Source organism: Desulfosarcina sp. BuS5, assembly GCF_028752835.1.
GTDB lineage: Bacteria > Desulfobacterota > Desulfobacteria > Desulfobacterales > BuS5 > BuS5.
This window is the reverse complement of record NZ_CP087952.1, coordinates 2,190,386-2,651,758: the sequence shown is the minus strand read 5'-3', so window position 1 is coordinate 2,651,758 and position 461,373 is coordinate 2,190,386. Positions and strand designations below refer to the sequence as shown.

443 protein-coding genes, 7 tRNA genes and 12 pseudogenes (1 of these 462 running past the window's edge) are annotated in these 461,373 nt (G+C 41.1%); 185 read left to right on the top strand and 277 right to left on the bottom strand.

Features of this window, described 5'->3' with window-relative positions; translation table 11 throughout:
* Positions 1-93: 93 nt before the first annotated feature.
* Positions 94-1,452, bottom strand: a complete 1,359-nt coding sequence (locus BuS5_RS13030) for an aminotransferase class I/II-fold pyridoxal phosphate-dependent enzyme (protein ID WP_198012242.1) — start codon at positions 1,450-1,452, stop codon at positions 94-96.
* Positions 1,453-1,470: 18 nt separating this feature from the next.
* A complete protein-coding gene (locus BuS5_RS13025; protein ID WP_051374764.1) occupies positions 1,471-1,794 on the bottom strand; it encodes a DUF134 domain-containing protein in 324 nt (107 codons plus the stop codon).
* Between the two features lie 270 nt (positions 1,795-2,064).
* On the opposite strand from BuS5_RS13025, the gene BuS5_RS13020 reads away from it, so the two are divergent.
* The 12 genes from BuS5_RS13020 to BuS5_RS12965 all read left to right on the top strand — a co-directional run bounded on the left by BuS5_RS13020 (position 2,065) and on the right by BuS5_RS12965 (position 15,030).
* Complete coding sequence (locus BuS5_RS13020) at positions 2,065-2,325, top strand: FmdB family zinc ribbon protein (protein WP_027353886.1); 261 nt, start codon at positions 2,065-2,067, stop codon at positions 2,323-2,325.
* Position 2,326: 1 nt separating this feature from the next.
* Positions 2,327-2,872, top strand: coding sequence for a NifB/NifX family molybdenum-iron cluster-binding protein (locus BuS5_RS13015; protein WP_027353887.1), 546 nt, complete (start codon positions 2,327-2,329; stop codon positions 2,870-2,872).
* 6 nt (positions 2,873-2,878) lie between these two features.
* A complete protein-coding gene (locus BuS5_RS13010; RefSeq protein ID WP_035265352.1) occupies positions 2,879-3,307 on the top strand; it encodes a DUF134 domain-containing protein in 429 nt (142 codons plus the stop codon).
* A 62-nt stretch (positions 3,308-3,369) separates the two neighbouring features.
* Positions 3,370-3,702, top strand: coding sequence for a NifB/NifX family molybdenum-iron cluster-binding protein (locus BuS5_RS13005; RefSeq protein ID WP_027353888.1), 333 nt, complete (start codon positions 3,370-3,372; stop codon positions 3,700-3,702).
* A gap of 127 nt (positions 3,703-3,829) precedes the next feature.
* Positions 3,830-4,174, top strand: coding sequence for a CGGC domain-containing protein (locus BuS5_RS13000; protein WP_027353889.1), 345 nt, complete (start codon positions 3,830-3,832; stop codon positions 4,172-4,174).
* Between the two features lie 66 nt (positions 4,175-4,240).
* Positions 4,241-6,190, top strand: coding sequence for an ASKHA domain-containing protein (locus tag BuS5_RS12995; RefSeq protein ID WP_027353890.1), 1,950 nt, complete (start codon positions 4,241-4,243; stop codon positions 6,188-6,190).
* Positions 6,191-6,224: 34 nt separating this feature from the next.
* Entirely contained in the window at positions 6,225-6,440 is a 216-nt protein-coding gene (locus tag BuS5_RS12990) for a hypothetical protein (RefSeq protein ID WP_027353891.1), read from the top strand.
* Positions 6,441-6,714: 274 nt separating this feature from the next.
* Positions 6,715-8,244, top strand: coding sequence for an acetyl-CoA decarbonylase/synthase complex subunit delta (locus BuS5_RS12985; protein WP_027353892.1), 1,530 nt, complete (start codon positions 6,715-6,717; stop codon positions 8,242-8,244).
* An 85-nt stretch (positions 8,245-8,329) separates the two neighbouring features.
* Positions 8,330-10,345 (top strand): anaerobic carbon-monoxide dehydrogenase catalytic subunit, encoded by a 2,016-nt coding sequence (gene cooS / locus BuS5_RS12980; protein ID WP_027353893.1) that lies wholly within the window; start codon positions 8,330-8,332, stop codon positions 10,343-10,345.
* A gap of 68 nt (positions 10,346-10,413) precedes the next feature.
* A complete protein-coding gene (gene acsB / locus BuS5_RS12975; protein ID WP_027353894.1) occupies positions 10,414-12,627 on the top strand; it encodes an acetyl-CoA decarbonylase/synthase complex subunit alpha/beta in 2,214 nt (737 codons plus the stop codon).
* 73 nt (positions 12,628-12,700) lie between these two features.
* The gene (gene acsC, locus BuS5_RS12970) at positions 12,701-14,041 is read left to right on the top strand and encodes an acetyl-CoA decarbonylase/synthase complex subunit gamma (protein WP_027353895.1); all 1,341 of its coding nucleotides are present in this window, start codon (positions 12,701-12,703) and stop codon (positions 14,039-14,041) included.
* A 98-nt stretch (positions 14,042-14,139) separates the two neighbouring features.
* Entirely contained in the window at positions 14,140-15,030 is an 891-nt protein-coding gene (locus BuS5_RS12965; protein WP_027353896.1) for a dihydropteroate synthase, read from the top strand.
* A 32-nt stretch (positions 15,031-15,062) separates the two neighbouring features.
* Here BuS5_RS12965 and BuS5_RS12960 read toward each other — a convergent pair whose 3' ends face one another.
* The 3 genes from BuS5_RS12960 to BuS5_RS12950 all read right to left on the bottom strand — a co-directional run bounded on the left by BuS5_RS12960 (position 15,063) and on the right by BuS5_RS12950 (position 16,974).
* Positions 15,063-15,536 carry a rhodanese-like domain-containing protein gene (locus BuS5_RS12960; RefSeq protein ID WP_027353897.1) on the bottom strand — a complete coding sequence of 158 codons (474 nt, stop codon included), beginning with the start codon at positions 15,534-15,536 and terminating at the stop codon, positions 15,063-15,065.
* Between the two features lie 70 nt (positions 15,537-15,606).
* The gene (gene rsmA, locus BuS5_RS12955) at positions 15,607-16,470 is read right to left on the bottom strand and encodes a 16S rRNA (adenine(1518)-N(6)/adenine(1519)-N(6))-dimethyltransferase RsmA (protein ID WP_027353898.1); all 864 of its coding nucleotides are present in this window, start codon (positions 16,468-16,470) and stop codon (positions 15,607-15,609) included.
* A gap of 42 nt (positions 16,471-16,512) precedes the next feature.
* The gene (locus BuS5_RS12950; RefSeq protein WP_051374765.1) at positions 16,513-16,974 is read right to left on the bottom strand and encodes a DUF2062 domain-containing protein; all 462 of its coding nucleotides are present in this window, start codon (positions 16,972-16,974) and stop codon (positions 16,513-16,515) included.
* Between the two features lie 354 nt (positions 16,975-17,328).
* Between BuS5_RS12950 and BuS5_RS12945 the strand changes: the two are divergent.
* Positions 17,329-17,583 (top strand): annotated as a pseudogene (locus BuS5_RS12945) (IS607 family transposase); the annotation flags it as partial.
* A 451-nt stretch (positions 17,584-18,034) separates the two neighbouring features.
* On the opposite strand, the gene BuS5_RS12935 reads toward BuS5_RS12945, so the two are convergent.
* Positions 18,035-18,340 carry a hypothetical protein gene (locus tag BuS5_RS12935; RefSeq protein WP_274427721.1) on the bottom strand — a complete coding sequence of 102 codons (306 nt, stop codon included), beginning with the start codon at positions 18,338-18,340 and terminating at the stop codon, positions 18,035-18,037.
* Between the two features lie 405 nt (positions 18,341-18,745).
* Between BuS5_RS12935 and BuS5_RS12930 the strand changes: the two genes are divergently transcribed.
* The 8 genes and pseudogenes from BuS5_RS12930 (at position 18,746) to BuS5_RS12895 (ending at position 26,613) form a co-directional block, all read left to right on the top strand.
* Positions 18,746-20,116 carry a hypothetical protein gene (locus tag BuS5_RS12930; protein ID WP_274427705.1) on the top strand — a complete coding sequence of 457 codons (1,371 nt, stop codon included), beginning with the start codon at positions 18,746-18,748 and terminating at the stop codon, positions 20,114-20,116.
* A 154-nt stretch (positions 20,117-20,270) separates the two neighbouring features.
* A pseudogene (locus BuS5_RS12925) lies at positions 20,271-20,468 on the top strand (IS607 family transposase); the annotation flags it as partial.
* The gene (locus BuS5_RS12920; RefSeq protein ID WP_274427720.1) at positions 20,468-21,055 is read left to right on the top strand and encodes an RNA-guided endonuclease InsQ/TnpB family protein; all 588 of its coding nucleotides are present in this window, start codon (positions 20,468-20,470) and stop codon (positions 21,053-21,055) included. The pseudogene BuS5_RS12925 and the gene BuS5_RS12920, both read left to right, overlap by 1 nt.
* Positions 21,056-21,098: 43 nt before the next feature.
* Positions 21,099-21,587 (top strand): RNA-guided endonuclease InsQ/TnpB family protein, encoded by a 489-nt coding sequence (locus BuS5_RS12915; protein WP_274427719.1) that lies wholly within the window; start codon positions 21,099-21,101, stop codon positions 21,585-21,587.
* A gap of 94 nt (positions 21,588-21,681) precedes the next feature.
* Entirely contained in the window at positions 21,682-23,397 is a 1,716-nt protein-coding gene (locus tag BuS5_RS12910) for a bifunctional sulfate adenylyltransferase/adenylylsulfate kinase (protein ID WP_027354669.1), read from the top strand.
* Positions 23,398-23,417: 20 nt separating this feature from the next.
* On the top strand, positions 23,418-24,782 hold the full coding sequence (trkA, locus tag BuS5_RS12905; protein WP_027354668.1) for a Trk system potassium transporter TrkA: 1,365 nt from the start codon (positions 23,418-23,420) through the stop codon (positions 24,780-24,782).
* On the top strand, positions 24,782-26,230 hold the full coding sequence (locus BuS5_RS12900; protein WP_027354667.1) for a TrkH family potassium uptake protein: 1,449 nt from the start codon (positions 24,782-24,784) through the stop codon (positions 26,228-26,230). Before trkA ends, BuS5_RS12900 begins: the two co-directional genes overlap by 1 nt.
* Before the next feature lie 161 nt (positions 26,231-26,391).
* Positions 26,392-26,613: a hypothetical protein gene (locus BuS5_RS12895; protein ID WP_027354666.1), complete on the top strand. Its 222-nt coding sequence runs from the start codon at positions 26,392-26,394 to the stop codon at positions 26,611-26,613.
* A 137-nt stretch (positions 26,614-26,750) separates the two neighbouring features.
* Here BuS5_RS12895 and gltA read toward each other — a convergent pair whose 3' ends face one another.
* Positions 26,751-28,151: an NADPH-dependent glutamate synthase gene (gene gltA / locus BuS5_RS12890; RefSeq protein ID WP_027354665.1), complete on the bottom strand. Its 1,401-nt coding sequence runs from the start codon at positions 28,149-28,151 to the stop codon at positions 26,751-26,753.
* A gap of 113 nt (positions 28,152-28,264) precedes the next feature.
* Positions 28,265-29,092 (bottom strand): sulfide/dihydroorotate dehydrogenase-like FAD/NAD-binding protein, encoded by an 828-nt coding sequence (locus tag BuS5_RS12885; RefSeq protein ID WP_027354664.1) that lies wholly within the window; start codon positions 29,090-29,092, stop codon positions 28,265-28,267.
* Positions 29,093-30,109: 1,017 nt separating this feature from the next.
* On the opposite strand from BuS5_RS12885, the gene BuS5_RS12880 reads away from it, so the two are divergent.
* The 6 genes from BuS5_RS12880 to BuS5_RS12860 all read left to right on the top strand — a co-directional run bounded on the left by BuS5_RS12880 (position 30,110) and on the right by BuS5_RS12860 (position 31,782).
* Positions 30,110-30,403, top strand: coding sequence for a hypothetical protein (locus tag BuS5_RS12880; protein WP_027354663.1), 294 nt, complete (start codon positions 30,110-30,112; stop codon positions 30,401-30,403).
* Positions 30,393-30,590 (top strand): hypothetical protein, encoded by a 198-nt coding sequence (locus BuS5_RS12875; protein ID WP_027354662.1) that lies wholly within the window; start codon positions 30,393-30,395, stop codon positions 30,588-30,590. The genes BuS5_RS12880 and BuS5_RS12875 overlap by 11 nt, the downstream gene beginning before the upstream one ends.
* A gap of 156 nt (positions 30,591-30,746) precedes the next feature.
* Positions 30,747-31,022 carry a hypothetical protein gene (locus tag BuS5_RS12870; RefSeq protein ID WP_198012296.1) on the top strand — a complete coding sequence of 92 codons (276 nt, stop codon included), beginning with the start codon at positions 30,747-30,749 and terminating at the stop codon, positions 31,020-31,022.
* Positions 31,023-31,163: 141 nt separating this feature from the next.
* The gene (locus BuS5_RS12865; RefSeq protein WP_027354661.1) at positions 31,164-31,382 is read left to right on the top strand and encodes a TA system antitoxin ParD family protein; all 219 of its coding nucleotides are present in this window, start codon (positions 31,164-31,166) and stop codon (positions 31,380-31,382) included.
* A 6-nt stretch (positions 31,383-31,388) separates the two neighbouring features.
* Positions 31,389-31,544 (top strand): type II toxin-antitoxin system RelE/ParE family toxin, encoded by a 156-nt coding sequence (locus tag BuS5_RS20525; protein ID WP_369707426.1) that lies wholly within the window; start codon positions 31,389-31,391, stop codon positions 31,542-31,544.
* Positions 31,480-31,782 (top strand): type II toxin-antitoxin system RelE/ParE family toxin, encoded by a 303-nt coding sequence (locus tag BuS5_RS12860; protein WP_232223104.1) that lies wholly within the window; start codon positions 31,480-31,482, stop codon positions 31,780-31,782. The genes BuS5_RS20525 and BuS5_RS12860 overlap by 65 nt, the downstream gene beginning before the upstream one ends.
* A 130-nt stretch (positions 31,783-31,912) precedes the next feature.
* On the opposite strand, the gene BuS5_RS12855 is transcribed toward BuS5_RS12860, so the two are convergent.
* Positions 31,913-33,691: an ABC-F family ATP-binding cassette domain-containing protein gene (locus BuS5_RS12855; RefSeq protein ID WP_232223103.1), complete on the bottom strand. Its 1,779-nt coding sequence runs from the start codon at positions 33,689-33,691 to the stop codon at positions 31,913-31,915.
* 186 nt (positions 33,692-33,877) lie between these two features.
* Positions 33,878-34,459, bottom strand: coding sequence for an HD domain-containing protein (locus tag BuS5_RS12850; protein WP_051375051.1), 582 nt, complete (start codon positions 34,457-34,459; stop codon positions 33,878-33,880).
* A 593-nt stretch (positions 34,460-35,052) separates the two neighbouring features.
* On the opposite strand from BuS5_RS12850, the gene BuS5_RS20520 reads away from it, so the two are divergent.
* The gene (locus BuS5_RS20520) at positions 35,053-35,298 is read left to right on the top strand and encodes a type II toxin-antitoxin system PemK/MazF family toxin (RefSeq protein ID WP_084446198.1); all 246 of its coding nucleotides are present in this window, start codon (positions 35,053-35,055) and stop codon (positions 35,296-35,298) included.
* Between the two features lie 224 nt (positions 35,299-35,522).
* On the opposite strand, the gene BuS5_RS12845 is transcribed toward BuS5_RS20520, so the two are convergent.
* Positions 35,523-36,893, bottom strand: coding sequence for a hypothetical protein (locus tag BuS5_RS12845; protein ID WP_274427715.1), 1,371 nt, complete (start codon positions 36,891-36,893; stop codon positions 35,523-35,525).
* A 405-nt stretch (positions 36,894-37,298) separates the two neighbouring features.
* Between BuS5_RS12845 and BuS5_RS12840 the strand changes: the two genes are divergently transcribed.
* From BuS5_RS12840 to BuS5_RS12815, 6 genes are all read left to right on the top strand, one after another.
* Positions 37,299-37,604 (top strand): hypothetical protein, encoded by a 306-nt coding sequence (locus BuS5_RS12840; RefSeq protein WP_274427706.1) that lies wholly within the window; start codon positions 37,299-37,301, stop codon positions 37,602-37,604.
* 92 nt (positions 37,605-37,696) lie between these two features.
* Positions 37,697-38,608: a hypothetical protein gene (locus tag BuS5_RS12835; protein ID WP_198012347.1), complete on the top strand. Its 912-nt coding sequence runs from the start codon at positions 37,697-37,699 to the stop codon at positions 38,606-38,608.
* Positions 38,609-38,641: 33 nt separating this feature from the next.
* Positions 38,642-38,938, top strand: a complete 297-nt coding sequence (locus BuS5_RS12830) for a TIGR04076 family protein (RefSeq protein WP_027355145.1) — start codon at positions 38,642-38,644, stop codon at positions 38,936-38,938.
* On the top strand, positions 38,935-39,357 hold the full coding sequence (locus tag BuS5_RS12825; protein WP_027355144.1) for a cobalamin-dependent protein: 423 nt from the start codon (positions 38,935-38,937) through the stop codon (positions 39,355-39,357). The genes BuS5_RS12830 and BuS5_RS12825 overlap by 4 nt, the downstream gene beginning before the upstream one ends.
* A 67-nt stretch (positions 39,358-39,424) precedes the next feature.
* The gene (locus tag BuS5_RS12820) at positions 39,425-40,579 is read left to right on the top strand and encodes an IS4 family transposase (RefSeq protein WP_036019371.1); all 1,155 of its coding nucleotides are present in this window, start codon (positions 39,425-39,427) and stop codon (positions 40,577-40,579) included.
* A gap of 121 nt (positions 40,580-40,700) precedes the next feature.
* The gene (locus BuS5_RS12815; protein WP_027354855.1) at positions 40,701-41,354 is read left to right on the top strand and encodes a B12-binding domain-containing radical SAM protein; all 654 of its coding nucleotides are present in this window, start codon (positions 40,701-40,703) and stop codon (positions 41,352-41,354) included.
* Between the two features lie 138 nt (positions 41,355-41,492).
* On the opposite strand, the gene BuS5_RS12810 is transcribed toward BuS5_RS12815, so the two are convergent.
* Entirely contained in the window at positions 41,493-42,629 is a 1,137-nt protein-coding gene (locus tag BuS5_RS12810; RefSeq protein ID WP_027354854.1) for an ATP-binding protein, read from the bottom strand.
* A 520-nt stretch (positions 42,630-43,149) separates the two neighbouring features.
* Here BuS5_RS12810 and BuS5_RS12805 point away from each other — a divergent pair.
* The 3 genes from BuS5_RS12805 (at position 43,150) to BuS5_RS12795 (ending at position 49,442) form a co-directional block, all read left to right on the top strand.
* Positions 43,150-44,703 (top strand): acyl-CoA carboxylase subunit beta, encoded by a 1,554-nt coding sequence (locus BuS5_RS12805; RefSeq protein ID WP_198012317.1) that lies wholly within the window; start codon positions 43,150-43,152, stop codon positions 44,701-44,703.
* 8 nt (positions 44,704-44,711) lie between these two features.
* Complete coding sequence (locus BuS5_RS12800) at positions 44,712-46,724, top strand: acetyl-CoA carboxylase biotin carboxylase subunit (RefSeq protein WP_027354852.1); 2,013 nt, start codon at positions 44,712-44,714, stop codon at positions 46,722-46,724.
* A gap of 192 nt (positions 46,725-46,916) precedes the next feature.
* Positions 46,917-49,442, top strand: a complete 2,526-nt coding sequence (locus BuS5_RS12795) for a hypothetical protein (protein WP_027354851.1) — start codon at positions 46,917-46,919, stop codon at positions 49,440-49,442.
* A 112-nt stretch (positions 49,443-49,554) separates the two neighbouring features.
* Here BuS5_RS12795 and BuS5_RS12790 read toward each other — a convergent pair whose 3' ends face one another.
* Both BuS5_RS12790 and BuS5_RS12785 read right to left on the bottom strand, forming a co-directional pair.
* Entirely contained in the window at positions 49,555-50,709 is a 1,155-nt protein-coding gene (locus BuS5_RS12790) for an IS4 family transposase (protein ID WP_036019371.1), read from the bottom strand.
* A 199-nt stretch (positions 50,710-50,908) separates the two neighbouring features.
* Positions 50,909-51,193: an iron-sulfur cluster assembly protein gene (locus BuS5_RS12785; protein WP_027354391.1), complete on the bottom strand. Its 285-nt coding sequence runs from the start codon at positions 51,191-51,193 to the stop codon at positions 50,909-50,911.
* A gap of 222 nt (positions 51,194-51,415) precedes the next feature.
* Between BuS5_RS12785 and BuS5_RS12780 the strand changes: the two genes are divergently transcribed.
* On the top strand, positions 51,416-51,619 hold the full coding sequence (locus tag BuS5_RS12780) for a DUF5320 domain-containing protein (RefSeq protein ID WP_027354390.1): 204 nt from the start codon (positions 51,416-51,418) through the stop codon (positions 51,617-51,619).
* Positions 51,620-51,655: 36 nt separating this feature from the next.
* Complete coding sequence (locus BuS5_RS12775) at positions 51,656-51,985, top strand: DUF5320 domain-containing protein (protein ID WP_051374916.1); 330 nt, start codon at positions 51,656-51,658, stop codon at positions 51,983-51,985.
* Between the two features lie 256 nt (positions 51,986-52,241).
* Here the strand turns inward: BuS5_RS12775 and BuS5_RS12770 are convergent, their stop codons facing one another.
* From BuS5_RS12770 to mqnB, 3 genes are read right to left on the bottom strand one after another with little or no spacing between them, the layout of a single operon-like run.
* Positions 52,242-53,486, bottom strand: a complete 1,245-nt coding sequence (locus BuS5_RS12770; RefSeq protein WP_027354389.1) for a competence/damage-inducible protein A — start codon at positions 53,484-53,486, stop codon at positions 52,242-52,244.
* A 25-nt stretch (positions 53,487-53,511) separates the two neighbouring features.
* Positions 53,512-54,354, bottom strand: coding sequence for a menaquinone biosynthesis family protein (locus BuS5_RS12765; protein ID WP_027354388.1), 843 nt, complete (start codon positions 54,352-54,354; stop codon positions 53,512-53,514).
* A complete protein-coding gene (mqnB, locus tag BuS5_RS12760) occupies positions 54,351-55,091 on the bottom strand; it encodes a futalosine hydrolase (RefSeq protein ID WP_027354387.1) in 741 nt (246 codons plus the stop codon). Before mqnB ends, BuS5_RS12765 begins: the two co-directional genes overlap by 4 nt.
* Positions 55,092-55,220: 129 nt before the next feature.
* Here mqnB and BuS5_RS12755 point away from each other — a divergent pair, with 129 nt between their 5' ends.
* The 4 genes from BuS5_RS12755 to tsaA all read left to right on the top strand — a co-directional run bounded on the left by BuS5_RS12755 (position 55,221) and on the right by tsaA (position 57,345).
* Complete coding sequence (locus BuS5_RS12755) at positions 55,221-56,222, top strand: hypothetical protein (protein ID WP_157487426.1); 1,002 nt, start codon at positions 55,221-55,223, stop codon at positions 56,220-56,222.
* Between the two features lie 189 nt (positions 56,223-56,411).
* Positions 56,412-56,567, top strand: a complete 156-nt coding sequence (locus BuS5_RS12750) for a hypothetical protein (protein ID WP_274427712.1) — start codon at positions 56,412-56,414, stop codon at positions 56,565-56,567.
* Positions 56,557-56,892, top strand: a complete 336-nt coding sequence (locus BuS5_RS12745; RefSeq protein ID WP_051374913.1) for a bactofilin family protein — start codon at positions 56,557-56,559, stop codon at positions 56,890-56,892. The genes BuS5_RS12750 and BuS5_RS12745 overlap by 11 nt, the downstream gene beginning before the upstream one ends.
* 27 nt (positions 56,893-56,919) lie before the next feature.
* Entirely contained in the window at positions 56,920-57,345 is a 426-nt protein-coding gene (tsaA, locus tag BuS5_RS12740; RefSeq protein WP_027354385.1) for a tRNA (N6-threonylcarbamoyladenosine(37)-N6)-methyltransferase TrmO, read from the top strand.
* Between the two features lie 250 nt (positions 57,346-57,595).
* On the opposite strand, the gene BuS5_RS12735 is transcribed toward tsaA, so the two are convergent.
* The 10 genes from BuS5_RS12735 to BuS5_RS12690 all read right to left on the bottom strand — a co-directional run bounded on the left by BuS5_RS12735 (position 57,596) and on the right by BuS5_RS12690 (position 69,766).
* Positions 57,596-57,670, bottom strand: a tRNA-Val gene (locus tag BuS5_RS12735).
* Positions 57,671-57,815: 145 nt separating this feature from the next.
* Entirely contained in the window at positions 57,816-58,877 is a 1,062-nt protein-coding gene (locus BuS5_RS12730; RefSeq protein ID WP_027354384.1) for a branched-chain amino acid aminotransferase, read from the bottom strand.
* Positions 58,878-58,910: 33 nt separating this feature from the next.
* Positions 58,911-59,348 (bottom strand): PPC domain-containing DNA-binding protein, encoded by a 438-nt coding sequence (locus BuS5_RS12725; RefSeq protein ID WP_084446091.1) that lies wholly within the window; start codon positions 59,346-59,348, stop codon positions 58,911-58,913.
* A 53-nt stretch (positions 59,349-59,401) separates the two neighbouring features.
* Positions 59,402-61,837, bottom strand: coding sequence for a CoB-CoM heterodisulfide reductase HdrA2 (gene hdrA2 / locus BuS5_RS12720; RefSeq protein ID WP_084446088.1), 2,436 nt, complete (start codon positions 61,835-61,837; stop codon positions 59,402-59,404).
* 4 nt (positions 61,838-61,841) lie between these two features.
* The gene (locus BuS5_RS12715; protein WP_027354382.1) at positions 61,842-63,434 is read right to left on the bottom strand and encodes a hydrogenase iron-sulfur subunit; all 1,593 of its coding nucleotides are present in this window, start codon (positions 63,432-63,434) and stop codon (positions 61,842-61,844) included.
* Positions 63,431-66,868: an FAD-dependent oxidoreductase gene (locus BuS5_RS12710; protein WP_051374911.1), complete on the bottom strand. Its 3,438-nt coding sequence runs from the start codon at positions 66,866-66,868 to the stop codon at positions 63,431-63,433. Before BuS5_RS12710 ends, BuS5_RS12715 begins: the two co-directional genes overlap by 4 nt.
* Positions 66,865-67,473, bottom strand: a complete 609-nt coding sequence (locus tag BuS5_RS12705; protein WP_027354381.1) for a 2-oxoacid:acceptor oxidoreductase family protein — start codon at positions 67,471-67,473, stop codon at positions 66,865-66,867. The genes BuS5_RS12710 and BuS5_RS12705 overlap by 4 nt, the downstream gene beginning before the upstream one ends.
* On the bottom strand, positions 67,448-68,302 hold the full coding sequence (locus tag BuS5_RS12700; protein ID WP_035265730.1) for a 2-oxoacid:ferredoxin oxidoreductase subunit beta: 855 nt from the start codon (positions 68,300-68,302) through the stop codon (positions 67,448-67,450). The genes BuS5_RS12705 and BuS5_RS12700 overlap by 26 nt, the downstream gene beginning before the upstream one ends.
* Before the next feature lie 2 nt (positions 68,303-68,304).
* A complete protein-coding gene (locus BuS5_RS12695) occupies positions 68,305-69,465 on the bottom strand; it encodes a 2-oxoacid:acceptor oxidoreductase subunit alpha (protein ID WP_027354380.1) in 1,161 nt (386 codons plus the stop codon).
* 43 nt (positions 69,466-69,508) lie between these two features.
* On the bottom strand, positions 69,509-69,766 hold the full coding sequence (locus BuS5_RS12690) for a 4Fe-4S dicluster domain-containing protein (protein ID WP_027354379.1): 258 nt from the start codon (positions 69,764-69,766) through the stop codon (positions 69,509-69,511).
* 309 nt (positions 69,767-70,075) lie between these two features.
* On the opposite strand from BuS5_RS12690, the gene BuS5_RS12685 reads away from it, so the two are divergent.
* Positions 70,076-70,864, top strand: coding sequence for a hypothetical protein (locus BuS5_RS12685; RefSeq protein WP_027354378.1), 789 nt, complete (start codon positions 70,076-70,078; stop codon positions 70,862-70,864).
* Positions 70,865-71,193: 329 nt separating this feature from the next.
* Here the strand turns inward: BuS5_RS12685 and BuS5_RS12680 are convergent, their stop codons facing one another.
* Positions 71,194-71,964 carry a peptidylprolyl isomerase gene (locus tag BuS5_RS12680; protein ID WP_255342824.1) on the bottom strand — a complete coding sequence of 257 codons (771 nt, stop codon included), beginning with the start codon at positions 71,962-71,964 and terminating at the stop codon, positions 71,194-71,196.
* An 856-nt stretch (positions 71,965-72,820) separates the two neighbouring features.
* Here BuS5_RS12680 and BuS5_RS12675 point away from each other — a divergent pair.
* The 4 genes and pseudogenes from BuS5_RS12675 to BuS5_RS12660 all read left to right on the top strand — a co-directional run.
* Positions 72,821-74,041, top strand: coding sequence for a D-alanyl-D-alanine carboxypeptidase/D-alanyl-D-alanine-endopeptidase (locus tag BuS5_RS12675; protein WP_051374909.1), 1,221 nt, complete (start codon positions 72,821-72,823; stop codon positions 74,039-74,041).
* Positions 74,042-74,109: 68 nt separating this feature from the next.
* Positions 74,110-74,406 (top strand): transposase, encoded by a 297-nt coding sequence (locus BuS5_RS12670; protein WP_232223084.1) that lies wholly within the window; start codon positions 74,110-74,112, stop codon positions 74,404-74,406.
* 24 nt (positions 74,407-74,430) lie between these two features.
* Positions 74,431-74,772, top strand: coding sequence for a hypothetical protein (locus tag BuS5_RS12665; protein WP_274427708.1), 342 nt, complete (start codon positions 74,431-74,433; stop codon positions 74,770-74,772).
* 199 nt (positions 74,773-74,971) lie between these two features.
* Positions 74,972-75,145: pseudogene (locus BuS5_RS12660) on the top strand (transposase); the annotation flags it as partial.
* A 33-nt stretch (positions 75,146-75,178) separates the two neighbouring features.
* On the opposite strand, the gene BuS5_RS12655 reads toward BuS5_RS12660, so the two are convergent.
* The 5 genes from BuS5_RS12655 to BuS5_RS12635 form a co-directional block, all read right to left on the bottom strand.
* A complete protein-coding gene (locus BuS5_RS12655; protein WP_274427707.1) occupies positions 75,179-75,319 on the bottom strand; it encodes a hypothetical protein in 141 nt (46 codons plus the stop codon).
* A gap of 507 nt (positions 75,320-75,826) precedes the next feature.
* On the bottom strand, positions 75,827-76,027 hold the full coding sequence (locus tag BuS5_RS12650; protein ID WP_027355124.1) for a cold-shock protein: 201 nt from the start codon (positions 76,025-76,027) through the stop codon (positions 75,827-75,829).
* A 369-nt stretch (positions 76,028-76,396) separates the two neighbouring features.
* Positions 76,397-77,182, bottom strand: a complete 786-nt coding sequence (locus tag BuS5_RS12645) for an OmpA family protein (RefSeq protein ID WP_027355123.1) — start codon at positions 77,180-77,182, stop codon at positions 76,397-76,399.
* Between the two features lie 222 nt (positions 77,183-77,404).
* Positions 77,405-77,572: a hypothetical protein gene (locus tag BuS5_RS12640; RefSeq protein ID WP_157487500.1), complete on the bottom strand. Its 168-nt coding sequence runs from the start codon at positions 77,570-77,572 to the stop codon at positions 77,405-77,407.
* 172 nt (positions 77,573-77,744) lie between these two features.
* On the bottom strand, positions 77,745-78,050 hold the full coding sequence (locus BuS5_RS12635) for a hypothetical protein (protein WP_274427706.1): 306 nt from the start codon (positions 78,048-78,050) through the stop codon (positions 77,745-77,747).
* A 405-nt stretch (positions 78,051-78,455) separates the two neighbouring features.
* Here BuS5_RS12635 and BuS5_RS12630 point away from each other — a divergent pair, with 405 nt between their 5' ends.
* Positions 78,456-79,826, top strand: a complete 1,371-nt coding sequence (locus BuS5_RS12630) for a hypothetical protein (protein ID WP_274427705.1) — start codon at positions 78,456-78,458, stop codon at positions 79,824-79,826.
* A gap of 133 nt (positions 79,827-79,959) precedes the next feature.
* On the opposite strand, the gene BuS5_RS12625 is transcribed toward BuS5_RS12630, so the two are convergent.
* Positions 79,960-80,109 (bottom strand): hypothetical protein, encoded by a 150-nt coding sequence (locus tag BuS5_RS12625; protein WP_274427704.1) that lies wholly within the window; start codon positions 80,107-80,109, stop codon positions 79,960-79,962.
* A 462-nt stretch (positions 80,110-80,571) separates the two neighbouring features.
* Here BuS5_RS12625 and BuS5_RS12620 point away from each other — a divergent pair, with 462 nt between their 5' ends.
* Positions 80,572-81,132, top strand: a complete 561-nt coding sequence (locus BuS5_RS12620) for a hypothetical protein (RefSeq protein ID WP_027355160.1) — start codon at positions 80,572-80,574, stop codon at positions 81,130-81,132.
* A gap of 252 nt (positions 81,133-81,384) precedes the next feature.
* Here the strand turns inward: BuS5_RS12620 and BuS5_RS12615 are convergent, their stop codons facing one another.
* Complete coding sequence (locus BuS5_RS12615; protein ID WP_274427703.1) at positions 81,385-82,326, bottom strand: transposase; 942 nt, start codon at positions 82,324-82,326, stop codon at positions 81,385-81,387.
* A gap of 128 nt (positions 82,327-82,454) precedes the next feature.
* Between BuS5_RS12615 and BuS5_RS12610 the strand changes: the two genes are divergently transcribed.
* Positions 82,455-83,867, top strand: coding sequence for a transposase (locus tag BuS5_RS12610; protein WP_274427660.1), 1,413 nt, complete (start codon positions 82,455-82,457; stop codon positions 83,865-83,867).
* A 21-nt stretch (positions 83,868-83,888) separates the two neighbouring features.
* Here the strand turns inward: BuS5_RS12610 and BuS5_RS12605 are convergent, their stop codons facing one another.
* Positions 83,889-84,353, bottom strand: a complete 465-nt coding sequence (locus tag BuS5_RS12605; RefSeq protein WP_274427701.1) for a hypothetical protein — start codon at positions 84,351-84,353, stop codon at positions 83,889-83,891.
* A 114-nt stretch (positions 84,354-84,467) separates the two neighbouring features.
* On the opposite strand from BuS5_RS12605, the gene BuS5_RS12600 reads away from it, so the two are divergent.
* Complete coding sequence (locus BuS5_RS12600; protein WP_198012319.1) at positions 84,468-85,190, top strand: thermonuclease family protein; 723 nt, start codon at positions 84,468-84,470, stop codon at positions 85,188-85,190.
* 448 nt (positions 85,191-85,638) lie between these two features.
* On the opposite strand, the gene BuS5_RS12595 is transcribed toward BuS5_RS12600, so the two are convergent.
* On the bottom strand, positions 85,639-86,430 hold the full coding sequence (locus BuS5_RS12595; RefSeq protein WP_027354874.1) for an HD domain-containing protein: 792 nt from the start codon (positions 86,428-86,430) through the stop codon (positions 85,639-85,641).
* 148 nt (positions 86,431-86,578) lie between these two features.
* Between BuS5_RS12595 and hisI the strand changes: the two genes are divergently transcribed.
* The 9 genes from hisI to BuS5_RS12550 all read left to right on the top strand — a co-directional run bounded on the left by hisI (position 86,579) and on the right by BuS5_RS12550 (position 92,030).
* Positions 86,579-86,956, top strand: coding sequence for a phosphoribosyl-AMP cyclohydrolase (gene hisI / locus BuS5_RS12590; protein ID WP_027354873.1), 378 nt, complete (start codon positions 86,579-86,581; stop codon positions 86,954-86,956).
* On the top strand, positions 86,953-87,828 hold the full coding sequence (gene hisG, locus BuS5_RS12585) for an ATP phosphoribosyltransferase (protein ID WP_027354872.1): 876 nt from the start codon (positions 86,953-86,955) through the stop codon (positions 87,826-87,828). The genes hisI and hisG overlap by 4 nt, the downstream gene beginning before the upstream one ends.
* Before the next feature lie 38 nt (positions 87,829-87,866).
* Positions 87,867-88,481 (top strand): ribosome biogenesis GTP-binding protein YihA/YsxC, encoded by a 615-nt coding sequence (yihA, locus tag BuS5_RS12580; protein WP_027354871.1) that lies wholly within the window; start codon positions 87,867-87,869, stop codon positions 88,479-88,481.
* Between the two features lie 41 nt (positions 88,482-88,522).
* Positions 88,523-88,813: an AtpZ/AtpI family protein gene (locus tag BuS5_RS12575; RefSeq protein ID WP_035266342.1), complete on the top strand. Its 291-nt coding sequence runs from the start codon at positions 88,523-88,525 to the stop codon at positions 88,811-88,813.
* On the top strand, positions 88,813-89,190 hold the full coding sequence (locus BuS5_RS12570; RefSeq protein ID WP_027354870.1) for an ATP synthase subunit I: 378 nt from the start codon (positions 88,813-88,815) through the stop codon (positions 89,188-89,190). Before BuS5_RS12575 ends, BuS5_RS12570 begins: the two co-directional genes overlap by 1 nt.
* 6 nt (positions 89,191-89,196) lie before the next feature.
* Complete coding sequence (gene atpB, locus BuS5_RS12565; protein WP_035266340.1) at positions 89,197-89,871, top strand: F0F1 ATP synthase subunit A; 675 nt, start codon at positions 89,197-89,199, stop codon at positions 89,869-89,871.
* Between the two features lie 360 nt (positions 89,872-90,231).
* Positions 90,232-90,492 carry an ATP synthase F0 subunit C gene (gene atpE, locus BuS5_RS12560; RefSeq protein WP_274427700.1) on the top strand — a complete coding sequence of 87 codons (261 nt, stop codon included), beginning with the start codon at positions 90,232-90,234 and terminating at the stop codon, positions 90,490-90,492.
* Between the two features lie 480 nt (positions 90,493-90,972).
* Positions 90,973-91,425, top strand: a complete 453-nt coding sequence (locus BuS5_RS12555; protein ID WP_198012318.1) for an ATP synthase F0 subunit B — start codon at positions 90,973-90,975, stop codon at positions 91,423-91,425.
* Entirely contained in the window at positions 91,425-92,030 is a 606-nt protein-coding gene (locus BuS5_RS12550) for a F0F1 ATP synthase subunit B family protein (RefSeq protein ID WP_027354866.1), read from the top strand. Before BuS5_RS12555 ends, BuS5_RS12550 begins: the two co-directional genes overlap by 1 nt.
* Positions 92,031-92,439: 409 nt before the next feature.
* On the opposite strand, the gene BuS5_RS12545 is transcribed toward BuS5_RS12550, so the two are convergent.
* The 3 genes from BuS5_RS12545 to BuS5_RS12535 are packed head-to-tail and all read right to left on the bottom strand — an operon-like array spanning position 92,440 to position 94,481.
* Positions 92,440-92,826, bottom strand: a complete 387-nt coding sequence (locus BuS5_RS12545; protein ID WP_027354865.1) for a type II toxin-antitoxin system VapC family toxin — start codon at positions 92,824-92,826, stop codon at positions 92,440-92,442.
* Positions 92,823-93,104, bottom strand: a complete 282-nt coding sequence (locus BuS5_RS12540; protein ID WP_274427699.1) for a type II toxin-antitoxin system Phd/YefM family antitoxin — start codon at positions 93,102-93,104, stop codon at positions 92,823-92,825. The genes BuS5_RS12545 and BuS5_RS12540 overlap by 4 nt, the downstream gene beginning before the upstream one ends.
* 15 nt (positions 93,105-93,119) lie before the next feature.
* Positions 93,120-94,481: a transposase gene (locus tag BuS5_RS12535; RefSeq protein WP_274427698.1), complete on the bottom strand. Its 1,362-nt coding sequence runs from the start codon at positions 94,479-94,481 to the stop codon at positions 93,120-93,122.
* A 149-nt stretch (positions 94,482-94,630) separates the two neighbouring features.
* Here BuS5_RS12535 and BuS5_RS12530 point away from each other — a divergent pair, with 149 nt between their 5' ends.
* On the top strand, positions 94,631-95,134 hold the full coding sequence (locus BuS5_RS12530; protein WP_027353497.1) for a peptidylprolyl isomerase: 504 nt from the start codon (positions 94,631-94,633) through the stop codon (positions 95,132-95,134).
* Positions 95,135-95,224: 90 nt separating this feature from the next.
* On the opposite strand, the gene BuS5_RS12525 is transcribed toward BuS5_RS12530, so the two are convergent.
* On the bottom strand, positions 95,225-98,110 hold the full coding sequence (locus BuS5_RS12525; RefSeq protein ID WP_198012210.1) for a M16 family metallopeptidase: 2,886 nt from the start codon (positions 98,108-98,110) through the stop codon (positions 95,225-95,227).
* Positions 98,111-98,232: 122 nt separating this feature from the next.
* Positions 98,233-98,607: a hypothetical protein gene (locus BuS5_RS12520; protein ID WP_027353498.1), complete on the bottom strand. Its 375-nt coding sequence runs from the start codon at positions 98,605-98,607 to the stop codon at positions 98,233-98,235.
* A gap of 341 nt (positions 98,608-98,948) precedes the next feature.
* On the opposite strand from BuS5_RS12520, the gene glmM reads away from it, so the two are divergent.
* From glmM to BuS5_RS12505, 3 genes are all read left to right on the top strand, one after another.
* Positions 98,949-100,328: a phosphoglucosamine mutase gene (glmM, locus tag BuS5_RS12515; protein ID WP_027353499.1), complete on the top strand. Its 1,380-nt coding sequence runs from the start codon at positions 98,949-98,951 to the stop codon at positions 100,326-100,328.
* Positions 100,329-100,353: 25 nt separating this feature from the next.
* Complete coding sequence (locus BuS5_RS12510; protein ID WP_027353500.1) at positions 100,354-101,451, top strand: (Fe-S)-binding protein; 1,098 nt, start codon at positions 100,354-100,356, stop codon at positions 101,449-101,451.
* A 295-nt stretch (positions 101,452-101,746) separates the two neighbouring features.
* Positions 101,747-102,460, top strand: coding sequence for an enoyl-CoA hydratase (locus BuS5_RS12505; protein ID WP_027353501.1), 714 nt, complete (start codon positions 101,747-101,749; stop codon positions 102,458-102,460).
* An 18-nt stretch (positions 102,461-102,478) separates the two neighbouring features.
* On the opposite strand, the gene BuS5_RS12500 is transcribed toward BuS5_RS12505, so the two are convergent.
* The 3 genes from BuS5_RS12500 to BuS5_RS12490 are packed head-to-tail and all read right to left on the bottom strand — an operon-like array spanning position 102,479 to position 104,674.
* On the bottom strand, positions 102,479-102,796 hold the full coding sequence (locus BuS5_RS12500; RefSeq protein WP_027353502.1) for a hypothetical protein: 318 nt from the start codon (positions 102,794-102,796) through the stop codon (positions 102,479-102,481).
* The gene (locus tag BuS5_RS12495) at positions 102,771-103,688 is read right to left on the bottom strand and encodes a hypothetical protein (RefSeq protein WP_027353503.1); all 918 of its coding nucleotides are present in this window, start codon (positions 103,686-103,688) and stop codon (positions 102,771-102,773) included. Before BuS5_RS12495 ends, BuS5_RS12500 begins: the two co-directional genes overlap by 26 nt.
* A 38-nt stretch (positions 103,689-103,726) precedes the next feature.
* Entirely contained in the window at positions 103,727-104,674 is a 948-nt protein-coding gene (locus BuS5_RS12490) for a hypothetical protein (RefSeq protein WP_027353504.1), read from the bottom strand.
* Positions 104,675-105,099: 425 nt separating this feature from the next.
* Between BuS5_RS12490 and BuS5_RS12485 the strand changes: the two genes are divergently transcribed.
* Positions 105,100-106,626 carry a sigma-54-dependent Fis family transcriptional regulator gene (locus tag BuS5_RS12485; RefSeq protein ID WP_027353505.1) on the top strand — a complete coding sequence of 509 codons (1,527 nt, stop codon included), beginning with the start codon at positions 105,100-105,102 and terminating at the stop codon, positions 106,624-106,626.
* Positions 106,627-106,797: 171 nt separating this feature from the next.
* On the opposite strand, the gene BuS5_RS12480 is transcribed toward BuS5_RS12485, so the two are convergent.
* The 3 genes from BuS5_RS12480 to BuS5_RS12470 all read right to left on the bottom strand — a co-directional run bounded on the left by BuS5_RS12480 (position 106,798) and on the right by BuS5_RS12470 (position 113,078).
* Positions 106,798-107,181, bottom strand: coding sequence for a hypothetical protein (locus BuS5_RS12480; protein WP_027353506.1), 384 nt, complete (start codon positions 107,179-107,181; stop codon positions 106,798-106,800).
* Between the two features lie 171 nt (positions 107,182-107,352).
* A complete protein-coding gene (locus BuS5_RS12475; RefSeq protein WP_035264846.1) occupies positions 107,353-110,802 on the bottom strand; it encodes a FecR domain-containing protein in 3,450 nt (1,149 codons plus the stop codon).
* A gap of 20 nt (positions 110,803-110,822) precedes the next feature.
* The gene (locus BuS5_RS12470) at positions 110,823-113,078 is read right to left on the bottom strand and encodes a CHASE2 domain-containing protein (protein WP_027353508.1); all 2,256 of its coding nucleotides are present in this window, start codon (positions 113,076-113,078) and stop codon (positions 110,823-110,825) included.
* Positions 113,079-113,488: 410 nt separating this feature from the next.
* Here BuS5_RS12470 and BuS5_RS12465 point away from each other — a divergent pair, with 410 nt between their 5' ends.
* The 7 genes from BuS5_RS12465 (at position 113,489) to BuS5_RS12440 (ending at position 122,280) form a co-directional block, all read left to right on the top strand.
* Positions 113,489-116,308, top strand: a complete 2,820-nt coding sequence (locus tag BuS5_RS12465) for a type I restriction endonuclease subunit R (protein WP_027353509.1) — start codon at positions 113,489-113,491, stop codon at positions 116,306-116,308.
* A 30-nt stretch (positions 116,309-116,338) separates the two neighbouring features.
* On the top strand, positions 116,339-117,802 hold the full coding sequence (locus BuS5_RS12460; protein WP_051374672.1) for an ATP-binding protein: 1,464 nt from the start codon (positions 116,339-116,341) through the stop codon (positions 117,800-117,802).
* Between the two features lie 29 nt (positions 117,803-117,831).
* Entirely contained in the window at positions 117,832-117,933 is a 102-nt protein-coding gene (locus BuS5_RS20515; RefSeq protein WP_198012211.1) for a type I restriction-modification enzyme R subunit C-terminal domain-containing protein, read from the top strand.
* Positions 117,933-119,453: a restriction endonuclease subunit S gene (locus BuS5_RS12455; protein WP_051374673.1), complete on the top strand. Its 1,521-nt coding sequence runs from the start codon at positions 117,933-117,935 to the stop codon at positions 119,451-119,453. The genes BuS5_RS20515 and BuS5_RS12455 overlap by 1 nt, the downstream gene beginning before the upstream one ends.
* Positions 119,335-120,840: an HsdM family class I SAM-dependent methyltransferase gene (locus tag BuS5_RS12450; protein ID WP_084445764.1), complete on the top strand. Its 1,506-nt coding sequence runs from the start codon at positions 119,335-119,337 to the stop codon at positions 120,838-120,840. Before BuS5_RS12455 ends, BuS5_RS12450 begins: the two co-directional genes overlap by 119 nt.
* Before the next feature lie 149 nt (positions 120,841-120,989).
* Entirely contained in the window at positions 120,990-121,244 is a 255-nt protein-coding gene (locus BuS5_RS20510) for a DUF2784 family protein (RefSeq protein WP_084445767.1), read from the top strand.
* A gap of 340 nt (positions 121,245-121,584) precedes the next feature.
* The gene (locus BuS5_RS12440; RefSeq protein WP_027353511.1) at positions 121,585-122,280 is read left to right on the top strand and encodes a LolA family protein; all 696 of its coding nucleotides are present in this window, start codon (positions 121,585-121,587) and stop codon (positions 122,278-122,280) included.
* 106 nt (positions 122,281-122,386) lie between these two features.
* Here BuS5_RS12440 and BuS5_RS12435 read toward each other — a convergent pair whose 3' ends face one another.
* The 3 genes from BuS5_RS12435 to radA are packed head-to-tail and all read right to left on the bottom strand — an operon-like array spanning position 122,387 to position 125,164.
* Positions 122,387-123,121: a YebC/PmpR family DNA-binding transcriptional regulator gene (locus BuS5_RS12435; RefSeq protein ID WP_027353512.1), complete on the bottom strand. Its 735-nt coding sequence runs from the start codon at positions 123,119-123,121 to the stop codon at positions 122,387-122,389.
* A gap of 50 nt (positions 123,122-123,171) precedes the next feature.
* A complete protein-coding gene (locus tag BuS5_RS12430) occupies positions 123,172-123,786 on the bottom strand; it encodes an RlmE family RNA methyltransferase (protein ID WP_027353513.1) in 615 nt (204 codons plus the stop codon).
* Positions 123,787-123,790: 4 nt separating this feature from the next.
* Positions 123,791-125,164: a DNA repair protein RadA gene (gene radA, locus BuS5_RS12425; protein WP_027353514.1), complete on the bottom strand. Its 1,374-nt coding sequence runs from the start codon at positions 125,162-125,164 to the stop codon at positions 123,791-123,793.
* A 115-nt stretch (positions 125,165-125,279) separates the two neighbouring features.
* Here radA and BuS5_RS12420 point away from each other — a divergent pair, with 115 nt between their 5' ends.
* The 12 genes from BuS5_RS12420 to BuS5_RS12365 all read left to right on the top strand — a co-directional run bounded on the left by BuS5_RS12420 (position 125,280) and on the right by BuS5_RS12365 (position 133,506).
* Entirely contained in the window at positions 125,280-126,083 is an 804-nt protein-coding gene (locus BuS5_RS12420; protein ID WP_035264847.1) for a histidinol-phosphatase, read from the top strand.
* Positions 126,084-126,121: 38 nt separating this feature from the next.
* Entirely contained in the window at positions 126,122-127,015 is an 894-nt protein-coding gene (locus BuS5_RS12415; protein WP_035264850.1) for a lytic murein transglycosylase, read from the top strand.
* Positions 127,012-127,209 (top strand): PLDc N-terminal domain-containing protein, encoded by a 198-nt coding sequence (locus BuS5_RS12410; RefSeq protein ID WP_084445770.1) that lies wholly within the window; start codon positions 127,012-127,014, stop codon positions 127,207-127,209. Before BuS5_RS12415 ends, BuS5_RS12410 begins: the two co-directional genes overlap by 4 nt.
* A 287-nt stretch (positions 127,210-127,496) precedes the next feature.
* Positions 127,497-128,084: a ComF family protein gene (locus BuS5_RS12405; RefSeq protein WP_198012213.1), complete on the top strand. Its 588-nt coding sequence runs from the start codon at positions 127,497-127,499 to the stop codon at positions 128,082-128,084.
* A 129-nt stretch (positions 128,085-128,213) separates the two neighbouring features.
* Positions 128,214-128,993: a carbon-nitrogen family hydrolase gene (locus BuS5_RS12400; RefSeq protein ID WP_027353517.1), complete on the top strand. Its 780-nt coding sequence runs from the start codon at positions 128,214-128,216 to the stop codon at positions 128,991-128,993.
* Complete coding sequence (gene rfaE2, locus BuS5_RS12395; RefSeq protein WP_035264854.1) at positions 128,977-129,462, top strand: D-glycero-beta-D-manno-heptose 1-phosphate adenylyltransferase; 486 nt, start codon at positions 128,977-128,979, stop codon at positions 129,460-129,462. The genes BuS5_RS12400 and rfaE2 overlap by 17 nt, the downstream gene beginning before the upstream one ends.
* A 209-nt stretch (positions 129,463-129,671) precedes the next feature.
* Positions 129,672-130,439, top strand: a complete 768-nt coding sequence (pgeF, locus tag BuS5_RS12390) for a peptidoglycan editing factor PgeF (RefSeq protein WP_051374675.1) — start codon at positions 129,672-129,674, stop codon at positions 130,437-130,439.
* A 109-nt stretch (positions 130,440-130,548) separates the two neighbouring features.
* Complete coding sequence (locus BuS5_RS12385; protein ID WP_027353520.1) at positions 130,549-130,767, top strand: AtpZ/AtpI family protein; 219 nt, start codon at positions 130,549-130,551, stop codon at positions 130,765-130,767.
* 18 nt (positions 130,768-130,785) lie between these two features.
* A complete protein-coding gene (locus tag BuS5_RS12380) occupies positions 130,786-131,175 on the top strand; it encodes an ATP synthase subunit I (protein WP_027353521.1) in 390 nt (129 codons plus the stop codon).
* A gap of 2 nt (positions 131,176-131,177) precedes the next feature.
* Positions 131,178-131,867 (top strand): F0F1 ATP synthase subunit A, encoded by a 690-nt coding sequence (gene atpB, locus BuS5_RS12375; RefSeq protein WP_027353522.1) that lies wholly within the window; start codon positions 131,178-131,180, stop codon positions 131,865-131,867.
* An 80-nt stretch (positions 131,868-131,947) separates the two neighbouring features.
* A complete protein-coding gene (gene atpE, locus BuS5_RS12370; RefSeq protein WP_027353523.1) occupies positions 131,948-132,235 on the top strand; it encodes an ATP synthase F0 subunit C in 288 nt (95 codons plus the stop codon).
* Positions 132,236-132,414: 179 nt separating this feature from the next.
* A complete protein-coding gene (locus BuS5_RS12365; RefSeq protein ID WP_027353524.1) occupies positions 132,415-133,506 on the top strand; it encodes a tRNA-queuosine alpha-mannosyltransferase domain-containing protein in 1,092 nt (363 codons plus the stop codon).
* A gap of 348 nt (positions 133,507-133,854) precedes the next feature.
* On the opposite strand, the gene BuS5_RS12360 is transcribed toward BuS5_RS12365, so the two are convergent.
* The 4 genes from BuS5_RS12360 to BuS5_RS12345 form a co-directional block, all read right to left on the bottom strand.
* Positions 133,855-138,357 carry a VWA domain-containing protein gene (locus tag BuS5_RS12360; protein WP_027353525.1) on the bottom strand — a complete coding sequence of 1,501 codons (4,503 nt, stop codon included), beginning with the start codon at positions 138,355-138,357 and terminating at the stop codon, positions 133,855-133,857.
* 71 nt (positions 138,358-138,428) lie between these two features.
* Entirely contained in the window at positions 138,429-138,899 is a 471-nt protein-coding gene (locus BuS5_RS12355) for a hypothetical protein (RefSeq protein ID WP_157487349.1), read from the bottom strand.
* 19 nt (positions 138,900-138,918) lie between these two features.
* The gene (locus BuS5_RS12350; protein ID WP_198012214.1) at positions 138,919-140,712 is read right to left on the bottom strand and encodes a hypothetical protein; all 1,794 of its coding nucleotides are present in this window, start codon (positions 140,710-140,712) and stop codon (positions 138,919-138,921) included.
* Positions 140,609-141,133: a thrombospondin type 3 repeat-containing protein gene (locus BuS5_RS12345; protein ID WP_027353528.1), complete on the bottom strand. Its 525-nt coding sequence runs from the start codon at positions 141,131-141,133 to the stop codon at positions 140,609-140,611. The genes BuS5_RS12350 and BuS5_RS12345 overlap by 104 nt, the downstream gene beginning before the upstream one ends.
* A gap of 732 nt (positions 141,134-141,865) precedes the next feature.
* Between BuS5_RS12345 and ltrA the strand changes: the two genes are divergently transcribed.
* Positions 141,866-143,239, top strand: a complete 1,374-nt coding sequence (ltrA, locus tag BuS5_RS12340) for a group II intron reverse transcriptase/maturase (protein WP_036019348.1) — start codon at positions 141,866-141,868, stop codon at positions 143,237-143,239.
* Between the two features lie 145 nt (positions 143,240-143,384).
* On the opposite strand, the gene BuS5_RS12335 is transcribed toward ltrA, so the two are convergent.
* The 17 genes from BuS5_RS12335 to BuS5_RS12255 form a co-directional block, all read right to left on the bottom strand.
* The gene (locus tag BuS5_RS12335; RefSeq protein ID WP_027355064.1) at positions 143,385-145,343 is read right to left on the bottom strand and encodes a hypothetical protein; all 1,959 of its coding nucleotides are present in this window, start codon (positions 145,341-145,343) and stop codon (positions 143,385-143,387) included.
* A 139-nt stretch (positions 145,344-145,482) separates the two neighbouring features.
* On the bottom strand, positions 145,483-146,001 hold the full coding sequence (locus BuS5_RS12330) for an REP-associated tyrosine transposase (RefSeq protein ID WP_027355065.1): 519 nt from the start codon (positions 145,999-146,001) through the stop codon (positions 145,483-145,485).
* 673 nt (positions 146,002-146,674) lie between these two features.
* Positions 146,675-147,991 (bottom strand): transposase, encoded by a 1,317-nt coding sequence (locus BuS5_RS12325; protein ID WP_274427662.1) that lies wholly within the window; start codon positions 147,989-147,991, stop codon positions 146,675-146,677.
* Positions 147,992-148,197: 206 nt separating this feature from the next.
* Entirely contained in the window at positions 148,198-149,724 is a 1,527-nt protein-coding gene (locus BuS5_RS12320) for a hypothetical protein (protein WP_027353496.1), read from the bottom strand.
* 106 nt (positions 149,725-149,830) lie between these two features.
* Positions 149,831-151,084 (bottom strand): hypothetical protein, encoded by a 1,254-nt coding sequence (locus BuS5_RS12315; RefSeq protein ID WP_027353495.1) that lies wholly within the window; start codon positions 151,082-151,084, stop codon positions 149,831-149,833.
* A 3-nt stretch (positions 151,085-151,087) separates the two neighbouring features.
* Positions 151,088-151,897: a lytic transglycosylase domain-containing protein gene (locus BuS5_RS12310; protein ID WP_051374669.1), complete on the bottom strand. Its 810-nt coding sequence runs from the start codon at positions 151,895-151,897 to the stop codon at positions 151,088-151,090.
* Positions 151,897-152,679 carry a hypothetical protein gene (locus BuS5_RS12305; RefSeq protein ID WP_157487346.1) on the bottom strand — a complete coding sequence of 261 codons (783 nt, stop codon included), beginning with the start codon at positions 152,677-152,679 and terminating at the stop codon, positions 151,897-151,899. The genes BuS5_RS12310 and BuS5_RS12305 overlap by 1 nt, the downstream gene beginning before the upstream one ends.
* Before the next feature lie 22 nt (positions 152,680-152,701).
* Positions 152,702-153,238, bottom strand: a complete 537-nt coding sequence (locus tag BuS5_RS12300; RefSeq protein WP_027353493.1) for a hypothetical protein — start codon at positions 153,236-153,238, stop codon at positions 152,702-152,704.
* Positions 153,239-153,261: 23 nt separating this feature from the next.
* Entirely contained in the window at positions 153,262-153,876 is a 615-nt protein-coding gene (locus tag BuS5_RS12295; RefSeq protein WP_027353492.1) for a hypothetical protein, read from the bottom strand.
* Between the two features lie 132 nt (positions 153,877-154,008).
* A complete protein-coding gene (locus BuS5_RS12290) occupies positions 154,009-154,569 on the bottom strand; it encodes a hypothetical protein (RefSeq protein WP_027353491.1) in 561 nt (186 codons plus the stop codon).
* 36 nt (positions 154,570-154,605) lie between these two features.
* On the bottom strand, positions 154,606-155,487 hold the full coding sequence (locus BuS5_RS12285; protein WP_027353490.1) for a hypothetical protein: 882 nt from the start codon (positions 155,485-155,487) through the stop codon (positions 154,606-154,608).
* A gap of 414 nt (positions 155,488-155,901) precedes the next feature.
* Positions 155,902-157,212 (bottom strand): ATP-binding protein, encoded by a 1,311-nt coding sequence (locus tag BuS5_RS12280; protein WP_035264809.1) that lies wholly within the window; start codon positions 157,210-157,212, stop codon positions 155,902-155,904.
* Positions 157,213-157,459: 247 nt separating this feature from the next.
* Positions 157,460-157,660, bottom strand: coding sequence for a type II toxin-antitoxin system VapB family antitoxin (locus BuS5_RS12275; protein WP_027353488.1), 201 nt, complete (start codon positions 157,658-157,660; stop codon positions 157,460-157,462).
* Between the two features lie 187 nt (positions 157,661-157,847).
* Positions 157,848-158,075 (bottom strand): type II toxin-antitoxin system HicA family toxin, encoded by a 228-nt coding sequence (locus tag BuS5_RS12270; RefSeq protein ID WP_027353487.1) that lies wholly within the window; start codon positions 158,073-158,075, stop codon positions 157,848-157,850.
* Between the two features lies 1 nt (position 158,076).
* Positions 158,077-158,307: a type II toxin-antitoxin system HicB family antitoxin gene (locus BuS5_RS12265; protein ID WP_027353486.1), complete on the bottom strand. Its 231-nt coding sequence runs from the start codon at positions 158,305-158,307 to the stop codon at positions 158,077-158,079.
* Between the two features lie 402 nt (positions 158,308-158,709).
* Complete coding sequence (locus BuS5_RS12260; RefSeq protein WP_051374668.1) at positions 158,710-160,728, bottom strand: SUMF1/EgtB/PvdO family nonheme iron enzyme; 2,019 nt, start codon at positions 160,726-160,728, stop codon at positions 158,710-158,712.
* A 179-nt stretch (positions 160,729-160,907) separates the two neighbouring features.
* Positions 160,908-161,492, bottom strand: coding sequence for an OmpA family protein (locus BuS5_RS12255; RefSeq protein WP_051374667.1), 585 nt, complete (start codon positions 161,490-161,492; stop codon positions 160,908-160,910).
* 326 nt (positions 161,493-161,818) lie between these two features.
* Here BuS5_RS12255 and BuS5_RS12250 point away from each other — a divergent pair, with 326 nt between their 5' ends.
* Together BuS5_RS12250 and BuS5_RS12245 are read left to right on the top strand one after the other, a co-directional pair.
* Entirely contained in the window at positions 161,819-163,288 is a 1,470-nt protein-coding gene (locus BuS5_RS12250) for a DUF4384 domain-containing protein (RefSeq protein WP_027353485.1), read from the top strand.
* A gap of 23 nt (positions 163,289-163,311) precedes the next feature.
* Complete coding sequence (locus BuS5_RS12245) at positions 163,312-164,463, top strand: hypothetical protein (RefSeq protein ID WP_027353484.1); 1,152 nt, start codon at positions 163,312-163,314, stop codon at positions 164,461-164,463.
* A gap of 26 nt (positions 164,464-164,489) precedes the next feature.
* Here the strand turns inward: BuS5_RS12245 and BuS5_RS12240 are convergent, their stop codons facing one another.
* Positions 164,490-165,713 (bottom strand): ATP-binding protein, encoded by a 1,224-nt coding sequence (locus tag BuS5_RS12240; RefSeq protein ID WP_051374666.1) that lies wholly within the window; start codon positions 165,711-165,713, stop codon positions 164,490-164,492.
* A 512-nt stretch (positions 165,714-166,225) separates the two neighbouring features.
* Between BuS5_RS12240 and BuS5_RS12235 the strand changes: the two genes are divergently transcribed.
* Together BuS5_RS12235 and BuS5_RS12230 are read left to right on the top strand one after the other, a co-directional pair.
* Positions 166,226-166,408, top strand: a complete 183-nt coding sequence (locus BuS5_RS12235) for a hypothetical protein (protein WP_027353483.1) — start codon at positions 166,226-166,228, stop codon at positions 166,406-166,408.
* A gap of 4 nt (positions 166,409-166,412) precedes the next feature.
* Complete coding sequence (locus BuS5_RS12230) at positions 166,413-166,835, top strand: PIN domain-containing protein (RefSeq protein ID WP_027353482.1); 423 nt, start codon at positions 166,413-166,415, stop codon at positions 166,833-166,835.
* 277 nt (positions 166,836-167,112) lie between these two features.
* On the opposite strand, the gene BuS5_RS12225 is transcribed toward BuS5_RS12230, so the two are convergent.
* The 9 genes from BuS5_RS12225 to BuS5_RS12185 form a co-directional block, all read right to left on the bottom strand.
* Positions 167,113-167,472, bottom strand: a complete 360-nt coding sequence (locus BuS5_RS12225) for a HepT-like ribonuclease domain-containing protein (protein ID WP_027353481.1) — start codon at positions 167,470-167,472, stop codon at positions 167,113-167,115.
* The gene (locus tag BuS5_RS12220; protein WP_274427691.1) at positions 167,465-167,764 is read right to left on the bottom strand and encodes a nucleotidyltransferase family protein; all 300 of its coding nucleotides are present in this window, start codon (positions 167,762-167,764) and stop codon (positions 167,465-167,467) included. Before BuS5_RS12220 ends, BuS5_RS12225 begins: the two co-directional genes overlap by 8 nt.
* 264 nt (positions 167,765-168,028) lie before the next feature.
* Complete coding sequence (locus BuS5_RS12215) at positions 168,029-168,190, bottom strand: hypothetical protein (protein ID WP_157487345.1); 162 nt, start codon at positions 168,188-168,190, stop codon at positions 168,029-168,031.
* A gap of 64 nt (positions 168,191-168,254) precedes the next feature.
* Positions 168,255-168,848, bottom strand: a complete 594-nt coding sequence (locus tag BuS5_RS12210) for an RNA polymerase sigma factor (protein ID WP_051374665.1) — start codon at positions 168,846-168,848, stop codon at positions 168,255-168,257.
* A gap of 82 nt (positions 168,849-168,930) precedes the next feature.
* A complete protein-coding gene (locus BuS5_RS12205) occupies positions 168,931-173,034 on the bottom strand; it encodes a DEAD/DEAH box helicase (protein WP_274427690.1) in 4,104 nt (1,367 codons plus the stop codon).
* 164 nt (positions 173,035-173,198) lie between these two features.
* Positions 173,199-173,954 (bottom strand): DUF6125 family protein, encoded by a 756-nt coding sequence (locus BuS5_RS12200; protein ID WP_027353477.1) that lies wholly within the window; start codon positions 173,952-173,954, stop codon positions 173,199-173,201.
* Between the two features lie 241 nt (positions 173,955-174,195).
* Positions 174,196-175,029, bottom strand: coding sequence for a hypothetical protein (locus tag BuS5_RS12195; RefSeq protein WP_051374664.1), 834 nt, complete (start codon positions 175,027-175,029; stop codon positions 174,196-174,198).
* Between the two features lie 534 nt (positions 175,030-175,563).
* The gene (locus tag BuS5_RS12190) at positions 175,564-176,310 is read right to left on the bottom strand and encodes a Rossmann-like domain-containing protein (RefSeq protein ID WP_027353476.1); all 747 of its coding nucleotides are present in this window, start codon (positions 176,308-176,310) and stop codon (positions 175,564-175,566) included.
* 3 nt (positions 176,311-176,313) lie between these two features.
* A complete protein-coding gene (locus BuS5_RS12185; protein WP_027353475.1) occupies positions 176,314-176,781 on the bottom strand; it encodes a GNAT family N-acetyltransferase in 468 nt (155 codons plus the stop codon).
* Positions 176,782-177,247: 466 nt separating this feature from the next.
* On the opposite strand from BuS5_RS12185, the gene BuS5_RS12180 reads away from it, so the two are divergent.
* The 3 genes from BuS5_RS12180 to ssb all read left to right on the top strand — a co-directional run bounded on the left by BuS5_RS12180 (position 177,248) and on the right by ssb (position 180,476).
* Positions 177,248-179,137 (top strand): polysaccharide biosynthesis protein, encoded by a 1,890-nt coding sequence (locus BuS5_RS12180; protein ID WP_027353474.1) that lies wholly within the window; start codon positions 177,248-177,250, stop codon positions 179,135-179,137.
* Positions 179,138-179,168: 31 nt separating this feature from the next.
* Entirely contained in the window at positions 179,169-179,648 is a 480-nt protein-coding gene (locus tag BuS5_RS12175; RefSeq protein ID WP_157487344.1) for a hypothetical protein, read from the top strand.
* 360 nt (positions 179,649-180,008) lie between these two features.
* Positions 180,009-180,476 (top strand): single-stranded DNA-binding protein, encoded by a 468-nt coding sequence (gene ssb, locus BuS5_RS12170; protein WP_027353473.1) that lies wholly within the window; start codon positions 180,009-180,011, stop codon positions 180,474-180,476.
* A gap of 63 nt (positions 180,477-180,539) precedes the next feature.
* Here the strand turns inward: ssb and BuS5_RS12165 are convergent, their stop codons facing one another.
* The 8 genes from BuS5_RS12165 to BuS5_RS12130 form a co-directional block, all read right to left on the bottom strand.
* Entirely contained in the window at positions 180,540-181,391 is an 852-nt protein-coding gene (locus BuS5_RS12165; RefSeq protein ID WP_051374662.1) for an MBL fold metallo-hydrolase, read from the bottom strand.
* Entirely contained in the window at positions 181,391-183,667 is a 2,277-nt protein-coding gene (topA, locus tag BuS5_RS12160; protein ID WP_027353472.1) for a type I DNA topoisomerase, read from the bottom strand. The genes BuS5_RS12165 and topA overlap by 1 nt, the downstream gene beginning before the upstream one ends.
* A gap of 11 nt (positions 183,668-183,678) precedes the next feature.
* Positions 183,679-184,782, bottom strand: a complete 1,104-nt coding sequence (gene dprA / locus BuS5_RS12155) for a DNA-processing protein DprA (RefSeq protein ID WP_027353471.1) — start codon at positions 184,780-184,782, stop codon at positions 183,679-183,681.
* Positions 184,783-185,841, bottom strand: a complete 1,059-nt coding sequence (secF, locus tag BuS5_RS12150) for a protein translocase subunit SecF (protein WP_027353470.1) — start codon at positions 185,839-185,841, stop codon at positions 184,783-184,785.
* 42 nt (positions 185,842-185,883) lie between these two features.
* The gene (secD, locus tag BuS5_RS12145; RefSeq protein WP_027353469.1) at positions 185,884-187,458 is read right to left on the bottom strand and encodes a protein translocase subunit SecD; all 1,575 of its coding nucleotides are present in this window, start codon (positions 187,456-187,458) and stop codon (positions 185,884-185,886) included.
* A 156-nt stretch (positions 187,459-187,614) separates the two neighbouring features.
* Positions 187,615-187,962, bottom strand: a complete 348-nt coding sequence (gene yajC / locus BuS5_RS12140; protein WP_027353468.1) for a preprotein translocase subunit YajC — start codon at positions 187,960-187,962, stop codon at positions 187,615-187,617.
* Between the two features lie 153 nt (positions 187,963-188,115).
* Entirely contained in the window at positions 188,116-188,874 is a 759-nt protein-coding gene (locus BuS5_RS12135) for a hypothetical protein (protein WP_051374661.1), read from the bottom strand.
* A 21-nt stretch (positions 188,875-188,895) separates the two neighbouring features.
* Positions 188,896-190,356: an Rne/Rng family ribonuclease gene (locus BuS5_RS12130; protein ID WP_027353467.1), complete on the bottom strand. Its 1,461-nt coding sequence runs from the start codon at positions 190,354-190,356 to the stop codon at positions 188,896-188,898.
* A 398-nt stretch (positions 190,357-190,754) separates the two neighbouring features.
* Here BuS5_RS12130 and leuS point away from each other — a divergent pair, with 398 nt between their 5' ends.
* Together leuS and lptE are read left to right on the top strand one after the other, a co-directional pair.
* Positions 190,755-193,358 (top strand): leucine--tRNA ligase, encoded by a 2,604-nt coding sequence (leuS, locus tag BuS5_RS12125; RefSeq protein ID WP_027353466.1) that lies wholly within the window; start codon positions 190,755-190,757, stop codon positions 193,356-193,358.
* 116 nt (positions 193,359-193,474) lie between these two features.
* Entirely contained in the window at positions 193,475-193,984 is a 510-nt protein-coding gene (gene lptE / locus BuS5_RS12120; protein ID WP_198012209.1) for an LPS assembly lipoprotein LptE, read from the top strand.
* 29 nt (positions 193,985-194,013) lie between these two features.
* Here lptE and rpsT read toward each other — a convergent pair whose 3' ends face one another.
* Positions 194,014-194,277, bottom strand: coding sequence for a 30S ribosomal protein S20 (gene rpsT / locus BuS5_RS12115; RefSeq protein ID WP_027353464.1), 264 nt, complete (start codon positions 194,275-194,277; stop codon positions 194,014-194,016).
* Between the two features lie 88 nt (positions 194,278-194,365).
* On the opposite strand from rpsT, the gene BuS5_RS12110 reads away from it, so the two are divergent.
* Positions 194,366-195,043, top strand: coding sequence for a hypothetical protein (locus BuS5_RS12110; protein ID WP_157487343.1), 678 nt, complete (start codon positions 194,366-194,368; stop codon positions 195,041-195,043).
* A gap of 153 nt (positions 195,044-195,196) precedes the next feature.
* On the opposite strand, the gene serC is transcribed toward BuS5_RS12110, so the two are convergent.
* Both serC and BuS5_RS12100 read right to left on the bottom strand, forming a co-directional pair.
* Positions 195,197-196,285 carry a 3-phosphoserine/phosphohydroxythreonine transaminase gene (serC, locus tag BuS5_RS12105; RefSeq protein ID WP_027353462.1) on the bottom strand — a complete coding sequence of 363 codons (1,089 nt, stop codon included), beginning with the start codon at positions 196,283-196,285 and terminating at the stop codon, positions 195,197-195,199.
* A 504-nt stretch (positions 196,286-196,789) separates the two neighbouring features.
* A complete protein-coding gene (locus tag BuS5_RS12100) occupies positions 196,790-197,944 on the bottom strand; it encodes an IS4 family transposase (protein ID WP_036019371.1) in 1,155 nt (384 codons plus the stop codon).
* 203 nt (positions 197,945-198,147) lie between these two features.
* Here BuS5_RS12100 and hisD point away from each other — a divergent pair, with 203 nt between their 5' ends.
* The 3 genes from hisD to sat all read left to right on the top strand — a co-directional run bounded on the left by hisD (position 198,148) and on the right by sat (position 202,255).
* Positions 198,148-199,443: a histidinol dehydrogenase gene (gene hisD, locus BuS5_RS12095; RefSeq protein ID WP_027353079.1), complete on the top strand. Its 1,296-nt coding sequence runs from the start codon at positions 198,148-198,150 to the stop codon at positions 199,441-199,443.
* 237 nt (positions 199,444-199,680) lie between these two features.
* The gene (locus BuS5_RS12090; RefSeq protein ID WP_274427688.1) at positions 199,681-200,817 is read left to right on the top strand and encodes a sodium:calcium antiporter; all 1,137 of its coding nucleotides are present in this window, start codon (positions 199,681-199,683) and stop codon (positions 200,815-200,817) included.
* Between the two features lie 163 nt (positions 200,818-200,980).
* Positions 200,981-202,255, top strand: coding sequence for a sulfate adenylyltransferase (gene sat / locus BuS5_RS12085; RefSeq protein WP_027353078.1), 1,275 nt, complete (start codon positions 200,981-200,983; stop codon positions 202,253-202,255).
* A 198-nt stretch (positions 202,256-202,453) separates the two neighbouring features.
* On the opposite strand, the gene qmoC is transcribed toward sat, so the two are convergent.
* The 5 genes from qmoC to aprB form a co-directional block, all read right to left on the bottom strand.
* The gene (gene qmoC / locus BuS5_RS12080) at positions 202,454-203,632 is read right to left on the bottom strand and encodes a quinone-interacting membrane-bound oxidoreductase complex subunit QmoC (RefSeq protein ID WP_027353077.1); all 1,179 of its coding nucleotides are present in this window, start codon (positions 203,630-203,632) and stop codon (positions 202,454-202,456) included.
* Between the two features lie 181 nt (positions 203,633-203,813).
* Entirely contained in the window at positions 203,814-206,150 is a 2,337-nt protein-coding gene (locus BuS5_RS12075; RefSeq protein ID WP_027353076.1) for an FAD-dependent oxidoreductase, read from the bottom strand.
* A 6-nt stretch (positions 206,151-206,156) separates the two neighbouring features.
* The gene (locus BuS5_RS12070) at positions 206,157-207,434 is read right to left on the bottom strand and encodes a CoB--CoM heterodisulfide reductase iron-sulfur subunit A family protein (protein ID WP_027353075.1); all 1,278 of its coding nucleotides are present in this window, start codon (positions 207,432-207,434) and stop codon (positions 206,157-206,159) included.
* Positions 207,435-207,792: 358 nt separating this feature from the next.
* Positions 207,793-209,772, bottom strand: a complete 1,980-nt coding sequence (gene aprA / locus BuS5_RS12065; RefSeq protein WP_027353074.1) for an adenylyl-sulfate reductase subunit alpha — start codon at positions 209,770-209,772, stop codon at positions 207,793-207,795.
* 60 nt (positions 209,773-209,832) lie between these two features.
* A complete protein-coding gene (gene aprB / locus BuS5_RS12060; protein WP_027353073.1) occupies positions 209,833-210,270 on the bottom strand; it encodes an adenylyl-sulfate reductase subunit beta in 438 nt (145 codons plus the stop codon).
* A 369-nt stretch (positions 210,271-210,639) separates the two neighbouring features.
* Here aprB and BuS5_RS12055 point away from each other — a divergent pair, with 369 nt between their 5' ends.
* Both BuS5_RS12055 and BuS5_RS12050 read left to right on the top strand, forming a co-directional pair.
* Positions 210,640-211,392: a YkgJ family cysteine cluster protein gene (locus BuS5_RS12055; protein ID WP_035264408.1), complete on the top strand. Its 753-nt coding sequence runs from the start codon at positions 210,640-210,642 to the stop codon at positions 211,390-211,392.
* Positions 211,371-212,186 carry an SDR family NAD(P)-dependent oxidoreductase gene (locus BuS5_RS12050; protein WP_027353071.1) on the top strand — a complete coding sequence of 272 codons (816 nt, stop codon included), beginning with the start codon at positions 211,371-211,373 and terminating at the stop codon, positions 212,184-212,186. The genes BuS5_RS12055 and BuS5_RS12050 overlap by 22 nt, the downstream gene beginning before the upstream one ends.
* Here the strand turns inward: BuS5_RS12050 and BuS5_RS12045 are convergent.
* Genes BuS5_RS12045 through BuS5_RS12035 form a run of 3 tightly spaced genes read right to left on the bottom strand, consistent with a single transcriptional unit; the run spans position 212,164 to position 214,623 of the window.
* Complete coding sequence (locus tag BuS5_RS12045) at positions 212,164-212,955, bottom strand: YkgJ family cysteine cluster protein (protein WP_027353070.1); 792 nt, start codon at positions 212,953-212,955, stop codon at positions 212,164-212,166. The genes BuS5_RS12050 and BuS5_RS12045 overlap by 23 nt on opposite strands.
* 7 nt (positions 212,956-212,962) lie before the next feature.
* A complete protein-coding gene (locus tag BuS5_RS12040) occupies positions 212,963-213,553 on the bottom strand; it encodes a hypothetical protein (RefSeq protein ID WP_157487317.1) in 591 nt (196 codons plus the stop codon).
* A 17-nt stretch (positions 213,554-213,570) separates the two neighbouring features.
* Complete coding sequence (locus BuS5_RS12035; protein WP_027353068.1) at positions 213,571-214,623, bottom strand: deoxyguanosinetriphosphate triphosphohydrolase; 1,053 nt, start codon at positions 214,621-214,623, stop codon at positions 213,571-213,573.
* A gap of 95 nt (positions 214,624-214,718) precedes the next feature.
* Between BuS5_RS12035 and BuS5_RS12030 the strand changes: the two genes are divergently transcribed.
* Positions 214,719-215,183, top strand: a complete 465-nt coding sequence (locus BuS5_RS12030; RefSeq protein ID WP_027353067.1) for an N-acetyltransferase — start codon at positions 214,719-214,721, stop codon at positions 215,181-215,183.
* Here BuS5_RS12030 and BuS5_RS12025 read toward each other — a convergent pair.
* From BuS5_RS12025 to BuS5_RS11985, 9 genes are all read right to left on the bottom strand, one after another.
* Positions 215,170-216,231 carry a hypothetical protein gene (locus BuS5_RS12025; protein ID WP_027353066.1) on the bottom strand — a complete coding sequence of 354 codons (1,062 nt, stop codon included), beginning with the start codon at positions 216,229-216,231 and terminating at the stop codon, positions 215,170-215,172. The two genes, BuS5_RS12030 and BuS5_RS12025, sit on opposite strands and share 14 nt — an antisense overlap.
* Positions 216,232-216,298: 67 nt before the next feature.
* Positions 216,299-216,934: a TVP38/TMEM64 family protein gene (locus BuS5_RS12020; protein ID WP_198012183.1), complete on the bottom strand. Its 636-nt coding sequence runs from the start codon at positions 216,932-216,934 to the stop codon at positions 216,299-216,301.
* Between the two features lie 52 nt (positions 216,935-216,986).
* On the bottom strand, positions 216,987-218,192 hold the full coding sequence (locus BuS5_RS12015) for a phosphoglycerate kinase (protein WP_027353065.1): 1,206 nt from the start codon (positions 218,190-218,192) through the stop codon (positions 216,987-216,989).
* On the bottom strand, positions 218,179-218,472 hold the full coding sequence (locus tag BuS5_RS12010) for a hypothetical protein (protein WP_035264405.1): 294 nt from the start codon (positions 218,470-218,472) through the stop codon (positions 218,179-218,181). Before BuS5_RS12010 ends, BuS5_RS12015 begins: the two co-directional genes overlap by 14 nt.
* On the bottom strand, positions 218,462-219,493 hold the full coding sequence (locus BuS5_RS12005) for an NAD(P)H-dependent glycerol-3-phosphate dehydrogenase (RefSeq protein WP_027353063.1): 1,032 nt from the start codon (positions 219,491-219,493) through the stop codon (positions 218,462-218,464). The genes BuS5_RS12010 and BuS5_RS12005 overlap by 11 nt, the downstream gene beginning before the upstream one ends.
* Before the next feature lie 11 nt (positions 219,494-219,504).
* Positions 219,505-221,928, bottom strand: coding sequence for a DNA gyrase subunit A (gyrA, locus tag BuS5_RS12000; protein WP_027353062.1), 2,424 nt, complete (start codon positions 221,926-221,928; stop codon positions 219,505-219,507).
* 262 nt (positions 221,929-222,190) lie between these two features.
* Positions 222,191-223,285 (bottom strand): AI-2E family transporter, encoded by a 1,095-nt coding sequence (locus BuS5_RS11995; RefSeq protein WP_035264402.1) that lies wholly within the window; start codon positions 223,283-223,285, stop codon positions 222,191-222,193.
* Between the two features lie 66 nt (positions 223,286-223,351).
* Positions 223,352-223,507, bottom strand: coding sequence for a hypothetical protein (locus BuS5_RS11990; protein ID WP_198012182.1), 156 nt, complete (start codon positions 223,505-223,507; stop codon positions 223,352-223,354).
* 26 nt (positions 223,508-223,533) lie between these two features.
* A complete protein-coding gene (locus BuS5_RS11985; protein ID WP_027353061.1) occupies positions 223,534-224,820 on the bottom strand; it encodes a thiolase family protein in 1,287 nt (428 codons plus the stop codon).
* Positions 224,821-224,977: 157 nt separating this feature from the next.
* Between BuS5_RS11985 and BuS5_RS11980 the strand changes: the two genes are divergently transcribed.
* A complete protein-coding gene (locus tag BuS5_RS11980) occupies positions 224,978-226,216 on the top strand; it encodes an AAA family ATPase (RefSeq protein ID WP_051374589.1) in 1,239 nt (412 codons plus the stop codon).
* A 23-nt stretch (positions 226,217-226,239) separates the two neighbouring features.
* Here the strand turns inward: BuS5_RS11980 and BuS5_RS11975 are convergent, their stop codons facing one another.
* The 6 genes from BuS5_RS11975 to BuS5_RS11950 all read right to left on the bottom strand — a co-directional run bounded on the left by BuS5_RS11975 (position 226,240) and on the right by BuS5_RS11950 (position 234,991).
* The gene (locus BuS5_RS11975) at positions 226,240-227,082 is read right to left on the bottom strand and encodes a CpsD/CapB family tyrosine-protein kinase (RefSeq protein ID WP_051374588.1); all 843 of its coding nucleotides are present in this window, start codon (positions 227,080-227,082) and stop codon (positions 226,240-226,242) included.
* A gap of 170 nt (positions 227,083-227,252) precedes the next feature.
* Positions 227,253-228,818 carry a GumC family protein gene (locus BuS5_RS11970; RefSeq protein ID WP_027353060.1) on the bottom strand — a complete coding sequence of 522 codons (1,566 nt, stop codon included), beginning with the start codon at positions 228,816-228,818 and terminating at the stop codon, positions 227,253-227,255.
* Between the two features lie 72 nt (positions 228,819-228,890).
* Positions 228,891-230,159: an outer membrane beta-barrel protein gene (locus BuS5_RS11965; RefSeq protein WP_027353059.1), complete on the bottom strand. Its 1,269-nt coding sequence runs from the start codon at positions 230,157-230,159 to the stop codon at positions 228,891-228,893.
* Positions 230,160-230,389: 230 nt separating this feature from the next.
* On the bottom strand, positions 230,390-230,983 hold the full coding sequence (locus tag BuS5_RS11960; protein ID WP_027353058.1) for a polysaccharide biosynthesis/export family protein: 594 nt from the start codon (positions 230,981-230,983) through the stop codon (positions 230,390-230,392).
* Complete coding sequence (locus tag BuS5_RS11955; RefSeq protein ID WP_027353057.1) at positions 230,980-233,388, bottom strand: tetratricopeptide repeat protein; 2,409 nt, start codon at positions 233,386-233,388, stop codon at positions 230,980-230,982. Before BuS5_RS11955 ends, BuS5_RS11960 begins: the two co-directional genes overlap by 4 nt.
* A gap of 46 nt (positions 233,389-233,434) precedes the next feature.
* Positions 233,435-234,991 (bottom strand): MraY family glycosyltransferase, encoded by a 1,557-nt coding sequence (locus BuS5_RS11950; RefSeq protein WP_198012181.1) that lies wholly within the window; start codon positions 234,989-234,991, stop codon positions 233,435-233,437.
* 519 nt (positions 234,992-235,510) lie between these two features.
* Here BuS5_RS11950 and BuS5_RS11945 point away from each other — a divergent pair.
* Positions 235,511-236,269: an ATP-binding protein gene (locus BuS5_RS11945; protein WP_051374587.1), complete on the top strand. Its 759-nt coding sequence runs from the start codon at positions 235,511-235,513 to the stop codon at positions 236,267-236,269.
* 243 nt (positions 236,270-236,512) lie between these two features.
* On the opposite strand, the gene BuS5_RS11940 is transcribed toward BuS5_RS11945, so the two are convergent.
* From BuS5_RS11940 to BuS5_RS11545, 86 genes and pseudogenes are all read right to left on the bottom strand, one after another.
* The gene (locus BuS5_RS11940) at positions 236,513-237,589 is read right to left on the bottom strand and encodes an MraY family glycosyltransferase (protein WP_232223012.1); all 1,077 of its coding nucleotides are present in this window, start codon (positions 237,587-237,589) and stop codon (positions 236,513-236,515) included.
* A gap of 165 nt (positions 237,590-237,754) precedes the next feature.
* Positions 237,755-237,904 carry a hypothetical protein gene (locus BuS5_RS11935; protein WP_157487315.1) on the bottom strand — a complete coding sequence of 50 codons (150 nt, stop codon included), beginning with the start codon at positions 237,902-237,904 and terminating at the stop codon, positions 237,755-237,757.
* Positions 237,876-238,211, bottom strand: coding sequence for an AAA family ATPase (locus tag BuS5_RS11930; RefSeq protein WP_027353055.1), 336 nt, complete (start codon positions 238,209-238,211; stop codon positions 237,876-237,878). The genes BuS5_RS11935 and BuS5_RS11930 overlap by 29 nt, the downstream gene beginning before the upstream one ends.
* A gap of 115 nt (positions 238,212-238,326) precedes the next feature.
* Positions 238,327-239,919, bottom strand: a complete 1,593-nt coding sequence (locus tag BuS5_RS11925) for an ATP-binding protein (RefSeq protein WP_027353054.1) — start codon at positions 239,917-239,919, stop codon at positions 238,327-238,329.
* Positions 239,920-239,922: 3 nt separating this feature from the next.
* Positions 239,923-240,882: a UDP-glucose 4-epimerase family protein gene (locus tag BuS5_RS11920; protein WP_027353053.1), complete on the bottom strand. Its 960-nt coding sequence runs from the start codon at positions 240,880-240,882 to the stop codon at positions 239,923-239,925.
* Between the two features lie 31 nt (positions 240,883-240,913).
* On the bottom strand, positions 240,914-241,663 hold the full coding sequence (locus tag BuS5_RS11915) for a glycosyltransferase family 2 protein (protein ID WP_027353052.1): 750 nt from the start codon (positions 241,661-241,663) through the stop codon (positions 240,914-240,916).
* Between the two features lie 60 nt (positions 241,664-241,723).
* On the bottom strand, positions 241,724-242,269 hold the full coding sequence (locus BuS5_RS11910) for a WcaF family extracellular polysaccharide biosynthesis acetyltransferase (RefSeq protein ID WP_027353051.1): 546 nt from the start codon (positions 242,267-242,269) through the stop codon (positions 241,724-241,726).
* Between the two features lie 40 nt (positions 242,270-242,309).
* The gene (locus BuS5_RS11905) at positions 242,310-243,476 is read right to left on the bottom strand and encodes a glycosyltransferase (protein ID WP_027353050.1); all 1,167 of its coding nucleotides are present in this window, start codon (positions 243,474-243,476) and stop codon (positions 242,310-242,312) included.
* An 11-nt stretch (positions 243,477-243,487) separates the two neighbouring features.
* Entirely contained in the window at positions 243,488-244,576 is a 1,089-nt protein-coding gene (locus BuS5_RS11900) for a glycosyltransferase (RefSeq protein WP_027353049.1), read from the bottom strand.
* Positions 244,566-245,714, bottom strand: a complete 1,149-nt coding sequence (locus tag BuS5_RS11895; protein ID WP_027353048.1) for a glycosyltransferase — start codon at positions 245,712-245,714, stop codon at positions 244,566-244,568. Before BuS5_RS11895 ends, BuS5_RS11900 begins: the two co-directional genes overlap by 11 nt.
* Positions 245,715-245,765: 51 nt before the next feature.
* Positions 245,766-247,226: a hypothetical protein gene (locus tag BuS5_RS11890; protein ID WP_027353047.1), complete on the bottom strand. Its 1,461-nt coding sequence runs from the start codon at positions 247,224-247,226 to the stop codon at positions 245,766-245,768.
* 3 nt (positions 247,227-247,229) lie between these two features.
* Positions 247,230-248,963 carry an ABC transporter ATP-binding protein gene (locus BuS5_RS11885; RefSeq protein WP_027353046.1) on the bottom strand — a complete coding sequence of 578 codons (1,734 nt, stop codon included), beginning with the start codon at positions 248,961-248,963 and terminating at the stop codon, positions 247,230-247,232.
* Positions 248,964-249,299: 336 nt separating this feature from the next.
* On the bottom strand, positions 249,300-250,052 hold the full coding sequence (locus BuS5_RS11880) for a CDP-alcohol phosphatidyltransferase family protein (RefSeq protein WP_027353045.1): 753 nt from the start codon (positions 250,050-250,052) through the stop codon (positions 249,300-249,302).
* Positions 250,053-250,061: 9 nt separating this feature from the next.
* Positions 250,062-250,790: a phosphocholine cytidylyltransferase family protein gene (locus BuS5_RS11875; protein ID WP_027353044.1), complete on the bottom strand. Its 729-nt coding sequence runs from the start codon at positions 250,788-250,790 to the stop codon at positions 250,062-250,064.
* A 4-nt stretch (positions 250,791-250,794) separates the two neighbouring features.
* The gene (locus BuS5_RS11870) at positions 250,795-251,571 is read right to left on the bottom strand and encodes an SDR family NAD(P)-dependent oxidoreductase (protein ID WP_027353043.1); all 777 of its coding nucleotides are present in this window, start codon (positions 251,569-251,571) and stop codon (positions 250,795-250,797) included.
* 3 nt (positions 251,572-251,574) lie between these two features.
* Entirely contained in the window at positions 251,575-252,696 is a 1,122-nt protein-coding gene (locus BuS5_RS11865) for a 3-dehydroquinate synthase (protein WP_027353042.1), read from the bottom strand.
* Positions 252,697-252,700: 4 nt separating this feature from the next.
* Entirely contained in the window at positions 252,701-253,270 is a 570-nt protein-coding gene (locus tag BuS5_RS11860; protein WP_027353041.1) for an AAA family ATPase, read from the bottom strand.
* Positions 253,263-254,312, bottom strand: a complete 1,050-nt coding sequence (locus BuS5_RS11855; protein WP_027353040.1) for a type I glyceraldehyde-3-phosphate dehydrogenase — start codon at positions 254,310-254,312, stop codon at positions 253,263-253,265. Before BuS5_RS11855 ends, BuS5_RS11860 begins: the two co-directional genes overlap by 8 nt.
* 14 nt (positions 254,313-254,326) lie before the next feature.
* Complete coding sequence (locus BuS5_RS11850) at positions 254,327-255,583, bottom strand: methyltransferase domain-containing protein (protein WP_027353039.1); 1,257 nt, start codon at positions 255,581-255,583, stop codon at positions 254,327-254,329.
* Positions 255,584-255,931: 348 nt separating this feature from the next.
* Complete coding sequence (locus BuS5_RS11845) at positions 255,932-256,765, bottom strand: SDR family oxidoreductase (RefSeq protein ID WP_027353038.1); 834 nt, start codon at positions 256,763-256,765, stop codon at positions 255,932-255,934.
* Positions 256,766-256,804: 39 nt separating this feature from the next.
* Entirely contained in the window at positions 256,805-258,568 is a 1,764-nt protein-coding gene (locus BuS5_RS11840; protein WP_051374585.1) for a cytidylyltransferase domain-containing protein, read from the bottom strand.
* On the bottom strand, positions 258,568-259,578 hold the full coding sequence (locus BuS5_RS11835) for an N-acetylneuraminate synthase family protein (RefSeq protein WP_027353037.1): 1,011 nt from the start codon (positions 259,576-259,578) through the stop codon (positions 258,568-258,570). The genes BuS5_RS11840 and BuS5_RS11835 overlap by 1 nt, the downstream gene beginning before the upstream one ends.
* Before the next feature lie 19 nt (positions 259,579-259,597).
* On the bottom strand, positions 259,598-260,656 hold the full coding sequence (locus BuS5_RS11830) for a sugar phosphate nucleotidyltransferase (protein ID WP_274427687.1): 1,059 nt from the start codon (positions 260,654-260,656) through the stop codon (positions 259,598-259,600).
* Positions 260,657-260,672: 16 nt separating this feature from the next.
* The gene (gene neuC, locus BuS5_RS11825) at positions 260,673-261,851 is read right to left on the bottom strand and encodes a UDP-N-acetylglucosamine 2-epimerase (protein WP_027353035.1); all 1,179 of its coding nucleotides are present in this window, start codon (positions 261,849-261,851) and stop codon (positions 260,673-260,675) included.
* On the bottom strand, positions 261,848-262,048 hold the full coding sequence (locus BuS5_RS11820) for a hypothetical protein (protein WP_198012180.1): 201 nt from the start codon (positions 262,046-262,048) through the stop codon (positions 261,848-261,850). Before BuS5_RS11820 ends, neuC begins: the two co-directional genes overlap by 4 nt.
* A gap of 17 nt (positions 262,049-262,065) precedes the next feature.
* Positions 262,066-262,395, bottom strand: a complete 330-nt coding sequence (locus BuS5_RS11815; protein WP_198012179.1) for an ORF6N domain-containing protein — start codon at positions 262,393-262,395, stop codon at positions 262,066-262,068.
* Positions 262,392-263,396 carry an N-acetylneuraminate synthase gene (neuB, locus tag BuS5_RS11810; RefSeq protein ID WP_027353034.1) on the bottom strand — a complete coding sequence of 335 codons (1,005 nt, stop codon included), beginning with the start codon at positions 263,394-263,396 and terminating at the stop codon, positions 262,392-262,394. The genes BuS5_RS11815 and neuB (BuS5_RS11810) overlap by 4 nt, the downstream gene beginning before the upstream one ends.
* A 9-nt stretch (positions 263,397-263,405) precedes the next feature.
* Complete coding sequence (locus BuS5_RS11805; protein ID WP_198012178.1) at positions 263,406-264,326, bottom strand: NAD-dependent epimerase/dehydratase family protein; 921 nt, start codon at positions 264,324-264,326, stop codon at positions 263,406-263,408.
* Complete coding sequence (locus BuS5_RS11800) at positions 264,317-265,357, bottom strand: ATP-grasp domain-containing protein (protein ID WP_027353032.1); 1,041 nt, start codon at positions 265,355-265,357, stop codon at positions 264,317-264,319. Before BuS5_RS11800 ends, BuS5_RS11805 begins: the two co-directional genes overlap by 10 nt.
* A gap of 9 nt (positions 265,358-265,366) precedes the next feature.
* Entirely contained in the window at positions 265,367-266,077 is a 711-nt protein-coding gene (locus tag BuS5_RS11795) for a PHP domain-containing protein (RefSeq protein WP_027353031.1), read from the bottom strand.
* Positions 266,070-267,224: a class I SAM-dependent methyltransferase gene (locus BuS5_RS11790; RefSeq protein ID WP_027353030.1), complete on the bottom strand. Its 1,155-nt coding sequence runs from the start codon at positions 267,222-267,224 to the stop codon at positions 266,070-266,072. The genes BuS5_RS11795 and BuS5_RS11790 overlap by 8 nt, the downstream gene beginning before the upstream one ends.
* A 36-nt stretch (positions 267,225-267,260) precedes the next feature.
* Entirely contained in the window at positions 267,261-267,410 is a 150-nt protein-coding gene (locus BuS5_RS20505; protein WP_198012177.1) for a hypothetical protein, read from the bottom strand.
* 260 nt (positions 267,411-267,670) lie between these two features.
* On the bottom strand, positions 267,671-267,850 hold the full coding sequence (locus tag BuS5_RS11785) for a hypothetical protein (RefSeq protein ID WP_274427684.1): 180 nt from the start codon (positions 267,848-267,850) through the stop codon (positions 267,671-267,673).
* 122 nt (positions 267,851-267,972) lie between these two features.
* Positions 267,973-268,338, bottom strand: coding sequence for a DUF6922 domain-containing protein (locus tag BuS5_RS20500; protein ID WP_027353029.1), 366 nt, complete (start codon positions 268,336-268,338; stop codon positions 267,973-267,975).
* Positions 268,325-269,038, bottom strand: coding sequence for a nucleotidyl transferase AbiEii/AbiGii toxin family protein (locus tag BuS5_RS11780; protein WP_027353028.1), 714 nt, complete (start codon positions 269,036-269,038; stop codon positions 268,325-268,327). Before BuS5_RS11780 ends, BuS5_RS20500 begins: the two co-directional genes overlap by 14 nt.
* Positions 269,039-269,149: 111 nt before the next feature.
* Positions 269,150-269,476, bottom strand: coding sequence for a putative toxin-antitoxin system toxin component, PIN family (locus tag BuS5_RS11775; protein WP_198012184.1), 327 nt, complete (start codon positions 269,474-269,476; stop codon positions 269,150-269,152).
* Positions 269,477-269,561: 85 nt separating this feature from the next.
* On the bottom strand, positions 269,562-269,810 hold the full coding sequence (locus tag BuS5_RS11770) for a ribbon-helix-helix protein, CopG family (protein WP_027353027.1): 249 nt from the start codon (positions 269,808-269,810) through the stop codon (positions 269,562-269,564).
* Positions 269,811-269,977: 167 nt separating this feature from the next.
* Complete coding sequence (locus BuS5_RS11765) at positions 269,978-270,172, bottom strand: hypothetical protein (protein WP_027353026.1); 195 nt, start codon at positions 270,170-270,172, stop codon at positions 269,978-269,980.
* A complete protein-coding gene (locus BuS5_RS11760) occupies positions 270,165-270,422 on the bottom strand; it encodes a UPF0175 family protein (protein WP_027353025.1) in 258 nt (85 codons plus the stop codon). Before BuS5_RS11760 ends, BuS5_RS11765 begins: the two co-directional genes overlap by 8 nt.
* Positions 270,423-270,755: 333 nt before the next feature.
* Positions 270,756-271,091 (bottom strand): sugar phosphate nucleotidyltransferase, encoded by a 336-nt coding sequence (locus tag BuS5_RS11755; RefSeq protein ID WP_274427682.1) that lies wholly within the window; start codon positions 271,089-271,091, stop codon positions 270,756-270,758.
* On the bottom strand, positions 271,088-271,711 hold the full coding sequence (locus BuS5_RS11750; protein WP_274427681.1) for a CBS domain-containing protein: 624 nt from the start codon (positions 271,709-271,711) through the stop codon (positions 271,088-271,090). The genes BuS5_RS11755 and BuS5_RS11750 overlap by 4 nt, the downstream gene beginning before the upstream one ends.
* Positions 271,708-272,055, bottom strand: a pseudogene (locus BuS5_RS11745) (putative toxin-antitoxin system toxin component, PIN family); the annotation flags it as partial. The pseudogene BuS5_RS11745 and the gene BuS5_RS11750, both read right to left, overlap by 4 nt.
* Before the next feature lie 118 nt (positions 272,056-272,173).
* On the bottom strand, positions 272,174-272,383 hold the full coding sequence (locus BuS5_RS11740) for a hypothetical protein (protein WP_274427679.1): 210 nt from the start codon (positions 272,381-272,383) through the stop codon (positions 272,174-272,176).
* Positions 272,384-272,884: 501 nt separating this feature from the next.
* Positions 272,885-273,154, bottom strand: a complete 270-nt coding sequence (locus tag BuS5_RS11735) for a hypothetical protein (protein ID WP_232223094.1) — start codon at positions 273,152-273,154, stop codon at positions 272,885-272,887.
* 183 nt (positions 273,155-273,337) lie between these two features.
* Positions 273,338-273,775 (bottom strand): BRO family protein, encoded by a 438-nt coding sequence (locus BuS5_RS11730; RefSeq protein WP_035265927.1) that lies wholly within the window; start codon positions 273,773-273,775, stop codon positions 273,338-273,340.
* A 12-nt stretch (positions 273,776-273,787) separates the two neighbouring features.
* Positions 273,788-273,964, bottom strand: coding sequence for a hypothetical protein (locus tag BuS5_RS11725; RefSeq protein ID WP_274428170.1), 177 nt, complete (start codon positions 273,962-273,964; stop codon positions 273,788-273,790).
* A gap of 19 nt (positions 273,965-273,983) precedes the next feature.
* Positions 273,984-274,865, bottom strand: a complete 882-nt coding sequence (neuB, locus tag BuS5_RS11720) for an N-acetylneuraminate synthase (RefSeq protein WP_274427678.1) — start codon at positions 274,863-274,865, stop codon at positions 273,984-273,986.
* Positions 274,866-274,890: 25 nt separating this feature from the next.
* Positions 274,891-275,091 carry a hypothetical protein gene (locus BuS5_RS11715; protein WP_027354559.1) on the bottom strand — a complete coding sequence of 67 codons (201 nt, stop codon included), beginning with the start codon at positions 275,089-275,091 and terminating at the stop codon, positions 274,891-274,893.
* A gap of 25 nt (positions 275,092-275,116) precedes the next feature.
* Positions 275,117-275,734 (bottom strand): annotated as a pseudogene (locus tag BuS5_RS11710) (IS4 family transposase); the annotation flags it as partial.
* A 99-nt stretch (positions 275,735-275,833) separates the two neighbouring features.
* The gene (locus BuS5_RS11705) at positions 275,834-276,178 is read right to left on the bottom strand and encodes a GxxExxY protein (RefSeq protein WP_027354560.1); all 345 of its coding nucleotides are present in this window, start codon (positions 276,176-276,178) and stop codon (positions 275,834-275,836) included.
* A gap of 192 nt (positions 276,179-276,370) precedes the next feature.
* The gene (locus BuS5_RS11700; RefSeq protein WP_051375018.1) at positions 276,371-276,820 is read right to left on the bottom strand and encodes a putative toxin-antitoxin system toxin component, PIN family; all 450 of its coding nucleotides are present in this window, start codon (positions 276,818-276,820) and stop codon (positions 276,371-276,373) included.
* Between the two features lie 3 nt (positions 276,821-276,823).
* Positions 276,824-277,111 carry a type II toxin-antitoxin system prevent-host-death family antitoxin gene (locus tag BuS5_RS11695; protein WP_035265928.1) on the bottom strand — a complete coding sequence of 96 codons (288 nt, stop codon included), beginning with the start codon at positions 277,109-277,111 and terminating at the stop codon, positions 276,824-276,826.
* Between the two features lie 233 nt (positions 277,112-277,344).
* Positions 277,345-277,506, bottom strand: a complete 162-nt coding sequence (locus BuS5_RS20495) for a Fic family protein (RefSeq protein WP_443112698.1) — start codon at positions 277,504-277,506, stop codon at positions 277,345-277,347.
* A gap of 4 nt (positions 277,507-277,510) precedes the next feature.
* The gene (locus BuS5_RS11690; RefSeq protein ID WP_027354561.1) at positions 277,511-277,966 is read right to left on the bottom strand and encodes a hypothetical protein; all 456 of its coding nucleotides are present in this window, start codon (positions 277,964-277,966) and stop codon (positions 277,511-277,513) included.
* The gene (locus BuS5_RS11685; RefSeq protein ID WP_027354562.1) at positions 277,966-278,169 is read right to left on the bottom strand and encodes a hypothetical protein; all 204 of its coding nucleotides are present in this window, start codon (positions 278,167-278,169) and stop codon (positions 277,966-277,968) included. Before BuS5_RS11685 ends, BuS5_RS11690 begins: the two co-directional genes overlap by 1 nt.
* A 24-nt stretch (positions 278,170-278,193) precedes the next feature.
* Positions 278,194-278,277, bottom strand: a pseudogene (locus BuS5_RS20490) (hypothetical protein); the annotation flags it as partial.
* Positions 278,278-278,394: 117 nt separating this feature from the next.
* Complete coding sequence (locus BuS5_RS11680) at positions 278,395-279,573, bottom strand: LegC family aminotransferase (protein ID WP_198012290.1); 1,179 nt, start codon at positions 279,571-279,573, stop codon at positions 278,395-278,397.
* 150 nt (positions 279,574-279,723) lie between these two features.
* Positions 279,724-280,743, bottom strand: a complete 1,020-nt coding sequence (locus BuS5_RS11675; RefSeq protein ID WP_035265929.1) for an NAD-dependent 4,6-dehydratase LegB — start codon at positions 280,741-280,743, stop codon at positions 279,724-279,726.
* 89 nt (positions 280,744-280,832) lie between these two features.
* A complete protein-coding gene (locus BuS5_RS11670; RefSeq protein WP_027354565.1) occupies positions 280,833-281,171 on the bottom strand; it encodes a helix-turn-helix domain-containing protein in 339 nt (112 codons plus the stop codon).
* Between the two features lie 46 nt (positions 281,172-281,217).
* Positions 281,218-281,535, bottom strand: coding sequence for a hypothetical protein (locus BuS5_RS11665; protein ID WP_232223096.1), 318 nt, complete (start codon positions 281,533-281,535; stop codon positions 281,218-281,220).
* Between the two features lie 13 nt (positions 281,536-281,548).
* Complete coding sequence (locus BuS5_RS20485; RefSeq protein WP_232223097.1) at positions 281,549-281,872, bottom strand: transposase; 324 nt, start codon at positions 281,870-281,872, stop codon at positions 281,549-281,551.
* Positions 281,873-282,190: 318 nt separating this feature from the next.
* Positions 282,191-282,349: a type II toxin-antitoxin system HicA family toxin gene (locus BuS5_RS20480; RefSeq protein ID WP_443112711.1), complete on the bottom strand. Its 159-nt coding sequence runs from the start codon at positions 282,347-282,349 to the stop codon at positions 282,191-282,193.
* An 11-nt stretch (positions 282,350-282,360) separates the two neighbouring features.
* Positions 282,361-282,552, bottom strand: coding sequence for a hypothetical protein (locus BuS5_RS11655; protein WP_035265930.1), 192 nt, complete (start codon positions 282,550-282,552; stop codon positions 282,361-282,363).
* 70 nt (positions 282,553-282,622) lie between these two features.
* Complete coding sequence (locus BuS5_RS11650; protein WP_027354566.1) at positions 282,623-282,898, bottom strand: hypothetical protein; 276 nt, start codon at positions 282,896-282,898, stop codon at positions 282,623-282,625.
* 2 nt (positions 282,899-282,900) lie between these two features.
* Positions 282,901-283,164 (bottom strand): hypothetical protein, encoded by a 264-nt coding sequence (locus BuS5_RS11645; RefSeq protein WP_274427677.1) that lies wholly within the window; start codon positions 283,162-283,164, stop codon positions 282,901-282,903.
* A gap of 253 nt (positions 283,165-283,417) precedes the next feature.
* Positions 283,418-283,894 carry a type II toxin-antitoxin system VapC family toxin gene (locus BuS5_RS11640; RefSeq protein ID WP_027354567.1) on the bottom strand — a complete coding sequence of 159 codons (477 nt, stop codon included), beginning with the start codon at positions 283,892-283,894 and terminating at the stop codon, positions 283,418-283,420.
* Positions 283,891-284,130 (bottom strand): hypothetical protein, encoded by a 240-nt coding sequence (locus BuS5_RS11635; protein ID WP_027354568.1) that lies wholly within the window; start codon positions 284,128-284,130, stop codon positions 283,891-283,893. The genes BuS5_RS11640 and BuS5_RS11635 overlap by 4 nt, the downstream gene beginning before the upstream one ends.
* 590 nt (positions 284,131-284,720) lie before the next feature.
* A complete protein-coding gene (locus tag BuS5_RS11630) occupies positions 284,721-285,230 on the bottom strand; it encodes a DUF3368 domain-containing protein (protein WP_027354569.1) in 510 nt (169 codons plus the stop codon).
* Positions 285,223-285,525 (bottom strand): UPF0175 family protein, encoded by a 303-nt coding sequence (locus BuS5_RS11625; protein ID WP_027354570.1) that lies wholly within the window; start codon positions 285,523-285,525, stop codon positions 285,223-285,225. The genes BuS5_RS11630 and BuS5_RS11625 overlap by 8 nt, the downstream gene beginning before the upstream one ends.
* Positions 285,526-285,614: 89 nt before the next feature.
* Positions 285,615-285,884, bottom strand: a complete 270-nt coding sequence (locus BuS5_RS11620; RefSeq protein WP_027354571.1) for a polysaccharide biosynthesis protein — start codon at positions 285,882-285,884, stop codon at positions 285,615-285,617.
* Positions 285,885-286,038: 154 nt separating this feature from the next.
* Positions 286,039-286,455 (bottom strand): PIN domain-containing protein, encoded by a 417-nt coding sequence (locus BuS5_RS11615; protein WP_027354572.1) that lies wholly within the window; start codon positions 286,453-286,455, stop codon positions 286,039-286,041.
* On the bottom strand, positions 286,445-286,675 hold the full coding sequence (locus BuS5_RS11610; protein ID WP_027354573.1) for a hypothetical protein: 231 nt from the start codon (positions 286,673-286,675) through the stop codon (positions 286,445-286,447). The genes BuS5_RS11615 and BuS5_RS11610 overlap by 11 nt, the downstream gene beginning before the upstream one ends.
* Before the next feature lie 71 nt (positions 286,676-286,746).
* Positions 286,747-287,844 (bottom strand): transposase, encoded by a 1,098-nt coding sequence (locus BuS5_RS11605; RefSeq protein ID WP_051375024.1) that lies wholly within the window; start codon positions 287,842-287,844, stop codon positions 286,747-286,749.
* Positions 287,845-288,044: 200 nt separating this feature from the next.
* Positions 288,045-288,425, bottom strand: a complete 381-nt coding sequence (locus BuS5_RS11600) for a hypothetical protein (RefSeq protein WP_027354576.1) — start codon at positions 288,423-288,425, stop codon at positions 288,045-288,047.
* Positions 288,426-288,499: 74 nt separating this feature from the next.
* Positions 288,500-288,814 (bottom strand): toxin-antitoxin system TumE family protein, encoded by a 315-nt coding sequence (locus BuS5_RS20475; protein ID WP_443112710.1) that lies wholly within the window; start codon positions 288,812-288,814, stop codon positions 288,500-288,502.
* Positions 288,815-289,180: 366 nt separating this feature from the next.
* Positions 289,181-290,489, bottom strand: a pseudogene (gene tnpC / locus BuS5_RS11595) (IS66 family transposase).
* Positions 290,479-291,276 carry a DUF4338 domain-containing protein gene (locus BuS5_RS11590; protein WP_274427675.1) on the bottom strand — a complete coding sequence of 266 codons (798 nt, stop codon included), beginning with the start codon at positions 291,274-291,276 and terminating at the stop codon, positions 290,479-290,481. Before BuS5_RS11590 ends, tnpC begins: the two are co-directional and overlap by 11 nt.
* 308 nt (positions 291,277-291,584) lie before the next feature.
* Entirely contained in the window at positions 291,585-292,169 is a 585-nt protein-coding gene (locus BuS5_RS11585; RefSeq protein WP_035265774.1) for a ComEA family DNA-binding protein, read from the bottom strand.
* Between the two features lie 106 nt (positions 292,170-292,275).
* A complete protein-coding gene (locus tag BuS5_RS11580) occupies positions 292,276-292,863 on the bottom strand; it encodes a winged helix-turn-helix transcriptional regulator (RefSeq protein ID WP_051374939.1) in 588 nt (195 codons plus the stop codon).
* A 248-nt stretch (positions 292,864-293,111) separates the two neighbouring features.
* Complete coding sequence (locus BuS5_RS11575) at positions 293,112-295,910, bottom strand: response regulator (protein ID WP_051374938.1); 2,799 nt, start codon at positions 295,908-295,910, stop codon at positions 293,112-293,114.
* A gap of 263 nt (positions 295,911-296,173) precedes the next feature.
* Positions 296,174-298,087 carry a methyl-accepting chemotaxis protein gene (locus BuS5_RS11570; RefSeq protein ID WP_027354429.1) on the bottom strand — a complete coding sequence of 638 codons (1,914 nt, stop codon included), beginning with the start codon at positions 298,085-298,087 and terminating at the stop codon, positions 296,174-296,176.
* Between the two features lie 39 nt (positions 298,088-298,126).
* Positions 298,127-298,639 (bottom strand): chemotaxis protein CheW, encoded by a 513-nt coding sequence (locus BuS5_RS11565; RefSeq protein WP_027354428.1) that lies wholly within the window; start codon positions 298,637-298,639, stop codon positions 298,127-298,129.
* The gene (locus BuS5_RS11560) at positions 298,627-300,567 is read right to left on the bottom strand and encodes an ATP-binding response regulator (RefSeq protein WP_051374936.1); all 1,941 of its coding nucleotides are present in this window, start codon (positions 300,565-300,567) and stop codon (positions 298,627-298,629) included. The genes BuS5_RS11565 and BuS5_RS11560 overlap by 13 nt, the downstream gene beginning before the upstream one ends.
* A 574-nt stretch (positions 300,568-301,141) precedes the next feature.
* Positions 301,142-302,827, bottom strand: a complete 1,686-nt coding sequence (locus BuS5_RS11555) for a sigma-54 dependent transcriptional regulator (protein ID WP_027354426.1) — start codon at positions 302,825-302,827, stop codon at positions 301,142-301,144.
* A complete protein-coding gene (locus tag BuS5_RS11550; protein ID WP_274427674.1) occupies positions 302,824-304,602 on the bottom strand; it encodes a PAS domain S-box protein in 1,779 nt (592 codons plus the stop codon). Before BuS5_RS11550 ends, BuS5_RS11555 begins: the two co-directional genes overlap by 4 nt.
* A gap of 32 nt (positions 304,603-304,634) precedes the next feature.
* The gene (locus BuS5_RS11545; protein WP_274427673.1) at positions 304,635-304,760 is read right to left on the bottom strand and encodes a hypothetical protein; all 126 of its coding nucleotides are present in this window, start codon (positions 304,758-304,760) and stop codon (positions 304,635-304,637) included.
* 822 nt (positions 304,761-305,582) lie between these two features.
* On the opposite strand from BuS5_RS11545, the gene BuS5_RS11540 reads away from it, so the two are divergent.
* Positions 305,583-306,134 (top strand): hypothetical protein, encoded by a 552-nt coding sequence (locus BuS5_RS11540; protein WP_027354425.1) that lies wholly within the window; start codon positions 305,583-305,585, stop codon positions 306,132-306,134.
* A 116-nt stretch (positions 306,135-306,250) separates the two neighbouring features.
* Here the strand turns inward: BuS5_RS11540 and BuS5_RS11535 are convergent, their stop codons facing one another.
* From BuS5_RS11535 to BuS5_RS11405, 27 genes are all read right to left on the bottom strand, one after another.
* Complete coding sequence (locus tag BuS5_RS11535; protein ID WP_027354424.1) at positions 306,251-307,336, bottom strand: protein-glutamate methylesterase/protein-glutamine glutaminase; 1,086 nt, start codon at positions 307,334-307,336, stop codon at positions 306,251-306,253.
* Between the two features lie 25 nt (positions 307,337-307,361).
* Positions 307,362-308,585: a hybrid sensor histidine kinase/response regulator gene (locus tag BuS5_RS11530; protein WP_027354423.1), complete on the bottom strand. Its 1,224-nt coding sequence runs from the start codon at positions 308,583-308,585 to the stop codon at positions 307,362-307,364.
* A gap of 2 nt (positions 308,586-308,587) precedes the next feature.
* Entirely contained in the window at positions 308,588-309,532 is a 945-nt protein-coding gene (locus BuS5_RS11525; protein WP_051374932.1) for a CheR family methyltransferase, read from the bottom strand.
* A gap of 114 nt (positions 309,533-309,646) precedes the next feature.
* Complete coding sequence (locus BuS5_RS11520; RefSeq protein ID WP_035265778.1) at positions 309,647-310,210, bottom strand: chemotaxis protein CheD; 564 nt, start codon at positions 310,208-310,210, stop codon at positions 309,647-309,649.
* Between the two features lie 4 nt (positions 310,211-310,214).
* The gene (locus BuS5_RS11515) at positions 310,215-310,802 is read right to left on the bottom strand and encodes a chemotaxis protein CheW (protein WP_084446108.1); all 588 of its coding nucleotides are present in this window, start codon (positions 310,800-310,802) and stop codon (positions 310,215-310,217) included.
* Positions 310,803-310,831: 29 nt separating this feature from the next.
* The gene (locus tag BuS5_RS11510) at positions 310,832-313,510 is read right to left on the bottom strand and encodes a methyl-accepting chemotaxis protein (protein WP_274427672.1); all 2,679 of its coding nucleotides are present in this window, start codon (positions 313,508-313,510) and stop codon (positions 310,832-310,834) included.
* A gap of 95 nt (positions 313,511-313,605) precedes the next feature.
* Entirely contained in the window at positions 313,606-313,743 is a 138-nt protein-coding gene (locus BuS5_RS11505; protein WP_157487427.1) for a hypothetical protein, read from the bottom strand.
* Between the two features lie 40 nt (positions 313,744-313,783).
* Positions 313,784-314,389, bottom strand: coding sequence for a CheR family methyltransferase (locus BuS5_RS11500; RefSeq protein WP_027354410.1), 606 nt, complete (start codon positions 314,387-314,389; stop codon positions 313,784-313,786).
* Between the two features lie 200 nt (positions 314,390-314,589).
* Entirely contained in the window at positions 314,590-316,704 is a 2,115-nt protein-coding gene (locus BuS5_RS11495) for a chemotaxis protein CheA (RefSeq protein ID WP_027354409.1), read from the bottom strand.
* 61 nt (positions 316,705-316,765) lie between these two features.
* A complete protein-coding gene (locus BuS5_RS11490) occupies positions 316,766-317,134 on the bottom strand; it encodes a response regulator (RefSeq protein WP_232223086.1) in 369 nt (122 codons plus the stop codon).
* Positions 317,131-317,439, bottom strand: coding sequence for an STAS domain-containing protein (locus BuS5_RS11485; protein ID WP_027354407.1), 309 nt, complete (start codon positions 317,437-317,439; stop codon positions 317,131-317,133). The genes BuS5_RS11490 and BuS5_RS11485 overlap by 4 nt, the downstream gene beginning before the upstream one ends.
* A 23-nt stretch (positions 317,440-317,462) precedes the next feature.
* Positions 317,463-319,562 carry a methyl-accepting chemotaxis protein gene (locus tag BuS5_RS11480; protein ID WP_027354406.1) on the bottom strand — a complete coding sequence of 700 codons (2,100 nt, stop codon included), beginning with the start codon at positions 319,560-319,562 and terminating at the stop codon, positions 317,463-317,465.
* Positions 319,563-320,008: 446 nt separating this feature from the next.
* Positions 320,009-320,785 (bottom strand): recombinase family protein, encoded by a 777-nt coding sequence (locus tag BuS5_RS11475; protein ID WP_027354405.1) that lies wholly within the window; start codon positions 320,783-320,785, stop codon positions 320,009-320,011.
* 609 nt (positions 320,786-321,394) lie between these two features.
* Entirely contained in the window at positions 321,395-321,862 is a 468-nt protein-coding gene (locus BuS5_RS11470; protein ID WP_035265759.1) for a DUF1285 domain-containing protein, read from the bottom strand.
* Between the two features lie 11 nt (positions 321,863-321,873).
* Positions 321,874-322,677 carry an endonuclease/exonuclease/phosphatase family protein gene (locus BuS5_RS11465; protein WP_051374920.1) on the bottom strand — a complete coding sequence of 268 codons (804 nt, stop codon included), beginning with the start codon at positions 322,675-322,677 and terminating at the stop codon, positions 321,874-321,876.
* 3 nt (positions 322,678-322,680) lie between these two features.
* Positions 322,681-323,283, bottom strand: coding sequence for a class IV adenylate cyclase (locus BuS5_RS11460; protein WP_027354403.1), 603 nt, complete (start codon positions 323,281-323,283; stop codon positions 322,681-322,683).
* Between the two features lie 99 nt (positions 323,284-323,382).
* On the bottom strand, positions 323,383-324,165 hold the full coding sequence (locus BuS5_RS11455; RefSeq protein WP_027354402.1) for an enoyl-CoA hydratase/isomerase family protein: 783 nt from the start codon (positions 324,163-324,165) through the stop codon (positions 323,383-323,385).
* Between the two features lie 30 nt (positions 324,166-324,195).
* Positions 324,196-325,623, bottom strand: coding sequence for an Asp-tRNA(Asn)/Glu-tRNA(Gln) amidotransferase subunit GatB (gene gatB, locus BuS5_RS11450; RefSeq protein ID WP_027354401.1), 1,428 nt, complete (start codon positions 325,621-325,623; stop codon positions 324,196-324,198).
* A gap of 227 nt (positions 325,624-325,850) precedes the next feature.
* Positions 325,851-326,495, bottom strand: coding sequence for a TIGR04211 family SH3 domain-containing protein (locus BuS5_RS11445; protein WP_027354400.1), 645 nt, complete (start codon positions 326,493-326,495; stop codon positions 325,851-325,853).
* 14 nt (positions 326,496-326,509) lie between these two features.
* Positions 326,510-327,280 carry a GTP cyclohydrolase FolE2 gene (gene folE2, locus BuS5_RS11440; protein WP_027354399.1) on the bottom strand — a complete coding sequence of 257 codons (771 nt, stop codon included), beginning with the start codon at positions 327,278-327,280 and terminating at the stop codon, positions 326,510-326,512.
* Positions 327,277-328,005: an ATP-binding protein gene (locus BuS5_RS11435; RefSeq protein WP_035265758.1), complete on the bottom strand. Its 729-nt coding sequence runs from the start codon at positions 328,003-328,005 to the stop codon at positions 327,277-327,279. The genes folE2 and BuS5_RS11435 overlap by 4 nt, the downstream gene beginning before the upstream one ends.
* Positions 327,995-328,315 carry a DNA-directed RNA polymerase subunit omega gene (gene rpoZ, locus BuS5_RS11430; protein WP_084446101.1) on the bottom strand — a complete coding sequence of 107 codons (321 nt, stop codon included), beginning with the start codon at positions 328,313-328,315 and terminating at the stop codon, positions 327,995-327,997. Before rpoZ ends, BuS5_RS11435 begins: the two co-directional genes overlap by 11 nt.
* 12 nt (positions 328,316-328,327) lie before the next feature.
* On the bottom strand, positions 328,328-328,795 hold the full coding sequence (greA, locus tag BuS5_RS11425; RefSeq protein WP_027354397.1) for a transcription elongation factor GreA: 468 nt from the start codon (positions 328,793-328,795) through the stop codon (positions 328,328-328,330).
* Positions 328,796-328,809: 14 nt separating this feature from the next.
* Complete coding sequence (locus BuS5_RS11420) at positions 328,810-329,832, bottom strand: aspartate-semialdehyde dehydrogenase (protein WP_027354396.1); 1,023 nt, start codon at positions 329,830-329,832, stop codon at positions 328,810-328,812.
* A 17-nt stretch (positions 329,833-329,849) separates the two neighbouring features.
* Positions 329,850-330,917: a 3-isopropylmalate dehydrogenase gene (locus BuS5_RS11415; RefSeq protein ID WP_027354395.1), complete on the bottom strand. Its 1,068-nt coding sequence runs from the start codon at positions 330,915-330,917 to the stop codon at positions 329,850-329,852.
* Between the two features lie 131 nt (positions 330,918-331,048).
* Positions 331,049-331,831: a CDP-diacylglycerol--serine O-phosphatidyltransferase gene (gene pssA, locus BuS5_RS11410; RefSeq protein WP_035265755.1), complete on the bottom strand. Its 783-nt coding sequence runs from the start codon at positions 331,829-331,831 to the stop codon at positions 331,049-331,051.
* Positions 331,828-332,499: a phosphatidylserine decarboxylase family protein gene (locus BuS5_RS11405; protein ID WP_035265753.1), complete on the bottom strand. Its 672-nt coding sequence runs from the start codon at positions 332,497-332,499 to the stop codon at positions 331,828-331,830. The genes pssA and BuS5_RS11405 overlap by 4 nt, the downstream gene beginning before the upstream one ends.
* Before the next feature lie 632 nt (positions 332,500-333,131).
* Here BuS5_RS11405 and BuS5_RS11400 point away from each other — a divergent pair.
* On the top strand, positions 333,132-334,007 hold the full coding sequence (locus tag BuS5_RS11400; RefSeq protein ID WP_027354393.1) for a methylenetetrahydrofolate reductase: 876 nt from the start codon (positions 333,132-333,134) through the stop codon (positions 334,005-334,007).
* Between the two features lie 168 nt (positions 334,008-334,175).
* Here BuS5_RS11400 and BuS5_RS11395 read toward each other — a convergent pair whose 3' ends face one another.
* The 13 genes from BuS5_RS11395 to BuS5_RS11335 all read right to left on the bottom strand — a co-directional run bounded on the left by BuS5_RS11395 (position 334,176) and on the right by BuS5_RS11335 (position 350,026).
* The gene (locus BuS5_RS11395) at positions 334,176-335,981 is read right to left on the bottom strand and encodes a hypothetical protein (protein WP_274427670.1); all 1,806 of its coding nucleotides are present in this window, start codon (positions 335,979-335,981) and stop codon (positions 334,176-334,178) included.
* The gene (locus tag BuS5_RS11390) at positions 335,978-337,816 is read right to left on the bottom strand and encodes a hypothetical protein (RefSeq protein WP_274427669.1); all 1,839 of its coding nucleotides are present in this window, start codon (positions 337,814-337,816) and stop codon (positions 335,978-335,980) included. The genes BuS5_RS11395 and BuS5_RS11390 overlap by 4 nt, the downstream gene beginning before the upstream one ends.
* A gap of 585 nt (positions 337,817-338,401) precedes the next feature.
* On the bottom strand, positions 338,402-338,896 hold the full coding sequence (locus BuS5_RS11385; RefSeq protein ID WP_027354965.1) for an acyl-CoA thioesterase: 495 nt from the start codon (positions 338,894-338,896) through the stop codon (positions 338,402-338,404).
* A gap of 18 nt (positions 338,897-338,914) precedes the next feature.
* Positions 338,915-342,202, bottom strand: a complete 3,288-nt coding sequence (recC, locus tag BuS5_RS11380; protein ID WP_035266459.1) for an exodeoxyribonuclease V subunit gamma — start codon at positions 342,200-342,202, stop codon at positions 338,915-338,917.
* Complete coding sequence (gene elbB, locus BuS5_RS11375) at positions 342,202-342,855, bottom strand: isoprenoid biosynthesis glyoxalase ElbB (protein WP_027354967.1); 654 nt, start codon at positions 342,853-342,855, stop codon at positions 342,202-342,204. Before elbB ends, recC begins: the two co-directional genes overlap by 1 nt.
* 231 nt (positions 342,856-343,086) lie before the next feature.
* Positions 343,087-343,317 carry a hypothetical protein gene (locus BuS5_RS11370; protein ID WP_198012320.1) on the bottom strand — a complete coding sequence of 77 codons (231 nt, stop codon included), beginning with the start codon at positions 343,315-343,317 and terminating at the stop codon, positions 343,087-343,089.
* A gap of 374 nt (positions 343,318-343,691) precedes the next feature.
* Positions 343,692-343,862: a hypothetical protein gene (locus BuS5_RS11365; protein WP_157487509.1), complete on the bottom strand. Its 171-nt coding sequence runs from the start codon at positions 343,860-343,862 to the stop codon at positions 343,692-343,694.
* Positions 343,863-343,876: 14 nt separating this feature from the next.
* Positions 343,877-344,281: a toxin-antitoxin system TumE family protein gene (locus tag BuS5_RS11360; protein WP_027355164.1), complete on the bottom strand. Its 405-nt coding sequence runs from the start codon at positions 344,279-344,281 to the stop codon at positions 343,877-343,879.
* Positions 344,262-344,546, bottom strand: coding sequence for a hypothetical protein (locus tag BuS5_RS11355; RefSeq protein WP_035266838.1), 285 nt, complete (start codon positions 344,544-344,546; stop codon positions 344,262-344,264). Before BuS5_RS11355 ends, BuS5_RS11360 begins: the two co-directional genes overlap by 20 nt.
* A gap of 154 nt (positions 344,547-344,700) precedes the next feature.
* Positions 344,701-345,735 (bottom strand): IS1 family transposase, encoded by a 1,035-nt coding sequence (locus BuS5_RS11350; RefSeq protein WP_274427668.1) that lies wholly within the window; start codon positions 345,733-345,735, stop codon positions 344,701-344,703.
* 453 nt (positions 345,736-346,188) lie between these two features.
* Positions 346,189-347,388, bottom strand: a complete 1,200-nt coding sequence (locus BuS5_RS11345) for an ATP-binding protein (protein WP_035266126.1) — start codon at positions 347,386-347,388, stop codon at positions 346,189-346,191.
* A gap of 586 nt (positions 347,389-347,974) precedes the next feature.
* Positions 347,975-349,654 (bottom strand): DEAD/DEAH box helicase, encoded by a 1,680-nt coding sequence (locus BuS5_RS11340; RefSeq protein ID WP_027354750.1) that lies wholly within the window; start codon positions 349,652-349,654, stop codon positions 347,975-347,977.
* Positions 349,655-349,949: 295 nt separating this feature from the next.
* A tRNA-Arg gene (locus tag BuS5_RS11335) sits at positions 349,950-350,026 on the bottom strand.
* A 290-nt stretch (positions 350,027-350,316) separates the two neighbouring features.
* Between BuS5_RS11335 and BuS5_RS11330 the strand changes: the two genes are divergently transcribed.
* From BuS5_RS11330 to ipdC, 7 genes are all read left to right on the top strand, one after another.
* Complete coding sequence (locus BuS5_RS11330) at positions 350,317-350,550, top strand: FmdB family zinc ribbon protein (protein ID WP_027354749.1); 234 nt, start codon at positions 350,317-350,319, stop codon at positions 350,548-350,550.
* The gene (gene hemC, locus BuS5_RS11325; RefSeq protein ID WP_027354748.1) at positions 350,550-351,479 is read left to right on the top strand and encodes a hydroxymethylbilane synthase; all 930 of its coding nucleotides are present in this window, start codon (positions 350,550-350,552) and stop codon (positions 351,477-351,479) included. The genes BuS5_RS11330 and hemC overlap by 1 nt, the downstream gene beginning before the upstream one ends.
* A gap of 2 nt (positions 351,480-351,481) precedes the next feature.
* Complete coding sequence (gene cobA / locus BuS5_RS11320; RefSeq protein WP_027354747.1) at positions 351,482-353,005, top strand: uroporphyrinogen-III C-methyltransferase; 1,524 nt, start codon at positions 351,482-351,484, stop codon at positions 353,003-353,005.
* Between the two features lie 236 nt (positions 353,006-353,241).
* The gene (locus tag BuS5_RS11315; protein WP_027354746.1) at positions 353,242-354,399 is read left to right on the top strand and encodes a hypothetical protein; all 1,158 of its coding nucleotides are present in this window, start codon (positions 353,242-353,244) and stop codon (positions 354,397-354,399) included.
* Entirely contained in the window at positions 354,392-355,366 is a 975-nt protein-coding gene (locus BuS5_RS11310; RefSeq protein ID WP_027354745.1) for a glucosyl-3-phosphoglycerate synthase, read from the top strand. Before BuS5_RS11315 ends, BuS5_RS11310 begins: the two co-directional genes overlap by 8 nt.
* Positions 355,360-356,340, top strand: coding sequence for a GTP 3',8-cyclase MoaA (gene moaA / locus BuS5_RS11305; protein WP_035266122.1), 981 nt, complete (start codon positions 355,360-355,362; stop codon positions 356,338-356,340). The genes BuS5_RS11310 and moaA overlap by 7 nt, the downstream gene beginning before the upstream one ends.
* A gap of 76 nt (positions 356,341-356,416) precedes the next feature.
* Positions 356,417-358,051, top strand: a complete 1,635-nt coding sequence (gene ipdC / locus BuS5_RS11300) for an indolepyruvate/phenylpyruvate decarboxylase (RefSeq protein WP_027354743.1) — start codon at positions 356,417-356,419, stop codon at positions 358,049-358,051.
* 150 nt (positions 358,052-358,201) lie between these two features.
* On the opposite strand, the gene BuS5_RS11295 is transcribed toward ipdC, so the two are convergent.
* The 3 genes from BuS5_RS11295 to BuS5_RS11285 all read right to left on the bottom strand — a co-directional run bounded on the left by BuS5_RS11295 (position 358,202) and on the right by BuS5_RS11285 (position 361,287).
* Positions 358,202-359,356: an IS4 family transposase gene (locus BuS5_RS11295; protein WP_274427667.1), complete on the bottom strand. Its 1,155-nt coding sequence runs from the start codon at positions 359,354-359,356 to the stop codon at positions 358,202-358,204.
* A gap of 114 nt (positions 359,357-359,470) precedes the next feature.
* Complete coding sequence (locus BuS5_RS11290) at positions 359,471-360,634, bottom strand: IS4 family transposase (RefSeq protein WP_443112697.1); 1,164 nt, start codon at positions 360,632-360,634, stop codon at positions 359,471-359,473.
* 512 nt (positions 360,635-361,146) lie between these two features.
* Complete coding sequence (locus BuS5_RS11285; protein WP_157487491.1) at positions 361,147-361,287, bottom strand: hypothetical protein; 141 nt, start codon at positions 361,285-361,287, stop codon at positions 361,147-361,149.
* 453 nt (positions 361,288-361,740) lie between these two features.
* Between BuS5_RS11285 and BuS5_RS11280 the strand changes: the two genes are divergently transcribed.
* A complete protein-coding gene (locus BuS5_RS11280) occupies positions 361,741-363,102 on the top strand; it encodes a TrkH family potassium uptake protein (protein ID WP_027355055.1) in 1,362 nt (453 codons plus the stop codon).
* A gap of 14 nt (positions 363,103-363,116) precedes the next feature.
* Entirely contained in the window at positions 363,117-363,767 is a 651-nt protein-coding gene (locus tag BuS5_RS11275; protein WP_035266597.1) for a potassium channel family protein, read from the top strand.
* Positions 363,768-364,598: 831 nt separating this feature from the next.
* Here the strand turns inward: BuS5_RS11275 and BuS5_RS11270 are convergent.
* The 3 genes and pseudogenes from BuS5_RS11270 to BuS5_RS11260 form a co-directional block, all read right to left on the bottom strand.
* Positions 364,599-365,984 carry an IS1380 family transposase gene (locus BuS5_RS11270; protein ID WP_274427665.1) on the bottom strand — a complete coding sequence of 462 codons (1,386 nt, stop codon included), beginning with the start codon at positions 365,982-365,984 and terminating at the stop codon, positions 364,599-364,601.
* Between the two features lie 475 nt (positions 365,985-366,459).
* Positions 366,460-367,005, bottom strand: a pseudogene (locus BuS5_RS11265) (IS4 family transposase); the annotation flags it as partial.
* A gap of 238 nt (positions 367,006-367,243) precedes the next feature.
* Positions 367,244-368,047 (bottom strand): annotated as a pseudogene (locus BuS5_RS11260) (IS4 family transposase); the annotation flags it as partial.
* Between the two features lie 553 nt (positions 368,048-368,600).
* Here BuS5_RS11260 and BuS5_RS11255 point away from each other — a divergent pair.
* The 47 genes from BuS5_RS11255 to rplQ all read left to right on the top strand — a co-directional run bounded on the left by BuS5_RS11255 (position 368,601) and on the right by rplQ (position 400,833).
* Positions 368,601-368,676: transfer RNA gene (locus BuS5_RS11255), tRNA-Thr, on the top strand.
* A 111-nt stretch (positions 368,677-368,787) separates the two neighbouring features.
* Positions 368,788-368,872: transfer RNA gene (locus BuS5_RS11250), tRNA-Tyr, on the top strand.
* Positions 368,873-369,041: 169 nt separating this feature from the next.
* Positions 369,042-369,117 (top strand) — tRNA-Gly (locus tag BuS5_RS11245).
* 75 nt (positions 369,118-369,192) lie between these two features.
* Positions 369,193-369,269 (top strand) — tRNA-Thr (locus BuS5_RS11240).
* Between the two features lie 162 nt (positions 369,270-369,431).
* Entirely contained in the window at positions 369,432-370,625 is a 1,194-nt protein-coding gene (tuf, locus tag BuS5_RS11235; protein ID WP_027354284.1) for an elongation factor Tu, read from the top strand.
* 28 nt (positions 370,626-370,653) lie between these two features.
* Positions 370,654-370,803, top strand: a complete 150-nt coding sequence (gene rpmG, locus BuS5_RS11230) for a 50S ribosomal protein L33 (RefSeq protein ID WP_084446211.1) — start codon at positions 370,654-370,656, stop codon at positions 370,801-370,803.
* Positions 370,804-371,100: 297 nt separating this feature from the next.
* Positions 371,101-371,176, top strand: a tRNA-Trp gene (locus BuS5_RS11225).
* 162 nt (positions 371,177-371,338) lie between these two features.
* Positions 371,339-371,701 carry a preprotein translocase subunit SecE gene (secE, locus tag BuS5_RS11220; RefSeq protein ID WP_084446209.1) on the top strand — a complete coding sequence of 121 codons (363 nt, stop codon included), beginning with the start codon at positions 371,339-371,341 and terminating at the stop codon, positions 371,699-371,701.
* 20 nt (positions 371,702-371,721) lie between these two features.
* Positions 371,722-372,249 carry a transcription termination/antitermination protein NusG gene (gene nusG / locus BuS5_RS11215; RefSeq protein ID WP_027354689.1) on the top strand — a complete coding sequence of 176 codons (528 nt, stop codon included), beginning with the start codon at positions 371,722-371,724 and terminating at the stop codon, positions 372,247-372,249.
* A gap of 18 nt (positions 372,250-372,267) precedes the next feature.
* Positions 372,268-372,693, top strand: a complete 426-nt coding sequence (gene rplK / locus BuS5_RS11210) for a 50S ribosomal protein L11 (protein ID WP_027354688.1) — start codon at positions 372,268-372,270, stop codon at positions 372,691-372,693.
* Positions 372,694-372,837: 144 nt separating this feature from the next.
* Positions 372,838-373,542, top strand: coding sequence for a 50S ribosomal protein L1 (gene rplA, locus BuS5_RS11205; RefSeq protein WP_027354687.1), 705 nt, complete (start codon positions 372,838-372,840; stop codon positions 373,540-373,542).
* A 427-nt stretch (positions 373,543-373,969) separates the two neighbouring features.
* Positions 373,970-374,494 (top strand): 50S ribosomal protein L10, encoded by a 525-nt coding sequence (gene rplJ / locus BuS5_RS11200; protein WP_027354686.1) that lies wholly within the window; start codon positions 373,970-373,972, stop codon positions 374,492-374,494.
* A 58-nt stretch (positions 374,495-374,552) separates the two neighbouring features.
* Complete coding sequence (gene rplL, locus BuS5_RS11195) at positions 374,553-374,936, top strand: 50S ribosomal protein L7/L12 (protein WP_027354685.1); 384 nt, start codon at positions 374,553-374,555, stop codon at positions 374,934-374,936.
* A gap of 156 nt (positions 374,937-375,092) precedes the next feature.
* Complete coding sequence (gene rpoB, locus BuS5_RS11190) at positions 375,093-379,217, top strand: DNA-directed RNA polymerase subunit beta (protein WP_027354684.1); 4,125 nt, start codon at positions 375,093-375,095, stop codon at positions 379,215-379,217.
* Between the two features lie 20 nt (positions 379,218-379,237).
* Positions 379,238-383,626, top strand: a complete 4,389-nt coding sequence (rpoC, locus tag BuS5_RS11185) for a DNA-directed RNA polymerase subunit beta' (RefSeq protein WP_027354683.1) — start codon at positions 379,238-379,240, stop codon at positions 383,624-383,626.
* A 174-nt stretch (positions 383,627-383,800) separates the two neighbouring features.
* Complete coding sequence (rpsL, locus tag BuS5_RS11180) at positions 383,801-384,172, top strand: 30S ribosomal protein S12 (RefSeq protein ID WP_027354682.1); 372 nt, start codon at positions 383,801-383,803, stop codon at positions 384,170-384,172.
* A 153-nt stretch (positions 384,173-384,325) separates the two neighbouring features.
* Entirely contained in the window at positions 384,326-384,796 is a 471-nt protein-coding gene (rpsG, locus tag BuS5_RS11175; RefSeq protein WP_027354681.1) for a 30S ribosomal protein S7, read from the top strand.
* Between the two features lie 55 nt (positions 384,797-384,851).
* A complete protein-coding gene (tuf, locus tag BuS5_RS11170; RefSeq protein WP_027354284.1) occupies positions 384,852-386,045 on the top strand; it encodes an elongation factor Tu in 1,194 nt (397 codons plus the stop codon).
* A 37-nt stretch (positions 386,046-386,082) separates the two neighbouring features.
* Positions 386,083-386,394, top strand: coding sequence for a 30S ribosomal protein S10 (rpsJ, locus tag BuS5_RS11165; protein ID WP_027354285.1), 312 nt, complete (start codon positions 386,083-386,085; stop codon positions 386,392-386,394).
* Between the two features lie 20 nt (positions 386,395-386,414).
* Positions 386,415-387,047 carry a 50S ribosomal protein L3 gene (gene rplC, locus BuS5_RS11160; protein WP_027354286.1) on the top strand — a complete coding sequence of 211 codons (633 nt, stop codon included), beginning with the start codon at positions 386,415-386,417 and terminating at the stop codon, positions 387,045-387,047.
* A 152-nt stretch (positions 387,048-387,199) separates the two neighbouring features.
* On the top strand, positions 387,200-387,823 hold the full coding sequence (gene rplD / locus BuS5_RS11155; RefSeq protein WP_027354287.1) for a 50S ribosomal protein L4: 624 nt from the start codon (positions 387,200-387,202) through the stop codon (positions 387,821-387,823).
* Positions 387,820-388,107, top strand: coding sequence for a 50S ribosomal protein L23 (gene rplW, locus BuS5_RS11150; RefSeq protein WP_027354288.1), 288 nt, complete (start codon positions 387,820-387,822; stop codon positions 388,105-388,107). The genes rplD and rplW overlap by 4 nt, the downstream gene beginning before the upstream one ends.
* A 17-nt stretch (positions 388,108-388,124) precedes the next feature.
* Positions 388,125-388,952 (top strand): 50S ribosomal protein L2, encoded by an 828-nt coding sequence (gene rplB / locus BuS5_RS11145; RefSeq protein ID WP_027354289.1) that lies wholly within the window; start codon positions 388,125-388,127, stop codon positions 388,950-388,952.
* 47 nt (positions 388,953-388,999) lie between these two features.
* The gene (gene rpsS, locus BuS5_RS11140; RefSeq protein WP_027354290.1) at positions 389,000-389,281 is read left to right on the top strand and encodes a 30S ribosomal protein S19; all 282 of its coding nucleotides are present in this window, start codon (positions 389,000-389,002) and stop codon (positions 389,279-389,281) included.
* 50 nt (positions 389,282-389,331) lie between these two features.
* On the top strand, positions 389,332-389,670 hold the full coding sequence (rplV, locus tag BuS5_RS11135) for a 50S ribosomal protein L22 (protein ID WP_027354291.1): 339 nt from the start codon (positions 389,332-389,334) through the stop codon (positions 389,668-389,670).
* A gap of 15 nt (positions 389,671-389,685) precedes the next feature.
* Complete coding sequence (gene rpsC / locus BuS5_RS11130) at positions 389,686-390,321, top strand: 30S ribosomal protein S3 (RefSeq protein WP_027354292.1); 636 nt, start codon at positions 389,686-389,688, stop codon at positions 390,319-390,321.
* A gap of 195 nt (positions 390,322-390,516) precedes the next feature.
* Positions 390,517-390,930 (top strand): 50S ribosomal protein L16, encoded by a 414-nt coding sequence (gene rplP / locus BuS5_RS11125; protein WP_027354293.1) that lies wholly within the window; start codon positions 390,517-390,519, stop codon positions 390,928-390,930.
* Positions 390,930-391,133 (top strand): 50S ribosomal protein L29, encoded by a 204-nt coding sequence (gene rpmC, locus BuS5_RS11120; RefSeq protein WP_027354294.1) that lies wholly within the window; start codon positions 390,930-390,932, stop codon positions 391,131-391,133. The genes rplP and rpmC overlap by 1 nt, the downstream gene beginning before the upstream one ends.
* A 13-nt stretch (positions 391,134-391,146) precedes the next feature.
* The gene (rpsQ, locus tag BuS5_RS11115) at positions 391,147-391,404 is read left to right on the top strand and encodes a 30S ribosomal protein S17 (protein WP_027354295.1); all 258 of its coding nucleotides are present in this window, start codon (positions 391,147-391,149) and stop codon (positions 391,402-391,404) included.
* Between the two features lie 58 nt (positions 391,405-391,462).
* Positions 391,463-391,831, top strand: coding sequence for a 50S ribosomal protein L14 (gene rplN / locus BuS5_RS11110; RefSeq protein ID WP_027354296.1), 369 nt, complete (start codon positions 391,463-391,465; stop codon positions 391,829-391,831).
* A gap of 41 nt (positions 391,832-391,872) precedes the next feature.
* Positions 391,873-392,202 (top strand): 50S ribosomal protein L24, encoded by a 330-nt coding sequence (gene rplX / locus BuS5_RS11105; RefSeq protein WP_027354297.1) that lies wholly within the window; start codon positions 391,873-391,875, stop codon positions 392,200-392,202.
* 148 nt (positions 392,203-392,350) lie between these two features.
* Positions 392,351-392,890: a 50S ribosomal protein L5 gene (rplE, locus tag BuS5_RS11100; RefSeq protein WP_027354298.1), complete on the top strand. Its 540-nt coding sequence runs from the start codon at positions 392,351-392,353 to the stop codon at positions 392,888-392,890.
* A gap of 89 nt (positions 392,891-392,979) precedes the next feature.
* Positions 392,980-393,165, top strand: coding sequence for a type Z 30S ribosomal protein S14 (locus BuS5_RS11095; protein ID WP_084446058.1), 186 nt, complete (start codon positions 392,980-392,982; stop codon positions 393,163-393,165).
* 231 nt (positions 393,166-393,396) lie between these two features.
* Complete coding sequence (gene rpsH / locus BuS5_RS11090) at positions 393,397-393,795, top strand: 30S ribosomal protein S8 (RefSeq protein ID WP_027354299.1); 399 nt, start codon at positions 393,397-393,399, stop codon at positions 393,793-393,795.
* An 18-nt stretch (positions 393,796-393,813) separates the two neighbouring features.
* The gene (gene rplF, locus BuS5_RS11085) at positions 393,814-394,353 is read left to right on the top strand and encodes a 50S ribosomal protein L6 (protein ID WP_027354300.1); all 540 of its coding nucleotides are present in this window, start codon (positions 393,814-393,816) and stop codon (positions 394,351-394,353) included.
* 25 nt (positions 394,354-394,378) lie between these two features.
* Entirely contained in the window at positions 394,379-394,747 is a 369-nt protein-coding gene (gene rplR, locus BuS5_RS11080) for a 50S ribosomal protein L18 (RefSeq protein WP_027354301.1), read from the top strand.
* Between the two features lie 58 nt (positions 394,748-394,805).
* The gene (rpsE, locus tag BuS5_RS11075; protein WP_027354302.1) at positions 394,806-395,300 is read left to right on the top strand and encodes a 30S ribosomal protein S5; all 495 of its coding nucleotides are present in this window, start codon (positions 394,806-394,808) and stop codon (positions 395,298-395,300) included.
* Positions 395,301-395,361: 61 nt separating this feature from the next.
* Positions 395,362-395,559, top strand: a complete 198-nt coding sequence (gene rpmD / locus BuS5_RS11070) for a 50S ribosomal protein L30 (protein ID WP_027354303.1) — start codon at positions 395,362-395,364, stop codon at positions 395,557-395,559.
* On the top strand, positions 395,546-395,980 hold the full coding sequence (rplO, locus tag BuS5_RS11065) for a 50S ribosomal protein L15 (protein WP_027354304.1): 435 nt from the start codon (positions 395,546-395,548) through the stop codon (positions 395,978-395,980). The genes rpmD and rplO overlap by 14 nt, the downstream gene beginning before the upstream one ends.
* Before the next feature lie 22 nt (positions 395,981-396,002).
* Positions 396,003-397,301 carry a preprotein translocase subunit SecY gene (secY, locus tag BuS5_RS11060; RefSeq protein WP_027354305.1) on the top strand — a complete coding sequence of 433 codons (1,299 nt, stop codon included), beginning with the start codon at positions 396,003-396,005 and terminating at the stop codon, positions 397,299-397,301.
* A gap of 29 nt (positions 397,302-397,330) precedes the next feature.
* Positions 397,331-397,549 (top strand): translation initiation factor IF-1, encoded by a 219-nt coding sequence (gene infA, locus BuS5_RS11055; RefSeq protein WP_027354306.1) that lies wholly within the window; start codon positions 397,331-397,333, stop codon positions 397,547-397,549.
* 160 nt (positions 397,550-397,709) lie between these two features.
* Positions 397,710-397,823 carry a 50S ribosomal protein L36 gene (gene rpmJ / locus BuS5_RS11050; protein ID WP_084446061.1) on the top strand — a complete coding sequence of 38 codons (114 nt, stop codon included), beginning with the start codon at positions 397,710-397,712 and terminating at the stop codon, positions 397,821-397,823.
* Between the two features lie 12 nt (positions 397,824-397,835).
* Positions 397,836-398,225 (top strand): 30S ribosomal protein S13, encoded by a 390-nt coding sequence (rpsM, locus tag BuS5_RS11045; RefSeq protein WP_027354307.1) that lies wholly within the window; start codon positions 397,836-397,838, stop codon positions 398,223-398,225.
* 26 nt (positions 398,226-398,251) lie between these two features.
* Positions 398,252-398,638 carry a 30S ribosomal protein S11 gene (gene rpsK, locus BuS5_RS11040; RefSeq protein WP_027354308.1) on the top strand — a complete coding sequence of 129 codons (387 nt, stop codon included), beginning with the start codon at positions 398,252-398,254 and terminating at the stop codon, positions 398,636-398,638.
* Positions 398,639-398,662: 24 nt separating this feature from the next.
* On the top strand, positions 398,663-399,292 hold the full coding sequence (gene rpsD / locus BuS5_RS11035; protein ID WP_027354309.1) for a 30S ribosomal protein S4: 630 nt from the start codon (positions 398,663-398,665) through the stop codon (positions 399,290-399,292).
* Between the two features lie 75 nt (positions 399,293-399,367).
* Complete coding sequence (locus BuS5_RS11030; RefSeq protein WP_035265668.1) at positions 399,368-400,387, top strand: DNA-directed RNA polymerase subunit alpha; 1,020 nt, start codon at positions 399,368-399,370, stop codon at positions 400,385-400,387.
* 8 nt (positions 400,388-400,395) lie between these two features.
* Positions 400,396-400,833, top strand: coding sequence for a 50S ribosomal protein L17 (gene rplQ / locus BuS5_RS11025; protein ID WP_051374882.1), 438 nt, complete (start codon positions 400,396-400,398; stop codon positions 400,831-400,833).
* 130 nt (positions 400,834-400,963) lie between these two features.
* Here the strand turns inward: rplQ and BuS5_RS11020 are convergent, their stop codons facing one another.
* The 4 genes from BuS5_RS11020 to BuS5_RS11005 all read right to left on the bottom strand — a co-directional run bounded on the left by BuS5_RS11020 (position 400,964) and on the right by BuS5_RS11005 (position 405,830).
* Positions 400,964-402,049 (bottom strand): GGDEF domain-containing protein, encoded by a 1,086-nt coding sequence (locus BuS5_RS11020; RefSeq protein WP_198012273.1) that lies wholly within the window; start codon positions 402,047-402,049, stop codon positions 400,964-400,966.
* Positions 402,050-402,430: 381 nt separating this feature from the next.
* Positions 402,431-403,195 carry a succinate dehydrogenase/fumarate reductase iron-sulfur subunit gene (locus tag BuS5_RS11015; protein ID WP_027354312.1) on the bottom strand — a complete coding sequence of 255 codons (765 nt, stop codon included), beginning with the start codon at positions 403,193-403,195 and terminating at the stop codon, positions 402,431-402,433.
* The gene (locus tag BuS5_RS11010; RefSeq protein ID WP_027354313.1) at positions 403,192-405,105 is read right to left on the bottom strand and encodes a fumarate reductase/succinate dehydrogenase flavoprotein subunit; all 1,914 of its coding nucleotides are present in this window, start codon (positions 405,103-405,105) and stop codon (positions 403,192-403,194) included. Before BuS5_RS11010 ends, BuS5_RS11015 begins: the two co-directional genes overlap by 4 nt.
* 80 nt (positions 405,106-405,185) lie before the next feature.
* Entirely contained in the window at positions 405,186-405,830 is a 645-nt protein-coding gene (locus BuS5_RS11005; RefSeq protein WP_232223080.1) for a succinate dehydrogenase cytochrome b subunit, read from the bottom strand.
* Positions 405,831-406,616: 786 nt separating this feature from the next.
* Between BuS5_RS11005 and BuS5_RS11000 the strand changes: the two genes are divergently transcribed.
* Positions 406,617-407,282, top strand: a complete 666-nt coding sequence (locus tag BuS5_RS11000) for an IS1 family transposase (RefSeq protein ID WP_274427664.1) — start codon at positions 406,617-406,619, stop codon at positions 407,280-407,282.
* A gap of 89 nt (positions 407,283-407,371) precedes the next feature.
* Here the strand turns inward: BuS5_RS11000 and BuS5_RS10995 are convergent, their stop codons facing one another.
* Both BuS5_RS10995 and BuS5_RS10990 read right to left on the bottom strand, forming a co-directional pair.
* The gene (locus tag BuS5_RS10995) at positions 407,372-408,784 is read right to left on the bottom strand and encodes a transposase (RefSeq protein ID WP_274427663.1); all 1,413 of its coding nucleotides are present in this window, start codon (positions 408,782-408,784) and stop codon (positions 407,372-407,374) included.
* 459 nt (positions 408,785-409,243) lie between these two features.
* Complete coding sequence (locus tag BuS5_RS10990) at positions 409,244-410,560, bottom strand: transposase (protein ID WP_274427662.1); 1,317 nt, start codon at positions 410,558-410,560, stop codon at positions 409,244-409,246.
* A 591-nt stretch (positions 410,561-411,151) separates the two neighbouring features.
* On the opposite strand from BuS5_RS10990, the gene BuS5_RS10985 reads away from it, so the two are divergent.
* The 3 genes from BuS5_RS10985 to BuS5_RS10975 all read left to right on the top strand — a co-directional run bounded on the left by BuS5_RS10985 (position 411,152) and on the right by BuS5_RS10975 (position 413,802).
* The gene (locus BuS5_RS10985) at positions 411,152-411,544 is read left to right on the top strand and encodes a rhodanese-like domain-containing protein (protein ID WP_035266833.1); all 393 of its coding nucleotides are present in this window, start codon (positions 411,152-411,154) and stop codon (positions 411,542-411,544) included.
* A gap of 14 nt (positions 411,545-411,558) precedes the next feature.
* The gene (locus tag BuS5_RS10980) at positions 411,559-412,365 is read left to right on the top strand and encodes a sulfite exporter TauE/SafE family protein (RefSeq protein WP_027355163.1); all 807 of its coding nucleotides are present in this window, start codon (positions 411,559-411,561) and stop codon (positions 412,363-412,365) included.
* A 768-nt stretch (positions 412,366-413,133) separates the two neighbouring features.
* Positions 413,134-413,802: a reverse transcriptase domain-containing protein gene (locus BuS5_RS10975; protein WP_274427661.1), complete on the top strand. Its 669-nt coding sequence runs from the start codon at positions 413,134-413,136 to the stop codon at positions 413,800-413,802.
* Here BuS5_RS10975 and BuS5_RS10970 read toward each other — a convergent pair.
* The 5 genes from BuS5_RS10970 to BuS5_RS10950 all read right to left on the bottom strand — a co-directional run bounded on the left by BuS5_RS10970 (position 413,799) and on the right by BuS5_RS10950 (position 421,404).
* The gene (locus BuS5_RS10970) at positions 413,799-415,211 is read right to left on the bottom strand and encodes a transposase (RefSeq protein ID WP_274427660.1); all 1,413 of its coding nucleotides are present in this window, start codon (positions 415,209-415,211) and stop codon (positions 413,799-413,801) included. The genes BuS5_RS10975 and BuS5_RS10970 overlap by 4 nt on opposite strands.
* A gap of 986 nt (positions 415,212-416,197) precedes the next feature.
* Complete coding sequence (locus BuS5_RS10965) at positions 416,198-416,971, bottom strand: prepilin peptidase (RefSeq protein ID WP_027355192.1); 774 nt, start codon at positions 416,969-416,971, stop codon at positions 416,198-416,200.
* A 547-nt stretch (positions 416,972-417,518) separates the two neighbouring features.
* Positions 417,519-418,931: a transposase gene (locus BuS5_RS10960; RefSeq protein ID WP_274427659.1), complete on the bottom strand. Its 1,413-nt coding sequence runs from the start codon at positions 418,929-418,931 to the stop codon at positions 417,519-417,521.
* A gap of 123 nt (positions 418,932-419,054) precedes the next feature.
* The gene (locus BuS5_RS10955) at positions 419,055-419,390 is read right to left on the bottom strand and encodes a histidine triad nucleotide-binding protein (protein ID WP_274427658.1); all 336 of its coding nucleotides are present in this window, start codon (positions 419,388-419,390) and stop codon (positions 419,055-419,057) included.
* 859 nt (positions 419,391-420,249) lie between these two features.
* Positions 420,250-421,404, bottom strand: a complete 1,155-nt coding sequence (locus BuS5_RS10950) for an IS4 family transposase (RefSeq protein ID WP_274427657.1) — start codon at positions 421,402-421,404, stop codon at positions 420,250-420,252.
* A 733-nt stretch (positions 421,405-422,137) separates the two neighbouring features.
* On the opposite strand from BuS5_RS10950, the gene BuS5_RS10945 reads away from it, so the two are divergent.
* The gene (locus tag BuS5_RS10945; protein WP_027355094.1) at positions 422,138-423,595 is read left to right on the top strand and encodes a sigma-54-dependent Fis family transcriptional regulator; all 1,458 of its coding nucleotides are present in this window, start codon (positions 422,138-422,140) and stop codon (positions 423,593-423,595) included.
* Positions 423,596-423,810: 215 nt separating this feature from the next.
* On the opposite strand, the gene BuS5_RS10940 is transcribed toward BuS5_RS10945, so the two are convergent.
* From BuS5_RS10940 to BuS5_RS10930, 3 genes are all read right to left on the bottom strand, one after another.
* Positions 423,811-424,089, bottom strand: a complete 279-nt coding sequence (locus BuS5_RS10940; RefSeq protein WP_027355093.1) for a PxxKW family cysteine-rich protein — start codon at positions 424,087-424,089, stop codon at positions 423,811-423,813.
* Between the two features lie 450 nt (positions 424,090-424,539).
* On the bottom strand, positions 424,540-425,064 hold the full coding sequence (locus BuS5_RS10935; protein WP_027354987.1) for a CvpA family protein: 525 nt from the start codon (positions 425,062-425,064) through the stop codon (positions 424,540-424,542).
* Positions 425,065-425,066: 2 nt separating this feature from the next.
* Complete coding sequence (locus BuS5_RS10930) at positions 425,067-425,306, bottom strand: MoaD/ThiS family protein (protein WP_051375163.1); 240 nt, start codon at positions 425,304-425,306, stop codon at positions 425,067-425,069.
* Positions 425,307-425,913: 607 nt separating this feature from the next.
* Between BuS5_RS10930 and ppdK the strand changes: the two genes are divergently transcribed.
* Complete coding sequence (gene ppdK / locus BuS5_RS10925) at positions 425,914-428,646, top strand: pyruvate, phosphate dikinase (RefSeq protein WP_051375165.1); 2,733 nt, start codon at positions 425,914-425,916, stop codon at positions 428,644-428,646.
* A 62-nt stretch (positions 428,647-428,708) separates the two neighbouring features.
* Here the strand turns inward: ppdK and BuS5_RS10920 are convergent, their stop codons facing one another.
* A complete protein-coding gene (locus tag BuS5_RS10920) occupies positions 428,709-429,383 on the bottom strand; it encodes an adenylate kinase (protein WP_027354988.1) in 675 nt (224 codons plus the stop codon).
* Positions 429,384-430,385: 1,002 nt separating this feature from the next.
* Here BuS5_RS10920 and BuS5_RS10915 point away from each other — a divergent pair.
* Together BuS5_RS10915 and BuS5_RS10910 are read left to right on the top strand one after the other, a co-directional pair.
* Positions 430,386-431,549, top strand: a complete 1,164-nt coding sequence (locus tag BuS5_RS10915) for an IS4 family transposase (protein WP_443112696.1) — start codon at positions 430,386-430,388, stop codon at positions 431,547-431,549.
* A 368-nt stretch (positions 431,550-431,917) separates the two neighbouring features.
* Complete coding sequence (locus BuS5_RS10910; RefSeq protein ID WP_084446242.1) at positions 431,918-432,376, top strand: hypothetical protein; 459 nt, start codon at positions 431,918-431,920, stop codon at positions 432,374-432,376.
* Positions 432,377-432,476: 100 nt separating this feature from the next.
* Here BuS5_RS10910 and BuS5_RS10905 read toward each other — a convergent pair whose 3' ends face one another.
* Positions 432,477-433,160: a DUF1847 domain-containing protein gene (locus tag BuS5_RS10905; RefSeq protein WP_027354826.1), complete on the bottom strand. Its 684-nt coding sequence runs from the start codon at positions 433,158-433,160 to the stop codon at positions 432,477-432,479.
* Positions 433,161-433,353: 193 nt separating this feature from the next.
* Between BuS5_RS10905 and BuS5_RS10900 the strand changes: the two genes are divergently transcribed.
* The 10 genes from BuS5_RS10900 (at position 433,354) to BuS5_RS10855 (ending at position 441,664) form a co-directional block, all read left to right on the top strand.
* Complete coding sequence (locus BuS5_RS10900) at positions 433,354-434,196, top strand: Mrp/NBP35 family ATP-binding protein (protein WP_035266298.1); 843 nt, start codon at positions 433,354-433,356, stop codon at positions 434,194-434,196.
* Between the two features lie 13 nt (positions 434,197-434,209).
* Positions 434,210-434,419 carry an FmdB family zinc ribbon protein gene (locus BuS5_RS10895; RefSeq protein ID WP_027354824.1) on the top strand — a complete coding sequence of 70 codons (210 nt, stop codon included), beginning with the start codon at positions 434,210-434,212 and terminating at the stop codon, positions 434,417-434,419.
* Positions 434,420-434,472: 53 nt separating this feature from the next.
* Entirely contained in the window at positions 434,473-434,997 is a 525-nt protein-coding gene (locus BuS5_RS10890; protein ID WP_027354823.1) for a hypothetical protein, read from the top strand.
* 29 nt (positions 434,998-435,026) lie between these two features.
* Positions 435,027-436,136 (top strand): M24 family metallopeptidase, encoded by a 1,110-nt coding sequence (locus BuS5_RS10885; RefSeq protein WP_198012314.1) that lies wholly within the window; start codon positions 435,027-435,029, stop codon positions 436,134-436,136.
* Positions 436,137-436,145: 9 nt separating this feature from the next.
* The gene (gene xerD / locus BuS5_RS10880) at positions 436,146-437,042 is read left to right on the top strand and encodes a site-specific tyrosine recombinase XerD (RefSeq protein WP_027354821.1); all 897 of its coding nucleotides are present in this window, start codon (positions 436,146-436,148) and stop codon (positions 437,040-437,042) included.
* An 86-nt stretch (positions 437,043-437,128) separates the two neighbouring features.
* Positions 437,129-438,811, top strand: a complete 1,683-nt coding sequence (locus tag BuS5_RS10875; RefSeq protein WP_035266295.1) for a PfaD family polyunsaturated fatty acid/polyketide biosynthesis protein — start codon at positions 437,129-437,131, stop codon at positions 438,809-438,811.
* A 648-nt stretch (positions 438,812-439,459) separates the two neighbouring features.
* Positions 439,460-439,735 (top strand): hypothetical protein, encoded by a 276-nt coding sequence (locus BuS5_RS10870; RefSeq protein WP_274427656.1) that lies wholly within the window; start codon positions 439,460-439,462, stop codon positions 439,733-439,735.
* Between the two features lie 4 nt (positions 439,736-439,739).
* Positions 439,740-439,916, top strand: coding sequence for a hypothetical protein (locus BuS5_RS10865; RefSeq protein WP_198012313.1), 177 nt, complete (start codon positions 439,740-439,742; stop codon positions 439,914-439,916).
* Positions 439,917-440,961: 1,045 nt separating this feature from the next.
* Positions 440,962-441,252, top strand: a complete 291-nt coding sequence (locus tag BuS5_RS10860) for an IS3 family transposase (protein ID WP_027354416.1) — start codon at positions 440,962-440,964, stop codon at positions 441,250-441,252.
* A gap of 46 nt (positions 441,253-441,298) precedes the next feature.
* Positions 441,299-441,664 carry an IS3 family transposase gene (locus BuS5_RS10855; RefSeq protein WP_274427655.1) on the top strand — a complete coding sequence of 122 codons (366 nt, stop codon included), beginning with the start codon at positions 441,299-441,301 and terminating at the stop codon, positions 441,662-441,664.
* Positions 441,665-441,719: 55 nt separating this feature from the next.
* Here the strand turns inward: BuS5_RS10855 and BuS5_RS10850 are convergent.
* The 5 genes and pseudogenes from BuS5_RS10850 to BuS5_RS10830 all read right to left on the bottom strand — a co-directional run.
* Positions 441,720-441,968 (bottom strand): annotated as a pseudogene (locus BuS5_RS10850) (tyrosine-type recombinase/integrase); the annotation flags it as partial.
* Positions 441,969-442,119: 151 nt separating this feature from the next.
* Positions 442,120-442,953, bottom strand: coding sequence for a tyrosine-type recombinase/integrase (locus BuS5_RS10845; RefSeq protein ID WP_027355062.1), 834 nt, complete (start codon positions 442,951-442,953; stop codon positions 442,120-442,122).
* Positions 442,943-443,113 carry a hypothetical protein gene (locus BuS5_RS10840; protein ID WP_198012340.1) on the bottom strand — a complete coding sequence of 57 codons (171 nt, stop codon included), beginning with the start codon at positions 443,111-443,113 and terminating at the stop codon, positions 442,943-442,945. Before BuS5_RS10840 ends, BuS5_RS10845 begins: the two co-directional genes overlap by 11 nt.
* Before the next feature lie 11 nt (positions 443,114-443,124).
* A complete protein-coding gene (locus tag BuS5_RS10835) occupies positions 443,125-443,901 on the bottom strand; it encodes a hypothetical protein (RefSeq protein WP_027355063.1) in 777 nt (258 codons plus the stop codon).
* On the bottom strand, positions 443,898-445,136 hold the full coding sequence (locus BuS5_RS10830; RefSeq protein WP_051375207.1) for a tyrosine-type recombinase/integrase: 1,239 nt from the start codon (positions 445,134-445,136) through the stop codon (positions 443,898-443,900). The genes BuS5_RS10835 and BuS5_RS10830 overlap by 4 nt, the downstream gene beginning before the upstream one ends.
* A 186-nt stretch (positions 445,137-445,322) precedes the next feature.
* On the opposite strand from BuS5_RS10830, the pseudogene BuS5_RS10825 reads away from it, so the two are divergent.
* Together BuS5_RS10825 and BuS5_RS10820 are read left to right on the top strand one after the other, a co-directional pair.
* Positions 445,323-445,778 (top strand): annotated as a pseudogene (locus tag BuS5_RS10825) (IS3 family transposase); the annotation flags it as partial.
* Positions 445,779-446,012: 234 nt separating this feature from the next.
* Positions 446,013-446,210 (top strand): hypothetical protein, encoded by a 198-nt coding sequence (locus tag BuS5_RS10820; RefSeq protein ID WP_274427654.1) that lies wholly within the window; start codon positions 446,013-446,015, stop codon positions 446,208-446,210.
* 732 nt (positions 446,211-446,942) lie between these two features.
* Here BuS5_RS10820 and BuS5_RS10815 read toward each other — a convergent pair.
* The 6 genes and pseudogenes from BuS5_RS10815 to BuS5_RS10795 all read right to left on the bottom strand — a co-directional run bounded on the left by BuS5_RS10815 (position 446,943) and on the right by BuS5_RS10795 (position 454,284).
* Positions 446,943-447,608 carry a hypothetical protein gene (locus BuS5_RS10815; RefSeq protein ID WP_027355039.1) on the bottom strand — a complete coding sequence of 222 codons (666 nt, stop codon included), beginning with the start codon at positions 447,606-447,608 and terminating at the stop codon, positions 446,943-446,945.
* 422 nt (positions 447,609-448,030) lie between these two features.
* Positions 448,031-448,246 (bottom strand): cytochrome P460 family protein, encoded by a 216-nt coding sequence (locus tag BuS5_RS20470; RefSeq protein ID WP_369707433.1) that lies wholly within the window; start codon positions 448,244-448,246, stop codon positions 448,031-448,033.
* A 454-nt stretch (positions 448,247-448,700) separates the two neighbouring features.
* Entirely contained in the window at positions 448,701-450,359 is a 1,659-nt protein-coding gene (locus BuS5_RS10810; RefSeq protein ID WP_027355038.1) for an IS1634 family transposase, read from the bottom strand.
* A 94-nt stretch (positions 450,360-450,453) separates the two neighbouring features.
* Positions 450,454-452,325: an IS1634 family transposase gene (locus tag BuS5_RS10805; RefSeq protein ID WP_274427653.1), complete on the bottom strand. Its 1,872-nt coding sequence runs from the start codon at positions 452,323-452,325 to the stop codon at positions 450,454-450,456.
* 268 nt (positions 452,326-452,593) lie between these two features.
* A pseudogene (locus BuS5_RS10800) lies at positions 452,594-452,806 on the bottom strand (hypothetical protein); the annotation flags it as partial.
* A 2-nt stretch (positions 452,807-452,808) separates the two neighbouring features.
* A complete protein-coding gene (locus tag BuS5_RS10795; RefSeq protein WP_027354480.1) occupies positions 452,809-454,284 on the bottom strand; it encodes a sodium-dependent transporter in 1,476 nt (491 codons plus the stop codon).
* Positions 454,285-454,804: 520 nt separating this feature from the next.
* On the opposite strand from BuS5_RS10795, the gene BuS5_RS10790 reads away from it, so the two are divergent.
* The 3 genes from BuS5_RS10790 (at position 454,805) to BuS5_RS10780 (ending at position 459,440) form a co-directional block, all read left to right on the top strand.
* A complete protein-coding gene (locus BuS5_RS10790) occupies positions 454,805-456,445 on the top strand; it encodes an acyl-CoA carboxylase subunit beta (RefSeq protein WP_027354479.1) in 1,641 nt (546 codons plus the stop codon).
* A 188-nt stretch (positions 456,446-456,633) separates the two neighbouring features.
* Positions 456,634-457,431, top strand: a complete 798-nt coding sequence (locus BuS5_RS10785) for an enoyl-CoA hydratase-related protein (RefSeq protein ID WP_027354478.1) — start codon at positions 456,634-456,636, stop codon at positions 457,429-457,431.
* A gap of 59 nt (positions 457,432-457,490) precedes the next feature.
* Positions 457,491-459,440: an acetoacetate--CoA ligase gene (locus BuS5_RS10780; RefSeq protein ID WP_027354477.1), complete on the top strand. Its 1,950-nt coding sequence runs from the start codon at positions 457,491-457,493 to the stop codon at positions 459,438-459,440.
* A 185-nt stretch (positions 459,441-459,625) separates the two neighbouring features.
* Here BuS5_RS10780 and BuS5_RS10775 read toward each other — a convergent pair whose 3' ends face one another.
* Both BuS5_RS10775 and BuS5_RS10770 read right to left on the bottom strand, forming a co-directional pair.
* Positions 459,626-460,789, bottom strand: coding sequence for a pyruvate carboxyltransferase (locus BuS5_RS10775; RefSeq protein WP_035265840.1), 1,164 nt, complete (start codon positions 460,787-460,789; stop codon positions 459,626-459,628).
* A gap of 125 nt (positions 460,790-460,914) precedes the next feature.
* Positions 460,915-461,373, bottom strand: the end of a protein-coding gene (locus BuS5_RS10770) for an acyl-CoA dehydrogenase family protein (RefSeq protein ID WP_027354476.1). The gene runs 693 nt beyond the window's last position; only the last 459 of its 1,152 coding nucleotides appear in the window; the start codon falls outside the window, past its right edge — the gene reads right to left on this strand; it ends in the stop codon at positions 460,915-460,917.

Genomic DNA, 461,373 nt, shown 5'->3' with positions numbered 1-461,373 from the left:
ATTATCGGTCGTCGGAGTAGGGGTTCAAGATTTTGAACCCCTACCCCCTCTGGCCTTGTGCCAAATTTTAAAATCAGATTGTTATCTGACAATCTATAGGAAGTTAAAAATTTTTTTAACAGCCTCCACCAGGGCATCAGGTTCCCGAACAAGGGCAAATCGGACAAAGCCTTCGCCCCTTTTTCCGAACCCTCTTCCAGGGGCCAGACAGACTCCGGTCTCTTTGGCCAGGTTTACTGTAAAATCAAAAGAATCGGTCAGCCCTGAAGGGAGACGTGTCCAGACGTACATGCTTGCCTGGGGCAGGGATGTCTGCCAGCCGGATTTGTTGAGCGTGTCAACCAGCACATTCCGGCGGGTTTCGAATAGAGCGGCGGCCTTGAGGGTTGCGGCACGGGGCTGAGTTATGGCGGCAATAGCGGCCTGCTGAATTCCGAAGTACTGATTAAAATCTATAGCTCCCTTAACCCTTGCCAGCGCTTGCACAGCATCCTGATTACCTGCGGCCCAGCCTATCCTGAAACCTCCCATGTGGTAGCTCTTGCTACATGAATATAACTCTACGGCAATATCGATTCCTCCAGGCTGTGCAAGAACCGACGGCGCTTTGTAATCACCGTAAACCATATCAACATAGGGGAAATCGTGAATCAGCAGGATGTCGTAAGAGAGACAGAAATCTATAGCTTCCTGCAGAAAAGCGGCAGGAGCTACTGCAGCAGTGGGATTGTTCGGGTATGAGATAATCATTGCTCTGGCATTCTCTGCTGTTTCAGACGGAATTGCTGTAAGATCCGGAAGAAACATGTTCTCTTCCAGCAGAGGCATAACAACCTGTTTCAATCCGGCCACGGAAGTGGCGCCGAAATAAGAAGGGTACCCAGGATCCGGGGCTAAAACCTGATCTCCAGGATCTGTCACGGCAAATAAAAGGTGTCCAAAACCTTCCTGTGAGCCGATCAGGGTAATTATATTTTTTTCAGGATCGAGGTTTATGCTGTAGCGTTTATTTAACTGAACAGTTGCCGCATTACGCAGAGGTTGTGTGCATGCATGGAGACAGTATCCGTGTGTTTCGGAAAGCCTTGTTGCCCGGCGTAAAACTTTCATGGCCGCTTCAGGCGCCGGCAGGTCGCTCGATCCAATAGAGAGATCGATAAGTTCCAGTCTTTTTTGGCGGGCTTCATCAATGGCCGCATCCATTATACTAAACATGCTTGCGGGCATCCGTTTGGTTCTTTCGGATGCCCATTTATTGTTGTTCATTAATGCTCTCAATTTATCTTTTGCAACTGCCTTGGCCGGAGCCCTTATTAGAACACCGTCCCTGTCCTTTGCCCTGTCCTGATCCTTTTTTGCACCCGCCTTGCGGTGATGGAGATTTCCCTGCTCCGGAGCAGCCGCCCCGGCCGCCTCCGCTTTTTGGGCCCTGACCCTGCGGGCCTGTTCCATTTATTTTAGGCATAATGTTCACCTCCTTCCTCTTCGTCTGCGAAGCTTCGTTCCGTGGTGCATTGTATATGTTCCCCCTTTTATCACAAGCGCCTTCCCGGTAACAAGCGCACCGGAAACTATTGACCGGGCCTCATTTAAAATCCTCCCGTATGTTTGACGCGATACATTCATTATCTTTGCGGCCGTTTCCTGGTCAAGACACTCAAAATCACTTAATCGTAAGGCTTCAAGCCCTTCTACAGGAAGAGTGGTTTCGCCTGTTTGAGGCATACCCCTGGGCACAAAAGCGTTTATGGAAGGGTAGCCTGATATGAATCTCGGTTTTTTAGGTCTCGGCATATAATTTTTTTAATGTCTATTTTTTTCAACCAGTTATTGACCAATTAATAAATGATCAATTGATTACAGATTAACAGCACGCGTCTGATTTGTCAAGTATTGTTCCGGGCGTATGCTCAATATGGATAGATCTGTTTTTTTATACCACTCTTTATGTGCTTTAGCTTAAAAAAACTTGACAATATAAGGTTGAGGTTTTAATTTGACCTTATGAGTATATGCTCATAACATCCCTAAGCTTTTTTATTATAATAAATCAGGAGGATTGTCATGCCGTTATTCGACTATTTGTGCCTGGACTGTGGAAAAGTCAGCGAGATCCTGGTTACCGATTCGGATAACCCGCCAGGCTGCTGCCATTGTGACAGCGCAAATCTTAAAAAATTACTCTCCGCACATTCTTCCATGTCCGGTGTTTCTAAAAACAGGGTTCCGGGCGCGGGTGACACGACATGCTGCGGATTGGCGCCCACCGAAGCCGGATGCGCGGGGCCGGGGAGTTGTTGTGGTATGAATAAACAGGAGGTATAAAATGAAGGTTGCAGTCAGTTCATCCGGAGATAATCTGGATTCCCAGATAGATCCCCGTTTTGGCAGAAGTGCATATTTTTTAATAGTAGAAACCGAGACTATGAATTATGAAACAATCAAGAATGAGACTACCAGTTTGACCAGCGGAGCCGGAATTCAAACCGCAAGCCTTGTAGCATCGCAAGGAATAACAGCCGTATTAACAGGTAATTGCGGGCCCAAGGCCGCCCAGGCCCTTGTTCAAGGCGGTATCGAGATAATTACGGGTCAGTCCGGTTCGGTTAGAGATGTGGTTCAGAATTATATTAAAGGTACTGCAATTTCAAAGCCGGAGGCGTTTGTGCCTGAAAAATCAGGCTTTGACAGAGTCGCCCAGATTGGAGGCTCAGGAAAACCTCAGCCCGCCGGCGGCGGTATGGGAGGTGGCCGTGGGATGGGTAGAGGCATAGGCGGCGGCGGTCGAGGAATGGGCGGCGGCGGAGGCAAAGGGATGGGAGGTGGCAGCGGAAAAGGAAGAGGCATGGGTGGCGGCGGTCGTCGCGGTTGAGAAAATATGGTGCGACCAAAAAAAAATAGAATTGTTAAATTTAACCCTGATGTTGTCTATTTTAAACCAAGGGGTATTCCCATCTTTGATCTTGAGGAGGTGAGCCTTACCATTGATGAACGTGAAGCAATAAGGCTGGCGGATCTTCTCGGTTTGTCCCATGAGGATGCAGGACGGGAAATGGGTGTTTCAAGGGCCACCTTTGGTAGAATTGTGCAACGTGCGCGAAAAATAGTCGCGGATGCGTTGATTACCGGTAAGGCCATTAAGGTAGAAGGCGGACATTATAATATTATTGAAGCAACGCGCAAGTTTATATGCTGCGCCTGTGATCATGGATGGGAGGAACCTTTCGGCACAGGCAGGACAAAGGGATGTCCGTCCTGTAAAAGTGAAAATATTCAACGTGTTAAAGGGAAATTGGTAAAAATGTAAGGCCCGGCCAGATAATCCGTCAGAAAAAAAACTATTTAAATTTTTAACAGGAGAATAATAAAATGAAATTTGCTATACCGTTAGCTGGAGGTAAATTAACCGCCCATTTCGGGCATTGCCAGGAATTTGCTCTCATAGATGTTGAAGGCGAAGAGATAAAAGCCAAGGAGATTCTTGTGCCGCCGCCCCACGAGCCCGGAGTCCTGCCCAGGTGGCTTCACGAACAAGGCGCAAATGTTATTATAGCAGGCGGAATGGGTCAGAGAGCCCAGACCCTTTTTACTGAGCAGGATATAACTGTAATCGTGGGCGCTCCGGTAGAAGACCCTGAAATACTGGTTAAGAGCTATCTGAATAATGCCTTGATTAGCGGCGATAATCTTTGCGATCATTAAAGCTATAGATTTTAAGATAATGATTTTGGGAAGGCCAGAGGGAGGAAGGCGTATTATAATACTCCGACGACCGATAACGCACCCAAAATCTTTATATTAAACTCTATAAATTAAAGGGAGGAAAGATATGGACAATATAGTAGTTGTAGGTTGCGGTGCCTATATGGACAGCGGATATGGCTGTCCGGGAGAATGGAGATGTCTTAAGGCGGCCTCACTGGGGGAAGGCAAGATAGAAAAGCCTTCCAATGTAAGCGCTTTTGTAAAATGTGAATGTCCCGGACGGGCGCTTGTGCCGACTGTGGCAATGGCCATGAAGATGGCCGATATAAAAGCCGACGCAATTTATCTCAGCACCTGTCTTGTAAATGCTAAACCCGGCTGTCCCTATTCAAACGCCGATGAGATGGCCAAGATTCTGGAGAATAAGACAGGCATTAAGGTTATACAGGGAACTCACGATTACCACTAATCAAAACAGTTCTAAACACCTAACCCGGATTAACCCTAAAAGACCAATAATAGAGAGAGATCCTTTATGAGCTCTTTTAAAGTAAAATTTTTACCTCACAATAAAGAGATAATCGTTTCTGATGGACGAAAACTTATTCGGGCTGCCATGGAGGCCGGAGTACATATAAACGCCTCCTGCGGTGGTGAAGGTCTTTGTGGTAAGTGTCGTGTGCTTCTTGAAGAAGGAGAGCTTGAAGGTGGGATTTCCGAAAAACTGAGCCGGGAGGATATTGAAAATGGTTACCGGCTGGCCTGTCAATCGAAAGTCAGGAGCGATCTTGTAATAAGGATTCCCACAGAATCGACTATAGATGCCAGGGTTCTGAATCTTCAGAGCACACCCAGAAAAACAGCCCGCATCAGGAAGATTGATTTTAATCAATTAAAGGAAGAAGGGCTTTTTATACCCCCGGTGGAAAAGATTTACCTGGAACTTACCGAACCGGATGCACAGGACCACTTGCCTGATGTAACGCGGCTGGTAAGTTTTTTAAAGCTTCAACATGATGAACACCGTCTTGTTGTTGATATGAAGGTTATTCGCAGGATTTCAGATATTTTTAGAGAAGGCGGCTTTAAAGTTACAGCAACACTTATGCGGCCTGTTCAGGAGGGAAGGAAGACCCATATTGTCAACATCCATTCCGGCGATACTTCGGGGTGTCATTATGCAATTGCCATTGATGTTGGAACTACAACCATATACGGACAGTTGATAGATTTGATTAACGGGAAAACCATTTCCCAGTACGGAGAATTTAACGGTCAGATAAGTTATGGCGAGGATGTGATCAGCAGGATTGTCTATGCCGAAAAACCGGGTGGACTGGAAAAACTTCAAAAGGTCGTTATAGGGTCTATCAATAAAGTTATAAACAGGGTTGTGAAAAGAGCGGATATTGATAAGGATTGTATTTCTACCATTACCATGGCCGGCAATACTACCATGACCCAGTTGATGCTCAATGTTAATCCAAAATATATAAGACGCTCGCCGTATGTGCCGACTTCTTCAATATATCCGCCGATCCGGGCTTCCGACCTGGGAATAGATCTGGGTGAACAGGTAGCGGCCCTTGTTTATCCCCAGGTATCAAGTTACGTGGGAGGTGATATTGTATCAGGGGTAATGGGTTCCGGTATGTATCGGACCGACAAATTGACTCTTTTTATGGATATCGGAACAAATGCCGAGATCGTAATAGGAAACCGGGAGTGGATGGCATGTGCGGCCTGTTCGGCAGGACCGGCTTTTGAAGGAGGAGGAATTGAATTCGGCATGCGGGCCACAAAGGGAGCCATAGAAGATTTTTCTATCGACCCGGTTAGTTATGAACCTATGAATATCACCATAGGAAATGTGCGTCCCCGGGGTATATGCGGATCCGGCCTTATAATAATGGTGGCCACCCTCTTTGAGATGGGTTTGATAAATAATTTAGGCAAATTTGACAGGGACCTTGACACACAACGTATCCGTGAAAGAAACGGTGTTCACGAATATGTTCTGGCCTGGAAAGATGATACCGGTATAGATCGGGATGTTGTTATAACGGAAATTGATATCGAGAACCTGATGCGCGCCAAAGGCGCGATTTACAGTGGCTGCCAGACTCTTGTAGAAGAGGTCGGCATGAGCATGGCAGATATAGAACAGATTTATCTGGCAGGAGGATTCGGAAGTTATGTGGATATTGAAAAGGCTATCGTGATAGGATTATTACCCGAAATTGAGCATGAAAAAATTACATTTATAGGCAACGGTTCGCTAATGGGCGCTAAAATGGCCGCTCTTACAAACCGAATAAGGAAGGACGTGGTTGAGGTGACCAGCAAGATGACCAATTTTGAGCTTTCTGAAACCGTATCTTACATGGATAATTATATGGCCGCCCTGTTTCTGCCGCATACGGATATGGAGCAGTTCCCAAAACTTAAGGCCAGGCTGGAGGCACGTGTTCAAAGCCGGCGGTAATTTGTCATAGTTATCGATAAAGGATAAATAACAAATGGATGAAAGAAAAACAGTAGCCTGTGCTGACGTTTTAAAGGAAGATTTTTATTGTGAGTGCGGTACCTGGGTGTATTGTCCGGATATGAACGGCACAAAGCTTGATGATCAGCAAAATGAAGTACCCGTCATAGGAGAAGGCTGTACAAAGCATGATAAAGATGGTGAATATATGGAATGTCCGGAATGCGGAGTTCATTATTATCTTGTTTGAAAATTTAAGCTCGAAATTATTCGCATTCTATTGACAAATATATGTTTTAAGGATATATAGCATAAGATTTAATATTTTAGGATAAATAGATACCGCAACAAGATTCTATCTTGTTTTGAGATCAAAAAAAATAAATTGTGAAAGGGGGAATGGCAAGAGATATTGTCTTTGACAAGGGACTTTTTAAAGCCCCTTTTTTTTGTTTAAGAAAGTTTGGGGCTTTAATCGAATTTAATATTAAAAACTATTTTATAGTAAAATATAGGAGGTAACATTGGGCTTTGATATTTTTAAAGAATCCTATGCCGGAGGCATAAGGGAAATTTCCATCGGGAAAGGTGATAAAGCGGTTACTGTCGGTGGAGAGACCAGCTACCCGTTCTATCTTTTTGAAGGAGAAATGCCCAACAAGCCCAGGATTGCAATGGAGGTATGGGACATGGAACCGGACGAATGGCCGGAATCCGCTGTTGCTCCTTTTAAAGATGTAATATCCGATCCTGCAGCCTGGGCCAAGAAATGTGTTGATGATTACGGAGCGGATATGATCGTTCTCCAGCTCAAGAGCATAGATCCGAACGGGAATAATGCCGGCCCGGAAGATGCTTCGGCTGTTGTAAAGAAAGTTCTGTCAGCAATAGACGTTCCCTTGATTATATGGGGTTGCGCGAATGTTGAAAAGGATGAAGAGGTTTTAAAGAAGGTGTCCGAGGATTGCCAGGGCGAAAACCTTACCATCGGACCGGTGGAGGATAAAAATCACAAGGGTATCGGCGCCAGCGCCATGGGTTTCGGGCATACCATAATTTCTTCATCTCCGATTGATGTTAACCTTGCCAAGCAGGTAAACATCCTTCTTGAAAACTTGGGAATGCCGGTGGATCGTGTGATAGTAGATCCGACCACGGGCGGTTTGGGCTATGGTATGGAATATTCCTATTCTGTTATGGAACGTCTCAGGATGGCCGCCATGACGCAGGGTGATGACAAACTTCAGTATCCGCTTATAAATAACCTCGGAAATGAAGTTTGGAAATGCAAGGAAGCCAAACAGACGGCCGAAGATGCTCCTACACTGGGTGATCCGGAAAAACGGGGCATTTTGATGGAAGCCGTAGGCGCTGTTACATATCTCATGGCCGGTTCGGACATACTGATAATGAGGCATCCTGAAGCCATACGTCTGGCCAGGGCATTTATTGATCTTGCGATGAACGGCGGAATGGCAACCGATGTTGCTCCGGTTGCAAAACGGCTTGATGATGTTGATATAGACTTGGCGTCACTGGCTCCTGAGCCGGATTTGACGATTGAAGAGGAAAAGAAAAAAGCGGCTCCGGCGAAAAAGGCTGCTCCTCCTGAAAAGAAAGCCGCCCCGGCTGAAAAAGCGGCTCCGGCCAAGAAGTCTGCTCCAGCTGAAAAACCGGCTGAACCTGAGGTAGATGCCAAGGCCGATGCAGAAGCAAAGGCTAAAGCAGAAGCAGAAGCAGAAGCAAAGTCCAAAGCAGAGGCCGACGCAGAAGCCAAAGCCAAGGCGGATGCAGAAGCCAAAGCCAAGGCGGAAGCAGACGCTAAAGCAAAGGCAGAAGCCGATGCCAAAGCTAAAGCCGATGCAGAAGCAAAGGCCAAAGCAGACGAAGTCGCCAAACGTGAGGCTGAAGAAGAGGCTGTCAGACAGCAAAGAGCGAAAGAGCAGGAAGAAAGAATGGCCAAAGCCGCCGGCGTAAAGACTGAAACAGTTACCAAAACAGCAGCCAAGACCCAGAGATCAGGTCTTAACAAGTTCATTAAGCCGCGCAGATAAAAACTTTAAAATAAACAGGTTAACCTGTTATAACTTTTATCAAGTTTAAATAGAAAATTTCCTATAATATGAGGAGGAACCTCTAATGGCAGAAGAAAAGAAAAAAGCAAAGGCTCCCAAGCTGGCAGATCCGGTTGCGTCATCAATAGATGTGGCGTCTCAAGAGATGATCGCCCGTTCCCATGAACTGGGAGTTGAAACAATTTTTGACAGGGCTTTGACAATGAAGCGTTGTAGTATCGGCGTGCAGGGCACTTGCTGTAAAAATTGCTCCATGGGTCCGTGTCGTTTACCCCTTCCTAAAGGCGGGATTGTTGGTGAAGATACACGAAAAGGTCTTTGCGGCGCTACGGCCAACACAATAGCCGCACGTAACTTTATCAGGATGATCGCCGGCGGAGCAGCCGCACATTCGGATCATGGCCGAGGCGTAGCCGAGGTATTTCTTTCCGTGGCCAGGAAAGAGACGGATGTTTATCAGGTTAAGGATGTAGATAAACTTTTAGCTGTAGCTAAGGATCTTGGCGTTGCAACAACCGTTGAAGTGGATGGCGAAGAACTTGACCGTGATCTTGATGAAATCACTTTGGAAACCGCGGAAGTTGCGCTGGCTGAGTGGGGCAAATCCGAAGGTGAGCTGCTTTATCCTAAGAAAGCTCCTAAGGCACGTTATGAGCTTTGGAAGAAACAGGGCGTGCTTCCCAGAAATATAGACAGGGAAATCGTCGAAATCATGCATCGCACCCATATAGGCGTTGACATGCATTATAAGAATCTCATGAAACAGGGCACCAGGGCAGCCATTGCCGACGGCTGGGGCGGTTCCATGCTGGCGACTGATATTCAGGATATTATTTTCGGAACTCCTTATCCGGTTCAGTCAGAGGCGAATCTTGGGGTTATGAAAGAGGACCATGTAAATCTCATTATTCACGGTCATGAGCCAATCCTTTCAGAGGTGATCGTGGCTGTGGCCCAGAAGCAGGAAATGATTGATTATGCCAAGTCAAAAGGTGCAAAGGGTATCCAGCTTTCCGGTATCTGCTGCACAGCCAATGAAATGCTGCAGCGCCACGGGATACCCCTGTGCGGCACCTTCCTGCAACAGGAACTGGCCATCATAACCGGTGCCTGCGATGCCATGGTGGTTGATATCCAGTGTATCATGCAGAATATTGCCGATGTGGCCAAATGTTTTCATACAAAGGTTATTACTACCCATCGGATCGCACAGATAGAGCAGGATAATGTTATCCATATTGAGTTTGATGAACATCATGCCCTGGAAGATGCCGAGCGGATCGTGAAGATGGCAATCGACAACTTTGAGAATCGTGGTGCCGAGGTGATGATACCGCAGCATAAAGCTCCGATTGTAGCAGGATTTGGGGTTGAATCGACCGAATACCATCTGGGCGGTTCTTTCCGCGGCACTTACTACACCTTGAACGATAACATTATTAACGGACGCGTTCGTGGCGTTGCCGGCGTTGTGGGGTGTAACAATGCGAGAACAAGGCATAATAATGACCACATAAAAGTGGTAAAAGAACTGATTAAAAATGATGTTCTGGTTCTTACAACAGGATGTAATGCAATCGCCTGTGCTATGGAAGGTCTGCTTACACCTGAGGCTGCGGCTGTTCATGCGGGCGCAGGTTTGGCGGAAGTATGTGAAACCGTTGGTATTCCGCCTGTACTGCATCTTGGGTCTTGTGTTGACAACAGCCGTATTCTGCTGGCTGCCACTGAAGTGGTAAAAGCCGGTGGCCTGGGTAATGATATCAGCGAATGGCCGGTTGCCGGAAGCGCTCCGGAATGGATGAGTGAAAAGGCCATCAGCATTGGTCATTATTTTGTTGTTTCAGGTGTTTATACTGTTGTGGGTGTTACATTCCCGACTTCGGGCGCGCCTGTATTTAATGATTATATTTGCAAGGATTTTGAGAATATCTACGGCGGTATGTGGGATTTCGAGCCTGACCCGATCAAGCATGCCCATAAGATGATAGCTCATATCGATAAAAAACGGAAAGAGCTCGGTATAGACAAGGCCAGGGAAAGGGTTATGATGGATTTTGCATCACGTCAGGCTCTTTAATTGTAATAATCAAAAAATTTAAGTATTCAACCATATAAAACATAAATCCTCAACGAAGGAGGAAAAAAATGTCAAGATTAATAGCGTTTGCCGCTATTCAAGGTGGTTATAAGGTAGTTTCCCAGGCTGAAGGCCAATATAAAAAAGCTCTCGCAACCTATAATGCGGATACAAAGGTCGGGTTTCCAAATACAGCCTATTTCCTGCCGGTGATATATTCTTTATTCGGCATCAAGGTTGAAACTCTGGAGGATATGCAGACTCCTCTGGATATTGCCCGGGGACTGCTTCCCCCGCATATCCAGGGGAAAAACTGGCTTCCTTTCCTGGGTCCCTTGCTGGATGCGGGCATGGCCGGAATTATATCCTATGAGATTATCGAGGCCTTAAGATATCTGAATGACCCGGATTTTTATCTGCATGCCGAGGATCCGGATATCGAGAATGGTAAAATCTGGCTCGGTGCTGCCGATGATACTATTTTCAGGAAAAGAGGGGTTGAGTTTGTGGACGGCAGCGCGCCCGGTTTTGCAGCAATAGTCGGTTCAGCGCCTGATTCTGCAACAGCCAAGATGATTGTTGAAGATTACCAGAAAAAAGGACTCTATATGTTCCTTGCTGCCAACCATAACGGTACAACCGTGACTGAGCAGCTTATTGAAGAAGGTGTCCAGGTCGGCTGGAATACCAGGATAGCCTGTTTTGGCCCTGATATTTCTTCGGCAGTATTTGCGGCAGGTTTTGCAAACAGGGTTGCAATGGCATTCGGCGGTATTGAGCCTGGTGATTATAAAAAGATTCTTATGTATAACAAAGAGCGGGTCTTTGCGTTTGTAAATGCACTCGGCGATGTTGGAACCGAATGGGGCGTGGCCGCGGCGGGTTGCGTAAACTGGGGCTTCCCGACCATAGCGGATACTGATATTACCGAGATTCTGCCTACCGGCATCTGTACTTACGAGCATGTTGTTTCGCCGGTTACACATGATGAAATCTGTCAGAAATCGATTGAGGTCAGGGGCCTTAAGGTTCTGGTCTCGGAAATTGATATTCCATGTTCATTCGGCCCGGCTTTTGAGGGTGAAAGAGTCCGGGGTGCCGATCTGTACTGCCAGATGGGCGGCGGCAAAACACAATGTACCGAGTTTGTCGAGATGGCTGAAATGAATGATATCGAAGACGGCAAGGTAGAAGTAGTGGGCCCGGATATCGGTGATATGAAAGAGGGCGACACACTTCCGCTCGGTATTTTCGTCCAGATAGCGGGCCGGGAGTTCCAGGAAGATTTCGAGCCTATCCTGGAACGTCAAACTCACCATCTTGTAAACTATATCCAGGGCGTCATGCATATCGGGCAGCGCGATATCGCCTGGTTGCGGGTAGGTAAAGGCGCCGTTGAAAAGGGCTTTACCCTAAAGGATATCGGCGTTGTTCTGCATGCCAAGTTTCATCAGGATTTTACCAAGATCGTGGATAAGGTACAGGTAACCCTTTATACCAAAAAGGAGGATGTGGACAAGTTGACCGAAAAAGCCCGTGCAGCATACCATGCCAGGGACTCGCGGGTTGATAACATGAAAGACGAGGATGTTGAAATTTATTATTCCTGCACCCTCTGCCAGTCATTTGCCCCCAACCATGTCTGCTCGGTAAGTCCTGAAAGAACCGGACTTTGCGGCGCATACAACTGGATGGACTGCAAGGCTGCTTTTGAGATTAATCCCACCGGCCCGAATCAGCCTATTGAAAAGGGTGAATGTCTCGATCCCAAGCTGGGTCAGTGGAAAGGCGTTAACGATTTTGTATATAAAGCATCACGCGGCGCTGTAACACATTATAATTTCTATTCCATGTGCATTGACCCAATGACCACCTGCGGGTGCTGCGAATGTATCGCTGCAATGCTGCCTTCATGCAACGGGGTCATGACTGTGGGCCGTGATTATACCGGGGAGACTCCCTGCGGAATGAAGTTTACCACCTTGGCGGGCGTAATGGGCGGCGGAGCATCATCGCCCGGATTTGTCGGTCATTCCAAACATAATATTACCCAGGGTAAATTTATCCTGGGCGATGGCGGATTGCTCCGGATGGTCTGGATGCCCAAAATGTTGAAAGAAGAACTTAAAGAGAGAATAGAGAAACGCGGTGCTGATATGGGCGTTCCTGATCTATACGATAAAATTGCAGACGAGACTGTGGGAATCACCGAAGAAGAGATTCTGCCATGGCTCGAAGAAAAGGGACATCCGGCGTTATCCATGGATTCCATAATCGGATAATTAAATAATAAAACGGGATTGCGGAGCCAAAGTCCGCATCCCGTTTTATGCAATTAATATTAAGGAGATAAAAATGGCATTAACCGGAATTCAGATTTTTAAACTTCTGCCCAAGACCAATTGCAAGGAGTGCGGAGTACCAACCTGTCTTGCATTTGCCATGAACCTGGCATCCGGCAAGGCGGAACTGGACAGTTGCCCGTATGTATCGGACGAGGCAAGAGAACAACTGTCCGAGGCATCGGCCCCCCCGATCCGGCCGGTAGATATAGGAAAGGGAGTTCGGGCCTGCAAAACCGGCGGTGAGACAGTACAGTACAGGCACGAAAAAACTTTTTTTAATCCAACATTACTGGCCGCAACAGTCGCTTCCGATATTTCCGAATCCGATCTTGAAACAAAATTAAAAATATGGAATGCTTTTCAGTTTGAAAGAGTCGGCTTGAATCTCAGGCCGGAACTGGTGGCAGTAAAAGATGCGGGCGGCGACAAGGACGCTTTTGCAAATACAGCCAGAATAATAGCTGAAAAGTCAGAGTTCAATTTAATCCTTATGACCGAAGATCCGGATGTCATGCAAGCCGGAGTCGAGGCCTGCGGATTTAAAAGACCTTTATTATATGCGGCCGCAGATGCCACCGCCGATGCTTTTGGTGAAATTGCAAAAGATAATGATCTTCCGCTGGCTGTAAAGGCTGATTCTGTTGAAGCGCTTATCCCCTTGACGGAAAAATTAACCGGCATGGGGCTGAAGGATCTTGTTATGGATTCCGGTTCCAGGGAGATCAAACAGGCCCTTGAGGACCAGGTAGCAATAAGAAGAGCAGCTTTGAAATCAGGAAACAGGGCGCTCGGTTTTCCAACTATAACCTTCCCATGCGAGATGGCATCCAATTTAGACACTGAAGCAATGATCGCCGGCATGTTTGTTGCGAAATACGGCGGCATTGTAACACTTTCCGATTTTACCGGAGAGTCTGTTTTTCCGCTCCTGCTGGAGCGATTGAATATATTTACAGATCCACAGAGACCGATGACCGTTACAGAGGGCATTTATGAGATCGGTAATCCCGACGAAAACTCTCCGGTGTTGGTCACAACCAATTTTGCATTGACCTACTTCATCGTATCCGGCGAGATTGAAGGGAGCAAGGTTCCTTCATGGCTGTTGGTCAAAGATTCCGAAGGCCTTTCTGTTATGACTGCCTGGGCGGCCGGTAAATTCGCGGGGGACGATGTCGGAGTCTTTGTAAAGAAATCGGGTATCATGGACAAGGTGAAACATACTGAACTTATCATTCCGGGGTATGCAGCGGCTATTGCGGGTGATGTTGAAGAGGAACTTCCGGGATGGACGATTATTGTAGGCCCCAGGGAAGCTGCCCATATACCGGGATTTCTTAAATCCCGATAAAATTAGTTTTAGATTAAAGATTGAAGATTGAAGATTTACATGCTATTAATTTTTGATCTTCAATCTAAAAACGTCAATCTAAAAACTATGGAGGATTTATGTATCTAATCGGAGAAAGCTTAAATGTAATTTCAAAAAAAATAGGCCGGGCATTTAAGGAGCGTGATCCCAAGCCTTTACAGGAAGAAGCCTTGTTCCAGAAAGAAAAGGGGATGGATTATATCGATATTAACCTGGGACCTGCAAAAAAAGACGGACATGAACTGATGCCTTGGGTAGTTGAGGTTGTTCAGGATGTTGTGCCTGATATACCCCTGGCTCTCGACACATCGAATATTGATGCCATAGAAGCCGCCCTGAAGGTTTATAAAGAGACTCCCAAGCCGGTTCTGATCAATTCAATCATGTGCCGACCTGAGCGTTATGAGCGGATGGTTCCGCTGGCTGCAGAATATAACGCCGATTTTATCGCTCTGATGTGGGGGCCGGATGGGCTTCCACGCGATGAAAATGAGCGCGCTGCCCTGGCAGTTGAGCTTCTTTATTTTGCCAATGAAGCCGGAATTGAAAATGAGCGGATATGGGTAGACGGCATAGTCACGCCGGTTAATATCCAGCAGCCCCAGCTTATGAGCCTGATGGCTTTCCAGGCTATGGTTCAGGATATTGCTCCGGGCGCCAAGAGCACCTGCGGCCTGTCGAATGTATCGAACGGCCCGCCGACCCACCTGCGCCCGATTCTTAACCAGACCTACATGATCATGCTGGAAAGAAACGGAATGTATTCAGTAATATCCGATCCCCTGGAAGACAGGTTGACCGAGATTGCTAAGGGAAAGCGTCAGGATATTGTAGACGTAGTTCATGCTACAATGGATGGAAATCCTCCGGCTCTTGATTCTATTTCGGATGAGTTAAAAGAATTTGTCAAGACAACCGATGTTATTCTTGGCAGAACTCTTTATTCAGATTCATGGCTTGAAGTCTAAATTATCATGGTGAGTGGTGAGTAAAAGACTCATCACTCATCTTTTTTTAATTTTTCTTTCCAGCGCATCAATCCGTTTGCAATATAATAGACGTTGTTATAACCGACAGAAAAAAGCTTTTCGGCAAGTTCCCTTCCAAGGGAGCAATGGATGCCGTCACAATATGTAATTATTTTAGTTTCCGGGTCTGTGCGGGATAAAAAATCGTCTATCCATTCGTCAAATTTTTTTTCATACAGGTTTACAGCACCTTTTATATGTCCTTGCTCAAAATCACTTTCAGATCTGGCGTCAATGAGCAGTGAGGAATCCTGCATTAATATTTTATATGCATTGCCAATCGATATCTCCCTGACGGCACTGTTATCATGCTGCGATAAATCATTGTTTAAAAGCAGCGGTACCCCTCCGAATTTTATCGGATCAGGCCTTATCTGATTAAACAACAGGGAAATAACTATCGCCGCACATAGTATTATTAATATCTGATAAAATGTTTGTTTCATGGTTTTCACTATTATAGCTTTTCAAGCACCCTTTATATAACTTCAAAAGTACTTTTTTTAAAAAATAAACCTATCTGTGTTTATCTGTGTGCAACTGTGTCCAATACTGATTGCCGAGCTTAACAAATTCCGGTGCCGTCAAACTTTCCGCTCTCCTGACAGGGTCAATGCCTGCCTGGTTAAGCAGGCTGAACGATTTTTTCGCATCAATATTGAGTATGTTTCCTGATAGAGAATTTTTTAAGGTTTTTCTTCTCTTGGAAAATGCCGCTTTGATGACCCTGAAAAAGAGCTGTTCATCATATGCTTTATACTGAGGCTCAGTTTTAAAAGTCAGTTCAATCACTTCTGAATCGACTTTTGGTTTTGGGAAAAAAAGGGGAGCCTTTACCGTTGCAATCTTCTTTATATCAGCGCAATACTGCACCATAACAGAGAGTCTGCTGTAATCTTTGCAATTCGGGCCGGCATAAATCCGTTTTGCCATCTCCTTCTGGAACATCAGTACTGCACGGCTGATAATATCCCTGTTTTCTATAAGCCGGACAAGCAGCATGGAAGATATATTGTACGGAAGATTTCCTATTACTATGATTTTTTCCGTCCCGCCCTCCACAAGCTTTCTAAGGTCCAGCCGCAGTATGTCGCTGTTAATCAAGACGGTGTTGGATACATTATATACAAGAAGCTCTGTTTTCAACAGATCGATCAATCTCTGATCCTTTTCTACGGCATAGACTTTTTTTGAAGCACGCGCGGCAGGAACGGTAAGAGCTCCCAGGCCTGCCCCTACCTCAAGCAGGGTATCCATGGAATCAATTCCTGATCGGGCAATTATCATTTCCGCTGTTGAAGGATCGGACAGAAAATTTTGTCCCATTTTTTTTTGGGGCCGAAGGTTCCATGCTGATAAGAGTGTTCCTGGTGATGTCATGTTATAATTATAGAAACTGTGAATTTGTTTTTGAACGAGCCCTTATGTCAGCAATTTTTTTTTTAATTTTTTTTTTAATTGTATTGTAAAGAATATTTTTCTGGTAATAAAATAAGCGGCAATACTGAAAGGGATGCCTAAAATGATACCGCCGGCCATCATAGCTATGGTTGCATCCCACCCGAGCCCTAACAGATCTTTGATAGATCCATATTTTGTATCAAATGGTTTGGAATTATTGAATAACATTGTGCCTACTTTATAAGTTCCAAGATAAAAGAAAGGGATGGTGAAAGGATTGCTGAACCAGACCCCGATCGCCGCGGCTATTTTGTTTCCCCGGAGCAAAATGGCTATAGTAACGGCAATGAGAGTATGAAAAGGTAAGGTTGGGGTGAAGCTGACAAATATTCCTATACCCATACCAAGGCCGATATGGTGCGGATCCCCTTCGAGCCTTTTGCATTTTTTTATGAATTTTTTTATTCGGTTTTTTGCAGTCATGGATGATATATTTTTATTGACCGGTCTTTTAAAATTTTATTATTTATCTTATATAGATTTTTAGATAAAAACTATCTACCATGAGTTAGGGGAGCTTTCAATCTTTTCGTTGGTGGGTAACCTCTTCATGCTGAGGATCGCAAATTAAATAACTTAAACAATATTATTTGTCTTTTGGTTCATAATCTTTGTCCAATTTATTTAATCTCCGATCCTTAGCGGATAAGTTTATTTAATATATAAAAATCATAAATCTGTCAAGAATGAAGACCTGACCCCATTCTGGTTTCCCCGCTCAAAGGAGCGATAAATAGTTATTGATATTTTATTCATTCTTATTTATAATTATCTATTATAAGTAAAATATATAGAATAAACGAATTTGCAAAAAGAATAGGAAAATCAGCCTCAACATTAAGACGTTGGGACACAGAGGGTAGGTTGATAGCCAAGAGGACACTTACAGGTCAAAGATATTATGATGAATCAGATGTAAGGAAAATTTTAGGTATTAAAGATATTGATCGAAAAACTATTGTGTATTGTCGTGTGTCCTCTTCTAACCAAAAAGATGACCTCAAATCTCAAATAACAGCAATGGAACAATTTTGGTAACCGTTCACAGTTAACGGTTGAAAAATACAGCAGGTTTCGGTGGATTCGCTTCGCTTAATCCACCCTACAAACTTACGTTGCTTTTGAACCGTAGGGTGGATTAAGGAGCGTAAGCGACGAATCCACCAAAGTAGCTGTCCCGCCTTACGTTGATGGCCTGAGATTCAATTTATAAACAGGAAATTATGCCGCTTGTAACCGTGAACGGTTATCAATTTTGTTTGAACTGCGGAATCGCTGTTGATGAATGAATTCAAGAAATTGGCGGCGGGATGAATTTTAAAAGGAAAAAATTTTTTTTTAATGTCGCGGATAGCTACCGGGGAGGTTGAAATATTAATCGTAGCTCATAAAGACAGATTATGCCGATTTGGATTGGGGTGTCCAAAAACTCAGTTTTGTGGCTACTTTTTTTGCTCAACTTTTGGCCCTATCATGAGTGCGATTAATATCTTGGCACATTGTTGGGGTCATGAAATGCAGCATTAAAATTATCTTCCCCAACCAAATCCCGGCATTCTTTGCACTCCTGCCATATCCCTGAATGGCTGTTATTGTAATGAAAATGGCAGAGACCCTCGTGCTCGTGATGATATTGGCAATAATCTCCACCTTTTATAGATGCAAAAGAAGTGTCACAGCAAATCCATTGGTCACAACATTTTGTTTTTATTAAAGGAACAGAATCGTTTCCACAAAAGCTACAATGTTTGCCAGGGATTATTTTTGCTTGCAATCTATCATATGTCATTCAGGCACCTTCAATATTTTCAGTAAAATTTGCGTAGACCATAACAAAATGCCGTCAATAATTCAAAATTGCTGATTGAAAAAAATTATTATTCCCTATATATTCAAATATTTTAACCAAAAAGATGGTTATTGCTATGAGTAAAGTTTCAAAATTAAAAAAAGTAGAACTGCCTGGAAAGACAAAGCAGTTGATCGTACTCGTATAATTAAGTATCAGAAAGCTGAGCTGAAACGTACTAAAAATGAACGAAATAAATACAAGTCTGAACTCCGGAAAAATAGACAAGAATTAGAACAAGAACGTAAAAAGAACACATTGTCGGTTAATAGTAAGGAGGAATTGATTTTTATTTCTTTACGCCTATTTTTGGTCGGACACGTTGGATTCAGAGCAATATCAAGAATGTTTGGCATTTTACAAGCATACCTTGGGATAACCAAAATACCGTGCCCTCAAACGATCATTAACTGGGTCACCAGATATTCACTATCAAAAATCTGGAACTATAAAGGGCTTTCTTCTGTTTCTTTTGATATGGATAAGATTGTAAATGGTGCTATTTGGATGATAGATACCTCAATAGCATTGGGAGCTGGTAAAATTCTTGCTATTTTGGAGCTTAGAACTGATCATTTTAAAAATCATGAAGGTGCTCCAACTCTTGAAAACATCAATTGTGTAGCAATTTCAGTGGCGAAATCATGGACTGGAGAATCCATTGCAAATTTTTTACAAAAGGTGATTCTCATCACCGGAAAACCTGCTGCATATTTGAAAGACGGAGGAATGGACCTCATGAAAGGTGTCAGACTCCTAAATGAAAGAGGATTTTCAAGTTTCTCCATTGATGATATTTCTCATGTTGTTGCCAATCTATTAAAAAAAGAATATACAAAACATCCTTCGTATGACTGTTTTATCTCTGCTTGCGGACAAGCCTCAAAAAAATTTAAGCAAACAGTACTTGCATTTTTTGCACCCCCAAAGGTTTCGACAAAAGCTCGATTCATGAATATTCATCGAATGGTGAAATGGGCTGAAATGGTTCTTAAGCACTCACCACGGGGGCGAGTTTCAAAGGACTCTGTAGTTTCAAAACTTAGGAATTATCTTGGTAAACTTCCTGAATATAAACAGTTTATCAAGCGATTTCTTCGTGATGCATCTCCTCTTTTAAAAAGCCAGGAAATTCTTAAAGCTCAAGGCTTGAATATGAAAACCTACAAAGAGTGCAAAGAACTTTTAAAAAATATCCCTCAAAGCTCTCAAGTACGTATCGGTTTTATTACCTGGATGGAAAAACAATTAATAGTCGCTGAATCATTGGGCATGGGCAATACTGGAATGCCTATTTGTTCTGATAATATTGAATCCCTGTTTGGACTTGGTAAAACACATGGTACAGGAGAAGTAAAAGATGCAAACCGAATTGCACTTCGTTTACCGGCTTTTTGCGGATCTGTGAATAGAGAATCCGTTCGGATGGCAATGGGCGTTACAGTAAAGGAACAACAGGAAGTTGAAAATAAGTTGTTGTCTTTAACTCGGCAGCGCCGAAAAATTTTACCAACCCCCGGAAGCCTTACAGATAGTTTGTCAACTGAGTTTGACTGTGGTTTAACTCTTCTACCGGTGCCAAAAAATGATGAAAAATCAAAAGATGTAACTGATATTACAGCAAATTTTGAACAATTAGGTGGGCCCGTAAATAAGTTTACAAAACAACCTTATGCGCCCAATAATGCTGAATATAATAACCGTGCCGCAGCTTAATAAGCATTTGTTTGACCACATTCAAATATAAATAATGGGTATTATCAACATGTTAATGCTTTGTTTATAAATGGAGCAAATTGACATACATAACTTATATTCTGAAGGGGGGGCCAAATCCTGAGCAAGCTAATTATGGGGATTTAGACACCCCAGATTTGGATTTGATTTTTTTGAACATATGGCAAATGAAAATAGATGCAAAATAAAGGTGGTAAATCAAGAATCTTTGTCCCCTCATCAGGAAATGGTCGAAGATTTAATGGCAATTATTCATACTTTTAGTTGCAGGTTATACGGCTTACGCAAGTATAAAAAAAACATAAAAAAAATAATCCAGGAAATTGAATAGTGAACATTCAATTGGCCCATAAAATCGAACCTAAACCCAATGACGCGCAGAAAGGCTATTTTGCAAAAGCGTGCGGCATATCAAGGTTTACGTGGAATTGGGGACTGGCTGAATGGAAACGGCAATACGAAGACGGATTGAAGCCAGCCGGATTGGAGCTGAAAAAACAGTTCAACGCTATTAAAAAAGAACTATATCCTTGGGTTTTTGAAGTGCTAAGAGATGCCAACAGTCAGCCGTTCAGTAATTTACAAACGGCATTTAACCAGTTTTTCAAAAACAGTTCAAAATATCCTCAATTTAAAAAGAAAAGCGTAAATGATAGTTTTTATATTGCCAATGATAAATTCAAGGTTGAGAAAAAGAAAATTTACATTTCAAAATTAGGTTGGGTGAGAATGCGGGAATGCTTAAATATTTCCGGTAAAATTTTATCAGCTACAATCTCACGCATTGCTGATAAGTGGTTCGTTTCTATCTCGCTGAAAATGAAAATCACACCAGGTGTTTGCGAAAACCAAGAAGCAGTTGGTGTTGATTTGGGCGTAAAGAAACTGGCCACTATCAGCAATGGTGAAGTTCTTTGAAGGGCCGAAGCCGCATAATGCCCTACTGAATAGATTAAGACGGTTGAACAAATCATTATCCAGAAAGGTCAAAGGGTCTAATAACTGGAAAAAAGCAAAGCTAAAGTTGTCACGATTACATATGAAGATTGGTAATATCCGTAAAGATGCCCTTCACAAACTAACTAATCATCTGGTTTGTGAATACGACATTATCGGGATTGAAGATCTAAACGTGAACGGGATGTCTAAAAATCATAAATTAGCCGGATCAATTCTGGATATGGGATTTTATGAGTTTAAACGTCAACTTGAATATAAAGCTTTGATTGCCGGGGTCAAAATTGTTCAAGCTGACAGATTTTATCCGTCTTCAAAACTTTGCAGTAGATGTAACCATAAAAAAATAGATTTAAATCTGTCGGACAGAGTGTATTGTTGCAGCAACTGCGGTTCAATCATAGACCGTGACCTAAATGCAGCGATCAATTTAAAAAATTTTGCCGTGGGTTTTACGGTTAAAGCCTGTGGAGATGCAGTAAGACCTAAGTAGTCGGTTCGGGCAGCGTCCGTGAAGCAGAAATTTCTCATCGTTTATGCCAAAAAGGTAAGAATGAGTAAGAAGAAAGGAACAGTATTTACTCAATATGCAATATCTACCTGATTTAGAAGCGCACGGCGGCGGGCTGGCACACCTTGTTGTGGATAAAGAACGGTGCCTGCTGTTGCAGGATATCGCACTGAACCTGCCTGACATAACTTTAAACCATCGCCAGCTTTGCGACTTGGAGCTTCTCGCAACAGGCGCTTTTTCACCCCTTGAAGGTTTTATGACCCGGTCTGACTATGAATCTGTTTTAGACCGGATGCGGCTGCAGAGCAATGTTCTATGGCCTATTCCAATCTGTCTGGATATTTCAGCTCTACAGGCTGATGCCATGGAGGCGGGGCAGTCGGTTGCGCTCAGGGATACGGAGGGCTTCCTGCTGGCGGTGATGCATCTGGAGGATATATGGCCCCTTGATCGTGAAAAGGAGGCGCTGCAATCCTTTGGCACACTTGACGGAAATCATACCGGCGCGGCCTATATTTTGAACAAGGCCGGAGAGTTTTACATTGGCGGAAAGCTTGAGGTTCTGAGTCTTCCCATTCATCCGGATTTCAAGCAGCTTAGACTGGCCCCGCATGAGGTGCGGGGGTTATATAAAAAATTAGGTTGGCAAAGAGTTGTCGGATTCCATACCAGGCAGCCGATTCACAGGCCTCAGTTTGAAATGACAATACGTGCCATGAGAGAGGCAAAAGCGAATCTGCTCTTTTTACCTGCCGCCGGTATAACAAAAACAGGTGATTTTGATCACTACACCAGGGTAAGATGTTACCGGGAGGTGGAGCGTCACTATCCGCCGGATTCTTTTATATTAAGTCTGCTTCCGCTGGCAATGAGAATGGCCGGGCCTAAAGAGGCTATTCTGCATGCAATTATTTCAAAAAATTACGGTTGTACTCATTTTATAGTTGGGCATGGACATGCCAGCCCGGGCCTAAATAGCAAGGGGGAATCCTTTTACGATGATGACGCAGCCCGCAAGCTTGCCGTAGATTACAGCACGGAGATCGGTATAGAGGTGATCCCTTTTGAGGAGATGGTATATCTGCCTTTTGAAGATGAATACCAGCCGGTGAATGAGGTGACCGCCGGCACCCAGAGAATATCTCTTACGGGTTCCGATATCCAGGAACGTATCCGCAAGGGGAAAAAGATACCGGAATGGGCCAGTTTCCCGGAAGTTGTCCGGGAATTGCAGAAGGCCTATCCCTCACCGATAAAACAGGGCTTTACGGTTTTTTTAACCGGTCTTTCAGGATCAGGCAAATCTACCATTGCCAAAATTATTTATTCCCGTTTTCTGGAGATTGGAGAACGGCCGGTTACCCTGCTGGACGGTGATATAGTAAGGCATAATCTGTCGAGCGAACTCAGTTTCTCCAAAGAGCACAGGGATATCAATGTTCGCAGGATCGGATTTGTGGCGGGTGAGATTACAAAAAACCGCGGTATAGCCATTTGTGCGCCTATAGCTCCCTATGAGGCGACAAGGGCGGAAATAAGATTAAATATTGAAGCATATGGCGGCTTTGTTGAGGTTCATGTTTCCACGCCAATAGAGGAGTGTGAAAAAAGGGACAGAAAGGGGATGTATGCCAAAGCAAGGGCCGGGCTTATAAAGGGCTTTACGGGTGTGGATGATCCATATGAGATTCCAAAATCACCGGAATTAAGAATCAACACAACAGATCTTACACCCGACGAATCTGCCCAAGAGATACTCCTGTTTCTCGGTCAGAAGGGGTTTGTGTAAAAAAAAGGAGTCTTTTTCGTTTGAAAATAATTATTGTAGGCGCCGGAGAGGTCGGTTTTCATATAGCCAGTCATCTTGCTCTTGAAAACAAAGATGTTGTTGTGATCGATTCAGATCCGGAAGCTATCCGGCATGTCTCTGATAACATTGACGTTCAAACCGTGCATGGTTCAGGCAGCAGTCCTGTAATTCTTGAAGAGGCAGGCATTAAAGAAGCCGAAATAGTTCTTGCCGTGACCAACAGTGACGAAACAAATCTGGTGGCATGCCTGGTTTCCGATATTATTTCTCCCACAACAAAAAAACTGGCCAGACTGAGAAATGCCGACTTCGATAATTTTCATGATACATTCAATAAGCATGCGCCGCACATAGATACTCTAATCAACCCGGAGATAGAGGTTGTAAAAACAATAGACAGGCTTATGAATCTGCCCGGCGCAGTCGATATAGGTGAATTTGCCGACGGCCGTGTTAAATTTGTCGGCATTCATGTGGAAGACGGTACACAGGTCGCGAATTTTAAATTATCTGAAATTTTTTCAAGGACAGGGATATATATTCCCCTTATTGCTGCTATTATAAGGAATGATGAACTTATAATACCTACTGGAAACGACAAACTTCGTGCCGGAGACACTGTATATTTTATAAGTGAGGATATAAAACTTTCGGAAGCCCTTGCCGCCTTCGGGAAGCATACTGAACCGGTAAAACGCGTCTTAATAGTTGGGGGCGGACGTATTGGTTTCAGGCTGGCCAGGCATTTGGAAAAGCAGCCGGTTTATATTAAAATTATCGAAAAAGATCAGGATCGCTGTTGCATGCTGGCAGACAGACTCAACAAAACAGTAGTGCTCCATGGCGACGGTTCCGACCAGGAACTGCTGCGCGAAGAGAATGTTCAGGATATTGATATTGTTATAACCCTTACAAATGATGAAGAGACTAATATACTGACCTCTTTGTTAGCCAGAAAAATGGGAATCAGCAAGACAATAACAAAAATAAGTAAATTCAGTTATTTTCCGTTAATGTCGATGATAGGCCTGGAACAGATTGTTAATCCGAGGCTTTCAGCAATCAATTCTATTCTGCAACATATTCGAAGAGGTAAAGTGCTCTCTGCAATATCGATTAAAGGTGATGAGGCCGAAGTCCTGGAAGCAGTCGCTATGGAGACTTCCGATATAGTAGATAAACCTTTGAAAGACATCTCCTTTCCAAAAGGCGCCTTGATTACAGGCATAATTCACGGGAATGATATAATCATTCCCTCCGGCAGCAGTCTGATTGAACCGGGAGACAGGGTCATAATTTTTGCCAGAAAAGAGGCAATTCCCAGGATAGAAAAAATTCTGGCTGTTAAACTGGAGTTTTTTTGATGCGCTGGCGCTTTATTGCCAAAACAATCGGCATATTAATTATTTATTTGGGGCTGTTGATGTTGTTTCCTCTCATATGCGGCCTTTTTTACAAGGACAACAGCTTGATCCCAATCGCTAAATCGATCGGGATAACAGTTTGTGCCGGATCGGCGCTTTTTTTATTTTTCAGGAATACGCGCGTTGAATCCATATCTCATCGTGAAGGTATAGCAATTGTTGCCATAGGGTGGACGGCTGTAGGTCTTTTCGGAGCCCTTCCGTTTTATTTGAGTTGCGGGTTCGATTCATGGGTTGACGCTTTTTTTGAATCTGTTTCAGGATTTACAACAACCGGATCCTCAATATTGACAAACATTGAGGGGATTTCTAAAGGTCTCCTTTTCTGGAGAAGCTTTATTCAATGGCTGGGAGGGATGGGTATTATAGTCCTTTCTATTGCAATCCTACCATTTCTCGGCGTTGGAGGCATGCAGCTATACAAGGCGGAAGTACCCAGTCCTGTCCCCGACAAGCTGAGGCCTCGTATACGCGATACGGCAATGGTTCTATGGAAGGTATATGGTATTATTTCCCTTGCAGGGGTTATTCTGCTTATGATGGGAAAAATGGATCTTTACAATGCATTATGCCACACTTTTACCACAATGCCCACAGGCGGGTTTTCCACAAAAAATTTATCCATCGCACATTATGACAGCATATATTTTGACACCATAATAGTTATATTCATGCTCCTGGCCGGGATTAATTTTTCCCTTCATTACCAGATGATTAAAGGGAAGCCCCTTGCATACTGGCGTGATTCTGAATGCCGCTTTTTCATTGGCGTGGTAATTTTTCTTATTATTATAATTAGTTTTAATTTATATGGCTCAGTATATAAGCAAATAGGAGAAGCAATCAGATTTGGGGCTTTTCAGGTGGTTTCAATAGTTACCACCACCGGATATGCGACTGCGGATTATGAAAAATGGCCGGCCATGTCACAAGTTATCATTCTGCTCTGTATGTTTCTTGGAGCATCAGCGGGCTCTACCGGCGGCGGTATGAAATGTCTGAGGATCATGCTATGTCTGAAGTACTGCTACAAAGAAATCTTCTCCTTGATACACCCCCATGCGGTCAAGCACATTAAAATAGGAGGTAAGGCCGTCTCTGAAGATGTTGTAAAGAGTGTCCTCGGGTTTCTTGCCCTTTATATAGGTCTTTTCGGCCTATGCTCAGTGCTCCTTGCAGGTACGGGGGTCGATTTGATAACATCCATTACGGCTGTGGCATCAGCAATAGGAAACATAGGCCCCGGTTTTGGACTTGTGGGGCCTGTGGACAACTATTCACAAATACCATATTTGGGAAAATGGCTGCTTATATGGTGCATGCTTTTAGGCCGGCTGGAAATTTTCACCGTTATTATACTTCTTGTTCCCGAATTCTGGCGTAAATAGAAAATGATATCATTATAATCTTTTCTGCCGCTGTAATTATAGCCGATCCTGATCTATTCAGTTACTACCTGTTTTGATCTGCTTGGCACGATTTGTGCTTTATTAATGGTTTCTTAATGATTTCAGTTAAAAAAAAGTGCATTGTTTTGCAAAGGAGCAGGATGAAACTGTCGGAAAAAGAGAGACAGGAAAAGTGGAGAAAAAAGCAGAAAGCTCTCGGTAAAAAGTCATATACGATCATGCTGGGCCGAAAAGCCCAATCTATTTTAGAGAATGAGAAAAAACGGACCGGGAATAGCCTTTCCACAATAATTGAAAAGGCTATTTTGTATCTTGAAAAATCGATTTCCGGCAACAAACAGAATGTTACCGAAAATCGATGATTACCCGGATAAAATTGCCGAATAGATTTTCAGAATTTTAAAATTTGGTATAAGGTCGGAAGGAGAAAGGCGTATTGTAATACTCCAACGACCGATACCGCAGTAAAATTATTTAGGTGGAAATCTCTATTCTTCCTCTACCAGCCCCATGTCAGATAATCATGTATCGAATCGGCGGCCAGTCTGCCTGCGCCCATTGCCAGAATTACGGTTGCTGAACCTGTTACTATATCACCACCGGCCCAGACACCTTTTTTGCTGGTTTTTCCGGTTGCTTCATCCGCAAGGATATAATCCCAACGGTTTAAAGCAAGACCTTCTGTAGTTTGTGTAAGCAGCGGGTTGGGGCCTGCGCCTACAGCAACAATCGCCAGATCACAATCCAGCTCAAATTCAGAGCCTTCTATGGGGACCGGCCGACGTCGTCCTGAATCATCAGGTTCTCCCAACTCCATCTTCAGGCCCACCATGTTGGTAACACGGCCTTGCTCGTTGCCTTTGAATTCCACAGGACTGGTGAGAAAAAAGAATTCAACCCCTTCCTCTTCCGCATGGTGTACCTCAGCGCCTCTGGCAGGCACTTCATCCCTTGAGCGTCGATATACAATTCTGGATTTCTTCGCACCCAGGCGTAATGCTGTTCTGGCCGAATCCATAGCCACATTTCCGGCTCCGAGTGTTATCACGTTTTTACCCCTGATTATCGGAGTATCGTATTCCGGGAAAAGATATGCTTTCATAAGATTTGATCTTGTCAGATATTCATTTGCCGAAAAAATACCGACAAGGTTTTCACCCGGAACATTTAAAAATCTAGGTAAACCGGCGCCTACACCTAGATATACCGCATCATATCCTTCTTCAAAAAGTTCGTCTATACTTACGGTACGCCCCACCACGGCATTACAGTCAACTGTTACACCGAGTTTTTCCAAAGATGCTACTTCTGAAAAAACAATATCCTTGGGAAGCCTGAATTCGGGAATTCCGTATACAAGCACACCGCCGGGCTTATGAAAAGCTTCGAAAACAGTAACCTGATGGCCCTTAAGTATAAGATCCCCCGCAACAGTCAGGCCGGACGGGCCGGAACCGACAACCGCCACCTTTTTGCCGGTAGGCGCTGCCTTTGGCGGAAGCTCTCCACTTCCACTGATCCTTTCTTTATCAGCAACAAATCTTTCAAGATTTCCAATGGCAACCGGATCACCCTTTTTGCCGACGATACATTTTCCCTCACACTGTAATTCCTGGGGGCAGACCCTGCCGCAGACTGCGGGCAGGGCGTTCTTTTCCCATATTTTCCTGATGGATTCGACAAATTTTTCTTCTGCTACCAATTTGATAAAACCCGGGATATCGACTCCAACCGGACACCCCTCAACACAGGCCGGCTTTTTACATTGCATACACCTTTGCGCTTCCTTGATAGCCGCCTCAGGTGTTAATCCCAGCGGAACTTCCACGAAATTTTTTGCTCTTATATCCGGCGCCTGTTCAGGCATTATCTGCCTAGGTATTTTTTCTTTTTTGGCCATATTATCCCCCCGCAAAAACCAGCTTTTTTACATATCATTCATATATCATTAATTAGATATGGAGAAAAACCGGATTATACATAATAAAATTTTGATATTAACTATCTATATTTTTATAACCGCAAACCACTCTCCTCAAGGCTTCTCTTTTCATCCTCCTGGTATGCCAGTAAACGAAGCATCAGTTCGTCATAATCGACCTCGTGGCCATCAAATTCCGGGCCGTCGACACAAGCAAATTTTGTCTGGCCGCCAACCGATACACGGCAACAGCCGCACATTCCGGTTCCGTCAACCATAATCGGATTTAGGCTTACCATTGTTTTGACGTTGTACTCTTTAGTCATTTTGGATACAAATTTCATCATAGGCACAGGGCCTATTGCAACTACAAGCTTGATATCACCCTTTTCCAGAATTTCCTTTAAAACATCTGTTACAAAACCATGATGCCCGTACGAACCGTCATCTGTACATATTCTTAAATCATGGGAAGCGTTTTTCATCTTATCTTCCATTATCAGGATGTCCTTGCTTCTGGCACCTATAATACAGGTAACATCATTCCCTGCCTCCTTGAGCGCTCGGGTAATCGGATGCAGGACGGCAATGCCTGTCCCACCGCCTACGCAAACTACCTTACCAAACTTTTCAATATGTGTCGGAGCGCCGAGGGGTCCTATAATATCCTGGTAAGCATCCCCCACCTTCAATTCCCTGAAAAGAGCTGTAGATTTACCAACAACCATATAGATTATAGTTATTGTGCCTTTTTCCGGGTCAGTGTCAGCCATTGTCAATGGAATACGTTCACCAGTTTCATTTGCCTTCAGTATAACAAACTGACCGGGCTTAGCTTTGCGCGCTATCAAAGGAGCATTAATTTCATTCCGTATGACCGTGCCTCCCGTCATTTCTTCCCGTTCCACAATTTTAAACATATCAACCTCCAAGGTAAACAATAATACAACAACAATTAATTAGCGCCCGAAGGAAAAGCAGATAATTTTTTTCAAGTTCAAGGACGGCTACCAAATTTTAAATCAGGTTTAACCGGATGAATACATAAAGTATTTTGAAAATTAACTCTTAAGCTGGACGCAAAAATTAGGAAAAGTAACAGTTTTAGGGAACTGGAAGGAAATAATCTACGCATATCGTGCAGATTTTTTGTTCGTCTTCAAGGCGTGGTAACAGTTGCATAGTGAACTATACAACTGTTACCGCAACGTAGAAGACGGACAAAAGGGCAAGCAGGATGCGTAGATTATTTTCTGTAAGTTCCCTTCGTTCAGACACTATAAAAAACAGCGCAACCCGACACATATTTCAAAAACGATAATAAGCGTCTTTGCGCAAATCAGGTATAAAAGTGAACAAAAAATCAAGATCAATTTTTATTTTAATATTTAATTTTATCATACTACCCGGAAAAGGTCAATTTTAATTCGATTTCTTCATTATAAGGAATCATAGGGAGATGCCACTGTGTCTGTTCGATTACAAATTGACCACGAAATATTGGGCAACCACGTGGGGTTGCCCCTGGGAATATCAAAATTTTTTTATATTTTTTTGGGTGTTTTATGGTTGGGAAAGTTATTTCGTCCCCATTTCTTAAGGGATATGATCAGGTGAAAAAGAGATACTGTTTTTTTTGCTTGACAGGGTATCCGGCAGTGATTAATATTAATTACAAAATATTTTTAATCTTCTTTTTAATCCGTTTTTTGTTAGTTAAAAATACGGTTTCATTTCCTCATTGATACTCTTTTTGGGTAACTTTTCAATTAATTGTTCCAAACATAAAATGCATTACAATGTTAAACATGAGTTTTAAATAAAAAAATGATTTTAGATAGGGGGCTAAAGTCTAATACATTAGGGTTATGATGCGTGAAAGGGATTCATATAACAGCTTTTACTAATTTAGCATATCCAAAAAAAGGAGGTACATTATGAAAGCAGGGGTTTTTTTTACAGGCACAGGTCCGATTCTTGTTTTAACATCCTTTGATTCTTTATCAGACCCAAATCTTGTGGATAGGTTTGTCTTGAAAGGGATTAAAAAATTTATTGTCTATGAACTACCCATTGAGATGGTTAAGGAAAAATATGGTAAACAATATGATGTGGTTATGGGTGACTTAAAACAGAACGATGATTTGCGGGTTCTCGATTATGACGGCCACCATGTTTTTTATAACTTTTCACTTAAAGATTTTGGTGAAGGGATAAAATGTGAAGTTTAATGGTTTTATTGGCAAGGCTTATGAATTCCTTTCACAACAAACAGATTTATTAGATCTTTACCCGTTTGATCTGAGAATTCATCTCTCAGATTTCCAAGCTACTTGTACGCTGAAAAGTTTTTCGGAGGCAAGAGCGCTTTTTATCACTCCTAAACTGACTGCAGGCACCTCCCTGGTGGCAAAGTGAACTATAAAGTTCATGGCATATTTCAAATAAAATCTTCCTATATCGTCGTTTGTCATCTGTCAGAAGGGTTATCTCTTCCGTATTTTAACCTGTTTTGTTTGATGCCTAATGATCATTTACATTCCGTAACCTTACAATATTAATCGGAATTCCAATATGAAAAAAATATTAATTTTCTTTGCAGCAGGTTGCTTGGGTGCATTGGTAAATAGCATTGCAGTTTGGCTCTTTGGAGACTTGGGTATTACTTCGTCATTTGGTGTCTCAATTTCCTCATCTTTAACTCCTGGTTGGCTTTATCCTCGTATTGTGTGGGGTGGTCTTTGGGGGCTTCTTTTTCTTTCTTTGGCCTGGACTTCCCGAAAATTTATCCACCGGGTGTACCGTTGGTGCGCCTCCCCAATGGCCGGATTTAATACATCCTTTGTTTAAGTAAGGTGTCTCCGGATTACCACCCGGCGTTCGCCTTCATAAAACCCGCCAAGAATCATATTGCAATTATTTGTTGCGTACTGCAACTTTTTTATGGTACCGTTACTTAAAGTTTGATTTAGACCAAAGGAGGTAATAATAATGACAACCGCAGTTAGAATTACCGACGATTTGGTGCGGGACGCAAAAATATTTTCTAAAATTGATAAGAGATCGTTAACTGGTCAGATTGAGCATTGGGCGAGGATTGGTAAGTGTGCTGAAGAAAATTCCGATTTAACCTATAGCCTGATTAAAGATATCCTTATCGGTATTGCAGAGCTGGAACAGGGTGAATCATCAGAGTACAAATTTGGGTAATCGCCAATGAAAATTATTCAGTCCCGATCATTTGAACGAAAAGTTAGAAAATTTATCGAGCAAGAAAAAAAATTGCTGAACAAACAAGTGATAAAGATTGCCGAAAATCCATCTATTGGCGTTGAAAAAAAAGGTGATACTCCGTGGAGTATTTGTTCATAAGTTCAAGATAAAAACCATCCAGTATTTGCTCTCTTATCGTTATATAGGGGATGATCTCGAATTAATAATGATTGGACCTTATGAAAATTACTATCGGGACTTAAAAGAATTACCTAAAAGCAAGATAAAAGGGCGAACAAGGCAAATTCAGCCGACGCAAAAAGCCGCGCGGCTGATTGCAAATGGTTCCAGGCGGCTACGCCTCCTGGAATCATTTGCAATCAATGCTGTAAGTTGACCCGATTCCAATGCTGACTCCATTCCCAATTTAACACTTGCTTTGTTGGAACTATTTCTGTTTACGCCCCATCATGTTTGATCGTCATAAAATTTAATCTCCTAAAAAATAGTTAGTGGATTAGAAGGTACTAAGATTCCATACCGTTACTCCTTGACTCTAATTCTTCCCAACGTTGATATAGATGCTCAAATTTCTTTTGTGCTTTTTGATGTTCGGTATATATTTTCGCCAATCGATCGGCATCACACATGATGTCAGGATCATGAAGCTGCTGTTTTAAGTTATCCGCAATTACTTCTGCCTTTTCTATCTGTCTTTCAATCCGGTTTAGCTCCTTACGCTCTTCGTAGGCCAGCTTATGGGGCTTATTATCAGGGGGGCTTTTTGATGTTTCCCCGGCGTTAGGTTTGGCGGACAGCCTGATCTTCCTGTATTGAAGCCATTGGTCATAATCCGCAAAATATTCCGCACTGCCATTCCCGTCCAAGTAAAGCAAAAGATCACAAATACGCTCCATGAGGAACCGATCATGCGTAATGAGGACTATGGCGCCGGGGAATTCCTCCAGACTATCTTCGAGTACCTCAAGCGTGGGGATATCCAAATCGTTGGTGGGCTCGTCTAACAGGAGAATATCCGCCGGTTGCAACATCAAGTTCGCTATAAAAACCCGGGCCTTTTCTCCACCGGAGAGCCCGGCAACCGGCATGTCCAATTGCTCTGTTTTAAAGAGGAATCGCTTTGCCCAAACGGTCACGTGAAAAGGACGCCCCTGATATATGACCGTGTCTCCTTCCGGGGACAGGACTTGCCGCAAGGTCCGGCTCCCGTCCTTTAGCTCCCTTTTTTGATCAAAAGTCACGATCTTTAAACCATCCGCCGTTTTAACAGAACCGGCTTCGGGAGCCAGCTTACCATTAAGAATATGAATGAGACTACTTTTCCCCGTTCCATTACGTCCCATTACCCCGATGCCCCTGCCTGGTGTGAGTTGCAAGCTTAAATTGTCAAAAAGGAGTTTTCCACCCAGGCTTTTTCTCAGTTTTTTTGCATCCAATAGTTTCTTAGTTTTTCGGTGGGTGCTCTCAAAGGCGATATCAACGCTCCTGTTATGGGCGTTACGCCCCTTAATCGTCTCAAGATTTTCCTCCAGCCGGTAAGCCTTGTCGATTCGATATCGCGCCTTTGATGTTCTCGCCTTGGGACCGCGACGGAGCCATTCTATCTCACGGTGGACTTTGTTGGAAAGGACGGTTTCCTGTTTTGCCTGTTCCTGGATATACTTCTCCCGTTTTTCAGCAAATTCGTTGTAATTTCCCTCCACTTTGATGAATCCCCCAGGATACCGCCGATTCAGTTCAACAATACGGTTTGTCGTATTTTCCAGAAAGAACCGATCGTGGCTCACCAGTACAAAAGCAAAGGCGGCATCTTTTAAAATTTTCTCCAACCACAAAATACCCTCCAGATCCAGATGATTGGTAGGCTCATCCATGAGGAGTAAATCCGGTTTTTGAAAAAGGGCTTGACCAATGGCCAGCCTTTTGCGCAAACCGCCGGAGAGTGTTTTTACCTTTTGATTAGTGTTATCAATTTCAATGAGGCTAATGATTTTCTGGCGTCGCTTACTGACTTGCCATGCCTCAAGCTCTTTGGGAATGGCGTGGAACAGGGTTTCCTCTATGGTTTTATCCGAGTCTAGAACGTCCTCCTGCGGGAGGTAAATCATGTTTGTGTTTCTTTTTCGCGAAATCTCTCCTGAATCGGCAGGCTCCATATTCGCAAGTATTTTCAATAACGTGGATTTCCCGGCGCCATTGGGACCTATCAATCCCAGGCGCTCATTCTCTAAAACCTTTAGAGAAATATCGGTAAACAAGGGCTGTGCCCCATAGGATTTGCTCATAAAATGGGTGCTTATAAGTACGTTTGAAGGCATATATTTATTTTTTACCGTCCTGTTGCATTCTATTAGCCGTCACCACTCTAAAAAAAATAGACCGCTCCTTGCTTTCTCCCTGAAGATGAAAAGCAGTAAAGATCCAGGTACGTAGTGTCCGGCTTTTTGTTCACGTTCCTTACCTGAAAAAAACTATTGGCAGCAGTCAAAACCAGGGCTTGAAAATCGCTGCCCTGTTATTTGCCGGGTTAACGCTTTAAAAATTGAAAGTATGGTAGGATTATTTATATTCATTTTTGCGTTATTAATAAATTCCTCCAAATCAATTTCCGGATATTGTTTTTGGTATTCAAAAGCCTGTATAGCCATTTCCAGTTTATCAATATTTTTTAACAACCTGGCCTCTGGACTATTTCTGCTTTCATATTCTTCCCAAAGATCGACTATACTTGAGTTGTTATCAGGAAAAATATCGTTAAATTTTTTTATTGCGATTTTTTCTTTTTCGTACTTTTCAGTAACAGGAATACCGCAATGAGGTGTTATGTCTCCGGTTATTATTTCTGGTAAATCGTGCAATAAACTCATTTTTAATAATTTCTCTACATTGAGTTCAAGCATTGTTCCTAAAATTAAAGCAATAAAAGATGTGCGAAAAGAATGATCCGCAACAGATTCCGGACATGGAATATTTTTCATTGCCCATCCGGTTCTTTTAATCCGTTTTAATTTGCCGGCTTCAATAAATAATTTTAAAAGTTTATTATTATCCATATAATTACAATGTGTTTCCTTTCCAGATATTTTACAGTGCTGTGCATAGTGATGCAAGTCAAATATCTTCAGCTTTTTAAATTGATCAGGGGTTACTATAGATTGTGATACTAATGCTTAAAACCATTCAAAATCATTTGAGTGAAACTTAAGAATGACTTCTTTACCAGGATAAAGATCAAGGTTGCTTATTTGATCAGGTGTAAGTACAGCAATTCTAATCATGGCTACCTATGAGCATTTTCTTACCATAAAAACAGGCAAAACTGGCAAAAACAATGTTAAAAAATAGGGCATCTTTCATTAATGCCCAAAAGTAGTTAACACTTTTTTTTAATGTCAGAATCAGTATTTTACCGCAGAGTTCGCTGAGAACGCTGAGATATTACATTAAAAATCAAGTAGTTTTCTCTGCGTTTTTTGCGTTCTCGGCGGTAAAATTTAATTTTTTATACAAAATAAATGTAAACTGAGAATGAAGGATGCTAAAAATAGCGAATATTCCCATGAAAAATCATAAAAAATTCCATAATTAGAATTGCTGTTGTCCTAAAACACCTGTTGACCGATAGGCCTGTAGTGGCTATACTTTTCTGGTTGTAAGCAAAGACTTGTTCAACAGTAGCGCTGGCCTGGCCATTCTGTGTCCCCTAACGAACACAGAACGCGGGTTTTCCTTCCACGTGCCTATTCCGGAAAACAGCAACCTGACAGGAGTCATCATGGTTGAGCAGGTCAAGTCGGTCGATTTCCGTACTCGTCGAGCGAAGCGCATCGAACGTGCCCCAGATGAATTGCTGTCAAATGTGCTATCGATATTAGATGCTTGTATCTACTAAGGCGGGATTTGCCCGTAACCCAACTCTATGAGATATGAAAAATACAAAAAAACAAAAGACAATAAGATTGGGGTGTCTAAATCCCCATAATTAGCTTGCTCAGGATTTGGCCCCCCCCTTCAGAATATAAGTTATGTATGTCAATTTGCTCCATTTATAAACAAAGCATTAACATGTTGATAATACCCATTATTTATATTTGAATGTGGTTAAACAAATGCTTATTAAGCTGCGGCACGGTTATTATATTCGGCATTATTGGGCGCATAAGGTTGTTTTGTAAACTTATTTACGGGCCCACCTAATTGTTCAAAATTTGCTGTAATATCAGTTACATCTTTTGATTTTTCATCATTTTTTGGCACCGGTAGAAGAGTTAAACCACAGTCAAACTCAGTTGACAAACTATCTGTAAGGCTTCCGGGGGTTGGTAAAATTTTTCGGCGCTGCCGAGTTAAAGACAACAACTTATTTTCAACTTCCTGTTGTTCCTTTACTGTAACGCCCATTGCCATCCGAACGGATTCTCTATTCACAGATCCGCAAAAAGCCGGTAAACGAAGTGCAATTCGGTTTGCATCTTTTACTTCTCCTGTACCATGTGTTTTACCAAGTCCAAACAGGGATTCAATATTATCAGAACAAATAGGCATTCCAGTATTGCCCATGCCCAATGATTCAGCGACTATTAATTGTTTTTCCATCCAGGTAATAAAACCGATACGTACTTGAGAGCTTTGAGGGATATTTTTTAAAAGTTCTTTGCACTCTTTGTAGGTTTTCATATTCAAGCCTTGAGCTTTAAGAATTTCCTGGCTTTTTAAAAGAGGAGATGCATCACGAAGAAATCGCTTGATAAACTGTTTATATTCAGGAAGTTTACCAAGATAATTCCTAAGTTTTGAAACTACAGAGTCCTTTGAAACTCGCCCCCGTGGTGAGTGCTTAAGAACCATTTCAGCCCATTTCACCATTCGATGAATATTCATGAATCGAGCTTTTGTCGAAACCTTTGGGGGTGCAAAAAATGCAAGTACTGTTTGCTTAAATTTTTTTGAGGCTTGTCCGCAAGCAGAGATAAAACAGTCATACGAAGGATGTTTTGTATATTCTTTTTTTAATAGATTGGCAACAACATGAGAAATATCATCAATGGAGAAACTTGAAAATCCTCTTTCATTTAGGAGTCTGACACCTTTCATGAGGTCCATTCCTCCGTCTTTCAAATATGCAGCAGGTTTTCCGGTGATGAGAATCACCTTTTGTAAAAAATTTGCAATGGATTCTCCAGTCCATGATTTCGCCACTGAAATTGCTACACAATTGATGTTTTCAAGAGTTGGAGCACCTTCATGATTTTTAAAATGATCAGTTCTAAGCTCCAAAATAGCAAGAATTTTATCAGCTCCCAATGCTATTGAGGTATCTATCATCCAAATAGCACCATTTACAATCTTATCCATATCAAAAGAAACAGAAGAAAGCCCTTTATAGTTCCAGATTTTTGATAGTGAATATCTGGTGACCCAGTTAATGATCGTTTGAGGGCACGGTGTTTTGGTTATCCCAAGGTATGCTTGTAAAATGCCAAACATCCTTGATATTGCTCTGAATCCAACGTGTCCGACCAAAAATAGGCGTAAAGAAATAAAAATCAATTCCTCCTTACTATTAACCGACAATGTGTTCTTTTTACGTTCTTGTTCTAATTCTTGTCTATTTTTCCGGAGTTCAGACTTGTATTTATTTCGTTCATTTTTAGTACGTTTCAGCTCAGCTTTCTGATACTTAATTATACGAGTACGATCAACTGCTTTGTCTTTCCAGGCAGTTCTACTTTTTTTAATTTTGAAACTTTACTCATAGCAATAACCATCTTTTTGGTTAAAATATTTGAATATATAGGGAATAATAATTTTTTTCAATCAGCAATTTTGAATTATTGACGGCATTTTGTTATGGTCTACGCAAATTTTACTGAAAATATTGAAGGTGCCTGAATGACATATGATAGATTGCAAGCAAAAATAATCCCTGGCAAACATTGTAGCTTTTGTGGAAACGATTCTGTTCCTTTAATAAAAACAAAATGTTGTGACCAATGGATTTGCTGTGACACTTCTTTTGCATCTATAAAAGGTGGAGATTATTGCCAATATCATCACGAGCACGAGAGTCTCTGTCATTTTCAGTACAATAACAGCCATTCAGGGATATGGCAGGAGTGCAAAGAATGCCGGGATTTGGTTGGGGAAGATAATTTTAATGCTGCATTTCATGACCCCAACAATGTGCCAAGATATTAATCGCACTCATGATAGGGCCAAAAGTTGAGCAAAAAAAGTAGCCACAAAACTGAGTTTTTGGACACCCCACAATAAGATCATCTCTTGGAGTCTTGATAGCGATATTGCTATTCTTTTCCTCCGGACTAAAGCTTCCTCTATTAGACACCGCGACTGAGGTTTACTTTCGTGAAGCAATAACTAAAGCCGGAGTAGCCTATGCTACATGCAGGGTTGTCAACGCTGCTGTTTCAATTGTAAAGGATTCAACTCTACAGTTGGAACCCGCAGGGGTAGGCGTATCATTGGCTGTGGGACAAGCCTTGGATCCGATTGATGATATGACGGAGCGTTTGTCCGATGTACTTGTAATGGCGATTACGTCATTAGGGGTTCAGAAACTGGCATATGAAATTAGCGTATCGCTTGTGCCACCTATACTTTCTATGTTCCTGCTATCCCTGTCTATTATGATATGGTTCGAGAATGAAAGGTTAAACTCCTTTCAGAAAATCATAATGCGGTTTCTACTACTTATTGTAATTGCTCGTTTTTGTCTTCCGATATCGTCTATGGCAAATGAGTTTGTTCATAAACATTTCTTTGCTGATCAAATATCAGTGGCAAACAAAGAACTGGCCATAGGGATTGTTGAACTTGATAAATTAAAAGATTTTTCACTACCGGAAATTGATGGCGTTTTAGGAACCATTGAGAACAGCACATCGTTTCTTCAACGAAAATCAATAGAGTTCAAAAATGCCATTGCGGCTACCGTCAGCAATATGGGAGCTATAATAGAGAATCTCCTAAAGCTTACATTTCTTTATGTTGGGATTTTTTTGATTCAAGTTATTATTTTACCATTGCTGTCATTTTGGTTCCTTGTAAAAATTGTAAACCCCCTTTTTTACACAAACGTTCCAGTAATACTTCATCATTCGCGACCATACAATGCCGCCGGTGTTGCCGTTTTCCCGGCATCTTTGTTGTCAGATTTTTGCCTGGTCAATACATTTCTATGAGTGGGGGCATTTTTATAATTTAAAGGAGTTCTTATGTCTGCGATTCAGTTTCATACGATAACAATAACGGTAGACTCGGTTGAAGGAAAATGTCCGCTTGGCAACAAACCCGGTAAAGTGTTCACTGTGAAGGAGTTAACCCCTGCTGGTATGTGTATCAGTGCATTCGGAGCAGTTTTACCGTCCATACAGGTGTTGAAGTACGGCGGCAGTTTTCCCTGGGAAAAGAACCCTGACGTGGCCTACATAAGTTGCCCTGATCATCACAACAGGGTTGTTTATCGCCTGGAAAGAACGGGCAGGGCTGATAACGAGGATATTTGCCCATGAAGGTCTTTCTTGTTTCGGCCAATACGGAACAATTCAACATGCCGGCCATGCCTTTGGGGCTGGCATGTGTAGCCGAGGCCGCAAAAAACGCCGGGCACGATATCACCATGCTGGATCTGATGTTTGAAGCCGATATCAGTGTCACACTGAAAAGTGGTATTGCGGAGTTTAGTCCGGAATGTATCGGTGTTGCGGTGAGGAACATTGACGACCAGAATCCTGCAAATCCTATGTTTCTGCTCGAAAAGGTGAAAGAAATTGTGACGATCTGCCGGGATTTATCCAGCACACCGATCGTCCTTGGTGATGCCGGATACAGTATGTTTCCGGAAAGTGTCCTGGCTTACAGTAGTGTCCGGTTAGGTTTTTGCATGTTATATGGGATAAAAAAATTAGAAAAATGTTCATTTTTTACTTGACAAACCAAATAAAAATTTTTTATCGTTTTGTTATAAAATATAATTATAACAAGGAGTTAAGACAAAAATGGACATATTCAATATCCCAAAAAAGAATTTTAATCCCCAATCTCATGCTCGATTTCTCAAACCTTTGCAAAAGATTTTTCCTGACACGCCACAGCTTAAATCCCGAGGTCACAGGCCATTGAAAATGACTTTTGAAGATCAGCTTCACGCACTGATATTTTTCCATCTACAAGAACATGAATCAGCTCGTGATCTTATTCAACACCTTAAAGAAGACGATTTTGCCAAAGAATGTGTCGCTCCAGATGGAGGGATCAGTCGTAGCAGTTTTTCCGAAATTATCAATTCTCGAGGGCTTGAACAGCTTGAATATGTTTTTCAAGCTCTTTGCAGCCAGGCACAAAATGCTTTACCATCAAATTATTCAGATCTCGGTGAACTCGTTTCCATTGATGGATCTTTAATTGATGCAGTTCTGTCCATGTACTGGGCTGATTACAGAAAAGGCGCTAAAAAAGCAAAAGGCCATTTCGGCTTTGATGTCAATCGCAAGATTCCTATAAAAATTCATCTGACAAATGGAAATGGCGCTGAACGCCCCTTTGTCAGGTCTATCCTTACAAAAGGCCAAACAGGAATCATGGATCGGGGGTATCAATCACATAAGGATTTTGATCTTCTTCAGGATGAAAAAAAACATTTTGTTTGCCGCATCAAAGCGAAAACAACAAGAACTATTATCAAAGAGCAGCCTGTTGATCCCGACAGCTATATTTTTTATGATGCTGTGGTTCTTCTTGGCACTCCTGGGGTAAACCAGACCAGAAAGCCGGTTCGACTGGTTGGTTATAAAATTGCCGGTGTCAAATATTTTGTGGCAACTGATCGTTATGATCTTACAGCCGAGCAGGTTGCAACCGTTTATAAGCTTAGATGGGATATCGAAACTTTTTTCAAATGGTGGAAGAAACATTTAAAAGTGTACCACTTGATTGCTCACAGTAGATATGGCCTGATGGTTCAAATCCTTGCGGGGTTAATAACCTACCTGCTTATGGCCATATACTGCCATGAACAGTTTAATGAACCTGTATCAATAAAGAGGATTCGTCAGCTTAGAAATACCATCCAGAACGAATTACGTACTGACGAAAAAAACGTATGGTCTAATAATCTGATTATCAAAGAGCAAATGCTATATGCAAAAACTTAACCGGACACTACTGCCTGGCTTACCTTGATGCGGATTTTGGAATAGAGGGGGAAGGGGAAATTACCTTTCCTGCTCTGCTGACACGATTGGAGAACAACTCCGATCTTTCCGGAATACCCGGATGCATATTCGGGATCACGACGAACCACAGCTGAAAATATTTGCCGAAGATCTTGATGAGTTAACCCTTCCGGATACCAGCATCCTTTCTGTTTCGGCATCCCGGAACCACGAACCATGGATTCCTGTACAAACCAGGCGTGGCTGCCCTCTCAAATGCAGTTATTGTTCCACCGCCACCATTGAAGGCTCTCTCCTGCGGAAACGCTCACCAGGGATTGTCGCAGCCTGGCTTGAGAATTGGGTGAAGGCAGGGTATGTAAATTTTTTTTTCGTGGACAACACATTTAATCTCCCCCCAGCCTATGCCAAATCGATATGCCGCCAGATTCTTGAAAGAGAACTTGATATGCTTTGGAGATGTATTATTTACCCGAAAAATATTGATGAGGAAATTGTTGAACTCATGGCCATGGCCGGTTGCAGGCAGATAAGCCTGGGTTTTGAAAGCGGCTCCGAGGAGATACTCAAAAATATGAACAAGCAATATACACTTGAAGATGTACGGACAACATCAGTAATGTTTGCCGATTACGGGATTGAACGTATGGGTTTTTTATTCCATCCACATTTTTACTTGTCAAAAGAGCTGGGAGGCTGGCTTCCTGAACGGTTAAAAGAATGGCAGGCGTCCCGCCCATATGTTATTATGTAAGTCATCAATAAAACTATTAATTCATCGGGATAGCCCAACCTGTCATTGCACGTGTAAAGTTGGTGTCGTCAACCCCAAATACACCCAATTTTTTGGTTTTTTCAACCGCGAACCGATAACTACGGTTACTCTTTCCTTTTACCAATCTGAAAGAAAATAATGTACTGAACATATCCGGATATCATCTTTAGTAACAAGGTCAATATCATTTTCAATCAAAACCTGTATTGCCGGGACATGAGGGAAACGAACTTTAAGATAGTAGAGTGATTTGCTGATATTTTTATCCGATTTTTTGCATTCAATGAAATAAACGGGCTTTTCGTCTTCTGTAATAACAAAATCCACTTCTCTTTTATCTATATCCCGAAAATAGCGAAGCTCAATGTCTCGGCCTTCTGTATCCTGCTGAAATAAACACCATTTGAGAAGATGGCAGGCGACAAGATTTTCAAACCGTTTACCCGGATCTTTTACCACTGTCCAGTCTAGATGATAATGCTTTGCCTCTTTTTTTACGGCTCTTATTCGTGGTGCTCCAAACGGATATATCCTGAAAATCATATACAGGTTTTCAAGCATGCTTATCCATCGGGCGACTGACTGATGTGCAACCTGCAGATCTTCCCTCAGAGCATTGATCGAAAGCGGGCTGCCCACAAGGTCAGGGAGGCGCAGGGCCAGGTGCTCAATCAGACCAAGGTCTTTGACATTTTCAAGATCAGCCAGATCTTCCCGGATAACTCTTGTGCGATACTTCCTGCTCCAGCGCTTTGTATGTCTTTCTGACTGCCGGAGAAACGGCTCAGGGAATCCACCGTAAACGAGAAGATCCATAACTGCATCCCTGGTATGTACACCCAATTCTGCCAATGTCAGGGGCAACAGGCGAAAAAAATGATATCTCCCCTGCAAGGAATCTCCTCCTCGGCGATAATAATCCAACCGGGCACTGCCGGTAACAAGTATCTGGAGTTCATCTCCGCGTTTATCGAAAAGCCCCTTAACCACCTGCCTCCACCTTGAGTACTTGTGAACTTCATCCAGCACGATGAATCCGGGACCTGTAGGAAAACTTTCGGTTATTATGTTTTCCCGATCTTTTGGCGCGTCCCAGTTAAGGTACCGTGTCTGGATATCAAAACCTGCCGTTTGGCACAAATGTTTTGCCAGTGTGGTTTTTCCGGCCTGCCGTGGACCGCCGACAAAGACCATTTTATACTGAATGTCATCAATAATAGCATCCTCAATATACCGATTTATATAATCAGACATTTTAACCCTCATCTTAAAATACACGCGAGTTTTTTTCGATAGGGCTAAATATAATCGTTTAAATACCGGAGGTCAACTGAACTATTTAGATAATATGAAACGGGTTGGCCGCCTTCCTCCCCCTGGTCTTGTGCCAAATTTTAAAATCAGGTAATGATATGACAATTTATACCTTGAAAGTGCTGGTATTTTAAGGATTAAAATTTTCGTCTGACTCATAAATTGGAAAAATTAGCATTATTTGTTCAGGCACTATTTACATTACCAGGCCGTATGTGCTAAAATTCTTTTTTTGCTTCTGGCACTGGCAAATATTTGGCTACAGAAACAATGATTGTTATGTTGCCTTACTTATATAATATAAATTACAATATAAAGTTTCACATAAATGATTTTACTGCGTTATCGGTCGCCGGGTTAGGAGCTTGATGTTTTGTATCCCTGCTTCCTAACTCCGGCCTTATGAAATTATTTATCTGATAATCCATATAGTTAATCTAAATTGAGCGAGGTTTAGTTGATGGAAAATTGTATAAATGACAACATTCCCGTTTTAGAGAGAATGCGCAATGAAGCCTTAGTAGGCGGCGGAAAAGATAAAATAGAAAATCAGCACAAACGCGGAAAGCTTTCTGCCAGGGAGAGAATTGAGCTTTTGGTCGATGAAGCCTCATTTGAAGAGTTTGATATGCTTAAAATCGGCCGCGGCAGTGTTTTAGGTAATAGTAAAGTCCATTCCGGTGACGGTGTGATTGTGGGGCACGGAACAATTAACGGTCGGGAAGTTTTAATTTTCAGCCAGGATTTTACCGTTGTAGGCGGGTCACTTGGCGAGGCCCATTCGCAAAAAATCTGCAAGGTAATGGATCAGGCGGTTCGAGTGGGAGCGCCGATAATCGGTCTTAACGACTCCGGAGGCGCTCGTATCCAGGAGGGCGTTGACGGTCTTGCGGCATACGGCGAAATCTTCCACAGAAATGTTGAGGCCAGCGGTGTTGTTCCCCAGATATCATGCATAATGGGTACTTGTGCGGGTGGGGCCGTATACAGTCCCGCCATAACGGATTTCACTTTTATGGTGGAAGACACATCATATATGTTTGTTACCGGTCCCAATGTGGTCAGGACCGTAATTCACCAGGATATAAGCACTGATGAGCTTGGCGGGGCGCATGTTCATATGGAAAAAAGCGGAGTAGCTCATTTTGTCTTGCCGAATGATATCTTGTGTCTCCGGGAAGTCAGAAGGCTGATCAATTATCTTCCTTCCAACAATCTCCAGAAGGCCCCTATTTTTGATATCGGTGATCCGTCCGACCGAACCGATCCGGTCCTGGACTACCTGGTTCCTTCAAACCCCAACCAGACTTATGATATGAACGTTTTGATCTATAGTATCCTGGATGGCGCGGAATTCCTGGAGATTCAGGCAAATTTCGCGCGGAATATTATTTGTGGTCTCGGACGCCTTGGCGGTCAGACCGTAGGACTTGTGGCTAATCAGCCCGCCGTGCTGGCAGGCGTGCTCGACAGCAATGCTTCGTACAAGGCCGCCCGGTTTGTCAGATTCTGTGATGCATTTAACATTCCGCTGATTTGCCTGGTTGATGTGCCGGGATTTATGCCGGGGCCGGAGCAGGAACACGGCGGTATCATACGACATGGCGCAAAACTCCTATATGCCTATGTAGAGGCAATTGTGCCGCGAATCACGGTTATTGTCAGAAAAGCCTATGGAGGCGCGTATCTTGTTATGAACTCCAAGCATATACGAGGCGATATGAATTATGCCTGGCCTTCAGCAGAGATAGCCGTGCTGGGACCAAAAGGGGCAGTAGAGGTAATTTATCGGAAGGAAATAAAAAAAGCGGTAAATCCTGAAGAGTTTTTGGCGGAAAAAATAGAAGAATACAGGAAAGCCTTTGTTAATCCTTTTCTTGCGGCCCAAAGAGGCTATATTGATGACGTTATTTTTCCAAGAGATACCCGTCACAGGTTGATTCGTTCCCTGCAGTTCCTGGAAAATAAAAAGGTTTATAGAGCAGAACGCAAACACGGTAATATTCCATTATGAGGTAGTTTATGTTTGATAAAATTTTAATTGCAAACCGCGGTGAAATTGCCGTCCGTATCATCAGAACCTGCAAAAAACTTGGAATCGGCACGGTGGCGGTTTATTCTGAAGAAGATGCCCGTAGTCTGTATGTCAAGATGGCGGATGAGGCTGCTTTTCTCGGTGGTGCCCGTCCTATCGAGTCGTATCTTAATAAACAGAAAATAATCGATGCGGCTTTGAATTCCAATTGCCAGGCAATTCATCCGGGGTACGGTTTTCTTTCTGAAAATGCTGAATTTTGTAAGCTGACTTCTGATGCGGGACTCGTTTTCGTTGGCCCTTCACCTGCCGCCATCGCGGCGATGGGGGATAAAATAGTGTCAAAAAATATGGCGATCAAGGCTGGAGTGCCGACAGTTCCAGGACACAATCGTCCTGTTGCGGATATTGATGAAGCAATTGTCCAGGCAGACAGCATCGGGTATCCGGTTCTTCTTAAACCGGCGGCAGGGGGGGGTGGGAAAGGCATGCGGATTGTCTACGATAAAGACGGTATTGAAGATGCCCTCTCGGCCTGTAAAAAAGAAACTATAAAATCTTTTGGAGATGACCAGATATTCGTAGAACGTTATATTGCTGCGCCGCGTCATGTAGAAATCCAAATCATCGCTGATAATCATGGAAACGTGGTTTACCTGGTCGAAAGGGAATGTTCCATTCAGAGGCGCTATCAAAAAATAATTGAAGAAACTCCATCTGTTGCAGTTGATGAATTGCTTAGAGAAAAAATGGGAAAACTGGCTTGCGGCTTTGCGCGCGAGGCAGGCTATACAAACGTGGGAACTGTTGAGTTTATCCTTGATTCTAATAAAAATTTTTATTTCCTCGAGATGAATACTCGGCTGCAGGTGGAACATCCTGTCACCGAGATGGTCACGGGTCTCGATCTTGTGGAACTTCAGCTTAAAATCGCATCCGGTGAGCCACTAGGAATGCAGCAGAAGGATTGTAGGTTTTCAGGATGGGCCATAGAGGCAAGGATCTGTGCAGAAGACCCTTCGATGGGTTTTATGCCTTCAACCGGAATAGTCACCAGATATTTTGAGCCGCGCGGTAAAAAGGTTCGTGTTGACAGCGGTATTCAGGCCGGCAGCATGATCGGGGTATATTACGACTCTCTTTTGGCAAAGATTATTTGCCATGCCGAAACCAGGGAAGATGCCTTGGCAATCCTTACAAACGCACTGAATGGTTATCATATAGAAGGTTTTGCAACAAATCTAAATTTTGTCAATGCCGTTATTAATCATCACATATTTATTGAAGGAGACATCTCAACCGATTTCATTAAAAAATATATGGACGCCCCAAAGTTGAAGCCCGTCGTCAATATAGAGCATCTTCATCATGCAGCGATTGCGGCGGCGCTTGTTTATCACAACAAAAAAGATCTTATCAGGCTCTCTCTTAAACCTATGGCAGCCCATGTAGGCGTAACTGCAACCTTGAAAGACAGCTATCATTATATAGTTAAGGGGGGAGATGATGTTTTTGACCTTATAGTGCGGGGAGACCAGGAGAGCAAAAAATGGGAGATAACTGTAGATGGTGTGGAATATAAGGTTGTTACTCCAAAGTTCGAATTTTACAGACGCAGACTCAGCTTGAAAATCAACGGCAAAGACCACATGCTCAGAATGCAGAACCGGGGAAATTTTGTCAAAGCGGCATACTGCGGAATTTGCCGCACTTATGAGATTTACAGCCCAAGGGAGTGGGAGCTTGCCAGTTTTATGCCCGAGTCCATCAAGCGGGTGGCTCAAAATATCCTGGTAAGCTCCATGCCGGGAATGATCGTTGAAGTTAAAGTTGAACCTGGCGAAATGGTTCATCGCGGCCAGCAGCTTGTGATAATTGAGTCGATGAAAATGGAAAGCGGCGTTGCTTCGCAATGTGATGCCAAGGTTTCCGAGATTCTGGTATCTGCAGGTCAGCCGGTTGAAACAGGAGATATTCTTATTAAATTTTCTGAAACCTGATTTAAAAGGAGGGAATTCATGGACAAAATTTTAAGAATAAATATGGGCGCTAAAGGATGGGGGGCAGTAAAACCGCTGATTTAAAAAAGGCAGAGCCTTGTGGTATGCATTCATAGGCAGAGCCTGGGAACGAGGAGAAAGGATGTCCCAAATCCTGCTATAGACCGTCGGATATCGGAACAAGGAAGCATAATGAGCGTTATAACACCGGGGAAAAGTGAAACTTGGAAACCCCTGTCGCCGGACAAGATATCGGCCATAAAAAAAATCTTTGCCGACCTGTTTCCTGCTGATCAATATGCCGATCTGGCTGCAAGAATTTCGGATTACTGGACTCAAAAAATGCGCCTGGCATGGAACAACAAAGCGCAAAGCATAAAGGATAAGAACCAGCAATACAGACCCTCTGACCCATTATCACGAATTCAGCAAAGAACCGTATTGATATCTTATGCGGATAGTGTCAGCAAGGGGGATGAGAACTCACTGATTACCCTTGATGGTTTTTTAAGTAAATATTTTCCGGCCATACGAGGGTTGCACGTACTCCCGGCTTGTCAAATAGTTGAAAATCGGTTTAATGATGGTTTTTTTTCCCAGGTAGTTCGTAATGAAATCCATGAATCATTTGGAACAAATCAGCAATATGCTGAAATGATGGGAAAATATTTTTCCATGTCTGATTTTATCCTTAACCATGTCGATATCACCAATCCCTTATTCCAAGCCTTTCTTGACGGTGATGATGATGCAGGCCAATCTTTTTATATCTTCACAGAAGAGAAATATCAGGAGCGCTTGAAAAATGGCGATTTTGATCAAATTTTTCGTCCCCGGCCATTTCCTCTCTTTACAATTTTCAGAAGGAAACCAAAGGATGACAAATTTGCCAAATTAAACCACAAGGAAAAAATTACAGAAATAAACAATCATTTTAGTCATTTTGCTCATCTTACAAAGGGCAGTCTCCCTGGAGCGGTGGTCGGCCTGCTGTCGATTTTTAATAAAATCAAAAACGACCAGATGCTGCTACCCGAAGATTATCGTCATATTATAGGCTTCAGGGATTACCTCGAAAAGGAAGTTTTTGTTAATCCTGATACAATTTTTACGCTTTCGGCAACCCAGGAAACCAAGCATAAACCATATATTTTTAATAACAAGATTAAAAATATGGCGGACATTTTAGAGTCTGTTGGATACAGACCGGATTCGGCAATGAAATATGCTGAAATTTATCAGCAGTATGATCCGCTTGTTTTCGGTGAAGAGATTCGAGCGCTTACGACTTTCAGTCATGTGCAGGTTGATTTGAATACCTCGACATATCAGGGGCTGAAAATGCTTGCGGATGATTTTTTCTGGTATCTTAGTATGGATCTGAATATGCTTCGCCTGGATGCCGCCAATTTTGCCTTTAAAAAATGGAAAACCTCCTGTTTCGGATTGCCTGAAGTTAAATCTGTCATGAAAATTCTTTATCTTTCCATGGATTGTGTTGCTCCCGGAATTGTGCCCAATCTGGAAGTAAACGACCAGCTCGGCAATATATTAAATCAAATGGCGGACAAAGGTCCGCCGCCCATGATGTATGATTTTCACCTGGCAAGTATGCTGCCGGTTGTGTTCAACACCGGTAACGCAGGAGTACTTCCAAGAATTTTTAAGGTGATAGCCAAATATGATATCCCTAAAACAAGCATAAGATTCAGCCTGGCGGAAAGTCATGACGGCAAATCCGTACGCGGCAGCCTCGATCTCTTATCTCTTACGGAAAGGCAGAACCTGGCTGACACTGTTGAAATAAATGGAGGTAAAATCAAGTATAGAGCCGTGCCGCGGCGTCAGTATGCCGGCATGGAGTTTCAGGAACTTTGCAGAGAAACCGGAATTGATTGTAATTCGGCAAAAACAGCCTTGTTTAAGTGTGTCAATCCTTCTGATACTATTCTATATCTCAGGAAAAGCATTCATGATGAATCGGATATAGCCCGGGCATTAGGTATCGGCGCAGGTCAGTTTGCCAAAAACGACTCCCTTAGATATTTTATTAACAAAGTCATTAACGGCCGGGAGCCTTATGAGCTATGTATCTCCACGATCGATTCCATGATCAGACTGGATGATAAGGATATGGAAGCAAAACGTTACCTGGCCTTCTACACCCTAGCTTTTGCTTTAATGGGACGGAATGTCAAGTCCATCTATTTTAATGATCTGCTGGGTCTCCCGAATGATTATAAGAGACTTAAAGAAAATGGCGAGTTAAGAGATATTAAAAGAACGAAGTCAGATTTGAAAGAGCTGGAAAAGCGTTTATCAGATCCTGCCTCCCTTCAGCACAAGATAGCCAGGGGAATAAATAATATTATTGCCCTGGCCGATATGGACCCGGCCCTTCATTTTAGAGGCAATGAAGCTGAAGCAGGTATTGCTTCAGGTACCTCTTCTGCCAAATCTGTGGCTCTTATCCACAACTCTTATAATGAGCATCATACCCTGGTTATAGTAAATGTTAAACAAAGCATGGAAACTATAACGATTGACCTTGGCGCGTGCGGTCTGCATGGGTCCCGGTCTTTGTTTGATAATATTGAGGGCCGAATTGTGCAGACTGCTCCGGATGGAAAATTATATTTGCCGGTTCAACCATATCAGGGTATGTGGCTGACAAGAAAAAAAGTGGAAATGCCATCCGAGCTGCTGTCCCAGATTTAATTCTTTGTTTTATTTAGTGCCCGGACGAAAACTAGAAAATTTTTTAAGTTCAAGGAAGGCTAAAATTTTAACCGCAGGAATACATTAAGTATTTTGAGGCAGTAGTGTCCGGTTAAGTTTTGGCATATAGCATTTGCTCTTTGATAATCAGATTATTAGACCATACGTTTTTTTCGTCAGTACGTAATTCGTTCTGGATGGTATTTCTAAGCTGACGAATCCTCTTTATTGATACAGGTTCATTAAACTGTTCATGGCAGTATATGGCCATAAGCAGGTAGGTTATTAACCCCGCAAGGATTTGAACCATCAGGCCATATCTACTGTGAGCAATCAAGTGGTACACTTTTAAATGTTTCTTCCACCATTTGAAAAAAGTTTCGATATCCCATCTAAGCTTATAAACGGTTGCAACCTGCTCGGCTGTAAGGTCATAACGATCAGTTGCCACAAAATATTTGACACCGGCAATTTTATAACCAACCAGTCGAACCGGCTTTCTGGTCTGGTTTACCCCAGGAGTGCCAAGAAGAACCACAGCATCATAAAAAATATAGCTGTCGGGATCAACAGGCTGCTCTTTGATAATAGTTCTTGTTGTTTTCGCTTTGATGCGGCAAACAAAATGTTTTTTTTCATCCTGAAGAAGATCAAAATCCTTATGTGATTGATACCCCCGATCCATGATTCCTGTTTGGCCTTTTGTAAGGATAGACCTGACAAAGGGGCGTTCAGCGCCATTTCCATTTGTCAGATGAATTTTTATAGGAATCTTGCGATTGACATCAAAGCCGAAATGGCCTTTTGCTTTTTTAGCGCCTTTTCTGTAATCAGCCCAGTACATGGACAGAACTGCATCAATTAAAGATCCATCAATGGAAACGAGTTCACCGAGATCTGAATAATTTGATGGTAAAGCATTTTGTGCCTGGCTGCAAAGAGCTTGAAAAACATATTCAAGCTGTTCAAGCCCTCGAGAATTGATAATTTCGGAAAAACTGCTACGACTGATCCCTCCATCTGGAGCGACACATTCTTTGGCAAAATCGTCTTCTTTAAGGTGTTGAATAAGATCACGAGCTGATTCATGTTCTTGTAGATGGAAAAATATCAGTGCGTGAAGCTGATCTTCAAAAGTCATTTTCAATGGCCTGTGACCTCGGGATTTAAGCTGTGGCGTGTCAGGAAAAATCTTTTGCAAAGGTTTGAGAAATCGAGCATGAGATTGGGGATTAAAATTCTTTTTTGGGATATTGAATATGTCCATTTTTGTCTTAACTCCTTGTTATAATTATAATTTTATAACAAAACGATAAAAAATTTTTATTTGGTTTGTCAAGTAAAAAATGAACATTTTTCTAATTTTTTTATCCCATATAACATGCAAAAACCTAACCGGACACTACTGATTTTGAGGATTAAAATTTTCGCCTGACGCAGAAATTGGGAAAATTAGCAGTTTTCGTTCAGGCACTATTTAAAAGCCGCATAAGCTCATCAGCCCTATTGTAATCGATTATATCAATATTTACATCTGTTACGCCTTCAATTTGTTCAACAGTTTTTTTGATGTCTGCCGCCAGTTTGAATGCCATGGGGCAGACGGAAGAAACCGGATGAAACGTAAAAGCTACCTTCCCCTTTTCATCAACCTGAATCTCTTTTACAACATTCTTTTCAATTACATCATGGACAGAGCCCGGAGTTTTAAAGCTTTTCAATCTATCTTCAACTTTTTCTTTTAAAGTCATGGTAATCCCAGGGTTTGTTATGAGTATATGCTTATAATAATATTTAAACTGGAACCCTGAATTCGTCAAGCAGTTTTATGATTTTTTAAATAGAACAAAATTAATTTTGGTCTTATGCCCAAAAAAGTACTTGACACCTTCCAATCTAATTACTATTTTATAGTCAAATGCTCATAACTAAACATTGGTCATAATCAATGTTACTAAAAAGGAGGTGATAGTATGCCTAACAGAGATGGATCAGGTCCCCAGGGAGGAGGGTCAAAAACAGGAAGGGGGCTGGGCCCCTGTAACCCGGGCGGCGGTGGTGCAGCGCCGCAGCCAGGTAGAGGAACAGGCCTGGCCGGTCAATTCGGTACAAATAGAGGTTCAGGCTTAGGCGGTCAACGAAGAGGCGGCGGAAGAGGTTCCGGAAGAAGAAGATAGTTTAGGATTTTTTAATTTTTAGAGGAGGTGTATATTATGCCAGGATTAGACGGGAGCGGCCCCCAGGGAGCCGGGCCTATGACGGGAGGCGGCAGGGGGGTTTGCAATACGGCAGCCCCGGGATATGGCGGCCGATTTGTAGGAGGCTATTATGGCAGAGGTATGGGACGTGGTTTCAGGGGTGGTTATGGAAATGGTATCGGTATGAGACGTGGTTTTGCAGGGAATATGCCTGTTTACGGATCCGGATTACCGGTTAATCAAACCAGCGAGGTCAACAGCCTGAAGGCTGAAGCAGATTATCTGAAAAATATCCTTGATAATATCAACAGCCGTGTTGCAGAACTGGAAAAATCGTCTGAATAAATTTATCTCATTTTCAGGGGTTGGCTAAGCGCCACCCCTGAATTTTATATAGACTTTAAGATAAAGATTTTGGGTGCATTATCGGTCATCGGAGTATTATAATACGCCTTCCTCCCTCTGGCCTTCCCAAAATCATTATCTTAAAGTCTATAGACCGTCACATAAATAATTTCACTGCGTTATCGGTCGGAGATATACGATTAGTATTATCTCCTCACTCTATCCTTGTGAAATTAATTATCTGACGGTCTATATCTCAAGAGAGTAATTCCCGCCTTAAGAGATCTAAAGCTTTCATGGCAAAGACTATTTTGTTCATCGATCTTTTATCAAAAACTGAATTGAATTTAAACCCTTTAGTGCCTGAAGGAGTTGCTATACCTATACATAATGTGCCCACCGGTTTTTCGTCTGTTCCTCCTGACGGCCCTGCAATACCGCTTGTTGAGAGTCCGTAATCGGCTCCGGCAAGCCTTCGTGCCCCTTCCGCCATCTCCTGTGCTGTTTTCTCATCTACTGCTCCGTTTCTCTCCAAAGTATCAGGAGAAACGCCAAGCACTTTTATTTTGGATTCGTTTGAATAGGATATGCCTGAAAAGAGAAAATATTCGGAACTGCCGGGTATATTTGTAAGAAGGTGAGATATAAGGCCTCCGGTGCAGCTTTCAGCAACGGCTATTGTAGATTTTTGTTTTAACAGAAGCACCGCCACCTCAGCCTCCATTGATTTGTTTTTTACCGAAAAAGTTTTGTGCCCTATTTTTTCGAGTATCCATTTACAGGATTCATCCATGCGTCGGTTCATTATCTTTTCATCTTTACCGTAAAGATAAATTTTTACCTGTATTTCAGGAAATTTTGCGCGAAAGCCGATTTTTAAATCCGGGAATACTGATTTTATACTTGCAAGTTTTTCACCTGCAGCGGATTCGGTTATGCCAAAAGTCGATATGGTTTTGACCATGCAGAATTCCTGTTTTTTCCCGCATAGATTGCGAATGGCAGGAATAACAGTCTCTGAAAGCATTTTTTTCATTTCAAATGGAACGCCTGGTATAAAAAAGAAAGAGCATCTGTTTATTTTGAAATGAAAACCTGGAGCAGTTCCCGCATGATTATATATAACCTCGGAATTTTCAGGCATCATAGCCTGTTTTTTGTTGGAACTAGTCATAAGACGTTTGCGGTTTTTAAAAAAAAATTCGATATTCTCTAATGCTTTATTATCGAGAACAAGATCAACTCCTGCAGCTTTTGCGGCTGCTTCAGCGGTGATATCGTCGACTGTCGGGCCGAGTCCTCCTGTTACCAAGGCAAAATCGGCTCGATTGCTGATTTCTTTCAAGGTGGAGACCATAATATCCATATCATCTCCTACACATATATGCCTGATAACCTCAATCCCTGCTTCTTCAAGTTTTTGTGCAATATGTGCTGAATTACTGTCTATCAATGCACCGGATCGTATTTCATCGCCTGTTGCAAGAATTTCAGCCAACATCTATTATCTCTCCTTTGTTTATTTTTTAAAATGCAAAAACAGGTAAATCGCTTTTTGGGATTACCCCTCTATTCCTGGCTATGGAAAAAAGCTTTTCTACTGCTTCAGCGCCTTCATTTCCAAGATCAAGGGTAAAATCGTTTACATAAAGATCAATATGCTGATGAATAACCGACTGCTCCATCTCCTGGGCATGATTTTTTATATATTGGTCTGTTTTACTCCTGTTATTAAATGCATATTTAACACTTGCATTTATAGCTGTATTTACTATTTTGGCAGTTTTTTTACCCAAATCCCTGCGTATTGCAATTCCTCCAAGGGGAATCGGAAGAGATGTTTCGGATTCCCACCATTCTCCAAGATCGAGAAGTTTGACAAGGCCATATTGTTTAAAGGTAAATCGCCCTTCATGAATGATTACACCGAAATCAAAATCCCCTTTTTGAATAGCGGGCATAATCTTGTCAAATGGTAATGGAACGGCATCCGGTTTTCCGGATATAAACAGGCCGAGCAGCATACAGGCCGTTGTCCACAGGCCGGGAACCGCAATCCTGTTTGATTCGAGTTGAAGCAACTTTGCCCCAGGGCGCGCTACAATAAGAGGACCGCAGCCTCTGCCAAGTGCGGCTCCGGTGTGAAGAAGCCCGTATTTATCGTGGAGGTGGCCCATAGCGGCAAACGAAAGTTTTGATATATCTATCATGCATGTGTTGGCCTGCTGATTTAATGTCTCCACATCCTGTAATTCGATTTTAAATTCAAAACCTTCACAGTCGATCAAGTTGTGCGCCAGAGCATAAAATATAAAGGTATCATTGGGGCAGGTGGAATAACCGAGTCTTAAGCTTTTTTTATATGTCATTTTTTGATGCTTTGAATAAATTTACAAACTGCCAAAGATACTCTTGCCGAAGCAAGGGGAATGTCCCATGCCTCTATATTCCTTTTTCCTGTAAAATTGGATGCAGCGCGAATCTCAATGCATGGAATTCCATAATGGATAGCAAGCAGAGCAGTGCCGGAACCTTCCATATTTTCCATACAGGGCTTGAACTCCCGATAGAGTGCCTCTGCCTTCCGGTCTGTTGCTGTTATTGTTGAAACAGTAATAAAGGGGGCTTGCTTCAGACCGATGTTTTTATCTTCCAAAAATTTTTTCAAGCAGTTATATGCCAGTTTGGCAAGGTCCTGATCCAGGTAATACCTGTTTTTAATATTATGACCTTCATGAATCATCAGAGAAAATGGAAGTTCATTTATAAATGAACTTCCGGGTTCCAGTTCGATGCCCAGGTGAATATCTATCTCTTTTGTTGCAATGCCGATGTCCCCTATATTAAGTCCTGCCACTTTAAATGCGCCCGCCGATCCTGTCTGGATTATCATTGAGGGCCTTGAATTTTCTATTGCTGCGGTTAATGACTGGACATTATTAAACAGGGCCGGGCCTGTAATGATGATCCTTACAGGCTGATCAGATATATAGCCTGAGATAACTTTTCTGTCTCCAATTAATGATGAAACAGGCTTCTCGACTAAATCTATTAGATTTGTAAGTTCATTATGTACTGCTGCAGCAATGAGAATATGCGGAAACATTATTTATCTGACAATCTATAGTTCTATATAAGTTCTACCGTCATCTATTTTGCTATTGTATTTTACTCTATTGATGGTTACATAGATTGTTTGTTTTTTGCAAGAAAAAATGATTTATTAAGGGCTATTATGAATAATCCACAGGAAAATTCGAATAAAAATTTAACAGTGGCCAATTCAACTAAAACTATAAAAAAAAATAAAAAATGGACACTGCTCCTGGTCGGAGATCACGGAGAGATTATATCCGTCAGGAATTTTATCTGGATAATAAGCGCTCTACTAATCGCTTTGATTATTGCAGTCACTGCTGTTGTTTTTATTTTTTTTATTTATAAAAATGCTGAAAATGAGGCGGAGAGTCTCAAGTCTGCTTTTCAATCCGCCCAAAATCAGGTTTTGTCATTAAAGGAAGAGAAGGATCTGTTTATGGTGCGTCTTGTTGTGGCGGAGAAAGAAAACAAAGCTTTGACATCCAAACTGAAAACAGAAACTCTTTTACAGCATAAAAATAAACAATCAGTAAAGAAAATAAAAAAGAAGCCTGACGTAAAGTCAGCCGTTGCTGCTGATAAAAAGGTGACCTTTAAGATGGCTATCGATAATTTTGCGTACTCCATTTCTGATGATAACAGGATAATTAGAACACAATTCAAGCTGATCAATAAGAGCTCAAAATTCAGAGCTGCCTCAGGACATACTTTTGTTTTGTTAAAAAACAATGAAATAGATAAAAATAAATGGCTTATATCTCCACAGGTTGCAATTCTTTCCGGGAAGCCGGCCCAGTTTAAAAAAGGGCGTTTTTTTTTGATTTCCAGATATAATATAATTAAGTTCAGCCTGAAAGTTCCTGGGGAAAATATTGAGAGTTTTAATGAGGCTATTGTTTTTGTTTATGATTCAAACGGCGACCTTTTGATTGAGAAGGTTTTTCCTTTTTCGATTAAATTAAATCCGTCCAAAGCAAAAGTTGATAAGAAAGGGCGCGCACAAAAGGTACTCCCCGCAGACGGGACTATTCAGGCTGGGATAGTTAAAAACATTGATGTAGAGGAGTCTGAGCAGGTAACGAAATCTGATGGAGTCGGCCAAAAACCGGTTGATACAAAACCGTATATGGGGGAATGATATTGAAGGAAAGAATATAGCGGAAAAGAAGCCCTGGATTACATTTAATCGGAATGATTTTTTTGGTAATTTTTATATTACAGTCGGGCTTTCGGGTTGATGCGCAAACAAGACGGCATGCTGTTTTTTCTAAGGCACTGATCATGAACTGAATGTTTACATGATTTATCGCAAAGAGCCTGGAAAAAGTTGATTAAGAGAAACGAGCCTTTTGTCTTGGACGATTTGCCATCTGACGGCAACAGGGGCATGCGCATTTTTGAGAGAATTATAATAGAACGTGATAATATTATTCTTGGAGATATTTATTTAAATTTTATACAGGAAAATAAAAATGGCGGATAAAACAAAAAATATTTCTATTGTCGATAAAGGTCTGACAGTAGACGGGACATTGTCGACTACCGGAAGGTTGATAGTCAAAGGCACTATTAAGGGAACCCTTGACGGGGATGCAGTAGTTGTTTCGGAAGACGGTGCCATTTATGCGGAGACCAATGTGGCCAGTATGACCATAGGCGGGGTCTTTGAAGGCAACATTAAGGCAAGCAGGGAGCTGGTAGTCCTTTCCACCGGAAAGTGTACCGGCAAGGTAGAGTGTAAGGACCTTGTGGTTGAATCCGGCGGTGTTTTAAATGCCGAGGTTACATGTGTTACAGGTTCAAACTGATAGCGAAAATGAAATGGTGAGTTGATCATGACAAGTGTAAAGATGAAATACATCGGTTTTGTACGGACCAGTGCCGCAAATATTCCACGCCACTGGTCCGTTTCTGATGTTGAAGGGTCACTGGTTATAAAAGATGAGTATACAGAAGGGCTTAAGGACATAAAAGCTGGACAGAAGATAGTTGTTATTTTTCATTTTCATAGGAGTTCGGAATTTACACCGGATTATTTTACGCAAACTCCCTCTCACAGGAAAAATCGTATGGGTGTATTCAGTATATGCTCCCCGAGAAGACCTAATCCAATAGGTATGTCTGTGCTGAAGGTAATCCACAAGGAAGGCAATACAATTTATGTCAAAGGACTTGATATGTTTGACGGTACGCCTATACTTGATATTAAGCCCCATGTGGTTGAAAAACATGACTGCCCCAGCTTCGAAGACCACAAGTGAGTTAAGTGAATACCTCCTGCTCCATTCCTGAAACTTTGAGCAAAGAAAAAGGTGTTACGCTATAATAACGTAACACCTTATTTTTAGGATCGGAGATTGAATAAATTGGACAAAGATTATGAAGGATTTTGGTTCATCTGCAAGGCGCATTAAAGGTTGAATACTCGAAGTATTCGGCCTTTAATGCAACACAGCAGATGGGCCAAAAGACAAATAATATTGTTCAAGTTATTTAATTTGCGATCCTTATTGGTAGGCACGATTGGATTTGAACCAACGACTTCTACCGTGTCAGGGTAGCGCTCTCCCCCTGAGCTACGTGCCTTAAACCTGAAATTCATTACCTTGAAATCTATATAAGAAAAAATTTAACTAATAACTAACCTTTTTGTCAAGATAAAAGGTGATTTCCTGTAACATTTTAGACCTGATAATTTCTCACAAAATAAATTTTTTATGAAAAATTCCGGCTACACCTTTTCGATCCATCCCATGCTGTCTTCAACCCTGCCATACTGAATATCTGTTATTGCATTAAAAAACTTCAATGCCATCGGACCAACCTTTCCATCGTCTATTTTTATAACCCTGTCACCGTATTTAAGCTCTCCGACAGGTGAAATAACAGCAGCTGTTCCGGTTCCGAAAATTTCCTGGAGCTTACCTGAATCATTTGCCTTAAGAACCTCATCTATGCTGATCTTTTTTTCAGAAATTTTCAGATTCCAGTTCTTTGCAAGCGCTATGACAGAATCCCTTGTAATACCGGGCAGTATGCTTCCGTTAAGCATTGGCGTTATTACTTCGTCATCAATAACAAAGAAAATGTTCATGGAGCCTACTTCTTCCACATATTTACGCTCAACTCCATCAAGCCAAAGTACCTGGGTATAACCGTTTTTAGTAGCTTCCTCCCCCGCATACAAACTGGCCGCATAGTTGCCGGGAGTCTTGGCTTCACCCATGCCACCAGGTACCGCGCGGACATGGCTTTTTGTCACCCAGATCTTAACAGGATTAAATCCTTCCGCATAATAAGCGCCGACAGGTGAAAGAATAATGAAAAAACGATATGTGTGAGAAGCGCGTACCCCAAGGTAGGCATCGGTTGCAATGATTGTAGGGCGAATATAGAGTGCGGTACCGGGAGCTTTAGGCACCCAGTCTCGCTCGATATTTATAAATTGCTTTAGAATATCAAAATGAAAAGCCTCATCAAGTTCAGGTATGCATAAAAGATGTGCAGATTTGTTAAATCTACTGATATTTTCTTTTGGCCTGAACATCTGAATGCTGCCCGATTCCGTACTAAATGCCTTGAGCCCTTCAAAAATGGCCTGACCATAATGGAGTACCATGGTGGAAGGATCAAAATTAATTGAACTGTAAGGTTCAATGCGTGGATTATGCCATCCTTGTTCAGGATTATAATCCATATTGAACATATGATCAGTAAAGATTGTTCCAAATGATAGACTGTCATCGTTCGGGTGTTCTTTTAATTTTTTTGCTTTTGTAATGGTCAATTGCATTTTAATACCTCGGAGTTTATTAATATTAACAGCCTATAGTTTCCAGAGCATAAGCCCTGTATTCTTGTCATAAACCCTTTCCAGGGTATTTCCGATTAATTCCTGTAATTCAATTTCTGCAGCAAAAACAATAGTATCGGAAAAAAGATGTCCGCCTGTTGTTTTTCCCTCTTCATCGCATAAAACAATATGGGCATGCGCAACAGGGTTGCCTTCTTTTAAAGAAATATTGCCTGTGCAAGTTAAAATCTCAAGAGGTGCTTTTTCAAAATGTGAAACATAAACCTGCTGTTTTTGGTCGTAAGATCCTGTGGTAACTGAAGAAACAGCGCCGATTATTGAAAAAATCGCCATATCTATTGAAGATTCTTTGCAAAAATTTTCAACTGAGGTAATCAGATCTTTTTTGCAAGGCAGCCTGCCCACAAAAAGGCGACCATGCTGCATTTCCAAACCAGTCATGCTATTCATAAAAAAACCTGTAGATAACACGGAAATAAATAAATTGATATTTTTTTAAGAGATTATGCGCTTTTTTTTTTTAACTTTTTGATAGTTTCTGCAATCTCCTGGTATGAAACACTCTCCCTGAGTTTTTCCATTCTATTCATTACCTCGGCAAATCTGATGCCCTCGGCTGCGCTGATCCACTCAAGCTGGAGACGTTCTTTTCGGATCCCTAATTTTTCCATTTTTTTGTGGACTTTTCGGATTCTTTTTTCGGTCCAGTGATTGGCGTCAATATAGTGGCAATCTCCAATATGACAGCCGCTGATCAGGACAACCGGCGCTCCTTTTTTAAAAGCATGCCAAATGAAATTTTCATCAACGCGCCCGGAACACATGGTCCTTACAATACGAACATTGGGAGGATACTGAAGACGCGAAACACCGGCATAATCGGCGCCGGCATAGGAACACCAGTTGCATGCAAAAGTCAGTATTTTTTCTTTGGGCATTTCATCCAGCAGGGCATCAATCTGGGCGGTGATCTGGTCATCCGTGAAATGGCTCATGGTAATGGCGCCGAAGGGGCATTCCGCCGCGCATGTCCCGCATCCGGCGCATGATGCTGTATTCACAACCGCCGGGGTCTTCTTCTTGACATCAACTGTAATGGCGTTGTATGGGCAGACCTCAGCGCATTTTCCGCAGGATTTGCAGTGTTCCTCAATGACTTCGGAAGTTATCGGCTCGGAGGTTATTTCACCCTTGTGCATCAACCTGATTGCACGCGCTGCGGCTGCCGAAGCCTGTGTTACGCTCTCTTTTATATCCTTGGGAGCTTCGGCGCATCCGGCAAAAAAGACGCCCCTGGTTGCGGCATCAACCGGCTGAAGCTTGGGATGAGCTTCCAGGAAAAAACCATCCGGAGTAAGCTGAAGCCCGAGCATCTCCTGGAGCTTCCGGGTGCTTTTTGACGGTTTTAAACCAAGCGCCAGAACCAGCATGTCGAGATTATGGAATTCCAGCTTCCCGGTTGATGTATTCTCCACCGCGACTTTGAGGCTCCCGTCGGCCTGCTCCTCGACCGTGCCCGGCAAGCCCCTGAGATATTGTACTCCCAGGCGGCGGCTTCGAAGATAGAGATTTTCAAACCCTTTTCCAAAGGCGCGGATGTCTATGTAAAAAACCTTAATTTCAATATCATGGTAATGCTCTTTGAGTAAAAGGGTGCTTTTGATGGTATTCATGCAGCATATATTGGAACAGTATTCACTCCCTTTTCTGGATGAACGGGAACCTACACACTGAATAAAACCTATCGATTTCGGTTTTTTTCTGTCTGCAGGACGAATAAGCTCACCTTGTGAAGGTCCTCCGGCATTGACAAGACGTTCAAGTTCGAGGCTGGTTACTACATTTTCGAATCTTGTATATCCGTATTCATCAAGTTCGGTGGGGTCATAAACATCCATGCCGGTGGCGACAACTATGGAGCCGATATCCTCCACAAACTCAGAGTCGGACATGTGAAAATTTATACAGCCTTTGTCGCAGACATCCAGGCATTTTGCGCATACCACGGGATTGTGGCCCAGGCATTCATTAATATTAATCAGAAAAGAGGAAGGCACGGCCTGGGGAAAAGGCGAATATATGGCCCGGCGTGATGAAAGCCCCATGTTGAATTCATCAGGACGCACCACCGGGCAGACTTTGGCGCACTCACCGCAGGCAGTGCATTCATTTTCATTAACATAGCGGGCTTTTTTTAATATTTTTACTTTAAAATTGCCAACATAGCCTTTAACGTCAACAACTTCACTCATAGTGTGGAGTTTGATTTTGGGATGCCGACCGACATCCGTCATTTTGGGACCGAGAATTCAGATGGAACAGTCCATGGTCGGGAAGGTCTTGTCAATCTGGGCCATAATCCCGCCCACCGAAGGACTCCTCTCCACCATGACAACTTCATATCCGTTATCCGCAAGATCAAGCGCAGCCTGAATGCCTGCAATGCCACCGCCTATCACCAAGGTTCGTTTGGTAAGAGGAAGGGTCTCTTCAAAAAGAGGAGAGAGAATGCGCACTCGTGCAACAGCCATCTTTACAAGGTCGATCGCTTTTTGTGTCGCTTCTGCCGGCTGCTCAATATGCACCCAACTGCATTGTTCACGCAGATTAGCCATCTCCATCAAGTATGGATTAAGGCCGGCCGACTGCATCATCTGCCGGAACGTAGATTCGTGCAGGCGCGGGGAGCATGATGCTATAACAATTTTATTGAGCCTGTTTTCCTCAATATCTTCCTTGATCTCTTTTTGACCAGGTTCCGAACAGGCGTATGATATGTCCTTTGCCAGGACAACATCATCAAGACCGGATGCAAAATTTGCAACTTCGGGACAGTTTACTGTTTGAGCAATGTTAAGTCCGCACTTGCAAACATATACGCCCACGCGTGTTTCCGTCTCATAACCGGTTGCCTTGGTAATAGCTTTAATTGGTTCCATACTTTTACTCCCTGTAGATAGTTCCGGCAATCGCGCTGATTAAATCAACCAACTTGATTTTAAGCTTATCCCCTATGAATGGATCCTCCATGGCACAACTGAGATGTATCTGGCATTTGGGACAGGAGGTTAACATGACATTGCTTCCCGTATCACTAGCCTGACGCAGACGTTTTACCTGGAGCGCCTTGCTGTATGAATCACAGCCGATCCAGGCGCAATTGCCGCAACAGATTGCAGTATTTCCATGATTCTGCAGTTCCTGAAAACCGGCAAGCTTAAGACGTTTTATGAGTTTCCTGGGTAGATCCCTCTGATCATCGATCCAGTTAAGGCGGCATGCATCCTGATATGTTAATCGTTTATTCGATTTTTTAAATTTCACCGCTTCCTTGCTTATTCTATTCTCAAGAAATTCATGGATATATGTAATCTTGCAGTTCAACTTTATTCCATATCCGGGATAATCGTGTGACAGGGTTCGGTAACATTCGGGGCATGATGTAATAATTTCCTCAATATTGAGGCTGTTAATGGAGTTTGCGTTTAGTTGGGCAAGCTTTAAGAAATTATCCCGATCTCCTGACCATAGCAGATCATGCCCGCAGCAGCGTTCATCATTAAAAATGGCCGGCTGTATGTCGAAAAAGTTAAGAAGCCTGAGGCTGTCAATCAAAATTTTGTTGGTATTGACGCCAAGAAATTTTCTGAAAAAGATGTCAAAAAATGGAGCGCACCCTCCAAAAAAAAGTGTTTTGCTATCATGATCAATTTTTATATCTTCAGGAATATCATGCCAGCGCTTTGTCTCGAGCTTGGAGGATGTCATCGTCCGCATCAGGGAATGAAAAAATCCACCATGGTTTTCATGACCATTTTTGCCGTTTTGTTTTAAAAGATGCCTGACATCCCTGATAAATTCGGGAAAATTCACGTTTGAAGGACATCGGTCATAACAGATACCGCAAGTAAGACATGACCAGACATCATTAATTATGGCATCGGATTCAAGATCGCCCTTAAGTATCGAACCTGCTATGGTGCGCGGTGAAAAAGGCTTTCCGATTAATGCCAGTGGACAGGCGGATGTACATTTGCCGCAGTCCTGGCAGGCATATATGTCATACGTGGAAATTATTTCCTCAATAGATTTTTTCTCTACATGCTCAAGTTCAATTTTTTTATCAGGAATAACAGGGCTCGTGCAGAGTGATCTAATTTGATCACAAAAATTGTTTATAAATTTTAAAAAAGCATCCCCTTCGTCAGGCAGAAAGGTGGCCTGCTGCATTCTATCCTTTCCCAGTCCGAGCAGTTCCAGGATATCACGGGTATCTCTGGTATTATCTTCTGCTGTAACTGTTCCTCTTCCATAACGGCAAGTGCCGGATTTGCAACCCACAAGCGCCACCCCATCCGCTCCCATCTCGAACGCTTTTAAAAGCAGGGCTTTACTTATCCTGCCTGTGCATGGAATCCTGACTATTTTAATCTCTACAGGAATATTTTTTTTTTCATCATAAGTATCCTGAAGAGATTGTAGCGCAGTGTGAGGCCCCCAGTTGCAGAGGAAAAGTATTATTTTGTATTCATTCATTTTGGTTTCTCGGGGTTATCAAGAGTGAAAAGTAGCTTCCCTTGTATTAATATTTCTTCAAGGGTATGCTCCAGAAAAGTTTGATTTCGATGCGGACTATCTGCTGCTCCTGTAGGGCATACCGAAATACAGTTGCCGCACCCCATGCAGATTGCCTGGTCAACTGCAGCCGACCATCCTCCGATAGAGTTCTCGTGTAATGTAACCGCGTGATATGGACAGCTTGCAATGCAGCGGCCGCATCCGCGGCATAGATTTTCATTCACAAATACGGTAAAGCCACGGCTTTGACGCGGTCTGCTGGGCATTATGGCAGCCGCATGCGCTGCTGCGGCAGCTCCCTTAATTAAATTGGAGGCATTTATACCGGGCGAATTTGCCAGAAAAAGGCCACGAACAGAAGTGGTTCCAGGATACAAGAATGGTCTGTCGGGTTTACCTGCTTTCTGGATAGAATATGCAACCATGCGGCTTGGAAGACCTGCTTGATGAAGATATGGTATCCTTTTTATTGATTTTTCACCAATAATAACGGTTCCAACCTGCAAGGTCTGCTTTGTTTCTCCTGATTCGATAAAAATTTGAAAATCACCGAGAGTGCCGGTAAAGCCTTTAACTGACGAATTCTCAAAACAGTAAATATTTGGATGATCCGGTTTTTCGTAAAAAGGCTGTTCAGGGCTCCCTAACAAAAAAACATCAAAACCTGATCTGGCAAGAGTCAAAGCGCTGCAAATTGCAGCCTCTGAATTACCTATAACCCCTGTGGTAAAATTATAGTTTCTTGCAAGTACCGGAAGAGGCTTTAACATTCTTGCCATTTTCAGGGAACGGTCGATAAGCCACATAAAACTGTTTAAAGCATTAAACACATTTGCGCGTATAAGGCGGAGGACTTCGCCCCTAAGGTTGCATGTCTCCACCATTGAACGGCTGATACCGGTGCCTTGAAAGAGGGCGTTTTTTAGCCTGCTCCTCTGATCTGTGCATGAACTGCAGATAAAATTTAAGGGACAGCATACGCATGATGCCAGGACTATGCGTGTAATCCCTTTTTCGCGCACTTTCCTTATTATTCCGGTATATCCTTCCTCCAAACAGGCGGCCGGCATAACTTCAGTATGAACGACATCTTTACGTGACTGCAAGTTTGTTAGATATTTGCTCATACTGTCAAGCCAGCCAAAAGAATCGTTGCATCTGCATGCGAATATCCCGATACGAATATCGGATGAGAGCTCTGGTTCAGGTGGAGAAAATGATATTCCATGTCCTTTAAGCCGCTGCGAGGTTCCGCCAAGCAGGTGCATAGCCCTTGCTGCGGACGCATAACCACGTATAAGCATTGCATTAACATCCGGCCTTGCAGCAGCGGGTCCATATGCCCGGATTATATCTTCACCTTTTATATTAGGAGCCATGGAAGGATCAGCTATAATTACTACCCCTCCATTTATGTTTATTTCTTCAGATGCGGCAGAGTGATTTATGGCTCCTACATTGCAGACTTCCACGCATTGCATACATTCCGAACATACTCCGCATTGCAGGCACCGCTCGGCCTCAATGATTATCTGGGTTTTTTTCAAGCCCAGGGCTACCTCATCAAAATCTTTTATACGAATTGCCGGCTGCCGCTCAGGTATTGTGGGCCGGGCAAGGGAGGGTATATCCTGTGGGATTTGAGGAAAATCCCTGCTGGCAGGTCGCGAGGGACGATTTTCCGGTTCAATATTCAACCCTGAAGTTTTGCTTAAATCAAGATGAACCGACATGGCCGTCTTTCTGCCTGCCGCCATGGCCTCGACAACCGAGGATGGCCCGGAAACAGCATCACCGGCTGCATAAACCCCTGTAAAACTTGTATGCATGGATTGATCAGTTAAAATATACCCATGCTCATTAATATCGCATTTAGGGCGGGCACTGGAGCCAGCTCCTACGGCAAAAGGACTTTTCTGACCGATAGCGACCAGGGCCATATCAAACTCAAGTTCAAAAGATTTGCTGCCCGGGATAATTTCCGGCCAGCATATCCCTGTGACGTCCGGTTCCCCAGGCATTGTGGGTTTGCAGCTGATTGATTCAAGTTTTTCGCCCGTTCCGATAAATTCCACGGTCTTTGCCTGGTCTATTATCGAAATCCCCTCTTCTTTGGCAGCCTTTATCTCTTCTTTATCTGCGGGGATCGATGCATGGGAAAACCATGAAAGGATCGTTACATCAGAGCCTGTTCTTGCAACAGTGCGCGCAAGATCGAAAGCTGCATTTCCGTCTCCGATTACTGCTATTTTTTTTGGCAGACCGTTAATTTCGCTATTATGAAATTTTCTAAGAAAAGAGATGCACCCCTCAACACCTTCAAGCTCTTCGCCCGGCACTCCAAGCATGCGATCCGACCATACCCCTGTAGCAAGGATTACCGCATTGAATTCTTTTGCCAAACGGTCAATATCTATTTTGAGGTCAATATTACTTGAAGTGACAAAATTCACCCCCAGGTTTTCTATATATTTAAGTTCGGTATCGAGAATCTTTCTTGGGAGCCGGTGGGAACCGATGCCGTAACGAAGCAGCCCGCCGGCCTGGTTCTCTTTTTCAAAAAGAGTGACGTTATATCCTGATTTGGCAAGCTCCGCTGCTGCTGCGAGTCCCGAGGGACCTGAGCCGATGATTGCAATTTTTTCAGGTCTTTTCCCGATATTTGATATTTTTGGATCAATATTATTATTTATGTCTCCGGAATGAGATAATTCGTAATCGGCAAGAAACCTTTTTATATCCCTTATCGCCAGTGGTTCATCCAGTTCATTGCGGCGGCAGGCATCTTCACATGGATGGGTGCAAATACGCCCGCAAATTCCGGGTAAAATATTATTTTTCCTGATCAGGGCCAAAGCTTCGGCGAACTTGCCTGTCCTTGCAAGATTTATATACCCCTGCGCGTTGACTCCCAGGGGGCAGTTTGCCTGGCATAAAGGCTGCATTCTTTTATCGATAACAGCTCTGCCGGGAATGCTGCGACGACTGTTTAGTTTAACTGCTTTTTCACCGCAGGGAAGGGATACAGGGCATACTTCTACGCAACGTCCGCAAAGAGTACATTTGTCCGGGTCAATAAAAGTCTGGCTGCGTTTAATTCGTCCACGAAATCCCTGGGCGCTGTGCTTGATTGAAATGACTTCGGCAGGAAGAAAGACCCTGATGGCGGGGTTTCTCAAGATTCTTATAAGTCCGGGCCTTAAGGCATGATTCAGCGGGATTCCGGATTTAAGTTTCCATTCTTCAATAGCGAGTTTTTGGTCTATGTCGAAATCCGAATCTATAAGTGTAACCGGTATGCCCAACTCTTCAAGTTTGTTGGCCGCTGCTACTCCTGACGGAGTGGCGCCTATAACTATAACACGGCGCAATCTGTCTTTTTGGGTCTTCATAACCCGGCTCCAGTTAGGCCGGTTACTTTCTTTTCCCCACCCTTAAGTGCCGCCAGACCATAATAACAACCAGCATCAAAGGCCTTGATATTTAATTCCCCAGTCCCTTTGGGCACTGACTCCGCCACGGTACTTTTTGCCGCATCCATCGATATTACCTTTGTTACGGCAGTGACAAAACCTAGCATTATGATATTTGCCATCATTGTTTTGCCGAGTTCTTCGGCCATACGAGTGGCTGGTATGGAGAAGCAATCGACTTCCGCTTTTTTATTATAGCGAACCAGATCCTGGTCAACAAGAATGGTATTTCCTGTTTTTATACTCGCTTTATATTTGTCATAACCTGACTGGGACATGCAGGCCAGTATATCGGGTGATTTAATATAAGGAAAATGAATGTTTTTATCAGAAATAATGACCTGGGCGCTGCATGCGCCGCCGCGGGATTCAGGACCATATGACTGAACCATTGTGCTCTCCATATGATCGCCGATAGCTGCCGTTTTGCCCATGATACGGCCTATCAGAATGATACCCTGGCCCCCGAACCCGGTTATAATAATCTCTTTTCTTTTTTTATTCGTTTCTATAGAGTTTGTCATATTTTTCACTATGCGTAGGTTTATCAATATCTACAAATTTACCGAGGATAATCCCCTTTTCCATATCTATATCAATCTCGGAGGGGTCTGCTCCATTCTTGATAATCGATTTTTCCTGATAGATTTTAAGTGTTTCAAGAGGTTTTTCCTTATTCCTGCGCCCGTAATTTATCGGACAGGGGGAGAGAACTTCTATAAATGAAAAACCTTTTTTTGAAAGCGCCTCATTTATAGAGACTGTCAGGTCCCTGGTATGAAGCATTGTCCACCTGGCAACATATGTGGCCCCGGATGCATACGCCAGGAGGGGCAGGCTGAATGGATTTTCCGAATTACCGGCAGGTGTTGTGGCCGTTTTGGCATTGTGCGGCGTTGTTGGCGCAACCTGGCCACCGGTCATTCCATAATTCAGATTATTCACACAGATTACCGTAATATCTATATTCCTTCTGGCTGCATGAATAAAATGGTTTCCGCCTATTGAAAAAAGATCCCCGTCTCCGCTGAAAACAATTACATTCAAATTTCTGTTGGCAAGCTTTAAACCAGTGGCAAAAGGAATGGCTCTTCCATGGGTTGTATGAAAAGAGTCGAGCTTCACATAACCGGCTGCACGGCCTGAACACCCTATTCCCGAAACCATTATAAATTTGTCTAAATTGAATTCGTTTTTCCCTGTTGCAGCGCACTCCTTAATAGCAGTCAGACATGATGCGAATATGGTTCCTATTCCGCATCCCGGACACCAGATATGAGGAATGCGATCTTTTCGGATCAAGTCATCCAGAGGGTGATTCTGCTGCTTATTCGGTCTGTTAACAGGTGTCATATTTATAGAACCTCCTCAACCATCGCCAGGACCCTTTCAGGAGGTATAACCGTGCCGCCTGGGTGTCCAACCAGATATGCCGGAGTTTTTCCTTCCGTGCAACGTTTGACCTCCCGATGGATTTGACCTAGATTGATTTCAACTGTGATCAAGGCTTTTGTCCTTTCTGCCAGTGCCCTGATATGATCGTCCGGAAAAGGCCATATGGTAATCAAGCGCAGGAAACCTGCCCTTATTCCTTTTGAACGGGCCATATCCATGGCTTCCAAACAGGTACGGGATGATATTCCGTATGATATAAATATAATTTCTGCGTCATCAAGGAAAAATTTTTCAGTTTGAATGATTTGATCAAGATTGTTTATAATTTTTCCGGTCAGCCTCGTCATCATCTCTGCCTGGGCATCGACTGTCATTACCGGATAACCTTTTTCATCGTGAGTAAGGCCGGTTACATGCATCTTGTACCCATCTCCGGCAGCCGGCATAAGCGCCACACCGTTCAGCCCTGGTTCAAAAAGTTTAAAGCGATCCTTTCTCCCTTTCGGCCGAAGACGGTTTAGTGTTTCGATTTTTTCTGCCCCAGGTATGATAACCTTTTCACTCATATGCCCGACAATTTCATCGGTCATTATAATTACAGGCAGGCGAAAAGTTTCGCTCAGGTTAAAGGCGGTGATGGTCTGATAAAAAATTTCCTGGGGTGAGGATGGGGCTAAAACAATAATTTCATAATCCCCATGGGAACCCCACCTGGCCTGCATCATATCAGACTGCGCTCCCTGGGTGGGCAGTCCGGTCGAGGGTCCGGCCCGCTGTACATTTACGATAACGCATGGTGTTTCAGTACAAATTCCAAGACCTATAGTCTCCATCATAAGGCTGAAACCGGGTCCGGAAGTTGCCGTCATGCTTTTCAGACCTGCCCAGGATGCGCCAAGCACGGAGGTTAGAGCCGCAATTTCATCTTCCATCTGGATAAATGTTCCGTCAACCTTGGGAAGACGGACAGCCATTTGTTCAGCGATTTCAGTTGCAGGTGTAATCGGATATCCTCCGAAAAAACGACACCCTGCCGCAAGCGCACCCTCTGCACAGGCAGCATCACCTGTCATAAAATGTTCGCCTGTAAGCACTCTTGATTTAGTTATATTTTCAGTCATATCAAATAAATAGTAGACCTTATAAGAAATAAAAATCCGGGCACTAAACAGCTTCTACTGAATAAATTGCGAATTCCGCACAAATAACTTCGCAATAATGGCAGTTCACGCAAGATTCCGGGTTTACCGCAACAGGGGGATGATAACCTTTTTTGTTAAATTTGTCTGAAACCTGAAGCACTTGCCTGGGACAAAATTCAATACAATATCCGCAGCCTTTGCACCGGTCATCCAGAATGCACACCTCTCCCAAGGTGATATCTATTTCGTTTGCATCAAAGGGAATCCTCCAGAACTCCATGGCACCTTTCCAATAAAATTAATAATCCGGTAAAAAAAGTTTTGATTTTGCCCGTATGTTTAAGGTAAAATCAAATAATAAATTATTTCTATCAATTATTCCTAAATGTGTCAATATTAATCGGCAGAGAAAAATATAAATATAAGATTCCCCCATAGTTTTAGGGAGTGTGTCACGTATTTTTTAATTAATAAAAATCAATATATGAATATCTTGCTAACCACGATATTTTTATATAACAAAAAATATAGCTAAATTCAAATTTTTTATAGAAAATGATAGATACCCCCAAATAAAAAGGAAATGGTAATGTCTTTTAAAGAAAACCTTATAGATAAAATTAAAATCGACAAGATTGCGGAAAAAGTGCTGCATTCAATAGGACCGCCCGGCAGTAATCGCAAGATAGATAAGGCCGCCATGAAATCCCTTATGGAAAAAAGCCCTTATAAATTCAGGAAGGCCCGGGACCTTGAGCTTTTTGTAAAGGAAGGTGATGCAGGCCGGGACAAAATTCTTGTTTTAGATAATGAGCTTGCCCTTTACAAGACCAGTGTCGATGATGTGGCTATGCGGAAGTCTCCAACCGTAAAGGAGATGCTTTACTTCAGGAATGCAATAAAGATATTAAACGACAAAGATGTTGTTGTAAGCAAGAGAGAGGAATCACTTGAAACCATTCATCAGGAATGTGTGGATATGATCGATCTCACGTTTAATAAAGCCGACATAGCGGATATCGAAAAAGAGGGTGCTGCTTCTTTGAAAAACGGTTACATGGAAGGGGTGATAGAATCGCTTGAGCTTTTTGCAGAACTTCTTGATTACAGCTCGCCTCCCAGGGGATTTAAAATCCCCCACCACCTGATCATGGGCGCTTTGACCAAAGCAAAAACCGATGAGGTCATGTTCGGTCCGATTCTGATTTACAGCAATGTACACAATACTCTCAAATTAATCGATGATCTCATAGGAAATTATGACAAGGGCAAAATAGAGCTGTTTAAACAGATTGTCGCCGGAAAAACACCAGCCTCTCTTGAGGGAGAAAAAGTATTTAAATTTCTTGGAGAGGCTACTGTTAATCGAGGCCATTAGGGCTCGCACAAAAATAACTTTACATTTTAAGCGTCGATTCATCCTGTCTGACTGCGTTACGAAAACGTAGAAATATCTTGATATTCTTACGTTTTGCGCGCCGTGCCAGCCAGGCGCCTCAACACTTAAAATTGCGAACTTATTTTTGCGTGAACCCTTAGGATCGCAAATCAAATAACTTGAACAATATTATTTGTCTTTTGGCCCATCTGCTGTGTTGTATTAAAGGCCGAATACTTCGAGTATTCAACCTTTAATGCGCCTTGCAGATGAACCAAAATTCTTCATAATCTTTGTCCAATTTATTTAATCTCCGATCCTTAGCTTTTCTATTTCTTTTCTTCTGTCTGCTTACTTATTGAAACTATCGTAACATCCTCGACAGGTTTGCTGCCGGCTCCAACTTTAACAGAGCCGATTTTATCGACAATATCCTGGCCTTTAACTACTTTACCGAAAACAGTATGTCTACCTGTAAGCCAGTCGGTATCAATCAGGTTGATAAAAAATTGGGAACCGTTTGTATTCGGGCCGGAATTGGCCATTGCCAGGCATCCCCGTTCAGGAGTATATGGAGACCCTTTTTCACTGTATACGTAACCAATGTTTTCCAGGGCATCTTTAACTGTCATTGAAAAAAGTATTTTTTCCAGTTCCTCTTTTCTCTGGTTGAGTTCATCCTGGGAATTTATGTTCATCTTTTTAAATAATGGGTTTAAGATATTTCGCTGGTATTCTTCTCTATTCTTTACCATAAGATAAGGGTTGGGGCCTTTGGTTTTATCCATAGCAACTATCTTGTCCAGTCCTAAAGCATCTGCATCAATTTCGTCTTTAAATTTATAACCAGGGCCTCCGGTCCCGTTGCCAAGGGGACATCCGCCCTGGATCATAAAATCCTTTATAACCCGGTGGAATATCAAACCATTATAAAATGGTCGTTTGACCTTTTTGCCGGTCTTGGGGTCTGTAAATTCCTTTGTACCTTCAGCCAGTCCTATAAAATTATTTACTGTTTCCGGTGCCTTGTCAGCAAACAACTCAATCTGAATATCTCCCATAGAAGTTTTTATTATATAAATTGGGTTTTCAGGTTTCAATTTCTCTCCCTTTTCAGCTCTGGAATCAACGCTGTTTAATAAAATAACACTAATAATTACCAATAATACCAATAACTTTTGCATATCATTATTCCTTTTTTTGTAACTTCTCAATAAATTATTCCCATGCTTAACACCCCTGGATTCCAAGGGTAATCTTTTTTAACATCCCCCAAATTTGATCTATAGATTCTCTAATTTTCTGAAAATCTATAGACCAACATCCATTATTAAACTTTCCGTTTTAATTGCCTTTTAACAGTTTAAATTAATTAAAAAACACTTGCAAAACGCATTTTTTTATATATTTTATATCTAAGTAAAAATATAGTATCGTTTAAATAATTCAACTTTCTGGTTTGCGGTTAATTCGGTAGTCAAAACCCTGAAGGGGTTAAATATACCAGCCCAGGGCGTTACCCTGGGCTATTATATTGTGCCCTTTCAGGGCTAAAAAGCTTTTATAAACTCAACTTTCGGAGTTAAAATGTGCTTCAATAATTTCAATATGTTAGATATCTAAAATCGCAAATTTTATAGCATTAAAAAGAGTTTTTATAAATTATATTTTAGAGATATTTCTACATAATATCTTGAAGTTATATAAAATTATATATCTGCATCAAGTCCGAAAGTCCGAAAGTTGAGTTAAATAATTTATATAAATAATAAACACTCATTGTGCAATACCCTTGTATATAAAATAGAATCAAAGCACTAGCGGAAGAGCATCGTTTTTACAACTAACCGGTTTTATAAATAGGTAGGAAGAGTTATTATAATACTCCGATGACTGATAACGCAGTGAAATTATTTATGTGACGGTCTATACATTACAAGCAGCTTCTTACATCCAATGCCAATATTTTCCAAATACATAAAAATATTATTTATCCTGTTCGGTTTATTTTTCCTGGAAAACCATTCCCTTTCCGCTGAAAAGCCTTTAAATCCGGATACTATTTGCGCAAAAAATGAAGCTGTCCTGGTATCTGACAGCATGGGAAAGATTCTTTTAAGCATAAATGCCGATCAGAAACTGATACCTGCTTCAATCCTGAAATTATTAACAGCTCTTACGGCCTTTCATTATCTCGGTACGGACTACAGGTTTGCAACTGAATTCTATATTGACGATAATATGAATTTAAAGATAAAAGGATACGGAGATCCGCTGCTGACATCAAAAGTTGTCCAGGAGATCTCCGGAACGTTAAAAAGAAGACTGCCAGATGCCGGGCCTGCAATCGGTGACATAATCCTGGATGATTCCTATTTTGCAGACCGGATTATAATACCTGGGAGGTCATCTTCTCCGGAACCGTATGACGCACCCAACGGAGCGCTGTGCGTTAATTTTAATACTGTTTTTTTTAAACGCGCCCCCAACGGTTCTTTTGTCAGCGCTGAGCCTGAAACACCTCTTTTGCCTTTTGCTTTAAAAAGAATCAAAGCCTCCGGTATAAATAACGGTAGAATAGTACTCTCGCATTTCAAAAAAGAGAATAGACTCTATGCTGGTTATATGTTTCAATATTTTATGGCAAAACAAGGTATAAAGGTAAAAGGCAGGGTGCGCCCGGGGAGGATAGATACTGAAAAGGATAGGCTGATCTTCAGATATTATTCAAAGTTTACTATAAAACAGGTTGTTTCCAAACTCCTTGAATTTTCCAATAACTTTATTGCCAATCAAGTACTCATCGCTGTGGGAGCGGATGCTTTCGGAGCTCCGGGAACATTGCAAAAGGGTGTTAAGGCGATGCTTGCCTACTCAGGGGAGCAGCTTAAAGCATATAATATTAATATTAGTGAAGGTTCGGGGATTTCAAGAAAGAATAGAATTTCGGCACGAGACATGCTTAAAGTTATTGAGGATTTTAAACCTTATCGTAATCTTATGCGCCATTCCGAAAATGAATACTTCAAAACCGGAACCTTAAAAGGGGTTAGTACCCGCGCAGGTTATCTGGTAAATCAGGAAGGTGCTCTTTTCAGTTTTATTATTATGATCAACAAACAAGGGAAATCCGCAAAAAAAATTATGAAAAAGATACGTTTAATCGTTGAAAATTAAGGAATAATTCGGGGGACACCATACTTATTTACTGTTGACTATAAATTGCAATTATCCTATGGAAGGCTATGCCAAGAATAGTAAGAATAGTGGCACCGGGGATACCACATCATATCACTCAAAGAGGGAACAGACGGTTAGAAACCTTTTTTTCTGATAAGGACTATATTGCCTATATCGATTTGATGAAGGAATGGTGCGATGCCCATGGAGTAGAAATATGGTCCTACTGCCTGATGCCTAATCACGTCCATTTAATTGCTGTCCCTGAAACCAAAGAATCGTTAATGCTTGCAATTGGAGAGGCCCATAGGCGGTATTCGCGAATGATCAATTTTCGTGAAGGCTGGAAGGGACATTTGTAGCAAGGCAGGTTTGCTTCTTATGTTTTGGATGAAATTCATTTGTTGGCATGTGCCCGTTATATTGAAATGAATCCAGTCAGGGCAAACCTTGTAAAAGATCCAACGCATTGGACATGGAGCAGTGCTTTCGCTCATACTAATGGTGGCGAAGATAAGCTTGCGAAAACACAATCTTTAATTCAATTAGTAAATAAGGATTGGGCTCAATTTTTGTCGGAAAGTATTACAGCAAAAATGCGGAGTCGATTGCAAAAACATGAGAGAACCGGTCGGCCAGCCGGGAATATTCAATTTATTAAAAAATTGGAAAAATCGTTGGGTGTGACGCTGAAACTTAAAAAACCGGGGCGAAAACCGAAGAAATAGGTATGGTGTCCCCTGAATTTAACGCTCCTTAATCCACCCTACAATTTTATATAAAAGTTGGTAGTTTGTAGGGTGGATTAAGCTAAGCGAATCCACCAAAAAAATTGATTGTTAATCAATTTTTTACTATCAGATCGTTATAATGAGGTAAAATGAGTTTGTAAATTTTTGTTAATAGTTTCTCTCATGGGAAAGTCCCAAAAAAATCCATCGAGATTTGATAAAATATAAACGAATGACAGGGTTGCATTTTTGGGCCAAGGGCTATTGTGTAAGTACAGTCGGTTTCGATGAAGCCGTCATTCGTAAGTATATTCGGGAACAGGACAGTCATGACAAAAAACAGATGGAATTTAATTTTCATGATGAATAAATAGCCCCAACGGGGCTTTCCCTATAACAATGCCTACATCTTGGGGGCTTCCTGAGGCTCCTCTTCTGATTTTATAGCTTTTTTATCCAGTTTGGCTTGTCTTTTTTGCTCTTTCTTTTTTTGCTTTGCCAGTTCTTTTTGACGTTTTTTGAATTGAAAATTTGGTTTTGCCAATTTTGCTCCCTTTCTTTGCTATTATTCTTTATACAGACCTCGTATTTTTATCAATATTAATTAGACGCTATGATATCTAATAATCTGAATATATTTATAATTAAAGCTATAGTGTAAAGCTGTATAAAAATTGGACACGGCAATTTTCATGCCATCGTTTTGTTTAAATTAATTCAATAAGTTAGTGGTAAAATTTATAAAAACATTGTCGAACTCAAATACCGAGGTCTGTTATATGAAAGAACTGCTTTAGTCACAACATATTGTGACTGGATCGATTTTTACACACAACCAATGCCCAAAATGATAGAACTATCTTTCATTTTTTGTTGTGCCCGATAGGGCATAGGGCTTCTTGCTTGCTAAATAACGGAAAGAATCGTGGAATGGACTTTTTTTAGGTCTGAGATTATAGAAGAATGGATCTTTGAGTGTACATTCAAATGAAAAGAAAGGGCACCCCATCAATATAAGAAGGAATGCCCTTTTTTCATTGGAAACAAAAAATTAGACTACAGTTACATTTGCAGCGCAAGGACCTTTTTGTCCTTGTTCTATTTCAAAAGAAACTTCGTCTCCCTCACTGAGGGATTTAAAACCGGTTGCATTGATTGCCGAATGATGAACGAAAACATCCGCTCCACCTTCATGCTCAATAAACCCGAATCCTTTTTGATCGCTAAACCACTTTACAGTTCCATTAGCCATAGTGACTTCCTCCTTTCAATAAAATTATCTTAGTTCCAAACTTCAGGATGCCACTACTTAAAATGGATATTCCTTGGGGGAGAAACCGGCCTAAAAATTAATACAGGCCATCAAAGATTTATTATAAAATAGTCATAATTAATCTTATGTCAAATTATTATTTTAACAAACTCCTTCCTGTTTATACTTTTTGAAGACGGTGCTCCCTATCACGGAGCGGCATTTATAAAAGATTATGCAAAAAATAAAGCACAAGGCCGCTTATTTATTTGCCGGTTGCCCTCATATTCTACAGATTAAGCAGTCAATGAAGGTGATAGTGGCTATTTTTCGACAAGAATTACCTTGAATGTTACCCTGCGGTTCAACCTACTGTCTTGGTCTGTTATTTTTTTTTCGCAAAGGCTCATTTGAACCCGCGCCAATAGTGATAAAATTGTCGCGTCCAAGTTCTTTTGAGATGAAAATTGATAGTATACACTCTGAACGTGCCAGGCTGACAGTCATATTTAATTTATCCGAACCGCTGCTATTTGTATGTCCGACGATTTTTATACGGATATCCCTGTTTAGTAGATTGGCCAAATTAAATAATTTTGATATATTTCCTATCAAATCGATGATCATGATCTCCTGACCAGTCGCGATTTTTTTTTCATTAAAATGAAAAAGAATAGACTCTTTTTCAATCTTTTTTTTAATGACTTCAAAATTTTTCAAATCAGTGTCAAGTAGGCTGTCATCATGAAAATATAGAATGCCGGTAATCTTTTTTAAAATTTTATCTGTTTCATCAATCCATTGATGAGGTGCCGACCCCTGTAGGTAAATAACACCATTTTTTAATTCAATTCTTACTGTTGCCGGGGGGGTAAGAATGTTTTTGATTCTTTTCAGTATAAATTTCGGGTCAGGTGATTGGTAGTGCTCCCAATGAAAAATAGCTCTGTCAGGTTCAAGCTTTGCGTGTTTCAGTATTTTTACAGGATCAGGCGCTAAGGGATCACAAAGCCCGGAAATGTGATATTTGCCGGAACGTTTTTCAGTGTCTGTAACAACAATTCCAGGTTCACCATTTAATCTTTTTAGAAAATCTGCCCATCGTTGATTGTCTCGATAGTAAGAAACTGACCAAATTCCGATAAAAAGAATCACTGTGACTAAAATAATCCATAACAGGGGAGATATTTTGTTTCTCTTTGGTTTAAACTAAAATTGAAGGCAGTATTCAAGGTTATTTCTGATAGATTTAAAAGGGGCGGGATCACCTTCGAAAGATTGAAGTGCGTCGCTCTGTTGAAGGTGTATTTCGTCTAAAGTCTCCCGCCATCCTCAAGGCATCAAGGCCTTCGCCTTTTGACACCACATGCTGAAGTGTCAGCCCGGTGTCTCTATGTATGAGAAAGACTTGTCAACCTGGTATATAAGGGTATTGAGCAAGACAACTTTGGCAAACTGTTTTTTAGTGGTCAGGGCTTTTATCCGCCACTTCAGCCCCTGCAAGGAAAAAGTTTGCTCAACAACATGATTGATTGAATGAATCATATTGAGGATTGCCGAGGAAATGCCTTTCCTGATAGAAGGGCCCATAACAGGATAAAGGATATTCACAAGTGCCTGGGAATTTTTTTTGATAGACGCCTTGATTTGGGGTGTCCAAAAACTCAGTTTTGTGGCTACTTTTTTTGCTCAACTTTTGGCCCTATCATGAGTGCGATTAATATCTTGGCACATTGTTGGGGTCATGAAATGCAGCATTAAAATTATCTTCCCCAACCAAATCCCGGCATTCTTTGCACTCCTGCCATATCCCTGAATGGCTGTTATTGTACTGAAAATGACAGAGACTCTCGTGCTCGTGATGATATTGGCAATAATCTCCACCTTTTATAGATGCAAAAGAAGTGTCACAGCAAATCCATTGGTCACAACATTTTGTTTTTATTAAAGGAACAGAATCGTTTCCACAAAAGCTACAATGTTTGCCAGGGATTATTTTTGCTTGCAATCTATCATATGTCATTCAGGCACCTTCAATATTTTCAGTAAAATTTGCGTAGACCATAACAAAATGCCGTCAATAATTCAAAATTGCTGATTGAAAAAAATTATTATTCCCTATATATTCAAATATTTTAACCAAAAAGATGGTTATTGCTATGAGTAAAGTTTCAAAATTAAAAAAAGTAGAACTGCCTGGAAAGACAAAGCAGTTGATCGTACTCGTATAATTAAGTATCAGAAAGCTGAGCTGAAACGTACTAAAAATGAACGAAATAAATACAAGTCTGAACTCCGGAAAAATAGACAAGAATTAGAACAAGAACGTAAAAAGAACACATTGTCGGTTAATAGTAAGGAGGAATTGATTTTTATTTCTTTACGCCTATTTTTGGTCGGACACGTTGGATTCAGAGCAATATCAAGAATGTTTGGCATTTTACAAGCATACCTTGGGATAACCAAAATACCGTGCCCTCAAACGATCATTAACTGGGTCACCAGATATTCACTATCAAAAATCTGGAACTATAAAGGGCTTTCTTCTGTTTCTTTTGATATGGATAAGATTGTAAATGGTGCTATTTGGATGATAGATACCTCAATAGCATTGGGAGCTGGTAAAATTCTTGCTATTTTGGAGCTTAGAACTGATCATTTTAAAAATCATGAAGGTGCTCCAACTCTTGAAAACATCAATTGTGTAGCAATTTCAGTGGCGAAATCATGGACTGGAGAATCCATTGCAAATTTTTTACAAAAGGTGATTCTCATCACCGGAAAACCTGCTGCATATTTGAAAGACGGAGGAATGGACCTCATGAAAGGTGTCAGACTCCTAAATGAAAGAGGATTTTCAAGTTTCTCCATTGATGATATTTCTCATGTTGTTGCCAATCTATTAAAAAAAGAATATACAAAACATCCTTCGTATGACTGTTTTATCTCTGCTTGCGGACAAGCCTCAAAAAAATTTAAGCAAACAGTACTTGCATTTTTTGCACCCCCAAAGGTTTCGACAAAAGCTCGATTCATGAATATTCATCGAATGGTGAAATGGGCTGAAATGGTTCTTAAGCACTCACCACGGGGGCGAGTTTCAAAGGACTCTGTAGTTTCAAAACTTAGGAATTATCTTGGTAAACTTCCTGAATATAAACAGTTTATCAAGCGATTTCTTCGTGATGCATCTCCTCTTTTAAAAAGCCAGGAAATTCTTAAAGCTCAAGGCTTGAATATGAAAACCTACAAAGAGTGCAAAGAACTTTTAAAAAATATCCCTCAAAGCTCTCAAGTACGTATCGGTTTTATTACCTGGATGGAAAAACAATTAATAGTCGCTGAATCATTGGGCATGGGCAATACTGGAATGCCTATTTGTTCTGATAATATTGAATCCCTGTTTGGACTTGGTAAAACACATGGTACAGGAGAAGTAAAAGATGCAAACCGAATTGCACTTCGTTTACCGGCTTTTTGCGGATCTGTGAATAGAGAATCCGTTCGGATGGCAATGGGCGTTACAGTAAAGGAACAACAGGAAGTTGAAAATAAGTTGTTGTCTTTAACTCGGCAGCGCCGAAAAATTTTACCAACCCCCGGAAGCCTTACAGATAGTTTGTCAACTGAGTTTGACTGTGGTTTAACTCTTCTACCGGTGCCAAAAAATGATGAAAAATCAAAAGATGTAACTGATATTACAGCAAATTTTGAACAATTAGGTGGGCCCGTAAATAAGTTTACAAAACAACCTTATGCGCCCAATAATGCTGAATATAATAACCGTGCCGCAGCTTAATAAGCATTTGTTTGACCACATTCAAATATAAATAATGGGTATTATCAACATGTTAATGCTTTGTTTATAAATGGAGCAAATTGACATACATAACTTATATTCTGAAGGGGGGGCCAAATCCTGAGCAAGCTAATTATGGGGATTTAGACACCCCAGCCTTGATTCCTTCTTCGATGCTGGGACTCAATGCTTTGGCTATATCTTTATCACGAGAGAACCGGAGTCTAATCGACTCGGGCAGAACTCGCATTACATCTTTTGCAAGAAGTTTGTAATTGTCCAACCGCTCTTTAAGTTGATAAATTTGGGTTTTCTCATGGCCAAAAAGAAGCCACCGCAGCCTGTCTAAATCAGCATTTTTCCTGTTCCTTTTATCTCCGGCTGTTTTGTTTGGGAAAGTTTTTTTTTGAAGATTCCGTCAAGACCATGGTCCTTTCAAGTAGAAAAACCGGTCCAAATAACCTGTAGACTTATAATTTGCTTGCCACTATCCCCTCCTTGCCGGTGCCGTGTTTATTATTATAAACCTTGGCGTATCAAAAGAAGGGTAAAAAAGCTTGACGAACGGCTTACCTATGAAATATGGCTATCAAAGGAACTGGATTTTAAAATTTGTCACAAGGGAAGAGGGAGTAGGGGTTCAAAATCTTGAACCCCTACTCCGACGACCGGTAACGCAGTGAAATTATTTATGTGACAATCTATAGTTATTTTATTAACGGTTTGATGAGAAGGGGGGGGGGAAATGGATTTTAAAAAGCATTTCATGACGGCATGGAAATCGACCTTGGAGTTTATTGTGCCTTTAATATTAATGACCTTGGTGATGATTGTCGTTTCTGTTGTTACCATTGGTATTCTGGCCCCAGTAACAATGGCTGGATACATGCAGTCTATTCTTTTGATGGTGAGGGATCGCCGTGAACCCAAAATACAGGATCTCTTTTCGGAGATGAGGTTATTCTTTCCATTGTTATTATTTGGAATTATTGCATGTATAATCACCTATATCGGCTTCATGCTTCTCTTTCTCCCCGGTCTGCTTGTTTTAATAGCATTGGCCTTTTGTTGCCTCTACATGTTGCCGCTTATGATCGATAAAAGATTGGGTATTATCGAAGCGATCAAGGAAAGTTACAGAATGGCCGTTAATGGTAATATAGTTGAACACATCATCGTTGCTGTTCTATTCTTTGGCATCTCAGCCATTGGAAGTTCATTTTTACTCGGGTCGCTTTTTACACAACCCCTGGCCACAATTTTTTTACTTTCGGTTTATGATGAAAAAGTAAGGATCGGAGATTAAATAAATTGGACAAAGATTATGAAGGATTTTGGTTCATCTGCAAGGCGCATTAAAGGTTGAATACTCGAAGTATTCAACCTTTAATGCAACACAGCAGATGGGCCAAAAGACAAATAATATTATTCAAGTTATTTAATTTGCGATCCTAAGTTAGGAACGAGGACGCAAACAAAAGAGATAGAACAAGACCATCAGATAATTGAAACTTAAACTCGATGTTCAAGTTTTTGATGATGAACTTGCCAAAAGCACTTAGCAAGGACAATATTTACGTGATAGAGAAGGTGTTGGCCCCAATCTACCTATAGTTCTTCCGCTCATATGTTTTCCCGATGGCATAAGTCGGAAAACTTTTTTGATAACTTGGCCCATTTCTTTAAGTTTTTCACCGGGATCTTGTTGTTGCAGCAAAGATTTGACACATTCCATCAAAACATCCATTTGAGTTTTTCTTTGCAGACTTCCCACGGTAAACACGGGAGTTTTGTTCTCTATGCAGGCCTCCTGCTCAGGGTGAAGGAGGAGGCAATGGTCTAGCAACAGACTCAAGATCAGGCCTCGGCTTGATCCTTCTTCGTCATATTGTTTGGCCTCTTGTCCCCATCCTTCATAAAGCTTCCAGTCTTCAAAAAAAACCTCTACAAGCCATCTCAAAGAATATGCTTGAATAATGTCAACTGTGCGCCAACTCACATCAGTGGCAGCTAAGTAACGGTATTCATCTTCCCCTTCATATTTAAGAGCTATCACAAAAAGCACATTGCCATCGTGTGCATCAACCTTAAGGCGGGCACTGCTCACTGTTGCATTGACTTTTTCACCGCCTCGCACACGAATGGTGCAATTTACACCTTTGTTAATCATGTTGAAATAATCCGTAATTGTCTTTTTTTTACCTTTGTATCGTATATTTTGATTTGACTTTAATTGGCTGATAATTTGCACTCCTCCCAAAATATTAGAGGCTCCATTCATAAATTCTTTTGAACCGTATAAAGCGTCAGCCAATACACATTTAACAGTAATTTTAGGATAATATTTTTTAAAATTCTCAAGTAAGAGCAGGGCTAATTGAATTTTTTTCGGATACTCAGGGTTAAATGCTGGTTTGACAGGACGCTTACTCTTCGGGAGTCCCTTTTTTTTCAATCTCTCTTCTTCTTTTTTCCAGGCACTAACAACTGGATCAGGCATGTAAAACTTAAAACCAATAGGTACGGTTATACTCGATGATCAAGTTTTTATGATTAGCTAAATTTAAAGTTTGATAGTATAATCACGACCATTAAAAATATTAACAACTTTGAAAGAGCCCATTCATAATGCTATTAACTGAATCTGCACCATTTATCAAACAGTACATTGAAGATCTCAACAATAGCCTGGAGCAATACCAACCTAGTGCGGGATTAACATTTACCCAGAAAGCATGGCTAAGCTTTTGTCTTACCGGTATATTAATGGTAAATGCTGTATGTTGGGCAAAATTTGAACGGGCGAGTCTGGGCAATTATAAATTAGCAGCTCTATCTTGGATGTTTCGTAAGGGTAAGATTTCATGGGACAATTTACTTGTTGGAAGCGTCAGGCGTATTTTGAAAAAATATGGTATCACAAATGGTGTAATTGTTTTTGATGAGTCTGATCGTGCCCGTTCTAAGAATACAAAGCGAATATACAAGGCTCATAAGCAAAAACACAAAGCAAGCGGAGGTTATGTTAATGGGCAAACAGTTGTTTTGCTTCTTTTGGTCACAGACTCTATAACCGTACCTATTGGTTTTAAGTTTTACATGCCTGATCCAGTTGTTAGTGCCTGGAAAAAAGAAGAAGAGAGATTGAAAAAAAAGGGACTCCCGAAGAATAAGCGTCCTGTCAAACCAGCATTTAACCCTGAGTACCCGAAAAAAATTCAATTAGCCCTGCTCTTACTTGAAAATTTTAAAGAATATTATCCTAAAATTACTGTTAAATGTGTATTGGCTGACGCTTTATACGGTTCAAAAGAATTTATGAATGGAGCCTCTAATATTTTGGGAGGAGTGCAAGTTATCAGCCAATTAAAGTCAAATCAAAATATACGGTACAAAGGTAAAAAAAAGACAATTACGGATTATTTCAACATGATTAACAAAGGTGTAAATTGCACCATTCGTGTGCGAGGCGGTGAAAAAGTCAATGCAACAGTGAGCAGTGCCCGCCTTAAGGTTGATGCACACGATGGCAATGTGCTTTTTGTGATAGCTCTTAAATATGAAGGGGAAGATGAATACCGTTACTTAGCTGCCACTGATGTGAGTTGGCGCACAGTTGACATTATTCAAGCATATTCTTTGAGATGGCTTGTAGAGGTTTTTTTTGAAGACTGGAAGCTTTATGAAGGATGGGGACAAGAGGCCAAACAATATGACGAAGAAGGATCAAGCCGAGGCCTGATCTTGAGTCTGTTGCTAGACCATTGCCTCCTCCTTCACCCTGAGCAAAAGGCCTGCATAGAGAACAAAACTCCCGTGTTTACCGTGGGAAGTCTACAAAAAAGAGCTCAAATGGATGTTTTGATGGAATGTGTCAAATTTTTGCTGCAACAACAAGATCCCGGTGAAAAGCTTAAAGAAATGGGGCAAGTTATCAAAAAAGTTTTCCGACTTATGCCATCGGGAAAACATATGAGCGGAAGAACCATAGGTAGATTGGAGCCAACACCCTCTCTATCACGTAAATATTGTCCTTGCTAAGTGCTTTTGGCAAGTTCGTCATCAAAAACTTGAACATCGAGTTATAGAGTCTGTGACCAAAAGAAGCAAAACAACTGTTTGCCCATTAACATAACCTCCGCTTGCTTTGTGTTTTTGCTTATGAGCCTTGTATATTCGCTTTGTATTCTTAGAACGGGCACGATCAGACTCATCAAAAACAATTACACCATTTGTGATACCATATTTTTTCAAAATACGCCTGACGCTTCCAACAAGTAAATTGTCCCATGAAATCTTACCCTTACGAAACATCCAAGATAGAGCTGCTAATTTATAATTGCCCAGACTCGCCCGTTCAAATTTTGCCCAACATACAGCATTTACCATTAATATACCGGTAAGACAAAAGCTTAGCCATGCTTTCTGGGTAAATGTTAATCCCGCACCAGGTTTGTATTGCTCCAGGCTATTGTTGAGATCTTCAATGTACTGTTTGATAAATGGTGCAGATTCAGTTAATAGCATTATGAATGGACTCTTTCAAAATTATTAATATTTTTCAATGGCCGTGATTATACTCTCAAGCTTAAAATTTAGCTAATCATAAAAACTTGATCATCGAGTTAAAGGGAGGGGCGTATGACTGGAACAACGATTGAAGGGCTCAAGCTCATTAAGGTAGTTGATGGCGACACTATTAAGGTTGAGTTAAATGGCGAAGTGGAGTCATTACGCCTTTGCTGCCTCGATACCGAGGAAAGTTGGCCCGGTGGGTCGAAGCCGGTGACTAGGGCCGGAATACTTGCTTCAAAACGAGCCAAGGAATATTTCGGTACCGCTCAGGATGGGTTTCCATCAGGGGAGATCAGGGTCGATATTGAGTTCGATACTAACGATCCTCTGCCGGAATGTTTGAAGAAACATCGGGGTAATTACGGTCGATTGCTTTGCTATGTAAATAAAAACTGCGAGAACTATAATTTAAATATGGTAAAAGAGGGGTGGAGTCCATATTTTGTAAAGTACGGTCGTTCGCGCTATTATCACTCGGAGTTTCTGGAAGCCGAAAAAGAAGCCCAATCAAAGAATATAGCAATATGGGATCCTGTGACGAATGCTTCCGGGAACAAGCGTGAATACAAAATATTAATTCCGTGGTGGCATCTCCGTGAAAGTATTATTCAGGATTATCGTAAATTCGGCATACAAAGGGGAGTGCAGTCTGTACGTGTTGATTATGACGACATTGTCGAGGCAGCAAAAACCGGCAGCTCAATAACAGTATTTTGTGACCTGCAGGGTTGGTATAAACAAACGACCGGGCAACGGAGCTTTGATTTATGCCGGTTCAATCAAACATAAGTTCAATCTTTGGATTCCGGATCGGGAATCAGCACAGTCCGGAAACATTCTGAATTTGATCGAAAAACGATACGCCGGCCAGGGGCGTGGCTATGTTTACGTATCTGGAAAAGCAAGTCTTTATCCTCCGAGCGAGAGGGGGAAGCCGCAAATCGAGCTTACAAGTGTCGAACAACTTTCTGATTTACCTCACGGCATGTAAGCATACTATAGATTTCAGATAATCAGTGCTTGAACGAAAACTAAAAACAGATACTATTTCGGGTATTTAAACATTATTCAAGAAACGAAGATTTTCGAAAAGCTGTTAGCATTTAGCCGTTAGCTATTGGCTCAAGGAACTATCTGTTTGATTTTAAAAGCTAACAGCTAAAAGCTAACGGCTCAAAAACTTCACTTTGAAAAATACCTTTAACCTACCGAAAATATGACAATTTTAGCTTTTCGTTCAGTCACTAACTAAGGCCATTCTATGAACATAATCCTGAGCCTCTTGTACCGCTTCATGGATTTCTTTCGACTCCGGAAGGGTGATTTTTATTAATTCCAGATAATTACGTTTTTGAACAGCTTTAAAAGAAGGTGCAAAATTAAGATCAAACACCCAGCTTATCTGTAGCAGCTTAAAATCATTCAATGTTTTTATGTCTTCTATTTTCACGATTCTATGATCGTGTAGCGGTATAATAACTTTTTTTGAACATACCGGATCATCCGGAAGCCCCAACTCTATAGTTGTACTTCTTTTTTTATTTTTATTGCTATAATAGTCAGTGACAACTTTCCAGATATCAAGTTTATCGGCATCCCTAAGCAGGCGCATAAAAAAAAGAGTGTTTTTATCCTCATATTCCGGAATTGCCGCGGCATTATGATAAGCTATTGATTTTGATATTAAACGTTTTGTATCGGTTGAACATACTGATAAAACCCTGTTTACTCCAAGTTGATTCAGACCAAGCCTGGCATGGTTTACCGACTGTAAATCATTAAAGGTTCCGTAAAGGGCATATTGTTTAAACCTGCCGATATCATGGAATAAAGCCATTGTTTCAGCACATATAAGATCCTGCTCCGGCAAGTGCAATGCTGTTCCGAGCATGACTATATTACGGCATACTCTCAGGGTATGTTCTTTTTTCAGAAGCATAATGGAGTTGTTGTCTGTATTTCCCGTTAAATAGCCTGAAACATAATCATTAAACCACAGCTTAAAATGATCGAGTTTTTTTCTATCCATTTTTTTGCTCCTTTTTTTTAAAAAAATTGACTTTACTCAAAATAATATCTAACCTAACAGGTTTGAGTACAATAAATCTATAATAATGATTAACTCTTTATAAATTTTTGATAAACTTTTTAACGAAAAAATAAGGATCATGATTATAATGATCAAGCTTGATTTTAACAAAAACAATGGATTGCTTCCTGTTATTACGCAGGATTATGAAACCGGAGAAGTTTTGATGCTGGGATATATGAATCAGGAGGCCTGGGAAGCCACCATCTCTTCCGGAAAAGCCACATACTTTAGTCGCAGCCGCCAATCACTCTGGGTCAAAGGCGAAACTTCCGGAAACTTGCAGATTGTAAAGGATATAAGGATAGATTGTGACGAGGATACTGTGCTTTTAAAGGTTGAACAGATCGGAGGCGCGGCATGTCATAAAGGTTACAGATCCTGTTTTTTTAGAAAAGTTGAAGACGGTTCTCTTACGACTATTGGAAAGCCGATATTTAATCCTGATGAGGTATATAAAAAATGAAAAAACCATTAAAGCTGGGAATCCCTAAAGGTAGTTTGCAGAATGCAACTATTGCCCTGTTTAAACGTTCCGGTTGGGAGATAAATGTAAGCGGGAGAAGCTATTTCCCTGAAATTAACGACAATGAAATTGAATGCGCAATATGCAGGGCCCAGGAAATGTCCCGTTACGTTCACAGCGGAACTCTCGATGCAGGTCTTACAGGCAAAGACTGGATAGCTGAAAACGCATCCGATGTCCATGTTGTTGAGGATCTGGTATACTCCAAGGTAAGCGCCAGGCCTGCAAGATGGGTTTTGGCGGTTCCATATAATTCGGAGATTAAAGAGCTTAAAGATCTTGAAGGGAAGAAGATCGCCACTGAATTAGTCGAGTTTACCAAAAAATATTTTTCAGATAGAAATATTAATGTATGCGTTGAATTCTCATGGGGCGCCACAGAAGCAAAGGTGGTTTCAGGACTTGCCGATGCCATAGTCGAGGTTACGGAGACGGAGAGCACCATAAGAGCCCACGGTCTCAAAATTTTACATGAAATTATGAAGACCAATACCCAGCTTATTGTAAACCATAAAGCATGGCAGGATTCTGAAAAAAGAGAAAAAATTGAGCAGATAGCCCTGCTGCTTAAAGGCGCACTCCGCGGAGAAAAACTTGTGGGTCTGAAAATGAACGTCTCCAACGCTGCCTTGGAAAAAATAGTATCCATGCTCCCCAGTCTTAACGCGCCGACAGTCTCTCCGCTTTACCAGACAGACTGGTTTTCAGTGGAAACAGTGGTAAAATCCGACATTGTGAGGGAACTTATACCGCACCTGTTGAAAACCGGCGCTGAAGGTATTATTGAGTATCCACTGAATAAGGTCGTGTGACAATCTATATGAACCGTCAAATGTAAACGATTATAAACGTGATAATAAAATCATCCGAATTCATTACAAGCGCAGTCAAACCATCCCAGTATCCCCAGACCGGTTTACCTGAAATAGCATTTGCCGGACGCTCCAATGTAGGTAAATCCTCTCTGATTAATAGAGTGATCAACAGGAAGCGCCTTGTTAAAACAAGTTCCACGCCCGGACGTACCCAGCTTGTTAATTTTTTTATGGTTAACAGCGCCTTTCTTTTTGTTGATCTTCCCGGCTACGGATATGCAAAAGTTCCGGCATCCGTAAAAAAAACCTGGGGCCCGATGATTGAAACATATCTTTCAACAAGAGAAACCCTGCTCGGTGTGGTCTTATTGATGGATTTGCGCCGCATTCCCGGGCTTGAGGAACTGAATTTTATCAACTGGCTTAATCATTATGACATTCCAGCCATACTTGTCCTTACAAAAGCCGATAAGCTTTCCAAAACAAAACAGATAAAACAGATCCTTGCAATATCAAAAACGCTTTCTATGGATAAGGGTGACCTGGTTCTATTTTCCGCAAAGACAAATTTGGGTAACGAGAGACTCCGGAATGAAATAGAGAACTTGTTGAGCCCTCAGTTAGCAATATATTCTATTGACACATCTTGATCTTTTTTATAGTTAATCACCATAGAAACAAACTATGCAACATGACTCATAAGAAAAAACGATTTTTCAGCTATAAAAAAAACAGCGAGATTGCAGAGAATATGGGAATTGTTATGCAGCTTGGCCTTACGATGGCAGGTTGTATAATTTTCTGTTTTTTTATCGGCCTTTACCTTGATAAATGGCTTGGCACAAAGGGTGTTTTTGTTACGGTTTTTATTATTCTGGGTGTGATCGGCGGCGCTAATACAGCTTATAGGCAGATACTTGAGATCACTGAAAGTAATAAAGAGGATGAACCGAACAAAACAAATAGGAACCAGCAAAAATAGTGGAAGAGATAAGGCAGTTTAAGAAACGATATTGCTCTGGAGCTATAATTAATGGACTAATCGCAGGCACTGGTTTTATAATGTTTGGTTTTAAATCATTCGGTAAGGGTCTTATCCTTGGGACATTATTCAGTATTTTAAATTTTATTTTACTTAATGAGATGATCTCAATGAAATTAGGAGTTACCCAAGCTAAACTTATATTGTTGGCTATCTGCTCCGCATGTTTTCGATATATAATTTTAGCTTTTCCGTTGATTTTATCTATTAAAATGGAACAGTTTAATTTTATCGCAGTTATCTTTGGTATTTTTGCAGTTCAAATTGTGATTCTTGTCGATACTTTATTTGTTAAACCCCCAAAAAGACAGGCTTAAAAGATTATGGAAGATTTGGGAAAAATTCATCAGCTTATTGTGCCTTTTTATGGGCACAACCTGGTATTTAACGTTGAACCAATCATTATGTCATGGATAGTAATTTTTTGTCTTCTTATTTTTGGATTTTTGACAGTTAGAAGAAAGAATATTTTACCAGGGCCTTTTCAGGTTGTTGGGGAGCTATTCGTTGAACAGTTATACAACCTTACAGAGGATGCACTTGACCGTGAGAAGGCAAAAACATATGCGCCTCTTGTCTGTGCGCTTTTTATGTTTCTTCTGTTTTCAAACTGGCTTGGAATTATTCCGCATCTTGATGAACCTACAAAGGACCTTAATACTCCGTTAAGTTTAGGTCTAATGGGTTTTTGTATTGCTCATTATGCCGGAATAAAAGCAAAAGGTATAAAAAAATATATCAGTGGTTATTTTCAACCATTTGTTTTTATGCTTCCACTGAATTTAATCGGGGAATTGGCCAAGGTTGTTTCAATCTCTTTCCGTTTATTTGGAAATGTTATGGGTGGCTCCATTATTATTTTGGTGATTTCATATCTTACATACAGCTTGCTGCTTCCTCCTTTTTTGAATGCTTTTTTCGGTCTTTTTGTGGGCACTATTCAGGCCTTTGTTTTTACAATCCTGACTGTTGTTTATATTTCGGTACAGGTTAGATAGTGGCAGATATTAGATCATATGCAAAAACATCTATCTGTGAGATGCAATATTTTTAAACGAGCCCCTAATATTATGGCATTTTATCAGGTTTGCGGTTTTGTAGCTGATACATAGACCTGTAAAAAAGAAAAGGTATTTTATCATAAAAAATTAGATTCGTATCAAGAAATATTGATACCATAAAAGCAATATTCCCGCTAAATTTAAATTTTTCAAAGAATTATTTTTTGAAAAATTGAGTATATGAAACTATGAATAGAGGAATTTTATCAATTTATAAAATGAACGCGCTAAGAGCTGTTTCATTTTTTATATCTTGTTGTGCCGGCAGGGCATGACATTATTAGCAAATAACAAATAATGGAGGCATGTATGGCTATCGAAGGTGTAGAAATTATAAAAGCTGCGGCTTATTTAGGCGCTGGCTTGGCAATGGGACTTGGTGCAATCGGCTCTGGTGTCGGTGAAGGTATGGCTGCCGCTAAAGCGTGTGAAGGTATAGCCAGGAATCCTGCTGAAGCAGGCCTGATCACAAGAACAATGCTCGTAGGGCAAGCTGTGACGGAATCGACAGGTATTTATGCGTTAGTTGTGGCATTGCTGCTTTTGTTTGTTGTTTAAGTTTTGTTTATTCGCTGTAAGCAATCTACTGTACTTTTCGGCCTATATATAGATTTTGAGATGATTAGTGACTGAACGGAAATTATTTAACTGATTGTTTTTAAGATATATTGTTGTTATTTTTGAAAACAAAGATTTTGACTTTTTATGAAGAATTGGCACTTCTTATTAGGAAAGCCGGGTTGAATAATTTAATTTTTTAAAATCTTAATTTCGAAAGTATTTATAACTACTTGTTTTATAAAACGTTTGAGAGTTTTCGTTCAAGCACTAATTATTTTCACAATGATAGAGAAATAAATTATAGGGAGGCGTACCAATAGTACGTCGACCTAATGTTTTGGCCGATAACGGAGTGAAATGGTTATGTGGAAATCTATAGAACTTATGAAAAAACTAGTGAAGTTAAAAGTGTTTCTATCGAATCTATACATACCAGTTTGTGTTTTGCTGTTTTTTTTTAGGGGAGTATAATTGGCAATGCAAATTATCAGCAATATAGCACTTCTTAGTATCAATGAGACCATGATTATCCAATTGGTTTCTTTTTTAATATTCGTTTTTCTGATTAACCGTATCATGTTTCAGCCTCTTTCAAGCGAGATGCGCAAAAGGGATGTTTATATCGATAATATCGGACAGGATATTATTAGCGCTCAGCAAAGTTTGGCTGATATAACTGTTCAGTTAAAAGAAGGGGAATCTAAAGCCAGAGAGGAAGCCTCGGCCATTAAAACAGAATTTGAACACAAGGGCACCTTAGAAGCTTCAGAGATTATAAAAGTGGCTATGGATGATGTTACGGCCATAAATGCTACAGCTGAAGCGGAAGTGAAGGCGGAAATTATTGAGGCAAGGAAATTTTTTAAAAAAGAATCCGAAGCCCTCGCCTTGGGAATTATGGAGAAAGTTCTGGACCGGAGGTTGGGTTAATGAAAAGCGCATATAGAATGAAGTGGGTATTTTATGCTTTTGTGGCCGGATTTGCTTTATTATTATTTGGCGATTTTGCTTTTGCATCTGAAAGCGCCAGTAGCTGGAGAAGTACATACGATTTGGTCCTTAGATGGATAAATTTCGGTATAATTGTATTCCTGCTGGTTAAATTCGGCAAAAAACCTTTGATGAATTTTTTGCATTCACGCAAAGAGTCTTTGGCCAGGGATATAGATTTGTTGGAAAAAGAAAAAAATAAGGCCAATCAGTCAATCAAAGAGGCCAAACAGCAGCTTGAGGAGAGCATCGGTCATTTTGCTGAGTTAAAGGAAAGAATAGTCAGGCAGGGCGCCAAGCAGAAGGACAAGATTATTGAAGATGCCCGCATACAGAGCGGATTAATGATAGAAGCGTCCAAACAAAAGGTGAAGGCAATTATTCAGAATGCAAAAAATTCTTTTCGTGCCGAACTTGTTGATGCCGCCTTTGACTTGGCCATGGAAAAGATTCCGGATGAGATTACAGATGAAGACAACCGGAAACTTTTAACCCAGTATATAGATCGTACATCTTCAATACTTCAGTCATCATCAAACAGATGAATAAAAGAAATATTTCCAATTTTTTTACGGCCTTCCCAGATATCTGCCATGAGATCTGTCTGGAAGTATTAAACACAACGTAACCGTTCACGAGCTTAAAATCAATACCTGGTCTACTATTTACTTAACTACCATTAAATATAGTGGTAGTTAAAAATTTTCGTCTTTTTTAATGAACCGTCCGTTTGCCTGATGCTTCAATGGTTAAAACCTGACGGAAAATTAAAATATATGTCGTGCCGCCGTGTTGCCATGTTGCGTACGTATGAAGATGGATTAATACACCTGCCTCCGTCTATTCGCGTCAAAACGCCTGTAAAAAATGCTCTACATCTGTCACCGCTCCACAATGCCTTTTTTCATTACTGTCAATCAATCAGAACAACTGCATTTTCAAATTGTCACAAAACTACCAGAGATTACGAATTGGATACTGAACGATAAGCGGATCAGGGGTAAGAATTGTTAATGAATGCTCAATGGCCTGACAAATAAGCATGCGATCAAAAGGATCTTTGTGGGTAGCCGGCAGTTTACATAGATGCAAGGTGTCTTGTTCTGTTAAATCCAGCGGGGCGACAAGGTGTCTTTTTCGCTCTTTGGGAATAAACTTATCAGGAGAAAGGGGAAGGAACAATTTCCCCAACCGATATTTTACATTGATTTCCCAAGCAGAAACAGCACTTAAATAGACTTCATTTTTCGGATCAGTAAAAGCTTTAATTGCATTTTTAGAAAGTTCCTCACTGCCTTTAGTTAACCAAAGAAAAGTACAGGTGTCGAGAAGCAGTTTCACAAGTCTTCTCCATTAAAAGCGGCAACAATATCATCCGGAAGAGGTTCAAAAAAAGCTTCGCTAATTTTGAAATCCGGATATTCTTTACCGGCTAGACCAATTGGACGTTTTTTGCTTGGGAGTGCCGTGATAGGTTTTATTTCAGCAATGGGTACATTTCGCTTGCATATAATTACGGTTTCACCCCTGCCGACCTTGGTGAGGTAACTTGAGAGATGAGTTTTTATTTCATTTATATTCTCAAGTTTTCGAAAAATAGTTCCTGTAAAAATTGGCATCTGGCATATTTTTTGCTATGCGGCCTTTTTCATAGGAGCAGCAACATCCCCATTAATAACAACTAACTCTTTGTATTTCTTACGATTGCGGTTCATGTTAGCCCTGCTGAATTCAACCAGTTTGTTAACGAAATCCTCATCGGATTGTACTCGCAAGACAAACGCTTCCAAATTTTCGTTTTGCGCTCGGCGAACTATTGAAGGAATCGTTAATGGTTCCTTTGGCAGTTTTCCAACAGTGCATTGCTTGTAATTCTCCAAATGGAGGAGGAAGTCAATCCAGGACACCAGGTACAACGCTAGTGTTGCGCCTTGTTCACTCCTGATAGTGGCTCCCTCCATATCGGACAACTGCTTTGCATTCTTGAAAAACTCCTCAATAACCCAGCGGTGGCTATAAACAGAAATGATTTTGGTGGCTTCCCAGGTGAGACAATTGGTGAGGAGATACTTGATGGTTTGAGTGGCAGGGTCGTGACTTTCAACTATTCGATGTTTGCCAGGTATGGCATTCAAGCGAACTGTTGAAGCCTTGGTTATGTAAAGTGCTTTTTCCTTTTGACCTGTTTCCGGGTCGGCAGGAAATCCACAACGAACAAAGGTTGTTATTTTTTCAAAATATTTTGCTAATCCAACAAGATCGTATTGATATTTTGCTAATCGTCCCTTTGGAGTTAACTTTGGTTCTTTGCATGATTCTCTTATCTTGAGATTAGCTTTTATCTCAAGCACATAGTCAAGATTAAGCCGATTAAGCTCCTTGATAAATGGCGATATTCCAAACCAGGAGTCGGCAAGAACAATACACTTTGGAAACCCTTTTAATATGGCCCACTCCATCATTTCTACTGCAAGATCATATTTGGTTATGCAGTCACACCGTTTACCGCGTTGCCAAGGCATAAGAGTACCGGTTCCCTTGTGATATACTCGAAAAGCAATGGGGAATTTGATAAGTGCCCCATCACTATAATAGAGGAAAACAATGCAAGTTGCTTTTAAATTGGTTCCAAGTGCATGATCGAACAATATGAAAACACCATGAATCCATTTACAAAATTTGGTATGATGTTTCATGGTATCATCTATGATGAAATAGCCATGAGAAATTTTGTATGTGTTGAGTGTCTGAAGCAAATAGAGCATTTGCAATTCATCTGTACAAATTTTTGCATTCGAAAAAAGATAGGAAAGTGTGCTCACTGCTTTCTCTTTCAGCAACATACAGCTAATTTCAGTAAGATGTAGACGTGACCCTAATATTAATGCTGTAGCAACCAAGGTAAAGTCATACATCTGGGCATTCGTCAGTGCGGGTTGAAGAAAAGAGAGACCACTTACAACAAAACCAAGCCGTTTGGCACATGGAATTTTCATTTGTTCTCCTTGATGTATATGTGAGAAAAAAATAAACCAAACTATTTTGACACGTTTTGTTAATTTTGTCTACTATTATTTTTCGAAAACTTGAGCAGAAATACTATCATAATTTTTTTTATCAACACTGAAGAAAAAAGGAGAACATCATGGAACTTGTTAAAGTCTTTCTTGACGTTGAGGCTGATGACGAATCATTAGGACGAATAGTGATTGAATTACGTACAGATATTGCTCCCAAAACAAGCGAGAACTTTCGTGCCTTGTGTACAGGTGAAAAGGGCTTTGGGTTCAAGGGTAGTACATTTCATAGGATCATACCGAATTTTATGCTTCAGGGTGGTGATTTTACCAATCATAATGGGACAGGTGGCAAGTCAATATACGGAAGCAAATTTGACGATGAAAATTTCACGCTCGGCCACACGAAGCCGGGGATTTTATCAATGGCAAATGCGGGTCCTAACACGAATGGCTCGCAATTCTTTATCACCACGATCGAAACTGCCTGGCTTGACGGCAAGCATGTGGTCTTTGGAGCGGTGACCGAAGGAATCGATGTGGTCAAGAGCATAGAGGCATTGGGATCATCGAGTGGAAAACCCTCGAAACATGTTAAAATCATAGATTGTGGTGAAATGTCAATAGACTAAAAGACTTTGCATTTTGCAGCAGGAGACTATTTTTTATCTAAACATATAAAAGCCCGGGGCGTTCCCCGGGCTTTTGTATAGTCTTACAGCTTATTGTACAGTTTCTTGTTTGGGGGGGGTTATAATAATTGTCGCAGCGTCGGTATTTTTCAGATATTTCACTGCCAGGTTTGAAATTTCGTCATCAGTAATTGAAGCATAATCTTTCATTATTGTCCTGCACCATTCCAACTGCTCGGGATGCCCGGCAGAACCTGAGAGGACCGTATTAAGCCAATAACCGTTTTTTTTCAACATATCCTTTATACTAGTGAGGGTAGGATCTACGGCGCGCTTCAGTTCTTCAGGGGTAACCCCCTTTTCGCATAATTCCGATACGATATTTTTGACCTCCTGCCGCACTAAATCGGTCTTGTCAGGACTGATATGTACAAACGCAAACAAAACACCATATCCGGGATAGGCCCGACTCGGACGATTATAGGCAAATGGTGAATAAGATACACCAAGCTTTTCTCTTATCTTTTCGCGAAGCCTTTCTGAAAAAACATCCGCCAGGACCGACAGACGGCGGGTCAAGCTTATATTCCATAAATCTGATGAAGGATATGCAACAACAACGAGAGCCTTGGGAATTTTTGTTTCCACCCTTAGTTCTAAATTGCGTGAAACCGGAAACAGAGGTTTGCTTGCCCTATCCGCCATCTTGACAGGATTCCTTTTTTTAAGTGCTCCTAAATATTTCCCTGCCAGCCTCTCCACCTCTTCAAGATTAAAATCACCGACAATAGAAAGCTCCATCTGTTCATTCTTTAAAGGTTTGTCAATCCATGACCGGATGTTATCCAAAGTCAAGGCATTGAAAGCTTCATAAGGCGGAAATCCGAAGCGTGTATCTCCGCCTGCCAGAAAACGGTTGCCGGAAAGGACCATGCTGCCGTCTATTGAATGGGAAAGAGATTTATAACTCTGGCCGAAACGTTCCTTGACAAGACGAAAAGCATCCTCCCTGTAACCTGGATCAATTATATGGGCATAAAGAAGCTGAAACAACAGCTCTATCTCCCCGGATGAAGAACTTCCGGTAAAAAAGAAATTGTCTTCGCTTATACCAAAAGAGATACTGGCCGTTTTGCCGGCAAGGGCGCGGTTAACTGACTCTTTGTCGAGTCTTCCCAGCCCGCTTTCATTTACTACATCTTCGCTTAGCAGGGCAAGTCCTGGCAGCTCAAGGGGTTCTGAGGATCTTCCGGAGCCGAAACTTAATTTTACTAAAACTTGGTTGGCCTTGAAATCGGTCCTCTTCATATTTAAACGCAGACCGTTTTTAAATTCTACCTGGACAATATTAAGTTCCGGCAACCTGGTGGTGGTTGCTGCTTTGCCGGGTTGGCCAGGTTCAGGGAGATATGGGAATACGACATCTTGCATTTCAACAGGCTTTTTCAGCTCCACACTGCTGCTTTTGTTAAAAGCATTAAGTATAATCTCCTCAGGCGAGGCATCATGTCCTGAGAGATCCGCATTGCCGGTTACTATGACAAGCCTGTGGTCATCAGCCCATGCCGCTTTTAAAGCATTGTGCACATCCTTTAGTGTAAGTTCGGAAACAACCGGGGTGTAGAGCAGTTTTATCTGCTCAGGAGACTGAAAAACCTGATTATTATTTAGAGCTCTGATAATGCTTCCCGCCAATATCCCGCTGTTGCGTGTAGAAGCCCTTTTGGCGGCATTATGGAAGGTGGCTATGTAATCTTTTTTTACTCTTTCAAGCTCGGATTTTGTAAATCCGTATTCCAATGCTCTTCTTAATGTCTGTTCCAGGAGAGACAAAGATTTACTCCAGCTTTCAGGACCGCACTTCGCGGTAATTTCGGTATATTCAACTTCATTGAGATAGGTTCCTGATCCGATAGATGCGGAAGTAAAAGGGGTATCAGGTTTGCTTACCAGTACATCTATTCTGTGCTGGATGATGCTGTCGGCAATATTACCGATAAGCTTCTTTTTCTGAAAAGCAAAAGAATCAGGATGGGGCAAAGCTTTATGCACCGTTTCTATGCTGACAGAGGTACTGCCCGACTCTTTTTCGTAATGATAAAAAGACTTGTTGCCTTTATGCTCTATCAATCCTGTATCAACATCAGTCCGTGCAGCAGCTCTATGTTTCAGCATAGAAAATTTTTCTTTAACAAGATTTGCGGCAACCTCCGGGTTGAAATCACCCACCATGATCAGGATTAATTTTTCAGGTCTGTACCAGGCATCATAGAATCCTTTTAATAATCCCCTATGAGCGTTTTTAATAATTTCCTCTTTACCTATGGGGAGTCTTCTCGAAATCATCGATTCAGGCAGTTCAAACTTCAAAGTTTCAACATAAGTACGATAAGACGCAGAATCGCGAGTTCTTTTTTCAGCAAGGATAACACCCATTTCTCTTTTGATCTCATCCTCTAAAAGAAATGCCCCTTCGGCATAATCTTTAATCACCACAAGTCCTTTTTCAAGGCTCTCTTTGTTTCCATCCGGCAAAAGAATATTATAAACAGTCTCATTAAAACCTGTATGCGCATTTGCATCAGCGCCGAATTTCATTCCGATGCTCTGAAAATATTTAACCAGTTCTCCAGGTTTGAAATGGGTTGAACCGCAAAAAAGTAAATGTTCAAGAAAATGAGCAAGTCCCTGTTCCTGATCAGTTTCATTCAATGATCCGGCAAGTACATCAAGGTGAATGTCGACCCTGTCTTTCGGCTCGGCATTTTTTAGAAGAACATACCTGAATCCATTGGGAAATCTGCCGTAAACAAGCCCGGGATCAGGAAGAAGATCGCTCTCCTCATGCGGCCATTTTGGAAGAGAAACAGCAATTATATCTGCTGAGTTGAAAGCATAAGACTGTTGAAGGGATGCTGCGCTCAAAAGGGAAAGTATAACAAAAAATAGTATTGAAAATCTTAAAGATCTATACATCAAGGACATAAATATACCTTATATACAGCAATTTATTCTTTTTAAATTATATATTTTTGCATTAATTTCAGTGCGTTACATGTTAAAATCTTCGATCGCCTTACTGTCGGGACGCCTCATTCCTACGCCTTAATATATATTCCACGTTCCTTAGGTTTGATCTTGCCTTTGTTGGTAAGTTTGAAAAGAGCATTGCTGAGTTGTTTAGGTTCCAGCCCGGTTTTTTCCCTGAGTTTGGGGATGGTAATCCCGTTTCTGGATTTCTTAATACTGTCAAACACCATATCAAGCATAGTTACTTTAGTAGTTCTATTCTTCTCCTGATCAGCTTTTTGTGTAACTCCTTTTTTGCTGCAGGATGATTTTTTTCCTGACTTTGAAAGGTCTTCGGCAAATTGAATCTGATCCATATATTCAGAAATCTGCTCAATCTGTTTAGAAAGATCAACAAGAGATCCGGACATCAATTTTAACTGCTTTTTTAATTCCCTAATCATAGCCTACCTCCATTAGGATTTTGGCAAGCGCCCATCCGGGAAGAGTTGGTTTTCCGTATGGCTTGATCCCAAACAAAATAAACTATTCCTGGACAAACGCCGGTTAAAAATTACTATAAAAAAGTTTTTTTTCTCTGCAAATACTACAAAAAGTTATATATCAATTTTAAAATGTCAACATAATCAATTTGCTTCAAAGATAATTCATTGACAAACAAGAATTTCTATACAAAAAGTAACAAGCGAATGTAATTAATTTAAAGTAAAACTTCATTCATGTGAAAGTGTTACAGGTTTGATAATTTTTTATAAATTAAATCTGGAGCTTAATAAAATTCATTATGGGAAAACTATTCGGCACAGACGGGATCAGGGGGGTCGCAAACAGATATCCGATCACGCCTGAAATGGCTTTAAAACTAGGCAGGGCAGCGGTTTCCATCTTCAGGAATCAGGAAAAAAATGGTAACAACATGTGCAGGATAGTGATCGGAAAGGATACCCGCCTGTCCGGGGATATGCTTGAATTTGCCATTGCTGCCGGTATCTGTTCAATGGGCGGTGAAGTTTACCTGGCCGGTGTGATTCCTACGCCCGGGGTTGCATTTTTAACGTCTTCAATCAATGCTGATGCGGGAATAGTTATATCCGCTTCTCACAATCCATATTATGATAATGGCATCAAATTTTTTAATAAAAAGGGATTCAAGCTCTCCGATGATATGGAAGCTGCAATTGAATCTGAAATTAAAAAGGCGGTCCTTGATGATACTGGTAACGCTTTTAAACAGGAGAATGTGATTCAGCCCGGAAGGGTTCATGATATTGAAAACCCGATAGCAAAATATGCTGATTTTCTAAAAAATACAATCAAAGGTATAAATCCCTTCCAGTCTATAAAGTTGGTGATCGACTGTTCAAATGGAGCAGCCAGCCAGGTTGCTCCCGAAGTTTTTAAAGGGCTTGGAGCGGATCCGGAAATAATTTTTGCCGAGCCTGACGGGAAAAATATAAATGATAATTGCGGTTCCCAGCATACCGGAACTCTTTGTAAAGCTGTAATGGAAAAAAAAGCAGACCTGGGGCTGGCCTTTGACGGAGACGGAGACAGGCTTATTGCTGTGGATGAAAAAGGGAAGGAGCTGACCGGTGATCAGATCCTGGCGATCTGTGCCGGGGATATGAAACAGAGAGGTTTGCTTAAGAATGATCTCCTTGTCAGCACGGTTATGAGCAACCTTGGACTCGGTATAGCCTTAAAAAAGATGGGTATAAAACATATCGCTTCACTGGTAGGCGACCGTTATGTAATGGAAGATATGATTGCCGGCGGAGCTGTGATAGGCGGCGAGGATTCCGGGCACATGATTTTTCTGGATCATCATACCACCGGCGATGGCATACTAAGCGCCCTGAGACTGATGGAAGCCATGCTGAATAATTCAAAGCCCCTGTCGGAGCTTGCTTCTGTTATGGATGTATTCCCCCAGGTTTTGCTTGGTGTGGAAGTTAAAGAAAAACCGGATATTAATACCATTCCTGAAATAGTCGATATAATAAAATCCGTGGAATCGGGTCTGGGAGAGCAGGGCAGGGTGCTTGTCAGGTATTCGGGCACACAGCCCCTTTGCCGGGTAATGGTGGAGGGCCCCACCATGGAGGATACCGAAAGGGATTGCCGTAAAATAGTCGAAGTCGTCAGAAGGATGCTTGGAGTATAATGATTGAGAGGTTTTGGTATTTGATATGAAAACAATACTTGAAGAAATCAAATCCTGTACTGACTGCGGACTCTGCGTGGAAGTTTGCCCCACGTATGCGATAACCGGTGAAGATCTGTTTTCTCCGATGCAGAGGCTGAAGACAGCGGGCTGGTTGTTTGATGGAGAAGCACTTGAACCACGCCTTATAGAAAGCCTGTATAACTGCCCTAAATGCATGCAGTGTGATGTGATTTGCCCGGAAGAAATTCAGATTACACGAGTAATACATAGCGCGCGCGAGGAACTCGCAAGGCGCGGCCTGGGACCGTTGGAGAGACAGAACAGCGTGATTAAGGGGATCATGCGTAAGGGTAATTCAGTAAATGGTGATCCGGCAAAAAGGCTGGAATGGCTGCCTGGGGAATTCCCAAAACACGAATCCGACACCCTTCTGTATCTGGGCTGTCTGCCTTCATTTCTATTAAAAGATGCTGCCGTTTCGACCTATCTGGCGCTGAAAAAGCTGGATCTTGACTTTATGATTCTGAAAGACGAGGGCTGCTGTGGTACATATCTGTATGAGTCCGGCAAAACGGATTTGGCCGGAGAATTCTTCGAAAAGAATCTGGAACGTTTCCGGGCCCTGGGGATTAAAAGGATTGTGGCGCCATGCAACGGTTGCCTGAAGTGCTTTAAATATTTTTATCCTGATCTGCTTGGGGAGACCGACATTTCGGTGCATCACGCGGTGGAAGTTATTTATGATCTGCTCAAGGATAATCCGGGCGTTTTAAAAAAGATTGAAAGGACTGCTGTTTATCAGGATTCCTGTCGTCTAGGGCGGGGCGAGGGGATTACTGAGGAGCCAAGGCGAATTCTTGACTGGTGCGGCCTTGAGCTGAAAGAGCTGAAAAATAATCGTGAGGATGCCCTTTGTTGCGGAGCCGGTGGAGGTATTCGATCTGTTTACAGAGACCTCTCACTGAAGATCGCAGCCGGCATGTTAAGAGAGGCCGAGACCGAATCGGTCATAAGCGCCTGCCCTTTCTGTGTTTTTAACTTAAACTATGCCTCTGCGAAGATGAAGCTTGGCAAGAATATAAAGTATTTTTCTGAATTTGTGCTGGAATCGCTCGAATAAGGTTGCAGGGAAATAGTGATTTAATAAGCGATGCTATTAAAGAGTTATCTCATGAGTCAAAAAAACAAAATAATAAATAGAAATAAAGAGACAGGCAATATCAAGCCGAAATGGCTGAAGCGCTTCCTGGAGAGATTGGCACGGGCAAACAGGAAATATCCGGGAACGGGCTGCCGTCATTGAAGTATAGATTCAAGAGGTGCCGGTGGCACTAGAAAATAAAAATTGTTAGTTTGCTTTTTTTTAAAGCTTTCACCTTCCATTCAAAATCATTTGTTTGAACAGGAGATAATTTATGGAAAAACCGGTAATTTGTGAATATGATAACGGGGTTGCGCTGCTAACCCTTAACAGGCCGGCCAGAAGCAACGCTATAACACAGGACCTTCTTATTCATCTTTATAATTATTTGGAAATGATAGTTAAAGATGACAATATCAGGGCGGTGATCATTACCGGTAAGGGGAAATCATTCTGTTCAGGGTTGGATCTGGGAGTATTGGACAAAGATAATTTTTTCGATCCCAGAAATGACGGGCTTGATTTTCCTGATATAATTTCTGCCTGCAAAAAACCGGTTATAGGCGCTATTAATGGCCCCGCAATCACCGGAGGCCTTGAATTGGCGCTGAATCTCGATTTCCTGATCGCATCCGAAAGAGCATTCTTTTCAGATACCCACGCCAGAGTCGGCATCCATCCAGGGTGGGGGATGTCCCAGCTCCTTCAGCAGGCTATAGGAGCTCGAATGGCGAAACAGGTTTCTTTGACATGCCAGCCAATTACAGCAGAGCAGGCTTTAAGGCTCGGGCTTGTCAATGAAGTAGTACCCCATGATGAACTTTTACCCCGTGCCAAAGAGATCGCTGGATATATTTTTGAAGGAAAGCCCGAGATGGTCTCGTTAATGATGGATCTTATCGAATATCGAAATCATACCACACTTAATGGTGCCTATTTCCACGAGCGGACCGGATTCAGGAAGTTTCTCGGTGAGTTTCAAAAATAGGGTTGCAATTTATGTTTACTATTCTTGGGCATAAATCTCATCTGTACAATATATTTCAACCTCTACCTGTAAAACATCTTTCGGTAGTTTAGCACGCACCTGTTCAGCCGGTTTGAACGTACTGATTTTTAGGCATGGATTTCCGTTTTTTCCAATTCCGAGACTTACTGAGTTCACACCATTTATGGCCATAAGTTGGGTGTCGTATTTTGCCCGTATCTTTTCGATTGCCTGAACATTTAATTCCATAATTTCGTCTTTATTTCTGACATATGGGCGACCCGAAAGCCGCCCGGTTTGTTTTACAGGATTAATAAATGTAGCAATATGGAACATAGAGATAGTTAGCCGCTCCTGTGGCGAAGTCAAGTTTTGCATATGAGCCGCTACCCCTAGCATAGGCATAAAGACCGATGGTGCATCTTATATAAGCCCAATCACCTCCGCCCAGCAGATAACTGGTATACATGTTACGATCAGCATCAAACCTCCTATTCACGTTGATGTTATCATCGCCCACGTTGAGTACGTCTATATTGTTCCATCCCTTCCAGTTATATTGATAAACGTTTGTCCATGCAGAAACCTTCACCCGTGCAAATTTTGAATTATACCATTTGTCATTCGCTTTGACTATATAAAATCCTCGAAAGCGAAAGTGCGGTCGTATGCTGTAAAATCTACTGGTCGACGGCTTGAACCAAAATCCAAAGTCTACCCATGCTTGAATTTTCCCAACTCCGGTGCCTGCAATGCCGGAACCTGCCCCTTTAGCCCAGACATACTTGTCTTTGCACCCCCCCCCTGATAGCAGCGTTTGGGTCGTTATGGATGATGCTCCGGTTAGCTTGTCTTGTGCATCATCATCTGAAAAATCGGCAACCCACGCCGGGGAAAGTACCAAAGCGTCCTGAGGCAGAAAGGCTTTCTCTATATCAAGTCCTATCGTGGCTTCAGATGGTTCTTGGGATAATTCGATCATTTTATCCTCAATGACCTTAAGTTCCACATCCACATCTGCACTGAGCTCCACATCAAGGGCTTCCATATTGGCAACTTTTATGCCGGCAGCCTCCATTGCTTTGATATCTTTCTGATAGTTTTCCTCCGCAAGTTTGGCTTCTGTTCGTTTCTGGGCAATTGCTTCGGCCATCTCTCGGGTACGCTCTTCAATAATTTGATTCGTTATGTACTTATGCAGTTCGGTTAAGTTATTTTTATTTTCCATTACGCCCTCCTTTTTATTTAAAACAATTTAATTTAAGTTTAAGGGGTGACAATTTCGACACCCAGAGCCATAAGAACATTCTTAATATTGTTATGAACGGTTACTGTGCTTGAACCGGCGAACAGCAAACCTGTTGCTTCGTGCCCGGCCTGGCTCATCAGCAAAGATCCTGAGTCACCTCCCTGCGACATGTTGGTAGTCATGATCTGATTACGGAAATAAGCTATTCCGCTGCCATAATGAACTGCAACGGTTGCATCCATACCGATAACCTTGCCCTTTGTGATTTCTGTAGTCCGGCCACTTTTAATAACCTCCATTCCCAATGTAGCTTCCACTGTGCCCTTAGGGATACCCAACCCCACAATTGAGGAGATCACCTTTCTCTGATTCGTTGGTAGTGCCAGAGCTGCGTCCACGAGATTGTATTGAGCTATGCTGCCATAGGCAATGGGTATAAACCGCGATAGCCTTGCCAGCATATTTGCCGGATATCTGCCGCCATCATGACGTCCAGGCTGCAGAATCGGATCGCCTATTCCTGCTGCATTTGAATTAGCCAGCACATGATTATTACTCAGAATATGAATCCGGCAGGGAGGGCAAACATCCCTTACTAAACAGCCAAACGTCCCGGCCGTGATCAGGTGGTGCCCGATACTATAGCCTGGCTTGGCTGGCCTTATATTTGCTGTGAAAGCGAGAGCTTCAATTTTGCCTACCTGGCGTACATCTGTTTTTATTGTTTCTGAAGTCTTGGGTATAGAAAAGGTATCAGGAACCAGTTCGTTTGCTCCAAGTTTGTCCCTGGAAAGCTTTTTTTCCACATAAGTACTTAAAACAATTTCCTTAGTTTCCTTGCCTTTTACCTCCTTTAATCCGATTCCCACTCCAACTACATTGGGAAGAGTGAACAGCAGTCCTTCATTTTTTTCTTTGACTTCCTCCACTTTGGATAACATGATTTGAAATTTTTCTTCGGTCATGTTTTCACCTCCTTTTTTTTTTAACAGGTTGAAATGTTTTAAATAAACCCTCTTATTTACCCTTTTTTTTTCAAAAAGCTGCTATTCATGTTAACACAATCACCTCCTTCTTCTTTATGTCGGTTGAAGTATTGTTTTGTTGTTTAGTAATCTTTTTTGCACAAGTTGTGCCACAACACAGAAAAGAGAAATTATTTTGCTCGTGAGGCCATAATAAATTGATTTAAAAGGATAAGGGTAGAATGAAAAACGTGTTTGGTTTACGGTTTAAAAATGTGGAGAGCATGTTTGCTGTAAACTTGATATGCATATATAATTCCAACTGTTAACTTGCTTGACATATAAGGTTTTTCGCCATATAAATTTTATGATTGTAAATATGGATATAGATTGACAGCAAACAAGATTGTGACTGGAGAAGAACATTGGAAGATATTACGCTGCTTTACGAGGTCTCTACCTCTATTCATGCCATTCGGGATCTGGATGAAATGCTTAAAAGTATTCTTAGCAGAATTAAGGCTGTTTTCCATATAGAAGGCGCATCCATAGCCATTCATGATCCTGAAAATAAAGAATTTTACTTTATCCGTACCGTGGAGGAGGAAAGAAACGGGGAAAAAAAAGGGATACAGAAAATGCGGTTTCCGGATCATCTGGGAGTGGCCGGATGGGTGCTGCGCAAAAGAGAGCCGGTAATAATACCTGATACATCACGGGATGACAGATTCTTTAAAGGGGTAGATCTGAAGGGAAACTTTGTAACCCGCTCTATGATCTGCCTTCCTTTGCGGACGCGGAAAGGCTTGATTGGGGTGTTATATGTATTAAATAAACTTAAGGGAGAGTTTACGAAAAAGGAGGAAAGGTTACTGGAGATCCTTTCCGGAACAATCGCCATCGCGATTGAAAACGCCCAGTTTTATGGAGAACTAAAACAGTATGCCTGTTCTTTGGAGCAGGAGAATAGACGGCTTAAATCAGAGGCACAGGATCGTTTTAATCTTCAGGGGATCATCGGTTCCAGCACGGCAATGCGCCGGGCCTTTACCCTTTTGGAAAAAGTTATCGATACAGAAACCCCGGTATTAATCCAGGGAGAGACCGGCACCGGTAAAGAGATTTTTGCCAAGGCGATCCATTTTAATGGTCATTTAAAGGAAAATCCTTTTCTGGTAGAAAACTGTGGCGCTCTTTCTGAAAATCTTCTGGAAAGCGAGCTCTTCGGCCATGTCAAGGGAGCCTTTACCGGTGCGGTTACCGACAAAAAAGGGCTTTTCAGGTTGGCAAACGGAGGGACCATCTTTCTTGATGAAATTGGGGATATGCCTGCAGCCATGCAGGTTAAACTTCTCAGGGTCCTCCAGGAAGGAGAATTTAGACCAGTTGGAGGAAGCCGCACTCTTAAGGTGGATGTGCGCCTTATTGCTGCCACCAATCGCAACCTGGAAGAAGAAGTAAAAAAAGGTAATTTCCGCACGGATCTTTTTTATCGAATCAATGTATTTCCAATAACGCTCCCTCCTTTGCGGGATAGAAGAGAGGATATTCCCCTGCTTGCGGATTATTTTCTTAAAAAATTTTCTACAAAATTAAAGATACCAGGTGCCCGCTTAACGCCCCGGGCAATGGAACTTTTGGCCCGGTTTGACTGGCCCGGCAATATTAGAGAGCTTCAAAACGAAATCGAACGCGCCTTGATCCTGGCTGGAAAAGAGGGGGAGATTCGAGAAGAGTTTTTATCCGTAAAGATAAACAACCCAAAGGAAATTCCTGTTTTCATAGCGCCAGGCGATAAAAAATTAAAAGAGGTCACTGAACTAATCGAGCAGCAGATGGTCAGTGAAGCTCTCCGTGAGACAGCGGGCAATCGTTCCAGGGCTGCCGGTCTTCTTGGTCTGACCCGCCAGGGTCTGCTTAACAAGATAGTGCGTTACAACATAAAATTATAAATTCCCGCCTGGATGATAATATCCACCAGGGGCTCGGTAAAAACCTGCGGTCGACGTACTACCAGTAAGCCTACCGCAGGTTTTTTTCTTACTTTGTGAAATTAATTATTATCTGAAAAGCTATGGGAGGTGGCACACAAATTCACCTATGCCACCCAAGGGAAGGTTGCCTTAGTCGCAAGCACCATAAGGCAACCATTCGCCGGTAGCATCGTCTATGCAGAAAGCATATGTCGACCTTCCCATATGTATAACAATTCTCAGGGGTGATCCTTTAACTCCAAACATGGATATAGTGGTCATAAATTTTAACTCGCCGCCTCTTAATTTAAGGGGTAAGTCTATTGGATTTAATGGCTCGCCTTTATTATCGACTAAAGCAAGATTTCCGTCTTTATTAAAAGCAATGCTTCCCACCGCTCCTTCTAAGGCGTTTTCCGCTGTGTTATGCAAGGAGCCCAACTGTCCCGAAGTCATAATCCAGAACAGGAGCAGGAGGATTATAACTATGCAGGCTATCAATGAATATTTGTAACGTTTTATGGCTTTCTCCATTATCTTTCTCCTTTTTGTGATATATTATAATTTATTAATGTATACTCTTATTATAGATTTTCACTTGAATGCTTTTACATTTGAAACGCCTTACTGATTCAGATTATCACCTCCTTTAACCCTCGTTTTTTACGGACTGTTGTTGGGCATTCTTTATTCACGCTTACGAAATTAAAAGGTCAGTGAAAGCTTTACAAAGATAAAGCGCTCCGGAATAATCATCGGGTTGAGAGGATCCGTATCCTGAAAATTAAACTTTTTATCGAATAGATTTTTGATCCCCAGTCTGAACAGGCCGAGCCGCCGGGGCAGCCGATAACTGACGGCCGTATCAAACACCCAAAACCTATCCTTGCCATTAAAAACAGCATCTGAATTGTGTTGTTTAAATTTTCCAGTTTGCCTGAAATAAGTCCCTTTGAAACGGGCAGTTATCCCTGATGGATGAAAAAAATAAAAGCCTAAAGGTATTCGGTGGGTTTTGGCATCAAGTATTCCAAGTCTGAATTCATCGGTTTTTCTGTCAAACCTTTCGTATTGGTATTCCGCGCTTAATGCCAGCAATGGATTGAGCGCCCAGTAAAGATAGCCCCGGCCGAATTCTTCTTTCCAGTCGAACCGATTGGCGTTTGTGTCGGGGTCGATAAGCAGGGGAACTTTTAGTTTTCTTTCAGCATACTCAATGCCGCCGAATATGTCCAAAGAAAATTTATGATCAACAGCGGCGCCATAGCGCCAAGAATCGGTGCCATTATTATCATCATAAAACTGGTTAAAACCTGCTACCTGGGTAGGTTCGATGGTCTGATCCATATATTCCCAACTGCCGAGTTCCCGAAAAGCCGCCATTCTTATCGTGGTTGCCTGAAAAAGCTGCCAGGTCAGACCGATTTTGGGATTGAGCTGATCGCGCTCCACCTGTTCTCCGCGCTCAAGAAAATCGGCGCTTAACCCGGCTGTCAAGGTTAGTTCCGGGCAAAGATTGATCTGTGAATACGTATATATATTTGTTCTGCGAAAAACATCATCTTCTTCTTTGATGGAAGGAGGCGGATCAAATTCAAATGGGGGCAGAGGAGGCAAGGGAGGAGGGAGAGGAGGGGGTTCTATGATCCATGGCAGCAAATCTACCATAATTTTATCTTTGAAGTCCTGCTCAATATGGCCGATTCCGCTGGTAAGCTTGAATCTTGCCGATTTAAAAAGATACTGCAGCTCAAAATTATAGCCATCCCAGCGTTTTTCAGCATCATAATCATATCCTGTAAATTTGGCTGATGGATAGTGGTCATTTTGATCATGATCCAGATCCTGGTAAATAAAAGAACCAACAAAATCAGATCGGGGGGACAAGGTATGCTTAAAACCGAGCCGCAAGATTTTAACTCTTTGTTCCTCATGGAAATCATTTGAAAAAGCCGGATCAAAGCGGAGGCCAAGATCGCCGTTTTCAGTCTCCGTATTTCTGAGTTCCGCCTGTACACTTGTTTTATGGTTAATTCTGGCCTGGATAAATGCATTGTAAATTTCCTGCTTTAAATCGTTGTTCTGCCGGAATCCATCGGTTTTGTAATGAAAACGGCCAATGCTGTATGAACCCTTTCCCCAGACTCCTGACAGTATCGTTTCGTCCCCCAGGGTATTATTTTTCCCTGTAACACCACTGGCTTGCAGCGAAAACCGGTTTCGGTTAAAAAGCGGCATAAATTCGTTAAAGGATGGGGCTGCAGGCCCGGTCCCTTCCAAAATTTGCAGACCCGCCTCGGCCAGTTGGGGTGGGACCGGGGTAATATTGACCGGCTGCAACAGTTGGGACTGCAAAATTTCACTGCTTCTTGCAATTTCATGCCGCGGCAGGGCAGAGTATGAATCAGCCAGGAATCGGTGTGCAGAATAATTGCCCGGGTCGGTATTGAGAGATTTCCAGCCTTCCACTAAAGCCAGTTGCTGAAATCCGAGATCATTATAGATTCGGGCAAGGCCGGCGCTCCGTGCGGCCAGATCCTGATCCAGCAAAAGACGCGAACGATATACAGCCCGGTTGTCGTTTAATTCGATCGATTTTTGCAGATCCTGCAAAGCTTCTACAGGGCGATTCATGGTCTGTTTTTGGATGGCATCATAGAAGTATGGGGTTGGATCCCCGGGATCAAGTTTTTTTGCAATGGATAGCTGCCTCATGGCCAGCTTATTCCGTTTTTCTTCATAGTAGGCCTTGCCCATATAACTGCGGATAAGTGAGTTGTTAGGGTCAAGACTTGTCGCAATTTCAATTTCCCTGCGGCCTCCCTTTAAGTCACCCTCCCGAATCTTTGCCAGACCAAGCCCCAGCCTGGGAAGGGGTGCTGCCTGATCCAGCCTGATTGCTTTTTTAAATGCTTTTTTTGCATCTTTTATATTTATCATGGCAAGGCAGGCAAAGCCCCAAACAGTTTGGGTGCGTGTCTGGTCGGGGTTAAGGAGCATAGCTTCCCGGGCAGCATCAAGGGCGCCATCTATATCTCCCACTGACAACCGGAGTTCGGACAACCGTGACCATGACTGCCCATTTTCCGGATCGAGTTGTATGGCCTTTTTTATACTGTTTAATGCGCTTTGAAGTTTGAAATGGGCCTGCTCAGTAAAAGAGAGCGCAATAAGGGCAGGGGAGGAGCCTGGATCCAGCTCCACCGATTTTCGGGCCAGCCCAAGGGCTGTATCCTTTTGATTTTGGGCTAACGCGATGATCGACTTGAGGAGAAACGAATAGCTGTTGCCGGAATCAATACTTAACGCTTTTTCTATGTTGAAAGAAGCTTCATCTACGCGTCCCACAGTAAGCAGCAAACCGGCCAGGTAGTTATAATACCGCGGGTCGGAGATATCGTCAGGCACCTTGGTCAGGCTTGAAAAGGCCTTTTCCAGGTCTCCAGCCCGGTAAAATTCTATGGATTCCCGAACCATTGCTTGCCAACCGTTGTCAACGCCGTTTGTAAAATCAGCCGGGTGATAATATAAAATAGCCGGATAATAAAGGACCCAACGGACAGCGTCCCTGGGGTGCAGATACATACGCAGCACCGGGGAATGCCCGGCCATGGCGATTGCCGATTGGCCATCCGCAAGGAGAAGCCGGCCTTTTTTATTTGTTGCAGATACCTGCCCTGCAAATACCGACAACAAAGTCTGCTCTTCTTCAACCTTGATAAAAAATTCTGTTCCGTCAACAGCAGCATTGACAAACGGCGTATTGACCCTAAGCTGTTGCAGGGAACGGCTGAAAAAATGAGCAGCCCCTTTTAACAGCTCAATCAAAGAGGTGGAATCTCCTTTTTCTGACTCCAAAAGGGTTATGGTTGTCCGCTGATCAAGGCGGAGAATGATATCATTGCAAAGCATAATGCCTGCACGGCTTTTCTCCTGCACCTTAAGCATATCACCAAAGCCATAGGTATCGTTCAATCTAACCTTTACCCAATTATCTTCACCGACTCTGCGCGACAGAACGCTGCCCTGCACAGATACAACCTTTGCCACCCATTTTTCGTCATTCTGGGCAGACACGTTGACTGGTAAGTAAAATACCATCAGGATACCGATTAGGGTGGTGAGCCTTTGGAAATATAAAGGCAATTTTTTCATAAACCTTCCTTTTTATTTTACTATTTTACATTCAGGCGAACTATTCCGGTCCAGGTCTCATCCGGGGGATTTTTTTTATATTTTTCACAAAGGTCTGAAAAAAAACGGGAAGGTCCATCTTCTCCAAATATTTTTGCTGTATTGTGAAATTTTGCAATTGCTTGATTCCATGATTGATTTCTGTAAGAATTCAGGGCTTCATCAAAAATTGCACAAAGCTCCTTTTGCTGTTTGCTTGCCTCTTCCTTCCGGCATATTAATTCATAGACCATGATCGGTTTTGACTTTCCAACAACAAGAAATTCTCCGAGATTTCTAACTAAAAAATCATCAACCTGATACAGGCTCTCAGCAGACGCAAGTATTTCCGTGCCCATGTATTTATTAAGCCCCTCTAACCGGGATGCCGAATTGATCACATCACCAACCGGGCGGTACTCATAATGATCGATGGCGCCAATATTGCCTATCATCATTTGCCCGGAATGCAAACCTATGCGAATGGGAAGTTTTAATCGAGTTGATTCACTATTAAAACGGTTTACATTGCGCACTATATCAAGCGCTGTGTGGCAGGCCCTATTCATCAGGGCAGGCTCAAGATCGGTATCAGCCCATATGGACAGCATGGCATCTCCCACGATGTTTGATATAAGTCCGCCTGATTTAACAACCGGTTCAAAAATAGTTTCATAATATTCATTCATATAACTTCCCAGTTCATCAGGTTTCATACTTTCCGACAAGGTGGTATATTGTCCCGCATCCGTGCATAAGCAAATTCCGGAGACCATTTCTCCGGTTTTGATAATTTCTGATTTGTTTTCCACAAGTTGATCGACTATCCTGGAAGGGAGATAATATCCAAACGCTTTTCTGATATTTTTACGTTCCCTGTGTGCCTCAAGGTATTTCCGGATAAAAGCTGAAAAAATAGTAACCGGAGATAGAAACAAGAGGGGGATAACAAGGGGATACCAATTGCCGAAATTGTTGAATTGATACTGGGCAAAAATCAGGTAAATGGCACTTAGAACAAATATGCTTGTTACAGCGGCAAAGGTAGTAAAATAAAATGATAAAAAACCCAGCAACATTCCACCAAAAAAGATAAAAGAAAGATGATAAAGCAAATTGAGCGGCTTGACAGGCATATCTTCCAGCATGTTTGCAAAAGCTGTTGCCGCAATCTCAACCCCGCTGATATCAACCCCGCTGGCCTGTGAAAAAACAGTATAAAAGCCATCTTCCTGCTCAGGCCGCAAATATTCCGAAACCCCGACAAAGACGGCTTTACCCTTAAAAATAACCTTTTTTTGATTGGCCCCCGGCTTTCCCCGTTCCATTATTACTTCAGAATAGGAAATCGTGGGTATACTGCCCGGGGGGCCGTAAAAATTGATAAAATGACTTGGGGGATCCTGATAATTTTTTATCAGCGCCTTAATAATTTGTTTCTTTTTTACTTCACCGGATAATAAGTTTGAGTTACGAAGCTCATCCAGCATTTTTTTCGCAATGGACGGATCTTTTTGAAAAATATCCCTGGTTGACCGGATAAGTTCGCAAAGACCTTTATTATTTATTAACGCCGTTTGATTATGAAATGCGATTTTTTCTCCTTGGGCAGGGTCAGCCTTTTTCAATAAATGGATAAATTCATCATAAACTTTCAGAGCGTAAAATTGAAATGCAACCATTGGCAAGGTTGGCAACCCCCCTGCGCTTGTTTGAAATGTCCAGTATTGACTTACCTTAACCGGTACTTTCGGCAAAACAAAAGGCGCCACAGCCAGAGCCGATTTTGCAAAGAGAGGTATCGGCGGCTTTTGTGTTACGGCATGTAATTGACCGGAAGGCGCTCCCTGTTCGCTTGTCAACGGAAGAGTTTCCTTGTCCAAAGATTCGAAAAGGAGAACGTTGTTCGCATTTTTTATTGAATAGGCAAATAAATTATCATCGGCCGGGGAACGAGGTTCATCGAAAAAAACATCAAATGCAATAAGGGCTGCGCCTTTTTGCGTTAAAATATCAACAAGGGATGCATGTAAAGAGCGGGGCCATTTTTCAGGATTATTGGGCAGGTTTAATTTTTTGGCGGAATTTTTATCTATGCTTATAATAATGACATCACGGGGAGCATATCTTTTTCCTCTGATCGAAAATAGATACTCAAGACCGATATTTTCCTCCAGACCAAAAAGCAGTGGGGTGAGACAAAGCCCCAACAGCCCTGTTGCTATACCAAAAAATAATGCTTTTAGAAGGCGATCCATAAAATTAGTTGTAACCGTTCACGGATAACAAAGATTTTGTGGTTTTAAAATTTTATTTCGGGGGGATTGAAATGTTATAATATAATAAATCAAGTATAATAAATCAAGTTTTTCAATACTTTCTATCTCAAGCTCATTAAAATAAAGAGTCAAAGGAATAAACTTGATTTTTTAGAGTATCAGGATACAATCAGTAACAAATATAGCCACTCAGGGCTGTTACCAGTAATATAGATTGTCACATAAATAATTTTAATGCAATAACGGTCGTCGGAGTATTGTAGGACGCCTTCCTTGATATGGCCTTTTTTAATGTAACGCTGAAACGATAGTCAGAATTATTTTAAATATTCATAGTTCTCAAGCGGTTAAAAGCAAAACTGCTTTGCTAATCAACCTCCTGTTTGTTTATGACAAAAACACCAGAACAAGAAGCCCGGGAAAACATCGACAAAATGCTGGATCAGTCCGGCTGGGATATCCAGGATGTTGAAAATGCCAACATCCATGCAAAAAAGGGCGTTGCCATCAGGGAGTTTCCCTTAAATAAGGGCCATGGCTTTGCAGATTATCTTTTGTATGTGGATGGCAAGGCAGCAGGTGTTATTGAGGCAAAAAAAATCGGTAATACCCTTACCGGTGTTGAAATCCAGTCAGACAAGTATAAAACCGGTCTGCCGGATGATCTTCCTGCATGGTACAGTCCCCTTCCTTTCTGTTATCAATCCACAGGTATTGAAACCCGTTTTACAAATGATCTTGACCCTGTTCCCCGTTCCAGGGGTACTTTTTCCTTTCATCTCCCGGAAACTTTTGAAGAATGGCTGAATGATGACACACCAGTATTTCCGGGTAAAGTTGCTGAAAAGCAGGCCCCTTATGGTAAACCCTCCACTTTGAACCTGCGGCTCAAACAGATGCCCGAGCTCATAGAGGAAGGCTTATGGCCTGCCCAGATCATAGCTGTAAAAAATCTTGAAAAGTCATTTGCGGAAAACCGCCCCCGTGCTCTTATTCAGATGGCCACAGGTTCAGGTAAGACATTTACAGCAATTAATTTTATCTACAGGCTTATCAAGTTTGCAAAGGCTCGCCGGGTTTTGTTTCTTGTTGATCGGGGCAATCTGGGCAAACAGACCCTTAAGGAATTTCAGCAGTATGTTTCACCCTATAACAACTATAAATTCAGCGAAGAATATATTGTTCAGCGCCTTACTTCAAACACACTTGATAAAACCGCCCGGGTCTGCATCTGTACCATCCAGCGTCTTTACTCCATGCTCAGGGGAGTGGATCTTCAGGAAGTTGATGAAGAAGAATCTGTTAATGGTCTTGAGAATGTCTATGACCAAGTGCCGCCCATAGAATACAATCCGGCCATTCCCATTGAGACTTTTGATTTTATCATCACAGATGAATGTCACCGCTCCATTTATAATCTCTGGCGGCAGGTGCTTGATTATTTTGACGGGTATATTATCGGCCTTACTGCCACGCCCGGCAAACAGACCTTTGGTTTTTTTAACCAGAACCTTGTTATGGAATACGGGCACGAGGAGGCTGTGGCTGATGGTGTGAATGTCAATTATGATGTTTACCGCATCAGGACACAAATTACAGAACAGGGCTCAAATGTGGAGTCCGGCTATTATGTTGATGTTCGTGACAGGGAAACCAGGGAAGTTCGCTGGGAGCAGCTGGATGAAGATCTTGAATATGATGCAAACAAGCTTGACCGTGATGTGGTTGCAGTGGATCAGATCCGCACTGTTGTCAGTAAGTTTCGGGACAAGCTCTTTACAGAGATCTTTCCCGGCCGCACCGAAGTACCAAAGACCCTGATTTTTGCAAAAGATGACAGCCATGCTGAAGACATTGTTAAAATCGTGCGCGATGAATTTGCAAAGGGCAATGATTTTGCCCGGAAGATTACCTACAAGACAACCGGCAAAAAACCAGAAGATCTTATAGCAGAATTCAGAAACAGTTATAATCCCAGGATTGCCGTTACAGTGGACATGATCGCCACGGGCACGGACATAAAACCCCTTGAAGTTGTAATGTTCATGCGCAGTGTGAAATCCCGCAGTTATTTCGAGCAGATGAAGGGCCGGGGCGTGCGCGTAATCAATGATGATGATCTAAAGTCTGTTACACCGGATGCCAAAGCAAAAGATCATTATATTATTGTGGATGCTGTTGGTGTGTGCGAGCGGGACAAGACAGATTCAAAGCCCATGGACCGGAAAAAATCAGTATCCTTTGAAAAACTTCTCCAGGCAGTAAGTCTTGGAAACACAGATCCGAATGTTATCTCCTCCGTGGCTGCCCGTATTGCGCGTATCAATAAAAATATTTCACAAGAAGATGCGGATAAGATTATAGAGGTTACAGACGGCAAGAGTCTGGGAGGTCTTGTATCTGATCTTGTAAATGCCCTTAATCCTGACAATCATTTGGAACAGGCAAAACAGGATAATCCGGATGTGGATCAGCCTACAGAAGAGCAAATTCAACAGGCTGCGAAAAGCCTGATAAAAGGCGCTGTCAAGCCTTTGTACAATCCGGACTTACGGAATCTGTTGCTTGAGGTAAAGAAAAAGAACGAGCAGATTATTGATAATGTAAGTCCGGATACTGTTATAGAGGCAGCCTTCAGCGCGGAGGCCCTGGAAAAGGCAAAAGGCATGGTAGCGTCTTTTAAACAGTTTATAGAGGATAACAGGGATGAAATCACTGCTCTGCAGATTCTTTATTCCAGGCCGTACAAGTCGCCTTTAAAGTTTGAAAATATAAAAGAATTGGCTGATACCATCAATAAGCCGCCTCATCACTGGACAGAGGACAATCTCTGGGCTGCCTATGCCGCTCTTGAAAAATCCAAGGGCCAATCAAGAGTCAGAGGCGCAAGCGGCGCGCGGATAATGACGGATCTTGTATCCCTTGTTTGCTATGCACTTGAGCAGGAAAATGAGCTTGTGCCGTTTCCGGAAAAGGTGGATGCAAATTTTAAGGCCTGGCTGGCACAGCAGGAGAAAGAGTTCACAGTAGATAAGCTTCATTGGCTTGAGATGATAAAGGATCATATTGCGGGGAATTTGTCGATAGATACGGAAGACTTTGAATATTCACCATTTGTTCAGGAAGGTGGCCTGGGGAAGTTTTATCAGTTGTTTGGTGAAGAAGTAAGCGCCCTGTTGGAAGACCTAAATGAACAGCTTGCAGCTTAAAATTAGACAAATTATTTTAAAGGCTGAATCTTGAATTTAACGGAACTGAAACAGCTTGTAAAGCAGGGCGAGTCAGACCGGCTTGAGTTTAAAAAGACCACCGGTCAGCGGACTGCTGCGACAAAAACAGTCTGTGCCATGCTAAACGGTATGGGCGGTTTTGTTTTATTCGGGGTGACTGATAAAGGAGAAATTCCCGGGCAGCAGGTTTCTGCAAAAACACTTGAAAACATGTCAAACGAAATCCGCAACATTGAACCTCCTGCCTTTCCTGACATTGAAACAATTTCTCTGAAATCGGGAAAGGCTGTCATCATTATACATGTTACCGGAAGCAGGGGCCTCTATGCATATTCCGGTCGATCCTATATCAGAAACGGCCCGACAACTATTCAGATGCCTCGCAGTGAATATAATAACCGTTTGATGGAGAAACTCCACGCAACCCGTCGGTGGGAAAACGAACCTGTTGCAAAAGGGATAACCATTGCAGACCTTGACGATGAAGAGATACAGACCCTGGTTGCCAATTCAGTCCGCATCGGGCGCATGGAACCTCCAAAAAATACGGATACAACATCTATTCTTAGAGGTCTTGATCTTATACGGGATGATAAATTGCTAAATGCCGCCGTTGTGTTGTTTGGCCGCGACATATGGTCTTATTATCCGCAATGTGAAATCCGCCTGGCAAGATTCCGGGGGAAAGATCGGTTGGGTGATTTTATTGACAACAGGCAGTATAAAGGAAATGCGTTTTCTTTGCTCAGACGGGCTGAACGTTTTTTGCTGGATCATGTACTCATTGCCGGGCGTGTTATTCCCGGAAAAATGGTCAGGGAAGATAATCCTTGGTATCCGCCGCCTGCAACCCGTGAAGCCATTGCAAACGCTATTTGCCACAGGGACTATACTGAACCGGGTAGTGCTGTTGCTTTGGCCATGCATGATGACAGGCTTGAAATCATCAATCCAGGTGAATTTCATTTTGGCATAACGCCTGAAAAACTGAAAGAACCACATGAATCCAAACCATGGAATCCCTTGATTGCCAATGCATTCTACCGGGCAGGTATTATTGAACGCTGGGGAAGCGGTACAACCAATATCATTGACTGGTGTGAAGAAAATGACAATCCAGTTCCTCGCTGGCAGGAGCGGGCCGGGTCTGTGGTGGTGACGTTTTTTCCGATAACTGACAAAAAGGCCATGGAAGTCGCAGGTGAAGTCACCATGGAAGTCACCATGGAAGTCACCATGGAAGTCGCAAGGCTGCTTCCAGTCTGTCTGCAACCGGAAAGTAGACGTATCCTACAGAAAAGACTGGGGCTACGCAATGCAGATCATTTCAGAAAAGCATATATTTTACCAGCAATAGAAGGCGGCTGGATAGAAATGACGATTCCGGAAAAGCCTCAAAGCCGGCTGCAGAAATATAGACTTACAGCAAAAGGGAAGGCATGGCTGGGTAAGAATGTTGACAAAGGGAAATAAGTTGAAAGAATTATATATCCAGGGGATATGTGCCTTTTTCGCAGGAGGGTGGACTTGGGAAAGTGTATCAGTTGTTTGGGGATGAGTTGAACGATATTTTGGATGAATTCAATGAGGCGTTGGCTGCCTGATGGATAATGATATAAAACAAGTTGATGAAAAATTACCTGATACTTGGGAACTCGTTCCTTTTAAAGAAGTCGTTTCTGTCTTGCCCGATGGTAGTAAGCGTGTAAAAAAAAGAAATTATCTCGAAACTGGAAAAATACCAGTGATTGATCAGGGGCAGGATTATATAGGTGGTTTTACAGATGATGAAAGTATGACTTTTACTGGAGAACTCCCTGTTATACTTTTTGGCGATCATACAAAATCAATAAAATTTGTTAAAAGCCCTTTCGCTGTTGGTGCAGATGGTATAAAAATATTAAAACCAGCATCCAGCTATAACATCAAATTCTTTTTTTACCTGCTCCACTCTTTACAGATACCAGACCGTGGCTATAGTCGACATTTTCAGTTTTTAAAAAAGTTTGATTTACCATTTGCATCGCCAGACGAACAAAAACGCATCGTCGCAGAGATCGAAAAGCAATTTTCCCGCTTAGATGAAGCTGTTGAAAACCTAAAGCGCGTAAAAGCCAACCTCAAGCGATACAAAGCCTCTGTCCTCAAAGCTGCTGTTGAAGGCAAGCTCACAGAAGAATGGAGGGAAAAGCATCCTGATGTTGAACCGGCTGGCAAACTTCTCGAACGTATTTTAGTCGAACGCCGTAAAAAATGGGAAGAAGCGGAATTGGCTAAAATGAAAGCCAAGGGGAAAGTTCCGAAGGATGATAAGTGGAAGAAGAAGTATAAAGAACCTGCAAAGCCTGAGCTTGACGGTTTACCATCGTTGCCAGATAGTTGGATATGGTGCTTGGCAAATACTATTTGTAACAAAATTCAAGATGGAACACATTTTTCACCAAAGAATCAATTTAAATCAAAGAAAAAAGGCTACTTTTTATATATAACAGCGAAAAACATTAAAGTGCCCGGAATTGATCTTACGGATGTTACTTATATAGAAGAAAGGGTGCATAAAAAAATATTTAGTCGATGTAATGTTGAAAAAAATGATGTGTTATTAATTAAAGATGGTGTCAAAACAGGAATTGCAACTGTAAATCAGCTTGAAGAGGAATTCAGTTTGTTATCAAGTGTTGCTTTGCTCAAGCCAATTAATTTCATTTTAAATTCATTGTATCTAAAAAATTATTTAAATAGCCCTTTAGGGTTTAACTTGGTAACAGGGAAGATGACTGGAACAGCTATAAAACGTATAATTTTACAAAAAATAAATGAAACCCCTGTTCCCTTAGCGCCCATTGATGAGCAGAAGGAGATAATTTTTCAAATAGATAAAAGTCTAGGTATTGTTGCTGTAATTGAGATTGAAATTGAAAGGAATTTAAAACGTGCGGACCGTCTCCGCCAATCCATCCTGAAAAAGGCCTTCTCCGGCCAATTGATCCCATCAGCCAATGACTATGAAAGTGGAATCTCTGGGGAAAACGCCGGGGAAAACGCCGGGGAAAACGCGGGTAGAAACGCGGGTAGAAACGCGGGTAGAAAAAACAAAATTAAAAACTCCTCTGCTGTTTCTTAAGATGGCAGATGAGAGGACAAAGCCGCCATATACACAGCCAAGCATAGTGCCGAAAAATCATGACTGGCCCAGCCTGATTAAAAAAGACGGTGATGAGTTATTTGAGCATTACCGGAACATTTTAAGAAATCTGGGTAAAGAAAAAGGCCTGCTTGGGCTGATCTTCATGAAATCCCAGAACAAGTTTCAGGACCCGGCTAAACTTCGGCGGTTGATTGTTGACTTGATTAATAATGAAAACTGGTCTGTGATGAGTGCTGATGTCAAGGGCGATGCATACGAAGGACTTCTGGAAAAAAATGCCCAGGATACAAAAACAGGAGCAGGTCAGTATTTTACCCCCCGCCCGCTTATTCGCGCAATGGTTGATGTAATAGATGCGCAGCCCGGCGAAACCATTTGCGATCCTGCCTGCGGAACCGGTGGTTTTATCCTTGCTGCCCATGATTATATTGTTGATCGAAACAAAAATATGTCTAAGGCAGACAAGAAGAATCTTAAAAACAAAACATTCAAAGGATGGGAACTGGTTCAAAGCACTGCCCGCCTTTGTGCCATGAATCTTATGCTTCATGGAATAGGCAGTGATGAAGATCTTCCAATACTGGTATCAGATTCCCTTGCTGCAGATCCCGGCGACCGGTTTAATATTGTTCTTACTAATCCGCCATTTGGAAAAAAAAGCAGCACGACAATTGTTAACGGCAAAGGTCAAATTTCTAAGGAAAAAGATATTATTGAAAGAGAAGACTTCTGGTCCACAACTTCAAATAAACAGCTCAACTTTGTCCAGCATGTAAAAACCCTTCTCAAACAAAACGGCCGCGCGGCCGTTGTTGTTCCGGACAATGTGCTTTTTGAAGGCGGTGCAGGAGAAAATATCCGCAGAAAACTCCTGCACGAATGCGAGGTCCACACGCTTCTTCGCCTGCCGACAGGCCTGTTCTATGCCCAGGGCGTAAAAGCAAACGTTATCTTTTTCGACCGCAAAGCCGCATCTGAAAAGCCCTGGACAAAAAAGCTCTGGATATACGATCTTCGCACAAACATACACTTTACTCTCAAAACCAATCCCTTAAAGCGCAAAGACCTCGATGAATTTGTAACATGCTATAATCCAAAAAACAGAAACAAACGCAAACCCACATGGACTGAGAAGAAACCTGACGGCAGATGGCGGGCATTCGAATACGATGAACTCATAAACCGGGACAAAGCCGGCCTCGATATTTTCTGGCTCAAGGACGAAAGCCTTGAAGATTCCGAAAACCTTCCTGATCCCGGCATCCTCGCCCAGGAAATAGTCGAAGACCTTGAAGCTGCCCTTGAGCAGTTTCGTTTGATAGCAAATGATCTTGAAAACGGTTATGAGGAGGTGGCTTCTTAAACAATGCCTTGGGGCAGTGGTGGGTTAATGCTTTTGAATAATGCTACAGTAAATAAGGTTAAGTTATTCTTTGATATTCAATTTCCTGCGGGCAGGGACAATGCCTATTGTTTTCACCGTGTATTTGGTTTTCGTAGGGGCAATCCCTTGTGGTTGCCCGATACTGCTGCCCTTTTACGGACTGGCATTGGGAGGTCAAGCGTGAGCTCGGAGAAACTAACTTGCCTAATTCATACGTCAAGTACTATGCAGATAAACTAACAGAATTTACATGGGATCCTTCGGTAGTGGACGCGGCAGTCTTGATTCTGGGTCTCTTGGCATTTATTCTGTCATGTTGGCTCAACTTGCAGGACTATAATTCTCATAGATATGCACGGCACTACGATTCATCGTTGAAGTGATATCGCAATATATCGTATAATTCTTAGGATTGTAGGGATAGGGGATGTTATGTTTTATATTTAACGAGCTATTTTTTTAGTATGCCTTGATCTTGAACAAAAATAAAAAATCAAAGGAATAAACTTGATTTTTTAGAGTATCAGGATAAAATCAATACCAAAAAGAGTTCCTTAAGGAGCTATAGATTGTCACATAATAAATTTCACAAGGCCAGAGGGAGGAAGGCGTATTGTAATACTCCGACGACCGATAACGTAGTGAAATTATTTATGTGAGAATCTATATTAACAGTAATCTTTTCGAGGAGCTATAGCTTTTAAAAGAATTCCGTGAAATATTATGCGAATACAAATAGCCTTATTATCTGTTTTGATCTTATTGCATGCCGGGTTTGCCTTAAGCACCGACCAGGCACAAAAGACGGTTGCTTTAAAAGAAGATGTTCCTTTTACTCTCGACCATATTATGGAAAGGATTGAAAACCGGTATAACAATATGGGCTTTTCAGCTGACTTTATCCAGGAATCGACCTTAAAAGCTCTGGATATAACCGATTCCGCAACTGGCAATATGATGGTTAAATATCCCGGAATGATGCGCTGGGAATATGAAAAACCTGATAAACAGATTATTGTTACGGACGGTAAATCTCTTTGGGTTCATCGTCCCGAAGACAATCAGGTAATGATAGGAGCAGCTCCTGTTTTTTTTGGAGAAGGAAAAGGAGCGGGTTTTTTGTCGGATATGACTGTTTTAAGAAAAAAATTTAATATCAGCCTGGAAAAGACTGCACCGGATGGCTTGATTGAACTTAAACTCATACCCAAGAAAAAAGCATTTGATATATCTGCAATTTATCTTTTTATTTCAAAAAAGACTTTTGTTATTACTGAAATAGTTACCTGTAATACCTATGATGATAAAACCAGTATAAAATTATATAATATAGAATTTACAAAAGATATGGATAGTGCGGAGTTTGCTTTTGCACTACCTGAAGATGTAGATATACTGCAATTAGACGAATCGCCTTAGGGATGGGGACGAAGGAACTCCCATGAAATAAATATCACATTTATTTCATGGGAGTTCCCTGGTTTAAATTTTTGCATTTTCAGGGGCTGCCGAATTTATTGAAAAGTTACACAAGATCATCCGGAATATCGGCATTGGTATGGACCTTCTGCACATCATCACAGTCTTCCAGGTTATCCATCAACCTTATCATCTGTTCAGCTTCCTTCCCCTTAAGATCTATTGTGTTTTGGGGCAGCATGGTGATCTCCGCTGCAATGTATTCGATTGCCGCACTCTCCATGGCGGTCTTGACTGCTTCAAAGTCCCTGGGGTCAGTTAGAATTTCAAAGTTATCGCCATCATCGCGCACATCTTCCGCACCTGCGTCAATGGCGGTATCCATCAGGGTATCTTCGTCAACCACTTTTTTTTCCACAACAATATATCCCTTGGTATCAAACATCCATGCCACGCAGCCGTTTTCGCCCAGATTTCCGCCGCCTTTATTAAAGATACTTCTTATGTCCGCCACAGCCCTGTTTTTATTGTCGGTTAAAGATTCTATAAAAACCGCCGCTCCTCCCGGGCCGTAACCTTCGTAAGCTGTTTCTTCATAATTAACACCTTCCAGTTCACCGGTCCCTTTTTTTATGGCCCTTTCAATGTTATCCTTAGGCATATTTTCATTTTTAGCAGCCGCTATGGCTGTCCTAAGCCTCGGATTTGCGTCGGCATCGCCGCCACCCATACGAGCTGCGACAGTTATCTCCTTGATCAGTCTTGTGAAAATTTTACCTCGCTTTGCATCCGCAGCGCCCTTTTTATGTTTTATAGTAGACCATTTACTATGTCCCGACATTCCAATCTCCTTTTATGAGGCCTTTGCGAAACGCTATCTTTTATCCGTTTTCAAAGGTCTTTTTTTGTCAAAAAATCCGATCCGATTATATAAATCTCTCTGCTTGCTTTTCGGCTGCTTTGAGGTTTAAAAATATTTATTTTATGAAAATTCTTTCTTACCAGATTTAAAAAAAAATTAAAATCCTCTCCCTGAAATATTTTACATACAAAAGTTCCACCAGGTTTCAATCTTTTTTGCGCGCACTCAAGAGCGGCCATGGCAAGATTAAAAGATCTGGTATTGTCCAGGTGCTTATTACCCGCTGTGGAAGGAGCCATATCGCTAAGCACTACATTAAATTGCTTTTTCTCATTAAAAAAAGAATTATTTTCCGCTAACATATCAGCGGTATGGACTGTAACATGAGCAGGCAGATTGCATATAACCGGCTCTAAGTCGATTCCCGCCACACTACCCGTGCGGCCTGTTAATTCAGCTACGTAGATCAGCCATGAGCCGGGTGCGCAGCCAAGATCAAGTACGGAATCATTTTTTTTGATAACCCTGAATTTTTTCTGGATTTCTTGAAGCTTATAAACAGACCGTGCCGGATATTTATCTTTTTTCGCTTTGCGAGTATAATGATCTTCCCACCTGTTTTTTTTTGATGCCGGTCGTTTCATAGGTTTAAAACAAGACCTCCGCTGCATCGGATATTGTTTTGATACCTATAAGTTCCATACCCTTGTTTACAGCTATGCGTTTCAGATTGCTTTGGGGTACAAGACATCTTGAAAAACCCATTTTTTCCGCTTCCGATATTCGTATATCAATATTACTTATCGCTCTGATTTCACCGGTCAAACCGACTTCGCCGACTACAACGGTTCTCTCTAAAATCGGCCTGTCCAGGAAACTCGATACCACAGCAGAGACTATGCCGAGATCAATTGCAGGTTCATCTATTTTGACACCTCCAGCAACATTCATGAATATATCCTGCCCCATCATATGCATGTTCAGCTTTTTTTCAATTACAGCAAGAAGAAGAGCAACGCGATTCTGATCTATTCCTAATATTGTCCTGCGTGGAGTCCCGAAACTGGTATTACCTGCCAGAGCCTGGATTTCGACCAGGATCGGCCTTGAACCTTCCATGCTGGCCGTAACTATGGAACCGGGTGTCTTTTCCGGGCACTCGGCCAGAAATACCGCCGAAGGATTTAAAACCTCGACCAGCCCGTTTTCATTCATTTCAAAGACACCGATTTCATTGGTAGAACCAAAGCGGTTCTTGACGGCCCGCAAAATTCTGAAAACATGATTCCGGTCACCTTCAAAATAAAGAACCGTATCGACCATATGCTCAAGCAGCCGCGGGCCTGCTATGGCTCCGTCCTTGGTTACATGACCTATGAGGAATACAGGCACGTCAGTCTTTTTTGCAGTAAGCATAATCTGCATGGTCGACTCTCGAACCTGGCTGACGCTTCCCGGAGCAGAGGTTATATCAGGGCTGAACATTGTCTGGATGGAATCAATAACCAGAACATCCGGTTTTATAGAGTCGAGCATTGCAAGGATAGCCCCGATATCTATCTCTGATACTACCAGCAAATTGGATGACAACGATGATAATCGCTTGCTCCTGATCCTGATTTGCATGATCGACTCTTCACCTGAAACATATAAAACCTTACGCCCGCTTTTTGCAATACCATGCAGTGCCTGAAGCATGAGAGTCGATTTTCCTATGCCGGGATCGCCGCCGAGCAGCACAAGACTGCCGGATACAAGTCCGCCCCCCAGTACCCGGTCGAATTCTGCTAAACCGGTAGACAGGCGGTGCTGATCTTCAATATCTATTGAATCTATGGGCACAGGTTGTGCGTGGAGATTAGGCTTGGGCAGATTCCTGTTTCCGGAATGAATAGATGGGAATGAGCGGGTTTTTTCTATTAATGTATCCCATTTTCCGCAATCCGGGCATTTTCCAAGCCATTTTGAAGTCTGATATCCGCATGACCGGCAGGAAAATATTATATTAATCTTTTTTTTCACGCTTAACCATTGTAAAAGATAAAATAAGTTTTTTGTTAAAATTTGGTATAGTACATACCATGTCATTTAATTGGTATCAAGAAAAGCATCCTTTCAAATTTTTTTTTGGTTTAATATGATAGATTATCATGTTCACACAATGCTTTGTAACCATGCAACCGGTTCAATGCCGGAGTATATACACCAGGCCATAGCTATAGGTTTAAAAGAGATTTGTTTCCTGGATCACCTGACTATTAATCCATTAGGAAAATTTCTTTCCATGACGCCGGATGAAGTGCCTGTATATTATAATGCTATTCAAATGCTTAAACAGAAGTATAAGGGGATTATAAAGATCAAGTCCGGTCTTGAGATCGATTTCAATCCTGATGATGTAAATCTTGTTGAAGATATCCTTGGCACCTATTCTTTCGATCTGATAGGAAGTTCACTTCATTTTATAGATGATATTAATATTGTCAGCAGCAGTTCTCCCTGGAAAAAAGGAAAAGAGAACACCGACTCTGTTTTTTCTCTTTACTTCGAACGTCTATCTGAAATGATGGAGTATGATTATTTTGATGTTGTCTGTCATTTTGACATGATAAAAAAATTCGGTCGCAAGTCTTATAAAAAATATGATAAAGAAATTGAACGTATATTATCTGTAATGAAAAAAAAAGGTATTGTGATGGAGATTAATACAAGTGGATTAAACCATCCGGTGATGGAAATATATCCTAATAAAGAGATCCTTAAAGAATGCAGTATAAAAGGAATCCCCGTTACTATCGGGTCAGATGCCCATAGGCCTGAACAGGTTGGCCGGCACTTTGACAAGGCTTTCGATCTTATTGTTTCCGCCGGATACAGTCATGTTACAGTTTTTTCAGAACGCTTCGCCGGAACGATTGCAATAGACCGGATCCATCCGTAAACCGGGCTTACAACCACTTTTGAATAAGGAGCCGGATAATGTTTAAAATAAAAAATTTGCGCAACTATCTCCGAATTCTTTTTGTTTATGCAGCTGTTTTTATTTTTGTTCCCATGCTTGTTTATGCAAAAACAATCAAAGATAAAACAAAAAGTTTTGATTCCCTTGAAAAAAGACTTGTAGATGATGGTTTTGACAAAAAAAATATTGCCGGTATTTATAATAACAAAAGTGTACGTTTTGATTTAAAAAGTGTTTCACTATTTTTCATGCATAATGAAGCGAATCTGAATTATAATGCTTTTTCAGCAAAGAAATATATGAAACGGGCAGAAAAGTATAAGCAGCAACATCTTAATGCTTTGAATGGCGCTGAAAAAGAATTTGGTGTTGATAAAAATATTATCACTTCAATTATTCTTGTAGAAACAAAATTCGGCACCAATACCGGGAAGAGTTCCGTTATAAACACACTATCTACAATGGCGTCTCTATCTGATAGGGAAGCGCGGGATCTGTTATGGATGAGTATTCCGGCAGAGAGGAGATTGACCCGTGAGAAGTTTAAAAAAAAATCTATAAAAAAATCCGGGTGGGCCTATGGTGAGTTAAAGGCTTTTATCAAATACACATCAAGGGAAAATATCAGGCCTGATAAAATTTTCGGTTCCTACGCAGGAGCAGTAGGGATCGCCCAATTTATGCCCAGCAACATTATATCCCTGGCTGTCGACGGAAATAATGACGGGAAAGTGGATCTATTTAATCATGCTGATGCCATTTTCAGCATTGCAAACTACCTTAAGCATCATGGATGGTATCCCGATATAAACGAGAAAAATGCATTTAAAGTTATTTATAGATATAACCACAGCAATTATTATGTTAATACGATTTTAAAAATAGCCAACAGTTTGAAAGAGGAGAAATGAACCCAAAAGAAATTCTGTTTTTTATTTGTTTATGCATTCCCTTTTTCCTTTTAACAGTATGGGCTGTTGTAAATGCAGCCCAAAAAGAATTCGGCAGTTTAAAGAAAAAAGTTCTATGGATGGTTATTGCTTCCATTCCTTTTATCGGGTTTATGATTTATTTAGCCTTCGGGTTCAGGAAAGGGAAAAAATAAAAATAAATCAAACAGAACAAAAAATTAATCATAAAAATCTGCTGCTTTATCTGGGCAGAGGCATAATAAGTGCTGTTTTTCCTTATAAATGTCCGGCATGCGGATCATTCTTTAAACCTGATAATTATGCTGCAATGAACAGCATCAATAATACCGTTACCCGCGACTCAATATTGTCCGCACCCTCACAATTATCCTTTAAACTGTTAATGGATCGATTTTTGTGCCCATCCTGCTCACGGGATTTTTTGCCTGTTGAATCCCCAGTTTGCTCCAAATGTGGAATTATGTTTAAGAGTCGGGAGGCGGATGACCATATTTGCGGCGAGTGTTTCGATTCTCCAAAACATTATGGAAAGGCGCGTTCTTCAGGAATATATGAAAGAGCGCTTATGGAGGTGATCCACGCCTTGAAATATAGAGGCCGGATCGAGTTCGCGCGTCCCCTGGGGCTGCTCCTTTTTTCTACCTTTATCAGTCATTGGGATCCCCAGGAGATCGACTTGATTCTGCCTGTGCCGCTGCATATAACAAGGTTCAGAAAACGAGGTTTTAACCAGGCCTTTCTTTTAATCAGAAAATGGCCTGGGATTGCAAAAAATCTGGGATTTATGTTATCAGACAGACAGATTAACAGGGATGCCCTTGTGAGGAGCAGGAATACCGGACAGCAAACCGGTCTTGATCGTACAAGCAGGAAGAAAAATATTAAAAATGCTTTCAGTTTAAACAGGCCTGCATTAATAAACGGAAAAAGAATACTCTTGGTGGATGATGTTTATACAACAGGCGCCACAGTAGATGAGTGCGCGCGAATACTCTTGCACGGCGGGGCAAAAAATGTTGATGTGTTGACCCTGGCTCACACGATTTAATCTCCGTTCCTATAGACCGTCAGATAAATAATTTCACAAGGCCAGAGGGAGGAAGGCGTATTGTAATACTCCAACGACCGATAACGCAGTGAAATTATTTATGTGGCGGTCTATAACTTGAGGTAAAATATGTTAAAAGCAGGATTAGTGCAGATGGATGTAAAATTTGCTGATGTGGAATCAAACCTGGCGGCGGCTGTCGACGGAATAGGCCGCCTTGCAGACCTGGGCGTTGAAATTATTCTTCTTCCCGAACTCTGGTCCAGCGGGTTTGACAATCAAAAACTGATTACCCATGCGAAACAGACCCCTGCAATAATAGAAAGGCTGCGAGAAAAGGCTGAAGATGATAATATCATCATAGCCGGATCACTTCCGGAATTATCCGGTGATAGAATCTACAACACCCTCTACCTCATTGACAAAAATGGGGATATTGCCGCTGCATACAGAAAAATCCACCTTTTCACCCTAACAGGAGAAAACAAATATTTTGCCGCAGGCAACAAGGCGGTTGTCGCAAAGACTTCTATCGGGCCGGTGGGACTGATGACCTGCTATGATTTAAGATTTCCGGAACTATGCCGGTCGCTGGCCTTGCAGGGAGCTCGTATTGTACTTGTTTCAGCGGAATGGCCTCTTGCGCGTATAGATCACTGGAATATCCTGCTTAAGGCCAGAGCTGTTGAAAACCAGATTTTCATTATAGCGGCTAACATGTGCGGCCGGGACCCGGATTTGGTGTACGGCGGCTGCTCACAGATTGTGTCACCCCAGGGAGTGGTACTCGCAAAAGCCGAAAACAAAGCCCGCCGGCTGAGTGCTGAAATAGATATGAATGAACTTGCAGAATTCCGCAAGCGGATTCCCTGTTTAAAAGAGAGAGTTCCCGATGCATATTTTAGATAAAATCATAAAATCCGATGATATTTCCTCAAAGATACAACCACTTAGAAAAAATGGAAAAAGAATCGTATTTACCAACGGATGTTTTGACATACTGCACGCCGGCCATGTCAGGTATCTCGCTGCCGCCGGGGCGGAAGGTGATATTCTAATTGTGGGCCTTAATTCAGATAAATCCGTAAAATTGATCAAGGGTAATAAAAGGCCTATAATCAGCCAGGCTCAGAGGGCGGAAGTGCTTGCAGCGCTTGAACCGATCAATTATGTTATAATCTTTAATGAACCCGACCCATTTAAGCTGATTTGCAGGATAAAGCCGGATGTGCTTGTAAAAGGCGCCGACTGGGAAGAGAAGGATATTATCGGCGCTGATATCGTCAAAAAAAATGGGGGCAGAATTGTCAGGGTGGATATTGTGCAGCAGATTTCAACATCTGATATTATTCAAAGAATTATGGATACTATGGGGTGAGTTGTAACTATTGCCCATCCATAAATGGCTATTTTGCTCGATATCTGCGTTGCGCTAAAATTTTAATCCTCGAAATACTCAATGTATTCCTGTGGTTAAAATTTTAGAGCGCCTTGATCTCGAACAAACTATCCTATTTATGTATTAACACTAACTATCTTATTTTTAACGTAATAATATACTAAGACTAAACATTACCAGTAAAATATATGGATTTGATCGAAAAAAACGGTGTTCCGATCTTTATATTTCCTGGGCTTGCATGCTTTGATGGTGTAAGACACGGGATTTTCACAAGAAAGGGAGGCCGCAGTAAAAGCCCTTTTAACAGTCTTAATATTAGTTTTTCTGTGGGCGACAATACTTCAGATGTTAAATCAAACAGGGCAATTATTTCAGAATCACTTGGGGCTGAAAACTTTGTATTTCTCAGACAGATCCACGGGGATAAAATCATTACACTCTCCAGGAGATCAGATTTTAATATCAATACTAAAACTCCCTTTAGCGGGGACGCCGTGATCACCGATATTAAAAAAAAATTCCTTGTAATTCAGACCGCAGACTGCCAGTCAATCCTTATCTATGATCCGGTCAGGCAGGTTGTGGCAAATGTTCATTCCGGCTGGCAGGGGAGTTTAAAAAATATTGCCGGCCGCGTTATAAAAAAAATGAACCAAAGTTTTCGTTGCAGACCCTCTGATGCAATTGTATGTATAGGTCATTCACTGGGCCCATGCTGTGCGGAATTTATTAATTACAAAAAGGAAATCCATAAAGCATATTGGAAATACGGGGACAGGCTTAATCATTTCAACTTCTGGTCAATCAGCGTCGATCAGCTTGCGGCCGAAGGGGTTTTGCGGAAAAATATTTTTTCAAGCAATACCTGTACAAAATGCAGGCCGGATCTATTCTTTTCCTATCGAAAAGAGACCGTTACAGGAAGGTTTGCGTCGATCATAGCTCTAATTTAGCGTTTAGCGCCGGTTTTTATTTTTGGTATTCCTTAAGTTTTATATTGATTAGTTCAATACATCATGATAATAAATTATGAATAATGAGTTCATTTAATTTAACTTTTCCATGAAAAGAGAGACAAGACGCTATTTAAAAGATCTGGCATACTACAGTAGTATTGGACTCTCGGTTGCTCTTTCGGTTTTTATAGGGCTTGCCATGGGGTTGTATCTTGACAAGTGTTTTAACACAGCGCCCGTATTCATGTTTATATTCCTTGGACTCGGTATTGTAGCGGGATTTAGAAATATCGGTCTTGCGATTAAAAAAAGCAGAAAATTTTAATTATATATACAGTTTTGAATGAATAATAAACAGCTCAGTATTGTAAAATTTGTTACACTCTCCAACTGGATAATATTTTGTATATTCGGAGCGGCCGGGTTCGTGGTTTTTCCACCCGATTTTGCATTTGGTATCATATTGGGTGGACTTATTGTTACAATTAACTTCCACTTGCTTGCCAAAACACTCAAAAAAGCCTTTATTCCCCCGAAGATAGCTTCTCATAATGTAATTTTGGCAAAGTACTATATAAGGTTTGTTATCAGCGGGTTAATCATATTTTTACTTATTGTAAATCACTGTGTCAATCCGCTGGGTCTATTGATAGGACTCTCTGTTGTGGTGGTCAGCATATTTCTTGCAACCCTGCGTGAACTTAAAAATTTTATTATTAAGGAGGCTGTTTAAACATGGAACACCCCTATCTGTTTTTTGTAAAACTTTTTGAATTAATAGGTCTTGGTCATTTCGCACACACATATCCGCATGTTATTTATTCATGGGTAATAATGATACTCCTTATCGGTTGTAGTGCAATGGCGACCAAAAAAATAACAATAATCCCGTCAGGAGCACAAAATTTTTTCGAAGTGCTTATTTCAGGCATGGAAGAATTTATGGTGGATATTACCGGTGAAGAGGGCCGCTGGCTTGTGCCGTTGACGGCAACTGTTTTTATTTATGTTGCCGTATGCAATCTGATAGGCCTTGTACCAGGGTTCCTGCCCCCGTCAGCCAATCTTAACACCACAGCTTCCGTAGCCCTGGTTGTCGTTGTTTTTACACATGTTATCGGCATTAAATATCATGGGATAAAGTATATAAAACATTTCCTCGGCCCGGTATGGTGGATGAGTCCTTTAATATTTCTTATAGAAATTATCGGTCATCTTGCGCGCATCCTTTCTCTTTCTTTCAGGCTATTTGGGAATATGATGGGGCATGAAATTGTTCTGTTTATACTCTTCGGGCTTGCGGGAGTTTTTTTTGCTCCCCTGCCGATAATGGCACTTGGTATTTTCGTGGCCCTCGTACAGGCGTTTGTTTTCTTTTTGCTTGCAATTATATATTTTACAGGCGCACTCGAGCATGCACATTAAGAATTTACAATCTGCTTCAAAATTTAATGGGAAATGGAAGAAGCGGAATAATATAATTATTTATAAGGAGGTTTAGTTTTATGGAGGCAGCTTCATTACAATTTTTTATTGCTTGTGTTACAGCAGCAGGTTTTGGCATAGGAATCGCAGCTTTCGGTTGTGGTATCGGACAGGGTATGGGTTTAAAGGGCGCTGTCGAAGGTATTGCCAGAAATCCGGAATCATCCGGTAAAGTAACCGTAACATTGCTGATCGGTCTGGCTATGATCGAGTCTCTATCTATCTATGCACTGGTTGTTTCTCTTATTCTTATATATGCGCATCCCCAGGCAGGCGCAATTGCAGCTCTCTTTGGCGCTGGTCATTAAGAATTAAGACAAAGTATATTAATAATAAAAAAGGAATGAGTAGTTTTTGTTCATTCCTTTTTTATTTTTAAGGAACGGGGACGAAATAATTTCCACAAACAGGTGTACAGCTTCAGCCAATTTTTCATGCTTTCCTCAATAAATTTTAGATTATTCAGTCTGGTTTGGTTTTTTATAATATGAGGTTTCTTTTCATAGAACCTTTTTTTGGCGGATCCCACAGGGATTTTGCAGAAGGCCTGATTGCGCACTCCTGCCATCAGATAGATCTTTACACTTTGCCTGCCCGTTTCTGGAAATGGCGAATGCGGGGAGCGGCCTTATATTTTGCAGAAAAAATAACTTCACCTACCGATTATGACGGGCTCATAACAACCAATCTTATGAGCCTGTCTGATTTAAAAATGCTCTGGGGAGCAGCATGCCCCCCTGTCCTGGTCTACTTCCATGAAAATCAGATTACTTATCCCCTTGCCGCCGGAGAGCATAGGGATTTTCAGTTCGGCTTTACAGATATTACCACAGCACTGGCCGCCCAAAAAATTTTGTTCAATTCCCACACCCATATGAATGCTTTTTTTGAAGCCCTGCCCGGTTTTATAAGAACGATGCCGGAATACAAGCCCATGTGGGTGGTGGACGCCATAAAGGCCAAAGCGGAGGTGTTGTATCCGGGATGCCGTTTTTATCAAAAAAGAAATAGAATAACCAGCCAATCTCCTTTGGCTCCCCTCGTCATCTGGAATCACCGCTGGGAATTCGATAAAAATCCGGAAGACTTTTTCGACGCGTTAGCGGAAGTGGAGAAGCTGGGGTTTGATTTCCGCATCGCCCTGCTTGGAGAGAATTTTCAAAAAGTCCCCAAGGCTTTTATCGATGCCAAAGCACGTTTTGGGAACAAAATTATACAATATGGTTATATCAAATCAAAAAAAGAATACGTCAGTATCCTGTCCCAGGGTCAAATAGTAATAAGCACCTCCAACAATGAAAATTTCGGTATATCAGTGATAGAGGCAATCCGTTACGGATGCATACCCCTGCTTCCCGCCAGACTTGCATATCATGAAGTTTTACCAAAACAATTTTATAAAGATTTCCTGTACCTGGATCAACGGGATTTGATTGAAAAACTCACCTTTATCATTCTGAATATCAACGAGTTGCAAGATATACAAATAAAAATCTCCGAGGCCATGGGCCGCTTTGCATGGGAAAGCATGATCAAAAAATATGATCATGCTTTGGAAAGACTATCTTACATGTTATGAAGATTTTTCTCTTTACCCTGAAGATTTGCTAAACAGTAAATAAAATCCATTCCCGGTTAGGAGGAAAGAAATCGATAAACCAGACGGAGGCGTGCGCTTGCTTGGCATTCCAACGGTTTTGGACAGATTTATTCAACAGACAACAGCTCAGATCGTAGAACAGATATGGGATCCGTGATCAGCAATTTAATGTTGGATGCTGTTATATATACAAAGTGTTGCTGGTTTTTGGTTGGTCAAAACACCATTACGGCAAACGTCACAGAAGTAAACTAAAGAACTTAAGAAGACCTGCTCAAACTACTGATGATTAATCATGCAGGGTGGGCATTGCCCACCATTCTACTATTACGGACAATCAATCCGGCCGAAATCTTCCGAGAAAAACAGGAGATCGAGACCATCTATCCAGTTATCATAGTTAAAATCAGCATCACAGGGAGATGAGACCGAGCAAGTTTCATTCCCGAATTCACTTGTAAAATAAAACAAATCAGATCCGTCAACATCACCGTCATTGAAAAAATCTCCAAGACAAACCGGAATATCCAGACTGTTGGCAGGATCTGTATTAAACATATATTCTCTTAAGTTGCAGAATCCGTCTCCATCAAAATCATCCCCGGGCAATACTTGCGCAATATTATCAATATCATCACCTGGGTCCGCATCGATAATTTGCTGCTCCCAGTTGTCAGGCAGGCCGTCATTATCCAGATCAAGGCATGATATAAATGTTGTTTTATCGCTTCCGCTCAATATTCCGGAATTAACGACAATTTGCAGAGTATGCTCCAGCCCGTCCCGAATGGCGGGATTATATCTGATAATGTACTGGTTTTTTAACAGTCTGGAAATGGATTGATAAATTGCCTGCAAATCGGAAGATGCCGGGGCCTCATAATAGAGCCCCCCGGTTTGCTCCGCTATTGCCTCAAGTACCGCAGCATTTATGGAAGTTCCCAATCCAATCGTAAAGACAGGGATTTCGTTTGTTTGAGCATAAGCAATAACCTCGCTGTCATTGTGAGATGAGCTTGTATCCTTCCCATCGGTCATAACGATTACCGCCTTTCGCCCTGTTTCGGCGGAACTTGCTGTTACTGCCTGATAAACAGCATCATAAAGCGAAGTTAAGTAGCGTGAGAGGCTTGGGTCGGCATACACAGCATCAATCAAATCCGTTTTATCAGTGGTGAATTCCTGCATGGTTTCAACGCCATCGGCAAATTTGATAATTTCCCCTGCATCTTCTTCAATCATGTTGTTGATGAATTCCGCAGCGGCATCTTCCATATCGTTTATTGCAGTACTGCCCATGCTTCCGCTGTAATCAAGAGCCAAGCTTACTGAAACCGGAGATGAGATCAGGTTTACAAAGTCAACCGAAAGAAGCGGATATGCAATATGATCTTCGTAAAGAGTAAATGCCGATGCCGGGAGATCAGGCACTATTTCCCCGTTTTCATCAGTAACAATTACAACAGGCTGAATTGTGGGACAAAAAATCGGGGTTAATTCACTTATCCTGACTATCAGGCCGTCACTCTCATTTATTATAAAAGATAACGTATAATCATCAGGAGGGCTTCCTTCTGAAAGATCGTTTCCGTTTCCATCAAGGGTGATTCCTGACATATCAGCAATTTCGCCGCTGATAGTCATTATTACATCTTCCTGGAGCATAAATTCAGTGTTCGGGTCAAAAGTTAAAGTGTTAGTCACTGAATCATACGAAATAGAACCCTTATGCATACCTGTAATGCTTCCGCTGACTGTGATATTGCTTTCTGTCAGGAAGCTTACATCCATCATTTCGCTGAAAACCACATGGATACTTGTCGATCTATCAGCGCCGAAAGACAGGTTGGAAGGTGTTGACGATATAACCTGCGGCGGGCCATTATCGATTGTGAATTCGAGCGTTTTGTTGGTTTCCCGGTTCAAATTCCTGTCTATCGAATAAAATGTCAGCGTATGCTTTCCTGTTTCCGAAATTATAATGGGATCGGTATTATATTTGGTAAAATTCGTATCTCCCTGGAGACGATAATAGGTTGCGGACAGACCACTTCCGCCAGCATTATCAGTTGCTGCCAGGCTGATTGAAAGATCCGGCAGATACCAGCCTGCTCCGTCTGTGGTTCCGGTTATGTTTGCTGTTGTAACCGGCGGCATAAAATCATCGCTTTCCGGAAAATCTAAAACATCTGTCGGGTTCACATGAGATTCAAAAATCCCGTCACCATTTATATCTATATCCATTACCGGTTCCAAAAGATCAGAATTTATAATGAATTCCCCGATGCCACCCTCCGGTAATGGCAATTGATAAAAAATTACAGTTTTTGAATACCCGCCTTCCTGGAGAAGTCTCAGCTTAAGGTCTAATAATCCATCAGAATCAGATGTACCATTAATGCGCAGTTTATATTGTCCGTTATTGGGTATGTAATAAGTCATCCAATCAGGAGAAACGCGATAATCTCCGCCAAATATTTCTATCTCCATACATGGATCATCCAGAACTATTTCAATTTCATTCAGCTCGCAGAATTTATCACACGCAGCGCTGCCATCATATTCTCTAACGTTATTATCAGCAATAAAGCTATCTTCATCGCCCTTTAGAATCAAATCTAATAAAGTAAAAGCCCCTTTTGAACCTGGTAATGATATATGTTCTATTTTTTTAATCAGATACCTTGTATCAAAAGAGATATCTTCCTCTATAGCGCTTTGCAGAGGCACAGTGCTATCGCCGTTTTGTTGTCCAATATAGTAGGGTTTAGCCGAATCAGTCTGTTCTATAATTCTATGAATTGTCCCCAGACCACAACCGGCAAACATATAGGTTTTAATTGACGAATGGGAACTGTTCCAGATCTCCATATCTTTCTGAAAAATTTTTGCACTATTAACAAGACGAAGGTTATAATTATTTTTTAGATAATCCTGCATGCCTTCATAGGTATCAACAGGAAATGTATTTTCAGGATCATCGGTCTCAAAATAACTGCCAATAGTTTGAAAGTATCTATACGATGGTAAAAGTTGATAAGAAGAAGGGAAATTCCTGCTGATTTCCCTGATTATGTTTTTATCCAGATACATATTCATATCGGATGATCCGGTATCTCCATATACCAACGGCAAAAGTATTTTGGGCGCTCCCAGGTTTGGAGTACCGAGTAGAATAAAATTTTTAATTTTAGGATTTTCATTATTATCAATAATATATTTTTTAGTTACAAGGCCTCCCATGCTGTGGGCAATGATTGTTACCTTTTTTGCCCCGGTTTTTTTTAAAACGTTTTCTATTTTTGCATTTAATGCACCGGCAAGAACACTGATATCAAGACGCCAGTCATATGGAAAAAAATTAAAATCCCCTCCTTCTCCTTCATAATACCCTTTCTTGGTTAGCCATGATTCTAATCCGGCAAATGAGTCTGTCCCAAAAAGTCCTGTCTTGCCATATATATCCAACGTTTTTCTTATTACTCTTTCTGCTTTTATATTGTTATTTACCGGTTCACCATTTTGATCCAGCATCAAGGCCAATAAATATTGATCATTTTCTTCAGAATTTTTCCAATCATCCCAGGCTTCAGCAAAATTAGTTGAAACATCGAAACCATGTTTTAACAAAATAGAAGTATAAAAATATCCATATGAAAGATATTTACGTCCCAAGTTTTGGCACAAATCAGGCAATTCCTTTACAGCCATTTTAGGAATATTTGGCCAAACTTCACGGTTCCATGGTTCATTCTCGCTGATACTTTCATCAATTAAAGTACTCCCCATTACTCCCGGCAAAATAATAATCGGGGTTTTTACATAAAAAGACCATCGATATCCGGTTGACGTATCACATCCGATACCAGCGGCAATCAGGCGTATGCTGATATCATATTCAATATCATCGGCATCTTCCGGAACCGTATATTGCCAGGTAACTTCACGGAGAGTGCTGGGAGCAACATAAATTGTTTCTCCTGCTATTTCTTCGATATTTAAATTATTTCGTATGCTTAAAATCGGAGCAATTTCCTGTATTTCCCGGGTCGGGTTTGATATGACAGCTTTGACAGTTACATTTTGCCCCGGCCTTATCACATTTGTTTCAATGGTTTGCATTTCACCGTTATCATTTTCTATTTCTGTAAAAGTGCTGATGTTTCCCATTACTTTGGGGCATGACACTACAGGAACGTCCTGTTTGACCGTGATTGCTACTTTTTCCCAGTCTTTGAGTGATTGGTTGTTTTCATTATAAGCGTAAAACATCATATAATGCGTACCAATCTGATCTTCATCCGGTGTCCATGAAAAAACCTGATTTACCGAACCTGTTGAACAGGTTGTTTCAAATTCAGCTCCGGCAGCTATCTGAGCCAGATCAGGAGCTTTGAGACAAACACTTTCATTATTTGGATCCATACCTCTGACCGTAAAAGTCAGCGTATCTCCTGCTGTAACGCTTTTACTGCCAATATATTCAAGGATCGGAAGGTTGTTTTCCTGTTGCTGAATCACCTGGATTGCAATATTTTCAGAATCGTTGATAATGCCATCGGTAACATCAAAGAGGAGACTATGATTTCCCAGATCACCTTCTGCAGGTGTCCAGGAAAATGTGCCGGTACCGTCTCCGTTGTCTGTAAATCTACTGTCATTGTCAGGATGATTATACCAGATCGGATGTCCGAAGGAATCTGCTGCAGAAACAGTAAATTCAAGCAATTCATTAACAAGGACTATCTTGTTCCCAATATTTTCGAGAATCAGGGAATGAGTATCACATATTTCTGAAACCGTTATTTGAGCAAATTCGGAATCAGTCATCAAATCTTCATCAACTGCTGTAAATTCTACATTATATGATGTCCCTGCAGTTCCGGCTCCAGGCGTCCAAACTAAATTTGTGGTAACGTAACCTGCTGCACAGGCTGATTCAAAAACTGCACCGGGGGCAGGTTGTTTGCATTAATACATACGCTTTCTCTATTCGGGTCAACAGCAATTACCTTTAAAGTAATGGTTTCTCCCTCTTCCACACACCGATTTCCTGAGACCAGTATCAAAGGGGGCCTGTCAATTTCATCCATAGGCAAAGGAACACAATGGGTAATCTTCATTTTGTCAAGGCTTAGAATAATTTCAAAATCTGTTGAAACGATATAGTTGCCCTGATTCATACCTTCAGTTTTTATAGTAAGAATATTGGTAGTCGGCTGATTCTCGGAAACATGGAGGTAGTCTGCCAGTATCGTAAATGTATATTTTCCGGAGGGCACGGTATTGTATAATGAACCAATAGGATGATCGTTAAGTAATATGGTAATATTATGATTCTGGTAATCAAACCCCTCGAATAATTCAAACACGGCGCTAAAAGAAGCTTCCTTAATATCTGAAATCAAAAAACCGGGGGGGCAATGTAAAGGGGAGCTCAATAACCGGCCTGTTTATGCAATACCAGTCCGCAATTCTGCAGGCAATTACCGGATCTGCAACTTCAAACTCCCTGGATTCAAAGTTAGGGCCGCATCCCAGCTCAAAAGCAAGACTCGCAGGAGCGCCAGATATGTTCCTTGATGCCGCATATACATGACCTGAAACATATTCTGTTGATGAAAGAGTAAACTCAAGATATTCACCTGTTTCAAGTTTTCCGTGATCTGTTGTAGGAGTTAAGGTAACTATTGGGATGGCCTCATCATTGAGATAAACAACCAGATCTGTCAGTGGGTGTCCATAATTTGTGATTCGATAAGTGTTTTTAAATCCTTGAAAGTCTTGCGAGGTTTCCTGCAAATCGAGATTTAAAACAAAAAAATCATCTGGCACATGCAAAATTACAGGCGCATAATCGGTAAATTCTTTTTCCGAACCTGGATCAGACACGACCTTGAGCAGCAGATTATAGTCTGTTTTGGAGGCATCTTGTGCGTGGATAACAAGTTTTACATTTTTTGTTTCACCAGGAGCAAGGGTAATCAGATGGTTTACGCTCCCTTCTCCAATAAATCCTGTAATTATATCATCATAAGGATTAATCACAGATAAAAGGAGTTCATGTCCCGATTCAGAATCATTATTAACAACCGTTAATTCCGCCTGTTGGTCATAATCCCTGTTAACGGTAAATTCATGATTCCCGCTGACAAAAGTAATCGCCTTGCCTGTTGTGCTCAAGATCGGTTTTGTCTCTGCAAACTCGTTACAGTCGGAAACACTTTTGACATACCATATATAGCTTGTTCCCCATTCAAGATTATCCAATAGCATCCGGTGTTCTTTTCCGGGAGCGCCGGTTAAAGTAGAAAAACTTTCATCATCAATTTTTTTGTAATAAATTTCGGTTGAAGTTTCCACATCTGTCAACCATGACACAAAAATACTATTGCCTGCAGCATTATGAAAAGTATTATCATCCGGGTTAAAATTAAGGGGTGTGATATGCGGTTTTTTATCAACGTGAATATTTGCCGAAGCTTCAACCGGATCAATCGCTCCATTGTCTTTGACTGATGCAGTAATCGTTAAGGTGTAGTCAGCTTCAGGTGTTTCACATTCGCATGGTATATTGAATTTAATTCTGAATGCTTTCTTAGACCCGTAAAGCATAAATATGGAATCACCGGTTATAGGCTGCCACGTACTCAGGAAACCCTTTTTTTCAAGAGAATACCATGCAGGATCCATAACCTGTTCATTTATTTCTATCTTTATATCCAGCTTATATTGATTATAAATATCCACCAGATTTTTTACCGTAAAATAGATACTGTTTTCACCACAAAGAGAGATTGTCACATCGTTTTGATCAAAGGAGAGGTTAACAACCTTACCGGAATTTGGATCCATTCCAGAGTTCACTTCATCATAATCACTTATTCCGTCATTATCCGTATCTCCATTAAAAGGATTTGTTTCATGTGAGAACTCAAGGAAATTCGTCAGGTCGTCCGAATCCTCGTCATTATCAGCGTCATTGGAATTCGGATCTAAATTATTAATAACCTCCCAGCCATCCGGCATGCCGTCGCCGTCCGAATCAGGATTTTTAGGATTGGTTTGGTTGTTGAACTCTTTAAGGTTGGTGAGGCCGTCGTTGTCCGGATCGTTTTGGGCATCGGATGAGATCGTCAGGATCGAGACCGTTTGAGACTTCCCAGGCGTCGGACATGCCGTCATTATCGCTGTCAAGAGGGATATCAGGCCGGTGTAATTCCATAGTCATTATTGAAGTGGCATATTCGACTGCGATTCTTGAAGGGAGGTTTTGGGTGGATGCTGTCATTGCAGCAGGGTAAACAAGCTTTTTATCAAAGATCGAAGTTGCATATTCTGCAATTGTCCGTGAAGGCAGATCCTGGGTTGATGCGTTAATATCCACAGAAAAAACAAGCCAGCCGTCGTATATGGATGACGCATATTCCACGATAATCCTTGACGGGAGATCCTGTGTAGATCCACCAATATCTTCAGGAAAAACAAACTGGTTGTCGTATATGGATGATGCATATTCAACAATTATCCTCGATGATATTTCCGGCGGCTGGTCAATCGGCTGAAGTGTGGTATCATACACCGAACCGGCGTCTTCTCGTGCCAAGATAAATCCGAATCGTTGGGATAAGACACAAGGTCTTTGAAACTCGATATTGTTACCAAGTGGGTGCTCGGGAAACGGTTTGTTTCCTTCATCTCTGCAGGGCTTGCTCTGGCATTGATGTTAAGATAGTCCCACCTGACTAAAGACTAACCAGCAGGTCAGTAGCGAAGTCCACAGGTAAACCCGGTAACGGGAGTCTGGAGCTGGACGGAGCAAGATTGCAGGCTCTGTATTGAGCCCCGAAAAATGTATGGTTGTGGTCATTGTGATAATCCTGCTTGCAGGAAAAAGCCGACGCTTTGGAGACAGCGGAAGGCAGCAGTCCTGAATATGCTAAGGCAAGTATTCAGGACACCACCGGGGTCTTAGACCAGGGCATGTACTCAAAGGGGTAGCTCGGGAACTTGGGAGACCCGGATGTTTCCTTGGGTAAAAAGAACGGTAACAGGAAATCCAGCGCAAGCGAAATCCCGGCGTTGCATAGGAATGTCCCGCCTTGCAACGAGTCTGCCATTGGCAGAAACACAAACATTAAAAGATGGGCGATACAAGGTATCAGGGGAGGATAGCGAAGAGCGAACGAACCTGAGATAAACATTCGGAAGTCTTAGCAGATCATAGTACCGATGATTAAGAATTGAACTATCTTGATCGGAAAGGTGGGGAAGTGATGCCCAAGCGACCCACTGCAGGGAAGGTGAAGCAGGGTATAACGTTTTTTTGGCAGGAATTATGGGAGATACACAGATGTCACAAACCATATCAACAAAAAGCCGAGAAATTGCAAGAACGGTCGCTTGCAATTCCAGACCGATAGAATGGGGACAACCACCGGTGTTAACAGGTGGGTCATCCCTTATCAAAATCGAGCTGCTTGCTCAAAGTAATCCTGAACTGGTATTTACATCAGTAGTCCATCGGATAGACTTTGATTTACTGAAACAATCCTTTCGTAAAATTCGGAAAAGCAAATCTGCAGGAGTGGACAAGGTTACGGCAAAGGAGTATGCCGAAAATCTTGATCAAAACCTCTATAATCTGTATGAACGACTGCGGAGAGGACAGTACGTTGCGTCTCCTGTAAAGCGTATCTGGATAGACAAGGAAGGAGGGAAAAAGCGTCCAATTGGCATACCTGTACTTGAGGATAAAATTGTCCAGAAAGCAGCAGCAGCCATATTGAATGTCATATTTGACAGGAATTTTTACAATTTTTCCCATGCATTCAGAAAAGGTCGGAGCCAACACATGGCAATCAAAGATTTACGTGAGCAATGCTTGAAGCAGAATATCAGCTGGATAGTAAGCGCAGATATTACAGGACTATTTGACAATATTAATCACGAGTTACTTAAAGACATGATACGTCGGAGAGTAAGTGACGGCGGAATGATTCGCCTGATAGGGAAGTGGTTGAATGCAGGCGTAATGGAGGAAGGCAACCTGACGTACTCTGAAACGGGCACTCCACAGGGAGGAGTAATTTCCCCTGTGCTCAGTAATATCTTTCTTCATTATGTTTTAGATGACTGGTACGTGAAAGAAGTGATCCCCCGGATGAAAGGGAGATGCTCCATCATACGCTGGGCGGATGATTTCATCCTCGGGTTCGAGTATGAAAAAGACGCATTGCGTGTCATGGATGTATTACCCAGGCGGTTCGAACAGTTCGAGCTGTCACTTCACCCGGAAAAGACAAAACTGATTCGATTTTCCAAACGCATTAGCGGAAAGGGAAACGGGACGTTTGATTTTTTAGGGTTTACATTTTACTGGTCAAAATCATTAAAAGGGTACATGGTAATAAAGAAAAAGACGGCAAGAAAGCGTTCAAGCCGTTTTATGAAGAGAATATGGATATGGTGCAAGGATAACCGTCATAAGCCAATGGCCGAGCAGTATGAGATTCTTTGCAGTAAACTGCGAGGTTTTTACCAGTACTTTGGAGTAATAAGTAACTACAAAGTGCTGGAAGTTGTGTTTGAATATACTGAGAAAGCATGGCGTCGATGGTTAAGCCGAAGAAGTCACAAGGGCGAAGTAATGTTCGAGGACTTGCGCACAACATACCCACTGCCATTACCCAGAATAGTCCATAATATTTGATGCCGTAAGGGCTGCAAAGTTATACGCCAAACGGGGTGTCGCCTGTTTGGTTGATAATCCGGTAAAAAGGATTTGAACCGAGGAACCGTATGAGGGAAATCTTCACGTACGGGTCTGTAGGGGGGGCGTCGGGTAACCGATGCTCCTACCTGGAACGGACAAAAAAGGTGAAATCTTTATATTGGCTTTCTCCAGCCTTGATAGTTCCAATAAAATTTTCCTTGTCATATGTAATGTTGGCGCCGTTGGCTTTAAATGCGATTTTTACGTCCTTTGCATCCAGGCTGCCGTTATTGCTCAGGCTGACCCGAAATTTTGGCCGGGAATTTTGAGATACGGCATTTTCCGAGATTCCATTAAGCAGCACAACCCTGCATTCCAATTCAGGCCGTGTGGTCATGACAGGGAGAGTTATCTCCCTGGAAAATCCGGCAAAACCGTCCTGTTCCATGGAAACATTTAGTGTCAATGATTGCCCGACAAAAGAACGGCTCAAAGAGACCGGCACTGTGACGGCGCTCCCCGTGGTATCTGGTGACAACACGCCAATATCATTATCATAGTTGCCGATATTTGCTTTACCGGATGCGGATGTGACTCGAAGAGTTACTCCCTCGGCAATGTTTTTCCCTGTATTTTTGGGTATAATTTTCAGCCTGCAGGATTGACCATTCTTCAGAGTTGATATTTCTCTGAGGCCTGTGTCAACAATCCGGTAAGTGCAATAGAGTTCAGGCGCTTTTGACTGAAACGGTATTGTATAGGTTTTTTCGGTTCGCATTCCTCTTACATCTGTTGCGGCAACAGTATATTTGATCTCAGGCTGAGCAAAGGTGCGGGGGATTTTAAATGCCAGGGTTGACTTGCCAATCGCGCCTGACCCGATTGATGTCAGATCGTCCTTTTTCTTTATTATCTCTATTCCGTCCGTAATATTCGTCAATTGAACGGAAATTTTCAGGGCATCCCCTATCCCTTTATTGCTGACATAAGGATTCAACTCAATAATTTCATTATTTTCAGGGACACCATCCCCGTCGCCGTCTGCAAGACCTGAAGAATCATTGATATTGCATGAAGCAAAGAGCAGTTCAGGGCTTCGCAGTTGAGCCGCGGAAATTTGAAGCTCAACCGGCCTTGCATCATAACCCCTTTTTTCACGGGCGTTAATCAAAAATGAAGCAGTGCCGGAAGCAAGGGACAAATCCGCATTAATCGGAATTGTGATATCCTTGGATTCACCCGGCTGGATATCTCCGATTGGGATTGTTTCAGGAAAGTTGATGTTTTTATATTTAGATTCGGTGATTAGGTTTACGTCAAAGGCGGTGCCTTTGCCGGAATTTGTGATGATGGCGGTTATTGTGGATTTTTCGGCTGCGTCTATGGTGTTGTTGGGAAGGAATGAGGTTTTGTCGGAGTAGTGAAGTTGGGCTGTGAGGGTGGCAGGGGAGGTTTGAATCATTTGCGATGAGTTAGCGTATGCTTTGAATTCAGATGAACTTATAATCTTGTTATGGAGATCGATAGCTCCAATTTTCAATGCTTTATTGGTGGTAAAAGCTCTATCTACTAAATCAGATGCATTATAACTTCCCCCAATTGGAAAAAGAAAAATATACGCTAAAAGTATTTCACCAATTAGCACTACACCCGGTGTTTCACCTTCGGTTGTTTCTGTTATTGTGAATTCCAGAGAAGAATTATTAGTTATTACTCGAATATTTGCATAGAGATATGTATTTTGGATTTCTCCTGTTTCTAATTTTGAAGGTACTACAGAAAGCGTGGTAGGCTGAATTAACATGTCCCCAATTTGGCAATTATCATACCCCGTCCGTACCGAGACGTTCTCAAAGGACTTCCGAAAGACCTCCTCTATTTTGCCGACAAGCTTTGGACCATATTTTTCAGATTTAATGAACTTATCGTCTATAATGACATGTATAAAGCTATCTTTTTTGCCTGTGTTTGTGGGAATTAGCTGCTTTGTTGTGCCAGCGCAGCCACAAAAAGTGTAGCTAGTGAAAATTATTGACATAAATAGAGCCATCAACCGTTTTTGAATAATCCCGATCCTTAACCTATGAATTTTACCTTTCATACTTTTCCTTCTCCATATAGAGTTTTCGGTGGATTCGCTTCGCTTAATCCACCCTACAGCGCCATCTCGTAAATTGTCATAAATTGTAGGGTGGATTAAGGAGCATAAGCGACGAATCCACCAAATCTTCACTTTTCCATTATTCCCACTCTACCCCTTTTATATTTCCGGGTTCGTGGTTTCCCCAATCCTGAGAATACCAGCCACGCTCCACCGCGCGGGAAAATGAGCTGTACTGCCAATCCAACGGACGCATTGCGTAACCATGTTTAACAGGATTATAATGGATGTAATCTACGTGCCTTCGCCAATCCTCTTCATTTCGTATCACATGCTCCCAGAACCTTCTCTGCCAGATTTTCTTTTCTCCGCGTTTTGTAACAGGTGCGGCAATGCCTGCTGAAAAATTGCGTTTTATGAGTTTCCACCGGGTCGAAAAATCCGCATCTCCTTCCGGCAGATTCCAAATACAATGAATGTGATCCGGCAAAATTACCACTGAATCCATCTTAAATGGTCTTTTGTCCATGACTCTTTTGAAGGCATATCTGAGCCGTTTGATATGCACCGGTTGCGTCAGGATTTTTTTCCGTTGATACGTGACAACGGTAAAAAAATAACAGCCACCTTCTTGATAAACGCGACGATAATTCCCCATAGCATGTATTTCGTTTTTTGTTTGGCGGATCGGTTTTCGGTGGATTCGCTTCGCTTAATCCACCCTACAAACTTTCAGATTAAACCTGTTTAATGGAGATAAACAGTAATGGTCATTGGGAACAACAGGACCGGCCGTATTGAAAAAGCGCATGGCGGTTTCCTCCTTTTAATGTTTGGTTTTTTTCACTCGTTCCCACGCGGGAGCGTAGAAATGATTAGAACGTGAGAACTGGGACGAGTTTCAGGGACGTCCTTAAATAATCCAATAACTTAATCCTCCAGTAGATAATCGCCTTTTTTGCTATTTCCTCTCCCCTTTTTACTGCGTAACTCACTGCCGAGAGTGTTAACCCAAATCTTTTGGCTAAATCCGCCATAGAGATTCCAAGCTCAATTGCAGACCAATAGCAAACCAAATCCCTGGCATGTACCCTGTTCTTTTGCCTACTTTTTCCGATTATGTAGTATCCGCTGAATTTCGATAATAACATAGTATATCAGCATTGTTCATATATTAATCATAGAGAATTTTAATCTAAAATTTTAAGCTCATTTGTGGTATTTTAATTGAATTTTGGTAAAAAACGGCAAATTGTTAACACCTATAGACGCACCTCTCCTATCCGCATATTTTTTAAAATCAACTATTTTTGATAAAATCCTTGTTCGGCTTATGCCAGCCCGAGTTTCATCAGTTTTTTTTCTTCAATCTTTTCTCCCATTAGAAGCTGAATAAACTTTTTAAGATTATAAGCGGTTTGACAAAGCAATGACCATATACGGTCTCCTTCAAATCCTCTATAAAGACTGCATCCAAAACCTCTAATATTTTTTGCAATAGCTATGAAACCTTCTGTTGCTGAACGGGCTTTACAGCAAAAACTCTGTTTTTCTTCGGATACATCTTTTTTACGCCCCAAAAAAACGTTACTGATATTGTCTGCAATTTTAAAATTACCATTGCTTCTGTAACCAAGGTCGGTAATAATATTTTCCGGTTCGCCTTTCATCCGTTTTTTGAACTGTTCGAGTGTTCCAGCAAAAAGCGTTTTATCATTTGGATTACCGATAAAATTTTCAATGGTAATCATGAATCCTTCCCTATTGAAAGTCATTTCCATTGTTGTGCCGAATTCACACTTCGGATGCTCTTTTCCTTTTACAATCGGGCGGGCATCCGGTTCATCAATGGATACAATCCGGTTTTTTATCTGTTTTTTACCTTCGAGTTTTTCTAAGGTTTGTGCTTCAAGAATAGTAAGAATAGCAAACATATTGTCAGCTTTTATTTGTTTTTTCTTTGTGGTCTTTAATGATTCAACTTTTTTATCAAATATTTTTAGAGCAGGAATAAATAATATATTAAATTTGAGTAACCATTCCAAACGGTTTTGTTTTTTGTTCAAAAAAAATTCTCGCCATAATTTTTTTACTTCATTATTGTCCCACCACAAGGAGATTTGATGCAAAACGGCAAATTGTTTCATTTTGTCAAAAGCTTTAAAAATTAAATGTACATCATTTGGATAGATAACGTTATTTTTCAATACGCTTGAATCTATCATAGCATTATCACCCTGTATTATCCCAGCTTTGCGTAGAACCTCAAAAACTTCTTTTTCTATAATTTCAACACCTTCTTCACCTATACGTTTTCGAAATACACATATAGAACTCGGATCCAGGCATGTTTGCAATTCCTCATTTGTGATGTTACAAAAATATTGAATATAGTGGTTTTCTTTTATATGCTTAACCATTTGCCTATCACTTAATTGATAGTATTTTATACAAATCAAAATCGCTGTCATCATCCTGAGAGATTTTCCAAAAGCACCCTGACTGGTGTTATAAAATTTACACAACTTTGTAATCATTTTTTGCCATGGAATTATCCCACGGATAATAACCAATTCCTGAACTGGATTGGTTATATTTGCTTTCACCCATTCATCAGAAAGAACTTCTTCAAAAGTATTTTTTATCATCAGAATACCTCCTATCCTTTTTAGAGTGCTTAAAATACCATTTAGCTGCAATTTAAAAAATGGCATATACTGCTATGGATAGCAAAGCATTTCTTTCATAAAAAAGAAATTCAGCAGATACTATGTAATCCTTTTCCAGCCAAAATAATCCTCATTCCCACGCTCCAGCGTGGGAATGCATACCCCTTAAGCCTTCCACCTATTCCCTACCAGGCATCCGAATCAGCCCCATCACCGGACGAGATAACGCCTTTACGTTTAATCACCTCTTGTTTTTCAACAGCAGCCGCCTCTTTCCTCTTCCGGCCGTATGAATGTTCAGGCTTATATTCAATAGCCTGTTTAATATCTTTTGCCATTTTCTGGGATGACGGAGACCATGCCATTATTTTTAATACCATCGGTTTGTTCGTGAATGGATGAATAAGCTCTTTGGTTAAAAGGCCGTGTGCGCCGGTGAGTTTCTGCCTGACTGACACGGCGCGGATTTTTTCCTGGAATTGACTGATGGATTTGTATTCCTGCGATCCTTCGCCTCCTTTATACTCGTCAGCATACAGGGCAAGGGCTTCGGCAAGCTCTTCATTTGCAACAAAAGCCACCTTTTCGCCCATGAACGTGCGCATTGAGGCAAGTGCGCGCAGTCTGGCCTTTTTCCCGGCCTTTTCATAGGCTTTGTCTTCCCTGCCGCCTATTACTTCAACTCCGGCCTGGCCAAACGCAAGCAGCACATGCTCGCCGTGCTGGTTAATATATGCCCGGACGCCGGACATGCAGGCCAGTTTGTTGGAATCTTTCGGCAGTTGACTTGTAATTTCGGTTTTGGCTTTTTTCCCTTCAAGCCCATAGGGCGCGCTGCCGGAAAGCATGCTGTCCACCATTTTCTGCAGGTTTTGAGACCAGAGGGTAATAACAACAACCTGATAGTTTTTATGATAGGAGCCTTCAAAGGACTGGATCACCTGGGAACCCTGCACCTCGGTAAAGGCGCATGCAGCGGCTTTCATGGATGTTTCGCTGATATTTCTCAGGCGGTTTCTTTTTTTGGCTTTCGATTTTGCAGCGGCTCTTTTACGTTTGAGTTCCTCTTGTCGCTCCTGATCGGAAGTTTCATCTGTTTCCCTGATGGCCTTATCAAGCTTTGCGTTTATCAAGGTTTTGGATTTTTCAAACAGCTCGGAGATAGAGCCGGCAATATTCATGGCTTTTGTAGTTTTTTTAAGCCCGGAACTTGTATTTATAATATCTTCCATGGCCGCCCGTTCTTCAGGGTTGATTTCCCTTTCCGAAGCGCCTCTTGAGGTTGTAAGATCAGCGCCGAGGAATATTGCTGTTTTTGCCTTTGCCTCAAGCTCCGCCCTCTGAAACGCAAGAAACCGGCTGTCTATAAAACCTGGATCTTCCGGCCTGGCATTGATTGTTGCAGCGCCGATACTGATATAAAGCAGCTTTTTATTTTTTAAATTCCGGCCTTCTTCCAGATTTTTGTCTGTCAGCCAGTCCTGGGCTGTTTCCAGGGGATTTTCACCTTGTTCGAGAATTTTGCCGGGGCTGTGCACGACCTGGCTGAGTACTTTCACACCCGGGGAGGTTGCCAGCACCTGCCACTCCTGCGCTTCTGCGGAAACAGCAGCCTTTTCACCGGCGCCGGGCTCCTGCGCATAAACGGGAAACATGCCTGTTAAGAGAAAAGATGCTGCGAATAAGATTAAAAATGATGTGCGTTTTTTCATTGCTACTCTCCTTTTTTTATCACGAAAACACGAAAGTACGAAAACACGAAAAGTTAAAAATATACATTTTTCACAAAAACCTTCCACCTTTCTACCTATTAATTTATCACAACAAAATATCCGTAACCAATCTAATCAGAATAATTTTGCTCCCTGTTTTCGGGCCGCCTATTATGGCTGCCCCTTTGTTAATGGTTTCAATAACTGTGTTAAAAATTTCTTTACTTTCCTGTGTGATAAAAATTTCGATTACAGCGGTTTTGGAAGTAATCTTTTGAGGTGTAATTTTAAGTCTGCTGCCTTTTAACAGCGGCATTTTTCCTGTTTGGCCGGTGTGAAGATAAAATGTTTTTTCGCTGATCAGCTTGAAGCTTGAATAGTTGAGTGTTTTTTTCAGGCTCTCAACTGCTCCTGTTAGCTTTATGTCGATATGCTTCGAGTCTTGCCCTGCTTCTATGACCTGCGCTTTTATGATAATTTTTTTTTGTGCCGCGTGTTTTTGTTTATTTACAAAAACAGCTTTTTTGCTAAGCAGTTTTGCAAACTGAAAGGTTTCAAGGCCGGGATTCTCTTTAATGAGCGGTGCGAGCGCTATTTGAGCCAAAGATAGTTTTCCTGAAGCTTTCATTGCTTTGACTGCGTCATACATTTGCTGATCAGGAAATTTCAGATTGTTTTGCAGGTCAAACCTGCATACCTGCTCCATGATTTTAACAGCGGTTGAATAGTCTTTGCCTTCAATCGCAAAGGAAAGAGCAATGCTTAAATCCTTCAGATATGCAGCAGGTTCGGCAAAACCTTTGAGCCGCAGCAGAAAGGGCAGGGCGGTATTGGATTTTCCGTTTTTTAAAAGCGCAAGCGTGTAAAAATGAAGGGCATAACCTGAAAGCTGCTCCGGGTTTATATCCTTTAATGTTTCGGTATAAATCCGGCCGGCGGTTTCATGCCGCCAGTCGGCTCCCGGAATTGCCGACAGGAGATAATAAATTTCTGCTGTCGGCCTGACAAGATCGGCCCGTTGTTGGGGATTGTTAATAAGTTCCCTGATTTTTTCATGCTTTTGCCATAGATTGTCAAAAACCCTCGCAAGATCTTCTTCGTCCTTTGCCTCCGCAAGGCCTGCCAACAGAATAATTTCCAGCCTGCGTTCTGATTGGCAGTTTGGGGGAAATCGGTCAGGTTCGGTTTCGGCAAGATAATTACGGATGGTTTTATCATGAATGTTGAAATGAAAAGCCTCAGGCACAACGCTGTTTAACCTGTCAGGCTCCTGAGGTTTTACGGCTCCGGACAGACCTGCGCAGCTATTTAGAGTAGCAACCATTATCAAAAACAGAATTGTTTTAAATATCGTCTTCATTTTTTACTCTCCTTTGCCGTCGCAGAAGGAAAAACCGCTTGCCTTTTCAACCATGGCGCAGACTTCATTCTTTGTTTTTTTGCCGCTGATAGCAGCCATGATCTGATACTGATAACGGTTATGGTCTTGCAAAGCCGCTTCTTTGCGAAATATCTCAAACTGCATCAGGGGCAGTTTTTCTGATAAAAATTTTACAAAAGACTGGGCATCAAGAAAATTGTCAAACACCGTTAAAACAAAATGCTTTTCCATGACAGCGGAATCAGGAAGATGCTGTCCGGCTTTTTTTAAAATTTTTTCCAGATGCGAATGGATATAATGAACATATTCATTGCAATCTTCTCTTATTGTAAAATTATCAATATCCACGCCTCCCTGCCCGCAATAATAGGCGGCAAGCGCAAGGTATGGGTCATTCAGCCGTGTGTTCAAATCGGAAAGAAGATGGGCTCCTGTATCGATATTTTCGGCAGGATCGAAAAGTTTTTCTTTTTTAACGCCGTAATCACCGGCTGTGGCGGGCATAACCTGCATAAGCCCGATGGCGCCTTTGGAACTTACGGCATTGGGGTCAAAAAATGACTCTCCGCGGGCAACCGCGAGCAGATAAGGAAGGGGAAGTCCGTAACGCTGCGCGGCCTTTTTAAAAAGCTCCTGATACGGATACCCTTTGACGGAAGGCGGGTCTGCAAAGAGCGCTTTCAAGTCGGCGCTGATTAGCCGGTCCGGCGGGATTGCCGCGTCAGCCTGCCCGAACCCTGAAATTAGAAGCGGCAGGCATAAGTAAAATATAATATTTTTAACGGTCTTCATTATTTCCCTCCTTCAACTATGGTTTTTTCGGCGTCCTGTCCGGTTTCAAAGCCGGAAAAGATCACCTCGCCTCCGGCGTTGATTGATAAAATTCCATTGCGCAACTCTTTTTGCAGCCGGCTTAATTCACTGATAACACGGTTTTCAAGTTCCTGATCCGTAAAAGAGACCATTACCCGGCGGTCGGTAAAAGAACGCAGAGCAGGAAATGATCTTCTTATAATATCGATAAAATAGTCTCTGTCTTTCCCGGTTTTAATCTCCCACAGGCTTGCGGGAATGTTTGAAACACTCTTGAAAACCACCGCATCTTCCATGGGGAAGCCCTCGAAAAAAAGATCAAACCCCTTTGCCCGGGCGCGGCAGAAAATCCGCGCTTTGCCTTTTGCCATCAGAAAAAGCAGATCCCGGCGGCTTTGAAACTGCATGAACACACCCTTTTGCATGGGCTGTTTATCTTTCAGCGGTAGTTTATCGGTTTTGGTTTGCGCAAACATTTCAGCCTTTTGCAGGGGTTCCGGTACGGATTCTATTCTATGTCCCGGCTTTTTTTCTGTTTTTATAACAGGTTTTTGTTTTTGAAGATTTACCGGCTCCGGCATTTGAATAGATACGCTTTTTTCTTCAGGAAATGTTTCCGCAGCCTTAAAGGGCATGCTTTTGATCATGGAAAAAATTATCCAGAAAATAATCCCGATAATTGCCATAAACCGCATAATGTCAGTTTCCAGAACCTGGTCGTCCTGGCTGGAATCACCGCAAAGCAGCGCTGCTTTATTCACAGGTTTACCCCCCCTTCCACCTTCAACCTTCAACCTTAAGAATAACCTTGTCCCAGTTCCTGCCGATAAAAACAATTTTTAAAAGCCGCAGCATATATCCGCATGCGCCTCCGAAAACAGTCGTGCTAAGAGCCAGAAGAAGCCCTCCGTTGACAAGATTTTTCAGAACCCCCTGGGCTGTCATGTCGGTTGAAGCGCCTGTGCCGTCAAGGGCGTTCATAAGCGCGGTTTCCATACCTATGGCCGTCCATATAACGCCCACGCCGAAGAACATGGAAATGGTTGTGTTAAGCAGGCGGTCATAAAATGTAAGCCGTGAAAGAACAGAATTTTCTTTGCCGAGTTCGCTTCGAATCTTGTTGATCAGATAAAAATAGAGAACAAAAAGCGCCCCAAAAGGAACAATAGATAACTTAAGATGCCGGTACAATGCAGCGAGGGGATGGAGCAGCCAGTCCGGGGATGCAGTAATCGTAATCATACCGCTGAAAATCCCGGCACAGACAAACAAAAAGCTCCAGAATATTGAAAGAATTAAAATAGTAAATATTGATTTCATACCACCTTCCCACCTTCCCATCTTCAATCTTCTACCTTCAATCTTCTACCTTCCACCTTCTCACCTTCTATCTTCCCACCTTCCACCTTCAACCTTGTCTCAAGCTCTTTTTCAGCCGATTCAATTTCGCTCTTCATAAGAACTATCCCTTTTGCGGCAAACCCGGCTTTTTTCAGCTCCATTTCCCTGGCAAATTCCAGGCGGATTTTATCGTAATCATCAGTTTCTTTAATATTCTGCAGGGTGACGAAATTTTTCCAGAAGCTCATTTTTAAAAATTTTTGAACGCTTTTTTCATCAAGCTTTTGCTCTTCTTTTAAAAATTTTTTGAACTGATCTTCAATGTCAGCCGTCCCATTTTCAATAGCAGACTGCAAAAACGCAGTTACTTTATTAAAAATAATATCTTGTATGCCTGTTTCAGGCAAAGGTTCAGGCAAAGTTTCAGGCGTTTTTTCAGGCGGTATTTTTGGCATAATATCCTGAACCTTGTGAAAAACAGCTTCCGCTTTTTTGATTTCCGTTTTCAACGGTTCCGCATCATTTTTTTTAAAACTGATAATGCCTGTTGAAACAAGCGCCAGGCAGATAACAGCAGCAAGAGCGGATGATATAATTATGGCAAACAGGGTTTTCATTCAATTCTCCATGCTATACATCGGAAGAGGTTGCCTGTGGTCCCATGTTCCCGTTCATCCCCTGGTTCCCATGCTTCTGCGTGGGAACCCGTTATAGTAGGATGGATTAAGCGAAGCGAATCCACCAAAAAGCTAATCAACTTCGTTGCAAACCGCCCAGATAGTATTGTAAACATACATGGCGTTTAAAAAATGAGTATCCGGATTACCCTGTTTGCATGCCGCAAAACCTTGTTGCTTGAGTCTGTATTCCTTTTCAATATTCTTTTTTATATCAATCAGCTTGTGACAGCACTGCTCTACTGAATCTACAGCAGGCAGGCTTACAAATTGCGCTGAAAAATAAGAATTCCACAGATTTTTTACCAAATCCGGCGGCACCTTGCCGGTCTGATTTAACGGCGACACAAAATTGTCCCAGATAAGGTCGGCATTTTCAGGCGCTGCGCTGTTTTTGCTTTGCTCGACAAGCTTTGCAAAAATCTTTTCAAAGAATTCCTGGCCGTAAGGATTGCTGTTTACTACCTCAAGCGCCTGGCTGCAGGCGATTTCCGGTTTAAAGGAATCGATTTGTGAAATCATGGTTAAGGGCTGCTGTGTGATAGCTGACGTATTAGCCTTGTTGTGCATGTTTGCGCATCCTGAAGCAAAGATGCAGATAATTGATGCGATAAGCATTGTTGCCTTTTTCATTATATTAATCCTCCTTGTCTGAAACATGGCCATGAATTATGTTCTTGGTTTAAATCCGCCGATTTTTTTTTCTTTTACAGCCGGTGATGCGGGCGCATTTTTTTTGCGATAATATTCTATTACTTTAGCATTCGGCCTGGCTGACAGACCGGCGCCGGTGTACTGCAAACCAAGCACCTGCGGCATTGCGCTGACAGCGTTTGTGGCATTAAAAATGATGTCGCCGTATTCACGCTGGGATTCCAGAATAAATTTTGCCTTTTCAAATTTTTCCGCCAGGTACCGGGCCCGTTTTGCCTTTTTCATCATGGTTACCTGAGCGCTTCCCGCTCTTACCACTTCAGGAAGCTCTTTGCCGAAATCAGGCACAAGTTTTTCCAGAACGGAAAACATCTGTTCAGTTGGATCGATAAAATTATCCGTTTCCAAATCAAACGGACTTTCGGCGTTTTGACTGGAAAGACTTCCAAGCCTTGGAGCCCGGGCTGCTCCGTCCATGGCTGCCCGGTAAAGAGCAGCAGGTGTTTGACCGGCTGCTTTTTTATTAATAATGCGGTTGGCGGATTTGGCGCCTTGTTCATATCTTGCCGCTACATCAGGCAGGTATCCGGATAGATTGCCGTAAAGCAGTATGCCGGTTTCACGCATCTGGGATGCCATGGATTTGCAGGCATCGCTGACATTTGCCGGATCAAAATTTTCCCCTCCCCCGCAGGAACTGCTCCAGGTTTCATATTGCGTGTCGAATTTTTTCATAAGTTCTGTGATGTTACGGGCTTTTGACGATGAAGCAAGCTGGCCCAGCTCAGACCGGGTATTGGTTATTACCCGCTGGATAGCGACTCCTTCGGCTGCAAAGCTTGAAGATGGCATGCTGACAAGAAAAAAGACTGCAAAAATAAAGACTGTTTTTTTCATTTTTTTCTCCTTAGAGTATTAAATGTTAAAAGATTATTTAGATTGAAGGTTGAAGGAAACGTGAGCTGCTTCCAACAAATAATTATATGTTTTCCATTAGAAAAAATATAAATCAGCTACGGTGCTGTTTTTTACCTTCCACCTTCCACCTTCCACCTTCCACCTCCTACCTATCTTACTAAACTGTTAAAAAAATCGGCTTTTAAAAACTATTGACGGATAAGTTGAAAAAATATTCATTTTTTTTTATACAGACCCCGAAAATCATAGATTGCATAAAAACAGATTGTTTTCTCCGGGCATTGGGATTTTTTCGAAAGGGCCGCCGCAGGGGCAACCCCCTGTGGTTGCCCTTTCAAAAAATAAGGCAGGAAGGTAAAAGCAGCCTCAACGATCCTCCGCGGGAACGGGGAATTACTTCAAATTCAGCAGCCACTCCCATACCGGAACAATTTTTAATAAATAATTGCCATGCTTTTCCAGTCGTTTCTCATCTTTGGTCAAAATCAGGCCGGTTGAAAGCCCCAGTTCACTGATTCCGGCAAGAAGAGCCTTTTTTTCACGGTTATAAGTATTAATATGAGCCATATCATAACAGACTTGAACAAGTTTGTTATTCCCGTTTTCCGTCAGCAGAAAATCGACTTCCAGCCCTCCTTTTGTTTTATAATAATAAACAGGAAACCCCCTTCTCTTTAATTCAAGAAAAACCATGTTTTCTAAAATACGGCCCTTGTTTTCAGCAAAACTTAATGTGAGGAAATTGTGGATTCCCTGATCTATAAGATAAAATTTCTTTGGGTTTACCTGCCGTTTTCGAATTGATTCGGAATGGATTTCTACGAAAAAACCGAAAAAGACATCTTCAATATATCGGGCAAAGGCGCTTAATGTGGCCCGGGAAAGCTTCATGCCCCTTGATTTAAAATCGTTTTCAATTTTACTGAAGCTCACCAGCGATGAAATGTTCATGATCAAGGCATTTAACCAATGCCTCAGCAATTCCCTGTTTTTGATTTTATACCTCTCTACGAGGTCTTTGTAAAAAACAGTGTTAAAATAATCCTGTAATATTCTGCTTTTTGTAATTTTATCCTTTATAAACACAATTTCCGGATATCCTCCGGTAAAAAGATACTCTTCAAAGAGTTGTCGTGTTTGATGCCTTTCCGATCCGTATAATATATTATTATTTACGATTACCCTTTTTGCCGCAAGAAATTCTATAAAAGAAAAGGGGAATATTTCATACACCAGGGTACGACCTCTTAATTCCGTTGCAATTTCACGGCTGAGCAGCCGGGAATTTGAACCGGTAAGAAAAACCCTGTATCCCTGATCATTAATTCTTCTTGCAAATTTTTCCCAGCCGCTGATATTTTGAATCTCATCAAAAAAAATAAACGGGCTCTGTTTATCTTTGTACAGCTCAAAATAGGCATCCATAATCTGCTGAAAGTCATTGGCGCTCATCGGCAAAATACGTTCATCTTCAAAATTAATATAGAGTATGTCGGTTATATCGGTTTTTCCGGCAAGCAGCTTTTTTATAATCTGGAACAGAAAATATGTTTTGCCTGCCCGCCGCGGGCCGATGATGGTTATGATTTTTTTTACAGGGGATTGAAGAATGGAAAAATCGATTTTTTGATTCCGTTCAATCAGATCAGGAAGCGGGGTGTCGTGAAATTCCTTGATGATAATTTTGAGTTTTTCTTTTAACATAATACCTTTTTAAATCGGATATGCCGAATAAAACGGATAGTCGGATTATTTATAAAACAAAAATGTATATATTTGTTTTATAAAGCAAACAGGTATTCATGTCAATTTATTATTATACATCTTCCGTCTGCGTTCTCACGGAGGAGCGTGGGAACGAGGGGCAATAAACTCAGCAATCTCAACATTTGAGGTCGGCTGTTTTTTTTGCGAAGGGCCAAAGACCAAATACAGGTATCTACCAAAACTTTCATTTAACCTTCCGCTGTTCTTTATAATTATAATCGGGCTCATATTCTATTGTGCCAAACAAGTGAATAATTTCAACCTGTTTGCGCCTTTGGATGTACTCAATGAGCGCTTCAGTCACAGCTGCTTTTTTGGTACGATGAGAACCAATTAAACGGGCATCTTCGACTAATTGGTCGTCAATTGCTAAATTAGTGGCCATGTTTTTCCTCCTTATTATTTTCTTACACATTATAAAATAGTTTATCATGTGTAAGACTTGAAAAGCAACGGAGATTATTTTTTTGTGATTTGCCCTCGTCCCACTCTCGAGCGTGGGAACGAGGGCAAATAAAAATGGGTCAGGTTATTTAATTATTTAAGGACGTCCCTCTTTTCCATTTTCTTGCTTATTTTTGAGATAAAAACTCTTCGAGATCAATCTCAGCTTGTTTCAAGATTGCCTTTAATGTCCCTTCAGGCATATCGCCAGGATGATTAGGGATGGTTGTATATTTATCGGCCTTAAGATTATACCAGATTTCGTGACTTCCTGCAGCCTGACGATTGAAAACCAATCCTAACTTTTTTAATTTCCTGGTAATTTGTCGATAGCTAAAACCAGCCAATCTGCCCATGTTAAACTCCAATAATGAGAGGATAGTCAAAAGACTTATTTACTGTTGGCAACTCTGTGGCAATTTCTTTTTCCGCTTTTGCTTCAATCAATTTTCTTGCAACATCACGGGCAATTTCCAGAGTTTCGGCAACAGTTCGTCCCTGAGCAATGAGTCCTTGCACTGATTCTGACGTTGCCAGATAAACTCCTTCAGGTAATTTTTCAATGTGGATATTTAAAACTCTTTCCATTTTCTTTTTTCCTTATCAAGATTAATTATGGTTACCTTTGCGTTAGCCTATTGTTGTGTCATGTGTGAAATATTGTATCAGGTACTTGTCATTCCCGCGAAGGCGGGAATCCAATATTTTTGGCTACTTCGATAGTTCTGGATTCCCGCTTCCGCAGGAATGACAACCATCTTTACAACATTACACAATTGACATGACACTAACAAACATATCGTAATGGAGAAATTGCTAATCAAGAAATAGGCAGTTATTAAGATTAACACAAGAAATATATGTAAATTCAAAAAATATGCGAATTTTCGAGGTTTGCCCTCGTTCCCACGGAGGACCGTGGGAACGAGGGCAAATAAAAATGGGTCAAGTTATTTAATTATTTAAGGACGTCCCTCTTTCCCGTCAAATCTAAAAGGTCCTGGAAAGGCGAAAGCCCTGGGCGCTGAAGCGGAAGCCCGGCAAATTGAAGCCACGATACGCTGAACGGCAGAAGCGAGCTTTGCAGAACCAGCTACCGCCGCGGGCCACCCGGCTAGAGCCCATTGAATGCTCTGTCGGATCAGTCACGGAACCTGAAGGATAGCTACCGAACCAGTCCCGGCACCACTCACAGACATTGCCGTGCATGTTATAAAGTCCCCATGCATTGGGCGAAAAACTTGCCACAGAGACTGTCTTTTTTCTGTATTTTCCCTTTGAACATCCGTCTAAAGGATATTTACCGTTATAATTGGCCTGATCGGTCGATAAACATCTGCCGAATGAAAACGGGGTTGCAGTTCCGGCCCGGCAGGCATATTCCCACTCGGCCTCTGTTGGCAGCCTGTAAACCCGGCCTTCTTTCCGGTTCAGCCATTTGATAAATTTTTGTGCATCGTTCCATGAAACACAAGTTACAGGATGACGATCTGTTTGAGAAAATCCCGGATTGTTCCAGTATGTCCCTTTTTTCTTTTGCCATTTTTTCCCTGTCCAGATATAAGCGCCTCCACCTGTTTCCGCTTCAGACTTATAGCCTGTATCTTTTACGAATGATTTCCATTGTTCGATTGTCACCTCGGTAGTCTGCATATAAAATCCCCTGGTCAGGGTAACTTCATGCTGTTTTTCATTATCGTCCCTGCCTGATTCATTCGATGGGCTGCCCATCATAAATGTGCCGGGTTTGATATACGCAAACTCCTGGCCGATGCTGTTGGTAAAATTTTCTCCGGCTGAGACTCTTTTTTCTTTTTCAAGTTCCACATAAAGATCAACAGCTTTGCCCGCGGCAATATCGACAAGCTCGGTTTTTGAAATATATCCTTTTTTCAAGACTTTAATTTTATAAGTTCCGGCATCAAGTTCCATGCCCTGATAAAATTCTGGAGTAATATTCAGGACCTTTACAGTTGCGCCGGATGGGTCGGTATTTACATATAAACGACCCGCAGATGTCACAGGGTCAAGGTAAAATGTAAGAATTGCAGCGCGGCCGCTGTTTACGCGGATTCTTTTTTCTTCAGCGTTGTAACCGGAGAGTACGGCTTTTACTTTGTAAGCGCCGGGCGCAAGGTTTGAAAATGTTTTTGGGGCGGCGCCCCGGTTTTTTCCGTTCAGGTATATTCGCGCTCCACGGGGAGTGGATTTAACCTTCAGGCTGCCTGTATCAGAGGCTTGCGGTTCGGTGACAATCACGCTTCCGCCCGCAAGGTAAAACTCGGCCACCGGAGTGGATGACATCCAGGGAACCTGTTTGTCATCGGTCTGCGCCATAACGCCCCGCCCGGTTTCATTAAAGACCTGCTGCACGGTAAGGTCGCTTCTTTCGATATTTTTAAGCAGATTGCCGGTGTATGTTCCGTTCCGGCCATTTCCGTCTTCCGCGAGAGAGCCTGGAGAGGTTGCATAGACTATGATGGAGCCTTTGGGCGCGTCCATCTGGGCCAGTCCTTTTGATTCTGTCCGGAAACTCCGTTTAAAGGGATTGTCGCGGCAGGCATCGAGGATTACGATGTTGAGCCGGTTGCCGGCGTCACGCATCTTGCCCAGGACACGGCCGGCGTGGATGGATTCATATTCCACGTCTAATTCTGATTCGATGTCTGCATTGACCGGCACAAGATAGTTTGCATTATTTATCTGCATGCCGTGGCCCGCAAAATAAAAAAGACCGATTTCGGAGTTGCGGAGCCCTTTGTGAAACTTGTTGATCGCGTTTTTCATCTGCCTTTTGTCGGCGTTTATCTTTTTTATTACATCAAAGCTGAGACGTTTTAAAACCACTGCCATATCTGTTGCGTCATTGGCTGGGTTGGCAAGGGGCGCGCTTTTGTAGGCGCTGTTTCCTATAATCAGGGCAACCCTGCTTGATGAAGCAAACGCGGGAAAAGAGACTGTCAGAATGCAGAAGAAAGTCAGAATGTATATGGATATTTTTTGTTTCATGATGTTTTTCCTTTTGCCTTCATTTCGTATACGTTCCCACGGAGGACCATGGGAACGAGGGTGAAAGTTACGTTGGCAGCCGACGTAGGGTGGATTAAGGAGCGCTGCGACGAATCCACCAAAGTTAACAATATCAAACAGTTATTCAGTTTATAAATTTCTGGTAACAAGATGATTTTCTATTTTTCAAGCTGAATTTCAACCCGTCTGTTAATCTGTTTATTTGCAGCGGTTGTGTTGGATACAAGGGGCATGGCTTCACCATACCCAAAAATTTTGAGTTTGCCGGGGCTTATATTGAAATTAGCGGTCAGATACTGTTTAACAGACAACGCTCTGTTCAGACTTAAACCAAGGTTATACCGCTCTGTTCCGTCCGAGTCGGTATGTCCCTTGATTGCAATGTTTCTGCGGCTTATATTTTCGGCAGCAAGAGCCTTGCCAAGTTCACGGAGCAGGCTGTATGATTCCGGCCGGATTCTGTATGAATTAAAATTAAACTCTATTTTCAAATTAACTTTTGGGGTATTATCATTGCTGCTTACCACCACGATTTTTTCTATGGTTTCCGTATTTTTCTTTTCATAAACCACAATATTCCTTGTTTTGCCTTGCGGAATAAATCCCCTGGTGCGTGAAACAGGCCGGGTCAGCTCCTTTATGATTTCATCTTTTGTTGTCTGGAACAGGGGTTTTTCTTCGGCCGCTGTGGAAACAGCGCTTAATACGGTTAGTGAAACCACGGCAATCATTAAACGAATCATAATAATTCTCCTTTTTTATTTTATTGCGGAAACACGAAAAAAATGGTTTGAGCCGTAAAAGGGCGGGCAACAGAGGCCTGCCCTTACGCTTTAAGCCCCTACGCTTTAAGTGTAGACGCAATTGCCGGTATTTTATTCAATATTCAGGTATAGATTTCCACTTTCCCATGTTTTTCGTACTTTCATGTTTTCGTGATAAAAGATTGAATAAATATCTGTTTTATGCGTCATTAATTAAAAAGCCTGAATTATCTTGATTTTATAAGCTCAAAAAAATACTTTCTATCAGAAATTTAATAATTTTTAAATAAAAGGAGAGTAAAAATATGAACCAGAGGCTCTGTCTTGCCGGTTTATTATGCCTGATCCTGGCATTTTCAGGATGCGCGACTGTTCCCGGCGCCGCAAAAAAACCACCGGCATACGCACAGGCAAAACAGCTTTTTGAGGCTGTTGATGTTCTTGGTGAAAAACTTGTGACGTCTTTAGGTCAGCGCCAGGTCGATAAAATTGCTGTGGCTGATTTTACAGGCCCTGGTGAACATATTACAGGAATTGGGGAGCATATTTCCGACAAGCTGACTATCAAGCTGTTTGCATCCGGCAGATTTTCCGATGTGATGGAGCGTAAAAAATTAAAGCAGGTCATATCTGCTATAAAAATAGAGCAGGGCGGATATTTTGATCAGAATACCGTGACAAAATACGGTAAAATGATCGGGGTTGAAAGCATGGTCATAGGGACTGTCAAGGACATGGAGAGTTATCTTGATGTTACCGCCAGGATAGTTCAATCCGAAACCGGCCGTATTCAGGGGGCTGCTGATGTGCGTGTCGTAAAGGATGAATCTGTAAAAAACCTTATCCGCAGGCAAAAAACCGCCACTCTTACTGTTTCTACTGTTCCCCGGGCAGGCGGAAGTGTTATTGCAGGGGGGAAACAGGGGCGGCTTGTAAATGGAACCGCCGTTTTCAGCGGCATTGCCTATGGCGAATGCCGGGTTGTTATTCAACCGGAAGGCTATGCGCCGGTTCATAAAAATATTATTGTCCGGTCGGCAAATGAGGCCGTATCCGTCAGGCTTGAAGCAAAGAGATACAGCGTATCTTTTCAGATTGTGCCGCCTGATGCAAAACTTACAGTTGATGGAAAAAAAATAAAGCTTAACTCCCAGGGATATGCAACGGTTTCAGATCTAAAGTCAGGAAAATGCAGTTATGTGGCTGAAGCTAAAGGACACGGCAGCAGGCTGGAAACCTTTAACCCTGCAAATAATCAGACCATTGCGATTCACCTTGAAACAGACGATCCTTTTTTTGCGCTGAAAAATAAATTTTTTCAAAAATATAAAGAGATCCGGAAAAAGCAGGACTTTAATGTTAAATTATGGACAGATAAAAGTTCATATAATCTAAATGACCCGATCTGTTTTTCTTTCCGCTCTGAAAAGGATTGTTATCTTGTTCTTGTTAACATAGGCAGCAGCGGTGATATTACCCAAATATTTCCTAACCGGTTTCATTCGAATAATTTTGTAAGGGCCGGCGTTACGCACCGGATACCGGATGACACCTATGGGTTTGAGTTCCTTGTTGAAGGGCCTTCCGGAAAAGAGAGGGTGTATGCAGTAGCAGGAACCCGGCCGATACATATTTTTGATGATGATTTTAATAAACAGGCCTTTACATCATTAACACGCGGCAGAACCAGGGATATAAAGGTTTATCAGGCAGGCAAAAATTTCAGTCAGGCTGAACTGAGTTCTGCGGCTGAATGCATTGTAAAGGTTTATTAGGTTGAAGGTTGAAGGAGAAAAAATTGAAAACTAAATCTAAATGGCATTTAATTATATCAGTTGTTCTTGTTTGTGCTTTTTTGTTTGCCCCTTTTGCATGGTCGGAGGAAAAAGAAATTGTTGTGGATGGCGCGGCTCCTGTTTCAGGAGAAAATATTGAAGGCGCGCGCAATAATGCCGTAAAAGACGCTTTGCGAAAGGCTGTTGAACAAGGGGTGGGAACGCTGATGGATGCTGATTCCATTTTGCAGGATGATCTGCTGATGGAAAAAATTTATACAAGCGCCCGGGGATATATCACCGGGTATAAAATCATTAAAGAACGCCGGGAGCAAAACGGTCTTTACAGGGTAAAGATACGCGCCGTGGTAAAACCTGGTATTCTTGTTGATACGCTCATCAAGCTGGGTCTTTACAAGTGTATGATGGATTATCCCAGGATTCTTGTTATCTGCTCTCCTGACGCACAGGTTACAGATGCGGCCGGAGCGGCGGAGAGCGTATTTTTAAAAACCCTGACCAGCAAGCATTTTGACCTGGTCGATCCCGGCATCTCTTTAAAACTGCATGATGATACAAAAAGCCTGCTTAAGGCTGACACCATAAACAATGCGGCGGCAAAGCTGGGGCTTGAGCATCATGCCGAAATCGTGCTGCTTTACGGGGTCAAGGCAAAACCGGCTGGATTTGACGGGATGATGGAGACAGCTTCGGTTACCATGCGGGTAAAGGCGATTGTAACAACCACCGCGCAGATTCTTTTTGCAGACGAACAAAGCATATCCGGAATCGGGGAATCTGCGGACATTGCATGTTTAAACGGCGCGCGCAGGGCTGCTGAAAATATTGCATCTCCCATGATAAACGGCATTGTTTCATGGTGGGCGGATTATACGGCCAACGGGCTGCCGTATACAATCAGATTAAAAACCGGGAAAAACGCCGACAGGCTGGTTTTTGCATTTCAGGACGCGGTTGAATCGATCCCGCGGGTGGTTTCGTTGACGGAAAGAAGCTCCGCCGGGGGGATTACGGAAATGATGGTAAAATACAAGGGAACCGTCTCTGAATTTAAAAGGGCAATCTTTAAAAGGCTTGCGCGGGACAAAAGATTTACCAGCCTGCAAACCGAGGGGTCAAAGGGGCGGTTTTTGGCGTTGACGGCTGAAGGTTGAAGGCTGAGGGAGAGTATGATTTTGGCTCAAAGAGACGCAAACGGGATTCCGATTATTTTTTCGTCATACAGGCGCGGGCGTTCATCGTTGTTTATGACAATCCCGAATCTGCAATCTCTTTCTCTGACAAAATCCTTTAATCCCCTCAACTGCCTTGACGGCACTGTCTGGGCATATTTAATCTCAACCGGAATCAGACCGAAATCGCCTTCAAGTATCAGATCAACTTCGGCGCCGCCTCCGGTGCGATAATAATAATAATCAAACCCTGTCCCAAGGCAGTTGAGTCCGCGAATTATCTCTTCAATGACCATGCCTTCCCATGATTGCCCCATGCCGGGATGCGCCAGCAGGCTGTTTATATCAGGAATTTGCAACAGGTAATGCAACAGGCCACTATCACGCAGATATCCTTTGGGATGTTTTACAACCCGCTTTAATGCATTTTGAGTATAGGCAGGAATGGTTCTCCACAGAAAAGTTCCATGGGCAATTTCAAAGTAATCACGCGCTGTGGGCTGGGATACACCAAGTGAACGCGCTACGTTTGCATAGTTAACTATATTTCCGGAAATTCCGGCAAGAAACTGCGTAAACATGCGGAACCTGTTTTCATTAATCCCTGGAAAGAGTCTGGCAACATCACGATAGAGATAAGCGCCGACATATTGATTCATCCACAGGGAATAAAACCGCTGGTTGTTTTTTATCCATGGTTCCGGATATCCACCCCTGAACCAGAATTCATGAATATTTTTTATTTTTGCAACAGGTTCTAAATTTTCGATAATATCTTCTACAGAAGCACGCCGGGTTAAAAGCCGGTAAAATGCAGGCGAAATATTTTTGGTAGTTTCAGCAAAAGAAAATGGCGACATTTCAATTGTTCCGATACGACCGGCAAGACTTTCGGAAACCGATCTCACCAGTTTTGGGGAGCTGGAACCGGTGATCACATATCTGCCCGTCAATCGCCGATCTCTATCAATTGCCACACGCAGGGCCGGAAACAGTTCAGGAAGCATCTGCGCTTCATCAATAGCCACCTTTTCAGGATTTAAACGAAGAAAAAGATCAATATCCTGTGCGATAATCTGGAAATCACTCTGTTTTTCCAGGTCGAATATTTTCCATCCGCCGGGCAGGGATTCAAGAAACGTCGTTTTGCCGCATTGTCGCGGGCCGATAATTGCCGTGCATGAAAAAAATCCGAGGTATTCCTTTAACAGTTTTTCACAAGCTCGTTTCATACCTTGCAAAATAAAACGATGTGTTTGAAAATGCAAGCTTATTTTTTATGCAGGTAAATATTCGCCACTCTTCAAGCTTTTTCCTGATATATAGACCGTCACATAAATAATTTCACTGTGTTATCGGTCGGAGATATACGATTAACATTATTAACCCTGCCATTAAACAGGCTTACTCCGTCATGCCGGACCTGCCTGCAGCAGGCAGGCGGGAATGACAATTTTCAGGTATTTAATTGCCGGAGTAATATAGGCTTAAAAAATACTTTTCATCATAATTTTGTCTGGTTCCCATGCTCCAGCGCGGGAATGCATAAGTCAGGTATGTATTCCCACGGAGGACCGTGGGAACGAGGATGTGGCGGTAGAGCGTGGGAACGAGGTTTTTAACTGGAAACCTGAGTTATTTGACTATGTAAGGTCGTCCTTTTCTCTTGACAAACGAAATTCTTTTCACATACTATAAAAACCATACAATATGTATGGTTTTTATGTTTTAACTGGAGGGAAAAATGGCGCTTGTAAAAAAAACCATTGAATTAGATCAAAACCAGATTAATCGGATTAAGATAGCCCTCAAAGCCAAATCGGAAAAGGAAGCAATAAATGAGGTGCTTAAACGATTTGATACAGACTTGCAATTAGCAGAAGTGATATTAAAAAACGCGGGTAGTTTTGAATTTGATGAGGTATAGCTCCATGCAGGAAAAAGTAGTTTTTGATACCAATGTATATATCGGAATTTTTAATCACGGGATTTATCGTACTGAAATCAATGGATTTAACAAGATCATATATCTGGTTCATCCTGTGCTTCATGAGCTGTGGATAGGAGCCAAAGGTAAAAATGAAGTTAAGCATTTGATCAGATTCGGAGAAAGTTTTATCAAATTAGAGCGGCTTGTCAGTCCAACAGATTCTACGCAAATCCTGATTGGTAAAGTGTGCCAAAAACTCCGCCTTTCCGGCAAGCTTGACCCGTCCTGTCCCCGTATTTACAATGATGTTTCCATCGCTCTGCTTGCCAGGCAGATCGGCGCTATAGTTGTAACCAGGAATATTTCAGATTTCGTGAAGATCTCCAAGATCGTAGATTTTAGATTTCGTGACGTTATTGATTGATTTGCATCGGGCCTGGTTATAAGATCGCTCATTTAATTTTTATAATTGTAAGTGGCTGAATTTATAAAGTTTTTCACCTGAAAAAACGTGTAAAAAATTTGTCGCGGGAAGGGGGTAAGCCCTTTCCGTATGCGTTCCCACGCTCCAGCGTGAGAACGTATAAATTAAGTCTGCATTCCTACGGAGGACCGTGGGAACGAGGAAAATTTTTGGTGTTGAGATTGGAGGATTAGAAGGCGTATTACAGCACTGCGACGACCGATAGCACGGTCTATATTTACAAACTGGTTTGTGAAGTAATATAAAAACATAATCTTTGCATTTCCACCTTCAGCAAAGGCAGCTCCTGCTGAACAGCATCCCAAACAATTTGAGGATCAATACCAAAATACTCATGGATAATAAAATTGCGGAAGTCCTTAATCAAACGCCATTGTACAGTTGGAAACCGTGTTTTGATATCATCGGGCATATTGGCTACTGCTTCGCCAATCACAATAAATTCACGCAAGGTTGCTGAATAGGTTTTTCGATCGGACACAAAAAAATCGAATGTTATACCCTCTGTAAATTCATTTATAGCCTCAATAGAATCTTCTATATCTGATATGTAAAGCGAAACATCCCTTTTAAACATAATAAATATCTTTGGATATGGATTTTAGAACAATGGGCTTCAAGCTGTTTTCAGTTGCAAGGTCGATTTTCGAATGAAGGGAGTCCTGTAGAAAATGAAGCAGCCCGAAAAAACTGCGGAATTGATTACTACTCCGTAAGCTCACGATAATATCAATATCACTTGATTCATTTGCCCCATTGCGGGCATAGCTGCCTGCCAAACCAAGTTTTGTCACACCGAAACGGGTTTCGATTTCAGGTTTATTCTTTTTCAGAAAATCAAGGATTGCTTTCCGGTTCATGATTTCCATTTTCCCTATGATAATTTTGATGAGTCAATATATTTTAATATTGGTCTCTGCTATTCTATAAAATCAATTTTTTATAATAAAAATTATATCACAGCCGCTTGACAAAAAACAGGTATAATATTTAGAAATAGTCTGTTGATTTGTTGGGCTACCAACTTAAAGTGGGACATTTTCCGCTTTTTGGTGGATTCGCTTCGCTTAATCCACCCTACAAAGTTACGTTGGTAGCCAAATTTTTCAACCTTCAACCTGTAATCCCCCCCCTTACTCAAATTTTACCTTGATTCTTAAAAGAAGCGTCCCGCCTTCATGGGGAGGACCGCCGATAAGGGCGCTGCCGTTATCAATAAGCAAAAGGACTGTTTTAAAGGTTTCTTTTTTCTTTTCAAGAATTCTGACCGACAACCTGGCTTTGTAATCATCCAACTCCAGGAGTTTAACCTCAACCTGCCGGTAGGGAGATAATATCAGGCGGGTTTTATCGTTTACTTTAAGCGATATTTTGTTTTTTTATCAGCTTAATCTTTATATGATATATCCTGGTTCCCACGGTTTTTGGGTTGGTTTTGGTTGTTTCGGCAATTTCGGCATAGGTAAAACCTTCGCTCCAGAGTAAAATAGTTGTTTTATCTTCCGGCTTAAGTTCATCAACAGCCAGCATGACTTGTTTGTTTTTTTCCTTTTGCAATAAAAGGTCATGCGGGTCATAAGTTCTGTTTTTTTCGATATTTTTTTTATTTCTATTCTCATCCGGGTTATCCTGATCATTTAGGGAAAAATGGTCATCTGCCTTCCGGCTTTTCATGGCTCTGAGATGAGAGATGCAAAGATTGACCGTAATTCTTGCCAGCCATGTTTTAAAAGACGAATTATGCCTGAATGTTTCTATATTTTTAAAAACCTTTAAAAAAATTTCCTGGGTAAAATCTTCAGCCGTTTCAACATCTTTGAAATATTTCCATGCAAGGCTATAAACGAATTTTTTATACCTTTCGTAAATCAGGCGGCAGTGCCGGCGGTTTCCACCGGCGCATGATTTCACCAGATGTTTATCAGCCGGATGTTCATCAAATAGAAACGACAAAATGTTCCTTTGTTTATTATTGACGCAGGGTTAACATGTTTATTCAATTTTTTTTTCAGGCAGGGTATAGACTATATCAGAATTAATTCTCTTTGATGAGGCGCAGCAATTCATTGGCCGACATTTTTCCGCTTATATCCGCGCCGCCAAGCAGGCTGTCGGCCAGGTCACGTTTTTTTTGATGTAATGCAACGATTTTTTCTTCAATTGTATCTTTTACAACCAGCCGGTAGACTGTTACCGGTCTTTTTTGACCGATCCGGTGCGCGCGATCCGAGGCCTGATCTTCAACTGCCGGATTCCACCATGGATCCATATGAATCACGTAGTCGGCTGCGGTCAGGTTTAATCCAAGGCCGCCGGCTTTAAGGCTGATCAAAAAGATATCACTCTCTCCGGCCTGGAAAGCATCGACCCGTTTTTTACGTTCTTTCTGGGTGGTGCTCCCGTCAAAGTACTGGTAGCTGATACCTTTTTCCTTAACATATTCCCGGATAATTTTTAAATGATCAACAAACTGGCTGAAGATTAAAGCCTTGTGTTTGTTTAGGATTAATTCATCCAGCAGATTGCCGAATACGGTGAGTTTTGATGATGCAAGTGGAGTATCCGGCAAGACAAGGCTGGTGTTACAACATGCCCGGCGTAATTTCATGATCTCGGCAAAAATTTGGAGATGCTTTTGCCCGGGGGGTAGATCCTTGTTTTCCAGTTTTTCGATTGCCTGGCGCCGTAAGGCTTCATAAACTGCCATCTCTTCGACGCTTAATTCTACGTTTAAAAGAATATCCGTTCGCGGCGGCAGTTCTTCCAGAACCTGATTTTTGGTGCGCCGCAGCATAAATGGCTGAATTAGTTTTTTTAGCCGCCGCCTGGCGCTTCGGTCCTGATACTTTTCAATCGGAACGACAAAATTTTTGTTAAAATGTGACAAAGAACCCAAAAAGCCGGGGTTGATAAAACGAAACAGGTTCCACAGCTCGCCAAGATGATTTTCAATGGGAGTTCCGGTTGTGATAAGCTTGAATTCGCCTTTCAGATTCATGGCCGCCTGGGAGCGTTTAGTTGTAAAATTTTTAATGGCCTGGGCTTCGTCCAGAACAATGGTTTGAAACTTTATTTCGGAAATCATTTCCGCTATACTAGCCTGTTGTAATAAACCATAGCTTATAACCAGCAAATCAAAGGGTTGTAAAGTTTCAAGAATTTTTTTTCTGTTGCCGTTTACCAGTGAAACAAAATTTAGTGTCGGCGCAAAGCGTTCGGCTTCATTTTGCCAGTTCATGCAGACTGATACGGGCGCTACTATCAGTGTCGGGCCTTTGGCGGCTTTTTCCAGGATTATGGAAAGGGCTTCGATGGTTTTGCCGAGGCCCATGTCATCAGCCAGGCATGCGCCTACACCCCAATTGGAAAGGCGGGCAAGCCATTTAAAGCCTTCTGTTTGGTAATCGCGCAGTTCAGCCTTAAAAGTGGAAGGAAGCTTCGGCTCCAACAGACTGGCGGCAGTCATACGTTTTAAATGTGCTTTCCATTCTTTGTCGCCCCGAATGCTTCCAATATCTCCTGTTAAATCATCCAGGGAAAGAGCTGCCAGGGGATGAAAACGTAAATCTTTGCCGGATTTATTTGAATAGGCTTTCATTTCGTCCAGACGCTTTCGGAATATTTTGGTCAGCGCCAGAAACTGGCCGTCTTTAAGCTGAACAAACCGTCCTGTAGAACTTTCCAAAAGTTTAAAAATTTCCTGCATTGAAAGCACAAGGTCATTATCGAGTTTCAACTCACCGGATACGGAAAACCATTCCTGCTGCTTTTTAATCCTGATATGAAATTTGTTTATATCCGCCTGCTGCCTGATTTTGTAACTTTGCCCTTCGGGCCATTCAACGATTGCCGACTTATCCAGAGCCTGAAGTTCCAGCAAAGTTTCAAGGCAATCCTCCGGTTCATCAATATGCCATTCAGCTTCGCCTGCTTCGGATTCCTCGATCGCAAGTAGGGTAGGGCAGGCTGAAACAGCTTGATCTGCCAGTTTTTTTTCTTTTTCAAGATTACGTTTTGCTTGAAACTGTTGATCTCCGATTTTGGAGATAACGGTTTCACCGCCTTCTCCCGGCCGGAAATAAGGACCATCCGTTGAAAACGGACGTGTCAAAAGATTAAGTTTCAAGCCCTGCCCAAAAGGCAAAATATGAAAATGGGGCTTTGGATCGCCGGAAATTTTTTTTGCGTCACCAATGCTGCCATCTATCTCGGAATGAACGGTTATAAGGGAGGAAATACTTTTAACCGCATCAAGAACCTGCTTTTTTGCTGTGGCAGGAATTTTTATTCCTTTATTGAGAATTTTGGCCATCTGTTTGACTTCTTCACTGATTTCAATAACTTTTATTCGCGTCGGCGATTCCTTGACCAATTGAATTCTATTTTCTGTATCTAAAGCAGCGTAAAATGAAAGTTCAATTTTTCCTTTGGAAGCTTGGCTCACTATAAGTTCAGGTTCTCCTTTGACAATATCCAGTTGAACTGTTGGTGAATCTTCCCAAAAAAGCAACGGATGCCCCACAAGAGCAGTAAGCACCCTGGAACTGAAATAATAAAAAACCCTTGAATACCCCCGCCAGTTGGAGTCATATTCTTCTTTAATACAGGAACAAATCCTGATATCCTGGGGTGTAAAAAAATCAAAAGTTTCGATCTGATTGTGCAGGCGTTTCAGGGCAATCGGCCTCCCCTTGCTCCAAACGCCTTTAGCATTCCTGGTTTGTTCACGCGGATTGATATTCCAGTGATGATATTTTTCAGAAAATTCGACAAACCAGACCATGCGCGAAGTTTTATTGTTTGTATTGTTTGATGGCGACTGTTTAATATTTGTCAAAGCCCTTAGAACCTGTTTCCATTTTTCTTCAGGTTCAATAAGATCAACAATACTCTTAATTCCTGTTTTTTTACGAAACAGTGCGGCTTTTTCTTTGTAAAAGGTGTCGCTTTTTAAAAGCCGTGACAGCAACTCGGCAGATTCAGCCGCCAGCCACTCATAACCGTTTTTTTCAGATTTTTCATGAAAATCTTTGAGGAATTTTTTCGCCTTGCCGGCCTTCTTTTTGTCTATCCAGTAAAGGGAAAGGGTTTTTATAAAATCATTAAAAGTACTTATCGCGAATGGTGGTGTTGACCATGACAGGATAAATTCAGCAGAATCAGAATCGCCTTCATGTGCTTTCAGCAGATTTAATAAAAAACCATAGCCTTCCTGAAAAGGATTACGAACATCATCTCCTGCAATACTGCTATAGTTTTTTGCAGCTTGAAAATTCGTATTTGTAGCGCTTCGAATAAGAGCAAAAATAAAAAATATGCCAGGGATTGTTTTAAAGTAAATTTTCCGTTTTCTTGTTGTTTTTTTTAAAAGCTTTAAGGCAGCGTTATAATGAGAGATTGATTTTTCGTCTCTGCCGGAAAGAAAAGCTGAAAAACCTTTAAATGCTAAAGCCTCCAATCCTTCAAAATTGATAAGCAGTTGTTCCGCATCTGCTATCCTTCCTTGAAGTATCAACTGTTCTGCAATAACAAGCGCTGTGGGATATTTAAGCTCCTCCCTGATTGACCCAAAGCAATCCTGCAATAGCGGGAAAACATCCTTGTGAATCGGAAGAAGCTTATGCTCGGCATTTTCCAAAAGAACTTGGAGAACATCAACGAGCAGCTCATCAGGTAAATTTTCAGTAAACCAGTTTGCATCAAAAGAGCTTCCAAAAATGCTTACATAAGGATGCGGGTACAAGTCTAGATACCTGTTATGTTTAATATCATTCGAAAACAGATTTTTAACATAATCAATATCTTTACTATACAGGCCGATCCGGATTTCCCTGATGAACTGCCCATAATTTGCGGGATATAATCCTGTTCCCCAGTTTTCTCTTTGCGGAATAACTTCCTGTACAATTTTTGCGATTAGGCCAAAATACCCCGCCTGAAGGAGCATTCGAGAGACAGGCTCTCTAAGCATGTCAGTGCATCTCAAAGATTCATCCTGCTCGATAATACCGTCCAAAGTCATTTGCCTGATAAAAGCATCAAGGGCTTTAAGTGTAAAAAATTTGTCATCAGGACCACGAACCTTAAGTTTGCGCAGGCACTTTAATAAAGTAGATCTTGATGTTTCAGTGAATATCACGGAAAGGACATGGACGATTGCCTGGTGGGTGGGGGATAGCTCCGTATAAGATTTAATTAAGCTTTCATATTTCTTGTTATTGGAAGCTAAAGATAATTGTGCAGTAGATTTTTTGGTCATTTTTTTTATATGAGATTGTTTATAGTTCCAGCAAGTTTGTACAATTATTCATTATGTTCCGGAATGGTAAAACGCCAGGCGCAATACCATTCATCAGGATGTTTGTCGGGAGGGCAACCGATACATTCCGTATGAATTCTACGATCTATCGCTTCCGCAAAATATGTGTATTCAACCATGCCCCCCGATTTGCAAGGGTAATCAGTGAGACCTTTTCTTTTCCTGGCTAATTGAATACGGCATTTATTCATTTGAAAGATGAAGCTGCCCGGGCCTTCGTCAATAATTGATTGCAGATTGACACGGGAGTATATGCGAAACCCAAGCGCCTTTTTCAATCCTTCAAGTCCTGCATTTTCAGGCAAATCCAAAGATTGTTTGATGGCCCACGCTTCAAAGGGAGAAAAACGGCCCCAGCAGGAATCATTGCATCGTTTGGCATCATTCATTCCATAAGCAAATTCTACCGCTTGAAACCACACTCCATCGTTCGCGATCCAATTTTTGCCAATATCATCCGCCAGGGTTAGAAGTGATTTCTTGGGCAAATCCAGCAAAGCCTTTGGCACGCCGTCTTTCATCTCAAAACCTAATGCCGAACTAAGCCTTTTCATTTGGATGTCATAGCTTCGCTTTGAAGCCACACCCATAACGTCCAGGGCCTTCTTCATTCCCAATTGATGTTCAACCTCACAAAACCACAGGGTATGGTGAACCATGATGCGGTGAAACATATCAATGATAAACAGCGCCAGGTCCTTTTGGGAGAGATCATCAGGTCTTTCAATCTTTTCATCCATTTAACAACACTCCTTTTACTTGGTATAATAATACAAACTACTGTGATAGTCAAAAACGAGGTTTATCTCAATATATCGAACGTATACCAGGTGCTACTGAGAAATCAGCAATTCCTATAAGTGTTGATTACTATTTTTTGGATTGTTGCATGCCCTTTGAGGAATTGCCGCGCGGTAGCTTCGGCCGCAAAAGGGATGCGGGGCACCCGGGGGTATAAAAACCTGGGTTGCTTTTTAATATTTAAAGTCGTTCCCTTGTTTGCTCTTTGATATTGCCTTTTTTGTTATTCCAGGCAATACAGGTGCTTCCGTTTTTGCCTTCATCGCCATGTTCAAGCAGTAAAGGTAAAGTACTTTGTTTCTCATATTCCAACTTAAGGCGATACTTTTCGACTTCCATATGATTTTCCATAGTTTTTTTTGCCAGGTTATACCTTAGATAAACTACCCACATTATGAACCCGGCAAATGCTGCGGTCATTGATATAAATGCCCATTTATATTTTATTAATGTTTCAATACCCACTTTGCCGAGATATGTAATCAGGTTAGGTATTACCCAGTAGGAAAAAATAGCCAGAAACACAAGGAATCCTATTGTAAAAATATTTAGCCGGCTGATACTCTTTAATATCTTTTCAAATTGTGTATCATATTCAATATTAAGAGAATCATTTTTATCGATTTTATATTGTTCACCGTAAAATATTGATATATAAGCTTTTATGATAAAAGCAAACAACAAAATCACACATACGGGCACCCCCGCAGCAGCCACAAACCAGGCCCTGAACGGGAAAGGATATTCTTTGGTAACAAGTTTTACATTGTATTGTTCAAATGGGCCAAAGGTTTTTTCAAAATAATATTTATTAAAATCGCTTAAATTTTTGCCATCTGTTTCATGAATAACGGTACCATTGTTGTCGAGCACCTGGAGCCACGATTTACGCCCTGATTTCATTGCAGCTATAGCAAATATCTCAATCTCAATTAAAAACGTAATAATACCTATTATTGTTAACAGTGTTTTGTGCTCTCTGAGTACATCAAAAACATTTCTATTTGTTGACATCAAAATCCTGATTCAAACAATGTGTAAAATTCGTCGATATTTTATTAGTTAGTATCTGCTGAATTTCTATTGTACCATGTTTTCAGGTAGTTAGCCATGGTTACGTTCGACTCTTTGCGAGACATCAAAAACGGCCTTTTCATATATAGCGGCAACAGGGAAACTATGACAATTCCTTCTTGGGCAGCAATAATATGGAAATCCCTAACCAGCCTAAAATACTACGAATATAGAAATTCAGCAGATACTATATAATTTAACAAAATTATTACGGAAACATATTATAGCCTTGTTTGAAATTTGTTCAAGACGATCTGTTTTAAAATAGGACCCGCCCTTATAAGGGATAAAATGGGTCAAACAACACCTAACAGTTCGATAGTTGAGCAAAACCGACGAGCAAGCAAAAAAATTACGGCGAATACGCTTGATGGGGAACCTTAATCAGGCGACAGCAGCCTACTTTTCAACACCCTTTAGAAGTATTTTATATTTTTTAAAATTGGCGGTTATTTTCATGATAACCCCTTTTCCTTAAGAGGATTGAAAGCAGAGCCTTTCCAGGTTTAAAATTTTGGCAGCCCCGGCAACTGTTGTGCCGTAAAGATATAAAGGCTTTTGATACTTCTTGGCCAGGGCAATCAAATCAGACAGGCTGTCGTTTACTATTGTTGAGCCTGTAGCCAGAATAACATCAGAGATTTTAAAAAGCTCTCCCGCCATTTTTTTGCCATCCCGGATAAGCACCCCATATTTTTTTTTATTAATATTGTTTTTATCCAGATCTATTACCTTTACATTTTGGGGAGTCAGGCTTTTAGCAAAATTATCTATGATGGCCGGCTGGAATCCAACGATTCCGATTTTTATATCAGCGCCGTATTTATCAATAATTGTACCTGCTATTTCCCGGGCACATAATTCAGGTTCCTCATTTTTGCAGTGAATAGTCTTTTCGGCTGCACCAAGGTATCGCATTACAGCATTGAGGGTAGCAATAAAAAGAGCCCTGTCACTGTTATCCGTTAATTTTAATTCAAGTATTTTTTTGAGTTTTCCCTTAAAATTACTCGGAGCATCTGTAAATGCCTGCCCCAGGGCATTTTTAAAATCCGCCTGCATTAGAAACTCTTTGCCCTGTAGCAAAGGAAAATCCTTTCTTTCTGTCTCGCCTATAGCCTCTTCAGGTGTCAGGATCTTGGCTGTAATGTTGATCTCACTTTCCAAAAGATCATTTTTTTCAGATAAAGCAATTAACGCTGTTTTTAGTTTTGTATACATATTTTAATTCCTTTCCTGCTTTTTTCGCAGGCAGATCAACTGCGTTGCTGCCCATTTTTGTTTTTTATAAAAATCGAGGGCATTAATATTATTTCTGTCAGCAAGAAGCTGCATCCTTTTTGCTTTCTTTTTATACGCCCATTTTTCAATCGACAGCAACAGTCTTTTGCCTATACCCTGTCCTCGATATGATTTGGCAACAATCATATCCTCAATCAATGCAGATATTCCCCCTTCCGCTGTTGATACAAGGAGTTGAGCGCTGCACATCCCTATGATTTGATCCCCGGATTCAGCAATCATAATGCAGCGTTTTTCATTATCATCAAGCATCATTAAAAGGCCCTGACGCTGGGTAAACTCATTGAAGGTAAAATCATCTTCTATTGAAAACAGCTCTTCAAGAAGATGTGTCATTTGATTTATGTCGTAAGGCTCGGCTTCCCTGATTATATCGGATGCAAAGGACATTATATTCGGTTCTTTTTTTATAATTTTTTAATTATTATAATTAAACGCAAAAAATATGCCGCAATTTTATGTGCTGCTAAATTGTGATAACCTTTTGTTTTTATAGTTTATAATTATTACGGTTAAAATAATTGAAATAACATAAATGTATTAAATTGATAAAATATTACTAAAATGTATTTTTTTTGAAACATTTTACTGCGGTAAATAAAAGCGATTTTTTAACCGGCATAAGAATAAGATTTTACGGTATGCAGCATTAATCCCTTAAGAATTTAAACCAATTTGCGTTTCTTTCAGCTTTACGTTACAAGTATAAAGGTTATAAATTTTATTATATTATCAGAATATGTTGTGATAATGTTAGCTTTTTATTCTATATATGGTCAAAACTAATTAAGGTGATAAGCGGGAGCTGCTGATATTTTTCTTGTTTCATTCGACTAAAAATGGTGAATTCAATTTTATGAAACCAAAAATTCTATCTAAAAATTTTGTTATAGTATTCTGTCTGGATATCCTTATTCTGCTTTGTTCTGTTTATGCAGCTTATTTATTACGCTTTGATTTCAATATCCCGGATTATATGCTGGGAATGTTTTTAAAGATTTTACCTGTTCTCCTTTTAATCAAAATTACCTGTTTTTATTTTTTTGATCTATACCGCGGTATGTGGCGCTATACAAGTGTTGAGGATCTTTTAAATATCATAAAGGCAAGCACTATCAGCTCTCTTCTGATCATTACTTATATTCTGTTCAGCAACCGTTTCATCGGGGTCCCCCGTTCTGTTTTTATTGTTGATTTTGGGTTTACGGTTTTGCTGATTGCCGGGTTCCGGTTAAGTGTGCGCTTTTATTTTGAGCATTTTACAGGAGACAGTGTCAGGATGATTCTGTTTCGTTTTTCTAAAGGGCTTTTCACAACCGGCAGGACCGATACTGCAAATCTTCTGATTATAGGGGCCGGAGACGGCGGTGAAAAAATCTATCGCGAGATACGCGATAATTCTAAACTTTTATATAATGTTGTAGGATTCCTTGATGATAACCCTGTCAAGCTGGGGAAAAAAATTCATGGCATACCAGTATTGGGCAGTATCAAGGATATAGGCTTTGTGATGAAAAAGTCCGGCGCTGATGAGGCTCTTATTGCCATACCTTCCGCCGGCGCTGAAAAGATGCGCAAGATTGTTGAAATCTGCAAGGCGAGCGGGATTATATTTAAAACTGTTCCGGGAATTGGTGAGCTCCTTAGCGGCCAGGTATCGATCAGCGCTATTCGGGAAGTCTCTTATCAGGATCTTCTCAGTCGTGATGTTATAAGGCTCGATAAGGATAAAATCGGAGACTATCTTGAGGGTGAGAGCGTCCTGATTACTGGAGCGGGTGGTTCAATCGGTTCCGAGCTCTGCCGGCAGGTTTGCAAGTTTAATCCTTCAAGCGTAATTCTTTATGAAAGAGCCGAGAGCCCTTTATACGAAATTGAGCTGGAGTTGAAAAAACGTTTTAAAAGTGTAGCGGTGGTGCCCATGTTGGCTGATATCCGGGACACAAAACAGCTCGATTATATTTTTAAACAATATCAACCCCAAACGGTTTTTCACGCGGCCGCGTACAAACATGTCCCCATGCTGGAACTGCACCCCTGGAAAGCGGTTGAAAATAATATTGCCGGTACTTTGAATCTGGTTGAGGTTGTAAGAAAATTTAATATAAAGCAGTTTGTTTTTGTTTCTACGGACAAGGCTGTCCGTCCTGCAAATGTAATGGGGGCCTCAAAACGTGTTTCCGAGATGATTGTGCAAAGCCGGAATGAAGATGAAAGTTGTAAAACCAGACTTATCAGCGTGCGCTTCGGTAATGTGCTGGGCAGCGTGGGGAGTGTTATTCCCTTGTTTCAGAGTCAGATTAAAGAGGGGGGGCCTGTTACTGTTACCGATCCTGATGTAACCAGATATTTTATGACAATTCCGGAAGCTTGTCAGCTTATTCTCCAGGCCGGCGCCATGGGCAAGGGCGGCGAGATGTATCTTTTTGATATGGGACAGCCTGTTAAAATTGCTGATATGGCAGAGGATTTGATTCGTCTTTCCGGATTTGAGCCCGGCCGGGATATAAAAATAGAATACACAGGTTTGAGACCTGGTGAAAAGTTGTTTGAAGAGTTGATAACCGATGGAGAGAAGATTCTTCCTTCTTGTCATGAGAAGATTTTAGTGTTAAATGGAACCGATAAAGATCAGAATTTACTAAACGGTCATGTAAATGAATTGATCCTGCTGGCCGGAAGCTATGATGCGGCAAGGATCAAGGCTAAACTCAAGGAAATTGTTTTGGATTATAAACCGGGTTAAGGTTTATCCCTTTAAAGGAGGTATATCTGTTATGAAATTATGGAATAAAAGGATAGTAAATTTTGCAATAATATTGTCTGTTTCTTTATTATTTTTTACTGGATGCGGTCTATTTAAGACCAGGATGAAGAGTCCTTCAAGCAACATTCAAAAATCTGCCGGCAAGAGGCCGGCCCCTTTATATTATGATTTTGGGGATGTCCTGCTACCGGGTGAACTTAAAGTAGACAAAGAAGAGTCTTTTATTTACAATTCCACCGGTTTTTCGGCAGGTGTTCTTGTTTTAAACGGAAGGGTGGATACTAATTCGCTGATCGCATTTTTTGAGAACAACATGGCCAAGGATAACTGGAAGAAGGTGTGTTCATTCAAATCAGCGCATACGTTAATGCTGTTTCAAAAGGATAATAGATGGTGTGTTGTATCTATTACTGAGCGTAATTTCACCACCCATGCCAAGGTATGGGTTGCGCCGACTGTAAGTGAGGTCGGCCTGGGTTTGTTGAAATAGGGGATGGTTCCATACACTGTGATCAGAAATTTACAAACTGAATAACTGTTTGATATTGTTAACTTTGGTGGATTCGTCGCTACGCTCCTTAATCCACCCTACAATTTTCATATAAAAAAGTTGGTAGTTTGTAGGGTGGATTAAGCGAAGCGAATCCACCAAAAAAATTGATTGTTAATCAATCTTTTACCCTAACTATCGGATAGTTATAATGAGGTAAAATGAATTTGTAAATTTCTGGTGATATATACGAGATGTTTGTGGAATATGTTTGATGAAATTTTCAATCGCAGGGTCGGCCCTTGTGGCCGCCCCTAATCAGGGCGGCCACAAGGGCCGACCTTACTGGAGGTAAAAAATATGGCCGGTATAAACAAGGCTATTCTGGTTGGTAACCTGGGCCGGGATCCGGAAATGAGCTATACTCCGGCAGGTCTCGCAGTAGCAAAGTTCAGCATTGCGACAAGCGAGGAATGGAAGGATAAGGCTACCGGAGAGAAAAAAGAAAAAACGGAATGGCACAGGATTGTTGCTTTCGGGAGGCTTGCTGAAATATGTGGGGAATATCTTTCCAAGGGTAAGCAGGTCTATGTTGAGGGGCGGATTCAGACAAGTTCATGGGAAAAGGACGGCATAACAAGATACTCTACGGATATTATCGCTAATACCATGCAGATGCTTGGTCCCAAGGGTGCCGTTTATGACCGTAATCAATCCGGGCCTGTTTATGATGGGCCAGAACAAAATATGGGACAGGATATGGGGTCAAATATGGGGCAGACCACGGCTCAGAATGCGGAACAAAAGGATGATGATATTCCGTTTTAGAAAAACGGAGCACTTCGCTTGAGGAGCGGCCTTCGGCCTTGAGGGGCGCTTCGCTTGAGGGGTTTAGATTGTTATTTTTTCGCTCAGGGTGATTTTTTTATTTTTTTCTGTGATTCTTGCTGCTGTAATGTAAGGATCGTGCTCAAAAAAGAGTACCCAGTTTTCTTTTATTGCTCTTTTGAGGAGTTTTGTTTTTTCCTGCATTATCATAAGGGGGTCAAGGTCATAGGCCATGTTCCAGGCTATGGGCATATGGGCTGCGGTTGGTATTAGATCGGCGCAGAAAAATAGTGATTCCTTATTTTCTAAAGGGTCTCCTTTAATTAAAAGATGCTGCTGGCCGGGTGTGTGGCCGTGGGTAACTATTGTTTCAATTCCAGGGAACAGCTTTTCAGGTCCTTCTGTTAATTTTAGCAGACCTTTTTTTTCCAGGGGCAGGTAATTATCGTCTATATAGCTCGATTTGTCCCTTAGGTTTGGATGAATAGCTGCTTCCCACTGGTCCTTCTGGATATAATATACTGCATTTGAAAAAAACGGGACTGTTTGGTTATCTTTGACACAGGTTGCTCCCCCGGTATGATCGAAGTGAAGATGCGTTATGAAAACATCTGTTATATCATTGCCGGTTAATCCGTACTTTGACAGGGATGCATCGATATTCGGGCAACTGGTAATTCCGTAGATTTTTTTTGATTTTTCCGACAGCTTGTCGCCGTATCCTGTATCTACCAGGATGTTGCGGTTTTTTCCCTTTATTAAAAGCGATACGGCTCTCATAGGAATTCTGTGCATTTCATCCGGAGGTATTTTTTTCTCCCATAATGTCCTGGGAACAACCCCGAACATAGCGCCGCCGTCAGTATAAAAACTGCCAAGATCTACAGACAGGCATTCGTATTCACCAAATTTCATTACTTCTCCTTTATTATCTTGTGCCGGCATTCCTGGTTTATGCATAGCAGAAAGTTTCCTTCCTTTTTAGTCGATTTTTCAACCATGAATTCGGCTCCGCATTCCGGGCATTTTTGCGGTGCAGGTTTATCCCAAAGCGCGAATTTGCAGTCAGGATACTGATTGCAGCCATAAAATGTTTTGCCTCGCCTGGTTTTTTTGGTAACAATGGTTCCCTGGCAGTCTTTTTGGGGACAATTGATGCCGGTTTCCTGTTGTGGTCCTCCTGAATTTATGGATATGGTATTTTTACAATCAGGATATCCCGAACATGCCAGGAATGGCCCATATTTGCCATTTTTAATTACCATCGGCTTGCCGCATTTTTTACATACCTCATCAGAGACTTCATACTTAATCTGTTCTGCGGGCTGGATTCCGCCTTTTTCATCCCTGGTATAGTTTGTGGTATATCTACACTCCGGGTAACCTATGCAGGCCAGATAATGCCCGTTTTTGCCCATTTTGATATGAAGTTTTTTTCCACATTCAGGGCAGTCATGCTCTGTGGTTATTCCTACCCCTCTCATGCTCAGCATCCCTTCTGCTGCTGCATTAATATCCTTTTTAAAAGGGTCATAAAATAGAGTCAGGACTTTTAATGCTTTCATTTCATCAGTCTCAATACTGTCGAGACGATTCTCCAGCCGTGCTGTAAAGTCGACACTCATAATATTAGGAAAAGATTGCACCAACAGGTCGTTGACAATAAAACCGAGTTCACTGGGCCTGAAATAACCTTTAACAAGATCAACATATTCTTTTCCCCTGATGGTGGAGAGGATGGCAGCATATGTGCTGGGCCTTCCGATTCCGTTCTCTTCCAGTTCCTTTACCAGGGATGCTTCTGAAAAACGCGGAGGTGGTAAGGTAAAATGCTGTTTCGGTTCCAGGCGTTTAAGATCCAGGATCATTCCTTTGGTCATTTCCGGCAGCATCTTTTTCTCTTTTTTGCTGGCTATTTCATCATCAACGGTCTGATAAAGAGCCAGGAAACCGGGGAATTTGATCGAGGATCCGCTGGCGGTAAAAGTATAGCGGCCGACCTTGATTGAGACGGAGTTTTGATCTATAAGGGCATGCTGCATCTGGGATGCCACAAACCTCTGCCATATAAGCCGGTACAGGGCCAACTGGTCTTTATCAAGGAAGCGTTCGATTTCTTCTGGTGTATTAAAAACAGATGCCGGCCTGATAGCCTCGTGTGCATCCTGAACTTTTTTACGATTTTTAAAAAATCTGGGTTTGTCCAGTTTATACTCATTCCCGAAACGCTCCAGGATAAGATGCCCGGCCTCTTCAGCCGATTCCTGGGCAATCCGGGTGGAATCGGTTCTCATATATGTAATCAGACCAACAGGTTCACCAGGCCCAAGCTCTATCCCTTCGTAAAGCTGCTGGGCTATAGTCATGGTTTTTTTTGCAGAAAATCTTAATTTCCTGATGGCTTCCTGCTGGAGTTTACTCGTTATAAAGGGAGGCGGGGGATTCCTTTTGGTTGTTTTCTTTTTGACCGCATCAACAATAAATTTTTCATCCTTAATCTCTGCAACTATTGCTGAAGATGTTTTCCCGTCAGATATTTTTAATTTTTTATTATCCTGTTTAACCAGCCTGGCGTCAAACTCCGGTGGTAAATCAGATGCCAGACCGGCTGTTATTGTCCAGTATTCCTCCGGTTCGAAAGCCTGGATAGCCCGTTCTCTTTCGCAAATAATTCTTACTGCAACCGATTGCACACGCCCGGCGCTCAGCCCGCCTTTTATTTTTCGCCATAAAAGAGGGGAGATCATATAGCCTACTATCCTGTCAAGAATTCTGCGGGTCTGTTGAGCTTTATATTTATTTATATTCAGCTCCTCGTTGGAAGCCAGAGCTGCTATAATCGCTTTTTTAGTAAGCTCATGAAAGAGGACCCTGTGAAATTTTCGGCCCTTTTTTTTTAGAACTTCGGCAGCATGAAACGCAATTGCCTCGCCTTCCCGGTCCGGGTCGGGAGCCAGGTATATCTCGGTGGCATTCCCGGCGGCTTGTTTTAATGATTTGATAACTTTCGCCTTGCCCGCAATAGTGGTGTATTTTGGTTCAAACTTGTTATCAATATCTACGCCGATCTCTTTTTTGGGAAGATCCATTATGTGACCGACGGTTGCCGCCACATTATAATCTTTGCCGATATATTTTTTGATGGTTCTTATTTTGGTTGGTGATTCAACTACAATAAGCGGTTTACTCAATTGTTTATTCCTCAGATTTTTAAGGAAAAAAGTTTTCCTGGAAATTGCTGAACAATACCTTTTAATTCCATTTGCAGCAGCATACTCGATAACTTTCCGGTTTCCATTGATAATTTTCTCACAATTTCATCAATGTGGATTGGATACGGTCCCAGTACCCTGTATATTTTATCTTCATCATCAGACAGCTCCGGTATTTTTTCAATGGGTCTGCTCCCCGTTTCTTTTTTTTTGTCGTCTATATTGAAAATGTGCTGGAACTCTTCCAGGACATCGTCTACGTTTTCCACAAGTTTTGCGCCCTGTTTTATCAGTCTGTGTGTTCCTGTGCTTTTAAAAGAATTAATATTGCCAGGTACGGCAAAAACTTCCCGGTTCTGTTCTGCTGCCAGCCGAGCGGTAATGAGTGATCCGCTTCTGCCGGCCGCTTCAACTATTATGGTCCCAAGGGAGATGCCGCTGATAACCCTGTTTCTTTTAGGAAAGTTATGAGGCTCAGGCTCAGCGTGTAGGGGAAACTCCGATATTACAGCGCCGTTTTCGGATATTTTATGAAAAAGCTTCCTGTTTTTTTGAGGATAAATCTTTTCGAGTCCGCTTCCCAGCACGGCAATTGTTTTTCCATGGCCTGCAAGCGCTCCTATATGGGCGGCTGTATCTATACCAAGTGCCATCCCGCTTATAATAGTAACCTTGTAGGAGACCAGTTCCTGGGCCAGGCGCTTTGTTATTGTAACTCCATATGCGGTAGCTTTTCTTGATCCTACTATTGCAATTTTTTTTATGGATCTGTCAATGGTTCCATAAACATAAAGAAATGGCGGTGGGTCATGTATCTGATACAATAGTGAAGGGTAAAGCGGATCGGTAAGGGTTATAATGCGGTAACTCTTTTTTTTTATGAGAGCAATTTCATTCTTATCTTTAGAAAGTGTTTTGAAATTCAGTATTGCAGAGGCTGTTTTTGAGTTTACACCGTCAACGCCGGCAATATCTGCGATTGTTGATTTAAAAACTGTTTCCGGCGATCCGAAACGGTCGATCAGCAGTTTAAATATATGGTTTCCGACTCCGGGAACAGACTTTAAAGAAAACCAGGGCAGCAGTCTATCCATTTATTTTTTTTTACTTTTCCCCTGCCAGGATAGAAGTATGGGGCTTGCTACAAAAATTGAGGAGTAGGTTCCTGTGAGTACGCCGATGATCATTGCAAATGCAAAATCATGAATTATTCCGCCGCCCATTAAAAAGAGTGCGACCACCACCACCAGCGTGGTGATTGATGTAAGAATAGTACGGCTTAAAGTTTCGTTTATGCTCGCGTTGATAATACTTTCAAGCCGTTCTTTATGATGTTTGCGCTGATTTTCCCTGATACGGTCAAATACAATGATTGTATCATTGAGAGAATAACCTATTATTGTGAGCAGGGCTGCGATAATAGGAAGAGTAAATTCAAGGTTCATTATAGAGAATATACCAACGGTTATGATCACATCATGGATAAGAGCCACTATTGCGCCCATGGCATATTTAAGCTCAAGGAACCAGAAAAGTATCAGGGTAACAATAATTGCAACGGCGATAAGTACTGGTATACTGTTTTCCAAAGAAAAAAAATCGCATATTTTAAGGATAACGATAACTGCGCCAATCAGCACAACCGCTATGAATCCGCTCAACAGCCATTTTAATTCAAAACGTCCGGAAATATATATTGTAATAAAGAGCAAAGCATAAAACATGGCAAATAGCGCTTTTTCTCTTAAATCCTTGCCGACCTGGGGGCCGACCATCTCGATTCTGCGAATATCAGCCTCACTACCTGTTGAAGCTTCAAGTGCGTTTTTTATTTTCAGAGAAAAATCTTCGGCCGCTAAAACCGACTTATCGGTTCTGATCAGATATTCATTCTCCGTTTGATCACCGAACTGCTGTACGGCTGATTTACCGAGTTCTATCCGGGCAAGCCCTTTTTTTATGTCGTCTATGCTGATCGGAGATGTGAACCTGACCTGTATCAGGGTGCCCCCTGAAAAATCGACTCCGTACCTGGGGCCTTTGTGCATGACCAGGGAAATTATACTGATCACTATGAATGCTGTTGAGATAAAGAAAGCAATCTTTCTTTTACTGGTAAAATCAATATTAATACCTGGTTTTATAAATTGCATAGATTGGTATCTCCGGCTTTGAAACCCTGGTTTCACTTTTTTTTATATACTTAAATTCTTTATTTTCCTGTTAATAAGTAAAAAGTCAAATATGAGACGTGACAGGACTAACGCTGTAAACAGGCTGGCTATCACTCCCAGGCTTAAGGTAACGGCAAAACCCTTGACAGGTCCGGTGCCGAACTGGAAAAGAACAAGAGCGGCAATAAGGGTGGTAACATTTGCGTCGAGAATCGTAAGCGTAGCCCTGCTGTAACCGGCATCCACCGCAGCCCTGGGGGTCCTGCCAAAACGCAGTTCCTCCCTTATCCGCTCAAATATCAAAACATTTGCATCTACCGCCATGCCTATGGTGAGTATAATGCCCGCTATGCCGGGGAGTGTTAAGGTTGCCTGGAATCCTGCCAGACCTCCGGCAATCAGAAGAATATTCAGGGCCAGGGCAAGATCAGCGATAAGTCCGGAGCCTTTATAATAGACCAGCATAAACAGAACCACCAGCACGCCGCCGGCCATCATGGAAAAAAGTCCTTTTTTGATCGAATCCGAGCCCAGTGAAGGACCTACGGTTCTCTCTTCTAGTATTTTTACAGGAGCCGGCAGAGCGCCGGCGCGCAGTATAATGGCCAGATCACGCGCCTCTTCTGTTGAAAAATTGCCTGTAATACGGGCCTCGCCGCCTGCAATTTTATCCTGTATAACAGGCGCTGAATAGACTTTGTTGTCAAGCACGATGGCAAGCCGTTTTTTTATATTTGCGCCGGTTATCCTGGCAAAATCTCTTCCGCCTTTTTTGTCAAATTTAATTGAAACATAAGGTTCGTTATATTGAGAATCTATCTGCACCCTCGCATCTGTCAGGGTAGCACCGGTTAAAGCGGTTCTCTTTTTTATCAGCATCGGAGTTTTACTGCTTCGACCTGTTTGATCATCCTTATGGATCTGGTAGAGTATTTCGCTTCCCGGGGGCGGGGTACCGTTTAAAGCAGTATTGACATCATGGGTTTCATCTACAAGTTTAAATTCAAGCAGGGCAGTCTTGCCTATAAGATCCTTGGCCCTTTGGGTATCTTTTATGCCGGGCAACTGGATCAATATCCGTTTTTCACCCTGTATTCTTATATCGGGCTCACTGACGCCAAACTGGTCTATCCTGTTTCTTATTGTTTCCAGAGCCTGCTCAGTAGCCATTTTTTTGACATGCAAGGCTTCATCAGCAGGGAGATTTATAACTATAGTATTAATCCCATTTTCAGCAGATCTGGATTGTATATGTAAATCCCGGTATTCTTTATGAATAAAATTTTCAAAATTATTCACACTCTTATCCGGCATCTTAAGTGCAATACCGGTTCCTTCCACCAGCTTTATCCCGGTATGCCGGATACTGTTCTTTTTTAAATCTCCCCGCAGTTCGTGGGAAATCCGCTCAAGTGTACTGTCAACAGCTTTTTCCGTATCCACTTCAAGGACAAGGTGCATTCCTCCCTGGAGATCGAGCCCCAGGTTTATTTTTTTATGCGGCCACCAGCCCGGCTGTATCGTGGGAAGTATATAAATAACAGCGGTTATCAAAACCAGCAGAACAAAAATAGGTCTCCAGGTAATATCCTTCAAAACCAGGTTCCTTTCTTGGGAAAAAATTGATTATACCCGACAAGTCATTCAGACTCTATAGATTGCCAGATAATGAATTTCACAAGGCCAGAGGGAGGAAGGCGTATTATAATACTCCGACGACCGATAACGCAGTGAAATTATTTATGTGGAAATCTATTGTTCTTCTCCTTTTTTTGCCTGGGTCTGCTGCTGTGGGGAGACAAGTGCGGTAATGCTCCCCCGAGCTACTTTTACGCGAACATTATTTGCTATTTCAACAGTAATGTCGTTTTCATCCACAGAGGTAATACGGCCGTATATGCTGCCTCCTGTGAGAACCCTGTCATCTTTTTTCAGATTGCCTATCATTTCCTGATGTTTTTTCTGTTTTTTCTGCTGTGGCCGGATAAGCAGGAAATAGAAAATAACAAACATAAGAATCAGCGGGATAAATGCCGTAAATCCTCCGGATCCCTGGCCTGCTCCGCCTCCCGCTCCCAGTGCATATGCGATACTTGTCAAAACAACCTCCCTTTAAGCCTTCTAAATATCATATAATTCGATTCAATTTAATTGGTGCTGATATACTGTAAAAAAAATTATACGTCAATTATTTCTTATAAACATTGCCGAATTTAACCCTCCCGCAAAGCAGCCCTAAAGCGCAGCGCTCCTCTATTCCGAAGGAATCCAGAGGGTCTCACCGTCAAACTGAATGCTGTTTACATTTCTGTAATCAATAGAATCGAGCAGCCCGAAAATTTGTGTCATATTATACACAACCATTTTGTTTAAAGGATGGATCAGGTTAAGATCCACATCCAGACTGTTCTCTTTAATGTTATAAATACTTACCAGGTTTTCAGAAAATTTTAAAATTTTACCCACACCGGAGCTGTAACCTGATTGATTCGGTTCATCGGAGGTGGGCGCCAGTGGAATGCCTTTATGGTCAAAAAAGTCCTTTAAAAATTTGAAATGTATGTTCCATATGCTGTCTCCTTTTTTTACTATATATATTCCGAACGTCTCAAATTTATATTTTGGATCTTTTTTTGCCGATCCGATATCAGATTCGACTATCTCACCGCTTTTTAAGCGTATCTTTTCAATAATTCTTTTCATGGGAACCGTTGAATCGCCGATTTTCAGCGCTTCATCGGATTTAACAATAACATCAACTCCGTTTTCGATACCGTAGTCTGTTTTTCGTTGTTCCATCATCTCCTTTAGTGCAGTATCGTTCTCAATTTTGTTATAATCTATAACAGACTGTTTTTTAACCTGAATTGGCTTAACTTCTGTAGTATCAGTTACAACAGGTTTATATTTTGACACTATCCATAATCCTGCAATAATAAGGATAATAATTACTACAAATATCAGGCTCAATTTTAAGGAAAATTTTGATTTTTCATTTTTTTTTATTGGCATATATTCCCTCAATTATGAAATTTAACAGTAATCTATTTTTGATTCCATACGCGTCATAGAGCTTTCTGCGACTATATTAATTTGAATCCCCCGGCTTGTTTCCAGTTCAACAAGTTCCTTTCTTTTTTTGTTTAACAGGTATTCGGCAACATCAACAGGCACAATACAGTTAATCGAAACCATTTCACTTTTAAGAGTCGTCGCGCTTAATTCCCGTAAAAAACTGAGGCCGCGTGTTTCAGGAGATGGAATCTGTCCCTTTCCCTGGCAATGCTTGCAGGTTTCGAAACTGCTGAACTCTATGGATGGACGTATTCTTTGCCTTGACATTTCGATTAAACCGAATTGTGATATTTTACCGATTTTTGTTTTTGCCTTATCGATTCTCAGATGGAGTTTAAGTGCCTTTTCTACTTCTGCTTTATGCTTGCGGTCTCTCATATCTATCATGTCGAGTACAATAAGACCACCAAGATCCCGAAGTCTAAGCTGCCTGGCAATCTCTTCAGCCGCTTCTATGTTTGTATGTGATGCAGTCTGTTCAATAGACTTTTCTTTGGTTGCTTTTCCTGAATTTACATCTATTGCCACAAGGGCTTCGGTCTGTTCAATTACTATGGAACCGCCGGATTTTAACCCGACACGGCTTTGAAAAATGGAAGCGATCTGGTTTTCAAGCTGGTATTTTGAAAATATCGGCTTAGCCCCCTTGTAGAGTTTGACGATCCGGGTCTCTTTGGGAGCAATAATTTTAATGAAATTTTTGGCCTCCCTGAATAAGACATCATTATCTATTAAAATTTCGGTAACATCAGGAGTGAAATAATCACGCAATGATCTCAGTACCAGATTCCTTTCTTTGTAAAGTAGGCAGGGCGCTTTTTCATTAGTTACGTTTTTATTAATATTTTTCCAAAGCCGCAGGAGATAGCTCATGTCTTTGGAGATACTGGTGGTTGTACATTTTTCCCCTGCTGTGCGCACTATTAAACCAAAACCCTCAGGCAGTTTAAGCCTCTCGATTATATTCTTTAATCTGCTACGTTCTTTTTCATCCTCAATTTTCCGTGAAATTCCTTTATTGACAGTACCCGGCATAAGAACTACGTATCTTCCAGGTAGTGAAATATATGTCGTAAGCATTGCTCCTTTTTTCATAAAAGGATCTTTTGTTATTTGTACGATCAGCTCCTGTCCGGTTTTGACTAAGTTACTCAGGGTTTTGCTTCTTGAAGGATTGTCCTGATAATAATCGCTGTGTATCTCTTTCTGACCGAGAAAACCATGTCTCTCGGCTCCATAATCAACGAATACGGCTTGCAGACTAGGCTCAATGCGGGTTATAATACCTTTATAAATATTGCCGTGTGTAATAGCCTTTGAAGCACGGTCAATATAAAAACCATCCAATTTATTTTTTCTTATGGTCGCTATTCTACATTCTTCAGGATCTACTGCATTAACAAGGATTTTTACACTCATTCAATAATATCCTTTGCGCCGATTTAAGAAGATTAAACCTAAGGGTTCGCTCAACTTAGGTTAAAAAATTTGTTTTTCAGACTTTGAGTAATGGAATATTTGATAACAGGCACATTTATTTTTAAATAATTCTCTTAGTTGAATATGAGATTGCCTTTAACAAGTCAAATATTTTCTGGATAATTGTTGCACCTTGCCTGTTGCAACATATCAGAACAATATGTTATAGATTTCAACCTATATTGCGTAACCTGGATAATTTCAAAAATGATTGAGTAAAGCTCAGATCTCCTGGATAATCTTTCTGAAATTTATTATCTGAAAATCTATATAAGAGCTCACTTAAAAATAACTTCACTACGTTATCGAACAAACATACTTGGAGGTATGATATAATAATGGATGAAGTGTATGACCATAAGGCTGTTGAATTAAAATGGCAAACCTACTGGGAAAAATCGAACCTGTTTAAGACTAAAGAGGAACCTGGGAAAAAAAAATATTATCTTCTCGAAATGTTTCCTTATCCTTCAGGCAGGATCCATATCGGGCATGTCAGAAATTATACAATCGGGGATGTTGTTGCAAGATATAAAAGGATGTGTGGATTTAATGTTCTTCATCCCATGGGATGGGATGCTTTTGGCATGCCCGCCGAGAATGCCGCAATTGCAAACAGAACCCATCCGGCGGCCTGGACATATGATAATATAGATTCCATGCGCAGGGAATTGAAACGACTCGGTTTTTCATATGATTGGGACAGGGAAATAGCTACCTGTAAACCGGAATATTATAAGTGGGAGCAATGGCTCTTTTTAAGGATGTATGAAAAGGGAATGGCTTACAGGAAAGAGGCTCTCGTAAATTGGTGTGATTCATGTCAGACAGTGCTTGCCAATGAACAGGTTGAAGCCGATATGTGCTGGAGATGTGGTGAGCCTGTACGCCAGAAGAAGCTGTGGCAATGGTTTTTTCGTATAACGGATTTTGCCGAGGATCTACTGGTCTACTGCGATAAGCTTCCAGGATGGCCGGAGAAGGTTATTGCAATGCAGAAAAACTGGATCGGAAAGAGCCTGGGTACTTTTATTAAATTTCCGATCGAGGATATGGATGAGCATATACCTGTTTTTACAACCAGACCGGATACTGTTTTTGGAGCGACTTTTATGTGTCTCGCGCCGGAGCATCCGCTTGTCAAAAAGTTATCAAACGGTACCTCGTATGAGGAGAGCATCGATAAGTTTATAGCGCGTATATCCCGGCAGGACAGATCAAGCCGGGCACTGGAAAATTATGAAAAAGAAGGAGTCTTTACAGGAGCTTTTTGCATAAATCCTTTAAGCGGGAGAAAAATGCCGGTCTATACGGCTAATTTTGCACTTATGGAATATGGTACAGGCGCTGTTATGTCTGTCCCTGCGCATGATCAGCGTGATTTTGAATTCGCAAAAAAATATGACCTCGATATTATTATCGTAGTCAAACCGCCTGATGACGATCTTGAAGTCTCTTACATGACAGAGGCTTTTACAGGTGAAGGTGTGATGGTTAATTCAGGCGATTTTGACGGCACAAATAGTAGAAAAGCTATAGATGATATTTCATCGTTTATCGAAGAAAAGGATTTGGGAAAAAGAACTGTTAACTTCAGGTTAAGGGACTGGGGAATTTCCAGACAAAGGTATTGGGGGGCTCCTATTCCTATGGTGCATTGCAATAAATGCGGAATTGTTCCTGTTAAGGATGATGACCTTCCTATTATATTACCAGAAGATGTGGATCTTCTGGAAGGAGGGAAATCTCCTCTTCCAGAGCTCGATTATTATGCCAGGACCAAATGTCCGAAATGCGGCTCCACTGACGCGCACAGGGAGACGGATACCATGGATACCTTTGTTGAGTCTTCGTGGTATTTTGAACGTTACTGCAGCCCGGATTGTTCAGACCTAATCTTCGATAAAGATGCAGTCGATTACTGGATGCCTGTGGATCAATACATAGGAGGCGTCGAGCATGCAATTCTACATCTTTTATATTCCCGATATTATACTCGCGTGTTGAATGAGCTGGGTTTGGTAAAATTCAAGGAACCTTTTACCAGGTTGCTCACCCAGGGTATGGTGTGCAAAGAGACTTTTACATGCCCGGAACATGGTTTTCTTTTTCCGGAGGAAGTAAATGACAAGGGCGCTCAACCCGTATGCAGAAAATGCGACAACCACATTATTGTCGGCCGTGTTGAAAAGATGTCCAAATCAAAAAAAAATGTGATCGATCCTAATACTCTGCTCGAAATTTATGGCGCGGATACAACGAGACTCTTCTGCCTTTTTGCCGCGCCTCCCGATAGAGACCTGGAATGGAGCGAACAGGGTGTTGAAGGCGGTTATCGTTTTCTTAAACGTGTATGGCGTATTTTTGTTATAATCGTAGATCTGATCAGGGATGCGGTTCCTTTTAACGGCGGCGTTGATGAAATTGAGGGAGAATTTCTCGATTTATACAGGAAAACGCATCACACCATAAAAAAGGTTACGAACGATATTCAGGATAGATTCCATTTTAATACCGCAATAAGCGCTGTTATGGAGCTTGTCAACAGAATATACGCCATAGACAACCTGTCGGATAAATTAAGAAAAAACATTATCAATACCGGGGTGATGAAATTTACCCTGGAATCCGCAGCCCTTATGTTATCACCAATTGTTCCCCATTTTGCTGAAGAGCTTTGGGAGTCTTTAGGGCATGAAGAGAGTATTTTGTTAAGTTCATGGCCGTCATATAAGGAAGAAGTGCTTGTGCAGGATGACATTCTTCTGGTTGTACAGGTAAATGGTAAATTGAGAAGCAGATTCAATATTAGTAAAAATGCTGCTGAAGCAGTAATTAAGGAAACAGCGCTTTCAGATGAACGTGTTCAAAAATTTATTGGGGACAAGCATGTAAAAAAAGTTATTATTGTAAAAAATAAGCTTGTAAACATAGTCGTATAATTTTTATCTACATACCGTAGTGGGTAGATTCCAAACCCGATCAATCCAAATGAGGAATAGGCCAAATGCGGGGTAGGGGCACAAAATTTTGTGCCCCTACCGACAAAGGAGGGACATTGTTTAAGGGAAAAAAAATTGTTGTTGTTTTTATTGGTCTGATTATTGCTTCTTGTGCATACAAGTTTACAGGAGGAGGGGACCTTCCTGGAGGGGTTAAAAGCGTATATGTGAAAACCCTTGAAAATAGAACATCTGAAACCGGAATCGAAAATTTTCTAACTGATGATATAATTTATGAATTTACAAGAAGCGGTAAAGCCGTAATAACAGACGAAGAAAACTCGGAAGCCGTACTCACAGGGATCGTAAGCTCCTTAGCAATAGGCACGGTCTCACGTCATAACAGCGATACATCCAGTCAAAGGCGGGTCAGGCTTGCTGTTGATTTAAAATTAGCCGGGAATGATGGAATGATAATGTGGGCCATGAAAGGGATATCGGAAGACGAAACCTATGCTGTTTCACCAGACAAGCCGGCAACTGAAAACAACAAGCGTGAAGCAATTAAGATTCTTTCAAAAAAACTCGCAGAGAAAGTCTATAATCGCCTGACAGATAATTTTTAGCCTGACAGATAATTTTTGGGCGGAAACTTCTATCCGTTGCTGTTAACGAGTTTGTAAAGGCGGGATATTTTACGTGCAGCTGTATTTTTATGAATAACACCTTTTTTTGCAGCATTATCAATCACGGACTGAGCCCTGGTCAAGATTGCGGCAACCTCATCCCCTGATTTGTCTTTGATTATTAATTGAACACTTTTTGTTACATTTTTGATCCTGGTTTTTATGCTTTTATTGCGTAAGCGTTTTTTTTCATTCTGAGCGGCGCGTTTAACAGCAGATTTATGATTAGCCAATATCGTACTCCTTTAAATGTATCAAAGTTAAAATATAAATTATAATTTTTAAAATAAGGTTTGTCAATAAAAATTATCAAAGCAGAGTATGATGACAAGAAATCCGTTCAAAAAGTTAAAGGAGTTCCGGAGCAATTATTTCAAACGAAATAATCTTTATGTTAACTATGTACGCAGGACATGGAATGAAGTTGCAATAATCCTGATTCTGTTATTAACCACTGCACTTATAAATTCAGGTTTTTTTTATATATGCAAACTTATTTGGCATGCATATGTATTAACGCCTGCAGGCAAAGAATATATTTCGATATTTACAGAAAACTCACAAGCTATATTCGCAATACTCAGCGGGGACTGCATAGGTTTTTCCATAAGTTTAACCTTGCAGGCTTTTTATGTTTGCCTGGCAATATGCACAGCCTGCAGGTTATTTTATATTACAAGATTTTTTTACGACCCAAGGGAATTCTTAGGCAGGCTATGTTTCTGGGGACTCCCCATGGCTGTGGTGGTTTCGATCTACTTGCGGCCAATATATAAATTTACAGAGTGGGAAATGGCTTTGTTTCTTTCTGTTGTCCCGACCCTTATAATGTTCACAGGATGTTTTAGATTTACAAGCTTACTGCTTCCGGAAGTAGGTGATATTATAGCTTACCCTGTAAAAAAGGGCGGAATAATAAAAGAATGCCTCGTTAGGCAGATCCTTCCACGGCTAAAACAAAAAGCGCGGCATATCATAGACCGGATCAACGCCTCGTGATGAAATGCCGCCAGCCTTGTGAAACTAATTATCTGAGAACCTGAAGGTTTTTTGTAATTCCGGCGAAAGCCGGAATCCAGTTTTTTTAAATAGTTGCAGGTAATCCTCCCTCCGGTTTTCACCGTAGGGAGGATTTTTTTTATCCAAAAGATGCTACCCGTTCTTCCTTTCAAACATCTTCATAAAGTCAACAAGCGCTTCAACCGCTTCAATTGAGGTAGCATTGTAAATAGATGCCCTGCAGCCGCCTACGCTGCGGTGTCCTTTGAGTCCCATGAACCCGTTGTCTATTCCTTCCTGGATAAACCTTTTTTCCAGCTCCTCATTGGGAAGACGGAAAGTTACATTCATTAATGAACGACTTCCGGATGCGGCGGTTCCTGTATAAAAGGAACTGTTATCCAGCAGGCTGTAAATATTTTTTCCCTTTTGTTCGTTGATTTGTTTCATTTTGCCGAGACCGCCGATAGTCTCTTCAATCCACTTGAGTACAAGTTGAATCGCATAGATTACGAAACATGGCGGAGTATTATACATGGAATTTTTTTCAGTATAAGTGGTATATTTCAGCATTGACGGTATGTTGTCCGGAACAAGTTCCAGCATATCCTCTCGAACTATAACCATACAGACTCCGGCGGGTCCGATATTTTTCTGGGCTCCGGCATAAATCAACCCGAATTTATCAATATCCAGGGGTCGGCTCATCATATCCGATGACATATCTGAAATAATAGGAACATCGTTTGTTTCAGGGAAGGATGCCCACTGGGTTCCTTTGATTGTATTGTTTGAAGTGATGTGTATATATGCAGCATCCGGATTGAATTGTATATCCTGGGGAATATAAGAAAAATTTTCATCTTCCGATGATGCGGCAACATTAATTTGTTTTTGCTGTATTTCTACTTCTTTAATAGCTTTTGTCGACCATGTTCCGGTATTGACATAATCTGCGGATTTACCTTTAGGGAGAAAATTCATTGGTATCATGCAAAACTGCATGCTTGCGCCTCCCTGGATAAAGAGTACTCTGAATCTGTCATCAAGATTCAGCAGCCGTTTCGTTCTTGCCACCGCATCATTAATTATATCATCGAACCATTTCGATCTATGACTTATTTCAGTTACAGACATCCCGCTTCCGTTGAGATTCAGAAATGAATTTTTTATTTCCTCAAGAACCGGCAATGGTAAAGCCGCAGGACCGGCGTTAAAATTATATACTCTGTTTTCTTTCATTAAACCTCCAAAAAAAATACTTTTCAATAACTGTCACGCCCCATCGGACACAACAAAATATAAACAACATCAAAATAATTCTAATTGAACAGGAACTGTTTTTTTTTGATTGATCATTAAAAGTAGACTGGTTTAAAGCTTCTTTTTTAGTATTGTTTTGTTTTGGCGAAATATATGGTTTGTTATTTTGTTACCTTTTGACAGTTTTTCATAAAATTATTGTAATTTCGCATAAATTGTTCAATTATTTTATGCATTTTTATTCCTTCCTTTTGCAGCATTAATGAAGGATGCCGAAAAATTAATTAAAAATAATTAGATTCCTAATTAACAGAAGGTTGTTTATTTGACAATTGAAAATTTATTGCGCTTTATTTATTCACCCCCGTTCCTTACTTTTCCGGCTTGCTGAAGGATGTGTATGCAAAAATCAATATTTTTTATTTGCATAAATAATTTGCATAGATAATCCTAAATATGTCATTCTTAATCAGTAGTGTCCGGTTAAGTTTTTGCATATAGCATTTGCTCTTTGATAATCAGATTATTAGACCATACGTTTTTTTCGTCAGTACGTAATTCGTTCTGGATGGTATTTCTAAGCTGACGAATCCTCTTTATTGATACAGGTTCATTAAACTGTTCATGGCAGTATATGGCCATAAGCAGGTAGGTTATTAACCCCGCAAGGATTTGAACCATCAGGCCATATCTACTGTGAGCAATCAAGTGGTACACTTTTAAATGTTTCTTCCACCATTTGAAAAAAGTTTCGATATCCCATCTAAGCTTATAAACGGTTGCAACCTGCTCGGCTGTAAGATCATAACGATCAGTTGCCACAAAATATTTGACACCGGCAATTTTATAACCAACCAGTCGAACCGGCTTTCTGGTCTGGTTTACCCCAGGAGTGCCAAGAAGAACCACAGCATCATAAAAAATATAGCTGTCGGGATCAACAGGCTGCTCTTTGATAATAGTTCTTGTTGTTTTCGCTTTGATGCGGCAAACAAAATGTTTTTTTTCATCCTGAAGAAGATCAAAATCCTTATGTGATTGATACCCCCGATCCATGATTCCTGTTTGGCCTTTTGTAAGGATAGACCTGACAAAGGGGCGTTCAGCGCCATTTCCATTTGTCAGATGAATTTTTATAGGAATCTTGCGATTGACATCAAAGCCGAAATGGCCTTTTGCTTTTTTAGCGCCTTTTCTGTAATCAGCCCAGTACATGGACAGAACTGCATCAATTAAAGATCCATCAATGGAAACGAGTTCACCGAGATCTGAATAATTTGATGGTAAAGCATTTTGTGCCTGGCTGCAAAGAGCTTGAAAAACATATTCAAGCTGTTCAAGCCCTCGAGAATTGATAATTTCGGAAAAACTGCTACGACTGATCCCTCCATCTGGAGCGACACATTCTTTGGCAAAATCGTCTTCTTTAAGGTGTTGAATAAGATCACGAGCTGATTCATGTTCTTGTAGATGGAAAAATATCAGTGCGTGAAGCTGATCTTCAAAAGTCATTTTCAATGGCCTGTGACCTCGGGATTTAAGCTGTGGCGTGTCAGGAAAAATCTTTTGCAAAGGTTTGAGAAATCGAGCATGAGATTGGGGATTAAAATTCTTTTTTGGGATATTGAATATGTCCATTTTTGTCTTAACTCCTTGTTATAATTATATTTTATAACAAAACGATAAAAAATTTTTATTTGGTTTGTCAAGTAAAAAATGAACATTTTTCTAATTTTTTTATCCCATATAACATGCAAAAACCTAACCGGACACTACTGATTCTTAATAGTTTATATATATTTTATATTTATTTTACTTCATTTTCAAGGAAACCAATGATTATGAAAACTTATTATTATCCTTCAGAATCGGCAAAAAAAAGAGTTCAATTAATATTGAACCGTGATACCGGATTTAAGAAAAAAGATCTGCAGAGTGTATCGCGAATCATTGAAGATGTTTGCAAGCATGGTGACATAGCACTGATCAAATATACCAACCGGTTTGATGCTCCTGAACTTTCTATAGAATCCCTTAGAGTCACGGAGCAGGAGATAGAAGCTGCTTTTCTTGCAATAGAAGATGATTTTACCTGCTCTCTGGATAAAGCAATAAAGCAGATAGAGGAATTCCACAGGCTTCAGAAGAGTAAATCATGGATTAGCACGGAAAGGCAGGGAACTATCCTGGGACAGCTTGTAAATCCTGTTGATACGGCCGGTATTTATGTGCCGGGTGGTAAAGGCGGGCAAACACCGCTTGTTTCATCTGTACTTATGGGTGCAATTCCTGCTGTAATAGCTGGTGTAAAAAATATTGTCATGGTAACGCCCCCCAGGGAAGACGGGAGTATTAATCCTCATCTTATTGTTGCTGCAAAAAAGGCTGGAGTTCATGATATATACAAGATTGGAAGTGCGTGGGCTATTGCGGCATTGGCTTATGGAACCGAATCCGTTCCCAGGGCAAACGTTATTGTCGGCCCCGGCAATATTTATGTTACCCTTGCAAAAAAAATTATATCCGGCAAAACCGGTATTGACTTGATTGCCGGTCCTAGTGAAATCCTGATAATCGCTGATGAAACCGCAATCCCCGAATTTGTCGCGGCCGATCTTCTGTCCCAGGCGGAGCACGATCCTTTGGCATCTTCCATCCTGGTAACAGATTCCAGGAAGAAAGCCCAAGCAGTTGTAAGGGCTGTCAAGGATCAGATTACTAATCTGCAACGGTTTGAAATTGCAAAAGCATCGATTGAAAAATTCGGCACAGTCATAGTTGTGCCTGACCTTGATAATGCTATTGAGCTTGCAAACCGGATAGCGCCTGAGCATCTTGAGTTGCATATCAAAGACCCTTTTGAGCATATCGGGAGGATACGTAATGCCGGAGCCCTTTTTGTCGGCAATTATACGCCTGAACCTGTGGGAGACTATATGGCAGGCCCGAACCATGTTCTTCCCACCGCCGGTACTGCCAGATATGCTTCAGCCCTGTCCGTTGACCATTTTATTAAAAAAACCAGCCTTATTCATTATTCGCAGGAGGCATTTATGGGGGAAGCAGGGGATATTATTCGTCTTGCTGAAATAGAAGGACTTGACGCCCATGCAAAGGCGGTAAAGATAAGAATGTGATGGCTGCCAACTTAAAGCAGGGCACTTTATGGCTGATTGAATTTACAGGTTTTGGTGGATTCGCTTCGCTTAATCCACCCTACAAACTTACCTTGGTGACCTGAATCGTAGGGTGGATTAAGGAGCGTAAGCGACGAATCCACCAAAATAGCTAATTTTTAAGTGAACCCCGAGGAAAAATATTAAATGGGAATTGCACATCTGTTTCTTCATACATGGTATGGAGGCTTAATTTTAATGATATTTTGCTCAGTTGTAATGGCTCGATCCTGCGATGTTTTCGAAGCTGCAACAAACTATCTCGGCCGTAGTTTAAGTGAAGGCGTAAAAGGGGCAACTTTAAATGCCATTGGTTCGTCCATGCCTGAGTTATTAACAACTGTATTTTTTCTTGTTTTTGCGTTACATGAAAATCTTGGCCGGGATTTAGCTGCAAGTATAGGCGCTAATGCAGGGTCAGCTATTTTCAATAGCATTGTCATTCCCATGCTGGTAATTCAGGTTGTTCTGGCAACCGCTTTAACTGGTGTGAGAATAAGCAAAAAAGTGATTCTCAGGGATGGTCTCTTCCTTATTGCGGCAGAAGTCCTGCTTTTGGTTTTATTGTCCAGTGATTACATAACCCATTGGCATGGTTGGGCTTTTACGGCATTTTATTTTATTTACCTTGCATATACCCTGCTTTCCATGAAAAACAATAAAAATGTAAAAAAAAATATACATGAAGCAGTAGATTCATGGTTCACAAAGTTTCAGTTTAAATCACCGAAAGGCTGCACAGGCCGGAGCTGGATATTGTTTTTGCTTTCAATGGTCGTTATTGCAGCGGCTTGTGCAGGTTTGGTGGAAAGTTGTAAGGGGATAGCTGATGCAATGAGAATTAATCCTTTATTCATAGCATTAATTCTCGTTGCAGCGGTAAGTAGTGTGCCGGATACTATAATTTCAATCAGGGATGCAAAAAAAGGAAATCACGACGATGCCTTATCAAATGTATTCGGTTCCAATATATTTGATGTTACTATAAGCATGGGGCTTCCTCTCGGTCTCTTTCTTGTAATTACAGGTCAAAAAATTGATTTTATTGAAGCAGGCCCAACCATAATAGACATTAGAATAATGTTATTAATCGTAAGCGTAATTACAGTGGCAGTCTACTATTTCAGCAAAGAGATGAAATCAGGGCATTTGATAATTCTTGGTATTCTTTATGGATTTTTTATTCTCTATGCTGTTGGTGCGGCAGATTATTTGGCTGGTGGTGATTCATACATGGCAAAGCCGGCAGAAGTTTTTATCAACTTCTTGCGCCAACCCGGAGGTATTGAAGAAATTTTACAAAATACAGCTAATGGTATTACCGGCGGGTGGTAAAAGATCAAATAACACCCAGAGCAGCCTTGCTTGATTAATCTTGACAAAAGCATAATAACTTAATAAAAATCTATTAGTTTTTTTTAAAATTTTAACCTGTAACAGGTTTTTTTGATAAGATTTTTTTTTTAATCGATTTTAATTAAAAGGAGATTGAATACTTATGGCAAATCTAGTAGCTCCGCATGGCGGAAAAGGCTTGACCTGCTGCCTTCTTGAGGGCGCAGAGCTTGAAGCTGAAAAGAAAAAAGCTGAAGGTCTTAAAAAAATAACTATTTCACCACGTGAAGAGGGCGATCTGATCATGATGGGTATTGGCGGATTCAGCCCTCTGACAGGTTTTATGACAAAAGCCGACTGGAAGGGCGTATGCGATGATTTCCTTACTGCGGATGGCACATTTTGGCCAATTCCGGTTACCCTTTCTGCGGACAAGGCGGATGCCGACGCGATTAATGACGGCGACGAGATAGCCCTTGTGACCGGCGCCGGTGAAATCATGGCAACCATGAAAGTTACCGAGAAGTATGAAATGACCGAGGCAGACAAGAAATATGAATGCGAAAAGGTCTATATGGGTGAGGGCACTCCTACTCCAAAAGAGTTCTGGGAAATTGCACAGGATGATCATCCAGGTGTTCAGATGGTAATGGGTCAAAAGGATGTAAACCTGGCTGGCCCTGTTAAAGTGCTTAGCGAAGGCGAATATCCGGAAAAATATCCAGGAATCTACGTTAGACCGGCAGAATCCAGGAAAATGTTTGAAGATAGGGGCTGGAGTGAAGTGGCTGCCCTGCAGCTCAGAAACCCGATGCACAGATCCCATGAATACCTTTGCAAGATTGCAGTAGAAGTATGCGACGGCGTTTACATTCATTCCCTGGTTGGAAACCTGAAACCAGGCGATATTCCCGCTGAGGTGCGTGTTAAATGTATTGACGCGCTTGTAAAGAATTATTTTGTAGAAGCTAATGTATTACAGGGTGGTTACCCGCTTGATATGCGTTATGCCGGTCCCCGGGAAGGCCTCCTGCATGCTACTTTCCGCCAGAATTATGGTTGTTCAAAAATGATAATCGGGCGTGACCATGCCGGTGTAGGTGATTTTTACGGTATGTTTGAAGCTCAGACAATTTTTGATAAAATTCCAACCCCGTCTGAACCAGGCAAAGCGCTTCTGTGTACTCCCTTAAAGATAGACTGGACATTCTATTGCCACAAATGCGACGGAATGGCCTCCCTTAGAACCTGCCCGCATGCCAAGGAAGACAGGGTTATGCTTTCCGGCACAATGCTGCGCAAGGGTCTGTCGGAAGGTACTCCGATTCCGGATCACTTTGGCCGGGAAGAAGTTCTCGAGATTCTTCGTGAATACTATAGCAACCTCACAGAAAAGGTTGAGATTAAAACTCACGCAGCAGCAACCGGCGGCAAATAAACTGTAGGGGTTCAAAATTTTGAACCCCATTAACAATGTTTCAAAATTAACAATGTAGAGGTTCAAAATTTTGAACCCCTACAGGAATGTCTAAAAAAAGGGGAAGGTTTTTTAAACCTTCCCTTTTTTGTTATATCCTCAAGCGAAGTAGGGGTTTAAAATAGCGAAGTAGGGGTTCAAAATTTTGAACCCCTACAGTTATTTCCTGTTCCCGTACTCTGCATAAGCCATTGCAACAGTTCTGTAAACCAGATGTGCCAGCTTGGAGTAAGGCAGAAATGCAAACAGGTTAAAAACAAAGACAAGATGTACAAGATATATAAAATATGTCAGTCCCGCCAATCCGGCCAGCCTGGTCATCTCCGTCAGCATACCGGAAAGCCCGAGCCCCAGAACAAGACCTAACAAGTACCAGTCCTTGTAGACCGAAACCTGATCTTTTTTTGCCAGACGATTTTTTATCATCATGATACTGCCGATAACAAGAGCCAGCCCGCTGATGTTAGCCAGCCATTTTACAGGATTAATCTGCTGATAGGGGCCTGGTATGTGGAAAACATATAATACTACAAAGAAAATAGTGGTTACAATAAACAAACCGATAAAAGAGTAAAGAACCATCAGATGAGCTGTAGCACGATCCTGATTTTCACTGCATTCAGTAAACTTGTCATGCTTGATTATTGTGGGTATTATCTTCAGGAAAGCCTGGATAAACCCTCCGACATCAATATTTTTTTTATCGGTCTTTTCTTCAAGCAGCGCATTTTCATGTATATCTTTGATAAATCTCTTAAGGCCGATTGTAAAGTTAATAACTACCCAGGCGGTCAAAGGAACAAAAACAAGATCAACAAACCAGGTTGAAAAAAAATTGGCATGGGCAATGGTATCGCCATGTCCTCCATGGTACCATTCCAGGCCAACGGCATGAAAAATAGTTTCCATGGTGCCACCGCAAAACATGGTTATACATGCAAGCAGAGCAAACAACAGCGCCGGGATGCCAAGCAGCAGCGGCAGTTTTTTAGGATTATTAACTGCTTCTCCCAAGGTTTTTGATGGTGCGTATTCGTTAATGGCATAGGAGCGTATCGCTCCCAGAACATCACCCGGATTTGCACCCCGAGGACACATTGTGGAACAGTCACCGCAATTATGGCAGAGCCATATATCACCGTTACCGACCAGCCTGTCTTTTAAACCCCAGGATGCCGCAATCATCTCCTTTCTGGGGAAGGGTTTGTTATCAGGAGAAATAGGGCATACCACGGAACATGTGGCACATTGAAAGCACTTTTTCAGAGTATCGCCCCCAAGCCCGACAACTTGCTTTATAAAATCAACATCAGGCTGAATCAGGCATCTGTCAGTCATATTAACACCTCCATATATTTAGTGCCTGAACGAAAACTGCTAATTTTCCCAATTTTTGTCTTCCTTGAACTTGAAAAAAGAACTTGAAAAAAGAACTTGAAAAAATTTTCTAGTTTTCGTTCGGACACTATTTAAATTGAGGGTGGTGTTTGTTTGCCACCCTCAATTAAAAACTTAACGTTTAGAACCCTTTGAAGGGGTTCGGTCCGATACCTTCTATCATTTCAACGAAATCATTTATCATTTTCGGGAGTTTTTCATAGTCGTCAATTGCAACTTCGAATTGAGCGACTCGTTCCGCCTCAAGAGCAAGACTCTCCAAGGCATCACCGATCTTCTGCATTCTGATGTCAGCCAGTTCACTGCCCTTTACAAAATGGCACTGATAATCATCACCATGTTTACAGCCCAGCAAAAAGACTCCGTCCAGGCCTTGCGAGAATGCATCCTTGATCCATATAACATTGACGGAACCAAGGCAGCGCACCGGGATAAACCTGACATCCGCCGAATATGTAAGGCGATTTAAGCCGGCAATATCCAGGGCAGGGTAGGCATCATTTTCACATACCAGACCGAGTATCCTCATGGGCGGCTCGTCATAGTCATCTTCAGACGGCACACTGATGGCCTTGACCATCGATCCGATGCTGTCGATGTTATAATCGGCGAACCCGATAATACGTTCAGGACAGGCTCCCATGCATGTACCGCAGCGCCTGCACCTGGTCGGGTTAGGTTTTGGTGTCCCTTTTTCATCATCATCCAGGGCCCCGAAAGGACATTCTTCCGTACACCGTTTGCACTGGGTACATCTCTGGAAAAAGAAATCAGGAAATGTCATATCCCCGGATCTGGGATGAACCGACACACCTCTATTTACGGATTCCAGACATTGAATCGCTTTCAGGGCCGCGCCGGAAGCGTCTTCAATAGATTCCTCGATGGTCATGCCTCTGCGGATACATCCGGCCGCATAAACGCCTGTTCTCTGTGTTTCATATGGAAAACAGATGAAGTTGGAATCGGCATAATCATCAAAAAGCGCGTTGTCACGAAAACCGGGACCCTGCCTGTATGCAAGGTTGATTACCGGATCGTCCCTGGTAACCGGGACCATACCGGCAGCCAGTACAACCATATCGGCCTTGACCTTGATTTTTGATCCCAGAAGGGTATCGTCAGCTTCAATAAGCAGGTTGCCGCCATTGTCCGATACATTTACAACCTCGCCCTTTGTCAGGAATATACCTTCATCCTGCTGCAGGCTCTTGTAAAAATTTTCAGAAAGACCGGGGGTCCGCATATGCTTATAGAAGATAAAGGCTTTTCCGTCTTCATAATCTTCACGTACATATTTGGCCTGTTTTAGAGATACCAGGCTTGTAACTGATCCTGCATATCGGAAATCGGAATCATCACCCTTATCCGGGCTCTGTATAAAAACAACCGATTTTGCTTCTTTGCCGTCCGATGGTCTGAGAATTTTACCCTTGGCGGCTATTTCTTCAAACTGGCTGTTGGTAACAACATCTTTCAGGTTTCCGGATCCCAGGTGTTCAACATCAACTCCTTCAAGATCGTCAGGCCTCCAGCCGGCAGCCAGAATCACAGCGCCGAAGAGTTCACCGTCAGGATCAAGAGCCAGGATATCATTTTTACCCTTGTTATACTCAGTGTATACTTCGAAGAGTTTATCAACATCCAGCTCCTTGCCGTCTTCATCCACCTTCATATCATCAGGAAGCGGGAAAGGAACGTCAAACTCGATTTTTTCACCAGGTTTTTTAAAAGTAACCGTAAATTCACCTGGTTGACCGGCTATACGGGCAACAATGGTGCCGGTTTTAACCGTTATATTCGATTCAGCCTCGACTTCTTTAATTTTTGCATCTACAATTGGAGGAATCAGCCCGTCATAAGGTTCTACCACCGGGATCTGTTTACGGACTTTGGCGGCAAAACCGCCCAGGGAAGATTCCTTTTCAACAATAGTAACTTCATAGCCGGTTTTGGCAGCATCCAGCGCTGCTGAAATACCGGTAATTCCGCCGCCGATGACAAGAATTTTTTTAGAGATGCTTTCAAGGAGAAAAGGTTCCGGAAGATCAATTTTTTCAACCCTGGCCATACCCATTTTTACATAATCCTCGGCCAGCATCTGGAGTGAATCAAAGTGCTCCTCGTCATCTTTCTGCTCTTCTGTAAGAGCCGGAAATTCAGATCTGGGATGTGACCAGACAACCTGTTCCCTGAGATTAACGCGATCGACAATACATCCGTCAAATTTAAAAACATCATAATTTACACGCCGTGAGCAGCCTGCTATGATAAGAGTGTTAACCCCATCATCGGCAATGTCTTTTTTTATTAAATCAAGCCCCTCCTTTCCGCAAAGGAAAGGATGCGTTTTTACTGAAAAACCTTCTTCTTCAGGTACTCCGCACAATTCTTCCATATCAAGGGCATCCCCGATACCACAGCCTGTGCAGATATAAACACCATATTTTTTATCCATGAATTCCTACCTCCTCACCAGGGTTTGAATAGCCTTCAGAGCCATTCCGGTAGCATTCTGATTAGACGAAACCACGTCGGCCGGTTTGTTGGCGCATCCTGCGGCAAACATTCCGCCCTGCTCAAAATCATTGATAATGAAACCGTCTTCATTATATTTCAGATCAGCAGGCAGCTTTGCACCAGCCGCAGTCGGCTGCATACCCGTAGCAAGCACAACCATTTCGACGTCCTGTCTTATCTTTTCTCCGGTCACAGCGTTTTCGGCAACCACGGTTATATCGCCGGTACCGGTATTTTCAGAAACCTCTGCCACCTTTCCTTTGATAAAAAAGATATTTTTATCTTCTTTAATTTTTTTATAGAATTTTTCGTACCTTTGGCCCGGCGCCCGCAGATCAATATAGAAAATATATATTTTAGCATCCGGATATTGTTCCCTGATATAGGTGGTATGCTTCAGGGAAGCCATACAGCAGACATAGGAACAATAAGGAAGATGATTCTCGTCTCGTGATCCCGCGCACTGCACAAAGGCTATACTTTCAGGCTCCTTGTCGTCGGAAGGTCTGAGGATTTTGCCATTGGTCGGCCCATTAGTGGACGCAAGTCTTTCCAGCATCATGTTGGTTATGATGTTCGGATATGTGCCGAATCCAAGGTTGTCGATTTTTGAGGCATCGTAAGGTTCCCAGCCGGTTGCCCAGACAACGGCGCCCACATTAAGATTTATGACCTTTTCCTTCATGTCAAAATCAATGGCATCGTATTTACAGGCTTCAAGACAGCGCTTGGCGTCGTCGGTGCCTATGATCTGCGGTGAGATTACATATTTTGCAGGAAATGCCATATTATGTGGCAGGTAAGCTGCTTTGATTTTATTCATGCCGAAATTGAATTCATCTGAAATTTCAGTCTGACATGCTTCAGCACATTCACCGCAGCAGGTGCAGTTTTCATTAACATACCTCGGTTTCAGTTTAATGGCTACATTGTAGCTGCCGGGCGCTCCGTCAACCTTTTCAATTTCGGCCATTGTAAAGACTTTTATTCTGGGATTGTCCTTTATTCTTCGAAAATTGATCTCAAGACCACATGTCGGGGGGCAGAGTTTGGGGAAATACTGTTTTAACTGAGACACTCTTCCGCCAAGGTAAGGATTTTTTTCCACCAAAAAGACCTCATACCCGACTTCGGCGGCTTCAAGGGTCGTAGTTAAACCGCTTATTCCCCCTCCGACTACTAAAATACTCCCGCCGGCCAGGGCCGCTTGATTATTTGCCATGCTATCCCTCCGTACGCCAAATACTAATTAATTGAAGTTTTTTTAAAAATATAATAAAATTTTTGAAATTACTTCAGATTAATAAGATTTAAAACGTTCTGTGAAATAAATAAAAATTTCTTTAAAGCGATATCCGTTAATTTTATCCAAATGTTTAAGGGCTTTATATAGATTTTTAGATAAATAAAACCATTAAACTCCCGGACAAAGTAATCTATCAATAGGATATCGCTAAAGAAAAAAGATTAAGCGTTGTTAGTATCATTGACTATAGATTTTTAGATAATTAATAAAAACCTCCAGACGCACATACGCCTAGAGGTAATTTATTCGACTGTCAAGTATAGTCGGTTATCCATTAATCAGGGATAATCTTGATATAATCTTTTTTCATCATTTCCCAGGAAGCTGCTTTTGGATCGTACTTGGAATTGGTAAAGCAGAACCAGTTCTCATCATCCTGTCCAGGATAGTCAGCCTGATAGTAGAAACCGGGATATCTGGTTTCTTTGCGGTACTGGATATGCCGCAAGTGGGCTTCAACCGTCCAGATCCGATGAAGGATCTCCCAGCATCGCATCAGTTCATGCAGGTCACCGGCAGCAAGTTTTTTACAGTCTTCGCGCATGGTTGCAAGAAGATCCATTACGATCTCAAGAGATTTGGAAGTTGTCATATAAAATGTTGCTGTTCCGGCACCATACTCATGGGTAGCTTTCATGAGACGCAGGGCCATTCCGGCAGGTTTAACATAGTTTGGGTTAATATCTTCGGCTGTTGTATATTCACAATTATCAAGATATGTACGCACAGGTCCATAGATAAGGTCGACTAGTTCTTCTTTTGACTGGCTTAAAGCCGGTGAGAAGTCTGCATTATCACGGGCATATCTTGCCATTGACTTGGCAGCTATTCTACCCTCGGCATGGGAACCGGATGAGAATTTATGGCCGGAACCGCCCACACCGTCGCCTGCTGTAAAGAGCCCGTCAACTGTAGTCATACGGTTGTATATCTTGCCGTTGGACGCCTTAATTTTGTATGCATCGGGTATCCAGTCCAGATCCGGCCCTGAGGTCCAGAGACCGCAGCAGCCTGAATGTGATCCGAGCAGGTAAGGTTCGGTCGGCATAACCTCGGAATTCTTTTTCTCAGGTTCGGTATCGGTTGCGCACCAGAGATTCGCCTGCCCGCATGTCATATCCAGGAAGTCTTCCCAAGCTTCGGATTCAAGATGCTTGAGCTCTTTTTTGCTCATTGTCTCACCAAGCGCTGCAAGGGCTGATACTGTATCCATGATGATCGGGCCGCGGCCGGCCTTCATTTCAAAAAGCATCAGGTGATTTCGCAGACATGTCGGTGTAATCGCTGCTGTTCCATAGGGTGCGTAGTTTTCAAGTTCAGCCTTGGCAGCATCACTGGCGGCAAAATTTTCGCCCAGTCCGTTTAATGCCTTGGCTTTAAACAGGAGGAACCATGCTCCGACAGGACCGTAACCATCTTTAAAACGGGCCGGGGTGAATCGGTTCTCCATCATTGTAAGTTCAGCGCCAACTTTCATGCACATTGTATATGTGGAACCTGCGTTCCATACCGGATACCATGCACGTCCCTTACCTTCGCCTACACTTCTTGGCTGATAGATATTAACGGCTCCACCACATGCAACCATCATGGTTTTACATTTGATGATATATACCTTGTTCTCGCGAACTGAAAAACCTACCGCGCCGGCAATCTGGTTCTCTTTGTTGGCATCCAGGAGCAGCTCAACGATAAAGACACGCTCAAGAATATTCTCTTCGCCAAGGGCCAGTTTGGCAGCTTCGGCAACTATCCTTTTGTAGGATTCGCCGTTGATCATTATCTGCCATTTACCGGTTCTGACCGGGGTTGCACCGCTTTTCAGAGAACCTTGTTTTAGACCTTTTTTACCGTCCAGGTTTTTCCCGTCATCGGTTTTTTTCCATACCGGAAGACCCCATTCTTCAAACAGATGAACGGAATCATCAACATGATTGCCAAGATCAAAGATAAGATCTTCACGAACAATGCCCATCAGATCGTTTCTGACCATGCGGACATAATCGTCAGGAGTATTTTCGCCTATATATGTATTAATAGCTGAAAGGCCCTGTGCTACAGCCCCGCTTCTTTCCATGGCAGCCTTGTCGCAGAGGAGTATCTTTGCGTCATCTTGCGCCCATTTTTTTATCTCAAAAGCAGCCCCGCAGGCAGCCATCCCGCCGCCCACAATAAGAATATCAACTTCAAGCTCTTCGACTTCCGGATCTCTTACGGCTTTAAGTTCACCCAAGGGTTTATTAGGTAATGCCATATTATATCCTCCTTATAAAAATATATATTTTTAATATTAATTTTTAGAAATATTTGGCAACTAAACAGTCGCAATAGGTGTTTTAAGCGTCATTTCGTCCGCCTCTTCCGTGGAGAGGAGTTCGCTGTCGAGATCTTTTCCCTTAAGATCAAGATAAGCATTGGCCTTGCCTTCATCTGTTGTGCGAATGGGGAACTTAAAACGTTTGATAAGACCGTTCCTGAATTTGCAGGTCCACATAACATCCTCGGTGCCCAGCATGGGCATAACACTGCTTCCAAGAGGAACGAAATCGGAATAGCCCCTTACTTCGATTGCCTGGGTAGGACAAATTTTTACACATGAGAAACATTCCCAGCACTGATCCGGCTCCTGATTATAGGCCTTCATAGCATTAGGTTCAAGGACCATAAGGTCATTGGGACAAATATACATACAAGCTGTTTTATCCCCGCCTTTACAACCATCGCATTTTTCAGCAATTACAAAACTTGGCATTTATTAAACCTCCTAAATTTTGTTTTCCCAAAATTATAGTTAAACTACAGTTAATTTCAATAGTACAATTTTAAGGGTTCGCACCTCCTTTCATTACTGAACTCTCTGAACTATATTTCTCAGCCTTTTCGGCCATTAATTTAAAAACAATAAAAATAAATAATTAAAAGAATTCATATAAAATGGGTCAATCCATTTAATTAAAAAAATAATTTATTCTTTAAGTTGATGCTTGTCAAGTACTTTTGGATAAACAATTGGCCTTTTCCAATAATTGTATGGACTTTTTTATGTTGACAGAATCTGTGAACCTGTTACCTAAATAATTCTCACTTGTCGAGACTTTTTTTTGCAAACCATGGAATGATTATGAGCGATTTTATACCTATTACAACAAAAGATACCTTTAATTTCTCATGTAATGACGACCTCGCATGCTTTAATCAATGCTGTAGAGACCTTAACCAGTTTTTAACTCCTTACGATATACTTCGCATAAAAAATAATTTTCATATGCCGTCTGATATATTTTTGGGGAAATATACTTCTGAACATTCCGGTCCTGAAACCGGCCTTCCTGTTATTTCGCTGAAAGCTGATGCGGATGATGCTTTAAAGTGCCCATTTGTCACTGCCGCGGGTTGCAGTATTTACAAAGACCGCCCTTCTTCATGCAGAATGTATCCTCTTGCCCGGGGTCTTTCGCGATCGAGGGAAACCGGCATATCGACCGAGCATTATATGATTTTAAAAGAGGATCATTGCAAAGGTTTCCGGAACGGTCAAACATGGACCGTGGAGCAATGGATCGCAGATCAGGGAATTGCCGTTTATAACCGGATGAATGATATGCTCCTTGAAATCATAAGCATGAAGAATCGTTTAATGCCCGGTCCCTTCGATATCAAATCGAAACTGACTTTTCATACCGCCTGTTATAATCTTGATGTCTTCAGAAAACATATATTTGAAAATGGTATTATGGATCATCTGAATTTGAATCCAAAAACTCTGGAATCTGTAAAAACCGATGATACCCTTTTGTTGGAATTGGGTCTTAAATGGATTAAATATAATCTTTTTGGAGACCGGGAAATATCATGGAATTTAAAAACAGGGTAGCGCTGGTGCTTGGGGCCATAAAGGGAATTGGCAAAGGAATCGCTTTAGCCCTTGCAAATGAAGGCGTAAAGGTAGCCTTAAACTATTTTGACTGGGAAGAGAATCTTGACGATTTAAATCATGATTTTGCAAAAACCGGTATTGAGCACCTTATATTAAAAACAAACCTGCTCGAGACAGAACAAATTTATGGTTTGATCAATAAGGTCAAGGAGCGTTTTGGGCGGATTGATATCCTTATTAATAATATTGAGCGGGGCGGATGGCCTGTGGTTCACGGACCCTATATACAGGAACAGTGGGATCTTGAGCTTGCAACAACCCTGAGAGCCAAGCGCTGGGTCTTTGAAGCAGCATTGCCATTTCTGAAGGCCTCCGGAAACGGGGTTGTTATAAATTTTTCTTCCATCGCGGGTCTTGTTGGAAGGACGGGGCCTGCGAGTTATATATTCAATGAAGGCTATTCCGCCGCAAACCGCGGTCTATCCCTTTTAACGGAAACCTGGGCACGAATCGGAGCTCCTGAGGTGAGGGTGAATGAGATCATGCTCGGGATATTTGAAACCAGGCACGGAGAAAAGACAAGGGGCTGGGGACTCCTTACAGATGCTCAGAAAGATGCCCTGATCGATCATACCCTGCTTAAAAAAACAGGCGCCATCGAAGATGTGGTTAAAACCGTTCTTTTTATTCTTAAAGATGCTCCTTTTATGACCGGGTCCCTGATAAGGTTGGACGGAGGATATGTATTGGGCGGGGAAAAGGTTGAACCTATGCCGGAGGGCGTGGTGTGAAGGATTTTGTTTTTATGCCCCATATATAAAATTTTATCCACTCAAAACCTAATTTCATCAGTTCAACGTCGTCTTTTTTGATCTTTTTCTTTATTTTGTTGTTGACCTTGTATCTTTTTAAAAAACTGCTGTTAAAGAGAAAATCGCGAAATATGTCTATATTGTATGCCGCCATAAAAGCCATTTTCGCCCTGGGGCCTTTATTTCCCTCCCTTCCCCAGGGATCAGCCTGAAACAGGCTTTTTATTTCCGCCCATTTTGCTGTCATCATGTTATATATAATGGCATCCTGGTCTTTTGCCCAGGTTTTTGTCGTCCATGTTTTTTTTTCGTGCCGACCAAGGCAGAAATCAGGTGGTCTGAAAAAATAAACAGGTATGGCTTTTTTCTGTTCCTGCTCTAGCATAATACCCTGTTCCACAGGAAATGTACGGCACGTATCCGGCCTGTCAGGGTATACCATACAACCCGATGCCCCCAGGAAAGGGCATTTTTTATCTGCATCTTCTTTCATCTTCAATAATACTTCAGGGAAATAATCGGATGGTTTTAACAGGATGTCGACGTATTCATCTATAAACCTGTCGGATGAGATCTTCAGGCTGTTTTTCAGCCTGATCACATCATAGGGATATAAAAAAAGATTCAAATTCCTGCAGCAAAGATTAAAGCAGGATAGGCCGGAGTGACACTGAAATGAAAAAGTGTCATTATCTTTAATTCTTTTTCCGGACAAATCGCCCAGTTTTTCAATATCAATGCTTTTCATACGCTTTTTACCAGTTGATGATCATTTCCGCAATGGTCATTTTGATTTTTTGGTGTATTCCGGCAGTCTCCTTTAATTCCTTTTCAAGGCCTGCCATTTTTATGTAAAATGGTGTTCTGTCAAATTTAAAATATTCTTTTGAGCCGCATAGTTTCGCAAATTCATCGCACCCCGGGCTGCAGGTTATACCCCGGCCTGGTCTGTTCAGTTCATGGGGTATTCCGTGCAGCCTGCATATCATGGGCCTGAAATGATATATAAGACACAAACCATCAAGATTGAAAGGACACATCACATGTGCTGTTTTCTTATTTTTATCCGCTTCCCCGGTTAATCTTAGAACATCCAGGGCTTTCTTTTTGAGATCCGGCTTTATATTCGTATTTAATTTGCTGAATCCTTTACGGATGTAAAGATATTCAAGTAGGGTATGATGGTAAAAACGGGTAAGGCAGCAGTTGTCCATGCAGTCGGTACATTTAAAACCATAATATTCAGTGGCTTGATTATATTTTTCATCCATGTAGGCATAAATTTCTTCTAATCTGTCAAGCAAGGGCATAAATTTGTTGAATTGTAATTTTTCTATTTTAAACATAACAGGCAAATTTTCTATCAAACCAGGGAGGAAGGGAAAAAGATTTTTTCATAAAGATATAAAGCATATCGGTCGGTCATGCTTGATATCAAATCACATGCAACCCTCTCAACAGGCCTGTTTTTATCTGCAACCCGTAAATCCATGCTTTCAAGTCTTTTGAAAAGTTCCTCCTGATTTTCCAAAAAATAGGCATAGAGTTCAGAGAGAATTTTTTTTGATTTAACGAATTCCCGGTGTACACGGCTGGAACGATACACTTTATCATAAAGAAACTTCCTCAATTCTTTTATTGCGGCTGATACGTCATCACTAACCTGCATGTGCATTCTGCCGTCTGAAACCCGGCTTGAAAAAACAAGATCTTTAACCATTGTCATTGCCCGTTCGGAGTAGGAGTTGCCCAGCACTTTTTTGCATGAATCAGGGACCATGCTCTCTTTAATTACACCGCTTTTTATGGCATCATCAAGATCGTGATTCAGGTATGCCATTATATCACCTATTCTTACTATCCGCCCCTCAGCAGTATTGGCAGTTTCCTCCGGATCGCTGGAAATGACTTTGCCGTAGCCTTTGGAGTGCTTTAATATTCCATCTCGTACTTCATAGGTTAGATTGAGTCCTTTTCCGTTGTTTTCAAGCAGATCTACAAGACGCAGGCTCTGTTTGTTGTGTGAAAAATCAGGGGAATAAATTTCCTGGAGACAATTTTCACCACTATGACCAAAGGGTGGATGCCCCAGGTCATGACCCAGGGCAATGGCCTCGACAAGGTCTTCATTCATGAACATGGCGCGTGCTATGGTTCTTGATATTTGGGCAACCTCAAGAGTATGTGTCAGGCGGGTTCTGTAAAAATCACCAAGGGGGGATAAAAAGACCTGGGTTTTGTATTTTAATCTTCTGAAACCATGGGAATATACAATCCTGTCACGGTCCACCTGAAAAGGAGTGCGTATGGGGCATGGCTTCTCTTTAATTGTTCTCCCTTTCGATTCAGCGCTCAAGCAGCCTGCCGGAGACATAAAACTTTTTTCACGGTTTTCGAATATTTTACGTATTGTCATATATAAAGCATAACCTATTCAAGTATAAAATTCAACCGTTCAGCGCCTCAATTTTTTACTTTGTTTTAGCGGGCCATGATGATATGCATACGCCTATGATCAGAAAAACAACTATCAAAGATATTAAATTGATTCATAAACTTTTAATGGTATATGGCAGCAAGGGGGAACTGCTCCCCAGGCCTTTAAGTGAACTTTACGATCATATAAGGGATTTTTCAGTTCATATTGATGGGCAGACTAATATTTTAACAGGTTGCTGCGCTCTGCAATTTTGCTGGGAAGATCTTGCTGAAATCCGATCCCTGGCTGTGCGTCCCGATTATACAGGGAAGGGCATCGGAGCCGGACTTGTGGAGGCTGCTCTTTCCGAGGCGGAATCTTTCTGCATTAAAGAGGTCTTTGCACTTACCTATCAACCTGAATTTTTTAAAAAATTTGGTTTTAAAATAATAAACAGATCAAGTTTGCCGCTTAAGATATGGGCAGACTGTATCCTATGTGTAAAGTTTCCGGATTGTGACGAAACTGCTATGATGAAAAAAATCAGGAGTAGATAACATTTAAAGGGATAGGTGGATATTCCCAAACCCCAGGCCTTGGGCAGAGATGCTGCCCGCCCACTGAAAGCCAGTTTAAATCGGGCTTGATTTCCCTCAATTTTCCGTCATCAGGGGGCCTGGATTGGCTGGTATAGGCATAGGTGGCTTGAAAAATGGCAATTCCTCTATCTTCACTGTGGGCAACAATATAATTCTTGGTCAATGTTTGCGGCTCCATGTTGTTATCCCTGGCTATTTGCTCAACCTCATTCTCATCAAGCTCCATAAGGATCGTCTTTGAGACCCCCCTTTCGGAAATTCTGATAAGAGCTCTCGACTCGCTGCTGCCGGCGTAAATGGTGCTGATACAGGGTATACGTTTAAGGTATTGGGCGGCAACAATAGCAGCAGTTCTTCTGCCTCCTACCATAAAAGGCTGGCCATAATATTCAAAAAATTTTTTTTGAATATCTTCCGCATACTTGTCACCTTTTTCATAAAGATCTTTTGAAATATAGCGCATGTTCTTGGCCATGTCTTCTGCGGCATCGGCAATCGGCCAGTCGATTCTTACATGAAAATGGGAGAGACTGTATCGGTCTCTTGCTTTGGCGTCGGGATTCCTTTGAATAATCAGAGCATAATCCACAGGGAGCAACGTTTCAAGGAAGTCATAAAAATGCACTGATTCAAGGTACTTCTGGTTTCTGTCGAATTTGTTTTTCAGAGGAAAAGCTTTAGAGCGTAGTAGGTTTTGTTTGGTTGTCTTGTTTACGTCGAAAAACCTTATATATTTTTTGTGGTCATCGGGTATCGTATCTTCTATAAAAATTACCAGGAAAGCATTCTGGTATTGGTATTCAAGATCCGGTATGCGGGCCCGCGGTTTTAATTCACGCTTTTCTACAAAAGGATAAGGAATTTTTTTTTTAATAAAATTATTGTAGGAATCGACAAGGGAATGTTGAAACATGAACTGATCCAGTTCATCTCTCAATAGTTCATAATAAGAGCGTTTCAACCGGTCTGACTGACTAAGTTCTTCTCTTACACCCCAGAATGCCAATTGTTCATACCTTTCTCAATTTTTATAATAAGTTATCATAAATTCGGCAGATCGTCAATCGTCCTGATCAATCATTTCTCTTTTTTATCCATTGATACATTTTTCCCCGATACAGGAATGCAAATAAAATAGAAATAAGGCACAAAGCGGAAACTAAAGAAAAGATAAGATAGTTTTTTTCAAAAAGAGAGGCTCCCTGCAGGCTTAACAATAATGTTCCGGGCATACGTCCTATTGATGCCATGATTATAAAAATTTTAAACGGTATTTCACTTATTCCAAGAAATATACAGAAATAATCTTTTGGAAAACCTGGAAAAATAAATAGAAGAAAAATTAGAAAAAGACCATTATTTGTTGTTAAAGCACCCAGTTTTTTTATTTTTTTGGGAGGTATAAGGCGTCTTATACAATGGATTCCCAGTAAACGACCGATTAAAAAGTTAATGCATGAGCCTGCGGCAAGACCGGCGCTTGAGTATAAAAAACCTTGCGCCGCGCCGAAAAGATAGCCGCCTATAAAACCTGTGGCCTCGCCGGGGAGAGGAGCAAAAATTACCTGCAAAACCTGGATTATGATAAATATAAGCGGAGCCATGGCCCCAAAGGATATAATGAAATCCTTAACTTCATCTCTGTCTGTGATAAAAGCAAAGAAAGACTTTAACTCTTCCCATAATATATCTTTATAAAAAAATCCCAATATCATCAGCAAAGTAAAAAGGATCAGAAATATAATAATTTTTTGCCGTTTTTTAATTTCTACCCCCCAAGTTTTTTGCAGCCTCATTCAACGCTGTGACCGCAGGCAGCATCTTACCCTCCATAAGTGTAAGAAAAGCGCCCCCCCCGGTTGAAATATATGTCATCCTGTGTGATTCTCCGGCTTTGTGAACGGCTACATCAGTGTCACCTCCACCTACAATTGTAAGTGCATAGGAATTTGCCACGCTCTGCACCATTGCGCCAGTACCCCTGGAAAAAGCATCCATCTCAAAGACGCCCATGGGTCCATTCCATATTATAGTCTTTGCATTATATAATGCTTCTGAATATAATAAGGAAGTGGCAGGTCCTATATCTAGAGACATCCAGTCAGCAGGAATTTCCTGCATCGGGACTACCTTGATTTCAGCACGTTCATCGAATCTGTCCGCAACAACTGTATCCACTGGCAGGTAAAGTTTTATTTTTTTTTCCTTTGCCTTTTTTATGATATTTTGGGCTGTATCAATAAGGCTTAATTCTACTTTTGAATTACCCATATCAATCCCTAAGCTCTTAAGGAACGTATTGGCCATGGCGCCGCCTATTATCAACTTATCCACATGGTTTATCATATTTTCAAGGGCTTCAAGCTTGCCTGAAACCTTTGCCCCTCCTACAATAGCAACAAGAGGACGATGAGGATCGGACATGGCCTTTGAAAAATAGGTGAGCTCTTTTATTAAAAGAAAACCGGCTGCTGCAACAGGCGCATACCTGGTAATGGCGCTGACAGATGCATTGGCCCTATGAGAGACTGCAAAAGCATCGTTTATATAAACATCACATAAATCGGCCAGTTCTTTTGCAAAAGCATCATCATCCTGCTCCTCTTCAGGGTGAAAACGCAAATTTTCAAGAAGAATAATATCACAAGGATTCATTGCTGAAACTATTTTTTTGATATCAGGGCCTACGCAGTCGTGCGCCATAGACACATTATGCTTTATTATCCTGCCTAAACGCCTGGCCACCGGCAAAAGGCTGAGTTCAGGCACAACTTTTCCTCCGGGCCTGGCCATATGTGAACAGATAATCAATATGGCATTATGATCAAGAACATATTGTATAGTCGGTAAAACCGCCCTGATCCTTGTATCGTCGGTTATATTCTGCTGATCATCATAAGGCACGTTAAAATCGACCCTTATTAAAACTCTTTTACCGTCTATATCAAGATCTCTAATTGATTTCATCAAGATTTTCCTTTTTTTGGTAAGATAAACTTTTTTTTCGCGACCATCTTTGTAGAAAATTTATTTTACCTGCTTTGTAGGCCCTGTCAACGAGCTCTTCCTTAAGTTTAAATCCCTGGTCTCCGGATATGGCTTTTTTTAAGCAAAGGGTTTTATTAATACATGCAAAGCATGTTTCCGGTGTCTTTCGTAATCCATCGTCGGTCTGTGGAAACACCTTGTCTATTTGGCCGAAACAGGAAGGATATTCAGACTCGTTATTCTTGATGTCAGATTTCATCCAGTTCTTCCCTGAGTTCTCGTGTCATAAGCCTGTGAACAGCCTCTTTAGGAGAAATATCATTATAAAGTATATTGTATATTTCGCATGATATCGGCATCTCAACCCCTATGCGTTGCGAAAGATTATATACGGATTTGGCTGTTTTTACTCCCTCGGCTACCATCTTCATTTCAGAAAGGATGTCATCTATTTTTTTTCCTTCCCCCAGAAGTTTGCCAACTGTATAGTTCCGGCTTAAATTGCCTGTGCATGTCAAGATGAGATCCCCGACACCCGCCAGGCCCACAAATGTTCTTGGATTTGCGCCCAGATTTAACCCGAGCCGGCGTATTTCTGTAAGACCCCTTGTAATGATGGCTGCCCTGGTATTTAAGCCGAAATTAAGACCGTCCGCCATGCCTGCAGCTATTGCAATAACATTCTTAGTTGCTCCGCCAAGCTCCACACCTGTAATATCATTACTGGTATATACCCGAAAATAGGGAGTGGCGAAAGCATGCTGCACTAATTCAGCTGTTTTTTGATTTTTGGATGCAACAGCTACCAGTGTCGGTATTTTTTTTGCAACTTCACTGGCAAAACTAGGGCCCGAAAGAACTGCAAAAAGATTTTCAGGAATATTGCTGAAAATTTCAGAAAGCACACCTGTCATGGTCAGATGTGTTTTGTTTTCAATACCTTTGGATGCTGATACGATGGTCATATCCTTGGTAACAAAATCGGATATTTTATTTGCTGTTTCTCTCATCACATGCGATGGGACAACAAGTAGCAGCAGATCTTTTCCGGATGCAACTTTTTTAAGATCGTTCGATGGGTGAATATTGGGTGAAAGTTTAACGCCGGGCAGAAATATCCTGTTTTCGCTGAAGTTGGCTATATCTTCTTTAATATTTTTTTCAAAAGCCCATAAATCTATACTAAAACCTTTTAAGGCCAGGAGATTGGCAATGGCGGTTCCCCAACTCCCGGAGCCAACCACTCCAATCCTCAACCCGTCACAATTATTATCATTCATAAATTATGCCCCTACTTTTCCGCCAGCCTGACCGCGCCGACAACTTTTTCTTCAGAATCAATGCCTATAAGTTTTACACCCTGGGTATTACGGCTTATAATGGAAATTCCTTGTACAGGCATACGTATCAGTTTGCCGCTGTCGGCTATAAGCATAAGGTCATCATCATCTTCCACCAGCAGGATTGCAATAACTCGTCCATTTCGTTCGCTGGTCTTGATTGTGATAACACCTTTGCCTCCGCGTTTTTGAATGTGATATTCGTCAATCGAAGTCCTTTTGCCGTATCCATGTTCCGTTGCGGTAAAAAGAGTCTGTCCGTAGCTTAAAACCTCCATGCCGACAATTGAGTCGCCGGGCGCGAGCCTGAGCCCTCTTACTCCCCTGGCAACCCGACCGGTTGCGCGGACATCAGATTCGTGGAACCTGATCGATTGCCCGCAAGATGATCCCAGGAATACATTCATGGTGCCGTCCGTGATTCTGGCGGAGATCAATTCATCGCCTGGTACAAGATCGAGCGCAATAATTCCGCCGGCCCTGGGCCTGCTGTAAGCCATGATATCCGTTTTTTTAACAAGTCCGTTTTTGGTGGCTGTGATTATATAAGAGCCAGGTTCAAAAGCCGGAACATTCAGCACTGCTGTAAGCTTTTCGTTTTTTTCAAAATTCAGCAAATTTACGATCGCCTTGCCCCGGGTCGCTCGTCCGGCTTGGGGGATTTCATAAACTTTACACCAGTAAACCTTGCCTAGATTTGTAAAAAACAGAAAAGTGTGGTGGGTGGAAGCCACAAAAAGATGCTCCACAAAATCTTCATCCTTGGTGGTCATGGCGGTCTTGCCCTTGCCGCCGCGACGCTGATTGCTGTAAAGGGTTAGTGGATTCCTTTTAATATAACCGCTTCTTGAAATGGTAACCACCATATCTTCTTCTACAATCATATCCTCCAGGGTGATTTCCCTGGTAGATTCTACTATCTCGGTTCTGCGCTCATCTCCGTACTCATTCTCTATTTCATCCAGTTCTTCCTTAATAATCAGGTCAACAAGGTGCTCGCTTTCCAGAATTTCCTTGAACCTGGCAATATCTTTCAAAATATTATTATATTCTTCCAAAATTTTATCCTGCTCAAGTCCGGTAAGCCTTTGAAGCCGCATATCGAGAATTGCCTGGGCCTGGATGGCAGATAGATCGAATCTGTTTATAAGTCCGGTTTTGGCCTCAGCAGGGGATTTTGATTTACGTATCATTGCAACCACTTCGTCCAGGTTCTCAAGCGCAATTTTCAAACCGAGCAAAATATGGGCGCGTTCTTCAGCCTTGTTAAGATCGAACCGCGTTCGCCTGACAATCACTTCCCGGCGATGTAGAACAAATTGTTCCAGGAGTTCTTTCAGGTTAAAAATCCGGGGCTGGTTATCCAATATTCCCAAAAGGATAATGCCGAAGCTGTTTTGCATCTGGGTATGTTTATAAAGCTGATTAAGGGTAATGTCCGGTATCTGGCCCTTTTTCAGGGCAATAGCAATCCGCATGCCCTCCCTGTCGGATTCGTCCCGCACAAACCTTATTCCTTCAATCTGCTTATTTCTAATTAAGTGCGATATTTTTTCTATCAGCCTGGCTTTGTTAACCTGGTACGGAATTTCGGTAACTATAATGGTCTCTCTTTGTGTTCTTTTATCTTTTTCTATCACAGCCCTGGCCCGCAGGCGTATTACTCCCCGGCCGGTTCTGTATGCATCGTAGATTCCTTTGGTCCCGTAGATCATGCCCGCCGTGGGAAAGTCCGGCCCCGGAATGATATTGACAAGTTCCTGGAAGCTGATTTCCGGGTTATCGATGACGGCTTTAACCCCCGCAACAATTTCCGGCAGGTTGTGTGGAGGAATGTTGGTCGCCATTCCGACGGCTATGCCTGAGGAACCGTTTATCAATAAATTTGGAAATTTTGTTGGAAGAACAGTAGGTTCTGATAGTGATTCATCGTAATTGGGGACAAATTCGACAGTATCCTTTTCAAGGTTTTCAAGCAGTTGATGGGATAGATGCATCATTCTGATCTCGGTATATCTCATCGCGGCCGGGGGGTCGCCGTCCACCGAGCCGAAGTTGCCCTGGCCGTTTATCAACGGATATCTTAAAGAGAAATCCTGCGCCATCCTTACAATGGTGTCATAAACAGCAGTGTCGCCGTGTGGATGATATTTACCTATAACATCACCAACAATACGGGCTGATTTTTTATAAGGTTTGTTCCAGTCGTTTTTGAGCTCATGCATGGCAAACAGCACACGTCTGTGAACAGGTTTAAGACCGTCCCTAATATCAGGAAGTGCCCGGCCGATAATAACGCTCATGGCGTATTCGAGATAAGATTTTTTCATCTCGATCTCAATGCCGATAGTATGTTTATTTTCCGGTTGAATCATAATTTTTCAGTTTTTCATATAATAATGAATAGTTAAGTTTTAAGTGTTAACAGAAATTTACAAACTCATTTTGCTTTATTATAATTATCTGATATTTAAAACAAAAAATTGGTCAATAATCAATATCTTTCAATACTTTTTGGTGGCTTCGCTTCGCTTAATCCACCCTACAAACTTTTATATAAATATATAAAATTGTAGGGTGGATTAAGGAGCGTAGCGACGAATCCACCAAAGTTAACAATATCAGTGAGCTGAAAATCTATAGGGGAGGAGCGGCGTTCGATCCGCCTGATTCTATAATTTTCTGGTAATTGGTTTTATATATATCGGTCAAAGTCAGAAATGCGGTAACCACCAGTGGTCCGTAAATTATTCCAAGGATGCCGAAAAATTGCAGACCGCCGATTATTGCCAGGAAAATCAGCAGGGTGTGCATTTTTACACGTTTTCCCACCAGGCGCGGTTTAAAAAGATATTCTATGAAGCCGGAAAGGATCAGGTAAAAGATAATAAAAAATATTCCGGCTCCTATGCGTCCGTTTAAAAAAAGAATTCCGGCTGCCGGGATGAAGACGAGTCCAATTCCCAGGATAGGCAGAAATGCCAGCAACCCCATGATAACGCCCCACAAGAATGGAGATTTAAGGCCGAAAAGTGCAAAAACAACACCGCCCAGCAGGCCCTGGATCAATCCGCATAATCCGTTGCCTATGAGAACGGCGCCGGCCATGTCTTTAAATTTTGATATTAGTTGCTCATTCTGCTCTTTGGGCAGTGGCGAAAGATCAATTATAAAAGCAAGAAAGTCATCGCCATCAAGTAGCAAAAAATAGATCACAAGCAGCATAAAACAGAAGTTAATCGCAAGCCCTGCCATGTTTGACGCGATTACCCGGATCTGTTCATATAGAAAAAATCCTGTTATTTTGGCTGTCTCTGCAATTGCTTTGTTTAAATCATCAGCGCTTAATTCAAAATTAAAATTAGATAGAAAGATATTTACTCTTTCCAGTATTCTGTTGTCTGCAAGAAAAGTTTTTATCTCATCGTTTAATACAGCGCTCTTTGCTGTAAGATATAGATCATAAGCCTCTTTGGACAGAGCGTTTCCGAAAAACACTATCGGCACAAACAATATAATGAAGATCAGGGCGCATGTCAGAAGTGACGCAAAAGATGGTCTGGTTCCTTTTTTTATAAACTTATAAACCGGCTTAAAGACACCGGTCACCACTGCGCCGAGGATAATCACCGAAACAAAAGGCCAAAATAGAATGCTGATAAGATAGATTGATATAATAAAGAGAACCAGGAAAAACCAGAATATCGAATCACGGGAAGAACTGCAACCCATTCTGCCTCCAATACTTTTAAAGCAGCAGGGGGCAGGAAAATTTAAACCTGCACCCTGACTCTTGTTTTACTTACTGATAATTCCGAGCCCTACCAAAATAAGAATAATTTCATAAACAAAAACCGGCGCGTAACTGCCTGAAAGAGTGAAAGCGATAACACCTCCGATTATGGCGGGAACAACAAAAAAAACAAGAATACCTAATTTTCTGCTTATATTCATAATGAATAAGTTTCCTTTAAAAATAATTAACGTTCAATTATCATTGCCATGCCCATTCCGCCCCCGATACACATGCTTATCAGGCCGGTACTATAGCCTTTGCGTTTCATATGGTTCATTCCGGTAACCATCTGCCTGGCACCTGTGCACCCTATCGGATGGCCTAGGGAAATACCGCTTCCAAGCTCATTGGGCCGGTCGGTTTCGATCCCTAGTTCACGCATACATCCAATCGCCTGGGATGCAAAGGCTTCATTCAACTCGATCATATCAATATCATCAAGCGTCATTCCTGTAGCCTTTAAAACTTTTCTTACAGCCGGCACGGGACCGAGGCCCATATACGCAGGGTCTATGCCCCCGGCTGCAAAAGCCTTTATTTTTACTATAGGCTCAAGCCCCATATCTTTTGCTTTATCAGCGGTCATTAAAAGGACGGCCGCCGCAGCATCGTTAATTCCGGATGCATTTCCGGCTGTGACTGATCCGCCTTTTTTAAAGGCCGGTCTTAATTTGCCCATTTTTTCCATGTTTGTATCCATGGGACGCTCATCAATATCAAAAACCGTTTCACCTTTCCTGGTTTTGATTACGACCGGCACAATTTCGTCGGCAAAAATTCCGTCTGCAATGGCCTTTCTTGCCCTGTTATGGCTCAAAACACCGAGTTCGTCCTGCTCCTTCCGGCCTATATCGTACAGATCGGCAATATTTTCCGCAGTTAAACCCATATGGTATCCGTAGAAAATTTCATACAACCCGTCAAAAACCATGATATCATATATGTCGCCGACACCGGTAAGCTCCATTCTGTGCCCCCATCGAGCCTTGGGCAGCGCCATGGGCGCCATGCTCATCGCTTCCTGACCACCCGCAAGCACTATATCAGCCTGGCCGGCCATGATCGATGCTGCTCCCATGGCAATTGCTTTGAGGCCTGAACCGCAGATTTTGTTTATCGTCGTGGCCGGAGTCTCTTTGACGATTCCGGCCTTTATCATGGCCTGACGCGCAGTATTCTGGCCCTGACCGGCCTGCAGCACATTACCCATAATCACTTCGTCGATTGTTACCGGAGCCGCAGAATTGTCCCAATCATAACCTTTTTTTTCAAGCTCAATAATTCCCCTGCCTTTCAGCTTGTCCGGGGCGCTCTCCTCCATTAATTCATTCGGCACCGGTTTAAGGCCAACGCGTTTAAGAACATCCTTCATTACCAACGAGCCTAATTCAACCACCGGAACTGTTTTCAACCCTCCGCCGAAACTACCTATAGCAGTTCTTGAGCCACTTACAATTACCACGTCTTTCATGCTAAACTTCCTCCTTTGAAATCACCCTTAAGAATAAACTTGCCTTTACATATTTTAAATAATAAAAAATAGCCTTATAAATTAAACAAAATAACAGCACTAAAATATATAACATATAAAACAATTTAAGGTCAATAATGTAAAAGTTGAGTTTCCTATGTATGAAAAATTTTACGGCCTGAATGAAAAGCCCTTTAATATAGTACCTAATCCCGCGTATCTTTACAGGAGTGAAAAACATCAGGATGCCTTGACATATCTGGAATATGGGTTGATGGAGGCAACCGGTTTTATCCTCCTGACCGGGGAGATCGGCACCGGCAAGACTACCCTGGTGCGATATATCCTTAATCAGGTTGAGCCTGATATGGATGTTGCGGTTATTTTCAATACTAATATTACATCTGATCAGCTGATCGGCCTTATCCTGGATAATTTTGGAATCAATTCCAAAAAAGATAAAACAGCTAATCTTGATCTGCTGTATCGTTTTTTGATAGAAAAATTTTCCGATGGCAGCAGGGTTTTGATAATTATAGACGAGGCACAGAATCTTGCTGCAGATGTTCTGGAAGAAGTCAGAATGCTGTCGAATCTTCAGTCGGATGAGCAGATCCTGTTACAGATCATGCTGGTGGGACAGCCCGAATTAAAAGCCAGACTTCAAGATCCCAGGCTGGCTCAGCTTGCGCAGCGTATTACCGTAAATTATCATTTATCTACCCTTACTAGGGAGGAAACAGGGGAGTATATAGCGTACCGGTTGAAAAAAGCAGGCGGGAGTCCTGATATATTCATGCCTGAAGCCGTTGATTTAATCTATACAAATTCCGGGGGGGTTCCCAGGATTATAAACCTGTTCTGTGATACTGCCATGGTCTATGGCTTTGGTTATGAATTGAAACAGATAAACTCAAAAGTTATTGACCGGGTTATTGAAGATAAAGGCGGAATAGGATTTTATGTCGAGCCGGAGAAAAAAAAGGATGAAGATAAAAAAGATGAAGATAAAGGCGGGATTTTGCCGGCAATGAAAGGGGAGGGGGGTGATGAGGAACTTTTACAGCGGTTCCAGAGATTTGAAGTTAATCTCCAGGATATCAGGCTGAAAATTAATATGCTTGTTAAAAAACAGGCGAATCAAGATGATTACCATGATGAAATGGTCAGCACGCTGCAGAACCTTCTTGATCGGGAAAGAGAAAATAGCGATAAAATTATAAAGGAATATGCAGCCCTGGATGAAAGATTCAAGCGGTTATCCGGAGATTATTTCGGTATGATAAAAAAAGAGGCCGGGGAAGAAAGGCCGACATTGCAATCACCGAAAGATGAAGATCCAAAAAATCAACATGTAAAACGGGGGATTATGCAATGGTTTGCCAAGCGTTATTGAGCGATCTTTGTAGCCTATGTTCGTCAGGCATAACCATAACCATATTTCATCCTTTTATGAATAGAAGCTGTTTGTCTGTTAAGCACATATCCGATAAAATTGTTTTGCGGGAGAAGATCCACCGCTTTTTTCACGTCCTGGATGGTGGTCTTTCCCTCTTCGACCACCATTAAGGTGCAGTCCACCATTGGTGCAAACGTAATGGCATCTGCGTTTCCAAGTACAGGGGGAATGTCAAAAATAATATATCTTTCATCGTAGCGCTTTTTCATTTCATCTACCAGATTTTTCATTTTTGGTGATCCAAGGAGTTCGCTGCTTTCCAGTACATTTTTGCCACCGGAGATAAAAGTCAATTTTTCAATTCCCGGCCATATAATCAGTTCCTTCAGAGGTGTGTTATTTTCAAGATAATCTATCAGCCCAATATTGCTGGAAACTCCCAGATACTTGTGAATATTTTGATGGTGTAAATCAGTGTCTACAAGGAGTACGGTCTGATTGAATTCCCTGGCCATGGTAATGGCCAGGTTAATGGAAGTGAGGGTTTTACCTTCACCGGGATTGACACTGGTTATCATGATTGTGTTCCATCCGTTGGCCTGCATGCAATGCTGTATGCGGGTTTTCAGCACCTTGTAATAATTTATGGCAACTGAATCCGAAAAAAGGGCTGCGCACTTGTTTTCTTCCGCTTTAACCGTATCGAGTTGGGCTGATTTTGATTCAAGATAATCCGGCGGAGTCCATCCCGTATTTTTCTGAACGGCCTGGTGTACTGGTGCTTTAGCCTTGTTTTGCTGCGCTGTTGATCCTGTTCGTTCACGTTCCTGTTTTGCTTTTTCTATAGCTTTTCTAAGTTCCATAATTTTGCCCTAAATAATTTTGGTTCATCACGGATTAGTGTGGTAATCCGTGATGAACAGCTATTAGCTTTTAGCTGTTAGGTATTAACTGCTAATAGCTGATGGCATAAGTTTAATTAGTATATGCTCAATAAATAGAATTTCCAAAATAATCCGCTATGATCCATAATTTATAGCTTCCGCATGAGTTTGGCCCAGAATACATTAAAATCCATAATAAAAAAATGAAAAATAATAATTGCTGCCACCACAAATAAAATTATTCCTATTGCCAGGATAATGCGATTTTTTTTTTTACTCACAATATCCTTGCTGGTTAAAATTTCAGGTATTTCCGCCAGTACCGGGAACGATGTCGCGGCTGTAAGGGTCTCTGCTTTGCGGACAGATTGATCTGTAAATTCTTTTAAAGAAGCAGCCCCCACTCCAGCTCCTAAAGATAGAACAAGACCTATCAGGATAATTGCAAGACGGTTGGGTTTAAAAGGTTTCTCAGGCAACTGGGCCGGATCGATCAAGGTGAAACGCTCTCCTTTCTGCTCTTTTTCCAGTCCCTGGGCGACCTTTGCTTCCATGAATTTTCTCATCAGGTCTTCATATTTGGCCCTGGTGTTCAACTGTTCAGTTGCCAGTGCCTTGAATTGTTCTTCTATGCGCGGAGTCGCTTCAATTCTGGCCCTATAATCGTCTCGTTTCTCCTTGACCTCTTTTATCTGCCTGTAAACGGAATCTATCTCGGACTTTACGCCTGAAAGCTGGGATGCCAGGGTGATATGTACAGGATTATGTTTTATATCATTTTTTTTACCTTTTGATCCTCCTGGGGCGTTGATCTGTTTTTCCAGTTCTGCGATTTCATTTTTTGTTTTTATCACATCCGGATACTTATCTGAAAAGCGGCTTTTCAGATAAACAACCTGCAACTTAAGCTCGTCCAGCCGCTGTTTGTCCTGGTTGGCCGATTCCGAAATGATCCCGGATAGCTGGGTTTGCAAAGAACTTTCCCTTTCCTTGAGCGTGCGAAGGAGTTCGTTCAGACGGTCAATATTCTGCTCCAGGCTGTTTAAGGTTTGCATATTGACCTGTATCAGTTCAGGTAGTTCATTAATATGCTCCTTTTTAAAGATGGCAATTTTTCCCTCTATTTCCGCAAGATCATTTTTAACCTTGAGCATCTCGGTTTCCAGGAATTTGGTCGTCTCGCTTGTCTGACGCTCCCGGACCTGGAGGTTTTCTTCGAGAAACAGGGAAGTTATAACATTGGCAACCCGCTGAATTTTTTCGGGTGTATCCTTGCCTTCATAGGAAAGGGTAAAAGCTATGGTTGCGACTGAAGCCCTGCCTGTGCGGCGGTCCATTACCTCGGCACTGATAGGCTCCATTGAAACATCTCCACGCATTTTTTCAACTATCTCTTCCTGTGTCCATTTTTTTTGTTTGTCCGGGTAAAGATCAAAACGCTTAATAATATTCAGCAGCTTGGTCGTGCTCATGATTCGCTGGTTGATGGACTGGATCCGCTGCTCAGCATAGCTTGTAACGGTTGTGATGACAAAATCGGCCGGGATCTCCTGCTCTTCAATCAGGATTGTAGCTGTCGATTTGTAAACCGGCGGCAGCGTCAAGGCAACTATTGCGGCAATAACAAATATGATTAAAGCAGGAATAATCAGTGACCATTTCCTGTTTTTTACAATCTGAATGTAGTCGGCAGGTGATAAAGCGGCTTCTTCCATAGAGTTTTCTCCAAAAATCTCAGTCTGTATTAAACTTTTTATATGAAAATGGTAAACATTAATGCATGGCGCTTATTCAAACAATGGATAATCCATTGAAATTTTAATAAAAAATTGATTTCGCCTTGTATCTGTATGATCTTCCCTGTCTTTATTTTTTGTAAAATAATATGAAGCTTCCATAAAAAGATCATTGGTAAAATTATACCTTATACTGGGGCGTATGCGCCAGGTGGTTTCATCAGTACCCCTCGCTGAATAGTCGCCGTCATCGGCTTTGTTAAGATAATATTCCGTCGATATCCGGCCGCTGAGTTCGTATGTGAACCTCCGGCTTATATTAAGCTCTATGGATGTTCTTTCGGTTGCTCCCGATGTCCCGCTGGATGCTCTGACGTCATGGGAAAAATTAAGACTGCCGCTTGTAAGCTCTCCATTATAGGAAGTAGTAATCCGCGCGACCATGCCGGTGCCGCTGTTATTTTCTTTTTGGGTAGAATCGTATACGCTAAAAGGTTGATCATACTCATAACTGGTTTCATATTTCGATTTTGTGTAACTACCTCCTATATCGGCAAGTATGCTGAAAACTTCACTAACATTTCGGCTGACACCGATTGTAGCGGAATAATAATCTATTCTTGTATTGTCAATAATTGTTAAAAAAGATCTGGTAATTTCACCATCCAGATAATCATATCTTCCATAACCGAAATTCAAACGTCCCACAGTCAGTTCATCTATAAAAGTCAAATTATGGGTAAATCCCAGATTTACATTCTGCATGCGGATGTCATTATCTTCACGGTTATCAAAATCATCTTTTGCAAATGAATACGAGCAGTTTACTGCAGTTGTTTCGGTAAGCATGCTGTTGAAAGAAAAGCCGCCGTTATACCTTATACGGGTTTCATCGCCTTGAATCAGGCCTGTTGCCGTGCCTTCATCTATTACTTCAATATCACGGTCCCGGCGGGAATCCTTTTTATAACCGGCATCAGCGGTTACACCTGTTTTAGGTGTAAGCTGATAATCCAGATTGCCTTTATAATCCTGATCTATGGCATTCAGGTCATTATTATCAAAGTAGCTTATTCCGTCAAAACGGGCGGACAGGCCGGCATTTAATCTCTCGGTACGGTTGCTCAGTTTCAGCCCGGGCGAAATCGTGGTTATAAAGTCTTCTTCTTCATTCCCGTCGTCGAAAAATATATTGTCATTATATTCCCCTTTAATGCCAATTGAAGGTATAAGCTTGAAATCGTCTGCGGCAGCTTTTCCCGGCCCGGCCACAAGAGCCAAGGCAAATAAATATAAGATAATTTTTTTTTGTAAGACCATATGTAAAAAATATACTTCCTTGAACAAAAAAAAGTTCCTATAGATTTTCAGATAATTACCCGATTTTAAAATTGGGCACAAGGCCAGATGGAGGAAGGCGTATTGTAATACTCCGACGACCGATAACGCAGTGAAATTATTTATGTGGAAATCTATAATAACCGCCATGCCCTGATGGGCGGGCTAATGTATTCGATATTTTTCGGATAGGGCGACCACAAGGGTTGCCCCTACGGCACTACTATAATATCCCCGCGTTTCAGCATTATGTTTTGTTCAAGATTTTCGCCTTTTGAGACATCGTCGTACCTGAATTTAAAAATAGTTGTTTTGTCGTTTTTCTCCCTGAAAATCAGGACTTTATTTTTTTTTGCAAATGGATTCAGTCCACCGGCCATGGAGAGCGCCTGGAGCACATTTATGTTAGTATTGAGAACAAAACGACCGGGATGATTTATCCGGCCAATAATATAGATCAGCATGCTGTTTACTTGCTGCACAACCACGGACAGGTTTGGATCGGGAACATATCGCTCAATTTTTTTATTCAATTCATTCCCGAGAGAAGCCACTGTTTTTCCGGCAGCATCAATATCACCGATCAACGGGAATGAAATTTTACCATCAGGCAGAACAGTAACCAGTTTGGTCAAAGCTTCCTCTTTCCAGACGGAAATATCCAGGATATCACCGGGACCGATTAAATAGTCATCACCAAAAAATTTTACCCTATCTTCTTCTGCCAGGCACGCTGTAGCAAGTATGGAAACTGGAATTAAAACGGCTGAAATTAAAACCATTACCAGGAGTTTTAACCTTTTCATAATAATTGTCCTTTAAGTTTTTTTAATATTTTTTTCGCCTCATTCCTGCCGTCAAAATCCTGATTTTCGGCAAGGGCCTTTTCAAGCATATCAACAGCTTCTTCGATCCGGCCGGTTTTATTTAAAAGCATCCCCATATGGTATGCTATCACAGGATTGTCAGGCGCTGCATCAAAGGCATAACGGGTAAACCGCAATGCTTCAGTCAGATTCTCCATTTTGTAATATATCCATCCTATAGTATCAAGTATTACCGCCTCGTTTGGTCTTGCTTGTTCAGCTTTTTTTGCAATTTCGAGAGCTTTTTCAAGCTCCTCGTCTGTTTGGTAGTGATTACTTATCAAAAATGCAAGATTATTAGCGGCCGACCAGAGCTTCGGGTTAACCTCCAGGGCATTTTCATATGTTTTGATTGCCTTTTCATATTCGCCGGCCTGGTCATATATTTGTCCAAGTGACAAGTACGCGGCCGGATTGTTGGGATTGGCCTTTAAGGCGGATTCAAATTTGTCTATAGCTTCCTGTTTTTTTCCCTGCGCAATATAAAGACTGGCCAGGTTATTATGCGGCGCCGGCCACAAGGGCTGGATTTTAATCGCTTTTTTAAATGCATTTCCAGATTTTTTATATTTTTTTTGAGATCCGTAAATTTGTCCCAGCATGTTGTATGCAAACGCATCCCCAGGATTATCTTTTATTCTTTCCTCACATATCGCTATGGCTTTGTTATGTTTTTTCTTGAAAATATAAAGCCTGAGCATGGAAGATAAAATGGCGGCAGACTGGCGGTTTTTTTCATAGCCCTGCTCCAGGATCCGGATAGCCTGATCCCACTTTTTTTCGGCGCCGTACAATCTGGCCAGCTTTAAATAACCCTGGGCATTTTCAGGCATTATTCGGATTATTTTTTTATACTCATTTTCAGCTTGGTCAAATTTCTTTAAACCGGCAAAAAGATCGCCAAGCGCAGCTTTTGCTCCGATATCATCAGGATAATAAGCTATTATTTTTTTCAGATTATCTTCGGCACCTTTATAATCCTTATTCATAACAAGTATGCGCGCAATACCCGTTAAAGCCTTTCTTGATTTCGGGTTAACTTTCAGGGCACTGCGGAGGGTGTCCAGGGCCAGACCTTTTTCATTGTTCATCATGTGCGCCTGGGCAAGGCGAAGATAGGCGGTAATATTTTCAGGCTTTTCGTTTACTATGGTGCGAAATTCAGAGATGGCATTCAAACCGTCACCCTTGATAAGGCAGATCTCTCCTTTGGTAAAATGCGCTTCAAGGCTTTTAGAATCTTCTTTTAGCACCTCCGTAACATACACTTCCGCTGTTTTTAGATCCTTTTTAATAAGATATATTTTTGCGAGCGCATTTTTGGCCTGCAAAATCTCCGGCGCTGCCGGATCTTTATCCAGTGCCAGGCATTCTTTAAGAATCTCAACCGCTTTGTCCGATTTGTTTTGTTTTGCATAGAGCTCGCCAAGTATAAAACGGAGCTTGTAACTGCCGGGATTATGTTCCAGCCCCTGGCGCAGCATTTTTTCAGCTTCATCAATCTGTTTTTTGGTTATATAGAATTTGGCGAAATTGATCCAGTTATCCTCATTGGTTTTATCCGATTCAACCAATTCCTTCAGCAGGGTCACAGCCTTGTCTTGCCGGCCCGAATCCCAATAAAAACCGGCCAGATTAAATTTTGGGCCGACCTTGTCAGGTTCCAGCTTGATGATTTTTTTCAGAGTGTCAACAGCGTCATCGGGCTGCCCGGAGCCGGCATAAAATCGGGCCAGAATAAGATGGAGCGAAACAGATTGTGGGTTTTCTTTAATACCGGTCCGGATGATTTCTATAGCATCATGGAGATTTTTATCCCGGGAATAAATAGATGCGATCATAATATATATGTCCGGTTTGGTCATTCCTTTTTCAAGCAGCATTCTAAGCAGCTTTTCCGCTTCAGAGCTCTTTTTTTCGCTCAGCAGGATTGCTCCTTTCAAAAGGAGCGCCTCAAGATTATCCGGGTTTGCCTTTAATATCAGCTCAACCTCTTTTTTGGCCCGGTCAAAAGCCCGGCCTGCTATGAAAAGTTTGCCAAGCTGCAGATGTGCATCCATATTTTTAGGATCAAGGGATATTGTTTTTGAAAAGAGACCAAAAGCCTTTTTATAATTTTTATCCTTAAATTCCACCATACCCAGCATGTAATAGGCGCCCGCAAATTTTGGATCGATCTGCAGGGCATTCTTGAATTCCAGCCGGGCCTTTACGTAATCCTTTTTTTCAAAAAGTGTTTGCCCTTTAGTGAAAAATTTCATTTTTTTCTCTTCCGGTGTGCCGCAGGCGGCAAGGAGGAAAGCCAAAAGACAGACAATAAGAGTTTTGGATAAGTATTTAGACATGCTTGATGCTCCGTTCAAAACGTAAATTTTCGCGGATTAATTGAAATCATGTAAAACCTTTTATAAAAATTACCATAAAAGTGCCGGCAGTAGCGGCTCCCAGCTTACCTGACTCGCCGCGCAGTTCTCCGATAATAACCTCATAGCTGAACAGAAAGACAATTATTTTTGCAGTAATCAGACCTAAATGATTGTTATCAAAGTAAACCGCAGGAAAGTTAGGCACAATTAAAGCGACAAAGAGTATAAGAAAATCCATGGGCGTTGTTTTGAAACCATGTTGTCGCTTGGTGAACTTCAGCGTCATTATCACAAAAAAAACCAGGAATCCAAATGAAAGGTTATAAATTTGCGTCATACTGCTGTTTATCCATGGCACAGGGGTTGATTCACTTATAAAAATAAGGAAAGGGATAGAAATGTATAAACAAAGGCGGAGAATATTGCAAAGCCTTTTTTTTTTGAAAAGTATAGATGCTAAAATCAGTATACACGCAATAATTGAAAAAATTGAGAAATATATCGGAATATTGACCGGAATAAAAGCAGTCGCCAGCAAAAGTAAAGGGATGCCATTATAAATTGTTTTGAAAGATATTTTTATAATAACCTTCTTCTCTTTAAGTATTTTGAGTCTGCCTTTGATGCTTTTGTCGAACCAGCTTAACCTGGCCAGGCGCGTGCCTGCTTTTTTGGCCGTTAAAAAACAGTAAATAATTGTACCCGAAAATATCAGATAAATTATTAATATGAACCATTCTGAAAAGAAGCGGAGCAGAACCGCAGCAGTAACCAGCAATGCCTGAAAAATATATATTAAAAGTACTGCTTCGGTATGGAAAAAGCCGAGATCCAGAAGTCTGTGGTGGAAATGCCTTTTGTCGGCCACAAAAGGAGACTTATGAGCAATAATACGTTCTGTCATCACAGTTAAAGTATCCAGTACCGGAAAACCTGTCAGCAGCAAAGGTAAAACAGCGCAAAAGGGCGGATTCGATTGTGTTATACTGATTGAAAGCACAGCAGCCATAAACCCGAGTGCCTGGCTGCCTGCGTCACCCATAAAAATAACCGCCGGAAAGGTGTTGAACCTGAGAAATCCGAATATTGCTCCTGTGACTGCTACCGCAATCAGCAGGATTGCGGAGTTGTTACTTAAATAGGCCAGATAACCAATGCCTATGAAGGTTAGGATTGATATTCCACCTGCTAAACCGTCAAGGCCATCGGAAAGATTGATAGCATTTGTTATGCCCACAATAAAAATTAAGGTCAATGGGATAGAGAATGGATCGGCCAGAAGGCTGCCATCCGGCAGTAAGGTGCCAAGATACTGTATCTTGACTCCCCCGTAAAGGATAACAATCAGGGCTGCAGCAATCTGGCCGGTAAATTTTGTTTTATATCCCAGGTTTTTTATATCATCAAGAAATCCAAAAATAACAACTATAGAAGCACCGGCCAGAATAGATTGAATAAAATGATCCATGCTTGACCAGAATAGAATCGGAACAAGGGCGCCTGTAGCCATGGCGAGTCCGCCTATTTTCGGCATGGTTGTTTCGTGTATTTTTCTCTTGTTGGGAATATCCACCGCATTCATTTTAACCGCATATTCCTTGAAACAAGGAATAAGGATAATAGTAATGAACATTGACAAAAGTAGAGTGGAAAAGAGATACATTTTTTTACTTAGTGCCTCAACTACAAGTATATATCATGTTGATAAAATAACTATTTCCAGTTTTTTTCTAAACCAGGGTTTAAAGCTATTAGCTGTAATTTATAATAAGAAATCAAACAAAACAGGTTACGATAAGGTAACACTTTTTTCTATCATTTTGAAAGGAGAAAGTGTCGGGTTCTATAGTGGAACTTACAAGGTCTATAGATCGTCACATAAATAATTTCAATGCAGCCTCATCAATGACAGTTTTTTTATTTTGCCTGACAAAGAAACCAATAAAAACAATGGACGTTCCGCAAGTACGTCCAGGTACAGTTAAATCCTAAAGCATACTTGAGCATTATAATTCAAAAGTCGAAAGGAGATAATTATGCTAAATTATTTTAGAAACAAACAGGCAAGGATTGTTCAGTTCATACCCGATGCTTTTGTTCGATGGATATATTGAGTTTTAATGAATATCTTGATCTCAGCAGAGGCTGCAAATTGCCTGTTCAGCCTCTGGAAGAGATCTTAAACCGGGGCTCGGAAATCAGCCTTGATCTGGCATTGTCACAGTCCAACATTTACAGTGATTTTAAAGATTATCTGAAATATGGGGCATATCCATTTTTTATGGAGGATAAGGATGAATTCAAAAACAAGCTTTTTAATGCCCTGCAGAAGATCATTAATGAAGATATTCCGTCCTGCCATAAAATAGATTATCTTCAGACCCGTATATTCAAAAAACTCATTGCGAAATTAATCGAATCAAGGGTGCCCTATAAAGTCAATGTGTCAAAATTATCTCTGGAACTTGGTATCACCCATCCCACGTTGAGTATTTACCTGGACATGCTCAAAGATTCGAAAATTTTTCAACCCATAAAAAAATATTCGACCCGGATATCCAGAAAACCGGCAAAACTGCTCTTTGATAATACCAATATTCTCCATGCCTATGCCGACGAATTCGGCATGGATGTGGAGGTCGGAACGATCAGAGAGACTTTTTTTGCAAGTTGCTTTTCCGATATTTACTATTCAGATATCGGGGATTTCAGGGTAAAGGATACTTTTTTTGAAATCGGCGGAAGAGATAAAACCTTTAAACAAATCAAAGATGTACAAAAGAGCTATTTGGTCATTGATATTGACTACACTACAGATGTTCGCAAAATACCCCTCTGGCTTTTTGGCATGATAGCGTAGCATAGTATGGGGTCAAGGGGTACACTCTTGACAATTTCAACCTTCTTTTCTATCTGCATAAGCTGTTTTCTAAGTTTTTTGTCTCCACTTATGTGTCTAACCGTATATCTCCTATATTTTTTTAAGGTGGGCTTTCATAGGCGCATTTTCTCAAGCAACCAGTCCCCAACATTCCGGTTGGTAAATTCAACCCCGAAGAGATAAACTTCCTTGTTCATTTCCTGATATTTTTCAAAATATTTTTTATCTTTGATCTGATTTAAAGCCTGGCCATGAAATTAAATGCACCATTTTTCTTCGAATGAAACAAGAAAAATATGCAAAAAGGGCAAAATAAAGAACAAGCAGCAATATTACAGCCGGACCATATTTATTGCAGAGTGAAATTATGGAAATTCCAATAAAAAGCTGAATAAATCCGTATCCGGCAGACACCTTCCAATGCCGCATGCCGCCTTCATTGGCCAGAATCTGGTAAAGGTGGCGGCGATGGGGCTTGCTGAGATTTTCACCATCGACAAACCTTATTGCCATGGTAGTAAGACCGTCGGCATAAAACGGTAAAAGAAATGCAGTCATCACAAAAAAATCAAGCCAATTCCTGCAAAATACGACCATCAATCCCGAAAACACAAAACCAAGCAGAACACTCCCAACATCTCCCATGAATACCCTGGCATTCGGTATATTAAAAGGCAGGAATCCAAGGCAGCCAAAAGCCATGCAAAGAGAGAGTTTGATATAATCAGGATTTGCTCCAATCCTGAAAGCATAAAATGATAACAACCCGAATCCGGCCAGGCCTGTAATTCCCGCGATTCCGTTAATCCCATCCATGAAATTGTAACAATTGGCAGTTCCCGCAATAAATATGGCACAGAATAAAAGTAATAAATAAGCATGTATCGGGTTTTGATCGCTTCCCCATATTCCGGATACAAGCATAATGGCTGCTGAAAACTGAACGATCAATCTGAATACCGGCCGGATATCGGATCTGTCCCCCCAAAAACTGACCAATGAAATAATCAGCGCCGGCACCCAGAAAGTCCACACAATATTGAATACGACCGAAAAAAATAAAAAAGCGGCCAGAATACCTATTCCGCCGCCTTTAGGTGTTACATTTTTATGTGAACTCCGCTCACCAGGATTATCGGAAAACCCGATTTTGTTGCCATAAATCGCCATTACCCAAGCGCCTGCTCCCCCTGAGACAAGAGCCGCAAGGTAAAAAATAATATCTGTTTTTTTCATATCAGGAAAATGATTTTTTGCATCCAGGGTTTGCCTTTTAAAGAATCCAGGAGTCAGAACCAAACCCGAACCTGCAAAGCTATTTCAAGATTTAGTTGTTTTTATCCGTCCACTCTTTTAAAACAAATTCTTTCAAAACCAAGAGCAACAACTACAAATTTTAGGAGACGCAGGTTTTTATGCCTTGATTCAAGTTTTTCCCCGTAATCAATAACCTGTTTTGTACCGTTATCCAGCTCCTGCCGGATTCGGGGAATTCCGGGTAATGCGTTTTTCAGAAAGCTTTTTTGCCTGCGTACCGGTTATGCCGGCATCTTTCAGGGTTACAAACTTAAATTCGATTAAAACATCATAAACAACGGCATGTCTTTTTGACATCTTCAGAGCTGCCTGTGGGATCAACACATGAAAAATCGAATCTTAAAATAAAATATGAATTACGCAGATCAGTTGGATTCTTCCCAATCTTCAATCCCCCAAAAATTTTTTCAAACTCATCCTTTTTCGCCACATCATAGTAGTTCTCCAGCATGGAAAGAACAAGGCTCTTGCCAAAACGCCTGGGACGGATGAACAACTGGAAATCCGATTTTTCAAGCAAGGGTATTTTGTCTGTTCTGTCACAGTAAAAATAACCCTTTGTAACAAGCTTTTGAAAATCACTGATACCGTATGGAAATTTCATTGTTAAACCCTTATGAAAACAACGGGTTACATTGTTATTCGTTTTAAAAAATCGGCATTGTTAATTCCGGATAGTTCTATATATCGTAACATATTAAAATGATGCAATAAAATTATTAAAACCCATTCTTATTTAACAAGGCTGAAAAAGAGTTTTTCAGCCGTTCCCACTCAAAACCAACAATATTTTTTTCATTTCTGCTGAAGTCAACGCCGACCAGGAATATTTTATAGTCATCAGAATGGAGCAATGCCTGATATTTTTCAAAATACTTTTTTGTTTTAATCTGTGCCAGGGCCTTATTTTTGTTTTGATCCAATTCAATCACTTTGAATTCAATCAGATAAATATGCCTGTCTAATTTAATAGTTAAATCAATTCGGCCATGATTGGTGGGATCTTCAGGTTTTACGTCAATCCCCAAGGCCGCAAAATAGCAATAAAAGATAGAGGCATAATAGCCTTCGTATTTATCAAGATCATTATTAACATACCAGTTATAAGGAATTGAAGCGAACAGGGAATGAAAAACAGTTTGCAGCTTGTCAAAATCAGCTTCCACCAAAGCTTCATATATGGCTATTTTGTTATCTTCTTTATTTGAGGTTTCTTTTAGCAGGTAATGCAAAATATAATCGGTTAAACTCATTTTTACTTCCAGGTTGGGATAGCCCAGTTCATATATTTCCCTCGCACCAACCTGCCTTCTGCCTGTAATAGTTAAATAACCGGTCTGAAACAAAAGTGTTTCCAGCTCAATAACATCAACATCAAAACTGCTTAAAAGAGTTTCAGTAGCTTTTATATCTTCTATCCTGGGCACAAAATATTTTCTCTCCCGGATCAGCTTAATCAGAAATGAAGGCGTTGCTGTTTCAAACCAGTAATTTTTATAAACCCCGGAATCCAGGTAAAGAAGAATATCATAAGGATTATAAACAGTCTCTCCCAAAAAACTGTAACCATCATACCAAAGCTTTATCTTGTCCTGATCGACCCCGTCCAGCCGATCTTTAAAAGTATGAATCAGCTCAGGATGGGTATAACCGCACAGGGTGGCATACCGGTGATCCAGGGTAATATCGGTCAAGTTATTAAGACCGCTGAAAAGACTCACCTTTGAAAACTTGCTTACGCCGGTAAAAAAAACAAATTTCAGGAATTCATCACAATCTTTTATAACCGAGTATAAATTTTTCAGACCTTCCCTGATCTCCAGGGCAATACCTGTTTCAGTAATATTGTCAAGAATCGGTTTATCATACTCATCTATCAGGATAACGACCTGCTGCTGGTATTTCTCATGCAGAATTTTAATTAATTCATGAAATTTTATGTCAGGCGATTTATATCGGTTGGTTATTTTATAAACAGCATAGTGTTTATCCATGTTATAGTTTATCACTTCATTCAAGTGCCGGGCGGATTGAATCACACCCGCCCCAAAACTGATATGAATAACCGGATATTTCTGTGCCCAATCCCAGTTTTGCTCTAAAAACAAACCCTTGAAATATTTTTTTTCGGCTAAAAAAGCCTGCTTCAGCGTATCAATAAACAAACTCTTGCCAAACCGCCGCGGGCGCGCCATAAAATAATATTTTCCATTATCAACCAGTTTTTTTAAAAGCAAAGTTTTATCGACATAATATCCATACTTTTTCCGAATCTCTTTGAATGTGGATATCCCAATGGGTAATTTCTGCATGGTTTAAGCATCCTTTATTTTTAAATACCACTTTGCAGTTTCTGATAGTCCCTGGTCAATAGTATAATTTGCTTTCCACCCTAATGCCCTTTGGATTTTATCACTGTCAACCGTAAGTGATCCTGTAAGGCGGTCAACCTGCCCGGATTTGCCTGAAAACATTCCTGCCGCTTTCAGCAAAAAAGAGGGTGAGTAAAAAAGGCGCGCCGGCTTCCCCATAGCAGCGGCAATCTTCCTGATCAGTTCAGGGGTTGAAAGATCGACCCCGTCACTCACAAAATAAGTCTTCCCGGATGCTTTTGGATGAAGAATGCATTTTAAAACAGCGTCAACCAGATTTTCCAGGTAGATTAAACTGCGACGGTTTTCAACACCTGCCAATGGTAAAGGAATGCCCCGTTCAATAATTTTGAAAAGACTTAAAAAATTGGCTTTTATGCCGGGCCCGTATACCAGCGGCGGTCTGATAACAACAACCTCCATGCCTGTCTTTTCTGAAATTTCATGCAGGGCCTGCTCTGCTTCCCATTTGCTGATACCATATGGATCTTGAGGCTCAGGCTGATCATCTTCGGAATATGGCAATCCCCTGTTTTCACCGCAGGCCTTGACTGAACTCATATAAATAAAGCGCCTTACACCGGACTGCGCCGCCATCCCGGCAAGACGCGCCGTGCCTTTAAGGTTTACCTCCCGAAATGCTGTAAGAGGATCTGCGGCCGCATCTTTCAGCACATGCGCCCGCGCAGCAAGATGAACCACCGTGTCGATGCCGGTCAGGGCTTCAGACCAGTCGGTTTGAGGCCCGATTGATTTTACTATAACCGGAGATACTTTTTTTGGAAGGGTTTCCGCTTTTTGCGGCGATCTGACAGCGCCTCGCACGTGCCGGGCATCGGCGCATAATCTTGCGCACAATGCCTGTCCTATAAAACCATTAGCGCCGGTTACAAGTATGTTCATAAAATGCCGTTTGAGATTTTTACAAAAAGTCTCACCTCTGTACCAACTCAAAAATCTTTCTAAAATACTTTGAATAAACCTTGAACAAGCTTGTCGGGATATTATTTTCACAACAGGCTCTAAATATCTCTTGATTTAGAATAAAATTACTTTTTATACTCCTGGTGCTTATCCCGCCCATTCTCATTTTTACCAACACTCTGGGGATATAGTGAAACTTAATCATCTGCTTGCCGAATATCCTGGCAATAAATTCAAAATCCGCCGCAATACGGTAATCTGTTTTAAAAAGACCAAATTTTTTAAAAATATCATTTTTTAGATAAAGAGTCGGATGGGCAGGCATGACTCCGCATGCAATCCTTGCGGGAGTAAAATATTTGCTCCTGTAATAGCGCACTACCCGGCTTAAGTCTGTATGGTCAACATAAATAAGGTCACCATAACAAGCGCTTATATCTCTCTCCGAGAAAGCTTTGGCAATCCATTCCAACACCATATTATTTGCAAATATATCATCGGCATTCAAAAACCCGACCAGATCACCTGTAGCCTGCTGAATTCCTTTGTTCATGGCATCATAGATTCCTTGATCCGGCTCGGAGACCCAGTAAGCCAGCCGTCTTTCATGCTTGCGAATTATATCTGCAGTTCCATCAGAAGAAGCTCCGTCAATCAGAATATGTTCAATATTGTTATAAGACTGTTCCTGCACGGAAAATAACGTGTCCGAGATTGTGGCCTCAGCATTACGGCAAACAGTGATTACTGATATTTTCATAAAATTACGACCAGCATATTAATACCAAATTTATAATAAAAACAGGGGCTCTTATTAAAATCAAGCCTGTTTGTTTCTTTTACTGGACAATTTTGCGGGGACCCCTTTATAAACAGACCATGGATTAAGGTCATTAACTGCAAGGCTTGAAAGTCCCAGCACAGCGCCCTCATTCACCATAATGCCTGGCCCTACTACAGATTTAGCGCAGAGCCAGACCTTATCCTTCACTGTAACAGGGCTTGATATAAGGCTGAATCTCTCATTTTCCCAATCATGGTTGCCGGTACAAATATAAACATCCTGAGAAATGCAACAGTGATTGCCTATATTTACCTGGGCCAGATTATCTATCCAAACATCTTCTCCAATCCAGGAATAATCTCCTATCGCAAGACGCCAGGGAAATTTCACCCTGACTCCGGGTTTGATAACTACCCCTTTTCCTATTTTGGCTCCAAAAATACGCAAAAAAAAGATTCTATGAAGAGAACCCGGAATCCATGAATTTACAAAAAAGGCCTGCACCACCAGCCATACCATCTCTACCCAGGCGGGCCTGCCCCTTGTAAAAACGTCTGTATTGTCAAACAAATCGAGTCTCAAGCACTACGCTCCTGAATTATCATATATCCCACCGAGATCGCTATTTATTCGCAGATCCACGTTTATAGGCAGCAATAGTCCCTTTGGCTATATTCGGCCAGGTAAAACGAGAAAGAACCAACTTTTGTGCTACTTCACCCATTTTCACTCTTTCATCTTCATTGCCCAAAACCCTGTGCAAAGCCCTGCTGATTGCTTTTGCATCAAGATCGACAACCTCCCCCGCTCCAGCCTCTGCAACTTCGGGGAAATGGCAATTTTTTGAAATAACAACCGGCAGACCGCATCCCATTGCTTCCGCTGAGGCCATGCTGAAACCCTCCTCCCGGCTTGGCTGGCAAAAACATTTTGCATCAACAAAAGCCGCATATTTTTTTACTCCATAAAGAGGCCCCACCAGATGTACTCTTTTTTTTATGCCATAATGATCAATCTGTTTCTCAAAATTATCCCTTGCGCCTTCATCGGGGCCGGCGACCACCAGATCTACATCATTATTCTTTTTAACAAATTCGTTAAATGCTTCCGCAAGATAATCAAGGCCTTTCATTTCATGCAGCCTGCCCAAAAAAAGGATATAAGGCCTATTCTTTATCCTTGGAAAAAAATTGTAGAATCTGTTTTCAGGAGGAAGATTATTTAATTCTTCCGGAAAAATTCCGTTTGGAATTATTTCCATAGGACAGTTAAGGTTAAGAGACGTGATAAATTTTTTCTCATCAGCATTCAGCACATGCAGAAAAAAGGCATGATTTAAAATACGCCTCCAGACTAAATGCAATGCCAATCTTTTTTTCCAGCTTTTTTGATTCAAACTCCAGGGATTCAGCATGCCCCTTGGAGCAATGATATATTTAGCTCCCTGCTTTATTGAAAGTGATGCGGCTTTTTGTAAAATCGGAAGCCATAAGCCATGGATATGGATAACAGCATTTTTATCCAGGATGGTTTTAAATATGCGTCCGGCTCTGTTTCCAGTCAATTTTTCCAGGCCGTCAGGCTGAGGGCAGGTTACAGTGTTGACAAGGTCAAAATGAGGAATTGAGGCGGTCGCAACTTTAATATCCTCCATGCGACCAGGCGCTGCATTATAAAATAGAGTTACATCATGCCCAAGTTTTGCCTGGGCCGCGGCAAGACTGGGCATGCTCCTGGCAGGGCCGCCCTGTGCGGGATCCAGTGAAGCAACAACGTGAATTATTTTCATATATTCGTTTGTTAATGAGCCGTTTTTAAACAATCTTTATAAAAAGCTTCATAAGCCCCTGCCATTTTAATAAGGCTCAATTTGTTTACGATGCTGCGAGCGGCGGCAAGACGCTTCTTTTTTGTTGTTTCAGGCTCGTTTAAAATTTGTTTAATATTATCAGCAAGATCCTGGTGGTCATTCGGACAAAAAAGAAGTCCGGTTTTTTTATGTGTTATCCACTTATTATGCGCTTTGATGTCACTTGCAATCACAGGAATACCTGTCGCCATTGCTTCAAAAACAACGTTAGGCATTCCCTCATAAAAAGAGGGCAGTAACAGCATATCGCAACTTTTCATAATCCTTAACACATCATCACGATATCCAGCAAAGAGAACCTGATTTTTTATGCCAAGTTTATGAGATATTTGTTGCAGATTATTTGAATAATTTCCTGTTCCGCAAAGCAAAAGCGTTATAGCAATCCCTTCATCTTTTAATAAAGAAACAGCATTTAGCAGTACCTGAATATTTTTATGTTCTACAAGTCTTCCTGCATAAAGGATCACCGGTTTTTGATTATCAATTCCGAGCCTGGAAATATCGAATGATTCCAGGCAGCCAATATGAGCCAGATCGACACCGTTAGGTATAACAACCCCTTTTTTTAAAGCAAAAATGTTCTTGTATGGAAATCCCATAGAGCCGGAATTAGACACGATTCTATTACTTAAACAGAACCCTGCAGTTTCAATGGCATCCTGCAACCGATTAATCTTATAATAATTTCTATATGACGCAACATAGCAGGGAGTGCCGGAAAACCAGGACGGTATCAAACTCGGCCATAACCCATTAGGCAGCCAGTTATGAATAATATCAGGCCGCCACGATTTAATGCATTTAAATATCCGTCTCCATCTAAGGTCAAAGCGGAATTTTCCTGGAATCTCGAAGATTTCAACACCAGTAGCAAGGTCATCCGTTCCTTCAGTGTTGCCGCAGCAGACTGCATTAAGAAACCGATCAGTATCCATTGTATTAAGAAGGTATTTTAACTGCTTCTCGGCCCCGCCGCCCTGAAGGGTATAGATGAAATGGAGGATCCTATTTTTCATCTGTATTTTCCTTCCAGCTAAAAAAAGCTTTTTCATACCGTTCGCACATTTTTTCGAGATTAAAATGCTTTACAATTCTTTTTTCCCCATTGCAGATAAAAGATTGCCTGATATTATCATCTCCAAGTACCTGCAAAATTTTGTCAGCCATTTGTTGCCAATCTCCAACCCGCGTTAAAAAACCATTCCAGCCGTCCTTGATGATTTCATTAGGTCCATAAGGTGCATCTGTTGATATTACGGGTACTCCGCAAATCATTGCCTCCAGAATAACATTAGGGAATCCTTCATAGTGTGATGATAAAATCAAAATTTCAGATGAGTATATATAGGGATAAGGATTTTTTACCTGGCCCAAAAAGTGAATGGCATCCTGCAACCCAAGTTTATCAGTTAAATCATGCAGCATAGACAACTCGCTTCCTTCGCCAATAATCAACAAAGAACATGGCTTGATAGCATTGAGATATTTTAATGTCAGTAAGAGATCATTCAATCCCTTTTGCGGTGATAATCGCCCGACATAAACCAGCCGCCCATGTGTTGATGGGATTTTGGGAATTGCCGCATTTTGTAGCATCTTCTTATGAATGGCATCAATATCAATGCCATTATTAATTACACAAATTTTAGACGATGATATTTTAAAATAATTCATCATAGATCTTTTAATCCCATTCGAATTTGTGATTACCAGATCTGCCTTGGGGTACCATTTCGCAATAAAAATTTTGGCTTTAAGCTGTACTTTAAATTTTTTTTCAGGATTGTTAACTACTCCAACAAATAACTTTGTTCCTGCTTTTTTTATAATAAAGGAAATAGGAAGTAATATTTTATTATTATGAAATAAAGTAGAAAAAAGTACATCCGGTCTTTCTTTAAATAAAAGCCAAAGTGTATGCAATGTTAAAATTATCGGAGTGAGCGGCCCCATTTTAATATTCATGGACTGGCAAACAACCTTGACATCAGGATTTAAGTCATCCAGATAATTGCCTGTGATTCTGGAAAGAGCGATGATAACATTATATCCTTTTGCATGAAAATAATTGGCGAGATAAACAATCCGCCTTTCAGCTCCTCCTCCTCCCAGTTTTCCTACGAAGAGAATTATTTTTTTAGGTTTATTCGGCATTCGATCAAAGAGCCTTTTTACAACATCATAAAAGTTATGTTTTGCAGGTCATCAGGAATCCAATATCTCCTTTATTACCCTCACTGCTGTCTGCTCTCTTGTTTCAGCATGATCAGCAAGAGAAAAAAGTTCAGTATAAGCATTATAACACTGTTTATCCTTTTGAGATTCGATTTTTTCAAGAATATCACCTGGATTTTTATAATCAACATCAATCCAGATACAACGCCGGCGAATAATTTCTTCAGCCTTGGGAGTCATCCGTCCCTGTCCTATATTAAAATATATTACTGGTTTTGAAGTTGCCGCAATATTGGCAAAGGCTGTGCTTAAAGCAAAATCAAGCATAAAAATATCAAACCGGTCAAGACAGTCTTCAAGACGTTCAGATATGGATTTAACCTCATTAAGTTGATGCTCTATAATCTGCTTGGGATGTTTCTTGAATGTCATTTCCGGAAACACCTTAAACAGATACTGCTGCCACTTTATATAATGCTCATCCGGAATGTTTAAAAACGGCAAACGGTTAAAGCCTAATAATTTAAGCGGAACATATGCGATTTCAGGCGATTCTATTTTAGATAAAGGCAATATTGGCCTTTTATCATAAGCTTTTCTAATTGTTTGAGAATTTCCTTCAAAATATACTGGTTGTTTTCCGTGTAATGTATTAAGGAAATTAGCCTGATTAATTTCCAAAAGACCGGCCTTGCCATAACCGATATAATGACTGGAGTAGCTCCTGTCATTATAAGCGACATTTGGATGATCTGCCGTGCCGCATTCATTGCCATGCGCCATACATACTACCGGGATATCTTTTGAAAGGGCATTTGCAGCTAAAATTTTCATGTTCAATTTCCCTAAAGTACCGGTCAATAATAATGAATAATCCGGTTTGGGAACGTTGGGGCTGATAATTTTTTCAAGAGTCTTATTCATCCTTGAAATAATTTTATCCTGATTCCCGCATATATTGAAATCATTATATAAATCGGCAATAGTATCTTCTATTATTTTTTTTTGTTTTTCTATATTTGGAAGATCTATTAAAATATTCTCAGGGAACAGAATTGATATTCTATTACATAACACTCTAACACAAAATTTTTTAAAATTTAAACTTGGGTTTAAAAAGCCTATCGTCCAATCCGGTTTTCCGGTTAACAGGCTTAACTTGGTTAAAATTTTTTTCCGATACCTGACTTTAAATGAATCCAGGGTCAATTTTTTATGCTTTCTATAACCAAAATATGGATTTTCTAAAATATCAAAATCACTCTTTACATACGCTTGACCATCCCAATCCTTCTTATAAAACCTGTTTCTGAACAGAGCTGATGAAAAAATGAAAATCAGTTCATGAAAAAAAAGGCCCGCCAAATTCAAATACGGCCCGCCATAAGTTTGACATCTTTGGTATGCTTCATGAAGAATATTATATATTTCAATGCATTGACGATCAACTTCTTCGTGATTATAATCTGATTCAATAAAGAAATTTTTCACTTTTTATCCTTTTAAAATAAATTTACCATCTTTTATCTCGTAAACTTTATCTACTTTTTTAAGCGCCTTTAAACGGTGTGTAATTATAATTACAGTTCGATCTATAGCAAGCTTTTCCAGCGATTCTTGAACCTGGATCTCAGTCTGTTTATCCAGCCCGCTGGTCGCTTCATCCAGAATCAGAATATCGGGGTCTTTTAAAATTGCTCTTGCTATGGCTATTCTCTGCTTTTGTCCGCCGGATAGTTTCATCCCGCGGTCGGCAATAACTGTATCATACCCATGTTCAAGGGAAATGATAAAATCATGAGCAAAGGCCTGTTTGCAAGCCACAACTATATCTTCATTACTTGTATTGTCTGCGCCATAGGCAATATTATTCCTGACAGTATCATGAAATAAAAATATATCCTGGCTTACAATTGCTATCCTGCGCCGGTAAGAAGCTATCTCTAAATCAGTCAGATTCTTTCCGTCTATAAAAACAGAACCCTTATCAGGATCATAAAATCTTAATAGAAGATTGATCATAGTTGACTTTCCTGAACCGGATGGGCCGATAATAGCAATTTTTTCACCCTTCCGCACTTTAAGGGTACTCTTTTCAAAGACAGCTTGGTGTGAACCCGGATAATAAAAAGTTATATTATTTAAAAAAATACTGTCATCTATTTTTTTAATTTCATAAGTTCCATTATTGAATATTTGGCTTTTCATATCCTGATAAATACTTATAACACGATCCACATATCCCAACTGACTCCTTGTCTTGGCGAATAATGAACTTATAATTGAAGCTTTTGAATTAAGCCGTGAAAGAAGAAACAGGAAAGTAATCAACAGTGCAAAATCAGGCGGTTGGCTAATAAAAAAAATCGATGCAATAATTAAAATCAATATAGTGGCTGTAATAAAAATTTCGCTTAAAGGTTGTATAGTGGCTTCCCAATTTAAAGATTTATACTGACTGTCCCGTATGATAGCAAGAAGTTCGCTTGCGCGGTTTGTTTCATGTTTTTCGCGGCCGAACATTTTTACTGTGGCGATACCCATTATCATCTCCCCGATCCTTGCAGACATCGCGCCGATTGAATCCGCTGACTGGGTTCCATAACGCCTGACCGATGAGGTAAGATAACGAAGAAAAACAAAAATTCCAAAAATCACGGCGCTGGCGATCAAGGTTATGTAGAAGGAGATAAATATCATTAAAAAGATATACGCGAGAGTGACTATGGCAGATGAAATAAGAAGGAGTATATTCTGTACAGCAGTGCCACAATAATGTACTTGCAGATTTATACGATCAGTAAGATCGGCTGCCTTATGCTGCATAAAAAAAGAAAGACGTACATTGATAAATAATGAAAGAAGTTTGCTGCGTATATCAAAGGCTAATTTTGTATTTAAATATGCAATAAAAATCTTTGATATATAGTAAATTCCATTTTTTAAAATTATCGCCAAAAAAATAAAGGCGGAAATATAAAGTATTCTGTCGTGTTCAGGAAATTTTAAAAAAAAAGTATTAACATATGACATCAATGAAGAATCATACGTTTCGGCGCTGATTCCTGATAAAGACCTGAGGAAAGGGACAAGGAGCCCGATTGATAATCCTTCCAGGAATGCCGATACAACAGTGGTAATCAATATCATCACAACTATATATTTGTATCGGGCAACAAAAGGATATAAAAAATATAATATCCTGTTTTTTTTTATGATATTCAACATGCGCTTCAATTATTACAAAATTCGGGGTTGGTCATAACATCGGCCATCAGATATCAAAGCTGAGCTATGGTGAAATTTGAAAATTTCTGGCTGTTTGAGCGTAGCGAGTTCCAGAGGTTTTCAAATTTTATTATAGCTCAGTGTATGGCCGAAATTAGAACCAAGCCCCAAAATTCGGCATCCTTCATTTGTCGTTGATACTTTTAAAAGAACAATAGAACACAGATGCACACAGATAAACACAGATAGGTTTATTTTTTAAAAAAAGTGTAAAGTACTTTTGCAGTGATATGAAAGATGTCCAAAATTCGTAATGGTTTACGATTCACAGTATCCCTATTGCCTCCTCAATCGTAAAAAATTAAGCGTAACTAAAGCAGTCAGAGTTATAAATGCATGGATAACCAGAAAACAGAGGCCTAAATATAAAGAATTGCAAAACGCAAAAAAAGAAACCAAAAAAAGAAACGCACAATGCCCAAGCTTTGCATGCTGAAAAATAAATTTTAACGCAGATACTATTGCCGCGGAATCATTCATTTTACGATGCTGTTGCGCAGATCCCGGATTACTCTTTTCGGCAATTTCCGCACAAATTATCTGCATCTTACTCCATGTCATAATATACTGAATATAAAACACAAACCCCATCAGGCACATTCCTAAAATTAAAACGTGAATACTGCCGACTGAACGATAAGCTCCAATAGTTAAACCTGTGATTATGAGAAAGTCATTAAGCTTGTCAAAAAAAGCATCCAGCCATGCTCCAAAATCAGATTGCATCTTTTTAGCTCTGGCAATATTACCGTCAACAAGATCCAAAATAGTAAAAATCTGGATGCATATTCCAGCCGTAATTAAAAAAAAATGGCCTTGAAAAATCAGCAACGCAGCTCCTGCTATACCGAAAACTCCTGAAATAATAGTTATTTGATTCGGTGTCCAGGAAGTGTTGAGAAAGAGGGGCGTCACCAGGGAAGCTAAAAAATTATAAAATGCTTCAAACAGATTTTTTCTTTTCGGAACCTTGTTTTTAAAATTATTAAATATTTGAGACTGCTTTGTTTCGGATGTTGAATTTTCCATTTTTTTAATCTATACCAGTATTTTTTTTGCTCTTTCCAGATCATCAAGGGTATCTATTTCAAACCACTTCTCACTACCTACATCAAGACTGAACAGGTTAATCTTATCAATTACTTCATTTAAAAAAAGATAACATGTGTCATTCATAATCTCTTTTTCGATCCGTTTTTCTATTATATCTAAAAAAATCGCCGCTCCTTGTGAAGAAAATTTTACCGGCCCAACCAGATAACCTGCCGGTTCAGGGATATACCATGGTCTTCCTATTTTTGTAATTTTCCGGTCATGGTTACACTCAAAGCGAACAATATCTTCGTCCTGAATCAGAGGCAAAGATGTAAGCATTACATTCGGCTGCTTACTTGCCAAAAGATTTTTCAGCGCCGCAATCGAAAAATAAGAATCGGAATTTATATGGATATAACCCTTACCCCTGATCAGTTCTCTGCATAGCAGCAAAGAATAACAACTGCCGGTCTCTTTATATCGATCATTAAATACTATATGAATATTAACCTTGTTATCATAATGATGATTTTTTATATGATCTGCAATTTTATCACTTAAGTAACCGGTAACAATTATAATATTTGTAATCCCCATCTTGATCAAAAGTTTCAATTGATAATCAAGGATAGATTTATCATCAATCGCAATCAGGCATTTTGGAGTATCAAGAGTCAATGGACGCAAACGTACGCCTATGCCGGCAGCTAAAATAATAGCGGTTTTTATCATTAATTCAACACTCCTTGCCCATGCTGTAGCCGCCATCAACAGGTAATACAGCGCCTGTAATCCAATTCGCAGCACTGGATAACAAAAATAAAACTGCTTGTGAAATATCTTTTGCAGAGCCTAACCTTTTTAATGGGTGAGCATTTACAAGGCTGTCGAATTCCTCTTTATTTAAACTTTTCAGATATTCTCTGACAAGATTAGTTTCAATATATCCGGGGCACACACAATTCACCCTGATTTGATTTTTTGCAAAATCAATAGCCATTGCCCTGGCAAAGCCTATTAAACCGGCTTTACTTGCTGAATAAGCGGTTCTGTTTTGCATTGCGCTGATCCCTGCTATTGAAGATATGTTTACAATACTGCCCATTCCACTCAACAGCATTTGTTTTACAGCGGCTTTTGAACAATTAAAAGCTCCACTTAAATTAATATCCAGCGTATTCTTCCAGGCTGTTACATCTGTGTTAATAATATCAGTACGGGAAGGATTGACTCCGGCATTATTAACCAAACCATTAACAGGACCTGTTGTTTTGAGAATAGCGTCGAAAATTTTATTAACCTGTTCTGCAGATGATATATCACAAGTATAAGGTATTATTTTACCTTGGCATACAGTTTTGCCGGCTGTTTGATTTTTTATCTTTTCCAGTTCCCGGGAGCGTCTCCCAAGAATATTTACTATACCACCTTCAGCACACAAATCTTTTGCAATACAACTGCCGATACCTGTTCCGCCTCCGGTAACAACAAAAATCTTGTCTTTAAATCTCATTCGTCAAATACCTTTGCGTAATTCAGCCCAATGATTTTTTTGAAAATACATTTCGTTATGCAAAATTTCAGACAAAAAATTTTGCATATATGTTGGATTAACCGAATAAAAAGGACTGCCGGAGGTTTCAAACGGCTTGGCAATATCCTCAATCAGTACCAATCTAATAGCAGTATTGGATGATTTTTTATCTTTAAGCATAATTTCGGTTATTTTTTCAGGATCAATACCTTTTTCCACTTTATTGTTAAGCTTTAATTCGCGCATCAAGCTAAATATTTCATTTTTCAATTTTTCAGAAATTATTTTTTTAATAACACTAAGCTCCAAAGCCATGGCAATTCCAACAGCTATGGCATCCCCATGCCCTACTGCAAAATCAGAATATTTCTCAAAAGCATGGCCGAAAGTATGTCCGAAATTACTTGCCAGGGGGTCTTTCTTGCGAATCATCATCCTGACTTTTATGGTTTCCTTTATTATTTCAAGCAACTTGTCGTTGTCGGGTGTTCTATTGTATTCTTTAAGCAAAATTAATAACTTGTGGGACCCTAATAGGGCATACTTAAAAATTTCAGAAAATCCCTGTCTAAGGTCATAAGATGAATTCGTATTAAGTATAGCTGCATTATTATAAACATAAGCAGGCAAATAAAGAGTGCCTAAAAGATTTTTGGAATAGCCTGCGTTTAAACAAGTTTTGCCTGCTGTTGATGCATCGGCCTGACCTATAAGCGTGGTAGGAAGCATAAGCATTGCAATTCCGCGCATATAAGTAGATGCCAGGAACGCAGCAACATCAAGAATTGTGCCGCCCCCGACAGCTACAATAAGGTCATCCCTGCTGCATTGAAATTTTGCCAGAATATCAACCAGTTTAACATATGATTCCAAACTTTTTGACGATTCTGAGGCTGATAAATATTCAACATGAGATATGTTGATTCTTTTCTCAAGTTTTTCTCTTAATATCGGCCACCATGTTTTTTCCAGATATTCATCACAAATAACTATACATTTTTGATAACCTGACACATCAATTTGCTCTAACCCTGAACAATCAGGTGAATTGTCAAGGTAAAAAACGACGCTTTGCTTTTCAGTAATTGCTTCCCTAATAATCATATTATTAATACCCTGGACAGAGTTTCACGATCTCATCAAGAACCTTGGCGCCATTGCTGCTTTGCAGCACCGGAACATTATACTTTTCGGCTTCTGCCAAAAGCCAATCCTGAATTTTACGGCTGATTGCAAAATTGTCATCTGATATAACACGTTTAAAATGAGTCGGCCCATTGATCATTTTAAAATGTAAATCAAGATAAGGATTATAAAGTAAAACAGTTAAACTGATTCTCTTATTCTGTATAAGTCCGGGAATTATATGCGCGCCTTCGATAATCAGGGATGTGCCTTCATCATATGCGCGGTCAATACAGGCTGAAATTGCATCTTTCATATATGAAGACTGTTTAACAAATTTTTCGACAGGATCTTTAAATCCACAAGGTTCAAAAGTAAAACCGAACATATAGGGATTATCTTGCATGTTAATTTGTGAACGTAGTATTTCACGAACAAAACCTGTTCCTAGCCGATGAATAATATTCAGCCTTTCGGAAAGATTTTTTGATAAGGTCGATTTACCGGTGCCGGATGCGCCTCCTATTAGAATGATAAGCGGATCTTTATTCATTATTTTTATACAATCCTTCTAAAAAAGCTACTAAATCCACAACTCGTGAAGAATAACCCCACTCGTTGTCGTACCACAAAATCAGTTTTACATAGTTAAACTTGTTAACATCCGTCCACCTGTGATCAAGGATTGTGGAATATGCTGAACCGGTAAAATCTTTGGAAATCAACGGCTCTAAATTATTACGAAAAATCTTAAAGGTTTGTTTTGCTGCTTCTTCCTCAAAAAGCTGAATAATTGATTCCTTTGTTACAGTTTTAGTCAATTTTACCGAAATATCGGCAGAAGAAACTATTGGAGTGGGAACTCTATAAGAAAGAGACTGAAACTTGTCATCAAGGAAATCAAGCACCTTGGATGAAGCTGTTATGCATGAAGTTGTTTTGGGAATAAGCGCCTCGGTTGACGCTCTTCCAAGGGCAAAATATTTATGAATCGTTCCGGGATAAGCAAATGACCGTGAGGGGCCGTCAAGAAGATTTTGAAATCCCAGCCAGGGATGCAATGTGGTCAGAAATCCATGTTCAATACCAAATTCTCTGTGCAGAACATTCATCACCGGAGAGAACGCATTAGCATCACAGATGCTGCTTGAGATAAGAAAATTTTTTTTAGAATCAAGCTTATCTTCGTTAACTCCAAGAATAATTGTGATATCTACATCATCAGGAGAGTGGGTTACCACACAATTTTTTATCCCGCGCGCCTTTAACTTGCGGGCAAGTTGCAGGTTCGCATTGATGCCACTCGCGTCAATTACTACATCAATATCATGTTTTTCCCACTTCACTCCATCAATGGCTTCCTCGTGATAAATCCTGATCGGCGCATTATCATCCACACAGATTCCATCGCCACAACCTTTAATACTATTTGCAAGTCTCCCATAAATAGAATCATATTTTAAAAGATAGGCCATATTATCTATGCTTGGATTAACATCGTTAATTTCAACAACATTAAACAACTTTTTTTCCATATTAATCCGAAATATTGCGCGTCCGATTCTTCCGAAACCATTAATTCCAACTCTCAGCATATATTCTCCTTAAATTAATGTTCAAACTTGTAAATACCGCTGCCATTAGCATTATCTATAAGCACGGCTTTTGAAAAATTTCCTTTTTCCTTGATAAAATTAACGAATTCCATTTCAGAATAATTCATATAATATTCTTTTATGCTTTTTTTAACATCAGCATCTGGAAATGATTGAAAAAACAGCATGGTACAATTTAATTTTTCTAAAAATAAGACAAATCGATCATATAACCTTTTTTCTTTAAGAAAACTATGGAAAACATTAAAGGCAACTACCGCATCATATTTTTTTTCAAGATTTATATCTAGTATTCCGGTTTCTAAAACTTTAAACCTGCAATTCCCCGCTCGGTGTAATTTTTTTAAAAAATAAAGATTTTCAGGGTCATTCTCGACGGCTGTGCATTTATATCCCGCTTTTTCAAAGTTATGACAAAAAAAACCCCAATGAGCGCCGATATCCAGCATAGTACCCTCATTTTTTTTAATATAAGGCTCTATCAGCTTCATTGCCGTCCAACCATGTACTGAAGGAATATCCTGCAGGTCATGATGCATTATTGGATAATAGACTGAACCTCCATTCGCCTCGGCATACGATAAAACCTCTTTACGAAATTCCACCCATTTTTTATGTCTTTTCCCCACCTTTACGGCGACACTATCAATGCCTAAAAGCTTGGCAACCGCTAATCGATGTCTGCCATTAGCAAAAATATAATCGCCGTCTCTGGCTATATGGACGATAATTTCATCCTCATTTCCAAAAGGACCTGAGGATTTAATTTTCGTTTGTAAACGATAACCATTTTTTAAAATATTTTGATATAAATTTTCATAATCATTTAATTTTTGATTGAATTCATCGATATTGGCGCATCCGCTTCTAACACTGCCTCTTTTAAAATAGGATGCTATTCTTGTGTATAACTCCGTATCATTCCAGTTTACTCCATTTATAAAGTGAGCTTTGAATGACTGAAAAACATCAAGTTCCTCAAACGGCATAGTCTTTAAATCCCAGTCACCATCCGCAATTCTTCCTATGTCATGCACAGGCTTTGTTCTTTTATCCGGATCAGATGACAGATGGTCCGGGATCAAAGACAAAACAATTAATTCCGGATTGATCCAATATGGTTTAAAAATATCATAATGAATATTTCTGAAAAATAACAGAATGCCTGTCTTTATTTTCCAAAAGATATGGTCAACATTCCATTTCAAGCGTCGCAGTATTTTTACTGAATTTTTACCGAAATTGTGCACTGTTTGACCACCCGTCCATGCGCAATAGTGCGTCCACGAAAGATTTGCGTGGGAGTTTTTGTTTTTTGTCGCAAACGAGATTAAAATCATCGCTCAACGCGATCTTGGCAATGATATGTCTCAAATCTGAGAAGGAGAAACTGTTACGCCCTTTAACTTTATGCCGACGCTCGAAAATGCTTTCGAGTCGTGTGCCATAGATCCAGATAATAGAGACAGTCATTATGGAAAAGTTGATGTGATTTATCACCGCATACGCGGTGCGGGTTTGGCTTCTGCTGCTGCCAATGTCCTGCTTGATTTACTTGAAACCTGATTCGATTTTTCATCTGGCGACATAAACTTCAGTTACCAAATTGTCCACCCTCCATCTATGATAAGATTATGCCCGGTAACATAACTTGAAGCATCTGATGCAAGATAGATGATACTTGAGCTGATCTCTTCCGGTTTTGCTTTACGACCGAGGGGCACTCTATTTGAATAAGTTTCAACAAAAGCTTTATTTTCACCTGGATGCTCTATTCCACCAGGTGTTATACAATTAACACGAATGCCTTTCCCTCCCCAATAAGCTGCAAGGAAACGGGTCATTGAAATAACGGCGCCTTTTGATGCTGCATATCCTGCATGAGCATAAATTTGATCAAATTTTTTAACATCCGTGCTGCCATATAAATTATCAAGATTAGCCCTTTTATAAATACGCTGATCGTTACCAACCACACCATATATAGACGATATGAAAATAATACTTCCCTGCCCAGCGTTTTCCATTACTGAACCGACTCTATTTGTTACCAGGAATAAGCCATCCAGTTCTACCCTGAGAATTTTTTGCCAACCTTCCAAAGAACATTCAGTAAAAGGATAGTAAAAATCATCTGGTTTTGCAGTAACACTATACACAAGAATATCAATTGACTTTACGTCTTTTTTAATGTCTTCAATCATTGATGTTACAGACTGTTCGTTTGTAACATCGATGGTAAGATTTCTTATACCTGACACCTGAATTGTATTGGTATCTGTAGCGGCAGCTTTGGAAATTTCCGGCAAATCAGCAGCATAAACAATAGCTTCAGCTTCTTGAAGAGCTAAGCAAAACCGACGTCCAAGGTAACCACGACCGCCCACAACCAATGCTGTTTTGCCTGTCAAACTATATTGTTCACTAATCATTTATATCTCCTGTAATTAACCCATTTTAATTTTCTTTGTTTAGTCGTTATTTACAACACAATTATTTTTTGATGATTGCAAGGCAGCATTTGCAACCTTTTGACTTCCTATAGAACTCCAAGCATCGTGGTCATGTCTTAAAAGACACTGCTCCGTAAAATCAAGGAAACTCTTCATTTCAGACATATAGGAAATATTTGAATCTGACTTAAAATTTTCCAATACTTTTTCAGGTTTATCCATTTCTGCAGTACAATAAATAATTCCCTGATTAATCAAATCATATTTTATCCAGCCACGCTCAAATGATAATATGCCGCATCGATTTGTATTCTGCTGAACATAATCCAAATGTATTTGACTGACAGTACCTGATTTATGGCGAATCATAATATCAGAAATGGAATCCACTTCAATCTTGAACTGATTATATTGATTTAAAAAACAACTTACCGCCTCAGCCGGCCCCAAGAAACTAAGGGCCATATCTATTTCATGAATCATAGTCAATGTAACCCCACCGCCCAAGTCCTTTCTTGCATAATATCCTTTTTGATAATTTTCGTAGGGATGCCAATGAGGCAGATATTGACCAATCTGGCATTGGAATAAGATAGGTTCACCAAACTTATAATTATCAATCAATTCATGACACTTTATTATAACTGGATGAAATCTTAAATTAAATCCGACAAAAGAAGTAACTCTGTATTTCTTTAACATATCAAGCAGATCATCAACGCCATCCAGCGAATGGGAAAGCGGCTTTTCGATATATATGCCTTGTACATGCGGAATTATTTTTTTGGCAGTTTGTACGTGCATACTTGTTGGGTTGGAAATTATAGCAACATCAGGTTTGAATTCCAGTAAATCTTCCCATGTATCGACTTCGTGGACCTTGCATTGCTTTTCAAGTTTCTGAAAATGGCCTTCGCGTGTACGTAGTGCACAAATGTTTTTAATACCCAGGTTTTGTAAATTTTTAATATGACGCTGTCCAATGGAACCGGACCCTAAAATTGCCACATTTTTCACTGAAAATCGCTTTTTTAATTGAATATTGGATTGTTTTGTCCATCTTGCTTTAAATCTTTTTTCAGCCTCATTATTTATTGCAACAACCTCAGGATGAGACTCCAAATAATTGATAATTTCATCCAAGCTGAAAATTTTGTCAGGTATATAAAGGGCTTCAAAAACTTTTTTAAAAAATTCATAATCTTCAGGATAATCCAATGTCATTCGCAATTTATTTTTTCGATGCAAAGGAATTGTAATTGGCAAATCAAACACATCAAACAGTCCAGTATCGGTAAAGTATCGCCCCCAGACTTCGGTATCATTACTATCCTTTATTTCAATAACCTTTTTCAAGGCATCAGGTTTGATGCCATAACAGAATGCACCATGGGGTAATTCTAGAGCTCGAATAAGATCTGCGCCAGTCTTTTCATAAGCCTCGACGACCTTATCCGTATAAACATGATCCACAAAAGGGCAATCAGCAGTAATATTCGTTATATAATCAAGGTTAAAATGCATGGCTGCATCATAAAGACGCTTTACCACATCATTTTCATCTCCTCGGAATATAGAAATATTTTCCTGTTTTGCCAAATCCTTCAGGGGATCATCCTGAGGATTGGTTGAAGTGCAGAGAATGATCTCATTAATACGTTTACATTGTTTTATTCTGTCAAACATATGCGCCAATATGGGACGTCCTTGAATATCGAGTAGAAGTTTTTTGGGTAATCGTGTTGATTTCAGTCTGCCGATTATAAGAAAGCCCGTTTTCATTAATTGTTTCCTTTTTCAATATGGGAGCCTAAAAGAACTTGGTTCTTTCTTAAATCGCAGTTTACCACTTTACCAATACTCTCAATAGCCTCGACCTGTGAAAGATCAGAAATCTGCCCTGTACGTCTGAAGGTAAGCATATCTCTCTCCAACTCCTGACCTGCCTTTAAATCTTTTTTTAGCATAGCGGCTTTTTTCATTGGGCCAAAAATCGAATAATCCTGTTCACCTTTATTAAGGCGTAGTAACCCATCACCATTACACGCCTCAATAAGATCCATTTTCTCCTTAATTTCGTTAAACATATCGATACTTACTGCCGCCGACCAGTCAATACGTTCTTCGCCATAGGCAATTGTAACATGTTTTTCCACGTAATCCATACATAGTGCAGCACCAAGCAATGTAATCAATATATTATTGGGCTCATTCCAAGCAGTATGGTCAGCATAGCCAAATTGAAATTCTGGAAACAGTTTCATTATTTTGCGCATTTTGGCAAAATTAATATCTTCGTATTTTGTCGGGAAATTCTGGAAACCAAACATAAGCACGATATTTCGATGCTGAAGTATATTTATGGCATTTTCAATTTCGTAAAGTGACGAACCTCCTACACCTAAGACGACTTTGGTTTCCCTGGTCAAGTGCTGTTTTAAGGCATCCAGCAATTTAATATCATTGAGACATACCGAATGAATCTCAACATGAGTCGGGTTGAACGCCATCCCAAATTCTACGGCTTTGGTATCATTGAAAAGAAGCATCAACTCTTTATCGCTATAGAGGATTCGTTCTATGATTTCTTTCCATTGCAATTTTCCAAACATACATTTCCGTGTGCTATCGAAAAGTGGGTGGTCTTCCGCCATATATTCCTTTAAATCAAGCGTAACATGCAGTTTTATGATATCGGTGGCATTGGCATGCCGCTCAATTTCAGAAACAAGCTTTTTTAGAAATTCAAAGTCTCCCTGGTGATGCCATGAGGTTTCGGCAATAATTTTCATTTTTCATCCTTTCTATCATTTAGATATTCTCAATAACCTTCAATGCCTTACGGTATTCAGACCACTGGCCGACGTCGATCCAGGCTTTTTCACTAACCGGATAAACTCCGGTTATGCCGTTATTTTCTTTTACCTTGTCAATCAAATGGGTGATGTGAAACAACTGATTGTCCGGAATCAAATCTATTACGCCCGGATTTAATACATACAAGCCGGTATTTACAAGAAAATTGTACTCCGGTTTTTCCTGAATCATTTTCAGGCTGCCGTTGCCGTTCAGGTTACAGATACCGTAGGGAATGTTAAACTGCCTGGCAGACGCCACAAGAGTGACGTCATAACTGTTTTTTGTATGAAAGCGAAAGATATCAGCATAATCGGCTTCAATAATAATATCACAGTTTGATACAAAAAAAGGTCCGTTAAGTTTATTTTTAAGCAGTTTCAAGCTGCCGGCTGTGCCCCTGGGTTCATCCTCCTCGGTAAATTCTATGGAATAATTCGGATTTTTTTCTTCAAAATAGGCACGAATAATTTTTGACATGTGGTGGATTGTCAAATGAAATTTATAAATACCATAAATTCTGAAATTATCGATAATACGATCAATTACGGTTTTATCACCAAGCGGGATAAGCGGTTTAGGGAGGACCTTGGTAAACGGATCAAGGCGTGACCCCTTGCCCCCGGCCATGATGACTACAGGGATATCCAATTTTTGATTTTCCAACTTTTTGTTATTCCCAAACGCCTTTTCCCAGGTTATGAAATCCACCACCCTGCGGTTTTTGTCCAAAACAGGAATCAGGTTAATTTTATTTTTCAGAAAAACAGATTTGATCTTATCCGGATCAAAATCTTCCTGAAATATAAAAACCGGATTTGTGTAAAAGGCATTTTCGATAATGTCGGTTAAATCCCTCCCTTTTAAAATATGGCGTCTGAGATCGCCGTCAGTCAGAGTGCCAATCAACGTCCGGTTTTTATCAACTACCAAAAGCACCTTTTCCGCTGTTTTGTCCAGGGCTTCCATAGCCTTTTTCACTGTAGTTCGGGGATGTATGGTTATATCTTTCATTTTTTTACCGCACGGTTTATCCTGTCGCTATTCGTGATTGATTAATATTATAAAATTTTTTTTTTAAAATACCTGCCAAGTCAATTTCCTTGAGCGTTCTTTTAATTTTTTCTGACGCGCCGCCCTCACCATAAGGATTTTTGACGTTCTTGAGTTTAATCTGGAATTCCATTGAATAAAGTTTTCTGACAGCGGACAGGATTGCTTCTTTCACAGGCTTACAATCTATTATGCTGGCGGATTTGATTCTCCCTCGTTGTCGGTCACCTATATTAATTGTGCCGATTTTAAATGTCGGTGCTTCGGTAAGCCCACTGGAAGAATTTCCGACAACTCCGTCAACAAACTGCATGGCGGATAAATATCTCAGTTGTCCGAGAGTCACAAAGGCAATCGATTTATGACTATTTTTTGAAACATAATTATCAATTATTTTAATTATAACACGGCCTTCTGTGTCGGCATTAGGTTTTGTGAAAATAAATCGCGTATCTTCAAGTTCATCCAACGCATCCAAAAGATTCAGAAACTGACATTCGGCTGTTTTATGCTCAAGGGTGACCGGATGAAACGTGATTAAAAAATTTTTTCGGCCGAGTTTAAAATTGATTGAATCTTCAAATTCATTAAGATTCAACAATTTAAATTTTTTAATATTGTCTATCCCCAAACCCCCGACGTTAAATACCCTTGCAGGATCTTCACCCAGTTGAATAACACGTTTCCGGTATTCTTCAACAGCCGTAAAGTGAAGATGAGACATCTTGGTAATTGAATGTCTTATCGGCTCATCAATCACACCTTCAGTTACTTCACCTCCATGCAGATGAGCAATGGGAATACGAGCAATCATAGCTGCGGCAGCCGCTGAAAAAATCTCAAACCTGTCTCCCAGAAGAACCACGATATCCGGTTTAAGGTCGGTATACGCCTCGGAAAATCCAATCATGCCAAGCCCCATTGACTTTGAAATTCCAACAGGCGTATCAGAAGAAAGAAGCATTTCAATTTTTTTGTTAACCTGAAAACCATCTTTTTCTATCTGCTTGTATGTCAAGCCAAATTCAGGAGAAAGATGCATTCCTGTAGCAATGATTTGCAACTCAAGATCGGTATCTGCCTGAATTTTTTTCATTAGCCAGTAGAAGAGGCCGTATTCGGCGCGGGTACCTGTTATAATACAAATTTTTCTCATTTATTTTTCTTTTTTATTGTGTGCTTAAACTTCAAAACAGCAAAGTTCAGTTCTATTGATGTTTCCGTGTCGATTGTTTGCAGGTCATCATCCAGAAGTTCAGCAATCATCTCTCCGCTTTTCTTCATCAGGGCTTGTTGCTCATGTTTGTCCTTGACGTTGGAAAGGGTCTTGATATTACGAGTCAGTTTTCGCATTTTGGAAAAGGTTTCAATTATCGCCAGGTGGCCTGAACCGCTTGCGGGCTTTTGAGGATGGTAGCCAGCATGTACAAGCCCTTTTCAGGGAAGGCTTTTGGATTAACAGTAGAATGCTTCAGCCTATTGAACCGGTGGAAATTTTCCACCAGTTCATTCTTTTCCGCTTTTGAGAGTTCAATAACATAACCCGCTGGAAATTTATCCGGGTTATTGCTCACGGCCTTATTGATATCCCTCGTCTCTACCACATATATTTGAGCAACATCAGCATCCAGCAAGACTTTTTCGTCTCTGAGTTCAAGGATGCGGTCATGTAAGTCCTCAAACTTCACAATGTCGCTCATATCAGTTCATCTTCTTCATAATTTTTTTGAGCAATCTGCCCTATCACCTCATCCCACCGCATAGGGCTGATCCCTGTGCCGGGACGTTTTACTGTCAGGTTTTCTTCTGTAAATGATTCACCTTTATGGATATTTTTTGCTGCCACAATACTTTTGCGGGCAATTGGCTTGTTTTTCAGTTCTGAAGGGCTGGGCTTTTTAATACCAGCGCCAAGGGCTTTTTCGATATTACGGATGGCGCAAACCATGGCTTTAAGTTCATCCGGTTCAAGAGATGCCTTATGGTCAGGGCCGCTCATGTTTTTATCAAGAGTGAAATGTTTTTCGATAATTGTTGCTCCCATGGCCACGGCGGCAATGGGGATTTCTATTCCGAGGGTATGATCGGAATAACCAATCTTTATGCCGGGAAACGCAGCGCCAATCATTTGCATGGCCTTAAGGTTCACATCCTCGATTGGTGTCGGGTATTCCGTATTGCAGTGTAAAACGGTTATATTTTCAGCCGATGTTCCGGCCTTCATTAGAATCAGCAGAGCATCCTCAATTTCTCCAAGATCAGACATTCCTGTAGACATGATTACTTTTTTTTTCAATTTTCCGATTTTTCGAAGATAGGGGAGGTTGGTAATCTCACCGGATGGTATTTTGAAAATATCAAGGCCAAGCTCATTTAGCAGGTCTATGCTTTCAAGGTCAAACGGAGTGGATAAAAAACGGATATTCTTCTTGGCGCAGTAATCGATAAGCATGTGGTGGGCCGCCGCATCAAGCTCCAGTTTTTTTATCATCCCAAGCTGGGATTCATCAGCATTAGTGGCCTTTTTCTGATATTCCGCCTTTGGAGCGAATCTACCTACAACCTTTTCCGCCTTGAAGGTCTGGAATTTGACCGCATCCGCACTAGCCTCAGCCGCCACATCGATCATCTTTTTAGCAAGTTCGAGGCTTCCGTTGTGATTTACACCGGCTTCAGCGATAATGAATATTTTGTTACACATTTTTCACTTTTATATTTTTTCGATATCAAGCCACATCTTTCGAATTCCATCTTCAAGGCGCAGTGTAGTTTGAAAATCGAATGCCTTATGAGCTAACTTACAATTCAACCCAAAACGAGAAATCGGTTTCCTTGCTTCTTCTCTTTTCAATAAATTAATGTGCCCTTTGCCAACGATTTTGACACAAGTTTGCGCAATATTAAGAATGGAATACGAAGTTTTGTCCGCAATATTGAAAACTCCCCAAGATTTATTTGACAAGGATTGCAGCATTGCATTTGCTACATCATAAGAATGAAGTAAATTGACCTTGTCATCGGTTGGCGGCTGTAGTTCTATTGATTCATTTTGTGCAGCAATTAAGAGAAATTTTGTGATCATCTTATCTTCTGGAAGACCGTATCCATAAATTGAAGAGGGGCGTAGAATGCAAAGTTTTAAACCATCTTTAACAAAATATTGCAATGTTTTCTCAGCTAAAAGTTTGCTGTATCCATAAAAGCCACCAAATCCTCCAGTTGTTTTTTTGTCGTGTTCTTTGATATCTTTTTGTTCTGGATTTGCATAAACAGTAGCGCCTGATAAGAAGACAAGCGGAATGTTCCTTTTAGTTGCCCAGCTTGCTAAATACAAACACGAACGAACATTCACATCAAAAATACGATCATATGCATGGTTATCTTCCGCCGTTTTAGGAACCAATGCACCAAGATGAAAAAACGCCTGTACGTCCGGAAAAATTTCATCAAGCTTCTCCATATTTTGCCATTTAGCAAGGTCCAGCTTAACCCATGACGATTGTGGAGTAATTACTTCCATTTTAGATCTGGTAGCGGCTATATAGCGAACATTATTTTTATTTAAAACTTCAATCATACCTCGGCCAACCATTCCAGAGGCACCAGTTAGGCCTACTTTTTTTAAAACCATGTGCATACAGTCCCCTTTGTAAAAAATTCCTCTGCATTGTCTGCTTTGGCATTCTCAACAAAGACTTCTTCCAGATAACGAAATGCTATCCCTTGCTTTATAATTGGCGTTTTTACTTTTTCTTTCAAAAAATAATTACGAATTGCCATTTCAGGTTCATTAAAACCAAAGTATGCTCGCACGGCCGTTGTCCCGGAAAACCTTGCGTTAAATTCAAAAGGAACGGGCCCATTATTTCCTATCATTAATTGTATATTTAAAGATCCCATTATCGGAAGCATACCTCCTATAGAGATCAGGAGATGAAAGAGCTGCTCAAAAGGCGTGACTTCAACTACCCATGAATTGCCTCCGCGAAGTGTTCTTCGTGCAGTAAAAGGCCCTAAAATACTTTTATCCAAACATTTGAATACGCTACAGGTGTATTCATGATTCAAAAATTCACTTGGTGTATTTATTAACTTCTGAAGCATCGGATCAGGAACTTGCTTAAAAAATAAACCAAACTGATCCAGGCTGTTAATAATATGAACATGTCGGTTTGATGTTCCGCTTCGAGTCTTAAGAACAAATGGATAACCCCAATTTTTAGCCACCATCATTGCATCCTCCAAGTCAGACGGAAGATAGGCATCGGCAAAGGGTAGATTATTTTTTCTTAAAAATTCTGCAGTCAACCATTTATCCTCTGCTATCTTAACGGTATCAATAGGCGACACGACAATTAATGCCCCGGTTTCTTCTTCAATATACTCTCGGTACTTTGCAAAAAAGTGGAGGTCGAACTCAGATCCAATCATTATAACGTCAATACTGGCCTTTTTAATTCTCTCGATAATAATATCAAGTACGCCTGCGGATTCTACTTTCGGAAGCAAAAGTGCTTCATCAGTTCTAAATAATGCAGGGTTCAAAGAAGATATGTCAGAACTTATTATGTGAAGCCGCAATGTGCTAAGCCGCAATGCTTTAATTATTCCCTGACCAACACCACTGCCAGCTCCAGTTACTAACACACGTATAATATCCATTACTGATTCTTACTCCTTACAAACATTAATTATATTCCCCACTTCTTTTTTTGAATGTGCATCAGAACCTAAAGAAATTAACGCACCTATATTCCTACACATTTTAACATATTTTAATGGGTCCGCAGAATATTTTGAGTTTACTTCAAAAGCTATACCTTTTATTTTTGCCTTCTCTATGAGTTGATACATCTTGCTATCTGGAATAGTAATGCCATATTTACTGTAACACATTCCCATGGGATGACCTAAAATTTCAACAGACGGATTATCGAGGAGTTTCTCTGCAAGTTTAAATTCAATTTCAAGTGCTTCGTTTTGAGAGACTTCATTAAACTGCAAAGGAACTCCCTCTTTTCCTGGAAATCTATGAACGCTGCCGATAACTAAATCGCACAATGAGATAATGTCATTATCAATTTCTATATTGCCATTAAAGTCAATAACGCGCGTTTCAACACCAACAAGAGCTCGACAAGGTTTTTTAGGCAACGCACGGACTTCACTTGTAAATGATCTAAACCAACTAATACTGGATTTTCTGGCATGTTCGCTAAAGAGAATACATTTCAAATTTAATTCACAGGCAGCATCATACATTTCCTGAACAGAATGAATCCCATCTGTCCAATTGGTATGGATATGAAAATCTACCAATGGGATTCCCTGTCCAATTTGATTAGAAATAAATTTTAAATATGTAATAGCAGTGTTATTCATTTTTAAACGGGTATAAAGAATAAATATTATCTGAATCTATCCCATGATATGAAATTAAAAAATCTCTAATTTGATTATAAAACGACATAGCTGATACAATAACACAATCGATTTCTCTGTATTTTGAATCATCAGCACTTATAATAGGGTTTGGACATACCGATAGATATTTACCTGTTTTGTTTTCATCTCCATCAAAAACATAGATATGATCATAAAATCTATTAGGGAACTTACATAACGCTAATAAATTATTAAGTCCGTTACAGGCACCATGTAACGCAACTTTTTTGTTATCATTAATAAGCGATATGACCATATTATTAAAATATTCAAAATTCTGGGCAAATTGTTCAGCAGCTTTAAACAAAATATTATCTATAGTTCTAACATTATGGGCAATTTTTTGTTTAACTCCTAAAGTAAAGAAAAACAAATCGTTATCAGAGGCACAGTCTATTATTTTCAAACCACAAAAGTCCGCAAGATTTATAAATGATTTTCTTGTAAAATAACTTAAATGTTCATGTAAAATAACGTTAAAATCACCGTTTCGTAACTGCTTTTCCGTATCTGGGAATAGCAAAATAGCTTTACCATTTTGCCGCTGAATCAACTGACGAAGAGTATGTAAAAAATCAATTGGGTCAGGTACATGTTCAAAACAATTCATGCTTACAATCAAATCAAAATTTTCTTTAGGACATGTCTCTGATGTAAAATATTGTCTAAAAATTTTTATTTTAGGAGTAGGTGGTTTGTTACTGAGCGCAGGATCCATAATGGTATATTCTATAATGTTATCCATAGATAACAATTTTTCTCCGATATATGTTGTCCCCCCCCCTATATCCAAAACCTTTTTACCGTTTAACGAACCGAATGAATTCCGAATATATTCTAATGCTATGTTCCCACGGGAATTGCCCCAGGATGAGGTTCCTGGAGGCGATGTAATAAGTTGATAATCATTTTTTGAATATGATTTTACAACTTGCCGCAGTATTTCCTTAGAAGTAGTTTGACAGATATAACGTTCATTCCATCCTAAACTAAAAGGATAAAATTCTGGTATAGAGGGTTCCTCTATAACTCCTTTCCATAAGGGCAATTTTTTAAAATGAATCTCAAAATTTAAGTCAAGCATCTAAAACGCCTCCAAATCCTTCAACACGCACACATCCTAAATTGCACAACGATCGCAGATTTCGATACATTCACGTGTCATGGAGTTATTTCCAAAAAACGTTCCTGATCCAATTTTCACTCCACCGTTAACGATTGCTCCAGTTGAAATGTGGCAATGATTGTCGATTCTGGCATCATGCTCCACAAGCACCTTTGGAATTCAGGGGACACCATACCTATTTCTTCGGTTTTCGCCCCGGTTTTTTAGTATGTTTTAGCGTCACACCCAACGATTTTTCCAATTTTTCAATAAATTGGATATTCCCGGCTGGCCGACCGGTTCTCGTATGTTTTTGCAATCAACTCCGCATTTTTGCTGTAATACTTTCCGACAAAAATCGAGCCCAATCCTTATCTACCAATTGAATTAAAAATTGTGTTTTCGCAAGCTTATCTTTGCCAGCATTAGTATGAACTAAAGCACGGCTCCATGTCCAATGCATCAGGTATCAGGCAGTAGGACCATATTTCTACTCCACGGGCATCGCACCATTCATTCATCAAATCGATATAGGCAATATATTCCTGATCAGAAAAAAAGGTTTGTAACCGTCTGTTCCCTCTTTGAGTGATATGATGTGGCATCCCCGGTGCCACTCTTACTATTTTTGCCATAGCCTTTCAGAGGATAATTGCAATTTATAGTCAACAATAAATAGGTATGGTGTCCCCCGAATTTTCCATGCCCCGCCTGATTGAGAAAAAAACTATAAGTTTTTGAAAAATTCTTTGCCCTTATCACGCGCTTTTTCTTTTCGAACACACATTACATTAACGGCAGATTTGTCTGACTCAACATTAAATAAATTACAAAAGGCTTTATATGTCTTGGGAAACCAGGAGCCTCTGATTGGATGTTTTAATGTTTGCCTTATAGCTTCTCGACTATACAATTGAAATACCTGCCTGATTGTTTGCACTGAACCGTAATTTATGATCTGCGTGATAATGAGTTTGTAATGATCTTTCAGGTCCAACTTATTCGTGTCGATATCCCAGAAAAAGTCAGGAAAACTTTCCTGAAGTTTTTTCTGAATGATTGTTGTCGTAGGAATAGTATTAAATATTTGCATGATAATATTTTGCAACCTCTATTTTGAGAAGATCAATATAATATGAGGTATCTTTGTTGTTTAAAAACACAATCGGTTCGTCAATAGTATTATCTAATATATCGTCAATATTAAGACAAGACTCCAGGATTTCTTTGCCTGAGATGTCATAACCGAATTGTCGCTCAGCCACGTCAATAATCTCCTGTAGAGAAATAGCATGCGTTAGTATTTCACCAATATCTACAAGGTCTTTCATTTTTGAACGATGGCAGCGGGCGAAAGCCTTCATTCCTGCTAAATCTTTAAGGCTGAGAGTGTCAAAACCAAAAGCGGTTTTTTCTGGCGGGTAAAGCGGGACTTTGTAGAATTCACTTTCCTGATCTGCCGTGAAGTTTTGAAACACAGCAAACAGAACCATGACATTGTTGATTTGACAATGCAACTGCCCGGCAATTGGTACAATGTCCTTTCTGTGATAAATATCATGTTTCCGTAAAACTTTGTCAACGTTTTCAATCTCTGCATCATAAGTACTTTTGAATGGAAAGGAAAAAAAATCCAGATCAATGCTTTGTCGGTGGCCAAAGCGTAAGGCCAAAGCTGTTCCTCCAACCAGAAAAAAATGATTTTCGGGAAGCTCTGGGAAAATATGTTCTTGCAGGAAGTTAGCAGCTTCCCTTTGTTTAACAGGAAATACCAGTTCAAGATCTATAGACATTTTTTTTGCGTTACCTCAATTGTTTCTCATACCTTTCTCACATTCTCACAGTTTTTCACAAGTCTTGCCTTTTTAAGTTACCACCGAGCCAACCAGGCGCCCAGGTTATTTTTAGTGAAAATTTTTTCCGCTGTAAAGATCAATAAATTCTTTAGGGGGCACTATTTCAATATCTATGTATTTTTTGATCTCCTTGAGGTGTTTGTCTCCTGAAATGATAATTTTGCTGTCGAGAGCTACAGCACATTCCAGGAATTTATTATCGTCGGGATCATCATCCACGACTTTTATATTTGGCGTTTTTGTCGTGAAAATTGAATTGTACACCTCAGCAAATAATCCGGTTAAATTAGCAATTTCCTTTTTGTCTTTTAAACTAAGTCTATTGAGCGCTTCAAGATACTCTTCAATTATTTCTTGCGATAGGCATAAGACGATTTTGCCTTTTTTTCAAAGATTAATTATTTCTCTGGGAACATCGCCAAAAAAAAAAGAAATAAATACATTTGTGTCAATAACGACTTTAAGCATTTTTTGACCGTACCTGTTTTATTGCTTCTTCGATATCAGCCTCTGATATATTGTTTTTGGAAAAATTTTGCCCTATCCTGTCCCAAAGGCTGTCGATATAGGCGCTCATGTCCCTTTCTTTTGTGTATTTCTCAAGAAGTTCTCTTACAAGTTCACTCAGGTTTTTCCCCTTGGCTTTTGCTAACTGACTGACTTTAGTCTTTAAGCTTGGTTCTACTCTGATAATCATTTGCGTTGCCATGATTAAACCTCACTTGATATAAGTTGTTTTCTTTTGTTATATCCGTAAGTTGTAACTATTCAGCGAAACATCATAAATTCGACAAAACAAAACCATCCTTATGAAAACCAACTAAACCGCGTTTTGCATCCACAGGTCTTTTCCGCGCCCCTTGGAGCGCAAGGGGTTTATGAGCGCCGTTCAACTTCAGAATTAGATGGAAGATCTGACAAATATGGATCGATCGATCTTTTGAACTGAACTTCATGAATAACGCCATCCGGTATTATCCACGTCCTGGCTAATGGACTTATTGTTTTCAAGAGAACGGCTTTCCCGAGCAGTATTATGGGAGAGGCATTGATAACCAGGTTTTTATTCATAACCGGCTTCCTGGAGGACTTCTTCCGCCGTGTACTGAAAAGGTGAAACTTGAAATTTTAATAACGACATAAGAAAATTCTCGCGACACAATCCGGCTATTTCAGCAGCCTTTTCCTGGGATACAACTCCCATCTTATACCATTTAACCGCCGCAGTCAGCCGTATATCCTTTGCAAATTCAGCCGGCGTCTTTTTAAGCGCTGAAAATGCTCCTAAGGGTAATGTTATGTTTATTGTCCTGGTATTCATATTTTTATCCTTTCAGGTTTTATAAGGTCGTAAGCTGGTAAGTTCATAAGGTCATGAGCTTACCAACTCATCAGCTCAAGAGCTAACCTCCTCAATCACCTTCAACGCTTTTCGGTACTCCGCCCACTGGCCGACGTCGATCCAGGCTTTTTCACTAAGGGCTCACTCAAAAATAACTTTACATTTTAAGCGCCGATGCATCCCGCCTGGCTACGTTCCGAAAACGCAGAAATATCTTGATATTCCTGCGTTTTCGCGCCTTGCCAGCCAGGTGCCTCAACACTTAAAATTGCTAATTTATTTTTGAGCGAACCCTAACCGAATAAACTCTAATTATGCCGTTATTTTTTTTACCTTGTCAATCAAATGGGTGATGTGAAACAACTGATTGTCTGGAATCAAATCTATTACGCCCGGATTTAATACATAGAAGCCGGTATTTACAAGAAAATTGTACTCCGGTTTTTCCTGAATCATTTTCAGGCTGCCGTTGCCGTTCAAGTCACAGATACCGTATGGAATGTTAAACTGCCTGGCAGACGCCACAAGAGTGATGTCATAACTGTTTTTTGTATGAAAGCGAAAGATATCAGCATAATCGGCTTCAATAATAATATCACAGTTTGATACAAAAAAAGGTCCGTTAAGTTTATTCTTAAGCAGTTTCAAGCTGCCGGCTGTGCCCCCGGGTTCATCCTCCTCGGTAAATTCTTCGGATTTTTTTCCTCAAAATAGGCACGAATAATTTTTGACATGTGGTGGATTGTCAAATGAAATTTATAAATACCATAAATTCTGAAATTATCGATAATACGATCAATTACGGTTTTATCACCAAGCGGGATAAGCGGTTTAAGGAGGACCTTGGTAAACGGATCAAGGCGTGACCCCTTGCCCCCGGCCATGATGACGACAGGGATATCCAGTTTTTGATTTCCCGACTTTTTGTTATTTCCAAACGCCTTTTCCCAGGTTATGAAATTCACCACCCTGCGGTTTTTGTCCAAAACAGGAATCAGGTTAATTTTATTTTTCAGAAAAACAGATTTGATTTTATCCGGATCAAAATCTTCCTGAAATATAAAAACCGGATTTGTGTAAAAGGCATTTTCGATAATGTCGGTTAAATCCCTCCCTTTTAAAATATGGCGTCTGAGATCGCCGTCAGTCAGAGTGCCGATCAGTGCCTGGTTTTCATCAACCACAAGAAGCACCTTTTCAGCGGTCTTATCCAGGGCTTCCATGGCTTCTTTTATGGTGGCTTGTGGGTGTATGGTTATGTTTTTCATTTTTTTATTATTTCACCGCAGAGGCGCAGGAAGTCTGTGGCTTTCATGATTTTTATTCCATTATACTCTTTCAGATTTAACAAATGCTTATCCCCTGAAATAATAAAGCCTGCCCGAGATGCTACAGCACATTCGATAAATTTATCATCATCCGGATCATCATCAATAACTGTTATTTTTTGAGAAATTTTGATAGGCAAAGTAAATGTTGAAAAGTCAAAAAGAATTTGAGCAACTTCTTCATCAGAAAGTCCAAATTTAGTTTTTAGCTTTTTGTTTATTTCCTTCTCTATTTGCAATGATGTAAATATCGATACTTGACCATTGCGGCCTAAATCCACAACTGAGCGAGGCTTCCTACCTTAAAATATTGCTGAAATGTAAATATTCGTATCAATAACTATTCTATGAATCATTGTAACCACATATCCTCAGAATAAGAATTACACCAAAAAGTTTTTTTCATGCAAGAAAGGCATCCAGTTCCGATTCATTCATATTAGGGATATCATACTTTTTTACTAATGATTCCGTAAAACGGTAAAAATTCTCCTGATAGCGCCTGTCTTTGATAATTTCCTTTATAAGAGCCATCTTCTTTTCAAAGGCCAATTGATAAACCAAATCCCGTACTTGTTCATAATTAATATCAATTTCTTTTAATTTTGGCATATTATCCTCCTGTGGGAATTCAGGGGACACCATACCTATTTCTTCGGTTTTCGTCCCGGTTTTTTAGGTTTTAGCGTCACACCCAACGATTTTTCCAATTTTTCAATAAATTGGATATTCCCGGCTGGCCGACCGGTTCTCGCATGTTTTTGCAATCAACTCCGCATTTTTGCTGTAATACTTTCCGACAAAAATCGAGCCCAATCCTTATCTACCAATTGAATTAAAAATTGTGTTTTCGCAAGCTTATCTTTGCCAGCATTAGTATGAGCTAAAGCACGGCTCCATGTCCAATGCATTAGGCATTAGGCAGTAGGACCATATTTCTACTCCACGGGCATCGCACCATTCATTCATCAAATCGATATAGGCAATATATTCCTGATCAGAAAAAAAGGTTTGTAACCGTCTGTTTCCTCTTTGAGTGATATGATGTGGCATCCCCTGTGCCACTCTTACTATTTTTGCCATAGCCTTTCAGAGGATAATTGCAATTTATAGTCAACAATAAATAGGTATGGTGTCCCCCGAATTTCCGCCATTCTCAATATTTTTATGATTAGGTTTGTCTAAAAGGTTGTTTGCATTTTTAGTCGTTACAATTGGTTTTTCTGTTTGTTTTTCAATCTCCAATCTTGCTTTTTTAGCAGCATTACCACCTTTACGAGCAATATCCTTATTTTCTTCTAATCCTTTTGGTATCTTTTCTTTCGATATTTCTGCTGTAGAAGCTTCTGCAAGCATATTTAAAACCAGTTCAAGGTTGCTCATATTATCTCGCAGGTTTTCCTTTTTAAAGCCCTTTGTATTTCTTGTATTCTTTTACATTTTTGCCGGCCCAGGCTTGAGTGAGTTCATTGGTTAAAATGGCGTATTCCAAGCCTTGTTTCATTCCTCTTTCTTGCCATTCGTCTGTTAGTTCTTTTCTAACTTCAATACTTTTCAGGCGCTGGTTTATCCACTCCCTGTGGAGTATCCTTTTGCAAGATAGGTTTCCATAGCACGTTCAAAAGATAGTTCGGGATCCTCTATTTCGTCTATCCGCTGTGCCCCTACTTTTGCCAACCAGATTTTAAAAGGTTCTGCTTTGTGCGATGGAACAGATTGGATAAGACGTAATAGCTGTTGAGTATCTGCTACATCAGTCATTCGCATTTTGCCATCTTTGGCAATCATTTTCAAACGGTTACAATTTGTAACCGTTTCGTTTCCTTCTTTCACAAGTCTATGTTTTAATACTTTCCAGTAATTTCTTGCTCCTTGATAATCTTTTTGCTCCGTTAAAATTGCAATAACATCCACAATAGAAAAAAACCATTTTTCTTGCTTTTCATCCCAATGTGTTCTTACGCTTTGCTCTTGAAACAATTGGATTTTATTTTCTTTGCTCATATCAATTCTTTTTTAAAATGTGGGTTTGTGAGGCCAGGCTTTCGGATTAACCGTAGAATGCTTCAGCCTATTGAACCGGTGGAAATTTTTCACCAGTTCATCCTTTTTATAGTCTTTTTGAGCGACCTGTCCGATCACCTCATCCCACCGCATTGGGCTAATCCCTGTGCCGGGACGTTTTACTGTCAGGTTTTCTTCAGTGAATGGTTCACCTTTGCGGATATTTCTTGCCGCTACAATGCTTTTGCGGGCAATAGGCTTGTTTTTTCAGTTCTGAAGAGCTGGGCTTTTTAATGCCAGCGCCAAGGGCTTTTTCGATATTGCGGATGGCGCAAACCATGGCTTTAAGTTCATCCGGTTCAAGAGATGCCTTATGGTCAGGGCCGCTCATGTTTTTATCAAGAGTGAAATGCTTTTCGATAATTGTTGCTCCCATGGCCACGGCGGCAATGGGGATTTCTATTCCGAGGGTATGATCGGAATAACCAATCTTTATGCCGGGAAACGCAGCGCCAATCATTTGCATGGCCTTAAGGTTCACATCCTCAATTGGTGTCGGGTATTCCGTATTGCAGTGTAAAATGGTTATATTTTCAGCCGATGTTCCGGCCTTCATCAGAATCAGCAGAGCATCCTCAATTTCTCCAAGATCAGACATTCCTGTAGACATGATTACTTTTTTTTTCAATTTTCCGATTTTTCGAAGATAGGGGAGGTTGGTAATCTCACCGGATGGTATTTTAAAAATATCAAAGCCAAGCTCATTTAGCAGGTCTATGCTTTCAAGGTCAAACGGAGTGGATAAAAAACGGATATTCTTCTTGGCGCAGTAATCGATAAGCATGTGGTGGGCCGCCGCATCAAGCTCCAGTTTTTTTATCATCTCAAGCTGGGATTCATCTGCATTAGTGGCCTTTTTCTGATATTCCGCCTTTGGAGCGAATCTGCTTACAACCTTTTCCGCCTTGAAGGTTTGAAACTTTACGGCATCTGCGCCTGCGTCAACAGCCACATCAATCATCTGCCTGGCCAGCTCAAGATCGCCATTATGATTAATCCCGGCTTCTGCTATGATATATGTTTTTTCCAAAAAAATCTTCTGTATTGAAAATTGTTTATTTTATAACCGTGTATGCAGGAAGATTTTTATATATCCTGTTTTGCATACCGATAAAAGATTTTTTACCAATTGTAATATTTTCGCGGCAAACCGAGCCGCTGCCGAAAAAAGTTCCGGATTCGATTTTGGAACCTCCGTTTATGAGGGTTCCGGTCGATATATGGCAATGATTCTCTATTACAGCATCATGTTCCACAAGCGCCCTGGTATTTATTATACACTCAACTTTCGGAGGAGCAAATTAATCTCTGTCCCCCCTCCAATTGGGGCATTGGGCTATTATTAAGGCCGAAATATGCAATAGCTTCCCCCATTATCAGGTCGAGAATGGAGTTTATGATCCTCTCAGATAAATTATGAGCATTGCGTAGTGCAGCCATGGCCAGTTGCATTATCCTCTTCAGGGTATCAATGAAAGTTATGCTGGACAATTCTTCATTGCAAGCTCTGAATAAATCTCCAAAAGACCGTTGGTCAACGCTTTCTCTTTGGAACAGGCTCAATATATTGTATCTGGCCATTACCAGAGAAGTGTGTCCGATTAAACCATCATAGTTCCGGATTTGGATTTCTTTGACCAGTTTCAGATGTTGCTTGCACATTTTGAAAAACACTTTGATGTCCCAGCGTTTGCCGTATAGCCTTATTATTTCTTCATCAGCTATGGAAATATCTGTTGATAAAAGAGCGAGCCAACCCCGTTTTTTGTCACAAGGGACAAAAATGATTCTTGCTTTTTTCCCGTCAGGCAATATGACAAGGACACTGGCTTTGATTTTGGCCTTTCCTCTTTTTTTCTTTAGCTTGCCATAGAGGTCTTTCAACCGGAGTTTCTTCCCCTCTTTGATTTGGTTGTTTTGGGTTAAATAATACATATCATAGATAACGAATCTTGTCAATATTTTTAGTTATTTCAACTATTTAAACTGTATTTATTTTTAAAAAATAACTCCGAAAGTTGAGTTAATCAAAAGTCCTACTTTAATGCCCGTCGCTTTCAAATAGTTGATTAGCTGTGCTTTCTCAATTCCAGACAAACTTGAAATGGCCTTGATCTCTACGATTATTTCATCATAGCACACAAAGTCAGGTTGATATGTTTTGTTCAGAGGTTGCCCTTTGTAGAAAATTTGTATAGTCGGCTGCGATTTAAATGGAATCTCCTGAACCTTGAATTCCCTTCCCAACGCCTCTTGATATACAGCTTCAAGGAACCCACACTCCAATTCTTTATGAACCTCCATGGCACAGCCAATTATCTTGTATGCTCTCTGATCCGTCATTTTCCCCTAATAATCTGTTTCATATGCATTAAGTCATTTCTGTGTAATCTGCGCCTGCCCCATGAAATGCCTTTTTTCTTTCTATTTCATCGGGGTAATCTGTGGATCGATTTTACCCTCTTCCCTTCTCATCTTCTCCCATTCTTATCTTCTATCCCTCTTACCTTCCCATCTTCCAGTTTTCTCTCCCCCCTATCTTTCCGGCAAATCCTTTGATTCCCATTCTTTTTCCCAAACGCTCAAAAACGCTTTCACTTTAAGAATCTCAATCCCCTCATAAGTTTCTATATCCAATAAATGGTGGTCACCAGAGACGATATAATCCGCTTCGCCTTCATAAGCGCACGCCAAATATTTGTTATCTGAAGGATCGTCTTTAATTATATCAACTATCCCCTCTCCTTCAACAATCCAGGCAAACATTAAGATATCTTCAAAGTATGCATCAATTTCCTGTGCGGTTTTGCGGTGATATTTTTGAAGCTTGGGATAGAGCAAAATACGTTTTATCTCTTTTATGATAGCTGGCGACAGAATCAATTCTACTTCATTCTGCTTGATTAAATTAAGAATTTTGCAGGGATTTGAATTCGGTTTGATCAGGCCGCTGGCAAAAAGATTGGCATCGACAACGATTTTCAAATTTTATCCTCGACGACATTCGACCTGTTTAGCTGCCTGTGTTGCTTCTGCCAAAATATCATCAAGCTTTCCCAGGTCTTCTCCGACAAAAGAATTACTGATTTTCGACATATTACTAAAGAACCGCTGCCTGGCCTTATCCATTTGCTTGAATTTCTTGATCGGAATAATTGCCACCATAGGCATCCCCTTACGCTCAACAATATACTGATCGTTTTTTAATGACACAGCATTCATTATTGTGCCGAACTTCTGCCGGGCATTAAGTGCCGTAACTACCTTTAATGACATATTTTATCCTCCTTTTAAACTATGCTAATTGATATAGTTTATATTTTATCTAATAACAGAAGTATTGTCAAGAAAACAACAACGGGATATTAATGTTTCACTAACCCCTCTCACTTATCAAGCGACTTCTGAACAATTTCTGTGAGAGGATTCAAGAAAGTTGTTTGATTATTTAAGGACGTCCCCCTGTCTCTTCTCACGCAAAGCTTGCTTCATCTTTTTGATAAAATCATTCAAACGGTTTTTGAAGGACTGATATTTGGCGAATAATATTTTTGTTTCGGACTTCCATGTTTATCCGGAAACTTCATCGCTAATTTTTTTTGGTTAATAAGGGGGTTCAAAACTTCGGTCTTAAAATGTTTTCTGTCTTTTAATCCCAAATAATCAATCATTTCCTTAGCAGTTCTTGCTGTACGGCAAAAAGCTATCATCCGGCTTACAATATCCTGGGGGGCAGCTTGGGGGGTAGGAATAACTATTCTGAAAATATCTGCTAATTAATTGAGGATCCACACCGCCTGAATAATTCCGGGTATATTTAAAAAGGTTCCTGACACCGGAACCTAGTTCATCAGCCCGACCGATCTCTTTGAAAAAACGAGCGATAACCGGATTTTTGGGATAAGGAGTAAAATCCGCAGGGTTGATCATGCCGTGACCATGTGGACGATTGGCATTCTTCGTTCTTATCTGGTGATTCTCAATTATAAATTTTGCAGGAAATCCATTGATATATTCCCGATGAATCAGTATATTGGTAACAACTTCCCTGAAAATCCGGTCTCTTAAACTGATACGACGGTCCTTTTCCAGATAAAAAGGATCAGGCAGGTGCTTTGTGACAAATGCCATCAAACGGTCATAGCTGTCAAGCAGGTCAGTTCGGATGTCATCCCTGTCATCGGATACCGATCCTGATTAATTCTTCTGAGAATAGCATCAGTGCGGTATTGCGGCGCCACGCTTTGAATAACACCATCTTTTACTACAAGAAGAACAGCCGCCAACAGGAAGGGCAGATCCTTATCGGATGCAAAGATTTGATGATCAAGCACTCTGTTCTGTAATTTATCCGGCAGATCGACAATGCCGGCTATCCTGAACCTGCCGTCCTGTTCAATGACATCGATGCAAGCCTTATAATGCCCGCCGCCGCCTAATATAAATGTTCACATAATTAATTTCACTGCGTTATCGGTCATCGAAGTATTACAATACGCCTTCCTTCCTCTGGCCTTGTGAAATTAATTATCTGAAAATCTATAGAATAATATTGTCCTTCATAAATCAGCGCTGCTTGGGATGTTTATAATTCTTTTTTCCATTTTCTCAGCTACAGTTAAATCCATCCCGGGGCAATGCTCATACATGGGAAGGGAAGGCATTAATTTCCAGGCCGGGCGGGTCATGATGCCGGCTGTATTGGTGGTTTTCAGTATTAAATCACGGAGATTGGCATGCTTTTTATCAAGGAGGATAGTATTTAACCAGTAATTACTTCTGGAATCTTCAGGTTCAGCAACAAACCGGACCCCGTCAATTTCATTAAAAGCGGTCATATATCTTTTTGCCAGGGTACGTTTTTTTTCCACAAAATATTCAAGCCGTTCCAATTGGGCGCAGCCGAGCGTAGCATTAATATTAGGCATGCGATAATTATAACCGATCTGATTATGGGAAAAATTCCATTTGTGAGGATTTTTTGCCGTAGTAGTTATATGTTTTGCCTGAATGCCCAGGGTCTCGTCATTTGTCAGTATGGCCCCGCCAGCGCCTGTGGTTATGATCTTGTTCCCGTTAAAACTTAAAGCAGAAAGTTTTCCCCAGTTACCGGTATGCCGCCCCTTATAAAATGAACCAAGAGATTCCGCTGCATCCTCGATAAGCGTGAGTTTAAATTTTTCACAGATAGCATTCAAAAAATCGAGTTCTGCGGGATGGCCGAATACATGTACAGGCAAAACTGCCTTAATTCGTTTTCCTGTTTTCTTATTATAGCATTCTTCCTCTCTGATATCTCCTATATCCTCCAAATATTCTTTAAGCTTTACAGGATCAATCCCTAATCTTTTTTCATCAATATCTGCAAAATGAGGCACGGCCTGCAAATACGAAACCGCATTGGCCGTAGCCACAAATGTAAGAGCAGGCATGATTACTTCATCTCCCTGCCGGACATTTGCCAGTTTAAGCGCAATATGCAAGGCCGAAGTGCCGTTCATTACGGCGACAGCTTTTTTTACGCCTGTATATTCCTCAAGCATTTTTTCAAATTTATCTACGTACTTACCGACGGAGGATACAAATGTTGAATCAATGCAAGCCGTTACATACTCTATTTCTTTACCATTAAACTTCGGCTCATGTAAGGGGATGAACTTACGATCTTTGGGAAGGACATCTTTTAATACTGTTAGAATAGTTTCGGGGAAATTGGATGTTTTGTCCATATATGCCATTTTGTTATTTATACCTTGAAAGGTCACAAATTGCGCTTTTTGCGGCGTTGCGGTGAATATAAAAAACTCAAACTATAACCGCTCATAGTATATCATTAAGTTAGAAGCTGAAAGGCAGGGAGACTATAAGGCTTTCAAGACTGCCTATGTTTATATATTATAAAGGTCAGCTTTGTACTTATCAATATTTTCAGGAGCTGTGAACCACTCCACAGTCTCTTTCAGCCCCGCCCTGAAACCGTCGCGTCCGCTGTATTGAGGTTCCCACCCTGTCAGGAGGATCTTAGCTTTGCTGTTATCCGCCCACAGCCGTTCTACCTCACTCTTTCCAGGCCGAACCCGCTGCTTGTCTGTCTCAACAATAATATTACTTTTCATAATATCCGCGATCAGGTTTACTGTTTCACCAATGGAAATTTCATAATTACTTCCGATATTTACCACCTCACCTAAAACCCTGTCGGATTCGGCCATTGCAATAAAGCCGCGCACAGTATCTCTTACATAATTAAAATCACGCGTCGGTTCAAGCGCTCCAAGTCTTATTCTTTTTTTTCCTTTGGCTATCTGGGTTATAATTGTCGGTATCACTGCGCGGGCTGACTGCCTGGGACCGTAAGTATTAAAAGGGCGTATAATAGATACCGGAGTGCCGAAAGAATTATAAAAGGACATGGCAATTTGATCCGCCCCGATTTTGGAAGCCGAATATGGAGACTGCCCTTGAAGCGGATGACCTTCATCTATGGGGACATATTGAGCAGTGCCGTAAACTTCGCTTGTGGAAGTATGTATCATTTTCTCTACCTCTAGTTCTCTTGCAGCCTGAACAATATTCAATGTCCCTTTGATATTGGTATCCACGTAGGTATCGGGCGAATGATACGAATATGGAATTGCTATCAGCGCAGCCAGGTGGAATATGATATCGCACCCTTTAATGGCCTTTTTAACGCCATAAGGATCACGTATATCACCTGAAAAAATATCCATCTCGCTACGTATTTTTTGAGGAGAATGATCCAGCCATCCCCAGGAATTAAAGGAATTGTATAAAACAAAGGCTCGAACATCCGCGCCCTGTTTCACAAGCTCTTCAGTAAGGTGGGATCCGATAAATCCATCAGCGCCCGTGACAAGTATTTTTTTTCCTGCAATTTTTATTGTCATAGTTTTAATTAAAACTGGGGAATTCAGGGGACACCATACCTATTTCTTCGGTTTTCGTCCCGGTGGTAATAGGGGACGTTGTTTGCTATTTAGTTTATTTGCAATATTACTTTCAAATATTCATCTCTGTCAAAGAAAATTTTTCCTTTCTCGACATTTTGACTGACTGTCGAGGGACTCAACGATAAAGCTTCAGCCACCTCAATACCCCTATATCCCAAATTCCTAATCGCTACATAAGCTATCACCGCACGAGCATGGGCAAGCTTTCTCTTTCGACCAGTGGATTTTAAATCTTCGATGGAGGTTTCTGTCGAATTAGCCACAATGGCTATTATCTCATCCAGGGACATCCCTTTTTTCGTCATACTTTCAAGCTGTTCTCCAGCTTTCCTTAAAACATCACCCACAAAATCACCACTGCCCAAAATTCGCTGGTCTCCCTTTTCGGGGTGCAAAGGGGGTCTGGCCACGCTATCTTATTGAATACTCATCATTTATATCCCAATAGTAGGTGTTATTTGCCCCTATATCTTCGTTTTTGATGTCAAAATGAGCCTTATAGGGTGAGGAAGGGTCTCGCAACTGGCAGCCTTCCTCTGCTTTTAGACACTTTCTTCCTTTTGCCATTGCACCCAACAAAAATCTCATTTCCTCAACAAATCCTTTACTGCCGACCGCAATACTCTTTGTCCATTTGTCATCCCGGTTGTTGCCGCCAGTATCCAGATACTCTCCAACCCAGCCTCTGTGATACTCTTTCAGCAGATCATAGGAATCAATTGATAGCAATTCCCTCAACTTTTCATAATGTTTCAGGATGTTTTCCCTTTTGGGATTCTGAATTTCGTTGTACCCGGGAAAAAGGCCATTGAGATGGGTGAGCTATGACCCCGGTCCTCACCATATTCAAGTCAATGTAAATGAGACAACGGATCAGATGCTTGCCATTTTCAATGGCTGTTGCATGATAGCGATCCTCCCAAAATGCTCCTTTACGTTTCTTCCTTTGGTTGTATTCCTGGCCTGTCCTCCCTGCCACAAGTTGAATTGACTTCGGAATTACATCTCGTTTCCCATCGTCCACTACGAGTAAATGAATATGGTTCGATGTGACCGTGTAATTCAAAATCGTCAAATCATACCGCTTTCTCGCTTCATAGAGCCACTGGAGTCAACGATGACGGTCTTTCGAGAATTTGAGCAAAAACTCTCGTTTATGACACCGATGGGTAAGATGCCAAATTTGACCCGGGATATAATGTCTTTTCGCTTTTGCCATGGGTGGTTACCGGCTATAATCCCCTTTTTGACTATACAAACGACCATATAGGCCGAAAATAGGGCATTGGTTTCATCATATTATCAATTATTATATGTTGTTAGCTTGGCCCGACCCTCTGTCCACCATGTTAAGGATATTCTAAAGAATAAGTGAGTTGCTTCTCTAAGATAGTCTTTTAATTATTCTTTTGGCGAGCCCATCTTCTATTTCGGCATGCCTTGCTATAGGTTGACTTTTCCCTGATTGGGGATTTTTATACCAATCATGATTGCTTCCATGGCGAACAAAGATGCAACCGTTTGATTTAATTATTCGCAGCAATGCTTTCCTTTTCAAATTGCGACTTCCATTAGCTGAAAAGGTTCAGCATCCGGGACTAAGCCTTCATTGATATCATTATAGATTTCTATCAGATTTTCTCTCAATTCATCCAAACTTCTACCTTGGCTTTCATAATCAGGGTATTCTTGGATATGCCCAATAAACCAGTCGTTGTTCTTTTTATAAAAGATGTTGAATTCCATAATTATCTTCTCCAAAAGTCGGAAAATGCCATAGGGGACGGAAAATGCCATAGGGGACGTTGTTTGCTATTTAGTTTATTTGCAATATTACTTTCAAATCTTCATCTCTGTCAAGAAAATTTTTTCCTTTCTCGATATTTTGACTGACTGTCGAGGGACTCAACTTTTTCGTCATACTTTCAAGCTGTTCTCCAGCTTTTTTTAAAACATCACCCACAAAATCACCACTACCCAAAATTCGCTGGTCTCCCTTTTCGCGTTCTTCCTTCCTTCGCCCGAGAAGGCCTGCTTTTTCTCCACCGGCACTTCTGACCAGGCCACCTCCCTGGAATTCAGGGGACACCATACCTATTTCTTCGGTTTTCGTCCCGGTTTTTTAGGTTTTAGCGTCACACCCAACGATTTTTCCAATTTTTCAATAAATGGGATATTCCCGGCTGGCCGACCGGTTCGCGCATGTTTTTGCAATCGACTCCGTATTTTTGCTGTAATACTTTCCGATAAAAATCGAGCCCAATCCTTATCTACCAATTGAATTAAAAATTGTGTTTTCGCAAGCTTATCTTTGCCAGCATTAGTATGAGCTAAAGCACGGCTCCATGTCCAATGCATTAGGCATCAGGCAGTAGGACCATATTTCTACTCCACGGGCATCGCACCATTCATTCATCAAATCGATATAGGCAATATAATCCTGACCAGAAAAAAAGGTTTGTAACCGTCTGTTTCCTCTTTGAGTGATATGATGTGGCATCCCCGGTGCCACTCTTACTATTTTTGCCATAGCCTTTCAGAGGATAATTGCAATTTATAGTCAACAATAAATAGTATGGCGTCCCCCGAATTTAATTGTTGAAATTTGCAATCATTGGTCAATTGGGCTTCGCCTGTCAATTGTTTCCGGGTTAATAGTGGATACGCCTTCTAATTTGCAAATCTTGTTTAAGCGCGAGTCGGCACACACAAAATGCAGACCTTCCTGTTCTTCAACGAGACATGATCCCAATTGTAACGCGTCGAGTGTTCTAATGGAAAGATTGTTTCCATGCTTGTTGATAAGCTTTCTGGCGCTTCTTATTATCCTTGAATTTAAGGGATTAACGAGAAATCTATCTTGGCAATCCTTTTTAAAATTTTTTATTGCCTCATTTTTTGCAGACTCTGTTATATCGCCAGTCCTGACTTTCTTCGATACAGAAGAATCAAATTCTACAAGTGTTAATTCGGAAATAATAAGTATACATTGCTTATCACTGAAAATAGATTCCGCATATTCTGTGCCAATCTCGGCATGGTACAATTTTATAATCGCTGAAGTGTCACAAAAATAAGTAGCTTTCATATCCTGTCTTCCCTGTCCGCAATAACATCCACTGCCCAATTGCCTTTAGAAGTAGAAAGCAACTTTTTTGTTTTCTCATGGCTTATGTCTTCCTCGCCTAATGGAAATCTTGATTCCGGGGCTACAAATTCCTCTCTGATCAATGAAAGTAGTCGAACTATTTTAGGAAGGGCTTCTTCCGGCAATGATCGTATTTCACCTAAGATACGCTTTTCATACTGGGATTTGTTTAGCATGGTCATTTGCTCCGTTGTTATTAGTCAATTGCTTTGCTGTCATTGGTTATTTTTTTGCCAAGCCCCAAGCCCTACAGGGAATTCAGGGGACACCATACCTATTTCTTCGGTTTTCATCCCGGTTTTTTAGGTTTTAGCGTCACACCCAACGATTTTTCCAATTTTTCAATAAATGGGATATTCGGCCGGCTGGCCGACCGGTTCTCTCATGTTTTTGCAATCGACTCCGTATTTTTGCTGTAATACTTTCCGACAAAAATCGAGCCCAATCCTTAGTATGAGCTAAAGCACGGCTCCATGTCCAATGCATTAGAAATCAGGCAGTAGGACCATATTTCTACTCCACGGGTATCGCACCATTCATTCATTCATCAAATCGATATAGGCAATATAATCCTGATCAGAAAAAAAGGTTTGTAACCGTCTTTCCCCTTTTTGAGTGATATGATGTGGCATCCCCGGTACCACTCTTACTATTTTTGCCATAGTCTTTCAGAGGATAATTGCAATTTATAGTCAACAATAAATAGGTATGGTGTCCCCCGAATTTAAAAAAAAGCTTCCGATTCTGTATGGTACCGGGGGTTGTTTTAATTGCCGGATAAGTCCCTGGCCTTGCGAACAGCTTTTAGATAAACTTCTTCTTTGAGATAAAATCCAGACTTAACAATATCCTCAAGGGTAGACAAAAATTGATCAAAGTTAAGTAAGTGATTTTTGACAGCCTTCAAGATCAACCACAGAGTGCCGACAGGTCTGAGGTCTGCCAGTTCAGAAGCAGCTCTGCCCTTGGCGTCATCAATGAGCACTACTTCAATCCCTTTTTCTTTGGCCAGAGAGATAACTTCTGCCTCGCCAGGATGGATTATGATCTCAACAGGATAGATAATCTTGATACCTTGAACTACCATCCACCCTTGTTTGATAGCTCTTTCAACACTATAAGCATCTTTTTCTCCCAGACGCTTGCCTTCAATGACTACTTCCCGGTAGACAGCTTCAGGGATAAATACCTGCTTGACCATACCCTGGAGAAGGCTCAGTTGATTTGCCTTGGCTAAATATATGAGTGGCGTGGCGTTGGAAACGACCCTATCCATTGAGCGCCCTCAAGTCCTTTTCGAATTCTTTCAAGTCATAGGAAGTATGAATGTGAGCGCGTTTTACTTCCCGAATCATTTCCCAGAGCGACAGATTACAGCGCTGAGCTGCCTCCCAGAGGGTTGTTGCGCCGGCCTTATAGTCTTCCAGAGAATCACGTATAGTATGTTCTTTTAAGGCACCGAGAAAAAAGGATCGCAATAAGGCCGAACGGTCAATACCTTTTCGCGCGGCCATTTCATCGATTTTTTTAACATACCCATCGGCTAAACGCGTAGTTACGGTCTTAGCCATAATGTTCACCTCGTCCTTACGTTCTGTATGTAATTGTATTAATTGCATACAGACTACCCGCCATCCCCTGATAAGTCAAATGAAAAAACTCACAAGACGGCACCTGCTTCAAAGCTTGCTGCATGGAACATAAAATCAACTCCGGTCATTGCATCCCGCAGGCTGCTTGAATCACGGACATTGCCGATATAAAATTTCAACTTTGAATCAGCATGTTCCTTGCGCGTGTCATCCTGCTTTTTTTCATCACGGGAAAAAATACGGATTTCTTTTATGCCTGTATCAAGAAATGCCTGTAAAACAGCATTACCAAAGGTACCGGTACCACCCGTTATAAGAAGTGTTTTGTCTCTGAACATTCATGTATCTCCTTAGAGTCGGGAGTCGGAGAGTCGGGATTCTAAGAGTCACAACGACTCATGACTCTTTGACTCGCAGACTCAAAAAAAGCCCCCGATTCTGTTCAACCACCCCATCATCCTTTGTCACCCCAAGCCCATACCCAGCGCCCTTTCAACCCATTTCAAAAGGATTTATAATCTTCAAATTATTTTCTATAACCTGGCTATGTTGCATGTCTTCCGAATAGAGAATTGAACAATTGTTTTCCAAAGCTGATGCTATAATGAGACTGTCCCAATAGGAAAATTTATATCTCTTTTTAATATCCATTGACAACCTTATGTCACTCTTTGTAATTACAGCAAATCTGAAAATCTCCATAAATTCATTTGATTTTTCAAATGTATCACTTAAATCCAATATGCTTTTCTTAATACATACATTTATAAACTCATTGATCACTTGAGAGCTTACTGTTATCCTGTCAACATGCTTCAACAATAGTTCTCTTGATGTCTGACATTTTGACAGATTTTGTGAAACAGAGTAAATTAAGATGTTTGAATCTATAAAAATTTCATCTTTCATGAGCTTCTTCCCTGTCAAATTTATAATCAGCAGGTAACACCCCTTTAGAAACGGAAAATAGTCCTCTCAATCTTTCTTTTTTGCTAACTTTAGTAAAAATATTTTTAGTGCTTTCAAGAGGCAAAATAATAATTTCTATTTCTTTGCCTTTGAATTCTTCGGGTATTTTTATTGTTATCTCGGCTGTATCACTTTTAACAATTCTTTTCATGGCCTGCATATTGATTGCTCCTTTTGCGGAATTCAGGGGACACCATACATAGGGACGGAATAGGGGACGTTGTTTGCTATTTAGTTTATTTGCAATATTACTTTCAAATCTTCATCTCTGTCAAGAAAAATTTTTCCTTTCTCGACATTTTGACTGACTGTCGAGGGACTCAACGATAAAGCTTCAGCCACCTCAATACCCATATATCCCAAATTCCTGATCGCTACATAAGCTATCACCGCACGAGCATGGGCAAGCTTTCTCTTTCGACCAGTGGATTTTAAATCTTCGATGGATGTTTCTGTTGAATTAGCCACAATGGCTATTATCTCATCCAGGGACATCCTTTTTTTCGTCATACTTTCAAGCTGTTCTCCAGCTTTCCTTAAAACATCACCCACAAAATCACCACTACCCAAAATTCGCTGGTCTCCCTTTTCGCGTTCTTCCTTCCTTCGTCCGAGAAGGCCTGCTTTTTCTCCACCGGCACTCCTGACCAGGCCACCTCCCTGGAATTCAGGGCATTTTCCTTGATCTATTCCATTCTTAACAAACTGGCGGTACCTTCTGCGAGCAACCTTAAAGCTTTCGCCGAAATATCGAAGAACGTCCTGAATTGTCCTCTCGGCCAAACTCATTTCGGATTTCGGATTGGGGATTACGGATTTTCTATTTGGTTGATCTGCTTGTTTTGGGATGAGCGGGTTTTTTCTTTTCCCCAACAAAGCGCTATGGCCAGTCCAAAGATACTTGTCTAACTCTTTCAGATCCTTGACCAGCTTTGCTCTGAGCGGGTTGAGATGAATGTAACGAATCAGTTCCTGCAGATAAGGGTCTTCTTCACAGACAACAGATTTATAACGATTCTGGAAAAGATGCCCGCTTCGCCGATGACGAATATTGAATGTTACTGCATATCCGGTCATAAGTCGACGCATCACGGTGCTAAGCGGCGTCGGGCCAGTACGTAAAAGCAGATGAAAGTGGTTCGGGATCAATGCCCATGCGTAACATTGGGTTTGTGTTTCCTCAAGAATCACAGCAAGTCGTTCCAGAAAGGAAGAGCGATCTTTATCATCACAAAAGATTTTGCTGCGTTCAATTCCCCGTGCCATTACATGTTGAAGGACACCGGGGGCATCAAGTCTGGCTTGGCGTGGCATAAAGTTATCTATCAAAAACGTCTGCAGGTAGATCAAATTTTTCTATCAGATCATCAAGTGCATATGACAAAATAAGCGTCTTTTTGCCATGTGATTTAATGGGGTAAGTCTTATGTGTCTCAGAATCATAAAACTTAGGGTGCCTGCCTTTGCCTGTCATATAAACAACGCTGTATCTCTTGAGTACTTTTATTACTTTCCTTAATTCTAACGGCTTAGGCATAGTTTATTTCGGCAGTTGATTGCTGGAGATTATCATTGGGAATAGACATTAATGATTTTTTTATAGACATCTCCAGACTTTTGGAGGACTGTTTGGTTTCCAATTCGTTATACATCCTCCAATATTTGCCATGCGCTGGGTCAAAAATTGTATTAACAGCATCGTGTTCTACCGCGGTTAAAACATATTCCTTTATGGAATCAGCTAATGCTTTTAAAGCATCTTTATCATCTTTACCGTGGGAAGAAACTGTAAAATCCAGACAGCGGGCAACAACCACATCGTTTTCTTCGGTTAATAGTATATGTAGTGCCGGACTTTCCCATAAACTACCAATCTTAAATCTTACCCTCTTTGCTTTCATACCTTTCATGGTTCCATCTCCTTAAATAGTAGAGGGATAATAGGGGACGTTGTTTGCTATTTAGTTTATTTGCAATATTACTTTCAAATATTCATCTCTGTCAAGAAAAATTTTTCCTTCCTGGAATTCAGGGCATTTTCCTTATTTCCAGTATGTTTGTGGTGCGGAGAAGTCGAAATACCTGGCCAATGATTTGCATTGTCCCAATGACAGATTAGATTTCCAGAGGTATCTGTCCAATGATAAGCATACTTTCTCTCTTTATTTTCAAAAACATATTCTTTTATGAAGAGCTTCGAGTCGTTCGTGAACGTTAATTGCGCCTTAAACCGAAGCCTCTCTCCTTCTTGATCATAGAGAGAAACATGAAAAGATTGTAACCGTTCACGGGTATAAATGCCCCCTTCAAATATTGGAATGGCAGGAAATGGTTGGGCCTATGAATAAACGGTATATAGTATCGCTGTCTTCAAGGATGAAAAAATCTTAGGGATATACTACTACGCCTACCGATTCATCTTTGATGAGGATGTTGGATTATAAAGAGACAAAAAAAGAAATTCTTGCATTTGATCACTACTTAGGAAATCTCGTTCTCATTTCATGATCAGTGTAAGAATAAGCGCATCACCTATGATTGTCCTCTGCGAAATATACACGGAATATTCGAAATCAGTGGCCAGTCGATCACGCAGTGGCGGAATGTCAAATCAACTCCAGGTTTTTTAATAGACTGATTCCGAGGGATTCCTATCGTAAATTCACTATGAGGTATCAGGTATAAGGGATGGGGCGGGATCATTCTTGAAGTACGCCTTAACTGCTTCCAATATAAAATTGAATGCTGATCGGCCTTGTAATGCGCATGTTGCAATTACAGTCCATAACCGTTCGCAACTTTTTCGTCCTTTGATACTGCGTGTACCGTGAGTTACGTAACGATCTATTACGATAAATCGGATTGCCTGTTCTGCCACATTGTTGGTAGGGCCTATTTCGGGAGTTGTGATAAATTCAAAATATTCTTTACCATGCTTGCGGAATCGGTTGGCCATATTTTTGGCTTCCCGTTTTTCTTCTTTACCGTCTTTATTCAGTCGACTCGGAACATCCTCCAAGGCTGCTGTAATAATTCTTGCCTTAGCCTTTTCAAGAGCATTGGTGAAGTCTTCCGGGATTATATTGTCACGATCATGAATAACCTTGAACATATTTCGGACTTCATCCAGAAGTTTTTCGCCATATGCTTTTGTTTCTTTATCTGGCAAAGTTGTTAAAAACCGGATGTCCCGAATCAAGTGGGCGATACAAAACTGTATAGTAACGTTAAAATCCTTCATATACTTGCGATACGCCGAAAAATAATCACAACCCAGTACTCCGTTGAACTCTTTACCCAAAACATCAATTAAAATTTTTGATCCACGGGACTTGTCGATTTTGAACAGCACATACATTTCAGCCTTGAAAACCCATGTCCAAAACTTGTCTTTGTTTTCCTTATGGCCGGTTTCATCGACATTTACTGCTTCCTCGAAAGGTAAACGATTGAGCAATTCACTGTATGGCGCTTCCAGGGACTGACTTACTTTTTCAATTACTTTTCGCAGATATCCACGGGAAACATTTTCTCCAAGGACGTCTCGGATAAATTTTCTGATTGTGGAAAACGATGCATGACAGACATTTTTCATATAGGCAACCAAGGCTGTCAAGCGCTCTTTGAAGAGCCCTTCCTTGACTATATTAGCAGGAAAAGGCATGTAATGAATTTGCTGACATTTCTCGCACCATACCGGATACGAACGATGTTCTTCTTTGATTATCGGCAGCTCCGGCAGTTCCATTTGTTGGATAATACGAGGAGGCGCATCAATTATATGAACTTCCCCATCGCATACAGGGCAAACAGTTAGTATGTATGGATGAGTTTTTTGAAAGCTTGGCAACCTTGACCTCCAAAGCCTTTATCTGTTCTTCCTGAAATTCAATAGTATTGCTTAAATCACACAGGATTTTGACCGTAACTTTCAGCCCGGCATTATACAAAGCCAATGCTTCATCATGCGTCATGACATAACTCCCTGCGAAAGTTTTTAGTCAAGGGATAAACATAAACAGCCTTTTTGGAAAGTAGTGGTTGCTTTGATTTGCTGAGCTTGCCCTGACCGGTTGTCTGCCCCACACAGATCCAATTATCCGCTTTATAACAGGTACCGCGGTAGCGCTCTGTGTCAACAAAGGTTTCAAGCAGATAAACCGGATGATGATATAAAGTTTTCCAATCTTGTAACAAGCGATGACGGTTCAATGCCAATAAATATGATGCCAAACAAGGGACTTGAACCCATGGCAGGATCAAAAAACGGAGATTGTTGGCGATTAGATGAAGATTGTTCTCTCTAATCTTTTTGCTCCAGCCAATGAAACGATCTCGTGCTCCAATATACCATGGCGCTGACCCCCATGCCAAACACGCAATAGGGCGATTATGAGAAAATGCAATATATTTGAGATGCTCCCCAACTGGTTGAGTATAACCAAGATAATGGTACTCACTTACAAGACCATTGAATATCTTCTCAAAAGAAGTTCTGCGAACCTGGTCAAGTTTTATAGGAAACAGGTCTTCGACAGAACAATGAACAGGAGTTTTATCGACTATTACCCAGGATGTTTTTTTTCGCTTTGCAAGAGGGTTGGGAGGGGTACATTTTCGGGCAGGCAGTTTAATAAAACCCTTTGATTCCAAAAGAAGCAGCAGGCTTCGGCAGATCATATCTTTAAGAACACCATAAACGATTATTGCCCGTGAACGGTTACCGATAATGGCATTTTTTTCTTTTACTGGTAATCTCATCAGCCTAATTAGCGCCTGAACTAAAAGCTAAAATTGTCATATTTCCGGTAGGTTAAGGGTATTTTTCAAATTGAGGTTTTTGAGCCATTAGCTGTTAGCTTTTAAAATCAAACAGATAATTCCTTGAGCTAATAGCTAACGGCTAAATGCTAACAGCATTTCGAAAATCTTCGTTTCTTGAATAATGTTTAACTACCCGAAATAGTATCTGTTTTTAGTTTTCGTTCAAGCACTAATTAAGGGCTCGGTAAAAAATAACTTCACATTTTGGCATCTCACAATCAGATTATTTTTCCTTGCCCCCCTGATTAATCTGTTTTGATATAATATCTTATCGCATCAAATATTCCCTGACCGATCCCTTCGACCTTTTTTATATCTTCAATTGCTTGATAGCTGGAATGAGTATTTCTGTACTCAACAATCCTTACTGCCAGTACAGGACCGATCTGGGGGAGCGCCACCAGTTCGGTGAGGCTGTCAGAATTAATAATTACCGGTTTTTCCAGTCCTTTTTTGATAACTTTTTTTATAAACTTATTATAGTGCTTTTCCAGGTGTTTCCTGGCAATGGCCTTGTTAGCCGGGTCGATCCATGTTTCTCTATCTATAGTCCCCAAGACATAGATCAACTGCTCTTCATCAAGCCGCCCGTTTGTGTCGTGGTGGGGGCAATGCCGTATTTTTATTGCCTGGTTGTTTTTCTCTATAACAGCAAATGAGTCGTCCGGCAAAAGGCGGATTATTATGTCCGACCATCCCTGGCACCTGCCGATACCCTCATTCAAAAAGAGTAAAGCAAGCAGGCTGAAAAAGAAAATCAAAAAAATTAAAAGCCGTCGCCTGCCGGGTATGGCAAGAAAGATTCGGTTGTTTTGCATTTGAATATTCATAATATTTTTCCTGATTAGTAATTTTACCTTATGAAGAAATGATTGCATGAGATGTTGAGATTTTTTAGATGTATTTTTTTAAATAACCTTTATTTAAGGATAGGCACTATCTATAATCCGGCATAGTAACCTTGCTGTTTGAGATACCTGATATTAAAATTTTTTCCAGTGCAGTATCTCTTGATTCTATTGCCGTTATAAGAATTTTATCAAATACAAAAGAGTCTATATTTACAGGATCTACTATCTTTATGTCGAAAAAATTTTCTCCTGCTTTCAACTCATCTGCAACCGTAACCAAATGAATACCGGACTCTTTTAGCGAAAGATAAGCTATTTCCGCAAAATCGCTTGCGCCGTAAAAAATTACACGTCTATTCCCCTCAGCTTCAAAACCTGAAAATATTTTTTTGAAAATTTTACGGGCATTTTTATAAAACCGAAACGAATATTGAATATATTTACAAAATAGTCTTGTTTTTTCGGCAGCTCCGGCTGGTGTAAGAATATATTTTATTCGATTTTTCGGAACTGTCCTCAGCTTTAAATAACCCTTGGCGGCCAAACGTTTTATAAATGAATTGACAAGTCCCAGGGATATGTTCAGTTTTTTTGCCAGTTCACGCTGGCTGGGTACATGACCTTTTTCAATTTCTTCAAGAAGCTTCAGGGTGCAAATGTTTTCATGGTCCATATGTATTTACCTCATTCACAGGCTCTGCCTTCGCACCAAAGTCTATAGCTCCGCCCGGCAGGTTACACAATAATTATTGACCGGCTTCAGGGAACAGCTTTACAAGAATAAATCCGGAAAGGTTAAAATTGTTTTAATTGTCTTAACTGAAAAACAAGATAGGTTTTATTTATTCGTTCAGAGATTGAACATATTGATGTGCAGGTGTCAAGAAAAATATACTTTTTTTCTGAATTTCGTCCCCGTTCCTAACCTTCCAACACCCATTTTTTGATCATATCAAAGACAAGCTCTCTTTTAATCGGCTTTGCAATATAGTCATCCATGCCGGCCTCAAGGCACATTTCCCGGTCGCCTTTCATGGCGTTGGCGGTCATGGCGATGATCGGAATATGTTTCGTTTTTTCCATGCCTTCCGGGCTTTGATCCGCAAATGTTTCTTCCCAATCCCGAATAGCCCCGGTTGCTTCAATTCCATCCATCCCGGGCATCTGGAGATCCATAAAAATCAGGTTAAAATTCGCAGGCGCGACGGTATATTTTTCAAAGGCCTCTTTGCCGTTATTGGCTACTTCAACTTTATACCCTGCCTTTTTCAGCATCAGGTTTGCCAGTTTCTGGTTAACCGGGTTATCTTCTGCAAGAAGTATCCGCGCCGATTGTTTCATCTCCTCCCGGACAGTGTGTTGAGTAGCGATCCTGGGTTCTGCTGCGTTCTCTTTTATGTTTTTATCTGCTTTTTCTCCCATGATTTTTTTCAGCATATTATGCAGTTTTTTTCTTTGAATCGGTTTGCTGAGGAAGCCGTTAAATCCGGCCTCTTCGCATTTACCGGAATCCCGTCCCATTAAAGAAGAAAGCGCGACAAGAGGCAGGTCTTTGATAGGTATTTCTGCGGCGCTGCGGATCTGTTTGGCTAATTCATAGCCGTCCATGCCCGGCATCTGTATATCCAGAAAGGCAAGCTCGAAAGGAACACCTGCTTTAATGGCGTTTTTTAAGGCCGGAAGAACATCTTCGCCTTGATTCAGGGCGACAGATTCAAGGTCGAGCATTTTTAAGGAATGAGCTAAAATCTCCAGATTTGTCAGGTTGTCATCAACAATAATGGCTTTTTTACCGGATAGAGATACCGGCGTAATTTTTTTAAGCTCTTTTTCTTCCGACTTTTGCAGCCAGGCGCTGAAATGAAAAACAGAACCCTGGCCTGCTTTGCTTTCCGCCCAGACCTTTCCGTCCATAAGCTCCGAGATCTGTTTGCAGATGGCCAGACCCAGACCTGTGCCGCCATATTTTCTTGTGGTTGAACCGTCGGCCTGCTTGAATGGCTCAAAAACGGTTTCAAGTTTATCTTCGGGAATACCGATGCCGGTATCCCTTATTGCTGCATGAAGTTTTATCCGGTTACTATTTTCTTCTTCAACATCAAGGGCTAACTCAATTTCGCCGGATTCGGTAAACTTTGGGGCATTGCCCATAAGGTTGATCAGTACCTGCCGGAACCTGGTCGGATCTCCTTTTACAATGGCAGGTATGCTTTCCCCGATGCGGCACAAAATTTCGATCGGTTTTGATCCGATCCTGGGGCGGATCAGTTCGCAGACATCATAGGCCAGAAGTTCCGGATCAAAGTCGATCTCCTCAAAATCGAGATGGCCGGCCTCGATTTTGGAAAAATCAAGAATATCGTTAATTAAGGAAAGCAGGGATTCGCCGCTTCTTTGAATGGTGCTGACATAATCACGCTGTTCTTCATCAAGACCGGTATCAAGCAGCATTTCGGAAAAACCGAGCACTGCATTCATGGGAGTTCTGATTTCATGGCTCATATTGGCCAAAAATTCGCTTTTAGATATACTGGCGGCCTCGGCCTCTACGGCCATCCGGTTGGCTCGATCAATAGCCTGTTCCAAAGTAATGTTCATTTCCGCCATATCGTCCCGAATTTGTTTTTGCTTAATTATTTCTTCTTCCCGGTCGGCCAGGGCGGCATTAAGTTTTTTATTGATATCGTGATAAAATCGAAACATCAACAACAGAACAATAAAGGCTGCTATGACTCCGAAAAACCAGTAATAGTGTTGCCGGAACATTTCCTGGATGCTCATTTTGCCGTAATCTTTGTATGGGCCGATTCGCAGCGCTTTCAGACATTGATGCACCGGCTGGTAATTACTGGGAATTGTCCAGCCTGCGCATTTAGCGGCCATTGCAGCAGGGCTGTCAGAGGGCATCTTCAAAAGGACGGCCGCAACCTTTTCGGCCAGATCGTTGGATGTATGTTTTACTTTGGCAAACGGCCATTCAGGATAAAGCGGGGTCGAATGAACAAAGGGAAAAAGTTTATCTTTGTATTCATTAATTATAAAGAAATTTTTTAGATTGATTTTGCCTTCTTTTGCCAGACGTTCAAGAGCGTCTGTCCTTACGGAACCGGCATCTACCTTACCGTCGCGCACAGCGTAAACAACCGCGTCATGTGTGCCGCCAAAACGCAAATTCTTAAAATCGTGATAAGGATCAATGCCATGCTTTTTCAGCTCCAGCCGGCCGGCTTGCCATGCGCCAAAAGAATTTTTGTCGGGCGCCATAAATATTTTGTTCTTGAGATCGGCGATTTGCCGGATATCATTGCGGTCGGCCCTGCAAAAAATTACTCCGCCGAATTCTGTGGCTATTTTACCGTTCCACAGGTTTTTTAATGTGGTAATCCGGCTAACATTATGCTTTAATTCAAGTCCAACGTAAAAAGAGGGATTAACTATAATAAAATCAACCCTGGCTTGCTGAACTGTTGAATAGACCGAATCAAAATCCATGGTAACAATTTCAAAAGAATATCCCGGTATTTTTTGAGTCAGATATCCGGCCGTCGGCCCCCATTTTTGCAAACACAGGTCTGCCCCGCGCTTGGCCAGCACGCCTATCCTGACAGACTCGGCTGCTTCCTTAGCGCAGGGTGTCGATAGAATAGACAAAAAAAATATTCCCAATATAAAAAAAATCCCGATACGTATGCGGGGCTTTTTTATTTTAAATACAGACATAAAATTTTAATCCTTCTCGATTATAGAAGTTATTTTCGTAGTCTACGCTTACCTGAGCGAGCTTATAGATTAAAATTCAAGATTTTTGGGAGAGAAGTTTTATCTTAAAAGATAAAGCAATGTTTATGCCATGTGAAATAAAGTTTTAGGAATATGGCTTTATTCTATCTTCGGCCATTATAACACCAAACCAGGAAAGAATTTGAACGTTAGGAACGAGGACGAATTAACGTCCCCGTTCATTAGGAACGAGGACGAAATAGTTAAAAATCTGTAAAATTATCATCGTCATCCAGCGGTATGACCTGATTCGGGTTGATTTCACTGGATTTGTTTGTTGTAAGCTTTCTATCGGCGGCTTTTTGGGCCGGAGCGGTAATGGTTTTATGAGTACTCTTTTTCCGGGATTTAATCATGGAAGAATCTGTGTCTCTGCCGCCTCCTACCATTGCCATAAGTTCACCGACCATGCTCCGCATCTCTTCAGTCTGAGCGTTCAGTTCTTCCGAGGCGCTGGCTGACTCTTCGGCATTGGCCGCGTTTTGCTGGGTCACCTTATCCATCTCGGTTACGGTAGCATTCACCTGTTCGATTCCCTGGGCCTGTTCATTGGAAGCTGCCGAGATTTCGTCCACCAGTTCGCCCACCCTGGATGTACTATCAGCGACCCTGGTAAATTCAGCATTAGTACTGTTCACCAGCTCAGAGCCTTCCTTTACTTTTTTTATGGTTCCTTCAATCAATACCGCCGTGCTTTTGGCAGCTTCGGCGGAACGTAAGGCCAAATTTCTTACTTCCTCGGCCACCACGGCAAACCCTGCGCCTGCTTCGCCGGCCCTGGCCGCTTCAACTGCTGCGTTTAATGCCAGCAGGTTGGTCTGGAAGGCTATCTCATCAATTGTTTTAATCACCTTCTGGGTCTCGTCGCTGGCCTTTGAAATTTCTTCCATGGAAGAGATAAGGCCTGTCATGGACTGGTTGGCGACTGATACCACCTGGTTGGTATCTTTCATCAGGCTATCAGCCTGGCCTGCATTGTCCGCGTTTTGTTTGGTCATGGAAGACATCTCTTCAAGTGATGCGGACGTCTCCTCGATCGACGCTGCCTGCTCGGATGCTCCTTCTGCCAGGGACTGGCTGGCAGATGATATCTGCCCGGATGCGGAAGCAACCTGTTCTGCGCCTTCCGTCAAACCGTTTATTACACGGTGTAGAGTCGCGGTTATGCTTTTGACAATAAAAAAGGTAAGTAGAAAGGCGGTAATCAATGCGACCACGATCACAGCAATTAGTATAGTATTGGCGGATGTAATTTGATCCGTCATTTTGGCCTTCTGGTCTTTGCTGGCATCCTCACAAACTTTTTGAGCTTCCCTTGCTGCCGTGACCATCTGTTCATCAGCCTCAGTCTGCTTTTTTATCTGATCGGTAAAATTATAAAAAGCAACGGCATAAGCGTTTACCGCCGCAACCAGGTTATCGATCTGCCTGATATTTTTTTCAAATTTAAAACGCGATTTTAAATCCCTGCCAAGCGCAAGAATTTCGGATATATTTTTGTCTAAGGCATCCTTGTACTTCTGCTCCCCCGAAATTATCGCCTTTTTTTCGTTTTTGCGCGCATCGAGAAACCATTTTATTAAACGGTTGGCGTCATCCACTTTAGCCAGCTTATCGGCCCGAAGAGCCTCGTTTTGCGATTCAACTTTGGCAAGCTGCGCTTTCTGGTCAGCCAGGATAGCATATGCCTGGGCAATGGCTTCCATCGCATTTGACTGCATGGTTTTCATTATGACTGTTTTTTCTTCTTCCAGCGCAACATAATTTTTAAATGTCGCTGAATACGCACTAACTGCGTTTACCACCTGATCCATCCGATCTTTATTGATTTTCTGATCAAATTTGACCCTGGTTTCAGCGGCTTGCTTTTTAACTGCTTCGACCTGTTCGGATACTTTATTAATATATGATTTGTCACCGCGTATGATAAAATTTTTTTCCTGCTGCCTGGCTGCCATTATTCCCTTTACCAGGCGATTAACGTCATCTGCTTTCTCTACCCGGTTTACCACGTTGGAGAGTCCAATGTACCCGGTAAGAGCTTCAAATGTTCCGAGAAAAATCAGTATGACCGCAAGAGCAGCTATTTTTGTCCCGATTTTCATATTTTTAAACATATTCAATCCTCTTTGTTATTGTTTTTATTCTATTTATAATTATGCCGCTTTTGCAAGTTCGGCCATTTCTTCAGCATTCAGCACTCTATCTATATCAAGCAGAATCTTCACGCCGTCATCAATCTTGGCCATACCGAGGATATAATCCGTCTTAAGTTTTATTCCAAAAGTCGGGGTATCCTCGACATCCTTATCTGTGATGTTCAGTACCTCTGATACGGAATCGACCACTATTCCTATCTGAAGCGTGGCGATTTCTCTTTCGATCTCCACTACTATAATACAGGTACGTTCCGTGTAATCACCGGGATCAATCCCGAACCTGATCCGCAAATCCGTCACAGGAATAACCTTGCCTCTTAAATTGATGACGCCTTTTATAAAATCAGGGGTCTGAGGTACAGTTGTAATCGGCATCATCCCGATTATCTCTTTGATCTTCAGGATACCGATACCGTATTCCTCCTCGGCCAGGCTAAAGGTTAAATATTTTCCCTGCCTGTTGATCGTGGATTTTACCTCCTGGTCCATTTTTTCCGTTAATTTATCCATTGTTTCTCACCTCCCTGTTGTTTGCTTTCGTTATTTGTTGACCTGCGCCCGGGTTTCAGCGCCCGCCGGATCGCCTTACCAAGTTCTTCCATATTCACAGGCTTGGAGATAGACTCGCTAATAATTTTTTTTGTGGCATCACCCGCAGTTGTTTGTTCACATACACCGGTAAGATGGATTATGGGAATATCAGCCCGGATGCGCGTGACTTCCTCAGCCAACCGGAGGCCTGTCATCCCGGGCATGGACTGATCGGTGATGAGCAGATCATACTTGTCCGGGTGTGCCTGGAAAGCCTCCAGCGCCTCCATGCCGTTGGTCCGCGCCGTGACGGTGTAACCGAGATGCTCCAGCATCTGCTGCATCACAAGAACAATCTCTGCTTCATCATCCACAAATAATATGTTTTCTTTATCCCCGCATACCGCTTCGACAGTTTTTGTTTTTTTTGTTAAGACGTTCTTTATTTTGGGAAAATAGACCTGGAACGTGCTCCCCTTGCCGACTTCACTTGTGACTGTGATCGCGCCTCCGTGGCTTTTTATGACTCCATGTACCACTGACAGGCCCAGGCCGGTTCCTTCGCCAACCGCCTTGGTGGTAAAATATGGCTCAAAGATATGATCCATCGTATCCTTATCCATGCCGTGCCCTGTGTCACTTACGGTCAACTGCAGGTATGGCCCGGGCGCCAGGTCGATCCGGGAATCCCGGGATTCAAAATCCACATCTTGCATGTTTATCTCTATAACACCGCCTTTTTCGCGCATAGAATGATAGGCATTAGTGCAAAGATTCATGATCAATTGGTGTATCAGGGTCGGATCGGCCAAAATGGTTCCGCAGTTTGTGCTGATGTTCTGCTTAATCTCAATGCTGTCCGGAAGTCCTGCCTCCAGCAGTTTGAGAGACTCCTTGATGATGAGGGAAATTTGAACCGGCTTTTTTGCATGTCCAGCCTTCCGGCTGAAGGCCAGAATCTGTCTTGTCAGGTCCCTGGCACGCTTGCCGGCCTTCAGGATTGTTTCCAGATTTTTTCGGGCCGGGCTGTCTTCAGGCATATCCATCAGGGCCAACTCGGCACGCCCCAGCATAAGCATGAGGATATTGTTAAAATCATGGGCAATGCCTCCTGCCAAGATGCCGATGGCTTCCATCTTTTGCGCATGCTGGAATTGCTTTTCTATCTCCCTTTTGTCTGTAACATCACGGATGATAAATAAGATGTCGGTCGCTTTCCCTTGACTGTCCCGGCAGACCGACTGGTTAATGGTTACATCAATCAGTTGACCATTTTTTGTCAATCTTTGAGTTTCCCTTTCCGGAACGAATTTTTCCATGCGGAGGTCGGCTATCTCGGATTCAGTCTTTTGCTGATCCCAGGCGGGGATGTAGTCGATATGTTTCCCGATCACTTCTTTTTTATCGTATCCGAATATCCGGGTAAAAGAGGGGTTGACAAATCTGGCCCGGCCGGAAAGGTCACAAATGGCTATCGCATTCGGCGAAGAATGAAAAATTGATTGAAGAACGCTTTTGAAATGTCCTGAATTCTTTTTGGCCTTGCTTTTGTGGACTGCTTCCGCCACAACGCGACAGAGTTTTTCCTGTTTCACCGGTTTGGCCAGATAGGCAAAGGTCTCAAATTGGAGTGTTTCGGCGGCCGAACTGAAGCTGGGGTATCCGGACATCAGGACCGGCTCGCAAAAGGGCTGGACAGCTCTGATATATTTCACGAGATCAATCCCGTTTTGCCCATCTGACAATATCCGATCGATTATCGCCACATCAAACTCATTGGCTGACAGAATAGCCCTGGCATCAATCGGGTGGGTTACTGTGACAACCTCATACCCTGCCGCCGTCAAAAAATGTTTGAATGAAAAGCGGATGTTTTCCTCGTCATCAACAACCAGTATTCTGGGCATGCTGTCTCTCCTTTAAAAGCCTTTTATAGATTTTACATTTTTTAAAATTTTTTTGACAGTAATATATTACATCATTTACCTTGCGACTGTTCATATCTACGCAATGGCAGTCCTTGTGAGGGTTTTGAATAAAAGGACAGATGCGGTCCAGTTTTTTTTGGTTATTGCTGTTGTCTGTTCCATTCATCTGCATCTATACCTCAAAGTATGAAATTTGTTTTGAGCGACCCCTTGTCCTTTTATTACGCAAAAGATATGCCGGAAAGATACAAAGCAGCTTGAATTAAACTTTTTATAATAATAACTATTGGTTATAGCAGGAGGGAAAGGGAGGGGGAGTGGCTTGAATGTGATAGTCGGGGTTTACAGGTTACAGAGTGTAACATCACAGGAAAGGATTGAAGTCGTAAGTATAATGTTGCTGCAATTTTAATATGTTAGACAAAACATGGCCGGACTGAGCTTTTCTTGAAAAAGCTTCCCTGGCAGGGCAGGGTGAGGGAGAATATGCCGTAAAATAACAGCCTTACAAAATTCAGGTTACAAATTGTAACATTGCTATAATGCGGGCTGTTCAGTTTTTCATAATCCTGAAAGCTTTGATTTTTCTATATAAACTTTGCCGGCTTATCCCCAGTAAACGGGCTGCCTCGGTTTTGTTCCAGCGGGTCTGCTCAAGAGCATGAAGGATGATCCGGCAATAATCGTCCTCTTCTCCTTTAGGGGCATTGAGAACCTTTAATTCAGGCGGCAAATGATCGACGACAATAGTTTCCCTGCTGCAAAGGATAAATGCATGCTCCAGCGCATGTTCCAGCTCCCTGACATTACCCGGCCAGGAATATTCCATAAATATCTTCTGCACATCTTCCGAAATCGTAATATTTTTTTTGTTGAACTTGCGGTTGAACTTTTTAAGGAAGTGCTCAACTAAAAGAGGTATATCATCCCGTTTATCCCTGAGCGGAGGCATGCTTACTTCCACCACCTTTAAACGGTAATAAAGGTCTTCCCGGAACCTGCCAAGTCTTACTTCTTCACGGAGATTTTTGTTGGTAGCGGCAACCACCCGCACATCCACCTTGATCGGGGTTGAATCTCCCACACGCTGAAATTCCATTTCCTGAAGGATCCTCAGCAGGCGCAGTTGTACCCGGGGTGAAGTCTCACCGATTTCATCCAGAAAAATGGTTCCACCATCGGCTCTTTGAAACAGGCCGATCTTATCTCTCACAGCGCCGGTAAATGCGCCCCTGATATGTCCAAAAAGTTCACTTTCCAGCAAATCCTCCGACAGGGCTCCACAGTTGGCCTTTACAAGTGTTTTATTTTTGCGCACTCCTTGATGGTGGAGCGCCTCTGCAACCAGTTCCTTGCCGGTTCCGGTTTCTCCGGTAATCAAAACTCCGGTCTGAACATCGGTCAGTCCCTTTATGAGAGAATAAACCTTCTGCATTTTCACGCTCTTGCCGATAATATTATGAAGCTGTTGACGTTCTTTCAGATTTCGCTCCAGATTATCCAGGCGGGTTTCATCTCTGACCACCAGGATTCCCCCTGAAAACAGGTTCCGGCGATTTAAAAGTGGATATGCGGTCAGGGATACAACCTGCTCCGGCCGGTCTTTGCGATGGCATTCAACCCGACGCGCTTCAACAGGCTGTTTTTTCCTGATAGTTTCTTTCATGATTTCAAGGCATTTTCCATGGCACCCTTTCAGCAAAGTATTAAAGGCCTTGCCGATGGCCGCATCCCGGAAAATTCCGCATATCTTTCCGGCAGTATCATTGACTTCGATAACCGACAACTCTTGATCCACAGTAATAATAGCATCTTTGACGCTTTTGAAAATAGCTTCAAGGTTTGCGCGGTAGCTCTCTTTCTCATCAATCAGAGCCTTATGATGCAAAGCTGATTTGGCAACCCGCAACAATGTTTCCTGCCGTACCGGTTTGGGAAGATAGTCAAATGCACCCAGCCGGACAGCCTCTGAAGCGTTTTCAATATTGGGGGCGCCGGTAAACAACACAACCGGAGATTGCAGGTTTCTTTCCTTTACCGCCTGCAGGATATCAATTCCGGTCTTGCCTTTTAAGATAATATCCGAGAATATCAAATCTAAATTCGTTTCATTTATCCTGGCCATGGCTACATCGTAATCTTCAGCGGTCGCCACCTCATATCCGGCAGTCAAAAGAAATCTTTCCAGGCTGAATCTTAAGTTTTCCTCGTCATCAACAATCAGAATTTTAGATTTCATCTCTTCTCCTTGCCGGAAGCCGGAAGATCGATTATTACCCTGGTAAATTCACCCTCGGTGCTTTCAATTCTTATATAACCGCCATGATCACTGATAATGCCATGGCTGATGCTCAAGCCCAGGCCGGTGCCTATGCCGGTGGGTTTGGTTGAATAAAACGGGTTTATAACCTTTTTAATTTCATTGGCGGGTATCCCTATGCCGTTGTCCTGAAAAATGGCCCGGACATAGGGGCAATCATCAATAGTTGCTTCTTCACCCAGGATCTCAAGTATTTTATTTTCATGCGTCCCGGAATATTTTTGGTTCAAGGCATATCGCGCATTGATTATGAGATTCAGGAAAACCTGTTGAATCTGTTGTGGGTTTGCAATAATTTTGGGCAAATTTAAAGGAATATTGACCCTTAACTCTATTTGATCCTTTTGCATCTGGACTTTTGCCAGAACAAGCGTATCAGAGATGATTTCAGACAGGTTTACCAAATTTTTTTCTTTTTCCATGTTGCCCCGTGCAAAAGAAAGGAGGTTGCTGACAATATTGGCAATACGGTCACCCTCCTTGATAATCCGTCCGGCAATATCATATTCCGAACTTTCGCTATTACATTCATCAAGCAATATCTGGGCCAGGTTTATAACTGAATTTATGGGGTTATTGATCTCATGGGCAACGCCGGCCGCTATTTCACCAATCGACACTAATTGACCGGTCCGCATGGCTTCAGCCTCTAATTTCTTCTTTTGCTTCTCAGCTTCTATTTTTTCTGAAATATCGCGAAAAACCAATATAATACCAAAGATATCGCCTTGATCGTTTTTAATCGGCGCGCCACTATCTGCAATAGGAGTCTCTGTGCCGTTTTTCGAGATCAAGACTGTATGGTTAGCCAGACCAACGATAGTTCCTTCCCGCATTACTTTTTCAGCAGGGCTCTTCATTTGTTTACGAGTTTCCTCATTTATAATGTTAAATACTTCGATGAGAGGACGTCCTTTTGCCTCAGACAAATTCCAGCCGGTAAGCTTTTCTGCAATCGGGTTCATTCGTGTAACGCGGCCTTTGGTATCTGTTGCTATAACTGCATCTCCTATTGAATTGAGTGTTATGGAAAGATTTCTTTCGTTCTTCTGGAGCGCCTCCTCCATTTGCTTACGTTCGGAAACGTCATCATAAACAGCGACTATTTCGCCTGAAGGCAATTTGTAGATATCGTTTTCTCTCCAGCCGGTTATCCTTTCATCTTTATATATAGTTATTGGATGATGTTCCGGCTGTCCTGTTTTCCATACTCGTTGGAGCACGTCGAAAAGGCCAAAATCTTTTATAGAAGGGAAAATCTCCAGGACACTTTTGCCGATAAGCTCTCCGCGGGCAATTTTGTCTATCTGCTCTCCTGCCTTGTTTAAATCCTTAAAGATGAAATCCTTTCCGTTGTTCTCTGCCTCATATACGGCAACTCCGCTTTTCATATTCTCAAACAGGCTTTTGAATTTTCCCTCACTCTCCCGCAGGCTTTCATTTTTCTTCACAATTCTCTCACTTACCAGAGCCGCTACAAAACCGACAGACACAAACATAAACGCCCGAAAATAATCATTGCCGGCCCCTATAGGATCTCGCAAGAAATAGTGGGTAAAAAGCAGAAGAATGGCCAACAACAGGGTTACGCCCAAACCTTTCCTCTGCCACCATAACGATGCCAGGATTATTGGAACATAGAAGAAGTGGGTAAAACCAGTGCCGATTTCAAGGACGTAATGAAAATAGTACAATAGAAAACAGCAGACAGCTAAAAGGGCGATTATTAGACTGATTTTTTTTTTTTTTTTTTTTTTTTTTTTTTTCTTTTTTTTTTTTTTTTTTTTTTTTTTTGTTTTTCAGCTTTTATTCTTCCCGGTTTCGATTTGTCATAAGTTGGTTTTCCGGTCATTATAAATACCTTCAAATTTCACAAAAAGAGTTCTATTTAAGGCATCATGCAGTTTTAAATACGCACATAATTCTCGCGACACATATCGGCGGCATCCTGTCAAGGTTAACGTATCTACTCTTAACTCTTTTCCACTAAAAGTGTAAACTAAATTTGAAGGATGCCGAAAATTCTATAGTGTTTTCACAAACACCCAATTGATGGGACTTTAAATGAATTTAAAACAGATATAATTTTTGGGAAGTTGGGTTGCAAGTATAGGCCATGTTGAATAAAAACATTACAAAAAATTAATGCCCGAATCAAGAAAATTTTTAAAAGATGTTTAAATTCGAGCCAATAATTATTAACTTAATAAAAAAAGTGTGTATCTTCAATCAAAGATAAATCAAACAACCTGCTGACAACATTGAAAAATTTAGTGTAGTCAGTAACGTCACACCACGATTTTAATTTTTTTTAACAGCAGCAAGTTACGTCTGTTCTGCTTCGGGAACTTCAGTCTAATTGCCTGCTTGGGGCTCGCGCCTTGCCAGCCAGACGCCTCAACACGTAAAATTTCTAACTTCTTATTTTTGCGCGAACCTTTATTTGGAGTTGTATTATGATATGCTTTACTCCCTTTGGCCTTGTGCTAAATTTTAAAATCGGGTAGTTATCTGAAAGCTATATAAGCAAATAGATGTTTTATGGACGAAAAAATGGAAAACAAGAATAGTTTAGGTGTTGACAAAGGATTGGTTGCCATGTTTCTTAACCTGTCACCAGAGGAGCGGCTGCGGGCAAACGATAACGCAGTAGATACTATTTTGGAATTAAGAAATGCATACCAACGGCAAAAGAACAACAAGCGTGGACCTAAGCGCAATAATTGAAGGCCTCATAAAGGCAGATGTCAAGTTTATTCTTGTTGGTGGTCTTGCTGCGGTCGTTCAGGGAGCTCCGGTTACAACGATGGATGTGGATATTGTGCATAACCGGTCTTCTGAGAATATTTCAAAACTCTTCACATTTTTAAAATCAATTGACGCAATATATCGTCGTCCGGACAATAAAATTATAAAGCCAAAGGAAAAAGACTTTGCGGAGATGGGACATGCATTTTTTTCAACCCGTATAGGCCCACTTGATGTTTTAGCTTTTATTGAAGAGGGGAAAACCTATGAAGATCTTTTTAAGCACACAGTAGAAATTGAATTCAGAGGTCATACCCTTCGTGTTCTTGATATTAAGATGCTGATAGAACTTAAAAGAACTTCCAAAGATTCTAAAGACAAACAACGACTCCCTGTTCTTGAAGAAACATTGCGGCAGTTAGAGAAAGAGCTATTCATTGATTCCGATGTAAATCAAAACAACAAGACAGCCGAATAAAATGATTGAAGTTAATTTGGGCTATCGACGTTGACAGCCGTTTTTAGCAATCTGGTATTATTTCGTCTCCAAATCTATGCGCCTGCTTGAGGAAATTATTTCGTTCCCGTTCCTTATCACAATTCAGGTTTATGCTGATCGTAGCTTTTTAATACTTCTCCGGCTATAGCTTCCAGGGGGAGCACATGATCAATCGCACCCCGTTTTATGGCTTCCTGGGGCATACCGAACACTACGCAGGTCTTTTCATCCTGGGCTATGGTAGAAGCGCCGGCCTCCTTCATTTCCAACATTCCCCTGGCGCCGTCATCGCCCATACCGGTCATGATGACACCTACGGCGTTTGAACCTGCATACCTGGCGACTGAACGAAAAAGAACGTCAACCGAAGGCCGGTGCCGACATACCAGGGGACCGTCCTTTATTTCAACATAATATTTTGCTCCACTTCTTTTTAAAAGGAGGTGTTTGTTCCCGGGGGCTATCAGGGCTCGCCCTTTAAGAACACTGTCTCCGTCTTCCGCTTCTTTTACCTCAATGCGACAGATGCCGTTGAGCCGCTTGGCAAAAGCGGTGGTAAAATGCTCCGGCATGTGCTGGACAATCACGATGCCGGGGCTGTCCAGGGGAATGGCTTCAAGAAATACCCGCAAGGCTTCGGTGCCTCCTGTGGATGCGCCCACTGCAATCATCTTTTCGGTAGTGCTGATCATCGCTCTGCCGGTCGGGGGAGCAATCACTGCGTCTGCGGTGAGTTTGCCGGTTGCCTTTTTTCGTGTGCTGGAAATAGCCTTTACGCGGGCCTGGGCTGCTGCCTTTACGGAATCGCAAATTTTTATTCTTGATTCTTCGAAAAACTTTTTAGCTCCCATCTTTGGCTTTGTAATGATATCCAGTGCCCCGTATTCCAAAGATTTAAGAGTGGTTTCACAGCCCTTTTCGGTCAGGCTGGAACATATTACCACCGGTATGGGATGCTGGATCATAATTTTGTGCAAAAAAGTAAGCCCGTCCATGCGAGGCATTTCCACGTCAAGTGTTATTACATCAGGTGTTTCTTTTTTTATTTTATCCGCGGCAATAAAAGGGTCTGATGCTGTTGCCATTACTTCAATGGCCGGATCGGAACTCAAAATTTCCTCAAGAGTTTGCCGCACGACCGCAGAGTCATCAACAATTAATACTTTAATTTTATTTTTCATATTTTTCAAATTGTCTCTTATAAGATTATGGATGGACACTGCTAGTTACCTGACCGCAATCCTTACGTTGTTTAAAAATATTTATACGGGGAATGACTATTTTAAATACAGCCCCAGCACCGGGTTTGCTTTTTACAGAGATATCAGCGCCATATGATTTCATCAATTGCTTGCAGGTATATAATCCCAACCCCGTGCTTTCTGTTTCCATATTTTTTTGTGTGTTCTTACAGGTTTTGGTTGTGAAAAACGGATCAAAAATACGTTCTATATTGCCGGAAGATATTCCTTCTCCGGTATCTTCAACTATGATGTATATATTTTTGTTATCATGTTTTGTGTATATACCAAGCTTTTTTTCAAGTGAATTTCTCATGGCATCCGCTGCATTTTTTACCAGATTGGCGGTAACTTGCGAAAAATCAGTATAAACGCCGAATATCTCAGAAGTTGACGGGTCGAGACCAAGGGTTATTATTATAGCATGGTTTCGTTCACGGTCTGCTTTAAAAAATTCAATCTCCCTTTTTATAAGCTTTTTAAGATTGATTCGTTGTTTCTGCTCAACCGATTCGTGTCTGCTTTTGCTAAGGAGGGTGTTGACAAGTGATTTCGTCATGTCAGTGGCTGAAGATACTTTCGCCATGTTGCGCATAATATTTTTCAGCAAGGCCATTTCGTTTTTATCAATTTTTTCTTCTAATAATTTGGAAAACCTGAAAAGTTCCATTCTTGCAATTTCAGCAAAACCGGAAACAGCCATAAGCGGATTGTTAAGGTTGTGGACAATTCCCTGAACTATTTGACCGTAAAGAGCCTGCTGTTCTTTCCTGACTAACTTTCTTGTCTTGACATCGACCAGTTTGGCAAGGTTTTTTTCAAGTGTTATTCTTCTGGCCGCAGAGCCGACCCGGGCTATGAGTTCTTCATCTTTAAAAGGTTTGGCAATATAATCGTCAGCCCCTGCCTTTAGACCTTCAACCCGCTGGGAAACTGACGATCGGGTGGTAAACAGCAGGATGGAAACTATAATCTTTTTTTCCCGCAGTATTCGCAGGACATCCAGACCGCTTATGCCGGGCATTATAATGTCGAGCAACACAACATCAGGCTCATGTTTGTCGATTAAGTTCAGCCCTTCAGGCCCATCACACGCGCCAAACACGGTAAACCCGGAGCGTTTAAGCACATCCATGGCATATTGTCTTATGGATCGGCTGTCGTCTATCACTATAACACTGTTTTTCATAGTCATCTCTCCGTTTTTGTGTTGGTACCGGTTGCCTTACCAGGTTTTTTGTACGTAGTGGTTGCAACAAGACGGAACCGGTTGTTAATTCCGTGAAGTGATTCCGAATGACCTATAAAAAGATATCCTCCCGGGGCAAGCTGATTATAAAATTTTTCAAACAACTTGATCTGGGTCTGCCGGTCAAAGTAAATTATGACATTACGGCAGAATATAATATCCATGAGCATCCGTATTCCGAAATTATTTTCCATAAAGTTGAGCCTCTGAAAGGTTATTCGGCTGCGCAATTCAGGTACCATCCGATAGAACTCTTTCTGTGATCCGGTGCCATGCATAAGATATTTTCGTTTCATCATGGGAGGGACAGGGTTAACCATTTGCTTTGGATAGATTGCTTTTTTCGCAGTTTCCAGCACTTGTATGGAGATGTCGGTTGCGAGTATGGAAAACTGGTCGAGTGGTCGGGTGAGCGATTTCGCATCAGCCTGAGCTTTGTTTTGTCTTTCAGTAAAAAATTCCGACAGTACCATGGCCAGCGTATAAGGTTCTTCTCCGCTGGAACAGCCTGCGCTCCAGACATTCAGCTTTTTGCGGCTGCCATTATGCATTGAACCGACAAGATCCGGCAGCGCCTGTCTTCCCAAAATGTCAAAATGCGCCGGCTCACGAAAAAAATCCGTTTTGTTTGTGCTGACAGCATCGATCATCCGTATACGCTCCCCACTGCGGCTTTCCGGGCTGCATACGTAGTCATAGTATTGGCCGAACGAATTCATGCCAAGGGCACGCAGCCGCCTGAAAAGCCTGACGGTGAGCATGGTTTTTTTGGCAGGCGGAAGTTTGATGCCGCATTCTTTATAAATAAACTCACCAAAACGTTTAAACAGCCGGTCTGACATAGAGATATTTTTAAACGCTGATTCAGCAGCCACACCGCTTTGCATATATTGATCTCCTTATTGTTTTTTCCTTGTGAAAATTCCTCCATCAGTTAATGCACCGGTCTAATATTACAGGCTTTACGCAGCCGGCAGCCAGGGGCAGGAACCGTGATATCTTCAGTCAAACAGCGTTACCTCTCCCTGATTTTTGACTTCATCTTTGATTCTTTCGAGATATTCCCGTTCTTTCATGACAATTTTTGAATAATTTACCGACTCGGTGCGTTTAAGGAATACATCACCCGTATCCACATGAAAATATATCCTTCTGGAATCATGACCCCCGATGTTTTTGCTTATGACCTTGATTTTTTCTCTCTTCAGAAACTCCATGACAAACGTTATATTTTTTTTGCCTGTTCCGTTTTCTTCTGAAATTGATGGGAAAAGATGGCTTCCGCCAAAAACCTTGGCAACAATTCGATGACGGCAGGCGCCCAACTCCATAATCCTGTTGATCAGAAGTTCCATGGCGTTTATACCGTACCTGGCATTCTCACTAAAATGTTTCATATCAGGTTTTCCAGGAAGAAGGATATGATTCATGCCGCCGATCCGGCTTGCCGGGTCATACAGGCAGGCTGCAACGCATGAGCCAAGGGTTGTTTTTATTACCGTGGAATCCCTGGCTGCGTACAGCTCGCCTATATGAATACTGACCTCTTTCTTTGCAGACATCATTATTTTATAAGCCCGGCGGCACATTCCCGGCCGGAGTTGTCGCAAAGCTCGTGTCCGGAGGCAGTGCTTCAGTTTCAACAGTATGTTTTGCCATATCCATCACTGAGCTTTCACTTTTATCATGAATTAACTCCAGCTCATCACCGGCGAGCACCTTGTCGATATTGAGAATAATCAGAAACTTGTCATCCCGTTTGCCCATGCCCTGGATAAATTCGGTGTTGAGTTTTGTTCCAAGCCTGGGAGGCGGTTCAATCTCGGCAGGATCAAGTTCGATTACCTCCTGCACGGAATCGGCCAGTGCTCCCATGTCAACAGCTTCGCCGTCGACCATAATTTCCATAATCACAATACATGTATCCACCGTTTTTTCTGTTGCGCTCATCCCAAGTTTTAAACGAAGATCGATTACAGGCACTACGTTGCCCCGCAGATTAATAACTCCTCTCAAGAATTGAGGCATTCTGGGGACCCTGGTAATAGTTGTATAATCCATAATCTCACGCACCTTTGAAAGTTCCAGCGCGAATTCTTCTTCGCCCAGGCCAAAGGTAAGGTACTGAGCGATTTCAGTTGCTGCGTTGTCGTTCATAATACGTCCTCCTCCTTTATCCCGTTGGTTTAATACCTCTCGAATTGAGCGTCGGCTGCGTCATTCATGTCCAGAGAAATCCCATTTTCCTTTTTGTTTACAAATACCGCGCCGCTGTTAACAATTTGTCCGGCAGCGTGGCTTGCGTGAGAAGCTGTTTTGTTAAGCGCATTTCCGGCTTTTGCTACGGCACGTCCGGTTTTTAACTGCCCCGAATTTTCAGAACCATTGCCGCTTACCTTGAAAAACGCCGCGGTTCCCCTGAGCTGTTCCCCCTGGCCGGCGAGTTCCTCGGAGGTCGAAGCCATCTCCTCAGTAGCGCTTGCGCTCTGCTGTATCACCTGGTCTAACTGCTGAATCGCCTTGGTGGTCTGGTCAATTCCGCGCGCCTGCTCAGCGCTTGAAGCGTTTATTTCCTGCACCAGCTCGGCTGTTTTCTGAATGCCGGGCACGATCTCTTCGAGAAGCTTGCCGGCTTTTTCCGCTATCTCCACGCTGCTTGCCGAAACGGTGCTGATCTCCTTTGCCGCATCCTGGCTGCGCTCGGCAAGTTTGCGGATTTCCGCTGCAACCACGGCAAAACCCTTACCATATTCACCCGCCCTTGCCGCCTCAATAGCCGCATTAAGAGCCAGCATGTTGGTCTGCCTGGCTATCTCTTCGATAATCCCGATTTTGTCGGCAATGCTCTTCATGGCCTGAACCGTCTCTTCTACGGCATTTCCTCCTTCCTTTCCGTCGGTGGCGGCCTTTTTGGCAATGGAGGCGGTCTCCTTTGCGTTGTCCGCATTCTGGTTTACAGCGCTGTTCATCTCCTCCATGGAGCTTGAGATCTCCTCGACGTTTGCCGACTGCTCGGTCGCTCCCTGGGACATTTGCTGAGCGGCTGAACTGATCTGCTCGCTGCCTGAAGCGACCTGATCAGCGGCTGACTGCACATCGACTGCAAAACGGGTAAGATTTTCTATCATCATGTTGATGTTATTCTTGATCTCGTTGAAGTCGCCCTTGTAATCATCGGTGACCTTCTCCGGGATGTCGCCCTTGCTGATCCGGTCCACATACTCGGCCGCTACATTCAAAGGGCCAATAATCGCATCAAGCGTGTTGTTTACACCCTGAATGATCTTGCCGAACTCGCCCATGTACTTACTGGCATCTCCGCGTACATCGAGTTTACCCTCAACTGCACCATCTGCCAGACGGGCGGATTCGTCAATCAAACCGTTCAGGGCATTAATACAGACGTTGAGGTTGTTTTTGACCTCATTAAAATCACCCTTATAATCATCAGTGATCTTCTCCGGAATGTCGCCCTTGCCGATGCGGTCCATATACCCGGTCATTACGTTCAAAGGAGCGATAACGGCGTCCATGGAGTTATTGAAGCCTTCGATAATCCCGCGGAAGGCGCCTGCATGCCTGCTTGCATCAGTGCGCGTGTCCAGCTTGCCTTCCTGCATCGCATCAACCAGCAGCAGACCATCAGAAACCACGAGGTTAATAGCATCAATGCACTGGTTCAGGTTGTTCTTGACCTCGTTAAAATCACCCTTGTAATCATCAGTGATCTTCTCCGGGATGTCGCCCTTGCTGATGCGGTCCATATACTCGGCCATTACGTTCAAAGGCCCGATAACGGTGTCCATGGAGTTATTGAAGCCTTCGATAATCTCGCGGAAGGCGCCCGCGTGCCCGCTTGCATCAGTGCGCGTGTCCAGCTTGCCTTCCTGCATCGCCTCAACCAGCAGCAAACCATCAGAAACCACGAGGTTAATAGCATCAATGCACTGGTTCAGGTTGTTCTTGACCTCATTAAAATCACCCTTATAATCATCCGTGATCTTCTCCGGGATATCGCCCTTGCCGATGCGGACCATATACTCGGCCATTACGTTCAAAGGAGCGATAACGGCGTCCATGGATTTATTGAACCCTTCGATAATCTCGCGGAAGGCACCCGCGTGCCCGCTTGCATCAGTGCGCGTGTCCAGCTTGCCTTCCTGCGTCGCCTCAACCAGCAGCAGACCATCAGAAACCACGAGGTTAATAGCATCAATGCACTGGTTCAGGTTGTTCTTGACCTCATTAAAATCACCCTTATAATCATCCGTGATCTTCTCCGGGATATCGCCCTTGCCGATGCGGACCATATACTCGGCCATTACGTTCAAAGGAGCGATAACGGCGTCCATGGATTTATTGAACCCTTCGATAATCTCGCGGAAGGCACCCGCGTGCCCGCTTGCATCAGTGCGCGTGTCCAGCTTGCCTTCCTGCGTCGCCTCAACCAGCAGCAGACCATCAGAAACCACGAGGTTAATAGCATCAATGCACTGGTTCAGGTTGTTTTTGACCTCATTGAAATCGCCTTTATAATCATCCGTGATCTTTTCCGGGATGTCGCCCTTGCTAATACGGTCTACATACTCGGCCGTCACGTTCAACGGGCCGATTACTGCGTCAAGCATTTCGTTCACGCCTTCAAGCATTTCCCTGTCAGCACCGGTTGTATCGCCCAGATCCGCCCTGGCATCCAAACGGCCCTTTTTAATACTTTCAAACAAAGTTTCAAACTCATTGAGCACACTTGCGTTCATCTTTGAGTCCGCCATGATTTCCTCCTTTTTAGAATTGTTTTTGATTTTGTTTCTTTTCTTTCCATTTTGTGTTTCTTCTGAATTATTGTTCTCAATTTTTTCCGCCATTGCTCAAAACTCCTTCAGTTTTATCCTCTTTCAATTTCATCGCTCAAAAACCGCCACTGCTTATATTTTTCCGTATCACCTCCTTTATAGATTTTCTATTTGGTTTCAAGCCTCCTGTTACGATAAACATAATTTCCATCTTCCCCGTAGACAAACCCCATTTTTTTCCAGAACTCAGCGGCTGTATATCGCACCCTGTCGGCTATGATTGTATTAAAAGACTTTTTAAACATTTCAAGGAAATATCGCCTTGATCCTTGAAGTCATAATCTTTTATCCTTTTTTCCGGAACAACTGCACATTCGCTGCGACAGGCTCAAATAAATCTTTCATCTTTTCAGGTATCTTCTGCGTCTGTTCGACTGCTAAAAAACCGCCTTCGGAAAGTGCTTCATGAAACATGTTGATGACGTTAATCCTTTCCGCTTCCTTAAAATGCAGTAGAACATTTTTACAGACAATCAGCCCGAAATTATTCCGCACAGGTCTCAGGGTCAGCAGGTCGTGTTTTTGATATTCAACGGATTTTCTTATCTCATCGGCGATTATGAAATGGTCCGGTTTCCCGTTCGGAGAAAAGTATTTGGCGAAGATCTCTTTTGGAATTCTCCTGACCTGCTCACCCGGATACTTGCCGTCCCTTATTATTTTCCCGAACAGATTGCTGCCGTCGATATCCGTTGCATATATTTTTACATTTCTGAAAATCATCCGTACCATGTTTTCCCTTAAAACCATAGCAAGAGAATATGGCTCCTGCCCCATCGCACACCCGGCATCCCAGATATTGATATACCTGCGTGATTTTAACGCCGGAAGCGCATAATCGCGAATCGCTTCCAGGGTCTGCATGTCTCTGAAAAAATATGTGAAAGCCATGATAAAAAAGCGCCTAAAATGTCTAAAGTATTTAAAGTGTCTAAAGTTTTTTAGAAATCGAAGTAAAAATGGCCAGTAATTCACCACATTCTTCGCGCTCTGTTTTTACCTGCTCCCAGGGCAACGTTTTTGCCTCTGCAACTACTTCAGGCCAATATTGCGTTTCACTTGCTTTAGGCACTTTAAGTACTTTAAATACTTTAAGTACTTAAATATACTTTAGGTGCTTTTTCTTCTTCCTCTGCGCATTGAATTATTTTCGGGACATCCACTATCAGGGCAATACCCCCGTCGCCAAGAATAGTTCCTCCTGAAACACCCTCGGCATCCTGATACATCCTGCCGAGCGATTTAATGACGGTCTGATGGCTTCCGATTATCTCATCCACCACGATTCCAACCCGCATGTTTTCAGATTTAACGACCACCATCTGCTCCAGGGGCGCTGGCCCGCCGGATACAGCGAATATATCGCGCAGGCGTATATAGGGCACAAGTTCTCCCCTAACGGAAATCAGATGACGGCCGTGGGCATTGGCAACATGGTCTTTGGTCAGTTCCATGCATTCCTCTACCACGGAAAGGGGCAGAACAAACCGGCTTTTACCGGCTTTCACGAGAAGACCGTCTATGATGGCCAGAGTAAGGGGCAAAGAAAGTCTGACTGCAGTCCCTTCTCCCTTCTCACTGAAAATTTCGATTGATCCGCGAAGGGCCTCGATTTCGCGTTTTACAACGTCCATACCCACACCCCGCCCGGAGACGCTGGTAACCTCCGTGTTCGTGGAAAATCCGGGAGTAAAAACAAGTTTGAATATCTCCGATTCGATTAAACTATCGCCGGTTTCTATCAATCCCTTCTCAATGGCCTTTGATTTGATGACTTCAGCATCCAGGCCCCTCCCGTCATCCTCTATGGTAATAACCACATCTGCGCCCTTGTGCTCGGCGGCAAGGCGGATTGCTCCTTTTCGTGATTTACCTGAAACTTCGCGTTCTTCCGGAGATTCTATGCCGTGATCTATGCTGTTTCTGATAAGATGCACCAGCGGGTTGTCCAGGCGCTCAATAACCGTTTTATCCAGTTCAGTCTCGGCGCCTTCGGTCTTTAATTCGATCTCCTTGCCCAGTTCGGAGGAGAGATCACGCACAAGCCGCCTGAACTTACTGAATGTCGTGCCTATAGGAAGCATGCGGATATTGAGAACGCAGTCTCGAAGTTCACCTGCAAGACGTTCCACTTCTTCAACCGGAGCGGCAAGTTTGGGATCGTTTATGCCGGCGGATACCTGGGTAAGCCGGGCCTGGGTGATAACAAGCTCGCCGACAAGATTAATAAGATTATCGAGCCGGTCGGCAGGAACGCGGACGCTACCGGAACTGGCTGGTGCCTTGCGTTTTTCAATGATTTGCTGCTCGCTCAAGGCCGAAGCTACTCTCTCCCTGGAAACCGCTCCAGACTCTACAAGCAGTTCGCCTATCTGCTTCTGGTTGTTCAGCGCCCTGTCCACAGTTTCTTTAGTGACATCACCTCGTTCAACCAGAATTTCACCCAGCCGTTTCCGATCTTTTTCCATATTCGCATCGCATGTAATCTCGTCGATCTTTATTTCACTTTCATCATCAACAAAGATGAAAACGTCCCTGATATCGTCGATGCTTCGGTCTGTCGAAAGAACCATATCCCAGAAAATGTAGCATTGTTCAGGGTCCAGATCATAGAGAGCCGGGATATTTTCGGTCTGAGCTGTTACAATACAATTCCCAAAGTCCCTCAATTCATCCAGAAGCAGCGCAGGATCCATGCCTGTTGCGAAAATGGAGGGTCCGGGACGAAATCTGATACGGCAGGTAATTTTTTTACTTTCCATGCTTCCGGCAGCGTCGGAAGTTTCCATATTTTCAGGGGAGAACGCATTCGCATCGTCCCGATTATGCAGCAGGGCTTTTAATCCGGCAACGATCTGTTCGGAACGTGAAATGTCAACAGGCGCTCCGCCGTCCGTCGCTTGAAGCATGGCTCTGATCTGATCGCTTGATGCTAGAATCAAATCAATAAGATCTTTGTTGACAGGGACGGCGCTTTCCCGCACCTTGTCAAGCACGGTCTCGGCGTGGTGTGTAAAATCCGCTATATCATCGAAACCGAACATGGCGCCGGAACCTTTAATAGTATGCATGGCGCGGAAAAGACGGTTAACATGTTCCGCATTCCCGGAGTCCTGTTCAACATCCAGGATCGCTTCTTCCACATCGGACAAAAGTTCCAGGGCCTCCAGGCGATAAGTTTCTGCGTGTATATTTGACTGGCTCATTGTTTTCATGCTCCCTTTTGATTCAGGCTTGTTCATGTAAATCTACAATCGAAATTTTTTTTTACCGAAGCACCTTTTTAATTACCGCTATCAACTGCTCCGGTTTAAAAGGTTTTACAATCCAGCCTGTAGCGCCGGCGGCTTTTCCTTCCTGTTTTTTCTCGGCCTGTGATTCAGTAGTCAGCATTATGATTGGAATAAACTTGAATTCAGGTTCAGCCCGCACCTGTTTGATAAGCGAGATTCCGTCCATATTCGGCATGTTGAGGTCGGTTATCAGCATGTTAACTTTTGCGCCATTGAGTTTGTTAAGCGCGTCTTTGCCGTCAACCGCCTCAACCACTTCATAGCCTGCATCTTTAAGCGTAAAGCTCACCATCTGTCTTATGCTTGCCGAGTCATCGGCTGTCATTATTATTTTTGCCATCATTGTTCTCCTGTGGAAAATTGGTCGGCCAAAATTCCCGTTCGCTCCATTGCGTTTTTAAAGGCCTCCGCCCGCCCGGTCAGCGGCATTTCCACTCCCTGCTCTTTCGCAGCCTTGAAAGCGGAAAAGAGCAACTGAATGATCGATGTATCCAGTTCTGTTGTCTGCCCGGCATCCAGAGCAAAACAGCTTTCTTCTTTTATTAATTTTACCAGCGCGTCCTTTAGCTCTGCCGCTTCAGCAACAGTTACTTCGTCTTTTAAAGACAAGATCGCTCCTTGTTCTGTTTGACTTGTTTCAAAAGGCATCTTTTTTCCTCCGCTCAACAAACTCAAAAAAGTTCAATATTATCCCCAAGGTCATCATCATCTTTTTTCTTTTGATCGAAAATTTCAACTTTCTCATTCTGTTCGTCCGGCATATCAAAATTTTCAAACAGCTCTACATTGTCAATCTCTGTATTCTGATCAGTATCCTGAACAGATCCGGCAGAAGCTTTGCCCCTGCAAAATTTTGCTGCCTGCAAGTTTGTCTCATCACCAGATTCCATTGGTGAAGAACCGAAGGCCTTCTCATGGGCTATACGCTCGCTTTCCATGGTATAGCGGTTGTTTAATCCGTCCAAAGCCGGTTCATTAAGCTCCGCTTTTGTTTCAAGATTATATTGCCCGGCCGTTTCAATTAAAGCCCGCATGGTTTCTTTGATATGTCCGATACACTTAACCACTTTTCGAGAAAATTGAATTCCGGATGTGAGGGCGGAAATATCGAGCGCAAGCTCCCGGCTTTTTTTGTTAAGCCCGGAATTATTTTTCACCATTTCCCTGTTCAGGGCATTTAAACCGTTTCCGGCTTCGGCGGCTCTCTGCTTTAAATTTTCCGCGTCCCTTATACCATCGGCAAAAATACTGCCGATACGGGTTTGCAGATCGTCTGATGTTTTCAGAATTGTCTTAATGCCTGTTGATATTTTACCGACAACCTTGTTCGATTGGATTGAAATATCTCGAACTTCACGGGCAAGAGTACCCAAGGCAAGGGCGCTTTCCCCTATATGTTCAGCTTTTATCTGTGCGTTTAATGCAAGGAGTTTTATGCCTTCGGCAATATTTTCCACATCTTTAATAAAAGAGGACATCTCTTTTACAGTTTTTGAAACTGCTTTCACCTCTTCAAGGATATAGCGATTAATGTCCGTTTTTTCCGAAAGGGAGGATATGACGGCGGATATTTCACTGCTGAATTGAACGATAATCGAATCGTCCGATTCTGTTTCACCTGCGCCTGATGCCTTTGAAATTTCTTCAGACTGATCTGCGGTGCGCCTGGCGATTTCCTTAAGAGCCGTAATCATTTTTTTTTCCGCATCTTCCATTTCATACGCCACAAGATCTATCTGAGACATCTGAACGGTCGCAACCTTTGATGTGTATGCCGCCAAATGCTGCCCGCAGCCGTTGTCGGACGCGGGATATCCCTCAATCTTTTTGCAAATATCTTCCATGGCTTCGGCTACATGTTCCATTATTTGCCGTGAAATATCATGAAATTGCATGGATATGACAACCGTACTCACTCTTTTTGAGATTTCGGAGGAACGTAGAGCAATCTTTGCTGACAGACCGGTTGAGAGATCAAACATACCTTTGAGTTTGCCGAGAGCATTGTTTATCCTTTTTTCAGTCTGTGCAATTTGACTGCGGTCTTTTTGCAGATATTGGTCGATTCGACCGGCAATCGGCAATATAGAGGCATCTGCTCTCTTTAAACAGCTAAACAATTTGTTAACAATGATGTTTGTTTTTATGGAAAGTTTGCTGATTCCATCAGCCAGAAAAAATGAATTATCGCTCCCTTCACTTATTTGTGCGCCCTGGATCTTGATATTTATTCCCAGTACGCGAAGAGTTCGCGAAATTATATCAAAATCTCTTTTATGTTTAGAAAGCCTCTTAATCTTTGCGGCAATTAAGTTTATCCTTGAGGTTGCTTCTATCGTCTCAGCGTCAAACATCTTCAAAATCGCCAGGGTTTCTTCTGAAACTCGCCCGGCACGGTCAAGGGAATTGTCCTCCCTGTTTCCGTCAAATAATCCCGCAATGTGAGTCGATTGCTCTGCCAGAGATTTTGCACGGGATGAAAAATCCTGAAGTCTGGTTCCTATTGAAAGAAACTCATTCTCTGTATTGCCTGACAGTTCGGTTAAATCTTTTTGCTGTTTACGCAGGACAGGCACAAAAGGCAGCAAAATTTTTTGCTGCTTATTCATTCCCTGTTTTAAAGGAAAAAAATTCTTTACAGCGCAGCCGGCGGCGTCTGATGACGCGGATTTGGAATTTCGTATGTCTGAAATTATTTTCCGGCATCTTTTTGTTGGGTTGCTGATCAAACTGCGCAAGCGGCTATAGGAAACAATATGTGTTAAGTTCATTTTTCCCAGTAATAATTTATCGTTAAGACTGACAGCTAAGGAACTGAATAAACGTACCCTTTTAAACCGTATGCCGTTCAAGTTACAGGTTTCTGTATGAAATGTGCCGACATTTCATATAAAAATGCACGGAATAGTTCGATCTGTATCAACATCGGAGAACTGCCCTTTTGTATTCTTCAAGAACCCATTAGACTATCAGTTTTTTGCTGTAAAACTACTTATAATGAATATACAATAAAACAAAATACTACTCATAACAGCTTAATATTACATTGTATATTTTTAATTCAAAAGTATTTTGCCCATGGCGCAAGTATTGCGTATTGTTTTGAAATTATATTTTTATTGATTTTAAAATTAAAGTTTTTATGAAGCATGCCGATATCTATAACTGAACCAAGCGTATTTGCTTCACACAAAATGTCGGAGCATTTTGTACAAAATTACTCTATTGCAAGCTCCGGTCTCTTGATTTTTATGGAGCCATACTCAAGCGCTCCTTTATACAGCCTGTTGTTTAGAATATATTGAATGGTCGAGGCATGCCACTTGCCTCCCCTTTTTGTCGGAATTTTGTTGTTATTACAATGAGCTGCTATAGCCTTCAAAGACAGGCCGTGTCTTTTCAGATTTTTTATCAAAGAAATCGTTTTTGCCTCTTCATGATCGATTGCAATATCCGGTTTATTATCAACGATAACAAGTTTGTAACCCAATGCCCTCTGCCCCCCCGCGAATCCCCCGCTTTCGGCTTTGTTCAGCTTGCCGCGTTTCATCTTAAGTGCTATCTCCAGACGTTGATATTGGTCTAAAAGCTCCATCATGCCGTTGATAAGAAACCGTGAAGGGTCGTTCTGTGAATAGATTGAATAGCTGGGCTGGTCTACGGCTTTTACATCAACTTTATGCTTTTTTAGCTCTCTTTGAATGAGAACCTTGACCAGGTCCGAACGCCACAATCTTGACGTATTAAGGACAACAACATAACCAGCGCTAATGCGCGGGATGTCGATCAGCATATTCTGCAGACCTTCCCTGTCTATTGTCAGGTTTTCTTCATCAGCTTTGGCTCCGGATATGCCTCTGTCTTCATAAATGCCTATTAATTTCAGCTTATGCGTCATGCAATACTTTTTTATTTGTTTTTTCTGGATCTTTAGGCCCTGTCCTTCTTTGACCTGCGTCTCTGTGCTTACCCTGATGTATCCCACCACTTTCATGCTGTTCTCCTTTTCCGACCTGACATTTGAAGTCAGAAGTGTGTAATGTTTTGTGAGAAAATTTATGCCTTCGGTTGATAACTCTTTGAAAATTAAGATGAATAAGGCGGTGTTACGGGATATTACACCCTTTTGGATTCGGTATTGAAAGGTATGCGAGGAAAAAAATGGAGGAATGGAGTAAAAGAGAGCTATTTAAGGTGCCAGGCTACTATTTGCCGCGATATTTCAAGCAGCCTGGCAGCCATGGAATAGTTAGTGCCTGAACGGAAACTATTGAACTCATTGTTTTAACAAAATATTATTGCTATTTTTTGAAACGAAGATTTTGGCTTTTTGTGAAAAAACAGCAAGTTTCCATGAAATCCGGCTCAAACAACTCGATTTCTGAAAATCTTCATTTCGGAAATGCTCGATAACTATCTATTTTAGCAAATTTTTTAGGGTTTCCGTTCAGACACTAGTTATTATTGGACCGTTTCATGGCCTCCTCAAAAAGAAGCCTGTCCGCCTGTTCCAAAGTAGACAGAGGCTCTCGGAACCAATAAAACAAAAACCACGGAATATAAGTGTCACACAGCAATACAGGGTCTTGACTTATATTTTTGGCTATGATTTAGAAATCAGATATTTTTCATCCTTGATTTTTATAAAATACCTGCCTTCATCGAATTCCAGCATATCCGATATTTTCATCATGCTGCGATCGTCGAACTTGATCAGTTCTTCTCCCGCATTCATGTATAAGCTGTCGTTTTTGATGAACAGCTTTTCAGGTTCCAGCCGGATTCTTTTTTTTGTATTTAATACAAGAATAACTTCGTCTTCATTTTTTATTATATCAAAAACAAAAAGGGCTGTTTCTTCATATTTAAAATAGACTTTTTCCGTATGAGTGTCGAGATCCTGGCCAAGATAGTAACCGTCTTTGTCTTTTTTTATGGCGGAATGAAAGAAATTTATTATCTTTCTATGTTCAAATGCTCCGTCCTTGTTGTGCCAGCGGCCGTTCTTGTCAAGCCAGAATACAGCCTTTTCTTTTGGTATAACCTTTACCTTAAGCTTTTGAGTGGTCATGATTTTACTCCTTATGTCCATTTAAAAGATGCACATACAGGGTAGTGATCGGATGGGTACTTTCCGTTAATGGTGTCATAAATTACCATTTTTTCGATTGGTGTAATGCCGCCGCGATAGAGAATCCAGTCGATGTAATCGCCGTCCTTGCTTCCTGTAAAACCATGGTGGGTGGCGGGAAACGGTTCATTGAAAATATCTTTAAAAAATGGTTTTTTTAATTTATTATTCCGGCCGGTAAATAATTTATGACATTTGCTGTACGGGGTGGCATTAAAATCCCCCATCAGGACGGCAGGCGCACCTGAAGGGAGCAGGGATATTCTTTCCATTATCAGCCGGGCGCTCCGGTTTTGCACGGATTCATCAAAATCGAAATGGGTAGCGGCGCATATAAGTATTTTATCCTTTTTTTTAAACATTCCGATTGTAGCTTGCCTTGGCCAGCGGCTTTTTCTGAAACGGCTGGGCACATTTGGAGTTGGGCTCAGGAAACGATGCTCATAGTATATGCATTTCCATGTTTTTTTATAGAATATAATGTTGTTTTGCCAGAAAAAAGGCGCGGGGCTTCTTTTTCCGATATAATCATAATCTGTTAAAAAATTATCAATAAAGTCAATCTGAAAATTATTAGCCTCCTGCACTCCAATGAAATCGGTTTTGTTTTTTTTTAAAAGCAGGGGCAGCGTTTTTTTTCTGTTATCCCAGCTGTTGTCAACATCATCTGCCAGGCCGAATCGCAGGTTTAACGTTAAAACTGAAACATGTTCGCCGGTATATTTTGTGTTTGTGCTGATGTCCGGGGTGCTCATGATTTAGTTGTGAAAAAGGTGCGGATAATTTTTTAAATCAATCTCGATTGGTTCAAAATTGGTGAATGTTACATCAGAAAAGGGGAGGTTCAACTCCTTTTTTAATCTTTCAAAGAGTTCAAGATAATTAAGAGTAATTCTTTCAGACCAGTCAAGACCAATCTTTTTTGCCAGATTGGTAATAACATGCTTTTCTCCTTCAATTTCAAGAAAATTACCAAAAGGCATAGCGTCGATACAGAGGGTTGCGCCGTTTAATATCAATGTTTCCCTGTATTTTTCATATATTTGCTCCTGGTGAAATCCAATGGCTTCCAGGATAAGTTTCATCCTGTTAAATTCGCTGACCTCTACTTCAAGCTCCCTTAAACTTTTGAATTCATTATCTTCCGACTCAAGTCCGGATTTGAAGGTAAGAGTCGTTTTAGTGTCTTTGCGTAGCCGTAGCAGGGATTTGTTTTTGATTAGATCATTGTTTTTATTTTCATACCTGAGGTTTGTTTCAAATACTCTGCCCTTGCTGTCGGCTCCCAGATTGATAATGGTGTTGCGGACAGGTTCTACATCTGTTAAATGGAATTTTACTTCGGTTTCAATATATTCCATTCTTTGAGGATCTCACTTGCAAGCAGTTTAATTGCTGGCGAAATAATGTAATTCTATGCTTGGTGGTAGAGACAAGGCATGCCTTGTCTCTACAGACTATTATTTACCTGTAAAAACCGCCTTCCTTTTTTCAATAAAGGCTTTCATACCTTCCTGTTGATCTTCTGTGGCAAAAAGCTGTTCAAAACTGCGTGATTCATAAGCATTGGCAGAGCGAAGATCCATATTTATTCCATCATTTACCACTATTTTGGTTGTTTTTAATGCATATCCGGGCTGTTTGGCGATTTTTGATGCCAGGGCCCTGGCTTCATCCATCAAGGATGCAAGGGGAACAACCTTGTTTACAAGGCCTATGCGGTATGCTTCTTCAGCTTTGATCGGGTCTCCTGTATAAAGGAGTTCTTTGGCTCTTCCTACACCGACCAGTCTCGGCAGTCTCTGGGTCCCGCCTGCTCCGGGAATAACGCCGATCTTGATTTCAGGCTGGCCGAATAAGGCATTATCAGCGGCGATTCTTATATCACAGGACATGCACATTTCGCACCCTCCACCCAGAGCCAGCCCGCTCACTGCAGCTATAACCGGCTGTGGCAGACGTTCCAGCTTGTTAAAGAGCGACTGAATAGTTTCGACAAATACGTGGGCTTTAACGGGAGTATTTATCTGGCCTATTTCCTTTATGTCGGCGCCTGCTGCAAATACTTTTTCGCTTCCGGTAAGGATTACGACTGCTATTTCATTATCTGCAGCTATCAGGTCGAGAACGCTGTTGAGTTCGCTCATCAGTTCATTGCTGATGGAATTCATGCTTTTCGGTTTGTTTAAAGTTATAACAGCGATATTATTTTCTTTTTCAAAAATTACTGTGTTATATCCCATGTTGTGCCTCCATGTTATTTTGTTTAAACACTATTTTAATTTTTCTTTTAGTATTTCATTGACTATTTGAGGATTAGCTTTTCCCCTGGTCTCCTTCATGATCTGACCGACAAAAAATCCTAAAATTTTGGTTTTCCCGTTTTTATAAGCCTCGGCTTCTTTTGGGTTATCAGATACTATTTTTACTACTATGTTTTCTATCTCCGATCTGTCCGTAACCTGAACGAGTCCCTTTTCTTCAACTATCTGTTTGGGCTGTTTTCCTGTTTTTGCCATCTCATCAAAGACTTTTTTGGCGATCTTGCCGCTGATCAAGCCCTTGTCTATTAATTTAAGCATACCTGTTAAATGGTGAGGGGAAACAGTAGATTCGGAAATAGTTTTATTATCCGCATTCAACAGGCCGAGCAATGATCCCATTATCCAGTTGCCGATCTGTTTCGGCTGGTTAAATAGTTTAACGCATTCATCAAAGTAGTCCGCCATATCGCGGGATGATGTTAAAACTTCGGCATCTGTGGAAGGGAGTCCGTATTCGGTTTTAAAGCGTTCTTTTTTTTCTTCAGGCAGTTCGGGAAGATCCTTTTTTAAAGCATCGATCCATGTTTCATCAATATTAACAGGAACCAGGTCGGGATCCGGAAAATATCGGTAATCGTTTGCTTCCTCTTTGCTGCGCATGGATGTGCTTCTGTTGGTATCAGCATTCCAAAGCCTCGTTTCCTGAACAATTCTGCCTTCATCAAGAAGTATATCTTTCTGTCTGAATATTTCATATTCTATCGATTTTTCTACATTTTTAAATGAGTTTAGATTTTTCAACTCGGTTCGGGTGCCTAATTCTGTCTCACCCTTTGGTCGGATTGAAATATTGGCGTCACATCTGAAACTTCCTTCCTCCATGTTTCCGTCACAAATGTCGAGATAACGGAGGATAGCATGCAATTGTCTAAGGTAGGCTCCGGCTTCTTCAGAAGATCTCATATCAGGCTCGCTCACTATCTCGATTAATGGAACTCCTGTTCTGTTAAAATCGATCATGCTCAAGGGCCTGTGGGGATCATGGCTGAGCTTTCCGGCGTCTTCTTCCATATGTATTCTGGTGATGCCTATTCTTTTACTATTACCATTGACTTCTATATCCAAATATCCGTGTTCGGCAATAGGTAGCTCGTATTGAGAGATCTGGTACCCTTTGGGAAGGTCCGGATAGTAATAATTTTTACGCGCAAACCTGTTCACCCGGTTGATACTGCATTTGGTTGCCAGGGCCATCAGCAGAGCGTATTCTATAACCTTTTTGTTTAAGACGGGCAGGGTGCCGGGCATCCCTAGACAAACCGGGCAAACATGGGTGTTGGGGGGTGAGCCGAAGGCGGTTGAACAACTGCAGAAAATTTTTGTTTTTGTTTTTAGCTGGGCGTGAACTTCGAGTCCGATAACAGGTTCAAATTTCATTTTGTGGCCTTAATCGTTTTTGTACAAGGGATATAAAGTCAACAATCGTGAACGATTATCATCTTTTTAGGAAACTGGAAGGAAATAATCTACGCATATCGTGCAGATTTTTTGTTCGTCTTCAAGGCGTGATAACAGTTGCATAGTGAACTATACAACTGTTACCGCAACGTAGAAGACGGACAAAAGGGCAAGCAGGATGCGTAGATTATTTCTTGGAAGTTCCCTTACAGGAGCGATGTCCTTTTACGTTGACGTTTGGTGCTGAAGCCTATTATGAATCCCAGCAACAAGATAGCTGCGCCGGTTAACCCGGCCGTGATGTATTTATGGAGCAATTCTTTTTCAAGCCTTTCTGCTTTGTTGGACTGTTCCGCCAGCTTGGCGACGGTTTTCTCATATTTGGCCTTCAGGTTCAGATACCCTGCGGAATCATCTTTTAGTTTGTCATATTCCCTGGAGAGCTTATTCAATTCGGATTGATGCTTGCCAAGATCCTGTTTGAATTGTACGTTTTGTTCTTTAAGTTGTTTATTCTCTTCACTTATTGCCGGTAGCTGGACTTTTATGGCATTATACTTTTTTTTAAGTTTTGCCAAAGCTATAAAATCGGGCTCTTTCGCAGTAAGAAAGCGATTTAACACCCATCCTTCTTTTCCGTTTGGCGTTTGGACTTTTGACCACTCCTCGCCTTGCTCTTGAATTTTAACATTCTGCCCTGATTTGATCATTTTGACAATTTTGTGGTCTATCCCGGGTCCTGTCCTCAAGGTTACTTTAATTATATTGCTGATATACCTGGTTTCAGCCTGAACTGTTGCTGATAAAAGAAATAGAAACATTAAAATAAAAATAAAAATAAAATACTTCATATTTATACTCTCCATTAACTACTTATAATCTGGGCATAAGCGCTATGGTTGTGAATAGATTCAAAATTTTCAGCGCTTACTGAAAACCATATTATATTATTATCGGCTTTTAGTTTTAATGCGATATCCCTGACAATATCTTCTACAAATTTTGGGTTGTTATACCCTTTTTCGGTTACGGCTTTTTCATCAACCCGTTTTAAAACTGAATAGACTTCACATGAGGCTGCCTGCTCCACAAGCTTTATCATATCCTCCAGCCAGATAAATTTTTTGAACCTTGTGCGCAACTCTACTTTGCCGCGCTGATTATGCGCTCCTGCGTCACTTATTTCCTTTGAACATGGGCAGACAGACGAGATCGGGACAATAACTTCTGAAACAAGATCAATTTTCTCATCCGGGCCGCTTGCTCCGGTAATTTTACAGGTATAGTCCATTAAACCGGGGAGGTTGCTGACAGGCGCGTATTTTTTTATAAAATAAGGAAAGGTAACCTCTATGTGCGCTGAAGCTGCATTCAACTGTTTTTTCATCTGATCTAAAATACTTGATATTTTTTTTAAAGAGACCTCCGGTTGCAGCAGGTGAAGCAGTTTTACAAACCTGCTCATGTGGGTGCCTTTATAATTGTTCGGCAAATCAACATACATATTAATTAAAGCCACAGTATGTTGAAAACCGCTGCCTTTATCTAAAACGGTGATCGGGTAACGGAGATTTTTAATACCTACCTTGTCGATAGGGATGTTTCGGTCATCAAACTGGTTTTGTATATCAATCATATTAATAAATACTCTGTGTTGACATTGCTCATGGAGTTGAAAATATTGCCTTTGATTTTTTTGTTGCTTTTATAAAGCTCTGTTAAGAGGCTCTTGATTTTACTACGTTTGGAGCTGTTCGCACTTGGGCATGGATTAGTTAAAATCGGAAAACCTGTTTCTTTTGCAAAACGATTTATTGTTTCCTGTTCTATAAACGCAAGGGGTCTGATAATTTGAAATTTACCTTTAAAAAAGGATTGTGATGGAACCATGGTTCCGATTTCGCCTGAATAACATATGTTCATAAAAAAAGTTTCGATAATATCATCTTTATGGTGCCCTAAAGCGATCTTTTTACATCCGTATTTATCGGCTATTTCAAAAAGACGTTTTCTGCGCAGCCTGGAACATAAAAAACAGGGATTTTCCCTGTTTTCGGTACTGTGTGCCTGGAGTCCATGATCTGTACGATCAATTATTAGATGAAATTCATTTGCTTTGCAATATGTTTCAAGTTTTTTACCAAATTGATCATCAAAACCCGGATCGACAAAAACTGCAATCAGGTCATAATCTATCAGTATTCGTTTTTTTCGTTCATTTAATATCCACAAAAGAGTGAAACTGTCAATACCACCGGAAAGTCCAACCAGGATTTTGTCACCATCCGCTATCATATCATAATGATGCAGGGCTTTACCCACATATCGTTTTATCGCCTTGTATGGATAGCTATGATGCATCAGGTTCAGCGAGTTGATCTTGGTTTTCTTTTACAGGTTCATCAAGTTTATCTTTTTGTTCTTTTACAGGTTCAGCGAGTTGAGCTTTTTCTTTTTTTACAGGTTCAGCGAGTTGAACTTTTTCTTTTTTGAGTTTTATTTTGCCGGCTGCAATTTCTCTAAGACATGTAACAACGTCTTCATTTTTAGGTGAATATATAAGGTATTCCGCTCCATCACGGATCTGCCTTACACGTTTTGCCACCATATTAACCAGTTGAAACCGGTTTTGGACCCGTTTCAGGCAATCTTCCATAGTTATTCGTGCCACAAGTGCCTCCATTTAAAGTATTTCTATAAGTTCATACAATCTTTTACCGCCCGGAGCGTTTAGCTTTACCTCGTCCCCAGGTTCCTTGCCTATCATTGCCTGCCCTAGGGGCGAACTGACAGATATGCGTTTTTTCTCAATATCAGATTCGTCCGGGCCCACAAGCTGATATTTAATTTCTTCGCCGGTATCAATATTTTCAAGCAGAACCGTGCAGCCAAACACAGCCCTGTCCTTTGGAAGTTCATCCGGGTTGATTATATCGGCGCTGGCTAACTTATATCCCAGTTCGCCTATCCGTCCTTCTATAAAACTTTGTCTATTTTTTGCTGCTTCAAATTCTGCATTTTCAGACAGGTCTCCATGAGCGCGTGCTTCCTCTATAGCCTTGATATTTGCAGGCCTTTCAACTCTCTTAAGATGTTCCAGTTCCTTTTTCAGTGTTTCATAGCCTCGCATTGTAATCGGTGTTTTTTCCAAACTGTGTCACTCCCTTATAAATAATCTTTGGCAAGTAATTCTGCTATCTGAACTGCATTGGTGGCGGCTCCTTTTCTGATATTATCAGCCACTACCCATAAATTGATTCCATTGGGGATCGACTCGTCCTCTCTTATACGCCCGACATAGGTCAGGTCGGTTCCTGCGGCTTCAATAGCAAGAGGATAAAGATTTTTTTCCGGGTCGTCCAATACTTTTATTCCAGGTGCATTTGAGAGCAGCGTTTTTACTTCGTCAGCAGAAATATGCTCAAGGGTTTCTATATTTATCGATTCGGAATGACTATAAAAGACCGGGACTCGTACAGTCGTGGCAGTTACTCCTATATTGTTATCTCCGAAAATTTTTCTGGTTTCCAGGACCATTTTCATCTCTTCCCTAGTGTAACCGTTTTCCAGAAAAACATCTATATGCGGAAGACAGTTAAAGGCGATTTGGTGAGGATAGACTTTTTTTTCATAATCCTGAAAATTCAGCATCGCTCTGGTCTGATCGGATAGTTCTTCAATCGCCTTTAATCCGGTGCCTGATACAGCCTGATATGTGGAAACCACAATTCTCTTGATGCCGCATTTTTTATAAATCGGGTAAAGAGCGACCAGCATCTGGATTGTTGAGCAGTTGGGATTTGCGATTATACCTTTATTGGTGTAATTTTTTATGTCATCAGGGTTTACTTCCGGAATCAATAGCGGAACCTCAGTGTCCATTCTCCACGCGCTTGAGTTGTCTACTACAATACATCCATCTTTTGCGGCGCAGGGCGCAAACTTTTTACTGGGCCCCCCTCCGGCTGAAAATATTGCTATATCAATTCCCCTAAAAGAATCCTCTTTTAATTCTTCAACTGTTATTTCCTGATCCTTAAACTCCAGCTTACGCCCGGCGGATCTGTGGGAAGCCAGGAATTTAATCGATTTTACAGGGAACTCCCTTTCCTCAAGGCAGGTGATCATCTGATTGCCGACAACGCCGGTCGCACCTGCCACTGCGACATTGAATTTTTTTTCATCCATGGTTAATGTCTCCAACTCTAATTGGCAATAATATATTCCGCCACAAGATCTCCTACTTCACTTGTGGTGTATCCCATTTTTCCGGCAGCGATATCATCCAGATCATCACGCAGCACCTTGATTACCGCCTTTTCAACCGTCTGGGAGGCTTTTTTTTCGCCAAGGGTTGCAAGCATAATCTGAGCTGCGGAAATTGCCGCGATGGGATTGATTATCTGCTTTCCTGTATATTTGGGGGCCGATCCGCCGATTGGTTCAAACATGGAGACGCCCTCGGGATTGATATTGCCTCCGGCGGCAATTCCCATGCCACCCTGTATCATTGCGGCCAGATCGGTTATAATATCTCCAAACATGTTATCTGTAACAATAACATCAAACCATTCCGGGTTCTTTACCATCCACATACATATGGCGTCAACATGAGCATAATCGGTTTGAATGTCCGGGTATTCTTTTCCTACTTCATAAAAAGTCCGCTCCCAGAGATCAAAAGCGTATGTAAGGACATTGGTCTTTCCGCAAAGAGTCAGTTTTTTTGCCTTGTTCCGGCTTCTGCAATACTCAAATGCGAACCTGATGCATCTTTCCACACCTTTACGGGTATTTATCGAAGACTGGATTGCAACCTCATCCGGTGTGCCGCGTTTTAAACAGCCTCCTGCTCCGGCATAGAGACCTTCAGTATTTTCACGCACCACAACAAAATCTATGTCATCGGGTGATTTGTTTTTTAAGGGGGTTTCGACACCTTCATAGAGTTTAACCGGCCTCAGGTTAATATATTGATCAAAGTCGAATCTTAGTTTCAAAAGTAGGCCTTTTTCAAGAATACCCGGTTTTACATCAGGATGGCCTATTGCTCCCAGGTATATGGCATCAGCCGCGGTAAGGCCTTCGGCAGCGGTATCAGGAAATATTTCACCGGTGGCTTTGTACCTTTCCCCACCCAAGTCGTAATTCGTGAAATCAATGGTGAATTCAAATTTTTTTGCAACAGCCTCCAGTACCTTGATGCCTTCATTAATAACTTCCGGTCCGGTGCCGTCGCCCGGAATAACAGCAATTGAATATTTTTTTGACATAATTTTTAATACCCTCATAAAAAATATCCATTGAGCATGCGAAAAAGCACAATGGATAAAGTTAGTATATATTAAATATGGTTAGGATCGTAAATTAAATAACTTGAACAATATTATTTAATCTCCGATCCTCAGGCTTTTTTTTTATCTGGTTTGGGTGTATTTGTTGTATTATGTTTTGCATTTTTAAGATGTTTAAGAGAGCCAATGGGTCCCGAAATAACATAAATAAGCCCCATAAGAAAAAGTGCAATCGACGGTTCAGCCGCAATAAAAATAAATATAATGACAGCCCCCACCAGAACATTGAAATTCATTTTTTTGAACAGCTCCGGTTTTTTAAAACTATTATATTTAATGGTGCTTACCATCAAGAAAGAAAGGGTATTCATAATTATAAATATTAATATCGGATTTACACTATTATTCATTCCGAACCTGTGGCAGAATAAAACAATAACGGCATTCATACCTGCTCCTGCAGGTATCGGAAGACCAACAAAATGGTTGCTGTCTACACTTCCTGTTTGTGTGTTGAATCGTGCAAGCCTGAGAGCGCCGCATATAAGGAAGAGGAAAGCAGCCAGCCACCCTATTCGGCCTAAGGGTTTCAGTGCCCAAAGGTATATCATGAGGCCTGGAGCAAGGCCAAAAGAAATGAGGTCGGCCAGGGAATCGTACTCAACCCCGAATTTGCTTGTAGTATTTGTTGCCCTGGCGATCTTTCCGTCCAATGAATCGAAAACAACAGCTATGAGAATAGAGACTCCGGCTGCCGTAAATCTGCCGTTTATTGAAGATATTATGGCATAAAATCCACAGAAGATATTCATGGATGTAAAAAAGTTAGGCAGAATATAAATGCCCCGGCGCGGCCTCTTTGGTATGGATTTTTCGGTATTATTATGTTTCATGATAAAAACCCCAGAATGGAAGCGCCTGCTTTAACTTTATCCCCGGTAGAGACGCTGATATCCGAATCTGCCGGAAGATAAACATCCAGCCGTGATCCGAAACATATGATGCCGAACCGTTGTCCGCGATCTACGGTATCTCCCTGCTGCAGACCGCAAATAATACGTCTTGCAATTAGTCCGGCTATCTGGACAAAACAGATTGAATGACCATTGTCAGTCTCAATAAAAATTGCATTATGTTCATTATTTTTTGATGCCTTATCCAGATTGGCGGAAAAAAATTTCCCAGGATAGTAACAAATATCGGTTATTTTGCCGGCATAAGGGATTCGGTTAACATGAACATTAAAAACCGACATAAAGATACTTATTTTTATACAATTTTCTTCTGTAAAACGATTTTTTTCAATTAGTTCGGCTTTAACAATCTTGCCGTCGGCAGGTGAAACAACAGCCCTGAGTTTGTTTGGTATCACCCTGTCCGGATCCCTGAAAAAACAGCATATGCAACTTGCAGCCAATAATCCGCCAACAGCCGGAATGACGAGTCCAAGGAGCGCGAAAATCACTGTTACAAAAGCGGCGGCAAAAATAAAAGGATATCCTGCTCTGGCTATGGGAAATGCAGTCTGCCCCGGCGGATCGGGCCAGGAAAATTTTTTCATCTAACTCTGCCTTGAGATTTTGTTCAAAAATATTATATAGATTGTCATATAAAGAATTTCACTGCGTTATCGGTCAAAACCTTCGGTCGACGTACTACCGGTACGCCTTCACCAGTTACCCCTCCATCCTTATGAAATTACTTATTCAAAAATATATATTAAAATCAAATGGGAAAGTCAACAATAACCATTTCCCCAATTCAGGGTAACCGCATTTGGAAATCATCATGCCAGAACCTTCAATAATTAATCGTTATCCCATCCGGCCCTGAGCCGTTTGGACTTAGGGAACTGGAATAAAATAATATACCTATATCGTGCAGAACTTTTGTTCGTCTTCAAGGCGTGATGGCAGGTGCATAGCGAGAGCTATGTGCCTGTTATTACAACGTAGAAGACGGGCAAAAGAGCAAGCAGGGTGGGTACATTATTTTTTGGAAGTTCCCTTAATACTCTTTTTTACTGTTGCTCTTATAATTGTTTATTTATTGCCCGGATTTATTTTACATGGTAAGCAATCCGGAGAGATTTTTCCATAAATATATAATGGCATTCAGGCCATAGCCTGATGAACGTGGAAGTTATTTTATTTTATCTACATTTCTAAAAGAATGATTGGAGGTAATGAAATTATGCGTGTTTCAAGTTTGTACGAAAACAGTAAAAAACCTGTTATCTCGATGGAGTTTTTTCCACCAAGGGATGAAAAGGCAGCCGGAAAGTTTGGCGCAATCATAGATAAGCTTGCCGAGCTTAAACCCGATTATATGTCTGTAACATTTGGAGCAGGCGGTTCAAACCGGGATGGGTCATATCAGACAGTTAAAAATATAATGGATAAAAAGCTGCCTACTGTAGCATATATAGCCGGTCTCGGGCTTGGACCTGATGAGATTACGGAAGTTTTGGATAAATATAAAGGTATCGGTGTTGAAACAATTTTTGTTATTCGCGGGGATAAACCCAGGGATGATAATTATACCCCCCATCCCGACAGTTTTTCCTATGCTTCGGAAATGCTAGGTTTTATTAAAGAACGTTACGATTTTACCCTCGGATGCGCAGGATATCCTGAGGGGCACATTGAGGCGGAAAGCCTTGAAAAAGATATTGAATTTTTGAAACTCAAGGAAAAAAACGGCGCTGAATATGTTATTGCTCAGTATTGCTATGATAATAACTATTTTTTTGAATATATTAAAAAATGCAGGGCCGCCGGAATTAATATTCCCATTATTCCGGGTATTATGCCGATCTATACGGTTAAAATGACTAAAATACTCTCCAAGGTTTGCGGAACTACCATCGCGGATGACTTGCAGGGCAAGCTTGATGAACTGGCTAAAGCTGATAAGGATGATGTATTAAATTTTGGTATAGATTTCGCTGTTGAGCAATGCCGGGGCTTGCTGAAAAACGGAGTTGCAGGTCTTCATTTTTATACTATGGACCGCAGCAAATCAACAACCGAGATCATTAACCGCCTGCGTCAGGAAAATCTGCTGTAAATTTCATACAAGGAGGATAATTTTATCATTGTCCTCCTTGGCTACTATAGATTGTCACATAAATAATTTTACTGCGTTATCGGTCGTTGGAGTATGGGTTCAAGATTTTGAACCCATACCCCCTCTGGCCTTGTGCCAAATTTTAAAATCGGGTAATTATCTGACAATCTATATGTTCGGCAAACGACGCAACCCAACAGACTCAAGCAGACCGTCCAGATCTTCCCTTACTGACCAGAGCACATTTTTTTTCTTCATTAGGTCTTCTGCTTTTTCTGTAAAACCATCATGAGCAAAAAACCAGACCCTCATCGTCTCAAGACCTTCGCCTTCCGCCTCCCGTAAGGCTTCGGCCTTTTGCAGGAGTGATTCCACCTCAGCATGACCAACCTTCCGACCATGCCACCATTTGCTTTCACATATCCAGTGTTCCTTTGCCGCTGCCGCTTCGACATCAATCTCCATCTCTTTTGCCGCTCCAAGTCTGGTTCGATGTCTTATATATATGAAACGCCATGGTAATGTCACATCTTCATTGCTGTGGAAAAACCTGCCGGCCAGAGTTTTTCTCTGGCCGTTCCATAAAACCTGCGCCATATATACTTCAGCGAGATATCCAAGGTGATCATTAATCCGTCTGTCAAGGGTTTGATAATGCCGAATAAGTTCTTTTTGGACTTTGGCACGATCATGACCCTCAACCTCAATTCTGCCCCACACCTTTAAAAACTCAAGCAGGATCGGATCGTCTATTTTTCTGAACCATCCGCCAAGTTCCATGTATTGGAGAAGATCACCTCTGGAGAGTTTTATCAATACATCCCTGATAGTCTCCATGGGTACGTGTTTTCCTTCACGCTCAACAAGCTTTTTCCGGATTCTATCAAGATCAAGCCGGTCTCCTTCTTCTAAAGCGGAAAGATATAAGACCCACTTTGTTATTCCATATTCATTGATCCGCTCTATCCACTTTGTTACCTGGTCGTTCAATTCAGCCCATATAAAACCGGAAGAAAGGTCTACTGCGAGGATTTCATTAAGTGACTCTTCGCTGATAATCGGTTTGCCCTGTTCTGCTGCCTGCTGGATTACCGCTGTAATATAAAATGGATTTCCCCCGCAGCGGTCTGCTACTACGGGCAGCATTTTTTTTTCTATGTGAGCTTTATGATAGAGGGAAGCCTTGAACGCCAACCGCGCCCCCCAATAGTTGGTCATCGGTTCAATCGGATGGCTGCGAAACCTTCCGAAAAGCGACCCCCGACCAAGTATCTCTCTTGCCAGGATGCTCATGGCAGAGCCCGTGACAAAATGGGGACATGTAGGAGATTCTACCGCTTCCTGCATAAAACCGACAATGCTGAAATTGTATTGGGGAAGACGGGTGTTCTGGAATTCGTCCAGGAACATGACAATGGTACTCTCGTCCCAGTCAGAAACCCTCCGGGGAAGAGTCACAGCTTTGTCTTCAGGCGTAGTTACATCCTTTTCCTGGAGGAACCGCATGAAATTGAGAGCGCCTGCAAGCCCTTCAGGAACTTCAAGACGTGCTTTAATCATTTCCGAAAGGCCATCCCTGCTTACTGAGTCAGGAGACAGAATAGAAGGCTCTCTTAATCGAAACGCAGCATACCAGCGAAGAAAATTTTCCGTATATCCTATAGCAAATTCCCACCTGTCAAGCGGCTCATCTTTAAAGCTGTAATAGACAGGAATAACCGCATTTGGATCCAGATGATCCTGCTCGAAAAAGAGACGATTTACTACACGCTTGAAAATTTCTGTCTTGCCCATGCGGCGCTGGCCTAAAAGCACGGTGGACATGGTCCTGCGGCCTATGGCGTCAAGAGCTGCATTGTAAAGATATTCCAGATGTTCCTCGCGGTTCGTGTAAACTTCTCCAGGAACCAACGGACGAATTGCCCATCTGCTGTTTTTCTTTTTTGTGACAAGTTGTTCGTTAAAAGAATTCAACTTACGCTCTCCTCAATTCCCTTTTTGTTTACTATGTTCGGCAAACGACGCAACCCCACAGACTCAAGCAGACCGTCAAGATCATCTCTTACAGACCAGAGCATATCCTTTTTCTTCATTAGGCCTTCTGCTTTTTTTGTAAAACCATCATGAGCAAAAAACCAGACTCTCATCGTCTCAAGACCTTCGCCTTCCGCCTCCCGCAGGGCTTCGGCCTTTCGCAGGAGTGATTCCACATCAGCATGACCAACCTTCCGACCATGCCACCACTTGCTTTCACATATCCAGTGCTCCTTTGCCGCTGCCGCTTCGACATCAATCTCCATCTCTTTTGCCGCTCCAAGTCTGGTGCGATGTCTTATATATATGAAACGCCAGGGCAATGTCACATCTTCATTGCTGTGAAAAAACCGGCCGGCCAGAGTTTTTCTCTGGCCGTTCCATAAGACCTGCGCCATATATACTTCAGCGAGATATCCAAGGTGGTCATTAATTCGTTTGTCAAGGGTTTGATAATGCCGAACAAGCTCTTTCTGAACCCTGGCACGATCATGACCCTCCACCTCAATTCTGCCCCACACCTTTAAAAACTCAAGCAGGATCGGATCATCTATCTTTCTGAACCATCCGCCAAGTTCCATGTACTGGAGAAGATCACCCCTGGAAAGCTTTATCAATACATCCCTGATAGTCTCCATGGGTACGTGTTTTCCTTCACGCTCTGCAAGTTCTTTCTGAATTCTATCAAGATCAAGCCGATCTCCTTCTTCCAAAGCAGAAAGATAGAGAACCCACTTAGTAATTCCATATTCATTAATTCTTTCTATCCACTTTGTTACCTGGTCATTCAGTTCAGCCCATATAAAACCGGAAGAAAGGTCTACAGCGAGGATTTCGTTAAGTGACTCTTCGCTGATAATCGGTTTGCCCTGTTCTGCTGCCTGCTGGATTACTGCTGTAATATAAAATGGATTTCCCCCGCAGCGGTCTGCTACTACGGGCAGCATTTTTTTTTCTATGTGAGCTTTATGATAGAGGGAAGCCTTGAACGCCAACTGCGCCCCCCAATAGTTGGTCATCGGTTCAATCGGATGGCTGCGAAACCTTCCGAAAAGCGACCCCCGACCAAGTATCTCTCTTGCCAGGATGCTCATGGCAGAGCCGGTTACAAAATGGGGACATGTAGGAGATTCTACCGCTTCCTGCATAAAACCGACTATGCTGAAGTTGTATTGGGGAAGACGGGTATTCTGGAATTCGTCCAGGAACATTATAATCGTACTTTCGTCCCAGTCGGAAACTCGCCGTGGTAGTGTAACGGCCTCATCTTCAGGTATTGTGACCTTCTTCTTCTGAAGAGACTCTATGAACTTTAGAGCGCCTGACAAGCCCTCAGGCACATCAAGACGCAGCCTGATCAATTCAGAAAGATCGTCAAGGTCAAGATTTTTCGTGGAAAGAATTTGGGGCTCTCTTAATCGAAACGCAGCATACCAGCGAAGAAAATTTTCCGTATATCCTATAGCAAATTCCCACCTGTCAAGCGGCTCATCTTTAAAGCTGTAATAGACAGGAATAACCGCTTTTGGATCCAGATGATCCTGCTCGAAAAAAAGGCGGTTTACTACACGCTTGAATATCTCTGTTTTGCCCATGCGGCGCTGGCCTAAAAGGACGGTGGACATGGTCCTGCGGCCTATGGCGTCAAGAGCTGCATTGTAAAGATATTCCAGATGTTCCTCGCGGTTCGTGTAAACTTCTCCAGGAACCAGTGGACGAATTGCCCATCTGCTGTTTTTCTTTTTTCCGACAAGTTGTTCGTTAATGTTATTCATTATGCCTCCAGGCGGTCATATTTGTTCCATCCGATCGTTCAACACGGGTGAGGCGGTGGAGGTCTCGTCGTATTGGCATTGTGTGGTGCTGGCAGCAATAGTTGAGACAGTAAAAGCCAAACAAAATAGTATGCTGATGGCTGATGACATGACTTGGGTTCCCGTGAGTTCATACCCATAGGTGAACTATTCACTTTTCCTTTAATTGTTCGGGTGCAATATGAAAAAGTTATTCGATTATCAGCCCTGAAAGGGCTATACATACCAGCCCAGGGCAACGCTCTGGGATTCTAATATTCCATAATCAATCAGCCCTGAAAGGGCGTGACATATATTTATTTTTCGGCATCTTATCTTCAGGTTGTCTTTACACGCTCCTCATTTCGTCTTCTTTCTTTAGCACTTCACTATGTATTGCCCTTTCAGGGCTTTTGGGGAATATATAATCTTTTTCCGGGGCGTTGCTCCGGGCTGATATGTTTAGCCCTTTCAGGGCGGCCTGGGGATAGCCATATTAATTTGTGTAACTTTTTTGTGTTGCGCCCGTAAGGGCGCTGACTTTATTGCTATGTGGATGTCCGAGCATCATGTGTTGATGTCATAATTCCGTCTTGTTTTTTTCTTTTCCGCAATTCTTAACTTATGCCTGTCTAAAGCCTGGCGATTGCGCCTTTTTTCATCATCAGTTTCCAGAATCAGAGGCGGTACTTTCATCGGCCGGCGATCTTTATCCAGGGCCACAAAAGTTAAATACGCAGAAGCGGTATGAGTAACTTTGCCGGTAAAAAGATTTTCCGCCTCAACACGGACACCGACTTCCATTGAAGTTTTGCCTACCCGATTCAAGCCGGCCTTGATGATCAGAAGATTCCCCACAAAAACCGGATTATGAAAATCGAGCCGGTCGATGGAGGCTGTAACTGCATTTTCCCGGGTATGTCGCATGGCAGTCACGCCGGCGGCATTGTCAATATGATACATAATCACGCCGCCATGCACCATACCGGCAGGGTTGGCATCCTGGGGCAGTGTAACAAGCGAAATGGTTACACTGCTCTCCTTGACCTTTTTCCCAATCATAATGGCCCCTTCTACTGATTAATAGACTTGCTTAATACATTTAAAGGCAGGTGTAAAAATTGTTTCTGAAATAGCCTGGAATTCTTCGTCAACAGGAGACTCGGTACTGATGTGAGATCTTCCAAAGCAAAGGCTGTTATACAGATTTTCAGCCTCTCCTTTTTTGTATTCATCCCCTGTCCAAATGCGCCTGGCAGAATTCAGGGCTGCTTCAGGTGATTTGTTTTTCTGCAGAAGTTTTTTCGCATATTCCAGGGATGATTCAGGAAAAAATTTGACAGGTCCGGATAATCCCCCGGAAAAGATGGATATCAGCTCATAGAGAATATTGTTGCTCTGTTCAGGAGGGGTAAACTCCCAGACTGCATCTTTGCATACAAGAAAACTGACGCAGGAAGATTCTTTGTTTTTTTCTGAAGCGCTTAAAGAGCAGAAGACGAGATGGGACAGCCAGGATATTAAAAGATCTTTTGACCTTGCCGATCCATATCTGCTTTTTACAATTCCGTGGTCATAAACATCATCAAGTTTTCCGTAAAGGTTACAGCCTTTAATATCAAGAGAGAATTCAACAGGATCAAGCCTGCTTGTTTTGGTGTGCTTTTTAATTCTTTTTACAAATTCCAGGGCATCGGCGCTCAACTTCATGTAGAGGTAATCACCGACATTCCCGTGCGGCAGCCGGCCTTCGGCTTTTTGCACCGGCAGATAGTCATCCGGATCCATTCCCGAGAGGCTTTCTTTTACGAGGGTGTATCCTAAAATATATCTATCCAGACCATCAAGATTAAAATTTTCTCTCTCGTCTTGAGCCTGAATTTCCTCTGAAAGATATATTCCGAAACGTTTATTCAGAAAATATTTAACAGGATGACTGAAAAAATCGAATAAGTCTTTGATTGCGATATTCATTAAATTATCAGGTAGATCATCAGGCGGATTATCAGATTTAGCAAGCCGGGTGGATAAAAACGGGGGTGGATTCTGCTTTTTCATCATATATAACGCTTTGGCAGCATTATAATTTTCCCTGGAATAACTGAACAGATCATCGCTGTTTTTGAAATAATCGAGAGAAAAAGCATGAAGTCTATGTTTTATCACAACCTTGTTTTCTATTTTTCCGCCGGACGCTGCAAAGTTTTTTTCCAGGTAGTCTATGAGTTCACTCACAAGCACGGAGGGAGGGATAATGCTGTTATCTTGAATGCTCTGCCCTATGTAGCTGATATATAGTCTCTCCCGGGCCGAAATTAATGCTTCGAGAAATAGATACTTATCGTCGTTGCGCCTAGATCTGTCCAGGGGTTTCGGTTGTTTTGCAATAAGATCAAAGCTAAGATGCTGTGTATCCTTGGGAAAGGCGTCATGGTTCATCCCTATAAGAGATATAACTTTAAAGGGAATGCTTCTCATGGGCAGCATTGAACAGAAGGTCACGCCTCCGGAAATGAAACCCGAGCCAAAACTCTTATTAGCGAGCGACCCTGTAATATGCGATTTTAGAACATCGATGCTTATTTTTTTGTTAAAACCCGAAATATCCGCACTTATCTGAAGATCATTGATAATACGTCTGACTACCTGTATCTCGAATTCATCATCATCATCAAGAAGAAAGAACTCATCTATGATATTGTTAAGATATATGCTCCAGGCGCTTAAGGTTTTATTTTTATTAAAGCCTTCGGCACAAGAGAAGAGGGTTTCGCAAAAATCGAGGAAACTGCCGAGAACCTTTACGTTTTCCCCTTCAATATTATCGTAGGGGAGTATTCCTGAGAACATTTTTTTTTTATAACCAGGCATGGCATAACCTAAAAGAAGCCTGTCCAGACCGTTCTTCCATGTATTTTCGGAGAATGCGGGCAGGTTAAGTTTTACCTTGCTTTCTTTATCAATACCCCACCTTATGTTTGTCTCCCTGGTCCAGGTTTCGATAATCTCCATATCCGATTTTCCCGGGCAGAATTTTTTTTTAATCCCGGGAGATTCCAGAAGATCAAGCACCTGGTTTATACCAAACCTGCTCTCCTTTAAATCGAGTATGGAAATAAAGGCGTCGATAACGCCGCTCTCTTTCGCGGCGCTTCTGTCTGCTATGGAAAATGGTATGCGGTTATCAATCCGGGAGTTGAAGACAGCCTGGATATAAGGCGCATACAACTCGATATCGGGCGCCATAACAATAATATCATTCGGTAATAGATTACTGTTTTCTGCAAACATATCAAGCAGATTATCATGGAGTACCTCAACCTCCCGCATTGGGCTGTGGCAGGAATGTATCCGGATCGATTTGTCATTTTTCGGGTTGATATGCTCTTGTTTTTCCTTAAATTTTGTTTCGCGCATCCAAAGAATGTCGTTTTGGATATGTGCAAGCATACCGGCGCATGCTGATTCATAAAATTGTTCGGATATATTACAGTCTATTTCATTGATGAACTCGAAAAAATCTTTTCCCTGTTTCCCTAAAGATGCAAGGAGGCTGTTTCCCTTCCTCAGGTGCAGTTCGTTTGTTGTTTTATCGGTGTTTACATATTTTTTCTTGACCCTGTTTATTTCAACATCGGAAAGGATGTCTCCCCAGTATTCCCGGCAAGGATTTAGAACATACATGTTAATCTCTATTACATAAGAGAGCGCTGCAAATATATGCATATGAAATTCAGGGAGATAGGATATTCCGAAGACGGATACCCTTTGGGGAAGCTTTTCGGTGGAAGCGGATCTGTCCCTTAACCATTTTAGCATGATTTCCCGAAGCCGGGCCGGATGCAATATATTTTTTTCCCCAACTACTTTTTCCCATAATTGTGCCTGCCAGATATCCTCATCCCCTTTTTCCCATTTTATTATCATTTCAGGCCGAAAAATAATATATTGCTCAAAAAGATCCGCTATTTTTTTTGAAATCTGAAAAAGTTTCAAGGAATCGTTTTTATCACCCAGATATCCGGCAAGGCTTTCAAAAACTGGTGAAGCGAGACATCCAGGGAGAAGCTTCATAATGGTAAAAGTTAATATGTCTGCGTCAAAAGGGGAGACTTCAGGAATATCAGGTATGATCTCGCGGTATAAATTGTGCAGAAAAGTATTCGGAAAGGAAAAGGAAAAATTTGCGCTAATCCCTTTTTGCTGCGCAATTTGCATAGATAACCACCGCTCCATCCCCCTGCTTTGCAGAACAATAACTTCCGGAGCAAAAGGAGAAGCCGGTGGCTCGGAAATTGATTCGGCTAATGCTTCAGCCAGGCTTTCAAGGCGGTTGCCTGTAAAAAGATTAAAACCATTTACCGTCATCAGGCCATGGATACTATCTTGTTAACCAGTTTTTCTATTCCAGCAGCAATATCCTTAATGCCGGGCCCCAGCATATAGGCCGGTGTGGTTACAATTTTGTTTTTTTCATCAACATGCACCATATCTACATTGCAGTTAAAATGCCTGGCGCCCATAGATTCGAGGGCTGAGGCGGTGTTCATATCGTTACCTATTGTTACTTCAGGATTTTTGTCCCCCAGCGCTTTTGTCAAAGTGGCCGGGGCGATACAGATAGCACCGACAGGCTTTCCGGCCGAAAGCATATCCTGCAAAATCCGTTGTACCTCCGGAAGAACAACGGCATCCGTGCCTTTATCCGCAAAGTCGCTTAGATTTTTGGCAGCGCCCATGCCGCCGGGCATAATCAGAGCATCCAGGTCGGATGCCTGTACATCCTTTAAATTTTTGATCTCACCCCTTGCAATTCTTGCAGATTCCAAAAGAATATTTCTTTTTTCTCCAGTTGCCTCCTGGGTGATATGGTTAACCACCGGGAATTCCATATCAGGAGCCATGCATACAATTTCAGCTCCGGCCTTGTCGAGATTTAACAGTGTTAATACAGACTCATGAATTTCAGCGCCGTCAAAAACGCCACATCCGGATAACAGTACACCGACCTTCTTACCCATTATTCATTCTCCTTTTTTTTTAACTGTTCATAAAGCCGATCCCAAAAGGCCCCATGGCCAATCTTCATCCTTAATTATCTAAACACGGGGGTCTCTGTCAAGCTATAGATCAACTCTTTCTTAATTTGATTTGAGTGTAACCAAAATTAAGCAACCATTTTTTTTCTGTACATTTATCAAGTTATATTCAGACGAAATCTGAGCTGTATGGTGGACATTTTGCCGACGACTTTATTGGACACTTTTTAAAAAATCGTACTGATTTTTAGCGCGCAGAAAAACACTACGATTATTCCACCACAAGGTTTTATTTTTACCTTTTTCTTTTAAGGATAAAAGCATTTTTGAGACATGATCTTCAATAGTCCCTTTTTTTTGCCAGTCCAAAAGAGTCAATATTAAGTTGCCGGAATGATCCTGCTCAATTTTACAGTTTCTTTTTTCAAATAGAAGCGTACGCATTTTTTGGAGGGTACATTTATTGCCATCAACTTTATTATAATACTGCCCCCCTAATTCTTTTAAAAAATACTCATAAGCAAGCCGGGCTACCATAACACAATAAAATTCAAATTCAACTTTTACTGGATCAAGACCAAAAATCTCATCTATAAAATAACTGGAACCTAAGTTGAGCGATTCCTTTCTGGAAATATGTATAACATACTGATTTTGTAAGATTTATTTTAAAATCCATTTTCACCCATTGGGTGAAAATGGTAATTGCAATAATCTCTTATAATTTCAGTTATATAAGTTACCTTTGGGTTTAAGAATCGCTCAATTTAGGCTATAGCAATCTTAATTTTTAGTAAAAATCTTTTTTATTCATGTTTTCAGAGACACTTTTTAATCACCTGCATTATTTTGTAGGGACTACCGTCTTTTTCAAAAACAACATCAACATTATATTCGCCAGCGGGAGCTTCCGCCACTTGGAGAACCGCTCCTGTTCCAAGTTCTGGACGATATTGAACTTTTACTTTTGTATCTTTTTTGATTTCCATTTAATCATCTGGCTTTATCTGTCTTTTTTTATTGCTATCTGTTCGGCAACCATTTGCTCCCTGACCAATCGAAGAAACTCTTCAACCGCATTTTCATAATTATCCGGAAGAAAACTTTCAGTAACATTTAGCTGGCTGCCATCATGACAATGCTTGGGAAATGTTGAGACATTTCGCCATTTCTTATGAGGAGCGTTGTCATGACGATAGATAGCATCTCTGATATTTCGTTGCTCCCAGTGATATGAATAGCTGCCATCAGGTGAATACCAGATATCTACAAAAGTATTATCAATCAAATGAAGCCGCAGCTTAAGAATTCTACCGGCTGTTCCCTTAATTAATTCAGCAGATTCCAAAATATCAGAAAACTTGCGCTCAACATTCCCTTTTATCCGCTTATAATATTCTGATATCATTTTCTATCTCGTTAATTTCCATTTCTATATTCTTAACTTCAATCAAATCTTCCCACCCGGGATGTTCCGGCGCATCGCCTTCCGCAACCTTCTGATTTAATTCTTCTACGCTTGAAGCCCGGTATCTGGACAAAATTTCGAAACGTTCGATCTGAAGCAATCGTTTTTTTTCTTTAAGGTTCGTAATTGCGCCGGAACGAATAAATTCTTCAGCAGATACAGAATATTTTTGTGATATTTTTTCTACCTGAGAAAGAGCACCCATAAAACCTCCTTTCCCGAATAAAGGGAATTAAAACAATGTAAAACTATCAATAATGATTCAGTAATTTTAGTTCATCAACTCGATAGATTAAAGCTGACAATATAAACCGGAAAACCGGTAGTCCCTACAAAACAATGCAGGTTCGAAAAATCAGCTACTTACAAGGTATTGGGACTGTAATGAGATATCTCCAGTTTAGTGGAGAATTCGTAAGTCCCATCTGCATTGCCGGTGTATTATGGTTATACTTTTTTATAAATTTCTCGTTTTCATTGTTAATTCGTATTCGTAAACTCTTATGAAATTGTATGTAATTATAGTTGAATAAGTTAATCCACATTACATTACTAAAATTCAACTTGTTCTTGCAATACCCCAGGGTTTTTCTCTGAAGATAGGAGATATGTTGCCTTAGGGTAAGGTTCAGTCTCTCAATAAATGAGGTGTTTTGGCTTTTTCCGGGGAAATCTTTTACAGTACCTTTTACAAAATATTTTTTAACTGTTACAAGCCGACGCTTTATTCGGCGCTTAACAATTTGCAGGTAAGCATAAGGAATTTCAGACATAATGTTTTCGAGCGTATTTTTGTAAGCCGCTAATTTATCTGCAGCGACCTTTAATATATTATCTTTTCCCCATTTGCCCAACTTTTTAACGCCCTTTACTAAACGGTTTGCAGTGTAAGTTGTTCTTGAACCCAACTCGAAACCGATCCAGAATTTTGTTGTTGATTCAAGAGCGATAAAAACCCATAATTGTTGACTTTTATTTTTAAGGTAAGACCATAGTTCATCCATCTGGAAAAATACAATGGTAAGTCCGATAGTAAAACAAAGAAATAGGTGAAATTGCTGGCCTTTTTGCCCAATAGCTTTTTGCCGTTGTTCAATTGTCCTTCGATCTTTTTGAAGTACATCGGCAATTGCATCAGTGCCAAGGCCGTAAGAGTTTAGCTTTGCCGTTTGCTCATATTCTTTAAAACTGCCATGCTTTCCAAAAAGATCGGAATATCCTGTTTCTGAGAATCTATGTTTGCCACCATTGCAGTAAAACATTTGTCTTGGCTCAAAATCGGATTTTGTTATGTAAACTCCATCCTTGGTGATTTTGTTCTCGGTTGATTGATAACATTTGCAGCTTTTCCCGGGACAAAAAAGTGTTAGGGCTGTATTTGCTGTATTTTGCATGGTTGCGATCCTTTGAATAGAGTTTTAACCGTGCTCTACAAAATATATTGCTTTTAGTCTATAGCAATCTTAATTTTTAGTAAAAATCTTTTTTATTCATGTTTTCAGAGACACTTTTTAATCACCTGCATTGTTTTGTAGGGACTACCCGGAAGAGCGTATCGGCAAGCAGATGCTTATCCGTAACGTGGGAGGAGCATCAGGAGGCGGTTCCAGTCTCACCCCTTTTGCCAAGTCTCTTGTAGAACAGTTTCACAGGCTTCATAAAAATATTTTGACTCAAAGATGATCTGTTTGAAAAAAAATTTATTGTGCCGGCAAAAAAATAAAAGCTGAAATATATGATTTGGAGGACGGAAAGTTCAGCATTACTCAGGGTGTACTCTCCGTATTTGAAGAGTTTTTATTGCCTGGTTCCCATGCTCCGGAGTGGGGACGAGAAATGGACGTCCTTCAAAAGTTCCACCAGGCATATACGTTAATTTTATTGCGTATCATAGAATTATTGCCCCCATATATTAATGCCGCCCTACTTTTGACTTTAGTTTCGGTGAGATTTTGCCAATAATTAAGACCCTTAAAAAAATCTTTACTTATTGTGGCTCCTGATTTTATTTCTATGGACACCAATGTGCTGCCCAGATCAACAATTAGATCAACTTCATGCCCGGCTGAGTCCCGCCAGAAAAAACAATCAGGATCCTGTCCCGCGTTAAAAGCCCTTTTATAAAGTTCTGAAACTACAAAGGTCTCAAAAATAGCGCCTCGGGCAGAGTGGAATGCTAACTCATCAGGTTCCCTGATGCGCAACAGGTAACAAAGCAGGCCTGTATCTAAAAAATAGAGTTTAGGAGCCTTAACCAGCCTTTTCCGGAAATTCTGATAATGTGGTCTGAGGAGAACGACGAGAAAACTTGCTTCCAAAACAGATAACCAGCGCCTTGCTGTTGTATGGGTAATACCACAATCCGATGCGAGATTAGAAAAATTCAATAGCTGTCCGGTGCGGCCGGCGCAAAGAGCAGTAAACCTGCGAAATGTTTCCAGGTCACCAACATTAATTATTTCACGAACGTCACGTTCAAGATATGTCTGATAATAATTTTTCAGCCAATCCTGAGGATCAAGTTTTTTATCATGAATACGTGGATAGAACCCATGGAACAATTGACTATGCAGGTCTACATCCGGAATTTTCCGGTCAATCGGAAGGGTTAGGCCTATCTGATTCACCGGCAAAGATGGAATCCCGGCAAGTTCATCCCGAGAGAATGGTAATAAATGCAAAATGGCACAACGGCCGGCCAGGGTCTGACTGATACTATCTAATAAAAGAAAGTTTTGAGAACCAGTGAGAATGAATTGCCCTGTTCTGTCTTTTTCATCCACTATTGTCTGGATATAGGAAAAAAGTTCAGGTGTCCGCTGAACTTCGTCAAAAATGACATTTTTTCTAAATTGCTGCAGGAAACCGCGCGGATCTTCAAGGGCAAAAGAACGAAATTCCGGATCTTCCAGAGATACATAATCGTAATCCTTAAAAACTGCACGAACCAGGGTTGTCTTTCCTGACTGTCGCGGCCCGGTTATAGTGACAACAGGATACTGTGTTGCCGCTTTTTTCAGTTTATTTTCAAGAGCCCTTTTAATCATACCCGTTTAATTATAATAGACACTATGTAAATTGAATATTGAAAATTAAATATCATGAATAGTACTGTTTTGTCAATTCAAAGCTTCCCTAAACAAATGATTATAGTTATCTGTCATGTCCAAAGAAAAAGGGTAACCGTTCACGGTTGCAAGCGGCATAATTTTCTGTTTATAAATTGAATCTCAGGCCATCAACGTAAGGCGGGACAGCTACTTTGGTGGATTCGTCGCTTACGCTCCTTAATCCACCCTATGGTTCAAGATAGCAACGTAAGTTTGTAGGGTGGATTAAGCGAAGCGAATCCACCGAAACCTGCTGTATTTTTCAACCGTCAACTGTGAATCTATAACCGTGAACGGTTACGAAAAAGGAAATGGTTCAAGGGGATGTGACAAAGAAAAACAAACCAATATTAATGACCCCGCGTATGGTCTTGGATTATTTAAAAATGATGAGGAATAGCCGTTGCGCAGCAAAAGCTTAAAAAATAGAACAAATTTACCGTGGCCTTCATCCCTATGGCCTTGTGTCAAATTTTAAAATAGGGTAATTATTTGAAAATCCATAATTAACAAATCTTGTATTTTAACGTTTTTTTCTCTTTTTACTTTTTTTAGATCGTTTGGTTTGCGATTTCTTATTTTCGGCATATTCAACCTGAATCTTTCGGCCGTCTATTTTTGCATCTTTCATTGATTTTAACACGTTATCCGCAACATTTGTTTCAACTTCAAAAAAAGAACATTCCCGCATGATTTCTATTGCACCAATATTTTCAGAGCTAATTCCAGCTCTGCTGCATAGAGTTCTTATAACAGCGCCTTTTTGTAGATTGTCCTTGGATCCTTTATTTAGAAAAAACCGTTTCGATTTTCCAGGTTCTAAACCTTTTTGTTGTCGTCTTTTTTTTGCAGGACGATGAGCATCTTTTTTTGTTGTCAATGATACATTTATATCTTTGGAACCTTTATAATAGTAAAGAAAGCGGTTAAATTCAATTGAAACAAACTTTTGAATGAGCTCTTCTTTTGTAAGGTCGCTTAATGTATTATATACTGGCGGCAGGAAACGTCCGATTGCTTTATGATCCACTTTAACTTCTACCATTTTGTTAATCATGAAATAGAGCTGTTTCTCACAAATTGCATATCCTTCCGGGACTTTTGCATAATTAAATTTAACTCCTGCCTTTTTTTGTATAAACTGAAGTTTGCTTTTTTCCCTGGAGTTGATAATGGCTATGGAGGTTCCTGATTTCCCCGCTCTTGCAGTTCTGCCGCTCCTGTGAGTATAGTTTTGCGCCTCATCGGGGAGTTTATAGTTTATGACATGGGTTATATTCTGAACATCTATCCCGCGAGCAGCAACATCTGTTGCAATAAGAATCTGAAGGGATTTGGTTTTAAATCTGCCCATGACTTTGTCGCGTACTCCCTGGGAAAGGTCACCATGAAGGGCGTCCGCATTATAGTTATCTTTGATCAGTTTTTCTGCTACTTCCTGTGTATCTTTTCGCGTGCGACAAAACACAAGGCCATAAATATCCGGGTAATAATCAATAATTCGTTTTAACGCCTGATACCTGTCTTTTTCTTTAACGATATAATTAACATGCGCAATATTTTCCGCCCCACTATTTTTCTTTCCTATGGTTATCTCAACCGGATTTTTCATATATTTTTTTGCAATTTTTGCAACTTCATGGGGCATTGTTGCTGAAAACAGCCAGGTTCTTTTCTGAGCCGGCGTATTTTTAAGAATGGCATCTATATCTTCCTGAAATCCCATATTTAGCATTTCATCCGCTTCATCAAGAACCAGATATGAGACTTGATAAAGCTTTGCTATTTTTTTATTAATAAGATCAAGTAATCTACCTGGTGTTGCCACAATAATCTGAGCACCTTTTTTGATCTGATTCCTCTGTGTTTCAATGCTGGCGCCGCCATAAACGGCAGCAACCTTTGCATTGTTTACATATTTGCATAATTTTTTAATATCAGCTGAAATCTGCAAACAGAGTTCCCTGGTGGGGCAAATCACCACCCCTTGAGTATGTTTCAGATCAAAATCAATTAGCTGGATCATGGGCAAACCAAAAGCTGCTGTTTTCCCTGTTCCGGTCTGGGCAAGTCCTACAAGATCCCTCTCCCCTCCAATAATTTCAGGAATTGCATCTGTCTGGATGGGCGTTGGTTCAATAAATCCTAGTTCATTAACTGCTTGTAATAACTCGTCTATCAAATCTAAATTTTCGAAACTCATTTTTTTTCAGCCTTTATAGGTATCTATAACCACTTTCCAGGATTTTTACATTGCATGATTGAAGGCAGATATACTCAAAGCTTATTATTAAACTAAGGAGAAGATATAAAATATATTCAATCTCAATTTGGGCATTCTACCCCGACCATGACACTGAATTTTTATACCCATTTGATGAAGCCTGTAAATCAGGAGTCAGCGGCAAGATTGGAAAAGACAGCTTTTGGGAAATCTGTAGGATAATGGTAGCATCACAACAAAAAAAGGGATTAATCGGCTAATCCCTCGATTTTAATGGTACGCCCGGCCCGATTCGAACGGGCGACCTACGGATTCGTAGTCCGGCACTCTATCCAGCTGAGCTACGGGCGCATGTAATTTTTTGTTAACTTGGAGCTCACTTATAAATAAATCACATTTTACGCGCTCAGAACAAGTTAACCAATGGTAAATCATTTTTGATTAGGCACTTAATATGATATACATTATCTTATGTCAATGTCGATTTTTAAATTATTTTTAAAGAAGGGGAGTTGGTCGGCAAAACCGCTATGGATCATTCCCACTCTTGCATTAGATAATAATACATGTTAAAAATTTATTTTAAGATCGTAGTAGGTATGTTTTAAACAATTTTTGAGTTATTTATGAGGAAAACGTCAATGCCGATTTATGAATATCATTGTAATGATTGTGATCATGACTTTGAATATCTTGTTTTTGGAAACGATCAGCCTGATGAGTGCCCGTCATGCAAAAGCAGCAAGGTGAACAAGCTCATGTCCAGGTGTGGATTTCTCAGTAAGGGTAACGGCGGTGAAACATTAAAGACTTCTGCTTCGTCATCGTCCTGCGGAGGGTGCGCCGCGACAAGCTGTTCAGGTTGCGGCCACTAATGGGGAAAAGCCTCAAAATAGGAACAAGGGGCAGCAAACTTGCTCTTTGGCAGGCCAACTGGGTAAAGTCGGAGATTGAAAAAAAAGACCCTTCAATCCTGGTAGAACTTGAAATAATTAAAACAAAGGGTGATAAAATCCTTGATGTCCCGCTTGCAAAGGTTGGCGGCAAGGGGCTTTTTGTCAAAGAGATAGAAGAGGCTCTTTTAAGCGGTAAAATTGATCTTGCCGTACACAGCATGAAGGATATGCCGGCTGAAATTCCGGGCGGGCTTTGTATCGGCGCGGTTCCGGAGCGTGAAAACCCTAGAGATGTCCTGATTTCCTATAAAGGAGAGCCCTTATCATCTTTTAGCAGAGGAGCCCGCATCGGCACAAGCAGTCTTCGTAGATCCGCCCAGTTGTTGTATGCCAGACCTGAAATTGAAATTGTGCCTTTAAGGGGCAATCTTGATACGCGTCTCAGGAAGCTTGAGACGGAGAATATGGATGGAATAATTCTGGCTGCAGCAGGTGTAAAACGGTTGAACCTGGAAAACAGGATAACGGAATATCTTGATATGGATATTATGCTGCCGGCGGTGGGGCAAGGCGCTCTTTGTATTGAAACAAGAGCAGGCGATAGATTTACAGCATCATTAATTTCGCTTTTGGAAGATGCCGATTCAAGGACTGTTGTTATGGGTGAACGCGCTTTTTCCAATCGTCTGGAGGGCGGGTGCCAGGTGCCCATAGCTGCTTACGGAGCAGTTAAAGATCATTCTTTTTCTTTATGCGGCCTTGTTGCGGATATTGAAGGTAAAGAATTAATCAGGGAATCTCTGGACGGACCGGAAGAGTCTTCGGAAGATATAGGAATAGAACTGGCGGAGCGTCTCCTGTTAAAGGGAGCCAAAAGGATACTTGATAACGTGAAAGACAGATATTGATTATGAATGGTAAGGTATTACTTGTCGGCGCGGGCCCGGGCGATCCCGGACTGATTACGGTTAAGGGCCTGGAGGCTATAAAAAAAGCGGATGTTATTATTTACGATTATCTTGCTTCGCCGCAACTTTTGAAACATGCCGATGAAAATGCAGAAATTTTATATGTGGGCAAAAAAGGGGGAGACCATACTTTAAGCCAAAATAAAATTAATGAACTGATAGTTAAAAAAGCGAAATCAGGGTTGAATGTAGCACGTCTCAAAGGCGGTGATCCATTTATATTCGGTCGTGGAGCGGAAGAAGCGGAAGTTTTGATAAAGGAGAACATATCTTTCGAGATTGTTCCCGGCGTCACCTCGGCCATAGCCGCTCCGGCCTATGCCGGCATTCCTTTAACCCATCGTCGATATACATCTACGCTTGCATTTGTGACCGGTCACGAAGATCCTGCCAAGGAAGATTCTTCCATTGACTGGGCTGCGCTTGCCAGAGGTATCGGGACAATCGTTTTTTTAATGGGGGTTAGAAATCTTCCCAGGATTGTTGCACAACTGATTGATAATGGTATGAGTCCGGATACTCCCATAGCTCTTGTCCGATGGGGGACAACACCTGCTCAGGTTACTGTTGCAGGAAGACTTGATAGCATCGTAAAACTTGTTAAAGACGCGGGATTGAAGTCTCCTGCAATAATTATTGTTGGGGGTGTCGTGCGATTAAGAGAAACCATGCAATGGTTTGAAAACAGGCCGCTAATGGGAAAGAGAGTCGTAATAACCCGTTCAAGAAAACAGGCCGGCGATCTTGTAAGGCTTTTATCGAAACTTGGTGCTGATTGCCTTGAATCTCCCGCCATCGAGGTTGTTCCTCCTGATGATTTTGAACCTTTGGATGCAGCTATTGAAAATATTGCGGAGTATGATTGGTTGATTTTTACAAGTGTAAACGGCGTTGATTTCTTTTTTGACCGGCTTTTTAATCATCACAAGCTGGATGTGCGGGGACTTGGAGATATAAAAACTGCTGTGATCGGCCCTGTTACCAGGGATCGACTGTTGGGTTTTGGTATAAAAAGCGATATTATGCCGGAAAGTTACAGGGCAGAGTCGGTTGTGAAAGCTTTTGAGGGGCAGGAGTTAAAGGGAAAGAAGATTCTGCTGCCCCGGGCAAAGGAAGCTCGGCCGATACTACCTGTAGAGCTGGCAGCCATGGGAGCTGCCGTTGATGAGGTAACCGCATATGCTACCATTCAGGATCGCAGCGGAGAGGAATTTCTTATTAAAAATCTTCGGGATGGAAAAGTTGATATTGTTACTTTTACCAGTTCTTCAACAGTAAAAAATTTTTACGCAATGCTTCCTGGAGATGAAATCGATTTTTTACTGCAGGGAGTTTTAACGGCCTGCATAGGCCCAATAACCGCAGAAACGGCAAAGGAACTTGGCTTTGATGTTAATATCGTTGCCGAATCATTTACCATAAAGGGATTATGTGAAGCTATTTTAAAACATTATCATAGTGCTTGAACGAAAACTAAAAACAGATACTATTTCGGATATTTAAACATTATTAAAGAAACGAAGATTTTCGAAAAGCTGTTAGCATTTAGCCGTTAGCTATTGGCTCAAGGAACTATTTGTTTGATTTGAAAAGCTAATCGCTAAAAGCTAATGGCTTAAAAACTTCGATTTGGAAAACATCCTTAATCTACCGGAAATATCGTAATTTCAGCTTTTCGTTCAAGCACTACATAGGCGCCGAGATGGATAATTACCTTGGAAAACTCCCTTCGTTTGTTGATGAAATAAGATCAATCAGGGAAACAATAATTACCAATATAGTATTGATCGGCCAGATCCCGGCTCCGACTTTCAAGGAGCAGGATCGCGCAAAATTTTTTATGGAGAGGCTCGCAGATTTCCATGTGGATGAATGTACCACTGACGATTACCGGAATCCCATCGGCATTATCAGGGGAACAGACCCTGCCAAGCCCCCTATTTTTATTGTTGCGCATCTGGATACTTTTTTCGGAAAGCAGGTTGAGCATAATTATAATATCAAGGAAAAGTACATAACCGGTGCCGGTATTCTTGATAATTCAGTCAGCGTGGGAGTCCTCGCATCATTGCCCGAAATTTTTCGCAAATTACACCTTTGCTTTGAATCGGATATTGTCCTGGCAGGTGTTGTACAGTCAATAGGGAAGGGTAATCTGCGCGGAATCAGGCATCTGTTAAAAGCATGGCCGTCACCGATCAGGGGGGCCGTATGTGTTGAAGGATGCGAGCTCGGGAGACTCAATTATTATTCTGATGGAATGATAAGATGTAATCTGGATTGTAATATCTCTTCAAATACAAGCTGGGATTATCGTTTTAAACCGAATGCCATTCTGGTCATAAACGAGGTTATGAATCAAATTTTAAAAATGCGTTTGCCACAAAGGCCCAGATCCAGGGTGATCTTCGGCAAGATCTCCGGCGGTATCAAGCACGGCTTGATAGCCTATGATGGTAAATTAGGCTTTGAGATACAGAGCACATCCGATGCAATGGTCAAGTCCATGATGAACGAAATATCGGATATTATAAACGGTGTCAGCCATGAATACGGTGTTGGCCTTAAACTTAAAGCTATAAGCAACCTGTCGGCCTCCAGATTAAAGTATAATCATCCCCTTGTAAAAAATACAGTCGCAGTAATGGAAAAACTTGGAATAAAGCCGGTAAGTGAACCTAGTGTGTCGGAGTTATCCATCTTTCTGGCACGCAACATACCTGCGGTTACTCTTGGTATTACAAAAGGAAAAAACTATCACCTTGAAAAAAGCAGTATGCTAATTGAACCTATGTTTAAAGGGATTGCCCAGATTATAGGTGTAATTATGGCTATCGATAGTGGTGTTTGTGATGAATAGTAACTGGCTGAAAGACAAAACCTTTCATTTTTCCGAGTTCAGGGATCTGAATGCCCTGGTCAAAGAGAAAGAGAAAAGAAATTTAACAATATCTTTATGCCTACCGACTCTTAATGAAGAAAATACAATCGCAAAAGAGATAATTATCATGAAGTCGGAACTTATGATGAGGTATCCGCTGCTTGATGAAATAGTAGTCATAGATTCCGGCTCTGAAGATAAAACTGTTGATATAGCTTCGTCATACGGGGCGGACGTATATAATGCCGATGACATTTTGCCCGACCTGGAAAAGTACAAGGGCAAGGGAGAGAACCTTTGGAAGGCTTTATACGTTACAAAGGGCGATATTATTGTCTACATTGATGCTGATATTAAAAATATTCACCATAGATTCGTTTACGCTCTTTTAGGTCCGCTTATACTTAATGAAGATATTAAATATTCCAAAGCATTTTATGACAGGCCGATCACCACCGAGCGAAATACCACGCGGGCAACCGGCGGTGGCAGGGTCACGGAACTTGTGGTGCGGCCTCTTTTTTCCCTTTTTTTTCCGGAATTGACGCAGATTATACAGCCCTTGTCAGGAGAATATGCCGGTTACAGGGAATTACTTGATAAAATACCGTTTCCCATAGGATACGGAGTCGAAACAAGCATGATTCTCGATATTTATGAGAAGTGGGGGCTTGATGTTATTGCACAGGTGGATCTTGAAAAACGGGTTCACAGAAATCAGGATACAAAAGCCCTGGGAAGGATGTCGTTTGTTATTCTTAAAACTTTTTTTCATCGACTCAAAAAGCTTGGGCTTCTCGATATTAAACAGAAAATATTCAATGAAATGATTCAGTACAACCTTGTTAAAGATGATTATAAAGCTGGTATCTATAGTTTTGAAGGGCTTGAAAGGCCGCCCATGATAGAGATTCAGCAGTATCGGGAAAAATTTAAGATATGTTGATTGATCGCTATAAACGGATAATTAATTACCTACGGGTCTCTATTACGGATTATTGCAACCTTAAATGCATATATTGTGCCCCCTACGGAGGCGGCGCAAAGTTGCCTCATAAGGAAATTTTAAGGTATGAAGAGATACTCCGGATTATAAAAACAGGTATCCGCCTTGGCATATCCAAAGTCCGAATTACCGGAGGAGAACCTCTTGCAAGAAAAGGGGTCTACGGGTTTTTATCTAAATTGATGGGCCTGGACGGCCTTTCCGACGTTTCTTTAACAACCAACGGTGTTATGCTGAAAAAGAACATAAACAGGATAAAAGATGCCGGTATCAAAAGAATTAATATCAGCATTGATACCTTGCACAAAGAAAAATTTAAAGAAATTACCGGTCGCGATCACTTTAACCTGGTCCGGGAAGGGATTAACCTGGCGCTGAAAAAGGGATTCAATCCGGTCAAATTAAACGTGGTGGTCCTTCCCGGAATTAATGATGATGAATTAACGGCTTTTGCAAGGTTAACCCTTGATAATCCTTTTCATATCCGTTTTATAGAATACATGCCCATCGGAACAGATATAATTGATGTGAAAAAACGACTCCTTTATCCTGAAATAAAAGCCCGTCTTGGTGGGATAGGAGAAATGATTCCTGTTGAAAACGGAATTAATGACGGTCCCGTGATGCGTTATAAGTATAAAGGTGCTGCAGGAGAAATTGGTTTTATAAGCCCCATCAGCAATCATTTCTGCAGCACTTGTAACAGGCTGAGATTAACCGCCAGCGGACATTTAAGACCGTGCCTGTTATCGGATCGCCAGGTGGATCTTAAAACTCCTTTGCGATCAGGGGCATCGGATCAGGAGATCGCAGATATTTTTTTAAAAACGGTTTTTTTTAAATCATTTGAACATCATCTGACTGCTGACGGCGCTGCGGGGATTGCCGGACAAATGCAGGCAATCGGCGGGTAGGGGAGGAGCGCTTTGCCTGATGGCCGTCTGAACGAGTGCTGAATGAGCACTGAATGAGCATTGGGGGGAGGTAATAATGAATATCGCAGAAGCATTGCTGTATGCTTTGAAAGATCACGGCGTTGAAGAAATATTTGGTATTCCCGGGGATTTTGTCCTTTCTTTTTTTAAAGTTATCGAAGAATCAAAAATCCTTCCTCTATATACAATGAGCCATGAACCGGGAGTAGGATTTGCGGCCGATGCTGCCGCGCGGTATAAATGTGCTCCTTCAGCAGCATGTGTTACTTACGGGGCCGGAGCTTTGAATATGGTCAACCCGGTAGCATCCGCCTATGCGGAAAAATCGCCTGTGGTTGTAATTTCAGGAGGTCCGGGAGCGGGCGAAAGCCATATCGGCCTATTACTGCACCATCAGGCTAAAACTCTCGATTCCCAGTTCCAGATCTATAAAGAGGTGACATGTGATCAGGTCAAACTTGACGATCCCCTGCGTGCTCCCGGGGATATTGCCAGGGTGCTTTGCAATTGCCGGATCCATTCTCGTCCGGTATATATAGAGTTGCCGCGGGATATGGTTTTTGAGCCATGCCAGGCAGTCTCTCCAATGCTTCCCGCTCCTCATGATCCTGAAGCTTTGGAAGCTTGTGTGGATGAAATCCTGGAACGTTTGGATAAAGCAAAATCACCGGTATTAATGGTAGGGGTGGAAATCCGCCGTTACAACCTGGAAGAGAAGGTGGCCGTCATGGCCCGTAAACTCGGCCTGCCGGTTGTCACAGGTTTTATGGGGCGCGGTTTACTGGCCGACGTAGACGCTCCGCTGCTGGGCACATACCTCGGCATAGCGGGTAAGCCCGAAATCACCCGCCTGGTTGAAGATTCCGATACATTGATGTTGCTTGGTTTCATTCTCTCGGATACTAATCTGGGCGTATCCGAAAAACAGATAAATTTGCGTAAGAGTATCCAGACTTTTGATGGTAAAGTAATCATCGGGTATCATATCTACCCCCATATTCCTTTAAATTCTTTAGTCGATGCTTTGCTGGAACGAATCAAAGGTCGTCACGACACAGAGTCTACCCCAAAGCCGGTATATCCATGCGGCCTTGAGGCAGATGAGCAGCCTGTTACTCCCACCGATATTGCCAAGGCGGTGAATGACCTCATGGGCCGGGCAGGGCGCATGCCGATGGCTACAGATGTGGGGGATTGTATGTTTACTGCTTTTGATATAGAGAATACAGATCTGGTGGCTCCGGGCTATTACGCAACTATGGGTTTTGGCGTTCCGGCCGGGTTGGGCCTGCAGGCAGCCACCGGCAGACGACCTTTAATTCTGGTTGGAGACGGCGCTTTCCGCATGACCGGCTGGGAGCTTGGCAACTGCAGACGTTATGGATGGGATCCTGTTGTTTTGTTATTTAATAACTGCAGTTGGGAAATGTTGCGGACTTTCCAGCCCGAATCAGGATTTAATGATCTGGATGACTGGCACTTTGCTCATATGGCGGAGGGCCTCGGCGGTGACGGGATTCGTGTAAAAACACGCAGAGAATTATATGATGCGCTCTCACGGGCTGCCGCCACGCTGGGACGTTTTCAGTTAATAGAGATAATGATACCCAGAGGTGTACTATCTGAAACCATGTCCCGGTATGCCCATGGCCTTAAACGGATGCGGGCGCAAGTCAAGAAAGTGACATGAAATGGCCACAAATTGCGTTTATTAATATATGCGTTGTTCGGTAGTCCCTACAAAACAATGCAGGTGATTAAAAAGTGCCTCTGAAAACATGAATAAAAAAGATTTTTACTAAAAATTAAGATTGTTATAGACTAAAACAGTAGTGTCCGGTTAAGTTTTTGCATATAGCATTTGCTCTTTGATAATCAGATTATTAGACCATACGTTTTTTTCGTCAGTACGTAATTCGTTCTGGATGGTATTTCTAAGCTGACGAATCCTCTTTATTGATACAGGTTCATTAAACTGTTCATGGCAGTATATGGCCATAAGCAGGTAGGTTATTAACCCCGCAAGGATTTGAACCATCAGGCCATATCTACTGTGAGCAATCAAGTGGTACACTTTTAAATGTTTCTTCCACCATTTGAAAAAAGTTTCGATATCCCATCTAAGCTTATAAACGGTTGCAACCTGCTCGGCTGTAAGATCATAACGATCAGTTGCCACAAAATATTTGACACCGGCAATTTTATAACCAACCAGTCGAACCGGCTTTCTGGTCTGGTTTACCCCAGGAGTGCCAAGAAGAACCACAGCATCATAAAAAATATAGCTGTCGGGATCAACAGGCTGCTCTTTGATAATAGTTCTTGTTGTTTTCGCTTTGATGCGGCAAACAAAATGTTTTTTTTCATCCTGAAGAAGATCAAAATCCTTATGTGATTGATACCCCCGATCCATGATTCCTGTTTGGCCTTTTGTAAGGATAGACCTGACAAAGGGGCGTTCAGCGCCATTTCCATTTGTCAGATGAATTTTTATAGGAATCTTGCGATTGACATCAAAGCCGAAATGGCCTTTTGCTTTTTTAGCGCCTTTTCTGTAATCAGCCCAGTACATGGACAGAACTGCATCAATTAAAGATCCATCAATGGAAACGAGTTCACCGAGATCTGAATAATTTGATGGTAAAGCATTTTGTGCCTGGCTGCAAAGAGCTTGAAAAACATACTCAAGCTGTTCAAGTCCTCGAGAATTGATAATTTCGGAAAAACTGCTACGACTGATTCCTCCATCTGGAGCGACACATTTTTTGGCAAAATCGTCCTCTTTAAGGTGTTGAATAAGATCACGAGCTGATTCATGTTCTTGTAGATGGAAAAATATCAGTGCGTGAAGCTGATCTTCAAAAGTCATTTTCAATGGCTTGTGACCTCGGGATTTAAGCTGTGGCGTGTCAGGAAAAATCTTTTGCAAAGGTTTGAGAAATCGAGCATGAGATTGGGGATTAAAATTCTTTTTTGGGATATTGAATATGCCCATTTTTGCCTTAACTCCTTGTTATAATTATATTTTATAACAAAACAACAAAAATTTTTTATTTAGTTTGTCAAGTAAAAAATGAACATTTTTCTAATTTTTTTCAGTAATGTCCGGTTAGGTTTTTGCGTGTAGCTGGCAATGTTTTTGTTCTTTGAAAAAAAATGACTCTGTAGAGCTACCGGAATCACGAAGCTCATTTTGAATTTGTATCCTTAACTGCCTAACCCTTTTGATACTAACAGGTTCGCCATGATTTTTATGGCAATAAATTGCAAGAAGCAGGTAAGTAATGAGTCCTCTAAGGATTTGGACCATTAGCCCGTATTCACTCCTTGCAATGAGGTGGTACACTCGAAGATGGCGTTTCCACCATGCAAAAAAAATTTCGATGTTCCATCTGAGTTTATAAATCTGAGCGATTTGCTCTGCGGTCAAGTCCCTACAATCCGTTGCTACCCAGTAATCAACACCATTTACACGATAACCTACAAGGCGGACAGATTTTTCAGTTTGATTATTGTTTTCCACAGTACCTAACAGAACATCGGCATCATAAAAAACAATACTGTCAGGGTTAACCTCATGTTCTTTGATAAGCGTTTTGGTTGTACCGGCCTTTATCCGAATTACAAAGCTTTTGCCTTCAGCCTGCAGCAAATCAAAAAGGGCATGTTTTTGGTAACCTCGATCACCTACACCAGTTTGCCCGGGAGATAGCAATTGATTGACAAACGGTCTTTCAGCTCCTTTGCCGGCGGTAAGAAAAATTTTAGCTGGAATGCCCTGATTTAAATTAAAGCCAAGATGTACCTTAGCTTTGTTTGCCCCTTTTCGATAGTCAGCCCAGGTCATTGAGAGTACGGCATCAATGAATGAACCATCAAATGCAACAAGATTGCCGAGGTCAGCATGCTGATCAGGCAGTACATTAGAAGCTTCAATACTAAGTTTTTCAAATACATATTTTAATTGCTCGAGCCCTCTATTATTAATGGCTTCAGAAAAACTGCTTCTGCTGATTCCATTTTCAGGAGCAATGTTTTCACGAGCGAAATCATCCTCTTTGAGCATTTGGATGAGATGGCGAGCTGATACATGTTCTTCAAGATGAAAAAAAATTAGTGCATTGAGTTGATCTTCGAAAGTCATTTTTAATGGCCTATCTCCTTTGGAAGTCAGAGGTGGAGCCTCAGAAGCAGTTTTTATAAACGGATGAGATAATTTAAAAAATGATGGTGAATAAAATTTTTTCAGAGACGGTTTGAAACTGTACGGCATCTTGTAACTCCTTGCAATAATTGATAATATTACAAATTGTCACAAAAATTTTTCTTTGCTTGTCAAGTAAAAAATTCAGGTTTGGTCATTTTTTTTCACCATTTTTAACAGGTTATGCAAAAACCTAACCGGACACTACTGAGTAAAAATCTTTTTTATTCATGTTTTCAGAGACACTTTTTAATCACCTGCATTGTTTTGTAGGGACTACCCAAATTTAATCAAAACCAGGTTAATGTTTTACATGACAAAACGCTCGAATAACATAAAACACCTTTTCAAGTTTACAAATTATATCCAGTCCGTTATATAATCCCCATAGAGAATCAACGTGTAAGCAAAAATCCATCGGCTCAGTTCAATAACATTTTATCAATCATCCCTTTATGTTAAACAACGAAAATATTGTTTTCGGATTTTAGAGTTTTGCAACTTGACAGTCTTTGCCTACACCGGGACGATTGATAAAACGCTATTCGTTGTAAACCTTCTCGCAGGCTTAATTTTGAGTTTTATTTTTCACTGTCTGTTTTGATAACAGCCGTTGCCGGCATTTGCCGGTTATCGCTTTTGCCGGCGTTTTTTGTTGCTTTTTTGGACGTCAGACTCGGCAAGCATTTTACAGGTTTCACTGTTTCAGCACCCGGCGACATCCCGCCTTGCTTTTTGTGGCTTTTTTGGTAAAATCAACATATCGCATCAACAAACATTGTTGCAGAATGCTGAAAACAGCAGTTTTCGCTTTGGCAATCGTTTTTTTATTGTCATTATTCCAGCATCCGGTTGCATTTCGTCTCGCTTTCTGTAACTATTTCTAAAGGCGTTGCTTATTGTTTTAACTGGTTATGCTGCAAGCGCCGGCAAACAGCGGTGTGTTCGTCAACTTTGCATTATTTGCAAGCGTTTAATTACGCTTCCTCAAATCCGGTTGCTTTACAAAAAGCAGGTTGTCGCGACCAGGGAGGGGTTTACAACAAAACACTATACCCGACCGCCAACCGCGGCGTTTTTTTTTAAACGCTCTCTTCCGCATAAATGTTGTCGTTTGCGGAAGGCTTTTTTCCGCATGTTGGCGGCCGGTGAGTTCATCGTTCGATTTACATCCTATGAATAAAAATATTAATAAACTCTTCGCCCCAATATCATTGCCCATTATTTTTTTTATAGCGGCAATAATCGCCGGAACTATTCTTCTGCATGGATCGTTTAGCAATCAATCAACTGAAATTTCATGGATTGACGCGTTTTTTACGGCGACATCAGCTATCTGCGTAACGGGGTTGACCGTTGTCGACACGGGCAACATATTTACTCAAACTGGCCAGACAATCCTTCTGTTTCTCATCCAGCTTGGCGGACTTGGCATAATGACGTTTTCCAGCTTTGCCTTTTACTTGGTGAAAAAAAAGGTATCCCTCACGGATCGTATTACAGTCGGACAAAATCTCCTTTATGACTCAAAATTTCATTTAGGGAAATTTCTTGTTCAACTAATAGCTGTAACTTTAAGCATTGAGGTTATTGGGGCGCTTATACTTATTGTCTTGGAACCGTACAATTTTTCACCATTTTCCGCCCTATTTCATTCAATTTCCGCTTTCTGCAATGCGGGCTTTTCGTTATACTCAGACAGCCTGACTCGCTTCAAAGGTGATTGGCCTGTCAACCTGACGTTTATGGCCCTTATTATTTTAGGGGGAGTCGGCTTTGCCGTAATCGTTGAGGGAAAATCCATTCTATGGTCACTTTTGAAAAGAAAGGGCCGTGGGATAAAAAGTAGTTGGCATTTTGAAATAGTTATTAAGACTTCTTTTTTTCTCGTTGGGATCGGCTGGCTGTATCTCTATTTCGCGGAATTTATAAGCTATAAAAAATATTTACCATTTCATGAAGCGGCACTAACGTCTCTCTTTCAGTCTGTAACATGCAGAACAGCTGGCTTTAATAGTCTGGATATATCCAGCATGACAAATGCCTCCCTCGTTTTCATGATTTTTTTAATGTTTGTTGGTGGAGCACCAGGTTCCTGTGCTGGGGGGATCAAGGTTACCACATTTCGTGCCCTTTCAGGATTTATTTGGAACCAGATCAAAGGAAGAGAACAGGTTGTTATTGGAAACTATGCTGTCGATAAAGAATCAATAAACAAATCATTAACACTTTTGTTTTTCTCGTTGGTAATCATTTTCGGATGTGTCATCGCCCTGGATTTCACCGAAGGCGGAGATATACCCCATGCACAGGATAGAGGGTACTTTCTTGAAATTTTATTTGAAGCAGTCTCGGCATTCGGTACAGTTGGGTTGAGCGCTGGACTGACAGCCAACCTGTCACCAATTGGCAAAATTATTGTCATTTTTTTGATGTTTGTAGGCCGCCTCGGTCCTCTTGTCCTTTTAGGATCGTTGCAATCATTTAGAACAAAACTTGTATACTCAAGGCCGGAAGAAAAACTATCTATCGGTTAATGTTGGGTGCATATATGAAATTACAAATCGGTATCATAGGTTTAGGTAAATTTGGTTTGAAGTTTGGCCAATACTTAATTTCTCTTGGAGATGAAGTCTTAGGTGTGGACAATGATCTGGATAAAGTGAAATCTGCCCAGAACATTCTCACACAGGTCTACCAAGCTGATGCCATGAACAGGGAGGCACTGAGACAAATTCGTATTCATGATTTGCAGCACGTCTTAATCAGCGTTGGTGATTCTATTGCTGCAAGCATAATGATTACTATGTACTTGAAGGAGTTGGGTGTACCGAGAGTCTGGGTGAAAGCAATTCATAAAGATCATGAAAAATTACTACACAAAATAGGGGCTGACGAAGTAGTTATTCCTGAGTATATGGCGGCAAAACAAATAGCAAGCCGTATAGCGATGCCGGGATTTATTGAATATCTAACATTTGACAAAACTGTGGCAGTGAAAGAGTTTTCAGTCAAACAATGGGTTGGAAAAACCCTTAAAGAACTAAACCTTACGAGCACTTTTGGTATTCAAGTCATAGCAATGCGTAGGCACGGAGACAAAAATTATCATTACATACCGAAAGCAGATGATGTGTTTCATGAAGGAGATAGTTTCGTCGCTATTGGTAAAATAGCAGAACTATGGAAAATAACCCCGTAACATACTAAAATGTAAAAATTTTTGTCGAACAAGAGCATACTCGTGCCAAGATAAATCCGAATCGTTGGGATAAGACACAAGGTCTTTGAAACTCGATATTGTTACCAAGTGGGTGCTCGGGAAACAGTCTGTTTCCTTCATCTCTGCAGGGCTTGCTCTGGCATTGATGTTAAGATAGTCCCATCTGACTAAAGACTAACCAGCAGGTCAGTAGCGAAGTCCACAGGCAAAACCGGTAACGGGAGTCTGAAGCTGGATAGAGCAAGATTGCAGGCTCTGTATTGAGCCCCGAAAAATGTATAGTTGTGGTCATTGGATAATTCGCCTTTGGCGGAGAAAGCCGACGCTTTGGATGCAGCGGAAGGCAGCAGTCCTGAATATGCTAAGGCAAGTATTCAGGACACCACCGGGGTCTTAGACCAGGGCATGTTCTCAGAGGGGTAGCTCGGGAACTTGGGAGATCCGGATGTTTCCTTGGGTAAAAGAACGGTAACAGGATATCCAGCATAAGCGAAATCCCGGCGTTGCATAGGAGAGTCCAGCCATGCAACGAGTCTGCTTATGGCAGAAACACAAACACCTAAATTGAGCGGTTTTAAGATCGAATCGTATTCTATAATGTAAAACACTCCACTTGAGCATCGTTTTTAAGCCAAAATATTTTTTTCGGTAAACGGATGGCGTATTATTTCAGCAAGACTTGAAAAAATTCGAAAATTGCAACAATCAGGCACTTTTTTTTGAATTTAGCGGCATTCATGCTAAATTTTGAGTATAGCTCACCATAGGTTGTTCAATTATTATTGTATATTGGAAATGGAGAAATGAATTTTAAATCAGGATGGGAGATGGATTCTGGCAATTGGCCCATAGTTTATCAAACTTAATGGCTTGCATAACAGATTGAGATAGCTTTAAAGTGATCATATGACTTTTTTTTACAATTTTAGCTCCTATATCGACTATCTTGCGGCGTACAGATGTGGCATAACTTCTTATAGGTATTACTTCTGCTGTCACGTCTTCTTTGAAGGTTTCAAACAGGAAAAAAGAAATCAGCATGCAGTAGTAAAATGCGGAATTTGGACCAAATTTTTTAAAGGGTAATTGCTCGAAATCAAAATCTTTGAATCCTCGATGAGCAAGTTCATCTGCGCCACACTGATGATAGCTGTTGATAATCGCCTCGGGGATGAGCCAGTACTGCCGTCTCTCTTCGGTGCAATTTTTCAGCACTTTATCATTAATACCGATATTGGTAAGAATGACATTGTCCGGGCGGGCAAAATCAAGCAGTATTTGTTTACCTTCATAAAGACAGCGAGTGTAAAATGTCCGATAAAAACGTTTCCATTTGTCGCACCGAAAACCGAACTCTAAAAATGACCACGTCTGCTCTTTGATATTATATGAGTCCCAATCGGAATTTGCCGCATTGCTGGCCTGTTGTTTGACCCCAGCATACATTTTCCCACTGGCAATAAATCCAATATTGAGTTCATCAAAGGCTGCAAAATTTTTTTTGTCAAAAAAGCCACTATCGCAACGCAGGATTATCGTTACAGTTTTACTGTAGTCGCTACGAATAAGATTCACCAGGCCAATTATCATGTTGACAACGGTATCGCCAAAGTTGCCATTTTTGCTTCCGCCCCTGAAGATGGCATCAACAATTTTGCCGTTCCAGATGATCTGTAGGGGATGAAACCCTTTCTTTTTTTTGTAGGTGGGCTGAACACCTTGTCGTTTTTTGGCGTCATCATTGTCCATCACCATCGAATCAATATATAGTACTATTTCATCGGGCTTTATGATGTTTAAGCGCCAAATAAACATCGTACGAAGCACCCAGCGGAAGTGATTGGCAAACCACCAACCAAAAGTTTGAAAAAATCGCTTAATCATGTGAGATGATGCCATCTGTGAAGTTGTTGTTTCTATTGCACCTGCATAACCTTTGTCATTTTTTAATTGATCAAAGTATGTCAAATGGCGAGATGTTCCATCAAAAAAGAAACAAAAAATTTGCTTGAACAAAATCCAAACGGAGAGTCCTTTAGAGCTTTTACGCATAAATCCAAATTTCGTATTCAGAATGTCCAAAATACCAGTCATCTCAAGATAGCGGCTAAACAATACCAAGCCTCCCCTGCCAGTAATAGTGTCAGTCGTCGTATCAATTTTGTTTATTCTTTGTGAACTGCGGGCTTTTTTCATGTTAATTTCTCTTCAATTATGAATTAAATTCATTCTCCAGTATTTGATACAACAATATATCACAAAAGAAAAAAAGTGCAAGCCTAAAATATAAAATTTAGCTTAATTTTCAGTGAGTTGCCAGGAAGTAATTTAAAAATAATTGCACTATATGGGAAAAAAATTACATCACCCGTTGGGTGAATAAAAAAATGAACTTAATAAATTGATAACTTTTTGATAATTAAGACTTTTATGGAAAAATTATCTCTCATTGATGTTGGAAATCGCTCAACTTAGGTTGTAAGCAATCGCTATGCAAATTGATTTTGCAGAACGGGCTTGATTTCATTCTTGTTTGCAAACCCGATTCTCATAAAACCCTTTACCAATGGGTTGAAGAACTTGATGGCCTGCAAGCTGTTGAAACGGTAGTGGAAAAAAGGTGGACAGGCAAAACCCATCATATCGATACTCAACTTTCGGAGGAGCAAATTCACCTCCATTCCCCCTCCAATTGGGGCATTGGGCTATTATTAAGGCCGAAATATGCAATAGCTTCCCCCATTATCAGGTCGAGAATGGAGTTTATAACCCTCTCAGATAAATTATGAGCATTGCGTAGTGCAGCCATGGCCAGTTGCATTATCCTCTTCAGGGCATCAATGAAAGTTATGCTGGACAATTCTTCATTGCAGGCTCTGAATAAATCTCCAAAAGACCGCTGGGCAACGCTTTCTCTTTGGAACAGGCTCAATATATTGTATCTGGCCATTACCAGGGAAGTGTGTCCGATTAAACCATCATAGTTCCGGATTTGAATTTCTTTGACCAGTTTCAGATATTGCTTGCACATTTTAAAAAATACTTCAATGTCACAGCGTTTGCCGTATAGCCTTATTATTTCTTCATCAGCTATGGAAATATCTGTTGATAAAAGAGCGAGCCAACCTCGTTTTTTGTCACAGGGGACAAAAATGATTCTTGCTTTGTTCCCGTCAGACAATGTGACAAAAACACTGGCTTTGATTTTGGCCTTTCCTCTTTTTTTCGTAACCGTTCACGGTTACAAGCGGCATAATTTCCTGTTTATAAATTGAATCTCAGGCCATCAACGTAAGGCGGGACAGCTACTTTGGTGGATTCGTCGCTTACGCTCCTTAATCCACCCTACGGTTCAAGAGCAACGTAAGTTTGTAGGGTGGATTAAGCGAAGCGAATCAACCGAAACCTGCTATATTTTTCAACCGTTGACTGTGAACCTATAACCGTGAACGGTTACTTTTTTTCTTTAGCTTGCCATAGAGGTCTTTCAACCGGAGTTTCTTCCCATTGTACTCATAGAGCCAGTTGGGGTGGTCCTTAAGCATGCAGATAATATGGATATGATTGCGAAGGGTTGAGATAACCGAAGGCATTGAAAACCAACTATCCATTGCAAGGTACTTCGCCTGGACACCAATCTTAATGGCACTTTTGACCATTGGTTCCAATAACTTTGTAGATTTTGTTATCGCTTCTTTGCGGCGTTGATAGCCACATGTTCGTTTATCAATACCGGGATTAATTTCATTGTAGCAATTTTTTTCTTTTGCTGATGACAACAGGGCAAAATCAATTCCAAGGAAACTGTTCCCGTCAGACCAGCCAAGAGTCAGCAACCTGAATCCTTTTAAATATTTGCTGGTTGAATGATCAAATACACGAGAAAGAAGCTCAACTTTTTTGGAACGGCTTCTGTCGTATGTCGAATCATCAAAAATGAGAACTTCTTCGTAAGAATCATTCAAAAGATTTTTAATGAGAAAATAAATCCGGCTACTAAGAAGAAGTGTGAAACGTCGCCAGTTGTATGTGGATGAGTTCAAAAAATTATACACAGCATCTTTGCCGACAGCTATTTTTTTATTCCGCACTACACCTTCAAAGAAGTTTTTACCAATAAATGCCAGGTTGAAGACAATGAAGAACAATTCCAGAGGAGATGCGCCTTTGGTTTTGCTTATACCTGATTTGTTGAGCATGCTTCCAACTTTTAACCTGGAAAAGTACTCACCAAAAATTCCGAGTTTATCAGTGTTTATGGTTTGATCTTGTTGCTATATCAGGGTATTATTCATTTTGACAAGTCTCCTATCTTTGATTTGTTTGTTTTTGGATAAAACACATATCATAGATAGTAAATTTTATCAATATTTTTAATTATTTCAATCTGTTAAATTCGTTGTCTTTAAGAAATATTAACCCCGAAAGTTGAGATATTAATTTAATAGGGAAATTAAAATCAACGATATTAAAGACTGCATCGTCTCGTTTACATTGAAATTTTTCGCTTGCTTCTTTAGTTGCGTCAGTATATTTTATATACATAGCTTGATTAGGTATTTTGATGAAAATCAATTAATTGAAATAGGCTAATTTTGCTGTATCAAGTAGAGGTTTATTTGTGTCGAACTTTTTAGATTTTCTTTGTTTATTGTGCCGTTTTTGTTTCAGCGGTTGAAGCAATGATCAACCTAAAAAATCTATTTTTTTGTATTTTTTACTTGATAAAATAAAAAAGAGGCATTATACTATCTAATTTTAATTGAGGTGTATGGTTTTCGTTCAGTCAATAGATATGCTTATGGCGTTTGCGCCAGAGTAGCTCAGTTGGTAGAGCGCCTCACTTGTAATGAGGATGTCGCGGGTTCGACTCCTGTCTCTGGCTCCATATATCAAAATGAGGTATTTGAAAAAGGCTCAACCTTAGTCAAGTTTAAAAGGAAAAAGATTTAAACCTGACATTGAATTGGGTTGCTTGGAAAGGTTTCAAAATATTATTGGTGGGGTTCCCGAGTGGTCAAAGGGAACAGACTGTAAATCTGTCGGCGACGCCTTCGGAGGTTCAAATCCTCCCCCCACCACCACTAAGCGAGTCTTCTGTAGGAGATTTATTATTTTATTATGATCGTTTATAACTACGTGGCTTTCTTCATTAATCTTACTATACTTTATGATAGAATGTAATTGTTAGTTGCCTTCTCGTTCTGCTTTAACTGGATGAAATATAAACATTTGATAAGTTTTTTTATATAAGCGGGAGTAGCTCAGCTGGTAGAGCTCTAGCCTTCCAAGCTGGAGGTCGCGAGTTCGAATCTCGTCTCCCGCTCCATTTGTTTATTTCAGCCTGTTAGTTTCTCAGACAGATTACCAGTAAGCTTAAGTTATAGTATAAGTTCTATGTTTCGCCCACGTAGCTCAGTCGGTAGAGCGCTTCCTTGGTAAGGAAGAGGTTCACCGGTTCGATTCCGGTCGTGGGCTCCATTTTGATTAGTCGTACGATTTTTATTATTTCAAGGTTCTTTATTTATTTATTTTAAGTATTAAACAAAACTTATTTTGATGGAAAATGAATTTAGCGTCAGCCAGGAAATAGCCATTTGAGGGCGGGCACAAATTAAAGAACTTTAATGGAGGGTATTAGAGATGGCAAAGGAAAAGTATGAGAGGACCAAGCCGCACGTCAATGTTGGTACAATAGGGCATATAGATCATGGCAAGACGACATTGACTGCAGCAATAACAAAACATAATGGCCTAAAAGGTCTGGCTGATTTTGTTCCGTTTGATCAGATAGACAAGGCGCCTGAAGAGAAGGAGCGCGGGATAACGATAGCTACTGCACATGTTGAGTATGAGACGTCGAACCGTCATTATGCCCATGTTGATTGTCCTGGTCATGCTGATTATATAAAGAATATGATAACCGGAGCCGCTCAAATGGACGGGGCTATACTGGTGGTCGGGGCTGATGACGGTCCCATGCCTCAGACCCGGGAGCATATATTGTTAGCCCGTCAGGTGGGTGTCCCCAGCATAGTGGTATTTCTGAACAAGTGTGATATGGTTGATGATGAAGAGCTTGTAGAGTTGGTGGAGCTTGAGTTGCGGGAGTTACTGGACAAGTATGACTTTCCTGGAGATGATACTCCGATAATACGCGGCAGCGCATTAAAGGCTCTAGAGAGCGACGATCCTGACGGTGAAGAAGCTAAATGTATATTTGAGTTAATGGATGCTATAGACACATTTATAGCGGAGCCTAAGCGAGACATAGACAAGCCGTTTTTGATGCCCGTAGAGGACGTCTTCAGTATATCCGGTCGCGGTACGGTAGTAACCGGCAGGGTAGAGCGTGGAATAATCAAAGTAGGTGATGATGTAGAGATCATAGGTATACGGGACACTTTGAAGACAGTCTGCACTGGTGTGGAGATGTTCAGGAAGCTTCTTGATCAGGGTCAGGCCGGAGACAACATAGGTGTCTTGATAAGAGGCACAAAGCGTGAAGAAGTAGAGCGCGGTCAGGTAGTAGCTGTACCTGGATCTATTACGCCGCATACGAAGTTTAAAGCGGAAGTTTATATATTGAGCAAAGAGGAAGGTGGCAGGCACACGCCGTTTTTCAGCGGATATCGTCCGCAGTTTTATTTCAGGACAACGGATGTTACCGGGATATTGACATTACCCGAGGGAGTGGAGATGGTCATGCCTGGTGATAATGTGACGATAACGGCTGAGTTGATAACACCCATAGCGATGGAGGCGGAGTTAAGGTTTGCCATCAGAGAAGGCGGTCGTACCGTTGGCGCAGGTGTTGTAAGCGAAGTGATCGAATAGAAAAAAATATTATATAGAGGATCCGCTGGTGAGAATTATTACTACTCTTGCATGTACTGAGTGCAAACAGAGAAACTATACTACCACTAAGAATAAGCGCACTACACCTGATAAGCTGCAATTTAATAAATATTGCAAATTTTGCAGGAAACATACTAGTCATAAAGAGATGAAATAGTGGCAGAACGAAAAAAAGAAATTTATTCCAGGGTCACGGAAGACGATAAAATTTTAAATCAGTTTTAACCTTCTGAATACATTAAGTATTTTGAGGGTTAAAACTTGAGCCTGACGCAGAAATTGGGAGAATTAGCAGTTTTAGTTCAGTTTCTAAATAGTCACTTCCGGAAATATAGATTGTCAGATAATAAATTTCACAAGGCCAGAGGAGGAAGGCGTATTGTAATACTCCAACGACCGATAACGCAGTGAAATTATTTATGTGACAATCTATAGATCATTTGGAAGCATTTGCAGGCCAGTAGCTCTAACGGCAGAGCACCGGACTCCAAATCCGGGTGTTGGGGGTTCGAATCCCTCCTGGCCTGCCAATTTTTTTAACGCCTTAACTCTATAGATTCTATAGAGTTAAAGTAGGCCAAAGTGTATATAAATGATAGAAAGCTTTCAAGTTACCTGGCCTTATAGCCTTTCAGCGTTTTGTCATATATGTGGATTTTTCTTAAGTTAATGACATTGAGGTTAGAATTATAATGGGACGGTTGCAGAAAAAGAAAACATCACATGTAAAAACAAAAAAGAAAAAAAAGGGATCTACGCCTGGATTATCAGAGGCTACAAATAACCCTGCAGCAATTTTAAGAAAAGAGCGGAATATATCTATCAATAGATCTTTGACTAAAAAAGTTCCTTCGGAAGGTAAGCTTGCTGTAAAATTGAATAAAGGTTTGCAGTTTCTAAGGGAAGTCAATGTTGAACTTAAAAAGGTCACTTGGCCTACAAGAAAGCAAACAGTTGGATTGTCAGTGGTGGTTATAGTACTGGTTTTGATAATATCTTTATTTCTTGGGTTAATCGATATCGGTTTATCAAGTCTTATTCGTCTTATTCTTTAGTAGAATGAGGAGAAAAAATAATGGCCTTTAAATGGTATATTATTCATGTTTATTCAGGGTTTGAAACTAAAGTTATTACAGCCTTGAAGGAGCGAATTGCCTCATCTTCTCACCCTGAAAAATTTGATAAAGTTCTTCTCCCTACTGAAGAGATTGTTGAACTTGTCAAAGGCAAAAGGAAGACTTCATCCAGAAAGTTTTATCCCGGATATATACTTGCTAGAATGGAGCTTGATCAGGAGACTTGGCATATTGTCAATAATACACCAAAAATCAGTGGATTTCTTGGTGGCAGAGAGACCCCTACACCTATTTCAGATGTGGAGGCTGAAAATATATTGAATAGGATGGAGGTCGGCAAACTTCAGCCTAAGCCTAAGTACTATTTTGAGTCGGGCGATGATGTGCGTGTAATTGACGGACCCTTTAATGGTTTTACAGGAATTGTTGAAGAAGTAAATTCTGAAAAGGGAAAGATAAAGGTTTTGGTTAGTATATTCGGCCGCGCGACACCAGTAGAGTTAGATTTTGTACAGGTTACAAAGTGATAAGGAGTAAGAATTAAAATGGCTAAAAAAATTATTGCAATGATAAAACTGCAGGTTACGGCGGGTAAAGCCAACCCTTCCCCTCCAATAGGTCCGGCACTTGGGCAGCATGGTGTAAATATTATGGATTTCTGTAAAGCATTCAATGCTAGAACTGCAGATAACGATGGTATGATAATACCTGTTGTTATAACTGTATATCAAGACAGAACCTTTACTTTTATCACCAAAACGCCCCCAGCTTCTGTTTTACTTAAAAAGGCGGCAAAAATAGCTAAAGGCGCTGCTGATCCGAAACGTGACAGAGTCGGTAAGGTGACCATAAAACAGGTAGAAGATATTGCCAATATGAAGATGGTTGATTTAAATGCCAATGATTTGGGTGCAGCATGTAGAATCATTAAGGGTACTGCAAGAAGTATGGGGATAGAAGTCGGTAAATGATAGACTTCCAACTAAATGATTTCATTGCGTTATCGGTCAAAACCTTAGGTCAGCGTACTGCAAGTACGATTCCTTCAGGTTTTTTTCCTTTAGCATTGTAATTAATTATTGGAAAATCTATAGGAAAGGAGTGATTGAGAGAAGATGCCTAAGCGTGGTAAAAAGTACTTGGAATCGATAAAAAAAGTAGATGCCGAGGCAAGGTATAATTTTGATGAAGGCGTAAAGTCTTCGATAGATTTGTCTTATGCCAAATTTGATGAATCTGTTGATATTGCTGTCCGTCTTGGAGTTGATCCCAGACATGCCGATCAGATGGTTCGCGGAACAGTAGTTTTACCAAATGGAATTGGCAGGGATGTTAAAGTTTTAGTTTTTGCTAAAGGTGAGAAAGAGAAAGAAGCTCTTGATGCCGGAGCGGATTTTGTCGGCAATGATGATATGGCTGAAAAAATTAAAGGCGGGTGGTTTGGTTTTGATAAAGCTGTTGCCACACCGGATATGATGGGTTCTGTAGGAAAAATTGGAAGAATTCTAGGGCCAAGAGGTCTCATGCCTAATGCAAAAACAGGGACCGTAACGTTTGATGTTGCTAAAGCCGTCAAGGAACTTAAAGCCGGAAAAATTGATTTCAGAGTGGAAAAAACCGGAATTGTACATGCGACTGTAGGCAAAGTATCTTTTGGTGTAGAAAAGCTGGTTCAGAATATAGCCGCTTTTATAGAAACAATACTTCGCCTTAAACCGGCTTCAAGCAAGGGGACCTATATAAAAGGCATTGTCATATCAACAACTATGGGACCGGGCATTAAAGTAGATACGGCCAATATAAAGGATTTATTCAAATAGTGGTTTTCCATTAAAAAATATAAGTGCCAATTATATTCAGAATAGAAAAAATCTTATTGCACAAAATTTAAGGGATATTTTACCAATAATAGAGCGCTTTAAGATTTTTTTTGTTTTTATATATTTACACAAATTAATTTCACTGCGTTATCGGTCAAAACCTTCGGTCAATGTATTACTCATACGCCTACCTAAGGTTTTTCCATCTATTCTTGTGAAATTAATTATCTGAAAAGATAAGATCTATCAAAGACCGTAGGTACACTTTTGGTTGAAAATATCGTGTTTAATCGGTAAAACCGGCCCGCATAGATAGTATAGAACTGAAATAATAGAGATTTGTTGTAATCACTTATTCCTTTTCTTAATTAATCAAGAGTTGTCCTCCAATTGTAGTATATTAATGAAAGGAGGTGTTATTCAGGCCATGAAATTGGAAGAAAAGAAACAGATTGTTCAAGATCTGCATGAGAAATTTTTAAAATTTCAGGTTGTAATCTTGACAGATTATAAAGGACTTGATGTCACTAAGCTCAATACCTTACGAAGGCAGTTAAGAGAGGTTGATTCAGAATATAGGGTAGTTAAAAATTCGCTTCTTGTAAGAGCTTGTGAAAATACGGAAGTTGAGTTGATAAAGGATTCTTTTACCGGTCCAAGCGCGATAGCTTACAGTTATAACGATCCGGTTGCGCCGGCCAAAGTTTTAGCTGCATTTATTAAAGAGCATACCGAACTTGAAATAAAAAATGGCGTTTTGAATGGCAAGGTGCTTGATTTAAACGCTATTAAAGCTTTGTCTGATTTGCCGTCGAGAGAGGTTCTGTTAGGCATGCTCTTGTCGGCTGCTAACGGTGTGCCGACAGCTTTTGTCAGAGCGCTGAACGATGTTCCCATAAAGATGTTGAATGTATTACAGGCAATTAAAGATCAAAAAGAAGCTAATGCTTAGTCGTCGGCAAAAAGAATGCTGATTACTATGCTGTTTAACTATTTGGAGGAAATTGATAATGGCAGATATAAAAAAAGATGATGTGATTGAGTTTATAGCTAATATGTCGGTGCTTGAGCTATCTGAGATGGTTAAGGAGATGGAAGAGAAATTCGGTGTCTCAGCTGCAGCCCCGGTTGCCATGATGGCGGCAGGCCCTGCAGATGGAGGAGCGGAGAAGGCTGATGAAAAAACCGAGTTTGATGTTATTTTGACTGCCTTTGGTGATAAAAAGATTCAGGTAATTAAAGAAGTAAGAGCAATTACCGGCCTTGGACTTAAAGATGCCAAGGCGCTTGTGGACGGTGCCCCTGCTCCTGTAAAGGAAGGTATTGCAAAGGATGAAGCGGACAAAATCAAGTCCCAGCTTGAAGATGCGGGAGCACAGATCGAGGTAAAATAGATAGTCTTTGAACGAAAACTGCTAATTTTCGTTCGGGCACTATATAAACTCTTTTTGTGAGTTGTTTCATGTAAATAATGTTTGATCAAGAATCCGGGCATTTTAACCAATATCCGGATTCTGAAAACCTTTCACCAAACTGATTTTGGAGATGCCATGTCGGAAAGCTCTTTGGCAAATAAACGGATTAGGAAAAACTTCGGTAAAATTCCTAAGATTATTGAGATACCTGATCTTATTGGAGTGCAGAAGCAATCTTATAAACGGTTTCTGCAAATGAACGTGCCACCCGAAAAGCGTGAAGATATCGGTATGCAGGCGGTATTTCAATCTGTATTTCCCATAAATGATCTCACCGGAACATCTTCCCTGGAATTTGTTTCGTATAGATTTGTTGATATAAAGAATAGCGTGGAAGAATGTATAAGCAGAGGGATGACATATGAGATACCGATAAGTATTACTGTCAGGCTGGTTGTATATGATCTGGATATTGAAACAGGGGTTTCCAGTATCCGTGATATTAAGGAGCAGGAGGTATATTTCGGAACTATTCCACTTATGACCGAAAAGGGTACATTTGTAATAAATGGAACTGAGCGGGCTGTTGTAAGTCAGCTTCATCGATCATCAGGAGTTTTTTTCAGCCATGATCAGGGAAAAACACATTCAAGCGGGAAGGTTATCTATTCTGCCAGAATAATTCCCGTGCGCGGCTCGTGGATCGATATGGAAATAGACCCTAAAGGTGTCGTTTATATAAGGATAGACAGACGACGCAGATTTCCAATTACTATTCTTTTCAAAGCATTTGGATATACTACCGAAGATATCCTTTCTTATTTCTATCATAAAGAAAAGATTATTGTTCGTGACGAATTTTTTTATAAATCTATCAAAGGGCAATATGACCTGTTGAAGAGCCTTAAGGGTTGGCGAGCCTCTTATGACGTAGAGGATCCCGCAACGGGTGAGGTCTTTGTTAAAGAAGGCCGTCTCTTTACCCAGAAAGCTATCAAGCAGATTAAAGCGGCTGAATTAGATATGATTCAGATTTCCAGGGAAGATATTATTGACAGCGTTTTTGCATCTACCTTGCTTGATCCGGAAACTGATATCCCCATCGTGCGTGCCAATGACCAGGTTAATGATGATCTGCTTGAACGATTGAGGGCGGCAGGAATTAATGAATTTGAACTGCTTGTTATTGATGGAGTAATAGGCAGTGATTCTATGCAAAAGACTCTTTTGCTGGACAAAACCGAGTCAAAACTGGAAGCGCTTATCGAAATTTACAGAAGACTCAGACCTGGAAATCCAGCTACACAGGAGGTTGCTCAGGACTTTGTTGACAAGCTGTTTTTCAGATCCACCTATTATGATCTTTCCGGTGTAGGCCGCATGAAGATTAACCAGCGTCTCGGAATAGGGAGTCTGTCTGATTTAAGGGTGCTGCGAAAAGAAGATATTCTGTGCACAACAAAAGCTCTTATTGATCTTAAGGATACACAGGGAATCGTTGACGATATTGATCATTTGGGTAACCGAAGAATAAGAGCTGTTGGAGAGCTTCTTGAAAATCAGTATCGTATTGGACTTGTCCGCATGGTTCGTGCCATTAAAGAGCGGATGACTCTGCAAGAGGTAGATGCATTAATGCCCCATGACCTTGTTAATCCCAAACCGGTTACGGCTGTGGTAAGAGAGTTTTTCGGAACCAGTCAGCTTTCACAGTTTCTTGATCAAACCAATCCTCTTTCGGAAACAACACATAAACGGAGACTCAGCGCCCTGGGACCGGGGGGGCTAACGCGTGAACGTGCCGGTTTTGAAGTTAGGGATGTACATCCTTCACATTATGGTCGAATATGTCCCATAGAAACTCCCGAGGGTCCGAATATAGGGCTTATCGTATCCCTTAGCACCTATGCCCGTGTGAATGATTACGGTTTTATTGAAACACCATACAGAGTTGTGGAGAACGGTAAAGTTTCAAATACTATAAAGTTTCTGGATGCTTTTGAAGAGAAGGATCATCCCCTGGCACAGGCGAATGCCCCTATTGATGAACATGGATGCTATATCAATCCGCTTGTTACTTCACGTGTTGCCGGTGAGTTTATGATGGTCAAACAAGAAGATATCGAGTTTATGGATATATCTCCTAATCAGCTTGTTAGTATTTCTGCATCTCTTATTCCTTTTTTGGAAAATGATGATGCCAACAGAGCATTAATGGGTTCAAACATGCAGCGCCAGGCGGTTCCGTTGTTAAATGCTTCAGCTCCCCTGGTCGGTACGGGTATTGAAGGTGTTGTGGCTAAAGATTCCGGTGTTACACTGGTGGCAAAACGGGATGGTGTAGTCATATATGTTGATGCTTCTCGTATAATAATAAAGCATGATTTTTTTGAACAGCATGATGGCAAACTTCAGGGTGCTCCTGTTACCATATATAAACTTTCTAAATTTATACGTTCAAATCAGAATACATGTTTTAATCACCGTCCAATAGTAAAAAAAGGTCAAAGGGTAAAGGCCGGAGAAATAATTGCCGATGGATCCGCCACCGAGAAGGGTGAACTTTCCCTTGGCAAGAATGTAATGGCGGCGTTTATGCCTTGGGCGGGATATAACTTTGAAGATTCTATTCTTGTTAGTGAAAGACTTGTAAGGGATGGGGTATATACATCTGTTCACATTGAAGAGTTTGAAGTAGTGGCGCGTGATACAAAAATAGGGAAGGAAGATATTACGCGTGATATACCGAATGTTGGCGAGGAAGCCCTGAGAAATCTTGATGACAGTGGTATTATAAGGCTGGGAGCGGAAGTGGTTCAGGGAGATATTTTAGTCGGAAAAATTACTCCGAAGGGTGAGACGCAGCTTTCTCCGGAAGAAAAACTACTTCGAGCAATATTCGGTGAAAAGGCCGGTGATGTCAAGGATACTTCCCTTCGAGTTCCTCCAGGAGTCGAAGGGATAGTTATTGATGCTAAAGTTTTTTCAAGAAGAGGTATTGATAAAGATGAACGTACCAGCCAGCTTGAGAACAAAGAGATAGCAACCCTTGAGAAAGACAGGGATGATGAGCTTGGAATGCTTGAAGAAGTCGTCAGAATGCGACTTGAGGAATTGCTGGTTGGGCAGAAAAGCCTCTCGCTTGTGCAGCAGAATACGACGGTTTTTATTGCCAAAGACAGCCTCATCGAATCAAGTAATCTGGCCGGAATGCCCTTAACGCTTCTCGATGGCATAATATTGCAGGATCATGAAAGAGCTGAAACTGTATACGATCTTCTGGATCTTTACAAAGAGCAATGTGATAGTTGCAATGATGCTTTTGATAAAAAAGTAAAACAGTATGAAAAAGGTGACGACCTTCCGCCTGGCGTTATTAAAATGATAAAAGTCTATGTGGCGATGAAAAGGAAGCTTTCGGTGGGAGATAAGATGGCAGGCCGGCATGGAAATAAAGGCGTTGTTTCCAGAATTCTTCCTTTGGAGGATCTTCCCTATTTTGAAGATGGTACTCCGGTAGATATGGTGTTGAATCCACTTGGTGTCCCTTCTCGCATGAATGTTGGACAGATTTTGGAAATCCATTTGGGAAGAGCCGCAAAGGGCTTAGGAGATCAGCTCAACAGGCTGCTGGAAAAAAAGAGACTTACCGATCTTAGAGATAAATTAAAACGTATATTTTCCTTAAAGAAGCAAACTGAAATGATAGACAGCTTTGATGACCGGGATTTAATGGATTTTGCTTCCAATTATAAGGATGGTGTTCATATGGCTACTCCTGTTTTTGACGGCGCAAAAGAGAATGAGATAAAGTCTCTTTTGGATGAGGCTGGAATTAGCATTTCAGGTCAGGTGACGCTGTACGACGGTCGAACAGGGGAAGCTTTTAATGAAAAGATAACAGTGGGCGCAATGTATATGTTAAAGCTGCATCATCTTGTTGATGATAAAATACACGCCAGATCCATTGGTCCTTATTCTCTTGTTACTCAGCAGCCTTTGGGTGGAAAGGCTCAGTTCGGAGGCCAGCGGTTTGGGGAGATGGAAGTCTGGGCCATGGAGGCTTATGGGGCTGCTTACGCTTTGCAGGAGTTTTTGACTGTAAAGTCAGATGATATGGCTGGACGAACTCGCATTTATGAGAGGATCGTTAAAGGCCAAAATCTGCTGGAACCTGGAATTCCAGAGTCTTTTAAAGTCCTTACAAAGGAATTGCAGAGTTTGGGCCTGAATGTGACATTGTTGGAGAATGAAAATTAGAATGGTATCGAGGTAAGATTTTGGAAACATTATACGATTTTTTTGCCAAACCGATGGACCCTAAAATATATTCCGGTATAAAAATAGAGTTGGCATCACCGGAGCAGATCCGTAAATGGTCGTTTGGGGAGATTAAGAAACCCGAAACAATAAATTACAGGACGTTTAAACCTGAACGTGATGGTCTTTTTTGTGCCAAGATTTTTGGTCCTACCAAGGATTATGAATGTAATTGCGGCAAATATAAACGTATGAAGCATAGGGGGGTTATCTGTGAGAAATGCGGCGTTGAAGTAATACAGTCAAAAGTCCGCAGAGAAAGAATGGCTCATATTGAGCTCGCCTCACCTTGCGCGCATATATGGTTTTTGAAGAGTCTGCCCAGCAAAATCGGCACTCTTCTCGATATGACCTTAAAAAATCTTGAGAAAGTACTCTATTTCGACTGTTATATAGTAATGGATCCTAAGGATACCGGGTTAACGCGCGGGCAGTTGTTGTCTGACGACAAGTATTATGAGGCCCTTGATACTTTTGGTGAGAATTTTGAGGTCGGCATCGGCGCTGAGGCTGTTAAAAAGATGTTGGAAAATGTTGATCTTGAAGCGGAATATGCTCAGCTAAGAACAGATATCCAGACCACCGGCGCCATTGCCAAGCGCCAGAAATATTCTAAAAGACTGAAGGTAATTGATTCTTTCAGGCGTTCAGGCCTGAATCCGGTTTGTATGATAATGGAGTGTATTCCTGTCCTGCCGCCTGATTTGCGTCCGCTTGTTCCTCTTGAAGGCGGAAGATTTGCTACTTCCGATCTTAATGATCTTTACCGGAGGGTAATTAATCGTAATAATCGTTTAAAACGTCTTATAGACTTAAAGGCACCTGATATTATAGTTCGCAACGAGAAGAGGATGTTGCAGGAAGCCGTGGACGTGCTATTTGATAACGGAAGACAGGGCAGGGTCATTCTCGGTACCAATAAACGTCCTTTAAAATCCTTAAGTGACACATTAAAGGGTAAGCAGGGGCGTTTCCGTCAGAATCTGCTCGGAAAAAGGGTCGATTATTCCGGTCGTACTGTTATTACGGTAGGACCTAATCTCAGATTACACCAGTGCGGTCTTCCAAAGAAAATGGCTCTCGAGCTCTTTAAACCTTTTGTCTATTATCGCCTTGAAAAAAAAGGCATAGTTTCTACTGTCAAGAGTGCCAAAAAAATAGTAGAAAGAGAGACGCCGGAGGTTTGGGATGCCTTGGATGAGGTTGTGAAGGAATATCCTATTTTCCTTAACCGCGCTCCCACTCTTCATCGATTGGGAATACAGGCCTTTGAACCTATACTTATAGGGGGCAAGGCTATTCAGCTTCACCCGCTTGTTTGCACCGCATTTAATGCAGACTTTGACGGGGATCAGATGGCAGTTCATATACCCCTTTCTATTGAATCACAGATTGAGGCCAGGGTATTGGTTCTGTCCAGCGATAATATTCTTTCCCCTGCTAATGGCAACCCTATCATTGTTCCAAGTCAGGATATTGTTCTAGGTATATATTACATGACTAGGGGAATTGCCGGTTTGCAAGGTGATGGCAAGCTATTTTCAAGTTTGGGAGAGGTTCGTTCAGCCTTTGACGCAGGTGCGGTTGATCTTCATTCTAAAATCGTAGTACGTATCAATGGCGTAAGGGAAGAGACCACAGTCGGCCGGGTTTTGCTGTACGAGATCCTTCCCAATGAAAAGGTCTTGAGCTTGAACCATATAATGGTTTCTACAGAGGAAGATGCGAAGATTATATTGGATAGGTTAAAGAACAGAGAGTATTTTAAAGAGTTATCCATTGAATATTCAAATAACCAGGATGAAGGGAATAACGGTTTTCTGAGCAAGGAAGAATTTAACAGGTTTTTTAATCTAAAAAGCGAGGAAGCGGATAAACTTTATTCGCAAGAACCCGGAACATATAGTGAAGTCTTTTTTGATGGTGATCTCTACCATCTTTTTGAGGTTGTAGCCAAGAAGCCTGATATATCTTTCGACATAATAAATAAAGTAATGGATAAAAAGTCTCTTGGCCAACTTGTCGATTCTGTGTACAGGAACCTTGGGCCGAAAGCTACTGTGATACTTGCAGACCGGTTGAAGGATCTGGGTTATGAATATTCGACTAAAGGAGGGTTATCAATATCCATCGACGCTATGATTATTCCTCCAACAAAACAGGATATAATTCAAAGAGCTGATGCACAGGTTAATGAGATAGGCAGGCAGTATACGGAAGGTCTCATAACCCAGGGGGAAAAATATAATAAAGTCGTCGATATATGGGCTAAAGCTACTGATGATGTTGCCAATGAGATGATGAATGCTATGAAAATGGCCTCTCCCACGGATAATGAGGATGTCGATATTGTTATTAATAAAGACAGGGAATCCGGGCCTACAGAAAGTTTTAATCCTATTTATATGATGGCTGATTCCGGAGCAAGAGGCAGCAAGGATCAAATGAGACAATTGGCTGGGATGAGGGGGCTTATGGCAAAACCGTCAGGTGAAATTATAGAGACTCCCATTAATGCCAATTTTAGAGAGGGACTTTCGGTTCTGCAATATTTTATTTCCACCCACGGAGCAAGGAAGGGATTGGCTGATACAGCATTAAAGACGGCAAATTCAGGATATCTTACAAGGCGGTTGGCCGATGTTGCCCAAGACTGTACAGTAATTATGCATGACTGCGGCTCTGTGAATGGGATCGAGGTAGAGCCTCTAATGGAGGGCGGAGAGGTTATTCAGCGTCTGGGTGAAAGGATATTGGGACGTGTAGCCGCTGAGGATATTTTAGATCCCTTTACTGATGAACTGCTTGTAAAGATGGGTGAATATATTGATGAGGCTGATGTTGAAAAGATAGAAGCCGCAGGTATTATTATTGTAAAAATCAGGTCTGTATTGACGTGTAGGGTTAAAAACGGAGTATGTGTTATGTGTTACGGTCGTGACCTTGCTCATGGGAGGCCGGTTGAGATAGGCCAGGCAGTAGGAATTCTAGCCGCCCAGTCTATAGGCGAGCCTGGAACCCAGTTGACAATGCGGACATTTCATATCGGAGGAACAGCCAGCCGAAGGGTTGAGCAGGCTGATATCCGGGCAATGTCGGATGGTACGATAAAGTATATGGATCTTGACGCTGCGGTTAATTCAGAGAATAAGATTGTTGTAATGAATCGAAAAGGTGGTGAATTTGCAATTATTGGCAACACAGGCCGTGAACGAGAGCGTTTTCCTGTAATTTACGGAGCCCATATAAATGTGAATGAGGGTGATCAAGTAAAGCCGGGAGATTTGCTTGCAACCTGGGATCCATTTACAACACCTATTTTGACCGAGGTTGGGGGGGATATCAAATTTGGAGATATAAACCTGGGAAAAACAATGCAGGTGAAAGTAGACCCTGTGACAGGAAAATCGAGTCGCATGATAATAGAATCGAAACACGTAGAGGAACGTCCGAGGATTTCTATTAAAGACAAGAGCGGTAAGACAGCCGACAGGAAGTCCTCTGAGGGGAAGGCTCGTTATTATCTGCCTGTGGACGCTATACTTATGGTCGACGAGGGGGATAGTGTAATGCCTGGAGATGTTATCGCCAAACTGCCGCGAGCTACAACCAAGACAAAAGATATTACAGGAGGCCTGCCAAGGGTTGCCGAGCTTTTTGAAGTTCGCAAACCAAAAGAGATGGCTATTTTGAGTGCAATTGACGGGTATGTATCCATTAGAAAAGGCACAAAAAAGGGAAAACGGAAAATTACGATTACCCCTGTTGACGTTGGCGATAAAAAAGAGTATTTGATTCCACAGGGTAAACATATCAATGTTTATGAGGGTGATTATGTAAAGGCTGGCGAACCTCTTATTGGGGGTTCAGCGAATCCTCAGGATATTCTTAATATTAAAGGTGAAATTGCATTGGCTCGTTACCTGGTAAATGAAGTTCAGGAAGTTTATAATCTGCAGGGCGTTCGTATCAATGACAAACATATTGAAATTATTGTGCATCAGATGATGAAGCGTGTCAAGATTATTGACGCGGGGGATACCGATTTTATTCTTGAGGAACAGGTCGATCGGATTAGGTTTGATGAGATAAACAGCGCTGTTAAGGAGAATGGGGGTAAACCGGCTGTTGCCGAATCGTTGATTCTTGGAATAACCAAAGCATCACTCAGTACCGAAAGCTTTATTTCGGCAGCTTCTTTTCAGGAGACAACAAAGGTGCTGGCGGAAGCGAGTATTTCAGGCAAAGTTGATAGACTTAAAGGACTTAAGGAGAATATTATTATGGGTAGACTGATCCCTGCCGGTACCGGCTTTCCTGAGTATGGTGCTTTTGATATTGAAATGTAATTTTTTATATTTTAATATCAATAATGTCAATTCGTTACACAAATTCTTTCTTTACAGCTTATTTTTTTTATTTATTAAAATATCGATATAAAATACTTGACAAAATACTACCTTGCATTTATAATAAGTCTTTTATCAGCGTTGCAGAAGAATAATAAAATTAAAGAGGATGAAATGCCGACGATTAATCAATTGGTTAGAAAAGGTAGAAAGCGGATAAAAAGGAAGACCAATACGCCGGCGCTTAAGGGTGCGCCACAAAAAAGAGGTGTATGTACCCGTGTCTATACTTCAACACCAAAGAAGCCGAATTCCGCGTTACGTAAAGTCGCCAAGGTCAGGTTGACAAGCGGTGCAGAGGTTACAGCATATATTCCCGGTATCGGTCATAACCTCCAGGAGCATTCTGTTGTTCTTGTTCGTGGCGGGCGGGTTAAAGATCTCCCAGGTGTAAGATATCATATCGTCAGAGGCATTCTTGATACTCTTGGCGTGGAAGATAGAAAGCATGGAAGGTCCAAATATGGTGTAAAGAAACCTAAATAGGGTAGTGTATAGACTTTAAGATAATGATTTTGGTAAGGCCGGATGGGTAATGGAATTATATGATCCTACGACCGATGGCGAACTCTAAAATTTTTATCTTAAAGTCTATAAAAGTCAATCTTTTAATTAATCAAGTTTGAAGTGGTTTGAAATATGCCCAGAAGAAGAGAAGTTCCCCATAGGAAGATTGTACCCGATTCCAAATATAATAATACATTGGTAGCAAGATTTATTAAATCAATCATGAAAGACGGAAAAAAGAGTCTTGCCGAGTCGATAGTGTATGATGCGCTTGATATTATTCAGGAAAAGACTAGTGAGCCGCCAGTGGATGTTTTTGAAAATGCTCTTAAAAATGTGCAGCCCATGATTGAAGTGAAGTCAAGGCGGGTCGGTGGCTCAACCTATCAGATACCGACGGAAATTAGACCTTCACGAAGAAATGCATTAGGTATTAGATGGATAATCGGTTTTGCTCACAAAAGATCTGAAAAAGGGATGGCCAAAAAGCTTGCCGCTGAATTCTTGGATGCTTTTAATAAAAGAGGAGCCTCTGTTAAAAAGAGGGAGGATACTCATAAAATGGCTGAAGCTAATAAGGCGTTTGCCCATTATCGCTGGTAGAAAACGTTGTTTTTTGAAGAATTTACTTCCGCATTAAGAGGGGAGGGTATTAGAGATGGCAAAGGAAAAGTATGAGAGGACCAAGCCGCACGTCAATGTTGGTACAATAGGGCATATAGATCATGGCAAGACGACATTGACTGCAGCAATAACAAAACATAATGGCCTAAAAGGTCTGGCTGATTTTGTTCCGTTTGATCAGATAGACAAGGCGCCTGAAGAGAAGGAGCGCGGGATAACGATAGCTACTGCACATGTTGAGTATGAGACGTCGAACCGTCATTATGCCCATGTTGATTGTCCTGGTCATGCTGATTATATAAAGAATATGATAACCGGAGCCGCTCAAATGGACGGGGCTATACTGGTGGTCGGGGCTGATGACGGTCCCATGCCTCAGACCCGGGAGCATATATTGTTAGCCCGTCAGGTGGGTGTCCCCAGCATAGTGGTATTTCTGAACAAGTGTGATATGGTTGATGATGAAGAGCTTGTAGAGTTGGTGGAGCTTGAGTTGCGGGAGTTACTGGACAAGTATGACTTTCCTGGAGATGATACTCCGATAATACGCGGCAGCGCATTAAAGGCTCTAGAGAGCGACGATCCTGACGGTGAAGAAGCTAAATGTATATTTGAGTTAATGGATGCTATAGACACATTTATAGCGGAGCCTAAGCGAGACATAGACAAGCCGTTTTTGATGCCCGTAGAGGACGTCTTCAGTATATCCGGTCGCGGTACGGTAGTAACCGGCAGGGTAGAGCGTGGAATAATCAAAGTAGGTGATGATGTAGAGATCATAGGTATACGGGACACTTTGAAGACAGTCTGCACTGGTGTGGAGATGTTCAGGAAGCTTCTTGATCAGGGTCAGGCCGGAGACAACATAGGTGTCTTGATAAGAGGCACAAAGCGTGAAGAAGTAGAGCGCGGTCAGGTAGTAGCTGTACCTGGATCTATTACGCCGCATACGAAGTTTAAAGCGGAAGTTTATATATTGAGCAAAGAGGAAGGTGGCAGGCACACGCCGTTTTTCAGCGGATATCGTCCGCAGTTTTATTTCAGGACAACGGATGTTACCGGGATATTGACATTACCCGAGGGAGTGGAGATGGTCATGCCTGGTGATAATGTGACGATAACGGCTGAGTTGATAACACCCATAGCGATGGAGGCGGAGTTAAGGTTTGCCATCAGAGAAGGCGGTCGTACCGTCGGCGCAGGTGTTGTGAGTGAAGTGATCGAATAGAAGAGATCGTATATCAGCAATCCGAAAGAAAAAAATAATGAAAGTCAATACAAAAATAAGGATAAAACTCAAGGCTTATGATCATAAACTGCTTGATCAATCCGCCTCGGATATTTTAGATACAGCCAATAAAACAGGTGCAAAAGTAGTTGGGCCGATTCCTCTTCCCACAAGAATAAATAAATATTGTGTTCTCCGTTCACCTCATAAAGACAAAAAATCACGGGAACAATTTGAGATAAGAACACATAAAAGAATTCTTGATATTGTTGAGCCGACCCAGCAGACTGTCGATGCATTAATGAAACTCGATCTTTCTCCTGGAGTAGATGTAGAGATAAAACTATAGGCATAGGAATTGTTAAAGCTATGTGTAGAGGATTGATAGGGAAAAAAATAGGTATGTCCGGGGTTTTTTCCGCGGATGGTAAGTTTATACCTGTAACAGTTATACAAGCAGGCCCTTGTTTTGTAACACAGATTAAAACAATCGTTAATGAGGGATATGACGCCCTTCAAATAGGGTTCTGCGAGCAAAAAAAGTCGCGTATTAACAAACCGAAACAGGGGCATTTACAAAAGAGCGGCGGCCAGTCTTTTCTCTATCTTCGGGAAGTGGATGTCGATGAACCTGAATTATATAAACCCGGACAGAAGATCCTTCTCGATATTTTTAAAGTGGGTGAACGTGTTGACGTTGCCGGCACGAGCAAGGGACGTGGTTTTGCTGGTGTTATAAAACGACATGGCTTTCATGGAGGCAAAAAGACCCATGGTAGTCATAGTCATAGAATTCCGGGTTCTGTAGGGTGCAGTGCTTGGCCCGGCAAGGTTATAAAAGGAAAGAAACTCCCGGGCCATTATGGCAATTCGAGAACAACAGTACGTAACCTCGAAATTGTCGATATCCGGCCGGAAGAAAATTTGATATTGATAAAAGGTGCTTTGCCTGGTCATAGATCGGGTCTGGTAGCAATTAAAAAAAGGGCGCTTGCAGAATAAATATAAATTTTAAAATCAAATAATTATCTGAAAATCTATAATTTTTTTATTAACCGTGATGGCTTGATAAAAAAGTTGTTTTAAGAGCTATAAAAATCTAATTATAAACAATTTTTTTTGAATTCATCAACATTTATAGTTTGGTATTGCAAATGGCTGTTGTGGATGTTTTAAATACAAAAGCGGAAAAGGTTTCAGAAATAGAACTGGCAGATTATATATTCGACGTACCTGCCAAATCGAATGTTCTGCATGAAGTAGTCAGGATGCAGTTGGCTTGCAGGCGCTCAGGAACTGCTTCAGTTAAACATCGTAGTGATGTAAAGGGAAGTGGAAGAAAATTATTCAGGCAAAAGGGCACTGGAAGGGCACGGAGAGGTGATATCAAATCTCCTCTATTGCGTGGAGGAGGTTCTGTTTTTGGCCCTGATCCCAGGTCGTACGCCTACTCGGTTCCTAAAAAGGTAAAAAAACTAGCCCTTAAGATGGCGCTGAGCAGCAAATACAGGACGAATGAACTGGTTGTGCTGGATAATTTTGATTTAGATAAGATCCAGACAAAAAAATTTATAGGTATCATCAATCAATTGAATATAAAGAAAGCTTTGATTGTAATAGATGAAAAAAATGAAAAGCTTGAGCTTTCCTCAAGAAATGTTCCTAACATAAAAGTTATGAGATATGAGGGGCTTAATGTTTACGATATTCTTAAGTACAATCATTTGGTGTTGTTGGAGCCATCCATTAAGAGCATCGAAGGGAGGTTTGTGGTATGATTAAATATAGAATAATCAAGCGGCCTCTTGTTACTGAAAAAACAGTGCTTTTGAAAGAAGAAGCAAACCAGTTTGCCTTTGAAGTAGATCGAGCAGCCAACCGTATTGAGATCAGAAATGCTGTGGAAAAGATATTCAAGGTTAAAGTTGCTTCTGTTAAGACTATTCAGGTAAAAGGCAAAACCAAACAAAAAGGCAGAATAATAGGTAAGCGTAAGGATTGGAAAAAGGCTATTGTTCGATTATTACCTGGTGAACGGATTGAATTTTTTGAAGGAGCTTAGGAGCTTAAAGGTTTATAATGGCTGTTAAAAGAGTAAAACCAACATCTGCCGGTCGCAGGGCTCAGACTTATTCTACTTTTGAAGAGATTACAACAACCACCCCTGAAAAAAGTCTGTTGAAAATTATTAAAAAAACCGGTGGACGTAATGTAAATGGAAGGATTACGAGCAGGCATCGAGGCGGTGGTCATAAAAGGCGTTACAGGATAATTGATTTTAAGAGGAACAAAGTCGGTATTCCCGCAACAGTTGCTACAATTGAATATGATCCGAACAGGTCTGCGAGAATAGCATTATTGTATTATGCTGATGGCGAAAAACGTTATATACTCGCTCCGCTCAACCTTTCTGTTGGAGATTCGGTTATCTCATCCATAGAAGCCGATATTAAACCTGGAAATACTCTACCCTTAAAAAACATACCTTTAGGGACACATATTCATAATATTGAATTGACGATGGGCAAAGGTGGACAGATTGTCAGGAGTGCCGGTACATATGCTCAGCTCATGGCGAAAGAAGATAGATATGCTCAAGTGAAATTGCCTTCAGGTGAAGTTCGGATGGTTTTATTAAACTGCAATGCAACAATCGGTCAGCTGGGAAATGTAATACATGAGAATATTTCCTTGGGAAAGGCAGGCAGGAAGCGTTGGCTTGGGAGACGACCTAAAGTGCGTGGAGTTGCGATGAATCCGGTTGATCATCCAATGGGAGGCGGTGAAGGCCGTTCTTCAGGCGGGCGTCATCCTTGTACTCCATGGGGAATGCCTACCAAAGGGTATAAGACAAGGAACAAGAGGAAGAACAACAGGTTTGTTGTTAAAAAAAGAACTAAAAAATAGCATTTGATAATTATTGAAATATATTTATCATTTTTCCAGGAGTTTTTATGCCGCGATCATTAAAAAAAGGTCCGTATGTTGATCCAAAGTTATTAAAAAAAATAACAACTGCCCAGGAGACTAGAAGTAATAGCGTTGTAAAGACATGGTCAAGAAGGTCAACCATTATACCTGAGATGGTAGGATTTACGATGGCAGTTCATAACGGAAAAAAATTTGTTCCGGTCTTTGTTTCAGAAGATATGGTGGGTCATAAACTTGGTGAATTTTCTCCGACACGTGTTTTTTATGGACATGCCGGGGATAAAAAATCGAGATTAAGGAAATAATCAGCATTAACAGATGTTTGAAAATCTGTATAAATAAGGAATTGCCGAAAATGGAGTTTAGAGCAGTTGCAAAGTACGTGCGCATTTCTCCAAGAAAAGTTCGTATGATAGTGGGGACCATTAAGAGTAAGCCTGTTGAAGCCGGTCTGGATATTTTAAAATTTATGCCTCAAAAAGCGGCGGCCATAGTTGAAAAAACAATACGCAGTGCCGTTGCAAATGCTGACCAACATTCAGGGGTAGATATAGACGCATTGGTTATTCGAAATATTTCTGCTGATCAGGGACCAACATTAAAACGATTCAGAGCCAGGGCGCGCGGTAGGGGAACAAGAATTTTAAAACGTACCGCTCATATTACTGTTATATTATGTGATGATTTGGCATAAGGGAGGATAAAAAGCTTGGGCCAGAAAGTTAATCCTATAAGTTTGAGGCTGGGTGTAGTTAAGACTTGGGAGTCGAAATGGTATGCCGGTAAGAAATATTCTGATTATATTTTAGAAGATTTTAATATCAGGAAGTTTCTTAAGAAAAAAAATTATCACGCAGGTGTTTCTAAAATTGAAATTGAGAGATCGAATAAGCGTGTCAGACTAAAAATTTTTACTTCTAGACCTGGTATTATAATAGGAAAAAAAGGTTCTGAAATAGCTGAGTTAAAAAAAACGCTTGAAAAAATGATTTCTCAAGAAGTTTTTATTGATGTTCAGGAGGTACGAAAACCTGAGGTTGATGCTCAGCTTGTTGCAGAAAGTATTGCTCTTCAGATAGAACGGAGGGTAGCTTTTCGGCGTGCCATGAAACGTGGTATTCAGTCTGCCATTCGATTTGGTGCTGAAGGTGTTAAGGTTATATGCTCAGGTCGCTTGGGAGGTGCAGAGATGGCTCGGACGGAATGTTACAAAGAAGGAAGGGTCCCCCTGCATACCTTACGTGCGGATATTGATTACGGTTTTACGGAATCGCATACCACATATGGTGTAATTGGTGTTAAAGTTTTTATTTTTAAGGGTGAGATTTTAAAGAAAAATAAATAATGATATTATAAGATATATCATTATTTTTGAATCTAAAATATAGTTACTATTTATGGGCTTTTAGATAATTAATTTCACAATCTATAGAGAAAAGCTTAGGAGGCGTACTGGCTTTGCGTCGAGATAATGTTTTGAGCGATAACGCAACAAAATTAATTATCTGAAAATTTATAGGTAGAATAGGAGTAATTTTAAATGCTGAGTCCCAAGAAGATGAAATTCCGCAAGCACCAGAGAGGTAGAATGAAGGGTGTTGCACTAAGGGGTTGTAATTTAAATTTTGGTGACTATGGATTGCAGGTAATTGAGTGCGGAGCAATATCTGCGAGGCAGATAGAAGCAGCCCGTATAGCAATGACCAGGCATGTGAAGAGAGGTGGCAGAACCTGGATAAGAATTTTTCCTGATAAACCATATACAAAAAAACCGGCTGAAGTTAGAATGGGTAAAGGGAAGGGCGCTCCCGAAGGATGGCAAGCCATCGTTAAACCCGGAAGAATTCTTTATGAAATGGATGGTGTTCCTATAGAGCTTGCCAAGGAGGCTTTGCGCCTTGCGTCACACAAGCTTTCAGTGAAAACCAGGTTTGTTGCAAGGAGTTTATTTTAATGAAGACGGGTGAGATTAGAGAGTTAAGCCTTGATGAGATGAATAACAAGCTCGTTAATTATGAAGAAGAATTGTTTAATCTTCGTTTTCAGCATCAAACCGACCAGCTTGATAACACTCAATTAATGAAAAAGACCAAACGGAATATTGCCAGGGTTAAGACTCTAATAAGAGAAATGATCGACAACAAAGATATGGAATAGAATAGTTGCTGTCATGAAAAAAATCGGAATAAAGAGACAGGCTGTTGGAACTGTTGTTAGTGACAAGATGGACAAAACAGTTGTTGTAAATGTTGAGAGACTTGTTAAACATAAACTTTATCATAAATATATAAAAAGGCGTTCAAAATTTGTTGCTCATGACAAAGATAATGAGTGCTGTTTTGGTGATAAGGTACTAATCATGGAATCAAAACCTATCAGCAAAACCAAGAAATGGGTTGTAAACAAGATACTTGACAGGGCTGTTTAATTAGAAGTCGCCAACCTTTAAGTTGCAGGGGTGGCATTAGAAAAGGAAATACTTTATAATGATACAGGCAGAAACAAGATTGACTGTAGCTGACAATTCAGGAGCTAAAGTTGTTTATTGTATAAAAGTCTTAGGCGGGTCAAGAAGAAGGTATGCTAGTGTCGGCGATATAATCGTTGTATCAATAAAGGAAGCAATGCCAAATGCCAAAGCAAAAAAAGGTGACGTTCTTAAAGCGGTAGTAGTACGTACCAAGAAAGAGATTAGAAGGCCTGACGGATCATATATAAGGTTTGATGATAATTCCGCAGTCTTAATAACCGCAAATCAAGAACCTTTAGGAACACGTATTTTCGGTCCTGTTGCAAGAGAGCTTAGGGCAAAAAAATTTATGAAAATTATCTCTCTTGCTCCTGAGGTTTTATAAAGCCGATATCTTCCCTTGTATAATATTTTAAGAGGTTCTTTATGACAGCTAATAAAATTCATTTAAAAAAAGATGATAAAGTTAAGATAATTACCGGTAAGGATAGAGATAAAATCGGAAAAATTGTAAGGGTTATCAGAAAAGACAGCCGGGTTATTGTAGAGAACATTAACATAATAAAAAAACATTCCAAGCCAAGTGCAACTAACAGGCAGGGTGGCATAGTAGAACAGGAGGCTCCGCTTCATTGGTCAAATGTAATGTTGGTTTGTAATAAATGCCTTAATGCAGTGCGTATTAAGCGGAAGCTTATTGAAGACGGAAAAAAAGTTCGTGTATGTAGCAAATGTAATGAAATGATTGATGTATAAACCATTGTGGATTTTTATCTAAATAATTTTAATCTGTTATCGGTCATAACCTTCGGTCGACGTACTAAAATTACGTCTCCCCTAATGGGTTTCCCTTTATCCTTGTTAAATTAATTATTTGAAAATTTATAGTTTTCGGGGAAGATTAATGTCACAGTTAAGAGAATATTACTGCAAAGAAGTTGTTCCTAAGATGATGGAAACTTTTAATTATAAAAACGTTATGCAGGTTCCAAAACTTGAAAAAGTTGTCTTGAACATGGGTTTAGGGGAAGCGATCAATAATAATAAGCTCCTTGATTCCGGAGTAGCTGAATTGAAAGTGATTTCAGGTCAGCAGCCTGTTATAACACGAGCAAAAAAGTCGATTGCTGCTTTTAAACTCAGAGAAGGTGTGCCCATTGGATGTATGGTAACGCTTCGTCATGATCGTATGTTTGATTTCTATAACAGGCTTGTGAATATTGCGCTTGCCCGTGTACGTGACTTTAGAGGCTTGTCAGGTAAGGCTTTTGATGGACATGGCAATTATTCCCTTGGAATAAAGGAACAGATAATTTTTCCGGAAATTGACTTTGATGCTATAGATAAGATTAAAGGGCTCAATATTACTATTGTGAATACCGCAAAAAATGATAGAGAAGGTAAAGAGCTCCTTAAACTTTTAGGTATGCCGTTTAGAAACTAATCTATATTTGCATTCCTTGTGTAACAAATTTGGAGTATTGATGATTTAGTAATTCTTTTTCTAAATCATCAATTTATAAGGAGGAAGATTTGGCAAAAAAAGCTCTTAGAATTAAGGCTATGCGACAACCGAAGTTTAAAGTAAGAGCATATAATAGATGCCCTCTTTGCGGAAGGCCAAGGGCGTTTATAAGAAAGTTCGGTATTTGCCGTATTTGTTTTAGGAATCTTGCATCTCAGGGTAAACTTCCAGGCGTTACTAAGTCAAGTTGGTAAAATAAACCATCTATAGCTTGTCACATAAATAATTTCACTGCGTTATCGGTCGTTGGAGTATCACAATACGCCTTCCTCCCCTCTGGCCTTGTGAAATTTATTATCTGACAATCTATATAGCTTTTATTCTGAAATTTATAATATTTTGGCATCATCCTATAATCTTGGTTTTGTATATGATTTGGCTGCCATGCCTAAATAATATGTTAATTTTTTTTAACGGAGAGTAGAATGTCAATTAGTGATCCCATTGCGGATATGCTGACTCGAATCAGGAATGCAGTCAAGGCAAAATTTACAAAAGTAGACATACCCGGCTCAAAAATAAAGATTGAAATTGCTAACGTACTAAAAACTGAAGGTTTTATACAGAATTTCAAATTTATTAATGATAACAAGCAAGGTATCCTGCGTTTATATCTTAAGTACGGAGAAGGTCGTTCAGATGTTATTTTGGGAATTAAGCGTATCAGTAAGCCTAGCAGAAGGGTTTATTTTAGAGCAAAGGATATAAAACCGGTTTTAAGTGGTATGGGTATTTCTATTTTTTCTACCTCTCGCGGCGTAATGACCGATAAAAGAGCGAGAAAAGAAAATTTAGGCGGTGAAATTCTCTGTAACGTTTGGTAGTAATTGGGAGTAAAGCGAATGTCACGTGTGGGAAAAAAAACGATTTGTATACCAAGTAGTGTTAAAGTCACTTATTCTGAACATTTGTTGAATGTGAAGGGCGAAAAAGGTGTGCTTACAAGGTTGGTTCATCCTGACATTGATCTGAATATTGAAAATCAGAATATAAATGTAACTATGAAAAAGGATGATAGGGTTAGCAGAGCTTTACAGGGCCTTACCAGAAGTCTGGTTTCCAATATGGTAATTGGAGTTGATAAGGGATTTGAACGTGTACTTCAAATAAACGGTATAGGTTATCGCGCTACAATTAAAGGACAGACCATAACATTTAATCTTGGATATTCAAGTCCTGTTCTTTTTGATCTTCAGGAAAGTGTTTCGGCAACTGTGGACAAGAATAATACTATCAAGCTTTTCGGCATTGATAAAGAGCAACTTGGGCAGGTCGCTGCAGCAATAAGAAAGTTGAGACCACCTGAACCTTATAAAGGCAAAGGTATTAAATATGCTGAAGAGCATATTAAAAGAAAAGCCGGCAAGACCGGAGTTAAATAAAAAATTTTCTGAAGGGAAGTCTTAAATGGGTTCGCAGGATTTAAAAAAACAGGCGCGTTTGAAAAGAAAAAAGAGAGTTCGTAAGAGATTGACAGGAACATCGGAGCGGCCAAGGTTAACTGTATTTCGTAGTGCAAAACATATATATGCACAGGTTGTTGATGATACATCCGGTCACACGCTTGTTGCTGCTTCAAGCCTTGAGCCGGCGACTAAAGAACAACCTCAATTTGAAAGCAAAGTGGCGGTTGCTAATTATGTCGGCAAACTTTTGGGCGGACGAGCAATTGAAAAAGGATTAACAAAGGTTGTTTTCGATCGTAATGGTTTTTTATATCATGGTCGAGTTAAAGCAGTATCTGAAGGAGCACGTGAAGCTGGGTTGGTTTTTTAGTGAAATTATGTAGTTGACAATCTATAGGACTATAAATAGGACTAAGGAGGAAAGCCACTTGTACAAAGAAGATACAGTAGAAAATCAATTAATTGATAAGGTCGTGTATATCAATCGCGTGGCGAAAGTAGTAAAAGGTGGCCGGAGATTCAGCTTTAGTGCTATTGTTGTAGTTGGAGATGGTGATGGTGCTATCGGTTATGGACTTGGTAAGGCCGGAGAAGTTCCCGTTGCTATTCGCAAGGGTATAGAAAAAGCAAAGAAAAATATGGTTAAAGTTTCCTTGAATAAAGGAACCATTCCTTTTGAAGTTATAGGAAAGTATGGGGCCGGTAGAGTTTTTTTGAAACCAGCATCAGAGGGTACCGGTGTTATAGCAGGAGGTGCTGTACGTGCGGTCCTCGAAGCTGCTGGAGTTCAGAACATTCTTACAAAGTGTATGGGTTCTCATAATCCCCATAACCTGGTAAAAGCTACCATTGAAGGCCTTACACAGCTTCAGAGCCGAGCGCAGGTTGCAGTAAGACGTGGTATAGATGTTAATAGTCTGTGAAGTTATTGGTAGCGAACCATAAGGCTTCAATGTGCCTTTAAATATCTGAGGTAGAAATTATATGACCGGAACAATAAAAGTCACTCTTGTGAAAAGCATGATCGGTAGACCTGAAAAACAACGTAAAGTTTTGCGTGGCATGGGACTTACAAAGTGCAACAAAACTGTTGTGCTTGAAAATATTCCATCTATTCGAGGTATGATTAATAAGGTGTCGCATCTTGTAAAGGCTGAGGAGAAACCTGATGAAGTTAAATGAACTTGCGCCGTCCCAAGGATCACGCAAACAGCGAAAACGCCTTGGACGCGGCGTTGGGTCTGGTACTGGTAAAACAGCTGGCAGGGGAACCAAGGGCTATAACAGCCGTTCAGGAGGAGGCGTCCGTCCTGGTTTTGAAGGCGGTCAGATGCCCATACACAGACGCTTGCCAAAGAGAGGCTTTACCAATATTTTTAAAAAAAGAATATCTGTTATTAATATATCTGATTTGTCCAGATTTGAAAATGGCAGTATTGTTGATGAGGCTTTACTTGTTAAAGCCGGTCTTGTCAAAGGTAGAAGAGACGGAATTAAGCTTTTGTCTCAGGGCGAAATTAATAAACAACTCACCATTCGTTTAGACAAATTAAGTAAAGCTGCTGTGGAAAAGATTTTGGCAGCAGGTGGAAAAATTGAGTAATAAATAAAGGTTGAGGTATTATATGGCTGTTGGAGGTTTCGGGAATATATTAAATATACCGGAATTAAAAAAAAGATGCCTTGTTACCCTTGGTCTTCTTATTGTATATCGCATCGGAGTACATATTCCTACGCCCGGGATTGACAGCATTGCATTAGCTGAAATATTCGCCAGGGCAAAAGGGACTATATTAGGCGTATTCAATATGTTTTCAGGGGGTGCTCTGGAAAGGCTCTCTGTATTTGCTTTGGGTATTATGCCTTATATAAGCGCATCTATTATTATACAGCTTTTAACGGTCACAATACCATTTCTGGAACAACTAAAAAAAGAAGGTGAGCAGGGGCATAAAAAGATTACCCAGTATACGCGTTATGGGACTGTCTTTTTAAGTATAATTCAGGGCTTTGGTATAAGTATCGGTTTGGAAAGGATGGGAACTGTGCTTCATCCCGGATGGGGTTTCAGGTTAATGACTGTTCTTACCTTGACAGCCGGAACAGCCTTTATAATGTGGCTGGGAGAACAGATTACCGAGAGGGGTATAGGAAACGGGATTTCATTAATAATATTTGCAGGTATTATTGTCAGGATTCCGGATGCAATAGGCAATACATTCCGATTAATTGCCACCGGTGAAATGAGCGTTTTTCTTATTCTTATTTTACTTGTATTCATGGTGGCTGTCATTGCGCTTATTGTTTTTGTTGAACAGGGCCAGCGCCGTTTACCAGTCCAATATGCAAAAAGGGTAGTGGGGAGAAAGATGTATAGCGGGCAATCCACCCATCTGCCTTTGAAGATTAATACATCAGGCGTGATACCACCTATATTTGCTTCATCAATTATGATGTTTCCTGCCACAATTGTAAGTTTTATCACAGTTTCGTGGATTCAGGATTTGATTAATTTGTTAAGACCCGGCAATCTGCTTTATGAATTACTATATGTAATAATGATTTTTTTCTTTTGTTATTTTTATACTGCTATTACTTTTGATCCCGTTGATGTGGCTGAAAATATTAAAAAACAGGGAGGCTTTATACCGGGAATGCGGCCAGGCAAGCGTACTGCAGATTATATTGATAAGGTTTTAACACGTATTACCTTGGGCGGGGCTATATATGTTTCTTTGGTATGTGTGTTACCATCGATTCTGATATCATATTTTAAAGTACCGTTTTATTTTGGAGGTACTGCTCTTTTAATAGTGGTTGGTGTTGGAGTAGATACTATATCTCAAATAGAATCACATATGCTGGTTCGTCATTATGAAGGATTTTTAAAAAAAAGCGGCGGTAAAATAAAGGGCCGGTTTTAGAAATATTCTTTTTACAGGATTTATATATTATGCCAAAGGAAGAGGCTATCAAGGTAGAGGGTAAGGTTATTGAGACTTTGCCTAATGCTATGTTTAAAGTTGAACTTGAAAACAATTACCAAGTTCTTGCGCATATTTCGGGCAAGATGCGTATGCATTTTATTAAAATATTACCTGGAGATAAAGTTGTTGTAGAACTTTCACCTTACGACCTTTCTCGAGGCAGGATTACTTACCGTGTAAAATAATATCGTATTTATTTTGTTTTAAGTAACCGGGCGACTGTAACTTTTTATTATTGTCAAAGGTGTATCGGGTTTTAGTAAGTCTGATTAAAAGACAAGTTGATTGGTTTTGTGGGCCTTTTGCAAAGTTTTTATATTTTTTTGTATATTGGGAGTGGCAAATATGAAGGTTAGAGCTTCAGTAAAGAAGATTTGCAGTAAATGTAAAATACTGCGCAGAAAAGGTGTGTTAAGGGTTATATGTGAGAACAAGAGACATAAACAGAGGCAGGGATAGAGGGGGGCAGCTTTGGCAAGAATTGCAGGTGTAGATTTACCCAAACGTAAGCGTATCGAGATAGGTCTAACTTATATCTATGGAATTGGAAAAACTATTTCAAAGCGTATAATTGCAAATCTGGATATTAATCCTAATACATTGACCGATGACTTGACGGAATTGGAGATTAACAGCATCCGCAAAGTAATTGATAATGATTACAAGGTGGAAGGTGAGCTGCGCACAGAAGTCTCAATGAATATAAAAAGATTAATGGATTTCGGGTCATATAAAGGACTGCGCCACCGCAGGTCACTTCCTGTACGTGGACAGAGAACAAGTACAAATGCACGTACTCGCAAGGGCCCTAAAAGGTCAGCAGTGAAGAAACAGGGTGGCGCAGGTAGCGCAAAGAAGTAATTTAAAAGAAGACAGGTGCTATATAAATGGCTAAAAGAACACATACCAAAAAGAAAGAAAAAAAGAATATACCTTCTGGTGTAGTTCATATTCAATCTACTTTTAACAATACTATTATTTCAATTACAGATCCGGCTGGTAATGTTGTTGCCTGGTCTAGTTCCGGTGTAAAAGGCTTCTCGGGTTCACGCAAGAGTACTCCCTTTGCTGCGCAGCTTGCTGCGGAAGATGCTGCAAAAAAAGCAATGGAACATGGCATGAGAACTGTAGATGTTTACCTAAAAGGGCCTGGAGCTGGACGAGAATCTGCTTTAAGATCTTTACAAGCGGCGGGGTTCAAAGTAATTATGATAAAGGATGTGACTCCTGTTCCGCATAATGGTTGTAGACCCCCAAAAAGACGTAGAGTTTAATTTTTTTTACTGGAGGAATTCCTATTGGCACGATATAGAGGTTCTGTTTGTCGGCTGTGCCGGCGCGAAAATTTAAAATTGTTTCTTAAAGGAGATCGTTGTTATTCGGACAAGTGTGCTTTTGACAGGCGCGGCTATCCTCCTGGTGATCATGGCCAGCGGCGGGGAAGAAAACCATCTGATTATGGTATTCAGTTGAGAGAAAAGCAGAAGGTCAAGCGTATCTATTCACTTTCTGAAAAACAGTTTCGACTTTTTTTTAAAAAAGCAGAAAAACAGAAAGGTATAACAGGAACGAATTTTCTTATGTTGCTTGAACGAAGGCTTGACAATATTGTATATCGTATCGGTTTTGTTGACTCCCGTTCCCAGGGACGACATTTTGTGAAGCATAATCACTTTACTGTTAACGGGATAAGGGTCAATATTCCTTCATTTCTTGTTAAAATTGGTGATGTTATTGAGGTTAGAGAAAAAAGTCAAAAGATTAAGGTTGTTATAGACTCTCTAGATGCAGTGGTGCGGAGAGGTGTGCCTCAGTGGCTTGATTTGGAAAAAGAGAAATTTAAGGGAGTAGTAAAAAGTTTTCCAGTACGGGAAGACCTTACAATGCCTATGCAAGAGCAGTTGATAGTAGAACTTTATTCAAAGTAGTTTTGAATTTTACCATAACTCTCTCACATTAATTTTTCATTTAGACATTTTCTAAAAAAAGCTGGAGATAAAATAATGTCGTCAAACGAATTAATGTATATGAACTGGCAAGAAATGGTTAAGCCTGAAAAAGTTCATGTAACATCTACACCTCTATACGGTAAATTTGTATGTGAACCACTTGAAAGAGGATTTGGCTTAACTATAGGTAATTCATTACGAAGAATAATACTTTCATCTCTTTATGGCGCGTCGATTGTATCCGTTAAATTTGATTCCGTAATGCATGAATATAGTACTATTCCAGGTGTACTTGAAGATGTCTCTGAGATTATTCTTAATTTAAAACAGGTTCGCTTAAAACTTAGCGAAACAGAGTCTGCTCATGTTCATATTTCTGCTTCAGGTGAGGGTGTGGTTTTATCTGGAGATATTGTAAGCGATGATGGTAGCTGTGAAGTTATGAATCCCAATTTGCATATTGCAACTCTTTCTGGAAATGCTACTCTGAATATGTCAATGGTTGTTAAGATTGGCAGACGATATGCGTTATCTGAAGAGAATAAGGATGAGGATGCTCCTGAAGGTACAATATCTATCGATTGCGTATTTTCTCCCATAAAACGAGTTACTTATGCAGTAAGTGATGCCCGTATCGGACAGAAAACCGATTATGATAAACTGACTATGGAGGTCTGGACCGATGGGAGTATTGCACCCGAGGATTCTGTTGCATATGCTGCCAAGATTCTGAAAGAACAGATGAGTATTTTTATCAATTTTGATGAAACACTTGAGCCTGTTATTGAAAAGGAATCGGATGTGCCGGTGCAACCGGAGTTTAATACAAATTTATACAGACGAGTCGATGAGCTTGAGTTATCAGTGCGCAGCGCGAATTGTCTTAAAAATGCCAATATAATAAAGATTTATCAACTGGTTAATAAATCCGAGTCAGAGATGCTGAAAACTAAAAATTTTGGTAGAAAGTCATTGAACGAGATCAAAGAAGTTTTGAATGAAATGGGTCTTTCTCTTGGCATGAAACTTGAGGGATTTGTTATACCTGAAGAAGATATTGAAGAAGGAGAATAGGCGATCCCATGAGACATAGAAAAGCTGTTTTGAAGTTAAATAGAACAAGCAGCCATAGAAAGGCTATGTTCAGAAATATGGTAACCTCCCTGTTTAAACATCAGAGTATACGTACTACTGATGTTAAAGCAAAGGAAGTGAGACGGTGGGCAGACAAATTGATTACTCTGGCTAAGCGTGGAGATCTCCATGCCAGACGTCAGGCTCTTTCGATTGTAAGAGAAAAGGGTGTTGTTCATGAGCTTTTTGGCGTTGCTCGTGAACGTTATGGCGCTATAGCCGGTGGTTATACCAGAATTACTAAATTAGGCAGACGTTCCGGTGATGCAGCACCTGTTTCTATTATTGAATTATTAGGATCCGATACTAAGAAAAAAGATACTAAGAAAAAAGACATCGGAATTGAAGCTGAGCAGGAAAAATCTGGGGTAGCATCAAACGGATAGAGTAAAAATAATTATTATATTTTAAAAAGCCTTATTGTATTTAATAAGGCTTTTTTTTTATTTCTCGTTCCACAATATGGGTTGTTCCCACGCTGGAGCATGGGAACCGAACAAGTTTGACAAGACTTTTTTAGTTTTTCTTTCCGCTATTCTCCCTGTTAACAGGCAAATTAATTATATTAAATTTTTTTCCGAATCCTTTATTCTTTGTTCTTTTTGCATTATATAGATTCTTGTCAGCGTGTTTTAAAAGAAGATCCGGCGATTTCATCGCTTTGTTCACTGTGGATGAGACTCCAAAACTAATAGAAACAGGGATGAATGATTTTTCAGTATTTAAAGGATGCTCAAGGCAATAAAGTTTAATACGATTAATGAGTTTTTTTGCATCATTTTCATCGGTTTCGGGAAGGATCGCTACAAATTCATCTCCCGCAAATCTGGTGATTATATCGGATTCCCTGCTCCTGTATGACAATATATCGGCAACATGTTTTATCATAGCATCACCTAAATCATGACCATGCACGTCATTGGTGCGCTTAAGGTTATCGATATCAAAAAAAACAACAGATAACGGGCTTCCATATCTCTCTGACCTCTTAAATTCTCTTTTGATCACAGCATTCATTACCCTTCGGTTTAAAAGTCCGGTGAGGGGGTCATGATAGGCCATTATTTTTAATTTTTCATGCGCGGTGACGTTTGATAAACAGAGAGAAATTTTTACGGCAAGATGCTCAAGAAGAGCAGTGTCTATGCCGGGTTGAAAACGTATAGGTGAAGAGTCAGCCTGGTTTAGACTACCGATGATTTCTTCGTCAATAGATATGGGCGCAATGGCTATAGAGCCTATAAGATGTTTTCTTTTTATGGGTATAAGGTCGTAAAAAAGTTTTAAATCTTTGTTTGCCAGCAGGGGAGTTTTATTATTATCAACAAGTTTCTGAAAAGATGCTCGATTAATAATATTTATATTTTTTTTTAATATTTTTGATGATTCCATCTGGCGGAGAAGACTCGTCACTTCGCTTGTTTTGATTAAGGAAATCCATACATACGGTACATTGAATATATCTTTGATTTCTGTTAAAAGAACCTCAAAAAAATCTCGAAAATTCAAAACTTTTAAAATTTTGGTCTCAACCTGATAAAATTTTTTGGCAATCTCTTCATTTTCTTTTAAACGTTCGATAATCGTTTCTATGTTGTCCATTGTCTGCCTTATCAAATTGGGCCATCCGTAATAACCATTTTTTAATTTGTAATTTTTTGTTTTTGTATGAACATAAGGCATTCAGCCCCTGAATTTTGCAAGACTGCCACAGAAGGCAAATTTTTACTTTTAAAGTTTATAGCTTTGCAGCCATGCGGGAATTTTTTATCCCACGTGACATAATAGTGTTGGCATTTATAACAGTTAATAGCCATCCATTTACTTTTAAGTGAATCCCAAGCATCTTTCCATGTCAAAACCGGTATTCTCACCGCAGAGGACGCTGAAAGCGCAGAGGAAAGTGCTGGGATTTTAATCTAATATCTCAGCGGATTCTGCGTTCTCCGCGGTTAAATCCAACCCAAAGTAAAAAAGTCTATACTATTGTACGGTCGAAATAAAACTTGCCTTTAAAAATTCACGGTTCATACGCGCTATATTAGTTATAGAGATTTCTTTGGGGCATTCTGCTTCGCATTCTCTTTCATTGGTGCAGTTGCCGAAGCCGAGTTTGTCCATAACCCTGGTCATGGCAATGGCGCGTCGCGCTGCTTCCGGCTTGCCTTGGGGCAGTAATGCCAGTTGAGATATCTTGGCGCTTGTAAAAAGCATTGCTGATGCGTTGGGGCATGCTGCGACACATGCACCGCAGCCTATGCATGCCGCTGCATCCATGGCAAGTTCGGCAGTTTCCTGGGGAATGAGGATAGAGTTGGCATCCTGTGCGCCTCCTGTGTTGACTGAAATATAACCGCCTGCCTGGATGATTTTATCCAGAGCGCTTCGGTCTACAACAAGGTCTTTTATCACCTTAAAAGCCTTGGCACGCCATGGTTCAATAACTATTACATCATTATCCGAAAATTGTCTCATGTGAAGCTGGCATAATGTTGTTCCTTTTTCAGGCCCATGCGCGCGACCGTTTATAACAGCACCACACATTCCGCAAATGCCTTCCCGGCAGTCATTATCAAATGCTATCGGCTCTTTGCCTTCAAGGGTTATTTTTTCATTTACAACGTCAATCATCTCCAAAAAAGACATATCCGTGGAAATATTCTTTGCATAATAAGTTTCAAGCCTGCCTTTTAAATCAGGCCCTTGTTGACGCCATACTTTTAGCGTTAAATTTATAGTCTTTGTCACTTGTAGCTCCTTTGTGTCAATTCGACGTTTTCAAAAACCAGTGGTTCTTTATGCATTTTGGGATCCTTATCATCACCTTGGAATTCCCAGGCTGATACATGACAGAAGTTTTCATCATCGCGCAAAGCTTCATTTTCATCTGTCTGGAAGGCCTCATTAAAATGACCTCCGCATGATTCCTTACGTTCAAGGGCGTCTTCTATCATTACCTGGCTGAATTCAAGAAAATCCGCCACACGTCCTGCACGCTCAAGGGACTGATTAAAGTCTTTCTCTTTTCCCGGGACAGTAACATTCTGCCAGAATTCTTCCTGCAGACCCTTGATATTCTCTTTAGCTTTTTCCAGACCCGCTTCATTTCTTGACATGCCGCAATGTTCCCAAAGAGTCAGCCCGAGTTCCCTGTGAAAATCATCTACCGTTCGTTTTCCCTTGATTGAAAGGAGGTTGTTCATACGTGCCTTGACCATTTTGACAGCATTTTTAAAAGCAGGATGATCTGTTGTAATATCCTTTCTGGATGTACCCGCAAGATAGCCGCCAATTGTATAGGGTATAATAAAATAACCGTCTGCGAGTCCCTGCATCAAGGCGCTGGCTCCAAGTCGATTTGCTCCATGATCTGAAAAATTGGCTTCACCAAGAACAAAAAGGCCTTCAAGATTACTCATTAGATTATAATCTACCCAGAGGCCGCCCATGGCATAGTGGATCGCAGGATATATCATCATTGGTGTTTCATACGGATTGTCTGCTGTAATTTTTTCATACATCTGAAAAAGATTTCCGTATTTTTGTTTTATTACATCCCGCCCATCACGTTCAATGGCTTCCGCAAAGTCAAGATAAACTGCCAGACCGGTTTCACCAACACCTTTCCCAATGTCGCACTGTTCCTTTGCATTGCGTGAGGCTACATCACGGGGAACCAGGTTGCCGAAGCTCGGGTATTTATTTTCAAGGTAATAGTCTCTTTCCGATTCCGGAATCTGGTTTGCAGGCCGTTTGTCTCCCGGGTTTTTAGGTACCCAGACACGTCCATCGTTTCTTAAGCTTTCGCTCATGAGGGTCAGTTTCGACTGAAATGTTCCATGAACCGGGATGCATGTCGGATGAATTTGAGTGAAGCAGGGGTTTGCAAAAAGAGCACCCTTTTTATATGCTCTAAAAGATGCTGTAACATTACTTGACATTGCATTTGTGGAGAGGAAAAAAACATTTGCGTATCCGCCTGTGCAGAGAACAACAGCATCTGCGTCGTGTGACTCAATCTCCCCGGTGACCAGATTTCTGACTATTATTCCCCGGGCCTGATCATTTATCACCACCAGGTCGAGCATCTCCCTCCTGGTAAACATTTCGACCTTGCCTGCATTAATCTGCCTTGACAGGGCGCTGTAAGCGCCAAGAAGAAGCTGCTGACCGGTCTGGCCTCTTGCGTAAAAAGTTCTGGAAACCTGGGCGCCTCCGAAAGACCGGTTTGCAAGCAGACCGCCGTATTCTCTTGCAAAGGGTACTCCCTGGGCTACACACTGATCTATTATATCTACGCTTGCCTGCGATAGCCTGTAAACATTAGCCTCCCTGGATCTAAAATCACCCCCTTTTATGGTGTCATAAAACAGGCGCTGGATGCTGTCACCGTCATTAGGGTAGTTTTTGGCTCCATTTATACCACCCTGGGCAGCGATACTGTGCGCACGTCTGGGGCTGTCCTGGATGCAGAATGTCTTGACATAATATCCGAGTTCGGCAAGTGATGCGGAAGCGGAGCCACCTGCAAGGCCGGTTCCAACCACAATAATGTTAAATTTTCTTTTATTGGCGGGATTGACCAGGTTTAATTCACAACGGTGTTTATCCCATTTTTCCGGAAGCGGCCCACCTGGAACCTTACTATCGAGTTGCATAACAAATCCTTTCAAGTTTTCATACAGAAATGTCTGTTTTTTCTTATTTTTTTGTTAGACTTAAATCCGGATGAATAATTCTAAACAATAAACGCAATGAATATAGGTATAAAACCAAAACCTATTCCGATAACCAGACTGAACAGAATTCCTATATTTTTTATTATGGGCATATATTTAGGATGGTTGGCGCCTAAGGTCTGGAACAGGCTCCAGAATCCGTGGCTTATGTGTACTGCCGCTATAATAACCGCAACAAGATAAACAGGCATTAACCCGATTTGTGACAAAGAATTGGATACAATCTGGTACACAGTCTGATTGGTATGATCGACAAAGTGAAAGTCAAACAGATGAAAGATAATAAATAGCATAAGAATAAAACCGGTATACGGCATAGTAGCCGATCCCAGGGTGCGGCCCCCGGCATTCTTGTTAACCTTGTATCTTACAGGTCTTGCCTTGAGATTCTGAAAAAAAAGAATTGACCCTGTAAGGATATGAATTATTGCCAACAATAATAGCCCCCATTCGAACAGTGTAATAACAGGTCCTAAAGAATGAAGATGTTCAACATAGGCGTTGAAGAGATCCTGACCACCATAAAGAGTAAGGTTGCCTATAAGGTGTACAGTAAGGAAGCCGCAGAAACTCAAGCCTGTAACCGCCATTAATATTTTTTTACCTATGGAAGTTGTAAATGTTTTTGTTACCCAGTGCATCATTTCCTCCGCTATTTTTGATGGTTATAAAGATCATGCGAATTTTAAAAATTTATTGTTTACTTGTCAATACAATTTAAGGGTCAATGTAATAGAATCTTTTGATCTCATCCACGCTTTGGGCTAAATTTTTTTTTATATGAAACACCAGCAATTCCTGGACGGGTCTTAACTATCTGATATTATTATGTTATCAGACAAGAGTTTTCGCAAACTCTAAAATTAAAAGTCCAATGATTCCAATAAGTTAAGCTATTTATGACCGGGAATTGCTGATGAAACACACTCCCCTAAAAAAAGCGTAGGGGTACCATTGATTTTAAGGTAATCTTAAAATTATTAATATTATTAGTAAGTTATCAATGTTGTATAAATAAAATCAGTTCCTTGGTTAATAATAAGATTGCGGTAATCAGCTTTTCAATGAATTTAGAAATGTCGGCCTATATCAAAAAAGTTTTATATGCGTAGTTCCTTCTCTGAAGGACTAACAGTTAGTTGTGCAAAAGGCCGACCAGTCATGTTATATTCGCGCTCAAAGGCTTCAGTTGTACTCTCGACTTCATTTTCCAATTCAAAGCAAATCAGATTACTGTAATCCACTCAAACGATTTTATAAATTGCTTATGGCAAAATTAAATTTCACATAGTTACGCCATAATGGAAAAATGGGGTTTTTCTGGGTTAACTAATTGATTTTATTATTAAAGTTTTTTTACTTTGCAACACCCTTTAAAAGCAATATATTTTGTAGAGCACGGTTAAAACTCTATTCAAAGGATCGCAACCATGCAAAATACAGCAAATACAGCCCTAACACTTTTTTGTCCCAGGAAAAGCTGCAAATGTTATCAATCAACCGAGAACAAAATCACCAAGGATGGAGTTTACATAACAAAATCCGATTTTGAGCCAAGACAAATGTTTTACTGCAATGGTGGCAAACATAGATTCTCAGAAACAGGATATTCCGATCTTTTTGGAAAGCATGGCAGTTTTAAAGAATATGAGCAAACGGCAAAGCTAAACTCTTACGGCCTTGGCACTGATGCAATTGCCGATGTACTTCAAAAAGATCGAAGGACAATTGAACAATGGCAAAAAGCTATTGGGCAAAAAGGCCAGCAATTTCACCTATTTCTTTGTTTTACTATCGGACTTACCATTATATTTCTCCAGATGGATGAACTATGGTCTTACCTTAAAAATAAAAGTCAACAATTATGGGTTTTTATCGCTCTTGAATCCACAACAAAATTCTGGATCGGTTTCGAGTTGGGTTCAAGAACAACTTACACTGCAAACCGTTTAGTAAAGGGCATTAAAAAGTTGGGCAAATGGGGAAAAGATAATATATTAAAGGTCGCTACAGATAAATTAGCGGCTTACAAAAATGCGCTAACATTATGTCTGAAATTCCTTATGCTTACCTGCAAATTGTTAAGCGCCGAATAAAGCGTCGGCTTGTAACAGTTAAAAAATATTTTGTAAAAGGTACTGTAACTCGATGTTCAAGTTTTTGATGACGAACTTGCCAAAAGCACTTAGCAAGGACAATATTTACGTGATAGAGAGGGTGTTGGCCCCAATCTACCTATAGTTCTTCCGCTCATATGTTTTCCCGATGGCATAAGTCGGAAAACTTTTTTGATAACTTGGCCCATTTCTTTAAGTTTTTCACCGGGATCTTGTTGTTGCAGCAAAGATTTGACACATTCCATCAAAACATCCATTTGAGTTTTTCTTTGCAGACTTCCCACGGTAAACACGGGAGTTTTGTTCTCTATGCAGGCCTCCTGCTCAGGGTGAAGGAGGAGGCAATGGTCTAGCAACAGACTCAAGATCAGGCCTCGGCTTGATCCTTCTTCGTCATATTGTTTGGCCTCTTGTCCCCATCCTTCATAAAGCTTCCAGTCTTCAAAAAAAACCTCTACAAGCCATCTCAAAGAATATGCTTGAATAATGTCAACTGTGCGCCAACTCACATCAGTGGCAGCTAAGTAACGGTATTCATCTTCCCCTTCATATTTAAGAGCTATCACAAAAAGCACATTGCCATCGTGTGCATCAACCTTAAGGCGGGCACTGCTCACTGTTGCATTGACTTTTTCACCGCCTCGCACACGAATGGTGCAATTTACACCTTTGTTAATCATGTTGAAATAATCCGTAATTGTCTTTTTTTTACCTTTGTATCGTATATTTTGATTTGACTTTAATTGGCTGATAATTTGCACTCCTCCCAAAATATTAGAGGCTCCATTCATAAATTCTTTTGAACCGTATAAAGCGTCAGCCAATACACATTTAACAGTAATTTTAGGATAATATTTTTTAAAATTCTCAAGTAAGAGCAGGGCTAATTGAATTTTTTTCGGATACTCAGGGTTAAATGCTGGTTTGACAGGACGCTTACTCTTCGGAAGTCCCTTTTTTTTCAATTTCTCTTCTTCTTTTTTCCAGGCACTAACAATTGGATCAGGCATGTAAAACTTAAAACCAATAGGTACGGTTATAGAGTCTGTGACCAAAAGAAGCAAAATAACTGTTTGCCCATTAACATAACCTCCGCTTGCTTTGTGTTTTTGCTTATGAGCCTTGTATATTCGCTTTGTATTCTTGGAACGGGCACGATCAGACTCATCAAAAACAATTACACCATTTATAATACCATATTTTTTCAAAATATGCCTGACGCTTCCAACAAGTAAATTGTCCCATGAAATCTTACCCTTACGAAACATCCAAGATAGAGCCGCTAATTTATAATTGCCCAGACTCGCCCGTTCAAATTTTGCCCAACATACAGCATTTACCATTAATATACCGGTAAGACAAAAGCTTAGCCATGCTTTCTGGGTAAATGTTAATCCCGCACCAGGTTTGTATTGCTCCAGGCTATTGTTGAGATCTTCAATGTACTGTTTGATAAATGGTGCAGATTCAGTTAATAGCATTATGAATGGGCTCTTTCAAAGTTGTTAATATTTTTAATGGTCGTGATTATACTATCAAACTTTAAATTTAGCTAATCATAAAAACTTGATCATCGAGTGTAAAAGATTTCCCTGGAAAAAGCCAAAACACCTCATTTATTGAGAGACTGAACCTTACCCTGAGGCAACATATCTCCTATCTTCAGAGAAAAACCCTGGGGTATTGCAAGAACAAGCTGAATTTTAGTAATGTAATGTGGATTAACTTATTCAGTATCCGCTGAATTTCGATAATAACATAGTATATCAGCATTGTTCATATATTAATCATAGAGAATTTTAATCTAAAATTTTAAGCTCATTTGTGGTATTTTAATTGAATTTTGGTAAAAAACGGCAAATTGTTAACACCTATAGACGCACCTCTCCTATCCGCATATTTTTTAAAATCAACTATTTTTGATAAAATCCTTGTTCGGCTTATGCCAGCCCGAGTTTCATCAGTTTTTTTTCTTCAATCTTTTCTCCCATTAGAAGCTGAATAAACTTTTTAAGATTATAAGCGGTTTGACAAAGCAATGACCATATACGGTCTCCTTCAAATCCTCTATAAAGACTGCATCCAAAACCTCTAATATTTTTTGCAATAGCTATGAAACCTTCTGTTGCTGAACGGGCTTTACAGCAAAAACTCTGTTTTTCTTCGGATACATCTTTTTTACGCCCCAAAAAAACGTTACTGATATTGTCTGCAATTTTAAAATTACCATTGCTTCTGTAACCAAGGTCGGTAATAATATTTTCCGGTTCGCCTTTCATCCGTTTTTTGAACTGTTCGAGTGTTCCAGCAAAAAGCGTTTTATCATTTGGATTACCGATAAAATTTTCAATGGTAATCATGAATCCTTCCCTATTGAAAGTCATTTCCATTGTTGTGCCGAATTCACACTTCGGATGCTCTTTTCCTTTTACAATCGGGCGGGCATCCGGTTCATCAATGGATACAATCCGGTTTTTTATCTGTTTTTTACCTTCGAGTTTTTCTAAGGTTTGTGCTTCAAGAATAGTAAGAATAGCAAACATATTGTCAGCTTTTATTTGTTTTTTCTTTGTGGTCTTTAATGATTCAACTTTTTTATCAAATATTTTTAGAGCAGGAATAAATAATATATTAAATTTGAGTAACCATTCCAAACGGTTTTGTTTTTTGTTCAAAAAAAATTCTCGCCATAATTTTTTTACTTCATTATTGTCCCACCACAAGGAGATTTGATGCAAAACGGCAAATTGTTTCATTTTGTCAAAAGCTTTAAAAATTAAATGTACATCATTTGGATAGATAACGTTATTTTTCAATACGCTTGAATCTATCATAGCATTATCACCCTGTATTATCCCAGCTTTGCGTAGAACCTCAAAAACTTCTTTTTCTATAATTTCAACACCTTCTTCACCTATACGTTTTCGAAATACACATATAGAACTCGGATCCAGGCATGTTTGCAATTCCTCATTTGTGATGTTACAAAAATATTGAATATAGTGGTTTTCTTTTATATGCTTAACCATTTGCCTATCACTTAATTGATAGTATTTTATACAAATCAAAATCGCTGTCATCATCCTGAGAGATTTTCCAAAAGCACCCTGACTGGTGTTATAAAATTTACACAACTTTGTAATCATTTTTTGCCATGGAATTATCCCACGGATAATAACCAATTCCTGAACTGGATTGGTTATATTTGCTTTCACCCATTCATCAGAAAGAACTTCTTCAAAAGTATTTTTTATCATCAGAATACCTCCTATCCTTTTTAGAGTGCTTAAAATACCATTTAGCTGCAATTTAAAAAATGGCATATACTGCTATGGATAGCAAAGCATTTCTTTCATAAAAAAGAAATTCAGCAGATACTATTCAACTATAATTACATACAATTTCATAAGAGCTTACGAATACGAATTAACAATGAAAACGAGAAATTTATAAAAAAGTATAACCATAATACACCGGCAATGCAGATGGGACTTACGAATTCTCCACTAAACTGGAGATATCTCATTACAGTCCCAATACCTTGTAAGTAGCTGATTTTTCGAACCTGCATTGTTTTGTAGGGACTACCTAATATTTGATGCCGTAAGGGCTGCAAAGTTATACGCCAAACGGGGTGTCGCCTGTTTGGTTGATAATCCGGTAAAAAGGATTTGAACCGAGGAACCGTATGAGGGAAATCTTCACGTACGGGTCTGTAGGGGGGGCGTCGGGTAACCGATGCTCCTACCTGGAACTCGGACAGCAAAAAGCGCCGCTCGTTCCTCGCTCTGCTTTGTGCAGCCGGTGATTTGTGGCGTTATGCCCATCATATGAGAAAGGAGATTGAAATGGAACAAGTTCTTAAAAGTCTTACATTAGATTATTTTGGAAATGGAAAACATAAAATATCGCCGGAGAAGTTTTTCGATATGAAGAAAGGTCTTCTATTGGATGTTCGATCAAAAGAAGAATCAGATTCCATCTCTATAAAATTGGAGCATCATCCTAATGTGGAATCTTTAAACATACCGATTAACGAAATTCCTGACAGAATTGATGAAATTCCAAAGATAAAATTTATAGGTGTATTCTGTCCTGCAAATGTCAGGTCGTCTATTGTCTATGCCTATCTACTGTCAAAAGAATTCCCGGAGGTACGCATTGTTGAAGGCGGATATTCTGCTCTGACAGAAGCCTTGAAGCCGGGACAGGTTCTCAAGGTCATTAAAAGCAAAAAATGAAGAGGGATTATTAGATGACAAATCTTATTATAGTAAGTTCTCTCATTTTTATCGTTGCTATTGCAATGACAATGGTCGGTAAAGGCGGAGGGAATTTCTATGTTGTAATTCTGGCAATTGCCAATATCCCAATGCACGAGGCAGCAACAACAGGTCAGTTTATTCTTTTTTCAGCTTCTGTTGCGGCAATGATTATTTTTCAAAAAAATAAGTCTGTATCATGGGTACTGGCTGTTCTGATCGGAATATTTACAGCCTTGTCAGCACTTGGAGGAGGATATTTTTCTCATTTGTTCAGCGGATTTTCATTAAAGCTGATATTTGCTGTTATGTTGTTGATAGCAGGAATAGTAATGTTGATTCCTGTTTCAGAAAATCAAACCATGCCAAAAAACAAACATTTAGGAATTATAAGTATTAAATCTGGCAATGAAATTTATAATGTAAATTTATGGGTTGCTTTACCGATTACTGTTTTAACAGGTTTTGGTTCTGGGATGGTCGGAGTTTCAGGAGGGTCTTTTCTGGTTCCGTTAATGGTTTTGGCTTGTGGAGTATCGATGCATACAGCGGTCGGAACAGCTTCCACATTAATAGCGGCAACTGCATTTATGGGTTTTACAGGTCATGCGGTTCAAGGAGATTTTAATCCTTCATGGGCTGTTCCATTAGCCTTTATTACAATTATAGGTGGATTACTGGGTGGAAAGTTTGCATTAAAAACAAAGCCCAAACATCTCAAGAAACTATTTGCTTATACCAATTGGCTTGCAGCTTTGTTTATGGTAATTAATGCACTTCATACAAAGGGAATCATATAGCTATTGGGGGCATAACAAGGCGCTCCTCGTGCCAAGATAAATCCGAATCGTTGGGATAAGACACAAGGTCTTTGAAACTCGATATTGTTACCAAGTGGGTGCTCGGGAAACGGTTTGTTTCCTTCATCTCTGCAGGGCTTGCTCTGGCATTGATGTTAAGATAGTCCCACCTGACTAAAGACTAACCAGCAGGTCAGTAGCGAAGTCCACAGGTAAACCCGGTAACGGGAGTCTGGAGCTGGACGGAGCAAGATTGCAGGCTCTGTATTGAGCCCCGAAAAATGTATGGTTGTGGTCATTGTGATAATCCTGCTTGCAGGAAAAAGCCGACGCTTTGGAGACAGCGGAAGGCAGCAGTCCTGAATATGCTAAGGCAAGTATTCAGGACACCACCGGGGTCTTAGACCAGGGCATGTACTCAAAGGGGTAGCTCGGGAACTTGGGAGACCCGGATGTTTCCTTGGGTAAAAAGAACGGTAACAGGAAATCCAGCGCAAGCGAAATCCCGGCGTTGCATAGGAATGTCCCGCCTTGCAACGAGTCTGCCATTGGCAGAAACACAAACATTAAAAGATGGGCGATACAAGGTATCAGGGGAGGATAGCGAAGAGCGAACGAACCTGAGATAAACATTCGGAAGTCTTAGCAGATCATAGTACCGATGATTAAGAATTGAACTATCTTGATCGGAAAGGTGGGGAAGTGATGCCCAAGCGACCCACTGCAGGGAAGGTGAAGCAGGGTATAACGTTTTTTTTGGCAGGAATTATGGGAGATACACAGAGGTCACAAACCATATCAACAAAAAACCGAGAAATTGCAAGAACGGTCGCTTGCAATTCCAGACCGATAGAATGGGGACAACCACCGGTGTTAACAGGTGGGTCATCCCTTATCAAAATCGAGCTGCTTGCTCAAAGTAATCCTGAACTGGTATTTACATCAGTAGTCCATCGGATAGACTTTGATTTACTGAAACAATCCTTTCGTAAAATTCGGAAAAGCGAATCTGCAGGAGTGGACAAGGTTACGGCAAAGGAGTATGCCGAAAATCTTGATCAAAACCTTTATAATCTGTATGAACGACTGCGGAGAGGACAGTACGTTGCGTCTCCTGTAAAGCGTATCTGGATAGACAAGGAAGGAGGGGAAAAGCGTCCAATTGGCATACCTGTACTTGAGGATAAAATTGTCCAGAAAGCAGCAGCAGCCATATTGAATGTCATATTTGACAGGAATTTTTACAATTTTTCCCATGCATTCAGAAAAGGTCGGAGCCAACACATGGCAATCAAAGATTTACGTGAGCAATGCTTGAAGCAGAATATCAGCTGGATAGTAAGCGCAGATATTACAGGACTATTTGACAATATTAATCACGAGTTACTTAAACTCGATGTTCAAGTTTTTGATGACGAACTTGCCAAAAGCACTTAGCAAGGACAATATTTACGTGATAGAGAGGGTGTTGGCTCCAATCTACCTATGGTTCTTCCGCTCATATGTTTTCCCGATGGCATAAGTCGGAAAACTTTTTTGATAACTTGCCCCATTTCTTTAAGCTTTTCACCGGGATCTTGTTGTTGCAGCAAAAATTTGACACATTCCATCAAAACATCCATTTGAGCTCTTTTTTGTAGACTTCCCACGGTAAACACGGGAGTTTTGTTCTCTATGCAGGCCTTTTGCTCAGGGTGAAGGAGGAGGCAATGGTCTAGCAACAGACTCAAGATCAGGCCTCGGCTTGATCCTTCTTCGTCATATTGTTTGGCCTCTTGTCCCCATCCTTCATAAAGCTTCCAGTCTTCAAAAAAAACCTCTACAAGCCATCTCAAAGAATATGCTTGAATAATGTCAACTGTGCGCCAACTCACATCAGTGGCAGCTAAGTAACGGTATTCATCTTCCCCTTCATATTTAAGAGCTATCACAAAAAGCACATTGCCATCGTGTGCATCAACCTTAAGGCGGGCACTGCTCACTGTTGCATTGACTTTTTCACCGCCTCGCACACGAATGGTGCAATTTACACCTTTGTTAATCATGTTGAAATAATCCGTAATTGTCTTTTTTTTACCTTTGTACCGTATATTTTGATTTGACTTTAATTGGCTGATAACTTGCACTCCTCCCAAAATATTAGAGGCTCCATTCATAAATTCTTTTGAACCGTATAAAGCGTCAGCCAATACACATTTAACAGTAATTTTAGGATAATATTCTTTAAAATTTTCAAGTAAGAGCAGGGCTAATTGAATTTTTTTCGGGTACTCAGGGTTAAATGCTGGTTTGACAGGACGCTTATTCTTCGGGAGTCCCTTTTTTTTCAATCTCTCTTCTTCTTTTTTCCAGGCACTAACAACTGGATCAGGCATGTAAAACTTAAAACCAATAGGTACGGTTATAGAGTCTGTGACCAAAAGAAGCAAAACAACTGTTTGCCCATTAACATAACCTCCGCTTGCTTTGTGTTTTTGCTTATGAGCCTTGTATATTCGCTTTGTATTCTTAGAACGGGCACGATCAGACTCATCAAAAACAATTACACCATTTGTGATACCATATTTTTTCAAAATACGCCTGACGCTTCCAACAAGTAAATTGTCCCATGAAATCTTACCCTTACGAAACATCCAAGATAGAGCTGCTAATTTATAATTGCCCAGACTCGCCCGTTCAAATTTTGCCCAACATACAGCATTTACCATTAATATACCGGTAAGACAAAAGCTTAGCCATGCTTTCTGGGTAAATGTTAATCCCGCACTAGGTTGGTATTGCTCCAGGCTATTGTTGAGATCTTCAATGTACTGTTTGATAAATGGTGCAGATTCAGTTAATAGCATTATGAATGGGCTCTTTCAAAGTTGTTAATATTTTTAATGGTCGTGATTATACTATCAAACTTTAAATTTAGCTAATCATAAAAACTTGATCATCGAGTTTTAAGCAAAATTTAAGGGGTCCAAAAAGTGAGGAAAAACTGATATTGGTATGTTTCAAAAGGCCTTTATACTGTTTAAAGTAAAATATCATTTAAGCCAATAAAATTAAATACATACAACATTTTCAATAGTTGACCGAACGTCTATTTTTTTCAACAATAATATAAATATAACTCGTTGTTTTCATTTAATTTTTTTATAAATAAGTACCATATCCCGTTAATTTTTTGTGAAATTTGTCTAAAAAATATTATCAAATCAACATGTTACCTTTTTAGACACCCCAGACTTAAATTTATAAACAGATTTTTATCCGGTTAAACGGATGCAGGCTCTGCTGGGGAGCAACCTGCCAAGGGATAGCCGGACGCAGGTGGCATTGGAAAATGCACCAGAGGGAGACGGTTAAAATATGACTGTTTCCCTCAACTCCAATAATCATTATCCAAGCCTTCCTGCCTATGCCTTAAAAACCCAATAAAATAAAACGCGAAGCACATTTTTTTGTTTAAAATGTTGCTTATTTTTAAATTGGAATTCTCCAATTCACGCTGAACCAAGACATTTCTTGCTAGTGCCCATCCATAAATGGCTATTTTGCCCGATATCTGCGTTGCGCTAAAATTTTAATCCTCGAGATACTTAATGTATTACTGTGGTTAAACCCGATTTAAGATTTGGTAGTGCGCCTTGATCTCGAACCAGCAATTCCCGGACGGGTCTTAACTATCTGATATTATTATGTTATCAGACAAGAGTTTTTGCAAACTCTAAAATTGAAAGTTCAATGATTCCAATAAGTTAAGCTATTTATGACCGGGAATAGCTGATCTCGAACAAACTATCCTATTTATGTATGGACACTTGCTAAAAATTTTCTATTGAACTCATAATAAATTAAAATACCAATTTATCAGAACAGGGCCGAAAAAAACATATACTACCGCGCCTAAAGCTATAAACGGCCCAAAAGGAACAGCAAGCTTCAAACCTTTGCGTGTTCGCAGCATCAGTATGATTCCAATCAAGGCGCCTGCCGCGGATGATACAAAAATTGTAAATAGTACGCCCTTCCAACCAACAAGAGCCCCTGCCATAGCCAGCAGCTTTATATCACCCCCCCCCATCCCCTCCTTACCTGTCAACAAGGCATATACCCAGGCAACCGTTAAAAGGCTTCCTCCCCCGACAAGTATCCCCAAAACTGAATTTACCCAGTCGCTTTCCGGCAGCAAAAATGCCAGGCCGAAAAAGATCGGTATGCCGGGAAGTGTTATTACATCCGGTATAATCCTGTGATCAAGGTCAATAAAGGTAACAACGATAAGGACGGCTATGAAAACAAAATATACAAAAGAATATAGGGAAAGTCCAAATTGTTTTAAAATCAAAAGTGCAAAAAGACCGCCTGAGATTTCAACCAGGGGATAACGGAAGGGTATTATAAAACCACAATGCCGGCACCTCCTTTTTAAGAGAAGGTAGCTCACAACGGGAATATTATCATAAAAACGTATTATAGAGCCGCAATCAGGGCAAACAGATCTGGAAGGCTTGGGAATCGGTTTAGAAAGTGGAAGTCTGTAAATGCATACATTTAAAAAGCTACCAATACATAACCCGAGTAAAAAAACAATTACTTCAACATAAAAACTGATCATATAAAGCCCCTATTAAAAGTTGCAACATGTTCAGAAATTTATTAAATTTTTTTTTATATGAAACACACTCCCCTAAAAAAAGCGTAGGGGTACCATTGATTTTAAGGTAATCTTAAAATTATTAATATTATTAGTAATTTATCAATGTTGTATAAATAAAATCAGTTCCTTGGTTAATAATAAGATTGCGGTAATCAGCTTTTCAATGAATTTAGAAATGTCGGCCTATATCAAAAAAGTTTTATATGCGTAGTTCCTTCTCTGAAGGACTAACAGTTAGTTGTGCAAAAGGCCGACCAGTCATGTTATATTCGCGCTCAAAGGCTTCAGTTGTACTCTCGACTTCATTTTCCAATTCAAAGCAAATCAGATTACTGTAATCCACTCAAACGATTTTATAAATTGCTTATGGCAAAATTAAATTTCACAAGGAACCAGTTTAAGTCCCACTTCTTTGGCTCTTTTGTTTAAATTTCTCAACACTTTTTGTTTGTTTGGAGCTATTACTCGATGTTCAAGTTTTTGATGACGAACTTGCCAAAAGCACTTAGCAAGGACAATATTTACGTGATAGAGAGGGTGTTGGCTCCAATCTACCTATGGTTCTTCCGCTCATATGTTTTCCCGATGGCATAAGTCGGAAAACTTTTTTGATAACTTGCCCCATTTCTTTAAGCTTTTCACCGGGATCTTGTTGTTGCAGCAAAAATTTGACACATTCCATCAAAACATCCATTTGAGCTCTTTTTTGTAGACTTCCCACGGTAAACACGGGAGTTTTGTTCTCTATGCAGGCCTTTTGCTCAGGGTGAAGGAGGAGGCAATGGTCTAGCAACAGACTCAAGATCAGGCCTCGGCTTGATCCTTCTTCGTCATATTGTTTGGCCTCTTGTCCCCATCCTTCATAAAGCTTCCAGTCTTCAAAAAAAACCTCTACAAGCCATCTCAAAGAATATGCTTGAATAATGTCAACTGTGCGCCAACTCACATCAGTGGCAGCTAAGTAACGGTATTCATCTTCCCCTTCATATTTAAGAGCTATCACAAAAAGCACATTGCCATCGTGTGCATCAACCTTAAGGCGGGCACTGCTCACTGTTGCATTGACTTTTTCACCGCCTCGCACACGAATGGTGCAATTTACACCTTTGTTAATCATGTTGAAATAATCCGTAATTGTCTTTTTTTTACCTTTGTATCGTATATTTTGATTTGACTTTAATTGGCTGATAATTTGCACTCCTCCCAAAATATTAGAGGCTCCATTCATAAATTCTTTTGAACCGTATAAAGCGTCAGCCAATACACATTTAACAGTAATTTTAGGATAATATTTTTTAAAATTCTCAAGTAAGAGCAGGGCTAATTGAATTTTTTTCGGATACTCAGGGTTAAATGCTGGTTTGACAGGACGCTTACTCTTCGGGAGTCCCTTTTTTTTCAATCTCTCTTCTTCTTTTTTCCAGGCACTAACAACTGGATCAGGCATGTAAAACTTAAAACCAATAGGTACGGTTATAGAGTCTGTGACCAAAAGAAGCAAAACAACTGTTTGCCCATTAACATAACCTCCGCTTGCTTTGTGTTTTTGCTTATGAGCCTTGTATATTCGCTTTGTATTCTTAGAACGGGCACGATCAGACTCATCAAAAACAATTACACCATTTGTGATACCATATTTTTTCAAAATACGCCTGACGCTTCCAACAAGTAAATTGTCCCATGAAATCTTACCCTTACGAAACATCCAAGATAGAGCTGCTAATTTATAATTGCCCAGACTCGCCCGTTCAAATTTTGCCCAACATACAGCATTTACCATTAATATACCGGTAAGACAAAAGCTTAGCCATGCTTTCTGGGTAAATGTTAATCCCGCACCAGGTTTGTATTGCTCCAGGCTATTGTTGAGATCTTCAATGTACTGTTTGATAAATGGTGCAGATTCAGTTAATAGCATTATGAATGGACTCTTTCAAAATTATTAATATTTTTCAATGGCCGTGATTATACTCTCAAGCTTAAAATTTAGCTAATCATAAAAACTTGATCATCGAGTACCAAGTTATTTTTTAGCGTGCCTTTAATCCTGTTTCCAGCCACCTATAAGATGCAGATGAATATGGAAGATTATCTGCCCCCCACCCTTTTCCACATTAAAAAAAAGCTTATAACCTGATTCCGCAACCAACTCTTTTTTGGCCATATCCCTTGCAATGATTATCATTTCGGATATAAATCCCAAATCTTCGCCAGTAATATCATTAATGCTCCTGATATGCTTTTTAGGCACAATAAGCAGATGAAGAGGAGCCTGGGGGTTAATATCTCTGAATACTACAACTCTGTCATTCTCGTATATAAAATCTGACGGAATTTCTTTATTTATAATTTTGCAAAAAAGGCAATCATTTTCCATTCTGCATCTTCTCCTATAATTTTTTCTGTCCTTATGAAATTTGTTACCCGACAATCTATTTTGTAATTTCTTTTCTTATATTTTAATAATAGGTAGGCAAAAAAGAGAATATGAGGGTATGATATATAGGTTTTTAAATGATTATCTGAAAATCTACAGTAAAAGTGTGATTTTTCCAAGTCTGGCGCGCTCCTTTGATTATCAATTTTTTTTTGTCTACCAGCCAGGGAAAAATTTCCTCAAAAAGATGCCTTTTAATCTTTACAATCTGCAACTGCTAATACCTATACATACACAAAAAATAATATATTTATTGCATATATATACATAAAATTCAAGCTATAGATTGTCACATAAATAATTTCACTGAGTTATCAGTCGTCTGAGTATTACAATAGACCTGCCTCCCTCTGGCCTTGTGCCAAATTTTATAAAAGAGGGGTAAATATCTGGCAATCTATATATTCTGATTATATCGGATTTAGGGGAGCCTGATAATGAGTAGCGTAACTGGTTGTGATTAAAACATAAACATGCATAACATGTTGATATTACAAAAGATATTTTTGACTATATTTTTTTCAATAATTTTATATGGTTAGAGACAAATCCACTCCAAAGGAGATCTCTAACCATATGGGAAAAGCAGATACAGGATCCACTACCCGGAATAATAAAACCATATGTTTGCCCTTTTTGCAAGAGGTCTATAACGATACTAAAACTCCGATATCAGCAATTCCCGATTGGAGCCAGAATGCCCTAAAACAGCGAAGTAAGGAATTTACCTTTCGTAAACTTTTTCTTAAATTTAGTCTAAAACCGATGGCATCTGCTATTTTTTTACAGTAGTGTCCGGTTAAGTTTTTGCATATAGCATTTGCTCTTTGATAATCAGATTATTAGACCATACGTTTTTTTCGTCAGTACGTAATTCGTTCTGGATGGTATTTCTAAGCTGACGAATCCTCTTTATTGATACAGGTTCATTAAACTGTTCATGGCAGTATATGGCCATAAGCAGGTAGGTTATTAACCCCGCAAGGATTTGAACCATCAGGCCATATCTACTGTGAGCAATCAAGTGGTACACTTTTAAATGTTTCTTCCACCATTTGAAAAAAGTTTCGATATCCCATCTAAGCTTATAAACGGTTGCAACCTGCTCGGCTGTAAGATCATAACGATCAGTTGCCACAAAATATTTGACACCGGCAATTTTATAACCAACCAGTCGAACCGGCTTTCTGGTCTGGTTTACCCCAGGAGTGCCAAGAAGAACCACAGCATCATAAAAAATATAGCTGTCGGGATCAACAGGCTGCTCTTTGATAATAGTTCTTGTTGTTTTCGCTTTGATGCGGCAAACAAAATGTTTTTTTTCATCCTGAAGAAGATCAAAATCCTTATGTGATTGATACCCCCGATCCATGATTCCTGTTTGGCCTTTTGTAAGGATAGACCTGACAAAGGGGCGTTCAGCGCCATTTCCATTTGTCAGATGAATTTTTATAGGAATCTTGCGATTGACATCAAAGCCGAAATGGCCTTTTGCTTTTTTAGCGCCTTTTCTGTAATCAGCCCAGTACATGGACAGAACTGCATCAATTAAAGATCCATCAATGGAAACGAGTTCACCGAGATCTGAATAATTTGATGGTAAAGCATTTTGTGCCTGGCTGCAAAGAGCTTGAAAAACATATTCAAGCTGTTCAAGCCCTCGAGAATTGATAATTTCGGAAAAACTGCTACGACTGATCCCTCCATCTGGAGCGACACATTCTTTGGCAAAATCGTCTTCTTTAAGGTGTTGAATAAGATCACGAGCTGATTCATGTTCTTGTAGATGGAAAAATATCAGTGCGTGAAGCTGATCTTCAAAAGTCATTTTCAATGGCTTGTGACCTCGGGATTTAAGCTGTGGCGTGTCAGGAAAAATCTTTTGCAAAGGTTTGAGAAATCGAGCATGAGATTGGGGATTAAAATTCTTTTTTGGGATATTGAATATGTCCATTTTTGTCTTAACTCCTTGTTATAATTATATTTTATAACAAAACAACAAAAATTTTTATTTGGTTTGTCAAGTAAAAAATGAACATTTTTCTAATTTTTTTATCCCATATAACATGCAAAAACCTAACCGGACACTACTGAAAAATAATACAAAATACGGCAAGCACATCACTTACTGGTGACACTTGTGATAAAAAAAACTTGTTACAGACCTCGGTATTTGAGTTCGACAATGTTTTTATAAATTTTACCACTAACTTATTGAATTAATTTAAACAAAACGATGGCATGAAAATTGCCGTGTCCAATTTTTATACAGCTTTACACTATAGCTTTAATTATAAATATATTCAGATTATTAGATGTCATAGCGTCTAATTAATATTGATAAAAGTACGAGGTCTGTATGTATTTTTACATGGCATTTATAAAGGGTGTTGCAAAGTAAAAAAACTTTGATAATAAAATCAATTAGTTAACCCAGAAAAACCCCATTTTTCCATTATGGCATAACTATTTGTTTTAACTACCGATAATAGCAATCTTTGCAACACCCTTTTATAATAGGTCAATAAAAATTCAAACAAAATAACAAAAAAAAGGGGGCACTTTTACCGTCTGCGGGTTTATATAATCTATTCAAACAATAATTGACGGCACGTTTTTTGCTTCTTTCATATCTAACCGCAGACCCAAAAATTAACCCTTCAAAACATACTGAATTTTTTAAAAAAATGCTAAATGTAAAAGACCTTGAACAAATGACGTCAAAAGTTTCATCAGATAATGAACTTAACCATCTCCTGGAACGTATTATTGAAACAACCACCACAATCATGCAGGCCAGGGCAAGTTCACTGCTGTTAATAGATCAGGAATCAGATCGACTCTTTTTCAAGGTTGCCACTGGTGACAAAAAAGATCATCTAAAAGGATTCGAAATTAAAGTGGGACAGGGGATAGCCGGATATGTTGTGGAAACAGGCGAAGCATTACTGATCCCGGATGTGCATAATGATCCCCGTTGGTATAAAAAAATTAGTGAATCTATCGAGTTTCGGACAAAATCTATTGCCTGTGTACCTATGAAAATTAATAACAAAACCATAGGGGTCATTGAGATAATAGATAAAATTAATGGAGAACCTTTTAAACAGGACGATATAAAAAAATTAACTGAATTTTCCTCACTTGCGGCAATTGCAATCGGCAATGCCAGGGAAAACAGGGGTTTAAAAGAAGAACTCGCCCTGAAATACCGTATTATCGGAGAAAGCAGGGCATTAAAAAAGGTCATTTGCGATGCCTCCAAGGTAGCCCGATCGAGCGTAAGCACCCTGATCCTGGGAGAAAGCGGCACCGGCAAGGAACTTCTGGCTCGATTAATACACAAAGAAAGTTCCAGAAAAGACAAACCCATGATTATACTTAATTGTGCTGCTCTGCCTGAAGCCCTGCTTGAAGATGAACTTTTCGGACATGAGAAGGGAGCCTATACCGGGGCATTAAGCAAAAAAGTTGGAAAATTCGAGCTTGCAGACCAGGGGACGATCTTTCTTGATGAGATAGGGGAGATGCACCCCGGAATGCAGGCAAAACTACTAAGGGTCCTTCAGGAAGGCATATTTTACCGTGTGGGAGGCAATGATCCGGTTTCGGTGGATATTAGGGTTCTGGCAGCAACAAACAGGAATATAGAAGAAGATGTAAAAAAGGGTAAATTTCGTGAGGATCTTTACTATAGGCTGAATGTCGTACAGATTCAAATCCCCGCGTTAAGAGAAAGAAGAGAGGATATCCGGCCTATAGTCGAGTATTATTTCGACAACTTCAAAAAAGAACGCGGACTGCCGAATTTGACCATATCCGACAAAGCCATGGAGAAAATATTTCAGTATGACTGGCCGGGTAATGTAAGAGAGTTGCGCAATGCCTTGGAAAGGGCTGTTGTCATGGGGAATGGCCGGGAGATAGAGGAAAGTGACCTGACGATATCGGGAGCAAAACCAAAATATCCCGGTTTGCAGATAGGGCTGACCATGGAAGAGGCTTTAAATAATTTCAAGAAAGAATTTATAACCATAAATTTAGAACATACCGGCGGTGTGAGGAGCAAGGCCGCTGTAATCATGGGCATTCAAAGAACATACCTCTCCCGCCTTATTTCCAAATATGATCTGCGCGGAATCTGAGCCATCAGGAATTTTTTTACGACAGCATAAAATATAAAAAAAACCCCTCTTACCCTGTACAGGGTAAGAGGGGTTTACATGCTGATATTAACTATAGATTGTCAGATAATTACCTGATTTTAAAATTTGGCGCAAGGACATATGGAGTAAGGCGTATTGTAATACTCCGACGACCGATAACGCAGTGAAATTATTTATGTGACAATCTATATAGGCTATCTGCCGAGTCTCTTGGAAGCCTTCAAAGGATTGAGATTCCCCTGTTCCGACTTTACAATTGAGGAAACATGCGTAGCCAGATTACAGTTGCCGTTTTTCCATTTCAATGCAGGCTCGGGACAGGCAGTGCAATACCAGGCTTTCTGGAACTCGGCGCTGCGGTTGCAGTCTTTACACTCGTCTACTATCTCATGGCAAAATCCGCCATTATACGAACAACCGTTCGCTGTCATTAGAGTACAATCGTGATCTTTTTTAATTGTTGTGCAAATCATTTTAAACACCCCTTTAGAATAAAAATATAGAATTCCACTTAAATAATTTCAATCCGTTATCTGTCAAAACCTTCGTAGAAGCACGACCCATCGTGCCCCTGCCAGTGCGGCTCTTCCAGGTTTTTCCCTAAAAAAAAGACCGGGGAGAGATACCCAGCCTTTAAAACTTCAGCGTTATTGAACTAGCAATTAGAATCTATATCATATTAATTGTCAAGCAAAAAAATCTATACTAAAACTCTGATATAAGGATTTTTAAATAAAGAGGTAGCTTTCAACGCCTACGTTACGAGGGGTTTTAAAGCGCGTACAGGCGCGTAATTGCATAAATAGAGGTGTTTGTATGACTGTGTGGCTATCAAGTTTACTTGATTAACCTATTGATATAATTAATATTTCATACTATTATCTTTGCTTAAATCCTTATATCGGAGTTTTAGATCTATATATTTAATTTATTTTCCATTCTTTTTTTAGAGCTTGAATTTTTTCGCTAAACTTTTTTTTCATATCTTCACTAACGACTCTTGCCATATTTTCTGAAATCAACATGACATGTTTTGATAACATGGAATCCTTGATAACCGGAGCGCCCTTGTCAAGAAATGAGGTAAGAACTACCAAAAAAACGGAAACAATAAGAATCCCCTTTATTAATCCGAATACCGACCCGCATATGCGGTCCACCCATCCCAGAAAAACAATATTAAGTATATACCTGATCAGCAACCCCAAAAAATTAATAGCAAAAAAAACAACACAAAATATAATCAAAAAACTTAATATATTAAGATAGGCCTGATTAGATATCCAGCTTAACAAAGGCTTCGCTATTTTTAAATAATATGTATAAGCAGTGTAAAAACCTGCAAATACACCGATTATTGCAAAAAGCTCGCTTACAAGCCCGCGAAAAATTCCGCGAATCATGCAGAAACATAAAATCGCAACTATGAACATATCGAGCAGATTCATACTTACCCTCCTCCAATGGGGGGGAAAATGCCGACCCTTTCCTCTCCATAAAGCGTCGATTCAAGATCGCCCTTTACTCCATTAATAAAGATCAGCTTTGCCTTTTCATCAGGGATGCCTAATGTTTTTAGAAGGTTACGTATGATCGTGCCCCTGCTTACAGCAAACCGGCCGGCATTATCCGGGCTGAATTGTCTAAGGGTTGCAAACAATTTTATATCAATATATATTTTTTTACCCAAAACTACTTAAACCTCCATCACAAAATTTTAGAGATATTAGCCATGAATGTCAAGTCCAGATAAAATTGACTAAAACTCCGATATAAGGATTTAAGCAAAGATAATAGTATAAAATACTAATTATATCAATATGTTAATCAAGTAAACTTGATAGCCACACAGTCATACAAACACCTCTATTTATGCAATTACGCGCCTGTACGCGCTTTAAAACCCCTCGTAACGTAGGCGTTGAAAGCTACCTTTTTATTTAAAAATCCTTATATCGGAGTTTTAGAAAATTGAAAATTGAGATTAAAATGGACGATGTAGATGTAAAGGTACAGAAGTAAAGACCTGCCCCCCTTTACATCGTCCATTTATTTATTTACATTTTTCTTTTTTAATAATATGGTAAAGTGTTAAACGTATATTGTTGTGGAAACTTGTCTTCAGGGCTTGTCAGGATCAAATAAAATACAGATATAATGCTATATCAATTAAACAGATTACAAGTTTTTGATTCAGCACTAAACATCTGTGTTACTTTATAAAATCACAACAATCAGCGATGAGCAGCAGATGTAACGATTAACAGTAAAATTTTGAGCAGCTAAAAGGATTATCAATGGAAAAAAAATGGGTATATTTTTTCGATCAAGTTAAACAGGCTGAAGATTATATCGGAGGGAAATGGGATGATGTGCGGACGCTGCTAGGCGGAAAAGGCGCCAACCTGGCCGAGATGGAAAGGATAGGCGTCCCTGTTCCTCCCGGATTTACCATAACCACCGAGGCATGCAACAAGTTTATCGAATTAGGAGAGATATTCCCTGAAGGTATGTGGGATCAAGTGCTTCGGGAGATGGATAAAGTTGAGTCTTTAACAGGCAAAACATTCGGCGGCCTTGAAAACCCCCTGCTTGTATCGTGCCGCTCAGGCGCAAAATTTTCGATGCCTGGGATGATGGATACTGTCCTGAATATTGGTTTAAACAATACAACTGCCGGGGCTTTGATTAAACTTACGCAAGATCCGCGATTTGTGTATGATTCCTACCGCCGCCTGATACAGATGTTCGGATCTGTCGTTATGGGTGTTGACGATGATCTTTTCGAAGATGTTATCACAGAGGCGAGGGCCAAAGCCGGGGTGGAGACTGATTCCGAACTCACCGCCGATGCCTGGGAATTGGTGATTGGTAGGTTTAAAAAAATTTTTAAAAGCGAGACCAAACTTGAATTTCCCGATGATCCCCATACACAATTGATGCTTGCAACCGAAGCAGTCTTTAAAAGCTGGAACGGCAAGCGGGCAATCGCTTACAGGAATGCCGCCAATATTTCTCATGATCTTGGAACGGCGGTTAATATCGTAACCATGGTTTTCGGCAATATGGGTGACACTAGCGCCACCGGCGTTGCCATGACACGCAATGGTTCAACAGGGGAAAACAGGATAGAGGGCGATTACCTGATAAACGCCCAAGGCGAGGATGTTGTAGCCGGAACACGCATGACCAACGATATCTCTTTAATGAAAGAGGATGCTCCGGAAGCATATGCGGAGTTCGAAAAGATTGCACGACTTCTTGAAAATCACTATCGTGAAATGCAGGATGTAGAATTTACTATTGAAAACGGCAAGTTGTGGATGCTCCAAACCCGTGATGGAAAACGTACGGCCCAGGCTGCTGTTCGTATAGCGGTTGAAATGGCTAGAGAAGAATTGATCACCCAAAAGGAAGCCGTGATGCGGGTAAAACCAGAGCAGGTCGATTTCTTTTTACATCCCCAGTTTAAGCTCGAAGCTACAAAAGCCGCCAGAAAATCTGGGAATTTTTTTGGGAAAGGTCTTAATGTCTCCCCAGGCGCAGCTTGTGGAGTGATTGCCTTGACCGCCGACCTGGCCCAGGAATGGAGCAAGGACGGAAAAGACGTCATAATGGTTCGTCCGGAAACCAAACCGGATGACGTGCATGGAATGCTTGCCGCAAACGGTATCCTTACCAGCCGGGGTGGCCGTACGAGCCATGCGGCGCTCGTGGCGCGCCAATTCGGAAAACCTGCAGTGGTCGGCCTCTCGGAGATGGTTATCGAGATGAACAAGCGCAGGCTTGCCATTGGTGATATTATAATTAATGAAGGGGACAAGATTTCAATAGACGGGACAACCGGAGAAGTATATATCGGCGAAATCGAGTCCACCGTGCCTGACATAAATGATGAATGGCTGATGACTATACTTTCATGGGCTGATAAATTTCGGCGTCTCGGAGTATGGGCCAATGCGGATTATCCGGTCGATGCAAAGAGAGCGCGCAGTTACGGCGCAGAGGGCATCGGCCTTTGCCGCACGGAGCATATGTTTTTAAATCCTGAACGACTTATATTCGTTCAAAGGATGATCATGGCGGATCTGCCGAGTGAGAAGAGGGAAGCTATTAGTGCACTTTTGCCCTTTCAGCGCGAAGATTTTGAAGGCATTTTCAGCGAAATGGACGGTCTGCCGGTTATTATCCGCCTGATCGACCCCCCCCTCCATGAATTTCTCCCCGATCGCGCACAACTAGTCCGTGAACTGGCGGATCTGAAAATACGCCTCAGTCATGCGGATACTCTGGATAAAATAAACCAGTTACTGCAAAGCTTTAAGAAAAAAGAAAAACTTTTAAGGCGGGTCGAAAGCCTGGATGAGACCAACCCGATGCTCGGTTTCAGAGGAGTGCGTCTAGGGATCTGCATTCCGGAGCTTACCACTATGCAGGTTCGCGCTATATTTGAAGCGGCTTGTGCCGTCAGCAAAAAGGGGATAAAAGTCTTTCCGGAAATTATGATTCCGCTTACCAGCCATTGCAATGAGTTGAAGGTGCAGAGGGCCGTGCTTGAAAAAGAAGCCAAAATAGTGATGAAGGAACAAAATGTGAAGATAGAGTATAAATTCGGCACTATGATCGAGATCCCCCGCGCAGCTTTGACTGCTGATCAGATAGCGAAATATGCATCCTTCTTCTCTTTTGGAACCAATGATTTGACGCAGACCACATTCGGAATCTCCAGGGATGATGCCGAAGCGGCTTTCCTGATAGAATATATAAGCACTAAAATATTAGAGGCTAATCCGTTTGCCACAATAGACAAGGATGGTGTGGGACAGTTGATGGAGATGGCCGTTACCAAAGGAAGGAGCGTAAAACCCGACCTGGAATGCGGTATATGCGGTGAACACGGAGGTGACCCGGAATCGATTTTTATTTGCCACAATCTGGGATTAAACTATGTTTCCTGCTCACCCTTCAGAGTTCCTGTTGCCCGCTTGGCTGCCGCCCATGCAGCCCTTAGGGATGAACAGTCTGAATAAAAATAAAAAGTTATAAACTAAAGCCCGGCCGGAAGGCCGGGCTTTAGTTTATTTAATTGCTGCTAAAGCTTTGAAACCAGTTCCGCCGTAACATCTTGAACGCCAGGCGCGCCATCCAGGGTAATATATTTGACAGACCCGTCTTTTTCGGCCAGGTCTTTAAAATAGTATGAAGATGCAAGGGTTCCTTCATTTGCATCATAATAAATATTATGCCGTTTGTTGATAGCCTCCTCATCTTGGTCATCGTCTCTTTTCGTTAAATCACCACCGCAAACACGGCACTTGTCTCCATCCGGCTTAATCGCATCTATAAAAATATTATTCGGATGATTATTATCATTAGCACAAAGCCGGCGTCCCATTATCCTGTTTTTAGCAATCTCGCGGTCGAGTTGCAGTTCAATAACTATATCCAATGCAATCCCTGCCGCTTTTAATGATTCATCAAGTTTTATGGCCTGATTTTTATTTCTTGGAAAACCGTCAAGCAGCCATCCCCCTTTGCAGTCATCGCGTTTAAGGCGATCCAGAATCATGGGAATTGTGATTTCATCAGGTACAAGGTCACCCTTGTCTATATAGCCCTTTGCCTTTGCACCGAGTTCGGTTCCGTTAGAAATATTTTCACGAAAAATTGCGCCTGATTCAATATGGGCTATACTGTACTTTTCTTTTAATATTGCCCCCTGCGTTCCCTTACCACTGCCGTTAGGCCCAAAAAACAGAATGTTCATAGATTTTCTCCTTTTAATTGCTTGTATCCTTTTCAAATAGGATTTAATTCATTTTTTTTCAAACTTGACTGTTATCCATATAAAAAATACGCAATATTGTCAAGATTGATAGTACCTTCCAATAGAGCAAAACGGATTTATAATTTACCGGCAGAAGCGCGGTAATGAAATAAAATTTTCTGCTTTTACCTCTAAAACTCCGATATAAGGATTTTTAAATAAAAAGGTAGCTTTCAACGCCTACGTTACGAGGGGTTTTAAAGCGCGTACAGGCGCGTAATTGCATAAATAGAGGTGTTTGTATGAGTGTGTGGCTATCAAGTTTACTTAATTAACATATTGATATAATTAGTATTTCATACTATTATCTTTGCTTAAATCCTTATCTCGGAGTTTTAGGTTTTACCTGTTTTTAATTGACCGCAACTGATGGAATTGTTAACTTTATTTTTTTTTTTTATATGAAACACACTCCCCTAAAAAAAGCGTAGGGGTACCATTGATTTTAAGGTAATCTTAAAATTATTAATATTATTAGTAATTTATCAATGTTGTATAAATAAAATCAGTTCCTTGGTTAATAATAAGATTGCGGTAATCAGCTTTTCAATGAATTTAGAAATGTCGGCCTATATCAAAAAAGTTTTATATGCGTAGTTCCTTCTCTGAAGGACTAACAGTTAGTTGTGCAAAAGGCCGACCAGTCATGTTATATTCGCGCTCAAAGGCTTCAGTTGTACTCTCGACTTCATTTTCCAATTCAAAGCAAATCAGATTACTGTAATCCACTCAAACGATTTTATAAATTGCTTATGGCAAAATTAAATTTCACAAGGAACCAGTTTAAGTCCCATTTCTTTGCAGTAGTGTCCGGTTAGCTTTTTGCATAACCTGTTAAAAATGGTGAAAAAAAATGACCAAACCTGAATTTTTTACTTGACGAGCAAAGAAAAATTTTTGTGACAATTTGTAATATTATCAATTATTACAAGGAGTTACAAGATGCCGTACAGTTTCAAACCGTCTCGGAAAAAATTTTATTCACCATCATTTTTTAAATTATCTCATCCGTTTATAAAAACTGCTTCTGAGGCTCCACCTCTGACTTCCAAAGGAGATAGGCCATTAAAAATGACTTTCGAAGATCAACTCAATGCACTAATTTTTTTTCATCTTGAAGAACATGTATCAGCTCGCCATCTCATCCAAATGCTCAAAGAGGATGATTTCGCTCGTGAAAACATTGCTCCTGAAAATGGAATCAGCAGAAGCAGTTTTTCTGAAGCCATTAATAATAGAGGGCTCGAGCAATTAAAATATGTATTTGAAAAACTTAGTATTGAAGCTTCTAATGTACTGCCTGATCAGCATGCTGACCTCGGCAATCTTGTTGCATTTGATGGTTCATTCATTGATGCCGTACTCTCAATGACCTGGGCTGACTATCGAAAAGGGGCAAACAAAGCTAAGGTACATCTTGGCTTTAATTTAAATCAGGGCATTCCAGCTAAAATTTTTCTTACCGCCGGCAAAGGAGCTGAAAGACCGTTTGTCAATCAATTGCTATCTCCCGGGCAAACTGGTGTAGGTGATCGAGGTTACCAAAAACATGCCCTTTTTGATTTGCTGCAGGCTGAAGGCAAAAGCTTTGTAATTCGGATAAAGGCCGGTACAACCAAAACGCTTATCAAAGAACATGAGGTTAACCCTGACAGTATTGTTTTTTATGATGCCGATGTTCTGTTAGGTACTGTGGAAAACAATAATCAAACTGAAAAATCTGTCCGCCTTGTAGGTTATCGTGTAAATGGTGTTGATTACTGGGTAGCAACGGATTGTAGGGACTTGACCGCAGAGCAAATCGCTCAGATTTATAAACTCAGATGGAACATCGAAATTTTTTTTGCATGGTGGAAACGCCATCTTCGAGTGTACCACCTCATTGCAAGGAGTGAATACGGGCTAATGGTCCAAATCCTTAGAGGACTCATTACTTACCTGCTTCTTGCAATTTATTGCCATAAAAATCATGGCGAACCTGTTAGTATCAAAAGGGTTAGGCAGTTAAGGATACAAATTCAAAATGAGCTTCGTGATTCCGGTAGCTCTACAGAGTCATTTTTTTTCAAAGAACAAAAACATTGCCAGCTACACGCAAAAACCTAACCGGACATTACTGGATAGAACTAATATTTCTTTGATTTACTTGCCCATAGCACTTACAATTTTTGTTCGGGCAAGGTTGATTCCAATCTGATGATTTTCTCATAATCTTTTCCTCCCAAACTGGGTAGCAAGAAGCAAAAATGAGTCCTTGTTTGTTTTAAAAATAAGCATCAAATCAGAATTAAAAATAAACAGTATGTACAGCAATTCCCGGACGAGTCTTAACTCTCTGATATTATTATGTTATCAGACAAGAGTTTTCGCAAACTCTAAAATTGAAAGTTCAATGATTCCAATAAGTTAAGCTATTTATGACCGGGAATTGCTGCAGTATGTAACAAAAAGCTATGTTAACTTTCAATTAAAACATTAAACATGCTCGGTTTATAATCAATGTAGTAGCGGGAGAGCACCGAAAAATTAAGGCACAATCTGATGAAAAAATACGGTGCCTGCCGAAAGGTTTGATCACAGACAGTGATAAGGCTGGCCTTGCAGTAAAAGCAGCCACTGCCAATTGCCGTTGTCTCCCTGATGGTGGCGGGATAAGCATATTGAAAAAAAATATGCATGAGCTATCAGGCATTGAAAACAGTCTGATCGTTTGTAATCCGCCATATGGGATTCGCCTGAAAGAGGATACGGGGTTAGAAGTTTTTTATAAAAATTTGGGTGATTTTTTAAAGAAGCGATGTAAGGGATCCCATGTTTATCTCTTTTTTGGAAACCGGGACATGATAAAGAAAATCGGCCTTAAGTCCGCCTGGAAAAAACCATTACACAACGCCGGTCTGGACGGAAGGGTTGTGAAATATGAAATGTTTTGAATACCGTAGGTGAGCCTGAGATCGACAAACGAGAAAAATAGCCTCTTGTCCGGCTGATAAATCCTTATATTCAAGCAGGGTCTTCCGATTATTCCTCATATTAATCAGGTTGTTTCAGATATCTGTAATAACTATCAATATTATATATCGCGCCCAGGGGGTTATGGCAAAGGACCCGATCTTTGACCGCCAGCACGGTACATGGTGCCTCAGCATATTTGAAAAAAAGAGAATCATGCCCCACACACAGACCAAGCAGAACGTTAAACTCTGTTTTTTCGCTGTTTAAAAGCAGGGCCTGCAAAATCGGATTACACATAGTTTCGAATGATCCTATGGCTATTTTTTCTTCATCCTTGATCCCGATTAATTCTTTTGGCACCTGCCCCACTTTGCAGATAACCGAAACCATATCAAACCCTTTGGATGAAAAAAGTTTTTCAACAATCTTGGCTTCCTTCCTAAGAGCCACACAGAACACCAATCCCAGCCGGGTATAATTCATCCTGCGGGCAAATTGAATCACTTCAAGAATACGGGGGGTGATAGGTTTTACATGAGCATACCCAAGTTCTTTTTGACCATAGCCTTCGCCCTCCTGGATGGATGACTGCTTTGCGAATTCGAGAACATCCGGTTTTTGATATTCCGCAAGACATTTTTCAATAAGATCGCTTTTATTTTTGGTCGGGCAAAAAGGGGGCGATTTCCCGTCTTTTGTTCTGCAAAGTCGATCCTGGACAGGATAGGGGCATTTGGCGCATTGAGCATTCAGTTTTTCCATAATACCATCACTTATTCCTTTGGGCTCACTAAAAATTTCAAACAGTCATACCTTTGATCTCTTATCACCAGTGAGCTCCAGCTGTTATTATTTATGACCTTGAAATTAATTTCAAAAGATATATGATATAAGGAAAACTATCAAGGCTTTTTAAATAATCAAACTGTTAAATATAAATTTGGAGGCAGATGTTATGGAATCAAAGAATGTTAATATAGGCTCTATGCCGAACAAACCACAACAAAAACCGGATCCTGATGCTGCTGTAAAGAGTTCACTGGCAAAAATAAAGAATAAGCTGATCGTAATGAGCGGCAAAGGTGGTGTCGGTAAAACCAGCGTATCCGTCAATACTGCTATAGCTCTTTCAAAAAAGGGTTATAAAGTTGGCCTTATGGATGTGGATCTTCACGGTCCTGATGTTCCCAGGATGCTTGCATTAAAGGGTACACCGGATTTGAGCAAAAATCAAAAACTGAACCCTTTGAGATATTCTGATAATCTTAGAGCTATTTCAGTGGAATCGCTTATTCCTAACAAGGATGATGCAATAATATGGAGAGGTCCCATAAAGCATTCTGCTATAAATCAGTTTATCGGCGACGTTGAGTGGGGCGAGCTTGATTTTTTAATTATAGATGCTCCTCCGGGAACCGGTGATGAGCCTTTAACTGTGGCGCAGGTAATTTCTGATGCAAAGGCGCTCATTGTAACTACCCCCCAGGAGGTCTCACTGGCAGATGTGCGAAAATCGCTAAATTTCTGTAAAACATTGAAGATGGAGGTTTTTGGGCTCATAGAAAACATGAGCGGTTTTACATGTCCCCACTGCGGGGAAAAGATGGACTTATTCGGATCAGGGGGCGGTGAGAAGACAGCGGCTGAGGCTGGTGTCAGGTTTCTTGGAAAGATTCCTTTTGACCGGAATGTAGTGCTGTGCGGTGACTCGGGCAGCTCTTTTCAAGACCAATTTAAAGATTCGGAAGTAACCAAAGCATTTGAACAAGTAGCAGACAATTTGTCAAAACTTGTATAGAATGGAGGGTATTATGCCTATTTATGAGTTTATGTGTAATAAGTGCAACAGGGAATTTGAGGAGTTGGTTTTATCTGAAAATGATCCTGCGCCGGTATGTCCTGCATGTAAGAATCAGGATGTGACCAAACTGATTTCAGCCGGGAATTTCAGGCCGTGCGGTATTCCGTCAGGTTCAGGCGGTTTTAAAGCGCCTGCCTGCGCGCCACAGGGTGGAGGATGATCCATATGATAAGTTTCCCCAGGTTGGGGAAAAAGGGAAATCAGGAATAATGCATGACCGTCAATAGTCACACCTTGCTGCCGCCTTGGGGGTCTATAGCTTTATGGGAGGAAGCCGGCGATTCAATTAATTACCTGGTAAATATTTACAAAGACCGTTTGACAATGGCCTTTAATCAGGCGGAACAGGTTAAAGGCCATTTAAAATCTTTGTTTCATCTTCTTGATGAATTATGTTTTATGACATGCCTCTGGTGCCCCGAGCCATGCTGTTCAAGGGCTACGGTTTGGGCTGATTTTAAGGATCTCCTTTTTTTTTGCCTTGCAGGTGAAAAAATTCCCCCGGCCCAGCTTATTCAGCAACCTGCAGATTCTTGCCGTTACCTGGGTAAAAGGGGATGTACGCTCCCCCGAATAAAGCGGCCCTGGATTTGCACACTCTATCTTTGTCCACCCCAAAATAGAATCTTACGCAGGAGCTCTTCCGGTGTTCAGGAAAAATTTAGTCAGGCTGTGCAGGCAATAAAAACCGGCAGGAGTCGGATGGAGGATGAATTTATCAGGATAACCAGCTTCTGAATTAAAATTTTTATCCAGTGAGGAGTATCTTGAAAGAAAAAATCGAAAACAGAATTAACGAGCTTAGAAAAGCAATTTTTCAAAAGGGAATTGACGGCCTGCTTGTTCTCGTGGAGGAAAACAGACGTTATCTCAGCGGTTATACCGGAGAGGACACCCAGTTTGATGAATCAGCCGGCGCACTTTTAATTACTGAAAAAGACCTTCTACTTGTCACCGATTCACGCTTTGAAATTCAGGCTGCTGAAGAAGCCGCTCTTTTTGAAATCGTATGTTATAAAAAAGATTTTGCAAATGAGCTTCCTTCTATTTTGCGCAGGCTTAATATTAAGAGACTCGGATTTGAAAGTATCCGTTTGTCCTGTATGCAGCACATCAGAATTTCGGATGCTCTGAATAAGGATAATCTGAGGGTGGAGCTGGTTGCTGTTGAAAATTTGGTTGAAAACCTTCGCCTGATTAAAGATGAAGATGAAATCAGGGCAATGAAAAAAGCGCTTTCGATTTCAGAGGCGGTTTTTATCAAGGTTTCCGAAATGATAATGCCGGGTATTACGGAAAATGAGGCTGCCTGGTTAATTGAAAAAGGATTGCGTGAAAATGGCGCCGATGCTTTGGCTTTCCCCGTTATTTGTGCGTCCGGTACCAACAGCGCCATGCCCCATGCCATACCCGGAAACAGGAGATGTTCTGAAGGGGAACCGATTCTGTTCGACTGGGGTGCAAAGCTGGATGGCTATTGCTCGGATATTTCCAGGACGATTCTGATCGGAAAACCTGATGAAACATTTATAAAAGTATACAGCACCGTTTTGGAAGCACAGCAGAAAGCGATTGCATCCATAAAACCCGGGATGAATGCTAAAGATGTGGATGCAGTGGCGCGCGGGCATATTGAGGATATGGGTTTTAAGGGACGGTTTGGTCACGGCATAGGGCATGGTGTCGGACTTGCCGTGCATGAACCTCCAAGGGTAAGTTCGCTTTCCAATAACATACTTGAACCGCAGATGGTCTTTACGGTTGAGCCAGGAATATATATACCCGGCTGGGGCGGTGTAAGGATTGAGAATATGGTGGTGGTGCGGGAGGATGGCGCTGAAGTGTTGAATATGCATGAACCTGTGGTTTTTATATAGGACAGTGATGTGAAAGATTCTGATGTTTTTGTTGACCAATATTTGAATTATCTGATGATAGAGAAAGGCCTGTCCGACAGAACGATCGAATCTTATGGGTCGGATCTGGCCAGATATTCAGTTTTTTTACAGGACAACTTGATTGAAAATATTGCTGAAGCTGATACTACAGTTATATTAAAATATCTGATTGATTTACGAAAGGAAAAATTAGGGGCAAGGTCCCGTGCCAGACATCTTGTTACCTTAAGGGGATTTTACAGGTTTCTATCTCAGGAAAAGCTTATCAGTGCTAATCCTACAAAGATAATAGATCTGCCCAAAACAGGATTCAAGCTTCCTGATGTTCTGTCTGTGGAAGATATTCAACGTATCCTGGAGATGCCGGATACAAGCAGGGCGACAGGTGCCAGGAATGCGGCCATGCTGGAGCTCCTTTATGCGGCCGGTCTCAGGGTCTCGGAGCTTGTTAATATTAGGTCTGTTGATATTAATACGGAAGCATGTTTTGTGAGGGTTTTAGGGAAGGGATCGAAAGAGAGGGTTGTCCCCATCGGGCAATATGCAAGAGATAAGATAGAGTTTTATATCAAGACTGCGCGTACCAAACTTTTAAAAACAAATCTAAGCAGATATCTTTTCGTTGCAAGGGCCGGTAACCCCATGACAAGGCAGGGCTTCTGGAAGCTGTTGCGAAAGTATGCCCTTGAAGCGGGAATTGTGAAAAAAGTGACACCTCATAGCGTAAGACATTCTTTTGCAAGCCATCTGCTGGAAGGCGGCGCTGATCTTCGGACCGTCCAGGTTATGCTTGGGCATGTTGATATTTCAACCACACAGATATATACCCATGTTGCCCGGGAGCATCTGGTAAAAATGCATAAAAAGTATCACCCCAGAGGCTGAGCTGCCCGATTTGCTTGTCTTGACACATAGTCTCTTCTCTTATAAAAAGCCGCGTATATTGAAATTTTACAGTGATAAAGTGAAGTATGAATAGATTTGAAAACAGAACTTTTGCAGGATGGTGGAGTCAGGGTGAGGAGGAACCCCTGTTTGAGGAGAGTGCCCTGCGTAAGGCGATTTTCGATGTTATCCGGCCTGTTGTGCTTATCAGAAAAAAAGGACGCCTTCTATTGGGGCGCGGAGGCACAATCACTTTGCAAAATAGTCAGGGCGTATGCCCGGGTGAAAAATCCGACAATCCCGGAACATATCCCCTGGCGGCTTATGTCCCTCCATTGCATCCTGACGCTTTGGGCGATCCTTATTTTAAAAAAATATTCAATTTACGTTACGCTTATGTCGCCGGGGCCATGGCCAATGGAATTACATCCGTTGAAATGGTTGAAAAAGCCGGCCGTTCAGGTATGATGGGTTTTTACGGCGCTGCCGGGCTGGGGCTGGATAAGATTGATGAGGCCATATTCAGACTTAAAAACAGATTAAATGATTTTACTTTTGGTTTTAATTTAATACACAGCCCCAATAATTTCGAGCTTGAAGATGCTACTATAAAACTCTATTTAAAAAGAGGTATAAACCTCATAAGCGCTTCGGCATTTATGGATTTGTCTTTGCCCCTTGTTTATTTCAGGGTAAAGGGTATCCATCGTGACTCAATGGGTGAGATAGTATGCCCTAACAGAATTGTCGCCAAGGTTTCCAGGGTTGAGGTCGCGGAGAAATTTTTCTCTCCACCGCCCGATAAATTCATTAAACAACTCCTTGACAAGGGAATGATAACGGCTGAAGAGGCTGAGCTGTCAAGTGCCGTGTCTATGGCGGACGCTCTTACAGCGGAAGCCGATTCCGGAGGGCATACCGATAACAGGCCTGCTTTTACAACGCTGCCTACCATGCTTTCTCTCAGGGACAGGGTTGCCGCAAAGTATAAATTAGCCAGACCGGTTTTCGTCGGCCTGGGCGGCGGTATAGCCACCCCGGAGTCGACCGCCGCCGCCTTTGCCATGGGAGCCGCTTATGTGTTGACCGGCTCGATTAACCAGGCCTGCATTGAAGCAGGCACATCTGATGCTGTGAAGGCAATGCTGGCAGATGCCAGGCAGGCTGACGTAACCATGTCTCCGGCAGCGGACATGTTTGAACTGGGCGTCAAGGTTCAGGTGCTGAAACGGGGCACCATGTTTCCTTTAAAGAGCGCTAAACTATACAATCTGTATAACAGGTATGGCGGACTGGACGATCTGCCTGAAATGCAGCAAAAGATCCTGGAAAGAGATTTTTTCAGATGTAGTCTTGATGAGGAATGGGAGCAGACAAAAGGTTTTTTTGCTAATTATGACCCAAAACAGATTGCCCGGGCGGAAAACGATCCTAAACATAAAATGGCCCTTGTTTTTCGTTCTTACCTGGGCCGGAGTTCGGCCTGGTCGATACGGGGTGATCAATCGCGTAAAATAGATTTTCAGATATGGTGCGGCCCGGCCATAGGAGCTTTTAATGAATGGGCTAAAGGGTCGTTTCTTGAAAAGCCTGAAAACAGAAAGACTGTTACTGTTGCAATGAATCTTTTATTGGGGGCAGCTATTTTAACACGTATAAACTGGCTTACGGTACAGGGAGTTTCCCTGCCGCCGGGGCTTGGAAAATATACTCCTTTGGAATTATCACAGATAGGCAGTTTGCTGGAAGAAAATATTCACGAAACTTGAAAAATATAAGCGGTCGGTTTAAATCTTTTTATCAGCCAACACGCTAAAGTTACAGTAATTGTAAAACGACACTTTTTTATGCTTTTATACGCATTTCCAATCTCAATATACACCTTGGTCGTATTGTATTTAATGTAATATCATTATGTTGGATAATTTACAAAAAAAGTACTATACGTCAAAATAGCCGCGTATCAGAAATAGGCGGCTGTTTTGACGTATTTCACATTTCAATATGAAACAAAGCTGAATGTTAATACGTTGTATTGTTTATATTTTTTAACTTTGTAGCGGGAATAGCCGTAATTAACTATACGTCTATTTGTCCGTCTAATCTATGTTCTGTTTTTTTATGTGGGCAAAGGCTTGTTCGATAAATCTATCGAAATTTTGCTTTAACTTTGGGGCGACGTTAGATATAAGTATAAGAAGAGATGTGGAAATAATGACATGAGGCCAAAAGTTTATATTGAAACTTCAATTCCAAGTTATTTGACTGCGAGACCGAGCAACGATCTTCGTGCTATGGCCAACCAAAATACAATAATTGAGTGGTAGGAAAGTTGTAGGCCAAAATTTGAAATTTACATTTCTGAATTCGTTGTTGCCGAAGCATCACAAGGTCATCCAGAAGCGGCAACACGTCGATTGACAGCAATTGAAAAAATTCCAGAATTGGATGTTACGGAAAAAGTACGACAATTGGGCAGGGCATTAGTTGCTGACGGCCCTATTCCAAAAGGTGCTGAGATTGATGCGTACCATATATCTGTTGCAGCAGTAAATGGAATGGATTATCTTCTCACATGGAATTGTAAGCACATTGCTAATGCGATAATGCGTCCACATGTTGAGGCTGTTTGCCGCGATCTTGGTTTTAAACCACCAATAATATGCACACCGATAGAACTAATGGAGTATTAATACTATGTGGCAAGATCCAATAGTTAAAAAAACGCGAGAATTAAGAGCATTATACGCATCCAAGTTCAAACATGACGCAGATGCAATTTTTGAAGATATTCTGAAACGTCAAGAAGTCTCAAAGCAAAAGCGGGTAGCATTTTCAGCACGCAAGCCGAAATTGAAGGAAAAAGCTGCCTAACATTGCAAATTCAGCGAATACAAAAAGTAGCACCCACTGATTAATAGCGTTCTGTCTTTTATGTAGGCAAAGGCTTGTTCCGTTAAATCTATCGGAATTTTTATTTGACTTGAATTTCTGTCTTTTTTTAAAAACTGAAGCTGTCTTTTCGTTTTTTGGCAATTTCAGTTTAAAAGAATGGAATTATTTTTTAGAATGATTTGCAGTTTTAACCGATTTATCCCAAATGAAAATCTTCTCATTTTGGATAATTTGCTTTGTTTAATTTTTTAGAAAAATATGAGTTGCCTCTATATTGAAATTATTTATTGACAGCTCTCTTTATCGTAAATATTTATTTATGACAGAACAAAACGCTCCTCGTGCCAAGATAAATCCGAATCGTTGGGATAAGACACAAGGTCTTTGAAACTCGATATTGTTACCAAGTGGGTGCTCGGGAAACGGTTTGTTTCCTTCATCTCTGCAGGGCTTGCTCTGGCATTGATGTTAAGATAGTCCCACCTGACTAAAGACTAACCAGCAGGTCAGTAGCGAAGTCCACAGGTAAACCCGGTAACGGGAGTCTGGAGCTGGACGGAGCAAGATTGCAGGCTCTGTATTGAGCCCCGAAAAATGTATGGTTGTGGTCATTGTGATAATCCTGCTTGCAGGAAAAAGCCGACGCTTTGGAGACAGCGGAAGGCAGCAGTCCTGAATATGCTAAGGCAAGTATTCAGGACACCACCGGGGTCTTAGACCAGGGCATGTACTCAAAGGGGTAGCTCGGGAACTTGGGAGACCCGGATGTTTCCTTGGGTAAAAAGAACGGTAACAGGAAATCCAGCGCAAGCGAAATCCCGGCGTTGCATAGGAATGTCCCGCCTTGCAACGAGTCTGCCATTGGCAGAAACACAAACATTAAAAGATGGGCGATACAAGGTATCAGGGGAGGATAGCGAAGAGCGAACGAACCTGAGATAAACATATAATACTCCCCAAAAACTGGACAGTTGTTTAAGGTGTAAAATGAGTATATCCTGATCAACAAAAAGGAGGCTCATCAATGGGTAAAATTCGAAAAAATTACAGTGCATCATTCAAAGCTAAAGTAGCGCTTGAAACGGTTAAAAAGGAAAAGACGATTTCTCAACTATCTAGTGAATATGGAGTTCATTCAAATCAAATAAATCAATGGCGAAAGCGTCTATTAGAAGAATTGCCCGATATATTTTCAAAAAAGCGTCAAAAAAAAGAAAAAGACGCTGAAGAATTCCAGGCGGAGCTTTACCAGCAAATCGGCCAATTAAAGGTCGAATTGGACTGGCTAAAAAAAAAATCTAACCTTCTCAATTGATATAAAGCGTCAATACATTGAGCCGAATCATTCTTTGATACCGGTAATGCGCCAGTGTGATCTTTTGGGAATAAACAGATCAACCTATTACTATCAATCCTGCAAAGATGAGAGCTATAACCTGGCTCTCATGCGATTGATAGACGAAGAATATACCCGATATCCGTTCTACGGTGTTGAAAAAATGACGGCCGTATTAAAGCGACAAGGGCACACTGTTAATCCTAAACGAATAAGACGTTTGATGCGGCTTATGGGACTTGAAGCTATATATCCAAAACCAAATTTGAGCAAAGCATCAAAAGAGCATAAAATTTATCCATACTTGCTGCGAGGCGTTTCCATTGAGCAAGTTGACCAGGTATGGTCAACGGATTATTCCGATGATAAAGTTATTCCGATTCTTCACTGAAAAGCAGGAGAAACACATCCATTTCATCAAAAAAGTCGGAATAACTTTTTTGACGTTATATTAATCCATAAAGCCGCTTAAGCGTATCATCATCAAGCTTTGCTCCATCAAATACTTCAGTAGTACGAAGAGGATGATAAGCAGAAGTTGCTTTTTCAATTGCTAATCTTTTCATTTCGGTGTCCGCATAGGCATAAATCAAAGTTGTTTCAAGGTTTGAATGACCAAGCCATTCGGAAATGAGCGGCAAGGGCACACCTTTTCTATAAAGACTAAGCGCTCTACTATGGCGAAACATGTGCGGTGTTACATTGTCACTCGACTATCAAGTTTTTAAAACTTGACTCTATAAATACAATATTTTCAAAGAGTTAAAAACTTGATGCAAATATTTTGTTTTTACACCTCCAAAAGGTAACTTGTTGAATTTATTGATAGGGGGTTAAAATCGCAGTTTAAAAATATCCAATAAATTCAGTCAACTGAAAAAAACTTGATAGTCGAGTGTCAGGAACAGCATCACATTCCTTTTTGGCCATGGTGGCATATTTGTGTATAAAACGCGCGACATTGTCATCTGACATATGTTGTTTCACTGCATGAATCACTGTATAAAACAGAGAAATATCAATTTCCGGTTCTTTGTGAAAACGGTTCATGTAACTTTTATAATGCTGCACCGTTTCCTTCATGATTGGTACTATACGGATTTTCTTCCCCTTACCACGGATAATGATGTATGGTGATTTTGTATCGGTAACAATATCTTCTGGCATAAGATTTAGGATTTCACTATTTCTTGCAGCAGTATCATACAGTAAAATCATGAAAAACAGGTCACGGTGCTCATTCCGAATCTTTGAATCGGGCTGAGAAAGCATGGCGTTAAGGGCTTCCTCGCTGAAATGGTTGACAGTCAGCTTTTTTTTTGCTTTGCGGCGTGCCACCTGACCTGATGAAAGGTAATAATCATTATACACTGGTTCTTTCATACCTGCATACTTCAAGAAAGCCCGTATGACAGAAAGATGATGATTCTGCGTAGCAAGTCCACAATTACGGCTCATTTCCAGCCATTTGAGAAAAGCATTGATAGATTCCTCAGTGATGTCCGAAAAAGAGATATCCTTTAGATGCAGGTGTTTATGGATGCAAAGGGAAACAAGGTATAAATTTAAAGTTTCTCTATATGATTTAACCGTATGGGGACTTACAACACGCTGAAGCGGCAGATATACTGTAAGATACCCTTTCAACAGTTCAAAAAGCCTTTTATCCTTAATCTTCATAATCCGGCACCTCCCGGCTGCAGTTCCAGTCTGTCAGTTCTGATGAATGAAGATATTCCGGAACAAGATGTATATAGTATGCTGTATAATCCAGAGAAGAGTGACTCATATATGTACTAAGATATGGAAGAAGTTTGGATACATCCTTTCCCTCATTCATCCACTTCGTTATTACTTTTGTCGAAAAGTTATGGCGCCAGTCGTAAACTCTCGGCTTATGATTTGAAGTAAATGTAATGTTTGCAATTTTCCAGCATTTGAAAAATTGTTTCTGAATCCAAGCAGCAATAAATGGTCCACCATTCGGATTTTGAAAAAAGAATTCACGCCCCGGCTGTTTTGTTTGCATGATGATGTCGTATTTTCGACATAAGTTATGTAAATCCTCGGACATTGCCACAATGCGGTCTTTGTTTTTTTGGAATCAACAATGTAAAATGTTCCGATATCCAGATTGACATCCTGCTGTTTTAACAGCCGCCCTTCCTGCGGACGCAATCCACAGCAATACAGAGTCCGAAATAATACAGGAATAATATATTCCCTGTATGGTGAAAGTGAGTGCGGCGGTAAATGATCTGCACCATAGAAAAAACTTTTCAGTTCTGTAGCTGTATATAGATACGGCATATAAGGAACACTTTTACCGGCAAAGCCTTCCGGGATTATGTAAGCAGACTTTCCAATGCTGTTAAGATACTTTGCGAATCCCCGCAGAATGTTAGTTCGCAACTTAAGAGTGTTTTCTTTTTCATCCGGTCGTAAGGTGCACCATGATTCAGCAAGTTCCTGTGTGAGAAGCAAGGTATCTGGATAATGCTCCATACAAAACTCATCAAAGGAATGAAGCCTTCGGCCAAAAGTATCCTCTTTATTACCGAGTGAGCACCTTAAGTCGATATATGCCAATATGTCTTGTGCAAACAGGCTTTTAAACAGATATTTCATCGGTACACCTTCGTTTGCACTTCAATGCCATCAAAATCCAGTGCGCACATACTGAGTTTGGAGACCGAAAGAGGGAGATACCGTTTGAGGACATCCTGGCTTTGATGTCCAAGTATTTGAGATATTAACTCTGGATTGGATGAAGTCTCAAGTAACCATATGCCCATGTTCCTGCGGAACGTATGAAAAGACTTCCCATCATGTGGAGATTTCTCAATGCCAGCTCGCTTTGCATGCTTGTTAAGAATGTTTGCAACGCTGGACTTATCATTCAGTTTGCGAAAAGACTTCGCTTCTGTCAGGAAAACATATGGACTGCCTGATTCTGGACGTCCGTTTAATATGTAATCAGATACTGCGAGAGCAGCTTTAGATTCAAGTGGAAGCGATAGGCCATTTCCAGTTTTATGTTGAATAAAATGAATTGTTATTTCTTTCCAGTGTAAATCCGCAAGCTTTAGATTTGCTATATCAATAGCCCGCATCCCTGTAAGGGAGGCAAGAATCAACACAGCATAATCCCGCTTACCAGATGGAGTACTTTTGTCTGGTTGGGAAAGTATATTTCCCATATCATCGGTATTAAAAGCTGGATATACCTTTTTTCTTGATGTAGGAAGTGAAAATGACAATAAATCTTCTGGCACCTTCTGGAATCCTTTTCCCTTAAGAAATACACATATCAATCGCAGGACATATATGACGTTGTTCATACATCCTTTGTGATCCTGATATTCCTGCATCATGAACTCATAAAGCGTTTCATTACAAATGCTATTCATGTCAGAGAGTTCCAACTGCTGAACATAATAAAAGAAATCTCTTGCAATGGAATATATGACCGGAACAGTAGTCTTTCTTACAGTAAGGTTTTCTTTAAATTCCTCTGCAAGTTCCTGATAAACCGGTTGAAGCTGATGTTTGTATCTGCTTATAAAAGGATATTTGTCACGAAATGGATGACCATCATAATAGTCATCCAACATACCTAATGTACGGAACAAATAACGATAGTTTTGATACCCTATAGCTGCATTGCTTTTTAGTTCACCACAAAAATGGTCTCGAATTTCATTGTTGATACCTACATTATAATACGTCTGTCCAGACTTCTCATAGTAGGCTCGAATAAGATTACATGCTTTTTCATACCCCCTTATAGTATCATTAGCTCTGATTCCACGGCAGTATTCAATGATTGCAGTAATTCCTTCTGCTATTGTTTTAGATTGCATTGGTTTGCCCCCTTTCTTATTCTGAAATTATTTATAGAATAAGAATAAGGGAAAAACTCAACTGTTGACAATGGTTATTCCGATTTTTATAACCAGAAGCAGTTGATTTATGCTGCTTTTCAGTGAAGAATCGGAATAACTTTATCATCGGAATAATTCGTTTAATCCCGACATCGGGATTAAACGGATATTACCTATATCCGTTTGAATTCAGGTTTTATCTATCTTGTAGCAGTGATAGACTGGTTTAGTCGGTATGTCCTGAGCTACGAATTTTCAACCACATTGGATAAGGATTTTTGTATAAAAGCCTTACAGGGTGCCTTAAAAATTGCAAAACCTAAGATTTTTAACACGGATCAAGGCAGTCAGTTTACCAGTGATGCCTTTACCGGCGTTTTAAAAAAAGCCGATGTGAAGATCAGCATGGACGGCCGGGGCCGTGCTCTGGATAACATTTTCGTAGAGCGCCTTTGGCGTACCGTGAAATATGAACGTGTTTATCTTCACAATTATGAGACCGTCAGGGAGGCTATTCAAAACATTGGAGAATATTTTGGCTTTTACAATAATGAACGACTCCATCAATCTTTGGATTACCAGACCCCGGCAGAGATATATTTTAAAACTTTTCCAGGGTAATTTCAGAACCACTTTGTATAATTAATTAGAATACCATTAAGTCGTATTGATATTATAAAAAATGTTTCCTGCTGCAAACAAGATAAAAGCGTACTATCCAACACATAATCAGTTGGTAGTAGAGTTTATTTGAATATTGCATAACGCTAATCAAATATATAGCGTATTTTTAGGATGATTTTTTGAATAGCGTTACACTTAATTCAACATGCTATATGTTTTGGAGGTAAAAAAATGAGAGGAGGAAAACGTGCAGGGGCTGGTCGAAAAAAGAAACCAGACCATTTGAAACGAGAGCTTGTGACAATTAGATTACCACAGTGGATGATTTCACAGCTCAAGAGGAATGGTCAAATTGGTTATTTAATTGAGAGTCAATTGGCGAAAAAAGATTTTTTGAATTTGCCGGATGATTACGAAATTGATAGTTAAGATCGGACAAATTAAAGGAAGTAACAGGCAAGATTTATCAGCAATGGTGATCAATGTGAGGTTGTAAAAATAATATATTTTGGTGAATGCCCTATTCAACGTGCGGCATAAGTTATAAACATATTAATATTGAATTTTAACAGTATGTTAATGAGATACAAAAAAGTTATAAACATTTTATCAATAAGTTATGAACATTTTAGAATGGTATTATTATTTATTAAATCAATTAGTTAAGTTGTTTATGAACATTTTTATGATAAACAGAAACATATTTTTTTTATTTACTATTATTTTTTTAATTTTCAGGATTATTTATAGCTCAAAAGCGCACCTTAAAAAACCTTGTTTTTTGTCTTGACAATGGGGAGTACCTTACCTTTACATTCTAAGACGCCAACCTGTCAGTGCATCTGACACCAGAAGCCGGGGCGTCCTCTCCCAAGCAATAATACATCTTGAACTTAGGGTTCGCACAAAAATAAGTTAGCAATTTTAAGTGTTGAGGCGCTTGGCTGGCAAGGCGCGAAAGCGTAGGAATATCAAGATATTTCTACGCTTTCGTAACGCAGCCAGGCAGGATGTATCGACGCTTAAAATGTAAAGTTATTTTTGCGCGAGCCCTTAGCATGCCATACGCAGAATGCGTATGGCATACTCCCTCCTCCAAAAAAATACATAAAAATATATTTTTTTTCGTTTGCTCAGACTTGCCGAAATGGCACCACTTATTTACACGTTCCAATCTGCGGGTGAAGCAGTATTAAAGCGCGAAATTTTCTTGTTAGTATCACCCTTTAACTGGTAATAGTTCTTTTTATAAATATTCCACCTACACAAGTCTATAGGTGTTACTTCAGCAGTATTTACACTGCCAACAGCACCAGCAACCTCTAAACCTGCCGATACAAGCTCTGAACAGAAGAATTTACTAAAATCTTCTCGATTATAGCCAGGACCATGCATCCCGAATGGCAGGTTATCCAGAACATCAATTGCCGATTTGATGGCTTGCGGCATGTCATAAGGCTTTCTCTCTTTTGCCTGATTGAAGAGAAAATTAAAAAATTTTTTCTGATCAAATAATTTTTCGCGGATCTCATCCTTTAGTGGAAGCCACCAAAGTTCACCTTCATAGGTATTTAGCCTGTCACTGAACCTGGAAATATTGACGCCATTAAATCCGTTTAATGAGGTTGACTCTATAATTTGATTAAAAAACCTACCGGTATCATCTTCTGGTATTTTTGTTTTAATAATAACTCCAACATGGGAAACATTAGAAAAAGTGGCAAATTTAATTATTTCGGAAAAATGGCCTTTCCCTCCAAAGGCGATTACATCTCCGGGCTTCATATCTTCCCTGGCTTCGTCATATGAAATTTGTTTTATTGACATGGTAGCTTCTCCTTTTCTAAAAATTTTATTCTCAACCCTTTCAAGTAAATAGACATGGTATTAAGGTTGTACCGTTAAACTCTATTTCAGCGAACTAAAGCCCCAGTACGTATGTCCGGTAAACGCCAATACCGGTATAAATCTGTGATAAAGCAAGAAACAACATCACTATATTGCATATCGCGTGAATAAGTGAGAGGGCCTTTCGTTTATTTTTGTCCATATAAAAACCGAAACCGAAGGCAAACAGACTTTCGACATTGTAGTCTCTTACATGCCTATCCGGTTCTTAAACAATTTTACACAGGATGTAGGAATTTTAGACGTTTTAATAAGCCGAGATTGCAAATCTTGGAGCAAAGGCCAGGCATCACCGGCACAGAGGCGCGTTTTGTTCCGTAATCGAATAGGCATTGCTTCTTCTACTTGAATTCATGAACAAGAATGAAGTCATTAGCTGCCCGAGTGCCATGACAACCGACAGAACCCTTGGGTTTTCCAAACTTATCTGCTTTACCGTCGGGTGAGTATTTGGCCCAAAACCAGTCCCCGTCATCCGAATTATAACCAGCGACTTTGTACATCACCGTAATTGCTTTGAGCTCTTTGTCCTTACCGTAATTTTCCTTTACCTCAATGGAACCATATTGGACAGGTGGTTTTAAAGAATGTAAAGCCAGGTTATTTACATACTAAAACTCCGATATAAGGATTTAAGCAAAGATAATAGTATGAAATATTAATTATATCAATAGGTTAATCAAGTAAACTTGATAGCCACACAGTCATACAAACACCTCTATTTATGCAATTACGCGCCTGTACGCGCTTTAAAACTCCTCCATCATTGTTTCGAGATCAAACTCGATAAATGCAATTACGCGCCTGTACGCGCTTTAAAACCCCTCGTAACGTAGGCGTTGAAAGCTACCTTTTTATTTAAAAATCCTTATATCGGAGTTTTAGCCCGAGTTTACGAGTTAGCAGAAAGTTGACCATCAACTATTTGATTTAACAAAAAAAATTGTATGGTATGCGTCCTCCCTAACTTCATAAAAAAGTCTCCATTTCAAAGATTTCAAATAAGCGTTGTTAAGTTTCATCCATTTTCGAAATTGTTGATTGAGAGACCTTTTTTTTTCTTTTGGGAGGAAATACATTTAAGACTTCTCGAATCTTTGATAATTTTTCCTGAGCTCTGTTAATAGAAATTGATATTCCGGCTTTTTGAATTTTTTTCATCATTAAAGCCCGAATCAGCAAGGTTATTGAACAATACAAAGCATGAACTCTTATCATCTGATCTGTCCAGTGAAACATTGGCCACCAGCTTCCTGTTTTTCGATCTTTCATCTGTTTAAAAACATCTTCAATGATGTATTGACTACGATATGATACAATAATTTCTTCCGTTGTCCAATGAGCATTGTCAGTAATTATAATGTTTTTTCCAAGATATGTATCACATAGTTCGGCAAAAGCAGTATTATTCAAATGATAATTGAGCCTTGGGATACCATTGCAGTCAGTAACCCTCACAGAAATTAGTTTTTTCATATGCTGGCCTGAACGAATTGATGCGGCCTGTCTTTGAATCGACTCTTTTGTCGGCTTTTTTCCTTTTGTAATTATTTTGGCAATACGATTTTCTAATTTAGACGATAGCAGACTTAATTTACCAATGCATTTGTTAATTTCATTATTAATTGATTGAAGCTGAGATGTGTATAGGGTATTATTGAAAGTAACAATGACGGTAAGGTTTTTACCGTATATATTTTTTTGTGTCCGAAACGCTTTTACCTGATCTAAACGAGGATGGGATACTGGTTTCAGGGACTCATCATTATTGGATATCATAGCCAGTTCTTTATGATCATCCGGTTTGACTGAGCCGACAAAATGAAATTCTGAATCTGTTATGAATTTTTTAAAATTTGCGTCCGAATTATTTCCTTTATCAAATACAATTGTCATCCCTTTTTCATTGTGAACCTTGCTTAGAAAAGCCTCAAAGAAATTATCAATTACGTTTTCAAATGCTTTGGAATCATGGCGGTTTCCTTCGTATACATCAAAGTAAAGCGGAAAATGGTCTTGGCGAGTACAAAACAAGGCATAATTAATTTGTTTTAGATCTCCTCGACCCTGCTTGTTTTTCCCTCTTTGAGCTAAGGAACAATGGCTATTGAAAAAGTGTATAAAAGAGTAAAAATTAGTACCATCATACGAAACTTTGGATATATCAATTTTTTCATGTTCCAGAACTGAATTAATAAGATTCATCCAGGCTGGCTTGATCTTATACTCATTGATGGTTGACATGTTGTCCCAAAAACGCTGAGAACTTAATGATTTTTGATCTACTTCTGGAAAGGCTCTTAACAAAATTGTATTTTTATACCAATTCCACATGGAACGTTTACTGACAGATTCAATTCCTCTGTTGATTGCGGCTAACCCCAGATAAAAACCAGTTGTCAAGCCCTGACTGCGTTTATGAAGGGTGCTGTCCAAGGTTTGAATTATTTTGAAATCCTGGACAATCTTCAAATATGCTGCTGGAGATCCAAGTTCAAATATTTCTGCATATTGGGGTTTTGAGGGAAGCCCGTCCAATGCAGACATTATTTTGTGCAAAGGGCCTAAATATTTTTGCCATTTCCTTCGAGTTTTTCCGTCAAGTCGTTCACTCTCTTCAGCATAATAATAGGTGACACCTTTAATTTGTTTACGAGTTATGTACGCCATGTTAATTTATTTGTCCTGAAATAATTAGAAACAGATTATAATCACTCAACCCATCTTTTTGAATAAAAAAAATAAACACTATAATTACAGTAGGTTACTTTTTTAAAATCTTAGTTATGGCACTACTTTTATTTTTTTTGATAGTTGTTTTCATCGTTCTGCCAGGGAGAGAGCTTAACCCTAAAGCAGAATATATTTTCTGTTGTCGTGATTCCGGTCGTGTGCTTTTTCTTACATGTACAACATTATCATTTCGGCACTGCATGGAAACTGTTACTCGATTTTGGCCTGCCAGTTGTTTTCTCAAATCAGACCAGCTACTGTTTATCCCCGTCTTTTTCAATCGGTAACGAATACTATGTATCAAATGGTAAGCGATGACACTGATAAAAATATGACCTGTCACCCGTTTTGTGATTTGGTGAAAAACCGGCCGCATCCCAAGCTCGGATTTCAGTGAACGAAAAACAGCCTCCAAATCCGTTAACATTGTATATGTACGCCATAGCGTAGCTTCATCAAATTCCATATGGGTTGTTCTGAGACAATATACTCCCGGCAAACTATCTTTTGTGTCCGCAAGCGTTTGGCGTGTCCAAAGGATCTTAACAGCGTTGCCATTTTTTTCGTTTTTAGATACTTCTATTTTATAATGCTTTGCAGCCTTGGAATATTGCTGTTTCAGACGACCTATTTTTTCCAGGACTTTATCGTATTTTTTTAGACATCCTTTTTTATGCAAGCCTGACTCAAGTTTGCTGACAGCCTTTTCAAAGCGAATGGTAAAGCGATCATTAATAGCCTGTTCTTTTTTTTCCCGCTTTGTAGAGTGACAATACAACAAAACCTCATCATTTTCTGAGTCAATAATTTTTTGCACTTTTACTGTGCAGTCATTGTCTTGTTTTACCACAACTGCTTCATCTTCATTAAATTCGCGATGATGTTTTCGGCTAACTACAATATATGGATAACTGTTTTCCCTGAGCCATTTAATATTATCTTCAGTGGCAATTCCGGCATCCATTACTATAGTCGCTTTTGAGGGCTTAAACAGCTCTTGGGATAAATTCTTTCTTTCCAAACCAACAATCATTTTTTTTAATGTTGACGGTTCACTTACATTACCCTCAAATACTTTGCTGCGCTTGGGAAAGCCACTGCTGTCCAGCACCAAAGCCAAAGTTACCAGTGGACAATCAGAACGTTTCTCTTTGGAATGTCCGCGTTTCCCCAGCTTGTTTGCTTTACTGCTGCCTTCAAAATAAGTGTTGGTAAGATCATAAAGGGTTATTGTCTCTTGAAATTCAAATAAATTCTTTTCTTGTAAGTATAGATGATTTTCTATGGCTTCCTTATTATTGAGAAGCTGATCAGAGATTTTATACATTTTGTATAGATTAATTTTGTTGAAATCATAATCAATTAATTCACCCAAGCCTGAAACATTCTGGAGCCAGTAATGAGTTGCCAGTTCACTACCTGGTTGACACATACGACCTATTATTGTACCGGTTGCTGCTGCGAGCTGAGGGCCATTGAATCCCAGGGCTTTTAGTTCTTCACCAAGTTTTAAAAAAACAAACGCTTCCAGCGCCACATGTTCACAGCTTACACTGCGTGGCCTGAACATTTCCAGGCTGTCTACATCTACCTCGCGATAATCCGGCTTATTATTTTCAGCTTTATTTTTGTGTTGCGCGTGAATAATCCGGGCTGCATAATTTTGAGCAAGCTCCTCTATTTCTTCAGAAATTTTGAAAAAACTCTGCTGGCCACTGATAATCTCCTGAATGCGTGAAGATAATTCTGGCCATTGATCCCGTGGCAGAGAAAAAGCCGTACCGAGATTAATTAATGTGTGCTGGCTGACTCCCTTTGCAGTTCGTTCGGATTGAACCAATCTATAGGTGTAATATTGTTTGCCATCTTTTCGACTTTTTATTGTGGTTTTTCTAATATACATGTTGCCCAATATAGGCGGATATCAATAAAAAGTCAAGTTATTTTTTATTTTATGGCACTACACTGGTAAAGCCAGAGCAAATTATTTTTAACCTATTAAAATCATTCAAATTAAATTTTTGAAAATTCTAAAATGAGGCTTATTTTGAGCATTTGCCCATAAAACTCAAAAAGATGGGCTAAGGGTTTGCACAAAAATAAGTTAGCAATTTTAAGTGTTGAGGCGCCTGGCTGGCAAGGCGCGAAAGCGTAGGAATATCAAGATATTTCTAAGCTTTCGTAACGTAGCCAGGCAGGATGTATCGACGCTTAAAATGTAAAGTTATTTTTGCGCGAGCCCTAAGGATAGAGATAGCTCTTATTGTTCTCAGTGCTAACATGGTGTCGGCGGTGTCTTTATCCCGCCAAGCGCCAGTAAGTTTCAATCTTGCTTGGATCACGTAACGGTATGCACTTTCAATTTCACCAGAACCAAAGGGAACAGTTAACTGTCCCCGGATTTCCAGGCTTTTGAAGAAAAAACAAATGCAATAATCAAGGTTACAAGCACCCAGTCCCTTCCTATCAGGATTATTGACGTCCAGGAATATCCACCATAAGGTTTTTGTACCTCATTATATAAATCGCCGATAAGAATAACTCCTAAAACAAACGGAACGAAGTATTTAATCAGGATATCCCACCATTTACCTATTTTAATTGAAGATATTTTATTGATATGATGCCTCAGGACCTTAATGTGGAAAAACCAGCCAACTAAAACCGCTTCCGCAATGCCGACAACTATAAGCCCGTAATGGGTCAAAAAATGATCTACAATATCGAGCCACAGAAGTCCTGCCTGGGTGGCAAATATAATTGAAACGGTAAACCCGGTGATCGAAATTATAGTGACAAGCATGCCCCTTTGAACTCTAAACTTGTCTATCAACGCTGAAACAAAGGCTTCAATGATCGATATGGATGAAGAAAAACCGGCAACTACCAGGCAAAGAAAAAAAACGGCTCCGAATAGATTGCCGGCCGGCATAAGGCTTACAGCCTTTGGATACGCTACAAAAGCCAGGCCGATGCTTTGCGATACCACCTCTGCGATTGTTTTGCCCTGTGAGCCGGCCATGAAGCCTAAAACAGAGAAAACACCAAGCCCTGCAAAGAGGGAATAGGCGCTGTTGATCACTGCTGTAATTAAAGCGTTTTTTGTTATATCCGTTTTCCTGGGAAGATAGCTGGCATATGCTATCATAATCCCGAATCCTAGACTCAAAGTAAAAAATATCTGGCTGTAGGCATCGATCCAGACTTTTGGATCAGATAGTTTTGAAAAATCGGGTGTTAAATAAGCTTTAAGGCCGTTTATTGCTCCATCCAGAGTGAGCGACCAGAAAACAAGCAGGGCAGTCAACAGAAAGAGGACCGGCATAAAAATTTTGTTGGCGGCTTCTATGCCACGCTGAACACCCCTGTAAACAATAGCCCAGTTGATAAACCAGACCAGAATAAGGCCTGCAAATATTGGAGTTCTTATTTGACCTATATTAAAAGGAGCGTCGCTTACGGAAAGGAATTTTTGGAAGAAGAAAGTGTTGGGATCACTACCCCATCCCAGGTTAAATGACAGAACAAAAAAAATTATACACCATGCTACTATTACTGAATAGTAGAGTACTATGCCGAACATCACGAAAGTAACAGCCCACCATCCGAGCCATTCCATCTTTTTGTTGATTTTTGCATAGGCCAAAGGGGCAGAACCTCTTAATTCATGTCCCACTGAAAATTCGAGTATTAAAAGAGGTATGCCTGCCGTTACAAGCGCAATAAGATAAGGAGCTATAAAAGCGCCGCCTCCATGATTGTAAGCCATATAGCTGAAACGCCAGATATTGCCCAGCCCTATGGCTGACCCTATGGCTGCAAAGAGAAAACCCGTTTGGCTTTTCCATTGATCACGCTTCATTAAACTATTCCTTTCAGCTTATGGATTTATATAGATTGAATTTTATATATATCTTCGTTTATATTTTTGAAACAATATTTATAACTGGTTACAGTTAATTGTCATCGCCATAAAAAATTATTTAATATTAGTGAATTATTTAATATTAGCAAGTTATGCCCTTTAGTGTAATAATTTGAAATAAAGATTTGTTATTAAAACAGCCTGTAAAAAATGCATGTTATAGTATACATTATTAAAACAATATATTATATTTTTATTGTACTATAGATTATCACATAAATAATTTCACTGCGTTATCGGTCGTCGGAGTAGAGACGCAAAATTTTGCGTCTCTACTCTGCCCTTGCACCAAATTTTAAAATCGGATAACTATCTGACAATCTATAATTCCGTTATCGTATTTGCTAAATATCGATATTTTATTTGGCCCATAATGCTTCAAAAAAAAGCTGTCCTTTTTAAAGGAGTATTATGAGATCTGAAATCGATAATTTTAAAGTAAAAAGGAAAAATGGCCATGGCAGAAAAAAAAAGTAGAGAATCGCGTAAAAAAAAAAAAGAGCGTGAGCAGCAGAAAAACCTGAAGCACTGGGAAGCGGAAGAAGAAAAACTTTATGAGCTTTGGGAAAAAGCTTATAATGCAGGCGGTCAAAGCCAGCTCGACCGTCTGGCCAAACAGGGCAAAAAACCTGTGCGTAAGCTTATCAAGCAACTTATCGATCCTGATACGGATTTTCTTGAACTTAGCCGGGGAGCCGGTTTCGGAATCAACTATGAGCTTGCGGAAGATGTTCCTAGCGCTGGTCTGGCCACAGGTTTAGGCAAAATCCATGGCAACTGGGCCATGATTATTGCAAATGACAGTCGTGTCAAAGCAGGCGCTTATTATCCCATTAACTGTAAAAAACATCTCCGGGCCCAGGAAATGGCGGATCAGTGCGGTGTGCCTTGTGTCTATATAGGCGATTCAGCAGGAGCCTTTCTTCCTATGCAGGACAGGGTCTTTCCCGGAAGGGGTCAGTTCGGACGCTTTTTTTACAATATGTGCAGGATGTCGGCCAAAGGTTTAAAACAGTATACTCTCAGCACAGGCGGAAATACTGCCGGAGGTGCATATACTGTTTATCTGGCCTGTGAATCGATCATGATAAACAAGATCTCCTATTCATTTCTTGGCGGCCCTCCCATGGTCAGAGCCGCCATAGGCGAAGAAGTGACAATGGAAGATCTGGGGGGCGCCAGAGTTCACACCTCAATATCAGGGGGTGCTGATCATTTGGTTATGTCACAGGATGAAGGGATAGAAAAACTGAGAAGCTTGCTCTCCTATGATCCTAAACAGAAAGTGCAGATAGAACGTCGGGAAACCATTGAGCCGACAGTTCCGGAGGACCATCTGTACAAGGTTCTTCCAAGCGATCCGTATAAAGGGATTAATGTTCGGGAAGTAATTAAGTCGATTGCAGACGGAAGCGCTTTTAGTGAATATAAAAAAAATTACAATCCAGGCCGCGGCGATAATATTGTATGCGGCAAAATCCACCTCAAGGGCTTGCCGGTGGGCATTATAGCTGGAAACGGTATCGGTGTAATCTTTGTTGATTCTGCCAGGAAAGCCATAGAATGGGTTGTTAGATGCTCTTCCCAGAAAATCCCGATCCTCTACATCCAGAATTCTCCCGGCTACATGGTTGGTACCGAGGAGGAGTATGCCGGTATAGGGAAATACGGCTCAGGCATGGTAAGGGCTTGCGCCTGTTCCAATGTGCCCATGATACAGTGGGTAATCGGGCCTGATCATGGAGCCGCCAATTATGGGATGTGCGGCAGAGCCTATGATCCGCATTTTATTTTCAATACCATGCGCGGCAGAACCTCGGTTATGGCAGGGCAGACCGCCGGTTCAATTTTAACTACTCTTGAGCGGGCCAACTTAAAAAAACGAGGCCGGGAGATGGACGAGGAAGCCGCCAATAAATTTGAACAGATGATGGTTGAGAAGTATAATAAGCAGGCCCACCCTTTTTATCTTGAGGCAAGACTATTTCACGACGGCACCATACCATTCAAGGATTCCCGCAACATTCTCGGCGATGCATTTGAAATTGCGCTTTTAAAACCGGTTCAGGAATCGAGATTCGGAAATTTTAAATTTTAATAAGGATCGGAAATTAAATAAATTGGACAAAGATTATGAAGAATTTTTGTTCATCTGCAAGGCGCATTAAAGGTTGAATACTCGAAGTATTCGGCCTTTGATGCAACACAGCAGATGGGCCAAAAGACAAATAATATCGTTCAAGTTATTTCATTTTCGATCCTAATCATGCTTGAAGGGAATATATTATGCCTGATGTAATTCTGCAGAAAAAAACAGATGATGGTATATTGATACTCACACTTAACAGGCCCGAAGCGATGAACTGCATGAATTTCGATCTTATCGAAACATTACAGGAAATAGTGCGGGAATCGGACTTTGATTTGTCGGTCAGGGTTATTATCATAACCGGCGCTCCACCGCCGGAAGGGAAAAAAGCCTCATTTTCAGCAGGAGCCGATCTTATAGAAAGAAGGACCCTGAGCGATGATCAGGTCAGGCGTTTTATCTCTATAGTCAGGGATACTATGACTACGGTTGAAAAAGCAAGAGTTCCTGTAATAGCGGCTATTAACGGGTTTGCTTTCGGCGGCGGAACGGAACTGGCCCTTGCCAGCGATTTACGCGTAGCATCTAAAAATGCTCTTATGGGCTTAACAGAAACCAGCCTGGGAATAATTCCGGGAGGCGGAGGAACTCAGCGGCTGCCAAGAATCGTCGGTTTGGCAAAAGCAAAGGAACTTATCTATACCGCCAGAAGATTCGATGCTGATACAGCCCTTGAAATCGGTTTGGTAAGCAAGGTTGTGGAACCGGATCAGTTAATGGATGCTGCCATGGAGCTTGCGTGCGAGATAGCTAAAAACGGGCCGATTGCCGTTCAACAGGCTAAATTTGTGCTTAATAACGGTTTTGAATGCAGCCTTGGCGTGGCTCTGCCCCTGGAATCGAAGGCCTATGAAATTACCATACCAACAGAGGATCGCCTTGAGGCCCTGGCGGCTTTTGCGGAAAAACGTAAACCTGTCTTTAAGGGTAAATAGGCTGAAGGTTGAAGGATATAAAATTTTTTAGCGTTTAACAAGAAAGGGGAAAATGTTTTATGAGCAAATTGTTGTGGAGCCCCACGGAAGAACGAAAAAAAAAGACTAATATTTATCGTTTTATGCAGACGGTAAATTCAAAATTCGGTAAAAATTTAACCGAATATGAACCTCTGCACCAATGGTCAGTGGATAATATTGCAGATTTCTGGGCAACCATGTGGGAATTTGTCGATATTAAATTTTCTGAGCCATATACTGAAGTAATAGATGAGCTAAAAATGCCCGGAGCCAAATGGTTTCAGGGCGCCAGGTTAAATTTTGCCGAGAATCTTCTGCGATACAGAGATGATCATCCGGCCATAATCTTCAAAGGCGAGATCCTGGATCCGGTCACCATAACTTATGCAGAGCTGTATGACGAGGTTGCGCGTCTGGCTAAATCTCTCAAAGCGGCCGGAGTTACCGTTGGTGACAGGGTGGTAGGGTTCATGCCCAATATGCCCCAGTCTATCATTGCCATGCTGGCTGCAACCAGTCTGGGAGCAACCTGGTCATCATGCTCCCCTGATTTCGGCATAAAGGGAGTCATGGACCGATTTGGTCAGATAAAGCCAAAAATTCTGTTTACTGCCAACGGATATTCATACAAAGGTAAGAGCATAGATTCTCTGGAACGTATCAGGAGCATTCTTGACCAGATAGATTCCATTGAAAAAGTCGTTGTCGTGCCCTATACGGAACAGGAAGCTGATATTGCCGATATCACCCATGCTGTTCATTACAAAGATTTTATTTCCCATGACAGTAATTGTTCCCTTGAGTTCGAGCAGCTCCCCTTTGATCATCCGGTCTATATTATGTATTCATCCGGCACCACTGATCTTCCCAAATGCATAGTGCAGGGAGCCGGAGGCATATTGATCAATCAACTTAAAGAAATGATACTGCATACTGATCTCAAGCGGGAAGACAAGATATTTTATTTCACGACCTGCGGCTGGATGATGTGGAACTGGCTTACAAGCTCACTGGCGGTGGGGGCTACAGTCATCCTATTTGACGGACAGCCCTTTTATCCTGATGCAGGCGTTCTTTGGAAACTGGCCCAGGATGCCCAAATGACTGTCTTTGGAACAAGTGCCGCTTATATCGGGGGAGTTAAAGATTCAGGCTTAAAACCCGGAAAAGAATACGATCTTTCCGCCTTGAGAGCCGTACTCTCAACCGGTTCGCCCCTTTCCATAGAAAATTTTGAATTTGTTTATGATGAAGTAAAAAAAGATCTCCAGCTTTCCTCCATCTCCGGCGGAACCGATATTAACGGTTGTTTTGCCGGAGGCAATCCCATGGGACCGGTATATGCCGGTGAACTTCAGTGTCGGGGCCTGGGCTTGAATGTGCAGGCATTTGACTCAAACGGCAAACCTGTTGTAAACCAGCAGGGCGAACTGGTATGCACCTTACCATTTCCTTCCATGCCGATCTATTTTTGGGATGATCCGGACGGACGGAAATATCATAACGCCTATTTCGATGTTTATCCCGGAATATGGAGACATGGTGATTTTATCAAGATAACTGAAACAGGAGGAGTTGTCTTTTTGGGCCGTTCCGATGCAACCCTGAACCCCGGAGGCGTCCGCATAGGCACGGCAGACATATACAGGATTATCGACAATATTGATGAGATAGCCGACAGCGTGGTAGTTGGTCAGGATTGGAAAAATGACGTAAGGGTTATCCTCTTTGTAAAGATGGCGGAAGGAAGTGATCTTACAGATGAACTGAAAAAGAGGCTGAACAGTCTTATCAGAACAAGCGCAACCCCAAGGCATGTGCCTGCCAAAATAATTCCCGTAGCAGATATTCCTTATACGATTAACATGAAGAAGGTGGAACTGGCTGTTAAAAAGGTAATACAGAATGAAGCTGTATTAAATAAAGACGCTCTTATTAATCCGGAAGCTCTTGATTATTACCGGAATTTACCCGAACTTCAGGATTAGCGCATATTTATGTAACGGTTACAACGGCGGTAACGTATAGACCGTCAGATAATAAATTTCACAAGGCCAGAGGGAGGAAGGCGTATTGTAATACTCCAACGACCGATAACACAGTGAAATTATTTATGTGACGGTCTATAGAGACAAGGCATGCCTTGTCTCTATAATCCTAATTTGATTTTTTATCAAAAGCAGCTTTCAGGCAGGGCAGCTTTCTTTGCCCAGTCTGAAGGCAGTGACTGGCCGGGGGCTTCCCCTAATTTTGCCTTACGTTCAGCCAGGCCCGGGCGTGCAAATTCCATATGCCCCTCTTTAATGGTTCGTCCGTTAATAATTGCCTCGGAGCGTAATCTCCTTCCGATTGTCTTTTCCATCTGTTTTCCGAGCCAGAGAATCCTGTCAACATCATAACCATGTTCAATACCCATCTCGTCTATCTGAACCAGGGTATCCTCAAGGGTTATCAGCCCCACATACCTGGGATCCGGATAATAATACTCTCCGGTTCCTTTAACCGGGGTGTCATCAAGGAAGTTCGCGGGCTGGCCTCCAAGACCGCCAAGGGTCGCCTCAAAACGGGTAATTCCAGCCTGCAGGGCTGCAAGAACGGATGCCGACGCAACCCGTTTGGTTTCATGGAAATGTGCTAAATGGAGCTCTACGTTGGGAATTTCATCCAGAACCATAGAAAAGTACCTGTAAACATCGGCAGCGGATGCGCTGCCATCGTGATCTGCATGCTCTATATCGTGGGCGCCTAGTTCGAGAAACCGCTTTGTAAATTCCACAGCATCCTTCATGTCTGTGGCCCCGCCGATCGGGCTGCCCCAGATTGTACTTACTGTTCCGCACATCTTCATCCCGGCATCATTACACTTCTTGATACATCTCTCGATCTCGCTCCAGTAATCCGGAAGGGTTGTTCCTGAATTTGCAAAATGATGTTCCTCCTCGGTTGATACCATCATCAGTATCCGATCAGGGCCGATTCCTTTTTTTTTTAAGCGGATAGCGCGATCCACAGCAGGTTCACGGATAGTAATTGCAGTCAGACATAAATCATCATAATTAACACCTTTTTTTTCGCAACGATTTTTAAAACGATCACCCCTTAAATGAGCAAGCAGTTCTTCAGCATCTCTGAACTGCGGCATTAGATATGGGTTCCCAAGATTGGTTACCTCGATTTCACGGGCGCCGGCGAGAATAAGCTCTTCAAGGTAAAAGATTTTCGCAGCAGTCGAGATAAATTTTTCTTCATGCTGAAAACCGTCTCTTATGGTTATGTCTCCGATGTTAATCTTTTTTGGCATTCTCGGAAAAATTTCCCAATAATCATATTCAGTCATCAAGAACCTCCTTTTTGAACTGCCAAAGGGTTTTTTATGACGTTTGACAGCTTGTTCGGAATTTTCAGTTTAGATTTTTATCAGGCATCTTGAAGATGGCCAGTGCAATCCTATGGAATTGAATATCAGGCTGCGCCTATCAATCTGGAGATAACAATACGCTGCACCTCCGACGTGCCTTCGCCGATTTCGAGAAGTTTCTGGTCTCTATAGAATCTCTCTATGTCATATTCCTTCATCAACCCATAACCGCCGAACAACTGAACAGCATGATCCGCGCATCGGCTCATGACCTCGGAAGAGTATAGCTTGGCCATTGCCGCTATTTTGGAAAATGGCTCATTGTTTTGTCTCAGCCAGCAGGCTTTGTAAAGAAGGAGACGGGCGCATTCAATCTCCATTGCCATATCGGCCAGTTTAAATGAGTTGACCTGGAATTTGGATATCGGCTTGCCGAACTGTTTTCTTTTATTACTGTATTTAAGGGCCATGTCAAAGCATCCCTGGGCGCCGCCCAGGCCCATTGCGCCGATTGATAAACGGCCGCCGTCCAGAGTCTGCATCATCTGGTGAAACCCGTTGCC

What these genes read in the sequence shown, in the direction of transcription:
- BuS5_RS13030 (WP_198012242.1), bottom strand. Translation starts at nt 1,452, where the DNA reads ATGGAACAGGCCCGCAGGGTCAGGGCCCAAAAAGCGGAGGCGGCCGGG.
- BuS5_RS13025 (WP_051374764.1), bottom strand. Translation starts at nt 1,794, where the DNA reads ATGCCGAGACCTAAAAAACCGAGATTCATATCAGGCTACCCTTCCATA.
- BuS5_RS13020 (WP_027353886.1), top strand. Translation starts at nt 2,065, where the DNA reads ATGCCGTTATTCGACTATTTGTGCCTGGACTGTGGAAAAGTCAGCGAG.
- BuS5_RS13015 (WP_027353887.1), top strand. Translation starts at nt 2,327, where the DNA reads ATGAAGGTTGCAGTCAGTTCATCCGGAGATAATCTGGATTCCCAGATA.
- BuS5_RS13010 (WP_035265352.1), top strand. Translation starts at nt 2,879, where the DNA reads ATGGTGCGACCAAAAAAAAATAGAATTGTTAAATTTAACCCTGATGTT.
- BuS5_RS13005 (WP_027353888.1), top strand. Translation starts at nt 3,370, where the DNA reads ATGAAATTTGCTATACCGTTAGCTGGAGGTAAATTAACCGCCCATTTC.
- BuS5_RS13000 (WP_027353889.1), top strand. Translation starts at nt 3,830, where the DNA reads ATGGACAATATAGTAGTTGTAGGTTGCGGTGCCTATATGGACAGCGGA.
- BuS5_RS12995 (WP_027353890.1), top strand. Translation starts at nt 4,241, where the DNA reads ATGAGCTCTTTTAAAGTAAAATTTTTACCTCACAATAAAGAGATAATC.
- BuS5_RS12990 (WP_027353891.1), top strand. Translation starts at nt 6,225, where the DNA reads ATGGATGAAAGAAAAACAGTAGCCTGTGCTGACGTTTTAAAGGAAGAT.
- cooS (WP_027353893.1), top strand. Translation starts at nt 8,330, where the DNA reads ATGGCAGAAGAAAAGAAAAAAGCAAAGGCTCCCAAGCTGGCAGATCCG.
- acsB (WP_027353894.1), top strand. Translation starts at nt 10,414, where the DNA reads ATGTCAAGATTAATAGCGTTTGCCGCTATTCAAGGTGGTTATAAGGTA.
- acsC (WP_027353895.1), top strand. Translation starts at nt 12,701, where the DNA reads ATGGCATTAACCGGAATTCAGATTTTTAAACTTCTGCCCAAGACCAAT.
- BuS5_RS12965 (WP_027353896.1), top strand. Translation starts at nt 14,140, where the DNA reads ATGTATCTAATCGGAGAAAGCTTAAATGTAATTTCAAAAAAAATAGGC.
- BuS5_RS12960 (WP_027353897.1), bottom strand. Translation starts at nt 15,536, where the DNA reads ATGAAACAAACATTTTATCAGATATTAATAATACTATGTGCGGCGATA.
- rsmA (WP_027353898.1), bottom strand. Translation starts at nt 16,470, where the DNA reads ATGACATCACCAGGAACACTCTTATCAGCATGGAACCTTCGGCCCCAA.
- BuS5_RS12950 (WP_051374765.1), bottom strand. Translation starts at nt 16,974, where the DNA reads ATGACTGCAAAAAACCGAATAAAAAAATTCATAAAAAAATGCAAAAGG.
- BuS5_RS12935 (WP_274427721.1), bottom strand. Translation starts at nt 18,340, where the DNA reads ATGACATATGATAGATTGCAAGCAAAAATAATCCCTGGCAAACATTGT.
- BuS5_RS12930 (WP_274427705.1), top strand. Translation starts at nt 18,746, where the DNA reads ATGTTTGGCATTTTACAAGCATACCTTGGGATAACCAAAATACCGTGC.
- BuS5_RS12910 (WP_027354669.1), top strand. Translation starts at nt 21,682, where the DNA reads ATGCAATATCTACCTGATTTAGAAGCGCACGGCGGCGGGCTGGCACAC.
- BuS5_RS12900 (WP_027354667.1), top strand. Translation starts at nt 24,782, where the DNA reads ATGCGCTGGCGCTTTATTGCCAAAACAATCGGCATATTAATTATTTAT.
- BuS5_RS12895 (WP_027354666.1), top strand. Translation starts at nt 26,392, where the DNA reads ATGAAACTGTCGGAAAAAGAGAGACAGGAAAAGTGGAGAAAAAAGCAG.
- gltA (WP_027354665.1), bottom strand. Translation starts at nt 28,151, where the DNA reads ATGGCCAAAAAAGAAAAAATACCTAGGCAGATAATGCCTGAACAGGCG.
- BuS5_RS12885 (WP_027354664.1), bottom strand. Translation starts at nt 29,092, where the DNA reads ATGTTTAAAATTGTGGAACGGGAAGAAATGACGGGAGGCACGGTCATA.
- BuS5_RS12880 (WP_027354663.1), top strand. Translation starts at nt 30,110, where the DNA reads ATGAAAGCAGGGGTTTTTTTTACAGGCACAGGTCCGATTCTTGTTTTA.
- BuS5_RS12870 (WP_198012296.1), top strand. Translation starts at nt 30,747, where the DNA reads ATGAAAAAAATATTAATTTTCTTTGCAGCAGGTTGCTTGGGTGCATTG.
- BuS5_RS12865 (WP_027354661.1), top strand. Translation starts at nt 31,164, where the DNA reads ATGACAACCGCAGTTAGAATTACCGACGATTTGGTGCGGGACGCAAAA.
- BuS5_RS20525 (WP_369707426.1), top strand. Translation starts at nt 31,389, where the DNA reads ATGAAAATTATTCAGTCCCGATCATTTGAACGAAAAGTTAGAAAATTT.
- BuS5_RS12855 (WP_232223103.1), bottom strand. Translation starts at nt 33,691, where the DNA reads ATGAGCAAATCCTATGGGGCACAGCCCTTGTTTACCGATATTTCTCTA.
- BuS5_RS12850 (WP_051375051.1), bottom strand. Translation starts at nt 34,459, where the DNA reads ATGGATAATAATAAACTTTTAAAATTATTTATTGAAGCCGGCAAATTA.
- BuS5_RS12845 (WP_274427715.1), bottom strand. Translation starts at nt 36,893, where the DNA reads ATGTTTGGCATTTTACAAGCATACCTTGGGATAACCAAAACACCGTGC.
- BuS5_RS12840 (WP_274427706.1), top strand. Translation starts at nt 37,299, where the DNA reads ATGACATATGATAGATTGCAAGCAAAAATAATCCCTGGCAAACATTGT.
- BuS5_RS12830 (WP_027355145.1), top strand. Translation starts at nt 38,642, where the DNA reads ATGTCTGCGATTCAGTTTCATACGATAACAATAACGGTAGACTCGGTT.
- BuS5_RS12825 (WP_027355144.1), top strand. Translation starts at nt 38,935, where the DNA reads ATGAAGGTCTTTCTTGTTTCGGCCAATACGGAACAATTCAACATGCCG.
- BuS5_RS12820 (WP_036019371.1), top strand. Translation starts at nt 39,425, where the DNA reads ATGGACATATTCAATATCCCAAAAAAGAATTTTAATCCCCAATCTCAT.
- BuS5_RS12815 (WP_027354855.1), top strand. Translation starts at nt 40,701, where the DNA reads ATGCATATTCGGGATCACGACGAACCACAGCTGAAAATATTTGCCGAA.
- BuS5_RS12810 (WP_027354854.1), bottom strand. Translation starts at nt 42,629, where the DNA reads ATGTCTGATTATATAAATCGGTATATTGAGGATGCTATTATTGATGAC.
- BuS5_RS12805 (WP_198012317.1), top strand. Translation starts at nt 43,150, where the DNA reads ATGGAAAATTGTATAAATGACAACATTCCCGTTTTAGAGAGAATGCGC.
- BuS5_RS12800 (WP_027354852.1), top strand. Translation starts at nt 44,712, where the DNA reads ATGTTTGATAAAATTTTAATTGCAAACCGCGGTGAAATTGCCGTCCGT.
- BuS5_RS12795 (WP_027354851.1), top strand. Translation starts at nt 46,917, where the DNA reads ATGAGCGTTATAACACCGGGGAAAAGTGAAACTTGGAAACCCCTGTCG.
- BuS5_RS12790 (WP_036019371.1), bottom strand. Translation starts at nt 50,709, where the DNA reads ATGGACATATTCAATATCCCAAAAAAGAATTTTAATCCCCAATCTCAT.
- BuS5_RS12785 (WP_027354391.1), bottom strand. Translation starts at nt 51,193, where the DNA reads ATGACTTTAAAAGAAAAAGTTGAAGATAGATTGAAAAGCTTTAAAACT.
- BuS5_RS12780 (WP_027354390.1), top strand. Translation starts at nt 51,416, where the DNA reads ATGCCTAACAGAGATGGATCAGGTCCCCAGGGAGGAGGGTCAAAAACA.
- BuS5_RS12775 (WP_051374916.1), top strand. Translation starts at nt 51,656, where the DNA reads ATGCCAGGATTAGACGGGAGCGGCCCCCAGGGAGCCGGGCCTATGACG.
- BuS5_RS12770 (WP_027354389.1), bottom strand. Translation starts at nt 53,486, where the DNA reads ATGTTGGCTGAAATTCTTGCAACAGGCGATGAAATACGATCCGGTGCA.
- BuS5_RS12765 (WP_027354388.1), bottom strand. Translation starts at nt 54,354, where the DNA reads ATGACATATAAAAAAAGCTTAAGACTCGGTTATTCCACCTGCCCCAAT.
- mqnB (WP_027354387.1), bottom strand. Translation starts at nt 55,091, where the DNA reads ATGTTTCCGCATATTCTCATTGCTGCAGCAGTACATAATGAACTTACA.
- BuS5_RS12755 (WP_157487426.1), top strand. Translation starts at nt 55,221, where the DNA reads ATGAATAATCCACAGGAAAATTCGAATAAAAATTTAACAGTGGCCAAT.
- BuS5_RS12745 (WP_051374913.1), top strand. Translation starts at nt 56,557, where the DNA reads ATGGCGGATAAAACAAAAAATATTTCTATTGTCGATAAAGGTCTGACA.
- tsaA (WP_027354385.1), top strand. Translation starts at nt 56,920, where the DNA reads ATGACAAGTGTAAAGATGAAATACATCGGTTTTGTACGGACCAGTGCC.
- BuS5_RS12730 (WP_027354384.1), bottom strand. Translation starts at nt 58,877, where the DNA reads ATGCAATTGACCATTACAAAAGCAAAAAAATTAAAAGAACACCCGAAC.
- BuS5_RS12725 (WP_084446091.1), bottom strand. Translation starts at nt 59,348, where the DNA reads ATGAATAGCATGACTGGTTTGGAAATGCAGCATGGTCGCCTTTTTGTG.
- BuS5_RS12715 (WP_027354382.1), bottom strand. Translation starts at nt 63,434, where the DNA reads ATGAATGAATACAAAATAATACTTTTCCTCTGCAACTGGGGGCCTCAC.
- BuS5_RS12710 (WP_051374911.1), bottom strand. Translation starts at nt 66,868, where the DNA reads ATGAAGACCCAAAAAGACAGATTGCGCCGTGTTATAGTTATAGGCGCC.
- BuS5_RS12705 (WP_027354381.1), bottom strand. Translation starts at nt 67,473, where the DNA reads ATGACAAACTCTATAGAAACGAATAAAAAAAGAAAAGAGATTATTATA.
- BuS5_RS12700 (WP_035265730.1), bottom strand. Translation starts at nt 68,302, where the DNA reads ATGACACCTGTTAACAGACCGAATAAGCAGCAGAATCACCCTCTGGAT.
- BuS5_RS12695 (WP_027354380.1), bottom strand. Translation starts at nt 69,465, where the DNA reads ATGACTGAAAATATAACTAAATCAAGAGTGCTTACAGGCGAACATTTT.
- BuS5_RS12690 (WP_027354379.1), bottom strand. Translation starts at nt 69,766, where the DNA reads ATGGAGTTCTGGAGGATTCCCTTTGATGCAAACGAAATAGATATCACC.
- BuS5_RS12685 (WP_027354378.1), top strand. Translation starts at nt 70,076, where the DNA reads ATGTCTTTTAAAGAAAACCTTATAGATAAAATTAAAATCGACAAGATT.
- BuS5_RS12675 (WP_051374909.1), top strand. Translation starts at nt 72,821, where the DNA reads ATGCCAATATTTTCCAAATACATAAAAATATTATTTATCCTGTTCGGT.
- BuS5_RS12670 (WP_232223084.1), top strand. Translation starts at nt 74,110, where the DNA reads ATGCCAAGAATAGTAAGAATAGTGGCACCGGGGATACCACATCATATC.
- BuS5_RS12650 (WP_027355124.1), bottom strand. Translation starts at nt 76,027, where the DNA reads ATGGCTAATGGAACTGTAAAGTGGTTTAGCGATCAAAAAGGATTCGGG.
- BuS5_RS12640 (WP_157487500.1), bottom strand. Translation starts at nt 77,572, where the DNA reads ATGATTCATTCAATCAATCATGTTGTTGAGCAAACTTTTTCCTTGCAG.
- BuS5_RS12635 (WP_274427706.1), bottom strand. Translation starts at nt 78,050, where the DNA reads ATGACATATGATAGATTGCAAGCAAAAATAATCCCTGGCAAACATTGT.
- BuS5_RS12630 (WP_274427705.1), top strand. Translation starts at nt 78,456, where the DNA reads ATGTTTGGCATTTTACAAGCATACCTTGGGATAACCAAAATACCGTGC.
- BuS5_RS12620 (WP_027355160.1), top strand. Translation starts at nt 80,572, where the DNA reads ATGGATTTTAAAAAGCATTTCATGACGGCATGGAAATCGACCTTGGAG.
- BuS5_RS12615 (WP_274427703.1), bottom strand. Translation starts at nt 82,326, where the DNA reads ATGCCTGATCCAGTTGTTAGTGCCTGGAAAAAAGAAGAAGAGAGATTG.
- BuS5_RS12610 (WP_274427660.1), top strand. Translation starts at nt 82,455, where the DNA reads ATGCTATTAACTGAATCTGCACCATTTATCAAACAGTACATTGAAGAT.
- BuS5_RS12605 (WP_274427701.1), bottom strand. Translation starts at nt 84,353, where the DNA reads ATGCTATTAACTGAATCTGCACCATTTATCAAACAGTACATTGAAGAT.
- BuS5_RS12600 (WP_198012319.1), top strand. Translation starts at nt 84,468, where the DNA reads ATGACTGGAACAACGATTGAAGGGCTCAAGCTCATTAAGGTAGTTGAT.
- BuS5_RS12595 (WP_027354874.1), bottom strand. Translation starts at nt 86,430, where the DNA reads ATGGATAGAAAAAAACTCGATCATTTTAAGCTGTGGTTTAATGATTAT.
- hisI (WP_027354873.1), top strand. Translation starts at nt 86,579, where the DNA reads ATGATCAAGCTTGATTTTAACAAAAACAATGGATTGCTTCCTGTTATT.
- hisG (WP_027354872.1), top strand. Translation starts at nt 86,953, where the DNA reads ATGAAAAAACCATTAAAGCTGGGAATCCCTAAAGGTAGTTTGCAGAAT.
- BuS5_RS12575 (WP_035266342.1), top strand. Translation starts at nt 88,523, where the DNA reads ATGACTCATAAGAAAAAACGATTTTTCAGCTATAAAAAAAACAGCGAG.
- atpB (WP_035266340.1), top strand. Translation starts at nt 89,197, where the DNA reads ATGGAAGATTTGGGAAAAATTCATCAGCTTATTGTGCCTTTTTATGGG.
- atpE (WP_274427700.1), top strand. Translation starts at nt 90,232, where the DNA reads ATGGAGGCATGTATGGCTATCGAAGGTGTAGAAATTATAAAAGCTGCG.
- BuS5_RS12555 (WP_198012318.1), top strand. Translation starts at nt 90,973, where the DNA reads ATGCAAATTATCAGCAATATAGCACTTCTTAGTATCAATGAGACCATG.
- BuS5_RS12550 (WP_027354866.1), top strand. Translation starts at nt 91,425, where the DNA reads ATGAAAAGCGCATATAGAATGAAGTGGGTATTTTATGCTTTTGTGGCC.
- BuS5_RS12540 (WP_274427699.1), bottom strand. Translation starts at nt 93,104, where the DNA reads ATGCCAATTTTTACAGGAACTATTTTTCGAAAACTTGAGAATATAAAT.
- BuS5_RS12535 (WP_274427698.1), bottom strand. Translation starts at nt 94,481, where the DNA reads ATGAAAATTCCATGTGCCAAACGGCTTGGTTTTGTTGTAAGTGGTCTC.
- BuS5_RS12530 (WP_027353497.1), top strand. Translation starts at nt 94,631, where the DNA reads ATGGAACTTGTTAAAGTCTTTCTTGACGTTGAGGCTGATGACGAATCA.
- BuS5_RS12525 (WP_198012210.1), bottom strand. Translation starts at nt 98,110, where the DNA reads ATGTATAGATCTTTAAGATTTTCAATACTATTTTTTGTTATACTTTCC.
- BuS5_RS12520 (WP_027353498.1), bottom strand. Translation starts at nt 98,607, where the DNA reads ATGATTAGGGAATTAAAAAAGCAGTTAAAATTGATGTCCGGATCTCTT.
- glmM (WP_027353499.1), top strand. Translation starts at nt 98,949, where the DNA reads ATGGGAAAACTATTCGGCACAGACGGGATCAGGGGGGTCGCAAACAGA.
- BuS5_RS12510 (WP_027353500.1), top strand. Translation starts at nt 100,354, where the DNA reads ATGAAAACAATACTTGAAGAAATCAAATCCTGTACTGACTGCGGACTC.
- BuS5_RS12505 (WP_027353501.1), top strand. Translation starts at nt 101,747, where the DNA reads ATGGAAAAACCGGTAATTTGTGAATATGATAACGGGGTTGCGCTGCTA.
- BuS5_RS12500 (WP_027353502.1), bottom strand. Translation starts at nt 102,796, where the DNA reads ATGTTCCATATTGCTACATTTATTAATCCTGTAAAACAAACCGGGCGG.
- BuS5_RS12495 (WP_027353503.1), bottom strand. Translation starts at nt 103,688, where the DNA reads ATGGAAAATAAAAATAACTTAACCGAACTGCATAAGTACATAACGAAT.
- BuS5_RS12490 (WP_027353504.1), bottom strand. Translation starts at nt 104,674, where the DNA reads ATGACCGAAGAAAAATTTCAAATCATGTTATCCAAAGTGGAGGAAGTC.
- BuS5_RS12480 (WP_027353506.1), bottom strand. Translation starts at nt 107,181, where the DNA reads ATGGAGAAAGCCATAAAACGTTACAAATATTCATTGATAGCCTGCATA.
- BuS5_RS12475 (WP_035264846.1), bottom strand. Translation starts at nt 110,802, where the DNA reads ATGAAAAAATTGCCTTTATATTTCCAAAGGCTCACCACCCTAATCGGT.
- BuS5_RS12470 (WP_027353508.1), bottom strand. Translation starts at nt 113,078, where the DNA reads ATGGATCGCCTTCTAAAAGCATTATTTTTTGGTATAGCAACAGGGCTG.
- BuS5_RS12465 (WP_027353509.1), top strand. Translation starts at nt 113,489, where the DNA reads ATGACAAAAACACCAGAACAAGAAGCCCGGGAAAACATCGACAAAATG.
- BuS5_RS12455 (WP_051374673.1), top strand. Translation starts at nt 117,933, where the DNA reads ATGGATAATGATATAAAACAAGTTGATGAAAAATTACCTGATACTTGG.
- BuS5_RS12450 (WP_084445764.1), top strand. Translation starts at nt 119,335, where the DNA reads ATGAAAGTGGAATCTCTGGGGAAAACGCCGGGGAAAACGCCGGGGAAA.
- BuS5_RS12440 (WP_027353511.1), top strand. Translation starts at nt 121,585, where the DNA reads ATGCGAATACAAATAGCCTTATTATCTGTTTTGATCTTATTGCATGCC.
- BuS5_RS12435 (WP_027353512.1), bottom strand. Translation starts at nt 123,121, where the DNA reads ATGTCGGGACATAGTAAATGGTCTACTATAAAACATAAAAAGGGCGCT.
- BuS5_RS12430 (WP_027353513.1), bottom strand. Translation starts at nt 123,786, where the DNA reads ATGAAACGACCGGCATCAAAAAAAAACAGGTGGGAAGATCATTATACT.
- BuS5_RS12420 (WP_035264847.1), top strand. Translation starts at nt 125,280, where the DNA reads ATGATAGATTATCATGTTCACACAATGCTTTGTAACCATGCAACCGGT.
- BuS5_RS12415 (WP_035264850.1), top strand. Translation starts at nt 126,122, where the DNA reads ATGTTTAAAATAAAAAATTTGCGCAACTATCTCCGAATTCTTTTTGTT.
- BuS5_RS12410 (WP_084445770.1), top strand. Translation starts at nt 127,012, where the DNA reads ATGAACCCAAAAGAAATTCTGTTTTTTATTTGTTTATGCATTCCCTTT.
- BuS5_RS12405 (WP_198012213.1), top strand. Translation starts at nt 127,497, where the DNA reads ATGTTTAAGAGTCGGGAGGCGGATGACCATATTTGCGGCGAGTGTTTC.
- BuS5_RS12400 (WP_027353517.1), top strand. Translation starts at nt 128,214, where the DNA reads ATGTTAAAAGCAGGATTAGTGCAGATGGATGTAAAATTTGCTGATGTG.
- rfaE2 (WP_035264854.1), top strand. Translation starts at nt 128,977, where the DNA reads ATGCATATTTTAGATAAAATCATAAAATCCGATGATATTTCCTCAAAG.
- pgeF (WP_051374675.1), top strand. Translation starts at nt 129,672, where the DNA reads ATGGATTTGATCGAAAAAAACGGTGTTCCGATCTTTATATTTCCTGGG.
- BuS5_RS12385 (WP_027353520.1), top strand. Translation starts at nt 130,549, where the DNA reads ATGAAAAGAGAGACAAGACGCTATTTAAAAGATCTGGCATACTACAGT.
- BuS5_RS12380 (WP_027353521.1), top strand. Translation starts at nt 130,786, where the DNA reads ATGAATAATAAACAGCTCAGTATTGTAAAATTTGTTACACTCTCCAAC.
- atpB (WP_027353522.1), top strand. Translation starts at nt 131,178, where the DNA reads ATGGAACACCCCTATCTGTTTTTTGTAAAACTTTTTGAATTAATAGGT.
- atpE (WP_027353523.1), top strand. Translation starts at nt 131,948, where the DNA reads ATGGAGGCAGCTTCATTACAATTTTTTATTGCTTGTGTTACAGCAGCA.
- BuS5_RS12365 (WP_027353524.1), top strand. Translation starts at nt 132,415, where the DNA reads ATGAGGTTTCTTTTCATAGAACCTTTTTTTGGCGGATCCCACAGGGAT.
- BuS5_RS12360 (WP_027353525.1), bottom strand. Translation starts at nt 138,357, where the DNA reads ATGACTGATTCCGAATTTGCTCAAATAACGGTTTCAGAAATATGTGAT.
- BuS5_RS12350 (WP_198012214.1), bottom strand. Translation starts at nt 140,712, where the DNA reads ATGACGGCATGTCCGACGCCTGGGAAGTCTCAAACGGTCTCGATCCTG.
- ltrA (WP_036019348.1), top strand. Translation starts at nt 141,866, where the DNA reads ATGGGAGATACACAGATGTCACAAACCATATCAACAAAAAGCCGAGAA.
- BuS5_RS12335 (WP_027355064.1), bottom strand. Translation starts at nt 145,343, where the DNA reads ATGAAAGGTAAAATTCATAGGTTAAGGATCGGGATTATTCAAAAACGG.
- BuS5_RS12330 (WP_027355065.1), bottom strand. Translation starts at nt 146,001, where the DNA reads ATGGGGAATTATCGTCGCGTTTATCAAGAAGGTGGCTGTTATTTTTTT.
- BuS5_RS12325 (WP_274427662.1), bottom strand. Translation starts at nt 147,991, where the DNA reads ATGATAAAAAATACTTTTGAAGAAGTTCTTTCTGATGAATGGGTGAAA.
- BuS5_RS12320 (WP_027353496.1), bottom strand. Translation starts at nt 149,724, where the DNA reads ATGAAAAAACGCACATCATTTTTAATCTTATTCGCAGCATCTTTTCTC.
- BuS5_RS12315 (WP_027353495.1), bottom strand. Translation starts at nt 151,084, where the DNA reads ATGAAGACGATATTTAAAACAATTCTGTTTTTGATAATGGTTGCTACT.
- BuS5_RS12310 (WP_051374669.1), bottom strand. Translation starts at nt 151,897, where the DNA reads ATGAAGACCGTTAAAAATATTATATTTTACTTATGCCTGCCGCTTCTA.
- BuS5_RS12300 (WP_027353493.1), bottom strand. Translation starts at nt 153,238, where the DNA reads ATGAAATCAATATTTACTATTTTAATTCTTTCAATATTCTGGAGCTTT.
- BuS5_RS12295 (WP_027353492.1), bottom strand. Translation starts at nt 153,876, where the DNA reads ATGAAAACCCTGTTTGCCATAATTATATCATCCGCTCTTGCTGCTGTT.
- BuS5_RS12290 (WP_027353491.1), bottom strand. Translation starts at nt 154,569, where the DNA reads ATGAAAAAGGCAACAATGCTTATCGCATCAATTATCTGCATCTTTGCT.
- BuS5_RS12285 (WP_027353490.1), bottom strand. Translation starts at nt 155,487, where the DNA reads ATGAAAAAAACAGTCTTTATTTTTGCAGTCTTTTTTCTTGTCAGCATG.
- BuS5_RS12280 (WP_035264809.1), bottom strand. Translation starts at nt 157,212, where the DNA reads ATGTTAAAAGAAAAACTCAAAATTATCATCAAGGAATTTCACGACACC.
- BuS5_RS12275 (WP_027353488.1), bottom strand. Translation starts at nt 157,660, where the DNA reads ATGGCCACTAATTTAGCAATTGACGACCAATTAGTCGAAGATGCCCGT.
- BuS5_RS12270 (WP_027353487.1), bottom strand. Translation starts at nt 158,075, where the DNA reads ATGGGCAGATTGGCTGGTTTTAGCTATCGACAAATTACCAGGAAATTA.
- BuS5_RS12265 (WP_027353486.1), bottom strand. Translation starts at nt 158,307, where the DNA reads ATGGAAAGAGTTTTAAATATCCACATTGAAAAATTACCTGAAGGAGTT.
- BuS5_RS12260 (WP_051374668.1), bottom strand. Translation starts at nt 160,728, where the DNA reads ATGAAACAAAAAATATCCATATACATTCTGACTTTCTTCTGCATTCTG.
- BuS5_RS12255 (WP_051374667.1), bottom strand. Translation starts at nt 161,492, where the DNA reads ATGATTCGTTTAATGATTGCCGTGGTTTCACTAACCGTATTAAGCGCT.
- BuS5_RS12250 (WP_027353485.1), top strand. Translation starts at nt 161,819, where the DNA reads ATGAACCAGAGGCTCTGTCTTGCCGGTTTATTATGCCTGATCCTGGCA.
- BuS5_RS12240 (WP_051374666.1), bottom strand. Translation starts at nt 165,713, where the DNA reads ATGAAACGAGCTTGTGAAAAACTGTTAAAGGAATACCTCGGATTTTTT.
- BuS5_RS12235 (WP_027353483.1), top strand. Translation starts at nt 166,226, where the DNA reads ATGGCGCTTGTAAAAAAAACCATTGAATTAGATCAAAACCAGATTAAT.
- BuS5_RS12230 (WP_027353482.1), top strand. Translation starts at nt 166,413, where the DNA reads ATGCAGGAAAAAGTAGTTTTTGATACCAATGTATATATCGGAATTTTT.
- BuS5_RS12225 (WP_027353481.1), bottom strand. Translation starts at nt 167,472, where the DNA reads ATGTTTAAAAGGGATGTTTCGCTTTACATATCAGATATAGAAGATTCT.
- BuS5_RS12220 (WP_274427691.1), bottom strand. Translation starts at nt 167,764, where the DNA reads ATGGAAATCATGAACCGGAAAGCAATCCTTGATTTTCTGAAAAAGAAT.
- BuS5_RS12200 (WP_027353477.1), bottom strand. Translation starts at nt 173,954, where the DNA reads ATGGATGAAAAGATTGAAAGACCTGATGATCTCTCCCAAAAGGACCTG.
- BuS5_RS12195 (WP_051374664.1), bottom strand. Translation starts at nt 175,029, where the DNA reads ATGTCAACAAATAGAAATGTTTTTGATGTACTCAGAGAGCACAAAACA.
- BuS5_RS12190 (WP_027353476.1), bottom strand. Translation starts at nt 176,310, where the DNA reads ATGTATACAAAACTAAAAACAGCGTTAATTGCTTTATCTGAAAAAAAT.
- BuS5_RS12185 (WP_027353475.1), bottom strand. Translation starts at nt 176,781, where the DNA reads ATGTCCTTTGCATCCGATATAATCAGGGAAGCCGAGCCTTACGACATA.
- BuS5_RS12180 (WP_027353474.1), top strand. Translation starts at nt 177,248, where the DNA reads ATGAAACCAAAAATTCTATCTAAAAATTTTGTTATAGTATTCTGTCTG.
- BuS5_RS12175 (WP_157487344.1), top strand. Translation starts at nt 179,169, where the DNA reads ATGAAATTATGGAATAAAAGGATAGTAAATTTTGCAATAATATTGTCT.
- ssb (WP_027353473.1), top strand. Translation starts at nt 180,009, where the DNA reads ATGGCCGGTATAAACAAGGCTATTCTGGTTGGTAACCTGGGCCGGGAT.
- BuS5_RS12165 (WP_051374662.1), bottom strand. Translation starts at nt 181,391, where the DNA reads ATGAAATTTGGTGAATACGAATGCCTGTCTGTAGATCTTGGCAGTTTT.
- dprA (WP_027353471.1), bottom strand. Translation starts at nt 184,782, where the DNA reads ATGGATAGACTGCTGCCCTGGTTTTCTTTAAAGTCTGTTCCCGGAGTC.
- secF (WP_027353470.1), bottom strand. Translation starts at nt 185,841, where the DNA reads ATGCAATTTATAAAACCAGGTATTAATATTGATTTTACCAGTAAAAGA.
- BuS5_RS12135 (WP_051374661.1), bottom strand. Translation starts at nt 188,874, where the DNA reads ATGCCAATAAAAAAAAATGAAAAATCAAAATTTTCCTTAAAATTGAGC.
- BuS5_RS12130 (WP_027353467.1), bottom strand. Translation starts at nt 190,356, where the DNA reads ATGAGTGTAAAAATCCTTGTTAATGCAGTAGATCCTGAAGAATGTAGA.
- leuS (WP_027353466.1), top strand. Translation starts at nt 190,755, where the DNA reads ATGGATGAAGTGTATGACCATAAGGCTGTTGAATTAAAATGGCAAACC.
- BuS5_RS12110 (WP_157487343.1), top strand. Translation starts at nt 194,366, where the DNA reads ATGATGACAAGAAATCCGTTCAAAAAGTTAAAGGAGTTCCGGAGCAAT.
- serC (WP_027353462.1), bottom strand. Translation starts at nt 196,285, where the DNA reads ATGAAAGAAAACAGAGTATATAATTTTAACGCCGGTCCTGCGGCTTTA.
- BuS5_RS12100 (WP_036019371.1), bottom strand. Translation starts at nt 197,944, where the DNA reads ATGGACATATTCAATATCCCAAAAAAGAATTTTAATCCCCAATCTCAT.
- hisD (WP_027353079.1), top strand. Translation starts at nt 198,148, where the DNA reads ATGAAAACTTATTATTATCCTTCAGAATCGGCAAAAAAAAGAGTTCAA.
- BuS5_RS12090 (WP_274427688.1), top strand. Translation starts at nt 199,681, where the DNA reads ATGATATTTTGCTCAGTTGTAATGGCTCGATCCTGCGATGTTTTCGAA.
- sat (WP_027353078.1), top strand. Translation starts at nt 200,981, where the DNA reads ATGGCAAATCTAGTAGCTCCGCATGGCGGAAAAGGCTTGACCTGCTGC.
- qmoC (WP_027353077.1), bottom strand. Translation starts at nt 203,632, where the DNA reads ATGACTGACAGATGCCTGATTCAGCCTGATGTTGATTTTATAAAGCAA.
- BuS5_RS12075 (WP_027353076.1), bottom strand. Translation starts at nt 206,150, where the DNA reads ATGGATAAAAAATATGGTGTTTATATCTGCACAGGCTGTGGTATCGGG.
- BuS5_RS12070 (WP_027353075.1), bottom strand. Translation starts at nt 207,434, where the DNA reads ATGGCAAATAATCAAGCGGCCCTGGCCGGCGGGAGTATTTTAGTAGTC.
- aprA (WP_027353074.1), bottom strand. Translation starts at nt 209,772, where the DNA reads ATGGCATTACCTAATAAACCCTTGGGTGAACTTAAAGCCGTAAGAGAT.
- aprB (WP_027353073.1), bottom strand. Translation starts at nt 210,270, where the DNA reads ATGCCAAGTTTTGTAATTGCTGAAAAATGCGATGGTTGTAAAGGCGGG.
- BuS5_RS12055 (WP_035264408.1), top strand. Translation starts at nt 210,640, where the DNA reads ATGAGCGATTTTATACCTATTACAACAAAAGATACCTTTAATTTCTCA.
- BuS5_RS12050 (WP_027353071.1), top strand. Translation starts at nt 211,371, where the DNA reads ATGGAATTTAAAAACAGGGTAGCGCTGGTGCTTGGGGCCATAAAGGGA.
- BuS5_RS12045 (WP_027353070.1), bottom strand. Translation starts at nt 212,955, where the DNA reads ATGAAAAGCATTGATATTGAAAAACTGGGCGATTTGTCCGGAAAAAGA.
- BuS5_RS12040 (WP_157487317.1), bottom strand. Translation starts at nt 213,553, where the DNA reads ATGTTTAAAATAGAAAAATTACAATTCAACAAATTTATGCCCTTGCTT.
- BuS5_RS12035 (WP_027353068.1), bottom strand. Translation starts at nt 214,623, where the DNA reads ATGACAATACGTAAAATATTCGAAAACCGTGAAAAAAGTTTTATGTCT.
- BuS5_RS12030 (WP_027353067.1), top strand. Translation starts at nt 214,719, where the DNA reads ATGATCAGAAAAACAACTATCAAAGATATTAAATTGATTCATAAACTT.
- BuS5_RS12015 (WP_027353065.1), bottom strand. Translation starts at nt 218,192, where the DNA reads ATGAAATCAATTAGAGATCTTGATATAGACGGTAAAAGAGTTTTAATA.
- BuS5_RS12010 (WP_035264405.1), bottom strand. Translation starts at nt 218,472, where the DNA reads ATGAAATCTGACATCAAGAATAACGAGTCTGAATATCCTTCCTGTTTC.
- BuS5_RS12005 (WP_027353063.1), bottom strand. Translation starts at nt 219,493, where the DNA reads ATGAATGATAATAATTGTGACGGGTTGAGGATTGGAGTGGTTGGCTCC.
- gyrA (WP_027353062.1), bottom strand. Translation starts at nt 221,928, where the DNA reads ATGATTCAACCGGAAAATAAACATACTATCGGCATTGAGATCGAGATG.
- BuS5_RS11995 (WP_035264402.1), bottom strand. Translation starts at nt 223,285, where the DNA reads ATGGGTTGCAGTTCTTCCCGTGATTCGATATTCTGGTTTTTCCTGGTT.
- BuS5_RS11990 (WP_198012182.1), bottom strand. Translation starts at nt 223,507, where the DNA reads ATGAATATAAGCAGAAAATTAGGTATTCTTGTTTTTTTTGTTGTTCCC.
- BuS5_RS11985 (WP_027353061.1), bottom strand. Translation starts at nt 224,820, where the DNA reads ATGAAAGACGTGGTAATTGTAAGTGGCTCAAGAACTGCTATAGGTAGT.
- BuS5_RS11980 (WP_051374589.1), top strand. Translation starts at nt 224,978, where the DNA reads ATGTATGAAAAATTTTACGGCCTGAATGAAAAGCCCTTTAATATAGTA.
- BuS5_RS11975 (WP_051374588.1), bottom strand. Translation starts at nt 227,082, where the DNA reads ATGGAACTTAGAAAAGCTATAGAAAAAGCAAAACAGGAACGTGAACGA.
- BuS5_RS11970 (WP_027353060.1), bottom strand. Translation starts at nt 228,818, where the DNA reads ATGGAAGAAGCCGCTTTATCACCTGCCGACTACATTCAGATTGTAAAA.
- BuS5_RS11965 (WP_027353059.1), bottom strand. Translation starts at nt 230,159, where the DNA reads ATGGTCTTACAAAAAAAAATTATCTTATATTTATTTGCCTTGGCTCTT.
- BuS5_RS11960 (WP_027353058.1), bottom strand. Translation starts at nt 230,983, where the DNA reads ATGAAAAGGTTAAAACTCCTGGTAATGGTTTTAATTTCAGCCGTTTTA.
- BuS5_RS11955 (WP_027353057.1), bottom strand. Translation starts at nt 233,388, where the DNA reads ATGTCTAAATACTTATCCAAAACTCTTATTGTCTGTCTTTTGGCTTTC.
- BuS5_RS11950 (WP_198012181.1), bottom strand. Translation starts at nt 234,991, where the DNA reads ATGAATGCGGTGGATATTCCCAACAAGAGAAAAATACACGAAACAACC.
- BuS5_RS11945 (WP_051374587.1), top strand. Translation starts at nt 235,511, where the DNA reads ATGGATATATTGAGTTTTAATGAATATCTTGATCTCAGCAGAGGCTGC.
- BuS5_RS11935 (WP_157487315.1), bottom strand. Translation starts at nt 237,904, where the DNA reads ATGTCAAAAAGACATGCCGTTGTTTATGATGTTTTAATCGAATTTAAG.
- BuS5_RS11930 (WP_027353055.1), bottom strand. Translation starts at nt 238,211, where the DNA reads ATGAAATTTCCATACGGTATCAGTGATTTTCAAAAGCTTGTTACAAAG.
- BuS5_RS11925 (WP_027353054.1), bottom strand. Translation starts at nt 239,919, where the DNA reads ATGCAGAAATTACCCATTGGGATATCCACATTCAAAGAGATTCGGAAA.
- BuS5_RS11920 (WP_027353053.1), bottom strand. Translation starts at nt 240,882, where the DNA reads ATGAACATACTTGTAACCGGCGCTAATGGTTTTATAGGACAGGCATTG.
- BuS5_RS11915 (WP_027353052.1), bottom strand. Translation starts at nt 241,663, where the DNA reads ATGAAAATATCAGTAATCACTGTTTGCCGTAATGCTGAGGCCACAATC.
- BuS5_RS11905 (WP_027353050.1), bottom strand. Translation starts at nt 243,476, where the DNA reads ATGAAAATAATTCACGTTGTTGCTTCACTGGATCCCGCACAGGGCGGC.
- BuS5_RS11900 (WP_027353049.1), bottom strand. Translation starts at nt 244,576, where the DNA reads ATGAAAAATAGGATCCTCCATTTCATCTATACCCTTCAGGGCGGCGGG.
- BuS5_RS11895 (WP_027353048.1), bottom strand. Translation starts at nt 245,714, where the DNA reads ATGCCGAATAAACCTAAAAAAATAATTCTCTTCGTAGGAAAACTGGGA.
- BuS5_RS11885 (WP_027353046.1), bottom strand. Translation starts at nt 248,963, where the DNA reads ATGTTGAATATCATAAAAAAAAACAGGATATTATATTTTTTATATCCT.
- BuS5_RS11880 (WP_027353045.1), bottom strand. Translation starts at nt 250,052, where the DNA reads ATGGAAAATTCAACATCCGAAACAAAGCAGTCTCAAATATTTAATAAT.
- BuS5_RS11875 (WP_027353044.1), bottom strand. Translation starts at nt 250,790, where the DNA reads ATGATAAAAACCGCTATTATTTTAGCTGCCGGCATAGGCGTACGTTTG.
- BuS5_RS11870 (WP_027353043.1), bottom strand. Translation starts at nt 251,571, where the DNA reads ATGAGATTTAAAGACAAGATTTTTGTTGTTACCGGAGGCGGAACAGGT.
- BuS5_RS11865 (WP_027353042.1), bottom strand. Translation starts at nt 252,696, where the DNA reads ATGATTATTAGGGAAGCAATTACTGAAAAGCAAAGCGTCGTTTTTTAC.
- BuS5_RS11860 (WP_027353041.1), bottom strand. Translation starts at nt 253,270, where the DNA reads ATGAATAAAGATCCGCTTATCATTCTAATAGGAGGCGCATCCGGCACC.
- BuS5_RS11855 (WP_027353040.1), bottom strand. Translation starts at nt 254,312, where the DNA reads ATGCTGAGAGTTGGAATTAATGGTTTCGGAAGAATCGGACGCGCAATA.
- BuS5_RS11845 (WP_027353038.1), bottom strand. Translation starts at nt 256,765, where the DNA reads ATGATTAGTGAACAATATAGTTTGACAGGCAAAACAGCATTGGTTGTG.
- BuS5_RS11840 (WP_051374585.1), bottom strand. Translation starts at nt 258,568, where the DNA reads ATGAAAACGGGCTTTCTTATAATCGGCAGACTGAAATCAACACGATTA.
- BuS5_RS11835 (WP_027353037.1), bottom strand. Translation starts at nt 259,578, where the DNA reads ATGAAAATTATTGCCGAAACCTCATGGCATCACCAGGGAGACTTTGAA.
- BuS5_RS11830 (WP_274427687.1), bottom strand. Translation starts at nt 260,656, where the DNA reads ATGAAAGATATAACCATACATCCCCGAACTACAGTGAAAAAGGCTATG.
- neuC (WP_027353035.1), bottom strand. Translation starts at nt 261,851, where the DNA reads ATGAGAAAAATTTGTATTATAACAGGTACCCGCGCCGAATACGGCCTC.
- BuS5_RS11820 (WP_198012180.1), bottom strand. Translation starts at nt 262,048, where the DNA reads ATGCGAAAACTGACTCGTAATATCAAGACCCTTTCCAACGTCAAGGAC.
- BuS5_RS11815 (WP_198012179.1), bottom strand. Translation starts at nt 262,395, where the DNA reads ATGAGCGACATTGTGAAGTTTGAGGACTTACATGACCGCATCCTTGAA.
- neuB (WP_027353034.1), bottom strand. Translation starts at nt 263,396, where the DNA reads ATGTGTAACAAAATATTCATTATCGCTGAAGCCGGTGTAAATCACAAC.
- BuS5_RS11805 (WP_198012178.1), bottom strand. Translation starts at nt 264,326, where the DNA reads ATGGTTTTAAAAAAAGTAGGCCTAACTGGTGCCTCTGGAATGGTTGGC.
- BuS5_RS11800 (WP_027353032.1), bottom strand. Translation starts at nt 265,357, where the DNA reads ATGGATATTATACGTGTGTTAGTAACTGGAGCTGGCAGTGGTGTTGGT.
- BuS5_RS11795 (WP_027353031.1), bottom strand. Translation starts at nt 266,077, where the DNA reads ATGAATAACACTGCTATTACATATTTAAAATTTATTTCTAATCAAATT.
- BuS5_RS11790 (WP_027353030.1), bottom strand. Translation starts at nt 267,224, where the DNA reads ATGCTTGACTTAAATTTTGAGATTCATTTTAAAAAATTGCCCTTATGG.
- BuS5_RS11785 (WP_274427684.1), bottom strand. Translation starts at nt 267,850, where the DNA reads ATGCCACATCATATCACTCAAAGAGGGAACAGACGGTTACAAACCTTT.
- BuS5_RS20500 (WP_027353029.1), bottom strand. Translation starts at nt 268,338, where the DNA reads ATGCAAATATTTAATACTATTCCTACGACAACAATCATTCAGAAAAAA.
- BuS5_RS11780 (WP_027353028.1), bottom strand. Translation starts at nt 269,038, where the DNA reads ATGTCTATAGATCTTGAACTGGTATTTCCTGTTAAACAAAGGGAAGCT.
- BuS5_RS11770 (WP_027353027.1), bottom strand. Translation starts at nt 269,810, where the DNA reads ATGGCAACGCAAATGATTATCAGAGTAGAACCAAGCTTAAAGACTAAA.
- BuS5_RS11765 (WP_027353026.1), bottom strand. Translation starts at nt 270,172, where the DNA reads ATGAATAAAAACCTGGTTATCAATGCCTCTCCCATAATACTGCTCGGG.
- BuS5_RS11760 (WP_027353025.1), bottom strand. Translation starts at nt 270,422, where the DNA reads ATGAATACCAGGACAATAAACATAACATTACCCTTAGGAGCATTTTCA.
- BuS5_RS11750 (WP_274427681.1), bottom strand. Translation starts at nt 271,711, where the DNA reads ATGAAAAACATAACCATACACCCACAAGCCACCATAAAAGAAGCCATG.
- BuS5_RS11740 (WP_274427679.1), bottom strand. Translation starts at nt 272,383, where the DNA reads ATGCCAAAATTAAAAGAAATTGATATTAATTATGAACAAGTACGGGAT.
- BuS5_RS11735 (WP_232223094.1), bottom strand. Translation starts at nt 273,154, where the DNA reads ATGAGCAACCTTGAACTGGTTTTAAATATGCTTGCAGAAGCTTCTACA.
- BuS5_RS11730 (WP_035265927.1), bottom strand. Translation starts at nt 273,775, where the DNA reads ATGAGCAAAGAAAATAAAATCCAATTGTTTCAAGAGCAAAGCGTAAGA.
- BuS5_RS11705 (WP_027354560.1), bottom strand. Translation starts at nt 276,178, where the DNA reads ATGACGGATCAGAGAGCATACAAGATAATTGGCTGTGCCATGGAGGTT.
- BuS5_RS11695 (WP_035265928.1), bottom strand. Translation starts at nt 277,111, where the DNA reads ATGTCATTAAAGGTAGTTACGGCACTTAATGCCCGGCAGAAGTTCGGC.
- BuS5_RS20495 (WP_443112698.1), bottom strand. Translation starts at nt 277,506, where the DNA reads ATGATTGATTATTTGGGATTAAAAGACAGAAAACATTTTAAGACCGAA.
- BuS5_RS11690 (WP_027354561.1), bottom strand. Translation starts at nt 277,966, where the DNA reads ATGGCATTTGTCACAAAGCACCTGCCTGATCCTTTTTATCTGGAAAAG.
- BuS5_RS11680 (WP_198012290.1), bottom strand. Translation starts at nt 279,573, where the DNA reads ATGGCATATATGGACAAAACATCCAATTTCCCCGAAACTATTCTAACA.
- BuS5_RS11675 (WP_035265929.1), bottom strand. Translation starts at nt 280,743, where the DNA reads ATGACAATAAAAATTGCAGGAAAAAAAATACTTGTCACGGGCGCTGAT.
- BuS5_RS11655 (WP_035265930.1), bottom strand. Translation starts at nt 282,552, where the DNA reads ATGGAATTCAACATCTTTTATAAAAAGAACAACGACTGGTTTATTGGG.
- BuS5_RS11650 (WP_027354566.1), bottom strand. Translation starts at nt 282,898, where the DNA reads ATGGTGTCCCCTGAATTCCAGGGAGGTGGCCTGGTCAGAAGTGCCGGT.
- BuS5_RS11645 (WP_274427677.1), bottom strand. Translation starts at nt 283,164, where the DNA reads ATGCATTGGACATGGAGCCGTGCTTTAGCTCATACTAATGCTGGCAAA.
- BuS5_RS11640 (WP_027354567.1), bottom strand. Translation starts at nt 283,894, where the DNA reads ATGAAAGCTACTTATTTTTGTGACACTTCAGCGATTATAAAATTGTAC.
- BuS5_RS11635 (WP_027354568.1), bottom strand. Translation starts at nt 284,130, where the DNA reads ATGCTAAACAAATCCCAGTATGAAAAGCGTATCTTAGGTGAAATACGA.
- BuS5_RS11630 (WP_027354569.1), bottom strand. Translation starts at nt 285,230, where the DNA reads ATGGATAGGGTCGTTTCCAACGCCACGCCACTCATATATTTAGCCAAG.
- BuS5_RS11625 (WP_027354570.1), bottom strand. Translation starts at nt 285,525, where the DNA reads ATGGCTAAGACCGTAACTACGCGTTTAGCCGATGGGTATGTTAAAAAA.
- BuS5_RS11620 (WP_027354571.1), bottom strand. Translation starts at nt 285,884, where the DNA reads ATGTTCAGAGACAAAACACTTCTTATAACGGGTGGTACCGGTACCTTT.
- BuS5_RS11615 (WP_027354572.1), bottom strand. Translation starts at nt 286,455, where the DNA reads ATGAAAGATGAAATTTTTATAGATTCAAACATCTTAATTTACTCTGTT.
- BuS5_RS11610 (WP_027354573.1), bottom strand. Translation starts at nt 286,675, where the DNA reads ATGCAGGCCATGAAAAGAATTGTTAAAAGTGATACAGCCGAGATAACA.
- BuS5_RS11600 (WP_027354576.1), bottom strand. Translation starts at nt 288,425, where the DNA reads ATGAAAGGTATGAAAGCAAAGAGGGTAAGATTTAAGATTGGTAGTTTA.
- BuS5_RS11590 (WP_274427675.1), bottom strand. Translation starts at nt 291,276, where the DNA reads ATGAGATTACCAGTAAAAGAAAAAAATGCCATTATCGGTAACCGTTCA.
- BuS5_RS11585 (WP_035265774.1), bottom strand. Translation starts at nt 292,169, where the DNA reads ATGAATATTCAAATGCAAAACAACCGAATCTTTCTTGCCATACCCGGC.
- BuS5_RS11580 (WP_051374939.1), bottom strand. Translation starts at nt 292,863, where the DNA reads ATGGACCATGAAAACATTTGCACCCTGAAGCTTCTTGAAGAAATTGAA.
- BuS5_RS11575 (WP_051374938.1), bottom strand. Translation starts at nt 295,910, where the DNA reads ATGTCTGTATTTAAAATAAAAAAGCCCCGCATACGTATCGGGATTTTT.
- BuS5_RS11570 (WP_027354429.1), bottom strand. Translation starts at nt 298,087, where the DNA reads ATGTTTAAAAATATGAAAATCGGGACAAAAATAGCTGCTCTTGCGGTC.
- BuS5_RS11565 (WP_027354428.1), bottom strand. Translation starts at nt 298,639, where the DNA reads ATGGATAAATTAACGGAAAAAATGGACCAGGAGGTAAAATCCACGATC.
- BuS5_RS11560 (WP_051374936.1), bottom strand. Translation starts at nt 300,567, where the DNA reads ATGCCCAGAATACTGGTTGTTGATGACGAGGAAAACATCCGCTTTTCA.
- BuS5_RS11555 (WP_027354426.1), bottom strand. Translation starts at nt 302,827, where the DNA reads ATGAAATCTAAAATTCTGATTGTTGATGACGAGGAAAACTTAAGATTC.
- BuS5_RS11545 (WP_274427673.1), bottom strand. Translation starts at nt 304,760, where the DNA reads ATGACCGGAAAACCAACTTATGACAAATCGAAACCGGGAAGAATAAAA.
- BuS5_RS11540 (WP_027354425.1), top strand. Translation starts at nt 305,583, where the DNA reads ATGCATACCAACGGCAAAAGAACAACAAGCGTGGACCTAAGCGCAATA.
- BuS5_RS11535 (WP_027354424.1), bottom strand. Translation starts at nt 307,336, where the DNA reads ATGAAAAATAAAATTAAAGTATTAATTGTTGATGACTCTGCGGTCGTG.
- BuS5_RS11530 (WP_027354423.1), bottom strand. Translation starts at nt 308,585, where the DNA reads ATGAAAAACAGTGTTATAGTGATAGACGACAGCCGATCCATAAGACAA.
- BuS5_RS11525 (WP_051374932.1), bottom strand. Translation starts at nt 309,532, where the DNA reads ATGCAAAGCGGTGTGGCTGCTGAATCAGCGTTTAAAAATATCTCTATG.
- BuS5_RS11520 (WP_035265778.1), bottom strand. Translation starts at nt 310,210, where the DNA reads ATGATGTCTGCAAAGAAAGAGGTCAGTATTCATATAGGCGAGCTGTAC.
- BuS5_RS11515 (WP_084446108.1), bottom strand. Translation starts at nt 310,802, where the DNA reads ATGAACGACAACGCAGCAACTGAAATCGCTCAGTACCTTACCTTTGGC.
- BuS5_RS11510 (WP_274427672.1), bottom strand. Translation starts at nt 313,510, where the DNA reads ATGGCGGAAAAAATTGAGAACAATAATTCAGAAGAAACACAAAATGGA.
- BuS5_RS11505 (WP_157487427.1), bottom strand. Translation starts at nt 313,743, where the DNA reads ATGTTTAAAAAGTCTTTTAATACAATCATAGCCGACAGGGTGCGATAT.
- BuS5_RS11500 (WP_027354410.1), bottom strand. Translation starts at nt 314,389, where the DNA reads ATGGCTTTCACATATTTTTTCAGAGACATGCAGACCCTGGAAGCGATT.
- BuS5_RS11495 (WP_027354409.1), bottom strand. Translation starts at nt 316,704, where the DNA reads ATGAGCCAGTCAAATATACACGCAGAAACTTATCGCCTGGAGGCCCTG.
- BuS5_RS11490 (WP_232223086.1), bottom strand. Translation starts at nt 317,134, where the DNA reads ATGATGGCAAAAATAATAATGACAGCCGATGACTCGGCAAGCATAAGA.
- BuS5_RS11485 (WP_027354407.1), bottom strand. Translation starts at nt 317,439, where the DNA reads ATGCCTTTTGAAACAAGTCAAACAGAACAAGGAGCGATCTTGTCTTTA.
- BuS5_RS11480 (WP_027354406.1), bottom strand. Translation starts at nt 319,562, where the DNA reads ATGAACTTAACACATATTGTTTCCTATAGCCGCTTGCGCAGTTTGATC.
- BuS5_RS11475 (WP_027354405.1), bottom strand. Translation starts at nt 320,785, where the DNA reads ATGAAAGTGGTGGGATACATCAGGGTAAGCACAGAGACGCAGGTCAAA.
- BuS5_RS11470 (WP_035265759.1), bottom strand. Translation starts at nt 321,862, where the DNA reads ATGACCACTCAAAAGCTTAAGGTAAAGGTTATACCAAAAGAAAAGGCT.
- BuS5_RS11465 (WP_051374920.1), bottom strand. Translation starts at nt 322,677, where the DNA reads ATGAGCACCCCGGACATCAGCACAAACACAAAATATACCGGCGAACAT.
- BuS5_RS11460 (WP_027354403.1), bottom strand. Translation starts at nt 323,283, where the DNA reads ATGGAATATATTGAAACCGAAGTAAAATTCCATTTAACAGATGTAGAA.
- BuS5_RS11455 (WP_027354402.1), bottom strand. Translation starts at nt 324,165, where the DNA reads ATGGGATATAACACAGTAATTTTTGAAAAAGAAAATAATATCGCTGTT.
- gatB (WP_027354401.1), bottom strand. Translation starts at nt 325,623, where the DNA reads ATGAAATTTGAACCTGTTATCGGACTCGAAGTTCACGCCCAGCTAAAA.
- BuS5_RS11445 (WP_027354400.1), bottom strand. Translation starts at nt 326,495, where the DNA reads ATGAAGTATTTTATTTTTATTTTTATTTTAATGTTTCTATTTCTTTTA.
- folE2 (WP_027354399.1), bottom strand. Translation starts at nt 327,280, where the DNA reads ATGATTGATATACAAAACCAGTTTGATGACCGAAACATCCCTATCGAC.
- BuS5_RS11435 (WP_035265758.1), bottom strand. Translation starts at nt 328,005, where the DNA reads ATGCATCATAGCTATCCATACAAGGCGATAAAACGATATGTGGGTAAA.
- BuS5_RS11420 (WP_027354396.1), bottom strand. Translation starts at nt 329,832, where the DNA reads ATGGATGAAAAAAAATTCAATGTCGCAGTGGCAGGTGCGACCGGCGTT.
- BuS5_RS11415 (WP_027354395.1), bottom strand. Translation starts at nt 330,917, where the DNA reads ATGTCAAAAAAATATTCAATTGCTGTTATTCCGGGCGACGGCACCGGA.
- pssA (WP_035265755.1), bottom strand. Translation starts at nt 331,831, where the DNA reads ATGAAACATAATAATACCGAAAAATCCATACCAAAGAGGCCGCGCCGG.
- BuS5_RS11405 (WP_035265753.1), bottom strand. Translation starts at nt 332,499, where the DNA reads ATGAAAAAATTTTCCTGGCCCGATCCGCCGGGGCAGACTGCATTTCCC.
- BuS5_RS11400 (WP_027354393.1), top strand. Translation starts at nt 333,132, where the DNA reads ATGCGTGTTTCAAGTTTGTACGAAAACAGTAAAAAACCTGTTATCTCG.
- BuS5_RS11390 (WP_274427669.1), bottom strand. Translation starts at nt 337,816, where the DNA reads ATGAATAACATTAACGAACAACTTGTCGGAAAAAAGAAAAACAGCAGA.
- BuS5_RS11385 (WP_027354965.1), bottom strand. Translation starts at nt 338,896, where the DNA reads ATGATTGGGAAAAAGGTCAAGGAGAGCAGTGTAACCATTTCGCTTGTT.
- recC (WP_035266459.1), bottom strand. Translation starts at nt 342,202, where the DNA reads ATGACGGTAAATGGTTTTAATCTTTTTACAGGCAACCGCCTTGAAAGC.
- elbB (WP_027354967.1), bottom strand. Translation starts at nt 342,855, where the DNA reads ATGGGTAAGAAGGTCGGTGTACTGTTATCCGGATGTGGCGTTTTTGAC.
- BuS5_RS11370 (WP_198012320.1), bottom strand. Translation starts at nt 343,317, where the DNA reads ATGCGTACGCTTCTATTTGAAAAAAGAAACTGTAAAATTGAGCAGGAT.
- BuS5_RS11365 (WP_157487509.1), bottom strand. Translation starts at nt 343,862, where the DNA reads ATGGAAATCAAAAAAGATACAAAAGTAAAAGTTCAATATCGTCCAGAA.
- BuS5_RS11360 (WP_027355164.1), bottom strand. Translation starts at nt 344,281, where the DNA reads ATGATATCAGAATATTATAAGCGGATAAAAGGGAATGTTGAGCGCAAG.
- BuS5_RS11355 (WP_035266838.1), bottom strand. Translation starts at nt 344,546, where the DNA reads ATGGGTGCTCTTTCTCAGGTAGAAAAAATATCACAAAAATATTCTGTA.
- BuS5_RS11350 (WP_274427668.1), bottom strand. Translation starts at nt 345,735, where the DNA reads ATGCAAAATACAGCAAATACAGCCCTAACACTTTTTTGTCCCGGGAAA.
- BuS5_RS11345 (WP_035266126.1), bottom strand. Translation starts at nt 347,388, where the DNA reads ATGATTAAAAGGGCTCTTGAAAATAAACTGAAAAAAGCGGCAACACAG.
- BuS5_RS11340 (WP_027354750.1), bottom strand. Translation starts at nt 349,654, where the DNA reads ATGAGTTTCGAAAATTTAGATTTGATAGACGAGTTATTACAAGCAGTT.
- BuS5_RS11330 (WP_027354749.1), top strand. Translation starts at nt 350,317, where the DNA reads ATGCCGATTTATGAATATCATTGTAATGATTGTGATCATGACTTTGAA.
- hemC (WP_027354748.1), top strand. Translation starts at nt 350,550, where the DNA reads ATGGGGAAAAGCCTCAAAATAGGAACAAGGGGCAGCAAACTTGCTCTT.
- cobA (WP_027354747.1), top strand. Translation starts at nt 351,482, where the DNA reads ATGAATGGTAAGGTATTACTTGTCGGCGCGGGCCCGGGCGATCCCGGA.
- BuS5_RS11315 (WP_027354746.1), top strand. Translation starts at nt 353,242, where the DNA reads ATGGATAATTACCTTGGAAAACTCCCTTCGTTTGTTGATGAAATAAGA.
- BuS5_RS11310 (WP_027354745.1), top strand. Translation starts at nt 354,392, where the DNA reads ATGAATAGTAACTGGCTGAAAGACAAAACCTTTCATTTTTCCGAGTTC.
- moaA (WP_035266122.1), top strand. Translation starts at nt 355,360, where the DNA reads ATGTTGATTGATCGCTATAAACGGATAATTAATTACCTACGGGTCTCT.
- ipdC (WP_027354743.1), top strand. Translation starts at nt 356,417, where the DNA reads ATGAATATCGCAGAAGCATTGCTGTATGCTTTGAAAGATCACGGCGTT.
- BuS5_RS11295 (WP_274427667.1), bottom strand. Translation starts at nt 359,356, where the DNA reads ATGGGCATATTCAATATCCCAAAAAAGAATTTTAATCCCCAATCTCAT.
- BuS5_RS11290 (WP_443112697.1), bottom strand. Translation starts at nt 360,634, where the DNA reads ATGCCGTACAGTTTCAAACCGTCTCTGAAAAAATTTTATTCACCATCA.
- BuS5_RS11285 (WP_157487491.1), bottom strand. Translation starts at nt 361,287, where the DNA reads ATGTCGCCGGGTGCTGAAACAGTGAAACCTGTAAAATGCTTGCCGAGT.
- BuS5_RS11280 (WP_027355055.1), top strand. Translation starts at nt 361,741, where the DNA reads ATGAATAAAAATATTAATAAACTCTTCGCCCCAATATCATTGCCCATT.
- BuS5_RS11275 (WP_035266597.1), top strand. Translation starts at nt 363,117, where the DNA reads ATGAAATTACAAATCGGTATCATAGGTTTAGGTAAATTTGGTTTGAAG.
- BuS5_RS11270 (WP_274427665.1), bottom strand. Translation starts at nt 365,984, where the DNA reads ATGAAAAAAGCCCGCAGTTCACAAAGAATAAACAAAATTGATACGACG.
- tuf (WP_027354284.1), top strand. Translation starts at nt 369,432, where the DNA reads ATGGCAAAGGAAAAGTATGAGAGGACCAAGCCGCACGTCAATGTTGGT.
- secE (WP_084446209.1), top strand. Translation starts at nt 371,339, where the DNA reads ATGGGACGGTTGCAGAAAAAGAAAACATCACATGTAAAAACAAAAAAG.
- nusG (WP_027354689.1), top strand. Translation starts at nt 371,722, where the DNA reads ATGGCCTTTAAATGGTATATTATTCATGTTTATTCAGGGTTTGAAACT.
- rplK (WP_027354688.1), top strand. Translation starts at nt 372,268, where the DNA reads ATGGCTAAAAAAATTATTGCAATGATAAAACTGCAGGTTACGGCGGGT.
- rplA (WP_027354687.1), top strand. Translation starts at nt 372,838, where the DNA reads ATGCCTAAGCGTGGTAAAAAGTACTTGGAATCGATAAAAAAAGTAGAT.
- rplJ (WP_027354686.1), top strand. Translation starts at nt 373,970, where the DNA reads ATGAAATTGGAAGAAAAGAAACAGATTGTTCAAGATCTGCATGAGAAA.
- rplL (WP_027354685.1), top strand. Translation starts at nt 374,553, where the DNA reads ATGGCAGATATAAAAAAAGATGATGTGATTGAGTTTATAGCTAATATG.
- rpoB (WP_027354684.1), top strand. Translation starts at nt 375,093, where the DNA reads ATGTCGGAAAGCTCTTTGGCAAATAAACGGATTAGGAAAAACTTCGGT.
- rpsL (WP_027354682.1), top strand. Translation starts at nt 383,801, where the DNA reads ATGCCGACGATTAATCAATTGGTTAGAAAAGGTAGAAAGCGGATAAAA.
- rpsG (WP_027354681.1), top strand. Translation starts at nt 384,326, where the DNA reads ATGCCCAGAAGAAGAGAAGTTCCCCATAGGAAGATTGTACCCGATTCC.
- tuf (WP_027354284.1), top strand. Translation starts at nt 384,852, where the DNA reads ATGGCAAAGGAAAAGTATGAGAGGACCAAGCCGCACGTCAATGTTGGT.
- rpsJ (WP_027354285.1), top strand. Translation starts at nt 386,083, where the DNA reads ATGAAAGTCAATACAAAAATAAGGATAAAACTCAAGGCTTATGATCAT.
- rplC (WP_027354286.1), top strand. Translation starts at nt 386,415, where the DNA reads ATGTGTAGAGGATTGATAGGGAAAAAAATAGGTATGTCCGGGGTTTTT.
- rplD (WP_027354287.1), top strand. Translation starts at nt 387,200, where the DNA reads ATGGCTGTTGTGGATGTTTTAAATACAAAAGCGGAAAAGGTTTCAGAA.
- rplW (WP_027354288.1), top strand. Translation starts at nt 387,820, where the DNA reads ATGATTAAATATAGAATAATCAAGCGGCCTCTTGTTACTGAAAAAACA.
- rplB (WP_027354289.1), top strand. Translation starts at nt 388,125, where the DNA reads ATGGCTGTTAAAAGAGTAAAACCAACATCTGCCGGTCGCAGGGCTCAG.
- rpsS (WP_027354290.1), top strand. Translation starts at nt 389,000, where the DNA reads ATGCCGCGATCATTAAAAAAAGGTCCGTATGTTGATCCAAAGTTATTA.
- rplV (WP_027354291.1), top strand. Translation starts at nt 389,332, where the DNA reads ATGGAGTTTAGAGCAGTTGCAAAGTACGTGCGCATTTCTCCAAGAAAA.
- rplP (WP_027354293.1), top strand. Translation starts at nt 390,517, where the DNA reads ATGCTGAGTCCCAAGAAGATGAAATTCCGCAAGCACCAGAGAGGTAGA.
- rpmC (WP_027354294.1), top strand. Translation starts at nt 390,930, where the DNA reads ATGAAGACGGGTGAGATTAGAGAGTTAAGCCTTGATGAGATGAATAAC.
- rpsQ (WP_027354295.1), top strand. Translation starts at nt 391,147, where the DNA reads ATGAAAAAAATCGGAATAAAGAGACAGGCTGTTGGAACTGTTGTTAGT.
- rplN (WP_027354296.1), top strand. Translation starts at nt 391,463, where the DNA reads ATGATACAGGCAGAAACAAGATTGACTGTAGCTGACAATTCAGGAGCT.
- rplX (WP_027354297.1), top strand. Translation starts at nt 391,873, where the DNA reads ATGACAGCTAATAAAATTCATTTAAAAAAAGATGATAAAGTTAAGATA.
- rplE (WP_027354298.1), top strand. Translation starts at nt 392,351, where the DNA reads ATGTCACAGTTAAGAGAATATTACTGCAAAGAAGTTGTTCCTAAGATG.
- rpsH (WP_027354299.1), top strand. Translation starts at nt 393,397, where the DNA reads ATGTCAATTAGTGATCCCATTGCGGATATGCTGACTCGAATCAGGAAT.
- rplF (WP_027354300.1), top strand. Translation starts at nt 393,814, where the DNA reads ATGTCACGTGTGGGAAAAAAAACGATTTGTATACCAAGTAGTGTTAAA.
- rplR (WP_027354301.1), top strand. Translation starts at nt 394,379, where the DNA reads ATGGGTTCGCAGGATTTAAAAAAACAGGCGCGTTTGAAAAGAAAAAAG.
- rpmD (WP_027354303.1), top strand. Translation starts at nt 395,362, where the DNA reads ATGACCGGAACAATAAAAGTCACTCTTGTGAAAAGCATGATCGGTAGA.
- rplO (WP_027354304.1), top strand. Translation starts at nt 395,546, where the DNA reads ATGAAGTTAAATGAACTTGCGCCGTCCCAAGGATCACGCAAACAGCGA.
- secY (WP_027354305.1), top strand. Translation starts at nt 396,003, where the DNA reads ATGGCTGTTGGAGGTTTCGGGAATATATTAAATATACCGGAATTAAAA.
- infA (WP_027354306.1), top strand. Translation starts at nt 397,331, where the DNA reads ATGCCAAAGGAAGAGGCTATCAAGGTAGAGGGTAAGGTTATTGAGACT.
- rpmJ (WP_084446061.1), top strand. Translation starts at nt 397,710, where the DNA reads ATGAAGGTTAGAGCTTCAGTAAAGAAGATTTGCAGTAAATGTAAAATA.
- rpsK (WP_027354308.1), top strand. Translation starts at nt 398,252, where the DNA reads ATGGCTAAAAGAACACATACCAAAAAGAAAGAAAAAAAGAATATACCT.
- BuS5_RS11030 (WP_035265668.1), top strand. Translation starts at nt 399,368, where the DNA reads ATGTCGTCAAACGAATTAATGTATATGAACTGGCAAGAAATGGTTAAG.
- rplQ (WP_051374882.1), top strand. Translation starts at nt 400,396, where the DNA reads ATGAGACATAGAAAAGCTGTTTTGAAGTTAAATAGAACAAGCAGCCAT.
- BuS5_RS11020 (WP_198012273.1), bottom strand. Translation starts at nt 402,049, where the DNA reads ATGGACAACATAGAAACGATTATCGAACGTTTAAAAGAAAATGAAGAG.
- BuS5_RS11010 (WP_027354313.1), bottom strand. Translation starts at nt 405,105, where the DNA reads ATGCAACTCGATAGTAAGGTTCCAGGTGGGCCGCTTCCGGAAAAATGG.
- BuS5_RS11005 (WP_232223080.1), bottom strand. Translation starts at nt 405,830, where the DNA reads ATGATGCACTGGGTAACAAAAACATTTACAACTTCCATAGGTAAAAAA.
- BuS5_RS11000 (WP_274427664.1), top strand. Translation starts at nt 406,617, where the DNA reads ATGCAAAATACAGCAAATACAGCCCTAACACTTTTTTGTCCCAGGAAA.
- BuS5_RS10995 (WP_274427663.1), bottom strand. Translation starts at nt 408,784, where the DNA reads ATGCTATTAACTGAATCTGCACCATTTATCAAACAGTACATTGAAGAT.
- BuS5_RS10990 (WP_274427662.1), bottom strand. Translation starts at nt 410,560, where the DNA reads ATGATAAAAAATACTTTTGAAGAAGTTCTTTCTGATGAATGGGTGAAA.
- BuS5_RS10985 (WP_035266833.1), top strand. Translation starts at nt 411,152, where the DNA reads ATGGAACAAGTTCTTAAAAGTCTTACATTAGATTATTTTGGAAATGGA.
- BuS5_RS10980 (WP_027355163.1), top strand. Translation starts at nt 411,559, where the DNA reads ATGACAAATCTTATTATAGTAAGTTCTCTCATTTTTATCGTTGCTATT.
- BuS5_RS10975 (WP_274427661.1), top strand. Translation starts at nt 413,134, where the DNA reads ATGGGAGATACACAGAGGTCACAAACCATATCAACAAAAAACCGAGAA.
- BuS5_RS10970 (WP_274427660.1), bottom strand. Translation starts at nt 415,211, where the DNA reads ATGCTATTAACTGAATCTGCACCATTTATCAAACAGTACATTGAAGAT.
- BuS5_RS10965 (WP_027355192.1), bottom strand. Translation starts at nt 416,971, where the DNA reads ATGATCAGTTTTTATGTTGAAGTAATTGTTTTTTTACTCGGGTTATGT.
- BuS5_RS10960 (WP_274427659.1), bottom strand. Translation starts at nt 418,931, where the DNA reads ATGCTATTAACTGAATCTGCACCATTTATCAAACAGTACATTGAAGAT.
- BuS5_RS10955 (WP_274427658.1), bottom strand. Translation starts at nt 419,390, where the DNA reads ATGGAAAATGATTGCCTTTTTTGCAAAATTATAAATAAAGAAATTCCG.
- BuS5_RS10950 (WP_274427657.1), bottom strand. Translation starts at nt 421,404, where the DNA reads ATGGACATATTCAATATCCCAAAAAAGAATTTTAATCCCCAATCTCAT.
- BuS5_RS10945 (WP_027355094.1), top strand. Translation starts at nt 422,138, where the DNA reads ATGCTAAATGTAAAAGACCTTGAACAAATGACGTCAAAAGTTTCATCA.
- BuS5_RS10940 (WP_027355093.1), bottom strand. Translation starts at nt 424,089, where the DNA reads ATGATTTGCACAACAATTAAAAAAGATCACGATTGTACTCTAATGACA.
- BuS5_RS10935 (WP_027354987.1), bottom strand. Translation starts at nt 425,064, where the DNA reads ATGAATCTGCTCGATATGTTCATAGTTGCGATTTTATGTTTCTGCATG.
- ppdK (WP_051375165.1), top strand. Translation starts at nt 425,914, where the DNA reads ATGGAAAAAAAATGGGTATATTTTTTCGATCAAGTTAAACAGGCTGAA.
- BuS5_RS10920 (WP_027354988.1), bottom strand. Translation starts at nt 429,383, where the DNA reads ATGAACATTCTGTTTTTTGGGCCTAACGGCAGTGGTAAGGGAACGCAG.
- BuS5_RS10915 (WP_443112696.1), top strand. Translation starts at nt 430,386, where the DNA reads ATGCCGTACAGTTTCAAACCGTCTCGGAAAAAATTTTATTCACCATCA.
- BuS5_RS10905 (WP_027354826.1), bottom strand. Translation starts at nt 433,160, where the DNA reads ATGGAAAAACTGAATGCTCAATGCGCCAAATGCCCCTATCCTGTCCAG.
- BuS5_RS10900 (WP_035266298.1), top strand. Translation starts at nt 433,354, where the DNA reads ATGGAATCAAAGAATGTTAATATAGGCTCTATGCCGAACAAACCACAA.
- BuS5_RS10895 (WP_027354824.1), top strand. Translation starts at nt 434,210, where the DNA reads ATGCCTATTTATGAGTTTATGTGTAATAAGTGCAACAGGGAATTTGAG.
- BuS5_RS10890 (WP_027354823.1), top strand. Translation starts at nt 434,473, where the DNA reads ATGACCGTCAATAGTCACACCTTGCTGCCGCCTTGGGGGTCTATAGCT.
- BuS5_RS10875 (WP_035266295.1), top strand. Translation starts at nt 437,129, where the DNA reads ATGAATAGATTTGAAAACAGAACTTTTGCAGGATGGTGGAGTCAGGGT.
- BuS5_RS10865 (WP_198012313.1), top strand. Translation starts at nt 439,740, where the DNA reads ATGTGGCAAGATCCAATAGTTAAAAAAACGCGAGAATTAAGAGCATTA.
- BuS5_RS10860 (WP_027354416.1), top strand. Translation starts at nt 440,962, where the DNA reads ATGGGTAAAATTCGAAAAAATTACAGTGCATCATTCAAAGCTAAAGTA.
- BuS5_RS10855 (WP_274427655.1), top strand. Translation starts at nt 441,299, where the DNA reads ATGCGCCAGTGTGATCTTTTGGGAATAAACAGATCAACCTATTACTAT.
- BuS5_RS10845 (WP_027355062.1), bottom strand. Translation starts at nt 442,953, where the DNA reads ATGAAGATTAAGGATAAAAGGCTTTTTGAACTGTTGAAAGGGTATCTT.
- BuS5_RS10840 (WP_198012340.1), bottom strand. Translation starts at nt 443,113, where the DNA reads ATGAATGAGGGAAAGGATGTATCCAAACTTCTTCCATATCTTAGTACA.
- BuS5_RS10835 (WP_027355063.1), bottom strand. Translation starts at nt 443,901, where the DNA reads ATGAAATATCTGTTTAAAAGCCTGTTTGCACAAGACATATTGGCATAT.
- BuS5_RS10830 (WP_051375207.1), bottom strand. Translation starts at nt 445,136, where the DNA reads ATGCAATCTAAAACAATAGCAGAAGGAATTACTGCAATCATTGAATAC.
- BuS5_RS10820 (WP_274427654.1), top strand. Translation starts at nt 446,013, where the DNA reads ATGAGAGGAGGAAAACGTGCAGGGGCTGGTCGAAAAAAGAAACCAGAC.
- BuS5_RS10815 (WP_027355039.1), bottom strand. Translation starts at nt 447,608, where the DNA reads ATGTCAATAAAACAAATTTCATATGACGAAGCCAGGGAAGATATGAAG.
- BuS5_RS10810 (WP_027355038.1), bottom strand. Translation starts at nt 450,359, where the DNA reads ATGGCGTACATAACTCGTAAACAAATTAAAGGTGTCACCTATTATTAT.
- BuS5_RS10805 (WP_274427653.1), bottom strand. Translation starts at nt 452,325, where the DNA reads ATGTATATTAGAAAAACCACAATAAAAAGTCGAAAAGATGGCAAACAA.
- BuS5_RS10795 (WP_027354480.1), bottom strand. Translation starts at nt 454,284, where the DNA reads ATGAAGCGTGATCAATGGAAAAGCCAAACGGGTTTTCTCTTTGCAGCC.
- BuS5_RS10790 (WP_027354479.1), top strand. Translation starts at nt 454,805, where the DNA reads ATGGCAGAAAAAAAAAGTAGAGAATCGCGTAAAAAAAAAAAAGAGCGT.
- BuS5_RS10785 (WP_027354478.1), top strand. Translation starts at nt 456,634, where the DNA reads ATGCCTGATGTAATTCTGCAGAAAAAAACAGATGATGGTATATTGATA.
- BuS5_RS10780 (WP_027354477.1), top strand. Translation starts at nt 457,491, where the DNA reads ATGAGCAAATTGTTGTGGAGCCCCACGGAAGAACGAAAAAAAAAGACT.
- BuS5_RS10775 (WP_035265840.1), bottom strand. Translation starts at nt 460,789, where the DNA reads ATGACTGAATATGATTATTGGGAAATTTTTCCGAGAATGCCAAAAAAG.